This window comes from Streptomyces sp. TG1A-60 (genome assembly GCF_037201975.1).
Classification (GTDB): domain Bacteria; phylum Actinomycetota; class Actinomycetes; order Streptomycetales; family Streptomycetaceae; genus Streptomyces.
On the sequence record NZ_CP147520.1, the window covers coordinates 7126869 to 7586742 of the forward strand.

Consider the following 459874-nt stretch of genomic DNA (forward strand, 5'->3'; position numbering starts at 1 on the left):
GCCGCGACGACGATCGCGAACCGCTTGCCCGCCTCGAAGCGCTCGCCGACACGCGCGGCCAACTCCTCGATGTCGAAGGGCCGTTCCGGTACGACGATGGCGTGCGCGCCGGCCGCCATGCCGGAGTGCAGGGCGATCCAGCCGGTGTGGCGGCCCATGACCTCCACGACCAGGACCCGCTGGTGGGACTCGGCGGTGGTCTTCAACCGGTCCAGGGCCTCGGTCGCCACCCCCACGGCCGTGTCGAAACCGAAGGTGACGTCCGTGACCGCGATGTCGTTGTCGATGGTCTTCGGAACGCCCACGACCGGCAGGCCGTTGTCCGACATCAGCCGGGCCGCCTTGAGCGTGCCCTCCCCGCCGATCGGGATGATCGCGTCGAGGCCCAGCTCCTCGACGTGGCCCCTGGCTCGCGCCACGCCGTCGCGCAGATGCGAGGGCTGGACCCGGGAGGAACCGAGGATCGTGCCGCCGCGGGCCAGGATGCCGCCCACCGCGTCGAGGTCGAGCTTGAGGTAGTCGCAGTCCAGGAGGCCTTTCCAGCCGTCCCGGAAGCCGATGACCTCGTCGCCGTGGTCGGCGACGGCACGGTGCACGACGGACCGGATGACGGCGTTCAGGCCGGGGCAGTCGCCGCCGGACGTGAGGACACCAATGCGCATAGCCCGAATACCTTCTCGATGTGGGCCGGATCCGGACCACGTTGTCCGGCGGAATCCCCGCCACCCTACCGGCGGCAGGGGGCGGGGCCGTAGCGGGCGTCCGCCTGCTGGACGGCCCCGCACAGGTGAGCGGAGGCCTGGTCAGAAGGGCTTTCAGGAGTGAGCGGAGCGGCGGTCGGACGGGCTTGGACACGGGCGCTGAGGAACCGTTTCGCAGGCTCCTCGGCGGCCGGCCGGAGGCCCTACGCGGGCTGCTGCTGAGCTGCCGTGATGCGTTCGCCCCGCAGCGCCTCGAACCAGCGGTCGTCGGTCGGCGGCAGCGCGTTCACGTCGAGGGCCAGCTTCAGCAGCAGATCGGCGATCTGCGGGTTCCGCGCGAGCACCGGCCCGTGCATGTACGTGCCGAACACGGTGTCGTTGTACGCGCCCTCCGTGCCGTCGCCCGTGCCGTTGCCCTTGCCGAGCCGCACCTGCGCGAACGGGCGGGCGGTGGGGCCGAGGTGGGTGACGCCCTGGTGGTTCTCGAACCCGGTCAGCTGGGGCAGACCGAGGCGCGGGTCGATGTCCCCGAGGACGTCGCCGACGCACCGCTCGCCCTCGCCGCGGACCGAGGTCACGTCGAGCAGGCCGAGGCCCGGCTCACGCTGTCCGAGGTCGTTGACGAACTCGTGGCCGAGGATCTGGTAGCCGGCGCACACCGCGAAGACGATCGCGCCGTTGTTCACCGCCTGGTACAGATGCCTGTCCCGGCGCAGCCGCTCGGCCGCGAGCCGCTGCGGACGGTCCTCGCCGCCGCCGATCAGATAGATGTCGCCGGAGGTCGGGATCGGCTGGTCGCTGCGTACGTCCAGCCGCGCCACGTCCAGGCCGCGCTGCCGCGCCCGGCGCTCCACGACCAGGACGTTGCCCTGGTCGCCGTAGGTGCTGAGCAGGTCCGGGTAGACCCAGACGACCCGCAGACTGTTGTCGCTCATGAAGATCGGTGCCCCTCGGAGTCGTTCGTGGTCGGCGCTCAGTTGCCCACGCGGCGGCGCAGGTCCTGGAACGCGGTGTAGTTCGCGATGACCTCGATGCGACCCGGCGGGCACATCTGCACCGCCTGGTCGAGGCTCTCACAGACCTGGAAGTGCTGGTTCGCCACTTCGAGACGGACCGCCAGGTCGAGCTTGCGGTCGCCGAGCACGAAGATCGGGTGGCCGGTCAGCCGACTGTAGTCGACGTCCCACAGCCAGGAGGTGTCGGTGCCGTCGGCGCCGCGCGCGTTCACCGACAGGATCACCGGCGCCGGCGGCTGGTCGATCAGCGAGAACGTCTCCAGCCAGCCCGCCGGGTTCTTCGCGAGCAGCAGCCGCAGATCGCGCTCCATGAACTGCACCACGTCGTACCGCCCGGCCACCGCCTGCACCTGGTACATGCGTTCCAGAGCTACCTGCGGCGGCACGCCGAAGACGGCGGCGGTCGCGGCCGACGAGGCGGCGTTGGCCTTGTTGGCGCGGCCCGGCAGCTGGAGGTGGATCGGCCAGGCCGAACCGTGCGGGTCGATGACGTGGTCGCCGGAGAGCGCCCAACTCGGCGTCGGGCGGCGGAAACCGCACTCACCGCAGAACCAGTCCTCACCGGGCCGCTGCATCACACCGCCGCAGGACGGGCAGGACCAGGCGTCGTCCTTCCACATCTGGCCCACCGCGACCCAGATCACGTTCGGGGAGGACGAGGCGGCCCACACGATCAGCGGGTCGTCGCAGTTGGCCACGACGACGGCCTTGGCGCCGGCCAGGCCCTCGCGCCAGGCCTCCGCCATCATGCGCGTCTCGGCGGCACGGTCGAGCTGGTCGCGGGAGAGGTTGAGCAGTGCGATGCACTTGGGGTCGGTGTCCCGCGCGACACCGGCGAGGTACTTCTCGTCGACCTCGATGACCGCGAACTTGGCGTCCGAGTTCCCGGCGAGCGCCGAGGTGATGCCCGCGGGCATGTTGGCGCCCAGCGCGTTCGACACGACCGGGCCCGCGGCGCGCAGCGCCTCGGCGATCAAGCGGGTCGTGGTGGTCTTGCCGTTGGTCGCCGAGACCAGGATCACGTCCAGGCTCTGCGCGAGCCGGGCGAGGAGGTCGGGGTCGAGTTTGAGCGCCACCCGGCCGCCGATCACAGATCCGCTACCGCGTCCCGCGGCACGTGATGCCGCCGCGACCGCCTTGCCCGCCGTCACGGCCAGCTTGGCCCGCGGCGTCAGCGGGTCCGAGTTGCCTGCCATCAGTTCTCGATCCTCCTTGCGTACAGCGCCGCGCCCAGTCCCGGCAACGTGTGGACCAAAGACTATCGAGATCCACTCACCCGCCCGAATCTCGACCGGGCCGTCGCACGGACCGGACCGGCGATATCGGGTCCGAACGTACTCTTGCGGCCATGCGAAACGGCTCGATTCCCGGCGCCCGAGGGCGCGTTCTCCCCATGACACTGCTCGGCGACCCCGTACTGCACGCGCCCTGTGGAGACGTGACGGAGTTCGGGCCCGAACTGGTGCGGCTTGTGGGAGACATGTTCGCGACGATGTACGACGCGCGGGGTGTGGGTCTCGCCGCGAACCAGGTGGGCCGGGCGCTCCGGGTGTTCGTGTACGACTGCCCGGACGACGAGGACGTGCGTCATCTCGGCCATGTGGTGAACCCGCGGCTCGTCTCGACGGAGGGGATCGTGCTGCGGGGGCCCGAGGGCTGTCTGTCGCTGCCCGGACTGGAGGCGGGGGTGGAGCGGTATGACGAGGCCGTGGTGGAGGGGTACGACGCGGAGGGGGAGCCGGTCAGGGTGCGGGGGACGGGGTTCTTCGCCCGGTGTCTTCAGCACGAGTGTGATCACCTTGAGGGGCGTGTGTATGCCGACCGGCTCAGTGGGTGGCGTCGGCGACGGGTGTTGCGGAAGGCCGCTCGGGCGCCGTGGGGAGCGGTGACCGGTCGATGACTGTGGGTTGTGTGTGGTTGCTCGCGCGGTTCCCCGCGCCTCCGAGGAGCGAGAACCCTCAGAACCCGGGTCCGCCCACCTTGTCGCCCGCCGCGGCCAGGCGACCCCACAACAGGTCCGCCAGGCTGTGGACCAACTCCGCTCTTGTGCAGGGGCGTTCGCCGAGCCACCAGTCGCCCGCCGCGTGCATCATGCCCACGATGCCGTGGCCCCAGACGCGGGCGAGCCGGCGGCTGTCGGAGCCGAGGTCGAGGCGCTCCTCTATGACCTTGCCCAGTTCCTCGCCCATCCGGCGCAGCAGGGGGGCGGAGTGCCTGCCCACGTCGAAGCCCTGGTCGCCGGGCTGGCCGCCCTCGGCCGGGTGCATGAGGAAGCGGTACACCTGAGGGCGGGCCTCGATGGCCGTCAGATAGGTGTCGAGGGTGGCCTCGACCCGTTGGCGGCGCTCCGCCGGGGCGTCCAGCGCGGCCCGCAGGGAGTCGAGGAGGGCGTCGGTGTGCCGCTGGGCGAGGGCGGCGTAAAGTCCCCCCTTGTCGCCGAAGTGGCGGTAGAGGATCGGCTTGGTGATGCCGGCCTCGGCGGCGATGGCGTTCATCGACGCTCCGGGGCCGTCGCGGAGCACGACTCTGTCCGCGGCTTCCAGCAGCTCACGCCGACGGCGGTCGGCGGACCGTTCCTGGACGGTCCGCTGCGTGGTGTCCATGAGTCTCTCCCCCAGGTGCTGAATTCGGTGACGCCTGCGCAAACTAGCACTGATGGGCACGTCCCGGTCGAACGGGTTACCGAGCCCGGCTCGGGAGTTGACTTTTCCTACCGACCGGTAACAGACTCCAGTTACCGCAGGTAACATCTTAGTGCAGTGCTGGAGGCGTCATGGCCGAGTTCACCATGGAACTCAACGAGGAACAGCGAGAGGTCCGCGACTGGCTCCACGGATTCGCCGCCGATGTGATCCGCCCAGCGGCCGCCGAGTGGGACGAGCGCGAGGAAACCCCCTGGCCGGTGATCCAGGAGGCCGCCAAGGTCGGCATCTACTCCCTCGACTTCTACGCTCAGCAGTACTTCGACCCCACCGGGCTCGGCATCCCCATGGCCATGGAGGAGCTGTTCTGGGGCGACGCGGGCATAGCCCTCTCCATAGTCGGCACCGGCCTCGCCGCCGTGGGCGTCCTCGCCAACGGCACCGAGGAGCAGATCGGCACCTGGATCCCCCAGATGTACGGCGACGCGAACGATGTCAAGGTCGCCGCGTTCTGCTCCTCCGAGCCCGACGCCGGTTCCGACGTGGCCTCCATGCGTACCCGCGCGGTCTACGACGAGGCCAGGGACGAGTGGGTGATCAACGGCACGAAGACCTGGGCGACCAACGGCGGCATCGCCAACGTCCATGTCGTCGTCGCCGTGGTCGACGCGGAACTCGGCTCCAAGGGGCACGCCTCCTTCATCGTCCCGCCGAACACGCCCGGCCTGTCCCAGGGGCAGAAGTTCAAGAAGCACGGCATCCGTGCCTCGCACACCGCCGAGGTCGTCCTTGAGGACGTGCGCGTGCCCGGCTCCTGCCTCCTCGGCGGCAAGGAGAAGCTCGACGAGCGGCTGGCGCGGGCGCGTGAGCGGGCGAAGGCCGGGGGTGAGCGGGTGAAGAACGCGGCGATGGCCACGTTCGAGGCGTCCCGGCCGGCCGTGGGTGCCATGGCGGTGGGCACCGCCCGCGCCGCGTACGAGGTGGCCCTCGACTACGCCAAGACCCGGGAGCAGTTCGGGCGGCCCATCATCGACAACCAGGGCGTCGCCTTCCAGCTCGCGGACATGCGGACGTCCGTGGACGCGGCGCGGCTGCTGGTGTGGCGGGCCTCCTGGATGGCGGTCAACGGCAGGCCGTTCACCGCGGCCGAGGGGTCGCAGTCGAAGCTGTTCGCCAGCGAGACGGCGAAGAAGGTCACGGCGCAGGCCCTGCAGATACTGGGCGGCAACGGCTACACCCGGGAGTACCCGGTGGAGCGGATGCACCGGGACAGCGCCATCTACACGATCTTCGAAGGGACGAGCGAGATCCAGCGTCTGGTCATCGCCCGCACGCTGTCGGGGATGCCGATCCGGTAGCGCCGTGGGGGATCCGCGCGATGCCGGCCGCGGACCGACACCGCCCCCGCGCCCCCGGGGTGCGGGGCCCTACCGGTGCCTCAAAGGTGTGAGCTGGCCGATGTCGTACCTCTTGCGCAGCTGTTCGATCACCTCGCCGTCGGGATCGACGAGCACCTCGTAGATCGTTACGGCCGCCTGCCGCAGAGCTGCACATCGATGTTCTGGCGCACCCTCGTGTCCCTCCAAGGGCACGGGGAACCGCGCCCAGAGGGCTGTCCTGAGAGTTCCTAGCCGGAGGCCGCCCCACTGCTGTGCGCGATGCACGCCACATCGATCCGGTCGGCCAGTTTCGCCAGTTCGATGGTCAAAGCCGCGACCGTGTCCTCGTCGAGCGCGTCCTCACCCGCCTCCACCAGGTGCAGCCATCGTCCGCCCACCGTCCGCAGCAGCTTGCTCACATCGGCCGCGGCCACCTGCAAGGTCCCGCGGTCGTCGACGATCAGAGGCAGAGTCACTTCGCGGTTCACAACGGGGATGGTAACCGCGGAACGCTCACGCCCCGTGCCATACGGTGGTGATGTTGCAGAACTCCCGGATTCCGTGTCCGGACAGCTCACGCCCGTATCCGGAACGCTTGACCCCGCCGAACGGGAACGCCGGGTGGGAGGCGGTCATCCCGTTGACGTAGACCGCGCCGGTGTCGAGGTCCCGTACGAAGCGGTCGACCTCGTCGGCGTCCCGCGTCCACACGTTCGAGCTGAGCCCGAAGGGCGTGTCGTTGGCGATCGCGATCGCTTCGTCGAGGTCGGCGACCCGGTACAGCGTGGCGACCGGACCGAAGGCCTCCTCGCGGTGGATGCGCATCTCGGGGGTGATGTCGGCGAGGACGGTCGGCGGGTAGAACCAGCCGGGCCCGTCGGGGCGCTCGGCACCGCACAGGACCGTGGCGCCGCTCTCCACGGCCTCGTCGACCAGCTCCTCCAGGTCCTCGCGGCCCTGCTCGCTGGAGAGCGGGCCGACGTCGGTGTCCTCGTCCAGAGGGTCGCCGGTCCTCAGTGCCCGCATGCCCGCCACGAAACGCTCGGTGAAGGCGTCGTACACGTCGGCGTGCACGATGAACCGCTTGGCGGCGATGCACGACTGACCGGTGTTCTGCACCCTGGCCGTCACGGCGGTCTCCGCCGCCTTCCCGATGTCGGCGGACGGCAGCACGATGTACGGATCGCTGCCGCCGAGTTCCAGGACCGTCTTCTTGACCTCGTCCCCGGCGACCGAGGCGACGGCCCGGCCCGCGGGCTCGCTGCCGGTGAGGGTGGCGGCCTTCACGCGCGGGTCGCGCAGGATGTCCTCGATCGCGCGGGAGCCGACGAGCAGGGTCTGGAAGCAGCCCTCGGGAAAGCCCGCCCGGCGGAAGAGGTCCTCCAGGTAGAGCGCGGTCTGCGGGACGTTGGAGGCGTGCTTGAGCAGGCCGACGTTGCCCGCCATCAGCGCGGGCGCGGCGAAGCGGATCACCTGCCAGAGCGGGAAGTTCCACGGCATCACGGCGAGCACGGGGCCGAGGGGGCGGTAGCGGACGAGGACACGGGAGGCGCCCGAGTCCTTCACGTCCGCGTCGGAGGGTTCGACGTCGGTGAGCAGCACCTCGGCGTGGTCGGCGTACCAGCGCATCGCCTTCGCGCACTTGGCGGCCTCGGCGCGGGCCTGCTTGACCGGCTTGCCCATCTCGGTGGTCATCACCCGGGCGACGTCCTCGGTGTCCTCGTCGAGGAGGTCGGCGGCCCTGCGCAGCAGCCGCGCGCGTTCCGCGAAGGACGTGGTCCGGTAGGTGCGGAACGTGGTGTCGGCGGTGGCGAGCCGGCGCTCGATATCCTCCTCGCCCAGGGCGTCGTACCTCTTCAGTGTCTCGCCGTTCGCCGGGTTCACCGTGGCGATGGGCATGGTTGACCTCCTGCGTGGGCTGTCCTTCGACCTTCCCGCGCGACGGCGCACGCCGCAACGCGGGCTCAGTTCGAGTGCTCCAGGAGCCGGTCGAGAAACTCCGCCTGGGCCGGGACGATCACGGCGCGGGCCCGTTCGACGGGAAACCACTCCACCCGGTCCAGCTCCGGGAACTCCTGGACCTGCCCCGACCTCGGCGGCCACGCCATCCAGAACGTCCCCGGCACGACGGTCGCCGGATCGAGGTCCGCCTCGACGGCCCAGGCCGTGACGAGTTTGCCGTTCGCCTGCCGCACCTCTCCCAGCGGTACGCCGTCCCTGTCGGGCGGCGCCACCCCCAGCTCCTCCTGGAACTCCCGGCGCGCGGCCTCCCAGGCGGGCTCGTCCGGCTCGTACTCGCCCTTGGGCACGCTCCAGGCGCCCGCGTCCCGGTGCGCGAAGAACGGCCCGCCCATGTGGCCGAGCAGGACCTCGACGCCGTGCTCGGTGCGGCGGTGCAGCAGCAGACCGGCGCTGCGCCTGGGTGTGCTCACCGGGTCACCTCCGGGTGGGCCGCGAGCAGGGACTCGACCGTATCGGCTTGCGCAGGGGACTTGTCCTCGCGGTAGCGGATCACGCGGGCGAAGCGGAGGGTGACGCCGGCCGGGTAGCGGGTGGAGCGCTGGAGGCCGTCGTAGGCGATCTCGACGACGAGTTCGGGGCGTACGGTGACGCCCCAGCCGTTGTCCGCCACGGCCAGCTCCGTCAGCCGTTCGGTCTGCCAGGTCAGCATCGCGTCGGTCATGCCCTTGAAGGTCTTGCCGAGCATGGCGAAGGAACCGTCGGCGGTGCGGGCGCCGAGGTGGAGGTTGGACAGCTTGCCCGTGCGGCGGCCATGGCCCCACTCGGCGGCCAGAATCACCAGGTCGAGGGTGTGCACGGGCTTGACCTTCAGCCAGGAGGCTCCACGCCGGCCCGCGCTGTAGGGGGCGTCGAGGGCCTTGACCACGACGCCCTCGTGTCCTCGGGCGAGCGTGTCCGCGAGGAACCGCTCCGCCTCGGGCAGGTCGTCGGGGCCGCCCAGCAAAGTGCGCCGGACCCGCATCGGCTCCGGGACCAGGCGGGCCAGTTCGGTGTGGCGGTCGGTGAGGGGCAGGTCGAGGAGGTCCCGGCCGTCCACGGACAGCGCGTCGAAGAAGACCGGCGAGACGGGCACCTGCCCGGCCGCCGTCGCCACGTCCACCCGCGAGCCGACCCGCCCGGCGGTCTCCTGGAACGAGCGGGGCCGGCCGTTCTCGTCGAAGGCGATCACCTCACCGTCGAGAATGAACCGCTCGCCGTTCAACTCCTGTGCGGCGGCGGTGAGTTCGGGTAAACGGTCGGTGATGTCGTCCAGGGTGCGGGTGTACAGCCGTACTGCGCCGCCGTCGCGGTGGACCTGGACGCGGATGCCGTCCAGCTTCTCCTCGACCGCGCACGCGCCCAGCTTCGCCACGGTCTCCGCGACCGACGACGCGCTGTGCGCCAGCATCGGCAGCACGGGCTGCCCGACGGTGAGCCGGAACCCTTCGAGGGCCGAGGGCCCCTCCGCCAGCAGGGCCCGTGCCACGGTCTGGAGCGATCCGGCGAGCATCACGGCCCGCCGTACGTCGGCCGCGGGTGCGCCGGTGGCCCCGGCCAGCCCTTCCACGGCCACCGCGGCCAGCGCACCCTGCCGTACCTCACCGGTGAGCAGCCCGAACAGGTAGCGCTGCTCGTCCTCGGTGGCCGCCGCCAGCAGCTCGCCCACCAGGCGCCGGCGTTCGGCCTGCGAACCGGCGCCGATGACACCGCCGATCTCCGTCAGCCGGGCGTCCACCTCGCGCACGGAGAGGGTGGGCTCGGTGGCCGGAGGGACCTGTTGGTCCAGCACCTTCCAGCCCACGCCCAGCCGCCCCTGTGGCAGTCGGCCCGCCAGACAGGGGATGACGATCGGCACGTCCGCCGCCTCGGCGTCCCGGAACAGCTCGGCGAGCAGAGCGGCCTTCCGGGACCGTGCCGACGTGGCGGCGACCTCCCGTGACACACGGGCGAGCCGGGCGAACAGCATGCGGCCATGGTCCTACGCAGTGGCGCCGGACGCCTATCGGGTCGGGGCGCGAGTGTTCGGGCGACTGCGGTGGGTGGGAGGTGCTCGCGCCCACGCGGCGGTAGCCGCACACGCGGCACAGCCCCGTGCCCCACGGATGGCCCTTCGGGCCGATCGCTCACGCCGTGTCCAGGTCGGTCATCAGTAGTTCCCCGTTGATCGTGGCGCCCGCTCGGTAGCCCGCGGACGCCACGTTGATCACCTGTTCGGAGAAGCCCGTCGCGTTGCCGGCCGCCCAGACGCCGGGGACGGTGGTCAGACCGGTCGGGCCGACCACGGGGTACGAGCCGAACGGGGTCTCGTTCAGCTCGGCGGAGAGCCCCGCCGCGCCGCCGCCGATGACGAGCACTTCGTACTGCTCGGTCATGGTGACCACCTCCACGACGACAGTCGCCCGATCACTCCCGCGTTGACAAACGTCTTTGCCGAAACTGCAATACCGGCATGGGTGATGACATGAGTACGGCCATGAGCGACGAGACGCGCGGGACGGACGAGGTGCTCGCCGGGGTCGGGCCCCGGCTGCGGCGGATCCGGAAGGAGCGGGGGGCGACGCTCGCCGGGCTGTCGGAGGCGACGGGCATCTCGGTGAGCACGCTCTCCCGGCTGGAGTCGGGGCTGCGCAGGCCCAGCCTGGAGCTGCTGCTGCCGATCGCCCGCGCCCATCAGGTGCCCCTGGACGAGCTGATCGGGGAGCCGCCGGTCGGCGACCCGAGGGTCCGCTCGAAGCCGATCGTGCGGCACGGGCGGACGTACTGGCCGCTCACCCGGCAGCCGGGCGGCCTCCAGGCCTTCAAGGTGCGCGTCGAACAGGGACAGCAGGAGCCGGAGCCGCGCACCCACGAGGGCTACGAGTGGCTGTACGTGATGTCCGGGAGGCTGCGGGTCGTGCTCGGCGAGCATGATCTGGTGATGGTCGCAGGGGAGGCCGCCGAGTTCGACACCCGGGTCCCGCACTGGTTCGGGTCGACGGGGGAGGGGCCGGTGGAGTTCCTCAGTCTGTTCGGGCCCCAGGGGGAGCGGATGCACGTACGGGCCAAGCCCACGCGTTCGTGACGCGCGCTACTGTTCCCCGGAGAGCAAGCGACCGCTTAGTATGCACTCGAACAGTCGACCCCGGTCCGACGGAGAAGTCCCGTGGAGGCACCGCATGCAGGCATGGCAAGTGCACGAGAACGGCGAGCCGAGCGAGGTGATGCGGCTCCAGGACGTGGAGCGGCCCACTCCCGGTGACGGCCAGGTCCTGCTGAAGGTGCGCGCCGCGAACATCAACTTCCCGGACGTGCTGATGTGCCGGGGCCACTACCAGGTCAGGCCGCCGCTCCCGTTCACCCCGGGCGTGGAGATCTGCGGTGAGACCGAGGACGGCCGCCGGGTCATCGCCAACCCCGCGCTGCCGTACGGCGGTCTCGCCGAGTACGCGGTCGCCGACGCCGCCTCTCTCCTGCCCGCGCCCGAGGCGCTGGACGACGCCGAGGCAGCGGCCCTGCACATCGGCTACCAGACGGGCTGGTTCGGCCTCCACCGCCGGGCCCGCCTCGAAGCGGGGGAGACCCTGCTCGTCCACGCTGCCGCAGGAGGGGTCGGCAGCGCGGCCGTGCAGCTCGGCAAGGCGGCCGGGGCGACGGTCATCGGTGTCGTGGGCGGCGCCGGCAAGGCCGCCGTGGCCCGGGAGCTGGGCTGTGACGTGGTGGTCGACCGGCGGAGCGAGGACGTCGTCTCCGCCGTGAAGGAAGCCACCGGAGGCCGGGGCGCGGATGTGGTCTACGACCCGGTGGGCGGCGACGCCTACACGCAGTCGACCAAGGTCGTCGCCTTCGAAGGGCGGATCGTGGTCGTCGGCTTCGCCAGTGGGACGATCCCCAGCCCCGGCCTCAACCACGCCCTCGTCAAGAACTACTCGATCCTCGGCCTGCACTGGGGCCTGTACAACACCAGGAACCCGAAGCTGGTCCAGCACTGCCACGAGCAGCTCACCGAACTGGCGGCCCGGGGCGTCGTCAAGCCGCTGGTGAGCGAGCGCGCGCCGCTCGGCGGGGCCGCTGCCGCCGTGCAGCGGGTCGCGGACGGCGTCACCACGGGTCGCGTCGTCGTGCTTCCCGGGCACACCGAAGGAGGAGCGGCATGACCGACGCGACGGAACTGCGCCGCCGCACGGCCGAGTTGCTGGCCGCGCACCCGCCGGCCGACACCGACCGCACGGACTTCCTGCGCGCCCGTTTCGACGCGGGCCTCGCCTGGGTGCACTACCCCGAAGGGCTCGGCGGCCTCGGCGCCCCGCGCTCCCTCCAGGCCGTCGTGGACGCCGAGTTGGAGGCGGCCGGCGCCCCCGACAACGACCCGCGGCGCATCGGCATCGGCCTCGGCATGGCCGCGCCCACGATCCTCGCCTACGGCACGGAGGAGCAGAAGCGCCGGTACCTGCGACCGCTGTGGACCGGCGAGGAGGTCTGGTGCCAGCTCTTCAGCGAGCCCGGAGCCGGCTCCGACCTCGCCGCGCTGGGCACGCGCGCCGTGCGTGAGGACGGGGGGACTGGGTGGTCGACGGGCAGAAGGTGTGGACGTCCAGCGCCCACATCGCCCGTTGGGCCATCCTCATCGCCCGCACCGACCCGGACGTGCCCAAGCACCGCGGCATCACCTACTTCGTCTGTGACATGACCGACCCGGGCGTCGAGGTCCGGCCGCTGCGCCAGGTCACCGGCGAGGCCGAGTTCAACGAGGTGTTCATCACCGACGTCCGCATCCCGGACGCGCGCCGCCTCGGCGAGGTCGGCGACGGCTGGAAGGTCGCGCAGACCACCCTGAACAACGAACGCGTCGCCATCGGCGGCATGCGGCTGCCCCGCGAGGGCGGCATGATCGGCCCGGTCTCCGAGACCTGGCGCGAACGCCCCGGACTGCGCACCCACGACCTCCACCAGCGGCTGCTGAAGCTGTGGGTCGAGGCCGAGGCCGCCCGGCTCACGGCGGAGCGGCTGCGCCAGCAGCTCGTCGCCGGACATCCCGGCCCCGAGGGTGCCGGCATGAAGCTCGCCTTCGCCCGCCTCAACCAGGAGATCAGCGGCCTGGAGGTCGAACTCCGGGGGGAGGAAGGCCTGTTGTACGACGACTGGACCATGCGGCGCCCTGAGCTGGTCGACTTCGTCGGACGCGACGCCGGCTACCGCTACCTCCGCTCCAAGGGCAACAGCATCGAGGGCGGGACCACCGAGGTCCTGTTGAACATCGTCGCCGAGCGCGTCCTGGGCCTGCCCGCCGAGCCGCGCACCGACAAGGACGTCGCCTGGAAGGACCTGTCCCGATGACAACACGGCGCACACAGCCCGACCTGCTGTACTCGGAGGAGGAAGAGGCCCTCCGCGCCGCCGTCCGTGACCTGCTGACCGACCACTGTGAAGCGGTGCGAGTGATCGCGCGCGTCGAGTCGGACGCTCCGCACGACCGCGAACTGTGGAAGCTCCTCGCCGACGGCATGGGCCTCGCCGGGCTGCTCGTCCCCGAGGAACTGGGCGGCCAGGGGGCCACGCACCGCGAAGCCGCCGTGGTCCTGGAGGAGTTGGGACGTGCCGTCGCCCCGGTGCCGTTCCTGACGAGTGCCGTCGTCGCCACCGAGGCCCTGCTGGCCGGCGAGGCCGGCGACCTGCTCGCCGAGCTGGCCTCCGGCCGGAGGATCGGTGCCCTCGCGGTCGCGCTGAACCTGCCCGCCGGCAGCGCCTACAAGGCCGTACGGTTCGCAGACGGCGTCCTGCACGGGGAGTTGACCGGTATCGCGGATGCGGCAGGCGCCGATGTGCTGCTGGTGCCCGCCGACGACGGGGGCCTGTACGCCGTGGACGCGCCGGCCGCGACCATCACCGGACAGGTGTCGCTGGACCTGACCCGGCCGGTGGCGAAGGTCGTGCTCGACGGAGTGCCGGGCCGCCTCCTCGGCGACGCGGAACCCGCCGTACACCGTGCCCTGCGGGCCGGAGCGGGACTTCTCGCCTCCGAGCAACTCGGCCTGGCGGAGTGGACGTTGACGGAGACGGTCCGCTATCTCAAGGAGCGCAAGCAGTTCAACCGGCCCGTCGGCGGCTTCCAGGCGCTCAAGCACCGGCTCGCGCAGCTGTGGCTGGAGGTCGTCAACCTGCGGGCCGCCGCCCGGAACGCGGCCGACGCGCTCGCCACCGGCAGCGACGACGCCGACCTGGCGGTGGCCGTCGCCCAGGCGTTCGCGGCGCCGGTGGCCGTGCACGCGGCCGAGGAGGCGCTGCAACTGCACGGCGGGATCGGCATGACCTGGGAGCACCCGGTCCACCTGTACCTGAAGCGGGCGAAGGCCGACTCGATCGCCTACGGCACGGCGGGCGCCCACCGGGAGGCGTTGGCCGAACTGGTCGATCTCCAGGCCCCGTGACCGACGGCCGGGAAACCGCCGGGAAAGCCCGCCCCACCTGGGGTGGGCTTTCCCGTGCGCCCCGTGCGCCCCGTGCGCCCCGTGCGCCCCGGGGAGAACCGAGGGCGGTGGTCCGGCCGACTCCTGGCCCGCACCGGCTGCTTGCGCGGCTCGGGACCTCGACGGGCGATCTCGCGGGCCTCGCAGCGTTCCTGGACAGCGACCGGTCGGTGTGACCACGCGCTGTGCGAGACCGCACGTGGCGACATCGCCCGTCCGACATCACACGTTCGGCCGACACGTCAGCCGCACGGACGAACCCTCCGCTACGCCACACTTGCGGCCGAATGCCGCGAAGTCGGCGTGGCGGAGGAGGTTGACGATGGCCATTTCCATCTCTGTGGTGCTGCTGCTCGTGATCCTGACGGTGGTCTTCATGCGCAACGGGGCGCTGAAGTTCTCGCACGCCGCCGTCTGCGTCCTGCTCGGCTTCTACATGGCCGGTACGGGCCTCGCGCCGACCATTCACCACGGCCTCACGGCGACGGCGGACATCGTCAGCGGCCTGAAACCGTGACCCCGTGCGCCGTCACGGCCTCGTGAACACGCCGATGCCGTTCGGCACGGGGCGCTCGGATGGTGATGGCTCGTCGACCGTTCCGGGACTCGGGGGAAGTGCACGAGACGACTACCGGCCGGGCGGCTGCCCGGCCTCCACGACCCGGGAACGGATGAGGAAACGCACCCCTTCGGGTGCCTCCAGGGAGAAACCGCTGCCCCGGCCCGGGACGACGTCGACGATCAGCCGGGTGTGGCTCCACACCTCGTACTGGCCGCGGGACATCCAGAACCCGACCGCTTCGTCGACGCCGTCGACGCTCAGCTCCGCGAGGAGGACGTCCGAGTCTCCCGTACGGAACTCGCCGTCCGGGTAGCACATGGGGGCGCTGCCGTCGCAGCAGCCGCCCGACTGGTGGAACATCAACGGGCCGTGGGCCGCCCGCAGCCGCCGTACGAGATCGGCGGCCGTGGGGGTCAGCTCTACGCGCGGGACCACATCCATGGCCGTAGTGAACGCCTTGCCAGGTTGCGAGGACGTTGCGCGTCTGTCAGTTCTCCGGCCGGCCGCCCGGGCGGTTGCGGCGGCGCAGCAGGAGCAGGCCGCCCGCGAGGGCCGTGACTCCGCCCGCGGCGGTCCAGGCCGGGATGTCGGAGGTGCCGGTGGCGGCCAGGTCCTCGCCCCGCCCGCCCTGGGGGTTCGCGGAGGCGGCGGGGGAGGCCTCCGAGGCCCCCTTCTTCGAGCCGGAGCCGGACCCGGAACCGCTGCCGGTGCCCGAGTGGGACGCGACGTCGGGCGCGGCCGGCGGCGCGCCCGCCTCGGCCGCCGTCGCCTTGTCCCGGGTGAACGCCAGTGTGCCGTAGCCGAGCTGGTCGTAGCCGCCGCTGTTGGGGCCGTAGTCGCCGCCGCCGCCCTCGGGCGCGGACCTGGCCGCGATGCGGGTGACGTGCGAGGCGTCGAGGCCCCGGCGCTTGGTGTAGTGATTGGCGATCATGGCCCAGATGGGGCGCGTCATGTCCGGGTTGACGGAGGCCGCGTCGGACGCGGCCTCCCTGCCGGACCAGCCGTTGACGGCGCCCTTCGCGCGGGTGTTGGCCGTGTAGGCCACCTTGCCGCCCAGGCTCCACTTGGCCACGTACTGGGCGCCCTTGAGGAAGCGGTTGTCGTCGTAGCCGTACAGGTCGATGCCCTGGTTCCAGGCCATCTCGCAGAAGGTGCCCATGAGGCCGACGCCGAGCAGCGCGTGGCCCTGGTCGCGGCCGGCCTCCAGCCACTCGCCGAGACCGTCGTCGTGGACGACCGGGATGGCTTTCTTGACGGCGCCCAGACCCTCGCCGTTCTTGAAGTAGTCGACGGCGCGGGCAACTTGGGTCCGGTCGTCGCAGAAGATGCCGGTGGCCAGGACGCAGGCCATGGCGGTGAGGTCCCAGTTGGTCCAGTAGTTGGTGATGACGGCGCCGTTGTGCCTGACCAGGAAGTCGTCGCTGAGCGGGGCGAAGACGGTGGTCAGCATCTCCTGGAAGCGGTCGAGCTCGAAGCCGTCGTGGTCGCGGACGAGTTCTGCGGCGTTGGCGATCTGGTAGCCGTACAGGCCGGCGGCCAGGAAGCGGTCGGCGTTGCCCGTCAGTGAAGTGAGCTTCGCGGACCAGGCGTTGAGGATCGCGACGGCCGTGTCGGCGTGCGCGCCGTCGCCGGTGACGTGGAAGCGCAGGGCATTCTGGTAGGCGGCGTGGATGTCGTTGTACAGGGTCGCGTAGTTCTGTCCGGTGCCTCCCCGGACCACGGTCGCCTGCGGGTTGGCCCTGTAGTCGCTGCGGGCGTGCCGGTTGGCGGTCAGCTTGGCGAAGCCCGCCGTGTAGGGCTCGGCGCCCGCCTTCACCTTGGCCGCCATGCGGGCCAGGTCCGCCTTGGTGTGGAGCAGACCGGGATGCGGGTAGGCGCCGCCCGCCGCCGAGGCCGGCGTCGCCGCCATGCCTGTGCCGACGCCGGTCCCCGCCGCGCCCGCGGCGGTTCCGGCGATCTTCAGCATGCTCCGGCGGCTGATCTGTGCTGTCACGTCGGGGGTCCTCAGGTCTCGGGTACGTGTCGTGGCTCGGGCGCGCGTCGCGCGGGGGCCACGAACAGGAGACGCACCGGCCCCGGGCGGGATAACAGAAACCGGGGCGGTGCGTCCGCGAGGCCGAAAACCGTCGGTCGTGGTGACCGGAACGCGTCAGGCGCCGGGCGTCCAGCCGGCCAGCCAGTCCGCGACCTCCTGGTCGGCGGCCTGCGCGTCCGTCAGCATCGGGCGGTTGCCGCTCTCGCTGCCCGCCCCCGGGCCCCTGTTGTCGTACTCGGCGAAGCGGTCCTGCTTCCAGGAGAAGCCGCCCATGTCGGTCCAGGGCGTGGACTTGATCGCGGCGCTGAGGGTGGAGTTGCGGACCGTGGCCTGCGGGCGGACGGTCGTGTCGCCGCCGGGGTGCCAGTTGCGGCCGAGGAAGAAGCTGCCGGCGGACACGTCACCGTTGACGGTGGACCGGTTGATCAGGATGCCCTTGCGGTTCGCGGGCGTGCTCGGCGCGGTGACGTACCCGGCGGAGGTGCCGTTCCAGCGCTTCTTCAGGGTGATGACCGACTTGTCGACGACCACCGTGGCCCGGCCGAAGATGAAGTCGACGTTGCCCGTGACGTAGGAGTTGGTGACGTAGACCCGGCCGAGTTTGTCCTTGGCGGCGGTCTCCAGTTGCAGGGTGTCCTGGTCGCCGTTGACGATGACCCCGTCGAGGACGATCCGGTCGGCCCGGGTCAGCAGTGCGACCGCCTGGTGGCCGGAGAGGGACTGGTTGGCCTTCTCGTCGAAGTCGTTGGTGACGGTCAGGTTGCGGACCTGGGAGTCGTCGGACTGGATGGACATGGTGGCGCTGCCGGGCGTGCCGTAGGTGCCGGAGCCGTCCGGCTTCCGCATCCCGGCCGCGTTGCCGTACACGATCGTGGTGTCCTTGCGGCTGCCGCCCGAGCCCTGGATGGTGACATGCGGCTTGTTGGACGGGACCTTGACGACCTCCCGGTAGGTACCCGGCTTGACCGAGATGACGACCCGTGACGTGTTGTTCGCGGGCACGGCGTCGACGGCCCTCTGCACGCTGGTGTACTGACCGCTGCCGTCCTTGGCTACCGTGAGGGTGGTGGCCGCCGCGGCCCTGGCCTTGGCCGTGGTCGTCGTACCGATCGAACTCCTCGGGCCTGCACCGGACTTGAGCAGGGAGGGCACATCGGCCGCCCTGTCCAGGGTGTAGCTGTAGTACTTCTTGGGGTCGAAGGCAGTGCCGCCGCTCTCGTTGCGGCCGGAGGTGCCGGAGAAGACGTTGCCGCGCTGGACCACGGCGGCCGTGGAGTCCTTGGTGACCGGGTTCCTCATGCCCTGGAAGTAGCTGTTCTCCAGGACCATCCTGGTGTTGCCACGCGCGTAGTTGCCGTACGACGAGGCGATGCCCGTGCCGGACACGTCCTCCAGGAAGTTGTTGTACAGGTGCGCGTGGGCCACGTTGTCGGTGGACGGGTTGCGCTGCTCGGTCTCACGGAACCAGTTGTGGTGGATCGTCAGGTCGGCGGTGGTGTTCGTGGTCCAGCCGATGCCGAAGGTCTTGTTGTTCTGGCTCAGCTTGTTCCAGGACACGGTGACGTAGGTGGTGTCCTTGCGGCTGTCGATGAGGCCGTCCGCCATGTGCCGCAGGTCGTTGTGGTCGATCCAGACGTGGTGGGCGCCGTCCATCTGGATCGCGTCGAAGTCGTGGTCCTTGTCGTTCCAGGTGCCCTGGTAGGAGTCACGGATCGTCAGGTTGCGGATGATGACGTTGTGGACGCCCGAGCCGAGGAAGAAGCCCCCGCCGACGATGTGCCCCGAGGTGCCGGAGCCGACGATCGTCTTGTCCGAGGCGACCTTGATCTCCTTGCCCACCGGGTTCATGTTGATCGTCGCGGCGACGACGATGACGTACGGCTCGGCGGCGGTCGCGTACTTCTCCAGGTCGGCGAGGGTCCGCACGGTGACGGTCTTGCCGCCCCGGCCGCCGTAGGTCCCGTTCTGGCCGAGGGCGTTGACGGAGGCGAACCCGTCGGCGGTCTCGGCGGCCCAGGCCGGGCCGGCTGCCGCGGCCCGGGACACGGCGTCCTCGCCGAAGACGCCGACGACCGTGCCGTAGGCCATGGTTCCGGCGGCGGCCAGGGACAGGGGGACACCGGCCACGAGTGCGGTCTTCCTTCTGCGGTGGCGGGCCTTGCTGCGGTTTTCGCTCACGCGTCGCTTCCGTTCCGTGCGGGGGGATGGTCCGTCAGCCCAGCAGTCGCCACCGGACGTGCGGAGGTTGCCGTCCTTCGGCGCGATTTTCCGCGAGGTGCGGGGAAGTTCGAGGGTAGGCCGCAGATGGCCGAAAGCCGACCTTGGATGCGGGGCGGTGTGATGCGCGCGGCGAGCCGCGGCCGTTGACACGTGTGCGCAGGTCAGCGCCGGGCTGTCACAGCAATACATCGATTCTGTTGTTCACTTGACTACCTGGCGTCACACGCGATTGGCTCCGCCCAGCGAAAGTGAGCCAGTCATCGCACGTCATCGCGGTGATCGCGGTGACTTCGCCTCCCCTGACCTCACACGCCGGTCGCACAGCGAGGTGCCGCACCCTCATGAACCCACCACCCGCGCCCCACAGGGTCTTCACCGCCTTCCGTGCCACGGCGCTCGCCGCCGCGGTCTGCCTGACCGTCGTCGGCTGCTCCGTCTTCGGCGGACCGGGCTCCGACGTGGACAGCGGTGCCTCGGGCGCCGGGATGAAGGTCGCGCTGATCGCACACGGCGCCGAGGGGGACGAGTTCTGGGACCTGGTGCGCAAGGGCGCCGAGGTCGCGGCCGCCAAGGACGGCATCGATCTGACCTTCGTCAGCGATCCCGACCCCGAGGGACAGGCGAAGCTCGTGCGGGACGCGATCGCCGAGGAGGCCGACGGCATCGCGGTGACCCTGGCCAAGCCGCAGGCGATGCGGGGCGCGGTCGCCGAGGCCCGCGCGGCCGGCATACCCGTCGTGGCCCTCAACTCCGGCATCGACGCCTGGCAGGCGCAGGGCCTGCTGAGCTACTTCGGTCAGGACGAGAGCGTCGCGGGCCGGGCCCTCGGCAACGAACTGGACGCCCGCGACGCCGGGCACGCGCTGTGCGTCATCCACGAACGCGGCAACGTCGCCATCGAAGCCCGCTGCGCCGGAGTGCGGAAGACCTTCGGCGGCCAGACCGAGAACCTCTACGTCGACGGCACCGACATGGACGCGGTGACCGCCTCGATCGCCGCGAAGCTGCGCCAGGACCCCACGATCGACGAGGTCGTGACGCTCGGCGCGCAGTACGCGCTCGCCGCCGTGGAGTCGGTGAAGGACTCGGGCAGCAAGGCCCAGGTCGCGACCTTCGACCTCAACACGGACCTGGTCAAGGCCGTGAAGAGCGGCGCGGTGCAGTTCGCCGTGGACCAGCAGCCCTACCTCCAGGGCTATCTCGCCGTCGACGGGCTCTGGCTCCACCACACCAACGGCAACATCAGCGGCGGCGGAGTGGAGCCCGTGCTCACCGGTCCCGCGTTCGTGACCAAGAAGAACATCGCGGGGATCGAAAAGTTCGCGGAGAACGGGACCCGTTGACGTGCCGCGTGCGGTCCCCGGCGGCCCGCGCCCTGCGAGCGGCCGTGAACAGGCGAGCGGAACCCTGCGTTCGGGCATGACCGCACGCTGGAACCCAAGCATCCGGAACGGTCGTGTAACGGCGACGCCAAACTTCCGACCACCCCTGACACGTGCCCCCACTTGTGCGGATAACATCCTGCACATCCCCTGCGCGCCGTACTGACAGGTGTCCACCCGCCATCCGCGGACCCCTGTCTCCCCACCCCGGATCCCCTTCCGCTCCCCGCAACCGCCCAAGGACGACGATGCCCCCACGGACCGGCGCCCGGCGCCGCCTCGGCTCCATACGTCTCTCGCTGATCCTGCTGGCTCTGATCCCCAGCGTCACGCTCACCGCGAGCTGGGCCATGACGACGACACAGATGTTCTCGGAGGGACTGCGACTGCGCGCGCAGACCGGACTGAGCAAGTCCACCGGCGCCATGGGGACCGAAGCGACCCTCGCCCTGCAGCGCGAGCGCGCCCTCTCCGCCGCCTACATGGCGGCCCGCGGCAGTTCCATGGGGCCCCTGGAGGAGCAGCGCAGGCAGACCGACGCGGCGGTCGCGAAGCTGGCCGGACGCGCGGACGCGATCGACGAGGCCCCCGACCGCATCGGTGAGCAGCTGTACTCGGTGATGGCCGGCTCCGGCAGCCTGGAGTACTACCGCGACCAGGTGGACAGCCCCACCGACATCACCCCCGAGCAGATCCTGGACCAGTACACGGAGATCATCGACGGCCAGGTCCACGCCTTCCAGGAGCTCTCCCAGGTCGACGACGGCGACCTCACCTCGCAGGCCGGCCCGCTCGTCACCCTCGAACAGGCGGCGGAGCTGGTGTCCCAGGGGGACGCGATCCTCACCCTCAACTGGCCGGCCGGCCGGCTCGACGAGGCGACCCGGGAGCGCTTCGCCCAGGTGGTCAACGCCCGGCGCTGGCTCGTCGACAACCAGCTCGTCCCCTCGCTGGAGGGCGCGGTGAAGACCGAGGTCGAGCGGATCGTCCAGGGCGAGGACTGGCAGACGCTGCAAACCGTGGAGGACCAGGTCCTCTCGGCCCGCGCGACGGGCAGCGGCGCGTCCCGCACGACCGCGCTCCCTCAGGCCCAGGCACGCTGGGACGCCGCCATGACCAAGCTGTCCATGCAGTACGAGAAGCTGATCCGGGAGCAGACCACGGCACTGCTGGACCGCAGTGGCGAGGAGGCGCGCGGTCTGCTGATCAAGGCCGGCTCCCTGAGCGCCGGCGGTCTCGCCGCGCTGCTGCTGTGCGTCGTGATGTCCTGGCGCATCACCCGCTCGCTGTCCGACCGGCTGACCGGCCTCAGGACCGCCACCCTCAGCCTCGCCGAGGAGCGGCTGCCCGACGTCGTGGCCCGCCTCGACCGGGGAGAGAAGGTCGACGTGGACGCCGCCGCGGCCCCTCTCGACTACGGCACCGACGAACTCGGCCAGGTCGCCAAGGCGTTCAACGCCGCCCAGCGCACGGCCGTGCACACCGCCGTGGAACTCGCCGACACCCGGCGCGGCTTCCAGCGGGTCATCCTCGGCATCGCCCGGCAGAGCCAGAACCTGGTCAACCTCCAGCTCACCAAGCTGGACGAGCTGGAGCGCCGGCACCAGGACCCGGAGATCCTCAAGGGCCTGTACGAGCTGGACTCCACCGCGAGCCAGCTGCGCCGCTACGAGGAGAACCTGGTCATCATCAGCGGCGAGCGGCCCGGCCGCAGCTGGGCCGAGCCCGTCGCACTGATCGACATCCTGCGCAGCGCCGTCGGCGAGGTCGCCGAGTACCGGCGGGTGGAGGTGCACACCGACGACGACACGTGGATCGCCCCGCCGGCCGTGGCCGACGTGATCCACCTCCTCGCCGAGCTCATCGACAACGCGACCTCCTACTCGCCCGCGCCCAGCCCGGTCAGCGTCCGCGCCGCGAACGTGGCCAAGGGCCTCGCCCTCGAAGTCGAGGACCGGGGACTCGGCATGTCCGAGGAGGACTACGCCGCGTTCAACGCCCAGCTGGCGGTGGCCCCGCAGTTCGACGTGGTGGCGCTCGCCGACGACCTCCGGCTCGGCATGTTCGTCATCGCCCGGCTCGCCACCCGCCACGGCATCACCGTCACCCTGCGCGCCTCGCCCTACGGCGGCACCACCGCGATCGTGCTGGTCCCGGACGAGATCGTGGTGCGCGAGGCCCCCTTTCCCGACGAGGACGGCACCGACACGACGCCACCGCCGGTGCGGAACTCCCTGGTGGCGGCCAGGGTCGCCGCCGCCGAGCCCGTACGGCCGGACTCGGCCCCGGACCCGGGCGCGGACCTGGACTCGGCCCCGGACCCGGGCGCGGACCTGGAGCCGGCCGAACCCCCGGCCGCACACGGCCGGGCCGCCGACGCCGTCGAGGACGGGAACGGGGCGCGGTCGGCCGCCGCCAGGAAGCGCCTGGCCGGGAAGGAGGGCGGCCTGACGCCGTTGCCCCGCCGGATCCCGCAGACCAGCCTGGCCGCCGAGCTGAAGGAGGAGGCGGGACCCTGCCCGGACGGCGACGCCGACGACTTCACGGCCGAGCGCGCGGCCTCCTCGCTCGCCGGATTCCAGCGTGGAACGCTCCAGGCACGTGACGACGACGCGGAACCCGAGTACGCACAAGGGGAGGTCTGATGGACCTCCGCGGCGTCGCGACGCTCCCTCGCAACCCCCCGGGAGGAGTCCGCATCCGAAGACCCAGGAGATCCGGCCCCCGCCTCCGGCACCTGACGTCCCATCGACCTCCCACGCACACCGCTCATTGAAGGACACACAGATGACACGCCCCATCCCCGCCACGCACAGCCAGCTCGACCAGCTGCTCACCGGACTGGTCGACCGGGTCGCCGAGGTCGACCACGCCGTCGTGCTCTCCGAGGACGGACTGGTCGTCAGCAAGTCCACCGCGTTCCTGCGCGACGACGCCGAGCGGCTGGCGGCGACCGCCTCGGGCCTGATGAGCCTCAGCAAGGGCGTCAGCATGGACTTCCGCGGCGGCCCCGTGCGCCAGCTGCTCATCGAGATGGGCAACGCCTTCCTGATCCTCACCAACGCCGGTCCCGGCGCCAACCTCGCCGTGCTGACCCGGCAGGGCGCGGACGTCGGCGTGGTGGCGTACCAGATGAACATGCTGGTGAAGAAGATCGGCGAGCACCTCAGCGCGGCCCCACGCGCCGGTGCCGTCGCGGCCGACAGCGGCGAGTGAGGTGAACGGAGGCGACGCGGCGGGCCGGCTGGTTCGCCCGTTCACCCTGACGGGCGGCCGGACCCGGCCCGCCCGTGGCGACTTCACCCTCATCACCATGGTGGCTGCGGTGGACCCGCAGCCGGCCGGGGGCACCCGGCCGCAGCCGGAGCACGCGCGGATCCTCAAGCTGTGCGCGAAGCCGATCGTGGTGGCGGAGCTGGCCAGCAAGCTCGACCTCCCGGTGAGCGTGGTCGCCATCATGCTCTGCGACCTGCTGGAAGCGGGCCGGATCAGCGTCCGCCAGCCACGGCTGATCTCCCGTGCCCCCGACCTGGACCTGCTGAAGAAAGTGAGGGACGGCCTTGGCCGGCTCTGACGCCACCGCACAGGGGATCTCGGCGCCCGACACGGTGAAGATACTCATCGCCGGGGGGTTCGGCGTCGGCAAGACGACCATGGTCGGGTCGGTCAGCGAGATCGTCCCGCTGCGCACCGAGGAACCCCTCACCACCGCCGGCCTCGGTGTCGACGACCTCGACGGCATCCCGGAGAAGCAGGCCACCACGGTGGCCCTCGACTTCGGCCGGATCAGCATCGGCCAGGACCTCGTGCTGTATCTGTTCGGCACCCCCGGGCAGCAGCGGTTCTGGTTCATGTGGAACGACCTCGCGATCGGCGCCCTCGGCGCGGTGGTCCTCGTCGACGTACGCCGGCCCGAGTCCAGCTTCGCCGCCATCGACTTCTTCGAACGCCGCAAGATCCCGTTCGTCATCGGCGTCAACGGCTTCCACGGCGAACACCCCTACGAGCCGGACGTGATCCGTGAGTCGCTGGCCCTGCCGGAGAACACGCCCGTGCTGCTCTTCGACGCCCGGGAGCGTGCCTCGTGCCGTGACGTGCTGATCGCGCTCCTCGACCGGTTGATCGCCGCCTCGGTCAGCTGAGACCGGCTGCAGGGCCCTACGGGCGGACCTCCTCGCGCACGAGACCGGCCACATGGTCGGTGATCGTGTCGAGGATGTCCGCCCAGGCCGTGTCGTCGCCCAGGACCAGGAAGTTCAGGGTGAGACCGTCCGTCATGGCGGCCAGATAGCGGGCAAGCACGGGGACGGGCACGGTGAGTTCGAACTCCATGGACTGCCGTAGCTGTTCGATCATGTCGGCGTAGGTCTCGCGGTACATCGTGTACTGCCGCCGGGCCAGATGCTCGAACCCGGGCTCCCTGAGGGCGTACTGGGTCAGCTCGTAGGTGAGCATGTGCTCGCCCGGGTGGGCGGACACATGGTCCCAGTACGCCTGGAAACCGGCCCGGACGGTCTCCCTGAGCGTCTCCCGGGGCCGGATCGCCTCCCGCACCAGCGTCACGTAGTGCCCGGTGATGGTGGTGATGACGGACTCGATCAGTTCCTGCTTGGACTCGAAGCAGTAGTGGAAGACGCTCAGGGACACGCCCGCCTCGGCGGCGATGGACCGGGTCGTCGTCCTGGGGACGCCGTCCCGGGTCATCGCGCGGATCGCCGCCTCGGTCAGCTGTCTGCGCCGCTCGGCCGACGGCAAGCGTGCCATGTCCGGTTCCCTTCCCCCGCTGCCTCAGGTCAGCTGCTGTAGACGCCGACCTCGTAGAGGGAGTAACCCCAGTCCGTGCCGCGGTCGGTCCCCAGCATCCGAACATACCTGGCCGTCACACCGGAGAACGTGGCCGTGTCCAGGCCGCCGTCACCCGCCGTCGTGGACCACACGGTCCTCCAGGCCGAGCCGTCGGTGGAGACGTCGATCCGGTACGCCCTGCCGTAGGCACGCTCCCAGTCGAGGGTGACCTTCTTGATCACGCGTGAGGAGCCGAGGTCCAGCTTCAGCCACTGGCTGTCGCTCCAGTCGCTCGCCCAGCGGCTGCCGCTGTCGCCGTCCACGGCCCGGCCGGGCTGGTAGCTGGTGACGGGGTTCGACTCGGACGAACTGGCCGTCGCCGTCACGCCCCTGGCGAGGTTCACGCCGGCCTGGTGGGCCTCGGAGGAGCCCCAGGTGTCGAGGTAGGACTCGGCGCCCTTGAAGAGGTCGTCCACGACGCCCTGGCCGCCGACGAGCCGGATGTCCTCGATCCAGTCCGGGACCATGCCGACATGGGCGGCGCCGTCGGTGTTGTAGTTCCAGGTGCGCTGACCGGTGGTCTGCCTGTCGATGGTGGAGCCGCCGTCGACGCTCTTGAAGGGATACGTCACCGGGTTCGAGGTGTCCGCGCCGCGCGGGGCCGGGTGGTCGCCGATGCCGTTGAAGTCCGTGCCGAAGCCGTAGCCCACGTCGTACTTGGCGCGCAGGGCGTCCGTGCGCTCGGCCTCCTCGCTGAACTCCTCGGAGCCGTGCATGTACTGGGCGACGAAACCGCCGACGGCGTAGACCCGCTCGGTCCAGTTCAGGTCCATCCAGCTGTGCGAGGACAGGACGCCCGGGTACGACGCGGCCTCGAACATGTCCAGGACCCGGCCGGTGGCCTTGACGCTCATGTGGTCGATCTCAAGCATCATCTTGCGCTTCATCAGGCCCTGCACGGCGTACTCGCCGAGATCGGTGAGACCGCGCACGTTGCACTGCGCGTCCTCGTCGTACTCCGGCACCTCCGTGCCCTTGGGCAGATCCCTTTCCGCCTCCGTCGACGCCTCACCGATCGGGTTGTCCTTCTGCGGGCCCCGGCACTTCTCGGTCTTCCAGAACGTGCCGGTCGACAGGAACTGACCGACGTTGATCGCCGTCCCGAGACCGTGCTCGTCGAAGCGGACACCGCACAGCGCGTTGTCGAACTTGTGGCACAGGAACATGCTGCGCACACCCAGGTCGTACAGCTCGTCGAGGCCCTGGTCGATGTCCTTCTTGCCGCACTGCGGGATGTCGAGGATCTGCTTGCAGCCGAACGGCTCGGAGGTCTCCACACCCAGAACGACCGCCAGCTTGCCCTGCGCGATGACCTCGCGGGCCTGCGCGCTGTCGGTGACGATCCGGAACCAGCCCTTGCCGGTGCCGCCGTACATCGCGTCGATGTACGCCTGCAGGTCGTACGTCAGCTTGGCCTGGAGCCGGATCGAGGTCATCTCGTCGCAACCGCGGTCCTTGAACGGGTAGATCGAACAGATCATGCCGTTGGTGACCAGGTCGTTGACGAGCACCCGCTGCCCGCCGCGCCAGGCGCGCTCGATCCAGGCGTAGTAGTTCGCCTGGTGGGTCAACGAGTCGTACGCCGGCCAGTCCTTGAAGGTCGGGTAGCCGACCGGGTCGTGCTTGCCGTCGCCGCCGTGGGTGATGTAGTCGAAGAGCGCGAGGCTGCCGTCGGGGTAGTGCTCGGGGCAGTCCTTCAGCGCGTCGGCGATGCCCGACGTGGAGAACACCTTGCCGCAGATGAGCCGGCCGCCGAACGCCTCGTTGGAGAACAGGTGGTTGTGCGCGTCGACGAACCCGCGCACGTCGCCCGCCGGGTCGGTCCCCTTGAACGGCTCGCCCGTGACGTTGATCTGGGAGTCGGGCGACGGCCGTGAGGTGGGCTGCCACCAGCCGGGGGCGGCTGCCGAACTCGACGACGGGCTGAGCAGCATGCCCATCGCGGTGAGGAACAGCGCCAGCACCATGAGTGGTCTGCGTCTGCGGTGGGCGCGTGGAGTTCCGGTCATGACTCACGTCCTCGGTCGGGTGGATGCGCGGTCGATCGGCCAGACCTTGCGGGACGCGGGGAACACCACGACGCCAAAGCCCGATTGTCATGGCTGGCACAAGCGATGTGACGAGAATCGCCACTGGCGTGATGCGAGTCAATAGTTCGGGACGGTTGACCTGATGGCACGCGTGGGCATACGCCTGAATGACGTTTCGTCAAGACCGCGTGAACGGGCCAGTGGTTGTTCAGGCCCGCGACACCGCGCGACGACAGGGTTCAGGGAGCTGCGCGGTTCATGGCGCTTCCCGGCCACCGTCGACGGCTCCGCGGACAGCCGGACCGCCGTTCACCGGTGCCGGGCGGGACGCCGTCGACCGCCGCGGCGGTCCGGGCGGGTCTGCGTCACTGAGCGCGCGCGAAGACTTGACGTGTACTCGGCCAAATGGGTTCATGGGAGCGCTCCCATTCGCGTCCACACCCTTCCACGCCCTGAGATTCTCGGCGCTCACCCCCACCTGGAGCCGCAGTGAGAACGACACGAAGCACGCAGCGAAGGAACCCCTTACACGCCCTCCTGGCCGGACTCGCGAGCCTGGTCGGGCTCACGCTCCTCGGCGTCCTCGCCCCGGCCGCCGCCCAGGCGCAGTCCTCGTCCGACGCCCTCGCCACCGGCCTGCACATCAGCGACGGCCGGCTGCTGGAGGGCAACGGCAACGATTTCGTGATGCGCGGCGTCAACCACGCCCACACCTGGTATCCGGGCGAGACGCAGTCGCTGGCCGACATCAAGGCGCTCGGCGCCAACACCGTCCGCGTCGTCCTCTCCGACGGGCACCGCTGGACCGAGAACAGCCCCGCCGACGTGGCGAACGTCGTCGCCCAGTGCAAGGCCAACCGGCTCATCTGCGTCCTGGAGGTGCACGACACCACCGGATACGGCGAGGAGGCCGCGGCCGGGACGCTGGACCACGCGGCCGACTACTGGATCGGCCTCAAGGGCGTGCTCACCGGCGAGGAGAACTACGTCATCGTCAACATCGGCAACGAGCCCTGGGGCAACACCGATCCGGAAGGCTGGACCGCCCCCACCGTCGCCGCCGTGAAGAAGCTGCGGGCCGCCGGCTTCGAGCACACGATCATGGTGGACGCACCCAACTGGGGCCAGGACTGGCAGGGCGTCATGCGCGCCAACGCCCGGTCCGTGTACGAGGCCGACACGACCGGCAACCTGATCTTCTCGATCCACATGTACAGCGTCTTCGACACTGCGGCGGAGATCAACGACTACCTGGGCGCCTTCGTGAACGCCGGACTGCCCCTCCTCATCGGCGAGTTCGGCGGGCCCGCCGACCAGTGGGGCGACCCGGACGAGGACACCATGATGGCCGCCGCCGAGCGACTGGACCTCGGCTATCTCGCCTGGTCCTGGAGCGGCAACACCGACCCGGTCCTGGACCTGGCGATCGACTTCGACCCCGCACGGCTCAGCGGGTGGGGGCAGCGCGTCTTCAACGGCACCGACGGCATCGCGCAGACGTCGAAGGAGGCCACGGTCTTCGGCGGCGGCAACCCGGGCGACACCCAGGCGCCGACCACCCCCGGCACCCCGACCGCCTCGGCCGTGACGGCCACATCGGCCACTCTCTCCTGGACCGCGGCCACGGACGACGTCGGCGTCACCGGCTACGACATCGTCCGGGTGAGCGGCTCCACCGAGACCAAGCTCGCGACCTCCACCACCAACTCAGTCACCCTGAGCGGCCTCACCGCCGACACGGCGTACACCTTCGCCGTCTACGCCCGTGACGCGGCCGGCAACCGGTCGGCGCGCTCCGCCACGGTCGCCGTCACGACGGACGAGGACGGCGGCACACCCGGCGGGAACTGCGCCGTGACCTACCGCGCCACCAACGAGTGGCAGGGCGGCTTCCAGGGCGAGATCGTCATCCGCAACACCGGCACCACCGCCGTCAGCCGCTGGACCCTGGCCTTCACGTTCGCCGACGGCCAGACGATCACGAACATGTGGGGCGGGACCGCCACCCAGAACGGCGGCTCGGTGAGCGTCGCACCCGCCTCCTACACCTCCACCATCCCCGCCGCGGGCTCCGTGACCGTCGGCTTCACCGGCAGCAAGGGCGGCACCAACACCGCGCCGTCCACGTTCACGCTCAACGGGGCCGCCTGCGCGAGCGGTTGACCGGCCCCGTGCGAAGCGAGCGGCGGGGGCCAGCTGGTGGCCCCCGCCGCTCACCTCAGCGTCGGACGAGCTCGATCCGGTACTTCCGGGTCTGCGAGCCGTCCTCACCGGTCACGGAGACGACGGCCGTGCGACCGCTCCGGTCCACGGTGACGGTCGCGTACGGGTCACGGGCCGTCGCCGTGACCGGCGCCCGGCCCGGGGCTCCGGTGACGACCCGGTAGGTGGTGGTGCCGGGATCGAAGGACGGGATCGGCCTGCCGGCCACCTCGATGGAGGCGGCGGCGGCGTCCGAGGAGACGCCGGGAACCTTGGCGTACACCTCGATCTCGCCCATGGTGATGTAGCCGCCCTGGCGTGCGGTCATGACCACGCGCACGCCGGTCGCCGGACCCGCGTCGAGCGGGACGTCGACCACCGGTGTGCCCTCGGTGCCGACCGCGACGGAGCCGCTCGCGTCGGTCCAGGGGCCGTCGTCAGCCACGCGGACCTGCACCTTCAGGCTGGCGGGGAAGGAGGCGTTGGTCCCGTCCCGGTGGAAGTGGGCGACGACCCTGGTGAGGTCGCGGGCCTTCGGCAGGGTGAAGGCGATGGTGTCGGACGGGTTCTTGGTGCCCGGCTTCCAGTTGGACCAGGCCTTCTCGGCGGTGTTGCCGTTGCGCAGCCGCTCGGCGTCGTAGCCGCTCTCGGTGAAGGTGGCGCCCACGGAGACGTTCTCGTCGGGCGCGATGTTGGTCTCCGTGCCCTCGGTGACCTGCACGCGCACGGTCGCGTCGACCGTTCCGCCGCCGACGGCCTCCGCGGTGCCGGTCAGGGTCACCACGCCCGCCTTGGCGAACGCGCCGCGGGGTGCCGCGTCCCAGGTCACCGGGAGATCGGTCCGGCCGCCGTGCCGGCCGACACCGACGACCGTCGTCGGCAACTCCGGGACGCCGCCGACGTAGGTCTTGGCGCGGCCGGTCCGGGTCGAGGTGATCGTGTCGACGGTGACCACGGCCTTCGCGCGGATCGTCCGTCCGAGGGAGTCGGTGGCCTCACCCGTGACGCGTACGGTCCCGGGCTTGCGCCACTTGCGGTCCGACGGCAGGTCCCACACCACGGGCAGGGACCCCCGGGCGCCGTCCCGGAACACCGGGGTTACCGTCTCCGGCAGCTTCGGCCGCAGACCGGGAACGGTGAACGCCTCGGCCCGCTCGGTGCGCAGCACGGTCTCGTCGATCACGGCCCAGCGCTGGTTGGCCGCCGAGGTCGGGGTGTACGTCGACACCTTGGCACCGTCCGCCGACGACTGCCCGGTGACGTCGACGAGGCGACCGGTGGCGGCGTTCACGAATGTCCAACTGCCGTCCCCCGTGGTCGACATGACCCACTGGGCCGCCTCGGGCACTATGCCGCCGGCGGGCTCGTCGAGGACGGCCTGGTTGTCGCGCACCGCGAGCCGCCCGCCGGTGCGGGCGTTGGTCAGAACGTAGCGCTCACGGTTGTCGACGCCGCGGGTCAGCTTGCGCACCGCCCACAGTTGCTCCGCGCTGTCGGTGTCGGTCGTGCGGATGACGACGCCCGTGCCGTCCTCGGACGGGACCAGCGACTTGCCGCTCTGCGTGCCCTGGAGCCGGTAGACATGCCCGCGCTGGACGAGGGCCGCGTCCTTCGCGACGCCGCTGACGCCCTTGACCAGGAAGGTGGTGACGGACTCGGCGGGGACGTCGAGCGTGGCCGAGCTGTCGTTCACCCGGACCGGTGTGCCCTTCACGAGGGCGCCGTCGGCGCTCGTCACGACGGGGGTCACGGTGGCGCGGGAGGAGACCTTGCCGAAGCGCGAGAGGTCCAGGGTGACGGAACGCGCGGTCGTGCCGCCGTTCACGTGGACCACGGTGGCCGCACGGCCGGACTTCTTGACGGCGGCGACGCTGGAGGGGTCGTCGACCTTCACGAAGTGGTCGCCGGGGCGGATGTGGTGGGTAAAGTTCCGGATCGTGTGGAACTTGGAGTTGGCACGGATCGGGCAGGTCTCCAGGGTGTCCTCGGCCGTGCAGTTGAACGGGACGTGGATGCTGCCCCAGTTCTTGCCGGCCGCGGCCTGCGGAATGGAGTCCTCGATCGGCTGCCAGAACACCCAGGCGGAGGGCTCCAGTTCACGCATGTCGTCGACCATGCGGGTGGCGATCCCGAGGCCGGGGTCCATGCTCGTGAAGTCGGTGCCGGTGCCCCAGGTGCCCTCGACCTCGCTCATCCAGAGCTTCTTGTCCGCGCCCTTGGCGATGTCCCGCGCGCTGGTGCGCATGCCGGTGCCGTAGGTGTGGACGTTGAGCTGGGGGAGGACAGCCCGTGCGGCGGTGTCGTAGGCGTTCCAGTTCCGGGTGAACGTCGTGGGGTTGGTCTCGTCCATCGCCGAGATCTCGGCTTCGGTCTTCGCCCCTTCGAGGGCCTTGTCGAGGGCCAGGACCACCTTCTGCTGGAGGGCCGGTCCCGCGTGCGCGCCCTCCTGGCGTCCGCCCGTGGGCTGGCCGTCCGCTCCTATCTGGGTGCCCCAGTAGGGCGTGTTGGGCTCGTTCAGCGGGGCGATGGTGTCGAAGTCGATGCCGTGCGCCTTCTCCATCTCCTCGGTGACCCGCACCAGGTAGGTGGCGAACTCGTCGACCCGGTCCGCGCGGATCTGGTCCGCACTGGAGTCGAAGCCGCCGGAGACATAGCCGCTGACGGTCTGGAACCAGGGCGGCGAGTTGCTGAACGCCTCCCACTTGGTGATCTTGTGCTTGATCTGGTCCACCCACCAGCGCTGGCCCGAGTCGGCGTCCCAGTTCCAGTGGTCGGGGTTGTCCGGGTCCCACCACTCCATGTCCTGCCGGGTGGTTCCCTCGGGGGCCTTCCAGAAGCCCTCCATGGTCGCGCCGGCCTTCATGTAGTCCTTGCGGACGTCCGGGGCGTTGCCGCCGCCGATGTTGTAGCGCGCGATGTTGAGGCCGAGCCCGTCCTTGCCGAACAGCATGTCGACGAGCTGTCTTCGGACGGGCTCGGGGTAGTTGCCCGTGGCGTTGGCGAACCAGACGAGGCTCGTGCCCCACCCCTCGAACTCCTGCTGCTGGTACGACGGGTCGATCTGCACGGTGACCGCGCTCCGCGCCGCCGGGGCCGACTCGTCCGCGGTCGCCGTCGGCGCGGCCATGAGACCGGCGCCGAGCGCCAGGGGGACTATGGGCGCGATTGCCCGGACCATGCGATGTCGTGGCGACACGACACTCCCTTCCACAACACAGAGGCGAAGACGCCTCGTTGACATGCCCAAAACACGTGCTTAGCATTCAGGAAACTGAAAGCGCTTTCTAGTCCCTGTGCGGGTTTTCGCGCGGTCCGGGAACATCTGCTCGTCCGCCTCGGGAGGAATCGCGGGAGGTCGTCGTCGCGCGGTGTTCCGGCTCTCAGTTCGACGGGGCGAGCGCGAAGATCTCCACCGGCGGCGGCCACTTCTGGCCGTACGGGCTGCACTTCGACAACGAGTTCTCCGGCACGGCGGCCGACGGGCACGTCCGGATCGTCGCCGCGATGGTGCGGGACGGGCTCTAACCCGGCTGAGGCCAAAGGGAGTTGGGGGCCGGTGACAAAGGCGCCGACAGTCGCTGCGTTCTTGTGAGCATGGGGCGGTGGGGCTGCTGGGGCGGTCCTACCGTCCCAGCATGAACACGAGCAGCAGCAGGAAGAAGACCCCAAGAACACTGTGCGGTAGCGCGCTGGCGGTGCTGCTGACCGTCGGGACGCTCACCGGAGCCGCCCCGCACGCCCGGGGCGAGGGCGCGCGGACCGAGACGGCCGTGACGTCGACGAGTCCGGTCGGCGGTGTGACCGAGACGATGGTACGGGTGAAGGCACCGCTGCCGACGTCCTTCGGGTCGCGGCCGGCGGCGTGCGACTGGCTGTCGTATCTGCGCTACCGGGCCACGGACGGCCCGGCGGCCTCGGCCGACGCCGACCGGATCCTCGTCGCCCAGCCGGGGATCCTGGAAGGCGCCGGCGCCTTCGACAGCGTCGCCCGCAACACGGTGGCGCGCGCCGCCGCGCAGGGGCGGCACATCGAGTTCTGGGCCCTGGACCGGCGCTCCAACTGTCTGGAGGACCGCACCGGCGTGGCCTCCGGCGACCAGCACACCGCCGTCGACTACTACTACCGGAACAAGCGGGTCGAGGGCCGCACCTTCGACGGGTTCGTCGGCAACTCGGATCTGGGCTGGATGGCGAAGCTCGGTATCGAACGGACCGTCCGCGACCAGTACGACCTGCTCACCGCCGAACTGCCCGATCAGCGGCTGCGCGAGGAGAAGGTGCTGTGCGGCGGGCACTCGCTGGGCGGTGTGATCACCGGGTACTTCGCGACCGCCGACTTCGACGGCGACCGGGCCACCACGGCTGACGCCGGACACAACCAGTGCGCCGGCTACTTCGCCCTCGACACCACCGTCTCCACCTCGCTCGCCGACCTCAGCGGCAGCATCCCGGACGACACCAACCTGCCGGACGTGGGCCTCGGCTACGGCGCGGTGCAGGCCGGGCTCGACAGCGGACTGCTCTCCCGCTCGATGTCCGCGCCGGTGCTCCTCAATCCCGAGATGATGACCCTGCTGGCCATCTCCGGCCTGGGCGTCCTGCAGGATCCGGACGGTGAGGCCACCTTGCCGGACTACCTGCCCCGCAACACCAACATCGAGGTGACCAACCGCTTCCTGTTCTCCGAGGACACCGCCACCTTCCTCACCGGGTCGCCCGCGGTGAGGGACTTCCGGCTCACCAACGAGGCGGTGCTCGGCGCGCTGATGGACGACCACTCCGTACCGATGGCGTTCCTGCAGAGCAGCGTCGGCTTCTTCGACGGCGGGCCGATCGTCGACAAGAACTTCCCCGCTGCCAACGGCGGCGACCAGCAACCGGTGCCGTTCGGCAGCGAGTACAAGGCCATCCCCGACCAGCCGGGCGGACCGCTCTACACCTGGCGGAACTACGACCGTGTCGGCGACCCGGACGACCCCGGGTACCGGTCGGCCGACGGGACCCCCTTCACCGACGCGGGCAAGGAGGTCACCGACATCCAGGAGCTGGCCCGCAGCATGGCCGAGCAGCCGCTGGACTTCACCGAGCAGTACTTCCCGACCAAGCTGATCACCGACATCGAACTGTCCACCTCGCCCCAGGTGAAGCGACTCGTCGTCCACCCGGACGGGCTCACCGCCAACCCGACGCTCACCGTGCTCGCGGGTGACGGGCTGCTGGCGGGCCGCGTCCCGGCCGACCTGGACCCGGTGATCGCCGACGGCTACCAGCACCTCGATGTGCTGACCGCCGCGCCCACCCAGAACAACGGCCGCCCCGAGCCGGTCTCCACCAGCCTCACGGAGTTCGCGCGGGCACCCGAGTAAGCCCGAGAAGCCGCTTTCCCCCATGGAAGAAGGGCCCGGGAGGATCTCTCCTCCCGGGCCCTTCGCCTGTACGGACGCAGGCTCAGCGGCGACGGACGCGGGCTCAGACCTTGCCCGCGGCGAAGGCCGCCGCCGCGTCCGCGTTCGCCCTGTAGCTCAGGTGCGCGCCCGTGTCGCCCCCGCCGTTCTCGCACACCGGGTCACCGGTCGCGCAGAAGTCGATGGTGCGGCTCTGGTAGGTGCCGGTGACGCTCTTGCCGAGGGCCCGGATCGGGTTGCCGAACAGCAGCACCGCGGCGACCTTGGGTTCGATCGCGGCCGGGATCGTCGCCACGATGGGGCTGCCGACCACCGCGCCGGCACTGCTGATGCCGATGGAGTTGTCGACGACGTTCGCGCCCTGCGAATAGCCGACGAGGATGAAACGCTGGTCCGGACAGGCGGCGGCCTGGCTCCTGACGTGGTTCACCAGGTCTCTGTTGCCCTGCGCGGCCGAGGTGAGGGAAAGGTTCGCAGGGTAATTCACCTTGTAGCTGGACAGCGACTTGCCCGTGATTTTCTTCTGCAGCGCGGAATACACGGGGTCGCCGACGATGAAGCCGAGCGTGCCCGGCTCGAACGTGCCGCGAGCCGCGACGACGTCGATGTCCGTGCAGGCCGCGGCGGTGGCCGGGGAGGCCGAGACGGTGGCCAGTCCGGCCCCGCCGACCAGTGAGAGTGCCGCGAGGCACAAGCGGATACGCATGGAAATCCTTTGAGGGTGGGGCGTTTGGAGCGCCTGTGGAAAAGGACGTCCCGAAGGTATTCGCTGTGTCGGTCCCAGTGTTATGGACGGGAATTCAAGAATTCCTCGTCTTTTTGTGCCGAGGTGAGTGGGAGAAGAGTCGGCGGGGATGTGTGTGGTCTCACGCGGGGCATGTGTCGTCGCGCAGCGCCTCGGCGCGCAGGGCGAGTATGAGGTCCAGCCGGGTGCCGGGTTCGTGCAGGGCGTCGCCGAAGAGCTTCTCCAGCTGGCGCAGGCGGTAGCGGACCGTCTGCGGGTGGACGTGCAGGCGGGCGGCGACATCGGGCACGTTGCTGCCGCTGAGCAGCCATGCCAGCAAAGTCTCGGCGAGCCGGCCACGGGGCCCCTCCGCGACCGCGTCCAGCGGGGCCAGCACCTGCGTCTGCAACTGGGCGAGCATCGGTTCGTCGCTGTGCAGCAGCAGCGTCGACAGATGGTCGGCGCAGCGCACCACGCCCTGCCGGGGGAGGATGCCGCGCCCCATCAGCCCGAGCGCGCGGGTGGCCCAGCGCAGCGACCGGGCGGCCTCCGTGAGCGGGACCGTCGGGCCGATCGCGGCGGGCCTGCCACGCAGCGCCAGGGTGAACGCCCGGCCGCCGAAGCGACCGGAACCGTCCGGGTCGGGCACCAGCATCCGCGGCGGCCGGGACTCCATGTCCACCAGCGCCCCCGCCGCCGCCAACGGCCGGTCCGCCTCCCGTTGCTCCGCGGTCGCCGCGAGCGCGACCACCGCGACCTGCCTCGGCACCGACCACCGGGCGCCGTGCGCCAGGTCCTGCACCGCCTCCGGGGCCACCGGCCCCTCGTCCAGGAGCAGATCGAGCAGCCGCCTGCGCCGCCGCTCCAGCTCGCCCGTGCTGCGCGACCGCGCTTCCGCGTATCCGGCGGCGGCTGCCTCGGCGACCTCGTGCATCGTCCGGAACGCCAGCTCGCCCAGCGCGGACACGACCGAGGAGTCCAGGCCCAGTTCCTCCGCCGTACGGCCCATCAGCCGCCAGGCGTGCAGACCACCGACGCGCAGTGCGGACTGCAACGCGTCCAGGGCGCGGCCCTCCAGTGCCTCGCCGCGCCCGAGCTCGTAATAGGTGGCGGTGATCGCGGCGCTCTGGCCGCGGGGATCGGCGATGTGGTCGACGAACAGGGTCAGGGCCTGGACGACGCCTGACCTCAGGTGCGCGCTGTATGCCCCGTCGGCCGGCCGGGCGTACTCCGGGACCTGTCTGCGCACCTGTTCCTCCACCTCGTCGGCGACGTCCGCCAACTGGTCGCGCAGCAGGTTGGCGAGTTCGTGCGGCACCGAGGCGGCGGCCGGGCCGTCCGGTACACCGTGCGGCGGGGTGGGGGCAGCCACGGCTGACCCTCCTTTCACCCGGAAGCGGCTCACCCGTGGGCTGGTGCCCGTGGGGTGAGGGGCAAGTCCTGGGTTGGACGGACGAGCCCTTCGCTCCGTTCCGTGCCCCGACGGCACCGACCTCACGCCGGCACCCCCAGCGCACCGGCGAGCATCGGCCACGACGCGCCGAACTCCCGCTTCCAGTAGGCCCAGCTGTGTCCTCCTCCCGGGTAGAAGTGGGTGGTCACCGGGACCCGCAGCCGCGCGAGCGTGTCGGTGAAGGCGTGCGCCGACGGCCACAGCGCGCTCTCCAGCGCTTCCGGGAGCCAGTCACCGGTCCCGCCGGCCACGCCGCTGCCGCTGGACACGTACAGGGCGGTGGCGCGCAGCCCCGCCGCGCGGGAACGCGGGTTGAAGTCCCGCCAGGTGAGGAGGTTCAGGAACGGGTTGCCCCACAGGGATCGCGGCGCCAGGTTCTCCCGGGCCACGATGGCGTCCATCAGGCTGGGCACTCCGGGCGCCATGGTGTCGAGGATCCCGCTGTAGGAGGCCGCCGCGGCGAACGTCCCCGGGTGACGGGCGGCGTGCGCCATCGCACCGTAGCCGCCGGTGGAGACCCCGGCGACCGCCCGGACCCCGGACGCGCGGTAGTCGCGGGCCAGCAGCGCCGGCACCTCGTCGACCTGGAAGGTCTCGTAGTCGGGCCCGTCCCGCCAGGCGGTGGGAATGCCGGTCGGCCCGGCGTCCGGCATCGCCACGATCAGCTCGCGGCCCTCCGTGAACGCCACTACGTCCGTCTCCCGGGTCCAGGACGTGTAGTCGTCGTGGGCGCCGTGGAGGAGGTACAGGACGGGGTACGTCCGGCTGGGCTGCGCGCCGAAGGAGGAGGGGAGGATCAGTCGCACCGGGGCGCTCCGGCCCAGGGCGGTGGAGGGGAGGGAGACGTCGAGGGTGCGGGGGCCGAGCGGGGTGACCGTTCGAGTGGCTGTGGCTGTGGCTGTCTGGCTGGTGGCGGTCGACTTGCGTGGGGCCGCCCGGTGTGTGGCCGCCGTGGCGGTACCGGTGGCTGTGGCGCCGAAGAGGGCGGCCAGGCCGGTGGCGGCGGTCCCCCTGGCGAGGGCGCGTCGGGACATTCCGGTGGGCGATGCGTCGTTGGGGTCGGACATGGCGGCACTCCTCGGCTCGGGTTCAGCGGTTGTTCCTGGCGAGCTGCCACCGCAGATGGGTGGCGATCTCGTCGACGTGCGGCGGGTCGAGCAGCGACAGATGGTGCCCCGCCACCCGGACGACCGAAAGACGCGGGCACAGCTCGTCCCAGCCGAGCGACGCGTCGTCCCGCTCGTACGCCCGGTCGCGCACGGTGTGCGGCGCGGGCTCCGTCGCCCGGTACAGGAGCACCCGCCCGTCGTACCGGCCCGGCCGGTGGGCCTCGCCGATCCGCAGGTCCAGGTAGGAGGACCGCTGGTGAGCGAGGGCCGCCCGCGGCACGTCGGCTGCCTCGCGCAGGGCCCGCAGCACGGTGTCGACGCGCTCGCCGTCGTCCTCCGTCGCGGCCAACTCGTCGTACGGCAGCTCCAGTTCGACGCCGTATGTGTCGGCGACGTACCGGGCGAAACCCTCGAAGTGGGCGCGGATCCGCTCGGCCGGTGTCGTCTCGGGCCGGGGCAGCGGCCGTACGGAGTCGATGAGCAGGACCATGTCCACATCCCGTCCGGCGGCCGTGAGCTGCCGCGCGGCCTCCTGCGCCACGAATCCGCCGAACGACCAGCCACCCAGCAGACAGGGCCCCTCGGGGTGCGCGGCGGCCACCGCCTCGGCGTAGCGACGCGCCTTCTCGGTGACCGTACGGGCCTCTTCGAGCCGCTCCAGCCCGTACACCGGCCGTTCCGTGCCGAGGCGTTCGACGAGGGGACGGTACACGTCGGTCGTGCCCCCGGCGGCGTGGACGAGGAAGAGCGGGGGAGGGAGCCGGAAGTCCGGAGGGGGTGGAGTGGGGAACGGGGGCCGGCGGTCTGCCGGGGATGGGGAAGGGCGTCCTCGCCCGGCGCTGTCTCCGGCGCCGCCTCGTCCGGCGCCGCCCTCCCCGGCAGGGCCCGCTGGATACGGGCCGCGGCGTCCTCGACCGTGGCGGCGCCCAGCAGGTCGCGCAGGGGGAGCTCGATGCCGAACTCGCCTTCGAGCGCGGTGCGGATGCGGACGGCCATCAGGGAGTCCAGGCCCAGTTCGGCGAAGGCGGTGGCCGGGGTGACGCGGCCCGGCGGATGCCCGGTGACGGCGGCGATGTGATGACAGAGACGGGCGTGGACCGAGGCGTTCTCCACCCCGCGGTCCCCTGCCGCCGCCTGGCCCCCGCCCCGCTCATGCCCTCCTTCCGTCGCACGGACCTCCTCCGTGACGCGGTCCCGCGCTGCCCGTGCCGTCGTCCAGCCCGTGGCCGCGACGCCCGCACGCCCGTCCGTCCACCAGTGCCGCACGTGCCGCCAGCGCGGCGCGGGCAGGTCGGTGACGCGGCCCGGCGGCGGTGGAAGGCGCAGTCCGGCGGTGTACAGGGTGCCCAGCCGCGTGAGGAAGTCGGCGGAGGTGTCGGCGTCGCGGTGGAGGGTGCCGAGAGCGAGGACGCCGGGGGCGGTGTCCGTGAGGGCGCGGGTCAGGACCGGGTGGGGGGAGAGCTCGACGAAGGCGGTGTGCCCGTCGGCGGCGGCAGCGGCGACGGCACGGTCGAGGCGTACGGGCCGCCGCAGGTTCGCGACCCAGTGCGCGGCGTCGAACACGCAGTCGCCACGGGGGTCGTCCAGCACCGTGGAATAAACGGGGACGCGGGGGCGTCCGCCCCGGATGTCGGACAGCTCCGCCGACAGCTCCGGCAGCAGCGGCTCGACCTGCGGGGAGTGGCCCGCTCCGACCACCCGCATCGCACGCGCGGCCCGTCCCTCCCGCTCCAGCCGCCGCACGAGCCGGGCCACCGCCGGCTCCTCCCCGGTGACCACCTTCTGTCCGGGCGAGGAGTGTACGGCGACATGGACGCCGGGGAAGTCCCGTTCCAGGGAGTCGAGTTCACCGTCGTCGAGGTCTACCACCGCCATCGCCCCACCGTGCAGCCCACTGAGCAGCCGGGCCCGTACGGCGACCACGCGGGCCGCGTCCGACACCTCCAGCGCGCCCGCGCACACCGCGGCGGCCACCTCGCCCAGGGAGTGGCCGATGACGGCGGCGGGCTCGACGCCGTGCGCGCGCCACAGCTCGGCGAGCGCCAACTGCAGTCCGAAGAGGACGGGTTGGGCGACCTCCAGACGGTCGAGGTCGCCGCCGGAGGCCAGGTGGTCGTAGAGGGAGAGGCCGCACTCGGGGGCCAGTAGCGCGTCGAGCTTCTCCACGGCCGCGGCGAAGGCGGGCTCCTCGGCCAGCAGCCGACCGCCCATGCCGGCCCACTGGCTGCCGTACCCGGAGAAGACCCACACAGGGCCGCGCCCGAGGAGATCGCGGTCGCCGGTGACGACCCGCGGGTGGGGGAGTTCGCCCGCCAACGCGCCCAGTCCGTCGGTGAGTTCGGCACGGTCTCCGGCGACGACCGCGGCACGCACGGGCCCTCTTCCGGTCCGCCCGGCGAGCGTGCGGGCCACGTCGGCGGGGTGAGCGGCGCTTCCCTCGGGCGTGCCGAGCCAGTCGGCGAGCCGGGCGGCGGTGTCGCGGACCCGGTCGGCGTCGATGTCGGAGAGGAGGTGGAGGCGGGCGGGGGACTCCTCGGCCGGGGGCGGCAGCAGGGCGCCGGGCCGCCATTCCTCCAGTACCGCATGGGCGTTGGTACCACCGAACCCGAACCCGGAGACCCCGGCGGTGGCCGTACCGCCGTACCGGGGCCACGGCTCGGCCTCCGTCGCGACCCGTAGCCGTGGGTCGTTCCCCAGGGCGCTGCCCTCGGCACAGTGCAGCGAGGGCGGGATCAGATCGTGGTGGAGTGCGAGGACCGTCTTCACCAGGCCGGCGATGCCCGCGGCGGACTCCAGATGGCCGAGGTTGCCCTTGACGGAGCCGAGGAGCAGCGGCTGGTCGGGGTCGCGACCGGCGCCGAGCACCGCACCGAGCGCGCCCGCCTCGATGGGGTCGCCGAGCGGGGTGCCCGTGCCGTGCGCCTCGACGTGGTCGATGTGCGCGGGGTCGAGTCCGGCCCGCGCGTACGCGGTCGTCAGAAGAGCCTGCTGGGCCGCCGGGTTGGGGGCCAGGAGGCCGTTGGAGCGGCCGTCGGAGTTGACGGCGGTGGCGCGGATGACGGCGAGGACACGGTCGCCGTCCCGCTCGGCGTCGGACAGCCGCTTCAGGAGCACGGCCGCGCAGCCCTCGCCGCGCCCGATGCCGTCGGCCGCCGCCGAGAACGGCTTGCAGCGCCCGTCCGGCGCGAGGGCGCCCGCCCGCCGGAACGCCACGGTGACCGTGGGGGAGAGCAGCAGGTTGACTCCGGCGGCGATCGCGAGGTCGCTCTCGCCCGTGCGCAGGCTGACGCAGGCGTGGTGCACGGCGACCAGCGACGACGAGCACGCCGTGTCGACGGCCATGCTCGGCCCCCGCGTGTCCAGCACGTACGCCAGCCGGCCCGCCGCCACGCTCAGCGCCCCGCCGGCCGGTGCCCAGGGATCGACGGCCGCCGGGTCGGCGCCGGTGAGCTGCCCGTACTCGGGCGCGGAGACCCCGACGAAGACACCGGTGGCGGTACCGGCGAGGGAGACGGCCGGGACGGCGGCGTGGTCGAGGGTCTCCTGGACGACCTCCAGCAGGATCCGCTGCTGCGGGTCCATCACCGCGGCCTCGCGCGGGGTGACGCGGAAGAAGTCCGCGTCGAACCCGGCGACGTCGTCGAGATAGCCGCCGTACGGGAGCGCGTCGGCAGGCGGGTAGGGCGTGAAGTCCCGCCAGCGGTCCTCCGGGACCCGCCGGATCGCGTCGACGCCCGCGGTCAGTGACCGCCAGTACTCCGCCGGGCCGTGCACACCCCCGGGCAGCCGGCAGCCGATCCCGACGACCGCGACCGGCTCACCGGGCGAGGGCGTCGCAGGGGGAGGAGCCGTGGCCGCCGCCGGAGCGTTGTCCGCCGTGCCGCACAGACGGGCCACCAGGGCATCACCCGTGGCGGCCTCCCACAGCAGCGTCGCCGGCAACTCACGGCCCGTCGCCCGGGACAGCTCCCCCGTGAGCACGACCGCGTCCCGCGAGGACATCCCGAGATCCGCGAGCGGCCGGTCCATCGGCACGTCCTCGACGGCCGTGCCACTCCAGGCGGCCACCCGCTCGGCGATCAGCCGCCGCAGCGCCCTCTCGTCGCCCGCGTCGACCGGACCGCGCGGCCTTCCCTCCCCGGCCCCGTCCACGACCCTCATCCCACGACTCCCGCCGCGTAGGCGCCCGCCAGATAGCGCTCCCGGGTCAGTGCCCGTGACACCTTGCCGCTGGAGGTGCGGGGCACCGTGCCCGGTGCGAGGAGGAGGACCTCCGAGAGCCGCAGCCCGTGCCGGGCCGAGACGGCCGCGCGTACGTTCCGTACCAGGGCCGGTACGTCGATCTCGGCGAGAGGCACGGTCCGCGCGTGCTCCGCGACGACGACCACCCGCTCCCCGGTGCCGCCGGGCACGCCGAACGCGGCGAGCCGGTCACGCCGTACGGCCGGATGCGCGTCCTGGGCCGTGGCCTCCACGTCCTGCGGGTAGTGGTTGCGCCCGTCGACGACGATGAGGTCCTTCAGCCGTCCGGTGACGATCAGCTGCCCGTCCAGGACCGTCCCCAGATCGCCGGTCCGCAGCCATCCGCCCGGACCGTCCGTGACCTCGGCGAACACGGCGCCGAAGACGTGCCGGCTCTGCCGGTCCTGATTCCGGTACCCCCGCCCCACGTTGGGGCCCTGCACCCAGATCTCGCCGACCTCCCCCTCCGCCAGTGCCACCCGGGACACCGGATCGGCGATCCGCACCCGCTGGCCCGCCGGGGTGCCGCAGCCGGCCAGCAGCACGGCCCGAGGATCGTCGGCCCGCGCGGGCAGAGCCTTCCCGCTGGCCAGGGCGTCACGGTCGAGCGCGAACCTGCGCAACGGCTCCCCGGGGCGGGCGGCACTGACGAAGACGGTCGCCTCGGCCAGCCCGTACGACGGACAGTGCGTCTCCGGCAGGAGTCCCTGCGCGGCGAACGCGGCGTGGAAACGGTCGGCCGTGCCGGGGCGGACCGGCTCGCTGCCGTTGAGCAGCGCGCTGACGCCGCCCAGCCGCAGGTCGGCCTTCTGTGCCTCGGTGACCGCCGACGCGCAGTAGTCGTAGGCGAAGTTGGGCGCGGCGCTCAGCGCGCGCGGGTGTGCGGCCAGCAGCCGCAGCCAGCGCACGGGCTCGTGCAGGAACGCCACCGGATCCATCAGCACCGACAGCAGCCCCCGCACCACCGGCGCCGCGACGCTCAGCACGAGACCCATGTCGTGGTACAGCGGCAGCCAGCCCACACAGGTCACCGGGTGCGCGTCGGCACCGTAGGCGGCCAGCGCCTGGCGGGCGTTGGCGACGACGTTGGCATGGGTGATCTCCACGCCCGCCGGGGTGCGGGTCGAGCCGGAGGTGTACTGGAGGTAGGCGACCGCGCCGTCGTCGGGCGCGGTCGGCCGCCAGTCGCCGGCGGCGGCGTCGGGCACCTGGTCGGCGGCGATGACCTTCGTCGCCCGGCCCGCACAGAGCTCCCGCACCTCGTCGAGCACGGGTCCCGTCGTCACGACGACCGCCGGGCACGCGTCGGTCAGGACCGCCGACAGCCGGTCGCCCTGTCCGGGCAGACCGGGCGGATACAGCGGTACGGCGACCAGTCCGGCGGCGAGCGCCGCGAGGAAGGAGGTGACGTACTCCGTCCCCTGCGGACACAGCACCGCGACCCGGGACCCGGGCTCGGCCTCCGTGGCGAGCCGGGCGGCCACGGCCCGTATCCGCAGGTCCAGGCGGCGCCAGGTCAACGTGCGGTGGACGCCCCGCGACTGCGGCGCGGGGTGGTCGACGAAGGTGAACGCCCGGCGGTCGGGAGTGGTCTCGGCCCAGTGCCGCACGTACTCCGGCAGACTCCGGAACACGGGCGCGAGCGGGGGGCGGCGGCAGTCCATCGGGCATGGCTCCTCACGTCGCGGGGACGGCTTGCGGTCAGCGGGGTGGGCGGTTGGCGCGGTCGCGGCGGTCCGGCCGGTGGACCGGTCGGGGGCGTGGGGGCGCTCAGAGCGGGATGTTGCCGTGGCGGCGTTCCGGCATCGGGGCGCGCTTGCCGCGCAGGGCGCGCAGGGCGCGGCAGATGTGGGCGCGGGTGTCGCGCGGGGCGATGACCGCGTCGACGTATCCGCGCTCGGCGGCGAGATACGGCGTGCCGTACGTGCCCTCGTACGCGGAGACCAGACGGGCGCGCAGCGCGTCGGGGTCGGCGGCGGCGGCGAGTTCACGCCGGTGCAGGACACCCACCGCGCCCTCGGCGCCCATGACGGCGATCCGGGCGGTGGGCCAGGCGAGGTTGATGTCGGCGCCGAGATGCTTGGAGCCCATCACCGCGTAGCCGCCGCCGTACGCCTTGCGTACCACCACCGTGACCTTGGGGACGGTCGCCTCGGCGTACGCGTACAGGAGTTTCGCGCCGCGCCGGATGATGCCGGCCTGCTCCTGGCGCACGCCGGAGAGATAGCCCGGGACGTCGGCGAAGGTGAGCAGCGGGATGCCGAACGCGTCGCAGAACCGTACGAACCGCGCGGCCTTCTCGGAGGCGTCGATGTCGAGGACCCCGGCGGCGTGCAGTGGCTGATTGGCGACGACACCGACGGCCGCGCCCTCGACGAGGGCCAGCGCGCAGATGATGTTCGGCGCGAACAGCTCCTGGACCTCCAGGAGCTCACCGTCGTCGACGACCGCGCGCAGGACGTCCCGCATGTCGTAGGCCTGCCCGAGCCGGTCCGGCACCACCGCGTCCAGGCACAGCCCGGCGGGCGCGGCCCCCGGCGCGTACTGCGGGGGCCGCTCCAGGTTGTTGGCGGGCAGGTACGACAGCAGGTCACGTACGGTGTCGAGGGCGTCCACCTCGTCGGCGGCGAGGAAGTGGGCGTTGCCGTTGACGGTGTTGCTGGTGCGGGCGCCGCCCAGTTCCTCGGCGCTGGTGCGCTCGCCGGTGACCGTCTCGATGACGTCGGGCCCGGTGACGAACATGTGCGAGGCGCCGTCCACCATCACGGTGAAGTCGGTGATGGCCGGCGAGTAGGCGGCCCCGCCGGCGCACGGCCCGAGGACGACCGAGATCTGCGGGATCACCCCGGACGCCTGTACGTTGCGGCGCACCAACTCCGCGTAGAGGGCGAGCGAGGTGACGCCCTCCTGGATGCGGGCGCCGCCGCCGTCGTTGAGCCCGATCACCGGACAGCCCGTCTTCAGGGCGAGGTCCATCAGGGCGATGGTCTTCTCGCCGAAGGCCTCGCCCATGCTGCCGCCGAAGACCGTGGCGTCCTGGGCGAAGACACAGACGGGGCGGCCGTCGATCGTGCCGTGCCCGGTGACCACGCCGTCGCCGTACGGACGCCGGGCGTCGTCGCCGGTGGGCCGGGCCCGCACGAACAGGCCCGTCTCGGTGAACGAGCCCGCGTCCAGCAGCAGGTCGATCCGCTCCCGGGCGCCGTATTCTCCACGTCTCCCGGGTCCGCCCGGAGCGACCGCCCGCATACGGCGGCTCTCCAGATCGGTGATGCGGTCGGCGGTCCGGTCGACGGTGCGTTCACCGATCCGGTCATCGACCGGTTCGGGTACACGGGTGGGCGCCCGCTCCGTCAACCGCCTCGCCCGGGATGTTGTCACCTCTAGCGTCACAGCCACCTCCGAAGTGGCTTTCGAATATGGCAGCGCGGGAGGGGTGGGCCGGGCCAATCACCATTCTGTTTGCGGGAGATGAGTCCTGTGGGGTCGGCGTTCGTCCGTGCGTGACAAGGGTCCGGGCACGCCAGAGGGGCGTTCGAGACGTATGGCTGTAATCGGGCTTCTCTTGAGATTTCAAAGATGTCAGGATCTCGGCGCCCGAGCACGCTCCCCTGTTCTCGAAAGGCATCCGCATGCGTGGACGACTCGCCCTCCTCGCCGCCGTCACGGCCTTCCTCGCCACGGCCACCGCACCGGCGTACGCCAGTGTCCAGCCGGGTGTGACCTACTCCGGCGAGGGCACCTTCTACGGCGCGACCGGCGTCGGGAACTGCCTCTACGACGCCACCGGCGACATCGCCGTCGCGGCCCTCAACCACACCGACTACGACAACGCCCGGATGTGCGGCGCCCACATCCGCGTCAGGGGGCCCCGGGGCGAGATCACGGTGAAGATCGTCGACCGCTGCCCGGAGTGCCGCCCCGGCGACGTCGACCTCGGCCGGCAGGCGTTCGCCCGCATCGCCGATCCCGTGGCCGGCCGGGTGCCGATCACCTGGACGCTGGTGAGCCCGGACATCAGCGGCCCGGTCGCCTACCGCTACAAGGAGGGGTCCTCGCCGTGGTGGTGCGGCATCCAGGTCCGCGACCACCGCAACCCCGTGGCCACCCTGGAGGTCCGCACCGGCACGACCTGGCACCGGCTGCCGCGCCAGGAGTACAACTACTTCGTCTCCGCGGACGGCACCGGCTGCGGCTCCGCCATCCGCGTCACCGACATCCACGGCCAGACCCTCACCGACACCGGCATCACCGTCACCCCGAACGTCGACCAGCCGGGCCGCGCCCAGTTCGGCAAACGCTGACGCGCTGGGGGCGTGGCACCGCTGCGCCGTCGTGACCGCCAATCCCGACGTGCCATGGCCGCTCTCGTGGACTCCGTTCGCGGAGGGCAGCCGCCCGGCCCCGGCTCTTCGGGCCGGGCGGATCTGTCAGCGCCGCAGCGTCGTCACCTCCGAGTGCCCTCCTGTCCGTGACCGTGACGGGCGCGGGCGGGCACGGGCACGGCACTTCCTGTCCGCGGGCCCCACTCGTTCGTTCCGGGCCTGAGCCGGTGGAGGTCGGTGCAACCCCTTCGGCGTCGAACGCGTCGTACTGACGTCCCGGTTCTGGTGCGGCACAGCGGTGTGGCCGAGGACACGTCCCTTCCGTGGCCTGCGCCATGTCTGGGCCGACGGCGCCCGGCTACGTTGTGCAACGCACTCCCCAGTACTCACGGACGGCCCGGTGCTCGCAGATCTCTCCCCGCTCATAGCGGCCACCACGCAGTGGCTGACGCGCGCCTATCCGGCGGGCGGCGGCGCGCTGGACGGCGCGCTCTTGGAGGCGCAGGCCCGGCAGGCCGTCACCGTGGCGGCATGGCTCCGCTATCCGACACCGATGGACGTGGCGCTCGTCGGCGTGGCGGGCCCGGGCGGCTCCGCCCGGCTCGACTGGATCACCGGCACCGGCGAGGCCCCTACCCCCGGCGAGTACGCGTGGCGGACGTGGGTCGACGAGGTCGTGGCCAGCTGGGCGGCCTGTCTGCTCGCCGACCCCGAGCTGGCCCACAGCGCGGTGGCCGCCCTCACCGGATCCCACCACACGACGGGCTCACCGGTCGCCTTCCGCCGCCTCCTCACCCCCGACGACCCCGACCGGCGGGCGGCGGCACTGCTCCGCCACCCCGACCTCCTCGCCCCCGTCGCGGCACTGCACCACGCCGGCCTCCTCACCACCCTGGAGCCGGGACAGTCCCTGACGGCCTGAGCCGCCGTGGACGGTGGCCCTCATACGGCCCGCCCGCCTGTCGGCGCAGCGGCAGCCCCGCCGAGTGGTCGTCCGGCAGTTCGCCGACGGTGGTGAGGGCGACGGCGGGGGCGCCGCGCTTGCAGCGGCTCATCGACGAGGGCCGGCGCGCCGTCCAGATGTCATGGCCCGGTGCCGCGCCGACCTCGCCGAGGTCGTCGAGCGCGGCACCCCGAAGCAGCGGGTGGCGGGCATCAAGGCGCCCGCCGCGTTCGACGTGGCGGGCGGAGAATCCGTGGTCCGGCCGACGGGCGACGCGAAGTCGTTCCCGTCGGCCTTGGCGACACCCGGGGGGCCGAGGCGCCTGAGCCGTCGACCGAGCCCGCCCCTGCCCGGTGACGACCGCCCTGGCCGAGTGGTATCCCGTGCGAGCGAACGGCCGCCTTCCGGGGCGTGGGGGAGCGGGGCACAGACGGGTCACTCCGTGGCGGCGTCGCCCGCCGTCGGGGTCGGTGTCGGGGCGCTTGTCCGCACGTCCAGGTCCGGGCGGGGGGTCAGGACGACCATCGGTGCGCCCGGCGGGGGCACGGGCGGGGTGACCTGCTCCCTGGGGAGCTTGGGCGGGTTGGTCTGCTGGTAGTTGACCTGGTCGTGGTCGACCAGGCCGGTCTTCTCCAGCACCGTGATGTGGTCGAGCACGGTGTCGTTGGCCAGGTCGGCCAGCTGCCGCACCAGTGTGTTCCGCGTACTGGCACGGATCTTCGCGATGGCCGGGAAGATCTGGCCGTGCGTCACCCGCATGATGGTCACCGCGGTGGAGTCGAACTCCTTGCCGGTGGCCGCGTCGACGGTCTCCACGAACTCCTGCTGCTGCGGGCTCGCCTCGTTGTTGAGCCTGATGCCCAGCTCGGGGGCGATCTTCCGGCACATCTCGTCCAGGCCGGCGTGCCCGACGACCAGGTGCTCGCCCGCCTCCTTCATCTCCGGCGTCGTACCGCGCTCCATCACCATCTCACCCAGCGGGTACTCCCACAGCCCCGCCGAACGGACCTTGATGACGAAGTCCCGGTCGGCCTCGGTCAGCGGGCCGAACTGCGTGTTGGAGATGATCCGTTCCTGAGAGGAGGCCGTCTTCTCGATCCCCAGCAAGGGGGGGTAGGCGAGCGCGGCGACGGTCATCAGCAGACCACCACTCACGAAGATCGTTCCGATGCGCCATGTGCGCGGCATGAAAGTGGCACCTCCGGCAGGGGATGGGTCGTCATGAGGTACGGACGGAACCGCCGGATGCATCATTGCTCCGGGTAAAATCTGCGAGGCACCCGGGCCGGTGGGCGTGCGGCGGGCCTCGATCGGTGCGGTGACCTGCGTGCCGTCGAGTTGTGTCCCGGTATGTCGGTGGATGGCCGAGTAGTACCGACGTCTTGTGCGTGGGCACGCCGCTCTCGGCTCGGGTCCTGCCATAAGGTGCTTTTCGGACGCTGTTCCTCTCCGAAGCGGCGTCGAGGCCGAAGGGTGAGCACGGATGACCGACAACGGGCCCGCAGTCTCCCGGCGGCAGTTCGACGCGATCTTCGAATCGGTTCGTACGTGGGGGCGCTGGCCCCAGGCGGACCGGGGTGCCTGGAACCGGGTGACGGCGGACCATGTGCGGCGGGCCGTGGCGGGAGTGCGGTCGGGGGTGGTCGTCCCGATGGCGCTGCCGTGGAACACGCGGCCGGGCCCGGACAACCGGAAGCCCGCCCTGCACCACATGACCGATCTCGGGGACGTGGAGAGCCCGGAACCCACCACCCACAAGGACTTCATCGCCGCCGACTACCACGGCAAGGGCGTCACCCATCTCGACGCTCTCTCCCACATCGCCTACCGGGGGCGGCTCTACGACGGCCGGGCGGCCGACGGGGCCGTCAACGCCGCGGGTGCCCGGTTCGGCGCGGTCTCGTCGCTCGGACCCCTCGTCACACGGGGTGTGCTGCTCGACCTGCCCGCCGCCCTCGGTGTCCGCTGGCTGGAGCCGGGGCAGGCCGTGCACGCCAGGGACGTCGTCGCCGCCGAGAAGGCGCTCGGCGTGACGATCGGCGAGGGCGACGCGGTACTGCTCCGGTCCGGGTGTGTCCGCCGCCGCGAGGAACTCGGCGCCTGGGACCCCGACGAGGCGAGCGCGGGGCTCCATGCGGCGGCCGTACCCCTGCTGGCCGGACGGGGCATCGCGCTGCTCGGCGGCGACGGTGACAGCGATGTGCGGCCCTCGCCCGTGGAGGGCGTGCACTCGCCGGTCCACGCCCTGGTGGTGGCCGCGATGGGGGTGCCGCTGCTGGACAACCTCGACCTGGAAGCGCTCGCCGACGCGACCGCAGAGGCAGCGCGCTACGACTTCCTCCTCGTCGTGGCTCCGCTGAACGTCCCGGGCGGTACGGGTTCCCCCGTCAATCCGGTCGCGGTCCTGTGATGCCGGGCCGGATCGGTCACCGCACGTGAGGAAAGCCGCGAACCGTGACTCACGTTGCTGATACCCGTATCCTCGTCAATGCCAGATATTTCCGATAAGCGGATGCCTAGGGGCGAGTGAGGCCAGCGTGGTTCGGTCCGACGGCGAGCCGGTACTCACGGGACGTGCGACAGACGGCACGGGGCCCGCCCGTTCGCGTGAGCGGTTTCTGCAGGGTGAGGCGATGGAGAAGGGCGTGCGCACCTCGATCCTGAACTCCTGGCAGCGCTGCCGTGACCTCGGCCTCTCGCCCGGCCGGTCCGATCTTCCCTTCCGGGACGACTTCGACCGGGACGCCCGGATCACCCGAGCCGCCGTACCGGTGCTCGACCGGCTGCAGTCCGGATTCGCCGGCAGCGCGGTGAACATCTCCGTCGCCGACGCGGACGGCACGGTCCTGCTGCGCCGCTTCGGAGAGGCGTCGCTGGCCAGGGGCCTCCCGGATGTCCAGGCCGTGCCGGGGTTCGTGTTCGCCGAGCGGTTCGCCGGGACCAACGGCATCGGTCTGGCCCTCGTGGAGCGGCAGCCCATCCGGGTCTACGGTGCCGAGCACTTCGCCGATCGCTCGCAGGCCAACGCCTGCCGCGCGCTGCCCGTGCGCGACCCGCTGAGCGGCCGTATCGAAGGCGTCCTGTGCTTCGGCTATCCGCGCACCTTCGAGAACCCGGCGCTGGACACCGTGATCCGCAAGGCGGCCGCGGCCATCGAGCGACGGCTGCTGGGGCAGAGCTCCACACGTGAGCGTTCCCTGCTGCAGGCGTATCTGGATGCCGGGGCCCAAGCCGGAGCGGGCCCTTACCACAGCGTCGGGGTGGACGAGTTGGCCCTCGGGCTGCGCCCCGGCGAGCGGGCCGCGCTGCTGGAGAGGGCCGCCGAGCTGATCTCCCGCGCACAGCGCGCCGCCGTCGAGGTGCCCCTGACGGACGGCCGATGGGTCACCCTCGTGAGCCGTCCGATGACCAGCGCCTCCGGAGTGGAGGGCATCGCCGTCGAAGCCGTGCTTCCCGGCCCCTCGACGGGCGAGTCCTTCGCCGTACCGCGCCGGCTCGACGAGAGGCTGGGCTTCCTCACCGGGACGGCCGCGACCGCCCGGCCCGTCGAGTCCGCCGACACCCGGGCCGCCCGGCGATTCCAGGACGCCCCCGGGCTCGTCATGGCGCCCGGCCCGCTCGCCGCCGTCCCGGCGCCCGGCCGCCGGCGCGACGCCTCCCCCGGCCGCGTCATCACGGGCGTCGACGGCGTCACCCCCGACGGCCTCGCCGTCGACGGCGTCACGACCGCCTCCGACGGAGTGCCGGGCGGCCGTCCCGGTTCCCCGACCCCCGAGAGAGGTCTCGTGATGGTGGGGGAACCCCATGTGGGCGGCTACGCCCTGGCCGCGCGCCGTCGCCTGGAGCTGCTGTCCGAGGCCAGTGCCCGCATAGGTACCACCCTGGACGTGCGCCGCACGGCCCAGGAACTCGCCGAGACGGCCGTCCCACGCCTCGCCGACTACGTCACCGTCGATCTGGCCGAACCCGTACTGCGCGGCGAGGAGGCCGCCGACCCCCGGGGCGACCTGCGCCGGACGGTGGTCCACGGCACCCGCGACGACCTCCCCTTCAGCCCCGTCGGCAAGCAGATCGACTACGGCCCGACCGCGCCCCAGCTGCGCTGTCTGACCGACGGGCAGGCCGTGCTGGAACCGGATCTGAAGGCGGCAGCCGACTGGCTCGCACAGGACCCCGAGTACACCGAACGGCTGCTGAGCCGCGTCCACTCCCTCATCGCGGTGCCCCTGGTCGCACGGGGTGTCGTCCTGGGCGTCGCCGCCTTCTACCGCGCGCAGGACCCCGCCCCGTTCGGGGACGACGACCGCTCGCTGGCCCAGGAACTCGCCACCCGCGCCGCACTGTCCATCGACAACGCCCGGCGCTACACACGCGAACGCACCATGGTCCTGGCCCTGCAGCGCAGCCTGCTCCCGCAGGGTCTCCCCGTCCAGGACAGCGTCGAGGTCGCCCACCGCTATCTGCCCGCCGAGTCCGACGTCGGCGGCGACTGGTACGACGTCATCCCGCTCTCCGGCTCCCGTGTCGGTCTCTTCGTCGGCGACGTCGTCGGCCACGGCATGCTCTCCGCCGCGACCATGGGCCGTGTGCGCACCGCCGCCCGCAGCTTCGCCGAACTCGACTTCCCGCCGGACGAGGTCCTCACCCACCTCGACAACCTCGTGCAACGCCTGGACCGGGAGGATCCCGTCTCCGACGGCGGCGGCATCATAGGCGCGACCTGTCTGTACGCCGTCTACGACCCGACCTCCCAGCAGTGCACCATGGCCCGCGCCGGCCATCCGCCGCCCGCACTGGTCGACCCCGACGGCGCCGTGTCGTTCCCCGAGCTGCCCCCGGACCTCCGCTCGGCCTCGGGGGCCTGCCCTTCGAAGCCGTCGAGATCCACCTCCCCGAGGGCAGCCAGCTGATCCTCTACACCGACGGACTCATCGAGGACCGCAACCGGGACGTCGACGTGGTCCTCGAACAGTTGCGCGGGGCTCTGGCGCACTCCGAGCGCACACCGGAGGAGACCTGCCGGGTGGTCCTGGACACCGTGGCGCCCGCCCACCCGGGCGACGACATCGCCCTGCTCGTGGCCCGCACCCACGCCTTCGACCCTCGGCGGATCGCCACCCGGGAGCTGCCCGCCGACCCGGCCGTGGTCAGCGAGATCCGCGCCTTCGCCCTGCGGCAGCTGGCCGACTGGGGGCTCGACGAGGCCGCGTTCGCCGCCGAACTGATGCTCAGCGAACTGGTCACCAACGCCATCCGCCACGGCGCCGGGCCCATTCGGGTACGGCTGCTCCACGACCGCTCCCTGATCTGCGAGGTCTCCGACACCAGCAACACCGCCCCGCACCTGCGCCGGGCGGCCACCACCGACGAGGGCGGCCGGGGCCTCTTCCTCGTCGCGCAGCTGTCCCAGAGCTGGGGCACGCGCTACACCCCGGAGGGCAAGGTCATCTGGGCCGAATGCGGCCTCGACGGTGGCTGACGCGACCGGCGGCCCGGGCGTGCCGCCGGACCGTCGGGCTCACAGAGGGCGGCGAAATGCCGTAAATGATGCAATATGTACGGCTAGTATCGCTGAGGCAAGTCGGGAAGCACTTGCCAGGCCGATCCCCGGAGCCGTCCGTGCACGACGCTCACGACACCTCGGAGCAGGCGGTGCCGCCCAGCGGGGCGGAACCGCTGGTCCGTGTCCGCGGGCTCACCAAGCGGTTCGGCGGCACCCGCGCCCTGGCCGGAGTCGACCTCGACGTCCACGCGGGCAGCGTTCTCGCGCTCCTCGGCCCCAACGGAGCCGGGAAGTCCACGCTCATCAAGATCCTCGCCGGCGTCCACCACGCCGACTCGGGCCACATCACGGTGGACGGGCACCCGCTCGCCGACCACGCCGCATCCCGGCGCATGTCCTTCATCCACCAGGACCTCGGGCTCGTGGAGTGGATGACGGTCGCCGAGAACATCGCCCTGAGTACCGGGTACGCGCGCCGTGCCGGACTGATCTCCTGGCGGCACACCCGCGAACGCTGCACCGAGGCCCTGGAAACCGTCGGAGTCCCGCTCGATCCCGACGCGCCGATCGCCCACCTCGCCCCCGCCGAGCGGTCCCTGGTCGCCCTCGCCCGCGCCCTGGCGGCACGCGCCAAGCTCATCGTCCTCGACGAACCGACCGCCCGGCTCCCCGCCGCCGACTGCGCCCGGCTGTTCCGCGTCCTGCACGCCCTGCGCGACCGGGGCCACGGCATCCTCTACGTCAGCCACCGCCTCGACGAGGTGTACGAGGTCGCCGACACCTTCGCCGTCCTGCGCGACGGCCACCTCGTCAGCCAGGGCTCGACGAGGGGGCACAGCCCCGTCCGCCTGGTGCGTGACATCACCGGCGAGGAACCGGCCGTCCACCGCCCCGCCCCGCCACCGCCCGGCGGGGCGGCGGTCCTGACCCTCGACGGCGTCCGGACCGCCGGCGCGGGACCCGTAGACCTGGCGCTGAGAGCGGGGGAAGCCCTCGGCCTGGTCGGCCTCTCCGGCGCCGGACACGGGGACCTCGGCCGCGCCCTCGCCGGTTCCCTGCCCCTCCTCGGCGGCCGGATGCTGCTCGACGGCAGTCCGTACCACCCCCGTACGGTCACCGACGCCGTCGGACGCGGTGTCGCCTTCGTACCCGGCGACCGGCAGCGCGAGAGCTGCCTCGCCGAGCTGACCGTACGGGAGAACCTCCTGGCCAACCCCCGTGCCGGCGACGGGCCGGCGCCGCGCTGGATCAGCCCCCGCCGCGAACGCGCCGAGGCCGCCGACCTGATCGAACGGTTCTCGGTGCGGCCCCGCGACAGCGAGGCCGCCATCGCCACCCTGTCCGGCGGCAACCAGCAGAAGGTCATGCTCGGCCGCTGGCTCCGGACCGGCCTGCGGCTGCTGATCCTGGAGGAACCGACCGCGAGCGTCGACGTCGGAGCCAAGGCGGCCATCCACCGCCTGCTCGACGAGGCGTTGGCCGGAGGTCTCGCGGTCGTCCTCATCTCCACCGACTTCGAGGAGGTCGCGGCGGTGTGCGGTCGCGCCCTGGTCCTCGTGCGCGGCTCCGTGACCGCGGAACTGAGCGGTCCAGCCCTCACGGTCGCGGGACTCACCCGGGCGGCTTCGGCCATGCCCCCGGCCGGAACCGCGACGACCCCGTGACCGCCCGGCCCTCCCCGCCCGCACCACGCCCGCGCCCGCGCCGGCTCCACCCACGGGGTGGCCAGGGCGGGCACTTCATTGGCGCCTACGGCCTCCTGGCCCTCACCGCCCTGCTCGTTCTGGTCTTCTCCCTCGCCCTGCCGCGCACCTTCCCCACCCTCGACACCGTCGACTCGATCCTCTCCACCCAGTCGATCCCGGCCGTCCTCGCGCTCGCCGCCATGGTCCCCATCGTGACCGGTGCGTTCGACCTCTCCATCGGCTACGGCCTCGGCCTGGCGCACGTCATGGTGCTGTACCTCGTCGTCGACGCCGGGTGGTCCTGGCCGCTTGCCTGCCTCGCGGTGCTCGCCGGAGGACTGGCCGTGGGCGTCCTCAACGGGGTCATCGTCGAGTTCGGCCGCATCGACTCCTTCATCGCCACGCTCGGCACCGGCAGCATGATGTTGGCCGTCACCGGCTGGATCACCGACGGCGGCCGGATCGTCCCGGGCCCGCAGGGCCTCCCGCCCGCCTTCACCGACCTCTACACCTCCACGTTCCTCGGCCTCCCGGTCCCCGCCTTCTACGTGCTGGCACTCGCGGTCGTCCTCTGGCTGGTGCTGGAGCGGCTCCCGATCGGCCGGTATCTGTACGTCGTCGGGTCGAACCCGCGCGCCGCCGACCTCGTCGGCATCCCGGTCCGCAGGTACACCGTGTGCGCCTTCGCCGCGTCCGGCCTGATCGTCGGCCTCGCCGGAGTGCTGCTCGCCGCCCAGCAGCAGATCGGCAACCCGAGCGTCGGCCTCGACTATCTGCTGCCCGCCTTCGTCGGGGCCCTCCTCGGCTCCACCGCGATCAAGCCCGGCCGCCCCAACGCCCTGGGCACCCTCGTCGCCGTCGCCGTCCTCGCCGTCGGCCTCACCGGCATCGCCCAGATGGGCGCCGACTTCTGGACGGTCCCGCTGTTCCACGGCGGCACCCTGCTCCTCGCCGTCGGCCTCGCCGGATACGCCGCCCGCCGCCGCATGCGCACCGGCGCCTTCGCGGCCCGCGACGCGCCCCCCGCCGGGCCGGAGCCGCCGTCCGCCCCGCCGCCGGGCGACGGCACGACGGACAGCACACCATGAGCGAGCCGTCACCGCCGGGCCCGGCCGCGTTCTCCCGCTCGTCCCTCCGCGAGGAGTCTTTCGTGCAGCACACCCGCAAGGCCTGCCCCGCCGCCCCCAGAACCCGAAGCGCGGCAACCGCCCTGCTCGCCGCGACCGCCGTCCTGCTCGCCGGCTGCGAACGCGGATCATCGGGTGACCCGGCGGAATCCGCCTCCGGCCCGAGCGGCTGCCCCGCGGTCCACGCCGAGGCCAGGGCCGCCGTCAGCCGGGCCGAGCGCACCGACATCCCCTGGAACGGACCGACCACCGGCCCCAGGGCCGTGACCGGCGAAACCATCGTCTACGTCGCCCAGACCATGACCAACCCCGGAGTCGCGGGCGCCGCCGCCGGCGTCCGGGAAGCCGCCCGGGTCATCGGCTGGAACGTCCGGGTGATCGACGGCGGTGGCACTCCCGCCGGCATCCAGGCGGCGATGAGCGAGGCCGTGGCCCTCAGACCCTCGGGCATCGTCATCGGGGGCTTCGACCCCAACACGACCTCACAGCAGCTCGCGCGGGCCGACGCGGCCGGCATCCCGCTCATCGGCTGGCACGCGGTCGCCGCACCCGGCCCCAGCCGACGGCCCGCCCTCTTCACCAACGTCACCACCCAGGTCGAGGACGTGGCCAGGATCAGCGCCCAATGGGTCATCTCCACCTCCCAGGGCAACGCCGGCGTCGTGGTCCTCACCGACGCCTCGATCCCCTTTGCCAAGCACAAGTCCGACCTGATCAGAGAGGAACTCGCCACCTGCTCGGGCGTGAACCTCCTGTCGTACGAGAACATCCCGATCCCCGACGCCAGCAGCCGCACCCCCCGCGTGGTCTCCTCGCTCCTCTCCCGGTTCCAGGACCGGTGGACCCACTCCGTCGCCATCAACGACCTGTACTTCGCCGACGCCGCCCCGGCCCTCCGCGCGGCCGGCAAGGACGGCTCCGGCCCGCCCTTCAACATCGGTGCCGGAGACGGCGACCCCTCCGCCTTCCAGCGCATCAACAACGAGCAGTACCAGGCGGCCACCGTCCCCGAGCCGCTCTCCCTGCAGGGCTGGCAGATCGTCGACGAGTTCAACCGGGCGTTCTCCGGCCGCCCCGCCAGCGGCTATGTGGCCCCCGTCCACATCAGTACGGCCGACAACAGCGACGGCGCCACGAGCTGGGACCCGTCGGGCTACCGGGACGGGTACCGGAAGATCTGGGGCAGGTGAAGTGCCAGGGGCGCCCTGAGAGGACAAGGTCAGTCGCTCCTCGGTGTCCTGGGCCTTCTCGGCGCGGTGCCGGGCGGGACGGAGACCGAGGGCCTGCTCCCCACCGCGGGGCGGGCCTCGGTGTGCCGGCGCTCCAGCGCCTCGGCGTACCGGCCGGCGTGCCGGGCGATGGGACCCGGACTGCGGCGAGCGCGTCCGGGGTGTGGCCTCGGCGCCGGTCCGGCGCGATCGGACCGGCGGACGAAGCTCGTTCACGATCTACCTCGTCTGCCGACTGGTGGGCACCTACCGGGCCCGGCAGTGGGGAACCGGAAGAACCGTTGCCCGTAGTGCCCACAGGACCGGTGTGGGTGAACCCGGCCTGCCGCAGGAGCCGGACCCGCGCTGACAGGGGCAGGCCGGGGCCGTTTCCACCGCCGGTGCCGTTGCGTGGCTGCCGGCGGCGGCGCTCGGCGAGGAAGCCGGGGGTGCAGCTGTGGCCGGCACCGGGGGGAGGGTACGGGGGCCGCCCTCTCACTACTGCCGCGGGCGGTGTGACGGTCGGACGGCCAGGAGGCGGCGCGGAGGGCGGCGGCCCTGGCCCAGTCCCTCCGCCAGCCAGTGGGCCAGGGCATCGGCCTGCTCCGGATCCGTGAGCGGGCCGAAGGCCAGAGCGGGGCCGAGCGGCGTACGGTCCCGGGCGCACGGCTGGACGACGACTCGGTGTCCGGCGCGGGGCACCTGGTTGCCCTCCTGGTGCGGACAACGCAGATGCCGGCCCAGACAGCCCGTGGCGACCAGTAGCCCCGACGGCGTCCGCCGGGTCGCGGCACGCAGCGCTTCGAGGACGCGGCCGTCCGCCGCGCCGCAGCCGTCCTCGGCCCGGCAGACCGCGGCCGTGAAGCCCTCAGCGGCCTGCCGGGCGGTGGTGTGATGCGGCCTGGCGGTCATACCACGGCCGTCCCGGCCAGGATCCGGACGTCCAGGTCCGTCACCGACGTCTCCTCCAGCGCGGTGGTGAAGCGCGCACGGACGCGTTCCACGGCGGCGGGCGGGAGCCCGGCCAGCAGGGCGCGGGTGCCACTGCCCACCGCCAGGTCCCAGGCGGTCGTCGGGGTCACCGGCACGGCAGGATCGCGGCGCACGACCCGGGGCCGCTTCAGCCCGAGGCCCTCCAGCCAGGCGGCGAGTGCCTCTGCGGTGTCGATACGGGCCAGTTGCTGCGACTGTGGCGAACCCGGCCATGCACGCTCGGTCTCGACGGCGCTTTTGAACGCCTGGCCCCAGCCGCCGAGCGCCCCCTTCTCCCATACGGTCACCGTGAGCCGACCGCCTGGCCGCAGCTGTGCCGCGAGTTTCGCCGTATCGCGGTCCATGTCGGGGAAGAAGAACACGCCCAGTGCGCACTGCACCAGGTCGTAGCCGCCCTCCGGTGCCGCCCACGCCGTCACGTCGTGCCGATGGAACCGCAGGTTCGCCAGGCCCTCCTGCCGTGCCCGCCGCTCACCGAGCGTCACGAGGGCCTCGGCCAGGTCCACCGCGTCGACCAGCCCGTCGGGGCCGACCGCGCGGGCAGCGGGCAACGCGGACGCTCCGGCTCCACAGCAGGCGTCCAGCACCCGTTCGCCGGGCTTCGGATCCGATACCTGCGCCGTGGCCTGCCCGACGGGGTCCCACAGCAGCGGCGACCAGCGGTCGAACTCCTCGGCGCCTGCGCTGAACACCTCGCCGATGGTGGCCTGCTGTGCGGTCACGGGACCCTCCGACAGAAAAACGATTTCCATTATCAATAACCTACATGTGCGTAGGGTCCTTCGAACACCCTCCCGGTGACCTCGCGTGTCCGGCCGGGTGGCCCTCGGGTGACGCTTGGCGCGGCGAGGGGGTGTGGTGGCCGCGCGTGGAGCGGGTGGAGGGCCTTCGGATGCATGCATGAATCGCTATATGTTAATGTCGCAATGCCTTGTCCGTGTGAGATCCGCGGGCGACCACAGCAATGCGCAAGGAGTCCCCATGACCACCGCCACCGACCACCGCATCCACGAGGGGCACGAGCACGCCCACGGTGAGGGCTGCGGCCACGTCGCCTTTCCGCATGGCGACCACACCGACTACGCGCACGACGGCCACATCCACCGGGTTCACGGCGGCCATGTCGACGAGTGCGCCCCGGCCGGCCATGACGCCCACGGCGACCACGACCACCAGCATGGTGAGGGGTGTGGTCACGTGGCCGTGCCGCATGAGGGCCACACCGATTTCCTGCACGAGGGTCACCGTCACGCCGCCCATGAGGGGCACTGGGACGATCACTGACGGGTCGCCGCTGATCGCGTCACGGCAGGTGTGCTGCGGCGATATTGGACTGGAAACCGTTGTCATATGCTAATGTGTGCATACGATGACGACTTCCGCTTCTCCCGCAGATGAGCCGCCGCAGACCCTGCAGGCCGCCACCGACCTGCTGCGTGCGCTGGCATCACCCGTGAGGCTGGGCATCGTGCGTGAACTGTCCGCAGGCGGGAAGTACGTCCACGAACTCGTGACCGCTCTGGGCGTGAGCCAGCCGCTGGTCTCGCAGCACCTGAGGGTACTGCGTACCTCCCGGATCGTGACGGCCCGGCGCCAGGCCCGCGAGACGCGGTACAGCCTGACCGACGATCATGTGGCGCACATCGTGCTGGACGCCATCCGGCACGTGCAGGAGTAGGTGCCGCACCCGCGACGACACGCCGACGGCCGCCCGGCTTTCCGCCCGGCGGCCGTCGGCGTGATGCGCCCCGGCGTGCCCGTCACCCGCCCTCTACCCGAAGCCGGGCACCCCCGACCCGCACTGGCAGCTGGCCCGACCACGACGACCACACGCGCGCCGAAGCGGCGCCCTGGTCCGACGGTTGCCGTGCGGAGGCATTCGTCAGCCCTCCACCTGGCCCCGCACCCGCCGGGACGGTGTGAAGCCGTACAGGTCGAGTACACCGGGCGGGTCGGCGAGACCCGGCCCGCCCTGTTCGATCCAGTCGGTGATGTCGGCGGTGGCGTCAAGGTCGTTGACCAGGCCGAGCCACACGGGCCGGCCGCCTGCCGCGCGGCCGGAGGGCGAGGGCTGCACGACGACGACGTTGGCGTGCTCGCAGGCGTCGAGGCAGTCGGTGACGCGGACGGTGGCGGTGCCGTCGAGGCCCCGGCGCAGGTCGCGCAGCTGGGCCGCGTGGTCGAAGCCGGGGATCTTCGGCGTGCCGCAGCAGCATCCGCGGCACACGGTGACAGTGCAGCGCGCCGCCCCGGCGGACGGGGCGGAGGCGGCAGCGGCAGTACGGCGGGAGCGCTTGCTCACACGGTGTCCTTCCCGGGGCCGGTCCAGGCGGCCTCGCGCAGCAGACGCAGGCCGTTGAGGCCGACGATGACGGTGGAGCCCTCGTGTCCGGCGACGCCGAGCGGCAGCGGCAGCGTACCGATCAGGTCCCAGGCGACCAGTACGGCGATGAACGCCCCGGCGATGACGAGATTCTGGATCACCAGGCGCCGAGCTGTCCGGGACAGCCGTACGACGGTGGGGATGGTGGCGAGTTCATCGCGTACCACGACGGCGTCGGCGGTCTCCAGCGCGAGGTCGGAGCCCGCCTTGCCCATGGCGATGCCGGTGTGCGCGGCTGCCAGGGCCGGAGCGTCGTTCACGCCGTCACCGACGACCAGGACCTTGCGGCCCTCCCGTTCCCAGGCGCGGACGGCGGCCACCTTGTCCTCGGGCAGCAGTCCGGCGCGGATGTCGGTGATGCCGATCTCGGCGGCCAGATGCCGCGCGGCGCGTTCGTTGTCACCGGTCAGCAGGGTCGGGGGCGGCCGGTCAGGGTGGTGAGCGCGGCGATGGTGGCGGCGGCGTCGGGTCGCAGCCGGTCGGTGAGGCCCAGCACCCCGGCCGGTTCCCCGTCGAGGAGGACCACCACGGTGGTGCGCCCGGCGTCCTCCAACTCCTGGACGACGCTGTGGACCCGGCCCGTGTGGGCCGTCAGGAGGCGGGCCGGGGCGCCGACCTGGATGGTGCGGCCGGCGACGGTGGCGGTGACGCCCCGGCCCGGTGCGGAGGTGAAGTCGTCCGCGTCGGCGAGAGTGAGGTGGCGTTCGCGGGCGGCATCGACGACGGCGCGGGCCAGCGGGTGTTCGCTGGGGTGCTCGGCGGCTGCCGCCAGGGCCAGCAACCCGTCCTCGCTCAGGTCGCTGCCGGTCAGTGGGCGGATGTCGGTGACGCGGGGTGTGCCCTCGGTGAGGGTGCCGGTCTTGTCCAGGGCGACGGTGTCGATCTGGCCGAGGCGTTCCATGGCGACGGCGGACTTGGCGAGCACGCCGTGGCGTCCGGCGTTGGCGATGGCCGACAGCAGCGGCGGCATCGTGGACAGCACCACCGCGCACGGGGACGCCACGATCATGAAGGTCATCGCGCGCAGCAGTGCCGACCGCAGGTCGTCGCCGAAGAGCAGCGGGACCGCGAAGACCGCCAGGGTGGCGGCGACCATGCCGACCGAGTAGCGCTGCTCGATCTTCTCGATGAACAGCTGGGTCGGCGCCTTGGTCTCGGACGCTTCCTCGACCATCTTCACGATCCGGGCGATCACCGAGTCCGACGGGTCCCGCTCCACCCGCACCCGCAGGACACCGGTGCCGTTGACCGTGCCGGCGAACACCTCGTCACCCGCCGCCTTCGCCACCGGAAGCGGCTCTCCGGTGATGGTGGCCTGGTCCACCTCGCTCTGACCGGCCATGACCCGACCGTCCGCGCCGACTCGTTCACCAGGCCTGACCAGGATCAGGTCGCCGACCGCCAGCTGTTCGGCCGGCACACTCTCCTCGCTGCCGTCGGGCTGCAGCCGGGTCGTGGTGGAGGGAGCCAGGTCGAGCAGGCCGCGCACCGAGTCCGCGGTGCGGGCGGTGGCCACCGCCTCCAGCGCGCCCGAGGTGGCGAAGATGACGATCAGCAGCGCGCCGTCCAGGACCTGGCCGATGGCGGCGGCGCCGAGCGCGGCGACCACCATCAGCAGATCCACGTCCAGAGTCCTGTCCTTCAGGGCCTTCAGGCCCTCCCAGCCCGGCTCCCAGCCGCCGGTGACGTAGACGGCGGCATACAGCGGCCCCCACACCCACACCGTGGCACCGGAGAGGTGCAGCGGTAGGGCGACCAGGAACAGGACCAGGGCCGTCAGCGCCCAGCGGGCCTCGGGCAGCGCCAGGATCCGGGTGCGCCGGCGCGGCGGGGAACCGGCGGCGCGGTGCCCGGGTGGCGCGGGGGCGGTCAGCGTGGAAGTCATCAGACGGGTGCCTTCGGTGGGGAGGGGTTCCGACTCCTCCACCGTACAGGAACGTCTGAACAGCTATTCATGTGTTCATTCCCGTAAGATGGCACCATGGGCCACGGACAGAAACCTCCCGCGAGCGACTACGCCACCGCGCGCACCCGGCTGACGCCGGAGAACGCGCCGAAGGTCGCCGAGACTCTCCAGGCCCTGGCCACCCCCTCCCGGCTGCTGATCCTGGCCCGACTGCGTGAAGGCCCCTGCGGGGCCACCGACCTCGCCGACGCCGTCGGCATGGAGCAGTCAGCCTGCTCCCACCAGCTGCGCGTGCTGCGCAACCTCGGCCTGGTCACCGGCACCCGCCGGGGTCGCTCCGTCGTCTACGCCCTCCATGACGACCACGTCGCCGGACTGCTCGACCAGGCCCTCTACCACATCGAGCATCTGCACCTGGGCATCACCGACACTCCTGCCGGAGAACCCGAGCCGGTCACCATCTCCTGAACAGCTCACCGTTCCGCGACGGCCCGGCCTGCGGCGCGCGAGGACGACGGCGGACTCCGGCGAGGCGACGGGGCTCCGCACCACCGCGGCAGGCGAACGCGGTCGTGGATGACGCGGGAGGCGTCCCTGACGCGTATCGCACCGATGTCCTTCGAGCGTCCGTCGGCGGTCGCGGTGAGTACGACGTCTCACCCGCGCACGTGGATCCAGACGGCACGTGACGGAACACCTCGTGTGTCGACGGCGACGGCCATGTACCGGCCGGGTGGGACGAGGCGAGGGAATCGCCGTCGGGCACTCGGACGGTGAGCGTGCCGTTGTCGCGCCGGATGATGTCCAGGGCGACGGAGCGCGGTGCTCTTCGTGGTCGGAGGCTGCACCCAACCGACCCGGGTGGCAGCGGAGGAGAGCGACGTCTCCGCGTCGGACAAGGCTCGGGCGGCATAGGAGCCGGAGGCCTGGCTCTCGTCGACCGCTTCCGCCACGAGCTCGGCGGTCTGCACGGGGAGGAGCGCGCCGCCTCACCCGCGATGGCGATCTTCTCCTGGCAGTCCGTCTCCGACCACGAGGGACCCATACAGGCGGTCACCACCACGAGCGGAATCAAGCCGAAGAACGTGCACAACATCTTGCGGACAGCGCCCCGCTGAACTGCCCGCGCCATCATGTCGCCGGGGCCGTACGCCACGCAAACACGTCGTTGGGGAGGCCATACGTCGCTGACCCTGACCCCCCGGGGGAGCTCGGCGGCGGGACGCACCTCGCCGGGGTGTGAAGCGGCGGGCCTCGCCGGGGGTGGCTCACCTCCGCCCCCTGGGGTCGCCCAGCGCGGTGAGATGCCGGAGACTCCTGTACTGAGGGCCTGCGGCGGTGTGGGCCGGAGAGGGTGGCCCGGCGTGCTGGAGGTCCCGCTCTGGTTGTGGGTGGCGTTCGCCGCGACGGTGGTGGTGTCGCTGGCGGTGGACCTGCTGGCCCACCGTGCCGCACACGTCATCGGTTTCAAGGAGGCTGCCGCCTGGAGCGCACTGTGGGTGGGACTCGCTCTGCTCTTCGGCGCGGTCGTCTTCGTCGTCCTCGGCCCGACGGCCGGCACCGAATACACCACTGCGTGGCTGCTGGAGAAGAGCCTGTCGGTGGACAACCTCTTCGTCTTCGCCGTGATCTTCGCCTACTTCAGGGTACCTCGCGCCTACCAGCACCGCGTGCTGTTCTTCGGTGTGATGGGCGCCCTGGTCTTTCGCGGGATCTTCCTCACCCTCGGCGTCGCCGTGGTCAGCCGCTTCACCGCCGTCCTGTTCGCCTTCGCGGCAGTTCTCTTCTACAGCACCTACAAGCTCCTCAAAGGTGACGAGGAGGGCTTCGATCCCGGGAAGAGCTTCGCCCTGCGCCTGCTCCGCAAGGCCATCCCGGTTCGTGACGAGTACGCGGGGACGAAGTTCTTCGTCAAGGAAGCCGGCAAGCGCGTCGCCACCCCGCTTCTCGCGGTGATCGCCGCGGTCGAGGCGGCCGACCTGGTCTTCGCCGTCGACAGCGTCCCCGCCGTGCTCGCCGTCAGCGACGACCTCTTCATCGTCTACACCAGCAACGCGTTCGCCATTCTGGGCCTGCGCGCCTTGTACTTCCTGCTCTCGGGCCTGCTGGACCGCTTCCACTACCTGAACATGGGCCTGGCGGTCATCCTCGGCTTCATCGGCGTCAAGCTGGTCTTCCAGGCGGCCCACAAGACCATCAGCACCAGCATCCCGGAAATTCCCTCGCAGATCAGTCTCGCGGTCATCGTCGTTGTTCTGGCCGCGTCCGTCGTCCTCAGTCTGCGGCGACCCGTCCCGCCCCAGCCGCCCCCCGCCGCTGAGGAACGCTCCGATCGCGCGAACGATGACTGAGCACGTGCCTGTCCCCGCCCCCTTCTCCGAGCAGGCGACCTATCGTTGGAGAATGACCAAACGCGAGCATGAGACCGGCCCTCAGGGGGCGCTTGTGTGCCCGGTCTGCAAGCGGCCTCTGAACATGACCGTCAAGAGACGGCACAAGACCCTGGGAGTCTTCGTGCCCGTGTGGGGCCCGGAGCCCTGTCGCAACCCCGACTGCCCGGAGTACCTGGAGGAGCCGGAGCCCGGCAACCACCCCCAGAAGCACTGACATCCCGTCCGGCACCGGACGGATGCCGCTCCGGGCCGGTCGCCACGGTGCGGGGCCGGGCAGCGTCTCCTGCACCCTGGCCTTGAAGCCTGCCTGACCATGGAGCCTCGGTCGTGCAGCGCGGCCACGATCAGTAGCGGGTCGGACCATTCGGGCCAGTACGTGGCGGTGCCCATCTCCATCAGGCCTTTCAGCGGCATCGCGGCGTCGCCGACCAGCGCGAGCGCCGGGCGGTCCGGGCGACGCGCCCGCCCGGGGGCGGCGAGCGGGACGCCTCCGCGTCGCCGCCCCCGGGTGCGCGCCGGAGAGCGGGCAGGAATCTGCCCGGTCGGTGCGGCTGGTCACCTCAGGCAATCAGTCACTGCCTGGGGACCAGCTCGGCGAATCCGGCCCCCACACTCGGCCTCACCAAGTCCGGTGGAGCGGCGGGTAACCGGGGTAGACATAGCCGGTGCCCCAGAACGGCGCATAGCCGTAGTGATCGTAGACGCGGCCGTAATAGTTCGACTCCTCCACGAGATGGGGGTCGTACTCGGGGGCTTGTTCGACCTGCTCGCGGGACCGGTCGATCTGGACCTCCTCGTCAGTGACCTGGGTGACGGCGTCAACGGGAATGAACGTTTTCTTCTCGCCGATGCCGAGGAACCCGCCATGCTCGACCAGGAGGAACCTGACCTTGTTCTCCTCCTGGTCGATGAGCAGGTCACCGACCTTCCCCAGCTCATCTCCCGTCCGGTTGACGACTTTCCGTCCGCGGACGTCCTCGTCGGCGGAAGCGACCTTCTGATCGGTCTCACTGATCTTCTTCAAGATGGGGATGTTGTCCGCTGTCATGTCGATACGGTCCTTTCGTGTTCCACTCCTGATGTGTGTGGCCGCCGGTGGTCCAGTGGCAGACAGGCCAGGCACGCCCGCCACCGGACCACCGCGGCTCCTGTCCTGAGTGCCCGCCGCGCTCGCCTCGATGCTCGGTGGGGGGCGCGGGTCCGCCGGAGGCCGACGAGAGCTGAGGGCTCAGGCCCGTCCGCGCCCGTCGGCAGGCCGTGACCGTCGGCTCCCGTGGCTTCCCGGCACTCCGCTCCGCGGCTCGTCTCTTCGCGTGTGGTCACCGGTCCGCGTCGTCTCGCGGTGGTGAACCGTCCGAAGCGTCCACGGGCGTGCCGTCCTGCGCGAGGCGGTCGGCGAGTTCGTCGCGCAGCAGCAGGCGGTGGTCGAGGGCATCGGTGCGATAGGCGCTGCGCCCGATGACCTGGCTGGTGACAGGGGCGGTGAGCATCTGGAACAGGGCGACGAGCAGGAGCACCGGGGCATGACGCAGGGGCAGCTGTACGGCCGCTCCCACGAGGATGAGCAGCAGTCCGAGGGTCTGGGCCTTGGCAGCCGCGTGCAGACGGCTGCCGATGTCCGGGAAGCGGAGCAGACCCGCGGCGCCGAGCAGACAGAAGAGAGCGCCGGTCGGCAACAGGACGGCGGTGATCACGTCACGTACGGCGGTCATCGCATGCCTTCTCGTTTCTCGACCAGATGGGCCGCCGTCACCGTCCCGGTGAACGCCAGGAGAGCAAGGACGACGAGCACGGGCAGGGCCGTGGTGTCCTCCCGCAGTGCCATCGCCACGGCGGTCCCGGCGATGACCATCGTCACGAGGACGTCCAGCGCCAGGATGCGGTCGAGCGTGCGCGGGCCGCGCAGAAGGCGTACCAGCGTGAGCAGGCCGGCCGCTGCCACCACAGCCAGGGTGGCGTCGTACAGGACGGTCATGGTTGCGTGCCTCTCCATCGGGTGGGTGAGTTCTCCGCGGTGTCGGCTGGAGCAGCAGGGTGCGCCAGACGGGGCTCCCGGTCGGCCGATCGGGTTCCTTCCCTGACGTGTCGCCAGGTGCCGTCAGGCGTCACGTGTCCTCCGGGCGGCCCGGTACCGATCTGTTCCTCGCGGTGCGACCGCGGCCGACCGCTCGCACGACCCTGCGCTCCACCGCCCGCACCTCGCTCTTGCGCCGGTCGATGTCGCGCTGGTCGCGGACGGGAAGGGCGTGGACGTACAGGCGTCGTCGACGCCGGTCGATCTCGGCGACCAGCGTGCCGGGGGTCATGGTCGAGACTTCGGCCACGGCCGTGATCAGCAGGTCGCTGTCGACGCTCAGCGGGACTTCGACGATCGCGGTGGACGTCTTGCCGCCGTGCCGGAGGACCTGCCAGGCGACGATGGTCCCGGACTTGACGAGGTCCGCCATCAGGTGGACCAGCAGTCGTGCGACGCGCAGCGGACGGGGCACCGTCCCCGTCAGTACCGGCGGCAGGGAGAAGGCCGCGACGACGACGGTGGCGACCAGCAGACCTCCGAGGAGCACCACCCGACTGGCGGAGCCCCACAGCAGCACCCACAGCAGCCACAGCCAGACGATCATCGGCAGATGGCGCATGCCCCGACGGATCAACGGTCCTCCTCGGACAGAACGACGGACCGGTACGGCTGCGGGTCGAGCAGGCCCTCCGCGGCTCGTTCGCTCAGGCCGACGAGGGGACCCGCGCAGGCGGCGACCGCGACCCCGGTCGCCGCCATGCCGGCCGCGGCGGCGATCATCAGCCGAACCCCGGGCGGTCCACCACGGCGCCGCGGCGAGGGGCGGGCTGCTCCCAGGAGCGATGGCTCGGGACCCGCCGCCTCACCGGGGACAGGGTGCCGCTGTCCCCGGAAGGCCGACGTCCACACCCGGGTCATGGCGTAGAGGGTCAGCAGGCTGGTGAGCAGAGCGGTACCGGCGAGGGCGTACGCCGTCGGCCCGCCCTGCGCGACTGCGGCCCGAAGCAGAGCGAGCTTGGCCACGAAGCCGGAGAACGGCGGGATCCCGGACAGGCTCAGCGCCGGGACGGCGAACAGCGTGGCGAGCAGCGTGCCCGAGGGCTGCCCCTGGGCCATGCGGTGCAGCGCCGCCGTCCCGGTGCGGCGCACGGCGAGCCCCGCGGCGAGGAACAGAGCGGCCTGGACGACGATGTGGTGGATGACGTAGAGGATGGTGCCGGTCAGTCCTCGGATGTCGAAAAGCGCCAGTCCGAACAGCATGAAACCGATGTGGCTGACCAGCGTGAAGGCGAGCATCCGGTTGATGTCGTCCTGGGCGATGGCGCCGAGGATGCCCACGACCATGGTGAGGATCGCCGCGCACGCCAGGACCGTCCACACACCGCTGCGGGGAAAGAGCAGCGTCTGGGTGCGCAGCAGGGCGTACACGGCGACCTTCGTCAGCAGCGCGGCGAACACGGCGGTGATCGGCGCCGGAGCGGTGGGGTAGCTGTCGGGCAGCCAGAAGTGCAGCGGCACGATCGCCGCCTTGATGCCCAGCACGGCCAGCAGCAGCAGGCTGAGCGTGCCGCGCAGGCCGTCGGGCAACTCGGCGAGCCGTGGGCCGAGTTGGGCCAGGGTGACCGTGCCGGTGGCCGCGTACACCAGGGCGACCAGGGTGATGAACAGCAGGGACGAGGTCAGGCTGACGATCGTGTACGTCATGCCGGCGCGGGTGCGGACCTCGTCGGCGTCCAGGGTGATCAGGACGTAACTGGCGGCGAGCATCACCTCGAAGGCGACGAAGAGGTTGAACAGGTCGCCGGTGAGGAAGGCCAGGCTCACACCGCTGACGAGCAGCAGGTAGGCGGGGTGGAAGACCTGCGCCGACCGTCGGCGCCGCTCCGCGGTGCCCTGGCCGATGGCGAAGACCAGCACGGCCAGCGCGACCAGCACCGACACGGTGAGCAGCAGGGCCGACAGCCGGTCGGCCACGAGCGTGATGCCCAGGGGCGCGGGCCAACCGCCGACGTGCAGGGCCTGCGGTCCACGCGTGTCGGCGAGTACGAGCAGGGCCGCCGCATCGGCCAGGACACTCACCAGCACCAACGCACTGAGTCCGCGAACCACGGGGCGGGGCGGGCGCAGCAGGGCCACGCCGGCGCCGAGAGCCGGCAGCAGCACTGGCACGGCGAGCAGAAACCCGGTCATCGGACTCCCCCCGGTGCGATGCCGCCGTCACCGTCGCCCCGGCGGCCGGCGTCTGTCCCGGCGCGCTTCCGGTCGGCGCCGGTCTCCGCGTGTTCACGGTCGGCGGTGGTCCCCCCGCCTGCACGGTCGGCGATGGTCTCGGTGTGCTCTCGGGCCGTTCCTATGCGCCGGTCCTCCACGTCGTCGTACACCTCGTCATGTCCGGACAGCCGCCAGGAACGGTAGGCCAGGGCCACCAGGAAGGCTGTGAGGCCGAACGTGATCACGATCGACGTCAGTGCCATGGCCTGCGGCAGCGGATCGGCGAGTTCCGCCGGGTCCGCCGTCTTCCCCTCCACCACCGGCGCTCGCCCGGGCGTCCCCCCGGCCACCAGCAGCAGCAGGTTGGTGCCGTGGCCCAGAAGGAGGAAGCCGAGGACGATCCGCATCAACGACCGCTGCAGCATGAGGTAGAAGCCCGCGGTGAACAGGCCGCCGACCACGATGGCCATGGTCACGTCGAGGGTCCCGACCGTGGTGTCCACCGCGCCGTTCACCGGGGCGAACCTCCCTGCTCGTGGCCCGCCGGGGCGGTGGTGGTGCGAACGGGCGAGACGCTCTCCGCCGACAAGAGCTTGAGCGTGACGCCGATGACGAGCAGGTAGACGCCGACGTCGAAGAACAGGCTGGTCGCGAACTCCACCGTGCCGAGTACCGGGGGGTGCCACGCCACCACCGTGCTCGCCAGCGGAGCACCGCCGAGCGCCGACGGGAACAGCCCGACACCTGCCGCGATCAGCAGGCCCGTGCCCGCGACCGCGCCCGCCGGCACGCGCAGGGCCGCGCCGAGGTCGGCCCGTCCGCCCACCAGAAAGCGCAGGACGAACGCCTGCCCCGCGACCAGGCCGCCGGCGAACCCACCGCCGGGGCGGTAGTGCCCGGAGAACAGCACGAAAAGCGACAGCGTCAGGATCGAGGGGAACAGCAGCCGGGTGGCCACCTCCAGCAGGACCGAGCGCTCCCCGCCGGGCAGCTCAGGGGCGCCCGGCAGCCACGTCTGCCGGGGCTCGTCCCAGCGCGCCGTCGGGACCGTGCCCGGCGGAGTCCCGCCGCGAGCCTGCTGCCTGTCCCGCCCGTGGAACCGGACCAGACTGACCACCCCGATCGCCGCCACCAGCAGCACCGAGATCTCGCCCAGCGTGTCCAGCGCACGGAAGTCGACGAGAATCGCGTTGACGACATTGTGGGCACCCGTCTCCGCCACCCGGCGCACATATCCCGAGGAGACCGCCGGGGCCGTGCGCGCGTTCGACGTCGCCAGGGCGAGGACGGTGACGAAGAGGCCGACCGCACCCGCCACCACGGCCCGCAGCAGACGCACGCGTGCGGTGGTCCGGCCGGGACCGAACCGGGCCGGCATCCGGCGCAGCACCAGCACCACCACGATCAGCGTCATGGTCTCCACCAGGAACTGAGTGAGCGCCAGGTCCGGTGCTCCCCGCACCAGGAACACCCCCGCCACCCCGTAGCCGACGGCCCCTGCCAGCAGAATGCCGGTGAGCCGGTACCGGGTGACCACGACCGCCCCGGCGGCCGTCAGCACCACCACCCCCAGCAGCGGTTCGAACGGGTACCGCCAAAGAGGTGGGGACCCCAGCGAGGGGGCCGTGGTCAGCAGAGCCACGCCGGGCACCACGACCACGGTCACGAGCAGCACGGTCAGGTACACGGGCAGCGAGCCGACCTGCGTGTGCCGGGTCACCGTCACCGCCAGCCGGTCCACGCCCGCGACCGCACGGTCGTACGCACGCTGCACGTCCGGCAGACGCGGCACACCCGTCCCCGCCCTTCTACGCCGCCGGGCGGCGTAGAACAGGCAGCCCAGAACCAGGGAGAGTGCCGACAGGCCGAGCACCGGCGTGAAACCGTGCCACAGGGACAGTCCGTACGGGCCGTGCGGCCCTGGCGGATAGCTGTCGGCGTATGCGGTCGCGACGGCCGCCGTGCCCGCATATCCCACACCGAGGACCAGGCCCGCCCCCGACAGCGCGGCCACCGGTGCGAGGAACCCCGTCTGCGGGCGCCGCGCCCGCTCCGCCGTCTCTCCGGGCCGTCCGCCGAAGGCGCCATACAGGAACCGGGCCGCGTACGCCACCGTCAGGGCCGATCCGAGCACGACCATCACCGTCAACTGGTCGTGGTTGCCCAGCTCGGTGCCGTGCACAAACGCCTCCAGGGCGGCTTCCTTGCCCAGGTAGCCGACGAGCGGGGGCAGACCGGCCATCGAGGCGGCGGCCAGCGCGGTCACGCCGAACAGCACGGGCAGGCGCCGCCCGAGTCCCGAGAGCTCCCGCATGTCCCGTGTCCCGGCCTCCTTGTCGACGATGCCGACGGACAGGAACAGCGCCGCCTTGAACGCCGCGTGCGCCAGCAGCATCACCACGCCGGCCAGCGCCGCGGTCCGCGTTCCGGCCCCCATCAGAGCGATCAGCAGGCCCAGTTCGCTGATCGTGCCGTAGGCCAGCAGCAGCTTCAGGTCGCTCACACGCAGTGCCCGCCAGGCCGCCAGCACCATCGTGGTCAGGCCCACCCCGAGCACCATGGGCCGCCAGGGGGCCGCCTCGGCCAGGGCGGGGGCCAGCCGGGCCACCAGGTAGACACCCGCCTTGACCATCGCAGCCGCGTGCAGGTACGCGCTCACCGGCGTGGGCGCCACCATCGCGGCGGGCAGCCAGCCGTGCAGCGGCATCTGCGCGGACTTGGCGAACGCCCCGACCAGGATGAGCACGACCGCGACCGACACCGTGCCGCCCCGGGAGGGGCGGCCAGAATCGCCGAGACGCTGTAGGTGCCGGCCGCCTGACCGAGCACGACGAAACCGAGCAGCATCACCAGACCGCCGGCCGCGGTCACCAAGAGGGCCTGCCGGGCGGCGCGCCGGTGCTGCCGCGTCTCACCGCGCCCGGCGATGAGCAGGTAGGAGGCGACCGTGGTCAGTTCCCAGAAGACGTAGAGCACGAAGAGGTTGTCCGCCAGCACCAGCCCGGTCATCGCCCCCGCGAACGCCAGGAGCAGGGCGGCCACGCGGCCGGCGTCCCGCTCGACGTAGTACCTGCAGTACAGCAGGACCAGGGCTCCGACACCGGCGACGACCCACAGCATCAGGAGGGAGAGAGCGTCCACGCGCAGATCGACCGTGAGCCCGAGCGACGGAGCCCACGCCAGGGACTCCCGGTACTCGCCGCCGCCCAGGACGCGCGACGCCCGCGTGCCGGCCCAGATCACCGTCGCCAGCGGCACCGTGGTTGCCACGAACCACACCGTGCGTCCGAGCCGCCGTTCCCACCGGAGGGTCGCCGCCGCGACCCCCGCGTGTGCGGCCAGCAGGACCAGCACAGCAGCACCAACTCCTTTACGGCGTCCCCCACCACCGCCACGCGGCATCGGGACCCAAGCCTTCCGGGCGTTTCACGTTCGACGGTGCTGGGTGCCCTGTGTAGCAGCGACGAATCCTCTGCCCGGGCAACGCCGCGCCGGAGGGGTGAGCGGGACGCCGGGCTCGGGTGCGCGGCGTGAGGCCGGGCCCGCCATGTCGGTCACGCCGGCCTGTATCGCCCCGCGCCGCATGGCTCCGGGGGTGTGGGACGCTCCTGCCGATCGGTCGGTCAGTCGACGTACGATTCGAGTGTGCCGCGGCGGCGGATGTCGAGGGTGGCGCAGTGGAAGGATCCGCCGAACGGCGCGTAGTGCAGCAGATCGCACGGGATCGGTTCGAAGCCCCATCTCTCCAGTGCGCGCAGCATGCCGGTGTGGTGGCGTTCGGCGATCACCCGTTTGTCGTCGATCATGAGGACGTTCATGCTGAGCCACTTGCCGCACATGGAGGTGACCTTGAGCAGGCGCTCGTCGATGGGGTCGGGCTCGGGGGCGGGGAGGACGTCCCAGGAGGAGAGGGCCTCGGGGAGCCGGTCGACGTCGATGTACTCGGGATTGACCAGTAGCTTGCCGGGTGCGAGCGGCATGAGGGTGGTGTCGATGTGCATCGGTGTGCGGCAGCGGCTGTCGATCTCGTGGATGCGGTAGCCGGGTCCGAGGTGGCGGCGCAGCCAGTCGATGCCCATGCGGTTGGTGACGTTGCTGCGGGTGACGAACAGGTCGCGTCCGGCGCGTACGAAGTCCGCCGCGTCGAAGACGGGCTCGAACTCGGTGAGGATGTGGCGCGGGGGCTCGCCCGGCGCGGGGACGCGGAAGTCCGCGTCGAACAGTTCGTCGGTGAGCTGCGGCTTCGGTGCCGCGGTCCAGCGCGCTCCGCGGCGGAAGTAGTCCTTCAGGATCGTCCGGTAGGAGTGGGTCTCGAAGTACCGGCACGGCCATGCCATCGGGGTCTCGATGATCTCGTCGCCGATCACGAGCATGCTGTCGCGCGGACAGGTGTTGCAGAAACCGCGTGAGGACCAGTCGGGTGTGCCGAAGCGTCGCCGGTGCTCGACCGCGTCCGGGCGCCGGACGGTGATACCGAGGGACTGCAGGAGGGCGACGAACTGGTCGAGCTCCTGCCGCGCCCGTTCGATCATGGCGCGGGGGTAGCCGCGGCCTGCCGCGAGGCCCTGCAGCCGTGCCGCCCAGGGCGGGATGTTGCAGGTGACGACCGGATGGCCGGAGGGGATCGTCGCGCCGTCGAGCCGGCCGACGACGATCTCCTCCAGCGGGTCCCACTCGTTGTGCGAATTCACCGGCGAGACAAGAGGTTCAACAGCGCGGGCAGCCGTGTGGACCTCGTCGGGTGCCGCTGTCGTCGGAGTGCCGGGTCTGTGCACCGCTGCCATGCTCAACCGCTTTCGGGTCCGGAAGTGATCACTTGACGCATGTGAAAAGTTACGTGAAGTGAGCGTCCAGGGCTTGCCCACGTCAGCGAAGTAGGACCATCTGTCCACTGCTCCGAGGCCGACCGCTCGGCGGCGGACGGCAGCAGTGGGGAACGGTCATCCGGCCGGCTAGGCCACTTCGAGGGAGAACGCGGTGCTCGTGTCGGCCGCGATCACCTTGACTTGCACGGTGCCGGGGGACTCGCCGGCGATGAGCGGCACGTCCGTGGTCCCGGTACCGTCCGAGGAGGTGGTGATGCGGACAGGTGAGCCGCCCCGGAAATCGGTCCCGGTTCCCTCGGGATCGTTCACGAAGAAACTCACCATCTGACCTCCGCTCGGCCGTTCACCGGCAACGGCCAGGACCGAGAGAGGAGCGAACTCCTGTCCCTGCTCCACCCTTTGGCCGTCGCCTGCCATCAATGTCAGTGCGTCCATCACCCAGAAACCCCCTCGAACCAGGACACCGCCTCTCGGCACAGCGCCGCAGTGCGGTAGGAGTTCCGGTTCTCCCGGAGTTCCCACCTGAAACCCCGATCCGCCTTGCTCACGACACCGCCCGGAGACGTGGCGGCGCAGCTACCTGTGCGCCCCGGCCTCCGGTGTAGGGGCAAGTGGCTTCGGGCACTCGGGTGACGCTCGTCCGTTCCGGTGCCGTCGGCGCAGCGGATTCCGGCATCCGAGGAGCTTTCCGAAGCGACCGGGAGGGTGTCCACGGCCGCAGTCATCGAGGGTCCAACGGGGCCCGTGGCCCCGTCTAGGCCGTGCTCACGGGCGGCCGGGCGTGCCGTCCGGTCCCGCGCTGCTGCTGCTGCCGGTGCCCGGCCCACCGGACCAGCGGCAGCAGCCCCAGCCGGTACCACCGTCGCCGGGCGACGGCACGTCATCGACGAGGTGTGCTTCCCCTCAGGACGACGTTCGTGGGGACCGGTACGATCCGCGAGGCATCGTCGTCGGAGAGCGCGAACTCCAACGCGCGTTGCCCGACCTGCCGCAGAGGCACGGTTACGGAAGTCAGCGCCGGGTCGACGTCCACGGCTGGACCGATGTCGTCGAAGCCGGCGACGGCGACGTCCCGGCCGGGGACCAGTCCGGCGTCGCGGAAGGTGGTCATCACACCGATCGCCATGACGTCGTTGACGGCGAAGACCAGCTCCGTGCCGTCCAGGCCCCGCCGGAGGAGCTCGCGGGCGGCCGTACAACCGCCTCGGCGGCTGAACTCCGCTTCGACCACGAACCGCTCGTCGATGTCGATGTCGAACTCGCGCAGGCCCTCCACGAAGCCGTTGCACCGGTCGCGTGACGTCCTGAGCCCGACGCCCCCGCGCACCATCGCGAACCGCCGGTAGCCGATGCCCACGAGCGCGCGGGCAAGCTGCCGCGCTCCACCGTGGTTGTCGATGCTGACGGTGCGGAACGGCAGGTCGTGCTGGCTGATCAGGACCACGCTGCCGCCCGCCTCCCGGTAGGCGTCGAGCTCCTCGACGAGAGCGTCACGGGTGTCGGCGCCCTCGATGCGGCTGCCGGTCAGGATGACGGCGCGGGGCCGCATGCCGCGCAACGTCCTGACGATCTGGAGTTCCCGCTGGGGGAGCGGTCCGCGACCGCCATCGTCACGATGAGGCCAGCCGCCTCCGCCGCCTTCGTCACCCCTCCCGCGATGGAGGAGAAGTACGGATCGTCCACACCGCTGACGACCAGCGCGGCGGTGTTCGTCGATCCTCGCGCGATCGCCTGGGCCGACAGGTGCGGCGCGTAGTCGAGGTCCGCCGCCGCGGCGAGCACACGGGCGACGTTCTCCTCACGGACGTTGCGAACGCTGCCGTTGAGCACGCGCGACGCCGTCGCCTGCGAAACGCCCGCCGTCCGCGCCACGTCACGCAGGGTCGCCCGGCGTTCGCCGGATACGGCATCCCCGCGCCGTCGCAGAGGCTCGGCCGACCCATCGTCCATGCCGCACATTGTGCACCGGACCGCACAGGGCCTGGCAGGCGGTGGAATGATGACGGAATACCCCTCCGTGGGCAGACCGCTCACTCGTGACGGAATGCCTTTCCGTCCCTTCCGGCCGATGGACCGGCCCCCGACAGGGCTTCGGGCCCTACCACCGGGGCACGACAGGCCTGCCGGCTTCTTCGACCGGGGCACGACCCGACCGGGCGCGACAGGGTTTCCGGTCTCCACGGCCAGGCGCGACACGGCGTAGGGCCCTGACGATGCGCATGCCTGGCGGAGCCCCGCCCGACACGATCACGGTCGGCCGGGCATCCGTGTCCTGCCGCGTACGGCCGCGGATGTGATCCCGATCGCCGACCGTCGACACCGGCCTCCCCGGCGAGCGCGGGCAGCGGCTGCGACCCCACGCCGACACGTCACCCGGGAGGGAGTCCGGGGCCCAGGCGCACACTCGTGTACCCCCGTCGACCGTGCGCCACTGCGGAGACGGTCACCGGCACCGCCGGCATCCCCGCCGACGGCCGGCCACGGATATCCTCGGGTAGCGTCAACGGCGGCTCGTCTTCGTGTGCGGGGAGGGAACGGCACGATGCCCCATCCAGCCAGGCCGACCGTCACCCTGCGCGACGTGGCGACGGCCGCCGGCGTGTCGGTCGCGACCGCGTCACGAGTCCTGGGCGACAGTGTCCGGGCGGTCGCCCCCGCATACGAGCAGCGGGTCCGCGCCGCCGCGGCTGCGCTGCGCTACACCGCGGACACCTCGGCACGGGCGATGCGGCGCGCGAACGACTCGATCGCGGTCGTCGCCGACGACCTCACGACCCCGTCGATAGGGATCGTCGCCGCGGCGATGGAACGGCAGGCGCGCGACGCCGGGGCGTTCGTGACCGTCTCGCCGACCCACGGCACCGCCGAGCGCCAGCTCGAGACCATCCGGCTGCAGCGTGCGCTCCGGCCGCGGGCGCTCATCCTCACCTCGAGCCGCATCGGCGCCGGCGCCCTGGGCGGGCGCCTGCTCGACGAGTTGCTCGGATACGAACGCGAGGGCGGCCGGGTGGTGGTCGTCGGCGACACCGACATGCCGTTCGACTCCATCAGCTTCGACAACCACGGCTCCGCCAAGGAACTCGCCGCCCATGTCGCCGCCTCCGGGCACCGGCGCGTGACGATCCTCGCCGGCGTCCGCGGGCGGGGAAACGTCTCCGCCCGAACCGCGGGCTTCGTGGCCGGACTCAGCGACGGCGGCGTCGAACGGCGGCACATCCGGATCGTGCATTGTGCGGTGAGCCGCCAAGGGGGATTCGACGCGGCGCGGCGGCTGGTCGCCGTGGGGCAGGAGCCGCCCCACGCGGTCCTCGCAGCCAACGACGTGATCGCCGTCGGTGCGATGTCCGCCTTCCGGGCTGCCGGGACGGCGGTGCCGGAGGACGTCTCGGTGACCGGTTTCGACGACATCGAGCTCGCCATCGACGTGACACCGCGGCTGACGACCGTGTCGTTGCCTCTGGCGCAGGCAGGTGCCGAGGCGGTTCGCCTCGCACTCGCGGCCCGTGCGGAGGCCGCGCACCTGATGTTGCGCGGGCAGGTCGTGGTACGCGACAGCATGGCGGTCCACGCCGAGTGACCTGCCCCTGCTGTCCGTCACGGGCCGAGCCGCGACCACTCCGGCCGGGTGGCGCCGAGCAGCGGGAAACACCCTCAAGCCGTCGGGCGCCGTCGGAGACGTGACGACGTCCCCCCGCATCGCGATTGCCCACAGGGTGAAAGAGCGCCACGCTGCTCCCTGCGAGAGCGCACCTGGCGAGGGCCCACCGGCGAGGCCCACCTGTACGAGAGCGCGGTGCGCACGCTCGTCGTGTGGCTCGGCCCAGGGCATTCGCCGCAGACGCCGCATCCCTCGTCGAACTGGCCGCGCCACGGGCTCAGGCCGTCCGGGCCGCGCAGTGCCCAGGCGAACCGCCCGGTTGCCGCAGTCAGACAGAGGCAGCGCCGAAGGGGCGCCGACCTGCCGTTCGTCTTCCGGTGGAGCCCTTCACGTCGCTGAAGGGTTCTCTGCTCGAAGCCTTGACGCACTCGAACACCGCTAGGCACACTGCGCGGAATACGTTTTCCCAATGCATCCCGAGGGGCATGCGTGAGGTCTCCTGGCGAACTCCAGCCGTTGCGCGTCAGTGCCGACTGCGCACCGCGCGAACCCGACGGCCAGGCCGCCTTCGACCTCCCGTCGGCCTGGTGCACGGCGCTTCGCCCCAGCATGCTCGGGCCGGTCGTGACGCCGCTCGTACCGAGGTTCACCGACCACCACCCGATCCAGCCGCCGGGGTGCGCCGAACTCCCGGAGCCGCCGTCGAGCCTGGATACCGATGGGGCATATCGGGAGGAATCTGTCCTCATGTCGTCACGCGCCCTTTCGTGTGTCCGCCCCACGGACCCCATCCGCCCGCGCCCTGAGCCGTTACGCGATGTCTCGCGAGGAGGCGTCAGGACAGGAGCCGGTACCGCCCGACCACAGAGGACAAAAAGAGGACAATGACCGCCAACCGAAGACTTGTGTCAAGAGCGACCGCAGCCGCACTCTGCGCGCTGGCCGTCGTGCTCGCGTCGATCGTGCTCATCCCCGCGCAGCGGGCCTATGCCGCAGGCACCACGTACTACGTGAGCGCGACCGGCAACGACAGCAACGCCGGAACCAGCAGCAGCACGCCCTGGCGCTCGCTGAACAAGGTGAACTCGAAGACCTTCCAGCCCGGCGACACCATTCGCTTCGAGTCCGGTGACAGCTGGGTCGGGCAGCTGTGGCCGAAGGGGTCGGGCGCCGACGGCGCCCCGATCGTGATCGACCGCTACGGAGAGGGCGCCAAGCCGAAGATCGCCGGTCAGGGCACCGTCGCCGAGGCGGTGCGGCTGTCCAACCAGGAGTACTGGGAGATCCGCAACCTCGACGTGTCGAACGCGGCGCCCGCGACCGCGACGCCCGGTGAGAACCTCGGCGACTTCCGCGGCATCGGGGTACACGGCAACAACGGCCAGACCCTGCACCACTTCGTGATCGACTCGGTCGACGTCCACGACGTGACCGGCGAGGTCAGGTGGATCGGCGGCAACACCGCGAACAACCGTCCGGGTGTCATCTGGTCGAACGGCTGGGACCGTTCGAAGAACACCGGCGGCATCGCCTTCCTCACCACCGTCGCCGACATCGCCGCGCCCGGCGCTCCGACCGTGCTCACCGACGTCACCGTGCAGAACTCCACGATCAAGAACACGTCGTTCGCGGGGATCACCGTGAAGCAGTACGTCGGTGACGCGCCGGGAGCCGTCAGGACGGGCTGGGGTGAGCGCAGGACGGCCGACGACAGCCTCTTCACACCGCACACCGACGTCACGATCCGCGGCAACTACATCACTCAGGCGAACACCGACTTCGGTGGCAACGGCGTCTACCTCACCGACGTCCGGGACGCGCTCGTCGAAGGCAACGTGGTCGACCGGGTCGGCGTGTCCGGCGTGGAGACCTACGCGGCCGACCGTGTCACCGTCCAGTACAACGAGGTCATGGGCACCCGCCACGCTCAGGGCAGTTCCGACGCGAACGGCCTCGACCCCGACATCGCCACCACCAACCAGCTGTTCCAGTACAACTACCTCCACGACAACGGCGACGGCATCCTGCTCTGCGGGTGCGGCTCCGCCCGGTTCGGCAGTGCGGTGATCCGCTACAACGTCGTGACCGGCAGCGAGCGGTGGAACCTCCACATGTCGCAGCAGACCGGCACGGTGGCCTCCGTGTACAACAACGTCTTCCAGAGCACCGACGCGCCGAACATGGTGACCGGAGGCGTCTCCGGCCGAGCAACGCTGACCAACAACCTGTTCGTCTCCGGACGATCCGACGTCAACTTCCGGGAACAGTCGAACATCACCTACAACAACAACGGATACTCGGCCAACCTGACCCCGCCCGCGTCCCACACGAACGCCGTGGTCGGCGCTCCGCAGTTCGTGAACCCCGCCGTCGCGGGGCCCTACGGCGACGAGAACGGCCCGAGACTCGGCACGGCGGCGAACTTCGCGCTCCAGGCCGGATCGGTGTTCGTCGACGCCGGTGCCGCCGTCACCGGCAACGGCGGCCTCGACTTCACGGGGACGCCGGTACCGACCGGCAGCGGTCCGGAGATCGGCGCCTTCGAGCGCGGAGCGTCCGACGTCGCGATCACGGATTCGTTCGACGGCCTGGCGACCGGTGCGCTCGCCGACGGGACGAACGGTTGGGGAGTCATCTCGACCAACAACCAGGTCGCCGTGGTGGAGACACCGTCCGCCACCGACAAGAGCGTCCGGCTGACCCGCACCATCGAGGGCGGCGGCAGCGACGGGACCAACCTCGCCCGGGTCTTCGGCACCCCGCTGCAGGGCGTGGTGACGATCGATGCGCAGGTGATGCGCAATGACACGCAGGCGGGCTGGTTCGGGTTGCCCTATGTGTACAACTCCAGCGGCGCCCAAGCCGTCAGCGTCGCGTTCGCTCGCGGCCAGATCCACGCGTACGAGGGAAGCACGAACCGTGTGATCGGTACGTACACCCCTGGCAAGTGGTATCGGATCACGCTCACCGTGGACACGGTGAACCAGCGCTTCGACCTGGACATCGACGGCCGGCGCATGCTGACCGACGCCGCGTTCCGCACCTCGATGCCGGGGATCGCGAAGGTCGCGTGGTACGCGAACGGAGGCGAGCGCGGTTCGGTGCATGTCGATGACGTGCGGGTCCGGCGCGGTCCAGGATTCACCAACGACGGTTACCGCAATCTCGTGGCGCGGCATTCGGCCAAGTGCGCCGACGTGGCCGGTGCTTCCACCGCCGACGATGCCGATCTCGTTCAATCAGACTGTGGCGCCGGGCAGAGCCAGCAGTGGCGACTGCGCGATGCCGGCAGCGGGTACGTCCAGCTCGTGGCGCGGCATTCGGGCAAGTGCGCCGACGTGGCCGGTGCTTCCACCGCCGACCGTGCCGATCTCGTTCAATCAGACTGTGGCGCCGGGCAGAGCCAGCAGTGGCGACTGCGCGATGCCGGCAGCGGGTACGTCCAGCTCGTGGCGCGGCATTCGGGCAAGTGCGCCGACGTGGCCAGTGTCTCCACCAGCGACGGTGCCCGGCTCATCCAGTACGGCTGCGGCACCGGTCAGAACCAGCAGTGGAGCATCAGTCCGCTGACACCCTGAGAAGAGATGTGGTTCTGCCGGGCCGTGTCGGCCCGGCAGAACCACATCTTGCCGTACTCGTCAACGTGGTGAGATCTGCTTCAGTCTTGCGCTGACCACCGGCACGTAGAACGTGGTGATGCCCGCCACGTTGGGATGCGTTCCCGATCCGTCTGTGCCAGGGAAACCATTGACCAGATCGTCGAATGTGTATTTCGCCCGCTGGGCGTCATCGCGTGTGTCGAACGCGGTGTCCCCGAAGACGTCGGCGATGACGAAATCCCACGTGTGAGAGGCCCGCAAGGTCACCTCGCGCAGCGCCATCTGAGTGGCCCAGTCCCTCGAACCGAGCTTGTGGGCGGCAACATACACGATGCGGGCGGTCGGATATTTCCGCTTCATCGTGTGCAGAGTCTTCTCCAGTTCTCCCGCGTAGGTGCCCACGTCGTAGTGGCCTTTGACGACTGACTCGGCATCGTTGGTGCCGCCGTCAAAGATGACGAAGTCCGGTGCGACAGCCGCCGCTCCCTCGACCTGCGCACGTATCTGCCCCCCAGAAGCCTCCGGGTCGGCGCCAATGGTCGCGCCGTTCCGGGCGAACTTCGTGAGTGTCATTCCCTCGCGCTCGGCAACGAGGTCCACAAAACTGCGCGGATACACGTGTCCCTGCACGATGCTGTCACCGAATGCGTAGACAGTCCTGCCCGCCAACCCGTTGCCCACACCCATATCCTTCCAACTCCGCGAATGCAGACCTGATCTTAGACAGGGAATTGACTCGTTGGGTGAGGAGTGCGTAAATTGCAGAGCATAGAAAGCGCTTGCTATCCAGAAATGGAGTGCTGATCACACACATGAGTACAACGAACACCGGGTTGCCCGGGGGCGTCGCCGTCTCGCATCTGTCGGTGTACGACTGGCCTTCCGCCGACGGGGCGTGCGGCGGTACCCCTCATATGCACCTGGCCTGTTCCGAGGCCTACGTCGTCACCGGCGGCCGCGGGGCCGTGCAGACGCTGACCGCCTCCGGGTACGAGGTGACTCCGCTTCAGGCCGGTACGGTGGCCTGTTTCACGCCCGGCACCATTCACCGGCTGGTCAACGAGAGCGATCTGCGGATCACCGTTCTGATGCAGAACAGCGGGCTCCCGGAGGCGGGGGACGCGGTCCTCACGCTGCCCCAGGAGTACCTGACCGATCCCGAGACGTACGCGCGCGCCACCGTCATCCCGGCCGACGCGCCCGTGGAGGAGCAGGAGCGCGTCGCCCGGGCCCGGCGGGACCTCGCCCTGGAGGGCTACCGGGTACTGCGTGATGCCGACGGGCCGCAGGCCCTGGCCGCGTTCCACCGAGCCGCCGCCGCGCTGGTACGGCCGCGTATCGCCGAGTGGCGGGAGCGGTGGCGACAGGGTGCCGAGGCCGCCGCCGCGGCTACCGGCGCGCAGCTCGACCTGCTGGAGCTGGGGGAGTACCCCCACCTCGCGGATGCCGCCGTACAGTCCGAACGGCCTGCCGCCCGTGGGAAGTTCGGGATGTGCGGACGGCTTGACGTCTACCGGAACTGATGTCGATGTGCGGTCTCGGGAGCCCTTGACGCCGGGCCCGCCCCCGCACGGCCGTGCCGGCCCCATATGGTGGCCGGCCGGCAGAGCGGCTGGAGGGGTATACGGTTTCCGGCCGGCCCCGACCCGTGCGGCCGTAGTCCCGAGCGGTCACTGCTCACTGCCAGGGCGGCCTTCAACGGGCGGCTCGGCCGTCGACTCCCGCCAGATGATTCGGAACAGCGTTTCCTCCTTCGCTGCGGGCGCCGTATCGAGCAAACCCGCTATCAGCTTGGCCATGGCCTTGCTGCCGAGTCGTTCGAGGTCCACGTCGACGGTGGTCAGGGACGGGGTCATGAACTGTCCGACCCCGACGTTGTCCCAACCGGTCACGCTGACGTCGCCCGGCACCTCCCAGCCACGCTCCCGGGCGCCCCGGACGACGCCGGCGGCGACGAGATCGTTGGCCGCGATCACCGCGGTCGGCCGGGAACGGCTCGGGAGCGACCGGATCGCCTCTATGCCGGAATCGCCGGACCAGTCGCCGTCGAAGATTCCAACGGACTCGAGCCCGAGGCGTTCGACCGTGTCCAGATAACTCTGCCTGCGCGCCCTCGCGGAAGCGAACTGCGCGTCGCCCGCCACGTGCAGGAACCGGGAGTGGCCGAGCGCCGCCAAGCGCTCGATCATCCGTACCACGGGCGTGCCGTCGGCCAGTTCCCCGATGCCGCGCATCTCGTCGTCGAAGTCGGCCGAGATCACCACGGTCGTCCTCTGGTGCAGTCGGCTCTGCACCGTGGGGAGCACGGGAGCGAGGGAGAGGATGCCCTCGTACTGTCCCGAGTCGGCGAGTTCCAGGAGGCGTTCACTCCTCGCCCCAACGCCGCCCCCGGCGCTCACGGCGTCCACGAAGTACCCCGCGGACTGTGCCGTCGCGCTGGCCCCCGCCAGCATGCGTGACGGGTTGAAGGCCATGGCGGGCATGAGGATCGCCAGACGGCCGGTCTTCCGCGTGCGCATGGACCGCGCCACCAGGTTGGGACGGTAGTCCAGTTCGCGGATCGCCTTCTCCACGCGTTCCAGGGTGGCGGGCTTCAGTCCGCCGTTGAACCGCAGGTACCGCGACACCGTCTGGGGTGACACACCGGCGAGTCGCGCCACATCTGTGATCGTCGGCCGTCGTCGCGCCTGGTCAGCGCCAGCCATCCGCTCCACCCACCCTTCCGTCAACGGTTGTTGAAGTCAGAGAGTACACACTCTTGACGTAAAAAGTTATCGTTCACTATTGTCCTCGCAACCCAAGAGGTGAACGATCACTTTTTGGTTACGCGAGGCCCGGGACGGGCCCGCACCACTGTGTGCCGATGCCGCCGCTCAAGGGAGCAGTGCCGTGAGCTCCATCAACGAACTACGCCGGCTGCGCGGGTCCCAACGGGGCGCCCGACAGCAGAACAAGGTGGCGTTCTTCTTCCTCCTGCCATGGTTTTTCGGGCTCTTCGGGGTCACTCTCGGCCCGATGCTGGCCTCGCTCTACCTCAGCTTCACCAAGTACAACCTGCTCCAGCCGCCGCAGTTCAGCGGAGTCGACAACTGGACGCGCATGCTCCACGACGAGCGGCTGCACAAGTCGCTCGGGGTGACGTTCAGCTACGTCCTGGTCTCCGTTCCGTTGCAGCTGGCGCTGGCCCTGGGGCTCGCCCTGCTGCTGGACAGGGGAGTGCGTGGCCTCGCCTTCTACCGCTCCGTCTTCTATCTGCCGTCGCTGATCGGCGCCAGCGTGGCGATCGCCGTGCTGTGGCGCGCGATGTTCGGGACCAACGGCCTGGTCAACGAGGCCCTGGCCCTCGTCGGTATCCAGGGGCAGGGCTGGATCTCGGAGCCGGGAACGGCGCTGTCGACCCTCATCATCCTGAATGTCTGGACATTCGGCTCACCCATGGTGATCTTCCTCGCCGGGCTGCGACAGATTCCGGCCTCCCTCTACGAGGCGGCCTCCGTCGACGGCGCGAAGCGCTGGCGCCAGTTCCGCAGCATCACCATTCCGCTGCTGACACCCATCATCTTCTTCAACCTGGTGCTGCAGATCATCCACGCCTTCCAGACCTTCACCCAGGCCTTCGTGGTCTCCGGTGGCACCGGAGGCCCTGCCGACTCCACCCTCTTCTACTCGCTCTACCTGTACCAGCGCGGGTTCGGCCACTTCGACATGGGGTATGCGTCCGCACTCGCGTGGGTCCTGCTCCTCATCGTCGCGGCCTTCACCGCCGTCAATTTCTGGGCCTCAAAGTACTGGGTGTTTTACGATGACTGACCGCGCCGTAGCAGTACCCCGCTCGCTGCCCGTCGACCGCCCTCACACGGTGCGCAGGATCAGGCGCGCGGTGCGCGCCCCCCTCAAGCACTGCCTGCTGGCTCTCTGCGCCCTGACGATGCTCTACCCCATCCTGTGGATGGTGGCCAGCTCGCTGCGGCCCAACAGCCAGATCTTCCGCAGTGCGGGACTCGCCCTGACAAACCCGCACTTCGAGAACTACGCCAACGGCTGGAACGCCTTCGCCGAACCGTTCAGCTACTACATGACCAACTCGGTCATCGTCGTGATCGGCGCGATCCTCGGGAACCTCCTCGCCTGCTCCCTGGCCGCGTACGCGTTCGCCAGGCTCGAATTCCGGGCGAAGCGAGTGTGGTTCGCCGTCATGCTCGTCACCATCATGCTGCCGATCCACGTGATCATCGTGCCGCAGTACGTCCTGTTCTCGGAACTCGGCTGGGTCAACACGTTCCTGCCCCTGATCGTGCCGAAGTTCCTGGCGACCGACGCCTTCTTCATCTTCCTCATGGTGCAGTTCATCCGTGGGATCCCGCGCGAACTCGACGAGGCCGCACGGATCGACGGCGCCGGGCACGCGCGGATCTTCTTCCACGTGATCCTGCCGCTGATGATCCCGGCGCTGGCGACCACCGCGATCTTCACCTTCATCTGGACCTGGAACGACTTCTACACCCAGCTGATCTACCTCACCGACCCGGAGATGTACACCACGCCCCTCGCGCTGCGTGCCTTCGTCGACCAGCAGACCGCGACGGACTGGGGCTCGGTGTTCGCCATGAGCGTGGTGTCGCTCGTTCCCGTCTTCCTCGTCTTCCTCGCCGGGCAGCGCTTCCTGCTGCGCGGCATCGCGACCACCGGCGGCAAGTAACTGCGGGGGCTACTGCCGGACATGCGGAGGCGAACGAGTCAGGCCGCTCGGGAGCACCGCAGCCATCAACCCGACCCACACATCAGAGACAGGAGAATCACATGAACGTCAGCCCCTTCAGACGCGTCGCGATCGGGGCGGTCGCCTCACTCTCGCTCGCACTGACCGCCTGCTCCGGCGGCAGCACCGGCTCCGCTCCCGAGCTCGGCGACAAGCCGGTCACCATCCGCGCCACCTGGTGGGGAGCGGACACCCGCGCCGAGCTCACCAACGAGGCCATCGCTGCGTTCGAGAAGAAGCACCCCAACATCAAGGTCAAGGGAGAGTACAAGGACTGGGGCGGCTACTGGGACGCGCTCGCCACGACGACCGCGGCCAAGGACTCGCCCGACGTCGTGCAGATGGACGAGCTCTATCTCGCGTCGTACGCGGACCGCGGAGCGCTGTACGACCTCGGCGAGGCCGAGAAGATCGTCAACACCTCGCAGTTCGACGACGCGGCCCTGGCCACCGGACAGATCGGTGGAACGCAGTACGCGCTTCCCATCGGCGTCGGCGTCATGTCCGTCGTCGTGAACACCGACCTGTTCAAGAAGTACGGCGTGGACCTTCCCGACGACACGACATGGACGTGGGACGACTACGCGAGGATCGGTAAGGAGCTGACGGACAAGAGCGGCGGCAAGATCCATGGTGTGGCCGACGCCCCCGGCTTCGACGCCGGCAGTCTCAAGTACTGGGCTCGTCAGGACGGCGGCGAACTCTTCGGCGAGGACGGCAACGTCTCGCTGAAGCCCGAGTCGCTCGCCGACATGTGGAAGTACGGTCTGGACCTGATTTCCTCCAAGGCCAGCGTCAAGGCCTCGACCATGGTCGAAGACCAGACCGCCGGTATCACGGCCAGCAGCTTCGCCACCGGCAAGGCAGCCATGACAGGGAAGGCCTACAACACCCAGATCACCGCGCTGCAGGAGGCCACCGGCGCCAACCTGAAGCTGCTGCAGCTGCCCCGCGTCGGCGACACCAAGGCGAACTTCTTCAAGCCCTCGATGTACTGGGCGGTGTCCAGCCAGAGCAAGCACCCGGCCGAGGCCGCCGCGTTCGTCGACTTCATGCTCAACGACCAGGCGGCCGCCGACGTCCTCAAGACGGAGCGCGGAATCCCCGCGAACAAGGAGATGCTCCAGCACCTCCAGGCGGGTCTGACGGGGTCCGACAAGGCGGCGGCCGAGTACCTGAACGCGGTGACACCGGGCAAGGCGCCGGTCGTGACCCCCAACGGCGGAAGCGGGATCGAGCCGATGCTGCAGCGCTACAGCCAGGAGGTGTACTTCAAGAAGACCTCGCCTCAGGCCGCCGCGAAGGCCTTCATCAAGGAACTCCAGGCCGAGATCGACGCGGCCGGGTGACCTCCTTCCCCGGGGGCCGTCGCCACTGCCCACAGCCCCCGGGGAGCCCCACGAAATGCGGGTCAGGAACCAGGAGAGAGAAACCACCCATGCCCAGCCCCAGGCCGCCGTACCGCGTGGCCATCATCGGCACCGGCGGTATAGCCCACGCCCATGCCGCAGCCCTCACCGAACTCTCCGAACGCGCCCGGCTGGTCGCCGTCGCCGATGTCGACCCCACCCGCGCCGCCGAGTTCGCCGACCGCTTCTCCGTCCCGCACGTCTTCAGTGACCCGCAGGCCCTGCTGGAGAGCGGGAAAATCGATCTCGTGCACATCTGCACGCCACCGCAGACCCACGCCCCCCTGGCCGCCATGGCGATGCGGGCAGGCGTCACCGCCCTGGTGGAGAAGCCGACGGCGCTGAGCCTGCGCGAGATGGACCACCTGGCCGCCGTGCAGGAGCAGACCGGCTCCAAGGTCCTGACCGTCTTCCAGCACCGCTATGGCGCGGCGGCCGTACGCCTGCGCCGGCTGGTCGCGGCCGGGGTACTGGGCCGGCCACTCGTCGCCACCTGCGAGACGCTGTGGTACAGGTCCGACGAGTACTTCGACGTGCCGTGGCGGGGACGCTGGGACGTCGAGGGAGGCGGCCCCACCATGGGACACGGCATCCACCAGTTCGACCTGATGCTGTCGGTCCTCGGCCCCTGGTCCCTGATCACCGCACTCGCCGACCGCCAGGTCCGGCCCACGGACACCGAGGACGTCTCGGTCGCCGCCGTGCGCTTCGACAACGGAGCCCTCGCCACGGTGGTCAACTCCCTGTTGTCCCCCGGGAGACGTCCCGGCTGCGCTTCGACTTCGCACACGCCACGGTCGAAGTCGAGCACCTCTACGGCTACCGCGAGGAGCACTGGCGGTTCACGCCGGCCCCCGGCCACGAGGAGCTCGCGGCCCTGTGGGCCGCCGGCGACGAGCCGGACATCCCAAGCGGCCACAGGCTCCAGATCGAGGCCGTGTTCGACGCCTGGGACACAGGCCAGGAACCCGGTGTCTCCCTGCCGGACGCGCGCCGCACCTTGGAGTTCGCGGCCGCGACGTACGCCTCGGCCTTCCGCGGAGTCCGCGTCGCCGCAGGGGAACTGACCGACGACGACCCGTTCACGCTCAGCATGGACGGCGGCGCGGTCCCGTGGGATCGCGTCAAGGAGGCACTGGTATGAGCGCTCTTGAGATCAGTCACGACGTCGGTGCCACGGTCACGGTCCGGGACGGCGACACCGAGCTCTTCCGCTACGTGTACCAGCCGGACACCGTCCAACTGGAATCACCCAAGCCCTATATCCACCCCCTGCGCACCCGGGCCGGCAAGCTGGTCAGCCTGTTCCGTCCCCACGATCACGTGTGGCACAAGGGCATCGCGTGGTCCCTGCCGCACGTCGGAGAGGAGAACTTCTGGGGCGGCCCCACGTACATCCACGGACGCTTCTACGTTCAGCTGGAGAACAACGGAACACAGGCGCACCGCAGGGTCGTCGCCCTGAACCGGTCCGACGGTACGGCGACGTTCGCCCACGACCTGGACTGGATCACCCAGTCCGGCGCACTGTTCTTCACGGAACGCAGGACTGTGCGAGCGAGTCTGGTCTCCCCGGACGCCTGGGCGTTGACGTTCGAGACGCGGATGACGAACGTCTCCGGAACCGACGTCGCCATGGGATCGCCGACCACCAAGGGGCGGGAGAACGCCGGCTACGGCGGCCTGTTCTGGCGGGGCCCACGGTCGTTCACCGGGGGGCAGTTCGTCACCGGGGAAGGCATGGGCGGCGACAAGGTCCGCGGGCGGCGCCTGCCGTGGATGGCCTTCGCCGGCCGCCACGACGAGACGGACGAACAGTCGCTGGTCCTCATGGTCGACGACGCGGCCAACCCGAATCACCCCCCGCAGTGGTTCGCCCGGACAGAGGAGTTCGCCTGCCTCAACCCGGCACCGTTCTTCAGTGAGGAGCTGACCATCGAGGACGGCGCCACCGTGCGGTTCCGCTACGGCGTCGGGATCGCCGACGCCGACGCGAGCGCGGCTCCCGCACTCGCGGACGCGGTGCGCGGGGTGCTCGCGCGGTCCGACGCGATCACCGCTGCCGGCGACCCCGCATGAGCGCCCCGGAGCCCCGACCGGCCCGTTAATCCGGCCCCAGCGCGCGTTCGGCCCCGTTCGGAAACCAGGTTTCTGAACGGGGCCGAACGGCGTCGGGGCAGGTCGGGGGTAACTCGTGACCTCGGGGTGCGCCGGTGGCGACGGCTCGGTGCCGTCGCCACCGGTGGGAGGCACCCACAATCCCCGGGACCGTGCGGCGACCCACGGCGGACCGAGCGGCGGCGCGCCGGTCGCGGCCCCCATCGGCGTCGTCCCCCTCGCCCAGGGCAACGACATCGCCGGGTCGCTCCAGACGGCGGTCTGCGGCGCCGTCGGCCTGCGCCCCGCGGCAGGCACGGTGCCGACCTGGCATCGAGGAGCGGCAGCCGACGATACGGAGGGCTGGGCCGGCGTCCCAGGCGAAGGGCGCGGCACGGCAGGGACGCGGGCTCCTGGAGCGGCCCGGGTTGGCCAGCGGCACGCCGCCCTCTGAGTGCGCGTGGTCGTGGGGTTGGAGGAGGCGGTGCGCGGCTCGGGGCCGAACAACCCCGCTGTCCCTGGTCGCCCTGCCGGTCCACGCCCATCAGAACGTGCCGAACGTCGAATCCTTGACCCCTGGTCGGCACTCCATGATGCTGTGTTGCGGCACGTGAGATGCGTGCCGTAATGAGCAACATCTGACTCAGACTCGTTCAGCCGAGGAGTGGCCATGACTCACCAGGTCCGTGCTGTCGTCGCGCGGGGCAAGGGCGCCCCCGTCAGCCTGGAAACGATCATCGTGCCCGACCCGGGCCCGGGAGAGGCGCTGGTGGGGATCCAGGCCTGCGGGGTCTGTCACACCGATCTGCACTACCGCGAGGGCGGCATCAACGATGACTTCCCCTTCCTCCTGGGGCACGAGGCCGCGGGCGTGGTGGAGGCCGTGGGAGAAGGGGTCACCGACGTCGCTCCCGGTGACTTCGTCATCCTCAACTGGCGGGCGGTGTGCGGGCAGTGCCGGGCCTGTCGGCGCGGACGGCCGTGGTACTGCTTCAGCACCCACAACGCGAAGCAGAAGATGACCCTGACCGACGGCACGGAACTGTCGCCGGCGCTGGGCATCGGCGCGTTCGCGGAGAAGACGCTGGTGGCGGCGGGGCAGTGCACGAAGGTGGACCCGGCCGCGTCGGCTGCCGCCGCCGGTCTGCTGGGATGCGGCGTCATGGCCGGCATCGGCGCGGCCATCAACACCGGCAACGTCGGACGCGGTGACAGCGTGGCCGTGATCGGCTGCGGCGGCGTCGGGGCCGCGGCGGTCGTCGGGTCGGACCTGGCGGGCGCGGCGAAGATCATCGCGGTGGACATCGACGACGCCAAGCTCGACATGGCCAAGAAGCTGGGAGCGACCCACACCGTCAACTCCCGGAACGCGGACCCGGTCGAGGCGATCCGCGAGCTGACCGGCGGATTCGGCGCCGACGTGGTCGTCGAGGCGGTGGGCCGCCCGGAGACGTACGGGCAGGCCTTCCACGCCCGCGACCTGGCCGGCACGGTCGTCCTCGTCGGCGTGCCGACCCCGGAGATGAAGCTGGAGCTGCCGCTGCTGGACGTCTTCGGCCGGGGCGGCTCGCTGAAGTCCTCCTGGTACGGCGACTGCCTGCCGAGCCGGGACTTCCCGATGCTCATCGACCTCTATCTGCAGGGGCGTCTGGACCTGGACGCCTTCGTCACGGAGACCATCGCGCTGGACGACGTCGAGAAGGCCTTCGAGCGGATGCACCGCGGCGACGTCCTGCGCTCGGTGGTGGTCCTGTGACGACCGGCCCCCGCATCGAACATCTCGTCACGTCGGGGACGTTCTCGCTGGACGGCGGCACCTGGGACGTCGACAACAACGTGTGGATCATCGGTGACGACATCGAGGCGATCGTCGTCGACGCCGCGCACGACGCCGAGGCGATCGCCGACGCCCTCGGCGGGCGCACTCTGCGCGCCATCGTGTGCACCCACGCGCACAACGACCACATCGACGCCGCGCCCGATCTCGCGGCGCGTACCGGCGCTCCGATCCTGCTCCACGGCGACGATCTGGCGCTGTGGAAGCAGACCCACCCCGACCGGACTCCCGACGGCGGCCTGGCCGACGGGCAGGTCCTCACGGTGGCCGGTGTCGAGCTGACCGTGCTGCACACCCCCGGCCATGCCCCCGGCGCGGTGTGCCTGTACGCGCCGGCCCTCACGGCCCTCTTCAGCGGTGACACGCTCTTCGCAGGCGGGCCGGGAGCGACGGGACGGTCCTTCAGCCACTTCCCGACCATCATCGACTCCATCCGGGACCGGCTGCTGACCCTGCCGGCCGACACCGTCGTACACACGGGCCACGGGGAGACGACCACCATCGGCGCGGAGGCCCCCCACCTTCAGGAGTGGGTCGACCGGGGGTTCTGACCACCGCCCGCCCAACAGCGCAACTGCCCACCCCGGGAGGGGGCCCGACGCTGGACCGCCCCTCTCCGACCATGTCGGAGAGGCTGGGTCCGGCGTTGCGCCCCCTCCCCTTTTGTTTCACATAGGGATCGGGGTTGCGTGATGAGCAACTCACGGCGGCGGCTCAACCGGTCCTCGGAACGCCTTGACAAGGTTTCGGGGCGACTCCAGACTGATGTTGCGCTTACCGCAATCCGTTTCGCTATACGCACCGAGGTGGTCATGATGATTCCCGCGTGCCCTCTGGCGGATCTCCCGCGAGGAGAGGCCTTCCGGCTCGAGACCGACCCGCCGGTCACGGTGTTCCACACCGATGACGGCGAGCTCTTCGCCATCGATGACACCTGCACCCACCAGGACGCCTCGCTCGCCGACGGCTGGGTGGAGGGCTGCTGGGTGGAGTGCCCGCTGCACGCCTCGAAGTTCAACCTGAAGACCGGTGAGGTCGACGCTCCGCCGGCCAAGCTCCCCGTCCGGACCCATGAGGTCGTCGTCCAGGACGGCATGATCTACGTGCAGCTGTCCACGGCCGCACCCAACCTGCCGCACTGCGTCACAGCCCGCCTCGCCGGGGCTCTCGCGTGAGGACGGTGGCCGTGGTGGGCGCCTCGCTGGCCGGGCTGTCGGCGGTGCGCTCACTGCGGAAGCAGGGCTACGACGGGCGGCTGGTCGTCATCGGAGACGAACTCCACCGCCCGTACGACCGGCCCCCGCTGTCCAAGGAGTTCCTGGCCGGCACCATCGGCGAGGCGGACCTCGCGCTGGAGACGGACGACGAGGACCTGCGGGCGGAGTGGCTGCTCGGCACTCGCGCCACCGGACTCGACCGCACCGACCGCGCCGTCCGGCTCGCCGACGGCAGTGAGGTCCGCGCCGACGGCGTCGTCATCGCGACCGGCGCCGCCGCGCGCACCCTGCCCGGCTCCGAAGGGCTGGCCGGAGTGCACGTCGTGCGCACCTTGGACGACGCCCGCACGCTACGGGACGAACTGGCCCGTGGCGGACGGCTGGTGGTCATCGGCGGCGGATTCATCGGCGCCGAGGTCGCCTCCACCGCATACGCCCTCGGGCTCGACGTGACGGTGGTCGAGGCGGCCCCGACACCGCTCGCCGGACCGCTCGGCGAGACCATGGGCGCCATCGTCACCGCGCTCCACACGGACCACGGCGTACGGCTGCTGTGCGGCGTGGGCGTCAAGGGGCTGAGCGGTGAGCACCAGGTGGACGCCGTCCTGCTCCAGGACGGTCGCAGCATCCCCGCCGACATCGTCGTGGTCGGCGTGGGCGCACGACCGTGCGTCGAGTGGCTGGAGGGATCCGGCGTCGAGCTCGACAACGGCGTCAAGTGCGGTTCCGACGGCCGCACCAGCCTGGCCGGCGTGGTCGCGGTCGGCGACTGCGCCAACTGGTACGACCCCCGTACGGGTGCGCATCGCCGCGTCGAGCACTGGACCGGAGCCCTGGAGCGTCCCGCCGCCGCCGTCGCCACGCTGCTGGCGGGCGGAGCGGTGGAACCGGGCCTGCCCCGGCCGCCGTACTTCTGGTCGGACCAGTACGGCGTGAAGATCCAGTTCGTCGGCCACGCGGCCGGAGCCGACAGTGTGACGATCGAGGAAGGCTCGGCGGAGGACCGCAATGTCCTCGCCGTCTACCGGCGCGCCGGCGAGCCGGTCGCCGTGCTCGGGATGAACCAGCCGCGGCTGTTCACCCGCTGGCGCAAGCAACTGGCCCGCCCCGCTTCTTGACACCGCCCCTGATCCACCCCATGCTGCGGTTTCACATGGCACGCAGCGTTGCTCCATACACAACGCCGTCCGGAGTCGCTCTTCCCGGCGCGTGAATGACCGATCCACGACGTTTCCCGAGGAGTGCACCGTGACCTCGACCAGCCTGCCGGACAGTCTGATCGCTACTCTCCCCGGCTCCTTCTACACCGATCCCCAGATCTTCGCGCAGGAGCAGGAGCGCATATTCGAGTCCATGTGGTTCTGCGTCGCGCGCTCCTCCGACCTGGCGAAGCCCGGCGCCTTCCGGACCGTCGACGTGGGCCGTGAGAGCATCCTCGTCACCCGCGCGAGGGACAACGGCATCCGGGCGTTCTTCAACGTATGCCGGCACCGCGGCGCGCGGCTCTGCACGGAGGAGTCCGGCGAGGTCAAGCGGGCCTTCCAGTGTCCGTACCACGCCTGGACCTACGGCCTCGACGGCAAGCTCGTCGCGGCGCCCAACCTCACCAAGATGCCCGACGTCGGCCGCACCGAGTACGGCCTGGCGAACGTGGCCACCCGCGAATGGCTCGGCTATGTCTGGGTCTGCCTGGCGGAGAACCCGCCCTCCTTCGAGGACGAGGTGATGGGCGAGGTCGTGGCCCGCCTCGGTGACGTGGACTCGATCGGGCACTACGACATCGAGAACCTGTCGGTCGGCAAGCGGTTCGTCTACGACGTGAAGGCGAACTGGAAGCTGATCATCGAGAACTTCATGGAGTGCTACCACTGCGCCACGATCCACCCGGAACTGACCGAGGTGCTGCCCGAGTTCGCCGACGGCTTCGCGGCGCAGTACTACGTCGGGCACGGGGCCGAGTTCGGTGAGGAGGTGCGGGGTTTCACCGTCGACGGCGGCGAGGGCCTGGACCGGATTCCCGGGGTGGCGGAGGAGCAGGACCGCCGCTACTACGCGATCACGGTCAGGCCGCAGGTGTTCATCAACCTGGTCCCCGATCACGTGATCTTCCACCGGATGTATCCGATGGCGGCGGATCGCACGATCGTGGAGTGCGACTGGCTCTACCTTCCGCACGTCGTCGACAGCGGCAAGGACGTCAGCCGGTCGGTGGAGCTCTTCCACCGCGTCAACCAGCAGGACTTCGACGCCTGCGAGCGCACACAGCCCGGGATGAGCTCCCGGATGTACACCAAGGGCGGCGTCCTCGTCCCCAGCGAGCACCACATCGGTGCCTTCCACGACTGGGTGCACGAGCGCCTGGGCACGCACCAGCAGTAGAAGGGGTGGGCGCTCAGCCCAGATAACCCATCCGGTGGCTGATCTCCTCCGCGCCCTTGACCAGCACCGGAGCGAGCTCGTGCAGGCGCTCCTCGGAGAGCCGGTAGGAGGGGCCGGAGGCGCTCACCGCCGCGACGACGTCACCGTCCCGGTTGCGAACCGGGGCGGCCAGGGCGTGGAGACCGAGCTCCAGCTCCTCCATGGCCCAGGCGTAGCCACGCTCCCGGGCCTCGGCGAGGTTCTTCTCGAGCTTCGTCTTCGCGGTGATGGTGTGCGGGGTGACCTTCTTCAGGCCGGTCTCGGTCAACAGTTCGGAACGGTCCCCGGCGGGCAGGTGGGCCAGCAGGATCTTGCCGCTCGACGTGGCGTGCAACGGGGTCAGCTGGCCGACCCAGTTCTGCGCGGTGATGGCCCCGGGGCCGCGCACCTGGTAGAGGTTGACGGCGTAGTGCTCCTGCAGCACGGCGATGTTGACGGTCTCGCCGATCTCCTCGGCCAGGTCCTCGCAGACCGGGCGGCTCTGCTGGGTGATGTCGATGCGCCCCGTGACGGCGCCGGCCAGGCGTACTATGCCGAAGCCGAGGCGGTACTTGCCGCGCTCGCCCGCCTGCTCCACCAGGCCGCGCGCCTCCAGGGCGCCGAGCAGGCGGAACGCGGTGGACTTGTGAACATCAATCTCACCCGCCACCTCGCTGACGCCCGCCTCGCCGCGGTGGGCCAGGATCTCCAGGACACTGATGGCGCGGTCGACCGACTGCACTCCGCCGGTGTGTGAATTCGAGGTTCCGGTTTCCAGGTTGTAGTTGCTCACAACGCAACTATACCCACAGTAAACAACGCTACTGCAAGTAACGATGGCGAGACGAAGCCTTTATGGTTGCGTTATTCACTACTTGTTGCGTATTGTGATACTTTTGCGTGCCCGCGTTTCTGTGGCGCGATCGAGGCGGGGCGTCGCGCCGGCGTGCGCCCGAACGGCCTGGAGGCCCTGCGCGTCTGTGAGTGCTGTCCGTGAAGGCGGCCAGGGCGAGGTCCCCGCCCGAGTGCCGCCAGGTGTCGTCGTCACCGTACGGCGTCGCCGGTCAAGGGCCCGGAGTCGGTCCTCGGCCTCGCCGCCCGGCGCACGGGAGGCGGGCCCGCCCGCCGGGGTGTGCGAGGGGTGCTGCGCGGGCCGAGCGAGCAGGGCCGGCCCTTCACGTACGCCGGTCGGGCTTGCCCGGTGGGTGGAGCGCACCCGTGTGCTCCGCCCACCGGGCGTCGCCGTGTTCCAGCCCTCGTTCTCACCCGTTTTCCGGCCCGTTTCCCGGCGTCCCGGACCCCCTTGACACCCACCTGCACGCCAGGCACATTGAGTTGCGCAACCTGAAGCATGTTGCGCAGACAGCAACTGAATCGGCTGGACTGTTTCTCAATCCGGAGGTGCGGCGATGGCGGGACCCCGAGTGGTCATCATCGGAGCGGGTGTCGTCGGTGCGGCACTCGCGGACGAGATCTCCGCGCGAGGCTGGACCGAAGTGACCGTGGTCGACCAGGGCCCGCTCCCCGCCACCGGGGGCTCCACCTCACACGCCCCGGGCCTGGTCTTCCAGACGAACTCCTCGAAGACCATGACGGAACTGGCCCGCTACACCGTCGAGAAGTTCTGCTCTCTCGACGTCGACGGCAAGCCCTGCTTCCTGCAGGTCGGCGGCCTCGAAGTGGCGACCACCCCCGAGCGCCTCGCGGAGCTGCGCCGCCGCCACGGCTGGATCAGCGCCTGGGGCATCGAGGCGCGGCTGCTGACGCCCGAGGAGTGCGTCGAGCAGCACCCGCTGGTGAACCGGGACAGGGTCCTCGGCGGTCTGCTGATCCCGACGGACGGCCTCGCCAAGGCCGTCCTCGCCGTCGAGGCGCAGATCCGCCGGGCCACCGAGCGCGGCGTGCGCTTCCTCGCCCGCCACGAGGTCCTCGACGTCCAGCAGAGCGAGGGCCGCGTCACCGGTGTCGTCACCGACCAGGGAGAGATTCCCGCCGACATCGTCGTGTGCTGCGCCGGCATCTGGGGCCCGAAGATCGCCCGCATGGTCGGCATGAACCTCCCGCTCACCCCGCTCGCCCACCAGCTCGCCTGGACCGGCCCGGTGCCGGCCCTCGCCGGCCAGGCCGAGGAGGCGGTGCGCCCGATCCTGCGCCACCAGGACGCCGACCTCTACTACCGCGACCGCTTCGACGGCATCGGCATCGGCTACTACGGCCACCGCCCGATGCCCATCTCGGCCGACGACATCCTCTCCGTGAACGAGGCCGAGGAGATGCCCTCGGTCCTGCAGTTCACCGAGGAGGACTTCGAGGACGCCTGGAGCGAGACCCGGTCCCTGCTCCCCGCGACGAAGGACGCGAAGGTCGAGGAGGGCATCAACGGCCTGTTCTCCTTCACCACCGACGGCAATCCGCTCCTCGGTGAGTCCTCCGACGTCAAGGGCTTCTGGGTCGCCGAGGCCGTCTGGGTCACCCACTCCGCGGGCGTGGGCCGGGCCATGGCCGAATGGCTGGTCGACGGCTACTGCTCCTCCTTCGACCTGCACGAGTGCGACGTCAACCGCTTCGAGCCGCACCAGCTGTCCCCGGAGTACGTGCTGGCCCGCGACTGCCAGAACTTCGTCGAGGTCTACGACATCCTGCACCCGCTGCAGCCGTCGGGGCACCCGCGCCCGATCCGCACCAGCCCGTTCTACGTCCGCCAGCAGGAGCGGGGCGCCTTCTTCCTGGAGGCGAACGGCTGGGAGCGCCCGCAGTGGTACGAGGCCAACGCGCACCTGGTCGAGGGCCGTTCCATCCCCACCCCCAACGACTGGGCCGCGCAGTACTGGTCGCCCGTCGTCGGCGCCGAGGCACAGGTCACCCGCGAGACCGTCGCGATGTACGACATGACGGCCCTCAAGCGCCTGGAGGTCAGCGGCCCGGGTGCCGCGGCCTTCCTGGAGAGCCTGTGCACCGGCAAGGTCGCCAAGTCCGTCGGCTCGGTGACGTACACCCTGCTCCTCGACCACGACGGCGGCATCCGCAGCGACATCACCGTCGCCCGGCTCGCCCGCGACCTCTTCCAGGTCGGCGCCAACAGCAACCTGGACCTCGACTGGTTCACCCGCCACCTCCCCGCCGACGGCACGGTCCAGGTCCGCGACAGCACCCCCGGCACCTGCTGCATCGGCCTGTGGGGGCCGCTCGCCCGCGAGGTCCTGCAACCGCTGACGGACGAGGACTTCTCGGGCGGCGGCCTGAAGTACTTCCGCGCCAAGCGCGCCCACATCGGCAGCGTCCCGGTGACGGCGATGCGGCTGAGCTACGTCGGCGAACTCGGCTGGGAGCTCTACACCACCGCCGACCAGGGCCTGCAGCTGTGGGACACCCTGTGGCGGGCGGCCGAGCCGCTGGGCGGCGTCATCGCCGGCCGTGGTGCCTTCAACAGCCTCCGCCTGGAGAAGGGTTACCGCTCCTTCGGCACCGACATGACCTACGAGCACGACCCCTACGAGGCCGGCGTCGGTTTCGCCGTCAAGCTCGACAAGGACGACTTCATCGGCAAGGCGGCGCTGGAACGCCGCAAGGCCGACGTACGGCGCAAGCTGACCTGCCTCACCATCGACGACCCGCGGGCGGTCGTCATGGGCAAGGAGCCGGTGTACGACGGCGACCGCGTCGTCGGCTATGTCACCAGCGCCGCCTACGGCTACACGATCGGCAAGGGCATCGCCTACGCCTGGCTCCCCGCCGAGCTCGCCGTCCCCGGCACCACCGTGCACATCGGCTACTTCGACCAGAGCGTCGAGGCCGTCGTCGCCGAGGAGCCCCTGTTCGACCCGACCATGTCCCGCCTCCGTGGCTGACCGTGAGGAAGAGGTGCCGCAAGTGACCGCACAACGCCTCGACGGCAAGGCGACCGCCGCCGACATCCGTCGCGAACTCACCGAGCGCGTGGCCAAGCTGACCGCGACGACCGGCCGCCCGCCCGGGCTCGGCACCGTTTTGGTCGGTGACGATCCCGGCAGCCACACCTACGTCGCCGGAAAGCACCGGGACTGCGCGCAGGTGGGCATCGCCTCCCTCCGCCGGGAGCTGCCCGCCGACGCCGGCCAGCGGCAGGTCGAGGACGTCGTCGACGAACTCAACGCCGACCCGGCCTGCACCGGCTACATCGTCCAGCTCCCGCTCCCGCGCCACCTCGATGCCAACGCCGTACTGGAACGCATGGACCCCGCCAAGGACGCCGACGGCCTGCACCCCGTCAACCTCGGACGGCTCGCCCTCGGCGTCGAGGCCCCGCTGCCGTGCACCCCGCGCGGCATCGTCGAACTGCTCCGCCGGTACGACGTGCCGCTCGCCGGAGCGCGGGTCTGCGTGATCGGACGCGGCATCACCGTCGGCCGCCCCATCGGACTGCTGCTCACGCGGCGCTCCGAGAACGCCACCGTCACCCTGTGCCACACCGGCACCAAGGGCCTCGCCTGGCATGTCCGCGAGGCGGACATCGTCATCGCTGCCGCCGGCTCACCCGGGCTGATCACCAAGGACATGCTGCGCCCCGGCGCGGCGGTCCTGGACGTCGGCATCACCCGCACCGACAACGGGCTGGTCGGCGACGTGCACCCGGACGCCGCCCAGGCCGCCGGATGGCTCGCGCCCATGCCCGGCGGCGTGGGCCCCATGACCCGGGCCATGCTGCTCGCCAACGTCGTCGAGGCCGCCGAGAGAAACGCGAGCACCGTATGAACGCGCTGAACGCCCCTCTGGCTGGAGACACCCGATGAGCCCCCGCACTCCCGGCGCCGAGCTCCCCGAGCACCCCGACTGGCTGTGGCGCACGCCCGAGCCGAAGCGGTCGTACGACGTCGTCATCGTGGGCGGCGGCGGCCACGGCCTCGCCACCGCCCACTACCTGGCGAAGAACCACGGCATCACGAACGTGGCGGTCCTGGAGAAGGGCTGGCTCGCGGGCGGCAACATGGCCCGCAACACCACCATCATCCGCTCCAACTACCTGTGGGACGAGAGCGCCGGCATCTACGAGCACGCCCTCAAGCTGTGGGAGGGTCTGGCGGACGAACTCGACTACCCGATCCTGTTCTCCCAGCGCGGCGTGCTCAACCTCGCCCACAGCCTCCAGGACGTCCGCGACAGCGTGCGCCGCGTTGAGGCGAACCGGCTCAACGGCGTGGACGCCGAATGGCTGGACGCACAGCGGGTCAAGGAAGTCTGCCCGATCGTCAACATCTCCCCTGACGTGCGCTACCCGGTCCTGGGCGCCACCTACCAGCCGCGTGCCGGCATCGCCAAGCACGACCACGTCGCCTGGGGCCTGGCCCGCTCCGCCGACACCGCCGGCATCGACATCATCCAGAACTGCGAAGTCACCGGAGTGGACGTGGCCGGCGGCCGGGTGGTGGGAGTCCAGACCACGCTGGGCCCGATCGCGGCGGGCAAGGTGGCGCTCTGCTCGGCAGGCCACACCTCGGTCCTCGCTGCCATGGCCGGCATAGAACTCCCGCTGCAGAGCCACCCGTTGCAGGCCCTGGTCTCCGAGCTCCTGGAGCCGGTGCACCCGACGGTCGTGATGTCCAACGCGGTCCATGTGTACGTCAGCCAGGCACACAAGGGCGAGCTGGTCATGGGCGCCGGCGTCGACGCGTACAACTCCTACACCCAGCGCGGCGCCTTCCACATCATCGAAGAGCAGATGTCCGCGGCCCTGGAACTCTTCCCCGTCTTCGCCCGCGCCCACGTGCTGCGCACCTGGGGCGGCATCGTCGACGTCAGCCCCGACGCCTCGCCGATCATCGGGCTCACCCCCGTCGACAACCTCTACCTCAACTGCGGCTGGGGCACCGGCGGGTTCAAGGCCACTCCCGGCGTCGGCTGGGTCTACGCCCACACCATCGCCCACGACACCCCCCACCCCCTCAACGCACCCTTCTCACTCGACCGATTCACCACCGGCGCGCTCGTCGACGAGCACGGCGCGGCGGCCGTGGCCCACTAGGGAGCCGAACCATGCTGCTGATCCAGTGCCCGTGGTGCGGGCCCCGCGACGAGGCCGAGTTCCACTACGGCGGCCAGGCCCACGTGCCGTATCCGGAGGCCCCCGCGGCCCTCAGCGACGAGGAGTGGGCCCGCTACCTGTTCTTCCGCGACAACCCCAGGGGCCCCTTCGCCGAGCGCTGGAGCCACGAAGCGGGCTGCCGCCGCTGGTTCAACGCGGTACGGGACACGTCGACGAACGAGGTCCTGGCGGTGTACCGGGCGGGGGAGGAGCGTCCGGAACCTTCCGAGCCCCGTTCAGCGCGTTCAGCCCGTCCGGCGTTCGAGGACGAGGCCCCTTCAGGGCCGACGGCAGTCCAGGGGGCGGAGCCCCTTCAGGATGGGACGGGCAGGAGCGGCGGGGGCGCCGCACCCATCAGCGGCTCCGCAACCGCGGGCCAGCCGTTCCGCCGTCCCACGCACGGCAGAATCGACCGCGACACCCCCCTCACCTTCACCTTCGACGGCACCGAGTACCAGGGCTACCGAGGCGACACCCTCGCCTCCGCCCTCCTCGCCAACGGAGTCATCCAGGCCGGCACCAGCATCAAGCTCGGCCGCCCCCGCGGCATCTTCTCCGCCGGCGTGGAGGAGCCCAACGCGGTCGTCCAGATCGAGGAGCCCTTCCCGGAGCCCATGCTGCCCGCGACGACCGTCGAGCTCTACGACGGCCTCGTGGCAAGCAGTCTCCCCGGCCAGGGCCGCCTCGCCACGGAACCGGACCCCGCCCGGTACGACGCCGTACACGCCCACTGCGACCTGCTGGTCGTCGGCGCCGGCCCGGCAGGCCTCGCAGCCGCGGCGGCAGCCGCCCGCAGCGGCGCCCGCGTCATCCTCGCCGACGACCAGCCCGAGCCGGGCGGCAGCCTCCTGGGCACGGCCGAACACCTCGACTGGGTGGCGGAGACCGCCGGACGGCTCGAAGCCGAGCCCGAGGTGCGCGTACTGCGCCGCACCACCGTCTTCGGCTACTACGACGACAACCACCTCCTGGCCGTCGAGCGCCGCACCAACCACCTGGGCGGCGAGGCCCCCGACAACGTCTCCCGCGAACGCGTCTGGCGCATCCGGGCCCGTCGCGTCGTCCTCGCCACCGGCGCCCACGAACGCTCCCTGGCCTTCGCGGACAACGACCGCCCCGGAGTGATGCTGGCCACCTCGGCCCGCACCCACGTCAACCGCCACGGCGCCCTGCCCGGCCGCCACGCGGTCGTCTTCACCACCAACGACAGCGCCTACGCGGCAGCGCTGGACCTCCGCTCGGCGGGCGTGGACATCGCGGCGATCGTCGACACCCGCTCCGAGGCCGGTGAGTGGGCGGAGCGCGCCCGCTCGGTCGGCATCGAGGTACTGACCGGCCACGCCGTCATCGGCACGCAGGGGGAGGCACGCCTCACCGCCGTCACCGTCGCCCCGTACGGGGAGACCACCGGACGGCGCGCGTTCGCCGCCGACCTGCTGCTGGTCTCCGGCGGCTGGAGCCCGGTGGCGCACCTGTTCAGCCAGGCGGGCGGCAAGCTGCGCCATGACGAGACGCTGGGCTCCTTCGTCCCCGACACCTGCCGCCAGGCGGTCGAGGTGGCGGGCAGCGCGAGCGGCGTCCTCGACCTGGCCACGGTGCTGGCCCAGGGCGCGGCGGCCGGCGCCCGCGCCATCGAGGCCGAGGGCTACACCGCCGAGGCACCCCGTCTCCCGGAGGTGGCCGCCCAGCCGCGGCAGACGCCGCCCATGCACGTGCACGTCGTCCCGGGCGCCTCGGACGGCCCCCGCTTCGTCGACCTCCAAAGGGACGTCACCGTGGACGACCTGGCCCGCGCGACCGGCGCCGGTCTGCGCTCGGTCGAGCACACCAAGCGCTACACCACGGCCGGCACCGCGAACGACCAGGCCAAGACCTCCGGGATCCTGGCCGGTGGTGTCGTCGCCGAACTGCTCGGCGTGGACATCTCGGCACTCGGCACGACGACCTTCCGGCCGCCGTACACACCGGTCTCCTTCGCCGCGCTCGCGGGCCGCGACCGGGGCGCGCTGCACGACCCCGTCCGGACGACCGCCCTGCACGAGTGGCATGTCGCGCACGGCGCCCTGTTCGAGAACGTCGGCCAGTGGAAGCGCCCTTGGTACTACCCGCGCAACGGCGAGGACATGGAGGCCGCCGTCCTCCGCGAGTGCGCCGCCGCCCGCGAGAGCGTCGCCTTCATGGACGCCTCCACACTCGGCAAGATCGACGTCCAGGGCCCGGACGCCGGCGTCCTCCTCGACCGGCTCTACACCAACATGATGAGCACCCTGAAGGTCGGCATGATCCGCTACGGCCTCATGTGCCGCCCGGACGGCATGGTCTTCGACGACGGGACGGTCATCCGCCTCGCCCAGGACCGCTTCCTGGTCACCACCACGACCGGCAACGCCGCAGCCGTGCTGGACTGGATGGAGGAATGGCTGCAGACCGAGTGGCCCGAGCTGAAGGTCCACTGCACGTCCGTGACCGAGCAGTGGGCCACGGTCGCCCTGGTCGGTCCGCGCTCCCGCGCGGTCCTGGGCGCACTCGCACCCCGACTGGCCGTCGCCAACGAGGACTTCCCGTTCATGGCCTGGCGGGAGACGACCGTCGCCGGCATCGACGCGCGCGTGTGCCGCATCAGCTTCTCCGGCGAACTGGCCTACGAGATCAACGTGTCGCCGTGGGAGGCCCTCACTCTGTGGGAGGCGCTGTACGAGGCCGGCACCCCCTACGGCATCACCCCGTACGGCACGGAGACCATGCACGTCCTGCGCGCGGAGAAGGGCTACCCCATCATCGGCCAGGACACCGACGGCACCGTCACCCCGCAGGACCTCGGCATGAGCTGGGTGGTGTCGAAGAAGAAGCCCGACTTCATCGGCAAGCGGTCCTACGCCCGTGCCGACACTGTCCGCGCCGACCGCAAGCACCTGGTGGGCCTGCTCCCCGAGGACCCGGGGGACTTCCTCCCCGAGGGCACCCACCTGGTCGCCGACAGCGTGCTGCCCGCGCCGCCCGTCCCGATGCTCGGCCACGTCACCTCCAGCTACCGCAGCGCCGCCCTCGGCCGGACCTTCGCGCTCGCCCTGATCAAGAGCGGCCGGGACCGCATCGGCGAGCGGCTGTACGCTCCCGTGGGCGGCCGGCTGGTCCCGGTGACCGTGGCAAACCCCGTCCTCTACGACCCCGAGGGAGCCCGCCGCGATGGCTGACACCGCCCTGACCGCCCCGCCCCGCAGCCCCCTGTCGCACGCCGCCCACCGCCTGGCCGCCGCGACGCGTACGTCCGGGGGTGCGATCCGGCTGGCCGAACTCCCCTTCCTCGCTCAGATCAACGTGCGCCTCGACGCCAAGGGAGCGGCGGCGGACGCCGTCGGACTCGCGCTGGACCTCCCACTGCCCCTCGAACCCGACACCGTTGTACGCGCCGGGGAGCTGACCGCGCTGTGGCTGGGCCCGGACGAATGGCTGCTCGTGGGCCCGCCCGGCAGCGAGCGGGATCTGGAGAACCGGATCCGGGAGGCGGCGGGCGACGAGCACGTCTCCGTCACCGACGTCTCCGCTCAGCGCACCACGCTCCTCGTCGCGGGCCCCCGCGCCCGCGACCTGCTGGCCCACGGCTGCGCGCTCGACCTGCATCCGCGCTCCTTCGGCGCCGGACGCTGCGCCCAGACGACGCTGGGCCGCACGCAGGTCGTGCTGGTCGCCCGGGACGAACCCAGGGCCGGATTCTGGGTGCTGGTCCGCTCCTCCTTCGCCGGCTATCTGGCGGACTGGCTGCTGGACGCGGCGACGGAATACTTCTGATCGACTGATCGGCACTGGCTGTGGGAGCCTCAGCGGCTCCCACAGCCTCCGTGCGCGCGGATCGCCGCCGCGTACACGTCCACGGTCGCGGTGGCCGCCGTGTCCCAGCCGAAGGACCGGGCGTGCCGGACGGCCGCCTCTCCCATCCGCGTCGAGAGCCCAGGATCGTCCGCGAAGCGGCCCAGCGCCCGGGCGTAGTCGGCCGGGTCGTGCCCCGGTACAAGCACACCGCTCATCTGGTTGCGCACGGCCACCGGCAGACCGCCGACCTCGGCCGCGATCACAGGTGTGCCGCAGGCCTGGGCCTCCAGCGCCACCAGGCCGAAGGACTCGCTGTAGGACGGCATGACGAGCACGGACGCCGCCCGGTACCAGTCCGCGAGCCGGGACTGTCCGACGGGTGGGTGGAAAAGGACCACGTCACAGATGCCGAGCTGTGCCGCCAGTTTCTGCAGGCCCTCCGGCTCGGCCAGGCCTGATCCGCTCGGTCCGCCCACCACCGGAACGACGAGCCGTTCGCGCAGCCGTGGCCGTTCCTGAAGGAGCCGTGCGACCGCGAGCAGCAGTACGTCCGGCGCCTTCAGGGGCTGAACGCGGCCGGCGAACAGTGGGATCAGCGCGTCGGCAGGCAGCCCGAGGCGCACACGGGCCGCTGTCCGTCCGGCCTCGACGCCGGCGGCGTCCGGCTGGAAGCGGTCCAGGTTCACGCCCGGACGGACGACCGTGACCTGCGCGGGGTCGGCGTCGTAGTGACGGATCAGCTCGGCCGCCTCGGTGCCGGTGCCGGCGATGAGCCGATCGGCGGCCGACACGATCTGCCTCTCGCCCGTCACGCGGGCCGCGGGCTCGGGTCTGTCGCCCGCGGCGAGGGAGGCGTTCTTGACCTTGGCCATGGTGTGCATGGTGTGCACGAGCGGGACACCCCAGCGTTCGGAGGCTGTCCGGCCGACCTGACCGGAGAGCCAGTAGTGTGAGTGGAGCAGGTCGTAGTAACCAGGGTGCCGGTCGGTCCACGCCCGCATCAGACCGTGGGTGAAGGCGCGCAGGTGCGGGGGCAGGTCTTCCTTGGCCAAGCCCTCGTAAGGGCCCGCTTCCACATGCCGGACGAGGACACCGGGCGCGAGACCGACGACGGGCGGGAGCGCGGCGGAGGTGGTTCGGGTGAAGATCTCCACCTCGACGCCCGCGGCGGCCAGGCGCCCGGCCAGCTCGACGACGTAGACGTTCATCCCGCCCGCGTCGCCGGTGCCCGGCTGGTGCAGCGGCGAGGTGTGCACGCTGAGCATCGCGACGCGGCGGGGGCGGCGCCGGAGGCTCACCGCGCGAGTCCCCTGGGTGCCGGCAGGACCAGGCGATGCTCACCCGCGTAGACGTTCATGTTCTGGCCGCGCAGGAAGCCGACGAGCGTGAGTCCGCTCTCGGCCGCCAGGTCCACGGCGAGGGAGGACGGAGCCGAGACCGCCGCCAGCACCGGGATGCCCGCCATGACCGCCTTCTGCGCCAGCTCGAACGACGCCCGCCCGGAGACCAGCAGGACGGTCTGCGACAGGGGCAGTTCGCCGGACTGGAGCGCGCGTCCGATCAGCTTGTCCACGGCGTTGTGCCGGCCGACGTCCTCACGCAGGTCCAGCAGGTCGCCGTCGGGTGAGAACAGCCCGGCGGCGTGCAGGCCCCCGGTCCGGTCGAACACCCGCTGCGCGGCCCGCAGCCGGTCGGGGAGGGCGGCCAGCAGCTCGGGCCCGACCCGGACCGGGGGAGTGTCGGCGATCGGCCACCGGGCGGTGGTGCGCACGGCGTCCAGGCTCGCCTTGCCGCACAGACCGCAGGAGGACGTGGTGTACACGTTCCGTTCGAGCGTGATGTCGGGCACCACCACTCCGGGGGCGAGCCGCACGTCGACGACGTTGTAGGTGTTCGATCCGCCCCCACTCCCGACTCCGCTCATGGGGGTCCCCCCGCTCGAGCGAAGCCGAGAGTGGGCGAGGGAGGTGCCCCCATCCGTCGCACCCGCGCAGTACACGATGCCCGCGAGTTCCTCGGCCCGGCCGAGGACGCCCTCGCTCACCAGGAAACCGGCCGCCAACGCGAAGTCGTCACCGGGCGTCCGCATGGTGATGGCCAGGGGCCTGCCGTCCAGTCGGATCTCCAGCGGTTCCTCGGCGACCAGGGTGTCCGGGCGGGCGCCGACAGCGCCCTCCCGGATCCGCAGCACGCGCCGGCGCTCAGTCACTCGTCCCACGGCGGGGCCCCGCTCAGCACTCGATGATGTTGACGGCGAGACCGCCCCGGGCCGTCTCCTTGTACTTCACGCTCATGTCCGCGCCGGTCTCCTTCATCGTCTTGATGACCTTGTCGAGGGACACCTTGTGGGAGCCGTCGCCGCGCAGGGCCATCCTGGCCGCCGTGACGGCTTTCACCGCGGCCATGCCGTTGCGTTCGATGCAGGGGATCTGGACGAGGCCTCCGACGGGGTCGCAGGTCAGGCCCAGGTTGTGTTCCATGCCGATCTCGGCGGCGTTCTCGACCTGTTCGGGGCTGCCGCCCAGGACCTCCGCCAGGGCTCCCGCGGCCATGGAGCAGGCGGAGCCGACCTCGCCCTGGCAGCCGACCTCGGCGCCGGAGATGGAGGCGTTCTCCTTGAAGAGCATGCCGATGGCCCCGGCGGCCAACATGAACCGTACGACGCCGTCCTCGTCCGCGCCGGGGACGAAGTTGATGTAGTAGTGCAGGACGGCCGGGATGATGCCGGCCGCGCCGTTGGTGGGGGCCGTCACGACACGGCCGCCCGCCGCGTTCTCCTCGTTCACGGCCATCGCGTAGAGCGTGATCCACTCCATGGAGCGGGCCAACGGCTCCCCCTCCGCCCTGAGCTGACGGGCCGAGACGGCCGCCCGGCGGCGTACGCGCAGGCCGCCCGGCAGGATGCCCTCGCGGGACATGCCGCGCGAGACGCAGGCCTGCATGACGCGCCAGATGTCGAGGAGCCCGGAACGGATCTCCTCCTCCGTGCGCCAGGCCCGCTCGTTCTCCAGCATCAGCGCGGAGATCGACAGACCCGTCTCCTTGGTCAGGCGCAGCAGCTCGTCGCCGGTGCGGAAGGAGTACTTGAGGGCCGTGTCGTCGAGTGTGACGCGGTCCGCGCCGACCGCGTCCTCGTCGACCACGAAGCCGCCGCCGACGGAGTAGTACGTCTTTGACAGCAGCTCCGCACCCGAGGCGTCGTACGCCCGGACCGTCATGCCGTTGGCGTGGTACGGGAGCGTCTCGCGGCGGTGCAGGACCAGGTCCTCGTCGAAGTCGAAGGCGATCTCCTGGGCATCGCCGATCTCGACGCCCAACAGCCGCAGCCTGCCGGTCGACTTGATCCGCTCGACGTCGTGGTCCGCCTGGACGACGTCGACCGTGTGCGGCTCGTTGCCCTCCAGACCGAGCAGTACCGCCTTCGGGGTGCCGTGGCCGTGGCCGGTCGCGCCGAGGGAGCCGTACAGCTCGGCGTGGACCTTGACGGTCTGGGCGAGTACGCCGTCCTCCTTCAGACGGGCGGCGAACATCCGGGCCGCGCGCATCGGGCCGACCGTGTGGGAGCTGGACGGGCCGATGCCGATCGAGAACAGGTCGAAGACCGAGATGGCCACGGTGACTCCTCCATACGGGGCGCTGTTACTTGCTCAGTCCGGGGTACAGCGGGTGTTTGTCGGCGAGGGCCTTGACCCGGGCCCTGAGTGCCTCGGTGTCGTAGGAGGGCTTCAGGGTCTCGGCGATGACGTCCGCGACCTCGGTGAAGTCCTCGGTGGTGAAGCCGCGGGTGGCGAGGGCGGGTGTGCCGATGCGCAGGCCGGAGGTGACCATCGGCGGGCGGGGGTCGTCGGGGACGGCGTTGCGGTTGACGGTGATGCCGACCTCGTGGAGGCGGTCCTCGGCCTGTTGGCCGTCCAGTTCGCTGTCGCGCAGGTCGACCAGGATGAGGTGGACGTCCGTGCCGCCGGACAGGACGTTGACGCCGGCTTCGCGGGCGTCGGCGGCCGTCAGGCGTTCGGCGAGGATCCGTGCGCCTTCGACCGTACGGTGCTGGCGTTCCTTGAACTCCTGTGAGGCCGCGACCTTGAAGGAGACCGCTTTGGCGGCGATCACGTGTTCCAGGGGGCCGCCCTGGAAGCCGGGGAAGACGGAGGAGTTGAGCTTCTTCGCGAAGTCCTTCTTGGCGAGGATGATGCCGCCGCGCGGGCCGCCGAGTGTCTTGTGGGTGGTGGAGGTGACCACGTCCGCGTACTGGACCGGGTTGGGGTGCAGTCCGGCGGCGACGAGACCGGCGAAGTGCGCCATGTCGACCCACAGGTGGGCCCCGACCTCGTCGGCGACGCGGCGGAAGGCGGCGAAGTCCAGCTGCCGGGGGTATGCCGACCAGCCCGCGATGATCACCTTCGGGCGGTGCTCCTTCGCCAGTCGCTCCAGCTCGGCCATGTCGATGAGGCCGGTGGTGGTGTCCACGTGGTAGGCGACGACGTGGAACTGTTTGCCGGAGAAGTTGAGCCGCATGCCGTGGGTGAGGTGTCCGCCGTGGGCGAGGTCCAGGCCGAGGATGGTGTCGCCGGGCTGGGCGAGTGCGAACAGGGCGGCCTGGTTGGCGGAGGCGCCGGAGTGGGGCTGGACGTTGGCGTACTCGGCGCCGAACAGGTCCTTGAGCCGGTCGATCGCGATCTGTTCGGTCACGTCGACGTGTTCGCAGCCGCCGTAGTAGCGGCGGCCGGGGTAGCCCTCGGCGTACTTGTTGGTGAGGACCGAGCCCTGGGCCTCCATGACCGCGAGCGGAGCGAAGTTCTCCGAGGCGATCATCTCCAGGGTGGACTGCTGGCGGTGCAGCTCGGCGTCGACGGCGGCGGCGACCTCCGGGTCCAGCTCGTGCAGGGGCGTGTTCAGAAGCGACATGCGTGCGACCTCGTCTTCTCAGCCGGCGGTGGTACAGGAACACGGAACGGGTGCGTCAGCGGAACACCACGGTGTGGTGGCCGTTGAGCAGGATGCGGCTCTCGGTGTGCCACTGCACGGCCCGCGCCAGGACCCGGGCCTCGACGTCCCGGCCCATGGTGACCAGTTCGTCGGGGTCGTGGGAGTGGTCCACGCGGAGGACGTCCTGCTCGATGATGGGCCCCTCGTCCAGGTCGGGGGTGACGTAGTGGGCGGTGGCCCCGACCAGCTTGACTCCCCGCTGGTGGGCCTGGAGGTAAGGGCGGGCCCCCTTGAAGCTGGGGAGGAAGGAGTGGTGGATGTTGATGGCCCGGCCCTCGAGCCGCTTGCACAGGTCGTCCGAGAGGATCTGCATGTAGCGGGCGAGGACCACGAGGTCGATCTCGAACCGTTCCATCAGCTCCAGCAGGTGCGCCTCCGCCTCCGCCTTGGTCTGCGGTGTGACGGGGATGTGGTGGAAGGGGATGCCGTGGCTCTGCGCCAGCGGCTCGAACTCCCGGTGGTTGGAGACGATCGCCGGGATCTCGATGTTGAGCGCGCCGGTGCTCTTGCGGAACAGCAGGTCGTTCAGGCAGTGGCCGTACTTGGAGACCATGATCAGGGTGCGGGTGGGAGCGGCTGCGTCGTGCAGTCGCCAGTCGATCCGGTAGGTCTCGGCCAGCGGGGCGAAACCGGCACGCAGTCGCTCCAGTGACGTCTCCGGGTCGGAGACGTCGAAGTGCACGCGCATGAAGAAGCGCTCCTGGAGACGGTCGTCGAACTGCTGGCTCTCCAGGATGTTCCCGGACTGCTCGACCAGGAAGCCGCTGACGGCGTGGACCAGTCCTGCCTGGTCGGGACAGGAGAGGGTGAGGACGAACTCGCGGCCGGGTCGGGGGCGAGGGGGCATGACATCCTCCATCGGTGCGTAATGAGCAACAAGGCGAGCGATACGCAACATGGTCCAAGGGTGAGCGGGTCCGGTCAAGGGTGTGTCTTGACAGAAGTCGGCCGTGCGGGCTTCCTGTGGTGTGTTGTGCAATGAGAAATTCTCATCGCGATGAGCAACAGCAGTCTTCACTCACACCCCGCGGAGCGCCCTACATGACCCGCAAGGCCCCTGCTGACGACCCCGGTGACGCCCGACTGCGGGTGAACTCGCCGAAGGGCTACGCCGCCGGAATTCCGGCGGTCACCTCCTCGCTGCGCCACGCCGGCACCCAGATGGGCGCCCGCCGTGGCCTGCTCACCCTCCTCCGGGTCAACCAGAAGGACGGCTTCGACTGTCCGGGCTGCGCCTGGCCGGAACCGGAACACCGACACCGTGCCGAGTTCTGCGAGAACGGGGCCAAGGCCGTGGCGGAGGAGGCCACGCTGCGCCGGGTGACCCCGGAGTTCTTCGCCGAGCACGGCCTGGAGGAACTCGCCGGCCGCAGCGACTACTGGCTCGGACAGCAAGGACGCCTCACCCAGCCCATGCACCGCCCGGCGGGCAGTGACCACTACCGCCCGATCTCGTGGGAGGACGCGTTCGCCGTCGTCGCCCGGGAGCTCGCCGCCCTCGACCACCCCGACCAGGCCGCCTTCTACACCTCCGGCCGGGCGAGCAACGAGGCCGCCTTCGTCTATCAGCTGTTCGTCCGGATGCTGGGCACCAACAACCTGCCGGACTGCTCCAACATGTGCCACGAGTCCAGCGGTTCGGCCCTGGTGGAGACGATCGGCATCGGCAAGGGCAGCGTCAGTCTGGAGGACCTCCACGAGGCGGACCTGATCCTCGTCGTCGGCCAGAACCCCGGCACCAACCATCCGCGGATGCTCTCCGCCCTGGAGCGGGCCAAGCAGCGCGGCGCCCGCGTCCTCGCGGTCAACCCGCTGCCCGAGGCCGGCCTGCTCCGGTTCAAGAACCCTCAGCGGCCGTCCGGCATCGTCGGTGGCGGCACCCAGTTGGCGGACCTCTTCCTGCAGATCAGGCTTGGCGGCGATCAGGCCCTGTTCCAGGCCTTCAACCGGCTGCTGCTGGAAGCGGAGGACGACGCACCTGGCACCGTCCTCGACACCTCCTTCATCACCGCGCACACGCACGGCTTCGATGCCTTCGCCGAGCACGCCCGCAAGACTCCCTGGGAGGACGTCCTGGAGGCCACCGGGCTGCCGGAGGACGAGATCGAGGCCGCGTTCCGGGAGGTGCTAGCCGCCGAGAGGATCGTCGTCTGCTGGGCGATGGGCCTCACCCAGCACCGCCACTCCGTTCCGACCATCCGGGACGTCGTCAACTTCCTGCTCCTGCGCGGCAACATCGGCCGTCCCGGCGCCGGACTGTGCCCGGTGCGCGGTCACTCCAACGTGCAGGGCGACCGGACGATGGGCATCCACGAGAAGCCCGGCGAGGACTTCCTCGACGCCCTCGCCGCCGAATTCGGTTTCGAACCGCCACGTCACCACGGGCACGACGCGGTCGAGACGATCCGCGCCATGCGCGACGGCCGGGTGAAGGTCTTCGTGGGGCTGGGCGGCAACTTCGTCGCCGCCGCCCCCGACACCGAGGTGACCGAGCAGGCGCTGCGCGGTTGCCGGCTCACCGTGCAGATCTCCACCAAGCTCAACCGGTCCCACGCGGTCACCGGGGAACAGGCGCTCATCCTGCCCTGCCTGGGCCGCACCGAGGCCGATCTACGGACCTCGGGGCCCCAACTGGTGACGGTGGAGGACTCCATGGGCATGGTGCACCTCTCGCGGGGACGGCTCGCCCCCGCCTCCGATCACCTCCGCGGCGAGGTGGCGATCATCTGCGGGATGGCCCGGACCGCCCTCGGGGACCGCGAACCGCAGGTGTCCTGGGAGGAGTTCGAAGCCGACTACGACAGCGTCCGCGACCGCATCGCACGGGTGATCCCCGGCTTCGAGGACTTCAACGACCGAGTGCGCCGGCCCGGCGGCTTCACCCTGCCCCACCCGCCCCGCGACGAGCGCCGCTTCACCACCGCCACCGGCCGGGCCAACTTCACCGCCAACCCGCTGGACATCCTGCGCGTACCGGAAGGCCGGCTGCTGCTGCAGACGCTGCGCTCGCACGACCAGTACAACACCACCATCTACGGACTGGACGACCGCTACCGCGGCATCCACCAGGGCCGCCGCGTGCTTTTCGTGCACGAGGACGACCTCACCTCCCGCGGGCTGGCCGACGGCGACCTCGTGGACATCGTCAGTGAGTACGAGGACGGGGTGGAGCGCCGAGCACCGGCCTTCCGCACCGTCGCCTTCCCGACGCCCCGCGGCTGCTGCGCGGCGTACTTCCCGGAGACCAACGTCCTGGTGCCCCTGGACTCCACGGCGGCCATCAGCAACACCCCGACGTCCAAGTCCGTCGTGGTCCGGCTGGAACGGGCTGCCGGGGCGTGACCCACCCCTTGACACCGCTCCTCCAGAGGAAGGAATGTTTCTCATGGCGCACCTAAGTGCGCTATGCGCAACGCATGCTGGTGGGGCGGCCCGGCACCGCACCCGTCTGTCGTACGGAAACCCGCGAGTGGATTCTCCGGGTTCACGTTCGTGCCGGTGACCGGCGAGATCCTCGCCGACCTGGCCACCGAAGGCGGCACCGAGCATCCCATCGCCCTCCTCTACCCCCGCCGCGTACGCGTCTGACATTCACCGAAGGTGACACGATGACCATCACCAACCTGCCGTCGACCGACCTGCCGTCCAGCCTGATCGCCACGCTGCCCGGCGACCACTACACGGACCCCGACATCTTCGCCCTGGAGCAGGAGCGCATATTCGAGTCCATGTGGTTCTGCGCGGCCCGCGCCTCGGAGCTGGCCAGGCCCGGACAGTTCCGCACCTACCAGGTCGGACGGGAGAGCGTGCTGATCTCCCGCTCGAGGGACGGATCGATCAGGGCCTTTTTGAACATCTGCCGGCACCGCGGGGCCAAGCTGTGCACCGCGGAGTCCGGCGAGGTCAAGCGGGCCTTCCAGTGTCCGTACCACGCCTGGACCTACGGCCTCGACGGCAAACTGGTCGCCGCGCCCAACCTGACGTCGATGCCGGACATCGACCGGGTCGAATACGGCCTGGTCAACGTCCATGTCCGGGAGTGGCTCGGGTACGTGTGGGTGTGCCTCGCGGACACCGCGCCGTCCTTCGAGGAGGACGTGATGGGCGCGGTGACCGAGCGCCTGGGCGCCGCCGAGTCGATCGGGCACTACGACATCGAGAACCTGTCGGTCGGCAAGCGGTTCGTCTACGACGTGAAGGCGAACTGGAAGCTGATCATCGAGAACTTCATGGAGTGCTACCACTGCGCCACGATCCACCCGGAACTGACCGAGGTGCTGCCCGAGTTCGCCGACGGCTTCGCGGCGCAGTACTACGTCGGGCACGGGGCCGAGTTCGGTGAGGAGGTGCGGGGTTTCACCGTCGACGGCGGCGAGGGCCTGGACCGGATTCCCGGGGTGGCGGAGGAGCAGGACCGCCGCTACTACGCGATCACGGTCAGGCCGCAGGTGTTCATCAACCTGGTCCCCGATCACGTGATCTTCCACCGGATGTATCCGATGGCGGCGGATCGCACGATCGTGGAGTGCGACTGGCTCTACCTTCCGCACGTCGTCGACAGCGGCAAGGACGTCAGCCGGTCGGTGGAGCTCTTCCACCGCGTCAACCAGCAGGACTTCGACGCCTGCGAGCGCACACAGCCCGGGATGAGCTCCCGCGCCTACGCCAAGGGCGGCGTCCTCGTCCCCAGCGAGCACCACATCGGCGCCTTCCACACCTGGGTGCAGGACAGGCTCGGGGCGCCCCCCACTCACTGACGGGCTGTGCCCCGGACCCGAGGAACCGGACCGGGTGGTCGGCGCGAACGCGCGGGCCACCCGGCCCCGCAGACCGGACGGACGGTGCCCAGGCCTGCCCAGGCCGGGGGTGGTGACAGGTGATCAGGCGAGGCTCTGCGTCCGCGGCGGCCGTCATCGGGGTCGCGTACGGGAGCACACCCCGCGGTGGCCGCTCCGGCGTTCTGGAGTCCTAGGCGGCCTGAAGCCGGCCTCGGCGAGTCCGAAGCCGGCTGAACACCGGCCTACCCCGGGAGGGCCGGCTCACCGCTGACGTCGGCCGAGCACGCCACCGCGAGCATCCGGGAGGCCTTCAGCTCGGTCTCGTCCCACTCGCGCTCGGGGTCCGAGCCCCAGGTGATGCCGGCGCCGGTGCCGAAGCACAGCACGGGGCCGGCCGTGGTCCGCACGATCCAGAAGGTGCGGATGCCGACGGCCAGTTCGCCGGTGCCGCGGTCGGCGTCGACCCAGCCGACGCCGCCGCAGTACGGGCCGCGAAGTGTGGTTTCCAGCGCCTCGATGATCCGCAGCGCGCTGGACCTGGGAGCGCCGGTCACGGAGCCGGGCGGGAAGGTGGCCGCCAGAAGTTCCGGCCAGCCCGCGCCCTCGGCGAGCTCGCCGCGCACGGTGGAGACCAGGTGCACCAGGCCGGGGTGTTGTTCGACCGCGCACAGCGCGGGCACGGTCACCGAGCCCGTGGCGCAGACACGGCCCAGGTCGTTGCGGACCAGGTCCACGATCATCACGTTCTCGGCCCGGTCCTTCTCCAACAGGTCCGCCGCCGTCCGACCGGTGCCCTTGATCGGCCCGGACTCCACGATCCGCCCGCCACGGCGCAGGAACAGCTCGGGTGAGGCGGTGGCCACCTCCACGCCGTGTGCGGGCAGCCGGACCGTACCCGCGTACGGGGCCGGGTTGCCCCGGGCCAGCAGCGCGGTCAGCGCGTCCACGTCGGCGGGCAGTCCCTCGGGCTCGGGCAGCGGAGCGGACAGGACGCGGCAGAGGTTCGCCTGGTACACATCGCCCGCCGCGATGTGCTCGCGGATCCGCCCTACCGCCGCGGTGTACGCGGCGCGGTCGAGCGAGGAGGTCCAGTCACCGGCGGCGGGGCCGCGCCAGGCGCCGGGCCGGGGAGCGGGGACGGGTTCGTGCCGTACGTCCCCGAAGCGGGCGCAGACCAGCCGGCCCTCGAAGTCCGCGACCACCGCCCAGAACCCGGCCGAGTCCAGGGCCGCGGGGTCGCTGGTGACATCCCGCAGGCCAGTGGCGACGAGTTCGCCGAAGCGGGCCAGCGGAGGCAGGCGGGGCAGCACGTCTGCCCGGTGTCGACCCATACCCGAAATACCTTTTCGTGGGGAGGAGCCACGTGGTCATGGTGCGCGCCGCGCGCCCCGGCGAGAGTCGTCGACCTTCACGACTGACGCCGGGGCGCGCGGCGTATGGGCGCCGGCCTATGTGGTGCGCGCTTCCACCACGCTGTCCTTGGCCCCGTTCGAAGAAGCCCCGTTCTCCAGGCCCTCCTCGATCGCTGTGACGGCCTGGTCGACGAGCCGCTCCTCCTGCTTCTTCCGCTGGGCGGCGAGATAGGCATGGTGCTCTCGGCGGAAGGCCTTGGCCGTGGCGAGGCACATCCCGATCATCACCAGGCTGAAGGGCAGTGCCGTGATGATCGCCACCGTCTGCAGCGTGGACAGCGACGAGGTTCCCGTGCCGCTGGCGATCAGCAGTGCGATGGCCACGGCCCCCTGGGCCGCGCACCAGAACACACGGCTCCAGGTCGGCGGGTCGGGGTTGCCGCCGGAGGCCAGCACGTCGACCACATAGCTGCCGGAGTCGGAGGAGGTGACGAAGAACAGCACGATCAGCAGGATCGCCGCCCCAGCGACGAGCGTGCCGCCCGGCAGGGTGTCGAGCAGCTGGAAGAGCGCGCTGTCCGTACCCACCGCGCCGTCCTCGCCCACCAGTCCGCCGGCACCGACCGTCTCGCGGTGGAGCGCCGAGCCGCCGAGGACGGCGAACCAGAAGAAGGTCAGCAGAGTCGGTACCAGCAGCACGCCCGTGACGAACTCACGGACGGTCCGGCCGCGGGAGATACGGGCGATGAAGACGCCGACGAACGGGGCCCAGGAAATCCACCAGCCCCAGTAGAAGACCGTCCAGCCGCTCACCCATGCGGTGCCCTCGGCGCCGTGGGAGGCACCGGTGTCGAAGCTCAGCGCGAGGAGGTTCTGCAGATACGCGCCGATGTCCTCGACGAAGCCGTTGAGGATGAACAGCGTCGGGCCCGCGACGAGTACGAACACCAGCAACCCGCCGGCCAGGCCCATGTTGATGTTCGACAGCCACTTGATGCCCTTGCCGACGCCCGTGACCACGGAGACGGTGGCGAGCAGGGTGATGGCCACGATGAGCACGACCCGAAGGGGCGTGCCGGGGTCGGTCACCCATCCCTGGAAGCCGAGCCCCGCGGAGATCTGCAGGACGCCGAAGCCGAGCGAGGTGGCCACACCGAAGACGGTGCCGACGACGGCGATGGTGTCGATGGCGTCGCCCCAGGCGCCCTTGATCCTGTCGCCGAGGAGCGGCTCCAGAGCCCAGCGGATCGAGATGGGACGGCTCTTGCGGTGCACGGCGTAGGCGACGGCAAGACCGACCACGACGTAGATGGCCCAGGGGTGGATACCCCAGTGCAGGAACGTCTGGACCATGGCGGACTCGCTCCGCGCGGCCGCGCCCTCACCGACACCCGGCCTCGGGGAGACGAAGTGGTTCAACGGCTCGGCGACGCCCCAGAAGACCAGCCCGATACCCATACCGGCGGCGAACAGCATCGCCAGCCATGAGCCCATGCTGAACTCGGGCCGCTCGTCGTCCTTGCCGAGCTTGATGTCTCCGAAGCGGCCGATACCGACCCAGAGGGCGAAGATCACAAAGAGTGAGACGAGGGCGGTGTAATACCAGCCCAGGCCACTGATGATCTCCTCCTGCACCGTACTGATGACGCTCTGTGCGGAGTCCTTGAAGAGCGTGGTGTAGAGCACGAAGGCAACGATGATGATGGTGGAGGGCCAGAAGACACGGGGTGCGATCGAGGCCAGGGGGAGCGGGTCCCCGATTTCTCTTGATCCGAGGTGTCACCTGGCGACTTCGCCATCTGGGGAACAGCCATGCTCTTTTTCCTTCTGTCGTCGGGCTCGGGCATGGTCGGGTCGGACTGCCTTGCGCTGCGGTGGCGCAGTGTTCAGCGACATGGATGACGAGGGACGAGGCGGCTTCACCGCAGGCACTCAGCAGCATGGTGTTGCGCAATGAGAGATGTTTATCTGCTGGCGCAACAGAGAACACTCCTTGTGTCCCGCCGTCAAGACCATCGCGCCGACCGCCGGGCCTTCGACCAGGATTGGAATCGCCCCGTGACTCATGGCGCGACCAGCGTGGCGGGGGAGCGATGTCGTGAGAGCTCCCGGAACAACCGTGACCGGCGGCACCGGGTGCCTGCGCCCTGGCCGGCCGGGCTTCTCCAGCGCTCACGCCCGCAGCCGTTCGGCTCCGGGCGTGAGCTGCCCCGACTTCCCGTACCTGGTGCCGGACCGACTTGCGGTATCGCCGAGCGCCGCGCCCGTGAACTCTCGTACGGCATCCATGTCACCCGGCATCAATGCGACCGGGCCGACGTCCTCGTGACGCACCCATGGGGCGCCGTGGGACGACGGACGCCACAGAGCCTACCCCAGCCGGGCCGAGGCATGTGGCGACGATGTCCCTGACCTGCGACGACTGCTGTGCCGTCGTGTGGAAGCCGATCAGATCGGGGCCCGGCCGCCCGATCGCCGCGTACAGGCGAACCCGCCGGGAAGCGCCCACGGGGCGGCGCCGGTGGGGACACCGCCCGGCGGGAGCGGCTGCCGGCCCAGCACGTACAGCCGTCCGGGGACGCTCCCGTGCCCGGTGGGGCGAGGCCGTACCGGCTGTCGGTCATGCTGATCGGCAGCCGTGATGTCGGCCACTCGCTCCTTGCGGCCAGCCGCCCGCGGAACGGGTGCTCGGCGTCGCGAGTGAGCAGGTGCTGGACGTGGTCGGCCTGCGAGGTGGTTCCGTCGCAGCTCACACTTGTGTCTCCCCGGCACGGACGAGACGGGTCTCGCAGGCGATGACGACGAGGCGGGCGGGGTCGAGGGCGCCGAGTCGGCCATGGCCGGTTGGCATGGGTCTTCACGGTGATAGGGATGACGAAGAGCCGCTCGGCGATCCGGTCGTCGGACAGGCCCGCGGCCACCAGGGGCATCACCTCGCGCACGGGGCACCTGGGATCGTCGGCTTCCCTGATCGGCACGCCCTGGCGATGTTCTGGACGCCCGCGAGGTGCAGGTCCTTCTGTTAGCAGGGTGGGAACGCTCCCAGTGATGGCACGCCAAGAGCAGCTCGCATGTCGCCCCTCGCCGCCTCGACGCACGGGTGGGCGCGTAGCGCTGTCATCGGTCCCGGGTCTCAGCGCCGCGGCTCCATCTCCCAGCTGGCCAGCATCCGCAGGGCTTCCTCCGAGCGGGAGCCCGGCTCGGCGTGGTAGGTGTTCAGCCGCATGGGGGCGCCCCCGGGCAGCGCCATGGCTTCGTGGACGAGGTCGAACTCTCCCACCAGCGGGTGCCGTATCCGCACGGTCTCGCCGACGGTTCCGCAGCTCACCTCGTGATGTGCCCACAACTGACGGAACTCCTCGCTCTTCTGCGACAACTCCTCGATCAGCGAAGAGAGACAGGAATCCCCGGGGCTCTTGCCGGCGTTCATCCGCAGAACGCCGGCGGTTCTCAGCGCCGTGGCGTGCGGGTCGGCGAACCGGGCGCGCGCCTCGGGCGAGAGGAAGATCAGCCGGGCCACGTTGCGCTCCTCGGGCGGCAGCTGGGCCCAGTCCCCGAAGACGGCGGTGGCGAGCTGGTTCCATCCCAGGATGTCCAATCGCCGGCCGACGGCGTAGGCGGGTACGCCGAGCGCGTCGAGCAGGTGTTGAACGGTGGGCCGCAGTCGCTGCGGCGGGGGTGGGGCGTGCGTCGTGCTCTGCCGCTCGGGCTGGGCCAGCCGGAGCAGATGGTCACGCTCCTCCTCGGTCAGCCGCAGGGCGCGGGCGACGGCGTCCAGCACCTCGACCGACATCGTGTCGCCGTACCCCTGCTCCAGGCGGGCGTAGTACGCGTACGACACGCCCGCCAGCTGCGCCAGCTCCTCGCGCCGCAGTCCGGGGACCCGTCGTCGCCCGTAGGAGGGCAGGCCCACGTCCTCGGGCCTGAGCCGGGCCCTGCGAGAACGCAGGAACTCTTTCAGCTCGGTACGCCGGTCAAGTCCGGACGTCACTTGGTCACCGGGCGCCACATGTGAAGACATCGCTGTCCTCCAGTTGTCGAACGTGCTCGCAGGTGCGGAGCAGCGTACAGTATCGACTCCGAGGCTCCTAATGAGACTGAGTATCAAAATGGTGTACGGTCTCCTTGTAAGACTTTTTGCACGGGAGTGTTCTCGTGAGCAAGACCTGGTTCATCACCGGTTCCTCGCGCGGCTTCGGCCGCCAGTTCGTCCAGGCGGTCCTGGGGCGGCGACAAGGTCGCGGCGGGCGATCCTTCCCCTGGCTCTGGACGTCACCGACAAGGGGGCCGTCGACCAGGCCGTCCAGTGGGCGCACAGCCACTTCGGCCGCCTCGACGTGCTCGTCGACAACGTCGGCTACGGACTGTTCGGCACGGTCGAGGAAGTGACGGAACGGCAGGTCCGCGACCGGATGGAGGCGAACTTCTCCGGAGCCCTGTGGGTCACCCGGGCCGCACGGCCCCTACTGCGTGCGCAGGGCGGCGGCCACCTCGTGCAGATCTCCAGCGTCGGGGGTGTCACCGCCTTCCCCGACCTCGGTGTGCACAACGCCTCCAAGTGGGCCTTGGAGGCTGTGGGCGAGGCCCTCGCCCAGGAGGTCGCCGACTTCGGGATCAAGGTCACCCTGGTCGAGCCCGGCGGCCTCGCCACCGACTGGCTTCGACCGCGACGAACTCGACCCACCCAGGCTCACCGCGTCGAGGCTGCCGCAGACCGCGCGCGCCAGGGCTCCGGCACCGATGCGGTGCTGTCGGCCACCCTCGCAGGACGGCGTGCTCGACAACGAACGGCGTGGCGCATCGGGTGGACTCCTCCCTCTCCGGATTCCCCGTATCGCCTCCTGTGCCGCAGCCCACCCGTCCGGAGACCGGGTGGGCGGGTCGTTGGATGGCTCGATCAGGGCTGGAAGGGCATCGTCCAGCAGTTGGACGTGGCGGACCTGCCCTCCAGACGGTCGGTGAGCCAGGAGATCGCCTCTCCCTGGTCGGTGAGGAGGGGGGCGAGGTGGTTGGTGAGGATCCTGTCGCCGAGGTTGGGCAGGCTGACGGCCTCGTAGGTGACGTTGCCGCCCTTGCGGCACCAGTCGACGGCCAGTTGGCGGGCCTGACCGTGCGGCACGATGTCGTCCTGAATGCCGGTGGCCACACGGACCGGGCCGGTTGGCCTGAGCGTGCCGATGCGCTGATTGTCGAGGATGGCCTGGGCGCGGGGCTCGGCGGCGATGATCTCGGCGAGGGATTTGCCGCTGGTCGTCCACGCCGTGGTCCGGCTGAAGCCGTAGCTGAGGATCGCGTCGCCGACGCACATGGTCGACGTGTCGGCGAGGGCCTTGCGTCCGGCGTCGTTGAGGTTCGCCTCGATGAGGGCGCGCACCTCGGGGTAGGTCTGCGCGAAGCCGTTGACCGACCAGCCCAGGGCACTGACCAGAGCGCTGCCGTCGATCCCCTTCATGACGGAGGTCAGGTTGGCGGGCGGCGCGCCGGCGTAGGTGCCGGCCAGTTGGACGTCGGGCGCGTAGGCGGGCTGGAGTTCGGCCGCTGACGCGCTGGCGCCGCCGCCCTCGCTGTAGCCGTACAGGCCGACGCGGGAGCCGGAGGTGAGGGAGGTGCCGGGGAGCGCGCGCGCCGCACGGACGGCGTCGAGCACCGCGCGCCCCGCGTCCAGGCGGTTGACGTAGGTGTGGAGACGGTCGGTGGTGCCCAGGCCGACGTAGTCGGTGACGACGACGGCGGCTCCGGTGGCGAGGAGACGGTAGATCGCCAGGTTCTCGTAGGCGATGGACAGGGTTTCCCCGTTGAGGGTGAGCGGGTGTTGCAGGGCGAACGAGGGCGCGCACTGGTCGCCCTGGCCCATGGTGCCCGAGGCCACCGCCACCAGGGGGCGGGGCCCGTCTCCCTTCCACTGCGCCGACGGCTCGATGTAGGCGCCCGTCACCGCGACGGCGCTGCCGCTCGAGTCGGTGGACTTGTACATCAGGCGGGTGGCCGTGCCCGGCAGGGGGCGGCCGTCGAGCCCGGGCAGCGAGAGTCCCAGGGGGAGGGGCTCTTGCCGGATCAAGGTGCCGTTGGCGGCGGGCAGTTGGGCGGGCGGGGTGTAGAAGGCCGGGATGGTGACTCCCCGGGACACGACAGGTTCGGTGTCGGTCCCGGTGGCACCGGCCGGGGCGGCGCCGACACACACGCACGCCACGGTGGCGATCGCGGCGGCGGTCAGGCGGTTGAACGTGGAACGCGGACGGGTTCTGTAACGGCTCACAGTTCACTCCTCGCGCTGCTTCGTTGCAGGGTGCGCGAAAAACTAGCACCGTTAGTTAAAGTCGACAGCGCCCACCTAAGTTACGCTTCGGTAACCATTTGTCGGAGTGGGTGCGTGGCGTGGTGCATCGGGTCGGGCCGATCGCCAAGGCCTCGTCCCTGGCGAGTGGCCGGCTGCCGGAGCACCCGCACCTTGTCCGGTGCCCTCGCCCGGTCGTCCTTCGGGCATCAGCCCGATGTGCGTACGCCGGTCCCAGAGGCCGGCCTCGTCGAGCGCTCCCCGGTGGCCGGCCGTCCGCGGCGGCTCGGCCCGGTGCCGGGGTGTTTCGTCGGCTGAGGCTCTGCACGAGGAGGCGGGATGCGGGCTGTTGGCCCGGAAACGGTCCGGATCCCGATCCCGGACGTGATCTGACCGAAGGACCCGGTTTGCTGGGAGCAGGCACGGTAGGTGGTCGGATCGACACCGCCCGCGGCTGGGGAAGCCCGGGCCGCTGAGTCCCTCGCAGCGTCTCGCCCGTGATCGCGTGACGGCGTGCCGGGACCCGATCGGGAGCGCGGCTTACGGCGACCGCCAACTGGCCGACAGGCTGACCGTGCGCAGAGACCCGATCACGGGGATGACGAAGTCCGCCGCCGGTGCCGCACGGTCTCGGGGACCTGCCGCTCCCCCGGACCGCGGCGCCCGCCCTGGTTTCGAGGACGGCCGTACCCTGCGCGGTGTCGTCCCCGGGGACCAGGAGGCGCGAGGGGGCGGGACCGGGCCAGGCCCGTGGAGCACCGCTGAAAACCCAGTGGAAGCGGTGTCGGTGGGGCCGCCTATGCTTCACCGGACGATCACGCGGGACCAGGGGAGGGCGCGGCATGTTCGGCAAGCTGTTCGGTAGGGGGGCGGAGAGACCGGCGGCGGATCCGCACGCGCTTCCCGTCCCGCGCAGGCAGAGGAACGGGATGTACACGCTGCGCGCGCTCGGGGACGTGCGGGTGCTCGCGCTGGTGGAGGCGGCCGACGCGGGTGACTGGGAGGCCGTGAAGGAGGCGCTGGCCCCCTTCGACCTCGGCCGCGACCACCAGGTTCTCGGTGAGCTGGCCGACTTGGACGGTGTGCAGGACTGGATCGGCCGGGCCGTCGAGGAGGACAAGGAGCACCGGGCGACGGCCCTGCTGGTATCCGGGACGCGCCACATCAGCTGGGGCTGGGAGGCGCGCACCGCCGCGCGTGCCGTGAACGTCACGCAGGAGCAGTGGCGGGTCTTCCACGAGCGGCTCCGTATCGCCGAGGAGCAGCTGTTCGAGGCCGCCGAGTTGCAGCCGGAATGGGTCACGCCATGGCGCCGCCTCCTCACCTCCGGTCGCGGCACGTCGCTGGGTCCCGCCGTCAACGAGACGCGGCTCGACGCCGCCCTGCGCCGCGACCCGCTGGACCTGGAGACCCATCTCGAGTGGGTGTCGCAGTTGCAGCCCCGTTGGGGCGGCGAGCCGGGCCAGGCCCTGGCATTCGCCCGCGACGCGCTCGCCGGCGCCCCGCAGGGGCACCGTCTCGGCTGCGTGATCGCCATGGCGCACATCGAGGACTGGGTCGAGTCGGACAGTGAGGACTGCCTCGAAACCCCCGAGATCCAGGCAGAGTTGAGGGACGCTGCCGACCACAGCATCCTCCACCCCGCCTACGCGTGGCGCCCGGGCTGGCAGCACGACTTCAACATGTTCGCCATGGCCCTGGCGCTGGCCGGTGAGCGCCACACGGTCCGGCGCGTCTTCCAGGCGCTGGACGGCGCCTACACCGAGTGGCCCTGGACCTACTTCGCGGACCCCGAGAAGCAGTTCGCGCGCGGACACCGCCGCGCCTGAACACCCCCGGCCCCGGTGCCACCTGACCGCAACCCGTCGCCCCTCCCACTCCGGACTGCCCGATGACTCTGCCCGACACCGCCGCGAACCCGGCCGGTACCGACCGCACCTTCCAGGTGGATCTGCGCGGCCTCGTCGATCTCCTCTCCCACCACCTCTACTCCAGCCCCCGCGTCTACCTGCGTGAGCTCCTGCAGAACGCGGTGGACGCGCTGACCGCCCGGCACGCCCTCGAACCGTCCGCACCCGCCGACGCCTTCGGCGTCCGCCTGTACGCCAACGGTTCCGTGGTACGCGTCGAGGACGACGGCGTCGGTCTCACCGAGGCCGACGTGCACCGCTTCCTCGCCACAATCGGTCGCAGCAGCAAGCGCGCCGAGCAGATCGCCGAGCAACGCGGCGACTTCATCGGACAGTTCGGAATCGGTCTGCTCTCCTGCTTCCTGGTCGCGGACGAGATCCACGTCCTGAGCCGCTCCGCCCGCACCCCCGACGCACCCGCCGTGGAGTGGCGGGGACGCGGCGACGGCAGCTACACGGTCCGCACCCTGCCCGTTTCCGCCCGCCCCCGGCCCGGCACCACCGTCACGCTGACGCCGCGCGCCGAGGCGGGCGAGTGGACCCGGCCGGCGCAGGTGCACGCGCTGGCCCGCCACTTCGGCTCCCTGCTGCGTCACCCGGTGACCTTCGACGACGGCACGGGCGGCCCGGGCGCGTCCGTCAACCCCGAGCCCGCACCCTGGGGGCGTGCGTACCCCACGCCGGGCTCCCGTTCCCGTGCGCTGGCCGCGTACGGCGAGGAGGTCTTCGGGTTCACCCCCCTGGACACCATCGAGTTGGACCTGCCGGCCGTAGGCCTGCGAGGCATCGCGTGCGTGCTGCCCGAGGCGGTGCCGGCCGGGCGCCGCCACGGCCACCGCGTGCACGTCAAGGGCATGCTGCTGTCCGAACAGGCCGAGGAGATCCTTCCCGAGTGGGCGTTCTTCGTCCGCTGCGTCGTCGACGCCGAGGTCCTGCGCCCGACGGCGTCCCGCGAGTCCCTGTACGAGGACGACACCCTCGTCGCCGTCCGCGACGCCCTCGCCGAGCGGCTGCGCGCGTGGATCGCCCGGGCCGCGGCCAGCGATCCGGACCTGCTCGCCCGCTTCCTCCAGGCCCACCACCTGGCCGTGAAGTCGCTCGCGGTGCACGACGACGAGATCCTGCGGATGCTGCTGCCCTGGCTGCCGTTCGAGACCACCGACGGGCACACCACCCTCGACGAGTTCGCGCGCACCCACCGCACCGTGCTCGTGACGTCGAGCGTCGAGGAGTTCCGGCAGGTCGCCGCGATCGCCTCGGCCGCCGGACTCGGCGTCGTCAACGGCGGCTACACCTACGACCGCGATCTGGTCCACCGGCTGCCCGAGATCAGGCCCGATGCCACCGTGGCCGACCTCGACCCCGAGACCCTCACCGCCCACCTCGACACCGTCGACCGGGAGACGGAACTCGCCGCCGCGGCCTACCTCGCCCAGGCCCGCGACGCCCTCGCCGTCTTCGACTGCGACGTCGCGCTGCGCACCTTCCAGCCGGCCTCCGCCCCCGCCCTCCTCGTCGACAGCCGCGAGGCTCGGCACGAGCGCACCCGCTCCCAGCTCGCCCGTGAGCAGGAGGGTGGCCTGTGGGGCGACATCCTCGGCGCCCTGCGCCAGGAGGCCCCGCGTGCCCAGCTGATCCTCAACCAGCTCAACCCGCTGGTCCGCACAGCCGTCACCATCGACGAGCCCGAGCTGGCCCGCACCAGCGCCGAAGCGCTCTACGGGCAGGCCGTGCTGCTGTCCCGGCGCCCGCTGAGGCCCGCCGAATCGAGCCTCATCAACCGCTCCTTCCTCGACCTGCTCGCCCACGCCCTCCGCAAGGACAGCTGACGATGCCGACCGCACCCCAGACCACCGACGAGCTGTACCAGGCGCTCCAGGAGAACGACCGGCGTCCCTACGGCCGCCCCCGCACCGTCACCGCCGAGGAACTCGTCGACGCCGCCGAGCAGTTCGAGGAGACCGTCCCGCTCGCGCACGCGCTCCTCGAACTCCAGGAGGCGTACACCTACGGCTCCGAACCCCGGAAGTCGCCCGTTGTCTTCGCCCGTCTGCTCACCCTCTTCGACGAGCAACCCGACGTCTTCGACGAGCGCCTGCGCCACACGCTGTTCTGGCGGTTCAAGTGGGTGTCCAACGCCCTGCGCGCGCTGCCCGAGATACCGCTGGCCAGCCTGCGCCAGTGGCTGACGGAGATGCGCGACCGGTACGAGAAGGCCGGCCTCGGCCTCCAGCCCTACTACGGACAGGCGTACCAGCTCGCCGCCCACGTGGGCGAGGACACCACCCTCGCCTACGAGCTGTGGGCGGGCCGCACCCGCACCCGGCTCAGCGACTGCGAGGCCTGCGAGATCTGCGAGCGCGCCCTGTACCACCTCACGGCGGGCGACGACGAGCGGGCGCTGAGCGCCTGGGAACCCGTCCTGGCCGGGAAGGAATCCTGCCAGGAGGAGCCGGCCCGCTCCCTCTCGTACGCACTGTTGCCCCTGCTGCGCACGGGCCGCACCGACCGGGCACGCGAAGTGCACCTCGTCGGCCATCGCGGCTGCCGCCGCAACCCCTCGATGTCCGGGGAGGTCGGCCGGCACCTGGAGTTCTGCGCGCTGACCGGCAACGAGGCACGCGGCCTGGAACTGCTCGCCGAGAACCGGAGCCTGTTCGACGAGGTGGACTCGCCGCTGGACCTGTTCGACTTCCTCACCGGCGTGGAGGTCCTCCTCCAGCGCGTCGAACTCCTCGGCCACGGCGAACTGCCCGCCGCCGGATACGCGGGCCGCACCTGGACGGTGGCCGGCCTGCGCGCCGAGGTGCGAGGCCGCGCCGACGACCTCGCCGCCCGCTTCGACGCCCGCAACGGAACCACGGCCCACACCGACCGCCGCAGGGCCCGCCTCGACCGCGTCCCGCTCCTGGACGCGCTGGAACTGACCCTGCGCACCCGCAGCCTCGACGACGTGGCCCCGGTCGCCGCGCCCGCCGCCCGTACGGCCGCCGCCGTCCCCGACTCGCTGCCCGAACTCATCCTCCAGGCACGGACGTCGGAGGAGCAGGGGCACCCGGACGCACAGGCCTGCTGGGCGCGGCTGCGTACGCTCGTCGCCGGCCGCGACTACACCCACCCCGAGGACCCGGCCGTGGGCCCGCTCGTCCGGCTGCGCGCGGACCTGCTGGCCGACGAGGCGAGCCGGGCGGGCGAGAAGGACGAGTTCGCCGACGCCGCCGCCCTCCACGAGGAGGCCGCGGCCCTGTACGACGACGCCGGAGCGCCGGGTCACGCGGCGCTCGCCCGCGCCTGCGCCCTGCTCGCCGCCGCCGAGATGCCCGCGGCGGGCGCGGACGGAGCCGAGGCGAAGGCCGCCGTGCTGACCGCCGCCCACGCCTCCATGGTCCGCCTGCACGAGGAGACGCCCGGCCTCGCTCCGTACCAGGAGGCCCGCCTGCTGCGGCTGCGAGCGACCGCGCTCGGCCTGCGCCTGCAGGCCTCGGCGAGCGAGGAGCACGTCGCGCCGGTCTTCGCCGAGGTGGACCTGCTGCACGCGTTCGCCACCCGGCACGACATCGGCGGGCAGATCTCCGGCGCCCTGCTGCTGCGGGCCAGCACGTACGCCATCTCCGGCGACCTGCCCGCCGCGGTCACCGAGATCGACGCCCTCCTCGACCGGCTGAAGGCGCACGGCCCCGCCTGGCACCTGCCCCGCACGCTCGGACTGCGTGGCCGGCTCCAGCTCGCCCTCCAGGACGCGCAGGCCGCACACGCGGACCTGGCCGAGGGCCTGCGACTGGCCGCCGACTGGCCGGCCGACACGGTCGACACCGCCCGCCTCCACGGTGACCTGGCCGAGGCCTGCGTGCACCTGGGCCGCCCCGACGAGTCACTGCGGCATCTGACGCGCTCGGCGGAGCTGGAGCTTCGCCGGGGCAGCCGGACTGACGCGCTCTGCACCTACAGCAACGCGGCCCAGCTCAGCCTCGACCTGGGCCGCGTCGAGGACTGCATCGCTCTGCTCGACTCCCTGCTGGCCGAACCGGACGTCGCCGCCGGAGAGCTGGACGACCGGCTCGTCGCTCAGCTGCGCCTGACCCGCGCCCGCGCGCTGCACGCGGGGGACGACCTCAAGGCCGCCACGGCGGAGTTCGTCGCCCTCGCTGCCGAGTCGGCCGGCTGGGACGACGATCCGGGGAGCCACGCCATGATCGCCGCGGAGACGGCCGTACTCCTCGGCGAGTCCGGCGAGTTCGGTCCGGCCCGAGAGGCGGCGGACCAGGCACTCGCCGCCCACGCCCGGGCCCCGCGCTACGAGCAGCTCAGCAACTGCCTGCGCGAACTCGCCCGCGTCCAAGCTCAAAAGCAGGGCCCCGAGGGCCTGGCCGACACCCTTGCCATCCTCGCCGACGCCGACCGGATCGCCGACGAGGCCCGCGCCGCCGGGTACGAGGCCCACGGCCGCTCCCTGGACACGGCCCTGGCCTACGAACACGGGCGGGTCAACGCCTACGCCGGTGAGTACGAGGACGCACTGGCCGCCTTGGAGAAGGCCCTCGCTCTGCTCGGCGAGCCGGGACCGGAGGACGACCGCGCCGGCGAGTGGGCCGAGTGCGTCCGCCTCGCGGGTGCCGTGGAGGGCATCTACCTGGAACGCCCCGCCCCTGCCCTCAGCCGCCTCGACGCGGCGGTCTCCCGCCTGACCGCTCTGGGCCGCACCGAGGAGACCGAGCCGCTGATCTCCCTGGCGGCCAGGCTGCGCGACGAGGAGTGACGCGACGGTGCCGGGGCGACATCCCGCCCCGGCACCGGGGCCCGCCTCCGCGGACCATCTCGCGGATGTACTCGCGTTCGGACTCGGCCAAGCCGGCGAAGAACGCGAAGAGGGCGGCGCCGTGCCCGGAAGGGTCGTGGACCCCTTGGAGGGGCCCGGTGAGCAGTTCGAGCTCGATGTCGCCGGTGCGCAGGCCGTCGGCGATGGGACAGGAGTTCCGCGGCGCCGCGTCCGAGGCGCTTCATCTGGCAGCGGAGCGTCGCACTCCTTGCAGGTGCCGCGTGTGCCTTCCAGGGTGTCCCGGAGGGCGGAGGGGTCCCGGCCGGGCGCGGCGCCGAGGCGGCTGAAGCTGGGGGCGCCTTTGTGGAGGGGCGGTCCGCAGAGGTAGTCCCGCAGGTAGCCGGCCTTGAGGTGGTTGGCGTGGGCGAGGCGGACGATAAAGGATTCGGTGCCTTCGCCCGGAATTCTCGCGTTACGACCCGGACCACGGGAGACATGCGGCCCGGCCGCACTTCCCGTCTCCCTTGGTCCGTGGCCCTGGGTACCCGGGGCGGCCTCCGAGGCAACAGGCGCTACGGCGACTCCGAGGCCCCGATAGAGCACGAGGCCGTGAGGCCCGCGCGCCGCTGGGTCGATGACCGCGGCACCGCCGGGTACTTTCGCGGCCATGCGTATCACTGCACCGCGCACGCACGGCGGCACTCCCGCGTCCCCGCACACCACGTCCGTCGCGGTACTGATGGAACTGCTCAGGAACGACGCGTCCGGTGGGCATGTGAAGTGCTGGGAGCGGTTCGCCGAGGCGGCGGCCCGGCGCGCGGACGAGGGAGCCGGCCTCGACCTGACCGTCTATGTGCTCGGGCATCACGAACACGTCGAGGAACTCTCGCCCCATGTGCGGTTCGTCGCCGTTCGGCCGGTGCTGAGCACGGCCGCGATCATGCCCGCGGTGGGCGGCGTGGACATCACCGACCTCGTACCCCACCACCCCCGCCTCGCCGGGCTACTGCCCCGGCACGATGTCTGGCACCTCACCCACACCTTCGCGTTCGCGTCGACCGCCGTCCGGCTCGCCCGCCGTGCCGACCCGGCGTCCCGCCCGGGTCTCGTGGCCTCGCTGCACACGGACGTCCCGGCACTCGCCTCCGTCTACACCCGTCAGGCGATGGACAGGGTGCCCGGCCTGTCCCGGCTGTCCGGCGGCCCCGCGGCCGGGTTGCCGTACCTGGTCGGGGAACTCGCCCGGCGCCGGCGCGACCGGCTGCTGCGTCGCTGCGACCGGGTGCTCGCGTCGTCGCCCGAGGCATGCGAGGAGATCGGTGCGATCACCGGCCCCGATCGTGTGTCCCTGCTGCGCCGCGGTGTCGATCACGAGCGGTTCCGGTCCGATCCGGCGGCCCGCCGCGAGCTGGCCCGTGTCCACGGGATCCCAGCGGACACGCCGCTCGTGCTGTTCGTAGGCCGGGCGGATGCCTCCAAACGCCTCCCGCTCCTCGCGGAGGCCGTCCTGCGCCTCAGGCACCGGGGCCACCGCGCGCATCTGGTGGTCGTTGGCTCCGGTGCCGCCACCGGCCTCGTCACCCGACTGCTGGGTCCCGACGTGACACACCTCGGGCCGCAGCCGCAGGAGTGGCTGGCACGGGTGTACGCCGGCTGCGACGTCTTCGCGCTGCCGTCGCACACGGAGACCGTCGGGAATGTCGTCGCCGAGGCGATGGCCTGCGGTCTGCCCGTGGTCCTGCCGGAGTGCGCCGCGACGACACAGTGGCTGGCCGCCCCCGGAGGCGACGGCCTCCTGGTGCGGGACGACACCCAGGAGGGCTGGACCCGGGCGCTGGAGGACCTGCTCGCCCGGCCGGAGGCACGGCGGGCGATGGGACGGCAGGCGGCCCGGACCGCGCGGACCAGGCATCCCACGTGGACGCGAGTGCTGGAGGAGGATCTCCTGCCCGTGTGGCAGGAGGCCGCCGGGACGGTCGAGAGAGCAGGCGCACTCCGTTCCTGAGCGGCGTTCACCGCCCGGCACCATGGGGCGGCTCGCCCCGGGGCGACGACCGCCCGCCCGTTCCGTGCCCCGCTGCGGATTCCTGCCGCCGTGTGTCCCGCTGGTGCAGTGCCGTGATCGCCGGTGACGTGTCCAGGCAGAGAATGCCGACGACGGTCGCGGCCACACCGGTGACCGTGAGCGCCGTGAGCGGCCATCCCACGTGCAACGTCTCGCCGAACAACGTGGCCCCCACTGCCACGGCGACGACCGGCTCGGCGGTGTCGATCACCGTCACCGAGGCGGCGAGCGGCCCCTCCCGGAACGCGCTCTGGATCAACAGCAGTCCGCCGATGCTCGCGATGACGAGGAGGTATGTCTGCCAGGCCGAGAGAACGGCGACGAAACCACGTGGCATCCGGGCCACGGTGGCGGCGAGCAGCACTGACTGGAACCCCATCACCGTACCTGCGGCCAGGGCCGTGAAGGACGCTCGCCCCACCCCCGCGACATACGCGCGCGCGACCAGGGCGCAGACCACCACGGCGGCGACCGCTCCCAGCGCGAGGAGCCAGGGACCGAGGCGCGCCGTCGCCGGATCCCCGCCAGTGGGCCGGGCCGTGGCCAAAGCGGCGGCCAGGCCGGCTGCCACCGCCAGTGTGCCGCTCCACTCGCGCACCCCCAGCCGCACCCGGTGCAGGCGGGCCGACAGCGGGATGGCGAAGACGAGCTCGCAGATGATCAACGGCTGCACCAGGCTGAGCGGACCGAACGCCAGCGCCAGGGACTGAAACCCGTACGCCACAACGGCCAGCCCGATGCCGGACAGCCACATCGGCTGCCGCAGCAGGTGCCACAGCAGCCGCCAGGACAACGCCTCCTCGGCCGGCCGGGTGCTCGCCGAGCGCTGCTGGAGCACACCGGCCACCGCGAAGCAGACACCCGCGGCGAGGGAGGCGAGAACGGCGACGGTCATCCGCAAGCCGGCGTTCCGAAGCGGCGGGGCGCCGCGTCAGCCCCGCGACCGCGGCGGCCTGGCATGCGTGGACAGCCGTTGCCGGTCGCCGATGTCGACGGGCCGGGGCGGCGGAAGCTCGTAGCGCACCGGGAGGCGATCGTCGGCGAGCCGCGGTTCGAGGGTGCGGACGGCGTTGCGCCTCCACGGCATGCGGGCGAAGTCGGCCTGCCCGTGCGGCACGTTGCGGGCGACACGGCACGCCGCCAGGGCGGTACGCAGCCCGAGGTGCTTGCGGTCGATCACCGTCTGGGCGCCCACGCGTTCCCGGTGGAACCCCTCCAGCGGCAGCCGGCTCGGCACCACGGCGTGCCGGATGTCAAAGAGCCGGTTGTCTCCTGTGATCATGCGGCGGGACTCGGTGTGCCAGGTCTCAGTGCCCGGGTACGGCGTCATGACCGTCGGACGCACGATCTCCGGCATCGTCTGCGCGGACTTCCGCACCAGCCGGAAGCGCGCGGCATCCCGGTCCGGGTCCACGACCAGGTCGATCGCCACGTCGATGCCCAGCTTCCGTGCACGCTCCAGCGCACGGAAGTCGTCGTCGCTGCTGATCCGCTTGCGGCACCGGTCGAGCCTCTCGCGGTCGAGGGCCCCATGCCGAGGAACGTGTACCGCAATCCCCGCGAGGCGGCGTGGGCGACGTCGCGTACGTGGGCGAGGTTGCGCTGGGTGCTCCACGGTGCGGGCCTCCTGAACGAGGGGGAAGGGCGGCATGCGGTGGTCCCGGGGGCTGCTCCGAGAGCTCGCGCATCAGCGCGTCGAGCCGCTCCGAGGGCGGCTCCGGTACGGCGGTGTGGCGCTTCCGGGGCAGGTCGGCGGCTGCGGTGGACATGAGCCTCCGGAAGTGTCGGGCCGAGTGGGGCGCCCGGCGGTGGATGCCGTCGCGCACTGCCCGGCAAGCGGTGAGTGGGGACCAACGCGTCACGCATGGCGCCGCTGTCGTTGCCGTCCGGGCAGGGGCGAGCTTTCCCGCGGCGAGCCGCAGTGTCCACGTCAGTCTCGGAGTCACCCTTCGGCCATGCCCTGAAACACGGCATGACCCATGTGCGGGAACCCTGTCCGTCACGCGAGTGACGTCATAGGCCGACCGGTTGCAGAGTGTGCCGGGCGGCAGTTGTGAGTCCGACCCGCCGTACCTGTCACCGGGGCAGGGGCGACTGGTTCTGGGCATTCCCCGGACCCCGGGCGCGTTGGCTGCGACTGGAACCCGCCGACAGTACGCCGTGCCACGGAATCGTCGGGCACGACACACTTCGCCTCCCCTTCGGAACCCGCGCCGGTCGAGCCGGGGGTCAGGCCCGCGGCAGCCAGACCGAGCACGGTGATCACCGCGCCGATCCAGCAGTCGTTTCAGACGACGCCGACCCGTGCGCCGTGTCTTCTGGTGTTCGCCGACTCGTGCCGCAACGCCTGTGGGAACGGGGCGTGACGCGGGTGTACGGCCATTCCGGAGACGGGAGCAACGGACTGCTCGGCGCCTTCGACCGGCAAAGGGGGCCTGGAGTTCATGCGGTCGACGGGCCGCTCACCCGTCCGGACGCGCTGGGCAGGGCATGAGGGAGGGCGGCGGCCAGGATGGAGGGTGCTGTCCCAGGTAAGAGGTCCGGAGCCGTCCGCTGCGCGGCCGGACGGGTGAATGAGAGTGCCTTGATCCGCAGGAAGAGCGGGTCGTCGAGCACCGATCGACGGAGTACCGCCGGTCTTGGGCCCTTCGGCGGACGGTGGTTCCGGCCCGCCCCCGTGGAGCCCCCTGACGGCTGCCGCCCGGCCGCCGTCCCCGTCCGCCGTCCACCGAGGTGACCATGCGCCTGCTTCTCGTCCATCCCAGCTCCCTGATGTACTCGGAGATCTTCCTGCGTCTGGAGCCGCTCGGCCTGGAGCGGGTGGCCGGCGCTGCCCGCGACGCGGGCCACGAGGTGAGGATCGTGGACCTGCAGGTGACCGGCACCAAGGAACTGGCCCGCGAGTTCACCTCCTTCCGCCCCGACGCCCTCGGCGTCTCCCTGAACTACCTGGCCAACATCCCCGAGGCGATCGGCCTCGCCCACGCGGCCAAGCGCGCCGCCCCGGACTGCTTCGTCTTCTTCGGCGGGCACAGCGTGTCCTTCGTGGCGGAGGACGTGCTCGCACAGGCCGCGGGGGCCGTGGACGCGGTGATCCGCGGCGAAGGGGAACCGGCCGTGGTTCCGCTGCTGGAAGCGGTGCGTGACGGAGGGCTGGAGGGCGTGCCGGGAATCGTCACTCCGACGGGCCGTGGCCCCGAACCGCGGATGCTGCACGGCATCGACAGCCCCGCGCCGGCGCGCGACCTGACGCGGCACCGGCGCAGGTACTTCATCGGGGAACTGGATCCCTGCGCGTCGATCGAGTTCACCCGAGGTTGCCCGTGGGACTGCTCCTTCTGCTCCGCCTGGACCTTCTACGGCCGCAGCTACCGCAAAGCCTCCCCCGAGGCGGCCGGCGCGGAGATGGCGAGCATCCGGGAACCGAACGTGTTCATCGTCGACGACGTCGCCTTCATCCGGCCCGAGCACGGGCACGCCATCGCCGCCGAGCTGGAACGCCGCAGGATCCGCAAGCACTACTACCTGGAGACCCGCAGCGACGTCCTGCTGCGTAACGAGGAGGTCTTCCAGCGCTGGGCCCGACTCGGCCTGAAGTACATGTTCCTCGGCATGGAGGCCATCGACGCCGAGGGACTGGACCTGTACCGCAAACGGGTCAGCCCCGACGACAACTTCCGCGCCCTGGAAGTGGCACGCCGGCTCGGCCTCAGCGTGGCGATCAACCTCATCGTGGACCCGGCGTGGGACGAGGAACGCTTCCGTGTCGTCCGTGAGTTCGCGCTCGCCGTCCCGGAGATCGTGCACCTGACGGTGATGACGCCCTACCCCGGAACGGAGATCTGGCACACCGAGTCCCGCAGGCTCACCACCCGCGACTACCGGCTGTTCGACATCCAGCACGCCGTGGTGCCCACCACCTTGCCGCTGGACGTCTTCTACCGCGAACTGGTGAAGACCCAGTCGGTCATCAACCGCAAGCACCTCGGCCTGCGGACCGCGGCGGGCGCCCTACGCGTCCTGGGCGGCAACCTCGCCCGCGGACAGACCAACTTCGCCCGCATGCTGTGGAAATTCAACCGTGTCTACAACCCCGCACGGCAGTTGGCCGACCACCGCCGCCCGGTGCGCTACGAGCTCCCGCTCCCGCGGCATCTGGACGTCGGTGACCGCCGCAAGCTGTACGTCCACACCCGGCCGGCCGGCCGACGCGACGCCGGACGGGCAGAATAGGACGGTGCCGCACGCGGACATCCACGGCTACCGCACGATCATCGGGTGAACGCGCTTGACCTGCAAGAAGTATGCAAAGGGAGCGCAGGACTCGGCGCATGGAGCGTTGCGCTTCTCGAGAAGGGGAACGGTGGAAGACCGTGTGCCCTGTGGCCCCATGGGGCCACAGGATCCTTACCAGCGCAGTCATGGATCCCACCCGCGCTGCTCGGCTCAGTGTCCGGTTCCATCCGGACGGAGACCCGGCACCCGGAAGCTGGAGCAACTCGTCGTGCCGGTTACCTCCTCTTCGCCCGGGTCGAGATCTTCTCGGAGAAGATCCGCGGGGCCGGATGACGTCGTTCCGAGACTGGCTCATCGCGGTAGGACGTCAGCTCGCACATCAGCCGGGACCGGCTCAGGACCTGGAGGTCCACGACGCGGGGGCGTACGCCAGGGCACTGGGTGGACGAGCAGCAGACGCGCTGTCACCTTGCTACCGGCTCGGGGACGGGGCGTGTCCGAACTTCTGATGGCGGGTGGTCAAAACGAACCTGCCCGTGCCTGTCCCTGCGTACGGCCATTCAGCAGCACTGGACGTTGCGAAAGGAGTGGTTTTTCTGGTGCGTCGGTACGGGGGGGCTCCGGGGGCGTGGCGCTGAGGAAAGCACCGGGTAATGGAACGGCATCGTGGGATCCGGACGTACCGGTTGATGTGCCGCTCCGGACGATGAAACCGGAGGTGTTCCGCGGTACCGCCCATACACTCCGACGGATCGTCGACCAGACCGAAGCGTAGGGAGACAGCCCGATGACGCACTCCGGAAATCTCAAGGCGAATTCCGGATTTCCTCCGGCGGCGGCCACGGCTGGACCCGGCACGCACACGAGAATGCAGGAGTCAGCGCGACGGGGCGCCTCGGGCGTGGCACTGGTGACGGGGGCGTCCTCGGGCATCGGCGCTGCGATCGCGAGACGGTTCGCCGCGGGCGGGTGGCAGCTTCTCCTCAGCGGGCGGGACCGGCGTCGCCTGGAGGAGACGGCCGCCGGTACGTCGGCCGTCGTCCTGCCCATCGATCTCGCCGCCGCGGACGGTCCTCGCCTGCTGGCCTCGTCCGCGCTCGATGTGGCTGGGCAGATCGACGTGCTCGTCGCCGCGGCCGGGATCGGCTGGTCCGGGCCCTTCGTCACCATGCCGCACGCGGCCATCGACGGGATGCTGACCGTGAACCTTGACGCCACGCTCCACCTCGTGCGGGAGGTACTGCCCTCCATGGTGGCGGCCGGACAGGGACGCGTCGTGCTCATCGGATCCGTCGCGGGAACGGTCGGCGTGCGCGACGAGGCGGTGTACTCGGCCGCCAAGGGAGCGGTGGCCGTGTTCGCCGAGGCACTGCGGCAGGAGCTGCGGGGCACCGGAGTCCGTGTGACGCACGTCGTACCGGGGGCGGTGGACACGGCATTCTTCGAACGGCGGGGCACACCGTACCGCCGGGCCCGGCCGCGCCCGGTTCCCGCCGGTCGGGTCGCCGACGCGGTCTGGGACGGCCTTGAGCACGGACGTGACGACGTCTACGTGCCCTCCTGGCTGCATCTGCCGGGCCGGGTACGCGGCGTCGCACCCGCCCTGTACCGTCGGCTGCTGGGGCGCTTCGGTTGAGTACTCGTAGTCCGCAGTGATCCGTCCCAAGCCGCTCAGCTTGACTCTGTCGGGGATCTTGGTGTTTCTCAGCGCGGGAACGAGATCAGAGGGCATGCTCGGGGCTGTTTCGAAGGCCGATGCAGTTGACGAGGTGTTCGTTGTCCTTCTGTCCCCGTTCCGGTGAACAAGTCCCGTCGCTGACTGCGCAGATCGCGCGGGCGAGTAATCCGGGCGGCACGACGGCGATGTGGGTGCGTGACCGCCTCGACGGCCTGTGGCGGGACGAGGACTTCGCCGACTGGTACCCGCGCAACGGGCGCCCGGCGCTCTCACCCGCGCAGCTGGCCACGGTCAGCGTGCTGCAGTTCCTGTCGGGCCTTTCCGACCGTGATGCCGCCGAGGCCGTGCGCTGCCGCATCGACTTCAAGTACGCGCTCGGCCTCGATCTCGACGATCCCGGCTTCCACCACAGCGTGCTGTCCGACTTCCGGGACCGCCTGCTGCTGGACGGCCGTGCTGACCGCATGCTTGATCTCGCGTTGGCCCGGCTGAAGGAGGCCGGACTTGTCCGCGAGCGCACCACCCAGCGCACCGACTCCACCCACGTCCTGGCCGCAGTGCGGGACCTGCCCCGCCTTGAATTGGTCACCGAGGCCATGCGTGCGGCCCTCGAGGAACTGGCCCGCTCCGCCGACCACGCGCTGGACGGCCTGGTCGATGAGGACTGGGGCCGCCGCTACGGCCGGCCGGTGCGCCTGGGCGAGAACCCCACCCGGCCCAAGACCCGGATCAACACCACCGGAGAAGACGCTCGCCGTCTGCTCGAACACCTGGGCCGAAACCATCCCGGCCTGCTCGGCGGCCACCGGACCCAGGTTTTACGGCAGGTCCTGGTGCAGAACTACTACTGGGACTCCGCGGGCCGCCTGCGCTGGCGCGACGATGACGACGGCAGCGGCCTGCCGCCCTCGGCCAGCCGGATCGTCTCGTATGCAGGGACTCCCACGCCTGCGATCCTGGCGAGCCGCCAGCTGACACCCGCAGCCACCAAGATCCCCGGCAGAGTCAAGCTCAGTGAAACCTTGGCCCGGAAATGCCCCGGAACTGCTGGTCAGAGCTGGGATAGAGGTGGGAGATATCGGGAGTAAGGGCGTGTTTCGATTCGCTGCTTAGGTGTGTGCCGAGAAGGGCGCCTGCCGGGCATCTGGCCTGGTCAGGCGCCCTTCTTCTGCGTCTAGAAGAAGCCCAGCTTCTTCGGCGAGTACGACACCAGCAGATTCTTCGTCTGCTGATAGTGGTCCAGCATCATCTTGTGCGTCTCACGGCCGATGCCCGAACCCTTGTAGCCGCCGAACGCGGCGTGGGCCGGGTAGGCGTGGTAGCAGTTGGTCCAGACGCGGCCCGCATGGATGGAACGGCCCGCGCGGTAGGCGGTGTTGGTGTCGCGTGTCCAGACACCCGCCCCCAGGCCGTAGAGCGTGTCGTTGGCGATTTTGATGGCGTCGTCGAAGTCGTTGAACGAGGTGACGGAGACGACCGGTCCGAAGATCTCCTCCTGGAAGATCCGCATGCGGTTGTCTCCCTCGAAGATCGTCGGCTGGACGTAGTAGCCGCCCTTCAACTCGCCCTCGTGTTCGATGCGTTCGCCGCCGGTGAGGATCTTCGCGCCTTCCTGCCGGCCGATGTCCAGATAGGAGAGGATCTTCTCCAGCTGGTCGTTGGATGCCTGAGCGCCGATCATGGTCTCCGTGTCGAGCGGATGCCCGGTCTTGATCTGCTCGGTGCGGGCGACGGCCGCCTCCATGAACTCGGCGTAGTTCCCGCGCTGCACGAGCGCCCGCGACGGGCAGGTGCACACCTCGCCCTGGTTGAGCGCGAACATCGTGAAGCCTTCGAGGGCCTTGTCACGGAAGTCGTCGTTCGCCGACCACACGTCGTCGAAGAAGATGTTCGGCGACTTGCCGCCGAGTTCGAGGGTCACCGGCGTGATGTTCTCCGAGGCGTACTGCATGATCAGACGACCGGTCGTCGTCTCGCCCGTGAACGCCACCTTCGCCACGCGCGGACTTGACGCCAGCGGCTTGCCCGCCTCCACCCCGAACCCGTTCACGATGTTCACGACGCCCGGCGGCAGCAGATCCGCGATCACGCTCAGCCAGACATGGATCGACGCCGGGGTCTGCTCGGCCGGCTTGAGCACGACCGCGTTGCCCGCCGCCAGCGCGGGCGCCAGCTTCCAAGTCGCCATGAGGATCGGGAAGTTCCACGGGATGATCTGTGCGACCACGCCGAGCGGCTCGTGGAAGTGGTATGCCACCGTGTCGTCGTCGAGCTCCGCCAGCGAACCCTCCTGTGCCCGGATCGCCCCCGCGAAGTAGCGGAAGTGGTCGATGGCGAGCGGGATGTCGGCGGCCAGCGTCTCGCGCACCGGCTTGCCGTTCTCCCAGCTCTCCGCGACCGCCAGCTTCTCCAGGTTCGCCTCCATCCGGTCGGCGATCCTCCGCAGAATGTCCGAACGCTCGGTCACGGACGCCCGCCCCCAGCCGGGCGCCGCCGCGTGCGCCGCGTCCAACGCGCGCTCCACGTCCTCGCTCGTACCCCGCGCGATCTCCGTGAACGGCAGCCCGTTCACCGGGCTCGAGTTCTCGAAGTACTGCCCGCGCGCCGGCGGCACGTACTCGCCCCCGATGAAATGGTCGTAACGCGCCGCGTAGGAGACGACCGCTCCGTCCGTACCTGGCGCTGCGAAACGGGTCATGGATACCTGCCTCCCGAGAAGCGCCACCCGCCATTGGGCAGCTCTCGCGAGGAGGCTAGAAACCGGGATGTTGCAAGGACGTTGCGGTGCTCCATCTCCTCATCCCGCTTTCCTCATTGCGCTCTCCTCGGACCGGCACCCGGGCACACCGTCCTCAGGGACCTGGGCGGCGGCCCCATCCCGGTGGCGCCGCCAGTTCCGACTCCAGTTCGCGCAGCCGTGCCCGGACGGCCGCCGCGGGGCGTACGGCCGCGAGTGCCCGCCAGACGTCCAGATCCTCCTCACCCCAGGGGGCGTGTGCCCAGCCCGCCAGGAGGTCGGGGTCGCGGCGGGCTATCAGGGCCGCACGCAGCCCGTCGGCGAGCCTGTGCCGCAGCCGTACGACGGCCGGTGCCTGCGAACCGGGCAGCAGTGGACCCCCGTACGCCTCAGTGGCCGCCGTGATCGCGCCCGTCTCCAGCCTTCGTTCCACCACCGTCACATCGGACTCGACCGGAACCGTGAACCGGTACGGACGCGACCCCAGCAGGCCCGGCCCGAGCAGCCGACGCAGCCGGGCCAGTTCGGCCCGCAGCGTCACCGGCGTCACCGACTCGTCCTCGTACAGTGCGCAGAGCAGCTCGTCCCCGGACAGGCCCTCCGGGTGCCGGGCGAGGAGCACCAGGATCTCGCTGTGCCGACGGCTGAGCCTGATCTTCCTTCCCGCGACGAGGAGTTGAGCCTCGTCGCGGCCAAGGGCGGCCAGTTCGAGCGCGTCGGCCGACGCGCCGGGCGGGGCGAGCAGGGCGAGCTGGGACTCGGCGGCCCGCGCCACCGCCTGGACGAAGCCGAGGCTGTGCGGATGCGCCAAGCCGTCGCCGCCGGTGATGTCGACCGCGCCCAGCACCCGCCCCGTACGCGGGTCGTGCACCGGCGCCGCCGCGCACGTCCACGGCTGCACCTGCCGTATGAAGTGCTCCGCCGCGAACACCTGCACGGGCCGGTCCACGACGACCGCGGTGCCCGGCGCGTTGGTACCGACCGCGGACTCGGCCCAGCGCGCACCCGGCACGAAGTTCATCCGGTCCGCCCGCCGCCTGGTCGCCGAGTCCCCCTCCACCCACAGCAGCCTGCCCTGCGCGTCGCACACGGCCAGCAGGTGTTCGCCGTCCGACGCGAACGTGCCCAGCAACTCACGGACCAACGGCATCACCCGGGCCAGCGGATGCTCCGCGCGGTAGGAACCGAGGTCGCCGTCCGTCAGCTCCACAGGCGCGGTGCCTTCCGGCCCGACACCGGCCCTGGCCGAACGCCGCCACGAGTCGGCCACCACGGAACGCACCGGCCGCGCCATCGTGCCTCCCTGAGTGAACGCCTCATGGGCGCTGAGCAGCACCCGCACTCGTTCGACGGGGTCGGCTCCCGGTTCCAGCGCCACACATGGATCGGTCAACTCGGCCTCCCGGAAGGCGTGCACGGCACGCACCATCGTCACCGCCGGACGCGCACCCCGGCAAGCCGCGCGACCCCACTTCGCCTCGGACAGCCTCGGACCGCGCTGGCGGGACAGTCCGACCGCCCTTGCCCGGCTCGGCCTCAGACGGCGTTCACCAGGTGTATGTAGCGGGCCCAGTCCCAGTGCGGCCCGGGATCGGTGTGGTCGGTGCCCGGCACCTCATGGTGGCCGATGATGTGTGTGCGGTCCTTGGGTATGCCGTGTCTGTCGCAGATCACCGCTGTGAGCGCCGCCGACTGTTCGTACATGGCGCCGGTGAAGTACTGGGGCCGGTCCACCCAGCCTTCGTGCTCGATGCCAATGCTCCGCGCGTTGTAGTCCCAGTCGCCCGCGTGCCAGGCGATGTCGCGCTCACGGACGCACTGGGTGACCCGCCCGTCGGCCGACCGGAGGACGTAGTGTGCGGAGACCTGCTTCGCCGGGTTCCAGAAGACGGGCAGGGTGTTCTTGTACGTCGTCTGCGTCACGTGGATGATCACCAGGTCGATCGTGCGGCCGGTCGGGCCGTCGGCCGCGGTGTAGTTGGCCTGGCTCGCGGGCTCCCAACGGGCCCGCGCGTAGTCGACGGCCGGTGACTGGGCGCCGGCCCGGGCGTTCGGGAGCAGCGCGTAGGGGATGGCGGCGAGGGCGGTGCCCCGCAACAGCCGTCGCCTGCTCGGCAACGGTCTGGCTCGCTCCATCTGGGTCTGCCTTTCAGGGAAGGAGAGATTCCTCTCGGGGGCGTCGTAGGCGAAGACGCACCCGCACGTCGAATGGCTGCGCCGCACGTGAATCACGGTACGGCGACTGCCGATCCGGCCGTCCGAGCGCATACAGACACGTGGAAAAGCGGCGAGTTGTGGACAACTTCGTCACCTGGAAGGGGGGAAGGCGCCGCGCAGTCCTGTGCGTGGCGAAGCGCGCCGACTGCGTTACGGCCGGACGCCGGCCGTCGCCGGATCGTCCAGCACGTCCCGCACCACCGAATGCGCCGCACCGAGCAGCGGCCCCTCGGAGCCCAGTCGGGACACGGACACGGCACATGCGGGCCCGGCTGTGCGCCGCGCCAACTCCCGCTCCAGCGAGGGGAGCAGCCAAGGTGCGAGGGCGGCCAGGGCGCCGCCCAGCACCACGGTCTCCGGGTCCAGAAGATTGACCGCGCCGGTCAGCGCGATGCCGAGCGCGGTGCCGGCGCCGTGCAGGGCCCGGCTCACGGTCCCGTCACCGGCGGCGGCCCGCTCGGCGAGGAACTCGACACGGTGCTCGCCCGGTTCCAGGCCGGCCGCCCGCAGCACGGCCTCCTCGCCGGCGTACTGCTCCAGACAGCCCCGTCCACCGCAGGCGCACGGGGGGCCCTCCGGCCGTACGGGCACATGTCCCAACTCGCCCGCGAAACCGCGCGTTCCGCGGAGCAGCCGACCCTCCACCACGACCGCGCCACCGATGCCGATCTCCGCGGAGACGTGCAAGAAGTCGGATGGTGTGCCGTCGCCGAGCCAGAGTTCGGCGAGGCCGCCGAAGTTGGCCTCGTTGTCCACGGTCACCGGCAGGTCGCCGGGCAGCAGAGCCCCGAGGTCCGTGTCGTGCCAGTCGAGGTTGGGGGCGCGGATCACGGTGCGGCCGTCGCGCGCCACCAACCCGGGCACCGCGACCGCGAGACCCGCGGGCCGCAGGCCCTCGCCCCGCGCCTCGGCGACGACCCGCCGGACGAGTTCGGTCAGCTCGTCGATGACGGGCTCGGGCGACCGGCCGCGGTTGGTGCCGTGCCGCACGGCCCGCGCCCGTACGTCACCGCGCAGGTCAACGGCGCAGACCGCGAGATGGTCGACACCGATCTCCGCGCCGATTCCGGCGGGACCGCGTCCGCTGAGCGCGAGCGCCGATCCGGGTCGCCCGACCCGGCCGGGCCGCTCGGGGCCCAGCTCCTCCAGGAGCCCCGAGCGGATCAGTTCGTCCACCAGCGTGGACACCGCGGCGCGGGTCAGGCCGATGTGTGAGGCGACGGCGGCCCGGGACAGAGGTCCCTGGGCGTTGACGGTGTGCATGACCCGGGAGAGGTTGCGGCGGCGCATGCCCTGCTGGTTGTCGGGCAGGCGACGGCCGGAGCCGCTCGGGTGGGCTTCGTGCAGTGGTGCGGTCATGCCTCCCCCGGCTCGCGTCGGTGTGTCCCGGCGGGTGTCCTGGCGGGTGTTTTATCGATCATGTCGGAATCGTATTTTCCCACGTCAGGTACCCCTTTGCCTCGTCAGCGCCCGCCCGGTTCGCGCTCCAGCAGCGGTGCCGCGCCGGAGAGAACCCCGGAGATCCTGGCCAGCGTCTCCTCGTCCCGTTCCACGGCCTCCAGCACCGGCCCGTGTGCGGTGTCCCAGCGGCGGGCGACCGCCGCCGGGTCCTCACCGGTGAGGAGCCCGGCGGCCTGCGCGGCGGCCCCCAGTGCGACCAGTTCCTTGGCCTCGGGCACCTGCACGGCACGCCCCGACAGGCGCCGCACGGTCTGTTGCCAGGCCGCGCCCCGCGCGCCGCCGCCGATGAGGAGCAGTGGCGCGGAGATGTCCGCGTCGGCGTCGAGCACCAGGTCGAGTGCGCCGAGCAGCGAGTGCACGGCACCGTCGTAGGCGGCCTGGAGCAGCTGCCCGCCGGTGGTGTCGTGGCGCAGCCCGTGCAGCAGGCCCGAAGCGTGCGGCAGGGCCGGGGTGCGCTCGCCGTCCAGGTAGGGCAGGAGGGTGACGTTCGTGCCGGGCTCCACGGCCTCGCGGTCCAAGCCCAGCAGGGCGGCGACCCGGTCGACGGCCTGCGTGCAGTTCAGCGTGCAGGCCAGCGGCAGCCAGTCCCCGTGGGCGTCGGCGAAGCCCGCCACCGTGCCGGTCGGATCCGCGGGGCGGCGCTCGGACACGGCGTACACCGTGCCGGAGGTTCCGAGGCTCAGCACCGGGGTGCCGGGGCGCAGCCCGAGTCCCAGCGCTGCCGCCGCGTTGTCACCGGTACCGGCGGCGACCAGCGTGCCCTTGGAGAACGGCAGGTCGTGTGCGTCCCGTACGGTTCCGGCCACCTCACCCGGCCGCACCACCCGGGGGAGCAGGGCCGGATCCAACCCCACATGGGCGAGGACCTCCGCGTCGTACGTCTCGGTCGCCGTCGCCCACCATCCCGTACCGGAGGAGTCGCCGCGGTCGGTCGTGCCCTGGCCGGTGAGGCGCTCGGTGAGGTAGTCGTGCGGCAGGCGTACGGCGGCGGTCGCGCGGACCGCCTCGGGCTCGTTCTCCGCCAGCCAGGCCCACTTCGTGACCGTGAAGGACGGGCCCGGCACGCTGCCGGCGCGCTCCGCCCACGCCTTCGCTCCGCCCAGCTCCTCCACCAGACGGCTCGCCTGCGGCGCCGAGCGCACGTCGTTCCACAACAGCGCGGGGCGTACCGGCTCGCCCCGGGCGTCGAGGGTGACGAGGCCGTGCTGCTGGCCGCCGATCGACACCGCCGAAGCCTCACGCGCCGCATCCCCGCACTGGCGCAACGCCTCGCGCAGCGCGTCCCACCACTGCCGGGGATCGCTTTCCCGGCCCGCTCCGGAGGACACGGTGTGCGGAGCCTGGCCGCTCGCCACCACCCGTCCGGTCGACACGTCGACGACCAGGGCCTTGGTGGACTGTGTGGACGAGTCCACACCGACGACGAGCGGACCCTCGGCTGCTGGCATCGGCCTCTCCTTCTCACGCGGCTCGTGACCGCCGCGGACGCGGCTGGCGCCTCCGTCCGGCGACACCTTGTCTTCCCGGAGACACGTCCGCATACTAATTTGTAAATCGCCATGACGAAATAGTCGGAGCGCAAGGAGCCGCGGCATGAACTACCAGCCCACCCCCGAGGACAGGTTCACCTTCGGCCTGTGGACCGTCGGCTGGCAGGGAAGGGACCCGTTCGGTGATGCCACCCGGCGCGCCCTCGACCCGGCCGAGACCGTGCAGCGTCTGTCGGAACTGGGTGCCTACGGGGTGACCTTCCACGACGACGACCTGATCCCCTTCGGGTCCTCGGACGCCGAGCGCGAGGAGCACATCAAGCGCTTCCGCGCGGCCCTCGACACGACCGGCATGACCGTGCCGATGGCCACCACCAACCTCTTCACGCACCCTGTCTTCAAGGACGGCGCGTTCACCGCCAACGACCGTGACGTGCGCCGGTACGCGCTGCGCAAGACGGTCCGCAACATCGACCTGGCGGTCGAACTGGGCGCCAAGACCTACGTCGCCTGGGGTGGCCGTGAGGGCGCCGAGTCCGGTGCCGCCAAGGACGTCCGTGTCGCGCTCGACCGGATGAAGGAGGCCTTCGACCTCCTCGGCGAGTACGTGACCTCCCAGGGCTACGACCTGAAGTTCGCGATCGAGCCCAAGCCGAACGAGCCGCGCGGCGACATCCTGCTCCCCACGGTCGGCCACGCACTGGCCTTCATCGAGCGCCTGGAGCGTCCGGAGCTGTACGGCGTCAACCCGGAGGTCGGCCATGAGCAGATGGCCGGGCTGAACTTCCCGCACGGCATCGCCCAGGCCCTCTGGGCCGGCAAGCTCTTCCACATCGACCTCAACGGCCAGTCCGGCATCAAGTACGACCAGGACCTCCGCTTCGGCGCGGGCGACCTGCGCTCGGCCTTCTGGCTGGTAGACCTCCTGGAGAGCGCCGGCTACGCGGGTCCGAAGCACTTCGATTTCAAGCCGCCGCGCACCGAGGACTTCGACGGAGTGTGGGCGTCGGCCGCGGGCTGTATGCGCAACTACCTCATCCTCAAGGAGCGTGCGACCGCTTTCCGCGCGGACCCGGCGGTCCAGGAGGCGCTGCACGCCGCGCGCCTGGACCAGCTGGCCCGGCCCACGGCCGCCGACGGCCTGAAGGCCCTGCTCGCGGACCGTACGGCCTTCGAGGAGTTCGACGCCGAGGCCGCCGCCGCTCGCGGAATGGCCTTCGAACAGCTCGACCAGCTGGCCATGGATCACCTGCTGGGTGTGCGCGGCTGATCACGCGCGTGCGGGAGGCTCTTGCCGCTTCGGTGGCAGGAGCCTTTCGTCTTTCCCGGCCTGCTCCTGTGCCGCGCTCGGCCGACCACAATCCTTGGCGGAATTCTCCGGAACCGTGCGATCCATGGCGTGAGTGCCTGTCAACTCCCGCGCCAGAGTGGGGCCCTGACCGGTCTGCGGCGACTTAGGGGTCCTTGCACTGTGAGTGCCCGATGAGGTCGCGTGGTCCGGTGCCGTGCGTCGCAAGGCGCCGGAGAGCCCTCGATGGGGGCCCCTCCCGCGCGAGCGAAGTCGAGCGTGGGGAAGGAGCCACCAGGGCTTTTCGGTGACGCGGCGAGGCGCGGTGCCAGGCCGCTCGACCCGGGCGCTCACAGTGCAAGGAACCCTAAGGTCGGTATGGGCATGCCGCCGTCATCCTCCCAGCCGCCTCGGCCGCCGAATGGCACACCGTCGAGCGGCGCGCGTACGGCCTGCGGGGCATGCCGGCCTCGGCCGGGACAAGCTCCTTCAGGCGTCGGCCTCCGCGCCGGCCGAGGCCAGTGCCGTCGCCGGATCGTGGGCCGCTGGGCCGACAGCGCCCAGCGGCCTCGCTCCCTGCGGTAGGGCCACCAGCGGCCGTCCCGTCCGAGGCGCAGCTGGGCCGAGCCGCCGACCACGGTCCACCGGTTGTGCGCGGAGTGCAGCCGAGGCCGCTCGTCCTCGTCCCAGGCCGATTCCAGGGCGGCACGCGCGCGTGCGAGGGATTCCGCCTCCAGGTGCTCTTCTCCGTCGAGTACGGCGAGTCCGGCAACCCCGCCGTACCGCCAGGCGCGGACGGCGAGCGCCAGCCCTTCCCGGTCACGCTCGGACCCCTGGGAGAGCCGTGCCCCGATGCCCGGTTCCGGATCACCGGCGGCCAGCCGCACCGCGTCCTGATGGAGAGTCAATTCGTGCTCCACTGGCTGCTGCTCGTGTCCGGGCAGGAGAGCCTCGGCCAGCATCCGGTGTGCCGCGCGGGCGGTCTGCGCCGCCAGGAAGGCGAGCGCCGCCGGGTCCACGCCGGGAGCGGGCGGCACCTCGGTGTCCAGGGAAGGCGGCAGGCCCGGCTCCACGGGCAGCCGGGGCGGCTCGGGGAGCGGCGGCAGAATCTCACCGGCGGCGTAGGCCTCGGCGGCGTCCAGGCCCTCCTGGAGGTCTTCCCGCGCCTCCCTCTCATCCACCGCGGGGGCGAAGCTGCGTACCTGGAGTTCGTCCAGGAGCGCGTGTTCGGCGCGCCCTCGCATCAGCAGCAGCACGAACGGGTCCTGGTCCAGCAGTCGGGCCACCTGGTAGCAGAGGGCCGTGGTGTGTCCGCAGTGGTCCCAGGCGCCGCAGTCACACTCCGCCTCAAGATCACCGAGGCCGGGCAGCAGATCGACCCCCGCGGTCGCGGCGTCCTCGACCAGATGCGGTGGCATCTCGCGGTCGAGCAGGGCGGCGATGTGCCCGGCCTGCTCGACCGCCATGCCCACGAAACGGTCCCAGCGACGCTCCGACAGTTCCTGGAGCAGGACGTCGGCGCGATGGGCGGTGCCGTCACGGTCCTGGACGACGGCCGTGACGCGCCCGGGGCGCACCGACACCGCGCCCACGGCTCCCGCGCGCGCGAGCCTGCGCCCCGCCTTCACCTGCTCCCCGTCCATCGCCGCGTCCTCAAGGGCCTTCAGCCAGGCCCGGCCCCACCACGTCTGCGCGAAACCCCGCCCGCGCACGGGCGCCGGCGTCGCGAACGTGCGCTCGTGTTCATGTCCGGTGCGTTCCGTCATCCCGCGCCCCCTCGAAGTTCCACCAGGTCGGCCAGTTCGGTGTCGGACAGCTCGGTGAGCGCCGAGTCACCGGCGCCGAGCACCGCGTCGGCCAGCTCCCGCTTGCGCAGCAGCATGTCCGCGATGCGGTCCTCGATCGTTCCCTCCGTGATGAGCCGGTGCACCTGCACAGGCCGTGTCTGACCGATGCGGTACGCCCGGTCGGTGGCCTGCGCCTCGACAGCCGGGTTCCACCAGCGGTCGTAGTGCACGACATGCTCGGCCCGGGTCAGGTTCAGACCTGTGCCGGCGGCCTTCAACGACAGCAGGAAGACGGGCACTTCGCCCTCCTGGAAGCGTTCGACCATCGCCTCCCGCTCGGGAACCGGTGTCCCGCCGTGCAGGAACCGCGTCGGCACACCGCGTGCCGCGAGATGGCGTTCCAGGAGCCGCGCCATCCGCACGTACTGCGTGAACACCAGAACGCTCGCGCCCTCGGAGAGGATGGTGTCCAGCAGTTCGTCCAGCAGCTCCAACTTCCCCGATCTGCCCGGGATCCGGGGCTGCTCCTCCTTGAGGAACTGCGCGGGGTGGTTGCAGATCTGCTTGAGCCCGGTCAGCAGCTTCACGATCAGTCCGCGCCGCTCCATGCCGTCGGCCTCGGCGATCTCCGCCATGGTCTCGCGGACCAACGCCTCGTACAGCCCCACCTGTTCCCTGGTGAGTGACACGGCGCGGTCGGTCTCGGTCTTCGGTGGCAGCTCCGGCGCGATGCCGGGGTCCGACTTGCGGCGGCGCAGCAGGAAAGGCCGCACGAGCCGGGAGAGCCGCTCCGCCGCGGCGGGGTCCCGACTGCCCTCGACGGCCTGTGCGTAGCGGGTACGGAAGGTGCCGAGCCCTCCGAGCAGGCCCGGGGTGGTCCAGTCGAGGATCGCCCACAGCTCGGACAGGTTGTTCTCCACCGGCGTGCCGGTGAGCGCCACACGCGCGCGTGCGCCGATGGTGCGCAGTTCCTTCGCCGTGGCCGAGTAGGGGTTCTTCACGTGCTGTGCCTCGTCCGCCACGACCATGCCCCAGGGCACGTCGGCGAGGCGCGGCGCGTCGAGGCGCATCGTGCCGTACGTGGTGAGGACGAACTCCGCGTCGGCGAGCCCGTCCAGGCTGCGCCGGGCCCCGTGAAAGCGGCGCACCGGCACACCGGGGGCGAACTTCTCGATCTCCCGCTGCCAGTTGCCCATCAGTGAAGCCGGGCAGACCACGAGGGTGGGGCCCGCCGACGAGGTGTCGGACCGCCGATGCAGATGCAGGGCGATCAGGGTGATCGTCTTGCCGAGGCCCATGTCGTCGGCCAGACAGCCGCCGAGTCCCAGCGAGGTCATCCGGGCCAGCCAGCCGAGGCCCCGCAGCTGGTAGTCGCGCAGTGTCGCGGCGAGTCCGGACGGCTGCCCGACCGGCTCCTGCCCCTCCGGGTCCGACAGGCGCTCCCGCAGCGTCGCCAGCCACCCCGTCGGACGTACGTCGACCATCCGGCCGTCGACCTCCGTGGAACCCGTCAGTGCGGCACTGAGCGCGTCGACGGGGGAGACCCTGCGGTCCTGACGGTCACGGGCGCGGCGGATCTCCTCGGGGTCCACCAGGACCCACTGGTCACGCAGCCGCACCATCGGGCGGTTCGCCTCAGCGAGCAGGTCCAGCTCCTGGCGGGTGAGTCGCTGGTCGCCCAGCGCGAACCACCAGTCGAAGGCGAGCAGCGCGTCGGCGGACAGGAACGACGGGGTGTCCGAGACGGCCTTGTCAGGACCTTGTTCGTGGTCCGGCGGGCCGATGACCGCGCGGGCCGTCAACCTGCGCGCCGGCTCCTTGGGCCAGTGCACGTCGACGCCGGCCGCCGCCAGTAGCCGGGCGCCCTCGCCGAGCAGCTCGGTGACCTCCTCGTCGGCGAGGTCCACGGCGTCCGGCACGGAGGCCGAGAGCAGGGGCGTGAGCGGTGCCCAGGCGCGGGCCGCGCGGCGCAGGGCGAGCAGGACGTCCATCCGCGCGCGCGGGCCGAAGGTCTCGGCGCCGGCCCAGACGGCGGAGGCGTCCGCGACGAGCGCCGGATCGTTCACATCACGCACCTGAAGGACGGCACGGAACGGCAGGTTCGTCGGGGCCGGCCCGTCGGGCGGGACAGAGGCGAGCCCCGGGACCTCCACGCGCAGCGAGACGCGGATCCCCGTGTCGTGCCCGGCGGCGACATCGGCGGCCCAGGCACGCTGCTCGGGCACGTGCTGGGGGTCCCGCGAGGCGAAGGCCCGGCCGCCTGCCGCGGCGCTCGCGGCGGGGGAGCGGGGCAGCGAGTCCAGGACCGCGTCGAGGAAGTCGCGCAGCAGTCGCTCCGGATCCGGGAGGTGCCACGGTCCCTTGTGGTCCACGGGCGCCGCATGTGCCTCGGGTGGCATCGCGGCGGCCAGGTCACGGATCCGGTCCACATCATCGGCCCGCAGCGGGCCCGCCCGCCAGGCGTCATGGCCGCTCGTCGTCACTCCGGGCAACAGCAGTCCCCGCGCGGCCAGTTGGAGCGCCACTATGGTGGCCGCGCCCCAGAACGCGGTCGAACGGTGGGCGCCGGTCGCGGTACGCGCGCGCGTGAACACCGCAAGCGCGGCGTGCACCGGAAGAGACACGGCGGGCACTGTCACCGGCTTGACACCCTCGTCGCCGGGCAGGACGACCGTCAGGTCCTCGGCGCGGCCGTGCGTGACCAGGGGCGGCGCCGAGCCGTCCGGTCGCCAGAAGGTGACACGTCCGGTGCGGGCCGGGTCCGAGGCCATGAACACGGCGCGGCAGCGGGTCAGCCCGGATACTTCGGAGGGGGTTGCCACGGGGTTCGTCGGCACAGGGATAGTGAACTCCTCAAACTTGACTACTCGCAGATTGCTGAAGCTACAGCACGCTGAACCTCCAGCAGGCATGCTGTGGAGTGACGTGGCTCACTTTTCCGGCCGGTCGACGGGGGCATCTCAGGGTTGTACGGGGGTGCGACTCAGGGATGCGTCAGGGTCGTGGTCCGGAACTGCGGAGAGCTCGATCCCGTTCTCAGGACAGAGAGCGGCAGTGGCCGCGAAGGAGGCGACCGAGATGTCGAAGAGCACGAAGATCGTCGCGGGGGGTGCGGCAATCGGGATCGTCCTGCTGATCCTGTTGCCCTTCCCCTTCTGGGCCAATCTCCTGATCGTCCTGGGGATCCCCACGGCCGCGTACCTCGCGCTGGACCCCTCGCAGCGGCGCAGGCTGCGCCGGTCCGGCCGTAAGGAGCTCGGCCGCTGAGTGTCACCGGCCCGCGTGGGCGGGCCGGTGAGGCACACGACTCAGTTGGGGCGTACCGCGATCTTGTCGAGGGACTCCAGGAGGCCGGGCAGTTCCGGGCCCCGGCCCACCGGCAGCACTTCCCCGGGCTCCTCGTCGAGAAGGACGAACGCTATGTCGTCGGTCCTGGCCACCATCGACCAGCCGGGACCGTCGGCACGGAGGGTGCGGGCACCTCCCGGCGCGAACGACGAGCGGACGCGCCCGAGGGGCGGCGGTGACTCCACATACGCGCGTGCCTCCGCGAGAACGCGGCGGATGCCCGTGCGAGGGGTGCCCCCGGCCTCCCCGGCGTCGGCCGAGTTCCCGGCCGCCCCCGTCGCCTCACCGGTTGCCGCCTGGCCCCCGCCGTCCTGCCCGGTGAACGCGGCGTCGTCGATCTGCTCCCGCCACGTGGACCACTGCAGTGCGATCTCGTCCGCGCCCAGACGCCGCTGGGCGGCGCCCCAGGTGCTGGTGTCCGGCGGACTCAGCGGAGACAGGTCCGAGAGCTCGGGGTCCGGGTCGTGAGGCGCGGGCACCCCCGGGGCCGCCACGGCCACCGCGAGCGGCCAGCCGGGCAGCGCGGCCACGACCGAGTCCTCATCGGGCGACAGGTCGTACTCCATGCCGCAGTCCCACGACGCGATGGCCACGGCGACCAGCGAGACGTCGTCGACCACCACCGTCCAGCGGGCGCCGTCGCCGTCCTGCCCCAGGACGATTCCGTACCCGTCGGCGAGCGGTGCGAGGCCGAGGGCCGCGCAGGCCTCCGGATAGTCGTCGCCCAGCACGCTGGGGAAGTTCGCGGGCGTGAGCAGTACCGCCGTCAGCACATACAGCGCATCGTCGTCCCCGGCGGTGACGGCGTCGTCGTCCGTCCCGGCCATGGCGGCCTCCCATCGCTCTCGCTCGTCCGTCGGCGCACCCTAATGCGCCCGGCGGGCCCTTGTCACGAGCGTGAACCCCGTCCGGAGCTGCAGGTATCCGGGTGGACAGGGCGAATCGGCCGGAGATCCCCGCTCGTTCAGGCGGCGGGCAGCCCCAGGAGCGACCGTGCCACCGTCTGCGGCGACTCGTCCCGCTCCCGCGCGAGCGCGATGACCGCTCGGCACGCCAGCTCACTCACCCCGAACGACAGGGCCTCGGGCGACACCCAGGTCACGGCTTCGTCGATCTGGTCCTGGTCGTCCTCGGCGCACGCTGAGATGTAGACGGCGGCGGCCTCGAACAGGTTGTGCGTGCGCTTCGTCTCCTGCGCTGCTGCCTCCGCGCGCAACGAGTTGCGTAATCTGCCGAAGGACTTGCGAAGACTGCCGAACATATGGGCCACCTTCCCACCCGCGTCGATATCACAGCTCGTTGGCGTGTTCCTGCTCAACGTAGGGACGGAGCTGCGGCCACAGAAGAGGGGCAGCGCGGTGAAGCGCCCTGAACGGCGGGTTCGGGAACTGGCGTAGCGTCGTTCTCCCGGACGGACCCCGGGGTTCAGTCGACGCGCGCCGCGAGTGCGAGGAAGCGGGCGTCCTCGTCGACGTACGACGTCATGTGCCAGCCCGAGCCGGCCAGCAGCGGGCCGAGGTTCGCCTGCGCACGCAGGTCGTCCGGGGTGAGCTTCCGCCCGTGGCGGGCCGCGAGTGCCGCCCGGCCGATCGGGTGGAAGAGCGCCAGCGTGCCGCCCGGCCGGACCACCCGTGCCAACTCCCGCAGATTCGCGGTGGGGTGCGGGAGGTGCGCGACGAGACCCGCGGCGAACACCGCGTCCAGCGATTCCGTACGCAAGGGCAGCCAGGCCACGTCGGCGAGCAGCAACTGCCCGTCGCGGTCCCGTCCGGCCCGTACGGCGGCCTTCAGCATGGCCGGTGTCAGATCCGCCCCGAGTACCGCTCCGGAGGGCCCCACGGCGGCGCGCAGCGGCGTCAGGGCCCGTCCCGTGCCGCATCCAGCGTCGAGCACGCGGTCGCCCTCTCGCAGGCCGAGATCAGCGACCGCGGCGGTGTAGGCGGGCCCGTCGTCGGGGAACCGGGTGTCCCAGTCCGCGGCCCGCGCCGTGAAGAACTCTTGGACGTGTGTGTGGTCGTCGCTCATGCTCCGCATGATCCCTCACCGGCACGAGGGAGGAGGTGACGCACAGGTTCGGGCATCAGGCGATCGTTCCAGTGCATACATGCGCCACATTCCACCACCTTTCGAAATGCGTCCCCTTCGTGCTCCCGTGCCCCCGCGACCACCGATGCCCGGCCACAGCCCGAGGAACGCGAGTACTCGCGCGTGCCCGCCGCCCCGTACCAGGAACCCGTCGAACCGTCGGCAGACCGGTGCGCCCTGATGGCCCCCGTCGCCTCCGCCGGGCAGACCACGGCGGACGGACCGCCCGAACCGCAGCCCGGCGTCACCACCCTGAGGCCGCACCGTCCCCCGCCGGAACCGGAACACTCCGACGAACTGCCCCGCCGCGTACGCCAGGCGAACCTCGCGCCCCAACTGCGCGAACAGCGCACCGGGCACCCCGCGCAGACGGAGGCCTCCCCGGCGGACCACGAGCGCACTCCGGAACTCGTACGAGACCGCATGGCGGCCTACCGCGCCGGCTGGGCGCGCGGTGGCGGCAGGACACCCGGCCGAGGCGCCACCCACGGCCCCGCCACGGGCAGCGACAGCAGCGAAGGAGACCCCGCATGATGCAGGACCCGAGCACCAGGGCCACCGAGCGGTCCGGTGAACTCGACTGGCTGCTGGACGACCTGGTGCTGCGCGTGCACGAGGTACGGCACGCCGTGGTGCTGTCCAACGACGGACTCGCGGTCGGCGCCTCCAGCGACCTCAGGCGCGAGGACGCGGAGCACCTTGCCGCCGTCGCCTCCGGCTTCCACAGCCTGGCCAAAGGCGCGGGCCGCCACACTTCGGCGCCGGCGGCGTACGCCAGACCATGGTCGAGATGGACGACGGCTTCCTCTTCGTCGCGGCTGCCGGAGACGGCTCGTGTCTCGCCGTCCTCACCTCCGTCACCGCCGACACCGGTCTGGTGGCGTACGAGATGGCACGGCTGGTGAAACGCGTCGGAGAGCACCTCCGCACTCCGACCCGCGCCGGCGCGCGCCCGCCCGCGGCCGGATGAGCCGGAGACAGGCCGCGCCCATGACCGAGGGCGGCACAGGCGCTCCACACGAACCGCCGGGCAGCCAGTGGTACGACAACGAGGCCGGGCCGCTCGTCCGCCCCTACGCGATGACGGGCGGACGCACCGAGCCCGGCGCGAGCACAGTCCCCTTCGACCTGATCGCACTGGTTTCGGTCGACCCCGGCGCACCCCGAGCCGCGGACGACACCTCGCTCGGACCGGAACACCGGACGCTCGTCGAGCTGTGCTGGACCGACACCCAGTCGGTCGCCGAACTCGCCGCGGGCGCCGACCTGCCCGTCGGCGTGGTCCGGGTACTCCTCGGCGACCTCCTGGAACTGGGCCGCGTCACCGTCAGCCGGCCCGTGCCACCCGCGCGGTTGCCGGACGAGCGCGTCCTTCGTGAAGTCATCGAGGGACTGAGGGCGCTGTAGATGGACACATACACGGGTCCGACGTGTAGGCACTTCAGCACCAAACCGTGCACCGAACGGGCACCACACGGTCGGTGCCAGGACATTGCGATCCAACGCCGCGCGCACGAGTGGCAGTTGCCATGATGCTGAATCCGTACAGACGAACTGATGTCGACCGTGACCGGCACTCCCCGAGAGAAGTGATCGATGGTCTCCGAGCACTCCGATGTGACAGACGGCGACACGGGCGCCCTGGCACTGAAGATCCTTGTCGCCGGTGGATTCGGCGTGGGCAAAACCACCCTGGTCGGCGCGGTCAGCGAGATCAGACCGCTGCGCACCGAGGAACTCCTGAGCGAGGTGGGCCAGTCGGTGGACGACACCGACGGCGTCGACCAGAAGGTCACCACCACCGTCGCCATGGACTTCGGGCGCATCACCATCAGATCCGGACTCTCGCTCTACCTGTTCGGCACACCGGGGCAGGACCGGTTCTGGTTCCTGTGGGACGAGCTGGCACAGGGCGCGTTGGGTGCCGTCGTCCTCGCGGACACGAGGCGACTGCAGGACTGCTTCCCGGCCGTGGACTACTTCGAGCGCCGGCGCATCCCGTTCGTGGTCGCTGTCAACTGCTTCGTGGGAGCCCGCGCGTACGGTGCGCAGGACGTCTCCCGAGCCCTCGACCTGGACCAGGGCACTCCCGTGGTCCTCTGCGATGCCCGCGACCGCGACTCCGGGAAGGAAGTGCTGATACGGCTCGTCGAGTACGCCGGACGCGTGCACACCGCCCGGCTGCTCGACTCCGTCGGCTGAGTGGGCGGCGACACGGACCCTGGCCGGTTTCCGTCCCTTGACGCTGGTGTTTCCGGTGTTGAAGAGCATGTCGTCGCTCTTCGACAAGAACCGGATCGTCGTGGCGTGCGGGCGCCCGTCAGCGAGGACGGGCGGCGATTCGGCCGGTGCGCGTTCCGTGCGAGGCGGGGGTCCGCCATTCCTTGTCGGTCATCTTGCTTGCCTTGTCCTCATCCTGCTTGCTCCGACGCCAGCGGTGGGGAAGGCTGAATCGTCGGATCCTCCTTGCCAGGGGGAACGACGAAACGGGGAGTAGGAACAATGGCGCAGAACACGGGACTCGGTTGGCTGCTGGACGACCTGACCGAGCGCGTGGAACCCGTACGGCACGCCTTGGTGCTGTCCAACGACGGACTGGTCACGGCGGCCAGCACCGGCCTGCGGCGCGAGGACTCCGAACACCTCGCCGCGGTCTCGTCGGGCCTGCACAGCCTGGCCAAGGGCTCAGGACGCCACTTCGGTGCCGGCGACGTACGGCAGACGATGATCGAGTTCGACGACGCGGTGCTCTTCGTCACCGCGGCCGGGTCAGGCAGCTGTCTGTGCGTGCTCAGCGCCGCGGAGGCGGACATCGGCCAGATCGCCTACGAGATGACCCTGTTGGTGAACCGCGTCGGCGAACACCTCCGTGTGGACACCCGGCACCCCGAACGCTCGGCCGCGATAGAGCGCTGACCTGCTGTTCCGCCGATGCGGACCAAGTTGTCCACAGGCCTGCCCCGACTTCCGGCGAACGGGCTACGGTTTTTCCGAGGCGAGCGCGAGAGCAGCGCGAGCACCGTCCAGGATCCCTACGAGCGAGCCTTCCCGAACCGCCATCGCCCCGTACGGGCAGACCACGGCCCACCCGACCCGCCCGCCGCTCAGATCACCGCGCGGATCATGACGGCGGACGACCCCGATGAGATCGAGTGGCTGGGGACACAGACCCCCGGCAGTCCCTCATCGAGGCCCGAGCCCACCGACCCGCACCGAGGCCTCGCCGTAAAGTGCCCGCGCCGACCGCTCCTTACCGGCAGCCCGACCGGGACCTCCCGGCACGAGGCATCCCACGTCGTGGCCGCGCGCCAGGCGCAGCACCTGCCCGAGGGCGTGCGGCATCCGGAGAAACAGCGACCGACGCCGAGGTGGTGCCCCGAATCGCGACGAGGCCTGTTCGGCCGGCTCCGGCGCAGACACCACTGACCTGTCGGCGGGCCCCGAGCGGCCCTCGGTCAGGTGCCGAGCTTCCGGAACAGCCCCTCCTGCACGACCGACACGAGCAGACGTCCCTCCACATCGTAGATGCGGCCGCGGGCCAGACCGCGTCCCCCCACCGCGATCGGGGACTCCTGGTCGTACAGAAACCACTCGTCCGCGCGGAACGGCCGGTGGAACCACATGGCGTGATCCAGCGACGCCATGTCGAAACCACGCGGCCCCCAAAGGGGTTCGACCGGGATGCGGACGGCGTCCAGGAGAGTCATGTCGCTGGCGTACGTCAGCGCGCAGGTGTGCACGAGCGGGTCGTCGCCCAGCGGACCCACGGCACGCATCCACACCGCGCTGCGCGGCTCGGCGTTCTCGACCTCCTCGGGGGTCCAGCGCAACCGGTCGGCATACCGGATGTCGAAGGGCTGACGCCGGGCCATGCGCTCCAACTGCTCGGGGAGTCTGCCCAGGTGCTCGGTGATCTCCTGCGTCACCGTCGGCAGCGACTCGGGGTCCGGCACCTCGCGGGCCGGCGGCAGCTGGTGCTCGAAGCTCCCCTCTTCAGGCTTGTGAAAGGAGGCGGTCAGATTGAAGATCGTGCGGCCCTGCTGCACGGCGGTGACCCGGCGCGTGGTGAACGACCGCCCGTCACGGACCCGCTCGACCTGGTACACGATCGGCACCCCCGGACGACCGGGGCGCAGAAAGTACGCGTGCAGCGAGTGCACCGGCCGGTCACCCTCGGTGGTGCGCCCGGCCGCGACCAGGGCCTGCCCGGCGACCTGGCCGCCGAAGACCCGCTGCAGGGACTCCTGCGGGCTGCGCCCACGGAATATGTTCACCTCGATCTGCTCCAGGTCGAGCAGGTCCACGAGCCGCTCGGCGGGATTGGTCGTCATGTGCTGGCTTCTCCTGTACTCACAGTTGACCGACGGCGGTGACCTTGACGACGGCGCGTCCGTCGGCGTCGGAGGCCGCGAGGTCGATCTCCGCGCTGATGCCCCAGTCATGATCACCGTTCGGGTCGGCGAAGGTCTGGCGGACGCGCCACAGCCCGTTCTGCGGCTCCTCCTCGATCATCAGCAACCGGGGGCCACGGGCGTCGGGACCGGTGCTGAGCTCGTCGTACTCGTCCCAGTACCTGTCCATCACCTCGCCCCACCGGTCGGCGTCCCAGCCGGACTCGCCGTCCATCTCGCCCAGTTGGTCCACCTGATCGAGAGCGGCGAGTTCGACACGGCGGAACATCGCGTTGCGGACGAGGACGCGGAAAGCGCGCGCGTTGGACGTGACCGGCTTGACCTGGTCGGCCTTCTCCTGGGCCTCCTCTGCGGTCATCTCCTCGGGGTTGGCGAGCTGCTCCCACTCGTCGAGGAGGCTGGAGTCGACCTGGCGCACCATCTCGCCGAGCCAGGCGATCAGATCCTCCAGATCGTCCGACTTCAGGTCGTCGGGGACGGTGTGGTCGAGGGCCTTGTAGGCGCCGGCCAGGTAGCGCAGCACGATGCCCTCGGTGCGGGCCAGCTCGTAGAAGGACACCAACTCCGTGAAGGACATGGCCCGTTCGTACATGTCCCGGATCACGGACTTCGGGGACAGCGGATGGTCACCGACCCAGGGGTGACTCTTGCGGTACGTGTCGTACGCGTGGAAGAGCAACTCCTCCAGCGGCTTGGGGTAACTGATGTCCTGGAGCCGCTCCATGCGCTCCTCGTACTCGACACCGTCCGCCTTCATCGCGGCCACGGCCTCGCCACGCGCCTTGTTCTGCTGGGCGGCGAGGATCTGCCGGGGGTCGTCCAGCGTCGACTCGACGACGGACACCATGTCCAGGGCGTACGACGGCGACTCCGGGTCGAGCAGTTCGAAGGCGGCCAGCGCGAAGGTGGACAGCGGCTGGTTGAGCGCGAAGTCCTGCTGGAGATCGACCGTCAGGCGCACGACGCGGCCCTCGGCGTCCGGCTGGTCGAGCTTCTCGACGATGCCGCCGTCGAGGAGCGAACGATAGATGGCGATCGCGCGGCGGATGTGCCGCAGTTGCTGCTTGCGCGACTCGTGGTTGTCCTCCAGCAGATGGCGCATCGCCTCGAAGGCGTTGCCCGGCCGGGCGATCACCGACAACAGCATGGTGTGGGTGACCCGGAAGCGGGAGGTGAGCGGTTCCGGGTCGGAGGCGATGAGCTTCTCGAAGGTGTTGTCCGTCCAGCCGACGAACCCCTCGGGCGCCTTCTTGCGGACCACCTTGCGGCGCTTCTTCGGGTCGTCGCCGGCCTTGGTGAGCGCCTTCTCGTTCTCGATGACGTGCTCCGGCGCCTGCGCCACCACGAAGCCCGCCGTGTCGAAGCCGGCCCGCCCGGCGCGGCCCGCGATCTGGTGGAACTCACGGGCCCGCAGTGTCCGCACCCGGTTGCCGTCGTACTTGGCGAGGGCGGTGAACAGCACTGTCCGGATGGGCACGTTGACGCCGACACCGAGTGTGTCCGTGCCGCAGATGACCTTCAGCAGACCGGCCTGGGCCAGCTTCTCCACCAGGCGCCGGTACTTGGGCAGCATGCCGGCGTGGTGCACACCGATGCCGTGCCGCACGTACCGGGAGAGATTGCGGCCGAACTTGGTGGTGAAACGGAAGTTGCCGATCAGCTCGGCGATCCGGTCCTTCTCCTCCCGGGTGCACATGTTGATGCTCATGAGCGCCTGCGCCCGCTCCACGGCCTGCGCCTGCGTGAAGTGCACGATGTAGACGGGAGCCTGCTTGGTGGCGAGCAGTTCCGAGAGCGTCTCCGTCAGCGGGGTCAGTACGTATTCGTAGGAGAGCGGCACCGGGCGGGTCGCCGAGCGGACCACGGCGGTGGGGCGGTCGGTGCGCCGGGTGAGGTCCTTCTCGAACATCGAGACGTCGCCGAGAGTCGCCGACATCAGGATGAACTGCGCCTGCGGCAGCTCCAGGATCGGGATCTGCCAGGCCCAGCCGCGGTCGGCCTCCGCGTAGAAGTGGAACTCGTCCATCACGACCTGGCCGACGTCGGCGTTCTTGCCGTCGCGCAGGGCGATGGACGCCAGCACCTCGGCGGTGCAGCAGATGACGGGGGCGTCGGCGTTCACGGACGCGTCGCCGGTGAGCATGCCGACGTTCTCGGTGCCGAAGATCTTGCACAGTTCGAAGAACTTCTCCGAGACCAGTGCCTTGATCGGGGCCGTGTAAAAGGTGACCTCGTCCTGGGCGAGGGCGGCGAAGTGCGCGCCCGCGGCGATCATGCTCTTGCCGGAACCGGTGGGCGTCGACACGATCACGTTCGCGCCGGAGACCACCTCGATGAGCGCCTCCTCCTGGTGGGGATAGAGGGTGAGGCCGCGCTCCTGGGCCCACGACTCGAAGGCTTCGTAGAGGGCGTCAGGGTCGGCGGTCCGCGGCAGCTGATCGATGAGGGTCACGCCCCCCATCTTGCCTGCCCGCGTGCCCGATGGGGGAATCGGATGCCGGACCGAAGATCGCGAACGTTACGCTGTGGCGCCGACGGGGCGTCAACACGCACGGACAACTGGACAGTGGCACAAGGCGACTGGACAGCGGCACGAACGGGATGGGACGGGGCACGGCCATGATGGGACCAGCACACTCACTGTCGGGAGCCGCGGCCTGGCTCGGCGTAGGGGCGGCAGCAGCCGCCGCTGGGTACACGATGCCCTGGCCGGTACTCCTGGCCGGTGCGCTGATCTGCGCGGGCGCCGCGCTCGCCCCGGACCTGGACCACAAGGCGGCCACGATCTCCCGGTCCTTCGGTCCGCTGTCGCGCTGGGTGTGCGAGATCGTCGACAAGCTTTCGTACGCCGTCTACAAGGCGACGAAGAAGCAGGGCGACCCCCGTCGCTCCGGTGGACACCGCACGCTCACGCACACCTGGCTGTGGGCGGTGCTGCTCGGCGCCGGTGCCTCCGCCCTCGCGATCGCCGGTGGCCGCTGGGCGGTGCTGGCCATCCTGTTCGCGCACCTGGTGCTGGCGATCGAGGGTCTGCTGTGGCGGGCGACCCGGGGCTCGAGCAGCGATGTGCTGGTGTGGCTGCTGGCGGCGACGAGCGCCTGGATCCTCGCGGGAGTGCTGGACAAGCCGGGCAACGGGGCGGACTGGCTGTTCACACAGCCGGGCCAGGAGTACATGTGGCTCGGGCTGCCGATCGTCCTCGGCGCGCTGGTGCACGACATCGGGGACTCGCTGACCGTGTCCGGCTGCCCGATCCTGTGGCCGATACCCATCGGGCGCAAGCGCTGGTACCCCGTGGGCCCGCCGAAGGCGATGCGGTTCCGGGCCGGAAGCTGGGTGGAGCTGAGAGTACTGATGCCGGTGTTCATGGTGCTAGGGGGAGTGGGCGCCGCGGCGGCGCTGAACTTCATCTGAGGCACCGCTCGACCCCGGCAGGGGCTTCGCCGGAGTCAGCCGGACGGCGCTTCCTCCTCCACGATGTGCATCGCCGCCTCCTCGGCGGAGGCGGCGGCTCCGTCGATGCCCACGTCGGTGGCGACCAGCCCGCTCTCCTCGTCCTCGTGCGCGCCCTCGTCGGGGGCGACGAGGCGGCCGGAGCGGAGCGTGCCGACCTCGTTGTCCAGGGGCTCGCCGTCGGTGTCCTGGGAGTCGCCGATGCCGTCCCCGTCGGGGTAGGCGGTGTCCGGGAGCTCCTCGGAGAGCCGCTGGTCCAGGGTCTCGCCGCGCAGGCGCTCCGCCGCGGTCACACCGGTGTGCTCCACCGCCCATGGCCGCTCCGGTGGCGACCAACCCCGGTCGAGCGGATCGGCGACACCGTCCGTGATCAGGGTGTCCTCGGCGTCCAGCAGCCCCGCGTCGTCCTGGATCTCGGATCCGTCTGGCTGGTAGACGTCGTCTCCCCATCCGCCGGCTCTGTCCACGGGTACCTCCAGTGGTGGGACGGGCCCGGTGCCACCGCTCACGCCGGTGGACGACGCGGGCCGCTGGGCGGCGACCCGGATCCCGCGAACCGGACGGCTCACGGTCCCCCGAATCAGTGCCCACCACCAGCCTTCCACTCGCATTCGGCACCGCGCAACGGCAGGCGACCGGCAGCTGCGGGACCCGCCCGGCGCCGGCCGTCCGGCCGGGTCCGTCCCGGCGAGGTCGTCTGCCGCACCGGCGACGGCGGTGCCCGCGGCGGTCAGCCGTGCCACGACCTCCACAGCGCGGCGTACGCGCCGTCCGCCTGGACGAGCTGGTCGTGGCTGCCCAGTTCGCTGATGCGGCCGTTCTCGACGACGGCGATGATGTCGGCGTCGTGGGCGGTGTGCAGCCGGTGGGCGATGGCGACGACGGTGCGGCCGTCGAGGACGCGGGCGAGGGAGCGTTCCAGATGACGGGCCGCACGCGGATCGAGGAGCGAGGTCGCCTCGTCCAGGACCAGCGTGTGCGGGTCGGCGAGGACAAGGCGGGCCAGCGCGATCTGCTGGGCCTGCGCCGGGGTGAGCGAGATGCCGCCGGAGCCCACCTCGGTGTCCAGACCCTCGTCCAGCGCCCGTGCCCAGGTGTCGGCGTCGACCGCGCCCAGCGCCGCCCACAGCTCGGCGTCCTCCGCACCCGTACGGGCGAGGAGCAGGTTGTCGCGCAGCGAACCGACGAAGACATGGTGCTCCTGGTTGACCAGCGCCACATGGGAGCGGACGTCCTCGGCGGGCATCCGGGACAGCTCGGCGCCACCCAGCGTGATACGGCCGTCGCGCGGCGCGTAGATCCCGGCGAGGAGCCTGCCCAGAGTCGACTTGCCCGCGCCGGACGGGCCGACGAGGGCGAGCCGGGTGCCGGGCGGGACCTCCAGGGAGACCTTGCGCAGGACGTCGACGCCGTCGCGGTACCCGAAGCGCACCCGGTCAGCGTGGACATGCCGCCCGTCCGGGGCCACGGCGGGATCTCCTGCGTCCGGCTCGATGTCCCGTACACCGACGAGGCGCGCCAGCGACACCTCGGCGACCTGCAGCTCGTCGTACCAGCGCAGGATCAGGTTGACCGGGTCGACGAGCATCTGGGCGATGATCGCACCCGTGGTCAGCTGGCCGAGCCCGATCCAGCCCTGCAGGACGAACAGCCCGCCGATGACCAGGACGGAGCCGAGAACCGTGATGTGCGTGAGGCTGACGACCGGGAAGAGCACCGACCGCAGCCAGAGCGTGTACCGCTCCCACGCGGTCCATTCCTGGACACGTCGGTTCGACAGGTCGATGCGGCGGGTGCCGAGGCGGTGGGCCTCGACGGTGCCGCCGGCGTCCACGGTCTCGGCGAGCACGGCGGCGACGGCGGCGTACCCGGCGGCCTCCGAGCGGTAGGCGGAGGGCGCGCGCCTGAAGTACCAGCGGCAGCCGACCACCAGCAGCGGCAGGGCCAGCAGTACGGTGAGGGCCAGCGGCGGCGCGGTCACGGCGAGTCCGCCGAGGAGCAGCGCCACCCACACGACACCGATGGCCAGCTGGGGCACGGCCTCGCGCATGGCGTTGGCGAGGCGGTCGACGTCGGTGGTGATCCGGGAGAGCAGGTCACCGGTGCCGGCGCGTTCCAGAACGCCCGGCGGCAGTCCGACCGACCGTACGAGGAAGTCCTCGCGGAGGTCGGCCAGCATCCGCTCGCCGAGCATGGCGCCGCGCAGACGCACCTCTCGCACGAAGACGGCCTGGATGACGAGGGCGGCGACGAACACCGCCGTCGTCAGTTCCAGATGGAGTTCGCGTGCCTCGTCGGAGACCCGCTCGACGAGTGCGCCCAGCAGATAGGGGCCCGCCATCGAGGCCACGACGGCGATCGTGTTGACGGCGATGAGCAGGACGAACGCCCGGCGGTGCCGGCGGAACAGTTCGGCCACGTAGGCGCGTACGGTCGCCGGGGCGCCGACGGGCAGGGTGTTCGCCGTCGTGGGGGCGGCCGGGTCGTACGCCGGTGGCGCCACGCCGATCATGCGGTCTCCTCGATCTCTTCCAGTTCGTCCAGCACGTCGCTGAGGTTGGTCGTGGGGTGTCGAGAGCCGTCGGCGAGGTCGGTCTCCTCGTCGGTCTCGCGGGTGACGACGGCCCGGTACCGGGGTTCCCTGCGGATCAGGTCGCGGTGGACGCCCACCGCGGCGACTTCGCCCTCGTGCACGAGGACGACGCGTTCGGCGAGGTCCAGCAGGAGGGGTGAGGAGGTGAAGACGACCGTCGTGCTGCCGGCCCGCAGCGACCGGATGCCGTCGGCGACGCGGGCCTCGGTGTGCGAGTCGACGGCGGAGGTCGGCTCGTCCAGGACCAGCACGCCCGGGTCCGTGATCAGGGACCGGGCCAGTGCGAGGCGTTGGCGCTGCCCGCCGGACAGGGACCGGCCGCGCTCGGTGATCCGCGCGTCCAACGGGTCCTCGGCGTCGAGCGAACCCTGGACCAGCGCCTCCAGGACGTCCCCGCACTGGGCGGCGGCCAGCGCGTCCTCGGCGGTGACCGCGCCCGAGGCCGGCACGTCGAGGAGTTCGCGCAGCGTTCCGGAGAGCAGCACCGGGTCCTTGTCCTGCACGAGGACGGCGGTGCGGGCGGAGTCGAGCGGCAGTTCGTCGAGCGGTACGCCGCCGAGGAGAACCGAGGTGCTCTCCTCGGGAGCGTGGCCGCCCAGCCTTTCCGCCAGCTGTCCGGCCGCGTCAGGGTCGCCGCACACCACAGCGGTGAGACACCCGGCGGGCGCGAGCAGCCCGGTCGCCGGGTCGTACAGGTCCCCGGTGGGCACGGCGGCCTCACGGGACCCCTCGGCGTCCGTGGCCCGCTCCAGCGACAGCACCCGAGCGGCGCGCTTGGCGGACGGACGGGAGAAGGAGTAGGCCATGGCGATCTCTTCGAAGTGGCGCAAAGGGTAGGCAAGGAGCATCACCGCGCTGTACACCGTGACCAGTTCACCGATCGTGATCCGGCCCTCGCGGGCGAGACCCACGCCGTGCCAGACGACGGCGATCATCAGCAGCCCCGGCAGCAGCACCTGGATGCCGGAGATCAGGGCCCACATACGGGCGCTGCGGACGGCGGCGTGGCGGACCTCCTGGGAGGCCTGGCGGTAGCGGTCGAGGAAGAGGTCCTCGCCGCCGATGCCGCGAAGGACACGCAGGCCCGCGACGGTGTCGGAGGCCAGCTCCGTGGCGCGGCCCGCCTTCTCGCGCTGGAAGTCGGCGCGGCGGGTCGCGTGGGGCAGCAGGGGCAGGACGGCCAGCGCGAGCACCGGCACGCCCACGGCGACGATGACGCCGAGCGCGGGCTGGTAGACGAGCAGGCCGACACAGACCAGCACCACCGTGAGCGCCGCCGCGGTGAACCGGGAGACGGACTCGACGAACCAGCCGATCTTCTCGACGTCGCCCGTGGACACCGCGACCACCTCGCCGGCCGCGACCCGCCGCGTCAGCGCCGAGCCCAGCTGGGCCGTCTTGCGGGCCAGCAGTTGCTGGACGCGTGCGGCGGCGGTGATCCAGTTGGTGATCGCCGACCGGTGCAGGAAGGTGTCGCCCAGCGCGATGGTGAACCCGCACAGCACCAGCAGCCCGCCCCCGAGGGCGAGCCGGGCGCCGGAGCGGTCCACCACGGCCTGGATGGCGAAGCCGACGCAGAACGGCAGCCCGGCCACGGAGGTGAAGTGCAACAACCCCCAGGCCAGCGCCTTCAACTGCCCGCCGAGCTGGTTCCGGCCGAGCCACCACAGAAAGCGGGGACCCGAGCGTGCGTCCGGCATACCCGGGTCTTTGTGCGGAAGGTCTTGAATCTGCATGACGTCCCAGTGGCTCGTGTCAGGGTGGGGAGGAGTGGGGAGACGAAGGACGGTGACGCTCGGCGACCGGCCGTGAAAGGTTCGCGTCACCGCGTGGTCGGAAGCAAACGGTTTTCCGGCGCCGGGCAAAGTTTCGGCCTGGACCACCCGTGCGAGGCCCGCCGGGCGGGGCGGCGGGCGCATCTGCGCGGTGCGCGGTGCGACGATGGACCGCATGCGAATAGGGGGTACGAGGCGCGGAGGCACCGGCGATGCGGACGGAGTGAGCGGAACCAATCGTGCGGACGACACGAGTGTCGTGAGGGGCCCGGCGCATGTCGTGAGGGGCGCTGCGCGAGTCGGGCTCGCGGCGGCGCTCTGCGGTGTCCTGGTGTCCTTGGCGGCGTGCGGAGGTTCGGGCGACGCGGACAACTCGGCCAAGGCCGACGCGGGCGCCGGCGGCAGGGCGGAGAGTGCCGAGGCGCAGAAGGGCGACCCGACCCGCATCCCGGACGTCGGAGACCGCCTCCAGAAGCAGATCCCCGCCGAGTCCCGTCAGGTCGTGGCGGTCTACGGTGAGGGCAAGGACGACGCCGACGCCACGATCGTGCTCTACACGAAGAGCGGTGGAGCCTGGAAGAAGACCCGCGGTTGGGAGGGCCACAACGGCAAGAAGGGCTGGACCACCGACCATCGGGAGGGCGACAGGCGCAGCCCCGTCGGCGTGTTCACGCTCAGCGACGCGGGCGGTGTCCTCGCCGACCCGGGCGCGAAGCTCCCGTACAGCCGGTCGGCGTCGTTCCAGGCGCCGCACTACTGGGCCGAGTCGCACTGGCACGACTTCGACTATGTGATCGCCATCGACTACAACCGGGTCAAGGGCACCTCGCCGATCGACCCGACGCGGCCCGAGGGCCAGTCCAAGGGCGGCAGCATCTGGCTGCACATGGACCACGGCAGCGGCACCTCGGCCTGTGTCAGCCTGTCCAAGTCGGGCATGGAGTACCTGCTGCGTACCCTCGACCCGGCCCGGCACCCGGTGATCGTGATGGGGGACAGGGCACAGCTGAAGGTCTGAGACGCCAGACGTCTCCGGCCCCCTCCCGTGTCCGGAGACGTCATTGCGGCGGGGCGGCAACGTCCGTGGAACTCGGCCCAAGAGCAGCCGGATCGTCATGTCCATGCTCACCGGAGCGACCCTCCTGGCGAGCACCCTCCTCGGAGCGACCCCGCACAGCTCCCCACCATCGCCCGGCCCGTCTCGGCGTCGACGGCATCATGGACTCGATGCGTGTCGTCACCAACCTGCTGGGCAACTGCGCCGCCGTCTTCGCCGTGTCGGAGTGGGAGTGCGCGCTGGCCGCGGGCCGGGCGAAGATGACGCTGGACGGGGAGTTCCGGTTCGTGGAGGAGGGCGACGAGCCCGGCGCGGGCGGGACCGACGACTCCTCCGGCGCTCCCCTGGGCACCCACGAGGGCGGGGTCCCGGCACGGCCCACAGCCGAGGCGAAAGAGCTCGCCCCGAAGTGACCTGACCCGCTCCTCCCTCTTCGGAGTCCCCCACGTGCAGGGCGCGGCGCGGCACCCCGCGGCATCCCGCGCCGGGCCCCTCCCGTACGTCCGCCGACTCAGCAGCGCCGCTCGGCCACAGGCGCACCGTCGGCCGACGGCACCGGTGCCCCGTCCACCAGGGTGTCGAGCAGACCGCCGAGCACGTTCCGCTGCTCGCCCGACAGAGGCGCCAGGATCTCCTCCGCCGCCGACCGCCGGGCATGGTGCAGCTCCCGCAGGACCTTCCGGCCCTCGTCCGTGACCTCTATCCGGATCACCCGCCGGTTGGTGGGATCGGGCGCCCGGCGCACCCGTCCGCTCTCCTCCAGGGCGTCGACCAGAGTCGTCACGGCCCGGGGCACGACCTCCAGTCGCTCCGCCAGATCGGCCATGCGCGGCGGCGTGTCGTAGTGCGCGAGGGTGCGCAGCAGCCGTGACTGAGCCGGGGTGATCTCCAACCCGCGCTGCTGGAGGTGGTGCTTCTGGATGCGGTGCACGCGGCGTGTGAGCCGCAGCAACTGCTCGGCGAGCAGACCGCCGTCGGCGTCGGGGGTGGTCATACGGGAACAATATCAGGAGTTTGTTCATTGTGAACATAGGTAACAATGAGCTAAGCTCCGTCAATCATTCTCGCCTCACCTCCCGTAGGAGCCCATGCGTCCCGACCACGAACCCCGCTGGGTACCGCCCGGCGACTCCAAGGATCAGCCCCGGCAGGTACGCCGCATCCTGGAACTCTTCCGTCCCTATCGAGGCCGGCTGGCGATCGTCGGTCTGCTTGTCGGCGCCGCGTCGCTCGCGTCGGTCGCCACCCCCTTCCTCCTGAAGGAGATCCTCGACACCGCGATCCCCGAGGGTCGCACAGGCCTGCTCGGTCTGCTCGCGCTCGGCATGATCCTGAGCGCGGTGCTCACCAGCATCTTCGGTGTCCTGCAGACACTGATCTCCACGACTGTCGGTCAGCACGTGATGCACGATCTGCGCACCGCCGTCTACGGTCGGCTGCAGCGCATGTCGCTGGCCTTCTTCACCCGAACCCGCACCGGCGAGGTCCAGTCCCGCATCGCCAACGACATCGGCGGTATGCAGGCGACCGTCACCTCCACGGCCACCTCCCTGGTCTCCAACGTCACCAGCGTGGTCGCCACTGTCGTCGCCATGGTCGCCCTGGACTGGCGGCTCACCGTGGTCACCCTGCTTCTGCTGCCGCTGTTCGTGTGGATAAGCCGCCGGGTCGGCGACGAGCGCAAGAAGATCACCGCCCAACGCCAGAACCAGATGGCCGGCATGGCCGCCACGGTCACCGAGTCCCTCTCCGTCAGCGGCATCCTGCTCGGCCGCACGATGGGCCGCGCCGACTCGCTCACCAAGTCCTTCGCCGCGGAGTCCGAGCAACTGGTCGACCTGGAGGTCAGGGTGAACATGGCCGGGCGCTGGCGCATGGCCATCATCACCGTCGTCATGTCCGCCATGCCCGCCGTCATCTACTGGACCGCCGGCGTCGCTCTCCAGCTCGGCGGGCCGTCCGTCTCGGTCGGCACGCTCGTCGCCTTCGTCTCGCTCCAGCAGAACCTGTTCCGGCCGACCGTGAGCCTGCTGTCCACCGGCGTCCAGATCCAGGCCTCGCTCGCCCTCTTCCAGCGCATCTTCGAGTACCTCGACCTGCCGACAGAGATCACCGAGCCCGAGAACGCGGTCCACCTCGACCAGGTGAAGGGCGAAGTCCGCTTCGAGAACGTCGAGTTCCGCTACGACGGCAAGGGCGCGCCCATCCTCGACGGCATCGACCTCACCATCCCTTCCGGCGGCAGCCTCGCCGTCGTCGGTCCGACCGGCGCCGGAAAGTCCACCCTCGGCCTCCTGGTGCCGAGGCTGTACGACGCCACGGGCGGCCGGGTCACGCTCGACGGGGTCGACGTGCGCGACCTGGACTTCGACACGCTGGCCCGCGGCGTCGGCGTCGTCTCGCAGGAGACGTATCTCTTCCACGCCTCCGTCGCCGACAACCTGCGCTTCGCCAAGCCGGACGCCACCGACGAGGAGCTGTACGCGGCGGCGCGGGCGGCCCAGATCCACGACCACATCGCGTCCCTGCCCGACGGCTACGACACGGTCGTCGGCGAACGCGGCCACCGCTTCTCCGGTGGTGAGAAGCAGCGCCTCGCCATCGCCCGCACCGTCCTGCGCGACCCGCCGGTCCTCATCCTCGACGAGGCGACCAGCGCCCTGGACACCCGCACCGAGCACGCGGTGCAGGAGGCCATCGACGCGCTCTCGGCCAACCGCACCACCCTCACCATCGCGCACCGGCTCTCCACCGTCCGGGGTGCGGACCAGATCGTGGTCCTCGACTCCGGCCGCGCGGTCGAACGCGGTACGCACGAGGAACTGCTGGAGAGGGACGGCCGGTACGCGGCGCTCGTGCGGCGGGACGCACGGCTGAAGCCGGGCCGGGAGACGGCTCAGGTGCCGAAAATGGAGCCGACAAGATGAATATATGCCAGGTTTGAGGTGATATGCGGGTTACCGTGCCCGCATGCATATGAACACTCCGCCACGGAGCACGATTCGACTGACGCGTCGGGGCCGGGCCGCCCTCATCGCGACCGGCGCCGTCGTGGCGGCCACCGCCGTGGCGGTGCCGCTGCTGAGCGTCGGCAGCGGCGACGGCGAGGCCGAACGCCCCACGTCACTGGTGATCCCGGAAGGCTGGCGCTCCGCCCAGGTCTACGAAGCGGTCGACAAGGCCCTCGCCCTGCCCGCCGGGTCCGCCAAGAAGTCCCTGGCCAAGGCCAAGCTGACCCTCCCGGCCGACGCCGAGGGCAATCCGGAGGGCTATTTCTTCCCGGCGACGTACCCCTTGGCGGGGAAGGCGACCCCGGAGTCCCTGCTGACATCCATGGTCGAGACCGCGAACAAGAAGTTCAACGGCGGTCAGGTCACGGCCGGCGCCCAGCGCAACGCCATGAACGTCTACCAGGCGGTCACCATCGCGAGCATCGTCCAGGCCGAGGCGGCCGACAAGGCCGACATGAGCAAGGTGGCCCGGGTCGTCTTCAACCGGCTGGAGCGCGGCATGCCGTTGCAGATGGACTCCACCCTCAACTACGCGCTGGACCGCTCGACGCTGGACACCAGCGTCGAGGACACGAAGATCGACAGCCCCTACAACTCGTACCAGCGGATGGGTCTGCCGCCCACGCCGATCGCCAACCCGGGCGAGGAGGCGATGCGTGCCGCGATCAACCCGACGCCGGGGGACTGGGTGTACTTCGTCACGGTCAAGCCGGGCGACACCCGCTTCACGGCGGACTACGAGGAACACCTGCGCAACGTCGCCGAGTTCAACGAAAGCCGGAAGAAGCCCACGGCCACCGCCGGGGCGAGTACAGCGCCTCCCGCGCAGGCGGCCGGCTGAGGATCGGACCTTCCCGTACGGGCCGCCGCGGAGTTGGCCGTACCGGGGTTGTAGGTGACGTCAGGCGGCGGCCGGCTCGTCCGCCAGCAGTCGCCTGATGTCCCGCACCGCCGCACGGCCCGCGCGGTTGGCGCCGATGGTGCTGGCCGACGGGCCGTAACCGACCAGGTGGATCCGGGGGTCGGCGACCGCGCGGGTGCCGTCGACGCGGATGCCGCCGCCGGACTCGCGAAGTCGCAGCGGGGCCAGATGGTCGACGGCGGCGCGGAAGCCGGTCGCCCAGAGGATGACGTCGGCGTCCACGCGGCGGCCGTCGTCCCATGCCACGCCCTCGGGCGTGATCCGGTCGAACATCGGCAGCCGGTCCAGGACGCCGTCCACGATGCCCTGCCGGATCGCGTCGTTGAGCGGCAGCCCCGTCACCGACACGACACTCTTCGGCGGCAGCCCCTGCCGCACCCGCTCCTCCACCATGGCGACGGCCGATCGCCCCGCCCCTTCGTCGAACGGCCCCTCGCGGAAGACCGGCGGACGCCTCGTCACCCACGTCGTCCCGGCGGCGTACGGGGCGATCTCCAGCAGATGCTGCGTCCCGGACGCACCCCCGCCCACCACGACCACCCGCAGTCCCGCTAACCCCTCCGGCCCCGGGTACTGCGCGGTGTGCAACTGCCGCCCCCGGAAGGTCTCCTGACCGGGATAGCGCGGCCAGAACGGCCGGTCCCAGGTGCCCGTCGCGTTGATCAGCGCCCGCGTCGACCACATACCGTCCGAGGTCTCCACCAGCAGTCGCCCGCCCTCGCCCGCACGCACCGCGTGGACACCCACCGGCCGCCGCACCCGCAGGTCGAAGGTGCGTTCGTACGTCGCGAAGTACTCCCCGATGACCTCGGAGGACGGGCGCGCCGGATCCGCGCCCATCAGCTCCATGCCGGGCAGCGCGTACATCCCGTGCACCTTGCCGTATGTCAGCGACGGCCAGCGGAACTGCCAGGCGCCGCCCGGGCCGGGGGAGTGGTCGAGCACCACGAAGTCGCGCTCCGGCTCGGAACCGGATCGCCGCAGGTGATAGGCGCTGGACAGACCGGCCTGACCAGCGCCTATGACGACCACCTCGACCTCGCGCACGTTGTTCACACTTCTGCCAACGGCGCGGAGGCCCGGGATCTTCCCGTGCGTTTCCCGGAGGTCGGCGCCCGCCTGCCACGAGGAGCGGCGCCCCGGCCACGGTGGCAGCGTCCGCCGGCAGCCCGCGCGCCGCCACGTTCGCCATCACGCCGTCCCCCAACCGGTACGTCCCCTCCAGGCGCGGACGGCCGGAGAGCACGAGTTGCTCGGCACTGAGCGCGTGGTATTCCTCGACCAGATGCGCGACCCCCGCATGGCTGTCGACGAGCGCGGCGCCGTCGCCGTCAGGGACGAGCCCCACTCCGCCCGGAGATCGGGGTGCGTCCCCGGTTCCGCCCGGGAGCCACCGTGCGGAACGGGCATCCGCTGCCGGCCCGTCGACCTGCCGCGCCCGAGCGCGGACCCCGCCGCCGGCGACCGCGTCCGCGTCGAGGCCGTCGACCTGGAGGACGCTTCCGGCGCGGGCCGTCGCTTCCGCGTGACGCGGTCGGCATGCGCGACCATGGGACCATGTCCGATGCCTTCACCACCCAGGTCCTGAACGTCACCTCCGGCCCCCGCGAACGGGTCGTCGACCTCACTCACGACTGTGAGGCGTTCCTCCGCGACGCGGCTGCCGGCCGGGACGGACTCCTCAACGTCTTCGTCCCGCACGCCACGTCGTGTGGCTTGCAACTGTCACGTTCCCCAGTGAACCGACTCAGCGGCCCCTAGACAGGTGTGGGCCCTGGATGGAGGGCCCACAGTGAGCATTGCGACGCTTGAACGACCGGCAACGCGGGAGAACCCGGGTACGACCAAGGTGGCGGGCATAGACCTGACCCATCGTGGGGTGACCGCTCCCCTGTGGCCCCGGTCGTCCGCTCTCCTTGGCGGATGGCCGGGGCCTTTCCGTAGTCACCCCAGGAAGGACAGTCGGACCTTGCGCTGGGGGTTGTCCCGGTTGGTGTCCACCAGGACTACGGATTGCCAGGTCCCCAGTTCCAAGCGGCCACCGATGACCGGGAGCGTGGCGTGGGGCGGGACGATGGCCGGGAGTACATGGTCCCGGCCATGGCCGGGGGAGCCGTGCCGATGCTGCCACCGGTCGTCCGCCGGGAGGAGCTGGTGGAGGGCGGCCAGGAGGTCGTCATCACTGCCCGCTCCGGTCTCGATTACGGCCAGGCCCGCCGTTGCATGGGGCGTGAAGACATTCAGGAGTCCGTCCCGCCCGGCGGCCACTTCCTGGAGGAACGACGCGCACGCGTCGGTCAGGTCGTGGACGGTCTCCGTGGAGCCTGTCCGCACGTCGATGGTCCGCGTAGTGAACGTGTCAGCCATACGTCCATGGTGACGCCCAGGCCCCTCCCTGGCGTGGGGAGGGGCCCATGTCGTGTCCGGTTAGGCGGCCAGGGCTTGGAGGTCCCGGCGGGCCGTCCGGCCGGACACGCCCACCAGCTTGGCGTACGTGGTGCCGTTGACCGGCTGGCCGTCTGCCTTCAGCTTGGCCACGCCGCCCGGATCTCCCCGTCGTCACGGCCGCACGTCAACGTCCCGCGTGCGGGTCCTGTCCACCACCGGCTCCACCGGCTCCACCGGCTCCACCGGCTCCACCGGCTCCACCGGCTCCACCGGCTCCACCGGCTCCACCGGCTCCACCGGCTCCACCGGCTCCACCGGCTCCACCGGCTCCACCGGCTCCACCGGCTCCACCGGCTCCACCGGCTCCACCGGCTCCACCGGCTCCACCGGCTCCACCGGCTCCACCGGCTCCACCGGCTCCACCGGCTCCACCGGCTCCACCGGCTCCACCGGCGTCCGGCTGTTCGGCCCGCTGGCCCTTCTCGACCACCGCTAACTGGCCCATCAGTGCCGTCCGCCTTGACCCGGCTGGGTTCGGAGAGAGGCGGGATGGCGAGCTCATTGCCGAAGGAGCCCTTGCCGACCGTGCTGGTATCGGTGCTGGTCACAGCCACGCCAACCATCCACCGAACGCGGCGAGCAGAACGGCCAGGGCCGTGCCAAGCGTGACCAGAACCCGCGTGAGAGTACGGCGCCCGTTCTTCTTCCCGGCCTTCTCCCTGTCCTTCTTCCCGGCCGCACTCCCCCGCCGCTCCCGCCCACCGTCCCTGCCGCTCCTGTCGTCCTCGTCCCCGATTTCGTCATGTCGCGACGACCTCGGTCCGAGGGCGCCCCGAACATCCGGGCACCGCCCTGATCCGACCCCGGCCTTCTCCCCTGCAGGGCCCGGACTCACAACCCGCACATGACGAGGGGCGGCGGACCGAGTCCCCGTCCGCCGCCCCGCGCACCGGGTCAACTCACCCCGTCAGCACCCCTTGAAAACAGGCGCCCTCTTCTCCATGAACGCGCTCATCCCCTCCCTCTGGTCCTCCGTCGAGAACAGCGCATGGAACACGCGCCGCTCGAAAAGAAGCCCGTCGCGCAGACCGGTCTCCAGGGCCCGGTCGACCGACTCGCGGGCGGCCGTGACGGCCGGGCGGCCGTAAGAGGCGACGGTCGCGGCGGCTTCCGTGGCCTCGGTGAGGACGCGGTCGTCCGGGACCACCCGCGACACCAGGCCCGAGGCCTCCGCCTCGCCGGCGTCCATCGTGCGGCCCGTGAGGATCAGGTCCATGGCCTTGGCACGGCCGACCAGGCGGGTGAGCCGCTGAGTGCCGCCGATGCCGGGGATCACGCCGAGCTTGATCTCCGGCTGGCCGAAGACCGCCGACTCGCCCGCGATGATCAGGTCGCACATCATCGCGAGTTCGCAACCGCCGCCCAGCGCATAGCCGTTGACCGCCGCGATCTTCGGCGTTCGGAACCCGGCGAACTCCTCCCAGCCCGCGAAGTAGTCCTCCGCGGCCATGTCCACGGCCGACTTCCCGGCCATCTCCTTGATGTCGGCACCGGCCGCGAAGATCTTCTCCGAACCGGTGACGACGAAGCAGCCGACGTCCGGGTCACGGTCCAACGGGCGGAGTACGTCGAGGAGTTCGGCCAGCAGATCGCTGCTGAGGGCGTTCAGGACGTGCGGCCGGTGGAGTCGTACCGTGACGACGCGGTCATGGCGTTCGATCTTGAGGGTGTTCATCGACTCTCCGTCTCTTCTTCACTCCTGACGGTCTGTTACGAGTCCCAGATCGCGCCGTACGCGGGAATGCCGCGCCGCTCGAGACCGTGAACGACCTGCCAGGTCAGCTTCTTATTGGAGATGCAGATGACAGCTTCGGCACCGAAGGAGCGGTACGCGGTGTACGCGAGCCGCACCATGTCCGGTTTGCCGTGCTGCGAGGTGTCCCAGACCAGCGCGTTCGGCTGGACGGCGAGGATCTCGTCGACCAGGTCGTCGCCGTAGGTCCTGCGGGGATCGCGCGTCGCCCACACGAGGCGTGAGGGCACCTCCGCGGCCAGCAGATGCGGCAGGCAGGGACCGATACCGCTGCCGGTGGCGACGTAGATCACCTTGCTGAACAGGGTCTCGATATTGGCGACCCCGGCCGTGGTGATGCCCTTGACCCAGACCTTCGCGGGCGCGTCGTCGATGAACGAGCCCGTCCAGTCGCCCGCACGGGAGATGGTCAGCCGGAAGCCGGGTTCGCCGGGTGAGGGCACGTTGGCGAAGGAGTGCCACTCGGTGAGCGGGCTGCGGCTGATGGCGGTGGACGACCCCGCGAACGGGGTCACGCCATGGTCAAAACGGGCCAACGCGACGTGCGTGGAGGGCCGTTCGATCCGTACGTCCACCTTGCGCAGCCGCAGCCAGGGCAGGGCGACGCTGAAGGTGACCACGGCCAGCACCCCGAGGGCGACCGGCCCCTGCGCGCCCAGCAGCGTATGCGTCCAGAACAGTGCGAGGGCGCTCCAGCCGCCGAAGCGGTGGATCTTCTCGAAGTGGTCGTGGAAGCGGGAGCGGAAGGACGGCAGGGCGGTGACGACGATGACGACGAGCAGAGCGACGAGTACCCAACTCACGGTGATCAGCGGCACGTTGGCGCCGTCGACGGTCACCACGACCGCCCCCGCGAGGAACCACACCGCTCCGGCCAGTGCCCCGCCCACGTGCAGTCCGCCGAAGTGGTACACCTTCCCGAGCGTCCACCGCACCTTCAGCGGCCAGTTCGTCGGAGCCCAAGTCGCCAGCCGGAAGAAGAGGTTGATGACGTACTGCTGCCGTACAACCACTGCGAGCGCGAGGTTCACGAGGGACGCGTAGCCGATGGCTCCGGCGTTCGGCATCCAACTCACCGCCAGCAAGCCGATGTTGGCCAGCATCACCAGGGCCGCGAGGCGGTTGTAGTGCATCAGGCGGGGGTGCTTGAGGAGGCGACGGGGCGCGGACGTGAGCGGAGGGAGTTCGGCGAGAGCCGCGGGAGGGGCGGGAGGCGCTGCGAGCGTGGCGCCTCCCACCTCGACGGATGAGGCCTCAGCGGACGAGGTCTCAACGGACGACGTCATCAGGTCGCCCCCTCTCGCACCGCCGACACCGGCAGCAGGGGAGCTCCCTCGCTATGAACCGTCACCGCCCGCGCGGCGTTCCGCGCGGCCTCCTCCCGCTCCGCCGCCAGCCGCAGCAGTGCCGCCCGGTCGACCTTGCCCCGGTCCGTCTCCGGCATAGCGGCCACCGGGAGGACCGTGGCCGGCACGCAGTAGTACGGCAGTACGTCGGCCACCGCGCGCCGGGCCGTGTCCGGGTCGACGTCGGCCGGGCAGACGAAGGAGATCAGGGTGCGGGCGTCCCGCTTGAGCGTGACGGCGCGGGAGCAGCCCGCCACCGATTCCAGCACCGAGGAGACGGAGTCGAGTTCCACGCGGAAGCCGCGGACCTTGACCTGGTCGTCGGTACGGCCCAGATGCTCGAGTTCGCCGTCTGGCGTCCAGCGGCCGAGGTCGCGGGTACGGAACATGCGGTGCCCGCCGCCGAGGAAGGGGTCGAGGGCGTACCGCTCGGCGTTCAGCGCCTCGTTGTTCAAGTAGCCCGCCGATACGCAGTCGCCCCCGGCCCACATCTCGCCGACCTCCCCGATGGGCAGCGCACGCCGGTGCTCATCGAGGACGTACACCGTGTTGTTGGGGGTGGGGCGGCCGATCGTGAGCAGTGCGTCGTCCACGTGGTGGTGGCGCATCGTGTTGACGATCGTCGTCTCCGTGGGCCCGCAGGAGTTGTGGAAGGCGGACCGCCGGGCCCAGGCGTCCGCGAGCGGGCGCGGGCACGGCTCGCCCGCGACCGCCACCGTCCGCACATGGGGGCAGCCCGCCGGGTCGATCCCGGACAGCACCGTCGGCGTCGCGATCAGCACGTCCGCCGTACGGGCCGCCGCCGCGACGTCCTTGCCGCGGACGACGAGCGTGCCGCCGTGGGCGAGACAGCCGAGGATCTCCCAAGCGGCCATGTCGAAGGCGATGTTGAGGAGCTGGGCGACCCGGTCACCGGGGCGGATGCCCAGGCCACCGGGCTCGGTGAGGAGGATGTTCGCGACGTTGCGGTGGGTGACCTTCACCCCGTTGGGCTTGCCGGTCGTGCCGGAGGTGAACAGGACGTAGCACCCGTCGTCGGGGCGTACGGGCCGCTCGAGACGGACCGGCCCTTCCGTGGAGAGGTTGGCGAGATCGTCGTCGAGCGTGATCAGCCGGTGTCCGGCGTCAGCCGGAGGCACCCGCAGCGTGTGCTCCGACTGAGTGAGGACGACCCGGGTTCCGGCGGTGCGGATGACGTGCCGCAGCTGGGCGGCGGGGGTGAGGCCGATGTCCTGCGGGACGTACGCGGCGCCGGCCTTCAGCGTGCCGAGCAGTCCGACGAGCATCGGGATGGAGCGGCGTACGAAGAGGCCGACGTGATCGCCGGGCCGTACGCCCTCCCGTACGAGTCTGGCCGCGAGCCGGTCGGCACGACGGTTCAGCTCGCCGTACGTGATCGTCGTGCCCTGGTGCTCGGCGGCGACTGCGTGCGGCGCGGCGGTGGCCCGCCGTTCGACGGCGTGGTGGACGAGGGGGTCGGGGACGCGGACTTCAGGACCTTGGCCGAACTGCCAGAACATGGCCCTGTCTTGGAGGGACAGATGGCTCAGGGGCATGCTTCACAGACCTCCTGGCTGTGTGGGAAGAAGATGCCTCGGGCGACTGAACGCTGACGTGCGTCGATATGTCGAGCATCGTGCGGAGGTGCAGGGCCGCAACACCGGAGTGCGGTGGCGGCTCCAATAGCTTCAACGTTAAATATGGGCTTCGTCACTGGGAAAACAAGTCACATGACTGGACTGACAGCACATCGGACAGCTTCCGTACGGGCAGGCGACAGGAACCTCACGTACAGCGCGTGTAACGGGGGATCACCGTCTGTGACGTCGGCCCCACCGTCGAGCACCGCCCCGCGGCGCTCGACGGCCGCCAGCGCGGCACGTAACTCGGCGACGGTCCGGGCCTGGGGGACGAGAACCACGTGGGAGGTCCGGGGAGGAGCGGGGCTGGGAAACGGTTCCCTTCGGACTCGGCGGGCCGCTGGCCCGCACATTGTCCGGATCTTGGTCCCAAAGGTGATCGCCAGTGTCACGCACGGCTGGTCGGGACCCGCGCCGGACTCCGAGGCGGGATTTCCCCATGGGCGCAGGGGAGCGCCGGGGAGACGCGGAGCCCGCCTGCCCCTGGACGTCCTCGGCGCCCGGCCGCTCTGTGCGCCATGTCTCAGGAGTACTGGGCTACCGTCTGACTCCGCCCGCCACGCCATCTCGCTCAGGTACTCACACATGGCCCTCCAGGCCGTTGTGATCCTCGGTCACTCCGGAGCGCGACCGCCACTGATCGGCCGACGGCTGGCGCCCACCAGGTGTGGGATGTCGCGATTCTCGGCCACCCCCGCGGACGACCGCCACCGGCCCGTTGTGCGAAAGCTTGCGTGAACCGTTGACTCGGAAGCGCTTGGAATCTACCGTCCGTCCGAATTCGCGAGCACAGTTCGGTATTTCGGACGATCGAGGGGCGGACCGTGAGCGATGAACCACGCCTGAGCAGAAGAGAGTTACTCGTCGGCACCGGAGGGCTGGTGCTGGGCGCGGCGGGGTGTGCCGCGCCCTCCTTCGGTGTCGAGGGGGAGACCCGGCTGCGTTACTGGCACCTCTTCGGCGGGGGCGACGGGGCCAACATGACCGCGCTGGTCGACGCGTTCGCCAGGGAGCACCCTGAGATCGACCTGGAGGCGACCCAGCTTCAGTGGGGTACGCCGTACTACACGAAGCTGGGCATGGCTGGGGCCGGAGGACGGGCGCCCGAGGTCGCGGTGCTCCATCTGGCGCGGCTGGCGGGGTTCGGGCCCGGGCGGCTCCTCGACTCCTTCGACCTGGACCTGCTGCGTGAACTGGGCGTGAGAGCCGACCAGTTTCCCGAGGACATCTTCAAGCGCGGCTCGGTCGGCGGGCAGCAGTATGCGATCCCGCTCGACACCCACCCCATGGTGCTCTACTACAACACCGACGTCTGCGCGAAGGCCGGGCTGCTCGGCGACGGTCGGCAGCTGCAACCCCTGCGCAGCGCGAGGGAGTTCATGGATGCCCTGCGCGCGGCGAAGGAGGCCACGGGCGCGCCCGGGCTGAGCGCCGAGACGACCGGACCGGACTGCGTCACGCCCTGGCGGCTGTTCGCCACCTTCTACTCGCAGCTGGGTGGCACGGTTCTGTCCGCGGACGGCAAACGCCTCACGCTCGACGACGCCAAGGCCCTGGAGATCCTCGAGTTCATGGCCCGGCTCACGGCGGACGGGCTGATGGTGCGTCGCGTCGACTACCCCGGCTCCATCGGGGTGTTCAACGCAGGCAAGACCGCCTTCCATCTAAACGGCGAGTGGGAGGTGTCGACTTTCACCACCGTCGAGCTGCCGTTCTCCATGACCCGCGTACCCGCCCTGTTCGGGCGTCCCACCGCCCAGGCAGACTGCCACTCCTTCGTACTCCCGCACCAGGACGGCCGCTCGGGCGGGGCGAAAGAGGCGGCTCACACCTTCGTCGCCTGGATGCTCGAGCACTCCGTGGACTGGGCCAAGGGCGGCCACGTCCCCGCGTATCTGCCCGCACTGACGCGACCGGACTATCTGGAACTGGAGCCGCAGTCCGCGTACCGGTCCGTCATCGACGACGTGGTCCTCGACCAGCCAGCCTGGTTCGCGGGCTCGGCCTCGCCGATGTGGATCCAGCTGGGCGCGGTCTTCTCGGGCGTACTCACCGGATCGCGCACGCCGTCGGGCGCCCTGCGCGAGGCGAGGAAGCGGCTGCGAAAGCTGCTCGACACGCCCGATCCTCTCGGCGGTGGTCACTCCGTCGGCGACGCGCTCGGCAGTGAGCCACTCGTCAGCGAAGGAGGTGCAGCGTGACCACGACGACGACCGCGACCATCGTCCCGGTCCAGGCGGAGCAGGCGGCGGCGAAACCCGTCACCGTACGCCGCAAGTGGACCGAGCACGGCCTGGTGTTCATCGCCCCCTTCTTCCTCACCTATGCGCTCTTCCTGCTCTGGCCGCTGGTTTCCGGCATCGGGATGAGCCTGCGCAGCGACAACATCACCGGCGAGGGAGGGGAGTTCGTCGGCTTCGACAACTACACGGAGGCATTCCAGGACCCCGACGTCTGGTCGTCGCTGTGGAACACGATCTGGTTCACGGTCCTGTCCACGGTCCCGTTGGTGGTGATGGGCCTGATCTTCGCCCTGCTCTCGCACCATCTGCGGTTCGTCCAATGGCTGTGGCGGCTCTCGTGGTTCGCGCCCTTCCTCCTGCCGTCGGGCGTGATCGGCCTGCTCTTCCTCTGGGTGATCTTCCCTTCCGACTTCGGCTTCGCAGACCAGCTGCTCGCCTGGTTCGGCCTGCACCCGGGGATCGGCTGGCTGACGGACGAGCGGTACGCGATGCTGTCGATCGTGGCAGCCACCGTCTGGTGGACGGTCGGCTTCAACTTCCTTCTCTACCTCGCCGCGTTGCAGTCGATCCCTCAACACCTTTATGAGGCGGCGGAGTTGGACGGGGCGGGCGCGTGGCAACGGCTGCGGCATGTGACCCTCCCCATGCTGAAGCGCACCACGGGAGTCGTCCTGGTTCTCCAGATCCTGGCCTCCCTCAAGATCTTCGACCAGGTGTACATCATGACCGGCGGCGGTCCCGACGACTCGACCCGCCCGATCCTCCAGTACGTCTACCAGTCCGGCTTCACCGGTTACCGCATCGGCTACGCCTCGGCGGTCTCGTACCTCTTCTTCGCCCTGATCGTGATCGTGTCGCTGGTGCAGCTGCGGTTGTCGCGGCGTAGAGGGGAGTCGGCATGAGCGCGTTACCGTCAACGGACGAGGGCCGCAAGGCCCGTTGGACTCCAGGCCGCTGGGTCATGCTGGCCGCGGCCCTGCTCCTGACGGTGGTGTGGGTCCTCCCCCTGGCGTGGGCCCTGGCGACGTCCTTCAAACCCGAAGGCGAGGCGACACGGACGCCCCTGCGCTGGCTCGGCTCCCACTTCACCTTCGACGCGTACCAGAGGGTGTGGGAGGCGGGCGATATCGGCCGCTGGATGTTCAACACGGCGTACATCTCGGTGATGACGACGATCCTGACGGTTGTGCTGTGCGCGATGGCGGCGTACGGCTTCTCACGCACGGAGTTCCGTGGCCGCAAGGTGCTGTACGCCGTCGTCCTGGCCGGAATCATGGTCCCGCCCCAGGTCTTGATGGCCCCGTTGTTCGCGGAAATGGTGCAGCTGGGCCTGGTCGACACGTACTGGGGTGTGATCCTGCCCCAAGTCGCCGTGCCCGCCATGGTGTTCATCCTGGTCAAGTTCTTCGACGGCGTCCCCCGCGAACTGGAGGAGGCGGCCTTCGTCGACGGCGCCGGCCGCTGGCGTGTCTTCTGGACGATCGTGATGCCCCTGTCCCGTCCGGTCCTGGCGGCGGTCGGCATCTTCACATTCATCTCCACCTGGAACAACTTCCTCTGGCCGTTCCTGGTGACCACGGACCCGGGCGGCATGACGCTCCCGGTGGGCCTGGTCAACGTCCAGACCTCCTACGGCCTGCGATACGAGCAGATGATGGCGTCGGTCGTCATCGCGGGCCTGCCACTGCTGATCGTTTTCGCGCTGTTCCAGCGGCAGATCGTGCGGGGGGTGGCGCATACGGGGCTGGCGGGGCAGTGAGGGGTGGCCTGTCAAGGCCCAGTGTGCCCGGGTGATCGGAATTCCAAAGGCGTTCGCTCGGGGCACAGTCGAGCAGAGAGGTCGGAGCAGAGTGGCTTGCGGAACCGCCCGGGGTCGGGCACGGGTTTCCGGGGGTGCCGGGGGTGCGTGCCGGACGGCGAGGTCGTGCACGTGGGGGAGGCACTGTGCTGGAGGTGCTGTTTCCGCGTCCCGGCAACGTCCGTGATCCGGCCGCCTTCGCGGCGTGGGGCGGGCGCGGAGCCGTTCTGCTGTACGAGCGTGACGACGACGGCTTCGCGATGCTGCCCGAGAGGGTCCGGAACATCGCCCCTGGCGCAGCTCGCAGACGGCGATGAGCTGGTGACGGTCGCGGGGCGGATCAGCCGTCGCCTGGCCATCCCCACGCCGCCCGGCTTGTCCCGGCTGCGTGAGCAGGCCGATGCCTGGGAGGAGCGGCTGCGCAAGGATGCCAAGGAGCTGACATACCGCCTGTCGCGCCACGGGGTGGACGCCGCCGTGGCGACGGTAGACGAACTGGGCCGCGTCCAGCCGGACATCCTGATCCACGGCGAATCGCACGTCAGGAACATCTGCGCGCCGACCGCGAACCCGGAGGGCCGGACCATGCTCCAGACGCGTGCCGTGGGTGCCGCCCGTATGCGTATCGTCTCGCGCGGCCGGTCCGCCGACCCTGGCGTGGTGTCAAGCGATCTGTGCGGCCGGTGAGTTGTCGAACGCGATTCGATGGCCGTCGTGAGGGGAGTTGCTACGCGAACCGTTGACGCGCAAGGGGTTCGATTCTACGGTCCGTTCGAAGTCGTGACCGGCGTTCACCATGTCGAACGCACTGACCTGCCCGAGCGCACTCAGCGCTCCGGGCGTGCCGAACACGTCCGAACGGGGCCGTCCCCACGCAAGGAGGATCCGCGTGAGCCGCACCTCCCGCACAGGCGCTCGCAGAAGCACCCGCAGAACCGCTCTCCTCGCCGTCCCCGCGGCGATCCTGCTCGCACTCGTCCCGAGCTCGGCGTCCGCGTATCCGAACCCGGGCACCGTCACCGGCGCGATCGTGGTCCACGACCCGACGATGATCCGCACGTCGTCGGGTCAGTACCTGCTGTACGCCACCGGCGGCGGTATCAGCAACCGCGCCTCCACCAACCGCATCGCCTTCAGCGGCGGCGCGGATGCCTTCTCCGGCAGGCCGGGCTGGTGGCGCACCTACTCCACCGTGCCGGAGGCCTGGGCACCCGACATCTCGTACCACGGCGGCAGGTACCTGATGTACTACTCCGTCTCGTCCTTCGGCTCGCAGAAGTCGGCCATCGGGCTGGCGACGTCGACGACCGGCCGGCCGGGCAGCTGGACCGACCAGGGCATCGTCTACACGTCGAGTTCGTCGAACGACTACAACGCCATCGACCCGAACCTCTTCGTGGACGATGACGGCAAGTGGTGGCTGTCCTTCGGCAGCTGGTGGACCGGGATCAAGATGATCCAGATCAACCCGTCGACCGGGAAGCAGCTCTCGTCCGACACCACCCGCTACTCGCTCGCCTTCCGTCCCACCGGCACCAAGGCCGTCGAGGCCCCGTACATCGTCAAACGGAACGGCTACTACTACCTGTTCGCCTCGTACGACACCTGCTGCGCCGGCACCAGCTCCACGTACAAGGTCAAGGTCGGCCGGGCCGCCCGCATCACCGGCCCGTACCACGACAAGAACGGCGTCGCCATGATGAACAACGGCGGTACGCCCGTGCTGGAGTCGCACGGCCGCTACATCGGCCCCGGAGGGCAGTCCATCATGAAGGACGGGGACAGTGACCTGATCGTCTACCACTACTACGACGGCCAGAACAACGGCACTCCGAAGCTCGGCATCAACCTTCTGAACTGGAGCAGCGGATGGCCCGTCGCCTACTGACCCTGCTGGCGGCCCTCCTGCTCGCGCTGTCCTTGGGCCAGCCCTCGGCGAGCGCCGCCTCCTTCGCCAACCCGGTCAAGGCCCAGAAGGGCGCCGACCCCTGGATCTCGTACCACAACGGCAACTACTACCTGGTGACGACGAGTTGGACCGACGTCATCACCATCCGGAAGTCACCGACACTCGCCGGTCTCTCGACCGCGCCGAGCGTCCAGGTCTGGACGGGTGACGCGGCATCGCGCTGCTGCAACATCTGGGCGCCGGAGCTGCACTTCCTGAACGGCCGCTGGTACCTGTACTACGTCGCGGGCCGGAACGTCTCCGACTACATCCCCACTCAGCGCACCCACGTCCTGGAGAGCTCCGGCTCGGACCCGATGGGTCCGTACACCTACAAGAACCAGCTCAACAGTGCCTGGATGCTCGACCCTAGCGTGGCGACCATCAACGGAAGCCTGTACCTGTTCGGCAGTGCGAGCGGCGGCACGCAGAACCTCGTAGCCGCGCGGATGTCCAACCCGTACACGGTCAGCGGCTCCTTCTCGACGATCTCCACGCCCACGCACAACTGGGAGCGCTCGGGCGGCACGGTCGACGAGGGCCCCGAGATACTCCAGCGGGGCGGTCGTACCTTCTTGGTCTACTCGGCGAGCGGCTGCTGGACGCCCGACTACAAGCTCGGCCAGCTGGAGTTGACCGGTTCCAACCCCCTGGCCGCCTCCTCCTGGACGAAGAAGTCCACGCCGGTCTTCCAGCGCAACGACGCGAACGGTGTCTACGGGCCGGGGCACCACGGCTTCTTCAACTCGCCCGACGGCACCGAGAGCTGGATCGTCTATCACGCCAACGACAGCGCGAGCGACGGCTGCGACAACGGCCGGACCGCGCGGGCGCAGAAGTTCACCTGGAACTCGGACGGTACGCCGAACCTCGGCACGCCGGTGCGGCTCGGCGCCTCGTCCGCCGGGCCCTCGGGAGAGCCGTCGTCCGCCTCGACGACGTACACGGTCGTCAACCGCGGCAGCGGCAAGTGTCTGGATGTGTCCGGGAGTTCGAGCGCCGACGGGGCCAATGTGCGGCAGTGGACGTGCAGCGGCGCCAACAACCAGCGCTGGCGCCTCGAGGACCTGGGCGATGACACCCACCGCCTGGTCAACGTCGCCAGCGGCAAGGTACTGGACACGGAGAACTGCTCCTCGTCCGACGGCGCGGACCTGCGCCAGTGGTCCTGGCTGAACAACACCTGCCAGCGGTTCCGGTTCCTCGCCACGAGCGGCGGCTATGTGCGGATCGTCAATCAGGCCACCAGCAAGGTCGCCGAGGTCGCCGACTGCTCCACGGCCGACGGAGCCGACGTACGACAGTGGGCGTGGCTGAACAACAACTGCCAGCAGTGGCAGCTCAAGCCGGCCTGAGCGTGCCCCGTCACGGCGGGAGCCACGGTCGGGAGGACATCGGACCCGCTGGCCATGGTCCTGGGGCCACTCGGCCCGATCCTCCCGGCCGGCCCAGGCCTCGTCGCGGGAAAGCGAGGCCTGGGCCGGCCCGGCGAGCGTGGGTAACGCCCGCACCAGTTGTCTGATGAAACATCATGTCTCTTGTCCTGCACGGATGTTCGGGGCCATGCTGTGATCCCTCTGTGCACTCCTGACCCATGGAGGAACATCCGTGCCGTTCACCCCCCCACTGGCCCCGCGTTCGAGAGGGCGCAGGCGACTGGCCGTCGGAGCCCTGGTAACAGCGCTGTTCGGCCAGTTGCTCGCCGGGACCGCCGTCGCCTCCCCCTCGGGCACGGCAGCCTCGGCCAAGACCCCGCCGCCCGGGCGCATAGCCTGGGAACCCTGTGCATCACCCTCCGGCCAGGGCTCCTTCGAGTGCGCCACCATCAAGGTGCCCGTGGACTGGAAGCGGCCTGGCGGCGCCACCGTCGACCTGGCCCTCGCCCGCCATCTGGCCACCGATCCCGAGCGCCGCATCGGCTCACTGCTGATCAACCCCGGTGGCCCGGGCGGTTCCGGCGTCGGCTTCGCGTTCGGCGCCCCCGACTCCTTCTCGCCCGAACTGCTGGAGCGTTTCGACATCGTGGGCTTCGACCCGCGCGGTGTCGGCCTCAGCAACCCGGTGATGTGCGACGAGGACCGGGTGGCCGCGCAGGGTGAGTCGCTCTACCCGGACAGCACCGCATCCTTCGCCGCCCTCCGTGCGGCGAACCGCGCGCTCGGCGAGAACTGCCGCGCCCTCACCGGCCGGCTCGTCGACCACATGGACACCGCGAGCGTCATCCGCGACATGGACGCGATCCGCGTCGGCCTCGGCGAGAAGCGGATCAGCTACTACGGCGTCTCCTACGGCACCGGAATCGGCCAGCAGTACGCCGCGCGCTACCCGCACCGCGTCCGCGCGATGACGCTTGACTCGAACATGGATCACAGCCTGGACAAGTGGCACTACCAGAAGACCGAGACCGTCGCGATGGAGGAGTCGTACGGCCAGTTCGCCGACTGGTGCGCCCGTACGCCGTCCTGCGTGCTCCACGACCGTGACGTCCGTGCCCTGTTCGACTCGCTCTACCAGCGCGCCGAAGCCGGTGAGCTGGTCCTGCCGGGCGACCCGCCCTACACCGTCACCCCCCAGGATCTCCAGAGCGTCGCCTTCAGCTACATGTACGACCCGGCCTCCTGGTTCGAGTTCGCCCAGTTCCTGGCCGACACGGACGCCGCCGACCCCGCCGCGGGACGGTCCGTCAGGCAGCGTGGTGAGTTGACGGAGTTCGCGTACCTCCCCGTGATGTGCCAGGACTACGACTTCGACGTGTCCTCGTACGCCACCCTCGCCCGCTACGAACGCAAGCTCGCCCGTCTCGCCCCCGTCACCCGTCTCAGCTCCCTCGCCTGGACCGACCTGACCGGCTGCCAGGACTGGCCGACCAAGGTGACCAACCCGCCGCACCGGCTCCGTGTTGACGGCACCCCGCCGATCCTGATGACCAACAGCCGTTACGACGTGGCCACCCCGCACTCCTGGGGCTCCAACGCGGCCCGTCAGATCGGCCGCGAGGCCGTGTTCCTCACGTACGACGGTGTCGGCCACGGCGACTACTGGCTGAGCCCGTGCGCGCGTGACGCCATCGACACCTACCTCCTCACACTCAAGACCCCTCGCAAGGGCGCCCACTGCCCCGCGGTCTGGCCGACCGGGCCCTCCGCCCATCGGCAGTCGCCGAGCGGTGGTCTCGTCAACCCGCTGCCCGGGCTGCTGGGCCCGGGGGCGCACCGGTGAGCCGCGTGACGCGGCCTGATCCGACGCGGTCCTGACCGAGGGGGCGCGCCCCGGCCGAATCGGGGCCGCGCCCCCTAGCACGCGTCACATGCCGCTCGCCCGGCTGTGGACCACGTCGCCCCCGAGGCGATCGGCAGCCGGATCACCCGGAGCGGCAGCCGGACGCGGACACCGAGACCGATCTGCGTCTCGCCCTCGAAACCGCCGGCGAACCGGGTGCCTGAGGGCGCTGGTGTTCTCCGACGGTGAGTCGGCCCCGCAGGAGCCGGCGGACTTCGTGCCGGCGCGGGTGCGAGTGTGTGACATCCGGAGCGTGATCGCGGTTGGCACGTGCGGTCAGTCGCCGTCCGGCCGGGCCTCGGTGTGCGCCGGGCGGTGGAAGTCGGTGCCGATCTCGATGATGTCGCCGCCGAGGACGAGCCGGTCCACGCCGAACGCGCACGTGGCGCTGACAGAGCTGCCGCGGTCTTGATCACACGGGGACGGGTGGAAGAGCGTGGGTGGTGTGTCCGATCCCGTGCGATCCCGTGGTGTAGACGATCAAGGTGTGGGATCACGTGGGCATGCGCCCGGGGCGTACACCGTCGTGCGCCGACGTGGTCGGTGACCGCCGACCGGGCGACAGCGTCGCGGAAGGTGCCGGACAGGGCGGTCGCGGACAGGGCGCGGACTCACGTGGTGGGGCGGGAGTGCACGCTGACGGCATAGCCGCAGCCTTGGTGGAAGGGATCGCCGCTCCAGGTGGCGTAGCGCTGCCGCAGGGTCAGTCCGGCCCGGGTGCACCAGTGGTCGAACTCCGCAAGGGTCACCGGCGGCTCCGGCAGCGGCAGGTGTGCCGCGTCCAGTCCCATGCCCGTGACCAGCAGTCCGCCGGGGCGCAGTGCGGCGGCCAGCTGCCGGACGACGGCTGGTTCGGTGCCGGGGGCCAGCAGGGGGATGACGTTTCCGGCGGCGAGCGCCAGGTCGAAGCCCGGATTCATGCCGAGGTCGTCCAGACGGGCCAGGTCGCCGAGGAACCATTCCTGCGTGGGGGCGTCGCGGCGGGCGACGGCGAGCATGGAGGGGTCGATGTCCACGCCGGTGCAGTAGTGGCCCAGCTCGGCGAGTCGGATCGCGATCCGGCCGGTGCCGCAGCCGGCGTCGAGTATCCGGGCGGCGGGCTTCAGCAGTGCGGCACAGAAGGCGGCCTCGCCGTGGATGTCGTGGCCGGATTCGGCGAGCCGCGCGAATCGCTGAGCGTACTCCTCTCCGGCTTGTCCGCCTGTCAGTTCCGTCCAACGATCGCGTTGCCTGGTCATGTTCAGCGTGCCTTCCGGTCAGCCTCGCCCAGCAGGGGCGAGGACGGTGCCATCGCACTTCTACGCTTGGGTGTAGCCCTTGCGGCCTGCGACAAAGGTAGGCGAGGTCCTCCGACGGCGCACTCGGCTGACCGCTCCGAGGAGGCCCTGGCGGGTATCCGATCGGTGAGAGCGGTGACGGTCTTCCGGCAGCTCGACCACGGGCGCCCGCGGCGGGGCACGGGGCCCGGTGCAGCCGACCACCGTCGTGTCCCACGGTTCTGTGTGGCTGACCTTGATCCAGTCAGCCCTGAGGGGGAGGAATCCGGCCGGCCACGGCCAATGCGGCATTGGCGCCTGCTCCCCGTCAGGGGGAACCGCCGGCGAGTCCGGTCCGTGTAGTCCGCCAGGAGCTCCAGGCCCCTCGCGGCCCGCCGGCGGTCCAGGTCGTCCGGTGCCTCGATCGGGTACCGCACCAGCTCGCCGGCCACGGCTTCGAACCGCTGGCCCCGGCCGACTACGGAAGACTGACCGGCTCGCTGGGTGAGATCCACAGGGCGCTGCGCGACGGCTGACCTCTGGAACGCGGCTCGGCAGGCCGCCGCCGGTTCTCACCGTCCCGTAGCTCCCGCCGGGAAGAGCGGCGGTCGGCAGCCGGTTGTTGACTGGACGGGCCCTGCTCGTGCACCCGGTGTGTCACTCTGAGAAGGATGTCGCCGCCGCGCAGATCGGTGACGTGGCCGTCCACCAGCGACGGCACATGAATCCCAGCGCCCGGCCCAAGTCAGGCCGATCTCCTCAGCCGACCTGACCGGACGGCCCGACCGGACGGCCCGTGCCGCAGCGCGTCCGGCCACCGGAGTCCGCCCCGGCACGGCGATGTCGGCATGTCACCCGCGGCGGAACAGCCACAGGCCGGCGAAGCAGGCCGAGGGTGTCGCGCAACACCGGCTTCTGTCACGCGCTCCACCGCCGAGGGCCGGGCCGCCGACTACTACTGCCAGACGTACCAACGACAGTCGTAGCAACGGCAGTCGTACTCAGCCGAGTCGTCTCAAAACAGCGTGCTCGTTGGATCGTGCCGCCTGCCGCACAGTGGAGTCGTGCCGCACCGAAGGCCTGGTGAGGCGGCTGCCGGCCGGGCTCGGATCCGGGCGCCGCACTCATTCTGGGCCGAGGCCCGCCTCGTCCGCTGCGGCGTGACCCGTGTCCTGACGGTTCCGACGCGACCGGCACCGCCGGGACACGGCAGAAGTCCACGCCGCCTCGCGGGACCGCTCACCCGCGGCGGTCATCCGCGCGCTCGACCAAGGAGATCCCCATGTCCCGCCGACTCCTCATCGTCCTGGGCAGCCATCGCGGCGACCAGAACACCGAGCTGCCCGCGCGCCGGGCCGCCACGCTGCCGCCCGCCGACGTCGAGCAGCGGTGGGTCGAGCCGGCCGGGCATCCCCTCCTCCCGGTCTCGACTGCAAAGCGACCATGGCCGGACGCACCCTGTGGGGTGTCACCACCTCCGCAGCGACCTGCCGTGGCTCGCCGAACCGCTGGTCAGCACGATGAACAAGGACACGGAGGCGCTGGCACACGCGCCAGGGCGTTCTTCGCTCAGAAACCGAGGCTCGCCCGTTTCCCGGACGGTTGCACACGGCCCGAATCCGACGCGGAAGCCGCCGCATGAGCGTCCTGCGGCGCGACCGGCAGGTGTGTGGTCGCCGCCTCCCCGAGGGGAGTCGCGACGGCTCATAGGTGGTCCGGTGAGGGACGCCGACAGCTTCCAGCCGAGTCCGGCCGCCGGCCCCGCTGGAGAGGCAGAGTCGGGCCCAACCTCATCCGCCGCCGAGCGCCCTCGTCTGATCAGCACACGCGTCGGTCTCGCGACGTGACCAGTCACCAGTCCTCCGTCTCCTGTCTTCCTTCTCCCGCCTTCCGTCGACCAAGAGAGTGGGCATGTCCACCGAACCCCCCGAGTCAACTGTTTCTCCCCCGAGGGATCTCCGTCCGCCCCCTCCCGGCGTACGTTCATCGCGACCACCACCGTCGTCGGCGGTGCGGTCGTGGCGGGCGGCCTGATAGCGGGCCCGTCCGTGTTCGGCGCCGAGTCCGCGGAGGCCGCCGAGGCGCCGCCCGGCAGCCGCGTCTCCCTGACCGTCAACGGCAAGCGGCACACCGTCACGGTCGACAACCGGACCTCGCTGCTGGACCTGCTGCGCGAACACCTCGACCTGACCGGCTCGAAGAAGGGCTGCAACGCCGGTGCCTGCGGCGCCTGCACCGTCCTGGTCGACGGCCGCCGGGTCAACTCCTGCCTGACGCTGGCGGTCCGGCTGGACGGCGCCGAGGTCACCACCATCGAAGGCCTGGCCAAGGGAGACCGACTGCACCCGCTGCAGCAGGCGTTCATCGACCAGGACGCCTTCCAGTGCGGCTTCTGTACCTCCGGCCAGATCATGTCCGGTGTCGGCTGCGTCAAGGAGGGGCACACCGGCTCACCGGAGGAGATCCGGGAGTTCATGAGCGGCAACATCTGCCGCTGCGGCTGCTACGTGAAGATCGTGCGCGCGGTCGAGCAGACCGCCCGCGGGAAATGAGGCACGGTTCCCCATGCACCCCTTCTCCTACACCAAAGCCGCCAGCACCCGGCAAGCCCTCGACGCGGGCCGCGACGGCGGCCGGTACATCGCCGGCGGCACCACGCTGGTCGACCTGATGCGCGAGACCGTCGAACGCCCCGAGACGCTGGTCGACATCAGCGCCCTGCCCCTGCGCGAGATCACGGTCGCCAAGCGCGGGGGCCTGCGCATCGGCGCGCTGGTGCGGATGGCCGATGCCGCTGCCCACCGGGGAGTGCGCGCCCTGTATCCGGTCGTCTCCGAGGCGCTGGAGCTGAGCGCGTCCGCGCAGCTGCGTAACATGGCGACCATCGGCGGCAACATCATGCAGCGCACCCGCTGCACCTACTTCCGCGACGTGAGCGCCGACTGCAACAAGCGCGAGCCGGGATCCGGTTGCGCGGCCCTGCACGGCGTCAACCGCACCCACGCCATCCTCGGCACCTCCGACGACTGCGTGGCCACCCACCCCTCCGACGTCGCCGTGGCCTTCGCCGCCCTGGAAGCGACCGTGCACATCCTCGGCCCGGCCGGGGAGCGGACCGTGCCCTTCGCCGACTTCCTGCTCAAGCCGGGCAGCACACCCCGTCGTGAACAGGCCCTGCGCAAGGGTGAGTTGATCACCGCTGTCGAGGTTCCGGCCCTTCCGCGTCCGCTGAAGTCGGGCTACCTGAAGGTGCGCGACCGGCAGTCCTACGAGTTCGCGCTCACCTCTGCGGCCGTCGCGCTGCACATCCGCGGCGGAGTGATCCGCGAAGCGAAGGTGGCCGCCGGAGGCGTGGGCACCGTCCCCTGGAAGCTCACCGCCGTCGAGCGGCAGCTCGTCGGGCAGCGGCCGTCGAACGCCCTGTGGGCAAAGGCGGCCAAGCGGGCGGCGGACGGGGCCCGGCCCCTCCAACACAACCGTTTCAAGGTCGAGTTGCTCAAACGGACCATCGAGCGCCAACTGCGCGTCGTAGGAGGTGGCAAGTGAGCCAGCAGCCACAGGCAGCCGTCGGCGCACCGGTGTCCCGGGTGGACGGGCGGCTGAAGGTCACCGGCCAGGCCAAGTACGCCGCCGACCACGACATCGACGGCGTCGTCCACGCCGTCATCGTCAGCAGCACCATCGCGCGCGGACGCGTCGCCGGTATCGACACCCGCGACGCCGAAGCCCAGCGTGGCGTCCTGAAGGTGATCACCCACCGCAACGCGCCCAGGCTGGCGTACCGCGACAACCCGGTCACCTTCCCCTTCCCGGGCCGGCGCCTGCGCGCCTTCCAGGACGATGCCGTCCAGTTCTTCGGTCAGCCGGTCGCCGTGGTGGTGGCGACCACACTGGAGGCCGCGCAACACGCCGCCGACCTGGTCGAGGTCTCCTACGACGCCGAGAAGCCGTCAACCGACCTGAACGACAGCCCGGCCGTGGACGGGCCCCCGCCCTTCGCGCAGCCCTACGCGCGAGGCGATGCCCGGGAAGCGCTGGGTTCGGCGGACGTCCGGATGGACATGACCTTCCGGCTCTCCCGCAACCACCACAATCCGATGGAGACGCACGCCACCATCGCCCGTTGGGACGGCGACAAGCTCACGCTGTGGGACAAGACCCAGTGGGTGATCGGCGCGCAGAACGAGGCGGCGTCGGTGTTCGGCATTCCGCCGGAGAACGTGCGCGTCCTCTCGCCGTTCGTCGGCGGCGCGTTCGGCAACGCCCTGCGGACCTGGGTGCACGTCGTCATCGCGGCACTCGCCGCACGCGAGGTGGGACGCCCGGTGAAACTCTCGCTGACCCGCAGGCAGATGTACTTCACGGTGGGCTACCGGCCCGCGTACGAGTACAAGCTGAGCCTGGGCAGCACCCGGCGCGGACGGCTGACCGCGATGACCCACGAGATGAGGTACGAGACCTCCCGCTACGAGCAGTTCTGGGAGGCCAACCAGGCGCTCGGGCAGATGCTCTACGCCGTGCCCAACGTCAGCCAGAACGTCCAGATCGTGCCGCTCGACGTCAGCACCCCGATGTGGATGCGCGGCCCCGGCTACGGCAGCGCCGCCTTCGCCATCGAGACCGCGATGGACGAACTCGCCTACAAACTGCGCATCGACCCGATCGAGCTGCGGCTGCGCAACGAACCCGGCGAGGACCCGTCGACGCAACAGCCCTTCTCCACCCGGCGGCTGCGCGAGTGCTTCCGCGTCGGCGCCCGCGACTTCGGCTGGCACCGGCGCGATCCCAGGCCACGCTCCACCCGTGACGGCGACTGGCTCATCGGCACCGGCGTTGCCACCGGCTGCTACGACGTCTTCCTGGGAACGGCCCACGCCCACGCCCGGCTCGATGCCGACGGCACCGTGGTGGTCCAGTCCGCGACCCATGACGTGGGTACGGGCACGTACACCTCCATGACCCAGATCGCCGCCGACGCCCTCGGCCTGGCCGTACGCAACGTCGACTTCCGGCTCGGCGACTCCACCATGCCGCCGGCCCCGCCACAGGGCGCCTCACAGACCACGGCCAGTGTGGGGTCCGCCGTCCAGGACACCTGCGACAAGCTGCGGCAGCAGGCCATCACCCTCGCGGTGGAGGACGAGCGCTCACCGCTGCACGGCGTCGCCGCCGACGACGTCGTGGTCCGCGGCGGACGGCTGCACGTCAAGGGCAACACCGCGCGGGGGAGACCTACCGGCAGCTTCTGGCCCGCAACAACCGCACCCACCTGGAGGCGCGCGGGTCCTGGACCCCAGAGGAGAACAGCCGGTTCTCGATGTACGGCTACGCCGCGATGTTCGCCGAGGTCGCGGTCGACGCCCGGCTCGGCCTTGTCCGGGTACGGCGGATGCTCGGCGTGTACGACGCAGGGCGCATCATCAGCCCCAAGCTCGCCGACAGTCAGGCCATCGGCGGCATGGTGGGCGGCATCGGCGCGGCCCTCCTCGAGCACACGGTCACCGACCACCGCGACGGCCGGATCGTCAACGCCAACCTCGCCGACTACCTCGTCCCCGTCAACGCCGACATCCCCGACCTCAAGGCCGTCTACCTCAACGGGGAGGACTACAAGGCCGACCCCATCGGCGTGAAGAGCCTCGGAGAACTCGTGCAGATCGGCGTGGCACCCGCCATCGCCAACGCGGTCTTCCACGCCACCGGCCGACGCGTCCGCGAACTGCCCATCACCGCCGAAGCCCTGCTCTGAACCCCGGGCGGCACGGGGCCCCTCCCGCCATCCGGCCGGGGCCCTGAGAACCGTCCCACTGATCGGCCCGCCGCCGCGCCCCCCATCCCCCCATGCCGGCGCGGCGGCGGGCTTCCCCACCGCACGAGGAGATCCACTCATGCTGAACATCGCGGACACGCTGTCCCGCTGGTGCCGCGAAGCCCGCCCCTTCGCGCTCGCCACCGTCATCCAGGTCAGCGGCAGCGCACCCCTGCCACCCGGCACCGCACTGGCCGTGGACACCGACGGCAAGGCGGTCGGCAGCATCTCCGGAGGATGCGTGGAAGGCGCCGTCTACGAGCTGTGCAGGCAGGTGCTGGAGCCGGGCGAACCCCCGCAGCGGGCCTGGTTCGGCTACTCCGACGACGACGCCTTCGCCGTGGGCCTGACCTGCGGCGGCGAGCTGGAGGTCCTGGTCCAGCGCGTCGACCCCGCCGACCAGCCCCACTTGTCCACCGCCCTGGAAGAGGTGACGTCCGGTCGGCCCGTCGCCGTGGCACAGGTGGTGGACGGGCCGCAGCGTCTTCTCGGCCGCACCCTGTCCGTGTTCGGGGGCGGCAGCGCGTACGACGGGACACTGGGCAGCCGGCAGGAGGACCGGGCGGTGGCGGCACGGGTCCGCGCGCTGCTGCGGGCAGGCCGGACCGCCCGCTTCGAGGTCGGTGGGGATGCCGACACCTGCCCGGAGAAGCTGACGCTCCTGGTCCACACCCACGCGGCGCCGCCCCGCATGCTGATCTTCGGCGCCGTCGACTTCGCCGCCGCCCTCAGCCAGACCGGACGCTTCCTCGGCTACCACGTCACCGTCTGCGACGCCCGCCCCGTCTTCGCCACCCACGCCCGCTTCCCACACGCCGAAGAGGTCGTCGTCGACTGGCCCCACCGCTACCTGGAAGCCACAGAAGTCGACGCCCGCACCGCCATCTGCGTCCTCACCCACGACGCCAAGTTCGACATCCCGCTGCTGCGCCTGGCCCTCGACCTCCCGGCCGGCTACATCGGCGCGATGGGGTCCCGTCGTACCCACGAACACCGCCTGGAACGTCTGCGTGAGGCCGGCGTGTCCGATGAGCACCTCGCACGCCTGCACTCACCGATCGGACTGGACCTCGGCGCCCACACCCCCGAGGAGACAGCGATCTCCATCACCGCCGAGATCATCGCCCACACCCACAACGGCACGGGCCTGCCCCTGTCCCGCGTGCCCGGTCCCATCCACGGTTCCGTCCCTGTGGCCCGGGTGTCGTCACCAGGCGCGCTCCTGGCCGCATGACCGCGGGCGCCGAGTCGTCGCGCGCCCGCCGACGAGCCACAAGAATCCGACCTGCCTGAGGAGAGGCCCCGCGTGCTCATCGACACCCACGGCCGGGTGGCCACCGACCTGAGGGTCTCACTGACCGACCGGTGCAACCTGCGCTGCACGTACTGCATGCCCGAGGAGGGCCTGCGGTGGCTGTCCAAGCCCGACCTGCTCACCGACGACGAGATCGTCCGCCTCATCGACATCGCCGTCCGTCTCCTCGGCATCGCAGAGGCCCGCTTCACCGGTGGCGAGCCCTTGCTTCGCCCCGGCCTGGTCGGCATCATCGAGCGGGTCGCCGCCCTCGACCCGCGCCCCCAGATGTCCCTCACCACCAACGGCATCGGCCTCAAGCGCACGGCGACGGCCCTGAAGGCCGCGGGCCTGGACCGGGTCAACGTCTCCCTGGACACCCTCCGCCCGGACGTCTTCAGGACCTTGACCCGCCGGGACCGTCACCAGGAGGTGCTCGACGGCATCGCAGCGGCCCGCGCGGTGGGCCTGACGCCGGTGAAGGTCAACTCCGTCCTGATGCCCGCCCTCAATGACGACGAGGCCCCCGATCTCCTCTCCTGGGCCATGGAGCACAGCTACGAGCTGCGGTTCATCGAGCAGATGCCCCTCGACGCCCAGCACGGCTGGAAGCGCGAGGCCATGGTGACCGCGGGCGACGTTCTCGCCTCGCTGCGCACCCGCTTCGATCTCACCCCCGAGGGCAACGAGGAGCGCGGCCCCGCCCCGGCCGAGCGCTGGGTCGTGAACGGCGGGCCGCACCGCGTCGGCATCATCGCCTCGGTCACCCGACCCTTCTGCGCGGCCTGCGACCGCACCCGCCTGACCGCCGACGGCCAGGTACGCACCTGCCTCTTCGCCCGCGAGGAGACCGACCTGCGCATCGCACTCCGCTCGGGCGCCCCCGACGAGGAGATCGCGCGGATCTGGCGTGTGGCGATGTGGGGCAAGAAGGCGGCTTCAGGCCTGGACGAACCCTCGTTCCTGCAGCCGGACCGCCCCATGTCGGCCATCGGCGGCTGACCCCGACCCACCCACCTCACAGACAGGCGGACAGGCAGGCATGGCGGTCCAGGAAACACACGAGCACCCCGGTGAACAGGCGCACCCCCAGCCGATCAGGCTGATGGCGATACGGCAGACACCGCTCTGCCTCGACGAGGTCTTCCAGGCTGTCGGCGACGAGGCGGCGGGCGGGATCGCACTGTTCGTCGGCACGGTGCGCAACCATGACGCGGGCGCGGACGTGGACGGCCTGGGGTACTCGTGCCACCCGACGGCCGAGGCCGAGATGATGCGGATCGCTGAGAAGGTCGTGGCGGATTACCCGGTGCGTGCCCTCGCCGCGGTGCACCGGGTCGGGGAACTCGCGGTGGGAGACACGGCGGTCGTGGTCGCCGTGGCGTGTCCGCACCGGGGAGAGGCCTTCGAAGCCTGCAGGAAACTGATCGACGACCTCAAGCACGAGGTGCCCATCTGGAAGCACCAGAGCTTCTCGGACGGAACCGATGCGTGGGTGGGGGCGTAGCGCGGTCATCGGTCCCAGGCCTACGCCCAGCGCCTCATGGCCTGGGATGTGCCGACATCCTCACGCAGGCCCAGGGCGACGCCGCACAACCGCACATCACCGGCAGGCCGGGCGAACGACCTGTGAGCGTGCGACAGTTCCGCAGCGAGCGTGGGGCAGTGCTGTTCGGCCCCGTTCCCGCCGTCAGGTGGCGGAGTCGGTCGTCCTTCACGACCTACGGTCTGATACTCGGTATCAAGTTGAGCCTTTGCTGTACTCTTGCATGTATGACCGAATCCGCACGACCTTCCGCCCCGTCCGCAGGCAAGCCGACCGGCTTGCGAGAGCGCGTGCGTGCGACGGTTTGCGCGGAGGTGGTCGAGGTGGCGCACCGGCTCTTCACCGAGCAGGGATTCGACCGGACGACGGTTGATCAGATCGCCGCCGAGGTGGGATTGTCACGGGCCACCCTCTTCCGGTACTTCGGGACCAAGGAAGACATCGTCCTGAGCCGCCTGGAGGACTCCGGCCGCCAGATCGCGGAAGAGCTTGCCACACGTCCCGAGAGCGAGCGCCCCTGGGAGGCGCTGCGCCGGGCGTTCGACGTCCTCATGCACAGAATCGCGGAGGCGCCCGAGCAGGCGCTCAGGTACCTGCGCATGCTCAATGAGACTCCGTCGCTGCGCGCCCGGCACTTCGAGAAGCAGCTGTACTGGCGGGAGCTGATGGTGCCGGAGATCGCCCGGCGTCTCGGAGCCGGTCCCGGCGATCTCGAGGACCCTCGTCCGAGGGCACTGGTCGCTGCCGCGCTCGCTTGCCTGGACGCAGCCATGACGGTCTGGGTGGCCTGTGAGGGCGAGGTTCCGATGTCCGTGCTGCTTGATCGCGCGATGGGTGCCCTCGGGGAATAGCCCGTATGGCCGGCGGACCGGCCGCGGCGGTGCGCAGGGCGGGCACCGACCCGGACGGGCGCGTGATCGTGCTCCAGGGCGCGGGACGGTCCTTCTGCTCGGGGTACGACCTCAGGATCTACGCCGAGGCCGGGCACGGAACCCGGGGCGCCGGTACCGGGACCGTGCGCCGCCCGTGCCGTCGCCGAACGCCCCGTCCTGGTCGGTGCCCGCAGCCGTCGAGGGAGCGTGGTGACCGTAGACGCCGGCACCTGCTTGACGCGGTCGCGGTGCGGCTCGGGCCGCCTGTCGATGCGTCAGCCCCGCGGTTCTGTCGCCGCACCGGACTGTGGCGTCGGCATCGGACCCGGCGCGGGCCTCGGCCGCTCCTCGCCGATCGTCGCGGCGGCCTGTGGCGACGCCGGTGCCCAGGTGGGGAGGCGCGTCAGGCCGCCAGCGGAAGGCAGCTCTGACCGCGGTGAACGGATCGCGTTCCGCGTACAAAGATGCGTCAGCTCGTCGTTGACCGGGGATCTGTGGCAGGGCCAGGGTGGTGGAGCCAGATCGGATTTCGATCTCCCGTTTCCGGCCACCGAACTGCGTGCAGGAGGCCGTCATGCTCCGGACAGACACCCTCGAACACACCGAAACCAAGGAAGACCGCGAAGTGGCCGCCGCCGTCACGACCGGGCCCGCCGTCACGACCGGGCCCGCCGTCACGACCGGGCCCGCCGTCACGACGGCGCCTGCCGCACCCGAAGGCACCGGCGGACCACGGCGCACTGTTCTTCCAGCGCTGCCTGTGGTGCGGCACTGCGGCCTACCGCCGCTCGTTCTGCCGTGCCTGCGGGTCCGTGGCCTTCCACGGGAACGCAGCGCGGGGGACGGGGGCGTGGTCCGCCGCCATGGCCATGTCCCGCACAACACGTGGTTCGTCGCCATGAACGAGGGATTCAACCTGCTCTGCCGGGCTACCGGGACGGCGCCCGTCGCGGTCGGGTCGAGGGTGAGTGTCGTGCGGACCGGCGCCTGCCTCGGCCAGGGGCATCCCGTCGTCGAGCCCACCCGCCCGGCGTCGCCCCCGGACCGCTGGTGGTGACGGGAAACCGCTCGGGCGACCGTTTGCGCACTCATGCCGAACGGGTCGCCCATCGCACTGAACCACGGGACACCCCGACGTGGCGGCCGTGAGCCGCCGGCGCGGGCAGCACGACCCAATCGATCACAACGAACCCCAGGAGCTCACGATGAGCGGCGCCAAGCCGATGAAGGACCCCCTCGACCTGCTCGACATCTCCTCCACCCTCACCGACGAGGAACGCGAGATCCAGGCCACCGTCGCCAAGTTCCTCGCCGACCGGGTGCGCCCGTACATCGGCGAGTGGTTCGAGAACGCCCACTTCGCCCGCGAACTCGCCCCCGAGCTAGGGAAGTTGGGTGTTCTGGGAATGCATCTCGAAGGCCACGGCTGTGCCGGGACGAACGCGGTCAGCTACGGCCTCGCCTGTCTGGAGCTGGAGGCGGCGGACTCCGGCTTCCGCAGCTTCGTCTCCGTTCAGGGCTCGCTGTCGATGTTCTCCATCTGGAAGTGGGGTTCGGAGGAGCAGAAGCTTCAGTGGCTGCCCCGGCTCGCCGCCGGTGAGGCGATCGGCTGCTTCGGCCTGACCGAGCCCGACTTCGGCAGCAACCCCGCCGGGATGCGCACCAGAGCCGTGCGTGACGACGGCGACTGGATCCTGAACGGCTCCAAGATGTGGATCACCAACGGCGGCATCGCCGATGTGGCCACCGTCTGGGCGCAGACCGAGGACGGAGTCCGGGGCTTCCTCGTACCGCGCGGAACACCGGGCTTCACCACCCAGGACATCAAGCAGAAGATGTCCCTGCGCGCCTCCGTCACCTCGGAGCTGTACTTCGACAACGTACGGCTGCCCGACTCGGCGCGACTGCCGCTCGCGGAGGGCCTGCGCGGACCGCTGGCCTGCCTGAACGAGGCCCGCTTCGGCATCCTGTTCGGCGCGGTCGGCGCTGCCCGCGACTGCATCCAGGCGGCCATCCAATACGCCGACTCCCGCGTGCAGTTCGACAAGCCGATCAGCGCCTTCCAGCTCACGCAGAAGAAGCTCGCCGACATGAGCGTGTCCGTGGGCAACGCCGCGCTGCTCGCCGTGCACCTGGGCCGGCTCAAGGACCAGCACCGCATCCGGCCCGAGCAGATCAGCGTCGGCAAGCTCAACAACGTGCGAGAAGCGATCGCCATCGCGCGGGAGTGCCGCACCGTCCTGGGAGCCAACGGCATCTCCCTGGAGTACTCGCCGCTGCGCCACGCCAACAACCTGGAGTCCGTCCTGACCTACGAAGGCACCAGTGAGATGCACACCCTGGTCGTGGGACAGGCGCTCACCGGCCAGGCGGCGTTCCGCTGACCGATGGTCAGGAAGGCTGCTGCGTGGGTGTTGGTCAGGGCGAGGAAGATGTTCGCCGTCGGGACCTTGCGTTCGGCCTCCAGACGGTCGTACAGGGGCTGTCGCGCCTCGTCGGCGTCCTCGCGGCGCAGGTAGGGGACTCGTGCCATGGGTGCAGGTCGTGCGCCGCGGCGAACGGCCGCGACGCGGACACGATGACGTACGGACGGCTGGCGCGGAGCGTCGTACAGGACAGTCCGGCCTCGTCACCGAACGCGTACAACAGAGCCACGTCGCACGATCCCTGGACCAACGCCTGTCGCATGTCGTCCTGCTGACCCTGGATCAGTTCCAGGCTGACCGCCGGGTGGAGCCGGGTGAACCCGTCCCACCAGGAGTGGAATCAGAAAGGGCGTAAGGGCCGCATATTGATCGGAAACCCATGGGGTTCTCGTCCGAATTCTCCGACCCGTACACCGTGGCCTCCGCGCTGATCGGCGGCGAGGCTGGGCCTGCATCTCGACGACTTCTCACCCGAGGCGTTCGCGGACCCGTGGCGGCTCCGCGCTGGCGGAGAGCGCGGTTCCCCCGGAACCGTGTCTGTCGTAGCGTGTGCTGAGCCTGGTGACAGCGCGTACGGAGGGTGGTTGGACGTGGATCCGGTATCGGTGGGGTTGCTGGCGGCGCTCGCGGGTGGCGTCGGCGGTGAGGTGGGCCGGCAGGCGTGGGCGGGGCTGAGCGCCCTGGTGCGGCGCCCGTTCCGGTCCGGGCGGGGCTCCGGCCAGGCCTCTGCGGTCAGTTCCGGCGAAGCCGAGCTGGTGGCCTTGGGCCAGGCGCCGGCCGATGTGACGCGTGCGCAGGCGCTCAGCACCGCTCTGGCGGTGCGGGCCTCGGTGGATGAGGAATTCGGGGACGGGCTTCGGCCATGGCATGAGCAGGCGAAGCTGGTACGCACCGGTGACGGCGAGGTGATCAACACGATCAGCGGTGGTACTCAGAATGGCCCCGTGGTACAGGGTCGGGACTTCTCGGGGATCTCCATCACCACCGCACCACCGCCCCCGGCCGTTCCTGGGGACAGCATGCCGCGCCGACAGGACTGAGCGCCCACCGCCCGGGGGGTTTCAGGGTTGTCGGTCGTTTACAGTCGGCTTTCGGGGGGTGGCTGCGTGGAGCTTCTGTGGGAAGGGCTGCTGCTGGCGACGGTACGCGGCGATGAGGACGGGGCCTGTTCCCGTCGGGAAGCCTTGGCCGCCCTCGTACGTGGCCCCCTGCCTCACGGCATTGAATGTCCCACCGGTGAGGCCGAGCTCGCGGCCGTGACCGCCGCTCCTTCCGATCCCGCCCTCGCCGGAGCGCTCGCCCTCGCCCTCGGCAAGAGAGCTCAGGTCCAGCCCGGTTTCGCGGAGGCTCTTGACGCCCTCTGGGGCGTTGCGGACGGTGCCCACTACAATCTCATCGCCGGCGGGGTACAGAACGGCCCGGTCTTCCAGATCGGCAACAACTACGGGCCGGTCACCGTTCACACCTCGTCGCCGGATTCCCTGCCGGCTCATTTGCAGGACCCCGAGGCATGGCCGGCGACCCGCGACTGGGACGGCCTGCTCGCCGGTGTACACCGCGCGCGCCCCGGGCAGGACGGCAGCGTCCTGCCCCCGTACGTCCCTCGGGACATCGACGAGGAGCTGCGCGCCCTGCTGACCGCAGCCGCCGGCGACGGCGGACTGGTCCTGGTCACCGGTGACTCCACGTCGGGCAAGACGCGGGCCGCTTTCGAGGCGCTGCGTGCCTCGCTCCCCGACCACCGCGTTGTGCAGCCGGCCGACCACACCGAACTGCCCGGGGTGGCCCGCGCCGTGGCCCGCTCCTCGGAGCCCTGTGTCGTATGGCTGGACGACCTGGAGCGCTACCTCGGACCCGGACCGGACAGCCTGACCCCCGCATTGCTGAGCCACTTCGCCGCCGGCACCACCGCCCTCCTCGCCACAATGAGACTGCGGCAGTACGAGACCTACACGGCTGACCACGACAGGGCGCGAGGCACCGCCGGGGCCAACGGCGGAGCTCACAAAGGGGTGCTGGCCGCCGCCCGCCGCGTGAACCTGGACCGTATGTGGAGCGGCACCGAGCTGGCCCGAGCCCGCGCCTGCGCCGACGACCGCATCACACATGCCTTGGCCCACCACGGCCCCCATGGCATCGCCGAGTACCTTGCCGCTGGCCCCGCCCTGCTGGACGACTGGCACACCGCAGACCGCCCCGGCGGCCACCCGCGCGGCGCCGCGCTGGTGGCCACCGCGGTCGACCTGTCCCGCACCGGACTGCCCGGCCCCTACCCGCGCTCGCTGCTGCTCCGCCTGCACGAACAGCGCCTCGCCCAGGCCGGAGGCGCACTGCTGCGGCCGGAGACAGCGGACGAGGCGTTCGCCTGGGCAGGCGCGCTTCGCTTCGGCGTGACCAGCCTGCTCCTACCGGGCGACGAGCCGGACACCTGGATGCCGTTCGACTATCTCGTCGACCGCACCGAGGACCCCCTGCCGTCGGAGGTGTGGGACGAGGCGCTGATGAACGCCCCCGAACCGGCCGCCCGATTCGCCGTCGGCTTCTCCGCCCTCCAGGCCGACCTGCCGCACGTGGCGGAAGCCGCCTGGCGACCGCACGCCCACACCGTCCCGATAATCGCCTCCTGGCTCGGCCGGCTGCTGGATGCACAGGAGCGGCCCGGCGAGGCGGAAGAGGTTCTGCGTGCCGCGATCAGGGCCGGTTCCGTCATCGCCGCCACCGACCTGGGGCTGCTGCTCGCACGCACCCACCGCCCCAACGAGGCCGAAGCCTGGCTGCGGCTGGCCGCTCGCTACGACGACGCCCGCGCCATGTACCTCCACGGCGAACTCCTGCGCCAAACCGGCCGGGAAGCGGAGGCCGAGCACTGGTTCCGACGTGCCGAGGCAGCCGGCAGCCAGGCCGCCACCACCGCCTACGGGATTCTGCTCGCCGACCTGGGCCGCACGGAGGCGGCCGAAGAGCAGCTGAGCCGGGCAGCGGACGCGGACCTTCCAGGGGCCGCTGCCGTCCTCGGACTGCTGCTCGTACGGACCGGCAGACCGGAGGAGGCGGAGGAGCTGACGCGACGTCCCCTGCCCGAGCCCAGCTTCGCCCGCCTGCGCCTCTCCTTCGGCCTGAAATATGCGGGATTCCTCCTCAACAGACCCGACCGCGCGGAACTGGAGTACGCCCGTACCGCCCTGCTCTCCCGTATCGAGGCCGCCGGTGCACCCGGCGGCGGGGTGTTCCTGCTGTCTCCGGATCTGGCGGAGGACGACGAGTACACCCACTGGTCGGCCAATCACGGCAACGTGTTCGCCGCCCTGGACCTGGCCGGCCTCGGCCCAGGCGATCCTTCCGGCTTCGAGAACGAACTCCACCGTCGTATCATCGAGGCTGGCCGCAGCGGGGACAACGCACAGGCAGCGGCCCTCGCCCGCCCTGCGGCGGACGAGGGCGACAGTACCGCCAGAAGCATGCTCATCACCGCGCTCACGGCACTGGGCCGCGAGGATGAAGCCCTGCCCTATGCGCGCGCCGCTGTGGCGGACGACGAGGATGACAAGGCCTGGCACCTGGCCGGCCTGCTTTACCTGACGGGCCGCCAAGATGAGGCAGAGCAATATCTTCCGCTTCTCGGTGAGAAGCAGGCAGAGGACACCTACCGCGAGGCCCGCTTCTTCCGTCTCATGGAATACACCGCCCGTATGGAGGAAGCGGAGGGGATCCGGCGTGAACGTCCCGAGCTGTGCGACCTGAGCTCAGCCGAGTGCCGCCGCAGGGTCGAAGGTTACCTGCGACTCGCCGCCCGCCTCGGACACTTTGAGGCCGCTGCCCAACTCGCCGATGTCCTCGACAAGTCCGGCCGGAGCACCGAGTCCACCCTCTACCATCGCCAGGCCGCCGACGGCGGAGACCTCCGGGCAGCCTTCATCACCGCCGAACGACTCCAGCGGGACGGCGACGTGCAAGCAGCGGAACGCTACTACCGCCGCGCCGCCGACCGGGACCACTCCAAGGCCGCCAGGCACCTCGCCCGCCTGCTCGGTCAGTCCGGCCGCCGGGGCGAAGCCCGTGCCTACCGGCGCCGCGCAGCCCAGGCCGACCGCCGGGCCGATCGCCTCGAAGCAGGCATCCTCCAGCGTGCCACCTGGTGCCTGCTGACACTCGGCTCTCTGGGGCTGCTCTCCTGGGTGCCATTCCTCTACGTGGCTCTCCGACGCGGCCGTCGTCGTGACTGGTGGACCTGTGCCGCCTTCTTCGTGGTCCAGGCAGTGGTCGTCACAGCGGTGGTCCTCATCACACGTAGTCCCGGGGACCGCACTCTGGAGGCGCTGCAGCCGCTCTTCGGTAGCCTGATGCACATCACCCTCGCGTCAGGCCCGCTGATGCTGGCCTTCGCCACCTTCGACAGGCCGAGAGCTGACTGACCCCACCGTCAGGGTCGTACGGCTTCGCCGCTGCGAGGATGCGGCGGGCGCCGCGTACGACCGCCTCGTCGATCATCGAGTACCTTCCCCCGGGTCTCCCTGTCGCCCGCCCTGATATCGGTCTGCGTGCAGGGCACCTCCACGACATGGCCGAGGCTGCGCCGACGGAGCCGTGTGGGGGTGAGCGTGCTCGCACAGGGACAGGACGCGGTCTGCCGGTCGCTGGCCGGCAAGCAGGGCGACCGGTTCGAGGGAGTCGACTGGGACGCCGCCGACGGCGGCGGCGGCGTGTACGTCCACGGTGCCAGTCTCTGGCTGAGCTGCTCGCCGAACTCCCCGGCGGTGACCACGCGATCGTCCTGCTGGAGATCCAGGGCCTGAAGGCCGAACCCGACCGGGAACCCCTGGTGTCCCACAACAGCAGGTTCCGGCGCCTGGCCGTCTCGTAGACCGGTGCCACTGCGCGGGCTCACGACGCCCGCCCGGACCCGCTGTCCCGAAGGCCACCGCCGGCCGCGGGCGACACCTGGCCTGTCGCCCGCGGCCGGCGGCGATCACAGCCTGGGAGCGTGTGGCGCGCGTCGGCGCTCTACGATGCCTCCATGTTCATACGGGGACGCGGAAGGCGGAGGGGGCGGCCCGCGTCACAGGCGGCCGTGGCCCTGAGTTCGGGCATCGAGCCGGCGGCGGCCACGGCCGCTTGTCGGAAGGGCGAGAAGGTCACCGGGAAGACCACGAGGGCCGCGGGCGCGTATCCGGACCGTGCCGAGCGGGCCTTTCCGGCGTTCGAGGGCGCGTCGACCGCGATCCCGCTCGGAGCCGGCCAACGACGTCGGATGCTCGATGCCGGGAACCGGGCATCGCCATCGACCCCGCACGTGCCGAACGCCGACGGCCGGCGAACCGGGACAGGGCCGTGGGCCACCGGCAGCCCCTTCCGCCAGTAAGCCTCTCTTTCCTTCGTGCCGCACCAGTGAAAGGACTGATGAGGGTGTCGAGCGTGTCCGGAACGGGCAACACCGTCAGCAACCCGGTGATCCCCGGCTTCTACCCCGACCCGTCCGTCTGCCGGGCGGGCGAGGACTACTACCTCGTGTGCTCCAGCTTCGAGTACTTCCCCGGCGTCCCCGTGTTCCACAGCCGGGACCTGGTGCACTGGACCCAGATCGGCAACGCGCTCGACCGCCCGAGCCAACTGCGCCTGCCGCTGGACACGCCGGCCTCAGGGGGGATATACGCACCCACACTGCGGTATCGCGACGGCCGTTTCTGGCTGATCGTCACGAACGTGAGCGGCGACGGCAATCTGTTGTTCACGGCCACCGATCCGGCCGGCCCCTGGTCCGAGCCGATCCGGTTGCCCGGGGTGCACGGCATCGACCCGGACCTCGCCTGGGACGACGACGGCACCTGCTGGTGCACCACGGCCGGAGTCGGCCAGGTCCGCATCGACCCCCACACCGGGGAGACCTTCGGGCCCTCGCGCCGCCTGTGGTCCGGCACGCCCGGCGCCAAGGCCCCCGAGGCGCCGCACCTGTACCGGATCGGCGACTACTGGTACCTGCTCATCGCCGAGGGCGGCACCGAGCGGTGCCACGGCGTCTCGATCGCCCGTGGCCACACGCCCACGGGTCCGTTCGAACCGTGCCCGGCCAACCCGATCCTGACCCACCGGGGCACCGACCACCCCATCCAGAACACCGGCCACGCCGATCTGGTGCAAGGGCCCGACGGTTCGTGGTGGATGGTGCTGCTCGGCGTACGGCCGGGGGGCGGCACACCCGGCTGGCACGTACTCGGCCGGGAGACCTTCCTCGTACCGGTCGACTGGGTCGACGGCTGGCCCGTCGTCGGCGAACTGTCGTCCGTCATGCCCGCACCCTCCTGGCCACTGCGGCCGGATGACGTGGTGCCGGAGGGCCGGGACGACTTCGACGCGAGCGAGCTGGCCCCGCACTGGATCTCGCTGCGTCACCGCTCCGCGGAGGAGTGCACCACGAGGGAACGGCCCGGCCGGCTCACCCTGCGCGCCCGTGGCGGATCGCTCGACGACACCGACGTGACCTTCGTGGGACGGCGGCAGCAACATCCGTCGTGTCGGGTGCGGACCTCGGTCGACGCGGCGGAAGGGCAGGGCGGCCTTGCGGTTCGCCTTGACGAGCGCCACCACTACGCCGTCGAGGTCGCGTCCGGGCAGGTGCGGGTCCGGGCCCGTATCGGCCCGTTGAACACCGCCGTGGCATCCCGGCCGACACCCCCCGGGCCGGTGGTCCTCCGCATCGAGGTGAGTGCCGTGGACACCGTGCACGACGCGCGCACCGGCCCCGACACCGTCTCGATCGGAATGGAGGAACCGGACGGCACATTCGTCGAACTCGCCTCACTGGACGGCCGGTACCTCTCCACGGAGGTCGCCGGCGGCTTCACCGGCCGGGTCATCGGCATGTACGCCTCGGCCGGCTCCGTCCACTTCGACTGGTTCGAGTACGAGCCGCTCGACCGCTGAGACAGCCATCGGCGCCCCGGCCGTGAGGCGAGGAGTCCGGCCGGGGCGGAACGTCCGTCATCACGGCGACCTCGGGACGACGCCATCCCCGACTGGCTGCAGGTAGTGGCCTACATCACAGTAGCCTGTCGAGGTTCGGTGGGGTCTCTGCCGACGATCGACCGCCGTTGGCCCGTCATGCCGGCGGACGGGTTTCACGCCGACTGCTGCTGCTTCTTCTTCTTCTTCTTCGCAGCCGCTCCGTGGTTGGCGGCTCAGGACTGAGCGCAGCCGCCCAGAGGCAGCTCGGTGCCCGTCGTACGGCAGGCTTCTGCGGACACGGGCGACCCCTCGGCCGGGGAAGACCGAAGGGGACGGCGGGAGTCCCAGTCCCAGGGAAGACGCCGCCCCGGTCGGGGCTCATCACCATGGCGGAACGCAGGGCCACCTTGCGGGTGCGCGGGGTGTCGGCCTCCTCGAGTTCCCGCTCCCAGGCACTGGCGATGTCGACGCTGTAGGACCAGTAACCCGGTACGTCGGGCTCGGTGCCGCCCGGCACGCCGGCGGCCTCGTCGTTGGGCGCGTCGAAGCGGTGGGCGTAGAGGGTGGCGGTACTCATCTGCAGTCAGACCCGGGAGGGCTGGAGGCGGCGGCGATCGCCTCGCCGACGACCCGGGCGGAGTGCACGCGCGAGTCCATCATCGCCCGCAGATTGTCGGGGGTGTAGCGGCAGCTCACGCTGCGGCCGGCCGGGTTGACCAGGACATCGCAGCCGTCGACCACCTCGGCCCACCGCCCCAGGGTCGCACCGTCCCAGGCGACCTCACCGCGCTGCGCCGGCCGTCGGCTCAGGACCACGACCTCGTGCCCGGCCGCCGTCACTGCGCGGTTCAGGATCGCGCCCACCTGCCCGGTTCCTCCGGGGATCACGATCTTCTCCGGCTTCCCTTCGCGTGTACCGAGATGACTCTGGCCCAGAATTGAACATGTTCTAAAAATGCTGTCCCGTTGCGTGCCGGGCCATCGGCGGGCCGTGGGCGCGATCACGGCGCTGATCCGGTGGTTCCGGGTGTCCGGGGGAAGCCGGGCGCGACCGGGCAGCGTGGCCGGCGGGCGCCGGGCGGCTCGTGAGGCGGTCGGCGCCTGACCGGAAGGGCGTGTGTGCGGGTCCGGCCGTTGTCGCGCCCGCACGCGACGGTCACGGGAGACGCCGGACGCCGGCGGAGCACCACCGGCCGACGTGACGCCGTCGGATCCGAGGCCGGCCCGCCGAAGGACTGACCAGCGTGGCCGGGTGCCGCACCGAAAGCGGATGCCGCCCTCCCGTCCTGTTTTGTCAGATTCCGCATGTATCGGAGATATGCGACACCGGCCGGGGTACCCGCCGCGCACAGGCGCTCATCGGGACGCGCCCCGGACGAGAAGGTCGGTTCCATGGCCACACGTACTCGTGCGAAGAGCGGTACCCGTACCCCTGTCCAGCAGGCGGCGCTGCTGGTCGGTGTGGTGTTCCTCCTGATGGGGATCCTGGGATTCGTTCCGGGGATCACGACCGACTACGACACGATGGAGTTCGCCTCCCACGACTCCGGTGCCCAACTCCTCGGTATCTTCCAGGTGTCCGTCCTGCACAACCTCGTACATCTGGCGTTCGGCGTGGCCGGCATCGCCATGGCCCGCGCCGTGTCGTCCGCCCGCACCTTCCTGCTGGTGGGCGGAGCCGTCTATCTGGTGCTGTGGTTGTACGGCCTGATCATCGACCATGGCAGCGCGGCCAACTTCGTGCCGGTGAACACGGCCGACAACTGGCTGCACTTCTTCCTCGGCATCGGCATGATCGCGCTCGGAGCGCTGCTCAGCCGCCCCCGCGCCAACGCCTCCTCCTGAAGGTGAGGGCCGGGGAGCCGGAGGGCCGCGTCCGGGCGGATGACATGGCCTGCCGCACGGCGATCCAGCGGGAAGCAGGCCCACGGCGAAGGTGTCACGTCTTCGGTACCCGGTACTCCGCAGGGAGACCGAAACCAGCCACTGCCCCCGGAGGCGATCATGAGTGACCAGAACATGGCGGACGACGCATACCAGCCCACGCGGAACAACGAGGAGCAGGAGGACGCGGCGCCGCTGGACCTCCAGGACGCGGTCGACGAGCGCACGTACGACGACATGCTGGACGAGGGCTACTCGCCGCCGGAGAAGCCTCTCGGCGTCACGAAGACCGGCACGACGGCGGCCGAGCAGCACGAGGGCGAGTCGCTGGACGAGAGGCTGCGCCAGGAGGTGCCCGACGTGCAGGCGCCGGCCGGGGACGGCATCGGCGACCTGCCGGGCGGTGAGGGAGAACCGCTACACCCGGAGGCCGGCACGGACCGCGCCGGCCGTCTGGTGGCACCGGACGAGGGCCTGCGGAGGGACACCACCAGGGAACTCGTCGCCGAGGACGAGGGCATCGACGGCGGAGCGGCGGGCGCGGAGGAGGCCGCGATGCACGTCGTGCCCGACGATCGGCTGCCCCCGTCGGGCGAGCGGGGCGCATGACAGGGACGCCGGGTGCGAGCCGGGCCCCACGAGCGGCCCGATGCGCGGGTGTCGCGGCTTCGAGGACCAGGTGCCGTCGGCGGGTTCGGCGCGGCCGAGGGACGTGGGCGGAGGGCGGCGCGTGAGCGGCCGAGGGCGGCGGGAGGTGTACCCGGGCACGGCCGTGCAGGTCACCGGGCAGTAGAGTGCGCCTCTGTCGCCCCGAGAGCCGCCCGAACCCGAGGTACCGAGCAGTGATCCCCGCACGACAAGGACCGCCGTACGCCGTCACCGTCGTCGGGCTCGGCGCCGACGGCTGGCCGGGCATCACCGACGCCTCAAGGACGGCTCTGCGGGAGGCCGAGGTACTGATCGGCGGGCCGCGGCAGCTGGACCTGCTGCCCCCGGAGTGCGAGGGGGAGCGGATCGCCTGGCCCTCGCCCCTGCGCCCCGCCGTCCCCGGCCTGCTCGCCGCGCACGCTGGCCGGCGGATCGCCGTGCTCGCCAGCGGCGACCCCATGTTCCACGGCATCGGCCGCGCCCTCGCCGAGGAGGCCGGCGACCGGCTGCGGATCCTGCCGCACCCGTCCTCCGTCTCCTACGCCGCCGCCCGGCTCGGCTGGCCGCTGGAGGACGTCGAGGTGGTCACCCTCGTCGGCAGACCCGCCGCCCGCCTCTCCGCCGCCCTGCACGAGGGCCGGCGGCTCCTCGTGCTCAGCGCGGACGCCGGGACGCCCGCCGAGGTCGCCGCCCTGCTGCGGGACCGAGGCTTCGGGCCGAGCCGGATGCGGATCCTGGAACAGCTGGGCGGACAGAAGGAGCGGACGACCGAGGCGACCACCGCCGACGACCGGGTACCAACGCGCCCACCCGTCGATCCCCTCAACATCGTCGCCGTCGAGTGCCGGCGGGCCCCCGACAGGCTCCGGCTCGGCGCCGTACCGGGGCTCCCGGACGAGGCGTACGAGCACGACGGGCAGCTCACCAAGCGGTATGTGCGCGCCGCCACGCTGGCCGCGCTCGCCCCGGCACCCGGTGAGCTGCTCTGGGACATCGGCGGAGGGTCCGGCTCCATCGCGATCGAGTGGATGCGTACGCACCCCTCCTGCCGGGCGGTCACCGTCGAACGTGATCCGGTGCGGGCCGAGCGCATCACCCGCAACGCCGAACGGCTCGGCGTGCCCGGGCTGCGGGTCGTCACCGGTGCCGCGCCCGCCGCGCTGGCCGAACTGCCGCCGCCCGACGCCGTGTTCATCGGCGGCGGGCTCACCGCGCCCGGCCTCCTCGACGCGTGCTGGGCGGCTCTGCCCGACGGCGGGCGGCTGGTCGCCAACACCGTGACGCTGGAGTCCGAGGGGCTGCTCGCCGCCGCCCACCGGCGGCACGGCGGCGAGCTGGTGCGTCTCGCGGTGGCGCACGCGGTGCCCGTGGGCGGCTTCACCGGGTGGCGGCAGGCGATGCCGGTGACCCAGTGGGCCGTACAGAGAACCCTCAACACCGTTCCGGGAGCAGACAGATGACCGTGTACTTCATCGGCGCCGGCCCCGGCGCCGCCGACCTGATCACGGTCCGGGGCGCCCGGAGGCTCGCCGCCTGCCGGGTCTGCCTGTACGCGGGCAGCCTCGTCCCGCGCGAACTGCTGGCCACATGCCCGCCGGACGCCCGGCTGGTGGACACCGCCCAGCTCGACCTGGACCAGATCACCGCCGAGCTGGTCCGCGCGCACGAGGAGGGGCACGACGTGGCCCGGCTGCACTCCGGGGACCCGTCCGTGTTCAGCGCGGTCGCCGAGCAGATGCGGCGGCTGGACGCGGCCGGGGTGCCGTACGAGGTGGTGCCGGGCGTGCCCGCGTTCGCCGCCGCGGCGGCCTCCCTGAAGCGGGAGCTGACCGTGCCGACCGTCGGCCAGACCGTCATCCTCACCCGCGTCGCCCAACGCGCCACCGCCATGCCGGAGGGCGAGGACCTGGCCACCCTCGGCCGCAGCGGTGCGCTGATCGTGCTGCACCTCGCCGCCACGTACGTGGACCGTGTGGTCGCCGAACTGCTCCCGCACTACGGCGCCGACTGCCCCGCCGCGGTCGTCGCCTACGCCTCCCGCCCCGAGGAACTGATCATCCGGGGCACGCTGGAGGAGATCGCCGGGAGGGTGAAGGAGGCCGGTGTCCTGCGCACCGCAGTGATCATGGTCGGGCGGACGCTGGGTGCCGAACAGTTCCGCGACAGCCACCTGTACTCGCCGGACCGGGAACGCCACATCTGCTGACCCCGGACGGTACGGGGCCGCTCACCCGACGTTCGCCACGCTGCCGGAGCTCCGGTGGGGGAGTCCGGCGGACCGGCGGTCCCTCACGTGAGCCCGATCGCCGCCCCAGGGGGCGGAAAGGGGAGCGGCGTCGTTCCGCGCGGGGGTCGCCGCGGTCGGGGTGGCTGTGCGGGCGAGCGTGCGCGACGCGGCGGCGGTCCGGGCGCGGTGTGCGGGCAGGGGCGATCGCGCTACCGGACCGCGCTGCGCCCCACGATCGTGCCCGCCCGGTCGATACAGATCACGTCGACCGCGACGGGCGCGCCCCGCAGCACGGCCAGGGCCTCGTCGCGGGCCGTCGTCGCGACCAGATCGCCCAGCTGCACACGGGCCGCCCGGCACAGCTGGAGCGCGGCGAGCCCGGTGTTGGCGTCGGCCACCTCGGCGGCCAGGGCCTCTCCCGCGCCGCCGCGCCGGGCCAGCTCGGCGAGGAAGGCCTTGTCGACCTGGGAGCGGGCGGAGTGCAGATCGAGATGGCCGGCGGCGAGCTTGGAGAGCTTGGCGAAACCGCCGCAGATCGTCAGCCGCTCGACGGGATGCCGGCGCACGTACTTCAGCACCGCGCCCGCGAAGTCACCCATGTCGAGCAGCGCGTCCTCGGGCAGCTCGTACTCGGCGACGACCGTCCTCTCCGACGTCGACCCGGTGCACCCGGCCACATGCGTGCGCCCGGCCGCCCGTGCCACGTCCACGCCCCGCCGGATGGAGTCGATCCACGCCGAACAGGAGTACGGGACCACGATCCCGGTGGTGCCCAGGATCGACAGACCGCCGAGGATGCCGAGGCGCGGGTTCCAGGTGGAGCGGGCGATCTCCTCGCCGTGGTCCACGGAGACGGTGACTTCGACGTCACCGGTGCCGCCGTGCCGGGCGGCGACCCGGGCGACATGGTCCCGCATCATCTGACGGGGGACCGGGTTCACCGCCGGTTCACCGACGGGCAGGGGCAGGCCCGGACGGGTGATGGTCCCGACGCCGGGTCCGGCCCTGAAGACCACCCCGGCCCCGGCCGTCAGCCGCCGTACCGTGGCCCGCACCAGCGCGCCGTGCGTGACGTCCGGGTCGTCACCCGCGTCCTTCACGACCCCCGCCATCGCGCTCTCGCCGGTCAGCTCCTCGACCGCGAGCGCGAACGACGGGGTCTGCCCCTTCGGCAGGGTGATCGTCACCGGGTCGGGGAACTCGCCGGTCAGCAGCGCGGTGTACGCGGCCGTCGTCGCCGCCGTCGCACAGGCGCCGGTGGTCCAGCCGTGCCGCAGACCGGTGTGCTTGAGTTGGGCCGCGCGACCGCCCTTCGCCGAACCGGCGGCACCACCCGCACCTTGCTCTTCACTTCTGCTCATGAACGGACCCGGACTTCCATGCATGTACTGATACTCGGCGGAACCACGGAGGCCCGCCGCCTGGCCGAGCTGCTGCACCGCACCCCGGGCCTGACCCTGACCAGCTCCCTCGCCGGACGGGTCGCCGGCCCCCGGCTGCCCCCGGGGAAGGTCCGGGTCGGTGGCTTCGGCGGGGCCGAGGGCCTGGCTGCCTGGCTGCGCGAGCACACCGTCGACGCGCTCATCGACGCCACCCACCCTTTCGCCGGGACCATGAGTTTCCACGCGGCGCGGGCAGCCGCCACCACCCATGTTCCCCTGCTCGCGCTGCGCCGCCCCGGCTGGGTCCCGGTCGACGGCGACGACTGGCACGCGGCCGCCACCCTGGCAGAGGCCGCGACCCTGCTGCCCGCGCTCGGCCGGCGCGTCTTCCTCACCACCGGACGCATGGGCCTGGCCGCGTTCGCCGCCCTCGACGACCTGTGGTTCCTCGTACGGTCCGTCGACGCGCCCGAGGCCCCGCACCCGGCCCGTATGGAGGTGCTGCTCGACCGGGGCCCCTTCACCCTCGACGGGGAGCGCGAGCTGCTGCGCCGCCACCGTGTCGACGTCGTCGTGACGAAGGACAGCGGGGGAGCCGCCACCGCTCCGAAACTGACGGCCGCCCGTGAGGCCGGGCTGCCCGTCGTCGTGGTGCGCAGGCCGCCCGCGCCGGAGGGCGTCCCCGTGGTGGCCGACCCCGAGGCGGCGGCCCGTTGGGTCGAGGAGCGTGTCCCCGCCCGCTGACTCCCGGCAGCCGACGCGCGGCGCCGCACACGTGGCGCGGCGCCGCGCACGCTCAGCCCTCCGGATAGCGGCGAGGCGTCCAGACGATCTCCTCGCCGTGCCCGCGCCGTGCGACCCGGGTCTGCGAGGACCCGACCAGCAGGATCGTCCGCATGTCGACCTCCGCCGGGTCCAGGTCGGCCAGCCGTACGATCCGGACGCGTTCCCCGGAGCCGCCCACGTCCCGCGCGACCACGACCGGGGTGTCCGGCGCCCGGTGCTCCAGCAGCAGCTCGCGCGCCTTGCCCACCTGCCAGGTGCGGCTTCGGGAACCGGGGTTGTACAGGGCAAGGACCAGGTCCGCCGAGGCCGCGGCGCGCAGCCGCTCGGCGATCACCTCCCACGGCTTGAGCCGGTCGGAGAGGGAGAGGGCGGCGTAGTCGTGGCCGAGCGGGGCGCCCGCGCGGGCGGCGGCGGCGTTGGCGGCGGTCACGCCCGGCAGCACACGCACCGGAACCCCCGTGTACTCCTCCTGCGCGGCGACCTCCAGCACGGCCGTCGCCATGGCGAAGACGCCCGGGTCGCCGCCGGAGACGACCGCGACCCGCCGCCCACGCCGGGCCAGACCGAGGGCGAACTCGGCGCGCTCCGACTCGACCCGGTTGTCCGAGCCGTGCCGCACCTGGCCCGCCCGGAGCGGCACCCGGTCCAGGTAGGTGGTGTAGCCGACCAGGTCGTCGGCGGCGGCGAGCGCGCCCCGCGACTCGGGCGTCAGCCACAGCGGGCCGGCCGGACCGGTCCCGACCACGACCACCTCGCCCCGCTGCCGCTCCTCGCCCCGCTCCCGGGCCACGGGCCGCTCGGCGTCGACCTGGCTGGGCAGCACGGCCACCGAGAAGTACGGCACCGACTCCGCGTCCACGTCCGCCAGTTCGGCGAGCCGCTCCCCGGCCATGGTGGCCCGCTCGACATACCGGGCCTCACCCAGCCGTCCCGAACTCTCCAGCGCGCCGCGGACCTTGCTGAAGGTCCGGCCCAGCTTCATCACCACGGCCACGTCCGTCGCGGCCAGCCGCGCGGTCAGCTCCTCCTCGGGCAGGGTGCCCGGCAGGATCGTCAGCACCTCCTCGCCCTCGGCGAGCGGCGTGCCCAGCCGGGCCGCGGCGGCGGACACCGACGTCACCCCCGGGATGACCTCGGTGTCGTAGCGGTCGACGAGCCGCTTGTGCATGTGCATGTAGGAGCCGTAGAAGAGCGGATCGCCCTCGGCGAGGACCGCGACCGTGCGCCCCGCGTCGAGATGCGCCGCCAGCCGGGCCGACGCCTGCGCGTAGAACTCCTCCATCGCGCCCTTGTAACCGCCCGGATGGTCGGTGGTCTCCGTCGTCACCGGGTAGACCAGCCGCTCCTCGATGTGGTCGGCGCGGATGTGCCGTGCCGCGATCGAGCGGGCGATGGACCGGCCGTGCCGGGCACTGTGGTACGCGATCACATCCGCCTCGGCGATGACCTCGACGGCCCGTACGGTCATCAGGGACGGGTCACCGGGGCCGAGCCCCACCCCGTACAGCTTGCCGCTCACTCTTCCTCACTCGCGATCGCGTTGAGCGCGGCGGCGGCGACGGCACTGCCGCCCCGCCGGCCGCGTACGACGATGTGCTCCAGGCCCGAGGGGTGCGCGGCCAGCGCGTCCTTGGACTCCGCGGCGCCGACGAACCCGACCGGCACGCCGATGACGGCGGCGGGCCGGGGCGCGCCCTCCTCGATCATCTCCAGCAGCCGGAACAGTGCGGTGGGCGCGTTGCCGACGGCCACGACCGAACCCTCCAGCCGGTCCCGCCACAGCTCCAGAGCGGCGGCGCTGCGGGTGGTGCCCAGCTTCGCCGCCAGCTCGGGGACGGCCGGGTCGGAGAGTGTGCACAGCACGTCGTTGTCGGCGGGCAGCCGCTTGCGGGTGACACCGCTGGCCACCATCCGGACGTCGGTGAAGATCGGCGCCCCGGCACGCAGGGCCTCGCGGGCGCGGGCCACCACGTGGGGCGTGTACGCCAGGTCCCGTACCAGGTCGACCATTCCGCAGGCGTGGATCATCCGGACCGCGACCTGGCTGACGTCGGCGGGCAGGTCCGCGAGGTCCGCCTCCGCGCGGATGGTGGCGAAGGACCGCCGGTAGATGGCCGGGCCGTCCTTCTCGTAGTCGTACGTGGTCACGGTGGTGTTCTCGCTGCTCTCGGTCGTCATAGGGGTGTCGTTCGTGCGGCTCGTGCGGATGCTGGGTTCGTGAGGTTCGTGATGGCTTGTCAGGTGATCGCCGCCAGGGCGGTGGCGAGTCGGGACGGGTCGGCCGGGGGCGCGGTGCGCGGGTCCTGGCCGGGTGCGGTGCGGGAGAGCTGATAGCCGCCGTCCGGGACGGCGACCACGTCGATCCGTTCGCCCCGGGGGTGGCCGCAGCGGCGCTCGCAGCCTGACCAGTACACGGGGAGGCCGGCGCGCCCGGCCGCCGCGAGGTTCTCGGTCGCGTCCGCCCGCACGTCCGCCAGGGACTTCGCGCATCCGGGCCGCCCGACGCAGGCGCCGACGCGCAGCCAGGGGGAGTCCGGGACGGTGACGAGACCGGCCGCCGAGAGCCGGGCCAGCGTTTCGGACGCCTGTTCCTCGCTCATGCCGGGCGTGGGGACGACGACGCCGCGCCAGGGGGTCAGTCGCAGTTCACGGCAGGGGGTCCCGGAGGCGAGGTGTGTCAGTTCCCGCCACTGGGGGGTGGTGAGGCGGCCGAACGGGGCGTGTACGGAGAGGGCGTCGCCGACGGCTCCGGGAGGCGGGCCCTCGGCGTCGGCCGTCCCGACCCGCGGTCGGCTCGTGGCGTCGATGCCGTCGGCCGCCAGCCGACGGCGGACCAGGGGGAGCAGCTGTTCCTGGAAGGGGAGTTCGGTCACACGCCAGACCCGGGCCCCGCTCTCCCGCGCGGCCTCCAGGAACGTCTCGGCGGCTGCCAGCGCGGCGCGCGGCGCGTCTCCGGCGGGCACCGACAGGGCCTTCTCGGCGGTGCCGATGGCCAGCAGCGCGCCACCGTCCCCGGCTGCCCGGAGGGTCACATCGGCGCCGAGCGCGGCCACATCACCGCGCCCGTCGTCGAGCGCGAACAGGAACCGGCCCGACAGCGCCCGCGCCGCCTCGCTCCCGCACAGCGCCGCGTCTAGGCCCGACAGCCAGGGCCGTACGTCGCCCAGGCCCCGCCCGTCGAGGCCGGACAGCGGCGAGGCGACGATGTTGCGCACCCGCTCGTGTCCGGGGGAAGGGAGCAGCCCGGCCGTGTCCAGCGAGTCGGCCAACTCGGCCCCGCAGTCGCCGGCCAGCCCCCGTACCTGCACATTGCCGCGCGAGGTCAGATGAAGCTCACCGTCGCCGAGCCGCCGCGCCACCTCCGAGAGCGTCTCGGCCTGGCGGACGGTCAGCACCCCACCGGGGACCCGGACACGGGCCAGGGCCCCGTCGTCCGCCGTGTGCAGCCGCAGCGTCCCCGGGCAGGCGTCGCCACGGTCCCGTGAGACCGCTGTGGCCTGGGGCGATGGACGAAGGGGAGGCGTGGGCATGGCGGCGAGCATACCCACCCTCACCACGGACGTATGCCCCGCCCTTTTGAGGCGACCCTTACTATGCTCCTCGGGTGGATCATCCGGTCCGCCCTCGCCACGACGGCGACAGGGGAGGAAGTCCGGTGTGAGTCCGGCGCGGTCCCGCCACTGTGAGCCCGACCCCACCTGGGGACGGGCGAGCCAGGAACTCCCTTCCCCGAGTCTCGGCCCGGCCGAGCAGGGGAGACTCCGATCCGACACCGCCCGGGGCGCGGACCCCGAGGAAGGCCCAGCCGCCACATGATCCTGCTCCTGTCGACGTCCGACACCGACCTGCTCAGCGCCCGAGCGGCAGCCGGCCCGGTCCCGTACCGCTTCGCCAACCCCTCGCGCCTCGACCTCGACGACCTCCCCGCCCTCCTCGACGGCGCCGACCTGGTCGTCGTACGCCTCCTCGGCGGCATCCGCGCCTGGCAGGACGGCCTCGACCTGCTGCTCGCGGACGGCCGCCCGGTCGTCGTCCTCACCGGCGAACAGGCCCCCGACGCTCAGCTGATGGCCGCCTCCACGGTCCCGGTCGGCATCGCCGCCGAGGCCCACGCCTACCTCGCCCACGGCGGCCCCGCCAACCTGGAGCAGCTCGCCCGCTTCCTCTCCGACACGGTCCTGCTCACCGGCCACGGCTTCGAGGCCCCCTCGCCCGCCCCCGCCTGGGGTCCGCTGGAGCGCACCCCGCGCGACGGCGTCGACGGCCCGACCGTCGCCGTGCTCTACTACCGCGCCCACCACATGAGCGGCAACACGGCGTTCGTGGACGCCCTGTGCGAGGCCGTCGAGGACGCCGGCGCACGGGCGCTGCCCCTGTACGTGGCGTCCCTGCGCACCCCCGAGCCCGAGCTGATCGAGGAACTCCGCGCCGCCGACGCCATCGTCACCACCGTCCTCGCGGCCGGCGGCACCAAGCCCGCCGCGGCGTCCGCCGGCGGCGACGACGAGTCCTGGGACGCGGGCGCCCTCGCCGCCCTGGACGTGCCGATCCTCCAGGCCCTGTGCCTGACCGGCTCGCGCGCCGCCTGGGAGGAGAACGACGAGGGCGTCTCCCCGCTGGACGCGGCCAGCCAGATCGCCGTCCCCGAGTTCGACGGCCGCCTGATCACTGTCCCGTTCTCCTTCAAGGAGATCGACGCCGACGGCCTCCCGGCCTACGTCGCCGACCCCGAGCGCGCCGCCCGCGTGGCCGGAACCGCCGTACGTCACGCCCGGCTTCGCCACATCGCCAACGCCGACAAGCGTCTCGCGCTCGTCCTCTCCGCCTACCCGACCAAGCACTCCCGTATCGGCAACGCGGTGGGCCTGGACACCCCCGCCAGCGCGGTCGCCCTGCTGCGCCGACTGTGCGACGAGGGCTACGACTTCGGTGGCGCCGACGTCCCCGGCCTGGCTTCCGGCGACGGTGACGAGCTGATCCGCGCGCTGATCGAGGCGGGCGGCCACGACCAGGACTGGCTCACCGAGGAGCAGCTGGCCCGCAACCCGGTCCGTATCCCGGCGGCCGACTACCGCCGCTGGTACGCCACCCTCCCCGCGGAACTCCGCAGTGCCGTCGAGGAGCACTGGGGCCCGGCACCGGGCGAGATGTTCGTGGACCGCAGCCGCGACCCGGAGGGCGACATCGTCCTCGCGGCCCTCCGCTTCGGCAACCTGCTGATCCTCATCCAGCCCCCGCGCGGCTTCGGCGAGAACCCGATCGCGATCTACCACGACCCGGACCTCCCGCCCTCCCACCACTACCTGGCCGCCTACCGCTGGATCGCCGCCCGCGCCGAGGACGGCGGCTTCGGCGCCGACGCGATGATCCACCTCGGCAAGCACGGCAATTTGGAGTGGCTGCCGGGCAAGAACGCGGGCCTGTCCGCCGCCTGCGGCCCCGACGCCGCCCTCGGAGACCTCCCCCTGGTCTACCCGTTCCTGGTCAACGACCCGGGCGAGGGCACCCAGGCCAAGCGCCGCGTCCACGCCACCCTCGTCGACCACCTCGTCCCGCCGATGGCCCGCGCCGACTCCTACGGTGACATCGCGCGCCTGGAGCAACTCCTCGACGAGTACGCCCAGATCTCCTCCATGGACCCCGCCAAGCTCCCGGCGATCCGCGCCCAGATCTGGACCCTCATCCAGGCCGCCAAGCTGGACCACGACCTCGGCCTGAACGACCGCCCGGAGGACGACGGCTTCGACGACTTCCTCCTGCATGTCGACGGCTGGCTCTGCGAGGTCAAGGACGCCCAGATCCGCGACGGCCTGCACGTCCTCGGCAATCCGCCCACCGGCGCCGACCACGTCAACCTCGTCCTCGCCGTCCTCCGCGCCCGCCAGATCTGGGGCGGCACCACCGCCCTGCCCGGCCTGCGCGAGGCGCTCGGCCTCGACGAGTCCGCCGCGACCCGTACGACCGCCGACGCCGCCGAGGAGAAGGCCCGGGTGCTGGTCCAGGCGATGGAGGACGCGGACTGGGACCTGGCCGCCGTCCCCACCGAGCACGGCGAACAGGTCGCCGCCATCCTGGAGTTCGCCGCCCGCGAGGTCGTCCCGCGCCTCGCGGCCACGACCGCCGAGCTCGACCACACCGTCCACGCCCTGAACGGCGGCTTCGTCCCGCCGGGCCCCTCCGGCTCCCCGCTGCGCGGCCTCGTGAACGTCCTGCCGACCGGCCGCAACTTCTACTCCGTCGATCCCAAGGCCGTCCCCTCCCGCCTCGCCTGGGAGACGGGCCAGGCGCTCGCGGACTCCCTGCTGGAACGCTACCGCGCCGACAACGGCGAATGGCCCAGCTCCGTCGGCCTCTCCCTGTGGGGCACGAGCGCCATGCGCACGGCCGGGGACGACGTCGCGGAGGCCCTGGCCCTGCTCGGCGTCCGCCCCGTCTGGGACGACGCCTCCCGCCGGGTGACCGGCCTGGAGCCCATCCCGTACGAGGAGTTGGGCCGCCCCCGCGTCGATGTCACCCTGCGCATCTCGGGCTTCTTCCGCGACGCGTTCCCGCACACGATCGGGCTGCTCGACGACGCCGTACGCCTGGCCGCGTCGCTGGACGAACCGGCCGAGGCCAACCACGTCCGCGCCCACGTCCAGGCGGACCTGGCCGCCCACGGCGACGAACGCCGCGCCACCACCCGCATCTTCGGCTCCCGGCCCGGCACGTACGGCGCCGGCCTGCTCCAGCTCATCGACTCCCGCGACTGGCGCACCGACGCCGACCTCGCCGAGGTCTACACGGTATGGGGCGGCTACGCCTACGGCCGCGAACTCGACGGCCGCCCGGCCCGCGACGAGATGGAGACGGCGTACAAGCGGATCGAGGTCGCCGCGAAGAACACCGACACCCGCGAGCACGACATCGCCGACTCCGACGACTACTTCCAGTACCACGGCGGCATGGTCGCCACGGTGCGCGCCCTGCGCGGCACGGCCCCCGAGGCGTACATCGGCGACTCCACCCGCCCGGAGACGGTCCGCACCCGCACCCTCGTGGAGGAGACGTCCAGGGTTTTCCGCGCCCGCGTGGTGAACCCCAAGTGGATCGAGGCGATGCGCCGCCACGGCTACAAGGGTGCCTTCGAACTCGCCGCCACCGTCGACTACCTGTTCGGCTACGACGCCACCACCGGCGTCATCGCCGACTGGATGTACGACAAGCTCACCGAGACCTACGTCCTGGACGAGACCAACCGCGAGTTCCTCCAGCAGGCCAACCCCTGGGCCCTGCACGGCATCGCGGAGCGGCTGCTGGAGGCGGAGTCGCGGGGCATGTGGGAGAAGCCCGGCCCGGCGGTGCTGGAGGGGCTGCGCCAGGTGTACCTGGAGGCGGAGGGCGACCTCGAAGGCGGCGACGCCTGACAAGTCTGCCGCGGAACCTCTGACACACGTGCAGGGGTGCGGGGCGACGTCCGACCGGACGTCGCCCCGCGCCCTCCGGCCACCACGGTCAGCCGGACCCTCCGCCCTTGCGCGCGATCGGCTCCATGAACTGCGGGCCGACGTTCGTGCGGAAGGACATGGTCCGCTGCTCCGCCGACATGATCGTCAGCGCGTGAGGCCTCGACACCTCGGTCAGGCGCTCCACGATCGCGTCGGCCTCGCGGCGCTCGATCATCTCGTAGAGGTTGGCGTACCGGTACAGACGGTCGAAGTCCCCTGGGACGGTGTCCGCCCACTCATCCTCGTGCTCCCGAACTCGTTCGGTCCGGTGTCCGGAAGGTGGTCGGGACCTGTCGCAGGTGCAGTTCCTCCAAGGTCCGCAGCTGTCCGTCGGCACGTCGGGCGAGGTCGTCGAGCAGGTGTGGGTCGAGACCTTCCTCGCTGTCGCAGAGCCGTCGCAGGGTCTGCCAGACTGCCCGCTTGCCCGACACTCCCACCCGCAGCACCTCCAGTTCGATCAAGGTGCTGAGCGGGGAGCGGCGCACCAGCCTGCCGTTTCCCTTCAACCGGCCCGCCTTCTCGGTCGCCCAGCCCGCCCAGACCTTGTAGCGGCGAGTCTGCACGTTCAGCTGTTCCATCAGCTCCGTCAGACTGCGCCGATCCTGGGCGATCTCCGCGGCGAGCTCCTCCACGGCCGGAGCGAACGCCGTACCACGGCAGGACCGCGCCAGATGACGGACACGGTCGACACCCGCGGTGGCGCCGGCCAGGTGGTCGTTGAGGTAGATGCCGAGCAGGTTCGCGTCCATGCCCGGGGCAGTCCCCTTGCCGAAGTGGGGCCGGGAGGTGCCGGAGTGCGTTCGGTGACTCATCGCGACTCCTTCAGGGTCTGGGTGCCGCCGGCGGACCCGGTCCGGCCCGCCCGTGCGGATCGTTACGGCGGAGGAGACCTCCGCCCACGGTCTTCCGCGCGGCCGTGAGCCGGTTCACGGCCGGCCACGCGCGCGCATGTCATTCACGCCGGAGACGTCGGGCCACGACCACCAGGTCCACAACCGCCGTCAGGGCCAGCGCCCCGCAGACGACGGCGAGGACGGTCAGGGCACCGCTCCCGGGCGTGTCGGCCGATCCGGAGTTCGCGGCCCAGACGGCGAAGAGCACGGTCGCGGCGGCGAAGAAGGGCAGGAAGACACCGGCGAGGATCAGCCGCAGGCGGAGCGCGCTGAGAGCCGTACGCGGTTCCGACCCAGTTCTCCGGGTCCTCCGGGCCCTCCGGGTTCCGCGGGTGGTCCGCACCGGAACCGCGGCACCGGCTCGAGCGCCACCTGGGCGCCGGCCGTCGGCGCTGTGCGACCGCTCGGAACGTTTGCCGTCCATGGGACGCCCTCCCGGGTCGTGGCGGGTCAGGACCGCCTCCGGACCCGGGGACCTTCCCCAAGCCCCCGGTCCTCCTCGCGCTCCTCCTCCTGCTGCGTCCGCGCCTCGTTCCAACGCCTCCCGCAGGGTGCGGCCCGTGGCACCCGAGTGGGCACGCTCTCCGTCGCCCTCGGGCTTCCCGGGCTCCATGACGTCGCAGGTGGTCTTCGTCTTCGGCCGGTTCCCCTCGGGGGCGGCCGTAGCGGGACCCCTTCGTGATCGTGTCGGTCATGTCCCGCTGCGAGTACCCGGCGATCCGCGAGGAAACCCGTGCGACGGGGGCAACGAGTGGGGGAGCAGACGGGTCGCCGGGGCGCCCTCGGTGCGGCACGGCATCGTCACGGGCGCGGCCCTCGTCGCGACGGCCCGCACGGCCGGACCGGCCAGGAGGACGCTGTCGAAACCGTCCGGCCACACGACCAGGGCCTTCATGACGCCCCCGTTTCCCGGGCGTCCATCACCGGGACACGAGAGCGGGAGGTCCGGGTGAAGTGGGCGACGGTCCGCTCCAGGCCTTCCTGCCACGACACCCTCGGCAGGCGGGTCGCGTCGCATTGGTGAACCTGATGGGCGTCGTGTGCACCACCCTCCTGGCGCGACTTCTCACAGGGCTTCCTGGCGGCGGCCGGACGGGTGCCCCGGGTGGATCTCCCCCACACCCGGCCGTCGGGTACGTCCCCGGCGACAGGCGGCGGGGACGGAGCGGTCGGCCGCGCGGGTGGGCGGCGGTGTTGCGGGCGTCACGCCCGGCGGGGGTGCCGCCTCGGTGCGGCGAGCGCTGTGAGCAAGCCCACCTGGTCGGGCAAGTTTGTGTGGCACAAAGTGAATTGACCGGTAGGCCGGCCGCGGTCGCGGCCGTCTCGGAGGGGCGCGCCCGCCCCGTCTGCCACGATGGGCGTCGCCGTGCCCGAGAGGGGCGGCCCCACGCCACAGCTGTCGTGGGACGCCGGCCCGGTGGCACCGCCTCCGGACGATCCGGCGGAGCCGCCGCGCAGCGAGCCGGCGTTCCGACACCCCGCCGATGTGCTCTCGCCTGCCTCTGCCCCTGCCCGAGTCCACGGACCCGTCTCCGAGTAGCTCACTGTGACTTCTTCGCCCCCGGGCCGTGCGCCCGCGCCCGTACCCGCCCCCGGGCTCCCGCGCGTCGCCGTGCCTGTGGACGCTTCGCGCTCGCCCTGGCGGTCCCTGAAGTACCCCAGCATGCGCTGGTGGTCCCTCGCGAACTTCCTGTCCAACGCGGGGACCTGGATGCAGCTCACGGTGCAGAACCTTCTGGTCCTGCAGATCACCGGCTCCGCCGCCGCGACCGGGCTGTCCATCTCCGTCCAGGCCGCTCCCGCGCTGCTCGTGAGCCTCGCGGGCGGCGCGGCCGTGGACCGCTGGCCTCGGAAGGTGACGGCCGCCGTCAGCCAGGCACTGCTCGGCGCCGTGGCGTTCGTGACCGCCGTCCTCGTCACGCTGGACCGGCTCGACCTGACCGTGCTGATGGTGCTGGCCGCCGTCACCGGGCTCGTCGCGACGGTCGACGGTCCCGCCTGTGCGCTCCTCGGCAACGACCTCGTCCGCAGGGAGGACGTGCCGTCCGCCATCGGTGTCGGCTCGCTGGTGCACAGCGCGGGACGGCTCGCCGGGACCGCGCTCGCCGGCGTGACCGTCACCCTCCTCGGCACGGCCGCCGCGTACACCGCCAACGGACTGTCGTTCCTGTTCGTCGCCGCGGTCATCCCGTTCCTCCGTCCGGCGCGGGAGGTGTCACAGGATGCCGGGACCGCCAAGGCCGGTGTGACCGACCAGGACGGGGCGAAGCAGAAGCAGAAGGCAGACGGCTCGGACATGACGGTGCGTCAGGGGTTGGCCTTCTTCGCGCGCCGGCCCCGGCTGGTCGCGCTGGCCGGGATCACCGGGATCAGCTCGGTGTTCGGGCGGAACTACGGGCTCACTCTGGCCGTGCTCGTCACCGGACCCCTCGCGGGCGGCGCCGGGGCGTTCGGCACGGTCTCGACCGTGCTCGCCGTGGGCGGCATCCTCGGCGCGGTCCTCGGTGCCCGGCTGCGCAGCCCGTCGGTACGCCTCGTCGGTCTGCTGGCGGCCGGGGGAGCGCTGCTCCAGGCGGTGGCCGGGCTCTCCCCGTCGCTGGCCGTGCTGTTGGTCCTCGTCCTGCCGATGGCCGTGCTGGAGTCCGTCTCCGACACCGCGCGCACCACCGTCCTGCAGACCGATCCGCCCGCCCACCTCCGGGGCCGGGTGCTCGGCGTCTGGGGCAGCATCGGCACGGTCTGGGGTCTCGGCGGACCCCCGGTGCTCGGTCTCCTGATGGAGCTGGCCGGGGCGCGCGGCGCCCTCGTGGCCGGCGGCCTCGTCATCGCGGGCGCGATCGGAACGGGTTTCGCCCTTCTGCGCCGGCGCCGGGCCACCACGCCGGTGGTCCTGGAGGCTGAGGGGCACGGGGGGCGGGACCTCGACTCCGACTCGGGAGTCGTCGCGGGGCACGCTGCGACGCAGAGACCGGGCCTGAGCACCGCCGCCTGAGCCCGCCGCCCCGGGCGCCTGCGGCACACCGACGCCGACAACGCCCCGGACCCGCGCCGTGCCTCACCGGCGGTGTGAGGGACGGTCGGGTTTGGGTGGGTGGTCGGGCCGGGTGTGTTGAGGGGCCGGACGCGGTGGGCCGGGTCCGTTGCGCGGATGGTGGGCCGGGGCGCTGTTCGGTGGGCTGTGTGTGCTCATCGGAAGGCCTTCGGGGCGAGGGCCCCGTCGTTGTCCGGGCAGGGCCGGGCCGGGGCGTGCGCCAGCAGGTCGACGACCTCGTCGACGACCTCGTCGACGGTGATCCGCAGCAGGCGTTGGTCGGGCCGAGTGCCGTGCGCGTCGCCGGGGCGGGCCGAGTCGTCGCCGGCCGGGTGCCACAGCACGCGGTGCCGGGGACGGGCGGGCGGCCCCCACAGCCGGGGCGCGACCGGGCCGAACAGGACGACCGACGGCGTGCCCAGCGCGGTGGCCAGATGGGCCGGTCCGGTGTCGCCCACGACCACGCAGCGGGCCCCGCCGACGAGCGCCGCCAGCCGGTCGAACGGCAGGTCGCCGTCCGCACCGCCCAGCACGGTGTCCACCGGCAGCCCCGCCGCCGCGGCCACGGACCGGGCGGCCTCCTTCTCCCCGGCACCCGCGGTCAGCACCACGTCCAGCCCGCGCCGCCGCAGTTCCCGGGCCACGGCCGCGAACCGTTCCCCGGGCCAGCGGCGTGCCCCGGCGTCGGCACCGGGATGGACGACGACCGCGCCGGGGGCCGGGGACGGAGTCGGCGGCGGCGGTATGCCCAGAGACTCGGGGTCCGCTGCGATGCCGTACCAGCCGAGCAGGCGGCACCAGCGTTCCCGCTCGTGCTCGTCGTCCCGCCACACCGGACCGGGGACACCGGGCGTCCCCGGGTGCGCGTACGCGAAGAGCCGCCGTGGGTTCAGCCGCTGGAGCAGCAGATGGCTCGGCGGGCCGTTGCCGTGCAGATCCACCGCGAGGTCGGGCGGGGATCCGGTCCAGTCCAGCTCCGCCGGCATCGCGCGCCCGGCGGCGGACGTCGGCAGCAGCCGGTCCACCAGGCTGGTCGCCGCCGTCGCCGCCGCCAGCCGTGCGGGCGCGGCGAGCACCGTCTCGTGGCCGGGCAGATGCCGTCGCAGGGCCCGCAACGCGGGTACGGCGGTGAGCAGGTCGCCGAGCCCGAGCGCGCGGAGCACGAGCACCCGAGGACGTCCCCGCGCGCTCTCCCCCGCAGTGCACCGACTTTCATGAGTGTGCCCACCTCCGGCAGTCGTGGCGGATCACGGTCACCGGCCCCCGGCCTTGGCCGGGCCGAACGGTACGGCGGCCCGCGCGGCCCGCCGGGCCAGCAGGGTGGTCGAACGGCCAACGAGGTACGGCAGGACGACCGCCTGGCCGCCCCACGCGCGCAGCACCTCCGCCTCGGGGAGATCCCGGACGGCGTAGTCGCCGCCCTTGACCCAGACGTCGGGCCGCAGCCGCCGCAGCAGCGCCTGAGGCGTGTCCTCCTCGAAGACCACGACCGCGTCGACGCTGCCGAGGGCCGCCAGCACCCGGGCACGGTCGGCCTGCGGGGTGAGCGGCCGGCCAGGGCCCTTGCGGCGGGCGAGGGACGCGTCCGAGTTGAGGCACACGATCAGGCAGTCGCCGATGCGCCGGGCGCTCTCCAGCAGGCCCACATGGCCGGCGTGCAGCAGGTCGAAGCAGCCGCCGGTGGCCACCACCGTGCCGCCGCCCGCCCGCACCCGCTCCGCCAGCGCGAACGCGTCGCCACCCGGCTCGTCCGCCGGCCGGGCCGCGTGCTCCGCGCACCACAGCGCCGGGTTGCCCGCACCGCCCGCCGAGACGAACGCGGCGGCCTCGGCGACCGCCCGCTGGACGGCCTCCTCCGGGAGCGCGCCGTCCGCGAGCGCCGCGACCGTCGCCGCCGCGAAGCGGTCACCCGCACCGCACGGGTCACCCACGGCCCGGTAGGGCGCCGGGACCAGCATCGGCGTGCCACCGCCGGACCTGGTCAGCAGCGCGCCCCGCTCACCCAGCGTCACCGCCACCCCCGCGGCCCGCCAGCGGTCGGCCAGCTCGGCTCCCCGCTCGGCGTACGCGCGCAGCGAGGCGTCCTCGCCGCGGCGCAGCGCCCGCGCCGCCTCCTGCGTCACCGGCGCTCCCGCCGTGTGCCGGCGCTCGGCCCGCGCGACATCCGCCGCCCCCGATGTCCGCCCGCCGGGGCACAGGACACGCGTCTCGGCCGCGTTCGGCGTGACGAGCCGCGCCCCGGGCACGGGAGCGCCTCCCTTGGGGTGCGGGTCCCACACCAGTGGCGTCCTGGGGGCGACGGCCGCCAGGCGGTCCCGTACGGCGTCCGCCGTGCCCCGGCCGTAGTCGGCGACGAGGACCGCGGCAGCCCCGTCCAGCGCCTCCCGCACGGCCGCGTCCGGCGTGCCGGGTGTCCCGCCGCCCCGGTCCATCCGGACGACGGGGCGCCCGCCCGCCATGACCCGGGTCTTCACGGGCAGGGTGCCGTCCAGGGGCAGTTCGACGAGCTGGACCCGCCCGCGCAGTTCACGGCGCACGGCATCGCCGGCAGCGTCGTCCCCCAGCGCGGTCACCAGCAGCACGCCACGGCCGTCCCCGGCAGCCAGCGCGGCGGCGAGTCCGGCTCCCCCCGGGCGGCGACGGCTGCCGGTGACGTCGACGACGGGCGCGGGCGCGTCCGGGGACAGCCGGGTGGCGGTGCCCTCGATGTCCTCGTCGAGCAGGGTGTCCCCGACGACCACGAGCGGCCGGGGCCCGGTCACGACGCCCTTCCCCGGACCGGCACCGGGTGACGGGCCCCGGCGCCCACGGCGAACCCCAGCGGCGGCTCGGCGAGGGCGGCGTCGAAGCACTCGCACAGCAGGTGCACGGCGACCAGATGTGCTTCCTGGACGGTCGCCGTGTTGCCGGCGTCGATGGCCAGCGTCTCGTCGGCGGCGTCGGCCAGCGGATTGGGCGAGGGCCCGGTCATCGCCCAGACCCGCAGGCCGGCCCGGCGCCCCGTGACGGCCGCGGTGAGCAGGTTGGCGCTGCGGCCGGACGTGGACAGCAGCACAAGCAGGTCGCCGGGGCGGCCGTGGGCGGAGACCTGCCGGGCGAAGACGTGGTCGAAGCCGTAGTCGTTGCCGATGGCCGTCACACTGGAGGTCTCGGCGTGCAGGGCGATCGCCGAGTACGCCGGCCGTTCCTGCCGGTAGCGGCCTACCAGTTCGGCGGTCAGGTGCTGGGCCTGGGCGGCGCTGCCGCCGTTGCCCGCCGCCAGCAGCCTGCCGCCGGTCGCGAGGACGTCGGCGAGCAGGCCGCCCCACCGCGCGATCCGGTCGAGGCCGTCGCGGCGGAGTCGGCCGAGCGTCTGTTCCAGCGACCGGCAGTGCAGGTGCGCGGCGTCCAGTACGGGGGATACGGGGGATTCAGTCATGGTGATCGGGAGTGCCGCGTCACGGGGACGGCGGCGTGACCCGCACCTCCTTCGGACCTCGGGGATCGGCGGTCTCGGTGCCGTGGTGGGCTCGGTTCCGGGGGCTGTCAAACCACGCCGGTCATGGCGGGCCGGGCGTCGACGACCTCCTCGTACGCCGCCTCCGTCGCCGCGGCGACACGGCCCCAGCAGTGGCGGCGCAGCACGCGACGGCGGCCGGTCTCCCCGCAGGCCGCGCGAGCCGCGGGGTCGGCGAGGAGTTCACCCACGGCACGCGCGAGCGCCTCGGGGTCGCGCGGCGGTACCAGCCGCCCGGTGCCCGGGTCGGCGACGGTGTCGAGCTGCCCGCCCACCGCGCTGGCCACCACCGGCCGGCCGCAGGCCATCGCCTCCAGCGGGACGATGCCGAACGGCTCGTAGTCCGCGGGGCACACCACCACGTCGGCGCCGCGCAGCAGCGGAGGCACCTCCTGGCCGGCCACTCCGCCCGTGAAGCGGACCCGGTCCGCCACCCCGGCCTCGTCGGCGAGGGCGCGCAGCCTGCGGACCTCCGGGTCGTCGTCGAGCCGGTTCTCCGGGGGACCGCCGGCCACCACGAGTTCGGTGTCGGGGAGCAGGGCGAGGGCGGTGACGGCGACGGCCGCGCCCTTGCGCGGAACCAGCCGCCCGAGCTGCAGGATCCGGTGAGGGAGGGGGCCGTGCTCCATGACGGGCCCGCGCGGGGTGAACAGGTCGGTGTCCACCCCGCAGGGCACGATCGTGACCCGGCTCGCCGGCACGCCCATCCGGGCGAGTTCGTCGACCTCGTCGCGGCAGGTGGCGACGACCCGGTCGCAGCCGAGACCCACGTCCCGCTCCAACGCGATGCGACCGGGCGGGCTGGTGTCGGCGAGTCGCTGGTGCCGTCGCTTCACCGTGCCCAGCGCGTGGTACGTGTGCAGCAGCGGCAGCCCCAGCCCGCGCGCGGCACGCAGCGAGGCGACACCCGACATCCAGAAGTGCGAGTGCACCACGTCCGGCGGCTGTCTCCGCCACATATGGACCAGATGGCGTCCGAAGTCCCCCATGTACGGCAGCAGGTCGTCCTTCGGAACCCGCTCCGGAGGGCCGGCGGGCACATGGCACACCTCCACCCCGGCACGCATCCGAACCCGGTCCGGCAGGTCCGGCGAGTCGCGACGGGTGTACACGGTCACCTCGTGGCCGCGGTCCGCGAGGGTGCCGGCGAGCGCGGCGACGTGGACGTTCTGCCCGCCCGCGTCCACTCCGCCGAGGACGGCGAGCGGGCTCGCGTGTTCCGAGACAAGCGCGATCGACCTGGGGCGTGGGCCGGACGTGACACCGCCGAGCTGGAGGGGGGTGAGGATCGGGTTCATGAGCGCGCCTCCGTCATCACACACTCCCAGTCGTCCAGGAAGCGCTTGAGCCCGTAGCGTTCGAGGGCCGCCTGCCGGGCGCGCGCACCGTCGGCCGCCGCCGCTCCGGGGTCCTCCAGGTAGTTCCGTGCGGCCCTCGCCAGCACCTCGGGCCGGGTGGAGAGGGTGCCCGCGCCCGGCGGGACCGCCTCGACGGCCTCGGTGGCGGCGAGGGCCACGACCGGCATGCCCAGATGCATCGCCTCCAGCAGGGACAGGCCGAGGGACGTCCAGCGCACCGGGTGCACGTAGAGGCGACGCTCGGCCATGGCGGTGTGCAGTTCGCTCTGGGGCAGATCGGCGCCGCGACAACGGTCCTCCGGCAGGCCGAGCCGGGCGGCGAGGCCGTCGGTGCGCATGCCGAACACGTCCAGCGGCACCGCGTCGGCGAGGGCGGGCAGCAGGTCGGTGCCCGTGTGACGACCGCGCCGCAGCGGTTCGTTGACCACGACGGCCGCACGGGCGAGCCGGCCCGTGTACCGGTGCCCGGGATCGACGATGCCGTGCTCGATCACCTCGGTGCGGGTGGAGCCGCAGTCCCAGAACAGCCGGTTGAAGTGGGTGACGTGAACGAGCGTCAGGTCGTCGCGGTCGACGAACGGGTGCCGGGTGCTCGGGACGTCGCCGTCCGGGGCGTTGTGCTCCAGGTACACGGCGGGCACGTCCCGTCCGGGACGGCGCCCGCCCAGCCATCGCTCGGCGAGCTCCGGTTCGTGCGGCCGTTGCAGGATCACCAGGTCCACCGGTGTCTCCCGCAGCTCCTCGGGCGTCACCTCACGCACCGAGGCCGGCCAGGAGAACGTACGGGCCCGGCCGAGGCCGTCCGGGCCGCGGTCCGGTGTCACGGGAACCAGGTAGGTGTGGGGGCCCTGCACGAAGGCCGTGGTCCAGGAGCCGTGCACGTGCCACAGCAGGATGTTCATACGGTCGCTCCTCGTTGCGTCGCGCGGTCTCCACCCGGCCCGGGGGGCGGGCTCGCGGCGGCACCCCGCGGGGCGGTACGGCGGCGGGGAGGGCCGCCCAGTGCCGTGACGGCCGCGAGGACCTGCCCGTCGCCGACCCCGTCGAGGCAGGGGTGCCCTGCCAAGGGGCAGCGCCGGGCCCGGCTCCCGGCACAGGCGACGTCCTGGTCGCCGAGCAGGACGTGCGGTACGCCGTACGGGCCCCAGCGCTCGGCCGGCACCACCGGTGCGAACAGACAGACGACGGGGGTGCCCACCGCGGCGGCGAGATGCGTCGGCCCGGTGTTGCCGGCCACCACCACGCGAGCCCCGGCCAGGAGCCCCGCCAGCTGTCGCAGATCGGTGGCCCCGCCCAGGTCCAGCGCGTGCCCGCCCGACACGTGGGAGGTGAGGTCCCGCTCGCCCCGGCCCCCGGTCACCACCACCCGGTGACCCGCGGCGGACAGGGCGGCAGCGGCCCGTGCCGCGCGGGCCGGGCTCCACGCGCGCGCCGGCACCGCCGCGCCAGGGTGGAGCACCACGTAGGGCTCGGCCCCGGTCAGGTGTGTGGTGTCCGGCGGCGGCTCCACCCGCAGTGTCCCGTCGTCGCCGGAAGGCAGCGAGAAGCCCGCGTCGCGTGCCAGGTCCAGCGCGGCCAGGACCTCGTGACGGTGCGGCAGGCGGTGGTGGCGCAGGTCGAGCAGGACGCCCGGGTAGTCCTCGCTGTCCGCGGCGGTCCAGCCGACCCCGGCCAGCTTTAGCAGCAGTGCCACCGGCAGCGGGCTCTGGTGGTACGACACGAGGACCAGTGCGCGGTCGAAGCGCCGGGCCGACAGCTCCCGGAGCAGCCGGTCCGTCACCTCCCGTGACACCGCCGGGGGTTTCAGCCCCACCCAGGGGGCGTCGTACTCGATCACCTCGTCCACGCCCGGCAGCAGGTGCCCGGCCGCGACCCCCTGAGAGCCGCACAGCAGCGCGGTGTGGGAGGACCCGGCGGCCACCGCGCGGACGGCGGGACCTGCCAGCAGCACGTCACCGGCGCTGTCCAGCCGCACGACGAGGGTGCGGGGCAGGGGAGCGTAGGTGTTCATCGCCGGCCTCCCGAGGCCACGGCTCGCGCGGGGCCGGCACCGAGTTCCGGGCCGAGCAGCAGCCGCACCGCGCCCAGCAGGTCGTCGGCGACACGGTCGGCGGCGGCGATCTCCGCACGCCGGGTCACGGGTGTCGGTACCAGCACCCCGCGCGCGCCCGCGGCACGGGCGGCGGCCAGGTCGGCGCCGATGTCCCCGATGACGGCGGTGCGCCGGGCCCGCACGCCGAGCCGGTCGCAGGCGGCGAGCACGAGACCGGGTGCGGGCTTGCGGCAGGGGCACTCGTCGTCCGGCCCGTGCGGGCACACCGCCCACACGTCGAACTGGCCGAGCAACTCCTCCACCCGCTGCCGTACGGCGGCGACCTGCCGGTACGTCAGCAGGCCCCGGGCGACACCCGACTGGTTGCTCACGACGCCGACCGGGACGCCCCGCGCGCGCACGGCCGCGACGGCCTCCCGCGCCGAGGGCATGGGCTCGACCCGCTCGGGGTCACCGTTGTAGGGGACGTCGGCCACCAGGGTGCCGTCCCGGTCGAAGAGGACGGCCCCCGGGAGGGCGGTCCCGGCCGCTTCCGCCGTCGGCGGCCGGTGACCGGTGGGGCCGAACAGCCAGGGCGCGAAACCGTGCCCCCACACCGCGATCATGACCGCGCGCCTTCCTCATGGGCCGCCCGCACCGTGGACGCGGGCGGGCGGAACGGGGCCGTCCCCGGTGCGTGAGCTGACCGCGCAGCCGGTGCCAGGCGGCGGCGGGCGGAATGAGCACGCTGGTCAGCACCATGGTGACGATCTCGTCCCGGGTGCGGGGGCCCGGCGTGATCCGCGCCAGGGCGAACTCCGCGGTGCCCGCCAGCCAGCCGGCGGCACAGGCCGCGGCGGCGCGCGGCCGTCCCCGGACGGCGCAGCTCAGGGAGGCCGCCGCGAGCGCGGTCACCGCCAGGTGGCCGGGCAGGCGCCCCCGTGGCGCTCCGGCCCGTTCCCACCAGTCACGGCCGTGCCGCCGCGCCATCAGCACGTCGTCGGCGTTGCCCGCCTGGAGCCGTACGGAGGTCCAGCGGCCCGCCGGGCGCACCGGGTGCCGCGTACGGCGATTCCCGGAGGTCAGCGTCCAGCCGGCGCCCAGGACGCGCAGCGCGAGGTCGGCGTCCTCCCGGAAGGCCCGCCGGAACCGCTCGTCGAAGCCGCCGACCCACTCCAGCGCCTCCCTCCGGTACGCCATGTCGGCGGTGATCCACCGGGCCGTGGCCAGCCCCGCCGTGTTGCGCTCCCAGTCCGTGGGCCGTCGCCCCGCCGGAAGCGGTACCTCGATCCGGGCGGTGACCCCGGCGCTCTCGGGCGGCGCGGCGGCCAGGTCCAGCGCGAGGTCGTCCGCCCAGGACGGGCCGGGCACCACGTCGTCGTCCAGGAAGACGATCCAGGGCACGCGGCCGGCCGCCCGCCAACCGGTGTTGCGCGCGGCGGCCGGCCCTTCGGCGCGTCCCTTCACCAGGGTCGTGACGTCCCGCAGGGACGGGGGATCTCGGAGTCGAGTGGCACGCCGTCCGGCTCGGGACGGTCGTCGACGACGACGACCCGGACCGGAGCCGGTCCCTCGGCCAGGGCCAGCGCGCGCAGACACACCCGCAGACTCGGGCGCCCCAGCGTCGGGATCGCCACGGCGTACGCGCCGCTCCCGTCACCGGAGCCGGTCCGGTCCGCGAGGTGTCCGGACCGCTGCCGGGTGAAGTCCTTCATCGGGCCGCTCCCTCGTCGCCGCTGCCGAAGAGGCCTTGCCGCCGCACCGCGTACGGGCCGATCGCCAGCAGGTCGACGGAGGAGGAGCCGAAGCACTCCAGCGCGTCCCGGGGATCGTCGACCATGGGCCGGCCCGCGGTGTTCAGACTGGTGTTGACCACCACGGGCAGTCCGGTCAGCTCCTCGAAGGCGCTGAGCACGCGGGCCACCAGCGGCTCCCGCGCGGCGTCCACGGTCTGGATGCGGGCCGTCCCGTCGACGTGCACGACGGCGGGGATCCGCTCACGCCACTCGGGAGCCACGTCGTGCACGAACAGCATGTACGGGCTCGGCAGCGGGCCGTCGAAGATCTGCCCGGCCCGGTCGGCGAGGACCATCGGCGCCACCGGCCGGAACTGCTCGCGGCCCTTGACGTCGTTGAGCCGCTCCAGGTTGCCCGCGTGCCCGGGGTGGGCGAGCAGGGAGCGGTGTCCGAGTGCCCTCGGCCCGTACTCGGAGCGGCCCTGGAACCAGGCGACGATGTCGTTGTCCGCCAGCGACCGGGCCACCGTCGCGGCGATGTCCGCCGGCCGCTCGAAGGGCACTCCCGCCGTTTTCAGCCAGGCCCCGAGTTCGGCGTCCGACCAGTCCCGGCCCAGATCCGCGCCCGGCATGGGCTCGGGTTCCTCACCCCCGACCGCCGCGAGCAGCAGCGCGCCGCCCAGCGCGGTCCCGGCGTCCCCGGCGGCCGGCTGCACCCACACCCGGGAGAAGGGGCCCTCATCCGCGATCCGGGAGTTGGCGACACAGTTCAGGGCGACGCCTCCGGCGAGGGTCAGTGTGCTGTCGTGAGCCCTCCCGTGCAGCCAGCGCACGAGGTCCAGCAGGGTCTCCTCCAGGACGGCCTGGGCACTGGCCGCGACATCGGCGTGCTCCCGCGTCCACGGCTCGTCCGGGCCGCGCGGCGGGCACAGCTCGTGCCAGGGCACGTTCGTGGCACGGAACCCGCCGTCGCCGGTGGGCTGCACATGTCTGCGCAGTTCGGACAGCATGCGCGGGGTGCCGTGCGAGGCGAGGGCCATCACCTTGAACTCGTCGGAGGAGCGCAGGAACCCCAGATGTTCGGTCAACTCCTCGTACACCAGCCCGAGGGAATGGGGCAGGTCCTGCGCGTACAGGGGTTCCAGACGGTCGCCGACGCGCCGTGCGGCCAGGTGCGAGGCGCGTTCGCCGCGGCCGTCCAGCACCAGCACGGAGGAGTCCCCGGCATCCGGTGCGGCGAACGCGCCCGACGCGGCGTGGGCCATGTGGTGCGGTACGAATCGGACGATGCCGGGGTCCAGTCCGGGCAGGGCTGCCCGCAGGAACCCCGGGGCCTCCCGCGCGTACGTCTGCCGCAGGTGGTCCCACGGGTCGTCGAGGCCCATGTCCTGGGCCGGCCGGGCGAGTCGCGGGTCGTAGGAGTAGGTGACCGCGTCGAGGTCCTGGGGACGCAGGCCCGCCCGGGTCAGGCACCACGCGGCGGCCTTCTCCGGCATCTCCCAGGCGGCGAAGGGCACCGGTCGTTTCCCGTGTTTGCGCCGGGAGAACCGTTCCTCCTCGGCGGCGGCGACGGTGCGGCCGTCGATCAGGAGCGCGGCGGCGGGGTCGTGGAACAGCGCGTTGATTCCGAGAATGCGCATCAGGGGCAGAACCTTTCGCCGAGGGAGTGACGCCGGTGCCGGGCGCGCGAGGGCAGACGGGGCGGTCCGGCGCCGGGCCCGCGGGCCGGGGGTCAGCGCGGTGGGGGCGCCGCCGCGTTCTCCGCCTCGGCGCGGAACCAAGCGATCGTGCGGCGCAGCCCCTCCACGGGCGTGACCTGTGGTTCCCAACCGAGCTTGTCGTGGGCCAGGGTGATGTCCGGGCAGCGCAACGCCGGGTCGTCGGTGGGGCGTTCGACGAAGCGGATCTCGGAGTCGGACCCGGTGAGGGCGATGACCAGGCGAGCCAGGTCGAGCATGGTGATCTCGCCGGGATTGCCGATGTTCACGGGGCCGCGCATGCCGTGGGCAGCCGCCGCGAGCACACCGCGTACGGTGTCGTCGACGTAGCACAGCGAGCGGGTCTGCCGCCCGTCCCCGGTGACCGTGAGGGGCTCGCCGGCGAGCGCCTGCCGGACGAACGTCGGTACGGCGCGGCCGTCGTGCCCACGCATGCGCGGGCCGTAGGTGTTGAACAGGCGCACGATGCCGGTGTCGGTGCCCTTGGCGTCGGCGTGGGCGGTGGTCAGCGCCTCACCGAAGCGCTTGGCCTCGTCGTACACACTCCGTGGCCCGACGGGGTTCACATGGCCCCAGTAACGCTCGTCCTGCGGATTCTCCTGGGGGTCTCCGTACACCTCCGACGTGGAGGCGAGGACGAAGCGTGCTCCGGACGCGTGGGCGAGTTCCAGGGCGTGACGGGTGCCCAGGCTGCCGGTGTCCATCGTGTGCAGGGGCAGTCGCAGATAGTCGGCGGGGGACGCCGGGGACGCGAAGTGCAGGATCAGGTCGGGTGGCCGCTCGACCGGGATCCCCTCCGCGACGTCGGCCTCCAGCGCGGTGAATCCGGGACGGTCACGGAGCGTGGCGACATTGTCTAGACGGCCGGTACTGAGGTCGTCGACGCAGGTGACGTCCACCCCCGAGTCCAACAGGGCTGTGCACAGGTGTGAACCGACGAAACCGGCACCGCCGGTGACGACTGCGTGCTGCCAGTTCGGTGAGAAGACGGTGGTCATGACGATCTCCTCCGTACGCGGCGACGGCGTAGCGCCTCCTGGGAGCACGCCGGCATGACGGCGCGCCGCTGCAGGCGGCCTGCGGGGATCAGTGGTCCGGCGCGGAGTCCCGGGGGAACGGCCACCACGACGCTGTGGTGGGGGCTCCCGGGCGTGGTCGCCCCGCGCGGGACGGGCGAGGGATGCCGGGGAGGGATGGAGTACCCCGGCGTCGTTCCTCCGCGTCGGCGTCGGGCCGGTGGGCTGGATGCGCACCGTCGGCGGAGGACGCCCGAGAAACGAGTTTCACATCTACTGGTCCGGCTCGCGACCGGTGCGGGCCTGCGGCCCCCGGCCACATTGCCGACATCGTTGCGTGAGGGGCATGCGCACGAAGTTCCCCATAGATCGTGACTCATGCGGAGTCGTCCCCGGCGGTTGCGGTCGGCCGCGGTTCCGGTACACGGCCGGCTGCCGTGAGCGGCCGAGCCGCGAGGCTGGGCCGTTCGTGGGTACGCGCTGGCAGGCCCCGGAACGCCGGGCCGGGGCCTGCCCGAGAGGGAACGGCGCAGGTCATGGGAGCGGCGGCCTCGGTCGGCCGATCGGGCCGCCCGCTCCTCCGTGACGTCAATACCTCGGATGCGGAGGCGGAGGGGATTCACTGACCCCGCAGAGGACCCTGTCGGAACGGGCAGGGAAAGCGGCAGGAGAGGAGCGAAGGACATGGGACACGGCGGAGACGTCATCGCCGAACTGACCACGGACCACCAGGAAGTGGAGGAGATGTTCGGCGAGATCGAGGCACTGCCTTCCGGTGACCCGCAGCGCAAGCAGTACGCGGACAAGGTCACCATCGAGCTGGTGCGTCACTCGATCGCCGAGGAGGCGTATCTCTACCCGGCGGTCCGTGAGCACGTCCCGGACGGTGACACGGTCGCCGACCGGGAACTCGAGGACCACGCCGAGGCCGAGCGGACCATGAAGGAGCTGGAGCGGTGCGAGGCTGACGACCCCGAGTTCGACCGGCTGATCACGCAGCTGATGACGGAGATCAGAAGGCACATCCAGGACGAGGAGGACAACCTCTTCCCCCGGCTGCGCGAGTCCTGTTCGGCGGACGCACTGAACAGCCTGGGCGAGAAGGTGCGCACGGCCAAGAAGACGGCGCCGACCCGGCCCCACCCGGCGGCCCCGGACACCCCTCCGGCCAACAGGCTGCTCGCCCCCGGCATGGGCCTCGTCGACCGGATGCGCGACGCGCTGACCGGCCGTGGAAAGGACGACTGACCACCCGTACGGGGCAGGCGGGAAAAGGCCGGCGGGGACAGTTCAGCCTGTCCCCGCCGGCCTTTCTGGATTCGTCCGCCGCCGGGGGTCAGTCGTCACCCCTGACGATGTTCGAGTCCGCCTCGGTTTCCGCCGTACGGGGGCCGTGCCTTCCCGTGAGGGCGGGAAGGCACAGGCGCACACCCTTCCCGCGTCGATGCCGGGCCTTGGCCCAGCCGCTCTCGCGGACGACGAGCTTCTCGACGGTGTGCGTGCTCACGACGCCTCATCTTCTTTCCGATCCTGGGCCGGACAGCCCTTCGACGGGCTGCACAGCGCCGCTTCCTCATGTGCGCTCCACGGGTTCCCAGCGGCGAGGAGCCCAAACCGCGGTGACGCCGCGTCACTCCAGCAGCCTGAGCAGCGCCTCCTCGACGGCCGCGGCAACACGTCACCAGATCCAGCCGGGACAGTGCTCCGTCACCCCCGCCGAGGCCGGACTCACGGTGGTCTCCTCGCCGGCCCCGCTCGTCCAGGTCGAGATCCACCGCGCCGCGCCGGTCGGCGCTGGCCAGGCCGTCGAGGTCGAGGAAGAAGCCTGAGCACGTCCACGCGACAGCGAAGTGTTCCGCTCGCGGTTCATGCTCGCCTCCCGGCGCTGTGATGGTGTGGACCGGCCGCTCGGCCATCGCGGAGGTCCATGGTGCGGTCGGTGATCGCTCCGGCGACGTCGGCGTCGGGCGGCGGCGCGGTTCCTGCCGAGGCGCCCGAGCGGTGAGCGCGTCGTGCCTCGCAGGTGTGGGGAGGCGGGGCGGGGGGACTTGATGGGAAGGCCGGATACGGCGGCGTTCCCCTGGGGGCCGGTTCGGCCAGGCTTCTCTGGTTCTGACTGTGTGCCGGGGGAGCCGCCCGCCGGGGGTGGTCAGAGGCTGCCGTGTTCGCAGACGCGGCGGGCGATCTCGCGGAGTTTGATGTTGTTCTCCTGCGAGTAGCGGCGCAGTACGCCGAAGGCCTGGTCCTCGGTGAGGTGGTGGCTGCCCATGAGGATGCCCATGGCCTCCCCGATCACATGGCGGGTGGCGACGGCGTGTTCCATCTGGGCGTGGGTACGGGCGCTGGAGAAGGCCACCGCCGCGTGGGAGGCCAGCAGCCAGCCCGCCAACTCGCTGACCTCACCGAACGCACCCGGCTTGTAGGAGTAGAGATTCAGTGCGCCGAGTTCTTCGTCCTCGGTGAACAGCAGGAAGCCCATCATGCTGCCCACTCCGAGCTGGCGGGCCCGGGGGGCGTAGGCGGGCCAGCGGGGCGGTTCGTCGGTGAGGTCGGCGATGCGGAAGACCCGCTCGCCGTGTGAGCTGCGGGCGGCGTCGAAGCAGGGGCCCTCGCCCAGGTGTTCCTGCAGCCGGTCGCTGTCGGTGACCAGCGGGTGGGTGGGGGCGAGGGTCTCCACCCGGGTGCCGTGCAGCACGAGGATGCCGGCCGCGTCACAGCCCGCCACCAGTTCGGTGGCCGAGGAGGTGATCCGCTCCAGCGTGGTGTCCACCGAATCCCGCGCCAGCAGATCCCGCGCCAGCGACGCCATCTGCAACGCGAACCGCTCCCAGTCCACACCGACCTCCACATCCGCCTCCCGTCAGCCGAAGCCGCCCTCCCCAGCCTGACACGCGGACGCCACCAAAGCGCCGGGGCACCCGCCTGACCGCGTACGTGGCCGGATCCCTCTGCCAGGGGTGCGTGGCGAGGCGATGGCACGAGTTCCGCGCGCGACGGCCGACCGTGCCCCCCGGCCGCAGGTCATCGGGTGCCGACGCTGCAGCCGGTCACGGCGATGACCTCGCCGACCGTGTAGCCGGAGTCGGCGTCGGAGGCCAGATGGACGTAGGCCGGCGCGAGCTCTTCCGGCTGCGCCGCGCGGCACAGCGGTGCCTCGCTGCCGGTGCGCGCCAGACCGTCGCGCGGCATGGGCTGGTGGTCCGCCCGGTGGCGCGGCGCGGTGCGGGGCGGATGTCGGCCTAACGGGCCGGGGCTGCCGCTGCTTGTCCGAGTCACGGGGCGGTGAGGGCTCGCAGGTGGCCTGTGGTGCGGACTGCTCGTGCCGCGCCGTGTTCGCACGTACCGCGTGCCCGCCACGGCAGCGGTCACGCCATGATCTTCGACAGGTGATCGGGTTTCGTCCGCGGCGAAGTCGCGGTTCGGTGGGTGCCTCCCGTCCCTGCCGTGGCACTTGGTGTGTCATGGAATGGACTGGCAGGACGGTACGGGAGGTTCGGCGACGCGGCGCGGCAGCCGTACAGACGGTGCGGTTGGCGTGGGAGGGGCCGGGCCGTGAGCGGGACCTGATGGCACAGGCCGGCAAAGCGGCGCTGGCCGCCTGGTTGGCGTGGGCGGTGGCGGGCTGGTGGCTCGCGGCTCCGATGGCGTTCGTGGCGCCCTGGGCGGCGGTCGTCCTCGTGGAGTCGACGGTGTACCGGTCGCTCGCCCACGGCATGCAGCAGCTCGCGGCGATCGCGGTGGGTACGGTGGTGGCGACCGCGCTGGGGCTGGTGCTCGACGACTCGTTGGTCACGATGGCCCTCGTCCTGCCGACGGTGCTGCTGCTGGGGCAGTGGCAGCGCCTGGGAAGCCAGGGTGTCTACGCCGCCACCGGCGCGCTCTTCGTGCTGACCAGCAGTGGCCCGGTCACCGTCGCCGCGTCGGCCGCCCGCATCGCCGAGGCGGTCTTCGGCGCGGTGGTCGGCGTCGCGGTCAACGCGTTCGTCCGGCCTCCCGTGTACCTGCGCGACACCCGCTCCGCGTTGGAGGACGCCACCCGAGAGGCCCAGGACATCCTGGACTCGGTGGCCGACGGACTGGACACCGGCGAGTGGGACGAGCAGGAGGCCGGGGACTGGCACGAGCGCGCGCTGCGGCTGGGCCGTCTGGTCGAGCAGGCCCGGTCGGCGATCGGCTGGAGCCGGGAGAGCATGCGTGTCAACCCGCGGGGGCGCCGCACGCACGCCGTCGCCCCGCCCGGCGAGACGTACGCCGACGCGCTGGTCGTCCTCGACTACGTAGCCGTCCACACCGCGGGCGTGACCCGGACGGTGTGGGAGACCGTGGACCAGAGCGGCAGGGCGGCCCTGCCGAGCGCGGGGATCACCCGCTCCTACGCCACCTTCCTGCGCCACACCGCACGTGCCATCCGGCTGTACCACGGGACCCGGTTCGCCCCGAGCGGCCACGACGACTCCGCCGCGCGGGCGCTGCGCGAGGCGGTCGGAGAACTGCACCGCACGCTCGACGCGTTCCGCCGACAGCTGCCGGGCGTCGCGACGGACGACCCCGACGCGCTGGTGACCTACGGAACGCTGCTCGCCCAGGCCCACCGCCTCGCCGACCAACTGGTCCACGACTGACCGCGACAGGTCGTCTGCACGCAATACTCACGTTTCCTTCACGATTTGACCGTTGTGTCCGCCAGGGCGGGGGCTACCCGCAGGAAGGAGCTTCCCGAGAGGAGTCGTCATGGTCGTCGCCGCCCTCCTGCTGCCGCCGGGATTGATGTGCCTGCTACTGGTACTGGGACGCTATGAGGAGTGGTTGCTCAAGCAGCCCGCGCGTCACGCCCACCGCAAGCGCCACCTGGCCCTTGTTCCGCCGGTTCCGCCGACGGAGCCCCAGCCCGAGCGAGACGACCACGAGGGCGCGCGGCCGGTCGCCGACGCGGCCTGAGCGAGGGCCCGGACCCGGAGCGGACCAACAGCGTCCCGGAGCGCGCCGGGCCACGGCGGCGCGTACGGGCCCAACCGTGACCAGCGCCCGTACCGGGTACCTTCATCGCCTACAAGGCGAAGCGCTCCGGCGTCCCTGTGGTGTACATCAACCCGGCGTACACCAGCCAGGAATGCTCCCGGTGCCATCACACCGAACGAAGGAACCGGCCATCCCAGGCCGTCTCCACCTGCAGAGCCTGCGGCTTCGTTGAGCACGCGGATCTGAACCCGTCCCACAACATCGCAGCCCGAGGCTGGATGGCGTGGGTTCGCGGGGGTGAGTCACAGGCCCCTGCCCTCGCCCTCATCGCGTGAGAGCTGGACGCAGCCGAGACCCAACACCGCCAGTGACGACTCGAGCAGCAAGCCCGGTCGTTCACGGCCGGGTAGTTGACTGACGGGGTGACCGGCGCACGGTCAGGACGGCGACGTCGTCGCGCCGGCCGCCGCCGCCCGCGTATGCGCGGGCGTCCTCGTACAGGGCCCGCGGCAGGTCGGTGGGGGAGAGGTCGAGGTGCTGCGTCAGGCGTTCGTCGACCGGGTAGAACGTGCCGTCTGCGGCGCGGGTCTCGGTGAGACCGTCGGTGCTCAGCAGCAGCGTCGCGCCGTCCGGGAACGGAAACCAGTCCACGGTCGTGGGTTCCAGGGCGAGTTCGGCGAGCCCGAGCGGGACGCCGGAGTCGAGCACCGCCGTGGTGACCGTGTCCTCGTGCATCACGTACGGCAGGACGTGCCCGCAGTTGACGGCCTGCACCTCGTCGGTGTCCGTGTCGACGCCGAGGACGAGGGCGGTGACGAAGCGTTCGTCGTCGCCGGTGTGTTCGGCGTAGGAGTTGTGGCGGACGACGGCGGCGTCCAGGGCGTCGACGAGCGCGGTGAGCGTGGGCTCGCGGTAGGCCGCCTCGCGAAAGGTGCCGATCACGGCGAACGCGGTCCCCACGGCGGCCAGCCCCTTGCCCTGTACGTCCCCGATCAGTACCCGGGTTCCCCAGGGCGAGGCGACGACGTCGTAGATGTCCCCGCCGACGAGCCGGTCCTCCTGGAGGGGTTCGTAGACGCCGTTGACCAGGACGTCGTCGGTGATCAGGGGCAGCGGATGCAGGATGTGCCGCTGCATCGCGGCGGCCGTGGAGCGCAGCCGCAGCATCTCCAGCTCGCGCCTGATCCGCCGGTGGCAGGCGTACACCGAGGCCACGCCCAGGGTCAGGGTGAGCAGCACCAGCAGGAGCCGGTCGATCCACCGGTCCGCGTCGACGTTGCGCACCACGGCGGTGGTGGTGACGACGAGCGTGGTCCACGCGGCGACGAAAGCCGTCTGCCGGACCGTGCACAGCGCCGACGCCGTTCCCGGCAGGAACACCAGCAGCCCGAGCAGCCACACCTCGGACCCGGACAGCAGCCCGAGGACCTCCACCACGGCCGTCACCGCCAGCACACCGAGGACCAGTTCGGCGTTGCCCGGCGGCTCGATGGCCTCGAAGGCTTCGACGGGTCTCTTCCGGCGGCTACCGGCCATGCGAACTCCCGGGCTGATCGTGCTCTCCCCGTACGGTAAGCCGGGCCCCGCCGCGCGCGAGAGGCGCCCCGCCGAGTCGCCTCTCCGAGGGTCCGCCGGCCGGGGTCGACATGGATCTGCGGACGGGTCCCGCACCCGACGGGCGTTCACCGGCGAGCAGGGGGCCTCGACGTCGTCACCGGCCGACTCCGGCGATGGCGACCCCGGCCTCGGACCGGGCGGGACCGGCCACGCACCGGATGCGCCGGGTACTGGACGGCGAGAGCGACCGCGAGGCGCTACTCGCCGGTTCCGTCACCTCCCTGGAGCAGGACGACGAGCGGCTGCCGCGTGAGCTGCTGCGCCGGGCGAAGAGCGACGGGAACGACTGAGCATGACGTTTGACCCCGGCAAGAGACGATCTTGTCGAGGTCAAACGTCAAGCTGAGGCCTCCCGAGGATCCTCCCTTCCGGCCGCCGGCGCCGCCGCTTCTGTGACGCGTGAGGCCGCAGAGCGTGCTGAGTCGAGTGCGGCGACTGTACGTATATCTACGTGGATGTAGAGTCCTGCGGGTTCGGGGATCTCAAGTGCCGGGCGTGCAGGGGGAAGTCGACCGGCCGGGTGCGGCCGAGGCAGGGGAAGGCCGGTGAGTGGTACGGGAAAGCGGCGCGCGGGTGCCGGCGGCAGTGGCGTGCGGCTGACGCGGCGCGGCCGGGCGGTGGGTTGGCTCGCGGGCGGCGCGGCCGTCCTCGTCCTGGGAGTCGGTGGTGTCGGTGCCTGGGTGTACAAGGACCTGGACAACAACATCACGGGGGCCGACGTCGACGGCAAGCTCGGCGGGGATCGTCCGGTCAATCTCAGCCCGGGGTCCAAGAACATCCTGGTGGTCGGCTCGGACAGTCGTGACGGGGCGAACGCGAAGTACGGCAGGGACCTGACCACCATGCAGTCGGACACGCTGATGGTGCTGCACGTCCCCGCGAACCGGGAGTGGGCGACGGTGGTGTCGTTGCCGCGTGACTCGTGGGTGGAGATATCGGCGTGCGACAAGGGGGATGGCAGCTTGTCCGATCCGCACCAGGCGAAGATCAACGAGGCGTTCGCGATCGGCGGCGCCGGCGGCGAGGTCGCCGGCGCCGCCGCCTGCTCGATCAGGACGGTCGAGGCCAACACCGGTCTGCGCATCGACAACTTCGTGTCGGTCGACTTCCAGGGCTTCAAGGGGATGGTCGACGCTCTTGAGGGCATAGAGGTCTGTCCCGAGCAGGCCATCCGCGACGAGAACGCCCACCTCGACATGGAGGCCGGCTGCCAGACCGTCCAGGGCGAGACGGCGCTCGGCTACGTACGCACCCGCTACGCCGTCGGCGACGGCTCGGACATCGGACGCATCGGCCGCCAGCAGGAGTTCATGGAGGCCCTGGCCGCCAAGGCCAAGTCCAAGCTGACCAGCCCCAGTTCCCTCTACGACTTCATGCAGTCCGCCACCAAGTCCCTGACCACGGACGAGGATCTCGCCGGCATCGACCCGCTCAATGACCTCGCCTCCGAACTCACAAGCATCCCCAGCGACCGGCTGACCTTCCTGACCGTCCCCCACTACCCCCGCGAGGCCGACGTCCCCGCCGACAAGGCCAACATCGTCTGGCAGTACCCCCACGCCGCCGACCTGTTCACCTCCCTCGCAGGCGACAAGGAGGTGGACAAGAAGCGACTCCAGGCACAGGCCGAGAACGACCTCGTCTACGCCTCCGCCGTACGCGTCCAGGTCCTCAACGGCACCGGCGTCACCGGGCGCGCCGCCGCCGTCGCCGAGAAGCTGCGCGCGGCCGGCTTCACCGTCGTCGGCACGGGCAACGCGCCCGAGAACACCGGCACCACCACGGTCGCTTACCCGGCCGCCCTCGCCAGGCAGGCGAAGGTCCTCGCCTCGCGGCTGCCCGAAACCAAGGCCGCCCAGGCCGCGGATGCCACCGCGGGCGTGGTGACCCTGGTCGTCGGAACGGACCTCGACCTCGGCAGGCTTCGGTGACAGCCTGTCAGCCCTCCTCTTTCTCCTCCTCGCTCTCGAGGAAGTCCCCGATGCCGTCGACGACTTAGAATGTGGCCATCAGGGTGCCGTCGCCGCTGATCCCGAAGGCGCGCAGGCTGGGGGCGGCGGTGGGGCGGGGGCGGCCGAGCCGGTGCCCGGTGCGTCGAGCGTGAGCGCCGTCGACGCCACCATGACCGCGATCGCCGCCATGATTATCCTTCTCGTGACTGCTTTCATCGGAGCATCCCTCCCGTACGGCATGCGCCATTGCGTGGCGCGCCGCTGTGGAATTCACGTACCGTGCCCGCGCTGATTTCCGGAGCCGGGCCGGAGCCATGTCAGCGGTATGTCGGAGGCATGTCGGACTGACGGACTCGGGTTTTCCCCCACGGGCGTGTACGCGGTTCCCATTAAGGACAGTTCACAGTTCCTCCACGAGCGGAAGGGGTAGGGAGAACGACCCGATCCGGGAACCTTTCGCACTGTGGCAAAGCCCGGTCGGTGGCTTTCCCGCCGATCTGTTCGTACGGGTCCTGCGCCGCCGAATGCCGTACACCGAACAGGTCTCCCTGCTCACCCGGTCACTGCCGAACGGTGACGCCATCGCGGCGGAACTCGCCTCGGCCGTCGACATGGAACTGCCCGATCACTGCGCGGCGATACTGGCCGTCGCTGACGCGCCGTCCGTCGACGCCCGGCTCCGCACGCCGGCCCGCCGCCCGGAATCCGGCCCGGACCTCCTCGTCACCCTCGACGCCTACTACCGCCACGACATGCACCGGGGTACCACGGCGACCGCCCTCAACGTGCACACCCGTACGCTCGACTACCGCCTCGGCCGGGTGCGGGATCTCACCGGCATCGACCCGGGCTCGACGCGGGGCGTGCGTACGCTCAGCGCCGTCGTCACCCGGCGCCTGTCGGGCGCGTGGCGCTGATCGCACCGGTGTTTCCCGGAATCAGGGCGGGCGCCGTCCCCGCGCCGCTGGGCGATACGGCAGGCTGGGGCCGTGAGCAACTCCAGTGACTTGAGCAACTCCAGTGATCGCCTCTTCGTGAAGATCTGCGGTCTGAAGACCGAGCGGGACGTCGACACGGCCGTCGAGGCGGGAGCCGACGCCATCGGGTTCGTCTTCTCGGCCAGTCCGCGCCGGATCGACGCCGCCACGGCCGCACGGCTGAGCCGACGGGTACCGGAGCACGTCCTGACCGTCGGTGTCTTCCGCGACGAACCCCTCCACGACGTACGGTCCCTGGCCACCGACTCGGGGATCCGGGCCGTGCAGCTGCACGGCCCGGAGGACCGCGCCTACTACGGCGACCTCGCGACGGGCGAGTGGACCCTTATCCGCGCCGCGGCGTTCGGCGGTTCCGTACCGCGCTGCGGGGAGTTCGGCGAGGACATGCTCCTCCTCGACGCCCCGGTCCCGGGCTCCGGCATCGCCTGGGACTGGTCCACCAAGCCGCTGGCCGGCCCCGGGGAGAAGTGGCTCCTGGCCGGCGGCCTCACCCCGGACAACGTACGCGACGCCGTCGCCACCACCCGTCCCTGGGGCGTCGACGTGTCCAGCGGCGTGGAACACAGCCGGGGCGTCAAGGACCCCGCCCTGATCACCGAGTTCGTCGAGGCGGCCCGCGGCGGGCACTGACGGGCCGCCGCCGAGGTCACCGCATGGTCCGGCCGGCCGCGAGCACCGGGATCCGCGCTGCGCGGGCCGCCTCGGAGCGGGTGGTTGTCGTGTGTTTCACGGCGGTGAGTCATGGGTCTGGAGCAAGTGAGTGTGAAGCCCGGCGTTCCCCCGGAAGTGCCCCTGGGGTAGGGTCCCCACCGTTTCCGGCTACCGGCTGAAGGTGGGCCGGTACAGGGAGTGTCGAAGGGGCGGGGATGGTGAGGGAAACGCAGTCGGGTGAGGTCGGGTCCGTGGAGTCGAGAGGTGCGGGACTGGAGGCGATGTCTCCTGAACCTCTGCTGACCCGGGACTACGAGACGCGCCCCTCGCTGGTGTACGAGCGGCTGAGGCAGCGGCACGGGGCGGTGGCGCCGGTCGACCTGCTGGGCGTGCCCGCCTGGCTGGTCCTGGGCTACCGCGAGGCGCTGCAGGTGCTCCAGGACGACGCCGGCTGGCCCAAGGGCCTGGAGAACTGGCGGGCCCGCACCGAGGGCAGGGTCCCGGCCGACTGGCCGCTCGGGCCGTCCCTGGAGGTCAACCACGTGCTCATCCAGGGCGGCCCCGGCTACCGGCCGCTGCGGACGGCGTGGGACCAGGCGCTCAAGCCGTTCCAGGATCCCCGCAACCCCCAGGCCAAGCGGCTGAAGACGGCCGTGACGGCCTACGCCGACGAACTGATCACCTTGATGGGTCAGGCGGGCGGCACGGGGCTCGCGGACCTGTCCGCCCAGTTCTCCCGGCCACTGCCGCTGATGGTGGCCAGCCATCTGCTCGGCTTCCCCGGTTCCCAGGGCGACGACGCCCTGATGGACATGTGGCGGGTACTGGACGCGGGCCCCGACGCGGGGCCCGCCCTTGACCGGCTGCTGGGCGCGCTGGCGGAACTGGCGCAGCTGAAGCTGAGGACGCCGGGCGAGGACTTCCCCTCGCACCTGCTGGCCGCCCACCCCGACCTCTCGCTCGACGAGCTGGCCCGCGAACTCTTCATGCTGCTCGGCATGACCTCCGACCACGTCGGCATCCTCATCTCCAACACGGTGGTCGAGGTCCTCTCGGGCGAGAACAGCGTGCGGGCCAGCCTCTCCGCCGGCATGGTCCGCGAGGCCATGAACCGGGTCGTCATGCGGAAGCCGCCACTGGTGAACTTCGTACCGAGGTTCGCGGCCAAGGACACCCCGCTCGGCAACTACACGATCCGCGCGGGCGACCCGGTCTGGGTCTCCTCCGCTGCGGCGCACGCCGACCCGCTCTTCGCCGACCACGTGGCGACCAGCACCACGGTCAGCACCCGCGCCCACCTGTCCTGGGGCGCGGGCCCCCGCCAGTGCCCGGCCCGCGAACTCGCCTCGACGGTCGCGGCCGTCGGGGTGGGCCGGCTGTTCGAGCGCTTCGCCCACCTGGACCTCGCTCTCCCCGTCGACCAACTGCCGTGGCGCTCCTCGCCGTTCATGCGGGGGCTGCGCTCGCTGCCCGTACGGTACGAACTCGCGCCGACGCCGGAGCGGCCCGTGGCGGGCGGGTCGGCGGTCGCGTCGACAGGGGCAGGGGAGGCCGGGGCGGCGGTGACGCCGGACCCGTCCGCACGGCAGCGCTCCTCGCTGTGGCGCTACCTGACGGGACTGATCCGCCCCGGCCGCTGACCCGCTCGCCGCGCGGCGGACGCGCGGCGGGTGGCCCTCGGGGCGAGCTCGGCGAGCAGCGCGAAGCACACCAACGTGCCATTCGCAAAACTCCATTGACTGTCATTCAGCCACCGACAACTCTGCATGACCATATGCGGTCGGGTAGGGGGGCAGCTTTGATCAGTTTTGACGCGGTGACCAAAAAATATCCGAACGGCACGACAGCGGTGGACGATCTGTCCCTGGAACTGGCCGAGGGGCGCATCACCGTCCTGGTCGGCCCCTCCGGCTGCGGCAAGACCACCACCCTGCGCATGATCAACCGCATGGTGGAACCCACCACCGGCACGGTGAGCCTGCGCGGCCGGGACATCCGGGAGGTCAACGCGCCCGAGCTGCGCCGGGGCATCGGATACGTCATCCAGCACGCCGGGCTGTTCCCGCACCGCACCGTCCTGGACAACATAGCGACCGTTCCCCTGCTGCGCGGCTGGGGAAAGAAGAAGGCGCGGGCCCGAGCGGCGGAGCTGCTGGAACTGGTGGGCCTGCCCGCCGAGATGGCCAAGCGCTACCCCAACCAGCTCTCCGGCGGGCAGCAGCAGCGCGTCGGCGTGGCCAGGGCACTGGGCGCCGACCCGCCGGTGCTGCTGATGGACGAGCCGTTCAGCGCGGTCGACCCGATCGTGCGGGCGGAACTCCAGGCCGAGTTCATCCGGCTGCAGAAGGAACTGCACAAGACGATCGTCTTCGTCACCCATGACATCGACGAGGCGATCAGACTCGGCGACGCCATCGCCGTCTTCCGCACCGGCGGCCGGCTCGCCCAGTTCGACACCCCCGAGCGGCTCCTCGCCCGGCCCGCCGACGACTTCGTGGCCGACTTCGTGGGACACGACCGGGGAATCCGCCGGCTGTCCTTCGTCAAGGCGGCGGAGCTGCCGCTGCGCGACGGCCCGGTCCTGCCGGCCACCGCTCCCGTCGCCGAGGCCCGTGCGGCGGACGAGCCCTGGGTGCTCGTCGTCGACGACGGCCGACGACCGCTCGGCTGGGCCCCGGTCGCCGAGCTGCCGGACGGCGGCACCCTCGCGGACACTCCGCTGGCCCCGATCGGCCACACCTTCAGCCTCGTCGGCGACTCGGCGCGCGCCGCCCTCGACTCGGCCCTGCTCTCGCCCGCCCGCCTCGCGGTGGGCGTCGACGCGGCAGGCGCGGTCGTCGGCGTCGTGAACGCGTACGAACTGTCCGCCGGGGCGGCGAAGCAGGCCCCGGCCCTCGACAAGGTGACGGCCGACGCCCCGGGCGGCGGTGACCGATGAACGACGACGAACCGCTGATCCGGTGGCAGTGGATAGCCGACCACTCCGCCGAACTCGCCGACTACACCGGCATCCACCTCCGACTCGCCCTGCTGCCGGTGCTGTTCGGTCTGATCGTCTCCGTGCCGCTCGGGATTCTGTGCCACCGCTGGCGCCGGCTCTACCCGCCGGTGCTGACCGTGGCCAACATCCTGTACTCGATCCCGTCACTCGCCCTGTTCATGATCTTCGTCCGCTACACCGGGCTGACCGAACAGACGGTGATGATCCCGCTGACGCTCTACACCCTGTCCGTGCTGGTCCCCAACGTCGTGGACGGACTCGCCTCGGTCCCTGAACCCGTCCGGCTCGCGGCCACCGCGATGGGGTTCGGCGCCGTACGCCGGGTCGTCCAGGTCGAACTGCCGATCGCCGTCCCCGTCGTCATCGCCGGTGTACGCGTCGCCGCCGTCTCCTCCATCAGCCTCGTCGCCGTGGGCCAGCTGATCGGCCAGGGCGGCCTCGGCCACTACATCACCCGCGGGCTCCAGCTCGACTTCCCCACCCCGATCGTCACCGCGATCGGGCTGATCATGCTGCTCGCGCTCACCACCGACGCGCTGCTGGTCCTGGCGCAACGGCTGCTCACCCCGTGGTCCCGTGGCAAGGCGGCGGCGGCATGAACGATCTCCTGAACCAGATCCGGCTCGCGGCCGACTGGCTGACCTCCTCGGCACAGTGGCACGGCGACGAGGGCATCCCGCGGCGACTCCTGGAACACCTCACCTACAGCGGACTGTCGCTGCTGTTCGCCGCCCTGATCGGGCTGACGTGCGGACTGCTCGTCGGGCACACCGGCCGTGGCGCCTTCGCCGTGGCCGGCGTGGCCAACCTCGCGCGGGCGATCCCCACCTTCGGCCTGGTCGTCCTGGTCGTCACCCTGGCCGGACTCAGCACCGCACCCGTGCTGGTGGCCCTGGTCGCCCTCGCGGTCCCGCCGATCCTCATCAACACCTTCGAGGGCGTACAGGGCGTGGACCCCGCCACCCGGGACGCCGCGCGCGGGGTCGGCATGACCGGGTGGGAGGTCCTGACCCGGGTCGAGGTGCCGATGGCGCTGCCGCTGATCCTCCTCGGTCTGCGTGGCGCCGCGATCCAGGTGGTGGCCACCGCGACCGTCGCCGCCTACCCCGGTCTGGGCGGCCTGGGCCGCTTCATCGTCGACGGACTCGCCCGCAACGACTACGAGCTGGTCATCGGCGGCTCCACGGTGGTCGTCGTGCTCGCGCTCGTCGTCCAGGTCGCGTTCACCACGCTGCGCCGCGTCGTCGTCTCGCCGGGCCTCAGGGTCTCGGCACCGCGGTCCTGAGTCTCCGCGGTCCTGAATCCCCGGACCTCCTGATCCACGGTTTCTGATCCCGCATTCGAACGAGCCCCGGCTCCGAGAGAGGAACAACCCATGCCAGGCATGTACCGAGTCGCCGCCCTCGCCCTGACCACCGCACTCACGCTGACCGCCTGCGGCGGTGGCGGAGGCGACGACAACCCGCTCACGGGCGACGGCGGTGGCGGCGAGTCCATCGTCGTCGGCTCGGCGAACTTCCCCGAGAACCAGCTGCTCGCCGAGATCTATGCGCAGGCCCTGGAGGACAAGGGCCTGAAGGTGACCCGGAAGTTCGACATCGGGGCCCGCGAGGTCTACTACGACCAGGTCGTCAAGGGCGGCATAGGTGTCTTCCCGGAGTACAACGGCGCCCTGCTGTCGGTGGCGGTCGACAAGGACAGCACCGCGACCAGCACCGAGGAGATCAACGCCGAGCTGAGGGAGAAGCTCCCGAAGTCGGTGGAGATACTCGACTCCGCCGCGGCCGAGGACAAGGACTCCGTCTCGGTCACCGCCGAGACCGCCGCCGAGTACGACCTCAAGACCCTCGCCGACCTCAAGCCGGTCGCGGGGGACATGACGCTCGGCGCAGGGTCGGAGTTCAAGACCCGGGTGCAGGGCGGTGTCGGCCTGAAGAAGGTGTACGGCGTCGAGTTCGGGAAGTTCCAGCCGCTCGACGCGGGCGCCCAGACTACCCTGGTGAAGCTCCTGAAGGACGACAAGGTGCAGGCCGCCAACCTCTACACCACCGACCCCGCCATCGTCGCGGACAAGCTTGTGGTCCTGGAGGACCCGAAGAACCTCTTCTCCTCGCAGAACGTCACACCTCTCGTCCACAGGGACGCGGTGAACGACAAGGCCAAGCAGGCCCTCAACGCCGTCTCGGCGGAGCTCACCACCGAGGACCTGCTGGAGATGATGAAGAAGCTCGTCAACGACAAGGAGGACGCCGACACCGTGGCCGAGGACTGGCTGACCGCCGCCGGCCTTCTCAGCTGACCGGCCCGGTCCACCTGGCCGGGGTCAGCCGAGGGCACGCCGGCGCGGGCGCGTACCCCGTCGCCGCGCGTGGTCACGCTGCGACGGGGCCGTTCGTCGACCGATCGGCGGGCTCGTCACCTCGCCCCGGCCCTGCGGCCGGCCTCAGTCCGTGGCGCGCAGCGCCCCCCAGGTCTGCTGACGGACGACGCCGTCGGCCGGCAGGCCCCTGTCGGCCTGGAAGCTCTGTACCGCGGCCTCCGTCCCGGCGTCGAACTCGCCGTCCACACCGTCGTCCCCCAGGCTGTATCCGCGCTTGGTCAGCATACACTGCACCTGCAGCACGCGTTTGCCGGTCGTCCCCGGGCGCGTACGGCCGGAGCCGGAGTAGTACGTGCAGTCCGAGATCCAGGCCGGGGTGCCGGACCCGGTCGGCGCGTCGCTCGGCGACGGCGTGGCCTCGGCGGGGGCACTGGTCGCGTCGGCGGGGGCGGAGGAGTCGGAGTCCCGGTCGTCTTCGGTCGTGCCCGAGCCCGGGTCGGACGCCTCGGGACGCGCGGTGTCACCGTCGGCCGCGGCCCGGTCACCCTTGCCGGAGACCTCCGAGACCGTGGACCCACCGTCCGGGGTGGGCGCGCTGTCCCCTCCGTCGGCCGTCGAGGCCGAGGCCGCGTCGCGCGGCAGGGCATCCTCGGAGGTCGCCCGGTCCGCCTCCGGCGAGGCGCTGGTGGTGGAGGGCTCCTGGACGGTGAGGACGACGACACCGCCGACCACCGCGCAGAGCGCCAGGCCCGCGACGCCGACCAGCGCCCGCTTGCGGCGCGTCGACGTACGGGGCTCCGTCGTGGGCGTCAGCCGCCCCGGTACGTCGGCGGACGGAGCCGGCGCCTTCGCCGCCGGCTCGGCACCGGGCTGGTCGAGAGGGAGCCGGCACAGCACCTCGTACGCCTGCTGCCGGGCGAGCACCCTGCCGCCCAGCGGCTCGGGCCAGGGGGACGGCCCAGGCGCTCCGGGCACACCGGACGCGCCGGAGAAGTCGGAGTCCCGTGAGCCGGGTCGGACCGCGCCGACCAGCTGCCGCGGGGTCGGCCGGTGCCCGGGGTCCTTGGCCAGGCAGGCGGAGAGCAGGGAGGCGAGTTGGGCGTCGACCGCCGCGATCTCGGCGATCACCTTCGGGTTGGGCTCCTCGAACGCCACGCGGTGCATGACGTCGACGCCGGTGCCGTCGCCGAAGGGGGCGCTGCCGGTCGTGGCGAAGACGAGGGCGCAGGCCAGGGAGAACACGTCCGAGGCGGTGTCGCACTCACCCGTCCGCAGATACTCCGGCGACATGTAGGCCGGGGTGCCCACCCGGTTGCCCGTGGCGGTGATCGCGCTGGCGTCGGCGGCCTTCGCGATACCGAAGTCGATGACGTGCGTGCCCCGCACGGACAGCAGGACGTTGGACGGCTTCAGATCCCGGTGCACGATCCCCGCGGCGGACAGGTCGGCGAGCCCCTGCCCCAGCTCCGCCACCAGCCGCCGGACGGCGGCGGCCGGCAGAGGACCGTTCTCCTGCACGGCGGCGGCCAGATCGATGCCCGGCAGATACTCGGTGGCCATCCACAGCAGTTCGTCCCGGAAGCCCGTCCCGGACAGCCGCGGCATGCGCGGGCTGCGCACCCGGCTGTGGACCGACGCCTCCTGTTCGAACCGGCGGTGGAACAGCACGTCCTCCGCGTACTCCGGCCTGATCACCTTCACCGCGACGAGGTCGGGCCCGCCGTCCGTGGGGCGCGCGAGATACACACGCCCCATCCCCCCGCTGCCGAGCAGCCCCAGCGGCACATACGGACCGATGCGGTCCGGGTCGCCGGGGCGCAGGGGCAGGGCGCCGGCCTGCCGCAGCGCCGGAGCCCTGTCTGCCGTGGAACGTGACGGCACCGGCCGCTGGTCTGACACAACACCCCCGAAGTGACTTTCGACGTACGTCAGTTCGCCCCCCAAAGGACTGAGGCTAGCTCAGCCCGGGCCCGCGTTCCGGGTTTCCCCCACTTCCGTCCCACCGGCGGCTCATGACATCGTCCCTCGCACCTCCGTCGTGCCCGAGCCGACCGGTCCGATCCGCAGCACCGTGCCCGTGACATCGGTGAACGACTCGACCTTCACGCGCCCCTTCCCGCCCGGTGCGGTCCCCTTCACCCGGTACGCCCGCGGACGGGCCGAGCCGATCTCCACCTCCAGCACCGCACGGGAGTTGGGCGGCACGGTCACCCGTGTCGTGTGGGCGCTCTCGGAGCGGCGCACCCGGACCGAGACCGGCCCGCGCACGGAGGGCACGGTCCCCTCGGCCTCGGTCAGCGAGCCGGTCCTCGGCCGGATCCGGAACCCGGCCGCGCCGGGCTCGCTGACCCGGACGCCGCGCCTGGGACGGCGAGCCGTTCGACCTCGCCCCTGTCGTCGGTGCGCCCCCGGCCGCCGACCCTGTCCGCGTATCCGGCGACGTTCGAAGGTGCGCGGTGACCACGACCCGCTCCCGGTCGGACCTCGCCAACGGGATCCTCGCCCTCGGAGGCCGCACCCCGATCACCGGGACCGTCCTCGAAGGCGACCTCGGCCCCCGGCACGGCCGACGGTGGCCGAACCCGGCGCTCCGGTGTCACAGGGCTCGGCTAGAGTCTCGCCTCATCCTCGGTCGGACGTCCTGCCCGGGGTTGTGCGCTGGGGGTACGGCAACATGGGGCCCGAAAGAACGGACCTGCCCGGTTACGAGATCCAGGAAGTCCTGGGCCAGGGCGGATTCGCCACGGTGTACCGGGCCCGGCAGGTGGCCGTGGGCCGGGAGGTCGCGCTGAAGGTGGACAGCAGGGTGCTGGCCACACCGCGTGACCGACAGCGGTTCCTGCGCGAGGTCACGGCCGCCGGGCAACTGTCCGGACACCCGCACGTGGTGCCGGTGCACGACGCCGGGGTGCTCGCCGACAACCGCCCCTACATGGTGCTGGAGCTGTGCCCCGGCGGCTCGCTGGGCGACCGGCTGCGGCGGCAGGGCATGCTGCCGGCGAAGGAGGCACGCGACATCGGCGTGGGCCTCGCCGACGCGGTGGCCGCCGCGCACGCCGCCGGGGTGCTGCACCGCGACATCAAACCCGGCAACGTCATGGTCAACCGGTACGGCGGCGTTGCCCTCACCGACTTCGGCCTCGCGGCCATGCCCCGGCCCGGCCACGAACTGTCCGTGACCCGGGAGGCGTTGACCCCCGCGTACGCGCCGCCCGAGGCCTTCCGCATGGCGGATCCCAGCCCGGCCGGCGACGTGTACTCACTGGCCGCCACCGTCTACGCCCTGCTGCGGGGCTGTCCGCCCCACCACCCGGACGACGGCACCCAGCTCAGCCTCGCCGAACTGATCGTGCGCCACACCTGGCCGTACCCCGACCTGCCCGGCGTGCCGCCGGCCCTCAACGCGACACTTCGGCACGCCCTCGCATCCGATCCCGCCCGACGGCTATCGGACGCGGGCGCGTTCCGCGACGCGCTCGCCGCCGTCGACCTCGACACCGTCGACCTCGGTGGCGGCGGTGTCTTCGGGACGACGCCCAGCGTGACGACGGTTCCGCGACACCCGGACGCGCCTTCCATGACGGTCCCGGCGTACCGGGACGCGGCCCCTTCGACGTTTCCCCAGGGTCGGCCGGGCGGGGCGGACGGCACGACCGAGGGCATCGAACCGGGCGGCGGTGGCACGACCGGGGTGCCCGGGCCGGGCGGAGCGGCCGGCACCACCGCGGTGCCCGGGCGCGACGGCGACGGTGGGCGGAAGGGGGCGCGGCGCCGGCCGGCGGTGATCGCCGTACTGGCGGCGGTGGCCGTCTCCGTGAGCGTCTCGGTCACCGTGGTGACGTACCGGAACGGCGACGGGGACAGCGGGGGAGAGGGCTCCTCCTCGGTCGCCTCGCCGTCCTCCGGCGCCACCGCGGAGGACAAGGGCACCTCGGAGTTCGGGGTGGCGACCACGACGGAGAACTGCCCCGCGACGGACGTCGACGGTGTGGGCGGTCGGTGCGTGCCGAGCCCGGAGTGCTGGAGTGGCATCGTCGACATCTCCGGCATCGTCAGCGTCAGCCGTGCGGACTGCCAGATCAGGCACGTGTGGGAGACCTTCGCGATCGCGCCGCTGCCGGAGGACGGCATGACGAACAACGCGCGGGACCTGATCAAGCACCCGGATGTCAAGGCGCTGTGCTCGCAGAAGGTGATGGCCGCGACGATGGTCCCCGACGGCCGTGACACCGCCGACGAGTGGAACGTCGACATCGTCCCGCCGTCGGCGGCGCAGTGGGACAAGGGGCTGCGCGTCTTCCGCTGTGTGGCCGCGGCGGTCACGGACGACGGCGAGAAGACGGGGAGCCAGTTCGCGGTGCCGGGCTGAACGCGGTTCCGCCGGGCGCCCGACGTGCCGGGGCCGACTCGGCGGAGCCTGATCACCGTCCACTTCTGCCGTGACCCGTCGTCAGTGATTCCGTGTCCGGACGACCTCAGCGTCGTGGGCATCGAGGACATGCCGCACGCCGAGACCGCCCATCCCTCCCTCACCACCATCGCGGTCCCCACGGGACGGGCCGGTTCGGCCGCCCCGGAACTGCTGGACCGGTCCCTCGCCGGCGAGCGCCGGGAACCACGCACCCTGCGCCTGCCCACCCGGCTCGTCGTCCGCGGCTCCACCGGACGACCCCCGGCCACGTGGGCCGTACGGCCGTCCTCACCTAGGCCAGACCTCCGATCACCAGAGCGTGACCGGACTCTCATGGCACGGCAGCGCCATTGCCGGGACCATGGTGACTCTCACCCGCAGGCCGAAGGGATCGGGAATGCTCCGCAAGGTACTGGTCGCCAACCGTGGCGAGATCGCGATCCGCGCGTTCCGCGCCGGCTACGAAGTGGGCGCGCGGACCGTCGCCGTCTTCCCCCACGAGGACCGCAACTCGCTGCACCGGCTCAAGGCCGACGAAGCCTATGAGATCGGCGAACCGGGGCACCCCGTGCGGGCCTACCTCTCGGTCGACGAGGTCATGCGCGCCGCCCGGCTGGCGGGCGCCGACGCCGTCTACCCGGGCTACGGCTTCCTGTCCGAGAACCCCGAGCTGGCCCGGGCCTGCGAGGAGGCGGGCATCACGTTCGTCGGGCCGAGCGCGCACATCCTGGAGCTGACGGGCAACAAGGCCCGCGCGGTGGCCGCAGCCCGCGCCGCCGGCGTACCGGTCCTCGGCTCCTCGGAGCCCTCCACCGACGTGGACGAACTGGTCCGCGCGGCCGACGGCATCGGCTTCCCCGTGTTCGTGAAGGCGGTCGCCGGCGGCGGCGGACGCGGTATGCGCCGCGTCGCGGAGCCCGCCGCGCTGCGCGAGGCCATCGAGGCGGCCTCCCGGGAGGCCGCCTCCGCGTTCGGCGACCCCACCGTCTTCCTGGAGAAGGCAGTCGTCGAACCCCGCCACATCGAGGTGCAGATCCTCGCCGACGGCCACGGCGACGTCATCCACCTCTTCGAACGCGACTGTTCCGTCCAGCGCCGCCACCAGAAGGTCATCGAGCTGGCGCCCGCCCCGAACCTCGATCCGGCCCTGCGCGACCGGATCTGCGCCGACGCGGTACGGTTCGCCCGGGAGATCGGCTACCGCAACGCGGGCACCGTCGAGTTCCTTCTCGACCGCGACGGCAACCACGTCTTCATCGAGATGAACCCCCGCATCCAGGTCGAGCACACGGTGACCGAGGAGGTCACCGACGTCGACCTCGTGCAGTCCCAGCTCAGGATCGCCGCCGGGGCGAGCCTCGCCGACCTCGGGCTCTCCCAGGAGACCGTCAGCCTGCGCGGCGCCGCACTCCAGTGCCGTATCACCACCGAGGACCCCGCCAACGGTTTCCGCCCCGACACCGGCCGTATCAGCGCCTACCGCTCGCCCGGCGGCTCCGGCATCCGTCTCGACGGCGGAACCACCCACGCCGGTACGGAGATCAGCGCCCACTTCGACTCGATGCTCGTGAAACTCACCTGCCGGGGCCGCGACTTCACCACCGCCGTCAACCGGGCCCGGCGCGCGGTCGCCGAGTTCCGCATCCGCGGCGTCGCCACCAACATCCCGTTCCTCCAGGCCGTCCTCGACGACCGGGACTTCCAGGCGGGACAGGTCACCACGTCGTTCATCGAGCAGCGCCCGCACCTGCTCACCTCCCGCCACTCCGCCGACCGGGGCACCAAGCTGCTCACCTATCTGGCCGACGTGACGGTGAACAAGCCGCACGGCGAACGGCCCGCCCTCATCGACGCGGCCACCAAACTGCCGAGGCCCACCGTCACGGAACCCCCGGCCGGTTCCAGGCAGAAGCTCGTCGAACTCGGCCCGGAGGGCTTCGCCCGCTGGCTCCGCGAGTCGCCCACCATCGGCGTCACCGACACCACCTTCCGCGACGCCCACCAGTCGCTGCTCGCCACCCGGGTCCGTACGAAGGACATGCTCGCCGTCGCCCCCGTGGTGGCGCGGACCCTGCCGCAGCTGCTCTCCCTGGAGTGCTGGGGCGGCGCCACCTACGACGTCGCCCTGCGCTTCCTCGCCGAGGACCCCTGGGAGCGGCTGGCCGCGTTCCGTGCCGCCGCGCCGAACATCTGCCTCCAGATGCTCCTGCGAGGCCGCAACACCGTGGGCTACACCCCGTACCCGACCGAGGTGACCGACGCCTTCGTCCAGGAGGCCACCGAAACCGGCATCGACATTTTCCGGATCTTCGACGCGCTCAACGACGTGGGCCAGATGAGGCCCGCCATCGACGCCGTACGGGCCACCGGAACGGCCGTCGCCGAGGTCGCCCTCTGCTACACCTCCGACCTGTCCGATCCCGCCGAGCGTCTCTACACCCTCGACTACTACCTTCGACTGGCCGAGCGGATCGTCGAGGCGGGCGCCCACGTCCTGGCCGTCAAGGACATGGCGGGACTGCTACGTGCCCCCGCCGCCACGAAGCTCGTGTCGGCGCTGCGCCGTGAGTTCGACCTGCCCGTGCACATCCACACCCATGACACGGCAGGCGGCCAGCTCGCCACCTACCTCGCCGCGATCCAGGCCGGCGCCGACGCCGTCGACGGAGCCGTGGCGTCCATGGCGGGCACGACGTCGCAGCCGTCGCTGTCGGCGATCGTGGCCGCGACCGACCACTCCGACCGGCCCACCGGCCTCGACCTGAAGGCCGTCGGCGACCTGGAGCCCTACTGGGAGAGCGTCCGCCGGATCTACGCCCCCTTCGAGGCGGGCCTCGCCTCACCGACCGGCCGTGTCTACGACCACGAGATCCCCGGCGGTCAACTCTCCAACCTGCGCACCCAGGCGGTGGCCCTCGGTCTCGGCGACCGCTTCGAGGACATCGAGGCGATGTACACCGCCGCCGACCGCATCCTCGGCCACCTGGTCAAGGTCACCCCCTCCTCCAAGGTGGTGGGCGACCTCGCCCTGCACCTCGTCGGCGCCGGCGTGGCCCCCGAGGAGTTCGAGGCGACACCGGACCGGTTCGACATCCCCGACTCCGTCATCGGCTTCCTGCGCGGCGAGCTGGGCACGCCGCCCGGCGGCTGGCCCGAGCCCTTCCGCAGCAAGGCCCTGCAGGGCCGCGCCGACGCCAAGCCCGTGCGGGACCTCACCGCCGAGGACCGGACCGGACTGGAGAAGGACCGGCGGGCCACCCTCAACCGGCTGCTCTTCCCCGGCCCGACCCGCGAGTTCGACACCCACCGTCAGACGTACGGCGACACCAGCGTCCTCGACAGCAAGGACTTCTTCTACGGCCTCGGCCCCGGCGAGGAGTACGCCGTCGACCTGGAGCCCGGCGTGCGCCTCCTCATCGGCCTGGAGGCCGTCGGTGAGGCCGACGAACGCGGTATGCGCACGGTGATGGCCACGCTCAACGGCCAGCTGCGCCCGATCCAGATCCGAGACCTGTCCGCCTCCTCCGACGTTCCTGTCACCGAGAAGGCCGATCGCTCCAACCCGGGCCATGTCGCCGCCCCGTTCGCCGGCGTGGTCACCCTCGCCGTCGCCGAGGGCGACGAGGTCGCGGCCGGCGCCACGGTCGCCACCATCGAGGCGATGAAGATGGAGGCCACCATCACCGTCGCGAAGGCCGGACGCGTCTCCCGCCTGGCCATCAACAAGATCCAGCAGGTGGAGGGCGGCGACCTTCTCGTCGAGGTCGCCTGAGGCCCGGCGGGCGGCGCCGTGACCGACGGACCCTCGGCGCCCGTACGCCCGAGGAGACCGCCCTGTCCATCGCGGCGGAGATCGTGGCGACCCGGCGCGGCGGTACGGGCGTACCGCTGACCGGTTGCAGGACGCCGATCCATCGGGAGGCAGGGGAGCGGAGAGCCGTCGCGGCGGCCTGAGTACGTGGGCGGAGCGATTGAGTATCCGGTCAGGTACCCCGCACCCCGGCCCGCTGGTGCACTGGCGTCATGGACACGCACACCTCGCACCCGCGCCCCCTGCGGAACGTCACCGCCGCGGCCGTCGCCACCGGTTCGGCCCTCGCGGTGGCACTGCTTCCGCTGGTGCTGGGGGCGTTGGCGGCACGGTCGGTGGGCGGCGACCCGATGGCGTCGGTCAACGCCCTGATCGCGGGCGGCGGCGAGCGGGCCAGGCTGTGTCGGGACCAGTTGCCCGTCCTGCGGGGCATCCGGAGGACATCCCGCGGGACGGGCGGGCGGTCGGCCCTGCGCCGACTACTGGCCGGCGGTGAGGATGTACGTGGTGAGGTCCGCCACGGTCGTGAGCGGTGACGGGGAGTCCAGGTCGGTTCCTTCCGCTCCGGCGCACGAGGTTGATGTCAGAGGCATGACATGCCGACACCGGGTCGCGTACCAGCCCCGCCATGTGAAGACCTGATGAAAACGAACTCGCCCTTGCCGTAGGAGGGTTGCCCTCCGGGTGGCTGCTTTTCGCCCCTGCGGGGATGTCTTGGTTCGAGCTTCAAGCAAATCTTGTGGATTCCGTGTAGAAGATCTGTTGAAGCTCTGAAGCCGCCGAAGAGGGACCACGCGTGAGTGAACCGACAGCCCCTGCCTGCCCCCAGTGCGACACGCCCCGGGCGGCGGACGGCACCCCGGCCTGTTCCTGTGGCCGTCTCGCGTCGGATGCCCACCGCGACACCCGAACGGCGCAGGCTGAGGCCGCGGAGGACTTCGACCCGGTCCGCATACGCCCGTTCGTGAACGTCGGCGACGACACGGCGGATCCCGACGGCCCGCAGCGTCCGAGTCCCGTGGAGGAGGGCGAGGTGCCCCTGCCTCCTGTCGAGCCGCACGGCGGCGCGCCCACCCGCCCCCATGCCGGCGGACGATCTCCCCTCGGCAGCGCGCCGGCGGGCCCGCGACGGCGGCGCCGAGCGGCGCTGGCCGCGGGAGTGGGGGCCGCGGCGGCGGCCGTCCTGGTCACCGGAGGAGTCATCGGCGGCCTGTTCTCGTACGAGGCACCCTCGCGAGACGGCTCCGCCCCCGGCGATGTCCGAGCGGGCCTCCCGGAAGCGGCACCCGACGCGACCCCCTCGTCCTCGGCCACCCCGTCCGGCCCGGCGTCCTCGCCACCGCCCTCCGGGGCCGCCTCCACCTTTCCGGCCATCACCCCGACCGAAACCGGGCCCACCCCGACCGACCCCACCACCCCGACCAGGACCCCCTCCAACAGCGGCACCACCGGCACGGCAGCCCCCGCCCCGCCCGACGCCCAGCCCCCCGTCCTCAGCCTCGGCGACACCGGACCAGAAGTCACCGAACTCCAACTCCGCCTACGTCAGACCAACCTCTACAACGGCCCCGTCGACGGCCACTACGACCGCGACGTCGAAAGAGCCGTCCGCGGCTACCAGCTCACCCGAGTCGTCCTCGCCGACGAGCCGGGCGTCTACGGTGAAGCGACGCGCACGTCCCTCGAATCCGAGACCTCCAAACCGTGACCCCGGCGTGACGGGGTCAGGCCGCCTTCTCCTGCGCGGGGCGCGACGGCGCATGCCGTACGGCCGGGCTGACGGCGGCGGCGAGCGACACGGCGGTCGGTATGAAGACGCGGCCGGTGGGGCCAACGGTCGTGAGCAGGCGGCCGACGCCGAGGGAGGCCGGCGGCATGCCGACCGTGAGCGTGTCCGCCCCCGACGGCGATCGGGACGGTGGCCGGTGTCGTGCCGCGACGAGTTCGCTGATCAGCAGGATCCGGCGGTGGTCCCATCGGTCCACCAGCGGTCCTGCCGGCAGGTGGGCGATGGGAAAGGGGAGCGTGTCGGCGGCCCCGACGATTCCCGCCTCGAAGGGCGATCCCGTGGTCACGAGCACGGGCAGCGGTATCGCCGTGCCGCTGGTCCGGGCGCCCGGGGTCGAGACGGTTTGGCCGCTCCACGGCGCGACGAACTCGCGATTGCGCTACAAGGGAGCGCTCATGTTCATATGCATGAGCCGACTTCGGGAGTCTGAATGATCGGCCGGGCTGCGAGGCGTCGCGGACCCATGTCGAGTCATGGGCCGCGGATTTCACCGGCATCACACGGGGGACGCGGGGAAGCCTGTCCGGCGGCTGAGAACACGCAATCTGGAGGTGGTTCGCCGTGGCCGACAGCACGGCACCCGGCGCCCTGGCGGCCCGGCTCACCGGCCGCCCGGCGACCGGGGAACGCCGGATGTCCGGGACGCTCGCCGAAGTGACCCTCGACGACGGCAGGGTCGTGGTCGTCAAGCTCGGCGACGGCCCCGGCGCGGCACAGGCCGAGGCGGCCGGGTTGCGCTGGCTCGCCGAGGCCGACGCGGTCCGCGTCCCGGCGGTGTACGGCCACGACGGGGGCCGCCTGGTGATCGACCGGGTGGCGCAGGGGGCACCGAGTGCAACGGCGGCGACCCGGCTGGGGGGTGCCCTGGCCGCCGTGCACGCCACCGGCGCGCCGGCCTTCGGCGCCCCGCCGCCCGGCGGCCCGAAGGAGGCGTACATCGGGCGCGCGCCCATGCGGAACGTCCCCGGCACCGACTGGCCGGCCTGGTACGCCGAACACCGGGTGCTGCCCTATCTGCGCCGCGCGGTCGACGACGGCACGATCCGCCCGGCCGAGGCGGCCGTGGTCGAGGACGTCTGCGCGCGGCTGCCGGACCTCGCGGGCCCCGCCGAGCCGCCCGCCCGGCTGCACGGCGACCTGTGGAACGGCAACGTCCTGTGGGGCGCCGACGGCCACGCCTGGCTCATCGACCCGGCCGCACACGGCGGCCACCGCGAGACCGACCTGGCGATGCTGGACCTCTTCGGCTGCCCCCACCTGGACCTGGTGCTCGCCGGGTACCAGGAGGCCGCGCCCCTGGCCGACGGTTGGACCGAACGCGTCGGCCTCCACCAGCTCTTCCCGCTGCTGGTCCACGCCGTGCTGTTCGGGCGGGGTTACGCGGAACAGGCCGTGGAAACGGCTCGGGCGGCGCTCGCGCGCTGAGCGCGGGCGCCGCCCGGAGCGAAGTGAACCGGGAGGCGCCGTGGGGCGCCGCCCGGTTCGAAGCCGACGGCGAGGAAAGCGAAGGAACTCGTTTCAGGAAGGAGTTGAGAAGGAAGCCCCTTCATGGCCTCGCCGTGGGCAACGCTAGCACTCAGCCCGGGATCAGGTCGCGCAGATTTTCGAGGGTGATGACCCGGGAGTCCGGGTGCAGCCCCTCGGGACGTTCGAGGCCGATGTACGTGACGGGCTCGTCCGGGACCGCCTCGCCGTCCCACAGGTCCAGGGCCGTGGTGTCACCGGACATGAGGTCGATCAGATACCCCACCGTCAGCTGCTCCCGCTCCACGAGGGCGCGCACCACCTTGGACACCGACACCTGGTTCTCCTCGACCCGGTTGGCCGATGAGATGCCCCTCAGATACAGGTGCAGCCACTTCGCGCGCCACCGGCCGTCGTCCCCGCGCCGGAACACCAGTGGCAGTGCCACGCGGCCCACCCCGCGCAGCTCCGACTTCATCCGCACCGTGCGCGGCTCGAACGGCCGGCCCTTGTGCTCGCCGTCGCGCACCATGAACCCGAAGAACGACTCCTCGACCTCCTCGAAGCCCTCGCCCGCGTAGATGTTGACCTGCGGGACGATGAACGAGCTGCGCACCCGGTCCAGGGACAGGTCGATGAACTCCGAGGCCCCCTCGGGCGCCTCGGTGACATCGCCCGAGTGCCGGCCCCCGAGGGCGGTGAGGGACGTGTAGGAGAGCCAGGAGTCGGTGCTGTAGTCGCTGTGGAGAAGCAGCGCCGAGAGGTCGTAGTCGGTCCGGTCCTCGTTCTCCTTCCAGTACACGAAGAAGCGCAGCCGCTCGCCGTCGACCGCCGAGACCGATCCTCGCGGCAGTACGCCGAGCCCGGCCGCGGTCGCCCGGCCGCTGAGCGGGAGCGCCACGTCGAGGATGTCGGGGTCGAGCAGCAGTCGGCCCGGCGCAGGGAGCCGACGGCGCAGCTCGGAGTCGAGGGCTGCGATCAGTCGGTCGCGGTCGGGGGCCGGTACCGGCGGCCGGAAGTCGGGGGCCACCCAGGCGCGGCCCCGGCGGTTGACGAAGACGCGGGGCTCGTCGCTCTCCCGCTCCCGGTTGTGGAAGTGCTCGCGCACCGACAGCACGACCCGGCCGGAGACCTCGGGAGCGACCTCCACCGCGGCGGCCACCACCGCGTCCCGCTCCTCCTGGTCGGCGGCGACGCGCAGCAGGAGGTCCAGGGCGCGGAACAGCTTGCCGGGAGCGGACCGCAGCAGCTTCACCGCGCCGAGCACGTCGAACTCGTCGAGCAGCTTCTCGACCAGGCTGTCGAAGGACCGGGCCTCCTTCTCGCCCCGGGCGACGGCGAACACGTCGGCGGCGTGCGGCCACCGGGGGTACTCGTGCGGGTGCAGGCGCTCGCCCAGCCGCTTGAACGGCTCCCGGTACGTGTGCACATCGGCGAGCTTGGCGGGGTTCGCCGCGACCACGCCGTCCAGGCCCGCGAGCAGCGCCCGGCGTACCGGCCGCGACATCGCCCGGAACCGGGTCGGCTCCTGCAGCGTCACGTCACCGCCCGACAGCGCGCAGGCCAGCCGCAGCACATCGGTGACGGTGTCCAGCAGAAGGTCCGCGCCGACGTCGAGGCGGGCCCTGTTGACGACCGCCCGGTTCTCCCGGACCGGGATCGCCTCCGGCTGGGGGCCGGGCGCGCACCGCTCGGCGAGGGTCTTGAGGTCCCGCAGGCCGTCCTCGCCCAGCGGGGTGGTGCTGCCGGCCAGAGCCAGGTAGAGCGCCGTGAGTTCGCCGTCCAGGTCGGCGCCGAGGTGCAGCACGGTCACCCGGTCGCCCGCCGAGGCGATCAGCTCGTCCTGCGCCGCGAGCAGCTCCTCGTAGGTGTGCTGGTACCGGCCGTACGTGGGGAGGCTGAGCAGGTCCAGCACTCCGTGGGCCAGCTGCGTGAGCACGTTCTCGCGCGCACTGTCGTCGCCGAGAGCCTTCGCCACGCACCGCGTCCAGAACTCCTCGGTGTCCGGCACGTTCGCGGGGAAGTCGATGAAGTAGGAGTTGTGCCGGACGTGGTCGCCCACCATCTCACGCACGGTGCGCAGCGTCCGCGAGGCCGTGTGCGCGACCGCGGCCGTGGACAGCCCCGACAGCCGCTCCATCAGCTCCGTCGAGAGCTTGAAGCCCACGGACAGCAACGCCACGTCGAACTGCCGTACGGCGGCGGTGCTTTCGCCGGCGGACCCCTTGGGGACGGGAAGGCGGTGGGTGTGCCGGATGACCAGCGATGCGAGACTCTGCTCCATTCCGGGATGATCGCAGAGGTGTGCGAACCGGCGCACCGGAGATTCGGGCTGCGAGCTGCGGGCGGCGCGGCACAGGCGGGGCCGCGGCACCCGCCGCGGTTGCGGATCGAGGAGACGCTCGACGGACTTGTACCTGCCGGGCCGCTCTGCCGCGCCGGCCCGGCTGCTGAAGCGTCGGCCCGGGGATCGGGGGCTGGTCACGGAAACCCCCACACACCCGCCGCGACCACCTTCGCCGCGGCCGGTGGCGCGGCTCCCCGCGTCCCCGCGGTGGCCCCTCGACATCTGGTCGACCTGTGGCGAGCAACATTCGGTTACCGTGCGTCACGGCCCAGTGGTCCAGACGCGCCACCCCCTGCCGAGAAGTCGTCGCGATGCCTACCGGCCGTCCGGGGTCTTGCCCGTCCGCGCCCATCGCGGCACACTGATACCGAACGAATGGTCGGTTGGGAAGCTGGTATCGATGACGACGACAGACTCCGCCGGGGCGCCGTCCCAGGACCCCGAGGACACCCCGGACGCGCTCCAGGAGCACTTCGACGCGACGATCGCGCGGAACCAGCGGATCGAGCCGCGCGACTGGATGCCCGAGGGCTACCGCAAGACCCTCGTCCGGCAGATCGCGCAGCACGCGCACTCCGAGATCGTCGGCATGCAGCCGGAGGGCGAGTGGATCACCCGGGCGCCCTCGCTGCGCCGCAAGGCGATCCTCTTCGCCAAGGTCCAGGACGAGGCGGGCCACGGGCTGTATCTGTACTCGGCGGCGGAGACCCTCGGCGCCGACCGCGCGGACCTGACCCGGCGGCTGATCGAGGGCCGTCAGAAGTACTCGTCGATCTTCAACTACCCGACGGCGAGCTTCGCCGACGTGGGCGTCATCGGCTGGTTCGTGGACGGCGCGGCGATCTGCAACCAGGTCCCGCTGTGCCGGAGTTCGTACGGACCCTACGCGCGCGCGATGGTGCGGATCTGCAAGGAGGAGTCGTTCCACCAGCGCCAGGGCTACGAACTGCTGCTGACGATGATGCGCGGCACCGCCGAACAGCGCGAGATGGTCCAGGACGCGGTGAACCGCTGGTGGTGGCCGTCACTGATGATGTTCGGCCCGCCCGACGACGCCTCGCCCAACTCCGCGCGGTCCATGGCCTGGAAGATCAAGCGGCACTCCAACGACGAACTGCGGCAGCGGTTCGTCGACATGACCGTCCCGCAGGCCGAGAAGCTGGGCGTCACCCTGCCCGACCCGGAGCTGCGCTGGAACGAGGAGCGAGGCCGCCACGACTTCGGCACCCCCGACTGGGACGAGCTGAAGCGCGTGATCACCGGCGACGGGCCGTGCAACGCACAGCGGATGGAGCGGCGCAGGACGGCCCACGAGGAAGGCGCCTGGGTCCGCGAGGCGGCCACCGCCCACGCGGCCCGGCAGAGCGAGCGAGCCCGGAAGGGGACGGCGGCATGACCGGCACGAACAAGGGCGACTGGCCGCTGTACGAGGTCTTCGTGCGCGGCAAGCGCGGGCTGAACCACGTCCACGTGGGCTCGCTGCACGCCGCCGACGACACCATGGCCCTCACCCACGCCCGCGACCTGTACACCCGCCGCAACGAGGGCGTCTCGATCTGGGTGGTGCGCTCCGCGCACATCGCCGCCTCCACCCGCGACGAGAAGGACCCGTTCTTCGAGCCCAGCGCCGACAAGGTGTACCGCCACCCCACCTTCTACGACATCCCCGACGACGTCCCGCACATCTGAGGAGCAGGGCATGAGTGACGACCACGTCTACCTGACCCTCGCCGAGGGACACGAGGACGACGCCCGGTGGGCGTACGGCACCGGCTTCGAGGACCCTCTGCACGGTGTCGACACCGCCGTGCCCGAGGGCGTCGACACCGCCCGGCTCGCCGCGGACTGCGTCGCCCTCGCCGACGACGCCCTGGTCAGCGCCCAGCGCCTCGCCGAGTGGACCACCCGCGCCCCCGAACTGGAGGAGGAGGTCGCCCTCGCCAACATCGGCCTCGATCTCCTCGGCCAGGCCCGTCTGCTGTACTCCCGCGCCGGCCAGGTCGACGGCACGGGACGCGGCGAGGACGCGTACGCCTATTTCCGGGACGCCGACGACTTCCGCAACGTACGCCTCGCCGAACTCCCGATCGGCGACTTCGCGTTCTCCATCGTGCGGCTCCTCGTCCTGTCCAGCTGGCGCCTCGCCCACTTCGAACGGCTCGTCGACCATCCCGACCCGGTCCTGGCCGCGATCGCCGCGAAGGGGGTCAAGGAGCTGACGTACCACCGGCAGTACGCCGCCGAGTGGGCCGTGCGGCTGGGCGACGGCACGCCTCGGTCGCACCGGCGGATGCGCAAGGCGATGGAGCAAGTGGCCCCGTACTTCGGCGAGTTGTTCACCGCCTGTGACGTACGGGAGGCGGTCGCCGCCGTGCTGCGCCAGGTCACCGAGGCGGCCGGGCTGCCCATGCCGGTGTACCGGCCGCTGGCGGGCGCGGGCCGCGCCGGCGACCACGGCGAACATCTCGCGCCGCTGCTCGCCGAGTTGCAGAGCGTGGCCCGCGCCCACCCGGGGGCGACATGGTGACCACCCTGACCGGCGCGCGGCGCGCCCGGCACATCGCCGAGCAGGTGCCGGACCCCGAACTGCCCATGCTGACCCTCGCCGACCTCGGCGTCCTGCGGGACGTGGAGCTGACCGAGGACGGCACGGTGGTCGCGAGCCTGACCCCGACCTATTCGGGCTGCCCGGCCATGGCCGAGATGCGCGCCGACGTGGCCGCGCGACTGCGGGCAGCCGGATATGAGCGGGTGGAGATCCGCACGGTCCTGTACCCGCCGTGGACCACCGACTGGATCACCGACACCGGCCGACGCAAACTCACCGAACACGGCATCGCCCCACCCGCGGCGGCCCCCCGAGGGCCCGTCCCCCTCCTGCTGTCACCCACCCGCCGCACGGTCCCCTGCCCCCGGTGCGCGTCGGCCGACACCGAGGAGACCTCCCGCTTCGCCGCCACGTCCTGCAAGTCCCTGTGGCGCTGCCGCACCTGCCGCGAGCCGTTCGAGTACGTCAAGGAGATCTGATGGAAGGTTTCACGGAAGAAACGACGGCCACGGCGGTGCGCCCGCGCACCCGCCGCCGTCCCGCCTTCCACCATCTCCGTGTCGTCGCCGTGGAGCCGCTCTGCGAGGACGCGGTGGCTGTCGGGTTCGAGATCCCGCCGGGGCTGGCGGAGGAGTTCGCGTTCGCGCCGGGCCAGTCGCTGACCTTGCGGCGGGAGACCGAGGGGCGGGACGAGCGGCGGTCGTACTCGATCTGCTCGCCCGCTGGTTCGGCGCCGCGCATCGGGGTGCGGGCGGTGCCGGGAGGGCTGTTCTCCTCCTGGCTCGTCCACGACCTACGGCCTGGCGACACGGTCGAAGTCATGGCCCCCACCGGCTGCTTCACCCCCGACCTCGGCACCCCCGGCCACCATGTGCTGATCGCGGCGGGCTCCGGCATCACTCCCATGGTCTCCATCGCCGAGTCCGTGCTGGCCGCGGACCCCCGATCGACCGTGACCCTCTTCTACGGCAACCGCCGCAGCGGGACGGTGATGTTCGCCGACGAACTGGCCGACCTGAAGGACCTGTATCCGGCCCGCTTCCAGCTCGCCCACGTCCTGTCCCGTGAACCCCGCGAGGCCGAGGTGCTCTCGGGCCGCCTCGACGCCGGACGGCTCTCGGCGCTCGTCGACTCCCTGGTCGATGTCGGCACGGCGGACCACTGGTGGCTGTGCGGCCCGCACGGCATGGTCCGCGACGCCCAGCGGGTCCTGGCCGGACTCGGCGTGCCGCCCGACCGCGTCCACCAGGAACTGTTCCACGCCGACGACGAACCCGTACGGGAGGCGCGGCACGAGGAGGCCGCCGCCGAGGGACCCCTCAGCGAGGTCACCGTCACCCTCGACGGCCGCTCCACCACCGCCGCCTTCTCCCGCGAGCGGAGCATCCTCGACAGCGCCCAGCGCACCCGCCCCGATGTCCCCTTCGCCTGTAAGGGAGGCGTCTGCGGTACCTGCCGGGCCCTCGTCACCGACGGCAGGGCCGACATGCGCCGCAACTTCGCCCTCGAACCGGCCGAGGTCGCCACGGGCTACGTCCTGACCTGCCAGTCGTACCCGGTCTCCGAGACACTGGCGGTCGACTTCGACACGTGATGTCGATGCCCGAGCGTTCGGGCGGAGACGGCCAGGCGGGCCGAAGGGGCGCGGGGAACCGGACGGCCAGCCCTCACTCAACCGGTAAGCGCCGGACAACCCCACCCACCCGAGTGATATCGCGGGGGCGGAAGGGGCACGACCCCTGAGGTCGGGACGGGCAGGGGCCGGCCGGGGCGACGTGCCCACGGTCGGCCGTCCCTACCCACCGTCACCTCTGATGCAATCGCTCCACCAGGATGTCGATCACCAACGGCGGCCGAGGCCCGATGCCGATCATTACCCCGTCCGCCAGGTCCTTCACCCGTCAATCCATCCCGGCCGGCGTCTCCCGGATCACCGGGATGTCCACGAGCCCGTCGACGCCGCCCACCGATTCCAACCCCTCGCCCATCATGAGGATCACATCGGGCTGGGCCTTGACGAGGGCCTCGCTGGTGAGGGGGGAACGGCTTGTCCGGGCCCGCGGTCACCCCCGCGTCCCGTGCCCCGGCGGGACGGCGGCACCGGCACCGCGCGGGTGCGCGCCGGACAGTGCTCATGAACGCCAGGATGCCACCGGTCAGTTCCTCGCCTGCCCGCCCGCCGCCGAGCCGATCGACTCGACCAGCGGCGACAGCCGGTACGGCACCCGCTCCCTGAGCGCCACCTCCGTACGGGTGCGCACCACGCCCGGCAGGCTGATCAGCGCCTGGATGACATCCTCCAGATGCGCGTTGTCCCGGGCCACGACCCGCGTCAGAAGATCCCCGCCGCCCGTGATCGAGAACGCCTCGATGATCTCCGGCACGGCCGCCAACGCGTCCCCCACGTCGTCGAGGTGTCCCTGAGTCACCTCGATGTGCACGAAGGCGAGCACCGGGTGGCCGAGAGCAGCGGGGGAGAGCGACGGACCCGTACCCGTGATCACGCCGTCCCGCTCCATCCGGTCGAGCCGCGCCTGCAGCGTGCCCCGTGCGACGCCGAGCACCCGGGCGTACTCCCGCACACTGGTCCTCGGCTGCTCCAGAAGCAGCCGCAGAATGCGCGTGTCGAGTTCGTCCACAGCCATGGTCCGCCGGCCTCCCTCAGCCATTCAGTCATCATGAAAACAGTACGGATGGCCCACCGAACCGCACACCGGCCGAGTCATCCTCACTCGGCCGCGGCCCTGACGGCCTTCCGGGGAGAAATGATGTCGTCGATGACGGCGAAATGATGGATCCGAGGGGCTTCAGTAACACCAGGCGTGGACCTAGCGTTGGCGCCCGTGAAGTTGTTGATCGGCAGCCGAAAGGCCACGGCATGACCACCCCACCCCCGTCCCTGAACAGGATCGCCGGCGCGCCCATCTCCTGGGGCGTGTGCGAAGTGCCCGGCTGGGGCCACCAGCTGACCCCCGAGCGTGTGCTGAACGAGATGCGGGAGGTCGGCCTGGCCGCCACCGAGATCGGCCCCGAGGGCTTCCTGCCCGGCGAGCCGGACGCCATGGCCCAGGTCCTCGCCCACCACGACCTCCACGCGGTCGGCGGCTTCACCCCGCTCCTGCTGCACGTGCCCGGCCACGACCCGCTCCCGGAGGTCGAACAGCTCCTGGAGAGCTACGCGGCCTCGAACGCGGAGGTCCTCGTCCTGTCGGCCGTCACCGGCCGGGACGGCTATGACTCCCGCCCGGAACTCGACGCCGGCGGCTGGAAGCTGCTGCTGTCCCACCTCGACCGGCTCGCCTCCCTGGCCGCCGAACGCGGCGTACGGGCCGTCCTGCACCCGCACGTCGGCACGATGATCGAGAACGGCGACGAGGTCCTGCGCGTCCTGGAGCACTCGGCGATCTCGCTCTGCCTCGACACCGGCCACCTGCTCATCGGCGGCACCGACCCCGCCGAGCTCACCCGCCAGGCCCCCGAGCGGATCGCCCACACCCATATGAAGGACGTGGACGCCTCCCTCGCCGCCAAGGTCCAGTCCGGCCGCCTCGCCTACACCGAGGCCGTACGCAAGGGCATGTACCGCCCGCTCGGCGCGGGGGACGTGGACGTCCGGTCGATCGTCACCGACCTCACCGCCCGCGGCTACGACGGCTGGTACGTCCTGGAACAGGACACCATCCTGACCGGGGAACCCAAGGAGAAGGGGCCCGTCGAGGACGTGTGGGCCAGCGCCGAACACCTGCGCGCGGTCCTGCGCGGCGCCGCGTGACCGTACACATGGTTGATGTGTTCTTGATGGAACCGGGCCATGACCTCTCAGGCCGTCACGACCACCGAGAGCAAGACGAGCACGGTGGGCGGTAGGAGCATGGCCAGCAGGTGGCTCAGCGCCGTCCGGGGCATGCCCAGCACGCCGAACAGCATCAGCCCGCCCACGAGCCAGACACCGAAGAGCGGGACCGTGGCCTGCCAGGCCGCGGTTTCCTGCTCCCTCGTGGTGGGCTCGAAGAAGGGCGTGGCGCCGATCATCGTCAGGCAGAGCACACTGCACAGCAGCACGTCACCCACCCCGACGGCGACCGCCGTCGACCGGTCCGCCTGACGCGCTCGTCTCCAGGGCCCTGTGACACTCATGGGGTCAGCCTATCCAGGGCCGGCCGGAGCGCGATGATCCATTGGCCTGCCAGCCCTCGGCTGCCACTCTTCAGAGATGTGCCAATGGTGCAGTCGGAGAGGTGGCTGTTGAACCATTGGGCCAGAGATGCTTATCTCTGTCGTATACACGTACTGCGGCGCCGCGTGGTGCCGGACGGCGACGTAGCCGGTCCGGAGCGCGACGCCTTCGCTGTGCCCGCCGGCCAACTGGCATCCCGGACCGCCGTGGGGGGTGGCGCGCACCACGGCAAGGGGACGGCACACGGCCATGAAGAGGATGTTCACAGCACCTGATCCGGGGCGCCTGAGGCTGCGGAACTCGACCCGCGCCGTCATCGGTGTCGGCGTCGCGGTGACAGCCTCCGAACTGGGCGGCTTCTCGCTCCCCGCGTCGATCACCGGGGGGCTGGCGGCGCTCCTCGCCCTGTTCACCGTCACCGACCCGACCGTGGGCGCCCAGCGGATCACCACCGCGCTGCTGCCCGTGGCCGGGTTCCCGGTCCTGGCGCTGGCCGCCACCCTGCACGGCGTCACAGTCGCCCGCGACGTCGCGTTCGTGGTCACTGTGTTCTGCGGGGTCTACGCCCGCCGCTGGGGAGCACGCGGTCAGGCGCTCGGGATCTTCGCGTTCATGAGCTTCTTCGTCACGCAGTTCCTCCGCACCGTCCCCGCCCAACTGCCCGAGTTGTACGCCGCCATGGCGCTCGCGCTGCTGGTGGCCGGCGTGGTGCGCTTCGTCCTGTGGCCCATCGAACGCGGTGTCCCGCCCCTGGCGGTCCCCGCCGAGTTGCCCCGCACGGGGCTGGCGCGGCCCACCACCCGGCAGGCCTGCCAGGCGGCGGTGGCCTGCTCCCTCGCGCTCCTCGCCGGGCAGGCGTTCTCCGAGGACCGTTGGTACTGGGCTGTCGGCACCGCCTGGTGGATCTTCGCCAACACCACGTCCCGGGGCGAGACCCTGGTCCGCGGTTTCCGCCGCGTCCTGGGCACCGTGGTCGGCGTCGCGGTCGGTGTTCTCGTCGCCATCCCGCTGAACGGGGCCCCCGGGCCGTCGGCCGCGCTGGTCGCGCTCTGCGTCTTCGGCATCTTCTACACGGCGGCCGTCTCGTACTCCTGGATGATCCTGGCGGTGACCGTCATGGTCAGCCTCCTCTACGGACTGCTGGGCGTGCTGGATGCCGGCCTGCTCGCCCTGCGTCTCGTGGAGACGGGCGTGGGCGCGGTGTTCGCCATGCTGGCCGTGGTCCTCGTACTGCCGGTCACGACGCACGCGACGAACGACGCCTGGATCCGGCGGACCCTGCACTGCGTGCACGCCGCCACCACCGCCACGGCCGCCCGGTTGGAAGGTGACCCCGAGGCCGATCCGACGCCCCACGCCGCCGAGTTGGATCTGTTGTTCGGCCGGGCGCGGGTGGCACTCGCTCCGCTGGTGCACCCGCTGAACCCGTTCCGCGCTCGCAAGGAGCGCGCCCGTCAGGCCCTTCAACTGCTCGACGACTGCGTCAACGAGGTGCGTGCCCTGGTCTCCGCCACCGCCGTGCCGGCCAGGTCGCACGAGGCCTCCCTGGTCGCCGCCTGCTGGCGGGTGAAGGCCGCCGTGGAGGCGCTGACGCTCCGCGATAGGCGGGCGGCTGTCGCAGGTCCGCACGATTCCTGTCAGGCCGAGACCGGGAAGGCCCATCTGCATCTGCGCAACCTGGAGAAGGCGCTCTCGGAGCTGGCGATGCCGCTCGGGACGCCTCCCGGTTCCCGTTGGGCCGGTTCGTAGGCGCCGACACGACCTCTCGCCGTCCCGGGCGCCACGGAGGGCGGCACCGCCGGGGCCCGCAGGGCGCTTCCGGTACCCTGTGCGAGTTTTGGTCTAGACCTATCATGGCCCGCACGGTCACCGTGTGCCGCTGGAGCGCCTTTGACGGGCTGCTGGAGCCGCCGGAGAGGCGCCGGTGCTTCCGGACGCCCCGCGGGGCGACGCGTACCCCTGGGGCGTCGTCGTGTCGACCGACGGCCGCTTCGTGTGGACGGCCACACGCGGCACGGACGTGCTCTCCGTACTCGCTGTCGAGGGCGTGGGGCTGCGACTGGTCACGACCGTGCCCTGCGGCGGCCACTGGCCGCGCGCCCTCGCGTACGCCGCCAGCGAACACTCCGGCGACATCACCTGGTTCACGGTCGACCCGGACACGGGCGTACCGGCACCCGGCGGCTCGATCGTCGCGCCCGCGGCCTCCTGCGTGGTCCTGGGTGCCTGATCGACACGGACGCCGGCACACGTACGGCCGAGGGCCCGCTCCTGCGAGAGGAGCGGGCCCTCGGCCGTACGGGCGTGGTCCGGATCGGGTGCTCCGGAGTCAGCGGACCGGCATGCCCTGCGGCTGCTGCGGCGCGATACCGAGTGCCGTCGTGTACTTGCCGAGCGCCAGCTTGCCGATCGCCGGGTAGGGGCCGAGCGCCTCGGCGGCGGAGCAGCCCGCCTCCTTCGCGGCCTCCTCGATCAGCCCGGCGTCGATCTCCGGCCCTATGAGGTACGGCGCGAGCGCCAACTGCTGCGAGCCCGAGGCGCGCAGCTGCTCGGCCACGGAGGTGATCGAGCCCTCCTGGTCGAGGGCGGCGGCCATCACCGGCACGGCGAGCCGCGCCGCCAGCAGCATGCCCGTGATTCCGGCGGCCTGCACGGCCTCCTCGCCGCCCACGGAGGCGAGGACGATGCCGTCCGCGGCGGTGGCGACGGTAAACAGCCGGGCCCGGTCGGCGCGGGCCAGACCGGCCTCGGACAGGCGCACGTGCAGCGCCTCGGCGAGCAGCGGGTGCGGGCCGAGGACGTCGGTCAGCTCGGCCGCGATGCGGCTCTCCATGACGGCCTGGCGGACCTGGCGCAGCGTCGCGCTGTCCGGACCGGCCAGCAGGGGCACGACGACGGCGACGGGGCCGTCCGGTTCCTTGACGTCGAGGCCGGCGGCGCGGGCCTGCTCGTAACGGGCGGTGCGCTCCTCGGCGGCGTGCGCGAGGACCGACTGCAGCGTGGGGAACTCGTCGGTGCCACCGTCGACGTAACCGATACGGGCGTCGAGGCCGGGCAGCTCGGAGCGGGCGATGCTCACGACCTCCTCGGCGAGGCTGCGCGTGGCGGCGCTGGGTGCGCCCGGCACCGCGAGGACGAGCGCGGGCGCGCCCTCGGGAGCCGCCAGCGGCTCGGGGCGGCGGTGCCGCCCGGGCTGGCGGGGTCGCGGCATTCGTACTGGCAGGCCGGACGCGGGCCCAGTGGGGGAACTCATGGCGTCGCATGTTACTGGCTTCTTGGGCTCCCCTGTTCGGGGAGGGTGCAGGTGAGCGGTATCCGTCCGGATTTGTCTGATGAGTTACGTGCCGATCGGCCCGAGCGATACCGCATTTATCTGCTGAGCAGTGCTCTTGGGTGGGCACGTTGATGCTTGTCCGACAGGCCGGATTGCTTCCTGTTTCAGGTGCTATTCTTCGGTCGCCGCGTACAACATCCGCTCGTCGTACGGCAACCCGGTCCCGCCGGCCGCCAGACCGGCCGCGATACGCACGGCGCCGATCAGCGGATCCCCTTCCGAGGACACCCGCCGCGCCTGCGGCAGCCGCTCCGCCAACTCCGCCGCCAGAGGGGCGAGAAGTGGGTCGCCCAGCCGGAACAGGCCCCCGGTCAGCGCCACTCGGGGCTCGCCCGAGACCGGACAGACGGCAGCCGCCGCATCGGCCATGTGCCGGGCCGCCTCACGCAGGATGCCCGCCGCCACAGGGTCGTCCCCGGCGCAGGCGGCCACGTCGGGGGCGAAGGACGCGAGCACGGCCGGACGGTCGGGCCTCGGGTAGAGCAGGCCGGGAAGACCCTCCAACGGGCCGAACGACTCCTCGGCGCGCGCCAGCAGAGGGGCCGAACCACCGCTGCGCCCGTCGTACGCCCGCAGCGCCGCCTCCAGCCCCGCCCGCCCGATCCACGCCCCGCCGCCGCAGTCGCCGAGCAGATGCCCCCAGCCGTCCGCCCGACGCCAGCTCACCAGGTCCGTACCGATCGCGATCAGTCCCGTACCGGCGGCGATCACCGCACCCGGCCGCACACCGAGGGCGCCGGTGTAGGCGGCGACCGCGTCGGCCACCAGCGCGATCCGGCGCACACCCCACTCGCGCGTCAGCGCCGCCGGCAGCTCGGCGCGCAACTGATCACCGAGCGTCGCGAACCCCGCGGCCCCGACGGCCACCGCGGCGGGGCGGTCACATCCGGCGTCGTCGAGCAACCGCCGCGCCATGGGCAGCAACTGCTCCCACAGGTGTCCGGCGTCGATGCCCCTCGCGCCGGTCCGCACCGGTTCCCCCGACGCGACCGGCTCGCCGACCTCCTCGGAGCCCCGGGCCAGCACCGCGCGCAGCCCCGAACCGCCGGAGTCCACCGCGAGCACGACGGGAGGCGCGCCGCCGGTCATGGCAGGCGCCGGTCCACCGGGGCGCCGCCCTGCCGGGCCAGGAGGTCGCCGGCCCGGCTGAAGGGACGGGAGCCGAAGAAGCCGCGGTCGGCGGACATGGGGGAGGGGCGCGCGGACTCGACGGACGGGAGGTCCACGAGCAGAGGGCGGAGATCGCGGGCGTCACGGCCCCCCGGGATCACTGGACGCAACAGGCTCCCCCCTTCCCGGTGACCGGCCGCGCGATCCGCTCGACCGGCTCGCAGACCTCGACGAGGAGGAAGAGTAGCGCCGAAAGCCGTGTCCATGCGTGAGAGCTTCTCCGCTGTACAGGGGCATGTCGCGTACCAGTAGAGTGACGCGCCGTGGCACCACGACCCTTGCATGAACTTGTTGAAGCGGGCTGGGCGAAAGCTCTCGAGCCCACGGCCGAACGCATCGCCGCCATGGGCGACTTCCTCCGGGCCGAGATAGCCGCGGGCCGGACCTACCTCCCGGCCGGGGCGAATGTGCTGAGGGCCTTCCAGCAGCCCTTCGACGACGTCCGCGTTCTGATCGTCGGTCAGGATCCCTATCCCACGCCGGGGATGGCGATCGGGTTGAGTTTCGCGGTGGCGCCTGAGGTGCGTTCGTTGCCGGGCAGTCTGGAGAACATCTTCCGAGAACTCCATACCGACTTGGGGCTGCCCAGGCCGTCGAACGGGGATCTGACGCCGTGGACCCGGCAGGGGGTGCTGTTGCTCAACAGGGCGTTGACGACGGCTCCCCGCAAGCCGGCGGCACACCGTGGCAAGGGGTGGGAGGAGGTCACCGAGCAGGCGATCCGGGCGCTGGTGGCACGCGGTACGCCGCTGGTGTCGGTGCTGTGGGGCCGGGATGCCCGCAATCTCCGGCCGCTGCTCGGGGATCTTCCCGCGATCGAGTCCGCCCACCCGTCCCCGATGTCGGCGGACCGTGGTTTCTTCGGCTCGCGCCCGTTCAGCCGGGTGAACGACCTGCTCGAGCGGCAGGGTGCCCAGCCGGTGGACTGGCGCCTGCCGTAGGGCATCGCTGTCGCGGCGGCCGAGCCTCTTGTCGAGGAGCGCGCGTCCCAGTGGCGGTTCGGGGGTGCCGAGCCCGCTGTCCTGGAGGAGATGTCCCGTCGCATCAGCGACCTGTGGGCCAACGGCCCCGGGGGCTGGGCGCACGAGTGGTCCCTCCTTGCCGAGCGGGCCGGGAAGGACGGTGATCTCCTGAAGGCCAGCCGCCTGTACGGGATCGACAAGTTCCTGGTCCTCGGGGGCAACGCGGCGTACGCCGGTATCCGCGTCGAGCACACCGGGCCGCTCAGCCGACGACCGCCGCGCGCACGCACAGCACGTCCGGCAGATGTGACAGCAACTGCCGCCAGTTGTCGCCGTCGTCGGCCGACGCGTACACCTCGCCGTTGCGGTTGCCGAAATAGACGCCCGCCGGGTCCGCGTCGTCCGTGCACATCGCGTCGCGCAGGACCGTGCCGTAGTGGTCTTCCGTCGGCAGGCCCGCCGACAGCGGCTCCCAGCTCTTGCCCGCGTCCGCCGTGCGGAAGACCCGGCAGCGGTGGTCGGCCGGGACGCGGTCCGCGTCGGCGTTGATCGGGAAGACGTACGCGGTGTCCCCACGGCGCGGGTGGGCCGCCGCGGCGAACCCGAACGTGGAGGGCAGGCCCACGCCGATGTCCTCCCAGCGCGCGCCCGCGTCGTCGCTGCGGTACACCCCCCAGTGGTTCTGGAGGTACAGCCGGTCGGGGGTGGCCGCGTCCCGGGTCACCTTGTGCACGCACTGGCCGAACTCCGGGTTCGGGTCCGGCAGGAACACCGCGGAGACACCGGAGTTGGAGGGCGACCAGCTCGCGCCACCGTCCTCGGTACGGAACACCCCGGCGGCGGAGACGGCCACGGTCACCGCGCGCGGGTCGCGTCGGTCGGTGAGGATCGTGTGCAGTCCCTCACCGCCGCCGCCCGGCGTCCACCTGCCGCGGGTCGGGTGCTCCCACAGCGGCCGTACCAGCTCGAAGGTCTCTCCCCGGTCCTCGGACCGGTACAGCGCGGCCGGCTCCGTGCCCGCGTACACCACGTCCTGTTCGGCGGCCGAGGGGTGTAGCTGCCACAACCGCTCCAGCGAGGCGCCGGTGTCCTTGGGGAACCTGACGGCAGGACGGGCCGGTTCGGTCCAGGTGCGGCCCAGGTCGTCGGAGTGGAACACGGACGGGCCCCAGTGCGTGCTGTCGCCGCCGACCAGTAGCCGGGGTGTGTCCGCACGGGTGTCGATCGCGACCGCGTACACGGCCTGCGCGTTGAAACAGGGGGTCTTGTCGAACGCCCAGGCGCCGCCGCGCCGCCGTCCGATGAACAGCCCCTTGCGCGTGCCTACGGTGAGCAGTACGTCGGCCATCCCGGCCACCTCCTGGACATCGTCGTCTCAGTCACGGGCCAGTCTGCACCCCACCACTGACAGTCACCTCTCGGGACGTCTGCGCCGCCGGTCAGAGGGCGTGGGGATGCGCGGCGCGAGGGTCGGGGAAGGTCCTGGCCGGGCGGGGTGACCCACATCGCATGAGCGGCCGGAGGGCGGTCGTCGTACGGGAGGGCGGTCCGGCAGTCCTGCGTGTGCGAGGGAGCGTGCCTTCGATGGTGGCATTCCGTGGTCCGAAGGTGTGGCTGTGGCGCTGGCGGCGTAACCCGCTCAGAAGGCGCGGTGACCGTCTGGAGTCCTGGGTCGTGCTGGTCACCTGGGCTCTGACCCTGCTCGGCGGGGTGATCACGGGTCTGCCGGCCGCGGAGTCCGTCGAGTCGAATCTCGCCCGGCAGCGCACCGAATGCCACTCCGTCGGCGCGGTCCTCACCGAGGACGCGCCGGAGCCGTCCGGCGCGAACGGGACCGGCACGGGCAAGGTGTGGGCGCAGGTCCGCTGGACGGCGCCGGACGGTTCCGCGCGCGAGGGGCAGGCCCGGGTCGAGCCCGCCGCCCTGCGGGGCAGCCCGGTCACCGTCTGGACGAACGCCGAGGGCCTGCTGGTCACCAAGCCCGCCACCGAGGCCCAGGCCCGCCTGCGAGCCGTGCTCGTCGGCGGCCTCGCGGCGGTCTTCGTGGCCGCCGTGCCGTTCGTGGTCGGCCGGCTCGTCCGGGGCCGTATGGAGCGGCGGCGGATGGACCAGTGGGACGAGGAGTGGGAGCGGATCGGTCCGCTGTGGGGGCGCAAGACCTGGTGAGAACGGCCGACGGCCGGACGCGGCCCGTGGGGGAGGCTCCGTCCGGCCGCCGGGAGCGGACTCACCGGTGGGTGACGAGCGGTCTCACCTGTAGGTGATGTCCGAGGCGGAGTACTTGCAGTTGGTGCTGTCGGGGCCCGTACCGACGGCGGTGTTGTTGTTGTACTTCTGACACGGGACGACCTTGCGGCCGCTGTCGTTGAGGATCGTGATCCTGCGCAGGGTCGCCACGTCGCCGCGGTTGACGTTGATGCCGACCAGGCGCGCGGTGGAGCCCGTCCCGGTGACTTCGATGTTGTTGAGGTTCACCTTGCGCGTGTACTGCGTGGAGCAGTCGCCGCACGAGCGGTACAGCGTCTTGAACTCGCTGACCGCGAAGTTGGAGATGTTGAGGGTGCCGCCCCCGTTGTGCTGGAAGACCTTGTCGGCCGCCTTCTTGGCGCCGCCGCCGGTCACGGTGTAGGTGGACCCGCCTCGGAAGGTCGCCGCGTCCTCGCCGACGTCCTCCCACCACACGTTCTGCAGTGTGCAGTTGCCCTCGCAGTGGATGCCGTCGGCGCCGGGCCTGCCGATGACGACGTTCTTCAGCGTCGCGCCGTTCGCGAGTTTGAAGATCGGGTCCTGGCCCTCATCCTGGCCGTCGCCGGCCAGGGCACCGCTGCCGTAGTAGCGCACCATGCCACCGTCCCTGGTGCCGGACACCGAGATGGTGGAGGACACCGGCTGGCTCCTGGTGGGGGTCGGCCAGGTGGCGGCGTTCGCCGGAGTGGCGCCGCTGGTCATGATCATGCCAAATGAGAGACTGAACGCGGCGAACGTACCGGTCAGCGCGCGTGTGCGGGCGCGCGATCGTGCTGCAGAAGTCATGTCCCGATTCCTTCTGTCGTTCGGGCGGAGGGGGGTTGTCAGAGCTTTCCGGCGCCCGCGCCCGACGTCGTCTGCGGCGGCCACCAGGACTGATCTTCGAACTGGTGCACGTGGGGGGACGGTGGGCATGCGGGGTGCATCCCTTCAGGGAGAGCCGATTGGCTATGTACATGAACGATATTCATCATGTTGCTCAGCGCGTGCCTGCCGAAGGGTCGAGGCGTGAACCCCGATGTGCATGTGGAGCGGTTTCCGGGGAGTGGGGGGGCCGGTTGCGCATCGCCCCTTCCGTGGGGCGCCGGTAGCTGGTTCACACTGCTGAACGGAACGTAGAGGGCAAGCGCTTTCTAGTCAACGCTTTGCGCAGAAGACGTCCGTCGGGCCTGGTGAGGGCGGTCGGCCGTACTCGGCGGGGCGGTCGACCGGTCGCCACGGAGGGGCGTGAGCGAATTCTTTCGACGTGTGGGAGCGCTTCCATGGCAACAATGTCCATGTCACGATGCTCGCCGGGCGCCTACCTTCCGGAAGGGGCGAGTCGATGACGACTCGACGTATGCGGACGCGCATCGGCGGACTGGCACGGCGTTGCCCGGCGCCTGCGTGACGGTCCTGCCGCCCGCTCCGGCGACCGCCGACGACTCCCGGACCGGCCCGGCGGACTTGCCGCGCTACTCGTCCCGCTGTACTCGTCACAGGAAGGCACAACGACGTGAACCTCACCCCCCACGGCCCCACACGGAGACCGCTGCGTACGGTCCTTGTCGCGCTGTTGGGAGCGCTCGTGCCGATGCTCGCGGCCACGCTCCTCACCGCGCCCACGGCCGCCGCCGCGGACACGAGGGCCGGGGCCGCTCCCCGCGCGGCGCTCACCGAGATCACCGGCTTCGGCGCGAACCCCAGCGACCTGCGGATGTACCTGTACGTGCCGGACAGCGTCACCACCAACCCGGCGATCGTGGTGGCCGTGCACTACTGCACCGGTTCCGGCCCGGCGATGTACAACGGCACCGAGTACGCCTCGCTCGCCGACCGGTACGGCTTCATCGTCGTGTACCCGTCCGTAACCCGCAGCAGCAAGTGCTTCGACGTCGCCTCGCCGCAGGCACTGCGCCGTGGCGGCGGCAGCGACCCCGTGGGCATAAAGTCCATGGTCGACTGGACGGTCCGCACCTACGACGCCGACACCGACCGCATCTTCGCCACCGGCATCTCCTCCGGCGCGATGATGACCAACGTCCTGCTCGGCGACTACCCCGACGTGTTCGCCGCGGGCGCCGCCTTCTCGGGCGTGCCCTTCGCCTGCTTCGCCACCACCAACGGCTCCGAGTGGAACAGCGACTGCGCCAACGGCACCGTCAGCCGCACACCACAGGCCTGGGGCGACCTGGTCCGCGGCGCCTACCCCGGCTACACCGGGCCCCGGCCGCGCATGCAGCTGTGGCACGGCACCGAGGACGACGTGCTGCGCTATCCCAACTTCGGCGAGGAGATCAAGCAGTGGACCAATGTGCACGGTGTCAGCCAGACACCGGCCGCCACCGACTCGCCCCAGTCCGGCTGGACCCGCACCCGTTACGGCGGCACCGGTGACCGTGCCCCCGTCGAGGCCGTCAGCCTCCAGGGCGTCGGTCACAACCTGTACGCCTGGGGCATGGCCGAACGCGTCCTCACCTTCTTCGGCCTCAACAGCTCCGGCCCCGCGCCCGAGCCCCCGGCCGGCCCCTGCAAGGTGAGCGTCACCACCAACGCCTGGAGCACCGGCCTGACCGCCTCCGTGACCATCACCAACACCGGTACGACGGCGGTCAACGGCTGGAAGCTGGGCTTCACCCTGCCTTCCGGACAGACCATCACGAACGGCTGGGGCGCCACGTACAGCCCGGCGAGCGGCGCAGTGACCGCCACCAACGTCGCCTACAACGCCGCGATCGCGCCCGGCGCCGGCGTGAGCGTCGGCTACCAGGCGAACCACAGCGGCAACAGCGCCGCACCCTCGGCGTACACCCTCAACGGGACGGTGTGTACGGCCGGTTGACGTGCCCCGGACCGCCCTTCGGGTGCGTGCCCGCCGGCCACGCACCCGAAGGATCGTCCACGCTCGCCCGACTTCCGGAGAAAGGCCCGCCTCCTCGCCGCGACATCCTGGTCCACAGCGCCGGCCCACAGCTGATCGTCTTCGAGGGTGTCAACGACCTCGGGACCGCCGAAGCCACCCCGGCCGCCCAGCAACGCGTCACCGCCGACCTCATCGCCGCCTACGAGCAGATCGTCGTCCGCGCCCACGCCCAGGGCATCCGCGTCCACGGCGCGACCCTGCTGCCGTTCGGCGGCAACACCCCGTACGACGACCCCGCCGGACACCGCGAGGCGGCCCGTCAACGCCTGGATCCGCACCAGTGGCCGCTTCGACACCGTCCTCGACTTCGACCACGCGGTCCGCGACCCGCGGAACCCGAGCCGCCTCCTGCCCACGCTCCACGACGGCGACTGGCTGCACCTCAACCCGGAGGGCTACCGCGCGCCGGCCGAAGCGGTTCCGGTCCACCTGCTCCGGCGCAGATGAGCGGCTCGCAGCGGCGGCGGACACCCTCACACACGCGTGGATGACGAGCCCTTTCGCGGGAACCCGGCCCTTCGGAAGAGGATCACGCGAGGTGAGGAATGCCATGGCACGAGGTGGCTGGTGGGGTGGTGAGCAGGACGAGCGGGGGCGCGCCACGGGGCTCGGACTGCTGAGGCGTCCGACGAGCGTCGCCACCGGCTTCGCGCTGGCCGGGCCCCGGCTGCTCGCACGAGGCGCCGGGCCCGCGGTGGGCGTGGCCGCCGGAGCGGTGGCCGGAACGGCCCGGGCGGGCGTACGGAGCGTGGACAGCGCGGCACGGGCCGCGCGCGTCGCCCGCAACGCCCTGCCGGGAGGCACGCGTCCTTGGCGCTCCGGCGCTCGGGCGCACTTCGCGCTGCGTCCCGAGGCACCCGAACGCACACGGCGGGAGGGCGGGACGGAACACATGGCCCGCAAGGTGGCCGCGGCACTCGCGGAGCGGCCCGACGTGGCACTCGCGTACTGGGACCGCGGGCTGGCGCGGCTCGTGGTGTCCGCCGCCGAGGACGCGCTCAGCGACAAGGTCGTCGCGGAGGCCACCGCGCTCGCCGCCCGCCACGGACTGTCGACGACGGACGAGACCGTGGAGGGATACGCCCACCCCGGCGACGCGGCCGGGATACGGGCCGCGACCGCGGCTCTCGCGGCCGACGCCCTCGGCACCGGGGCGGCGCTCGCCGGGTCCTTCCTGCGGCTGCCGCGCTCGCCGCGGCTGGTGACCGCGGCGGCGACGCTGCTGCGGGAGAACCCGCGCTTCCGCGGACTCCTGCGCGACCGGCTCGGCGCGTCCCGCATGGACGTGCTGCTGGCCGTCGCCAACGCGGTCGTGCACGGTGCGGGGCAGACACCGATCGCCCTGGTGCTCGACGGCGCGCTGCGCACCTGCCAACTGGCGGACACGCTGGCGCGCGCGACCGCGTTCGACACCGTCCATGACCAGGTGTGCACGCCGGCGCGGGTCGGCCTGCCCCCACGCCACTCCGCGCGCCCGCCCCTGCGGACCACCCCCGGCCAGGAGTACGCCGCCCACGCCTCCACCGGCAGCGTGCTGGGCGCCGTGGCGGCCCTGCTGGTCAAGCACGACGGCAAGGAGGCCGCGGAGGCGGTGCTCGCGGGCTCGCCCAAGGCCGCGCGCTACGGGCCCGCCGCCTTCCACGCCGTACTGAGCGGGGCACTGGCCCGTACCGGTGTGCTGGTGCGCGACGCGGAGCGGCTGCGGCGGCTGGAGTCGGTCGACACGATCGTCCTGCACCCGAGCGCGCTGCGGACCCCCGGCGCGGGCGCGGAGCCGTGGGCCGAGACCGTCCTGGACGCGGCACGCCGAGCCGGCCTCGCCGTCGTGATGGTGGACGACCCGGCGCTGAGCGACTTCACGAGTCTCGCGGACCAGGTCGTGGACAGCGGGCGGCCATGGCGCGAGGTGGTGCGGGCGCTGCGCGACGAGGGCGGCACCCTCCTCACGGTCGCCCGGCTGCCCTCGGTCGACACCGAGCCGGACGCCGACGACCCACACGTACGGAACGACACGCACGCACAGGACGGGACGGACGTACTGGACGGTCTGCTCGGCGGTGACGTGGCCGTCGCGCTCGCGGACGGGGACAGCGCCGTCGTGTGGGGCGCGGACGTACTGGCCCTGAACGGCCTGCCCGATGTGTGGCGGCTGTTGACCGCGGTCCCGGCGGCCCGCGCGGTGGGCCGGCGCTCACAGATTCTGGCCCGGTCCGGCGCCGCCCTCTCCGGGCTGCTCGTGGCCGTCGGCGAGTCGAACGGGTCGCGCCGGTCGGCCCTGCCCGGACTGCGTCACGTGCCCGTCGACGTCGGCGCCGCCGCGGCCCTGTTCACCGGCGTACGGTCGGCACTCGGCGTGGCGATGACGCGGGCGCCGCACCCTCGCCCGCGTACGGCCTGGCACGAACTGGAACCGGCCGACGTGCTCGCCCGGCTGGAGCACGAGCCCGGCGGTGACCCCGACACGACCCTGGTGGAGCAGGCGACCACCCGGCTGCACGAGGCGGCCGACACGGTGGAGTACGCCCTCGCCCCCGTGCGCTGGACCGTGCAACTCGCCCGGGCCGTCCGCGGTGAGCTGGACGACCCGCTCACCCCCGTCCTGGTGGTCGGCTCGGCCGCGTCCGCGATCCTCGGGTCGGTCGTGGACGCCCTGCTCGTGTTCGGCGCGCTCGATCTGAACGCCCTGGTCGGCGGTGTGCAGCGGCTGCGCGCCGAACGGGCGCTGTCCGGACTGCTCGCGGAGCAGAAACAGAAGGCCCGCGTCGCGCCGAGGGACGCGGACGAGCCCACCGGCCCGCCCGCCGAGGAGGCGTCGGACGAAGCCCGGACCGTGGACGCCGCCGGGCTCACCCCCGGCGAGGTGATCGAGCTGAAGGCGGACGACGTGGTCCCCGCCGACGCCCGGCTGCTGTGGGAGGACGGCCTGGAGGTGGACGAGTCCGCGCTCACGGGAGAGTCCCTGCCGGTGGACAAACAGACGGCCCCTACTCCCCGCGCCCCGGTGGCCGACCGCTGCTGCATGGTCTTCGAGGGCACGACCGTGGTGGCCGGTCAGGCACGGGCCGTCGTGGTCGGCACCGGCGACCGCACCGAGGCCGCACGCGCCGTCGCCCTCGCCTCCCGTACACCCCCGTCCGCCGGAGTTCAGGCAAGGATCCAGGAACTCACCCGCAAGGCGATGCCGTTGACCCTCGCCGGCGGCGCGGCGGTGACGGGGCTGGCGCTGCTGCGCGGGACCCCGATCCGTGAGGCGGTGAGCGGCGGCGTCGCGGTGGCCGTGGCCGCGGTCCCCGAAGGACTGCCGCTGGTCGCCACCGTGGCCCAACTGGCCGCAGCCCGCCGGCTGAGCCGCCGCGGCGTCCTCGTCCGCACCCCGCGCACCCTGGAGGCGCTGGGCCGCATGGACACCATCTGCTTCGACAAGACGGGCACCCTCACGGAGAACCGGCTCCGCCTCGTGCGCGTCACGGAGGCGGACGGCACCGCTCGCACCGTCAAGGACACGGACCCCGACGCCCTGCCCCGCACCCTGCGCGTCGCCGCCCGCGCCTGCCCCCGGCTCAACGGCGGCTCGTCCCGCCCGGTACACGCCACCGACGAGGCGGTGCTGGACGCGGCCGGCCCCGACCCGGAGTGGGAGCAGACAGAGGGCCGGCCGTTCGAGGCGGCCCGTGGTTACGCCGCCGCCGTGGGCCGGTCCGGCGACGGTGCCCTGGCCCTGGTGGTCAAGGGCGCCCCGGAAACGGTTCTGCCCGTCTGTCCCGACCTCCCGCACCACGCGTCCGGCACGGCACAGTCGCTGGCCCGCGACGGGCTGCGTGTGCTCGCGGTCGCCGAACGTCCGCTGCGCGCGGGCGAGGAGCCGTCGGACGTCCTCGAAGAGCCCTTGGAGGAACTGGAGTTCACCGGTCTGCTCGCCCTGGCCGACGCACCGCGTGAGACGTCCACCGCCCTCGTGCACGGGTTGCGCGAGGCCGGCGTACGGCCGGTCATGCTGACCGGCGACCACCCGCAGACCGCTCGCGCGATCGCCGCCGAACTGGGCTGGCCCGAGGACACCACCGTCGTCACGGGCGACGAACTGGCGTCCGCCGACAGGTCGGTACGGGCCCGGATGCTGCGCGACGCGGGAGTCGTGGCGCGGGTCGCGCCCGAGCAGAAGCTCCAGGTCGTCGAGGCGCTGCGGGACGCCGGCCGGGTGGTCGGGATGGTCGGCGACGGCGCCAACGACGCCGCCGCCATCCGTGCCGCCGACATCGGCGTGGGCATCCAGGCCCGTGGCTCGGCCGCCGCCCGCAACGCGGCCGATCTGGTCCTGACCGACGAGGACCTGTCGGTGCTGATCGAGGCGGTCAGCGAAGGCCGGTCCCTGTGGCACAGCGTCACCGACGCCATCGCCATCCTGATCGGCGGCAACGCGGGAGAGATCGGCTTCGGTATCCTCGGCACGCTCCTGTCGGGCTCGGCCCCGCTCTCCACCCGCCAGATGCTGCTCGTGAACCTGTTCACGGACCTGTTCCCCGCGATGGCGGTGGCGGTGACACCCAAGGAGGACACCGGCGCGGGCGGGGAGGACGGAGAGGAGAAGGACGGCGAAGCGCCGGGCACGGAACCTCTCGGCACCGCTCTGCTCGGCGCGCCCCTCATCCGTCAGATCCGCCACCGTGCCCTGACCACCTGTCTGGGCGCGACCATTGCCTGGCTGATCGGCCGCTTCACCCCGGGCACCGCGCGCCGTTCGACGACGATGGCCCTGTGCGGCGTGGTGGGCACCCAGTTGGCCCAGACTCTCGCCGACCGCCGGCACAGCCCGCTGGTCCGCATTACGGCCCTCGGTTCCGCCGCCGCCCTGGTCGCTCTGATCCAGATGCCCGGCGCCAGCCACTTCTTCGGCTGCACCCCCCTCGGTCCGCTCGCCTGGGCGGGCGTCGCCACGGCGATCGCCCTCGCGGTGGCGGGCCAACGGGCCCTGCCCGACCTGGAGAGGACGGTCCAACGGCTTGTGCGGGCGCGCACACCGGCCGGCCCGAACCCCGCCTAGTCCGATCGGTTGGTGCGCACGGCCGAGCAGTGGTGGAGACGTCCCGGAGGTACCTCGGCGACACCTGAACCGGCCTTCGCCGGACGATGGTCGAAGAGCAGGTCCAGCGCGATCGCCGTCAGGCACCCCGCGCTGATGCCGCTGTTCTTCACCGTCTGGAACCAGTCCGGGAACTTCGCGTAGACGGTTGGCACTCCGACCGGCGTACGCCCAAAGCACCCGAGACGGCCACGATCGCCGACTACGGGTCGGTGGGGGCTTGTCGTGCGGTTCCCCGTGCCCCTGGTGGAGGCGTGCTGCCGTGCGCCGCGGTCATGAGTGACTCCCAATCGGGGAGTTTCACCACACCTCTGCCCAGGGAGGCCCCCAGCGCCGCCTCGGCCCTCTCTATCGCCTGCCAGCCCGACCACTCGACCGGCGTGCAGCCCTCCGTCCGCAGCGCCGTCGCCGGATCCTCCGGCACGTCCTTGCCCATCAGCGCCGACGCGTCCTCCAGCAGCGAGGTCGCCGTCTCCTTGGCGCACGGGCGGTTGGTCCCGATCACCCCGGTCGGGCCCCGCTTGATCCAGCCGGCCACGTACTCGCCCGGTGCGGCCACACCGTCCCGCATCACGCGTCCGGCGACATTCGGGACCGTGCCGTGGTCCGTGTCGAAGGGAAGACCGTCGAGGGGAACCCCGCGGTAGCCGACCGAGCGGAGGACCATTCGGGTCTCGATCTCCTCGTAGCGGCCGGTGCCGGTCAGGCCGCCGTGGCCGTCCGGTTCCGTGCGTTCCAGGCGTATGCCGCAGACGCGGTCGCCGTCGGCGAGGAGTTCGACGGGGCGGAGGAAGAAGCGCAGCCGGATGCGGTGGCGGGCGGACGCCGGGGGTGCGGTGGCCCAGCCGCGCAGGACCTCGACATTGCGGCGCTGGGCGGCGGGCAGGGACGACGGGTCGACGTAGTCGGGGTCCAGTTCCAGTTCCGCCGGGTTGACAATCACCTGGGTGTCCGGGAGGACGCTCAGTTCGCGCAGCTCCTTGGTGGTGAAGCGGGCCTGGGAGGGTCCGCGTCGGCCCACCATGTGGACGCGGGTGACCTCGCTGGCGGCCAGGGAGGTGAGGGCCGCCTGCGGCATGTCGGTGGGGTTCAGTTCGGTCGCGCCGCGCGCGAGCATCCGGGTGACGTCCACCGCGACGTTCCCGACGCCGATCACCACGGCGGTGCGCGCGCTGAGGGCGGGGCCGTCGAACGCACAGCCGACGGCGTCCGGGTGCGCGCTGTACCAGGAGACGAACTCGGTCGCCGACCAACTGCCGCGCAGGTCCTCGCCCGGGATGCCGAGCCGACGGTCGGTGGCGGCACCCACGCAGTACACGACCGCGTGGTACAGCTCCCGCAGCCGGGCGGCCGGCACGCTGTCCGGACCCACCTGGACGCCGCCGAGGAACCGCACCCGCTCGTGCTCCAGCACGGCACGCAGGGTGTTCTGCAGCGACTTGATCTTCTCGTGGTCCGGCGCCACCCCGTAGCGCACCAGGCCGTACGGGCACGGCAGCCGGTCCAGGACGTCGACGAGCACGTCCGGGTTCCGCTGGACGAGGCTCTGGGCGGTGTAGCACCCGCTGGGCCCCGAACCCACGACGGCGACACGCAGCACGGCGGAACTCCTTACGCGAGGAGATCGCTGATGACTCCAGGATCGCACCCCGGGGCCCACCGGGGGAGGGGAGCGCAGGCCGGGATTGCGGTGCTGCGCCGTCGGGGTGCCGTGCGCGCCCGGTACGCGTGGCCGTGCGCGATGAATGTGATGATGCGCTTACGTTGCGTGTGTGCTGGAAGCATCCTTTCTTCATCTTTCTGATCGCCACTGGCAGGACGGCGCGGTCTCCGTGAGGCCCGCGTGGGAAGTGCAGGAGCACGGCTCCGCCACGGCGTGGTTCAACGCCTGGCTGGCCTTCCCGGACGGTGCCCGTGTCGAGGTGCTCGCCGTGGTCTGCGAGGGGCGGCTGTCCCTGGAGGACGTACACGCCCAGCCGCCGCTGTCCCCGGACGACCTGGCGGAGCTCGCCGACTGGATCGAGGGCCCGCTCCTCGAGGCGTGCGGCACCGCGCCCTGCCTCCTCGACGACGAGTCGCCGTACGCGTCCTCGTACGGATCCGGTCGCCGGGCGAGGCCCGCCTGGCCGCGTGGCGTGGAGGGGCGGTGGCTGGTTGCCGAGGAGTACCTGGCGGCGCAGCGGTCGGGCTGCGACCCGGTGCTCGCGGTGATGGGCGCGACGGGGCACAGCCGTCGCAAGTCGCTCCGGCTGATCGCCGGGGCGCGTGACGAGGGTCTGCTCGGCCCCCGCCACGCCCGGCGCTGAATCCACAGTCAGCAGTCAGCAGGTCGTCAGTCATCGGTCAGGAGTTCGAAGTCGGCTCTTCCGAGTCCGAAGTCCCGATCCGGACTCGCGACACTGCAGTCCGCAACAAGGGGTGACGGTCACGTCGTCATGTCGCGCATCCGGTTGATCTCGGTCGTCTGCTGGGCGATCACGTCGTCGGCCATCTCCTCGACCAGGATGTTGTTGCCCTGCGCCTTCACATCCGTGGCCATGGTGATCGCCCCCTCGTGATGGGTGATCATCAGCTTCAGGAAGAGCTGGTCGAACTGCTCCCCGCCCAGCGTGCCGAGTTCCTTCAGCTGTTCCTCGGTCGCCATCCCCGGCATCGTCGCGTGGTCGTGCGAAGTGTCCCGCTTCTCGCGGCCGTTGACCTTCAGCCAGCCCTCCATGGCCTCGATCTCCGGCTGCTGCGCGGCCGAGATGCGCTCGGCGATCCGCTTCACCCCGGTCGACTCGGCTCGCTCGGCGGCGAGTTCGGTCAGCTCCAGGGCCTGAGCGTGGTGCTCGATCATCATGCGCGCGTAGTCGAAGTCCGCGGAATTCGGCGAGTCGTCCTCGGCGCGCTGCTTCTCGGCCTCTTCCGGTGAGAGTGTCCGAGCCGCCTCACCGGGCTTTCCGGGGGCGATCACCGCGGGCCCGCTCGACTTGGGGGAGCCTCCGCCGGGGGCAGCGTCGGCCCCCGAGTCGCAGCCCGTGAGCACGAGAACGGCGGCCGTCAGCGGGGCCGTGACCAACGACGCGCGGGATATGCGGTGAACGAGCACAGTGACCTCCTGGGACACAGGAACGGGCGTACACCTTGTGAGTGTTGACGAACGTTCTGACACGCTTTCACGGGCAGTCGATCAAGTGTGTTCGTTACAAACACATTGTCGTCTGTTGATCTGTGCATGCCGAAGACGATACTTCGAAGGTGCCTGACCCGTTCAACTGCGAACGGCTACAAGGGAGGACACAGTGACCCTGTTGAACAACCTTCGTACGCGACGCAGACGTCTGGGGGTCGCCGCGACTGCGGCCGGACTCCTGGCCGCGTTACTCACAGCCGGGCCGGCGGCCGCGACCCCCGACCCCGGGGACTCGCCCGCCACGCAGAAGGAGGTATCCAAGAGCGACGCGGCCGAGGCGCGTGCGGCGATAGCCGCCGGCGAGATACCCGGCCAGGACGAGATCGTCCACTCCGCCAACATCCAGCACCTGGCCAACATCCCGAAGGAGGCGCTGCCCGGCACCAACTCCGACCTCGCCTTCCAGGGCAAGTACGCCTACGCCGGCAACTACGACGGCTTCCGCGTCTTCGACATCAGCAACCCGAAGGCCCCCAGGACGGTGGCCCAGGTGCTGTGTCCGGGCGCGCAGAACGACATCTCCGTCTCCGGGGACCTGCTGTTCCTGTCCACCGACTCCTCGCGCAGCGACAGTTCCTGCAACAGCACCACGCAGCCCGCGACCGAGAAGTCGTCGTGGGAGGGCATGAAGATCTTCGACATCAGCGACAAGCGGAACCCGAAGTACGTCGCCGCCGTCGAGACTGCCTGCGGCTCGCACACCCACACCCTGGTGCCCGAGCGCAGGAACGTCTACGTGTACGTCTCCTCGTACTCGCCGAACGCCGCGTTCCCCGACTGCCGGCCGCCGCACGACGGCATCTCGATCATCAAGGTGCCGCGCAAGTCCCCGGAGAAGGCGGCCGTGGTCGGCTTCCCGGTCCTCTTCCCCGGCGAGGGTCCGGACGGCGGCGGCAACCCGGGTTCGCCCACGAACCCCGGTGTCTCCAAGACCACCGGCTGCCACGACATCACGGTGCTGCCGTCGAAGGACCTGGCCGCCGGCGCGTGCATGGGGGACGGCATCCTGTTCTCCATCAAGAACCCGGAGAAGCCGAAGGTCATCGACCAGGTCCAGGACAATGTGAACTTCGCGTTCTGGCACTCGGCCACCTTCAACCAGAAGGCGAACAAGGTCGTCTTCACCGACGAGTTGGGCGGCGGCGGCGCGGCCACCTGCAACGAGGAGATCGGGCCGGACCGAGGTGCCGACGGCATCTACGACATCGTCGGCAAGGGCGACCACCGCAAGCTCGTCTTCAAGAGCTACTACAAGATCCCCCGCCACCAGGCGGACACCGAGAACTGCGTCGCCCACAACGGCTCGGTGATCCCGGTCAAGGGCAAGGACATCATGGTCCAGGCCTGGTACCAGGGCGGCGTCTCCGTCTGGGACTTCACCAACTCCTCGAAGCCCAAGGAGATCGCCTACTTCGAGCGCGGTCCGATCTCCACCGACACCCTCGTCGGCGGCGGTGCGTGGTCGGCGTACTACTACAACGGCTACATCTACTCCAACGACATGGTGAAGGGCTTCGACGTCCTGAAGATCAACGACCGGCGGACGGATCCGGCCAAGTGGGTCCGTCTGCGCGAACTCAACGTGCAGACGCAGCCGGACTACTTCGGCTGGTAGAAGAACCGCCGACAGATCCCTGGCGCACGTCCCGCCGGTCCCCTGGGGGACCGGCGGGATCCTCGATCCCGGCCGGGCCCGTGTCATGTGCTGACGCTTCCGCCCCGCGGCCTCACTCGTCCACCGACTCGACCGGGGCAGACGTCAGCGCTCCCGCGGCGCCGCCGTGGCTCTTCGTTGACCGAGGCGCTGCGCGGGGGACATCCTGTAACTCCGGCGTCGGCCGACTGTCGGCCAACTATACTCAGCGCTCCCGGGCGGCGACCCTGCGTGGTGCCTCCCGGCCGCTGTTCGTCCCGGGCCGCACGGGGGACGGTCCGGGACGGACGTCCAGCGGTGCCGAACAGCCGGGGTGTACGAGAACGCCTGCCCTTCGCCGACCGACGGGGTCTCGGCCCACGGCCTCTCAGCCCACCAGGTCCAGCACCGGTCGCAGCCCGTCCGGCCGCTCGGCGGCAGGCAGATGGTCCACGAAGTGCACCCCGCACCCCAGCGCCGCCGCACCGCCGTCGGCCCGCCGGTCGTCACCGACCATCAAGGTGTCCGGCGCGTCGACCCCGAGCATGTCGCAGGCGAGAGCGAACAGCCGCGGATCCGGCTTCTGGATGCGGTGCTCGAACGACAGCACATACGCCCCCACGTACGGGTCGAGGCCGTGCGCGCGGAACACGGGCCGCAGATCCCAGCCGATGTTGCTCACCACACCGACGGCCACCCCGCGGTCCCGCAGAGCGACCAGGACCTCGGCGGCGTCCGGGTAGGGGCTCCAGGCCCGCGGCGCCATGTGACGCTCGTAGAGCGCGTCGTGGAGCGCCGGATCGGGAAGAGCCACCCGGCGCGAGAGGCCCGTGTACGCGGCCCGGTGCTGCTCGGCGCTGCGGTCCCGCACCGCCCACAGCTCACCCAGCTCGCCCGTCGGCGGCACCACCGGGTACGCGCCGCCCGGCAGTGCGCCCGCCCGCTCCAGGGCCTCGGCCGCCCGGACGAACTCCGGCTCGGGCGGGGCGAGACCGGCGTCCGCGAGCACCGCGCGGAGCCAGGACTCCGTGGGTTCGACGCGGAAGAGGGTGCCGGAGAAGTCGAACAGCACGCCTTTCATCGTCATGCCGTAGATCCTTCGTGCCCGCCCGCCCCCGGTCAAGAACACGTCGGCGCACGCCACTTCTCGTACATCAGCACCGCCAGCGCGACCGTCAGCCCGCCCAGGAGCCAGCCGCCCACCACGTCCGACGCCCAGTGGACGCCCAGCCAGACCCGGGTCAGACCGACGCCGGCGACGGAGACCGCTGTGACCGCCAGGGCCGTCCGGATGAGGACGCGGCCGGCACCGTACGACTGGAGGAGCCAGAGCAGCAGCCCCAGAACGACCGCTGCCGTCATGGCGTGGCCCGAGGGGAACGCGGCGTAGTGGGCCGAGTCGACGGGGTCGGGCCACACGGGCCGCTCCCGGCCGACGGCCGCCTTCAGTCCCTGCTGTACGGCCGCGCCAGCCGCACAGGCGACCAGCAGCCACAGGGCGAGCCACCACTCTCTGTGGCGCCACACCAGCCAGATCGCGGCGGCGGCGGCCAGGAGGCGCATCGTCACCGGATCCCAGACCCAGTCCGTCAGGACGCGGAACGCGTGCGTGATGTCCGGTGCGTCCACGGCCCATCGGTGCGTCGTGTCCGCGATGCTCTCGTCCAGCGAGACGAGCGGTGCCCAGGAGAGTGAGACCAGCACGAGCAGCAGGACGGAGGGCACCGCGAAGGCCGCGACGGCGCGGACGGTGCGGGTGGTCGACGGCCGGTGGGGCGGCGAGTCGATGGTGGGGGTGTGCATGCGGTGATCCTCGCCGACTCCCGGGGCTTCAGGCCAACGCCGGGGCGTGAGATCACTGTCACGCGCCGCCACCGGAGCAAGGCCGCCGCGTCGCGCGTTGTTCTCGGTCTGCCCTTTGTCCCTGCTTTGCCTTGTCACAACCCACCGAGTGCCCGCCACCCCGGGACGAAAGCCACCAGCACCGGCACGGCCGGCGCCAGGACGGCGCACGCGGTCAGCCGCAGCCGCCGCACGGGCGTGAGCCGTTGTGGGGGAGAGAGCAGCCGGTGCACCCGCTGCGGTACATGGTCCTCCGGGGTCGGACAGGGCCCGAACACCCCCCGGTCCTCATTGAGCCCGACGAGCGCGAGGGCGACGGTGAGGCGACCGTGGCGACGCGCGGCCGTGTCGTCGGCGGCCAGTTCCACCAGGCGGTGCATCTCCTCGCGGAACGCGGCGAACACCGGCACCCGGGGGAACCCGCCCGCCAGCGCCGCCGAACAGCGCAGCAGCCAGTGGTGCCGCGCCCGCGCGTGCCCCTGCTCATGGGCGACCACCGCGTCCACCTGCCGCCCCTCCAGTCGGCGCAACGCGGCCGTGGTGATGACCAGTCGGGGTGCCGGCCCGGCGAGCCACCAGGCGTCCGGCCGCTCCCCCTCCACCACCACGAGCCGGTCACCACCCGGCTTCTCGCCGGGCAACAGCGGGGCGCGCAGCCAAAGTTCGGCGTGGCGCCGCTGCTGCTGCCGCCGTGCCCGGACGACCTCGCGCACCAGCATCGCCCCGGTCCACAGCCCGCCGCACGCGAGTGCCACGGTGGTCGCCATGGCCCAGGAGCCCGCGCTGTCCAGCGCGTACGCCTCCACGACCGCCTCCGGCGCCGGTGCGAAGACCCGCACGCGCACCACCGTCCAGGCGGCTGCCGCGCTCAGGGCCATCGACACCACACAGCACAGCAGCACGGCCGCCACCACGCACTGCCACACCCACAGGGCGACCACGGGTTCACGGTCCGCCCACGCGGCGCGCGCCAGCAGCCGCGGGGCGACGACGGCGGTCAGGGCGCCGAGCAGCAACAACGCCGCGGTGACCATCATGGGGCGCAGCCTATGAGCGGCGCGGTACACGGCGACACGGGCCGTGCCACCGAAGTGACGCAGACCACGACCGGGTGTGGCCCATGGCCTTGGTACGGCCGACTCCCGTACGACCACGGCCGGCCCGGCCTCCTGTGTCTTCGACGCTCAGCTTGACGTTTGCCCCCGACAGGAGACGATCTAGCCGGGGCCAAACGTCGAGCTCAGACCGTCAGCAGCATCGCCAGCATCCCGATGCCCATGGACAGTCGGCAGGCCCGCGCCAACTCCGGCCGGTCGCCCCAGCCGGCCGCCCGCGCGACCGGAATCCGCGCACCCACCGAGGCCGGTACGGGGATCAGCCGGACGCCCGCCCGGAGCACATAGCCGGCGAAGTACACCAGCAGCACCCCGGTCACCACGGGCAGCCCCGCGCCACCGTGGTGACCGCCCGGCGAGACAGCCATCACGACGGCCATGTAGACCATCGCCAGCGCGCCCACCAGGTGGTGCAGATGGTGCGGGCTGGTACGGGCCGCCCACAGCGCGCGCACCGCGGCTGTGCCGAACACCACCGCGTACACGTGCCACGCCCACGGCGGCGGTGCCACGGTCGCGGCGGGCACGGCCATCGCGGCCATGCCGAATCCCATCAGCGCCTCGCCGCCCGCGGCCCGGCGCTGCTCCGCGACGGCGCTCCGCATCCGCAGCAGGCAGTAGCCCCCGGTCACCGCGCACAGCGCCACCAGCAGCCAGCCGGGCGAAACCGGTCCGTGCACCGCGCACCTCCCCGTTCGACGACGTCGGTCAGCGCTGAGAGTGAGGTCGGACAGTCGGTCAGGGCATGCCCGTGGCCGGTGGCGCGCATACGAGCGCAAGGGTGTACGCGGGGGAGCGCGCAGGGGTGCACCACCGACGCCGCGGCCGGCGAAGGTGGCGACTCGCGCGGCCGTGGGAGCGGGTGACGCCTGGGAAGCAGGCCGGACGCCGTACGCTCGCGGCGACGGCGGGGCCGCGAGAGTTGACCTCGTCGACAGCGTCATGCCGGAGCAACTGGCCTACGAGACGGCCGTACTCTCCGGTGTCGACGCCGACGACCGCCGCGAACTCGCCGAGCTGCTGGGGGAGCTGCTGAACCAGCTGGAAGGCTGCCTGGGCCTGCCGCGCGCCTAGGGGGTGTGGTGAAAGCCCTACGCGTCAACCCTCCGGGTCAGCCTTCCCCGTCCGCCACGTACACGCCGAGCATGGCTCCCTGGGGGTCCCGGAGGACCGCGATGCGGGGGCCGGCCGGGACCGTGGTGGGTTCCATGAGGATGGTGCCGCCCGCCTCGACGGCGATGCGGGCCGTGTCGTCGACGTCCTCGACGGCGAAGTACGGCAGCCAGTGGGAGGGCACCTCGGGCGGGAACTTGTCGTCCATGGTGATCATGCCGCCGAAGTCGGCGCCGTCGAGGCCCCACTGCGTGTAGTGCGCGTCGGCGTTCACGCTCCAGCCGAACACCGTCGTGTAGAACGCCTCGGCCCGTTCCGGCGCGCGGGTGAGCAGTTCGACCCAGCCGAGCGCGCCGGGCGCGTTGAACAGTCCGGCGCCGGGGAAGGACCGCGCCTGCCACAGCTGGAAGGCCGCGCCGCCCGGGTCGAACGCCACAGCGAACCGTCCCATGTCGAAGACGTCCATCGGCCCCAGCACGACCTGCCCGCCCGCCGCCCGCACCGCCCGCGCCGTCGCGTCCGCGTCGCTCACCGCGAACGACACGTTCCAGGCCACCGGCTGCGACTCCTGGTACAGGGGCGTGAGGGCGGCGACCGCCGCGTCACCGAGGTGTGCGACGGTGTAGCCGCCCGCCTCCTGGCGCGGATCGGTCTCCGGACGCCAGCCGAACACCTCGGTGTAGAACCGCTTGGCCGCCTCCACGTCGCTGGTCCCCAGCTCGGTCCAGCAGGGCCCGCCGGCAACCGGCCTGTCGAGCTTCATGGCGTTCCTTCCGGAAGGGAATCGGACACGGAAGTCCCCTTCCGGCACGCTATGCCCGCACCCCGGCCCCGGCCACCGGGGTGCGCCGCGTCAGATCCCCGGCCGGTACCGTAGCGGATGGTCCGCCGGGACCTCCACCAGCACGATCTCCGTGCCGTCCGGGTCGGCGATCCACATCTCGATCAGCCCCCACGGTTCCTTCACCGGCGGTCGTCGCACCTCCACCCCGGCCGTCACCAGTTCCTCGTGCGCCGCCGTCACGTCCGCCACCTGGAGCCACAGCTTCAGCGCGGGCGACGGCGGCGTCTCGCAGCGGCCGGCGACCTCCAGGAAGCCGCCGCCGAGGAAGTACACGACGCCGCGGTGATCGCCCGTGCCGAATTCGCGGTAGACGGAAAGCCCGAGCTTCTCGCCGTAGAAGACGCGGGACCGCTCGGGGTCGGTGGGACGGAGAAGGACGCGGCTGCCGAGTACGTGGACCATGTATCGGAGCCTAGTGGGGCAGCGGGCTACGCTCATCGGTGTCCCCGAGCCGCGCAGAGATCCGCCAGGAGAGCCATGGAGACCGCCGCCACCGGCCTGACCTTCCGTGATGCCACCCACGCCGACGTGGACGTCCTCGTCGCGCTGATCGAGTCGGCGTACCGAGGGGACTCCAGCCGGGCCGGCTGGACCACGGAGGCGGACATCCTGGAAGGACGGCGCATCGACCCCGAGGGCGTCCTGGAGGTCGTCAGGTCGCCCGGCAGCCGGCTGCTCACGGTCGAGCGCGACGGCACGGTCGTCGCCTGCTGCCAGCTCGAACACCGCGGCGAGAACGCGTACTTCGGGATGTTCGCGGTGAGCCCGGCCCTCCAGGGCGACGGCCTCGGCAAGGTGGTCATCGCCGAGGCCGAGCGGACCGCGCGCGAGACCTGGGGCGCCAAGGAGATGCACATGACCGTGATCTCCGTACGGAACGACCTCATCGCCTGGTACGAGCGGCGCGGTTACCGCCGTACGGGACGGATGACCCCGTTCCCGTACGGCGACGAGCGCTTTGGCATCCCGCAGCGCGCGGACCTGCGGTTCGAGCTCCTGGTCAAGGAAATCGGCTGACTCAGGCGGTGAAGCGGCCCGTGCGTTTGATGTCCGGGTAGTCGGTCGTCGCGCCGTCCAGCTGGAGCGCGCGGACCAGCCGCAGATGGTCCTGGGTGTTCACCACCCAGCCGATGATCCGCAGGTTGGCCTTGCGGGCCTCCTCGACGACCTCCAGCGTCAGCCGCCGGATGTTCAGGACGAGGGTGCAGGCGCCCACCGCCACCGCCCGGTCCACGACGTCGGCGCCGTAGCGGCTGGCGACCAGTGCGGTGCGTACGCCGGGCACGAGCCGGGAGATCTCGGCGACCGCCTCGTCGTGGAAGGACAGCACCTCGACCCGACCCACCAGGTCGCGCCGGCGCATGACCTCGGCGAGCGCGCGGGCCGCCGCCGTGTCCTTGATCTCGGCCTGGAGCGGTGCCCGTACCGCGTCCAGGACCTCCTCGAAGGTGGGGATGCGCTCACCCCGTCCCGCGTCCAGGGCGCGCAGTTCGGCGAGGGTCCTGTCGGCGATCGGGCCCGTGCCGTCCGTCGTCCGGTCCACGTCCGCGTCGTGCATGACGACGAGCGCGCCGTCCTTGCTCAGATGCAGATCGAGTTCGATGACGTCGAGGCCCGCGCGATCGGCGGCTACGAAGGAACGGAGGGTGTTCTCGGGTTCGACACCCATGACTCCGCGGTGACCGATGGTGAGGAAGTTCAAGGTGGACTCGCTTCCGTCGACGGCGGCTCGGCCCGCGTGACCGGGGAGGGGCGGCACGCGGCTGGGGCGCAGCGTAGTCCTCCCGCCGTGCGATGCGTCCGTACGTGCACCAGCCCTTTCCAGCCGTGTCACGCCGTGTCACGTCGGAGAACGGGACCGGTTCCGCACCGGCCCGCCCGAATCGGGTCATCCCTGAGTGGGCGAGTTCGGCGCGCGTTGACCCCGGTGGCGTCCACGCGAAGACCAGGGCGCACGAATTGTGATCCATGACGCGTGTGGCAGGAGATTCAGCGGTTAGGTAGAGAGGGTGGCGGGAGGATTTCCGGCAGGGCCGCTCTTGATCGGCCTTGCGAGAGGGGGCCTCCCCTACGTACGGTGGCACTACGAAAGGTTTTCCCGTGGAGGATGGGTCATGACGGAAATTCTTGTGCAGATGGGCGTGGAGGGTGATATTCCTCCGGTCGGTAGGGTGGTGGGGCATCCGGCCTGGCCCGTGCTCAAGGATGCCGTGGAGCGGATCCGGCCATGGCAGTCCAAGGACGGATCGATCGACTTCGACGCCGACGGGGCCCCCGAACCGGCCGACGCCGGGCTGGCCGTCCGGGACGTCGTGGAGGCCGTCCGGGAGCTGTCCCCGCTGCTGCCGCACGACGCCGCCTACCACGAGGCGCTCGTCAAGGATCTGCGACGCTGGGCCGACGACGGCTTCGAGGTACCCGACTTCCTCGACTCGCTGCTGGCCTTCCAGCCCGCCGCCGACCGCCGCGACGGTCTCCAGCACCTCGTCGTCTTCCCGATGTACACGCAGAACGGCAACCCCGACCGCAACCTCGAAGCGGTCGTGCTGCGCATGGTGTGGCCGGACTGGCTGGCCGAGCTGGAGCGCACCCGCTACGACAACCCGCTGTTCTGCGGCATCACCTTCGAGGACTTCACAGCCGGCTACGACACCAACTCGGCCGTCCTCTTCCCGGAGACCATCGCCGTGCGCGAGGCCCCCGCCCGCTTCTCCTGGGGCGGCATCTTCTGCGACCGCGAGGCCGCCCGCTTCCGCCGCGTCACCGAGGCCGCCGTCGACATCCTCGGCCTCGACCTTCCCGAGGACGTCGCCGCGATGGTCCACGACCAGAAGCGCTGCGAGGAGGCCTTCGTCCTGTGGGACATGGTCCACGACCGTACCCACAGCCACGGCGACCTGCCCTTCGACCCCTTCATGATCAAGCAGCGCCAGCCGTTCTGGATGTACGGCCTCGAAGAGCTGCGCTGCGACCTCACCGCCTTCAAGGAGGCGGTGAGGCTGGAGGCCGACGGTGTCCCGCAGGCCCGCGACGTGCAGTACGCCGTGCTCTTCGACCGCATGTTCCGCTTCCCGGTCACCGGCGAGCGCGTCCGCAACTACGACGGCCTCGGCGGGCAGCTCCTCTTCGCCTACCTGCACAAGCACGACGTCGTCCGCTGGACCGACAACAAGCTGTTCATCGACTGGCGGCACGCCCCGCAGGTCACGAACCAGCTGTGCGCCGACATCGAGAACCTCTACCGCGACGGCATCGACCGTCCGAAGCTCGTCCACTGGCTCGCCGGATACGAGCTGGTCGCCGGCTACCTCGCCCCGCACCCCGGCTCCCGCTGGGCCAAGGGCCCGGACGCCCTGGATCTGACACAGCCGCCGCGCAAACTCGTCGACGACGTGCTTCCGGACGAGTTTCCGCTCAGCATGTTCTATGAGGCGCTCGCCAAGAAGCTGAAGACCGTGATCGCCTCGACCAAGGGCATCACCGCGGCGGACGCCGAGCGGGTCGCCGCGTGAGCGCCCGAGTACACGCTGCTCAGGAGGCGAAGACCATGCAGAACGGCAACGGTGCACTGAGCGGCGCGGTGATCGCGGTGGCCGGCGCGGGCGGACCGGCGGGCCGGGCGGCGCTGCTGCGGCTCGCCGACGCGGGCGCGATCGTCGTCGGCTCCGACAACGACCCCGAGCGGCTCTCCGAGGCCGTGGACGCGGCCCGCTACGCACACGGCGGCGCCACCGTCGTCGGCGACACGGTCGATCTCCTCGACCTGCAGTCGACCCGTGACTGGGCCACCCGCATCGAGAAGGACTTCGGCCGGGTCGACGGCCTCGTCCACCTCGTCGGCGGCTGGCGCGGCAGCGAGACCTTCACCAGGACCAGCCTCGACGACTGGGACTTCCTGGAGATGCTGCTCATCCGCACCGTGCAGCACACCTCCCTCGCCTTCCACGAGGCCCTGCAGCGCAGCGAGCGCGGCCGGTACGTCCTGATCAGCGCGGCCGGCGCCAGCAGGCCCACCGCGGGCAACGCGGCCTACGCCGCCGCCAAGGCCGCCGCCGAGGCGTGGACACTGGCCACGGCGGACTACTTCCGCAAGGCCGGCGGGCCGGACGGGCCGACCTCCGCGGCTGCCATCCTGGTCGTGAAGGCGTTGGTGCACGACGCGATGCGCGCCGACCGCCCCAACGCGAAGTTCGCGGGCTTCACCGACGTCAAGGACCTGGCCGAGGCCATCGCCGGAGTCTGGGAGAAGTCCGCCGCCGAAGTGAACGGAAACCGTCTGTGGCTCACCGACAAGCCGTGAACCCTCCCAGGACCGACGCTCACCGTCATCACGACCCGGAGGTCCGCGGCTTCGCCAGCGACAACTACGCGGGGGTCCACCCCGAGGTGCTCGCCGCCCTCGCCCTGGCCAACGGCGGGCACCAGGTCGCCTACGGCGAGGACGAGTACACCGAGAACCTCCAGCGGATCGTCCGCAGCCACTTCGGCGCCACCGCCGAGGCGTTTCCCGTCTTCAACGGCACCGGCGCCAACGTCGTCGCGCTCCAGGCGGTCACCGACCGCTGGGGCGCGGTGATCTGCGCCGAGAGCGCGCACATCCACGTCGACGAGTGCGGAGCGCCCGAGCGGATCGGCGGCCTGAAGCTGCTCACCGTGCCCACACCCGACGGCAAGCTCACCCCCGAGCTGATCGACAGGCAGGCGTACGGCTGGGACGACGAGCACCGGGCGATGCCGCAGGTCGTCTCGATCACCCAGAGCACCGAACTGGGCACCCTCTACACGCCCGACGAGATCCGCGCGATCTGTGAACACGCCCATGCCCACGGCATGAAGGTGCATCTGGACGGCTCCCGGATATCCAACGCGGCGGCTGCCCTGAACGTCCCGATGCGGACGTTCACCAACGCGGTCGGCGTCGATCTGCTCTCGCTGGGCGGCACCAAGAACGGCGCGATGTTCGGCGAGGCGGTCGTCGTCATCGACCAGGACGCCGTCCGCCACATGAAACATCTGCGCAAGCTGTCCATGCAGCTCGCCTCCAAGATGCGTTTCGTGTCCGTGCAGTTGGAGGCACTGCTGTCGAAGGACCTCTGGCTGCGCAACGCCCGTCACGCCAACGAGATGGCCCAGCGGCTCGCCGAGGGCGTCCGCGTGGTCCGCGGGGTGGAGATCCTCCACCCCGTGCAGGCCAACGCCGTCTTCGCCCGCCTCCCGCACGACGTGAGCGAGCGCCTGCAGAAGCGCTACCGCTTCTACTTCTGGGACGAGGCGGTCGGCGACGTCCGCTGGATGTGCTCCTTCGACACGACGGAGGAGGACGTGGACGGGTTCGTGGCTGCCATCACGGAGGAGATGGCGCGCTGAGGGCTGCATAAATATACGACACTCCTCGAACAGCGCACCGGGATCTGCTACACCAAGGCCCATGCCCTGGCCGCGTTGTTGCGTGCCGAGGACATCCCCACGGCCCTGTGTTACCAGCGGTTCGACGTGGTGCACGGCCTGGTCGCCGTGCGCTTCAACGGCGCCTGGCACCGCCAGGACCCCCGGGGCAACAAGCCGGGTGTCGACGCGCAGTTCTCGCTGGACGGGGAGCGTCTGGCCTTCGTGCCGGATCCCGAGGCGGGCGAGTCGGACTACCCGACGCTGTACGCCGAACCGCACCCGGCCGTGCTCGGCGCGCTTCAGGCCGCCCCGGACCGTCCGTACCTGTGGAGGACGCTCCCCGGCGCCCTCTGAAATCGAGGGCGCCGGTTCTTGTGACACTCCTGTTGCCGGAGCTGTGGCCTCCGCCACGGCTCACCACCGAGGAGAGATGATCGACTCGGCACATGCGTGAGACGGCGGGAGTTCGGCGGTTCCTGGAGCGTTCGGAGGGGCATCAGCGCGCGGACATCCGTGTGGCCGTACTTCTGGTCGTCGTGGACCTGATCGTCATCAGCTGGGTCCTGATGCTCGGCACGGAGGGTGTCTTCACCGAGGACTGGCTGCCGTACCCGGGGATGATGGCTCCGGAGGGCGCGAGCTACCAGCACGACTCCGTCGTGTTCCTCTACCAGTTGGCGGCCGGCACCGTCGGCCTCGCCCTGGTCTGCCGACTGTGGCTGACCGCTGCGGCGCAACTGGTCGTGCTCAACTTCGGGGCGGGCTTCATCGGTTCCCTGTCGACCTACTGGAACCCATGAGGCGTCGGCGTACCGGAGATCGGTGAAGCCCGCGCCGGTCGAGCAGGTCAGCGGGCTTCGGCCTCGCGGACCTGTTCCGGGGTCGGGGCCGTGCCGCCGAGGTGCGCGGGCATCCACCAGGTGTCGTCCGGCCCCTTGGGCCGGACGGGGTAGGCGCGCTGTGCGGCCTCCAGCATCTCCTGGACGCGCTCGCGCAGCTGGCGGGTGATGGCGCCGGCGTACTTGTCCTTGGAGGCCTCTACCGCCTCGCCCACCCGGATGGTGACGGGGATGTGGCTGCGCCTGAAGTTGCGCGGGTGGCCCTTGGTCCACAACCGCTGGGTGCCCCACACGGCCATCGGGATCAGCGGGACGCCCGCCTCCTGGGCCAGCCGGGCGGCGCCCGACTTGAAGCTCTTCAGGGTGAACGACTGCGAGATGGTGGCCTCGGGGAAGACACCGATGATCTCGCCGGAGCGCAGCGAGTCCAGCGCGTGCGTGTAGGCCGCCTCCCCCTGCTTGCGGTCCACCGGGATGTGTCGCATGTTGCGCATCAGCGGACCGGAGACCTTGTGCCGGAACACCGACTCCTTGGCCATGAAGCGCACCAGACGCTTCTGCGGCAGCGCCGCCAGGCCGTCGAAGATGAAGTCCAGATAGCTGATGTGATTGCTCACCAGTACGGCGCCGCCCGAGCGCGGGATGTTCTCCGACCCTTTGCAGTCGATCTTCAGGTCCCACGCCTTGAACAGGGTGACGGCGAGACCGATCGCGGGGCGGTAGACAAGCTCTGCCATGGACGGAGTGGACCCTTCTCTCTGCCTGGGAAGGGGGATCCCGGCGGGAAGTTACGCAGCCGTAGGTTTACGGCATGCCGCAGATCGTGCCCCAAGAACGCACGAGTAGCCAGTCCTGCGGCCGGTCGAGGGCGAGATTCTCGTCACGTCGCCCACACGGACGACCGCGGAACTTCACCCGGCCTTTACTGCGCTCGAACGGTCACTCACCGGACGAGCGGGCACATGTCGCACCCGGGGCGGTACCCGAACACCGCGTTCAGGAAGGCCTCCGTGAGCGCCGCCCCGGCCGCCTCCGGACCAGCCACCCGGGTCCCGTGTGAAACCGACCGGACCCGCCGCCGCGAAGACCAGCCCGAACGGTCTGGGCCCCAGCCGTGCGACTCCGGCGCCCCGAACTCCGTCGGCGGCCCGATCCGAGGCCGTACGGGTGCGCGGGTGCGCGGAAGACCACAGGCGTACGGTGACCGCCCCGTCCGCCTGGCGGGAGCCGGGAATCCTTGCGGTCTCGTGAACGCTGAAGCACGCTGTGACCCCACCAGGGGGGCTGGCGCTCGCGGCGGCGAGCGCCTGCGGAATGCCGCGGCAGCGGCGGAGCGGGAGGATCAGGGTGCGCGGGCGGGACGGCGGCAAGCGGCTCGGCGCGGCGGAGTTGGGAGGGGCACTGGGTGCACGGGCCACGCTCGTCCAGTTCTCCACGGCCTTCTGCGCCCCCTGTCGGGCCACCCGCGGGGTGCTCGGCGAAGTGGCCGACATGGTCCCCGGCGTGGCCCATGTGGAGATCGACGCCGAAGACCACCTCGACCTAGTACGCCGACTGGACATCCTCAGGACGCCGACCGTGCTCGTGCTCGACGCGGACGGCCGCATCGTGCGCCGCGCCACCGGACAGCCGCGCAAGGCGGATGTGATCGCCGCGCTCGGCGAGGCCGTGTGAGGCCGAACCCCGGGTCCTGGGCAGCCACGGCCCACCTCGTCGACTCCAGCAGAAGGACACCTCCATGACGGCCACCTTCGGCCTCGGTTCCCCCCGGCTAGCCTCCCCCGACCTCCTGCGCTCCGTCTTCCGGCGGCACGCGGCGGGCGTGGCCGTGATCACCGCGCAGGGCGGCAGCGGCCCGGTCGGGTTCACCGCCACCTCGCTCACCTCGGTCTCCGCCGAGCCCCCGCTGATCGCGTTCGGCATCGGTACGGGCGCCTCCAGTTGGCCGGTGATCTCCGAGGCGGACCATGCGGGCGTGCACATACTCGGGGAGCACCAGCGGGAGCTGGCTGCCACCTTCGCCCGCAGCGGCGCCGACCGGTTCGGGGAGCCCACCGGATGGCGTAGCGGTCCGCAGGGAGTTCCCGTCCTCGACGACGTGCTCGCCTGGCTGGTCTGCCGGGTGGTGGCGCGGGTGCCCGCCGGTGAGCACCGGATCGTCCTCGCCGAGGTGGTCGTGGGTGACTCCTCGGGAACCGGACGGCCACTGCTGTACCACCAGGGCCGCTTCAACGGTCTGCGAGACTGATTCCCGCGCGACTACGCAGGGTTGCCTAACTCACAGTTCAAAGCGCTTGCTTAGCGGGCACGGGATACGGGAACGTAGACGTCGTACTGGCGAGTAATATTTCGAACGGAGCGCGGGTCGCCCCGATCGGGATCGGCCGCTTCAGGCGCCTATGCTGCCTGCAAGAAGGCAGCCCGGAAATGACGATGCAGTAGGAGAGCCGGCGTGAGCTTGAGGATCGTTGTCACTGTGAAGTACGTGCCCGACGCCACTGGCGACCGGCACTTCGCCGATGACCTGACCGTCGACCGTGACGACGTGGACGGTCTGCTCTCCGAGCTGGACGAGTACGCGGTGGAGCAGGCGCTGCAGATCGCCGACGAGGCCGACGACGCCGAGATCACCGTGCTGACCGTGGGTCCGGAGGACGCCAAGGACGCGCTGCGCAAGGCGCTGTCCATGGGTGCGGACAAGGCGATCCACGTGGAGGACGACGACCTGCACGGCACCGACGCCATCGGCACCTCGCTGGTGCTGGCCAAGGCGATCGAGAAGGCCGGCTACGACCTGGTGATCTCCGGCATGGCGTCCACCGACGGCACCATGGGGGTCGTCCCGGCCCTGCTGGCCGAGCGTCTGGGTGTTCCGCAGGTGACCCTGTTGTCCGAGGTGTCGGTCGAGGACGGCACGGTGAAGGGCCGTCGGGACGGCGATGCCGCCTCCGAGCAGCTTCAGGCCTCGCTTCCCGCCGTGGTCTCCGTCACCGACCAGTCGGGCGAGGCGCGTTACCCCTCGTTCAAGGGGATCATGGCGGCGAAGAAGAAGCCGGTGGAGTCCTGGGACCTGTCGGATCTCGACATCGAGGCCGAAGAGGTCGGTCTGGAGGGCGCCTGGACGGCTGTCGGCTCCGCGGCCGAGCGCCCGGCGCGCACGGCCGGCACGATCGTCAAGGACGAGGGCGAGGGCGGCAAGCAGCTCGCCGAGTTCCTCGCGGGCCAGAAGTTCATCTGAGGACACCTCCCCGCCTCTGGCTCCCTTTCCGCCCCCTCAAGCCTTCGAAGCACGCAGGAGCAATCCCATGGCTGAAGTTCTCGTCTACGTCGACCACGTGGACGGTGCCGTCCGCAAGCCCACCCTGGAGCTGCTGACCCTGGCACGCCGTGTCGGTGACCCCGTCGCCGTCGCGCTCGGCAACGGCGCCGCCGACACCGCCGCCGCGCTCGCCGAGTACGGCGCGACCCGGGTCCTCACCCACGAAGCCGCCGAGTACGCCGACTACCTGGTGGTACCCAAGGTGGACGCCCTCCAGGCCGCGGTCGAGGCCGTCTCCCCGGCCGCCGTGCTGGTCCCGTCCTCCGCCGAGGGCAAGGAGATCGCCGCCCGCCTCGCGCTGCGCATCGGCTCCGGCATCATCACCGACGCCGTCGACCTGGAGGCCGGCGACGAGGGCCCGGTGGCCACCCAGTCGGTGTTCGCCGCCTCCTTCACCACCAAGTCCCGTGTCTCCAAGGGCACGCCCGTCATCACGGTCAAGCCCAACAGTGCCGCCGTCGAGGCCGCCCCGGCCGCCGGCAGCGTCGAGGCGCTGAGCGTGAGCTTCGGTGCGCTGGCCACCGGCACCAAGGTCACCGGCCGCACACCACGTGAGTCGACCGGGCGTCCGGAGCTGACCGAGGCCGCGATCGTGGTCTCCGGCGGCCGGGGCGTCAACGGCGCGGAGAACTTCGCAGTCATCGAGGCCCTCGCCGACTCCCTCGGCGCGGCCGTCGGCGCCTCCCGCGCCGCGGTGGACGCGGGCTGGTACCCGCACACCAGCCAGGTCGGCCAGACCGGCAAGAGTGTCTCGCCGCAGCTGTACATCGCCTCCGGCATCTCCGGCGCGATCCAGCACCGCGCCGGTATGCAGACCTCGAAGACCATCGTGGCGGTCAACAAGGACGCCGAGGCCCCGATCTTCGACCTGGTCGACTACGGCGTCGTCGGCGACCTCTTCGACGTCGTCCCGCAGCTCACCGAGGAGATCAAGACCCGCAAGGGCTGAGCCTCCCGCTGCGGTCCGAGGCCCCCGCGACCGTGCCAACGGTCACGGGGGCCTCGGCTCATCCCAGGGTCAGCGAGGCCTGCACCGGCACATGGTCGCTCGGGTACACCCCGTCCGCGGAGAAGGTGTTCATCGCCGCCCAGTGGGTGGTCACCCCGGGTGTGGTGAGGATCCAGTCGATGCGTCGGCCGTCCGGCTTCAGCGCCCGGTAGCCGTGGTACGTCCCGTACGCGGGGCTGCGCGAGGCCGCCGCGTCCCACGTGTCCACCAGCCCGGCCTCCAGCATCAGGTCGTACACCCGGTTGTCGTGGGCCGCCGCGTTGAAGTCGCCGGTGACGATGACCGGTGATGACCGGTCCCACCCGGCGATCGTCTCGCCGATGAGCCCGGCGGAGCGCTCCCGGGCGTACTGGCTGACGCTGTCCAGATGGGTGTTGAGCACGTAGAACTCCCGTCCCCTGTCGGCGAGATCGGCGAAACGGACCCAGGTGACCATCCGCAGCCAGTCCGCGTCCCAGGTGTTGGAGGCGATCGCGTACGGGGTGTCGGACAGCCAGAAATGATCGAACTCGATCGGGTCGAGTCTGCGGGTGTCGTAGAAGATCGCCATGAACTCGTCCTTGCTGCCACCCCCTCGGCCGGTGCCGATCCAGTCGTAGTGGCCGCCGAGATCCTTCTCGATCATGCGCAACTGCTGGTAGAGGCCCTCCTGGGTGCCGATGACATGGGGTCGCTCGCGGCGCAGCAGCTCCCGCACCACCGGGCGGCGCACGGCCCAGGGCGGTGTCTTGTCGACGACGGTCGCGAAGCGCACGTTGAACGTCATGACGTTCAGGGCGCCCGCGTGGTCGCCGGCGGACGCGGGCTGTGACGAGCCCGCCGTGGTGAGCAGTGGCACGGCGATGGCGGCGGCCGCCGCGGACTTGAGCCCCTGGCGGCGCGTCACTCCGACCTCTTTCGGCACGCGATCTCCTCCCCTTGGGAATCAGGATGAAGCTTGCGTACTGAATACGGAAGATGGCGGCGGGTCGGCGGTGACCAGGGGGAGAGCATGGGAAATCCCACGTCGAGACAGTGTTGACCGGGGTGAAGACCGGCAGTTAGCTTCGTCATTCGGATTGATGATTCCGCCATGCGGAAAATGGAGGGCTTGGGATGGGGCAGGGCCGACAGGAGTACGTGGCGACGAGTCTCGCGGGCGCCGTCAGCGAGGAGATCAGCACCTTTCTCGCCCCCGTCGACGCGGAGCTGGCGCGTCGCTACCCGGGAGACCCCGGTACCCGCCAGCCCGTGCACACCGTCTACGTCCCCGCTGACGCCTTCGCCGCCGACACCATCCGTTCCTGGGGGGACCGGGCCCTCGCCGCCCTCGACGAGCACGCCCCCGACGCCGCCTCCTTCGCCGCCGTCCTCGGCCTCGGCGACGACCTCGCGGGGCCGGTGTACGACCGCGTCCGCGCCAAACTGGAGCGCGAACCGATCGAGGACCTGCGCGTCGACTTCGAGGACGGCTACGGGCCGCGCCCCGACGCCGAGGAGGACGAGACCGCCGCCCGCGCCGCCCGGCTCGTCGCCCAAGCCTACGCCGAGGGTACGGCCGCCCCGTACATGGGCATCCGCGTGAAGTGCCTGGAGGCGCCGGTACGCGACCGGGGCATCCGCACCCTCGACCTCTTCCTCACCGGCCTGCTGGAGGCCGGCGGGCTGCCCCATGGGCTGGTCCTGACCCTGCCCAAGGTCACCTACGCCGAGCAGGTCACCGCCATGGTGCGGCTCCTGGAGGCCTTCGAGACGGCGCGCGGGCTCGCGCCCGGCCGAATCGGCTTCGAGATCCAGATCGAGACCAGTCAGTCCATCCTCGCCGCCGACGGCACCGCCACCGTCGCCCGCATGATCGACGCCGCCGGGGGCCGCGCCACCGGGCTGCACTACGGCACCTTCGACTACAGCGCCTGCCTCGGCGTCTCCGCCGCCCACCAGGCCAGCGACCACCCCGCCGCCGACCACGCCAAGGCGATCATGCAGGTCGCCGCCGCCGGCACCGGCGTACGCGTCTCGGACGGCTCCACCAACGTCCTGCCGGTCGGTACGACGGAGAAGGTCCACAACGCCTGGCGGCTGCACTACGGCCTCACCCGCCGCGCCCTGGCCCGCGCCTACTACCAGGGCTGGGACATGCACCCCGGCCACATCCCCACCCGCTACGCGGCCGTCTTCGCCTTCTACCGGGAGGGCTACGAACAGGCCGCCGCCCGCCTCTCCCGGTACGCGAACCGCGCCGGCGGCGACGTGATGGACGAGCCCGCCACGGCCAAGGCGCTCAGCGGCTATCTGCTGCGGGGCCTCGACTGCGGCGCCCTCGACATCGAGGAGGTGTCCGGGGCGACCGGCCTCACCCGCACCGAACTGGAGGGCTTCGCGGCGCCCCGGCGCGCGGATCCGACGATCTCGGGCCAGTAGGCGGGCGGGTCTGACACGGGACGAGTGGCGGTCCTGTGACAGCCGTCGCCACGGGGCCGGGCTCCCCTCGGGTCCCCGCGGACTGTACGCCCACTCACCGGCGCGTCACAGGAACGGGTGTGGGTTGCGGGTGCGGACCACCAGGCGGACGGTGCCGGGGGTCTGCTCGACAAGCCCGCCACCGCAAGGGAGGAGGGAGTCTCCCGGCTTCAGGCGGGAGAGCACTTCAACGCCGGCGGGACCTGGGGGCGCAGCCCCGAAGAAGGGCGACAACAACGCCCCCGGTGCCCGACCTTCCGGGCTGCCGGCCTACGACTGCGGGTGAGGCCGTACGTACTGCTCCAGGCCCGACACCGTCGTCCACCTCCGCTCGGCGAACACCTGCCTGCCCCGGGCGCAGAGCGCGCGGTCGCCGCGCGCGCGGGCGCAGAACTCGTCGGGCGTGGTGCCGAACAGCTCGCGCAACTCGGCGGACGCGGCGAGGAGTTCGGTGATCAGCGGGCGCTGCCGGCCCGGATGCGGGCGCGGTCCCGGACCACCGTCGCGCAGGACACCCCACCGGTTGACGTAGATCCAGGCCTGATCGAGGACGTCGCCCGACTCCAGTTCGACCCGGAAGGTGTCGGCGGGCAGGGCGGCACGGTGGAAGTTCCCGGTCGGTGAGTCGACGCCCTCACTCGCGTCGACCACGGCGAGCTGTGCCTCGTCCAGCCAGGTGATGAACAGGTCGCGGGTCGTGCCGGGGGAGTGGAAGGGCGACGCGGACATGTAGCCGAGGAGGCTGACATGGGCGGAGACGCCGATCCCGACGCCGGTGACCCTGGCCTTGACCATGGGGATCCGGCACTCCACGCCGTGCTCCGCCATCTTGTGCACGAGCTGCGCGGGGCAGGCGTTGGAGCCGACGGACAGGACGGGGACGCGGTCCTCGAAGAGGAGCGTGTCCAGCGGGAGCATCCGGTTGCCGTCCAGCAGCGCCGACTGCGGGGGCCGGGCGCCCGGATAGCTCAGCGGGTCCTCGCGCGGCGCCACGGCGAGGCCGAGCGCTTCGAGCGTACGGGGGTCGGGGGCCGTCAAAGGTCAGTCCGGGGGTGGGAGTTCGCCCGAGCCCCGGGCGATCAGCCGGGTCGGCAGCTCGATGCGCTCCGGGGTGACGAGAGAGCCGTCCAACTGTTGGAAGAGACGCTCGGCGGCGGTGCGGCCCAACCGGGCGGGGTCCTGGGCGACCACCGTGACGCCCGGCCGGAGCAGATCGGCCAGCTCGAAGTCGTCGAAGCCGACGAGGGCGACCGGGCGGGGATGCCTGGCGATGACCCGCACGGCCGTGACCGTCACCCGGTTGTTGCCCGTGAAGACCGCCGTGACCGGCGCCGGGCCGGACAGCATGACCTCGGCCGCCCCGCGGACCCGCTCCGGGTCGGTGACACCGAGGGACATCCACGCGTCCTCGACCGGTATGCCCGCGTCCTCCATGGCCGCCCGGTAGCCGCGCAGCCGCTCGGCGGCGGTGTGGATGCGGGGCATGTCGCCGATGAAGCCGATGCGGCGGTGGCCGTGGGCGATGAGGTGGGCGACCCCGTCGCGGGCACCGCCGAAGTTGTCCGACAGCACCACGTCGGCGTCGATCCGCCCTGCCGGACGGTCCACGAACACCGTGGCGACCCCCGCCCTGATCTCCGGCTCCAGATAGCGGTGGTCGTCACCGGCCGGAATGACCACGAGCCCGTCCACCCGGCGCGCGCACAACGCCAGCGTCAGCTCCTGCTCGCGGTCCGGGTCCTCCGCGCTGGACCCGTTGATGAGCAACGAGCCGTGCGCGCGGGACACCTCCTCCACCGCGCGGCTGAGCGGACCGTAGAACGGGTCGGCGAGGTCCTCGAGGACCAGGCCGATGCTGGCCGTGCGGCCCTTGCGCAGCACCCGCGCGCTGTCGTTGCGCCGGAAGCCGAGCGCCTCGATCGCCTCCTGGACGCGGCGCTCGGTGTCGGGGGTGACGCCCGGCTCGCCGTTCACCACCCGGGAGACCGTCTTCAGGCCCACACCGGCCCGGGCCGCGACGTCCTTCATCGTGGGACGGTTGCCGTAGCGGTTCTCGGGGCGGCGGGCGGTCTCGGGCACTCTGCGCTGTCCTTTCCTGTCATCCACGGGTGTGGTCGGTGGTGCCGTGTCGGATCGGAATTGTGCGGTGTTGAGGACGTGGCGTCGAGCATAGAGCCTGGACAACGTTGTCACTGCCGGGAGAGACTGTCTGTCGCGTTCTCTGGCCGGCGCCCCCCACCGGCGAGCGTCGTGCCGCCGGTTTTCCGGCCGGAGATCCGTGCGCCGCTGGATCCGGGTGCCCGGTAGGAGACTCGCAGTGGGAGAACTGACACTGATGCAGACCGACATCGTGGCCGCGCTCGACATCGGCGGCACCAAGATCGCCGGGGCGCTGGTGGACGGCCACGGCCGGATCCGGGTGCGCGCGCAGCGCCCGACGCCCGCGCAGGAGGACGGTGACACCGTGATGCGGGCCGTCGAGGAGGTGCTCGGCGAACTGACCGCCGTCCCGCTGTGGAGCGGGGCCACGGCCGTGGGGATCGGCAGCGCGGGCCCGGTGGACGCCTCCGCGGGCACGGTGAGCCCCGTGAACGTCCCCGGCTGGCGCGGCTTCCCCCTCGTCCAGCGGGTCCGCGCGGTGACCGGCGGGCTCCCCGTCGAGCTGATCGGCGACGGCGTGGCCATCACGGCGGCCGAGCACTGGCAGGGCGCGGCGCGCGGCCACGACAACGCCCTGTGCATGGTCGTCTCGACCGGCGTCGGCGGCGGCCTCGTCCTCGGCGGTCGGCTGCACGCGGGCCCCACCGGCAACGCCGGCCATATCGGTCACGTCAGCGTCGACCTCGACGGCGACCCCTGCCCCTGCGGTGCCCGGGGCTGCGTCGAGCGCATCGCGAGCGGCCCCCACATAGCCCGCCGCGCCCTGGAGAACGGCTGGCGGCCGGGCCCCGACGGGGACACCTCCGCCGCGGCGGTCGCCACCGCCGCCCGCGACGGCGACCCCGTCGCCGTCGCCTCCTTCGAACGTGCCGCCCAGGCCCTCGCCGCGGGCATCGCCGCCACCGCCACCCTCGTCGAGATCGACATCGCTGTCATCGGCGGCGGCGTCGCGAACGCCGGCGACGTCCTCTTCGCCCCCCTCCGCACCGCCCTCAAGGACTACGCCGCCCTGTCTTTCGTCCAGCACCTGAGCGTCGTCCCTGCCGTCATGGGCACGGACGCGGGCCTGGTGGGCGCCGCCGCGGCGGCACTGACCCGCCGACCGGGCACGTCGGCGGCGGGGGTGGGGTGACCGCGAGGTCCGGTACCGGAGGAGCGCGGGGCGGCGGGACCGGCGTGCTCGCGGCGCCGCCGGGGCTGCCGATGCCGGGCAGCCGTACCGTGTCTTCGTCCGGTGGTCGTGCCGGGCGTCCGTCCTGTGGTGGTGTCGGACGTCCGTCCTGTGGTGGTGCGGGGCGCCCGTTGGTCGTGATGCGTTTCCGTTCGGTGGTCGTGTGCGGCTGTCCGGTGGTCATGGGTGCGTCCCGTTCGCTGGTTGTGTCGGGACTCTGCCTTGTGGCTCTGCTCGGCTGTCCGGCGGACGTGCGTGCTTCCGGCCGGTGGCCGCGTCGGGCGTTCGCCCCAGGGGCGGGCGTCACTGCCCTGCGCCCCGTGGTCGTGCGCTGCTGCCCTGTCACCGTGCCACGCTTCCGCCCTGTAGCCGTGGCGGGCCACGGCCCGCGGTCCTGCCGCGCTCCCGGCCCCGTGCCCGGGGCGGTCGAGGCGGCGTGGCGAAACGCCGGAAACCGGCCGTGACCCCTCGCCCCGTTCCGCAGTTGAGCGGGGCATGAAGAAGCGCAGCATGCTCGCCATCGCCTCCCTCGCCACCGGTTTCGTCGTCGCGGCCGTCACGCCGTCGCACGGTCTCGACGCCGGAGAGACGCTTGGGAAGGCGGACGCGCTGAGCAAACTGGACGTCGAGGGCACGCTCGGCAAGATCAGCAAGACGGTCGCCGGTGACAGCCTGGCGGTCGACGAGGACGCGTTGGGCGGCATGGCGGGCCGGCAGGGTCAGGAAGGCAAGGGCGGCAAGGAAGGCTGACGGCGGCAGGCGGCGGGGCACTTGTCCGTCCGCTGAGCGCGGTGGCGGGATCCCACGGGGTGGGATCCCGCCACCGTCGTATTTCGGCTCCTCCTCAGCGGCTGGTTTCCGTGGCGGGGTGGAGGGCAAGCCTCAGGGGGCCAACAGAAGAGGGGGAACCGTGATCGTCTGGATCAACGGTGCGTTCGGTGCGGGGAAGACCACCACCGCACGGGAACTGATCGAACTGATCCCGAACAGCACGCTCTTCGACCCCGAGGTCATCGGCGGCGCACTCACACACCTGCTGCCGGCCAAACGCCTCGCCGAGGTCGGCGACTTCCAGGACCTGCCGAGCTGGCGACGGCTGGTGGTCGACACCGCCGCCGCCCTGCTCGCCGAGCTGGGCGGCACCCTCGTGGTCCCCATGACGCTGCTCCGTCAGGAGTACCGCGACGAGATCTTCGGCGGCCTCGCCTCCCGCCGCATACCCGTACGGCATCTGCTCCTGGCACCGGCCGAAACGATACTGCGGGAGCGAATAGCCGGGCGGGAGGTCCCACTGGACCTCCCCGACGGCGAGATGCGGCTGCGTCAATGGGCGTACGACCACATCGCGCCCTACCGCGCCGCCCTGGGTGGCTGGCTCACCGCCGATGCCCACCTCGTCGACACCAGCGCCCTCACGCCGTACGAGACGGCGCGGCGCGTCGCCGACGCCGTGGCCATCGGCGACGTACCCGTGTGCGACATCGTGCAGACCCCCGAGCCGACCGCCGAGACGGTCGCAGCGGGGGTCCTGCTGTTCGACGAGGACGACCGCGTCCTGCTCGTCGATCCGACCTACAAGGCGGGCTGGGAGTTCCCCGGCGGGGTCGTGGAGGCCGGTGAGGCACCGGCCCGCGCGGGCATGCGCGAGGTGATCGAGGAGACCGGCATACGGCTCGACGACGTGCCCCGGCTGCTGGTCGTGGACTGGGAGTCGCCCACGCCCCCCGGATACGGTGGACTGCGCCTCCTCTTCGACGGCGGGCGCCTCGACACGACGGGGGCCCAACGGCCCGTGCTGCCCGGCCCCGAGCTGCGTGACTGGCGGTTCGTCACGGAGGAGGCGGCGGCGGACCTGCTGCCGCCGGTGCGGTACGAGCGGTTGCGGTGGGCTCTGCGGGCGCGGGAGCGGGGGGCGGCGCTGTACTTGGAGGCGGGTGTGCCGGTGTGACGGCCCGCCGCCGTCTCGGGAAGGTCGCGGGGCGACCGCGGGTCCGCGGCTGATCGCCCAGTTCCCCGCGCCCCTTGAGGGGCGCGGTACCGCACCGGTGTTGCATGGACAGCTCAGTTCGCCGCGTAGTCGCGCAGGAACAGCGCCTCCGCCACCGACATGCGCTCCAACTCCTCGGGAGACACGCTCTCGTTGACCGCGTGGATCCGGGCCTCGGGCTCGCTGAGACCGATGAGCAGGATCTCGGCGGCCGGGTAAAGAGCGGCGAGGGCGTTGCACAGCGGGATGGAGCCGCCGTGGCCCGCGTACTGCATCTCCTGGCCCGGGTAGGCGACCGCCATGGCCGCGGCCATCGCCTCGTACGCCGGGCTGGAGGTGTCGGCGCGGAACGCCTGTCCGTGGCCGATCAGCTCGCAGCTCACCCGGGCGCCCCAAGGGGTGTGCGCCACCAGATGGGCTTCGAGCAGCTTGACGGCGTCCGTGACGTCCACGCCCGGCGGGACGCGCAGACCGATCAGGGCGCGGGCGCTCGCCTGGATCGACGGGGTCGCGCCGACCACCGGCGGGGCGTCGATCCCGAGCACGGTGGCGGCCGGGCGCGCCCAGATACGGTCGGCGACCGCGCCGGAGCCGACCAGCTCCACACCGGCGAGCACCTTGGCGTCCTTGCGGAACTGCTCGTCGTCGTACCGCAGACCGTCCCACGACCCGTCGCCCGCGAGCCCGTCCACGGTCGTCGTGCCGTCCTCGGCGCGCAGCGAGTCCAGTACGCGTATCAGCGCGGCCAGCGCGTCGGGGGCCGCGCCGCCGAACTGCCCCGAGTGCAGGTTGCCTTCGAGGGCGTCGACCCTCACCCGCATGAGGATCATGCCGCGCAGGGAGGCGGTGACCGTCGGCAGCCCGGCGCGGAAGTTTCCGGCGTCACCGATGACGACGGTGTCGGCGGCGAGCAACTCGGGGTGCCGCTCGGCGTACTGCTGGAGGCCGCCGGTGCCCATCTCCTCGGAACCCTCGACGATCACCTTGATGTGGACCGGGACCCCGCCGCTCGCCTTCAGCGCCCGCAGCGCCAGCAGGTGCATGATCACGCCGCCCTTGCAGTCGGCGGCACCGCGCCCGTACCAGCGGCCGTCGCGCTCGGTCAGCTCGAACGGCGGCGACACCCAGGCGGCCTCGTCCAGCGGCGGCTGCACGTCGTAGTGCGCGTAGAGCAGGACCGTCTTCGCGCCCTCGGGACCGGGCAGGCGGCCGTACACCGACTGCGTGCCGTCGGGGGTGTCGAGCAGGGCCACGTCCTGGAAACCCTCGGCGCGCAGCGCGTCGGCGACCCAGTTCGCGGCGCCCTCGCTCTCGCTCCTCGGATACTGGTCGAAGTCGGCCACCGACTTGAAGGCCACCAGTTCGGTGAGCTCCTCCTTCGCCCGGGGAATCAGCGAGGCGACGGTCTCGGCGACCGGGTTCGACGGCATGGGCACGCTCCTCGTGGGTGCGACGTTGTCCTGCTGTGTGAGTGGCTGCGTACGCGCTTGCCCGGTGAGTCGGTGTAGGGCGCATGCGCTGCCGATCCTCCCACAGCGGACCTCGGCGCCACCGCCGTAGGATGCTGGGGACAGGTGCGGCAGGCGGCTGGATCGGGAGCAGTAGACCATCGTGAGCAGCGAGAACTCTTCGGCGGACGACGTGCAGCGGGTGTGGGACGTCGTCGTGGTGGGCGCGGGCCCCGCAGGGGCTTCGGCCGCCTACGCGGCGGCGGTCGCGGGACGCAGCGTCCTGTTGCTGGAGAAGGCGGAGCTGCCGCGGTACAAGACGTGCGGCGGCGGCATCATCGGCCCCTCGCGCGACGCGCTGCCGCCCGGCTTCGAACTCCCCTTCAAGGACCGTGTGCACGCGGTCACCTTCTCCCTCGACGGCCGCTACGCCCGTACGCGCAAGTCCAAGCAGATGCTGTTCGGGCTGATCAACCGGCCCGAGTTCGACCAGCAACTCGTCGAGCACGCCCAGAAGGCCGGCGCGGAACTGCGTACGGGCGTCACGGTCACCCGGGTCGAGCAGCACGGCTCGACCGTGCCGGACCGGCGCACGGTCGCCGTCGTCCTGCAGGGCGGAGAGGCACTGCTGGCGCGGGCCGTCGTCGGCGCGGACGGCAGCGCCAGCCGCATAGGGGCGCATGTCGGGGTGAAGCTGGAGCAGGTCGACCTCGGCCTGGAGGCGGAGATCCCCGTGCCGGACACCGTCGCCGAGGACTGGAAGGGACGCGTCCTCATCGACTGGGGCCCGATGCCCGGCAGTTACGGATGGGTCTTCCCCAAGGGCGACACACTGACCGTCGGTGTGATCTCCGCGCGCGGTGAAGGCGCCGCCACCAAGCGGTACTTGGAGGACTTCATCGGACGGCTCGGCCTCGCCGGGTTCGAACCGAGCGTCTCCTCCGGGCACTTGACGCGTTGCCGCGCCGACGACTCACCGCTTTCGCGGGGGAGGGTACTGGTGTGCGGGGACGCGGCGGGCCTGTTGGAGCCGTGGACGCGGGAGGGCATCTCCTTCGCCCTGCGCTCGGGGCGGCTCGCGGGGGAGTGGGCGGTCCGCATCGCCGAGGCGCACGACGCGGTGGACACCCGCCGCCAGGCCCTGAACTACGCGTTCGCCGTCAAGGCGGGGCTGGGCGTCGAGATGAGCGTCGGCAAGCGGCTGCTGATCGCGTTCGAGCGACGGCCCGGACTCTTCCACGCGGCACTCACCGGGTTCCGGCCCGCCTGGCGGACCTTCGTCGACATCACGCGTGGCTCGACCTCGCTGGGCGAGATCGTCCGCACCCACCCGATCGCCCAGCGCGCGCTGACCGCGTTCGACAAGTAGGCGCCGGACGCCGGGCCGGCCCATGCGGCATGGACCGGCCGACAGCCGGCGGCACCCCGGCCGGTCACTGCTTGACGGTGATCCGGAAGACGGGGTGCCTCGGCGCGGCGGCGAGCAACTGCTCGTCGGTGGAGTCGGCGTTGACGTCGCCGAAGAACCGGCTCACCTCCCAGCCCCACTTCTTGAGGTAGGCGCGCAGGACGACGGGCTTCTCCTCGTCGGGCAGTTCGAGCGCCGTGAACTCCTGTACGCGGCGGCCCACCTGGAGCCGTCCACCGCCTGCCGCCCGCATGTTGCGCACCCTGTCAGGAGCGGGTCGCCGTCCGGGTCGGGCTCGCCGCCGACGCGCCGGGGTGAGGTGTGGCCCCGGCGACGAACGCCGTGAGCCAGCGGTGCACGACTCCGGTGTGCCGCACCAGATCCCGGGCCCGCCAGTCGGGGCAGGTCGGCACCGCGGCGTCCGTGCCGGCCTTCCGGACCGCCGCGACCAGCAGCCGGCCCTCCTCGTCGAGTGCTCTGATGTCCTCGGCGCTCTCCAGGGGGCGAGTCCGCCGGATGAAGTGCGCTCGAAGCGCCCGCCCGGAACAGGGGCGGGCGCTTCGGTTCGTCGGGAAGTGGTGAGCTTCAGGAGGCGCCAGGGGGTTCAGGGGGTTGCTCGTATGCGGCCGTCACGGTGCCTCCCTGCGCCCGGCTCCGCGTGCGCCAGCCACTCGGCGACACTGCGGGCGATCGGCTGGCCGGTGTCCATCTCCACGAACCCGAACTGGCCCGACTGGTTGCACTCCAGGAACCACCAGATCCCGTCGGCGTCCTCCACGAAGTCGAGGGCCCCGTACGAGAGTCCGGCGTCACGCAGATAGGCCCGCACGGCCGTGGCGGTACGCGCCGGGACGCCGACCGGCTCCCAGGGCGCGGTGGACGGGGCGAAACGGACGTCCACCTCGTCGGGGTGGGCTCCCGGGGCGACCGTCTTGCGGGCGGCCAACATGCGGTCGCCGACGGCCGTGAGCCGGATGTCGGCGGTCTTGGCGATCCGGCGCTGCAGCAGCGTCGGGCCGAACGCGACGGGGGTGAAGTCGGTGCCCGGCGGCACCCGGCTGGTCGGAACCGTCCGGGGCGGCTCCTGCGGGTGTGTGCCGGAGACGGGCTTCACCACCAGGTCGGGGAAGCGTTCGGCGAAGTCGCGGGCCGCCTGCGGGAACGTGGTGATCAGCGTGGCCGGTACGGGGAGACCGCAGCGCTGGGCGTGCCGGAGCTGCCAGGGCTTGTGGCGGGCACGCCGGGCCGCGTCCGGGTCGTTCATCCAGCGGGCGCCCGTGCCGCGCAGCATTCCGTACAGCGCCTGCGAGGACTCCTCGGTCAGCCACGCGGACGGCTCGGCGACCTTGGCGGCCGGAACCCCCGGCCGCCGCAGCCAGACCGACCGCAGCCCGCTCATGCTCACCAGCCGCCCTCCGGCGTTCAGATGTCCGCGGAAGGCGCCGTAGACGTACTCACCGGAGAGCGCCACCCCGCCGGGCAGGTCGGCGGGGTCGAACCGGACCACCGGTACACCGGTCCGGTTCAGTTGTGCCACCACCAGATCCGCCGTCACGTCCTGTTCGCAGGTGAGGATCAGTACGGTCATCGTCACCGGTCCGCGTTCAGTCGTCGAAATGGGTCTTCGAGCCCGCCGTTGAGGTCGTCGCTCCCAGTTCCCGCATCAGACCCTGGTCATGGGCGGCGACCCGCCCGTCGGCGAGTACGTTCAACTGCAGTGCGGAGTCGTAGGTGTACGGAGCGCTGAACTCCAACTGCTCAGTTGTGCGAGCGTAGTTGAGCACGAACAGTCGCATCGTTTCTCCTTGTTCGGGACCATCCGGAAAAGCGGATGGTGACGCTCCGGCCGTCCTCTGTCCGACCGGGGCGCGGTGCCTCCAGGGAGTTATACGAATCGAACGACTGAATGGTTGCCTCATGTTGTCGGAGGACTGAGTTCATTCCCCGCGAGGTGTCACGGAGCAACGGTGAGTGGTCATTTCGCCACCGAGTGACGGGTGGTGAACGCGGTGACGGAGGCGAACGCGGCGAGCACCGCGACGCTGGTGAGCGCGGTCGGGAGGGAGACCACTCGGCCATGAAACCGACCGCGTGGGCCTGGGAGCATGTCGAGGTGCCCGAGGGTGGAGGCGGTGACGACGCCGCCCGGGCCGGCCGGCGCGCCGGCGCGTTCGACGGCGACGGGGAAGATGTGGGCGAGGCCCGGACCGGTCACCGCGAAGCGGAGCAGGGCCGCCCACACCGAGGGGCGAGGGAGCCGAGCAGTGTGCCGGCCGTCGCGGTCGCGCCACCGGCCACGAGCACCGTGGTCCTGCCCGGGCGTTCGAGCAGGGTCGTCCCGTCAGCCGGCCGATCGTCATGGCGAGCGCGAAACACGAGTAACCGATCGCCGCGACTCCGGAGGAGGTGATCGGTCCTCCTCCAGGTGCAGGGCGCCCCAGTCGGCCGGCGCGCCCTCGCCGTACGTCGTGCACCCGGCGATCAGACCGAGGACGACGAGCAGGCCGCGGGTACGGCCCGTCGAGGTGGCGCGGGGCGGGCCCCCTGCTCCTCCTGCCCACAGCCGTGGTCCGGCGGAGCAGGGGGCTCGTGGCGCAGCAGGGCGGGCGCGGCGGCGGTCACGCTGGCCGAGCACGGCCATCGGTAAGCCGATGCTGAGGGCTTCGGGGGCAAGGCCGACAGAATGCGGGGCGTGGGCCGGTGCTTTCGGAATGTGGAATTCCTTCGGGAGGTACTCATCGTTTTCGCGGGAGTGTCCGGGTCGGTAAAATCGGACTGGGCATGCGACACCGTTTCACCGGAGGTCAGCGGTGCTGTGTCGAAATCGCTCGCCGCATGCGCCCGCCCATTCCCCAGCCGATTCCGCGAGCCGCCGGAGGTCGGCCGGCCGCCCGGAACGTCCGCAGGCGCAGGGAGTTGCCGACACGAAGACCGAGGAGAACGCCGTGTCCGCTCCGGCGATCATGGGGTTGAGGAGGCCGACCGCCGCGAGCGGCAGGGCGGCCACGTTGTAGGCGGACGCCCAGAACAGGTTGGACCGGATGGTGCCGAGGGTCCGGCGGGCGAGGCGGATGGGGTCGGCGGCCACGCGCAGATCGCCGCGTACGAGGGTCAGGTCCAACAGGACCGGGGTGAGGCCGAGCGACCGCAGCCAGGTGATCGTCTCCGCGCTGGTCGCCTTCACCGCGTCGGCGACTTCGAGGACCGCGCGGGCCTCGCCGTCCCAGGGGACAGCGTGCCCGGATGCCCGGATGCCCGGATGCCCGGATGCCTCGGACCCGGACCCGGACCGTGATACCCCATAGGGGTATAATGGGTGGAGGCCCGGACCCGAAGGAGACCGCCATGAACACCGGACTGAGGATCGCCGCGTTCGCCGCCGCGCTGGCCGCGACCTTCGCCGCCGCCTACGCCGTGGGCGACGGTGTCGGGCCCGTCATCAAGGACGCCGGGGAGAGCACGCCCGCGCGCCACGACAGCCACAGCGAGACCTCACCGAAACCCGACGAGGGCGGCGGCCACGCCGGACGGCACGAAGCGGCCCCCGTCGGCGGACTGCAGATCTCCGAGGACGGTTACACCCTCGACCTCCGGACTCCCACCGTCACCGCAGGGCAGCGCACGGAGCTGCGCTTCGTCATCCGCGACGAGGACGGCCACGCCGTCACGGAGTACCGGCGCGAGCACGAGAAGGAACTGCACCTCATCCTCGCCTCCCGTGACCTGGTCACCTACCGCCATCTGCACCCCACCCGCGCCGCCGACGGCACCTGGAGCACCTCCGTCGACCTGCCCGAGGCGGGCGGCTACCGCGTCTTCGCCGACTTCACCCCGGCAGGGAAGAACACCGCGAACCTCACGCTCGGCGCCGACCTGGCGGCCTCGGGCACCTACAAGCCCGAGAAGCTCCCGCCGACGGGCAACACCGCCGAGGTCAACGGCTACGAGGTCGAGCTGGAGGGCGGCCTGCGTCCGGACGCGGCGGGCGAACTCAGGCTCAGGGTCTCCCGTGACGGCAGGCCCGTCACCGACCTCCAGCCCTATCTCGGTGCGTACGGCCACCTGGTCGCCCTGCGCTCCGGCGACCTCGCCTACCTCCACGTCCACCCGAACGGCGAGCCCGGCGACGACGAAACCCGACCCGGCCCGGACATCTCCTTCACGGCCACCGCGCCCAGCGCCGGCACCTACCGCCTCTTCCTCGACTTCCAGCACGAGGGGAAGGTCCACACGGCCGCGTTCACGGTCCGCGCGGGCGGCACGGCGGCCTCTGAGGAGCCGCACGAGACTTCGCCCGGCCATGCCCACTGAGAAGCGGCGCCACGGTCCCCGCCGTCGCGCCTACGTCGGCATCCCCGACCTCCAGGCCTTCAACAATGCCTGCTGCCGTGAGCTGGGCACCTCACCACGCTCCCTGCGCGGGGCCCCTCGGTGGCCGCGTCAGGGGTCACGAGCCCCGCTTGACCGCCTTCAGCACCACGAACTTGGCGTCGCTCGCCACGAGTTCACTGTTCCCGAAAACTCGTCGCAGCGTTATGTGATAGCCCAGATGACGGTTCCCGACCACCCACAGCTCGCCGCCCGCCAGCAGCGCCCGCCGCGCACCGGTGAACATCCGCCGGGCGGTCGCGTCGGTCGTCGCCTGGTGGGAGTGGAACGGCGGATTGTTGAGCACGAGATCCACACTCCCCGGCGCGAACCCCTCCAGCCCGTCGCCGACCCGGAACTCCGCTTCGCCGTCGGCGTTCGCCCGGTACGTCGCCTCCGCCGAGGCCACCGCCTGGTACGACTCGTCCACGAACACCACCTCGGCGTCCGGATCGGTCAGCGCGACCGCCGTACCGACCACGCCGTTGCCGCACCCCAGATCCACGGCCCGCCCGCCACCCCGGCCGCCCGGCAGATGCCGTAGGAAGAACCGGGTGCCGATGTCGAGCCGGTCGGCACAGAAGACGCCCGCGTGGTTGACGACCCTGCGCCCGGCCACCACGCCGACGTCGTCCGGGAGTTGATAGGTGTACGGCCATGGATCGTTCCCCCGCGCCTCGATGACCCGAGCGTCCGGGGTGCAGAAGATCAGCCGCGCCTTCTGCCGGGCGAGCGAGGTCCGGGTCGGGCCGAGGATCCGCTCGAAGAGCCGAAGCGTCGAGGTGTGGATCTCCTTGACCATCCCGGTGCCGACCACGACCGTTCCCTCGTGCACGGCGGGCGCGAGCCGGTGCAGCTGGTCCTCCAGGAGCGCGAGGCTCTTGGGTACCCGGACGAGGAGCACGTCGACACGGCCCGGAGGCGGATCCTGGGTGGTCAGCAGCCGTACCGTGTCCGCCTCCGCGCCGTTGCGCGCCAGGTTCGCCCGTGTCGCCTCCCGGCTCAGATACGAGTCGGTGATCTGCGTCGGCCGGTGCCCGGCGAGCGCGGTGGTCAGCGCGCCCCATCGGTCACCGACGACCACGACCGTCCCGTCCGACGGCGTCCCGCTCTCCGCGAGATGGCTCAGCAGATACGCGTCGGACGCGTCCCAGGCGCGCAGCCGGTCACGGGGGTCCTCGGGAAAGCGGGCCAGGGCGTACTCGCCCCAGGGCGCGGTCATACGGTCGCTCATCGTGTGCCCCAGGCTAGCCGAGCCCCAGCTCACGCCCTCTCCGCGCGGCCCTACACGGACGTGGAACTGCGCAGCGGTGATCTCTTCGTGTTCGGCGGGGCGTCCCGGCAGGCGTACCACGGTGTGCCTCGGGTGCACGCGGGGACGGCGCCGTCCGGGCTGGGGTTGACCGGACGGCTGACGTCACCTCCGGGTCAGCGGCTTCGCCGGCGGCTGAGGCTCCCCGGGCGGGGGCCGACGCCCGGCGGATCATGGGAGACTCGCCCTCATGGACGGCAAGGCGGCCCCCAAGGCGGCGGGCGAAGGGACGACGACGCGGACTCGGCTGGACCGGGGGAGGGGCGCGCTCGGTCCGGCGCTGGAACTCGTGCACACCGGGCGGGCGCCGACCCGGGCGGTGCTCACCGCCGGGCTGGGAGTCACCCGGGCCACGGCGGGCGCTGTCGCCGCCGAGCTGGAGGCGCTGGGGCTGATCCGGGTGGACGCGCACCCGGGGGCCGCCGCCGGTTCGCAGGGTCGGCCCTCGCACCGCCTGGAAGTCGCCGAGGAGGGGCCCGTCGCGCTCGCCGCCCAGGTGCACGCCGACGGCTGGCGGGCCGCGCTGGTGGGGCTCGGCGGCCGGATCGTCGCCACCGCGCCCGGCTGCGAGACCGTGGACGCCGACCCCGCGAAGGTGCTCGGCTCGGTCGTCGACGCGGGCGCCGAACTGCTGCGCGAGACCGGCCGGCGGTGCGTGGGCGCGGGACTCGCCGTGCCGTCCGCGGTCGCCGAACCGGCAGGGCTGGCCCTGAACCCGCTGCACCTGGCCTGGCCGGCCGGCGCGCCCGTCCGGCAGATCTTCGCCGAGCGGGTGCGCGCGGCCGGGATCGAGGGACCCGCGTTCGCGGCCAACGACGTCAACCTCGCCGCCCTCGCCGAACACCGGCACGGCGCCGGGCGCGGCTCCCGCGACCTGCTGTGTGTGGCCACCGGGCACCGCGGCGTGGGTGGTGCGCTGGTCCTCGACGGCCGTCTGCACTCGGGGAGTTCGGGCCTCGCCCTGGAAGTCGGCCACCTCACCGTCAACCCCGAGGGCCGTCCCTGCCACTGCGGCAGCCGCGGCTGCCTCGACGTCGAGGCCGACCCGCTGGCCTTCCTCACCGCGGCCGGCCGCGACCCCGGCCCCGCGGTCTCCCTGCTCCAGCAGGCCAACGACCTGATCCGCACCCGGTACGCCGACCCGGCTGTCCGCACCGCCACCGAGACCCTCATCGACCGCCTCGGTCTCGGCCTCGCGGGCCTGGTCAACATCCTCAACCCCGACCGCATCATTCTCGGCGGCATGCACCGCACCCTCCTCGACGCCGACCCCGACCGGCTGCGCACCGTCGTCGCCGACCGCGGCCTGTGGGGCCGGCAGAGCGGCGTCGCGCCGATCCTGGCCTGCACGCTGGACCACAACAGCCTTGTGGGAGCTGCCGAGTTGGCGTGGCAGCCGGTCTTCGACGACCCTCTGGGCGCGCTGGCCTGAGGGGTCAGGCGCGCACGGGACCTTCTGCGTTCGGGCCGCATCCGGTGCCCGTCCACGATCACATACACACCCGCCGTAGTGATCAGGAAGTTGGTCGCGAACACCAGGAACTTCCGCCAGGTCGGCCCTGTCCGACAGGTGGATCGCGCGTTCGGGGAAAGGAACCCGTCATGCTCAGCGTGAACGCGAGAACGCGCGCGGCGACACAACCCGGGGTCTCCACGCCGTTGACGAGTGGGTCGCCCACGATCCACGCCGTATGCAGCCCCGCGCACACCAGCAGGCACGGACCGAGAAGGAGGGCACACCAACACGGCCAAGGCGTACGGCTCCGGCGACGCGACGCCGAGGACCCCGGACGGGATGAGCGTCGGCTTCCCGCGCCGGCCGTTTCACCGCGTTCATGGAGCCCTCGGCCCTCGCGGGACCGCACCCGGCCCGGCGGGCGGCACGCCTGGACCTCCGGCGTGCCGCCGCCACCGAGTGGCACCGGCCGGCGTCCGCACGGACGCCGGCCGACGGCGGGATGGTCACCGCCCGGTCAGCCTGCGACGGCGGACCGGGCGGGAGCCTGCTCGGACCTGCGCCCCCGTGCGGCGGCCCTGCGTCCGGTGTCGTACGTCTGTCCGGTGTCGTGCGGCTGCCGGACGTTGTACGGCGAGATCTTCGGCACCGCGGGCGAGGATGCCGGCAGGGTGAACCACACGACCTTTCCCGACTCGCCGTGCGGCCGTACACCCCAGCTCTCGCTCACCGCGGCGACCATCGCGAGGCCGCGACCGCAGGTGGCGAAGGGCTCCGCGTCCTGGACGACCGGGAGGCGGGGGTCGTGGTCGTGCACCGAGACCGTGAGCCGGCCGAGGAGCAACTCCATCTCCACGGTGCACATCTTGTCCGGCTCCGCGTGCCGGTGGACGTTGGACAGCAGCTCGGTCACCCCGAGTGCGGCCCGCTCTATCAACGGATCCAGATGCCAGTAGCGCAATTGCGCAGATACGATTCTGCGGACCTGGCCGATCCGCGACGGCAGGGCTTGGAGCTCCACCGTGCAGTGCCTGCTTTGCTGGCTGATCACGGCTGCGACTCCCCGAATTGAGTCCGGAAGAAGATCGGAGTACGGATCCAGCGAGGTGGCTGGGCGAAAAACGCCGCCTGCTGTGGGGGCGGCCCACTACGACTGCCGCCTGGTGTCGGCGGAAGCCTGGGCTGCCGCCTGCTCGTGGGTGGCTGCCTACGGCCGCCGCCCGCTGTCGGGGCCGGCGGGCTGGTTCGCAGCGTTATCACCGGTAGACCCAGAGTGACGTGAGACCAGAGTGACCCAGGGGGTCCGGTCCCGCAACTCGCGGTTTCCGTCAGCCGCTACGCCCCGCGGCCCTGCGCACCGCCTCTATGAACCGGCGCGCCGAGGGCGGCCCGGGCTTTCCCGGAGCCGGGTCGTGCTCGTTCAGCGTGAGCGTGTAGCGGGTGCCGTTGACGTCGGCCAACGCCCGGTCCTCGTTCGCGAACCAGGGCTTCGACGCCCTCACCGCCTGCACCGGGGCACTGTCGATCTCGCTGCCGTAACTGGTGAGCAACTGCAGTCGGCCGTCCTCGATCCGGACCTGTCCCGCCCGGGTGAGCTGCCGCAGCCTCTTTCCGATCCGCACGCCCGTGGCCGTGAACTCCGGCTCCGCCATGTGCCCCGCCCCCTAGCGCTTCGGCTGTCCTGTGTCGTGATCCGTCGCGGACCGGGGATCCAGTGTGCCCGAGGTCGTCCGCCCCCTGGCCGGCTCCAGTGCTGTCGAGTCGGCCCGTGCGGTGCAGTCTGCACGGCCCCGACGTCGAGCACCAGTGCGCACGGTGGGCCGGGGGCGGGGTTCCGGCGCATGCGCGGCATGCGCCCCCCATGCGCCCCGCGCATCGCAGCCACTGGAGTGCCCTTGAGGTACTCAAAGGCATGTTTATGCAGGTGAGAAGCGTGCGGAAGGCGCCTATCATCGAGGCGTCCGACGTCGCGCACGCCGTCGGCGCGATGCGTGAGGAGCACGCCGTGAACATCCCCCGCCCCATCCATCCCGGCGCGACTCTCGACGTCGACCACAGCGACACCGCGTACCGGAGCTGGCTCAAAGAAGCCGTCCGCAAGGTCCAGGCCGACGCCAACCGCTCCGCCGACACCCATCTGCTGCGCTTCCCGCTGCCCGAGCGATGGGGCATCGACCTGTACCTCAAGGACGAGTCGACCCACCCCACCGGCAGCCTCAAGCACCGCCTCGCCCGCTCCCTCTTCCTCTACGGCCTGTGCAACGGCTGGATCCGTCCGGGCCGCCCCGTCATCGAGGCCTCCAGCGGTTCCACGGCCGTCTCCGAGGCCTACTTCGCCAAACTGATCGGCGTCCCCTTCGTCGCCGTGATGCTCCGCACGACCAGCGCCGAGAAGATCCGTCTGATCGAGTTCCACGGCGGCCGATGCCACTTCGTGGACGACTCACGGAAGATGTACGAGGAGTCGGCCCGCCTCGCGGCGGACACCGGCGGTCACTACATGGACCAGTTCACCTACGCCGAAAGGGCCACGGACTGGCGAGGCAACAACAACATCGCCGAATCGGTCTTCCGCCAGCTCCGGCTGGAGCGCTTCCCCGAGCCCGCCTGGATCGTCGCCACGGCCGGCACCGGCGGCACCTCCGCGACCATCGCCCGGTACGTCCACTACATGCAGCACGACACCCGCATCTGTGTCGCCGACCCCGAGAACTCCTGCTTCTTCGACGGCTGGACCACCGGGGACCCCGACGTCACCTGCGACTGCGGCTCCCGCATCGAGGGCATCGGCCGTCCCCGCATGGAGCCCAGCTTCGTCCCCGGCGCCGTCGACCGCATGATGAAGGTCCCCGACGCCGCCAGCGTCGCCGCCGTACGAGCACTGGAACAGGCCATCGGCCGCAAGGCCGGCGGTTCCACCGGCACCGGCCTGTGGAGCGCGCTGAAGATCGTCGCCGAGATGGTGTCGGAGGGCCACCAGGGCAGCGTGGTCACCCTCCTGTGCGACCCGGGCGACCGCTACCTCGACAAGTACTACTCGGACGAGTGGCTGGAGGAGCAGGGCCTGGACATCGCGCACTACACGGCAGCGATCGAGACCCTGCTGAAGACGGGCGTGTGGGGAGACTAGTGCCGCGGCAGGCGGCGTTCGCCCGCGAAGGAGCGGGCGTCCGGGGCGTGCTCTCGGTGTGCCGGCCGGAAGGCGTCATCCGCCCGAAGGGCCTGGACGTACTCGTGCTTTCGGCCGGTGCGGCGAGAGTGCGTGCCGGGCGTCGCGACGGGTCGAACGTCGCCTGTGGCGGAACCAGGGGGACATGAGGCCGCGCCCAGCGCCAGTCCTTCAAGGGTGCGGGAACCGCGCGACCAGCCACGAACGGCCCGCAGCCTCAAGTCGACCTCATGCGAAACGGCGCTCACACATCGGCGCCGTCGTCAGAGTCCTCTCCGGCCACCACCAGCCGCCGCAGATGCTCGGAGACCTCGGCCCGCGCCTGCGCGGCCAACCCCGCGTCGGTCACCAACGTGTCGACCTGCTCCAGCGCCGCGAACGAACTGAGCCCCACCGTCCCCCACTTGGTGTGGTCCGCCACCACCACGACCCGCCGGGCCGACTGCACCAGCCGCCGGTTCGTCTCGGCCTCCGCCAGGTTCGGCGTCGACAGCCCGGCCTCGACCGATATCCCGTGCACCCCCAGGAACAGCACATCGAAGTGGAGCGCCGCGATCGCCTGATCGGCCACCGGACCCACCAGCGAGTCGGACGGCGTCCGCACCCCGCCGGTGAGCACCACGGTCGCCGCACCCTGCCGGGGGCCCGAGGTGCGCTGGGCTGCGTGGAAGACGTCGGCGACCCGCACCGAGTTGGTGACCACGGTCAGATCGGGCACGTCCACGAGCCGGTGCGCGAGCGCGTACGTCGTCGTACCGCCCGACAGGGCGATCGCCGAACCCGGCGCGACCAACTCCGCGGCGGCCCGCGCGATGTCCTCCTTGGCGGTCAGCTCCAGCCCCGACTTCGCCTCGAAACCCGGCTCGTGCGTGCTCGCCTCGGCCACCGGAACCGCGCCGCCGTGGACCTTCTCCACCGCGCCCTGACGGGCGAGCGCGTCCAGATCCCGGCGCACCGTCATGTCCGAGACACCGAGCTTGCGCGTCAGCTCGTTGACCCGGACCCCGCCCCGCCGTCGTACCTCGTCGAGGATCAGGGAACGGCGCTGCTCCGCGAGGAGGTTCTGGTTCTCACCCACGCTCGCTCCGGTCCTCTCGCCCCATCACGCTCGACACGCCTCCCATACCCCCTCCGACGAGGACATTCCCCCAGCCCCCGGTCCCGAGGACGTCCCATGTTCGCATGCCGCACCACCGGCGGCGCCACTCCCCGCACAGGCGCGCGCCCGTCGTGCTCCGTTCCTGGCGCCCGCCACCGGCGCACGGATCGGGGAGATTCCGTGACCACAGGTGTACGAGTCCCGCCCAACGGCGATCATCAGTGCCTGCACATCACCTGACTTGCGGCGCGTCACGGGGGAAGCGGAACAGTGGATCGTGCGAGGGAACATACGGCACATACGGAACCCAGGGAACATTCGGAGCCCACCGGGCCGGGAAAGCACCGGGAATCCGGCCGTCCCCCGGCGGACGGCGCCGCCCTCGAACTCCTCGTCCACGGCGTCGGTGGCACCACCCCCGAACGCATGCTGGACGATCCGCGCACAGTCCGCATCACCGGCGACGACACGGCCGCCGTCTTCCGGCGCATCGACGACGCCGACGCGGAGGCCCGGCCCTCCGACCACTGCGGCAAACCCGTCCCCGAGGCCTACGTCTGGTGCAACCTCACCTCCGGCAACGGCTCGCGCGCCCTGTGGCTGTTGCTGCTGCCGTTCATGGTCGTCAACCTCGCCCACTGGATGCGTCCCACCACCCGTGACCGCAGACGCACGGTACGTCTCTACGGCCTCCTCGTCCGCCTGACCGGCCTGACGCTGACAGTGCTGCTCGTCGCCGCGGCCTGCGAGGTCGCCCTGGACCTGACCGCCTGGCAGTGTGCCGGCACACGCGCGTGCGCCGAGGAGCACACCTGGCTCGGCTTCCTCTCCCCGGCCGTCTCCGCCGACGGTTGGTGGAGCCGGCCCGGCCGCCGCCTCGCCCTGGCCGCCCTGGTGCCCGCCGCGCTCACCGGCCTCCTGTGGTACCTCTCCCACCGCACCTGGAGCGACTACGAGTCCCAGCGGCCCATGGACCGCGAGGACACCCGCCTGGATGACGAGAAGGCGCCACGCGTCGCACCCGACGTCGAGGAAACGGCACGCGTCGCACTCGGCCGGCCCGGCTTCTGGTACGGGCGCCGCCTGGTGGCCAGGCTGCGCGCCGCCCATGCGGCGGCCGGTTTCCTGACGGTCGCGGCGGCCGTCGGCACGTCCGCGGCCCGCCACGACCGCCGGGCGGGCGGCCCCACCTTCCTGGAACTCCTGGGCTGGCTGCTGAACACGGCACTGGTCGTGCTCGCGGTGGTCGTGGTGTGGGTGGTGTGCCGCCGGGGCCGCAGCGAGCGGCGCCTCGACATGGAACTGGACGAGCACCTGGTACGCCGCCTGCCCGCGTGCTCGATCGCCCTGCTCGTCCTCGCCGCGGTGTACGCCGGGTGGTCACGCCCCGGCTGGCGGTCGGCGGGGCGGCTGCCGGGAGACATGACCTTCGGCGGGATCACCCTGGTCCAAGGCGTGCTCCTCATCGCGCTCGGCGTGGTCGCTCACATTCTCTACCGCTCCCGCCCCGACCCCCGCACCGCCATGTACGGCCTGGCCGGCCCCGCCGTCGCGATGCTCGCCTGCGCCCTAGGCGGCGTCATGTCCGCCGGCGTCGCCCAACGCGTCGCCGACTGGCTGGGCGGCACGGACGACGCCCTGCCGGGCCCACCGGTCCTTCTCACCTGGCAGGCCTCGGTGATCCCGCCTCTCCTCCTGGTCGTCCTCGGCCTTCTCGGCTGGCTGGCCCGCCGCACCTGGGTACTGCGACGAGCGGAGACGGCGGCGGTGGAGCGGGAGTACGACCTGGTGGAGGGCCGGTCCCACCACGAACGCCGGGCCGAGGAGCGATCGAACGAGGAGGCGAAAGACCGACTGGGCGAGGAGGCGGCGGAGCGACCGGACGAGGAGCAGGAGTCCCAGGACACCGGCCGCACCCGCCGCATCGCGCGGACCCGAGCCATGGCCGCCCTCACCGACAGGGCGCCGCGCATCATCGGCATCACCTCCACCGTGACCCTGCTCCTCGGCGCCACAGCCCTGACCGGCGCCCTGGCGACGCGTGAGACACCGGCGGAGGCGGCGCACGACTCGTACGACGTCGTCGCGGGCGCCGCCGAGACCGCGCAGGCGCTGGGGTCCTGGCTGACAGGCGTGGGCTTCCTGCTGTTCGTCACCTGGGGGCGCCGGGCCTACAAGGACGCCTCCGCGCGCCGCACGATCGGCATCCTCTGGGACGTGGGCACGTTCTGGCCGCGTGCCGCCCACCCGTTCGCGCCGCCCTGTTATGCCGAGCGGGCCGTGCCCGACCTGACCTGGCGCATGGCCGCCTGGACCCGCGCCACGGGCGGCCGACTCGTCCTCTCCGGCCACTCCCAGGGCAGTGTCCTCGCGGCTGCCGCCGCCTGGCAGTTGCCCCCGTCGGTCCGCAGGCGCGTCGCGCTGCTCACGTACGGTTCCCCGTTGGAGCGGCTGTACGGGCGCTGGTTCCCCGCCCACTTCGGCCCGGAGCCGCTCGCCTCCCTGCACCGCGAGGTCGACTGCTGGCGCAACCTCTACCGCCTCACCGACCCCATCGGCGGCCCCGTGCGTCTGACGAGCCGATGCGGACCGCCAGTCGACGCGGAGCCCTTCACGGACCCGCTCGCCCACGGTCGCACCGGTGCCCACCCCCTGCCCGCCCCGATCCTCGGCCACTCCGACTACCAGGCGGACCCGGCCTTCGTCCACGAACGACAACGACTACTGGCGCGCATCGGCCCGGAGGTGCCGGGCCCCCGGCAGTCCTAGGTCACGTCCGCCGGAACCTCCGGTCACTCGTCCGGGCAGGAGACGTCCTGTCCCGGCCGCTGTCCCGTGCGGAGGAAGGTCGTCACCGCATGGTCGCCGCAGGCGTTCCCCCTTCCGAGATACGCGCCGTGCCCACCGCTCTCCAGCGTGACGAGCCGGGCCCGGTCGCCCAGCGCGGCCCGCGGTTTCAGCGCGCCGAAGTAGGGGGTGGACGGGTCCCGCCGGTGCTGGATCATGAGGATGTTGGACGGCCCCTCGTCGGTGATCCGGGTCGGCTTCTCCATGGGCCTGTTCTTCCAGAAGGAACACGGTGTGACGTTCACCGGCATCCCGGCGGTGAGCGGATACCGCACGCGGTTCTCGGCCACCGCCTGCCCGTGTGCGGCCACCGAGGCCGGCCAGCGCACGTCGTTGCAGACCACCGCCATGACGACCGCCGCGTCCTCGTCGCGCAACGGTCCGGCCACGTCGGGTGTCAGGACCGGCCTCGCCTTCGGGTCCATGACCTGCCGTATCAGCCGGGCCAGTTCGTCGAACAAGTTGTCGTTGTACAGGGCGCTCTGCATCGCCTGCCGCAGCCGGTTGCCGGTCAGCGCACCGCCCTCGGTGGTCGTCGTCCTCGGCGCACGGTCCAGTTCGGCGGCCAGGGACAGGAACAAGGGCCGTACGTCCTCCGGCTGCTCGGTGAGCCGCAAGCCCTCCGCATCCTGCGCCGGGTCGGCGGCCCAGGCCGCGAAGTCCGGGAACCGGTCCTCCGCGCCCTGTGCCATGTTCGCCAGCCAGCCTCGCTGGACCAGCCGAGGATTCGGGTCGCCGCTGCTGTCCAGCACCCAGCGTCGGTCCGCTCCGGGTACTTCTGCGCGTACACGGCGCTCACGTAGGTCCGTACGACACCCCGTACGCCGACAGCCGCTCCTCGCCCAGGGCATGCCGGAAACGGTCGATGTCCCGAACCTCGTTGGCGGTGGTGAGGCTGCGCAGCACCGCCCCGCCGTTCGTGGCGCCGGAGACGGCGGTCGGGGTGGTGGCGGCCGAGACGGAGAGGGCCAGGACCAGGGTTCGTCGACTGAGATGCGTCATGGGGATCATGCTGCCCGCCGGATCACTCCGGTCCCATCCGGCCGACAGCACACCTCGGGTGGGGTTTCCCCCGGGGGCTCACCCCAGGTGCCTCCGCTACGGCAGCTCCGGCAGGTCCTCCCCGTACAACAGCGTCAACTCGTCCGTGCTGGGTTCGTCGACCTGGGCCACCCGGCTCGCGTGGCGCTCCACCATCGCCTCGAAAGTCTGTCGCGCGGTACGGCCGTTGCCGAAGGCCGGGCCCTTGGGGATCGCCGTGAAGTACTTCAGCAGCGCCTCGCCGGCGCCCGGCGCCAACCGGTACTCGTGCTCCTCTGCCTGCTGTTCCACGATGCGCAGCAGCTCGTCGGGGACGTAGTCGTCGAAGGTGATGGTCCGCGAGAAGCGGGACGCCACGCCTGGATTGACGGTGAGGAAGCGCTTCATCTCGGCCGTGTAGCCGGCGACGATCACCACCACGGCGTCCCGGTGGTCCTCCATCAGCTTGACCAGCGTGTCGATGGCCTCCTTGCCGAAGTCCCGGCCCGAGTCCTCCGGCGACAGCGCGTACGCCTCGTCGATGAACAGCACCCCGCCACGGGCCCGTTCGAAGGCATCCTGGGTGCGGATCGCCGTGGAACCGATGTGTTCGCCGACCAGGTCCACGCGGGACACCTCGACGAGATGCCCCTTCTCCAGGACACCGAGCGAGGCCAGGATCTCGCCGTACAGACGGGCCACCGTCGTCTTGCCGGTGCCGGGGGAGCCCGTGAACACCAGGTGCCGCTTGACGGACGCCGCCTTGAGGCCGGCCTCCTGGCGGCGGCGGCCCACCTCGATCATGTCGGTGAGGGCGCGGACCTCGCGCTTGACGCTGTCCAGGCCTACCAGCGCGTCGAGTTCACCGAGCACGGCCTTCGAGGTGCGCGCCGGCGCCTCGGGCTCGGCGGCGGGCGGCGTGATGGCCGGCGGCTGCTCGGTGGTGCGCTGGCCCGGAATCGAGCCCAGCAGTCCGGGGGACTGGGACGTGGTCTGTGGGAGCGTCTCCTTCGCCGTCGGAAGCCGCACGCCCGCGCTCTCGTCGCTGGTGCAGTCCTCGACGACAGGGCCGCCGCCCGCGGTGCCGGGGCCGCCGTCCGCGAACTCGTAGCCACCACGCGCGCAGCGCTCCGTACGGCACTTGCGCAGGGCCGCCCGGCAGCCGTCGATGATGTGGAAGCCGTAGCCGCCGCTGCCCGTCACCCGGCAGTTCAGGAAGCTGCCGCGGCCCTCGGCGGAGACGTAGAAGCCCGCCTCGGCGGGTGAGGTGACCGTGCAGCGCTCGATGGTCGGGTCGGCGCCCTTGGTGACGATGACGCCGGTCTGTGTGCCGTCCACGGTGCAGCCGTCGAGGGTGCCGCCGCTGCCGTGGTCGCGGAACCAGGCGCCCGTGGCGGCGTCCCGGATGCGGCAGTCGTCGAGCTGCGCGGTCGCCCCGTCGCTCACCGACACCGCCGTGTTCCGCACCTGCGACAGATCACTGTCGACGACGTCCGCGCGGGAGCCCCGGTCCAGCACGAACAGCGCGTCCGGCACGTCGTGCACCCGGCAGGACTCCAGCACCGCCGTCGCCCCGTCGCTGACCCAGACGGCCGGATAGTCGCCCGTGCTGTCGAAGATCTCGCACTGGTTGGCGTCCACCCGTGTACCCGGGTCCCACACCGACAGCCCGTTGCGCCCGAACTGCCGGACCGTCGTGCGGGTCAGGGTGAGGACGGAGCGGGAGCGGAGGTCCACCGCGTTCTCCGGGATGTCGTGGATGCGGCAGTCCGCGAGGGTGAGCACGGCGTCCGTGTCGAGCGTGACCCCGTCGGCCGTCGTGCGGTGCACATCGCAGTCGGTCAGATGGGCCGTGGCCCGCCCGGTGATCTGTACGCCGCTGCCCCGGACCTCGTAGACCTCGCAGCCGACCGCTTCCAGCGAGGAGTTCTCCCCGGTCGCCGCCAGGCCCGAACCGGAGGTGTGGTGCACCCGGCACCGGTCCAGGCGCGGATGGGCGCCGCCGCGCACCGCGACACCGGCCTGGCCGGCCGCGACGACCTCGCACTCCTCGAACACGCCACCGCCGCCGTCGACCACGGCGATGCCGATCCCGGCCGGGTTGTCGACCGTGCAGCGCCGGACCGTCGGGCGGGCGCCGCCGCGCACCTCGATGCCGGCCGCGGAACGCGTGACGATCCGCAGGTCCATGAGCTCGGGCGTGCCGTCCTCGACGAGCAGTGCGGGCGCAGCCGCGTCCTGGCCCTCGACGTGCAGGTCCTGCACCACGGCCGAGGCGGAGATGGTCAGCGGCACCCCGTCCAGGGGCGCGATGCGCACCGAGCCGGGCGAGCCCTCCGGGCCGCGCAGCGTGACCCCGCGCTGCACGACGAGGTTCTCCCGGTACGTGCCGGGAGCGATGATGAGCACATCGCCGTCGCTCGCGGCCTCCAGGGCTGCGGCCAGCGATGCGTACTCACCCGTGCGGCGCCGCCACCGCGATGTACCGGTGTGCGTCACCTGGACCGTGCCCTGTGCCATGGCGTTGCTGTGCCCCCACCTCGTGGAACGCGGGTCGATGCCGAACAGTTCGGCTGGTCGGTCCACCGTAGCGTGCGCGGGCGGGGGGAGTTGACCGGAGTGCCAAGGCTCAGCTGCCGGCGCCCGTCCTGCCCCAGTCCGGACCCGCCTCGTCCCAGGCATGGTCCCAACGGGCGTACCGGCGGCGGACCATGCGCCAGAGGATCAGACGCCTGCCGCCCTCGACGAGCCCCGCGGCGAGCACGGTGGCGCCGAATCCGGCCAGCACGGCGTGGGCCGTAGCGGTGGCGCTGTCCAGGGGGCGGCCCACTTCGCGGCCCTGCCCGTCCGTCCACAACGTGAAGCGGTCGCCGGGCCGCGGGGTCATGAGGTTCGCCATGACCGTGCCGTGCCGGTCGGTGCCGTCCGGACCGGTCCAGTCGGCGACGACCCGGCTCTGCCGGTCGGGGGCCGTGGCGGTCTCGGGGTCCGGGGCGATCAGGGAGCCGTCGACCTTCTTGACGACGGTGGCCCGCACCCGGTGCCGGTTCTCCTGCTGGTCGCGCACGGACTGCTGCAGGGCGCCCTGGGCGGTGGTGCCGACGACCGCGCCGATCAGGGGCGCGGCGACGAGGATCAGTACGAGGGCCGCGAACGCCAGCCAGCCCTCCGCCAGATCGGTCGTCCGGCGCAGCGGATTGTGCCGCCAACGCCACAGCCCGCCGAACGCCCGTAGTCCACCGATGGCCCGCACTGTCCCCCACCCCCCTTCCGCGTCCGTGGTGACCCCGAACCGGGCCGTCCACGCGCGATCCCGGTCAGGAGAGAGCGAAATCACCCTCCCACCGGCCTTCTCGTGAACTTCTCACAAAGCCCCAACGGTCGGGCCGAGAGCCTGTGTTCCCTTCACATGAACCATCGTAGGAGCTTGAATTTTCAAGGTGGGAAGAGGGGTTAGCTCAAGACCGCCCAGACCTCATCGAGATCGAACGCCCTATTCGAGTATCCGCACCGGATCTCCGATCCGGACCGTGCCTCCGGATTCCGGAACCAGGTTCTGCCCGAAGACCAGCTTGTCGCCGAAACGACGGTGGCGGGCGAGTGCGCGCAGCGGTTCGCGCCCGCGCTCGGAGGTGTCCTGGTCGGTGGTGGTCACCACGCACCGCCCGCACATCTTGGCGACCCGGAACATGACCTCCCCGACGGCGATCCGCCGCCAGTCGTCCTCGGCCCACGCGACCGTGCCGTCGACGACCACGTTCGGCCGGAAGCGGCTCATCGGCAGCGGGCCCTCCTCGGGGTGGTCGCCCCGGGCGACGAGCGAGTTGAGCGCATCGAGCGAGGCGCGCGTGGTGAGCAGCAGGGGATAGCCGTCGGCGAAACTGACGGTCTCGCCGGGGCGGGCGTACTCGGGGTCGATCGGGCGGCGGGTGGCCGGGTCGTCGAGGTGTACGAGACACACGGGGAGACCCAGGTAGTCGCTGAACCAGGCGTGCGCCGCGGCGTCGGCGGGGACCCCCTCCACCTTGTCCCGATGGATCTCCACCGTGGTCGTGCCGGTGGACGCGGGCACGGGGACGGTGAGCGGCGCACGGCCGGGCGCGGACAGCAGGAGACCGCCGCCGGGCCGCGGCCCGGCGGCGGCCAACGCCATACGCGGATGCGTGCGTTGAGTGATGATCTTGCCCGAGTCGTCGACAAGCACCCAACGGCGGTCGCCCGCCAGCCCCCAGGGCTCCACGACGGCCTCGTCGGGGGCGAACCCCCGGGCCGCCTTCAGCGGGTGGACATGTATCGAGTGCAGTGACGGATTCCCCATGGGGTCATCCTGCCAGCAGGCTGCGACAACCCCACGCGGATGTCTCCCGTGGGCTCAGTACCCGCGGTACTGCTGGCCGTTGTACGGCTCCTGCTGGTACGGGGCGGCCTGGGCCGGGCGGGGGGCCGCCGGGCGCATGGCCTCGTAGCCGGTGTTGCCGGTCGTCGGGCGCTGCTGCTGCGGCTGGGCGCCAGGGTAGCCGCGCGGAGCGCCGGCCTGTTGCGGGATGTACGCGTTCGGCGCCTGCTGGAGCGGCGAGGGCTGCTGGGCCTGCGGATAGCCGTAGGCGGGGGACGGCTGGGAGGGACCGGTCGGCAGCGCGGGAAGCGCCGACGGGAGCGCGGGCAGATTGCTGCCCGGGGTGTCGTACGCGGCGGGTACCCGGATCGGGGCGATCTGAGGGGTTCCCCGCTCGGCGACGAGAGAGTCGTAGATCGGGGTGTCCGCGAAGGACGAGGCGGAGTAGTAACCGCCGCCGTAGGTGGAGCGGGGGGAGGTCATGGCACATAAGTTAAGCCCACGATGTGCTGGTTGGGGAGACCGATAAGAGGGTTGTTTTCCGTGTCGGCAGTGACGCTGGACCCCCAATACGAGCGAAGTCGGCGAAAAGGGGCAGCGATACGCGTTCTGATCGTGTAAAGGGAGAGTTCCTGGCGGGTTACCGGTGGATGGAGACGGATCTTTCGGTACGGCTTCTGGGGGTTCAGGCGTCCGGGGAATAGGTTTGGCGCCGACAACGGATCCGACCGGATCCGACGCTGCGTGGGACGCGGCCTGGCGACGACCTTCTGGTCGACCTTCTGATGGGGGCGGACATGTCAATGCCGAAAGGATCGAACACCGCGGTACCGACGACCGCGCTACGCGTGGAACTGGGCCGGCGTTCCGGACCGGGCGTGCCCGACACGGATGCCTCGGCGCTGCTGCTGGTGGGTGGAAAGGTGCGTTCCGGCGCCGACTTCGTCTTCTACAACCAGCCCGCGCACTCCTCCGGCGCGATACGGCACGAGGGCAAGCGGGACGCCGACGGCCAGGTGACCGACTCGCTCCTCGTCGACCTCGCGCGCGTGGAGCCCGCCATCGAGACCGTGGTGATCGCCGCCTCGGCGGACGGCGGCAGCTTCGGGCAGGTCCCCGGGCTGTACATCCGCGTGATCGACGAGCGGGCGGGCACCGAGGCCGCCCGCTTCGACAGCGCGGACGCCGGCGCCGAAACCGCTTTCGTGCTCGGGGAGTTCTACCGCCGCCAGGGCACCTGGAAGTTCCGCGCCGTCGGCCAGGGCTACGGCAGCGGACTCGAAGGCCTCGCCGCCGACTTCGGCATCACCGTGGACGAACCGCAGCACACGGCGGCGGCAGCGCCCGTGGCACCGCCCGCGCCCGTGACCCCGCCCGTCACCGTGCCGCCCCCCGTGACGGCACCGCCGCCCGCGCCGCCGGCCCCGGTCCCCCTGACCAAGGTCACGCTCACCAAGGAGGCCCCGGCGGTCTCCCTCACCAAACAGGGCGGCACCTCCGGCGCCCTGCGCTTGAACCTCAACTGGGAGGTGCGCAAGCAGTTCAAGGGGTGGGGCGGCAAGCTGGGCCGGGCCGTCGCGCACCACGCGGACCTCGACCTCGACCTGTGCGCCCTGTTCGAGTTGTCCGACGGCAGCAAGGGCGTCGTCCAGGCACTCGGCAACGCCTTCGGGGCGTTGCACCGGCCGCCCTTCATCCACCTCGACGGCGACGACCGCACCGGCGCCGTGAGCAGCGGCGAGAACCTCACCGTCAACCTCGACCACAAGCAGGCCTTCCGGCGCATCCTCATCTTCGTCACCATCTACGAGGGCGCCCGCTCCTTCGCCGATCTGCACGCGACGGTCACCCTCCAGCCGCAGCACGGAGCACCCGTCGACTTCTCTCTCGACGAGTGCACCGTCCCCTCCACCGTCTGCGCCCTCGCCCTCATCACCCACCAGGGCGGCGACCTCATCGTCCAGCGCGAGGCCCGCTACCTGGTCCCCGAACGCGGAGTGAGCCCGCAGCGTACGGTCGATAACGCCTACGGGTGGGGGATGAACTGGACCCCCGGCAGGAAATAGCGGCCCGCAGGCGGCGGCCCCCAGGTGTTCTGTCTCGGGAGGTCACGCCCTAGCTCTCCTCCGGGACCGAGTCCGGGTGTGCGTAGGTGCGGCCCTTCCAGGCCGCACCCCGCCCCTGGTAGTGCCGCACCGCGGAGTCCACCGTCATCAGCAGGTACAGAAACGCGGTGAACGGCAGCAGGGGAGCGAGCCACAGCGGCTGACCGTAATAACGGAGCATCGGTACGTACGTCGCCGTCATCAGCAGCCAGGCGAGCCCGCCGAGGAGTGCCGTCGCCGGCTCTTCCATGGCGAGACCCATGAGGAGCGCGACGGGCGGTACCAGGTAGACCACTGCCAGACCCAGGACGGTACCGGCGAGCAGCAGAGGGTTGTGCAGCAGTTGGGCGTAGGCGCTGCGTGAGACCATCCGCCACAGGTCGTGCAGGCCCGGATAGGGCCGCACACTGTCCACCCGCTCCGCCAGCCCCAGCCAGATGTGGCCGCCGCTCCTCTTGACCGCCCCGGCCAGTGCCACATCGTCGATGACCGCCTGCCGGATCGCGTCCGGAATCCGCGCCCTCTCGGCGGCCTCGGCGCTCAGTAGCACACAGCCACCCGCCGCGGCGGCCGTGCGCGAACCCCGCACGCCGATCCGGCGGAACGGATACAGCTGGGCGAAGAAATAGACGAAGGCGGGTACGACGAGCCGTTCCCACACGCTCTCGGCGCGCAGCCGTGCCATCTGGGACACGAGGTCGAAGCCACCGGTGCGCGCGGATGCCACCAACGTGCGCAGGCTGTCCGGCCGATGGGCGATGTCCGCGTCCGTCAGCAGCAGGAACTCGGGTCCACGCGCGCGTGCCAGCCCCATTCCGTGCCGTACGGCCCACAGCTTGCCCGTCCAGCCGGCGGGCGGCTCCCCCGGTGAGGACACGGTCAGGGGCAGCCCCCCGTGCCGTCGCGCCAGCTCGTGGGCCAGCCCACCGGTCCCGTCCGAACTGCCGTCGTCGACCAGGAAGACCTCGGCCCGGCCGGGATAGTCCTGGGCCAGCAGCGACGGCAGGCTCTCGGGCAGTATGGCGGCCTCGTCGCGCGCGGGGACGACGACACAGACGTACGGCCAGTCGACGGGATCCCGGCGGGGTGGCAGGCGCACATCCGTGCGCCAGAAGAAGCCCTGGCCCAGCAGCAGCCACAGCCAGGCGGCGAGTGATCCGGCGGCGGTCCACGCGATGGCGTTCACGGTGCGCAGTCTGCCCCACCCGGGTGGTCCGGCCGAGGCCATCGTCTATCGTGGCCGGGTGAAGATCGCGCTCATGGACTCCGGTATCGGTCTGCTCCCCGCCGCCGCCGCGGTACGGCGACTGCGTCCCGACGCGGACCTCGTGATCTCCTCCGACCCCGACGGCATGCCCTGGGGCCCGCGCACTCCGCAGGACCTGACCGAGCGTGCCCTCGCCGTAGCCGAGGTGGCCGCAGCGCACCGGCCCGACGCCCTGATCGTCGGCTGCAACACCGCGTCCGTGCACGCCCTGCCCGCCCTGCGCGCCTTCCTCGAACCGGGTCTGCCGGTCATCGGCACGGTTCCGGCGATCAAGCCGGCCGCGTCCGGCGGCGGCCCCTTCACCATCTGGGCCACGCCCGCCACCACCGGCAGCCCCTACCAGCGCGGTCTCATCAAGGAGTTCACCGACGGCGTGGCGGTCACCGAAGTGCCCTGCTGGGGACTGGCCGAGGCCGTGGAGCACGCCGACGACGCCGCGATCGACGCGGCGATCGACGCTGCCGCCGCGCTGACCCCCGGCGATGTGACGACCGTCGTCCTGGGCTGCACCCATTACGAACTGGTCGCCGAACGCATCCGAGCGGCCGTCCAGCAGCCCGGCCTCCCGCCTCTCGTCCTGCACGGTTCCGCGGGCGCCGTGGCCGCCCAGGCGCTGCGCCGTCTCGGCGAACTTCCCAGGCCCGAGGCGGACTGGACCGAATCGACGCTGACGGTCATCCTCAGCGGACGCGAGGGCTCCCTGCCCGCTGCGGCACTGGCCTACGAGGAGGGCAGGCTGCTGCGGACAGTCACTCCCGCGCTGGTCGCCCGCCCGCAGCGGTAACGGTCCGCAACCGGGTGCCCGCGTTGCGGAACCTGAGTACGCTCGAAGCCATGAGGGACCATCCCCACGGCGAGACGGGCACCCCCGAAGGCCCGCACCCCGAGGTATGGACCGGCCGCGCGACCAACCGCGGCCAGTGGGTGCCGGCACTCGGCGGTGCCGCCTGCATGGCACTGGGCATCGCACTCGCGGTCGGCTCCGCGTGGACGTCCGATGCCGCCCCCCTGGCCATGTCGGTCGTCGGCTGCATCGCGGCCGGGCTCCTCATCCTCTTCGGTACGCTCGCGTTCGTGCACGTCTCCGTGAAGGTCGACGAGGACTGCCTCGAAGTCCGCTGCGGCCACATCGGTGTGCCCCGCCGCCGCATCCCCCTGTCCGAGGTCGCCGACGCCGTCTTCGCGCCGTGCGTCACTCCCCGCCAGTGGGGTGGCTGGGGCTACCGCTGGCGGCCCGAGAAGGGGACCGCCGTCGTCGTACGCCGTGGTGAGGGTGTGGTGCTGCGCCTCTGGGACGGTCACACGTTCACGATCACCGTGGACAACGCGGAGGTGGCCGTACGGGTCATCCGCGACCGGCTGAGCCCGAGGGCGTCCGGCGCCGCGCGCTGACCCCTCCGTCTGCCTGTCGTCGCGGTCGGGCGCCCCGGCGCCGTCTTCTTCCTCCGTCAGGGGCCGGGCCGTCGCCACACCCGCGAGCAGGCCCGCACCCGCCGTCACCGCGAGCAGCACCCCCTCCGGGCGACCGCCCCGTGCCGCCGCCGTGAACCACGACCAGGCCGCGCACGCCCCCAGCATGACCACACCCGTGACATCAGAAACGTTCCGTCTGTCATGCGCGGCCGACGTACCGGCCGAGGACTGCGTCCCCGTGACCCCACCCCGTCGCCCCCCGACCGTGCCGGCTCCGACCGCTCGGCCGCATCCGGCCGCACATCACAGACTCGGGCACACTGTGACGGGTGATGCGCCGGTTTGTGGACGCGGCGTGCAGGAACGCTGCGGCGGATGTGTGCCCCGGCCTCACCCAGGACGCGCGGGCCGCGCTGTCGGCGCCGGGGTGAGGCGCCGTACACTCCCCGAGTGACCGTCACCGCCACTCCCGTAGACGAGCCGGAACAGCTCGAACCCCAGGCCGCGCCCGTGTCCCGGGCGTCCCGATGGGTCAGCCGGCTCCTTCCGGCCGCCGCCGCGGCTCTCTCCGGGGTGCTGCTCTACGTCAGCTTCCCGCCCCGGACCCTGTGGTGGCTGGCCCTGCCGGCCTTCGCCGTCTTCGGCTGGGTACTGCGCGGACGCGGCTGGAAGGCGGGACTCGGCCTCGGCTACCTCTTCGGCCTCGGCTTCCTGCTGCCGCTGCTGGTGTGGACCGGCGTGGAGGTCGGCCCCGGACCGTGGCTGGCGCTCGTGGTCATCGAGGCGGTGTTCGTGGCGCTCGTCGGCGCGGGCGTCGCCGTCGTCTCGAAGCTGCCCGGCTGGCCGGTCTGGTCCGCCGCCCTGTGGATCACCGGTGAGGCGGCACGCGCGCGTGCCCCGTTCCACGGCTTCCCCTGGGGCAAGATCGCCTTCGGTCAGGCCGACGGTGTCTTCCTTCCGCTGGCCGCTCTCGGCGGTACACCGGTGCTCGGTTTCGCGGTCGTCCTGTGCGGCTTCGGGCTGTGCGAGGTGGTACGGCCGGTCGTCGACAAGCGCCGCACCGGCAGGGCCGTACACCGGGGCACCGCCGCCGTGGCGGCACTGACCGTGGCCGTCCCGCTGGTGGGCGCCTTCGGCTCCCGTGCCCTGGTGAGCGACAAGGCCGAGACCGGCACCGCGACCGTGGCCGTCATCCAGGGCAACGTCCCCCGGCTGGGCCTCGACTTCAACGCCCAGCGGCGGGCCGTGCTCGACTACCACGCCAGGGAGACCGAGCGCCTGGCCGCCGAGGTCAAGGCCGGCAAGGTCGCACAGCCGGACTTCGTGCTCTGGCCGGAGAACTCCTCCGACATCGACCCTTTCGCCAACGCCGACGCCCGCGTGGTGATCGAGCGGGCGGCAACGGCCATCGGCGCCCCCGTCTCCGTCGGAGGCGTCGTCGAACGGGACGGAAAGCTCTACAACGAGCAGATCCTTTGGGACCCGGAGAAGGGTCCCGTCGACACGTACGACAAGCGGCAGATCCAGCCGTTCGGCGAGTACCTTCCCCTGCGGTCGCTCATCGGGGTCATCAACAGCGAGTGGACGTCCATGGTCCGCAAGGACTTCAGCCGGGGCACCGAGCCCGGCGTGTTCACCATGGACGGCGCCAAGGTCGGCCTCGTCACCTGCTATGAGGCGGCCTTCGACTGGGCAGTGCGCTCCGAGGTCACCGACGGCGCACAGCTGATCTCGGTGCCGAGCAACAACGCGACCTTCGACCGCAGCGAGATGACCTACCAGCAGCTCGCCATGTCCCGGGTCCGCGCCGTCGAGCACAGCCGCACCGTCACCGTCCCGGTGACCAGCGGCGTCAGCGCGATCATCATGCCGGACGGGAAGATCACCCAGAGGACCGGCATGTTCGTCGCCGACTCGCTGGTCCAGAAGGTGCCGTTGCGCTCCTCGGAGACTCCCGCCACCCAGCTCGGCATCCTGCCGGAGATGCTTCTGGTGCTGGTCGCGGCGGGTGGACTCGGTTGGGCGATCGGGGCCGGTGTGCGCGGGAGGCGCGCCGGTGGCGTGTAGCCGTACGCCTCACGTGCGCGTCCTTCGAGCGCGGGAATGAGGGAAACCGGCCCGTTAGGGTCGGCTCCATGGCTACCCCTGATTTCATCCGCACACTCCGTGCTTGCGCCGGCAACCAGCTTCTCTGGCTCCCCGGAGTCACCGCCCTCGTCCTCGACGACGAGGGCAGAGTGCTGCTGAACCGCCGGTCCGACAACGGCAGGTGGTCGCTGATCGGCGGCATCCCGGATCCGGGGGAGCAGCCGGCGGCCTGTGCCGTGCGGGAGGTCTTCGAGGAGACGGCCGTCCGGTGCGTGGCGGAGCGGGTCGTCCTCGTCCAGGCCCTCGACCCGGTGCGGTACGACAACGGGGACGTGTGCCAGTACATGGACACCACGTTCTACTGCAGGCCCGTCGGCGGCGAGGCCCGCGTCAACGACGACGAGTCGCTGGAGGTCGGCTGGTTCTCACTGGACGCCCTGCCGGACCTGAGCGAGTTCGCGCTCTTCCGTATCAAACAGACGATGTCGGACGCACCCACGTGGTTCGACCCCGTCGTCTGAGGCCGCACCACAGGAGCCGGCCCTCGCGCCGTGTAGGTCCGAGGCTTCGGGTCACGATGCGTGCGGCGCGGTGGTCTTCGGGCTTTCCGTGGTCGCCCTGCGGGCCCCGGCCAGCCGGAGCGTCACGGCGGCTGCGACTCCCGCCGGCAGGCCCCAGGTCAGGGCGGCCGGTACGCCACCACCGAGGCCGGCGGCCAGGTACAGGTCCCAGCGCAGGTTCGTCCCCTCCAGCAGCATCCGCAGCAGCTGGCTCGTCAGCAGGCCGAGGACGGTCGCGCAGACCGCGCCGACCGCCAGGGCCGGGACGGTGGCCCGGGTGAGCAGTCCCGGCAGCAGGCGCAGTGCCCACCACACGACGGCCAGCAGCAGTACGTCGGTGGCGCGGTACAGGAGCCAGTCGCCGGGCGATGCGTCCGCCGGACCCGCCCAGGCGCCCAGCAGCAACCACTGGCGCAGGAGGTCGCCCGGTTCGGAGAGCAGCCCGCCGCCCGAGTAGGCCGTCTGGAGGGCGGCGGCCACCGACTGGTACGAGAGGATCAGCAGGGACAGTGCGATCACCGCCGTTCCGACGGTGGCGGCCAGCCGGGCGGCGCGCGCCGGGACGGCCTGCCGAGGCAGCGGATCGGTGCCCTTGGCGGTGATTTGCGCGATGAGGACCGTTGCCACGGCGGCGACCAGTGCCGTCCCCACCAGGACCTGCCGCCCGCTCGCGACCACGCCCGCCAGCTGAGGCAGGAAGCGGTAACTGCCCTGTCCCTGCGCGGCGATCAACCAGGGCGCGGAGACGGTGACCGCCAGTGTGCCGGCCACCAGGCCCCAGGCCCACACCGCGAGCAGTGCCGCCGCCGTCCGGCCGCGCACCGGCGGCAGCCTGCGCACCAGGAGCAGCGCGCCGGGCACGAAGAACGCGAAGACCGCGGTGAACCGGATCTGCATCGCGGTCGAGTACAGCGCGAGGTACCGTGAGCCGTCGCTTCGGGCCGTGTCCCCGAACCGCGCCGAGGCCGGCGGGTCGTACGACCAAGGGGCGAGCCAGCGTTCGAGATCGGCGGCGGCCTGGGCGCCCAGCACATCCGGGGCGCCCCGCAGCCGCAGCACGTTCTCACTCGCCCCCGCCCACCACAACAGCGCCGTGAACAGCAGCCCTCCGACCACCGCCGGTATCGCCGCACGCCGATATGTCACGTGTTCTCCCCCGTTCGACCGCGTCCCCGTGATTCCTGGTCGAGTGGACCCTACGGCGCCCTGGTCACATGTGGATCACAGCGGTGCGTCGGCTCGCCCGACGGATGGGCGCAGCGCGACGAAGGGGACTGGCAGGCAGCCGCCCCCCGTCGCCGGCTGGAAGTCCTGACCCTCCTCGGCCGTGGTCTGTCCAACACGGAACTGGCCGCCGAACTGACCCTGAGCGAAGCCACGGTGAAGTCCCACGTGGCCCGCATCTTCGCCGGGCTCGACCTGCGCGACCGCGCCCAAGCCGTCGTGGTCGCCTACGAGAAGGGGGCTGGTCACGGTGAACGCGAGCGATTCAGGGGCGGATGGGTCGATGAGCCGGTGAGGGGGCGACGGGTGAGCGCCGAGCCGACACAGGCGTGATGGCGGTCGGGAACGAAGATCCGGTCAGAGTCGTTCACGTGCTGCACACCTACTGAAGGAGCAAGCCCGTGTCCGCCAGACCGACGGACTCCCCGGGGCACAGTCCCGGACCACCCCGCCAGACCCTGAACGACCGTACACGTCGCGGCACGCGGTGGGGTGGTGTCCGATGAGTGCCGCGAACGCCGTACTGGGCCTGCTGGCCGTCCTCGTCCTGACCGCCGGCACGGGCTATTTCGTCGCCCAGGAGTTCGCGTACGTCTCCGCGGACCGGCTCGCCCTCGCACGTGAGGCGGAGGCGGGCGACCGGCGGGCGGCCCGCGCGCTGAAGGTGCTGGAGCGACTGTCGTTCATGCTGTCCGGCGCCCAGCTGGGCATCACCGTCACCGGCCTGGTCGTCGGTTTCATCGCCGAGCCGTCCGTCTCCGCGCTGCTGAAGCCGGCCCTGACCGGCGCCGGAGTCCCGGAAGGCGCGGTCGGCGGCATCTCCGTGGCCCTGGCCTTCGTCGCGGCCACCGTCGTCCAGATGGTGCTGGGCGAGCTGGCCCCGAAGAACCTGGCGCTCGCCGTCCCCGAGCGGCTGGCGAAGTCGCTGGCCGCGTCCACGCTCGCCTATCTGAAGGTCGTGGGTCCGGTGGTGCACGTCTTCGACGGCGTGGCCAACAAGCTGCTGCGCAAGGTGGGCATCGAGCCCGTCGAGGAACTGCACCACGGCGCCACCCTGGAGGAGCTGGGCCACCTCATCGGTGAGTCCCACGAGCAGGGTGAGCTTCCCAGAGACACCGCCGAACTGCTCGACCACGCCCTGGAGTTCTCGGAGAGGACCCTGGACGAGGTGATGGTGCCGCGCGTGGACGCGGTCTTCGTCCGCAAGGACGCGTCCGCCGCCGAGGCGGTCGAACTGATCGCCAGTCACGGCCATTCGAACTACCCGGTCCTCGGCGACCACCCGGACGACGTCGCCGGCGTGCTGGGCGTACGCGAGCTGATGCGGCTGCCCGCCGAGTCCCTCACCGACACCACCGCGGGCGCCCTCGCCCGCCCCTCGCTGATCCTGCCGGACACGCTGCCGCTGCCGGAGGCGGTGACGCGTATGCGGGAACAGGACGACGAGTTCGCCGTGGTCCTGGACGAGCACGGTGGCGTGGCCGGCATCGTGACGTACGAGGACATCGCCGAGGAGCTGGTGGGTGACATCGCCGACGAGTCCGACACCGTCATCGAACTCGCCGTCGCCGACGGGGACGGCTGGCTGGTGGACGCCGGACGCCGCTTGGACGAGGTCGGCGACGCCACCGGTGTCGAACTGCCCGAGGAGGACGACTACGACACCGTCGCCGGCCTGGTCGTGGACCGCCTCGGCCGCTTCCCGGCCATCGGCGACCGGCTGACCGTGGATTTGCCGCACGGCGGCAGCGCGGTCATCGACGTGCGCACCCTCGACCGGCACGTACCGGACCGGGTCCGCCTGGAGCGGCTGCCCGTGCGTGAGCGTGAGGAGGAACAGGCATGAGCTTCCCCATGGCTCTCTTCGTGACCGTCCTACTGCTGATCGGCAGCGGGTTCTTCGTCGCCGCCGAGTTCGCACTGGTCGCCGCCAGACGGCACCGCATGGAGAAGGCCGCCGCCGACGGCCAACGCGGCGCCAAGGCGGCCCTCGCCGGCATGCGGGAGCTGTCCCTGATGCTGGCCGGCGCCCAACTCGGCATCACCGTCTGCACCCTGGGCCTCGGCTCCGTCTCCAAGCCCGCCATCTCGCACGAACTCGACCCGCTGCTGCACGACCTCGGCCTGCCCAGCGGGCTCAGCTACGGCGTGGCTTTCGTCTTTGCCATGATCGTGGTGGTGTTCCTGCACATGGTGGTCGGTGAGATGGCGCCCAAGTCCTGGGCCATCGCCCATCCCGAGCGCTCGGCGATGCTGCTGTCCCCGCCCTTCCGGGCCGTGGTCAACGCCGTACGACCGCTGATCGGGCTGCTGAACCGGATCAGCAACGCCCTGGTGCGGCTGTGCAGGGTCACCCCGCGCGACGAGCTGACCTCCGTCCACAACCGCGAGCAGCTCACGCACCTCGTGGAGGAGTCACAGCGGCTGGGCCTGATCAGCGAGGCCGACTCCGAGCTGATCACCCGCTCGCTGACGGAGCCCGAGAGCCCGGTGCGTGACCTCATGGTCCCGGCCGCCGGGATCACCGCCGTCGACGCGGACGCCGGCATCGAGGCCATCCTGCGCGCCGCCGCCGACCACGACCGCACCCGCCTCCTGGTCCGCGCCGACGACACCACCGTCCTCGGCTCGGTCCACGCCCGCGACGCACTGGTCGCCCGCACCAGGGGAAGGACCGTCACGGCCCGCGCTCTCGCCCGGCCCGTACCGGAGCTGCCCGACGACGCGACCGTGGCCGACGCGATCGACGTCCTGCGCCGCCACCGGGCCACGCTCGCGCTGGTCCGCGACGACACGGGCCGGCTCGCCGGCCTGGTCACCCTGGACGACCTGCTGGCGCGCTATCTGCAACCGCGGGCGGCCTGACCGTAGGACACCCGGATACGGGGAGGCCCGGCCGTACGGCCGGGCACGTGTGGGCGGGCGGCTTCTGAGACGCACGGGGCGGGCGGCGTCCGCCCACACGTGCCGTCCCACCCGGTCGCGGCGCGTCCGCCGCCGTGGCGTTTCAGGACTGTGCGGAGTCCCACCGAGTGAAGCTGTCGTCGACGGTGAGGCGGCCGGAACTCGTAGTGCGGCGGCAGTCCTGCCGACCCGTACGCGCCTTCCCCCCTCACCTGGACCCGCACCCGCGACTCTGTGGTCCCCGGACGACCACCGTGGGTGACCTGCGCGCTTCTCCTCGAAGCGGGCCGCGCCCCGGCGGCTCGCGGATCCTATGGTGGAGATCACAGGACGGCGACGGACGCTGAGGCGGCGACCATGGCGGATACGGCGATCGACTACGCGGCGGTGTTCCAGGCGCTGCCCGGCATGGTGGCGCTGCTGACACCCGAGCTGGTGTACGCGGAAGCGAACGAGGAGTTCCTCAGGATGTCGGGCCGCACCCGTGAGCAGGTGGTCGGCCGCTACTTCTTCGACGTGTTCCCCGACAACCCGGCCGACCCGGCCGCCAACGGCATGCGGAACCTGGCGGCCTCCCTCACCCGCGTCGCGGACAGCGGTGAGAGGGACGCGATGGCGCTGCAGCGCTATGACGTGGAGTCGGTGCAGCGGCCGGGGGAGTGGGAGGAGCGGTACTGGAGCCCGGTGAACGCGCCGGTGTTCGGTCCCGACGGCAGCGTGGTGCTGCTGATCCACAAGGTGGAGGAGGTCACCGAGCTGATCCGGGCCCGCGAGCGCTCGCCCGGCGACCGGTCCCGCGTGCTGGAGGCCGAGCTGTACACACGCGGCCGTGAGCTGCAGGAGGTCAACGAGCGGCTGCGCGAGGCACACGCCCATGAGCGCGAGGTCGCGCTCGCACTGCAGACGGCGATGCTCCCCGCTCCCAACCCACTCGGACACCACCGCGCGGCCGTGCGCTACCAGCCGGCGACGGAGGCGCTCAACGTGTGCGGCGACTGGTACGACCTCGTGGACCTGCCCGGGGGCGATCGCATCGGTCTCGCCGTCGGCGACGTGGTCGGTCACGGCCTGGCCGCCGCCTGCGTCATGGGCAAGCTGCGCAGCGCGCTCAGCGCCGCGTCCTTGGTCGCGAACGGTCCAGCCCAGGCGCTGGACGCCCTCGGTCTGTACGCTCGCTCCGTCGACGGTGCCCAGAACACCACCGCGGTGCAGACCCGCATCGACTGGGAGTCCCACACCATCACCTACAGCAGCGCCGGCCATCTGCCGCCCGCGCTGCTGAGCCGCGACGGCACGGTGGCTTTCCTCGAACAGGCCACCGATCCGCCGCTCGGAGCCCGCCCGGAACACATCCCCCGCGTCGAGGCGATCCTCGGCTTCACCGAGGGCGACACCCTGGTCCTGTACACGGACGGCCTGATCGAACGCCGCGACGAAGACATCGACCACAGCCTCGCCCGCCTGGCCGACGCCCTCACCCGCCACCGCGGATCCGCCCCCGAGCCTCTCGCCGACGCCCTCCTCCTCGAACTGCTCCCCTCCGGCCGCGCCACCGACGACACGGCCCTCGTCATCCTCCGGCTGTGACCCGGGTGGCCCGCGGCCGGGGCCACCCACTCCACGACGCCCCGTACGAGCCGGTCGTAGGTGTCGTGGTCCCGCACCGAGGTGCCGCCCGTGCAGTAGGTGGCCGAAGCCCTCATCGCGTCCTCGACGGCCTGCGCGTGGGCGGCGGCACCCATGATCACCGCAACTGATGTCGTCATGCCCGACACTCTGCCCGCCACCACTGACGACGCCCCGGCACCTGCCCCCTCCGGGGGCGGGCGGATCGGCCTCCGCCGCGTCAACGCCCGGTGCTCAGCCCTTCGACAGGGTGAAGCGGATGCCGCTGCCGAAGGGGTCCCGCGGACCGCGGTCGATGCCGTACGGGTGTTCGGTGGGCTCCTCGGCGCACTCGACGCCCCGGCCCCGCGGCGTCCCGCACGCCGGGCGGCAGTCGTCCGCGCCGAAGGCGAGACGGCCGCACACGACGCCCTTGGTCAGCGCTTCGCGGACCCGCGCCGCGGTCCTCTGGGACAGCGCCGGACGGACGGCCTCGATCGAGGTCATCCGCCCGGCTGTCGGCCCTGCCGGGCCCCGACGGGTCAGACCGCCGGGGCCGGGTACGTCGGGTACTCCACCCCGGAGACGTGCTGTACGACGCGGATGACCTGGCAGGAGTAGCCGAACTCGTTGTCGTACCAGAGGTAGAGGATGGCGTTGTCGCCGTCGACCTTGGTGGCGCCGGCGTCGACGATCGAGGCGTGGCGGGAGCCGATGAAGTCGCTGGAGACCGAGTCGGGGGCGCTGGTGAAGTCGATCTGGCGCTTGAGCGGCGAGGTCAGCGAGACGTTGCGGAGGTAGTCGAGGACCTCCTCGCGGTCGGTCTCGCGGCCGAGGCGCAGGCTGAGGATCGCGATCGAGACGTCCGGGACGGGGACGCGGATCGAACTGCCGGTGATCGGCGCCTTCAGGTCGGGCAGCGCCTTGGCGACGGCCGAGGCGGCACCCGTCTCGGTGATGACCATGTTGAGCGGTGCGGAGCGGCCCCGGCGGTCGGCCTTGTGGTAGTTGTCCAGCAGGTTCTGGTCGTTGGTGAACGAGTGGACGGTCTCCACGTGCCCGCGCAGCACGCCGAACTCGTCGTCCATCGCCTTCAGCGGCGGCACGATCGCGTTGGTGGTGCAGGAGGCGCAGGACAGGATCTGCTCGTCCGGCTTGATCGTGTCGTGGTTGACGCCGTGCACGATGTTCGGGACGTCGCCCTTGCCGGGCGCGGTCAGGACGACCTTGTCGATGCCGGGGCGCAGGTGCGTCGACAGTCCCTCGCGGTCGCGCCACTTGCCGGTGTTGTCGATGAGGATGGCGTTCTTGATGCCGTACTCGGTGTAGTCGACCTCGGACGGGTCGTTCGCGTAGATCACCTTGATGGTGTTGCCGTTGGCGACGATCGTGCTGCTGGCCTCGTCGACGGTGATCGTGCCCTGGAACTGGCCGTGGATGGAGTCCCGGCGCAGCAGCGAGGCCCGCTTGACCATGTCCTCGGCGGCCCGCCCACCGCCGCCGCGCACGACGATGGCGCGCAGCCGCAGTCCGTTGCCGGAGCCGGCCTTCTCGATCAGCAGCCGGGCGACCAGCCGGCCGATGCGGCCGAAGCCGTAGAGGACGACGTCGCGTCCCTCGCCGCCCTCGATCTTGTGGGCGCCCGTGGCGCCGGCGACGGCCTCGGCGGTGAACTCCGCGATCGACAGACCCCGGTCGTCGGCCCGGTACGTCGCGGCGAGCATGCCGAGGTCGATCTGGGAGGGGCCGAGGTCGAGCGTGGTCAGGGCCCGCAGGAACGGCAGGGTGTCGGTGACCGAGAGTTCCGCACCGGCGATCTGCCGGGCGAACCGGTGGGTCTTCAGGATGCTGACCACCGACTTGTTCACCAAGGAGCGGCTGTGCAGCAGGACCGTCACGTCCCGCTCGCGGTGCAGCTTCCCGATGACCGGGATCATCGACTCCGCGATCTCTTCGCGGATCTTCCAGTTGGTGAACGAGTCCTCGTTGACAGTCACAGATTTATCTTTCGAGCTAGGCGGCGCTCATATGCTAACCACCTTGCTCGGGTGCGCTGCACCGAGGGGCACCCACGACGAGCGCTCCCGGCGACTCGACGCGGTGCGCGCCAACGGCACGGTCAGAAGTCGCGGCCCGCACTCCGATGGGGTCCAGCTCCCGTCCAGTTCCCCAGCGTGTGCGCATGGCGATGCAATCCGGTCAGGGGCACGACCCCCGCCGAGCGGGTCGAGCGGCTGGAGGGGCTCGGCGCGTGGATCGGGCGGCACTCCGACGCCGTGTACGGCACGGTCCGCAGCGCCGTGAGGGGCGCGTGAGTGCGGGTCACCAGCGCTGGTTCGTTCTCACCCTCACGGTCGCAGGGCGCTCGGTCCGGTCACCCCGCACATCGGGGGCATCGGCCAGGTGGAGGAATGCCCGCCTTCCCGTCGGGTACGCGAGGGACGTCGTGCCCGGGACGGACGATGTCCCGGGTGACCCGTCCGCCACTACCTGGGATCTTCCATGGACATACCCTCGAACAACCACTCCGCGCCCCAGGCCGCCTCGCCGGCCCAGCGCGCGCTGACCGCGCTCGCCTTCGACACCGGCGACACCGCCGCGCTGGACACGCTCGCCGACAGCGACGTGCTGGTGCCCGTGCCGGACGACGCCGACGAGGCGGTCGTGAGCGATCCGACGGCCGTGGCGCTGCCCGTCATGGAACAGCCGGGCGGCGAGCAGATCGTGCCGGTCTTCACCTCGGAACCGGCGATGGCCGAACTGCTGCCCTACGTGTCGCGCTACCGCCTGGTCCCGCTGGGTGCCCTCGCCTCCCAGTGGCCGACCGACGGCGGCCTGTCCCTGACCATTGACGCCGGTTCCCCGCACGGTCTGACGCTCGACGCCCACGACGTGGGCACCCTGCTGGGACGGCACGACATCTGACCCCGAGGAGATCAGGAGAAGCAGCCCTGCGCGCGGGCCGGCCGGGGAACGGGCGGGGCGTCAGCCCTGCCGCAGCATGCGGGCCAGCACCTCGCGTTGCAGGGGCAGCACCTTGGCGTGCAGGTCGTGGCCCTTGCCGGTGAGGGTGACCCACACCCCGCGCCGGTCCTCCGCGCAGACCGACCGCTCCACCAGACCGTCCTTCTCCAGACGTCCGATCAGCCGGGACAGCGCGCTCTGGCTGAGGTGGACCTTCTCCGCGATGTTCTGCACCCGGCAGAGATCCCCGGCCTCCGTGGCCGCGGCCGTGCCCGAAGCGAGGACGTCGAGTACCTCGAAGTCGCTGGCACCGAGGCCGTGCGGGTGCAGTACACGGTCGATCTCGCACATCGTGCGGGCATGCACGGACAGGATGTCCCGCCACTGGTCCTCAAGCCGGACACCGGCCGTGTTCGCTGCCATGTCCGCACGGTAACAAAGGGCGGGCGGTCGCTGTACGCGCAACCGGTGCAGGCGCATCCACCGCGCCCGCGCTATGCGGTGGCGGTGTCCTGCAGGAGCCCGATGAGGTTCCCGTCCGCGTCCTTCACCGAGGCGATCAGCCGGCCGCCGCCCACGTCGTGGACGTCTTCCAGCGCCTCCCCACCGGTGTCGCCATCAGTGACCGAAGCGCGGGCTGACCCCGGCCGTCGTCGGCCGATCAGGCCGGGCGGAGCCAGATCGTGGCCAGTGGGGGCAGGGTGAGGCGGATGCCGGCCGGGCGTCCGTCGCAGGGCCGGGGCTCGGCCTTCACCGGATCGGGGTTCGTCACATCGCTTCCGCCGTAGCGGGCGGCGTCCGTGTTCAGCACCTCCCGCCACACCGGGACGTCCCCGGGCACCCCGAGGGGGTAGTCCTCGCGGACCACGGGACTGAAGTGGGAGACGGCCAGCAGGGGCGTGCCGTCCGCGTCGAGCCGCAGGAACGCGAAGACGTTGTCCTCGGCGGCGTCCCCGCGCACCCACTGGAAGCCGGACGGGTGGGTGTCGCGCTGCCAGAGGGCGGGGGTCCGGCGGTAGGTGGTGTTGAGGTCGCGGACGAGGTCGCGCACGCCCCGGTGGTCGGCTTCGGCGCCGTACGCCGGGTCGAGGAGCCACCAGTCGGGGCCGTGCGCCTCGGACCACTCCGCGCCCTGGGCGAACTCCTGCCCCATGAACAGGAGTTGCTTGCCGGGGTGGGCCCACATGAAGCCGAGATACGCGCGGTGGCCGGCCCGTCGCTGCCACCAGTCGCCCGGCATCTTCGACACCAGCGCCTGCTTCCCGTGCACCACTTCGTCGTGCGAGACGGGAAGGACGTAGTTCTCGCTGTACGCGTACACCATGGAGAACGTCATCTCGTTGTGGTGGTACTTGCGGTGCACCGGCTCGCGCTCGATGTAGCCCAGCGAGTCGTGCATCCAGCCCATGTTCCACTTCAGCCCGAAGCCCAGGCCACCGCTGTCGGTGGGGCGGGTCACGCCGTCCCAGGCCGTGGACTCCTCCGCGATGGTCACCACACCCGGCGCCCGCCGGTACACGGTCGCGTTCATCTCCTGCAGGAAGGCGACCGCGTCCAGGTCCTCGCGCCCGCCGAACACATTGGGAGCCCACTGGCCCGGCTCGCGCGAGTAGTCGAGGTAGAGCATCGACGCGACGGCGTCCACCCGCAGCCCGTCGATGTGGAACTCCTCGCACCAGTAGACGGCGTTCGCCACGAGGAAGTTGCGCACCTCCGTCCGGCCGAAGTCGAACTCGCACGTCCCCCAGTCCGGATGCTCGGCCCGTCGACTGTCCCCGGGTTCGTACAGGGGCTCCCCGTCGAAGCGGGCGAGCGCCCAGTCGTCCTTGGGGAAGTGCGCGGGCACCCAGTCCACGATCACCCCGATGCCGGCCCGGTGGAGCCTGTCGACGAGGTACCTGAAGTCGTCGGGGGTGCCGAGGCGGGCCGTCGGCGCGTAGAACCCGGTGACCTGGTAGCCCCAGGAGCCACTGAACGGGTGCTGGGCGACCGGCATGAGTTCGACGTGGGTGAAGCCGAGGTCGGAGACGTACCGCGGCAGTACGTCAGCGAGTTGACGGTAGGTCAGCCCGGGGCGCCAGGACGGCAGATGGATCTCGTAGACGGAGAAGGGGGCCTCGTGCACCGGGGTGTCCCCGCGCCCAGCCATCCACTCCTCATCGCCCCACTCGTAGTGGGAGGCCGTCACGACGGACGCCGTCGCGGGGGGCACCTCTGCCTGCCGTGCCATCGGGTCGGCCTTGAGGGAGCGGTGGCCGTGACGGGAGGTGATCTCGAACTTGTAGCGGGCGCCCTCGCCCACCCCTGGCAGGAACAGCTCCCAGACCCCGGACGAACCGAGGGACCTCATCGGGAACGCCGTCCCGTCCCAGCAGGAGAAGTCCCCGGCGACACGCACCCCTCGGGCGTTCGGTGCCCACACGGTGAAGCGGGTGCCGGTGACGCCCTGGTGGGTCATCGGCTCGGCCCCGAGCGCCTTCCACAGCTGCTCGTGCCGCCCCTCACGGATCAGATGCATATCCAGCTCACCGAGCGCGGGCAGGAAGCGGTAGGGGTCGTGGACCTCGTGGTCGGCGTCCTCGTACGACACGAACAGTGTGTACGCGGGGACGGCGTCGAGCGGCAGAACGACGGAGAACAGGCCGTCGCCCTCCGAGGCGAGGTAGGTGCGCTCACCGTCGATCACGACGCTCACGGCATGGGCGTACGGGCGCAGTGCCCGAACGGCGATCCCGTCCGGCATCGGGTGGGCGCCGAGCAGGGCGTGCGGGTCGTGGTGGGCGCCGGAGAGCAGACGCGCTCGGTCGGCGGGGGCCAGGGGAGGGGCGGCCTCGGTCAGCCGCGGGCCGCGCGGGGGCGGGCCGGCCGACTCGGGGGGAGTGGTGTCGCGCAGGGCCACGATGTCAGTCTCCTCTCACGGCGAGACGCTCGATCGCCGCCATCGGTACGGGGAGCCAGGCGGGGCGGTGCCGGGCCTCGTAGAGGACCTCGTACACGGCCCGGTCGGTCTCATAGGCGCGCAGCAGGCCGTGCTTCTTGCGCGGGTCCCAGCCGGCGCGGCCGGCATAGCCCGCGCAGTAGGCCTCCCGGCAGCGGCGTGCCCACTCCGGGCGCCAGGGGCGGCGCTGCCGGGCGGCGTAGTCGAAAGAGCGCAGCATCCCGGCGATGTCCCGCACCGGGGACTGGGTGCCGCACCGCTCGGCGAGCGGACGCGACGGCTCACCCTCGAAGTCGATCACGAACCACTCCCGGCCGGCGCGCAGTACCTGCCCCAGGTGCAGATCGCCGTGGACGCGTTGCGCGGGCGGCCCGACATCGCAGGAGAGGACGGCGCGGAAGGCGGTCCGCAGTCCCGGGACGAACGGCCGCAGCGCCGGTACACAGCGCGCGGCGGCGTCCAGTCGCTCGGTCATCGCCGCCGCCGTCCGCCCGTTCTCGTCATGGGCGCCCGCCGGGAAGGCCGACGCCAGCGCGAGGTGCACCTCCGCCGTGGCCTGCCCCAGCTCATGGGCCTGAGCCGTGAAGTCGTGGCCGGCGGCGAGCGCGCCGAGCGCCAGGGTCCAGCCGTCGGACGCGTCGGGCAGGAACGGCTGCAGCACACCGAGCGTCGCCGCGAACGGCTGGGTCGTCCGGAACCAGGCCACCGGAGCGGGCACCCGGCCGCACCCCTGCCCGGCCAGCGCGCCCGGCACCTCCAGGTCGGGGTTCACACCGGGCTGGATGCGACGGAAGACCTTCAGGATGTACTCGTCCCCGTACACCAGCGAGGAGTTGGACTGTTCGGCGTCCAGCAGCCGGGGGGCCAGTCCGGCCGGTATCCGCATGGTCGGGTCCGCCTCGAAGTGCAGGGGGCCTGCCGCTCCGGGGTGCCGCAGCCGCTCCAGGAGCAACTGGGCCGACCGGGGGTCGTACAGCGCGTCGTACACCGTCAGCCCCGCCAGCGGGCCTTCCTGTGCCTGCCCGAGGAGCGCCCGGGAAAGGCGCGGCGCCGGATGTTCACGGAGGCCGAGCAGCAACTGGTAGCAGTCGCCGGCCGGGTGGACGCCGCCGGGCGAGGACACACCGAAGGGGCCGGTGTGGCCCGGCTGACCTGTGTGCACGAGCAGGTGCAGACAGCCCGGGTACAGCTCCGTCATGGACAGCAGGCCGAGGTCCGTGACGGGCCGGTCCTTGCCGGCGAACCAGCGCTGCCGCGGCAGCCACTCGCGCAGCAGCCCGGCGAGCGAGGTCATGAGGCCGGCGGCGGCCCCGTCGCTGCTCGGCCGGAACAGTGCCGGTGCGGTCTTCGGCATGGTGACGCGTCCTTTCGCCGGCCCACGCTTCAACGCCCCAGGGCAGCGTGGGAGAGGACTCGGGAGAGCCGGAACCAGTAGAAGCCGTGGCCCGCGAGGGTGAGCAGATAGGGCAGTTCACCGATGGCGGGGAAGCCCACTTGGCCGATGAGTTCGACGGGGTGGCGTCCTTCGTAGGGGCGCAGGTCGAGTTCGGTGGGCTGCGGAAAGCGCGAGAAGTTGTGCACGCACAGCACCAGGTCGTCCCTGTGCTCCCGCAGATACGCCAGCACGGCGGGGTTGGACGAGGGCAGCTCGGTGTAGGTGCCGAGGCCGAACGCCGGGTTCTGCTTGCGGATCTCGATCATGCGGCGGGTCCAGTGCAGCAGCGACGACGGGGAGGACATCGACGCCTCGACGTTCGTCACCTGGTAGCCGTAGACCGGGTCCATGATCGTCGGCAGCGAGAGCCGTCCCGGATCGCAGGAGGAGAAGCCCGCGTTGCGGTCGGGTGTCCACTGCATGGGGGTGCGCACCGCGTCCCGGTCGCCGAGCCAGATGTTGTCGCCCATGCCGATCTCGTCGCCGTAGTAGAGGATCGGCGAGCCGGGCAGGGAGAGCAGCAGGGCCGTGAACAGTTCGATCTGGTTGCGGTCGTTGTCGAGGAGCGGGGCGAGGCGGCGCCTGATTCCGATGTTGGCGCGCATGCGCGGGTCCTTGGCGTACTCCGCGTACATGTAGTCGCGTTCTTCGTCGGTGACCATTTCGAGGGTGAGCTCGTCGTGGTTGCGCAGGAAGATGCCCCACTGGCAGTTCGACGGAATGGCCGGGGTCTTGGCGAGGATTTCCGAGACCGGGTAGCGGGACTCCCTGCGTACCGCCATGAAGATGCGCGGCATCACCGGGAAGTGGAACGCCATGTGGCATTCGTCGCCGCCGCTGGGGAAGTCGCCGAAGTAGTCGACGACGTCCTCCGGCCACTGGTTCGCCTCCGCCAGCAGCACCGTGTCCGGATACAGCGCATCGATCTCCCGGCGGACGCGTCTGAGGAACGCGTGCGTGGCCGGCAGATTCTCGCAGTTGGTTCCTTCCTCCTGGTACAGGTAGGGGACGGCGTCGAGGCGGAACCCGTCGATGCCGAGATCCAGCCAGAACCGCAGCGCGGCCAGCATTTCCTCCTGGACCGCCGGGTTCTCGTAGTTGAGGTCCGGTTGGTGGGCGAAGAAGCGGTGCCAGAAGTACTGCTTGCGGACGGGGTCGAAGGTCCAGTTGGAGACTTCGGTGTCGACGAAGATGATGCGGGCGTCCTGGTACTGCTTGTCGTCGTCGGCCCAGATGTAGTAGTCGCCGTAGGGGCCGTCGGGGTCGCTGCGGGACTCCTGGAACCACGGGTGCTGGTCGCTGGTGTGGTTCATGACGAAGTCGATGATGACGCGCATGCCGCGCTGGTGGGCGGCGTCGACGAATTCCACGAAGTCGGCGAGGTCGCCGAACTCGGGGAGGACGGCGGTGTGGTCGGAGACGTCGTAGCCGCCGTCGCGCAGTGGCGAGGTGAAGAAGGGCGGGAGCCAGATGCAGTCGATGCCCAGCCACTGCAGATGGTCGAGTTTGGCGGTCAGGCCCTTGAGGTCGCCGACGCCGTCGCCGTTGCTGTCCTGGAAGGAGCGGACGAGGACCTCGTAGAAGACGGCGCGTTTGAACCAGTCCGGGTCCCGGTCCTTCTGCGGCGTGTCCTCGAAGGTGTCCGGGATGGGTTTGTTCGTGGTCATGGCGTACCTGACCCTCCGGTCTGCGAGGAGGAGGACGGGCTCTCGGCGTGGAACTGGACGTGGAAGACGTGCGCGGGTGCCCGCCCGGGTTCCAGGCGCACGTAGTTCGTCCTCCCCCAGTGGTAGGCCCGGCCCGTCAGCTCGTCGCGCACAGGCATGTTCCCGTCCGGGCCCAGGCCGAGTTCCGCCATGTCGAGGCACACCCAGGCCTCCTGGGTGTGGTGGGGGTCGAGGTTGACGACGACCACGACCGCGTCCGAGCCCGCGCGTTTGCTGTACGCGATCACCGAGTCGTTGTCGGTGTGGTGGAAGCGCAGGTCGCGGAGCCCGTGCAGTGCGGGATGGCGCCGCCTGATCTCGTTGAGCGCGGTGATGAGGGGCGCGATGGTGCGTCCGTCTCGTTCGGCGGTGTCCCAGTCGCGTGGGCGGAGTTGGTACTTCTCCGAGTCGAGGTATTCCTCGCTGCCGGGTTTGAGGGGGGTGTTCTCGCACAGTTCGTAGCCGGAGTAGACGCCCCAGGTGGGGGAGAGGGTCGCGGCGAGTACGGCGCGCAGTTCGAAGGCCGGGCGTCCGCCGTCCTGGAGGAAGGCGTGGAGGATGTCGGGGGTGTTGACGAAGAAGTTGGGCCGCATGTAGCTCGCGGCCTCGCCGGCCAGTTCGGTGGCGTACTCGGTCAGTTCCTCCTTGGTGGTACGCCAGGTGAAGTAGGTGTAGGACTGCTGGAATCCGGCCGCGGCCAGGGTGTGCATCATCGCCGGGCGGGTGAACGCCTCGGCGAGGAAGATGACGTCCGGGTCGGTGCGGTTGATGTCGGCGATCACCTGTTCCCAGAAGACGACCGGTTTGGTGTGGGGGTTGTCGACGCGGAAGATCCGCACGCCGTGGTCCATCCAGTGCCGCAGTACCCGGGTGGTCTCGGTGATCAGGCCGGGCATGTCGGCGTCGAAGGCGATGGGGTAGATGTCCTGGTACTTCTTGGGCGGGTTCTCCGCGTGGGCGATGGTGCCGTCGGGGCGGTGGTGGAACCACTCGGGGTGTTTGTGTACCCAGGGGTGGTCGGGGGAGCACTGCAGGGCGAAGTCGAGGGCCACCTCCAGCCCCAGCGCGCGGGCTTCGGTGACGAAGTGGTCGAAGTCCTCGAGGGTGCCCAGGTGGGGGTGGACGGCGTCGTGGCCGCCCTCGGGTGAGCCGATCGCCCAGGGCACGCCCACGTCGTCGCCGGTGGGGGAGAGGGTGTTGTTGCGGCCCTTGCGGAAGGTGGTGCCGATGGGGTGGATCGGTGGCAGGTAGACCACGTCGAAGCCCATCCCCGCGATGGCGGGCAGGCGGCGGGCTGCGGTGCGGAAGGTGCCGTGGGGCTGTTCGGGGGTGCCCTCGGAGCGGGGGAAGAACTCGTACCAGGAGCCGAACAGGGCCCGTTCCCGCTCCACCAGCAGCGGCAACGGCTCGCTGGAGGTGACCAGCTCACGCAACGGGTGCACGGCCAGGACCTCGTCCACCTCCGGCACCGACGCCGCCGCCAGGCGATCAGCGACCGGCAGGGTGTCGTCGCGGAGCTTTTCGACAGCCGTCACGAGGGCGGCGTGCGGGGCGGCCTCCGGCACCCCGGCGGCGGCGCGCTCGTACAGCTCGGCGCCCTCCTCCAGGACGAGTCCGGGGTCGATGCCGGCCGGGATCTTGATGCGGGCCGTGTGGCGCCAGGTGGCGATCGGATCGCTCCAGGCCTCCACGCGGTAGGTCCACGGGCCCACCCCCGTGGGGGTGACGCGGGCGCCCCAGCGGTCGCTGCCGGGGGCGAGCTCGCGCATCGGCGTCCACGGGGCCGGGCGGCCCTCCGGGTCCTTGAGCACGACATTGGCCGCGACCACGCCATGCCCCTCCCGGAAGAGCGTCGCGGTGATCTCGAAGGTCTCGCCGACGACCGCCTTCGCGGGACGCCTGCCGCACTCGACGAGCGGGCGGACGTCCCTGATGGGGACGCGGCCTATGGCCGGGGCCGGGGTCGGGCTCATGGGTCTCACCTCCGCCGTGCTCGGGGCTCGGCACTACGCCGAGAAAGGGTGCTGAGCGGCTTCTACCGCCCTGCCTTGTAGCGCCGGCCCGGCGGGGGACCCCGTCTGGCCGCGCGGGTCTCGCGTGCCTGACCGGTCTCGTCCTTGAGGCAGCCGGTCTGGTCCTGTTTGAGATGTCCGTTCTGGTCCTGCTCGCGATGCCCCGTCCGCTCCTGCGGATAGGTGGGCAGGTTCGTCCGGAGATACCGCTCGGCCGCCGCCACGGCCTCGCGGGCGCAGCGCTCGCCCATCAGCACGCACAGTGTGTAGCCCGAGTCCTCGAAGTGCTCCCGGGCCGCGCGGTCCGCCGGGGACGCGAGCATCACGCGTTCCCACGCGCGGTAGCGCCGCAGATGCCTGGCCACCTCGTTCTTGGCGGGCAGCAACATGTGCTGATCACCTCCCGGCACTCTCGGCGGAACACGCTTCCCGGGGAGGTCGTGCACTGAGGAGCACCGACGCCTCACGGAGCCGATGCCTTCACTTATGGTGCACGGGTAACCACGCAACGTCTTGTTAGTTCTTCAACTACCCCATGAGTCGCTCGTGTTGCACGAATGGCGTAGCCCGCTCACTCTGGAGCTGACTCAGAAGTGATCGGTGCTCACGCTTCGCGCTCAAGAGGCGGGAGCCTCGCCGGTGAGGAGCCAACGACGATGAAGACCGCAGTGCCTCGCTACTACCACCTCGACGTGGAAGTCAGTCCGGAACGGGTCGGACGGGTCAGGCGCATCCTGGCCGCGCACCTCCGGTTCTGGGACCTGGAGACCCTCGTCGGGCCCGTCTGTCACAGCGCCGAACTGTTGTTGCGTGCGATCGAGGAGCACGCGACGGACAAGAACACCTCCATCGAGATGTGGTGGAACGGCCAGCACCTCATCGCCGCGGTGGGCGAGAACGACCGTGAGCTGCGCCCGGACCGGGAGCTGCGCTCCTGCCTGACCCGTATCGCCGCGCTGAGCGACGGCTGGGGCTGCTGCTCCACGGGCACCGGCGGCACGGTCATCTGGTTCACCCAGCGGGCGCCGGTCGACGACAGCGTGCCGCTGGTCCCGACGGTGCCCGAGCCGGCCCTGCGGGAGGTGCTGCAGGTACCCCGCGCGGTGCCTGTCGCCGTGCTCGCCGGCGCCCCCGGCGGCGACGAGGCCCCCGACCTGCGGGAAGACGCGCGGTGACCGTGCGGCCGAACAGGAAAGGGGTGCCCGTGTGGAGCGGGCACCCCTACCCGCTGGGTGCGGCCTTCGACGGCACCGGCACCAACTTCGCGCTGTTCAGCGAGGTTGCCGAACGCGTCGACCTGGTCCTCGTGGACGACGACGGCCGCCACCGCTCCGTCCCGCTGACCGAGGTCGACGGCTTCGTCTGGCACGGCCACCTCCCCGGCGTCGGCCCCGGTCAGCGCTACGGCTACCGCGTGCACGGCCCCTGGGATCCCGCCGCCGGACACCGCTGCGATCCGGCGAAGCTGCTGCTCGACCCGTACACCACGGCCGTGGACGGGCAGGTGGACAACCACCGTTCCCTCTACGAACCCGGTGCCGACAGCGCCGGGCACACCATGCTCGGCGTGGTCACCGACCCGTACTTCGACTGGGGGGACGACCGCCCGCCCCGCCGGGCGTACGCCGACACCGTCATCTACGAGGCCCACGTCCGCGGCCTGACCCGCACCCACCCCGAGGTCCCCGCCGAACTGCGCGGCACCTACGCCGGGTTGGCCCACCCCGCTGTCGTCGAGCACCTGACCTCGCTGGGCGTGACCGCGATCGAGCTGATGCCCGTGCACCAGTTCGTACAGGACGGTGTCCTCCAGGACCGGGGCCTCGCCAACTACTGGGGCTACAACACCATCGGCTTCTTCGCGCCCCACAACGCCTACGCCGCCCACGGCACCCGCGGCCAACAGGTCACCGACTTCAAGTCGATGGTCAAGGCGCTGCACGCGGCCGGCCTCGAAGTGATCCTGGACGTGGTCTACAACCACACCGCCGAGGGCAGCGAACAGGGCCCTACGTTCTCCTTCCGGGGCATCGACAACAGCTCGTACTACCGGCTGGTGGACGGCGACTGGGCGCACTACTACGACACCACGGGCACCGGCAACAGCCTGCTGATGCGGCACCCGTACGTCCTCCAGTTGATCATGGATTCGCTGCGGTACTGGGTCACCGAGATGCACGTCGACGGCTTCCGCTTCGACCTCGCGGCCACCCTGGCCCGGCAGTTCCACGAGGTCGACCGGCTCTCGGCGTTCTTCGACCTGATCCAGCAGGACCCGGTGATCAGCCGCGTCAAGCTGATCGCCGAGCCGTGGGACGTCGGCGAGGGCGGCTACCAGGTCGGCAACTTCCCGCCGCTGTGGTCGGAGTGGAACGGCAAGTACCGGGACGCCGTACGGGACTTCTGGCGCGGCAGCCCGCACACGCTCGGCGAGTTCGCCTCCCGGCTGACCGGCTCCTCCGACCTGTACGAACACAGCCGGCGCCGTCCGCGCGCCAGCGTCAACTTCGTGACCGCGCACGACGGTTTCACCCTGCGTGACCTGGTCTCGTACAACGACAAGCACAACGAGGCCAACGGGGAAGGCAACCGGGACGGCGAGAGCGTCAACCGCTCCTGGAACTGCGGAGCCGAAGGCCCCACCACCGACGCACCCGTCCTCGCGCTCCGCGCCCGCCAGCAGCGCAACCTCCTGGCCACACTGCTGTTGTCCCAGGGCATTCCGATGCTCTGCCACGGCGACGAGTCGGGCCGCACCCAGCGCGGCAACAACAACGCCTACTGCCAGGACAACGAGGTCTCCTGGCTCGACTGGCACCTGGACGACGAGCGGCGCGCCCTGCTGGCGTTCACCCGTGATCTCATCGCCCTGCGCGTGGCCCATCCCGTGCTGCGCCGCCGCCGTTTCTTCCGGGGTGACACGGCGACCCACGCGGACCAGCCGCTGCCCGACCTGGTCTGGCTGTCGCCGGACGCCCGGGAGATGACCGACGCCGCATGGGACCGCTCCGACGCCCACTCCGTGGCCGTCTTCCTCAACGGCGACGCCATCGCCGAACCCGACCCCTACGGCCACCCCGTCGTCGACGACTCCTTCCTGATCCTGCTGAACAGCCACTGGGAGCCGGTGGTCTTCCGGCTGCCCGGCACCGCGTACGGCGAACGCTGGACGACGCGGATCGACACGGCCGCCGAGCCGGACGGCGTCCCGGACGAGTCCGAGTGCAAGGCGGGCACGGAGATCACGGTCGAGGCCCGGGGGCTGGTGTTGCTGTCACGGCCCTCCCGGGCCCGCTGACCCTCCGCGGTTCCCCGTCGGCGGCGGTCAGCGTCCGCGGCGCGAGGTGATCGTGAACTGGGCGCCGTCCGGGTCGCGGAACACCGCCTCGTCCGCACTCTGCGCGAGGACCGTTCCGCCGTGGTGCTGGGCGGCCTCGGCGCGCGCCGCGACGTCGGAGACGGAGAAGTGGATCTGCCAGTGGGGGCGGATGGTGGGGTCGGGCGCGGCCTCCAGCGCACCGGAGCTGATCCGGGCCACGACCTCGCCCTCGCTGCGCAGGACGACCTCGTTCGCCTCGTAGTGGACCTCGCAGCAGCCGGGCTTCTCGGTGGCCCACTCCAGGACCTCGCCGTAGAAGATCGCCGCGTCCAGGGCGTCCCGGGTGTGGAGTCGGATGAAGGCGGGCGCGGCCCGGCGCCAGGTCTCCCAGTCGGTGAAGAGCTCGCCCTCCCAGATCCCGAACGAGGCCCCGTGGCGGTCCGCCAGCAGGGCGGCCCGTCCGGGCGGGAAGGACAGGGGACCGACCGCGACCGTGCCGCCGCGCTCCCTGGCCCGGGCCGCCGCCGCGTCCGCGTCGGACACGGCGAAGTAGGGGGTCCAGGCGACCGCCATCTGCCACAGGTTCGCCACCCCGGCGATCCCGGCGACGGGCACACCGTCGGCCAGGGCGATCCGGAAGTGGTCGCCGAGCTTGGCCGTGCGCCATCGCCAGCCCAGCACGGCCGCGTAGAAGTTCTCCGTGGCCGGCAGGTCCCGGCTGGTGAGGCTCACCCAGCAGGGGGCCCCGAAGACGGAGTGGGTGGAGACGACGTTCGCCGCGCCCCTGGGTTTCGTGTCGCTGTTCATGGCAGTCGCGTCCTGGTCTCGTTCGCCGGCACACCCCGGCCGCACTCCAGTGTCCAACGGGATCGGTGGCCGGTGCCCGTCGAGTACCCCCGCGTCGGCGCTCCGACGCCGGTGGCGACGCGATCTTCGGACGACCGTTCAGGTGATGACCGGGACCCGCGTGCCCTGCCGCTCCCGCGATCGTGGTGCTCCCGAGCGTGCGCGAGACCCCGCCCGTCAAGGGGGAGTGCCGACAGGGCCGGGCGCGAGACGAGAGACGGCCCGTGCCATCGCCGCAGCCGTCACCACCCCACCGACAGCCGGACCCCGACCGGGGGAGGCTCCGCCATCACGGCGATGCGCGACTCGACGGACGCTGTCCGCATGGACTTCGCCCAGGTCGGCCCGTGGGTGTTCTCCGGCATGGCCGTCGCCCTCGGCATCGCGTTCGACACACACGGCGCCTCACGCTCGGGGCCGGGTGGCGCGTCACGTCGAATCCCGCCGCACCAGCTCCGTCGGGAGGATCACCGTCGCCGGGTCCTCGACGCCGATCTGCGCCAGCAGGACCCGCACCATCTCGTTGCTGATGCGGTCGTAGGGCTGGCGGATCGTGGTGAGGGCGGGGACGGCCTCGGTCGCCGCGACGGAGTCGTCGAAGCCGCCCACGGACACGTCCTCGGGGACCCGGCGGCCCGCGCGGCGCAGCGCCGCCAGGGTGCCCTGCGCCATCAGGTGGTCGAGGGACAGACAGGGGTTGAGATCCTCCAACTCGACCAGGAGGAGATCCCCTTCCCCGGTGCGGCACGCGTCCACCCGCTGGATGCCGTGGTCCAGCGTGTCCCAGTCGACGAAGCGCCGGGCGAACCCCCGATCGGCCTCCGTGGCCATGGTACGGCTCCAGGACCCAGCGCCGGTCGGGGTCGGGCGCGTACGGGGCGTACTGGAAGGTGTCGTCGACGTAGTAGAAGGACACCTCGTGGCGGAAGTCGACGCGCGCTGGACGAGGACGTCGCTCCAGGTCAGGTCCGCCAGCTCGGCCCCGGTCACGAAGCGCAGGCCGATGGAGTCCGCGCCGGCCTTCGGCTTGACCGCGTACGAGGCGGTGTCGGGCAGCCACCCCAGGTCCTCGGGCCGGTCGACGGTGGGGACGACCGCGTACCCGGCCCGGGTCAGGTCCAGCAGGTACTGCTTGTCGACCATGTCGGCCCGGCCGGTCAGCGGGTTGTAGACGGGCGTGCCGAGGGCCGCCGCCCGCTCGCGGAAGGCGTCGTACTCCTTTCGGTAGTACAGGACGGGCCCGCTGTTGCGGACCACGACGGCATCGAAGCCCTCCATCAGGGCCGCCGCGTCCAGCGGGTGGCACAGGGCGATGTCGAAGTCCGCGCGCAGCCGCGAGGTGAGGAAGATGTCCTCGTCGCAGTAGCGCCGCCCCCGCGCCGGATAGACGAGGTCGGTGACGTACAGCAGGCGGGGGCGAACGGACACGGCCCTCCCTGGTCGGTGACGGCCAACTTAACCCGAGCCCGAGAGGTGTGGCTCGGACCCCTGCCAGGATGGGCCACCGAGGGCAGCGGACGGACCGACCTGGAGGCGGACATGGCGTGTGCGGCGGGCAGCACGGACTCACGGGGCACCGGACTCGGCCCACGGGCGTTCGTCGGGATCGGCGGGCACGGGCCCGAGGACGTGATCGCCGACGGACACGGGCGGGTGCTGACCGGCGTGGCGGACGGACGCGTCCTGCGCCTGGACGGTCTGGCTGAGCCGGGGCGGGCCCGGGTCGAGACGCTCGCCGACACCGGCGGCAGGCCACTGGGGCTCGAACTCCTCCCGGACGGCGACCTGTTGGTGTGCGACGCCGAGCGGGGACTGCTGCGGGTCACGATCGCCGACAACGCCGTGCGCGTGCTCGCCGACGAGGTGGGCGGTGAGCCGCTGCGGTTCTGCAGCAATGTCGTGGCACTCTCCGACGGGACCGTCTACTTCACGGTCTCCAGCCGCCGCTACCCGCTCGACCGATGGATCGGCGACCTCGTCGAACACACCGGCACCGGGCGGCTGCTGCGCCTCGCACCGGGGGAGGGGGCGCCCGAAGTGGTCCTGGAGGGGCTGCAGTTCGCCAATGGCCTCGCGCCCTCCGCCGACGAGTCGTTCCTCGTGGTCGCGGAGACCGGCGACCGCCGGCTCACCCGGGTCCACCTCACCGGGACGAGGGCGGGCACGAGCGAGCCCTTCGTCGAGGATCTGCCGGGCATGCCCGACAACATGTGGCGCGGCCCCGACGGACTGATCCGGGTGGCCCTAGCCGGACCCCGCGTCGGCGCCCTCGACCGCCTGCACCGTGCCGGTCCCGCCGTACGGCGCGCCGCGAGCCGGGTGGCGGTACGGGCCCCGTTCCGGCCCCTCGGCTTCGCCGGGGTCGTCACGGTCGACGACGAGGGGCACCTCGTGCACACCCTTGTCGACCACCGCTCCCGGTTCCGCATGGTCACCAGCGCCTGCGTCACCGACGGCCACCTGATCCTCGGCAGCCTGTGGGAACGCGGGGTCGCGGTGTACGGCTCCGTCGCACCACGTGAGCAGGGTAAGAGCTCGTCGTGAACCGTGTTCGCGTCCTCGTCGGGGAAGGAGTGGCGCGCCTCTGGCTCACCCTCCCACGTACGCGGCCTTCCTCCAGGAGATCCCGCACCCGGTGCGGTGCGGTGCGGTGCGGTGCGGTGAGGTGAGGTGAGGTGAGGGGCGGGGCGCGGTCCTCGGGGCCGACGGCCGCGCAGGCTCCGCTGTCGTTCGCGCGGGACGCTTACCCGGCTGTAGTACGACTGCTCCTGGCCGGGGCCGTCCGCGACGGCGCCCTGGCCGGCCGTACGTCGGTCGTATGCAGTCATGTCCTCGCCGAGTGGACTGGCGCCTTGACAGGCACCTCCCGTGACCCGCAGGATCGCCCCGTGAACCTGTCAGACAGCCAGACAGGTGGCTCGGCACCCCGGCGTATCAGCGCCATGGAAGCGGTGCTCACCCACCTCCGCGACGCCATCGAGCGCGGCGAGTACGCCATCGGCGACAAGCTCCCCTCGGAGGCGGAGCTCTGCCGTCAGCTCGAAGTGAGCCGTCCGGTGCTGCGCGAGGCGCTGCGCGCCCTTCAGGTGATGGGACTGACCCGGTCCCGCACCGGCAAGGGCACCTTCGTGATCGCGAACGCCGTCGACGACCCCACCTTCGGCGACTACGCGGCGAGCGACCTGCTCGAAGTGCGCCGGCACGTGGAGATCCCGGTCGCCGGGTACGCGGCGGTGCGCCGCACCCCGGAGAACCTGGACCAGCTGGCCCACCTCCTGGACCGGATGGAACGGGAGACCGACACGACCGCCTGGGTCGCGATGGACACGCTCTTCCATCTGGCCGTGGCGGAGGCCGCCCAGAACCCGGTGTTCCGCCGGGTGATCGAGGAGATCCGGGACGCGCTGGCCCGCCAGTCGGCCTTCCTCAACGAGCTGGGCGGCCGGCGCGAGCAGTCCAACCGCGAGCACCGGGCCATTGTCGAGGCGCTGATCGACGGTTGCGAGCACGACGCGGTGGAGGCCATGTCCCACCACCTCGACCGTGTCGAGACCACCCTCACCGACATCGTGCGATCCCCCCGCACGGACAGTTCCACGGAAGGCGGACGCGAGGCGTGAGCGAGCAGTCCCTCCGCAAGGACGCCACGGGCCACGCCGTACCGGCGCGGACCTCCGGTCACGTCGACACCGGAGACGTCGGCTACAGCAAGTCCCTGAAGTCCCGCCACGTCAACATGATCGCCATCGGCGGCGCGATCGGCACCGGCCTCCTCCTCGGCGCCGGCGGCCGTCCGGTCGGCGCCGGCCCGCCCCCCTTCCCGGGCGAGCTGACCCGGCAGAGCTGCCGGCTGCCCGACTCCCCGTGGACCGAGCTGGTGACCCTGCTCTTCCTGGCGTCGGTCCTCGCCCTGACGTACACGGACGGCGACGCCGGTCGCACGACCGTACTGGGCCTCCCCCTGATCACGTCGGCGCTGGTCGCGGGCTGGTTCGGCGTACGCCGCCGGGTCGCCCGGCAGTCGACCGGAGTGAAGAGGTGAACCGGGCGGTGACGGACGACCCCACGACCACCGGTGCCTCGGCGATCCCCGCGGCTCCGGTGGCCCCGGCCCCCGCGATCCGGGAACCGCTCCACGTCCCCGTCGCCCACCTCGTACGCGGAGGTGTCATCGAGGGCATCCACTACGGCTCCGTGGTGGCACTGGGCGCCCACGGGGAGGTGGACCTCCAACTCGGCGACATCGAGGCGGCGTTCTACCCCCGGTCCGCGCTCAAGCCGGTCCAGGCCGTGGCGATGCTGCGCGCCGGACTGCCCCTGGACGGCGCACTGCTGTCGCTGACCGCCGCGAGCCACTCCGGCGAGGAACGCCACCTCGCCGGAGCCCGGCAGATCCTGGAACTGGCCGGGGCCGGCGAGGACGACCTGCGCAACGTCACCGACATGCCGTACGACCCGGCCGTCCGGGACCAGTGGATACGTGAGGGGAGGCAGCCCTCCCGTCTCGCGCAGAACTGCTCCGGCAAGCACGCGGCCATGCTCTACACCTGCAGGCTCAACGGCTGGTCTCTCGACGACTACCTCGACCCCGCGCACCCTCTCCAACAGGCCATCGCCGAGATCGTCGAGGACCTCACCGGGCAGGCCGTCGCCCAGGTGACCGTCGACGGCTGCGGCGCCCCCCTCTTCTCCGTCTCCCTGCACGGCCTGGCCCGCGCCCTCACCCGGATCACCGCCGCCGCCGAGGGCACCCCCGAGCGCACGGTCGCCGACGCCATGCGCGAGCACGCCGAAATGGCGTCCGGCGCCGGGCGCGACGTGGCCGAGCTGATGCGGGCCGTGCCCGGACTGCTCACCAAGGACGGCTTCGAGGGCGTCCAGGCCGCCGCGCTCCCGGACGGCCGGGCCGTCGCCGTGAAGATCGCCGACGGTGCCGGCCGGGCCCGCGTCCCCGTCACCGCGGCGGCCCTCGCCCGCGCGGGCGTCGACCCGGCCGGCCTGGCCCGGTTCGCGGGCGCCCCACTGCTCGGCGGTGGCCACGTGGTCGGGCACGTCCGGCCGGTCCGGGCGCTCGACCCGCTCACGAACCTCACATCCGTGTGAACCCCTGACCCGCGCGATCTCGCCCCCTCCCGCAACCGTCCCGCGAAGGCGCGGCCCTCAAGCCGCACCCGACGCGGGCGGCCCGCCCGCACCCGCCTCGAAGAAGAGGACCCGTACCGCCATGACCGCCGCCGTCACCCGCAGCGAACAAGGTCTGCTCGGAGACCGTGCCGTCCCCGCCGACGCGTACGGGGGCGTCCACACCCTGCGCGCCACGGAGAACTTCCCCGTCATGGGCACCCCCGAGCTCCGCCTACCCCCATCTGGTCGACGCCCTCGCGGACGCCAAGGAGGCCGCCGCCGGCGCCAACGAGGAGCTCGGCCTGCTCACCTCCGAGAAGGCCGCGGCGATCATCGAAGCCCTGCCGGGAGATCCGCGACGGCAAGCCGCACGACCAGTTCGTCGTCGACGTGGTCCGGGGCGGCGCCGGTACCTCCACCAACATGAACGCCAACGAGGTCGTCGCCAACCGGGCGCTGGAGCTGCCGGAGGCCTTCGCCACCGGGCGGGGCGTGGCCGGACTCGTCCAGGACAAGGGCCTGTTGCCGGCCGAACGGCTCCGGGAACTGGTGAGGCCCGAGGCGCTCGCGGGCAGCGGCGCACCCCCCGGCCTGACGCGCCCAGAGCCGGCATACCCTCGATCTGACCCACTACTGACCTGCGACGACGCGCCAGGGCCGGCGCTGGAGGCACAATGGTGATCATGACAACGACGTCGTCCCTCACCTTCCAGCCGGTCCTGGAACGCATCGCCGAGGAGATCGAGCGGACCCCGGGACGCGGCAGGCCCGCCGACTACATACCGGCGCTCGCCGCCTGCGATCCACGCCGCTTCGGCATGGCCCTCGCAGAGCTCGACGGCACGGTGTATGGGGTGGGGGACTGGCAGGAGCCGTTCTCCACGCAGTCCATCACCAAGGTCTTCACCCTCGCCCTCGACCTGGCCCGGGAGGGCGACGCCCTGTGGGAGCACGTGGGCCGCGAGCCCTCCGGCAACCCCTTCAACTCCCTGGTGCAGCTGGAGTACGAAAGCGGCATCCCGCGCAACCCGTTCATCAACGCGGGTGCCCTCGTCGTCACCGACCGCCTCCACACCCGTACCGGTGACGCGGCCGGCGAACTGCTGTCCTTCCTCCGTTCCGAGAGCGGCAACCCGCACCTCGACTTCGACGCGCAGATCGCCGCCTCCGAGTCCGCCCACGGCGACCGCAACGCGGCCCTCGCCCACTTCATGGCGTCGTACGGCAACATCGACAACCCCGTACCGACCCTCCTCGACCAGTACTTCCGCCAGTGCTCCCTCACCGCCTCCTGCGCCGACCTCGCCCGCGCCACCACCTTCCTGGCCCGCCACGGCGTCCGCGCCGAGGGCACCCGTCTGCTGACCCGCAGCCAGGCCAAACAGGTCAACGCGGTCATGCTGACCTGCGGCACGTACGACGCGGCCGGCGAGTTCGCCTACCGCGTGGGCCTGCCCGGCAAGAGCGGTGTGGGCGGCGGCGTCATCGCCGTCGTACCCGGTCGCTGCACGCTGTGCGTGTGGAGTCCCGGCCTGGACGAACGGGGCAACTCGGTGGCGGGAGTGGCGGCCCTGGACCGGTTCACCACTCTGACGGGGCTGTCGGTCTTCTGACGAGGACCGATCACGCCACGCTTCGATCGCGGAGGCCACGGCCAGGCCCTGCTGGGGCACCGCAGGCTGCTGCCCTTCGCGTGAGGGCTGTACGCGCTGCTGTGCGCCAGCGTCGTCTGGCTGTGCCGCGACGACGCGTCCGGCATCGGTGGGCATCGGTGGCTGCCGCGCAGCGAGACGCACGGGTGGATCACGCTCGGCCTGCCGCTGTGGCTGCCCATCGGTCAACCGCGGGCGAGCCGAGCGCCCTTGAACCGCAGCGCCAACGCCACGGCCGCCGCACCGAGGCCCGCCGCGCCCGTGATCGCGCCCGCCGCCGGCCAGCCGGGTCCGGCGGCCCGCTCCTTCTCCTCGCGGACGGGCGCCGGCGACTCGGGACCCGCCTGAGGCGCCGCCGCAGGGCGCGGCGGCACGAGCGAACCGACGGCGTCGACGCGCCCCGCGGCCCGGAAACCCCAGTCGAGGAGCGACCGCGCCTCCTCGTAGACGGCGAAGCCGCCGCCCGCCCGGGGCCGCATCACCGTCACGACGAGGGTGCGGCCGTCCCGCTCGGCGGCGGCGATCAGGGTGTTGCCCGCGTTGCTCGTGTAGCCGTTCTTGATGCCGATCAGCCCGGGATAGCGGGCGACACCGGTGCCGGTGAGCAGCCGGTTGGTGTTCTGGATGTCGTACGCCCACCCGCCCGCCGGGAACTTCGCGGTGACCGTGGCGCAGTACTCGGCGAACTCCGCGTTGCGCAGCCCGGCCCGCCCGAACACCGCCAGGTCGTACGCGGACGACACCTGGCCGGGCGCGTCGTAGCCGTCGGGCGAGACGACACGGGTGTCGCGGGCACCCAGGGCGCGGGCCTTGTCCTGCATCCGCTCGGCGGTGGTCCGCCAGCCGCCGTTGAGGGCGGCCAGGACGCGCACGGCGTCGTTGCCCGAGCTGAGGAAGACCCCGCGCCACAGGTCGGCCACACGGTAGGTGCGGTTCTCCTCGACACCCACCAGGCTGCTTCCGGCGCCGATGCCCTCCAGCTCCTCACGCTCGACGGTGTGCCGGAGACCCGCCGGGAGAGTCGGCAGCACGGTGAGCGCGAACAGGGTCTTCAGTGTGCTCGCGGGTGGCAGTCTGCGGTGCGCGTTGTGCGCGGCGAGCACCTCGCCGCTGCGGACGTCGGCCACCAGCCACGACGTCGCGGAGACGTCCCGGGGCACCCGGGGCGCCCCGGCCCGTGGCCGCACCTGTGTCCCCGGCCGGTACAGCGACGGTGGCTCCTGCGCGGCCTTGGCGTCCTGCGCGCCCGCCTCGACCGAGAGGCGGGCGCCCTCGGGACTCGACGCGATGGCCGGGGCGCCGACCGCACAGACGGCCGAGCAGCAGACGGCGGAGCAGTAGACGGCGACGCGCGAAACACGGGTAGCGCGGGATGGGGATCCGATGGTCATACCGTAAACGTAGAAACGGTCGTGCCGTGGACCGGGCTGCCAGGGCCGAGCGAGCGGATCGGGCACCCGGATGCCTCAGTCCGCCCCGGCAGCGTGGGCCGCACCTGCCGCAGGAAGGCCGCGTTGTCCGGTGTGGCGCGCATCCGCTCCAGCAGTGTTTCGAGGTTGGCCTGTCCCTCGCGCGAGCGCAGGGCCCGCCGCAGTCCCCGTACGGCCGTCAACTGGGCCGGAGTCAGGAGGATTTCCTCCCTGCGGGTGCCGGACGGGGTGTCTACGAGGGCTCTCCGGCGCCCTGCGATGCACGGCACCAGACCACGCGACCTCATCGGGAGCTCATAGCGCAAGGACCCCTAAGCTGACGTGATGTTCACCCCGCAAGGCCCCAGCCTCCGCGAACTCGCCGTTCAGGCACTCTCGTCCGTCGAACGCGGCTATGACCTGCTCGCGCCGAAGTTCGACCAAACCCCGTTCCGTACGCCGGACACGATCCTCGACGCGGTCGAAGCGGCCCTGGCGGCGATGGGCCCGTTCGGGCACGGGCTGGACCTCTGCTGCGGCACCGGTGCCGGGGTGGAGGTGCTGCGCGAGGTGTGTCGGGAGAGCGTCACCGGCCTCGACATCAGCGCGGGGATGCTGGCGGTGGCGAGGGGCCAGGTGGGGGCCGACGGCCCAGGCTCCGAGGGTCGCCGTGCCATCGGCACGGACACCGGAGGGCCTCGTGTCTCCTGGGTGCGCGGGGACGCCCTCGCCCTGCCCTTCGGGCCCGCCTTCGACCTGGCCGTGAGCTTCGGCGCGTTCGGCCACTTCCTGCCGGACGAACTGCCGGGCCTGTTCGCCGAGGTGCACTCCGTGCTGCGGCCCGGCGGACGCTTCGCGTTCCCGCTGCCCGCGCCCGCCCCGCCGAACTCCCCCTGGTACTGGGCGGCGCTCGGCTTCGACACGGCGATGCGGGTGCGCAACGCGCTCTGGCGACCGCCGTTCGTCATGTACTACCGCCCGTTCCGGCTCGGCGTCGTACGGCGTGAGCTGGAACGGGCCGGGTTCGACGTGGACCTGTTCGCGCTGCCCGAGTTCGGGCGGCGGACCGATGGCAGCCCGCGGTGCCGCATGGTCGTGGCCACCCGCCCGGAGGTCGCGGAGCCGGACGTCGACGGGCCCAGGCCGTAGCCGACCCGACCGGCCGGGCCGTGCTCACAGTGCGCTGTGCAGCGCCTCGACGAGCGACATCGCGCGCGGGTCGTCGGCGATGTGCGGGCCCATGCGGTTCATGACGTGGCCGAGAAAGACGCCCGCCTCCGGATCGGCGAGACCGCAGGAACCGCCGAAGCCGTCGTGGCCGAAGCCTCTCGGGTCGGGCCCGTACGAGCCGTGCGGGCCGCCCAGCCAAGCCTGAGCCCGATCTCCGTGTCCCGGCCCAACCCGCGCCGAGCACCAGGTCACGGCCGCAGACCTGACCCTCACGGACCCGCTCGGCCGCCTCAGGCGACAGCACCCGCCGTCCGCCCCAGGTAGGGCGCGGAGCGAGGATCCCGTACAGCGAGGCGACCGCGCGGGCGGTGCCGTGGCCGTTGGCCACCGGGATCTCGGCGACCCGCCACTCGGCGGTGTCCGCCTCGGTGGTTGGCGAGGGCGGCGGCCTGTTCACTGGTCGCGACCGGCGGATGCACGAGCTCGGCCGCTCGCGACGCCTCCGAGACAGGCAGCCCGGTGCTGAAGCCGATCCCGAGCGGCCCGGCGACCTCCCGCGCCGGCAACGCGCCCGGCAGCAGCCCCCACACCCGCCGGACCACCTCGCCGACGAGGAAACCGAACGACATCGCGTGGTATCCGGCCTGTGCGGCGGGCTCCCACCAGGGCTCCTGCGCCGCGAGCCGCTCGGCCGTCAGTTCCCAGCGGCCTCCTCAGAGCCGCGAGGCCAGCCAGCGCAGCTTGACCGCCTCCTGGAAGGGGCCACCGCCCTCGTGGTCGTTGAAGTCGTAGACCTCGATGCGCTTGTCGGACTCGGCCCATGCGTTGAAGGCCGCGAAGACCGTGGAGGGTGGGCAGGTCTGGTCCTCCAGGGCCACCGAGAACAGGGCGGCGGCCCGGGCGCGCGCGGCGAAGTGCACGCCGTCGAAGTAGGCGAGGGTGCGCCCGACCTGTTCGGTGCGACCGCGGTGCGTCTTGAGGTACTTGCCGATCTCGCGGTACGGATCGCGGTCGGTGATGGTGGTGGAGCGCGGGAAGTCGCACAGGAAGGGCACGTCGGGCGCGACCGCGACCAGGTCGGGGACGAGTCCGCCGACCGCGACGGAGATGCCGCCGCCCTGGCTGGAGCCGACGACGGCCGTACGTGCGGCGTCGGTCAGCGGGTGCGAGCGGGCGGCTTCCACCGCGCGTACGGCATCCGTGTAGACCCGGCGGTAGTAGTAGTTCTCGGGGGCGTCAAGGCCCCGGGTCATGAAACCGGGGAAGGCGGGCGCGCCGCCCACCGGGTCGGGGGTGTCGCCACCTCCGCCCCAGGCGCTGCCCTGGCCCCGGGTGTCCATGACGAAGTGCGCATACCCCGCCGACGCCCACAACAGGTGGGTGTGGGCCAGGCCGCGGCCACCGCCGTAGCCGATGAACTCCACGACGGTGGGCAGCGGTTCGGTCGTCCCCTTCGGCAGGACCAGCCAGCCCTTGACCGGGTGTCCGCCGAACCCGGAGAAGGTGACGTCGTGCACCTCGACCGTCTTCAGGTGGGTCTCAACCGGTTCGAAACGGGCGTCGAGGTCGTGCTCGCGGGCCTCCTTGAGGGTCTTCGTCCAGAAGGAGTCGAAGTCCTCGGGCTCGGTCGAAGCGCTTCGATAACCATAAAGCTCGCCCAACGGCAGGTCGAACAGGGCCATGAAGGACCACCTTTTGAGTTCCGAGGTGCAAATGATCACACCGTACGTGGGGCGCCGCGGGCTGGCCAAGGGTCTCCTCGCGGTCCGCGACGCCCCCGCGGCTCACCTCTGGTCGGCCCCGATCAGGGCCCGGACCTCGAAGTCCTCGTACACGGTCTCCGCCACGCGGGGGCCGAGGCGGGAGCCGAGCCACCCCAGCAGGAAGCCCGCCGGGATCGAGACGATGCCCGGGTTCTGCAGCGGGAACCACGCGAAGTCGGCGTGCGGGTACACCGACTCGGGCGCCGAGGAGACGACCGGCGAGAACAGCACGAGAAGGACCGAGGTGAGCAGACCGCCGTACAGGCTGAGCAGGGCGCCCCGGGCGGTGAACCCGCGCCAGAACAGGCTGTAGACGATGGTCGGCAGGATGGCGGACGCGGCGATCGCGAAGGCCAGGAACGCCAGTGTGGCCGTGTTCGTGCCCCAGGAGAGCAGGGCGAACATCATGCTGAGGACGCCCATGGCCACCGCGGCGATCCGGGCGACCGCCAGTTCCTCCGTCTCCTTCGCCCTGCCCTTGCGGATGACCTCGCCGTACAGGTCGTGGGCGACCGAGGAGGCCGCGGCGAGCGTGAGACCGGCCGCGACGGCGAGCAGGGTGACGAAGGCCAGGGCCGAGACGATCGCCGTGAGGACCTCGCCGCCGAGGTCGTGGGCGAGCAGCAGCACGGCCGCGTCGCCCTTGTGGTCGATGTCCGAGATGGCGTCCCGGCCCACGACGGCGGTGGCGCCGAGGCCGAGGACGCCGGCCATCAGGCACACGAACCCGACCAGGCCCACGGCCCACACGACCGAGGCGCGCAGCACCCGGGTCTTGCGGGGCGCGAGCAGCCGCATCATCACGTGGGGGAGTGCGGCGAGCCCCAGCACGATGGCCAGTTGGAGACTGAAGAAGTCGATCTTGCTCACGGGGCCGCCCCCGTAGCGCAGACCCGGTTGGAGGTACTGGTCGCCGAGCCCGCTGCCCGCGGTGGCGGACGACAGCAGTCCGTCGATGTCCCAGTCGAAGCGGTTCAACACCATCACGGCGACGACCGTGACACCGGCGACGAGCATCACGGCCTTGACCACCTGGATGAACGTCGCGCCGGGCATGCCGCCGATCGCCGCGTAGGTGGTGACGATGGAACCGATGATGATCACGATCATCGTGCGGGTGGTCGGGCTCGGTTCGCCGACGAACTGTGTCATCAGGGCGATGCTGCCGACCAGTTGGGCCACCAGGTACAGGGCGCACACGGAGAGCGTGCAGACGGCCAGCGCCAGCCGGACGGGCCGCTGCTGCAGCGGGAGCCGCCGGGCGAGGGTGTCGCCGAGCGTGAACCTGCCCGAGTTGCGCAGGGGCTCGGCGATGAGCAGCAGCACCATCATCCAGGCGACCACGGTGCCGCCCAGGTAGAGCAGACCGTCGTACCCGGTCAGGGCGACGAGACCGGTGCTGCCGAGCAGGGTCGCGGCCGAGAGGTAGTCGCCGCACATCGCGAGGCCGTTGCGCAGCGGCGACATGTCGCGGTTGCCGAGGTAGAACTCGCTGATCTCGTCGCGTTGCGGAGCCGTCAGCAACGCGGTGAACAGGGTGATCACGACGACGGACAGGAACAGCACGAATGTCAGCCGCAGGCTGAACGCGTCGGCCACACTCGCGGAGATCGTCACCATGCGCGGAACCGCCGTCCGGCCGGAACACGACGCTGCTCGGCCTGACGGTCCTCCAGCTGGGCGCGGAGCCTGCGGGCGACCGGGTCGATGTTCCTGCGCATGTGCCGGACGTACAGGTACGCGGTCGCACCCATGACGGCGAACTGGGCCAGGCCGAGCGCCAGGCCGAGTGTGAGATGTCCGATCAATCGCTGATTCATTACTCCTGGTACGAAACTCGACAACAGGACGTACGACAGAAATCCACCGACGGACAACCCGGTCGCCCATGCGCCGAATCGGCGATATGCGGCGCTTATTGAACGAAATTCAGGATGCGCGTGCACCGGCTGTCGGCCCATCGGTGCGCGGCCCGCGCCGGGCGCGGGGGAGAACGAATCGCCTCCTGGGCCGGACGGGGGAGGAAACGGGACGGAACTGTCGTACCGTGCCGTGTAGTTGGACACAATGCACCCTCTTCGCTGCCTTATGTCTCGCACTCGACTCTGACCGGTCGCGGGAATGATCCAGGGTGATTCGACCGTCGCGGAGTCAAGTCGCCGTGCGGAACCATGGGGGAGGAAGGGGAGTATGTCAGCGAGCCGCTTGAAGTATCAACCGTCCTGAGTGGAAGGATTGTGTGGACGTTCTGCGAATGGCCGGCCTTCATCGCACAGCCTTTAGCTGAGCATTGTTCTGGTTTCTGTCGGTCGCGCTCCCGCGGCCGCGGGCGACGATCCGTTCCTCACGCCCAGCGGTGTCCCCAGTCGGGTCCGGTGCGTGCCCACTCCCGTTCCCATTCGGCCAGCCGGTGCCGGATGGCGACCCGGCGGACCACGAAGTGGCCGACCAGGACAACTCCGACGACGCCCCCCGTGGCGCAGGTCCCCGTGGCCAGGGCGCGCTCCCAGACGTCGGTGTCCGTCGGCGGCGCCTGGACACTGCGGCCGGCCGCATCCAGCCACACGTCGGCGCGGTCGCCGCGCTCGGTGCCGGCCGGCACCCGGGCCTGGCCGGTCCGAGAGCCGCCGTCGGGCTCGGTCCAGCGGGCCCGCACCCAGGACATGGGCTGCTTGCCGCCGTGCTCCGAGGGCGCCGCGGCCGGGGCGCCCTCGACGACCACGGCGCTCACCCGGTCGCGCGCGGCCCGCTCGGCCGCGGCGTGCGCCTGCGCGTCCCTGTGGGCCCACCGGCCCGCCGCGACCCCGGCGGCCGGGGCGCCGATCAGCAGCAGAAGCACGACGAGGAGCACCGTCCACGCCTCGACGACGTCCGAGCGCCGGCGCAGCGGATTGGGGCGCCAGCGCCACCCGAACACCTGGCCTCGCATCTCACCTCCCTCACCGGAGTGGTCCTCATGTACGAGAACCCCGGTCGGGACTGCTCCGCACTTCCGGTGTACCCGAAAGAGGCCGTGATGGCATGATTTAGGCCAGAAATCATGAAAGCGTGGCAGGCACATGCGCGCTGTCCGGGCCGAAGCGTCAGCCGAACCGCTCGATACGGATACGGTCAACCGGCTGCCCGGCCTCGACCAGCAGCCGTGAGGCGTGCTCGGCGAACGCGTTGGAGCCGCACACGTAGGCCTCCCACCCACCGGGTGGCCGCTCGGCCAGCAGCGGCGCCACCCGCGCCGCCGACAACCGGCCCACCGGTACCCCCTCGGGCGCCCGGCGCGTGAACACGGCGGTGGTCTCCGCGCCGTACTCCGCCGCGTAGATCAGTTCCTCGGGCCCGCGTGCCGACGCCAGCAGCCGCAGGGGTACGCCGAGCCCGCGCGCCCGGTGGTGGCGGATCATCGACATCAGCGGCACGACACCGGAACCGGCGCCGATCAGCAGCGCGGGCCGGTCCCCGGGCCAGGCGAAGAATCCGCTGAGCGGGCCGCACACCTCCACCTCGTCGCCGGGCCGGGCCTCGGTGTGGAACCACCCGGAGACCTCGCCGCCCTCGACATGGTCCAGGGTCAGCTCGATGTGCCCGGTGTCGTCGGGTGGGGACGCCAGCGAGTAGTGACGCTGCGCCGTGTAGCCGTCCTCGGCGGTGAGCCGCAGCGACAGATGCTGCCCGGGCAGATGCCCCGCCCAGCCCGGCACGGCGAACCGGTACGTGGCCGCGGTCGGCGTCTCCCGCCGGATCTGCGTCAGTGTCGCGGTTCGCCAGAGCGTCGCCGCCCGGTTGCTCACGGCGATCCGCCCCGGCACGGCGAGCCGCGTGGGCGGCGTGAACGCCTCGGTCGTCGCCGTGTCAGTCACCGGAGTACCGCTGTTCCTCCCACGGGTTGCCCCGCGCGTGATAGCCGTTCTGCTCCCAGAAGCCGGGCTCGTCGTGGTCGAGGAGCCTCAGGCCCGCGATCCACTTGGCGCTCTTCCAGAAGTACAGATGCGGCACCAGCAACCGGGCCGGCCCGCCGTGCTCGGCGGGCAGCGGCCCGCCGTCGTACTCCCAGGCGATCCAGGCGCGCCCGCCGGTGAGGTCGGCGAGCGGGAGGTTCGTGGTGTAGCCGCTGTGTGAGTACGCGACCGCGTGCGTGGCGGACGGATCGGGCCGGACCACGTCCAGGAACACGTCCAGTGACACGCCCCCGAACCGCACCCCGAACTTCGACCAGCTCGTCACACAGTGGATGTCGCCCTCGTACACAGACCCGGGCAGCGCGTGCGCCTCGTCCCAGTCCCAGGAGTGCGGCTCAACCACCAGACCGTCGATCCGGAACGTCCAGTCGGCGGGCGCGAGGTCGGGGGTGACCTCGGCGGACAGCACGGGCCAGTCGTCGCCGGCGTCGTACTGGCCGGGCGGCAGACCGGGATGGAGGACGCGGGGGCGCCCGGTGAAGCCTCGGGTGACGTTCATACGGGTCCAACGTGACGGCGGTGACGGCTGAGTCACACCACCGTACGTGCCTGTGGCGGGTGCTCCCTCCCCGGGGCGGGCGACGGGCATTATGCCCTTCCAGCCCGGTCGTGACCGTGGGGTAAGGTTACCGGGCCAGTCGTCACGTGGATCGGGGAGGTGGGACCCATTACCGCTGTGTCAGGTCGGGTGCTCTCACCTCAACGCGGCGCGGTGCATCGCCGATAGGCCACCGCGGGAGCGCCCTTCGGCCCACCGAAAGGCTCCCGGCTGTCATGCCACCACTGCCCACCCTCTCTGTCGTAACGACCCTGCGCGCCGCCGGTTGCGTCTTCGCCGAGGACGAGGCGGAGCTGATCCTCACCACCGCACGCACCCCGGTCGAGGCCGCCGCCATGGTCGACCGGCGCGTCGCGGGCCTGCCCCTCGAACTCGTCCTCGGCTGGGCCGAGTTCGCGGGCCTGCGCATCGCCGTGGAACCCGGCGTGTTCGTCCCCCGACGCCGTACCGAATTCCTCGTCGAGCGGGCCCTCGCCGCCGCCCCCGGAGCCTCGGTCGTCGTCGACCTGTGCTGCGGCTCGGGCGCGGTGGGCGCCGCCCTGGCCGCGTCGCTCGACGGGGCCGAACTGCACGCCGCCGACATCGACCCGGCGGCGGTCCGCTGCGCCCGCCGCAACATCGCGCCGCACGGCGGGCACGCCCACGAGGGCGACCTCTTCGCGGCGCTGCCCTCCCGGCTGCGGGGCCGCGTCGACATCCTCGCGGCGAACGTGCCCTACGTCCCCACCCGCGAGGTCCCGTTCCTGCCGAGCGAGGCCCGAGACCACGAACCCCGCGTCGCCCTCGACGGCGGCACCGACGGCCTCGACGTCCTGCGCAGGGTCGCCGCCGAGGCCCCCGAGTGGCTGGCCCCCGGCGGCTGTCTGCTCGTCGAGACGAGCCGACGCCAGGCACCGCTCGCCCTCGACGCCTTCCGCCGCCGCGGCCTCACCGCACGTACCGCCGTCTCGGAGGAGAGGTACGCCCACGTGGTGATCGGCACCAGGCCCGCACGCGGCTGACCCCTGCGCAGGCGGCGTGGCGCCCTCGGAGCTGGGCACGCGCAGCTCCCGGCCGCCTTGGTGTGGCCTTGCCCTCAGCCCTTATGCAACTAGTTGCAAAACAGTCGTGGCGTCGTCTACAACGGTGGGGACGACGCCACGACGGAGGGCCCCATGAGCCGTTACCCGCACCTGCTGAGCCCGCTCGACCTGGGCTTCACCACGCTTCCCAACCGCGTACTCATGGGCTCCATGCACGTCGGCCTGGAGGAGGCCGAGCGCGGCTTCGAACGAATGGCGGAGTTCTACGCGGCTCGGGCACGCGGGGGAGTGGGCCTCATCGTCACCGGCGGCATCGCGCCCAACGAGGCCGGCCGCCCGTACGAGGGCGGCGCCAAGCTCACCACCGACGTGGAGGCCGACCGGCACCGGGAGATCACCGAGGCCGTCCACCGCGAAGGCGGCCGGATCGCGATGCAGATCCTGCACTTCGGGCGGTACGCCTACCACCGCGACCTGGTCGCCCCGAGCGCCCTCCAGGCCCCGATCAGCCCGTACGTCCCGCACGCGCTCACCGACGCCGAGGTCGAGCAGACGATCGACGACTACGCGCGGGCGGCCCGGCTCGCCCGGCAGGCCGGGTACGACGGCGTCGAGATCATGGGCTCCGAGGGCTATCTGATCAACGAGTTCATCGCCGCCGGGACCAACCACCGCGAGGACCGCTGGGGCGGCTCGTACGAGAACCGGACGCGCCTGCCCGTCGAGATCGTGCGCCGGGTGCGCGAGGCGGTCGGCGAGGACTTCATCGTCGTCTACCGGCTGTCGATGCTCGACCTCGTGCCCGGCGGCTCCAGCTTCGACGAGGTGGTCACGCTGGCGAAGGCCGTCGAGGCGGCCGGGGCGACCATCATCAACACCGGCATCGGCTGGCACGAGGCCCGCATCCCCACCATCGCGACCTCCGTGCCGCGTGGCGCGTACACCTGGGTGACCCGCAAGCTCATGGGCGCGGTCTCGGTGCCCCTGGTCACCACCAACCGCATCAACACCCCTGAGCTGGCAGAGCGGTTGCTGGCCGACGGCCACGCCGACATGGTGTCCATGGCCCGCCCGATGCTCGCCGACCCGGAGTTCGTCGACAAGGCCCGCGACGGACGCGCCGACGCCATCAACACCTGCATCGGCTGCAACCAGGCCTGCCTCGACCACACCTTCAGCGGCAAGATCACCTCCTGCCTGGTCAACCCGCGCGCCTGCCACGAGACGGAACTGGTGCTCTCCCCGACCCGCCTGCGCAAACGCGTCGCGGTCGTCGGCGCCGGCCCCGCGGGCCTGGCGTGCGCCGTGAGCGCGGCCGAACGCGGCCACGAGGTCACGCTGTTCGACGCCGCGAGCGAGATCGGCGGCCAGCTCAACGTAGCCCGCAAGGTCCCGGGCAAGCGGGAGTTCGACGAGACCCTGCGCTACTTCCGCAACCGGCTCGACGCGTACGGCGTCGACGTACGGCTGGACACGCGCGTCGCCGCCGACGACGTCACCGCGTACGACGAGGTCGTCGTCGCCACCGGCGTCACCCCGCGCACCCCCGAACTCCCCGGCGTCGACCATCCCAAGGTCCTCGGCTACCTCGACGTCCTGCGCGACGGCGCCCCCGTCGGCGACCGGGTCGCCATCCTCGGCGCCGGCGGCATCGGCTTCGACGTCGCCGAGTACCTGACCGACGGCGGGGAGAAGACGAGCGAGGACCCGGAGGCGTACTTCCGGCAGTGGGGCGTCGACATGGACTACCGGGCCCCCGGCGGCCTCGCCGCTCCCGAGCGTCCCGTCCCGCCGCGCTCGGTCCACCTCCTCCAGCGCAAGGCCTCCAAGGTCGGCGCCGGACTCGGCAGGACCACCGGCTGGATCCACCGCGCCGAGCTCAAGCACCGCGGGGTCACCATGGTCCCCGGTGTCCGGTACGACCTGATCGACGACGCCGGACTGCACGTCACCGTCGACGGCGTCCGCCAGGTCCTGGAGGTCGACACGGTCGTGCTCTGCACCGGCCAGGAACCCCGTCGCGACCTGTACGACGCCCTGATCGCCGCCGGGCGCTCCGCGCACCTCATCGGCGGCGCCGACGTGGCGGCCGAACTGGACGCCAAGCGGGCGATCAAGCAGGGGACGGAGCTGGCGGCGGCGCTGTAGGAACGCGACGCGGCCGTGACGAGGCGTGGCGCCTTCCTAGGATGAGCCCATGTCACTCCCGCACGCGATCCTCACCGCCCTGCTCGAAAAGCCGTCGTCCGGCCTGGAGCTGACCCGGCGGTTCGACAGGTCGATCGGCTACTTCTGGTCGGCGACGCACCAGCAGATCTATCGCGAGCTGGGGAGACTGGAGGGCGAGGGCCACATCCGGGCCCTGCCCGCCGAGCGGCCCGCCCGGGGCCAGAGGAAGAGCTACGAGGTTCTCCCGGCGGGCCGCGAGGAACTGGCCCGCTGGACCTCCGCACCCCAGGACCCCAAACCGTGGCGCGACGCGCTGTTCGTACGGCTGCGAGCCGCGGCCGTGGTCGGCACGACCGGCCTTGAGGACGATCTGCGACGCCATCTCACCCTGCATCAAAGGCAGTTGGCGGAGTACGAGGAGATCGAGGAGCGGGACTTCGGACCCGGACGGGACACGGCGCGGGACCGCCTCCAGCACCTGATCCTGCGGGCGGGCATCGACCTGGAGACCTTCTGGACCCAGTGGCTGGCGAACGCCCTGGAGGAGTTCGAGCGGCTGCCGGACGCCGATGGCGGTGAGGGGCGTCCGGGAAACGAGTAGGCGGCCGTCCACGTCACGCGGCGACCGCCCACCCGTGGCTCACAGCCGGTGCGGCTTGGCGCGGCGGCGCAGGTACCAGACCGCCGCCGCCGTGCCCACTGCCACCAGTGCACCGCCTCCCACCAGCGTGGCGGTGCCGTACTCCTGGGTGGCCCCGCCGATACCGCCCATGACGCCCCGTGAGGGCGAGGCGGTCGCGGAGATGGTGGGGGTGGAGGCGGTGACGATGACGGACTGGGTGCCCGCCGTGGTCCCGTCCTTGCACACCGCGATCACCGTGTACGTCCCGGGGCCCACGTTCGCCCAGGCGGCGGACTGGGTGGTGCTGGTGCCGGTGAGCGTCGCCTGACGCCCCTGGGAGAAGCTCGCCTGCCCGCTGGAGAGCAGCGAGGCGGTGCCGAACGTGCCGTTGGTGCTGTTGGGACAATCGCTGGTGGTGACGGTGACCGAGGACCCCGTGGTGCTCACCGAGATCCCCGCGGGGACGGCCGTGGCCGATGGCGCGGTCAGGGCGATCGGCAGCGCGGCGGCGGCCACGGTCAGGCCGGTGCGGAGGAGAAGCTGGGACGTGCGCATGGTCTGCCCTCCGGCGGCACGGTGGCGGTACATCCCTTGCGCCGCCGAGGATCGGGAGACCCGTGCTGCCTCAGGGTGAGCCAACGTGCCTTCCGCCCCGTCCGCATGCGGACGGGCCCCGGGCAGGTGACGGCTTCCGCCGTGCGGGTGGTCCGATCACCCTGCGGTGGTCACCGTCTGTTCCGCGGAGAACCCGCCCCAGGTGCCGTCCGGCAGCTTCGCCCGGATCCGTACCCGGTACGCCGTTCCGGTCTCCCGGCCCACGTGGAAGCTGCACGTGGCCCGGCCGCAGAGCACCGGCACAAGGACGAGTGCCGGCACGGGTGCGCGTCGCACGATGCCGCCCCCCGAACGTCGAACCACGCGAGTACGCTCCGTCGGCCCGCCGCGTGCCGGCGCGGAACCCGGTGGGCGCGGTGATCCGCCCGTCGTCCCTCCCAGGCGCGGTGGTGAGCCGTACCGGTCGGCTCACAGGGGGAGAGGTTGTCGGCCGCGTCCCGTGCCCGTCCGGTGAACGGGTAACGCGTGCCGGGCCGCAGACCGTGACCACGGCCGACATCTGCCGCCCGCCCACACTGTGGAGCTTCGAGGCACCCTGCGGGACGGCGTACGAGACCACGTCCCGGTCGTCCGTCGACCGTCCCCAGGACAAGCGCACCGCCTTGCTCCCGACCACCTTTCCGTCGAGGTGCCCGGTCCGCAGGCGGCCGTGAGGAGCAGCGAGCCGCCACGCTCGTCTGGGGCGGGGCCGCCCGAGGATCGTCGGCCCCGCGGCGGCACCCAGGACAGCTCGATGGAGACCGGGGTGCGCGGGGGGCCGAGGGGCCCACCGCCCGCCGCCGGAGTTGGTCGCTGCACGGTTCACGGCACCGCACCCGGCTACGTATGCTGGTGCTCTGACACGGCGTGAACTCGCTTGCCCGCCAGGCTGGTTCGTGCTGTACGGCGCGGTCCGCTGTCGTCGCCGATCCCGCGCCGACGAGAGCGGCCGAGCGGCCGGAGCCGAGTGCGGCCCGGCCCTCGGCCGCACACCCGCGCAGAAGGCGCCGTGATCCGTCCGGCCCCCTCCCGGTGGCCGTCCTCTCCGACCCGCTCCACTTTGGGTGAGTGTTCGTCAGTGTCCCCCCAGGAGAGGGTTTCTCATCGTGCGTGTCCGCTCGTTGACACTGGCCGCCCTCGGCGCCGCCCTGCTGGCCCCCGTCACCCTGCCCGCCCTGGCCCACCCGAGGGAGACCATACAGCGCGAGGGCAGCGTGACCGCCGCCGAACTGCTGGCCAAGGTGCGCGGCTGCGTGCGGGTCTCCGAGGGGCTCTACCGCAGCGATGTCGGCGCCCCCGCCGTCATCCCCGTCTGCGGTCTCGACGGCGTGGTGTTCTGGAAGGCCGACATGGACATCGACTGCGACGGCCGGCCCGGCCCGCGCTGCAACCGCGACACCGACCCGTGGTTCCAGCCCGCCACGTCCTACCAGCAGTCCGACGGCCGGCATCTCAGCTCCGAGACCCTGCCGTTCATCGTCGTCCCCGTCCCGAGCCCTGTCTGGGACCACCGGAACCACGGCATCAGGGGCGGCTCGATCGCCGCGGTCGTGTACGAGGACCGGGTCCAGTACGCCGTCGTCGGCGACACCGGCCCCCCGGGCATCATCGGCGAGGCCTCGTACGCGACCGCCGAGGCCCTCGGCATCCGGCCCGACTCGCGCAGCGGCGGCACCGACTCCGGCGTCACCTACATCGTCTTCGAGGACTCCCGGGTGACCCCGATCGAGGACCACGAGGCGGCGGTTGAACAAGGGGAGGAGCTGGCGCGGCAGTTCGTGGACGGATAGCGCACAGGCCTGCCGGGGGCCCGCCGCCCGACAGGACGGCGGGCCCCCGGCACGCAAGGGTCACGCTCGGGAGCGTCACTCCTTCCGATACGAGTACGCGTCCGCAGCCGCAGCCGCCACCGCCGTGAGGTCCGCGCCCGTCGAGGCCGTGACGACGGCGGCGACGGCGCCCTCGACGAACGGGGCGTCGACCAGGCGGGTGTCCGCGGGGAGTTCGTCACCCTCGGCGAGAAGGGCCTTCACGGTGAGGACGGCGCTGCCGAGGTCGGTGAGGACGGCGACCCCGGCACCCCGGTCGACGGAGGCCGCTGCCGCCGAGATCAGCTCGGCGCTGGTGCCCAGGCCGCCGCCCTCGGTGCCGCCCGCCGGGGCGACGGGAACGGCGACCCCCGCACCCGCGAGGCCCTGCGCCAGCTCGGCGACCGAGACGGCGACGGCGGCGCTGTGCGACACCAGCACGATGCCGACCCGCTTATCGTCGGACACCGGCGGCCTCCTGGGTCTCGGCGGTGGCGGCGAGGGCCGCGATCAGCAGCGCGGCGGAGGTGGCGCCGGGGTCCTGGTGTCCGACGCTCCGCTCACCGAGATAGCTGGCCCGGCCCTTGCGGGCCTGCAACGGCGTGGTCGCCAGGGCACCCTCCTCGGCGGCGGACCGCGCCGCGGCGAACGACTCGGCGAGCGCGTCGACGGCCGGCACCAGTGAGTCGATCATGGTCTTGTCGCCCGGCGCGGCACCGCCCAGCGTCATCACCGCGTCGACCCCGGCGCGCAGCGCGCCCGTGAGCTGGCCCTCGCTCACCTCGGCCGCCTCGCCGAGCGCCTTGCCGGTCCGGCGCAGCAGGGTGCCGTACAGCGGGCCGGACGCGCCGCCGACGGTCGAGATCAGCTGCCGGCCGGCGAGCACGAGGACGGCGCCCGGTGTGTCCGGTGCCTCCTTCTCCAGCACGGCCGCGACGGCGGCGAACCCGCGGTGCAGATTGCTGCCGTGGTCGGCGTCCCCGATCGGCGAGTCGAGCGCCGTGAGCCGCTCGGCCTCGCGCTCCACCGAGGCAGCGGCGGCGGCCATCCAACGACGGAAGAAGTCGGCGTCGAACACGGAATCTCCTTGCGTGGTACGAGAGTTGCTCACTGCGAGGGGGTGGGGGCGGGGTGAGCCGGTCGGCCCCGAAGCGCCTCCCGGCGGCCGGGTGCTCACACGCCCCAACGCAGCCCCGGCGTCCGGACCGGCGCGTCGTACAGTCGCAGCAACTCCCCGTCCACCTGGCACAGCGTCACCGACGCCCCGGCCATGTCGAGCGAGGTGACGTAGTTGCCGACGAGGGTGCGGGCCACGGCGACCCCCCGCTCGGTGAGCACCCGCTGCACCTCCGCGTTGAAGCCGTACAGCTCCAGCAACGGCGTCGCGCCCATGCCGTTGACGAGCAGCAGCACCGGGTCGCGCGGGCTCATGTCGTCCAGGACGGCGTTCACCGCGAAGTCGGCGATCTCGCGAGAGGTCATCATGGCGCGCCGTTCACGCCCCGGTTCACCGTGGATGCCGACTCCCAGCTCCAGCTCCCCGTCCGGGAGATCGAAGGTCGGGCTCCCCTTGGCCGGAGTGGTACAGGCGCTCAGGGCCACGCCGAAGCTGCGGGAGCCGTCGTTGACCTGCCGGGCCAGCGCCTCGACCCGCTCCAACGGCTGCCCCTCCTCGGCGGCGGCCCCCGCGATCTTCTCCACGAACAGCGTCGCCCCCGTGCCGCGCCGCCCGGCCGTGTAGAGGCTGTCGGTCACGGCCACGTCGTCGTCGACGAGGACCTTGGCGATCCGGATGCCCTCGTCCTCGGCGAGTTCGGCAGCCATGTCGAAGTTCAGCACGTCACCGGTGTAGTTCTTCACGATGAACAGCACCCCGGCCCCGCTGTCCACGGCCGCCGCGGCCCGTACCATCTGGTCCGGCACGGGCGAGGTGAACACCTCACCGGGACAGGCCGCCGACAGCATCCCCGGCCCCACGAACCCGCCGTGCAACGGCTCATGCCCCGAGCCGCCCCCGGAAACCAGTCCCACCTTCCCGGCCACCGGCGCGTCCCGCCGCACCACCACCCGGTTCCCCACGTCCACCGTCAACTCGGGATGCGCGACCGCCATACCCCGCAACGCGTCGGCGACGACACTTTCCGCGACGTTGATGAGCATCCTCATTGGGTACCTCCTGGTGAGATGAGCAGACGGGTCTCGGACCTACTGTGGTGACGGGCCGTCAGGTGTGACTGGTGTGCGGGTCGACGCTTCCGGTGGCCCGCTCTCGGAAGTATCGACGCTGAGCGGGCTCGGGTCACGCGTGCGGCCCCCGACGGGTGGAGGCCGGTCGTACACGGTGGCTGCTCGTCCACGCACCGCCATCATGCGAAAGGGCTTCGCGGGAACGCCGGTCGCGGGTTTCCCGGATCGCATCGCGTGCCCGCACCAGGGCGGTTGTTAAAAATTTGGAGCATCAACTACAGTCGAAGACGACCTTGAAAGTTCAAACATCTATGGAAAGGCCAGAGCCTATGACCTCCCTCCTCCACACCGGCGTCGCCGCTTCTCGTCGCTCCTCCTCCACCGAAGAGGCCGTCGCGCCCCACCACGACCTGGGGTTGCTCGTCCTGCGCCTCGTGCTGGGTTTCCTCCTGATCGGACACGGCACACAGAAGCTCTTCGGCTGGTTCGGGGGCGGCGGCATCGAGGGCACCGGCCAGTTCTTCGAGGTGAGCGGCTTCCCGGCCGCCAGGACCCTGGCGCTCGTCGCCGGGCTCACCGAGACCCTGGGCGGGCTGGGCCTCGCCCTCGGCCTGCTCACTCCGCTGGCCGGTGCCGCCGTTTTCGGGACGATGCTCAACGCGATGGCCGTGAACTGGGCCGGCGGCTTCTTCATGATGGACCAGGACGGCGGCATCGAGCTCGACGTGCTGGTGGCCGCCGGTGCCGCCGCGCTGGCGCTGGCCGGCCCCGGCCGCTTCGCCGCCGACCGTTTCCTGCCCGTCCTGCGTGCCCACCGGACCGCCTACGGAATCGCCGCGCTCGTCCTGGGCGCAGTAACGGCCGCCGTGGTCCTGCTCGTCCGTAACTAGTTCCCGCCGGGGTGGTCAACGCCGCCGGCGACGCCGATCCCGACGCCTGGCGGCGCGTCGTCGCCCTGTTGACCCAGTCCTTCCAGGATCCGGCTCGCGACCCCCTCCCCGCCTCGCCCCGACATGACGCCCTCTGCAAGGCCATGCTCCGCACCAGCCCAGCAGACATCACCACACCCGAGCCGAAGCGGAGCAGTTGACCTCAGGGCCGGGTCACCGGGAAAGACGTTCGGTTCGCCGGCCAGGGCGCAGTGCTCCACAGAGGGTGCGGGCGCCGTCGCGGGGAGGTCGGCGAGGAGCCGTCGACAGCGGTCCAGCTGCGATCGCCGACCGGCGAGGGCGCCGACAGCGCCCTCGCCGGTGGTGCGTCACGTTCGTGGTGCGGGTGTCAGTTGACGGTCCACTTCTGGTTGTTCTGGCCGTTGCAGGTCCACAGGGCCAGCTTGGTGCCGTTGGCGGTCGCCGCACCTGTGGCGTCCAGGCAGAGGCCGGACAGGTTGTTGGTGATGGTTCCGTCGGAGTTGACGGTCCACTTCTGGTTGGTGCCGTTGCTGCAGTCCCAGATGATGACCCTGGTGCCGTTGGAGGTGCCGTTGTTGTCGGCGTCCAGGCACTTGTTGCCGTACACGACCAACTCACCGCGCGACGTCTGGGTGAAGGTCTGGTTGCGCCCACCGGAGCAGTCCCAGATCTGCGCCTGGGTGAGGTTGGTGATGGTGTTCTTGTCGAAGTCGACGCAGCGGTTCGAGGCGGCGCCGGCGAGCGCGACACCGTCGGTGCCGGGGATGCCCTGGACGCGGACGGCGTCGATGTCGGGGGCGGCGCTGCCGGAGACGGGTGCGAAGCGCACGGTGTTGTTCCCCTTGCCCAGGTGGGCGAGCACGGACACGGTCCGGAACGTGGTCGCCGACCCGGTCGGCGGGAAGGCCACGACGTACGTGTACTGCCCGTTGACCTGGATGGTGGCCTTGCGGGCGGTGCCGGCGCCGTTGGCGTACGTGATGTCGACCAGCTTGGTGCCCGCGGCGGCGGTGGTGACGCCGGTGAAGGTCGGTGTCGTGGCGGTGGCGGTGTCCTCGTACGTCGAGCCGGACGCCTCGGTGCCGGAGACCGTCAGCAGCACGGCGTCGTTCGCCGGGACGGTGGTGGTGTAGCCGGTGGCGGAGGAACCGGCGCTGGTGCCCGCCCACACGTCGCGCACGGACGCGGACGCGGTGGTCAGACCCAGGTCGGCCCAGCGGACCGTCATGGAGGCGGCGGAACCGGTGCGGTTGAGCAGGAGCACCGCGCGCTGACCGGTGCCGGAAAGCACCTTGCCGTACACCTGGAGGTTGCGGGTGTCCTCGGCGACCTTGACGCCCTGCAGGCCGCGGGCGTCCTGGTTGATGGCGACGACCTCGGAGTTGGTGAGGATGTCACGGGTGGTGGTGCTCATCGTGGCCAGGTTGTTGCCGGCCAGCAACGGGGCACCGGAGATCGCCCACAGGCTCATGTGCAGCCGGTTCTGTGCGGCGTTGAGACCGTTCATGCCGACCATCAGCATGTCGGGGTCGTTGTAGTACCCGGTGTGCTGGGCCGCGGGGTGCAGCCCCTTGTCGAAGTTGGCGAGCATCTTGCCGGTGCTGGCGGTCTGGCCCCAGAAGATGATGTCGGTGCTCGTGCGCCACAGGTCGCCGTAGCCGGGCGCCCAGTTCCACGGCAGTCCGGTGCCCCACTCGCAGAACGACAGCACCAGCTTGCGGCCGGTGACCGCTGTGGCGGCCTCGTTGGCTGCGGTGATCTGCTTGTACGTGGTCTCGGGGTCGAGCCCCTCCTCACGGCCGCCGCACCAGTCGATCTTGACGTAGTCGAAGCCCCAGCGCTGGAAGGTCTCCAGGTCCTGCTGGTAGTGCCCCTCCATGCCGCCGGGTGAGGCCGCGACCACGAGGTCGGACAGCTGTCGCCCGGTCAGGCGGTGGGCGGCGCTGCCGCACAGGACCGAGCCGTAGCTGTGGCAGAACACGGCGGGCGGAGCCACCGGACGGGTCGTGGCGGCCAGGCCGCCGAGGAGCCGTACGAGCCGGGGCGCCCCCTGCTCCGCGAGGCGTCCGGTGGCGGCGTCGTAGCCGACGCCGACCGGGGTCGTGTAACCGACCCAGGCGATGACCGCCGGGCGGTCGTCGGGCGAGAGCCGGGCCATTTCCGCGCGCAGGTCGCGCGCCATCCGCGCCACCACGTCGTAGGACGCCAGATCCGTGTCGGACCCCGGTACGACGACCGCGGCCCGTCGGGCGGTCCGCAGGTCCCCGTACACCTCGGCGACCTGTCCGCGTCCTCTCGGGTCGAAGGCGAGGACGCGGTGGCCCGGCGCGAGGAGCCTGCCGTACGTCGCCGCCTGTGCGCGGGCCTGGCGCCGGGGGCCCGCGGACAGCTCCGGGTCGGCGGCTCGGGCTCGGGCACGGGAGCGCTCGACGGCCAGCGCCCGGGTGTTGGCGGCGTAGCGCAACTCGGGCGGGGCCCCGTCGAGGTTGCCCACGACCAGCGGGTGACGCGTGCCCAGCAGCTCGCGCTGAGCCGCCGTCAGCCCGGCGAAGAAGCGGGCGACGTGCGCCGGGGCGGCCGACGCCGGGTCGGGCAGTTTCCTGCCGAGTACCCGGTCGGCCGTCCACGCCGCCGTGCCCGGCGGCGGGCCGGTGACGGCGGTCTGCACCTCGCCCCATGCCCAGCCCACTGTTCCCGCGGCCATCGTCAGGACGAGCGCGCAGGCGGTCAGAGTGCGCTTGAAGCGCCGCATGGTGTGTCTCCCCAGCATCCGTCGGTCCGTCGGCCGCCTCGACGGGCGACCTGGTGGGCGGAAGCTAGGGAGAAGGGGTCCTGCCCGGCATCACACGGGAGTGCGATTGTCCGTGTAGCACCTCGGTAGGGGGAACTGCGTCGCCGTCACCGCAGCGTGAAGAAGATCATCGGGTTGTCCCGGCTGTTCCGCAGGGGGTGGTCCAGCGTGAGGGACTGCTTGATGTGCGTCAGCCGGTCGTACATCTTGGGAGCGCGAGCCGGGGAGGCTGTGAACCAGGGGTTCTCCCGCTCGGCCAGCCAGCGCAGCACGACCGCCCCCTCGGTGAACGGCAGCGGCCTGCGGCCGTGGAAGACGTCGTGGACGCACACCGGGATGCCCGGACGCATGCGAGGGAACAGGTCACGGATGTACCAGCGGGCGAAGCTCGCCGAGTGCGCGGCGTCGATGAAGAGGAAGTCCGCGGTGTCGGGGATCTTCTCCAGGTTCTCCCGCGCGTCTCCCTGCGTGAAGGTCCAGCGTCCTTCGGAGAGTTCGCCGGGAACCTCCCGCGCGACGTGGTCGACGGTGTCGTACGAGTACAGGTGCCCGGTGCCGTTGTCGCGCAGGGCGCGCAGGATCCAGGTGGTGGACCAGCCGTGGAAGGTGCCGATCTCCACGACCGTCTCCGGGCGGGCTTCGCGCAGCAGCAGATAGGTGATCTCCGCCTCGATGTCGTCGAGTTGTGCCTTCATCGAGGCGGGCGGCGCGAGCAGCGCGCGCTGCCGCTCGCGCACCCGGTCGAGGTCGTGGGCGTAGGTGCTGTAGAGGTGGCGGATGTGGTCGATGTCGATGGGCTGGCGCATGTGTCACGCTCCTGCGGGAACCGGTCCGTGGTCGGGCGCGGTGATGCTGGGGCGCGGGCTCGGGGCCGCACATCACACCCGGGTGCCAACTCGGGTGTCACACCTGGGTATGACGGTGCCGGGCGAGGGCCGTACCGTCGGCCGGTCAGGTGGCCTTTCCGGGCACGACGATCCCCGACTCGTAGGCGAAGACGACGAGTTGGGCCCGGTCGCGGGCATCGAGCTTGGCGAGCAGGCGGCTCATGTGGGTCTTGACGGTCTGCTCGGCCACCACCAGCCGCGCGGCGATCTCCGTGTTCGACAGGCCCCGTGCGACCAGCAGCAGCACTTCGGTCTCCCGTGGCGTGAGCCCGTTCAGTCGCAGGCGGGCGTTTCGGCGCGGAACGGGGTGGCGCCGCGTCATGTCCTCGATGAGGCGCCGGGTGACCGAGGGGGCGAGCAGTGCGTCACCGGCGGCGATCACCCGGACGGCCTGCACGAGTTCGGCGACCGGGGCGTCCTTGAGCAGGAAGCCGCTGGCTCCGGCGTGCAGGGCCTCGTACACGTAGTCGTCGATGTCGAAGGTGGTCAGCATGAGCACCTTGGGCCGGTGCGTCACACCGGGCGGCGGAGCGAGCAGCCGTCGCGTCGCCTCCAGCCCGTCCATCTCGGGCATCCGTACGTCCATCAGCACCACGTCGGGGTGTGTGCTGCGGCTGACATCGATGCCGAGGCTGCCGTTGGGTGCGTCTCCCACGACGTCGATGTCGCTCTGCGCGGACAGCAGTGCGGCGAATCCCGAGCGCACCATGGTCTGGTCGTCCACGACGACCACACGGATCGTCATACCGGCTTCCCCTGTTCCCTCACTCCGGCGAGCCGCTCCGGGCCCCTCACCTGGAGGGCGAGCCCCGCCGCCTCGGTGACCTCCACCGCTGTCCGCGAGGGGTGTTCCGGCGCCGCGGCCCTGGACGGCGGCAGCTGCACGGCGAGCCACTGCGCCGCGATGAGCGCGGTCGCGGCCAGGGCGGTCACCCGCGCCAGGTGCCCGTTCGCACGCGCGCCGCGCAGCCGTGCTTCCGGCTGTTCCGCTCCGCTCCGGCTTCCGGTGCCCGCTGTCCCGGACATGTGTGACTCCTCTGCCGTCTCGCTCGGTCCCGTCGGCTCCGCACGCGCGGAGCCGGGCACCACTCTCCCGTCGCGCCGGGTGCCGCGCCTCGGCCGAACGGCCACACCTGCGCTGCCTTGTCGGCGAGTCCTCGGCCGAACGACGGAGGACGGGGCAGCGCGAACAGGGCAGGGCAGCCCGGGGGCCGGTCCTGCCCTGCCCTTCGAACCCGAACGCAACCGAGCTCAATCGACCGGGATCGAGCGGAACGAGGGGAGAGGCCCCGGGTGCGGCCTGCGGCGGCTCCCGGGGGCGGTCGCGTCAGTCGTCTGCAGTGGGCCGTCCACGCCGTGAGACGAAGCGCCGCGGAGAGAAGGGGAGAGCTGTACGGGCCATGTCGGCTCGCTGCCGACCTCCGGTGACCTCCGCGGAGATGATGTCCGCGGTCACCGGTGCCAGGGTCACCCCGAGCATGCTGTGCCCGCTCGCGACCAGCACGTTGTCCTTGCCCGGCAGCGGTCCGACGACCGGAAGTCCGTCGGGCGTCATCGGACGCAGCCCCGTCCAGCCCTGCGGCTGCGCGTCCAGCGGGAAGTCGGGCAGGTAGGTGTGGGCGGAGCGGGCGATGCCCCGCAGGCGATGCGGATCGATGGTCGCGTCGGAGCTGCCGAACTCCATCGTTCCGGCGAACCGGAGCCGGTTCGACAGGGGTGTCACGGCGACCTTCGCCTCGCCCAGGTACACCGAGTGCCGCAGCGTCACCGAGCCGCTGGTGTCGTCGAAGCCGTATCCCTTGCCGGGCCGGATGGGCAGGGGGTGTCCGGCCAGCCGCGAGAGCGGGCCGGTGTGGACTCCGGCCGCGAGGACGAACAGATCACCGTGGACCTCCTCGCCGCCGGCGAGCACCGAGGTCACGTCGCGGCCCCTTGAGCGGATGCCGGTGACCGGGCTGCCGTGCAGGAACCGCACGCCCAGTTCCCGGCAGCGGTCCTCCAGGCCCCTCACCAGACTCGCGGGGTCGACGTGCCGCTCCTGCGGGCAGTGCAGGCCGGTCAGTACCTGTTGTCCGAGCGCTGGTTCGAGGTCGCGGAGTTCGTCGCCGGTCAGCGGGACGGCGGTGTGGCCGATCCGTTCCATGGGTGCCGTCGCCGCCCGGTACTCCTCCATGGTGTGCCGGGTGGTGAAGACCAGGAGTTGGCCCACGCGGTGGTGCTCGAAGCGTATGCCGTCCTTCTCGTACTCGTCGAACAGCTGAAGCGTGCGTTCGTTGAGGGAGGTGAGCGCCTCGACTCCGGCGGCGAAGGAACGGGGATTGCAGTGGCGCAGCATGCCGAGCATGAAGCGCACGTGCTCCGGACGCGGGGAGGGGCGGACGTACAGGGGGCTGTCCCTGCGGGCCATCCACCGCAGGGCCTTCCCGATCATTCCGGGCGTCGGCACGGGAGTCGACATGATCGGAACGATCCACCCGGCGTTGTGCACGGAGGCTCCGGCCGTGCCGCCGCGTGCCGCGTCCACCACGGTGACGGCCAGGCCGTCCTGGGCGAGCCGGTGGGCGGTGGCCAGTCCGATCACGCCCGCACCGACGATCACTGCGCTGTCTGTCATCGTTGTCCTTCCCGCGGATCGCGGACCGGCCTCGGCCGGGTCAGGCGAGGAACCTGTCGGCCAGGAGGCGGGCGACGGCCCAGTCCTGGACGGCGACACCGACGGACTTGAACACGGTCCGTTTGCCGTGGTCGGGGCTGGGGGCGCTCAGCGCGGTGCCGAGCTCGGTGAGGGCGTCCCGGGTGATGGCCCCGGATTCGAGGGCGTGGATGATCTCGCCGGACTCCTCCAGGATCGCATCGAGTTCGTCGACGATGACGGTGCTGCCGGCGAGCAGTTCGTCGGGCAGTTCCCGCATGGTGGGGCGGTACGCGCCGATGGCGTTGACGTGCACCTGTTCGGGCAGCGCAGACTCGGGGAAGAGCGGGGTGGTCGCGTTGGTCGCGCAGCAGACGATGTCGGCCTGCCGGACCGCCGGCACCGCGTCGGTCGCGGTGAGCAGCTCCACCCCGGCCAGCTCGGGCGCCAGTCGTTCGACGAGGTCCCGTGCCCGGCCCAGGTCGGCGTCCACCACAGTCAGCTGACACAGGGGCCGGACCGCGTGGACGGCGCGGACCTGGTCCGGGGCCTGCCCGCCCGCGCCGATCAGGGTGAGCCGCCCGGCCTCGGGCGGGGCGAGGAGATCCGTGGCGACGCCGACGACCGCACCGGTGCGCAGGGCGGTCACCGATCCGGCGTCGGCGACGAGGTGGTCCAGGTGGCCGGTCTCGCTCCAGATCACGGTGCCCGCGATGGCGGGCTTGCGCTCGAAGTTCACGCTCAGCGTCTTGAACATGGCGGAGGCGGTCGGCCGGTGATGAGCCGACATCACCAGGAACTGCCCGTCCCGCAGCGCGGTGCGGGTGGGCATCTCGAACTCCCCGGCGGCCAGGTCGACGAAGCCCTGCCGTACGGCGTCGATCGCCTCCTTCATCGACACGACCTCGCGGATCTCGCGCTCACCGACGGTGATCGTCTTCATGGCACTCCACTTCCTCGTCCGGGCGTTTCCTCCACCGCCTTCGTATCGGAGGAGCGTGCGTAAGGTATTACACCTTACATATGACGGCAAGGAGGCCCGTCGTAAGGCCTTACTGTTCTGTGTTATGCATTGCGCATGACTACTTCTCGTCCGGCAGGGGCGCCCGCGCGCGATGCGCAACTCAAGTCGGTCAGCCTCCGTCAGCAGGCGCGGGAGGCGCTGCGCACCCGGATCGTACTGGGGCAGATCGAGCCCGGGCAGGTGGAGAGCGTCATCAACGTGGCCTCGGAGCTGGGGGTCTCCATCACGCCGGTCCGCGAGGCCGTCATGGATCTGGCCAATCTCGGCATGGTGGAGATCATCCGCAACCGGGGATTCAGGGTTCCGGTCCTCACCGACCACGATCTCGAAGAGATCTTCCGGCTGCGCACGATGCTGGAGGTCCCGGCCATGGTCGAGCTCGCCGAGAGCGTGGACCGGGCGTCCGTGGCCGGGTTCCGGCAACTCGCCGAGCAGCTCACCGGCGCCGCACGTGTGGGAGATCTCGTTCCCTTCCTGGACCTGGACCGGCAGTTCCACCTCGGCCTGCTGGAACTGCTGGGCAATCGCCGCCTCGTGGCGATGGTCGGCCAGTTGCGCGACCAGGCGCGCATGGAGGGCCTGCAGAAGCTGGCGGACCAGGGTGAGCTGACCCAGTCCGGCGAGGAGCACGTCGCCATCGTGGAGGCCGTCCTCTCGGGCGACGCGGAGCTGACCGCCGAACTCATGCGCAAGCACCTCACCCACAGCCGCGGCATCTGGGCCGGCCGGACGGAAGGCAACGGCTGACGCTGCCGGGAGTCGGCTGGATGTCCCGCTCGTCGGCGGACCGGATGGTGACGGCCTTGTTGCGGGGGCCAGGTGCCGGCCGAGGGCGACTTGCGTCGCGCGTCCGGCCTGCCGCACTGCTGCCCGGTTGGGCCGAGCGGTGAGCCGGGCCGGTGCGCGAGCCGGTCCAGGGGGCCGGTGAGGAAACCTCCTCGGTGAAAGTGGCCGGTGACGGGGAGTCGCCGCGTGCCGCGGGAGGCGACGGTGGACAGGGCATTCACGTGTGGAGTCTGCCGTGCCGTCCTCGGACGGGCGGCCTCCCGGCCTCTTCTCCGACGTGAACCATGGCGGGCTCCGGCAGCGGAGAAGTTCCCGGTACGACTCTTGCGCCACAACAGGTGAGGTGTAATACATTACCGGCCACGCGTTAAGGAACACGACCTGTTCCCGGCGTCGCGGGGGAGGGTGACCACGAGGTGCGGCGCTGACCTGTCAGGGCGCGGTAGTCCCCAACCGGCTGAACGGAGTGAACCTGATCATGGCGCGTCAGACATCCGGCACGAAGCGAGAGGTGTTTTCCAGCCGCTTCGCGTTCGTGGCCGCCGCCATCGGGATGGCGGTGGGCACCGGCAACATTTGGCGATTCCCCCGCGACGTCGGAGCGGGCGGGGGTGGTGTGTTCATCATCGCCCTCGTGCTCGCCAACCTGGTCTGGGCGGTCCCGCTGCTGATGGCGGAATCGCTGCTCGGATCCCGCAGCCGACTCGGCACCATCGGGGCGTTCCGTGAGTTCATGGGCCGCAGATTCGCCTGGATGGGCGGCTTCATGGCCGTGGTCACCATGGGCATCCTCTTCTACTACACGGTCATCTGCGGCTGGGCGATCCGCTACTTCGTCTACGCGGTGAGCGGCAAGTTCTCCTCGGGCGCCGACAGAGAGCAGACACAGCAACTCTGGGACGGCTTCATCGCGAGTCCGGCGCAGACGATCTCGTTCCACGTGATCGCGGCCTTCCTAGTCGGTTTCGTGGTGATCCGCGGCCTGAAGGGCGGCCTGGAGGCCGTTCTCAAGTTCACCGTGCCGGCGCTCTTCGTCATCCTGGTGCTGCTCGCGGCCCGTGCCATGACCCTGTCCGGGGCCGGCGAGGGGCTGCGCTACCTGTTCGTGCCCGACTGGAGCAGGATGCTCGACGGTGAGATGTGGCTCGGCGCGTTCGTGCAGATGGCCTTCTCCACCGGTGCCGGCTGGGGTCTCTACCTGACCTACTCGGTCTACATGCGCAGGAAGGAGGACTTCGCGCTCAACGCGGGAATCGTGGTCGCCGGCAACCACCTGGCCTCGCTGCTCGCCGGGATCGCGGTCATCTGCACGGTCTTCGCGGTGCAGTCGCCGCAGTACGCGCAGGAGGCCGTCTCCGCCGGCGACCAGGGCCTGATGTTCGTCTACCTTGCCGCGCTGTTCGGGCAGCTGCCCGGCGGCACATGGTTCTTCGCGCCGTTGTTCTTCCTCGTGCTCGTGCTCGCCGGCCTGTCCAGCCTGATCTCCATGATGGAGCTCGCCGTGCGCAACGTGATCGACTTCGGCATCACACGCAAGACGGCCGTTGTGGCGATCGTCCTCGTCACGCTGGTCGGAGGCCTCCCCTCCGCGCTCAACCTCGACGTGCTGACCAACCAGGACAACGTCTGGGGCGTCGGGTTGTTGATCAGCGGTCTGTTCGCGGCCATCGCCATGATGCGCTACGGCCTCGAACGCGCCCGCCGCACGCTCGACCTCGCGAGCGACTTCAGGGTCGGTGCGTGGTGGAAGGTACTGATCGGGCTGTTCCCGCTGATGTTCGCCGTGGTGTTCGGCTGGTTCATGTACCTCTCCGTCACCGATGACTCGCAGACCTGGTACGACCCGTTCCAGACGTTCAGCATCGGCACCATGGTGCTCCAGTGGACGGTCCTCCTGGTCATGATGCTGCTGCTCAACAACCTGTTCTCGCGGAGGATCGGCCGTGGCGCGACGGCCGACGACGAACAGTCGCCCGCCTATCAGGGAGAGGAGGGCTGACCCATGGATGTGGAAACCCTGATCTGGACGCTGATTCTCTTCGGCGGGACCGTGCTGGCGGTGGTCTGGCTGAGCTACGCCGCCTGGCGCAAGGACAAGGAGAAGGCCGCCGGTACCGAGCAGCACTCCGAGTGAGCCGATCCGGGCCTCCCGGGGCGCGAAGTCGGCCCGGTTGTCCGTGAGTTCGGCGATCAGCGCGGCCCTCCCCTCCTCCTCCCCCTTCCGGACGGGAGCGCCGCGGCTGCCTCGCGGGGCGCCCTGACCGCAGTTCGTGGGACGGCTCGAACGCCGCCGCGAGCTTCGAGCGCCCACTGTGGGCCTCGTCACGCCCCGGAGTGAGGCGTAGTGGGACGAGAAGCCGGGTCACCCGGGCGATGACGGGGGCTGTGGACTCCCACGAAGCCTGAGACCTGCGGAAACCGGGCGGCGACGCGCAGTCGCCGCCCTTTCGCGCCGTCGCGTGTCGGTGCCCGTGCGCCTCCTGCGGAGCCCCGGAATGCTCACGGAGCGTAATTGATATCTCTGGGCTCCAGGCTCTTGACAGCCGTCGGCAAGCCCTTGATCCTCGGTGAGGTATTACACCTCAGGTTCGATACAGGTCGACCTGTCCGCCAAGCCCGTGCGCAGTGCCGGGCCCGGCCGCCGCTCGACGGACGGCCCACATCGGAGATAAGAACCTTGGCAAGCAAGAAGAAGGCCATCGAACTCGACGATGTCGTGAAGAAGTTCGGTGATCACACTGTGGTCGACCATGTGTCGATGTCCGTGGCCCAGGGTGAGGTCGCCGCGATCATCGGTCCGAGCGGCGCTGGAAAAAGCACGCTGCTGCGCTGTGTCAACCTGCTCGAACGGCCCGACGGCTGCACGATCGTCGTCGCCGGCACGGGCATCGACGCGGGCAGTGACATCAAGTCCAAGGACCTCGCGAAGCTGCGCAGCGTCGTGGGCATGGTGTTCCAGTCGTTCAACCTCTTCCCGCACCTGACCGTGCTGCGCGACATCTGAGCCGAAGCGCGATAGGTGTCACCAAGGCAGCGTGTTGACACAAGGACTGTCGGCCCCTGTCAGCGGTCAGGCGGTGAGTGCCGTGCGCAGGGTGGTGGCCATCAGATCGATGGCTTCCTTCCCGGCCGGTACCGGGCCGGTGTGGGTGAAGTAGTGGTCGACACCCTCGAAGCAACGGTGGGTGACCGGAACGCCGGCAGCTTCCAGGGCCTTGGCGTACGCATTGCCCTCGTCGCGCAGGCGATCGTTCTCCGCGGTGATGACCAGGGCGGGCGGCAGCCCGGCGAGGTCGTCGGCCAGTCCGGGCGACACCAGCGGATGGGCCAGGTCGGCGGGATCAGAGACGTAGGCGGCGGTGAAGACCCGCATGAGCTGAGGGGTAAGCAGGGGCTTGACGATGGGTGACTGCTTGGTGGCCGGGTCGGCGAGCTGGTCGAGCGGTGCCGAGTCGATGATCTGGAGGCGGGGCGTGAAGGTGCCGCGGTCCCGAGCGGTGCGGCAGACCGCGGCGGTCAGGTTGGCCCCGGCGCTGTGTCCGCCCACGGCGAGTCGCGAACCGTCCCAGTTGTTGGCGGTGCCGTTCTCGGCCACCCAGGCGGTGACGTCGTACGCCTGGGTGACGGGTACGGGGTACGGTCGCTGCGGGGCGACGGCGTAGTCCACGTTGATCACCACGCAGCCGGCCGTGGCGGCTATGTAGCGGCAGATGTGGTCGTCCTGCTGGGGGCGGGTGATCACGAACCCGCCGCCGTGGAAGTTGACGTACACGGGGGCAGGGGCTGCTGCGGCGGCCGACGGGCGGTAGACGGTGCACGTCACCAGTCCGGCGCCGGTCTCCACCCGGATGGATTCCGTGCGCTTCGGGATGTCGGTGAAGCGCAGATCCTTGTGCACGCGGCTCATCATTCGGCCGAGCAGCAGCTGAACCCCTCTGGCCTGGATTCTGGGCCTGAATGACATGACTGGACCACATCGCTAAAACTTAAAGTATCAGGATTCCTGATAATGGAGGCTCGTCGCTGATCAGGCAAGGGGCAACCGCGAGCCGACTGCCGAAGAGGGGATGGACGCTCCAGCCGTAGCGCCCCGCCTGCTCGTCCAGGCCCCGTGTGGCTCCAAGCCCACCTGGCGGTGTCCGTCGGAGGCAGCCAAGGCCGCAGCAGCGGCCCGAGCCCCGGTCGGGTCCGCTCTCCTGGTGCGCAGTAGAACGGTGCCGACCATGGCGGCCACCGCGCCAGCGCGCAGCACGGCCGTCACGTCGGCGGCGGTGGCGATTCCGCCCGCGGCGATGACGGGCACGGCGACGGCGTGGCGGACGGCGGCGACCAGGTCGGGAAGCTGGACGGACTCTCGATCTTCGGTACTGGTGACAGAAAGGCTGCCGAATGAGCATCTGTGACAAGCCGAATGCCTCGTTGGTGCCAACAAGGCTGCCTCGCCCCGTCCTGTCGGCCAGCTCATCCGGCTTCACCGGTGACAAGTACTGGGCCTTGGCTCAACATCACGCTTCCCCAGGAGCAGGTCCTCGGCCGCAGCTCGGCACAAGCCCGCGAACAAGGTCTCGCGCCGCTGGAGCGCGTGGGGCTCGCGGACAAGGCCGATCAGTACCCGAACCGCTGTTCAGGGGGACAGCAGCAGCGCATCGCCATCGCGCGCGCCCTGGCCCTCGACCCCGAGCTGGGCCTAGAGGTACTGAACGTGATGCGCGAGCTCGCCGACGAAGGCATGACCATGGTGGTGGTCACCCACGAGATGGAGTTCGCGCGGGACGTCTCCGACCACCTCGTCGTCATGGCCGACGGGGCCATCATCGAAGAGGGCAGGCCCACCGACATCTTCGCGGCACCCACGCACGCCCGGACCCGGCAGTTCCTCAGGGCGGTGGACCGCGATGGGGTCTGATCTGGTTCTCACCATGCTCAGGGGCGTGCCGACGACGCTGCTGCTGACCGGCACGAGTCTCGGGATCGGGATCGTGGGCGGGCTGCCGTTCGTCGTGGCGCGCGTCTCGGACCGGCGGCTGCTCCGCTTCCTGTCCCGCTCCCTGATCGAGGTCTTCCGGGGCATCCCGCCCCTGGTGTGGCTGTTCATCATCTACTTCGGCCTGGGCAACTCGCTGCCCGGGATCGACCCCCTCGAGGCGTCGATCGTCGGCATGGGCCTCATCTCCTGCGCCTACATGGCCGAGATATACCGCGGCGGGCTCGCCGTGGTGCACCACGGCCAGTGGGAGGCCGGCCGGGCCCTGGGCATGAGCAGCCTGGCGATCGTTCGCAAGATCATCGCCCCGCAGGTCTTCCGTATCTCCGTGCCGGCGACGGCCAACCCTGGATATTCAGCGGAATTGGGTGACCTGACGCCCCGATAGCAGAATGGTGCCGCTGACCTGCGAGGATGCGAGTGTCTACGTCGTATCCGCTGCAAGAATCAGGGCACCAATCTGGTGAGCAAGAGTACAGGGTGGGACCGTCGGCTGTCCGTGGTGGCTGACGGGAAGAGACTGATCGGGCATGCCGGTGCGGTGCTGCTGCGCCGGTGCGCGGACCGCACAGGGCTCACCGGGGCGCTGGCGAAGGAGTTACCGTCCAGCACAGCGGCCGGCTGGCGGGAACGGGCGGGCGTCCTGGTGCACCTGGCCGTCGCGATCGCGCTGGGGGCGGCGAACCTGTCGGAGGCCGAACAACTCCAGCTTCATCACCGGCCGTTGTTCGGGCCGTCGGCCTCGGACTCCACCGCTCGCCGCACCCTGGCCGCGCTCGACGAGACAGTCCTGGCGAAGATTGCGAAGGCGCGGGCGCGGGTGCGCCGGCATGTGTGGAGTCTGCTGCGTCTGCGGCCGGGCGGCTTCCCCTGGCTGACGGTGGCGGGCAAACGGCTGACCGGCTGGATCGTCATCGACATCGACGCCACCATCATCACGTCCGCGTCCAAGAAGGCGGGGGCAGCAGTCACCTTCAAAAAGACGTTTGGGTTTCATCCGCTGGCCGCGTGGTGCGCGAACACCACCGAATCGCTGGCGATGCTCCTGCGTCCGGGGAATGCCGGAGCAAACACGGTGGCCGACCACATCACGGTGCTCACCGACGCCCTCGCCCAGATCCCCGGCTCCTCAGCAGCGAAGATCCTCATCCGGCTGGACGGGGCCGGGGCCACCCACGGGCTGCTGGAACACCTCGAAGCGTTGAACACCACGCGGCGTACGGTCCGCTACACGGTCGGCTGGACGATCACCGAAGACGACGAGAAGGCCATCGCAAAGCTGCCCAAAAGCGCCTGGGAGACCTCCCTGCACCAGGACGGCAGCCTCCAAGAGGGCTACTTCGTCGCCGAGTTGACCGGGCTGAACACCCGTGAGGGCTGGCCGGAGGGCATGCGGCTGATCGTGCGCCGCGTCAGGCCCACCCGCCGGCACCTGAAGAAACTGACCGCCTTCGAGAAGAAGACCGGCTGGCGGTACTGCATCACCGCCACCAATATCCGGCACATGTGGGGCATCGCCGGCTCGGGCCACAGCCAGTTCCTGGACGTGCTGCACCGCTCGCACGCCAAAGTCGAGGACCGGGTCCGCACCAACAAGGCGACGGGACTGGACAATCTGCCGTCCGCCTCCTGGGAAGTGAACCGCGGCTGGATGCTCGCCGCGAACCTCGCCGCCGATCTCGACGCCTGGGTTCGGCTGCTGGCCCTGCACGACATCGAGGGCCTGGCCGACGCCGAGCCCAAGACCATGCGCTTCCGCCTCTACCACCTGCCCGCCCGCCTCGCCGACCACGCCCGACGCCGATGGCTGCGCATCGACGCGACCTGGCCCTGGGCCCAAGCGTTCACCACCTGCTGGCAGCGGCTCACCGCCCTCCCAGCTGTCACCTGACAGCCGGGCACTGCCCCGACAAGCACCAGGAAGGAGAAGACCGGCAGCACTCCGGGCCCGTGGAACCCGGCGCACCCGCGGCGTCACGCGACGGCCCACCTCGAACGGCCCGAGGACATTACGGGCGAACTGCCGAGCAGGCCAGCCACCGAACCCCGCTGACGAATCGAGGCCAACTGTGCGACATTCCGTGAGTTCCCCTGAGCCCTGCTGAGTCTCCGACCCCGTGGCCAGGTGGTTCCTCCTCCTTGGGGTGCTCAGCAGCTCTATGACGTAACTTCGGGATTCTTGAAGCGTTCTCACCTCATCCGACTGATTCGCAGTCGGGCCGAAGGCGAGGAGGCTCGGGTTGGCGGCGCTGGCGGTCGTACGAGACCTGCGTGAGCACTGGGTGCCCGCGTCGGCGGAGGAGCTGGAGCGGTTCGAGACCGACGTGTTGTCCGGGTTCGTCCTCGCGCGAGCGTCGGCAGGTCTGGCGGATGGCACGATCCGCGGGGACGTCGGGCACCTGGAGCAGATCCGCACGTGGTTCGGTCGGCCGCTGTGGGACATGGAGCCCGCCGACGCCGACGCGTACTTCGGGAAGGTGCTGCGGAACTCGCCGAGCGGGACCCGGCTGGCCCGGTCGCAGGCGCTGACCACGTACTTCCTGTTCCTGGAGCTGCGGCACAAGGTCGAGCTCCACCGGATGACCGGCCGGGTGGCCGAGTGCCCGATCGACGAGATGAACCGGCCGCGCGGAGCCAAGGACGCCCAGCTGCGGATCCCGCCGACCGAGCCGGAGGTCGGGACGCTGTTCACCGGCTGGGGCGGCGAACTGGCCACCTGCCGCAAATTCGCCCCGACCGCCCGGAACTACACCGCCTCGAAGCTGATGTCCCAGGTCGGCTTGCGGGTCAGCGAGGCATGCATGCTCGACCTGGACGACATCAAGTGGAACCTGGGCCGCTTCGGCAAACTCCACGTCCGCCATGGCAAGGGTGCCCGCGGCTCGGGCCCGCGTGAGCGGATGGTGCCGCTGATCAACGGTGCCGGCCGCACCCTGCGGTGGTTCATCGAGGACGTGTGGGGTCAGTTCGACGACGACCACACCCGTCCCGGCGCCCCGCTGTTCCCCTCCGAGCGCAAGAACACCGACGGCTCCTCGCGCCGGGTGGGCGACGACGCCCTGCGCGGCGGGTTGAAGGAGGCGGCCAAGGCGCATCTTCCGGGCTGGGGCGAGCGGCTGACGCCGCATGTTCTGCGGCACTTCTGCGCGTCCCAACTCTACGAGAACGGGCTGGACTTGCTGGCGATCCAGGAGGTTTTGGGACATTCCTGGATCGCCACGACGATGCGGTACGTCCACGTGCAGCAGACCCGGGTCGAGGACGCCTGGGCCGCTGGGACTGAGCGGGCCGCGAAGCGGCTGGAAGGGCTGATCCGATGAGGTGGAACCTGCGGCTGACGGCCGCGAACAAGGGTATTTGGAAGGCGTCCGAACTCCAACGAAGCCTGGCCGAGCATGGATTGGTGATCTCGGCCGGGAAGATGTCCGGGCTGTGGTCCGGCCAGCCGGTCTCCCTCAAGCTGGAGGACCTGGACGTCATCTGCGTCGTGCTCGGCTGCGAGATCGGCGACCTGCTGATCCCCGAACCGGACAAGGTCACCCGGCCCGGCGAGGAGACCGTCCAACAGACGGCCGTTGCAGCGACGGGGCCCTCGGTTGTGCCCCGGCGCCGGGACGGGCGCTCGCTCCCGCCGATGTGATGGCCTACGTCCTGCCCGCGGGGAAGTGCAAGTGACCGACCAGCTGCCCAGACTGCTTCGGCTGGGGCGTACTGCCCGGCCGCGCGTGCAGTGCGTGCCAGAGCTTCCGCCGCAACGACGAACCCTCCGAATGCGGCGGCTGCCGCCGGACGGTGCGGTTGAAGAAGGGCTACTGCCGCCTGTGCTGGCACCAGGCGAGCCAGGACGCCAAGGGCGAAGTCACCGTGCTGCAGCCCTACTTGGAGAAGGTGCGGTACCACCAGCTGTTCCTCATCAACCTGCACCGCCCACGGCAGCCCGGCCCTCCCATCGGCAGGAACGGGAGGCGCCGGGGACGCCCGCAGACTCCCGACCCCGCCCCGGTGCCGCCGCCGGCTTCCGGCTGGCGCCAGCCACCGCTGTTCGAGGCCCACCGTGACTTCACCCGGTTCGACCGCCGGAAGCACGCGCGACTGGACAACCCCTGGCTGGCCTGGGCCCGGCATGTCGCGCACCGTCTCGGCGAGGCCCACGGCTGGCCCCGCCGAGTCCGCCTCGACGTCGACCGGGCCTTGGTCATCGTCCTGTCCGGCCACATCGCGGGCGAAGTCCTCCGGTACTCCGAGCTGTTCCCGGCCCTGCGATCACGGGGGCTCAGCGTCGAACGCACCGCGGAGGTGCTCGACCACGTCGGCATCTTCCACGACGACCGGCCCTCGTCGTTCGACCAGTGGCTGGAGCGCAAGCTCGACGGCCTCGCGGCCGGTATCCGCCGCGACGTCGAGACGTGGGCCCGGCTCCTGCACGACGGCGGCCCCCGCTCGCACCCCCGGGACGTGCACACGGTCTGGGGCTACCTCAACCGAATCCGGCCTGTGCTGCTGGAATGGTCCAACCGCTACGACCACCTGCGCGAGGTCGCCCGCGACGACATCCTCAGCCACCTGAGCACCGTTCACGGCTCGCAGCGCAAGCACACCCTGGTCGCCCTGCGGTCGCTGTTCACCCGGGCGAAGAAGAACGGCACGATCTTCAAGAACCCCACCAGTCGCATCCGGGTCGGCCAGCAGGAGCACGGCGTCATCCAGCCACTGGACCCCGGGCACGTCCAGTCCGCGGTCACCGTGGTGGCCCGGCCGGCGGACCGGCTGATTCTCGCCCTCGCGGCCGTCCACGCCGCCCGCCCCAAGGCGATCCGCCGTCTCCAGCTCGACGACCTCGACATCGGCAACCGCCGACTGGTCATCGACGGCCGCGTCCGGCCCCTGGACGAGCTGACGCTCCAGCTTGCCCTTGCCTGGCTGGACTACCGGCGAAAGCGCTGGCCCGACACCGCCAACCCGCACCTACTGATCAACAAGCACACCGCGCTGGAGACCGGGTCCATCAGCGGTGTGTCCGTCTCGGCGGCACTCCGCGGCCAGACCGCCACGCTGGAACGGCTCCGTGTCGACCGCCAGCTCGAAGAAGCCCTGGCCCACGGCCCCGACCCGCTCCACCTCGCCGAGGTCTTCGGCCTGGCCGAGAAGACCGCGATCCGCTACGCGGACTCCGCGCGGGCACTACTGGAACAGGCAGCCGAGCACTCGGCATCGCCCTCAGGGAAAGAACTTGGCCCGGATTGACGCGACTTGGAGTCGGCGTCAGCAAATCCTTGGGAGAGGCGCAGGCACTCATCCCAGGCTTCAAGAAAGCTCTCGTAGGTGTTGAGGCGTTCTTGGCGCATCCAGTGACCGTGCTCGACGGCACCTTGATCCTGTACTTGCCGCCGGACGGCTTCGGCGTTCTTTTCCGCGCCGAACTTAGCTGCCCGCGCCCCAACAACCGCTCCCAAGCCGGCTGCCACTACTGCGATGGCGAGAGGAACCACCAAATCCGTCACGGCGGCACATCATGGCTGCTCAATCAGTTCAAGGGAACACCGCGTCGTACGGCCTGACAGCAGGACCAACGGCATCACAGCTCGTCAATCAACCGCGAATACATGAACATGTCCCGGCGTTCGTCCCCCACCTGTTGCCATCCACGCAGCACCGAGCGCAACCCACGCGGAGCAACCTCACCGCTGCTTCATCAATGACGACAGAGGGTGTCGGATTTACGGCCGACGATGGACGTATGCGCGAAACCCCAGAAGAACTCAACAAGCTCCAGTCCCTCCTCGACTCCTCCCTCTCCGGCTCGACCGCACACCTCCGCTCGATCGTCGAGGGCCGCACCATCACGGCGGCGCAGCTCACCGGGGTCCTCACCGGCATGTGCACGCTCGCCCTCTCCACGGTGACCGCAAAGGGCGAACCGCGGATCAGCGGCGCCGACGGGCACTTCCTGCACGGCCGGTGGCACTTCGGCACGGCGCGCAACGCCGCCAAGGCCCGTCATCTCGCGGCCCGTCCGGCCGCCAGCGTCGCGCACATGCGCGGCGAGGACCTCGGCGTGTTCACTCACGGCACGGTGGAGGAGCTGAACCCCGAGGACGCCGAGACCACGGCCGACTGGCAGGAACTCCTCGCCTACTTGAAGGACTTCTACGGCGACGACGACGCCTTCGACTGGAACCGCGAGGTCGTCTACTACCGGCTGAACCCGCACTGGATGACCGTCTACGCCCCCGACCTCGACAAGCTCACCGGCACGTGACGCCGGGCCCGTCGACCAGGGCCTGCACCTGCGCGTACGTGGGTGCGGGGCCGGTCGACGGCGCGCCGTCGCGTACCGCCAGCGCCGTGGCGACGGCCTCGCCCAGCGCCTGCCGGTACAGCAGCGACCCGAGGCTGCCCCGCCCCCAAGCTCTCAACTCCTTCCCCAAGCTCTCAACTCCGCTTCGCTGCGTTCGAGCAGGGGGCCGCTCAGCGTCTTGCCGGTCCAGGGGACCAGGAACGGCAAGGTCGCGAGTTGGCCCCGAACCCACGGAAGCAACTCCGCAGAGCACGACGACGGACCTTTGAGTTCCCACCGAGAACCCTTCAGTTTGCGTGAACTTACGGGACTCTAGGGGTGCCGGTAAGAATGCTGTCACCAGCCGCAAACGGCGGTGATCAGTCCTCGGACCTGGTGGGTTGGGGCAGTCCCGGCGTGCTCGTTGCCTCAGTGAGTGCGAGGCGACCGCCCTTCAGCTCGGGCACGTAGTTGTAGATCGTGTTCCTGGAGACGCCGAGGAGCTTCGCGATCGAGGTGACGGTGTTCTCCGGGCGGGCGAGAAGGTCGCGGGCGTGACGTACCTGCTCCTCGGTCATCGCCGGCGGGCGGCCGAGCCGGGCGCCACGGGCGCGGGCGGCGTCCAGGCCCTCCTTGGTGCCCTGCACGATGAGTTCGCGGATGAACTCCGCCAGCGCCGCGAACACGTGGAAGACCAGGCGCCCGCCGGGCGTGGTCGTGTCGAGCGCCTCGTGCAGCGAGGTGAAGCCGACGCCACGCTTGCGCAGGCCGGACACGATCGCGATGAGGTCCTGGATGGAACGGCCGAGCCGGTCCAGCGACGGGACGACGAGGGTGCCGCCCTCGCGCAGGTAGTCGAGGGCCTTCCACAGTTCCTCGCGGTCGGCGTTCTTGCCGGACTTCTTGTCGGCGAAGATCCGGATGCACCCTGCTGCGGTGAGTGCGTGGATCTGCCGGTCGAGCAATTGTCCCTTGGTGGACACGCGTGCGTATCCCACGAGACTGCCGGTCCGTACGGCCGGAACGGGGGCGAGGAGATCGGCGGTGTCGTCGTCCTGGGGTGCCTGCACCCGCCAGATCGTACAGAAAACGGTGCTCCTCAAGTTCTTGAGCACATCGACTTTCTGGCACCGTTTTATGGACATGATTGTGACCTTCAGGGCTTCATAGCGTCGAATCTTCAGCGGTAATTGACGCGTGGTCACTCACCGAGGGCGGCTGACGCGGTTCTCGTACTCGCGAGCGGGCTCCGCTCGGTCAGCGGGAGGTGCGGCGCCGGGCACGGTGCTGCCACAGGTCGAGCCACCAGTCGCGCCGGTCGCGCGAGTCCTGAGGAAACACTCGCTCTGCGAGGCCCACGCTGGCGGCGCCGGCCACCAGTACCAGCGCGACCAGTGTGACCGCCCACCACGGTGCACCAACGTAGGCGAGCGCGGGTATGGCACCGGCCGACAGCGCACCTCGACCAGCCATCGTGGCCCGACCGGCTCCCGCCGTGCGCCGGGTCATCGCGACCCTCCACAGTTGCCGATCGGACCACGCTGCCGGTCATGACCACTGGCCTGCTTCGTCGCGCGGGCGGGCTCTTGCTCCGCTCGTCTGCGGAATCGGCCCACTCGCACATCAACTCTCGAACTCATACGTAGAGGGTGTGCCACACCCTCAGGTATTGTCGATCCGTGACACAGAAATCAGGAGGGTTCGGCGCGTCCTCGGGCGAATGGAACGTCGCCGGGTCGAGCTTCGATGATTACGGGGTTACCGGCTCGGTCTTCTTCATCTCCGACAGCCGGCCCGGCATCTGGCTGTCCCTGACGCTCGTCCTCGACGACACCGAGACCGTCACCGGCGTGGAGATTCGCCTGCAGCACCCCGAACGGCCTGCCGATGCAGCCATCGGCACTCGCCTCCTGCGATCGGTGCCGCTCGGCGAACTTGCCCACGAGGCCATGAAGGAGCTCCGCGACCGGGCTGACCGAGCAGTCAGCCCGCAGTTTGCGGCTAACCAGGAGCAGGCACTGTTGAGGACCTTGGCATTGCGTTCGAAACCCATAGGGCACAAGCGGCCTGGTCGCCGAGGACGGCCTCCCGAGTACTACGCAAGGCTGGCCGTGGAGTACGAAAGGTGGCGGCAGACAGGTGATCGTCTCGCGGTCCTGGCCCGGCGGGAGAACATGTCGGAGTCCGCACTGCGGGCAGCGCTGAACACTGCCCGCAGCAAAGGGTTCCTGACGCAGGCGCCACGTGGCAGAGCAGGCGGTAGCGCAACCGAGGAAGCGAAGGCCGTCCTCCGCGCCGCCGAATAACCGGTCTCTACTGGTGGGCTCGCGTATTCAACCATCGCCAGTTCTCGGAGGAGACGGTGGTGAAGATGACCGTGTGTGATTGCAAGGTGGTCGCCGAGGGCGTATCGGCTCCAGGTTGCTAGTGATCGTCGGTGCACCCGTACTGCCCCCAACTCAGTGAGCCGCGTGCCCGGTCGACCTTGATACGGCCGTGGCTGAGGACGTACGGGGCCGTGACGAGACTGGGATCCGTCTGGACAACAGCGAGGGCGAGAGCAGCGACGCTGGTGTCAAGTGCCGGTTCGGCGCCCAGGAGGATCTGGTCGAGGTAGGCAGCGTAGTGTCGTGCAGCGCCCGGGCGGTGGTCCAGGGCGGATCTGGCATCACGGAGCTGCTGCTCGGTCAACTCGCCGCTCCGGCGCCCGCGCTGACACTTGCCGCACAGGCGGACCAGCCGCCAGGGATTGGGCGCCGCCGGCTCCCACCTGGTTTTGCGGAACCCCGGCGGCCACGGCACCGTGTCGGGATCCTCCAAGAGGATGATGTCGAGGAGCCGTCGGGTCTCCCCGCATACGCAGCACTCAGGGCTGAGTGCGTGAATCAGGCCCCGGGTGGCATCGGACAGGGGCGGCCACGACTCGGCCTGGTCGGCGCGAGCGAGAGCCTCCTCTTCTTCGTATCGCGCCTCCTGCCAGAGCCGGTCAACCCGCCGATCGATTTTGTCTCCTTCCTCCTCGGGGTTGGCGTTGGGCCTGTATCTCATCAGTTCCGCCAGATAATTGACGATCGCCATCACAACTTCGTGGCGGGGCAGCTCCGGCTTGCTGAAGGCGTTATGGACGGTCCCGGTAGCCCGCGAGATGCCGTCGGCGATTCTCCGGACAGTGGGCTCCCCAGCTCGCCGGTGGAGCCTATGCAGCTCCTGATTGAGGTCTCGGCGCGCCCCGGGAGGCAGCTCGGCCGGCTTGATCACCCCAGATCGGCCCATGTCACGTTCCTCCTTCACTCTCGTGCACTGTGCGGGTGTTGAGTATCAGCTGTCGGCGGTCTCACGCTCCGCCGCGCAGCGAATGCGGCGTCGACGCCACTGGAACACCCGGCGGGCGCCCCAGATGATCAGCGCGACAAGGAGGCCAGACACGACGTTCTCTACGATGGTCATGGGATAAGCCTCCCAACGCCCCTGGGTCGGATGGACAGATATGAACAGCGGATTCATATCTACGGGCCGTCCCGGTCTGGCCACTGTGCCGGAGGCCACTCGACTCCGGCTGCGACCAACTGACCATCGTCGGCGGTACTGTTGGGCTCTCGTATCAGCCGTCGCCAGTGCTGGCCCCGGAGCCCTGGCCCGGACACCAGGGACCAAGTAACCCGCCAGTAGGCTTCCGGGGGATCTGGTCACTCGCCGAGGGTGTTGACGCGGTTCGCGTACTCGCGGCGGGCCTTGCGCTGTGCTGGGATCGCCGTGGCGTTGGCGAGCAGCTGGCAGCGGTCAAGGAGTTGGCGGTGGACCTCTGGCGTGGTGCTGACCCGCAGGGTGTAGCCCTGGCCGCGTCGCACAGTCACGCCCTGGTCGAGCGCGCCGCGCTCGACGGGCTCCAGTTCGGCCGCGGAGGAAGTCCGCGACCTTGCCCGGCATGTCGAGGACGACCGGTAGTTCCGGAGCCGGGGCGTCTTGGTCGGCGGCCGTGTATTCGGGCAGGAGATCGGCGACGGCGGTACGGATGGCACCGCGGCTGACGTCGTGGTCGCGGGCGAGGCTGGCGATGGACTGGCCGCCCAGGTAGGTGTTCCAGTAGTACTCGCCGAAAAACCAACGGAGTAGCCCCTGACCTGCGGGGACTCCCGCTCCCCTTCAGATGCCGCTGCCAACGGCGTTGACGCGGTTTGGGCGGTCTCCTGGCGGGCGTGGCCCGACTGCTCGCGGTTGTTCGTTGGACGCGGGGCGGATTAGCAAGCCCCGCGTACGCTGCGATCTCATCGCCGGTCGGCTGTTTATGGAGGCCAACCGGAATACGTCAGAAACTTGTCGTAGGCTCTATCTCTTCGATGCATCCGTCGAGCGGAGACCGAGGTCCCACTCGGCATGTGCGCGGCTTGCCATGTTCAAGAGAGCCGCTCGAAGAGCTTCACGGTTCAGCCCTCGTCCTTTCATTGCGTGACAGTTGGGGCACAGCGCGACCATCTGTACCGGGTGGTCACGGCCACCAGCAGTGATCTCCACGATGTGGTCGACCTCTAGGATGGGTTGCCCGTCGTCAGTCACATCAGTCGGCTGGCCTCCGCAGGTCGGGTTTTCACACCGTCCCTGGCACCGCAAAAGGACAGCCTTCCTGGCGTCCGCCAGACGAACCGGGCGGCGGTTTTCCTGTTCAGTGCGGCGGCCATACGTTGCCGCCTCACGCCGCTCGACGGACTTGACGAGCTCCCGGTACTGCGCAATGGCCCGACTTTTCGCGATGGCGCGGGCATCTGAGGCGACCGCTGCGCTTGCCGGAACCGTGTGGACAAGGGGGTCCTGCGTCAGATAGCTGTCTTCGCACTTGAGGTGTCTGGACCGGCCTTCGGCCAGCCCTGGGCGGTCACATACAGAGCACCGGCGCTTCCCTGACAGGCCTGTGGCACTTACTGGCATCGCTCCTGATCGCGCGTGCCCATCAGACTGAACTGCTCTGGACTCACGGGATTGATACGTTCCTGCCTCGTCCGCGCCAGTCTGGAGACCCATGAGTAGTTGTCCGAAGTGACTTCGCCATATGTCCGCCGTCTCTACGACCCACGGCAGGTCTCGCCCGTTGGGTTTCCACCTTTTCCATTCAGTGACTCCGTACACCCCTGTTTCGATATGCACTGAAGCAAATCGCCCGCCTTCCCGCCTCGGATGCTGATGGGTCAGCGTCCCATACCTCGCGTGGCGTCTCGTGCCAAACTTGCGCAGCTCTCTGCTGACTGAGTCGAAGAGGGCATCGTCATGACTAGGAGATTCACCGCTTATCCACAACACCACACCGATGCGCGCGAAATGACCGTCCTTATTGCAATCATGGTTGGGATCCCACCGGCCGAGGTGGATGAATAGTTTTCCGTACATGAATTCTTCTACTGCAACTGCTGTTGCAGGGCCCGTGATAGTTGCCCCCTGCACACCCAATCGGTTGGTCGCGTTCTTCAAGAAGCGGAGGCGCGCCTTGGCAATTTCACCTTGCAGTTCACCCGGAGAAGGATCTGTCACATCGTCTCCCTTGCCTTGGCCTTGAGAAAGTCACCCAACGCGGACTAGTAGGCCCCCAGTGTCCTAGCTCAGACACCAGCCGCAAAGTAGCCACGAGTGAAGCTCAGGCCGCAGGTTGGCCGGGTGTCACTCACCCGAGGTTGTTGACGCGGTTCTCGTACTCGCGGCGGGCCTTGCGTTGCGCCGGGATCGCCGGGACGCCTTGGGTGCCGTCGAGGGGCTGGGAGCGGGTGAGGAGCTGGCGGTGCACGGCGGGGACGGCTGTGACACGCAGGGTGTAGCCCTGGCCTCGCCGTACGGTCACGCCGTGGTCGAGCGCGGCCCGCTCGGCGGGGTCCAGGTCGGCCGCGCGGAGGAAGTCGGCGACCTTGCCCGGCATGTCGAGGGTGACCGCCAGTTCCGGGGCCGGGGCGTCCTCGTGCCCGGCGGCGGTGTGCTCGGGCATGAGGTCGGCGACGACCGTGCGGATGGCGCCCCGGCTGACGCCGTGCTCGCGGGCCAGGGCGGCGATGGACCGGCCCTCCAGGTACGCCGTGCGCACGGCGTCGGTTTTCCCGGCCGAGATGGCTGGGCGGCGGCCACCCTTGTTGCCCTTCGCCTCGGCGGCCCGCAGTCCGTCGTAGGTCAGCTCGCGCTGGAGGTCGCGCTGGAGCTCGCCGGCGGCGGCGAGGGTCTGCACCATGAACTTCACCGTGGACAGTAGCTCTCCGGTGCGCAGGTGACGGGCGGTGAGGTCCATCGCGGAGAACGCGCCGTCGTGGATGCGCAGGGCGAGACGATCGCGGTGAAGGACGTCGAGCACGTCGAGGATGTGCTGTGTGCCGCGTACGAGGCGGAACATCTCGGAGATGTGCACGGTGTCGCCCGGCCGCGCGTACGTCAGCAGCTCGCTGAACTTCGGGCGCTGGAGGGGGTGGAGGCGGCTGGAGGTGCCCGGGTCCTCCTGGAAGACGACGGGGTCCTCGATCCCGGCCTCGTCCAGGACGAGGTTCTGCCGGGCGGTGGACTGCTGGTCGGTCGAGACCCGCTTGTAGATCAGGTTCGCCACCGAGGGGCTCCTTCCGTACGGAGGATCGGACCCTACCTGTCGTCAAACCCTGTCATCAATCACCATCGGATCTGATTGGATTCGGGCCGCCGTGAACCCCCGGATTGCACGGGGTCATTGGACGCGTCCGCCGCCTGTCGTCAAACGAACGTTTAACGACAGCATCCAGCCGAGCGAGCCAGCCGGGGACCGGCGAAACATAGTGCGGGGGCGCGAAAGTTCGCGGGCGCCGGGTTCGTGCGCCAGTGCGCCGGTGAGGGACAGACCCGGCGGGCGGCACGCTGGTGGACATGGCGACATCGCCCGTCAGCCTTGCGGCGCTGGGGAATCTGACCGGTTCCCAGCGCGAAGTAGCGATGCGCCGGTTCGCGGTGTTACGGCCTCATCTTGAGGACGGGGTTCCGCTGGCGCGGGCCGCCGCCGAGGCGGGCGTCGCCTGCCGGACGGCGCAGCGGTGGGCTGCCGCCTACCGGGATCGGGGTCTTGCCGGTCTCGTCCGCGCCCGGCGCTCGGACGCCGGTCACCGCCGTGTCCCCGAGGAACTTCGTCACCTGGTCGAAGGGCTGGCCCTGCGCCGACCGGCACCGCACCTGACGTGGGTGCACCGCAGGGTCACCGAGGTTGCCAAGGACCAAGGCTGGCCGGTGCCCTCGTACAGCACGGTGTACTCCATCGTCCGCGCGCTCGACCCCGCCTTGGTGGTGCTCGCGCACGAGGGGGCCAAGCGGTACCGGGAGGTGTATGACTTGATCCACCGCCGAGAGGCCGAGGGCCCCAACGCCGTCTGGCAGGCCGACCACACCCAGCTCGACCTGTGGGTGATCGCCCCCAGCGGCAGACCCGTCCGCCCCTGGCTGACGGTCATCGAGGACGACTACTCCCGCGCGATCGCCGGGTACGCGGTCAACCTCGGTGCCCCGTCCGCGCTGAACACCGCGCTCGCGCTGCGCCAGGCGATCTGGCGCAAGCCGGACCCGGCCTGGCACATCTGCGGCATCCCCGGGGTCTTCTACACCGACCACGGCAGTGACTTCACCTCCGCGCACATGGAGCAGGCAGCCGCCGAGCTGAAGATCCGCCTCGTCTTCTCCCTGCCCGGCCAGCCCCGTGGCCGCGGCAAGATCGAGCGCCTCATGGACACGGTCAACACCCTGTGCCTGTCCGACCTGCCGGGATACGCACCCCGGGACACCAAGGACCGAGCCGGGCAGGCCCGGCTCAGCCTCGCCGAACTCGACCATGCCCTGGGCGCTTTCTTCGTCGGCACCTACAACCAGCGCGAGCACGGCGAGACCGGACACCCGCCGCAGGCCCGCTGGGAGGCCGGTGCCTTCCTGCCACACATGCCCGACGCCCTCGAACAGCTCGACCTGCTCCTGCTCACCGTGGCCAAGCCCCGCAAGATCCACCCCGACGGCATCCACTTCCAGTCCCTGCGCTACCTCGACCCCGTCCTGGCCGCCTACGTGGGCGAGGACGTGACCATCCGCTACGACCCCCGCGACCTCGCGGAGATCCGCGTCTTCCACCAGGACCGCTACCTCACCCGCGCCATCTGCCCCCAACTGGCCGGCACCACCGTCTCCCTCAAGGACATCACCACGGCCCGCAACGCCCGCCGCCGCGAACTGACCGGCACCCTCAAACAGCGCACCAGCGTCGTCGACCGCCTCCTGGCCGTCCACACCACCCCCGAACCACTCACCAGGCAACCGCCGCCCGAGCCCGAGGAATCCCGGCCCAGACTGCGCCGCTACCGGGAGGAGTAGGCCATGGACACCCCCGACGCAGGGCGCCACCAGGCCAACGATGAAGAGGTCCCCGAGCCGGACGTCCCCGTCCCAGCCCCGTTCGTCATCACCAAGGAACACCGGCGCTTCACCGAATTCGCCGACGCCGTACGCCGGGACCGGTACATCGGCCTGTGCTACGGACCTCCCGGCGTCGGCAAGACCCTCTCCGCCCGCCACTACGCGGGCTGGGACGAAGTCGCCCCGTACCTGGACGAGTTCACCCTGATCGACGGGCGCCCCGTCCCCAAGAGCGCGCTGATGGCGCGGACCGTCGTCTACACACCGGAGGTCTACAACACCCCGCGCAGCGTGCAGAAGGCCATCACCTTCTACCAGGACCGCCTCAACTACGCCGTCCAGCTCGTCCACGACGGCGGCCTCGGCGGACCGGACACGGCGGCGCGCTTCACGACGCGGTCCGCCCGTAACACCGAACTCCTCGTCGTCGACGAGGCCGACCGCCTCAAGACCCCGAGCCTGGAACAGCTCCGGGACCACTACGACCGCACCGGCGTCGGTGTGGTCCTCATCGGCATGCCCGGGATCGAGAAGAGCCTCGCGCGCTACCCCCAGCTCTACAGCCGCGTCGGCTTCGTCCACCATTACCGGCCGCTCTCCCCGAACGAACAACACCTCGTCATCGCCCGGCACTGGCCCCACCTCGCCCTGGACGACCTCGGAGACTTCACCACCGCCGAAGCCGTCGCCGTGATCACCCGGATCACCAGCGGGAACTTCCGGCTCACCAGCCGCCTCGTAGCCCAGATCGAGCGCGTGATGGACATCAACCAGCTGTCGACCGTCACCGCCGAAGTCGTGGAGACCGCCCGCGAATCGCTCGTCGTCGGAGTCCTGTGATGGCCGCCCGCCTCATCGGCTACGGGCTCTGCACCCTGCGCGAGCCTCGCCCCGCCGAAGCCAGTGCACTCCTCACCGCAGGCTGTCATGCGGTCTTCCTCGACATCACCCACCGCACCACCAGCCCGAGACCCGCCCGGGATGCAGCCTTCCGATACGCCCGCCCCGGCGACTGCATCGTCATCGTGCGGCTCTCCCGATTCGCCGCCGGCCTGCGCAACCTGCACCACCTGCTCCACCAACTCGACGACGCGGGCGTCGGCCTACGCTCCGTGGACGAACCGATCGACACCACCGCACCCGACGGTCACCTCGTCCTCTGCGCCGTCGACGCCACCCTGCAACTCGAAACCTCGTGGATCTCCGAAGTCACCGCCGAAGGCCAAGCAGCAGCACGGGCACGCGGACAACGCGTCGGGGCTCCGCCCAAACTCACACCCGAACAAGTAGATCTCGCCCGCCAGATGCATGCCGCCGGGCACCCCGCTCCCAGCATCGCCGCCATGCTCAAGGTCGCAAAATCGACCATCTACCGCCTCGTACGGCAGCCCCCCGACGCCGTCGAGAACTGACAGCCGGTACCTCACTTTCCAGCACGGCTCAAGCAGACGGCGTAACCGGGGACCGCAGGCCGAGCCACTGCTCGGCGTCCCAGGCATGGAACCGCTCTACCTCGGTGAACCCCAGCTTCGCCGCGAGGCGCATCGAGCCGACGTTGGCGGTCTGGGTGGCGAGCACCACCGGCTCGCCGGGAAGGACGCCGTCGAACCAGTCGAGTGCCGCCGCGCACGCCTCGGCGGCGTACCCGAACCCCCACGCCCGTGGCAGGAACAGGTAGCCGAGATCGACCTTCCCCGCGGCAGCCGGGCGACGGTGCTCCGTTGCTCTCCTGAGCAGGATCTCACCGATCATCGCCCCGTCGAGATCGACGACGAAACACCCGGGCCATTGCCCAGGCACCTCGGGCACCTCACGCTCAAGCTTGTCACGCGGGCGGGGGCCGCCGAGGTAGGTGTGCACCTCCGGCGACGCCAGCAGCTCGATGAACGCCGCACGGTCCCGGGCCTCGGACTCACGGAGCACGAGCCGCTCCGTCTTGATCGGGGCAGGTGGCCAGGCGACGGACCCTAATTCAGTCATGGCGGGCAACCTATCGGACACCCGCACACGGGCCTTCTCAACCCACGTACAAAGCCACGGCTTCGGCGTCAGATACCGCTGAAGATTCGGCAACGCGAAGCCCTCAAGGTCACAGACATGATCCGGCGCCAATCCTGCCACACACCGCCGCTTACCGATCTTGCTCATCAATCGGTCGATAGATGAGCAGTGCCACCTTGCAGGCGAGCTGAACCGCAAAGACTTCTTCGCGAATACCTCTTTGCGAAGAACTCTTTGCGGTCTACCGTGTGGCGCATGGCTGATGCAGTGGAGAGGCCGGATGGCCTGAACGTTGAAGAGGACTCGGTTGTCCTGGATGCCAAGGGGCTGCGTGCCCTGGCGCATCCGGTGCGCGTGCAGTTGGTCGGGCTACTGCGGAAGTACGGCCCGTCGACGGCCACCCGCCTCGCGGAGCGGCTGGGTGTGAATTCCGGTACGGCCAGCTACCACCTCCGGCAGCTCGGCGCGGCCGGTTTCGTCGAGGAGGACACCGAACGCGGCAACGCGCGAGAGCGCTGGTGGCGTTCGGTGCACCGGACTACCTGGTTCAACGATCCGGAGCTGGCCGAGCGGGAGCCCGAGGCCGCGCTGGCCTACCAGCAGTCTGTCGCCGCCATCTACACCCTGCGCACGCAGCAGACCCTGAACGAGCTTCAGACGATGCCCCGCGCATGGCGGAACACCTTCGACATGAGCGACTGGGCCTTGCGGCTCACGCCCGAGGAAGCCGCCGCCCTGTACCGGGAGCTGGCGGAAGTCGTCGCGCGCTACCGGCGGGACGCGCCGGAGACGGCGGCAAGTGCCCCCGAGGGAGCCGAACGGGTCGCCGTGATCACGCAGATCCTGCCCGAACTGGACGCGCCTGCCGCGTCGTCGCCCCCCTCCGGCCTTCAGGAAGAGGAAGGAAGCCCGACGTCATGACCGACGACGCATCGGAGGCCGGCGGCATACCCGGCAAGAGGTCCTTACGGCCGCTGGGCGGGGTGCTGGCGGCCATGGCCGTGTCGCTGACCGGCACTCGGATCTCCGTTGTGGCACTGCCCTGGTTCGTCCTCGTCACGACCGGCAGCGCCACCCAGACCGGACTGGTCGCCTTCTGCGAGATGACCCCCTACGTGGTGGTCAAGGCGTTCACCGGACCGATGGTGGACCGGATCGGCCCGCGTGCCGTTTCCTGGACCACCGATCTGGCCAGCGCGGCCGCCGCCGCTGCGGTGCCCCTGCTCCACGCCCTGGACCTGCTCTCCTTTCCCCTGCTGCTGGTTTTGGTCGCGCTGATCGGCGCGGCCCGGGGGCCCGGCGACCTGGCCAAGGAGGTGATGGTCCCGGAGGCGGCTGAGCGCGGCCGAGTACCGCTGGAGCGGGCCACCGGTCTGTCCGGCGTGATCGAGCGGCTCGCCTCTACCGTCGGCCTGGCGATCGGCGGATCCCTGGTGGCGCTGCTCGGCCCCCTGGCCGCACTCGCCGTCAACGCGGGCTGCTTCGCCCTCGGATCGGTGATCATCAAACTCGCGCTGCCGCGTGGCATAGGGCACACGGCCGAGGAAGCCCCCTCGGCAGCCGGGAAGACGGAACCGGGCTACTGGAGGCGGTTCGGCGAGGGCTTCACCTTCCTGCGCGGCGAGCCGCTGCTGCTTACCGTCATCGTCATGGTCGGCATCACCAACCTGCTGGACGCGGCGATCACCTCGGTGCTCGTACCCGTCTGGGCCAGGGAGTCCGGCTACGGGCCAGCCGCGATCGGCCTGATGGGCAGCGTGATGGGGGCCGCGGGAGTCGGCGGGAGCCTGATCGCGGCGATGGTTGCGCACCGGCTGCGGCGGCGGGTGGTGGTTCTCATCGGGTTCCTGCTGGCCGGGGCACCGAGGTTCCTGATCCTCGCCTTCGATGCCCCGCTGGGGGTGGTACTCGCCGTTTTCGCGGTCAGCGGGTTCGGCGCCGGCTTCGTCAACCCAGTGCTGGGGGCCGTCCTCGTCGAGCGGGTGCCACGCCGGATGCTGGGCCGGGTCAACGCGCTCGGTGACTCGCTGGCCTGGGCAGGTATCCCTCTCGGCGGGCTGATCGCCGGGGCGGCGGTGACCGCTGTCGGACTCGTGCCGGTGCTGCTCACCTGCGGCGCCGCGTACTTCCTCACCACGAATCTGGCTGGACTGCGGCCGGAGTGGCGCGAGATAGACCGAACGCGGCGGCGAGGCGTCCTGAAGCCGCATTCCAAGGAAGACGCCTCACAAGACAGTGCGAATGCAGCCACATAACCGTTACGGGAGGGAAGCGGACCATCTGGTTTTCTTCTCCCTCCCATCGCTCCTTCCGACCTCGCCCACGCTTCACGCGCGCTCAGATGACTGCTGGTCCGGGGCGCCCGTCGGAACTCGCGGGCCCGGAAGTTTGACTGCAGCAAGGTCGAGCCGGGTGTCCATGTCAAGGTTGACCTCCCCGTACGGACGCACGTGCGACCAGAACAGTGGGGTCAGGCCGCGCCGATCGGCAGGCGTGAGAAGCTCGGCCCACTCCGGTTCGCCGAGGATGTCCTGGAGCATCAGGGTGTTCACGTACACCAGCGCGGATTGCAGAATCCGCAGGCACAGCACGAACATCTCCTGCTCATCGCGCCGGTTAGAGGCGATCTCTCCGCCCTTGCCGTAGGCGATCACGCTGTTCGCGCCGTTGGAGGACTCCATCACGTTCAGGCCCTCCTCGATCTCCCGTTGAAGGTCCCGTAGCCGCAGGTAGCGGGCCACGAAGATGGTCTTCTGGGCACGGCCGACCTCCAGCATCGCCGCGTAGGTGGGGTGGGAAGCGTTGCGGGTGAAGCGCCGCAGGATCGCCTCGGTGGACGCGGTGCGGGTCCGGATCGCGGTCGCGTACTTGATCATCTGGTCGTACTGCTGGGCGATGAGTTCCCAGCGGATCGGGCGGGTCAGCGCCGGGGTCAGCTGCGGATAGGCGTCCGGCTCGCCGGCCACCGGCCGGTACAGCTTCACCTTGTTGATCCGCTTGATCCTCGGCAGCAGGTCGAAGTTCAGCAACCTCGTGATACCGAAACCGATTTCCGACTGGCCATGCGAGTCCGTGTAGTTGGCCTCGACATCCATCGTGGTGCCGTGCCGCATCGCACCCTCGATCATCGCGGCGACCTCAGAGGCAGTGCAGTTGATCAGCTGTGAGTGGATGGCCAGGGACTTCTTCTCCACGTGCCAGTAGATGAGCACCCCGCGGCCGCCGTAGCGCGAGTGCCACTCGGTAAATAGGTTCTGATCGTAGGCGCGCACGTGGGTGGAGTCGGAGGCGACTGCGGTCGAGCCCTGCCCCCACAGCGCGGTGCTGCGGGCGGCGAAGATGGCGTTCGCGATCTGGACGGCGATGGCGCGGGCGGCCTCGGCGGACAGATACCGGCGCCGCACGTACCGCAGCTCGTCCTCGGTGTGGCCGTGGCCGCCGGACGCCACGGCCTTGATCCCGGTGTTCGTGCCGTACGCGTAGATGACCAGCAGCAGGCGCTCCGCCAGCACCTCCGGCGAGAGGCTGCCGCCGCCGGAGACCGAGGTGACCGCGTCCAGGCAGCCGGTCCGCAGCACCGCTTCCTTCAGCATGTCGACGAGCGGCACGATGCCCCACCGCCTCTGCACCTCGGCCTTGATCCTGCGCAGGTTGCGCGGCTCGGGCTGGGCCTCGGCCGCCGTCAGCCGGATCGCCCCGGACTTCCGCTCCGCGATGTCCAGCCAGGACAGCTTCAGCATCCCGTCGTTGAGCAGGGCCAGCTCGGCCGCCATCTGCTCGCGCAGCTCGTTGACGAACACCGCGGCGTCCAGCGGCTTGCGCAGCTCCCGGTAGTTCTCCACCCGCCTCGCCTCGAAGTCCTGCGGCAGGTCCTCATCCGGGTTGCGCCACTTGTCGGCGCCGACCACCCAGATCTCCTTGCACTTGAGCTGATCGCGCAGAGCCTGGAAGGCGACAACCTCGTAGACCATGCGCACCACCCGGCGCCGGCCCCGCTTGTCGGCACGGTGTACGACCTCCGCCCAGTCCCCACCCATCGCCTTGTGGACCGGCACCGTCTCACCCAGCGGGTAGTACGTCGTGTTCCCCGCGTTCGCGTACCGCGCCACCAGCGCCAACGCCTCGATCACCGGCCGGTGGGCGTGATTGCTGGAACGGAACTCCAGCACGTCCAGCAGCTTGATCAGCCCGCGCCGGTAGTGGTTGGTGTACGACGCCTTCAGCGTCGTCTGCCTTCAGCGTCGTCTGCACCGTCCGCCGGTAGACCGGCCCCCGGGTCTTGAACTCGTGCACCAGCTCCCGCAGCGTCGCCTCACCCCCGGACACCGCCGGGAACACGACCTGCCGCACCGTCCCCTCCGGGGTGCCGAGCGACGCCTCGGCGAGCTTGAACAGGATGTTCTCCTTGCCCGACACCTTCTTGAACGCGTTGATCAGCTGCTCGGTGACCTTCTTCTCCGCCCGCGCCCCGATCCGGTGCACCGTGGAGATCAGCAGCTCCACCAGCGTGTCCGTGATCTCCCGCTCCCGCTCGTGCAACAGCGCGGCCAGCAACGTCACCCGCAGCGCCACTGGGTGCGTCCGCAGATGGGAAGGCGACTCCACCGCGGCCCGCGCCCTCCAGCCCGCCACGACCTTCGGCGCGACGTCGACGAACAGATCCCGTGGCAGACCGATCGCCCGCACCGCCAGGAGCTTGTCGATCTCGGTGAGCATCGTCTCCAGGCTCACATTGCCCGGCGCTTCCTTGACCTTCGCCAGCACCGGCAGCGCGTCCTCGCCCTCCGTACCGCCACCCGCGGGTCCGGCGCCGTCCTGGTCGGCGCCGGCCACCAGAGCCACGATCCGCTCAATGCTCTCCACGGTCAGCCGCGAGGAGACCAGGGCCGTCAGCGACTCCTCGGCCGCCCGCAAAGCGGCCCCCACGATCCGGTCGCACCGGCCCGCCGTGGGCGGCTCGATGCTCTCGGTGCGACAGCGCACCAGCAGTTCCACCCGGACCTGCTCGGGCCTGCGCTCCTTGTGCGCGACGTGCTCGGCCAGATACGCCGTCAGCTTCTCCGCGTCCGCGACGCTGCACTCACGGAAACCGAGGTGCTCCCGGATCTGCGCACGGTGGTACTCGACCGTGCGGCCCGTCCAGTCGTAGGACTCCAGCTCCAAGGCGGGAACCTGTACCTGCCGGGCGACGAACTCCACGGCCTCACTAGGCAGCTCTGCCCGGTTCCGGGGAAACCGGCCGTACTGCGTGTAGAACTTCAGCAGCACGGCGAAGCCCAGTCGCTTCGCACCACGCTTGCCGGACACGAGCGCCTGCTCGTCCTTCAGCAGCGTCCAGTGCTCGACGAGTTCGTCCAGGTCCAGCGGAGTACGGGCCACGATCGACGATCGTCCCCGCAGAGCTTCACCCACCGCAGCCGTACGGCCCAGGACTCACCCACACGGGTGACGCCCTCCCAAGATCATCGCCGTTTGCGGCTGGTGACAGCATTCTTACCGGCGCCCCAACTACGGCGTCGGACTGTTCAAGGACTCCTCGGTGGCCTTCGCTCTCGGCGTCACCGACATCCTCTACTTCGCGAACCAAGCGTCGCGCACGACCGGTGACGCGATCAAGCCGTTCCTGGTGGCGGCCGTCCTCTACATCGTCCTGTCGGCGGTCTGCGCGGCGCTGTCCCGCTCCCTCGACGGGCGCCTGCAGCGAAGGGTGGCCCGATGAGCTTCCTCACCGACTGGACGGATTCCTTCCCCCAGCTCTGGGACGGCCTCAGGATCGGCGCTCAGCTGGTCGCGGGGAGCCTCGCGCTCGGCATGCCGCTGGGACTGCTCCTGGCCCTGGGCTCGGCGTCACGCGTCGTGCCGATCCGCTACACGGTCATCGGGCTCGTGGAGATCGGACGCGGCACCCCGGCCCTGGTGATGCTGCAGATCGTCTACTTCGGGCTGCCGGAACAGGGGCTCTCACTGAGCGCCTTCGTCTCCGCGACACTGGCCCTGACCACCGGCGCCTATGCGAGCGAGATCATCCGCGGCGGCCTGCAGTCCGTTCCGCAGGGTGGAGGGCTACCTGTGGGTCGCCGACCTCAAGGACTACCTCGGCGGCAAGCTGAAGACGTACCCCTCAGGCGTCAACTGCTACCAGGACCTTCAGGCCGGCCGCGTCGACGTGTGTGTCGACGCCTACGGCGCCGCCGTGTACTCGACCAAGGGCAAGAATCTGAAGGTCGAGAAGGCCAAGCCCTTCGACAAGGTCGCCGCTTCCGTCGAGCCGGCCCAGTCCGCCTTCCCGATGCCCAAGGGGCACGAGGACATGGTGAAGGCGATCAACGAGGACATCGCGGAACTGCGGAGCAGGGGTGAACTCGCCAAGATCCTGACCAAGCACGGTCTGGACGCCTCCGCGGCCGAGGTCGGAGAGCCGCGCCTGATCGGCTGACCAGGGCCTTCGGACGCGAGGCCGGTGCGACAGCCGGAGAGGTGGCATCCTCTCCGGCTGTCGCCCGGTATGACACACATCCGGTGGCCCTGCGCCGGTGCTCGGTGCACACCCCTGTGACCACGTGAAGAGAGGGAGGACGAGATGAAGGTGGTCGGCGTCGACTGCTTCGGCTACGGCCTGCGCTACGCCCACGGTGAGTACGTCATGTCCGGCGGTCGCGCGGCGACGTCCGAGATCGGCAGGCTGGTCCGCCTGCGCACCGACGAAGGGCTCGAAGGGTGGGGTGAGATCACTCCTCTCGGCAACCGGTACCTGCCCACCCACTGGGCCGAGGTGCGCGCGGCCCTGCACACGATGGCCCCGGCGCTACTCGGCCAGGACCCGACCAACGTGTCCGCGATCCGCCGCACCCTGGACGGCGTCCTCCTCGACGGCGGCCATGCCAAGGCCGCCGTCGACGTCGCGTGCTGGGACCTGCTCGGCAAGGCGTGCGGGAAGCCGGTCGCCGCTCTGCTCGGCGGTGTGCTGCAGGAGGACTTCCCGCTCTACGAGGCGGTTCCCCTGACGTCCGCGGAGGAGATGGCCGCCTTCGGTCCGCCGCGAAGAGGCCGGCATCAAGCGCTTCCAGCTCAAGGTCGGCAATGATCCCCTACTCGTAGCGGGTGCCACCTGCTTCACCAGGAGCGGAAGGTCCTCGTCGACGCGGCCCGTACGGCGCCAGGTCGACGTCGCCTTCAACGCCTGGAACGCCTTCCACCGGAGTGCCATCCAGCAGGTCGCGCAGCAGGCCGACAACGACAAGGCGGAGTTCCAGCCCCGATCGAGCACGGTGCGTCGGCCGTCAGCCGTCAGCCGTCAGCCGGTATCGGGGGAGTGGCGCGCGCTCCCGCCATGGCGGCCAGCTCGTCCGGGGTGCGGGGACCAGGCTCCGCGCCAGTCAATCTCCCCTGGGCGCGCAGGAGTTGAGTGACCGCGATACCCCAGGGGAGCCGCAGTCCCGCCTGCTGGAGGAGATCCGTGCGGGCGAGCATCGCGGCCACCGGGCCCGTGCGCGCACCGGACGGCGTGAGCAGCGCCGCGTCGTCGGCCCAGCGCAGGGCGAGGTCGACGTCGTGGGTGGCCATCACGACGGTGGTGCCGGACCTGCGCAGCTCGTCCAGGGTGGTGAGGAGCCGCTCCTGGCCGTCGGGGTCGAGCCCGGCGGTGGGCTCGTCGAGAATCAGGACGCGGGGCCGCATCGCGACGGCACCGGCGATGGCGGTCCGCTTGCGCTGTCCGTAGGAGAGCAGGTGCGTGGGCCGGTCGGCGAGCGCGGTGATGCCGAGGGCGCCGAGCGCCTCGTCCACCCGGGCCCGCACCTGGGCGTCGGGCAGCCCGAGGTTCAGCGGCCCGAACGACACGTCCTGGGCGACGGACGCCGCGAAGAGCTGGTCGTCCGGGTCCTGCACGACCAGCTGGACGGTCGTACGCAACCGGGTCAGGCCCTTGCGGTCGTACGCGACCGGCTGCCCCTCGACCGTCAGCTCGCCCGCGCGGGGCCGCAGTCCACCGCTGAGCAGCCGCATCAGCGTCGTCTTGCCGCTGCCGTTGCGGCCCAGCAGGGCGAGTGCCCGGCCCTCGCGCACCTCGAAGTAGAGGTCACTGAGCACGGCCGGACCGTCCTCGTAGGCGAAGGACGCGCCCCGCAGGGCGACCAGCACGGGCTCGCTCATGTCAGCGGCCTTTCCAGGACGAAGGTGAGGGCGGTCACGGCCGCGAGGAGGGCGACACTGGCCGCGGTGAAGCGCGGGGAGACCCGGGCCTCGGGGACCAGGACGCGCAGGGTGCCGTCGTACCCCCGTCCGGCCAGCCCCGTCTGGAGCCGCGCCGCCCGGTCGAAGGCCCGCACGAACGCGATGGCCCCCAGCCCGGCCAGCGAACGCCAGGTGGCGGCCCGCGTGGTGTGCCCGAGCCGGGCAGCCTGCGCCTCCCGGATGCGGCGCACGGAGTCCAGGAGCAGGAAGCTCATGCGGTAGGTGACCATCGCGACGTCGACGACCGGCGCGGGCACCCCCGCCTTCACCAGGCGGGGCAGCAGGTCCGACATGGGGGTGGTGAAGGCGAACAACAGGACGCCCAGGGAGGCGGCCGAGGTGCGCAGCAGCAGCTCCCCGGCGCGGACCGGGCCGCCCCCGGCCAGGGTCACGAACCCGTCGGGCCCGCCGACCTGGACGAGCAGGGGCAGCGTGCCGGTCAGGCAGAAGCCCAACGGCACCCGGTAGGCACGCCACAGCCGACGGCCGGGCACGCCTGCCGGGCCCAGCAGCACGGTGAGCGCCGTGAGCAGCACCAGGGCGGCGCCCGGCCAGGGCGGCAGGGAGATCGCGAGCGCCGTGAGGCCAAGTCCGAGCACGGCCTTGTCCACGGGATGGCGGCGGCGCCAGCGGCTGCTGTGCGCCGCCGCGTCGATCGGCAGCACGAGGGCTCAGGCCCGATCGGCGGGGGACGGCGCGGCACCACCGGGCGAACCGCCGTCGCCGGTCGCGGTCCGCACGGCCGTGGCGCTCCCCGAGCTCGCCGAAGCCGTGGTGGTGTCCTCGGCCGCGTCCCGTCGGGCCCGCGCCCTCGCCTCGCCCTGGCGCCGCCCTCGGTGGATACCGAAGTAGTAGGCGAGGACGGCCGCGCCGAGGGCGGCCTGGAGGGCGAAGAGCGCCGACTCGATCTCACCGGAGGGCGGCTCGTACAGCGGGGAGAACCACGGCTCGTAGTCGGGCTGGATCTCCGTGATCGCGGTCTCCGCCTCGGCGTCGGCGCCCGCGAAGGGCTCCTCCTTGTGGTCGCCGAGGCCGAGGGTCAGCGGCAGGACGGCGAGCGCGGCCACGACGAGCAGCAGCAGGGAGTTGATCTTCGCGTTCCGGTTCATCGGGCCACCGCCTCGGTCTCGGCCTGGTTCCGCCCGCCGCTCAGGAGTACACCGAGGCGGGTGAGTTCGCCCTTGCTCGACTGCACCAGCAGACGCATCACCAGCACCGTGAGCAGCCCCTCGCTCACCGCGAGCGGAATCTGCGTGACGGCGAAGATGGAGCCGAACTTGCCGAGGGAGCCCAGGAAGCCGCTGCTCGGGTCGGGAAACGCCAGCGCCAGCTGGACGCTGGTGACGCAGTAGGTGACCAGGTCGGCGACGAACGCGCCGAAGAACACCGTCACCATCAGCGGCACGTCGAACCGTCGCAGCAGCCGGTAGATGCCGTAACCGGCCCAGGGGCCGACGATCGCCATCGAGAAGACGTTGGCGCCGAGCGTGGTCAGGCCGCCGTGCGCGAGCAGCAGGGCCTGGAAGAGCAGGGTGATGGTGCCCAGCACCGCCATGATCGGCGGCCGGAACAGGATGGCGCCCAGCCCGGTGCCGGTGGGGTGGGAGCAACTACCGGTGACCGACGGCAGCTTCAGCGCGGACAGAACGAAGGTGAAGGCCCCGGAGGCACCGAGCAGCAACGTGCTCTCGGGATGCTCCCTGACCTCACGGGTGAGTGCCCGTACTCCGTGGACGACGAACGGCGCGGACGCGACGCCCCAGGCGATCGCGTGCGCCGGAGGAAGGAAACCCTCGGCTATGTGCATGGCTCAGCAGACCCTCTCCAGCACCTCGTGGATGGTTGACGCGCCTTGGCCGGTCTCCTGGCTTACGGGTACCACCGCCCGTGCTCCGCCTTCCCGGGTCGCAAGGACCCAGTGGCTGCCCTGGGCCCTGTCGTCGGACTCCCGTCTGCCGCGGGACGCCACGCACGCACTCTCGCCGCGCCGGGCGAAGGCCCACGTACGAATCCAGTACGAGGACGTTCGCCCGGCACGCCGAGGGCACGCACCTGACGCCGCGAGGCCCGCCCTCCGGGCGGACGACGGGAGTCTGACGACAGGGCCCAGGGCCGGAGCCGGACTTCCCGATCACAGTGGCGAGGGCCGCACCGGCATGACACCGGATTTCCCGTTCACCAAGGCGTGGTGACAGTAGTCCCCGCACAAGGGCGCTGACAAGCGGAGACGAGGGGCGCGCGAGCGGCGCGGAACCGCTCACCCCCGGCTCACGCCCCGGCGCTCCCACGCCGCGCAGGAGCGAACATCGGCCCGCGCAGGAGCGAGCACCCGACGTCGGCTGTGGCCGGAACCGTTCGCTCGGTTGGTCGACTTTGGCCACAGGCCTTGCCCTGCGCTTGAATTCAGGACCCACATCATCGGCATCAGGGAGTCCGCAGTGCACCGCCCGACCTCGGTACCCAGCCCGCGCCGTCTCGGCGTCCTCACCGCAGCCGCGCTCGCGGTCGCCGTCGCCACCGCGGGGCCGGCCGCGGCACACGCGGAGGTCGAGTCCGACGGCGCCCGCGCCCTCGGCCAGAACGTCGAACTGACCTTCTCCGCGGCGTCGGAGTCCTCCTCCGCCGGCATCACCGAACTGGAAGTGATCCTGCCCAAGGGAATCGTGCCCGCCGACGTCACCTACGAGGAGGGCCCGGACGGCTGGGAGTTCGCCCCCACCGGCCGGGGCTACACCGTCTCGGGCGAGAAGCTCCCCGTGGGGGAGGACGCCGATTACGTCGTCACCGTACGGCAGTTGCCCGACGTGAAGTCCCTGGTCTTCAAGACACTGCAGTCCTACAGTGACGGCACGGTGGACCGCTGGATCGAGTTGGACGACTCCGAGGGGGACGGCCACGGCCACGGTCACCCCGCGCCCCGCCTGGACCTGAAGCCCGCCGCCCCCGGCGCGAAGCCCGTGAGCCCCAGTCCTTCGGAGGAGCCCGCGACCGCCGCCCCCTCGCCCGAGTCGAGCGGCGAGTCCTCGCCCCCGGCGGCGGAGCCCGCGGCGGACAGCGCGGACGGCGACGACGGCCTCCCCCTCGCCGTACCCCTCGGCATCGGCGCGGTCGTCCTCGCGCTCGGCGGAGCAGTGTGGTGGCTGCGGAGTCGTCACGGCGGAACCGCCTGACGCGTCAGTGCCGTTCGTCGAGCCCACGCCCCGGACGCCTCTACGGCCGTGCGTGCGACTCGTCCGTCAGCGGCCCGTGGCTGTGTCGCCGGCCCGTCGGGACGCGCAGGGCACGGATCAGACGGGGGTGTCCGCCGGGAAGGTCCGTGTGCACGGGGGCCGTCGGCCGTGCCGGCCACAGACGTACGGCCAGCAGCGCCGCGCCCAGGGTCAGCGAACCGAGGGCGAGCACCGCCCGGTCGAGCCCCGCCGCCGCCCCCAGCCACCCGGCCAGGGGATAGGTGAGCAGCCAGCAGGCGTGGGAGAGGGAGAACTGCGCGGCGAACGCGGCCGTACGCTCCCCGGTCGGCACCGAGCGGCGGATGAGGCGCCCGGTCGGGGTCAGCACCGCCGAGGACGCGGCACCGAACGCGGCCCACACGACGAGCAGCACGGGCAGCCGCCAACCTCCGTCCCGCGCGGCCGTGACCGCCCCGAGCCCGGCGAAGAGGACCGCCAGCGACAGCGCGCCCGACAGCATCACCGCCCGGTCCGGCACCTTGTCCAGCACCCGCGGCAGCACCAGGGCCACGGCCATCGACCCGGCCCCGTACGCCCCGAGCGCCAACGGCACGGCGCCCGCCGACAGGCCCAGCACATCGCGGACGTAGACGACGGAGTTGACCGTCACCATGGCACCGGCCGCCGCGACCGCCAGGTTCAGGACGAGCAGGGCCCGCAGCCGGGGGGCGCCGAGGAAGCAGCGGATGCCGGCCGTGGCCCTGGCGTACACGCCACCCGCGCGAGAGGCGGGAGTGGCCCGCTCGGGCAGGGCGGTCGCGACCACCAGCGCGGCCGAGCAGAGGAAACCGAGGACGGTGCCGGTGAACAGCCAGTTGTAGGTGATGACGGACAACAGTGCCGCCGCGAGCGCGGGGGAGAGCAGGCTCTCCAGGTCGTACGCCAGCCGCGACATCGACAGGGCCCGCGTGTACTCGCGTTCGTCGGGCAGCACGTCGGGGACGACCGCCTGGAACGCGGGCGTGAACACGGCCGAGGCGGACTGCAGGAGGAAGACCAGGACGTACACCTGCCAGACCTCGCCGACGAACGGCAGGAACACGGCGACCCCGGCGCGGACCAGGTCCGCCGTCACCAAGAGCGCCCGGCGCGGCAGCCGGTCGGCGACCGCGCCGACGGCCGGGGCGATCACCACATAGGCCACCATCTTGATCGCGAGCGCGGTGCCCAGTACCGAACCGGCGTCGGCGCCCGCGATGTCGTACGCCAGCAGAGCGAGGGCGACGGTCGCCAGACCGGTGCCGACCAGGGCGACGACCTGGGCGGTGAAGAGACGCAGGTAGGCGCGGTGGCGCAGGACGGCGAGCATGGCGCGGCTGCTCCCCTCGGCGTGGCGTTCCGGTCCGTACCGACGAGTGTAACCATCATGTGCGCAACTGTGCACATGATGGTTCGGGTGGCGGTGGTGAAGGGCGTCCCACGTTGTCGGCCCTGCCTCTAGGCTGGGCTCATGTCTGAAAGCCACGCCGTGTCACCTGCGTCCGGTGCGCATCTGCGCGCCCCCGACAGCGCGCGGCTCACCGAGGCGACCGGAGTGTTCGCGATGCTCTCCGACGTCACCCGGCTGCACCTGCTGTGGCTGCTCGCCCAGGGCGAGTCGGACGTCGGCTCACTGGCCGAGCGCTGCGAGGCGTCCCGCACGGCGGTCAGCCAGCACCTGGCGAAGCTGCGGCTCGCCGGGCTCGTGGACACCCGCCGCGAAGGGCGCCACATCCACTACAGCCTCAGCGACGGCCATCTGCGGCGCCTGGTCCTGGAGGCGCTCAGCCACGCGGACCACCGGGTGAGCGGCCAGGCGCCGCACGACTGACCTGCCGCCGCGCAGGGTCAGCCCTCCAGCCGGCGCAGCCGTTCCGCGTCGCAGGTGCGGGGGCAGGTGGAGCAGGTCTCGGCCGGGCGGATCGTGTAGTAGAGGCAACAGCCCCTGCGGGTGCGGGTCGGGTGTTCGCGGCCGTCGCTCGTGCGCAGGGAGCGGAAGTCGGCGCCGCCGGGGAAGGGGGCCCGAGCCGTGGGGAGGACCGCGGAGGCGGCCCGTACCCCGGCGTCCTCGTCTCCCAGCATGCGGCCCAGGTACCAGAGGCCGGAGACGAGATCGTCGGAGACCAGGCCCCACAGCGCGCGCGAGCCCCGGCGGACGTACGGGCCGATCACGTCCAGCACCGGACCCATGTGGTCCGCCACGGCGGCCCTCAACTCGGCGCGCAGGGCCTCCTGGTGGGCGACGGTCCGGGTACCGGGCAGATCCGTCGCCGGGTCGTCCGGCAGGCAGGCGAGGGCGGTGCCGGGGCTGATCTCGTACGTGCCCGACGCGAGGTCGACCCGTATGTCGCCGGGTGCGATGCGGGGAACGCGGCGCTCCAGATACCAGACGCCGCTGATCAGCAGGCCGACCGACCAGGCGTAGTCGTGCAGGGCGCGTGAGGCGGCGACATGCCGGGGCGCGGTGTGGTCGTGGCGGTCCTGGATGCGGGCCGCCTCGGCCTCGACGAAGGCCTCCACGCCTTCCCGGCCGTCCGTCAGTCCGATGGTGTCGCAGGGGAGTCGGCGCGCCGGAGCGACGCGTACGGACAGGGCCTCGCACACCGTGTCGAGGCGGCGGTAGACGGCGGCGAGGAGGTCCGGGACATACGTGGCGGCGTCCGCCCGGGGGCTGTCCAGGGAGGCCACGGTCATCGGTGACTCCAGGGCGTGAGGGGGTTTGGTGCGGCGAGGAGGTAAGCCTTACCTTAACTGCAAGATCGCTCACCGGCGACCGGATGGCGGGTGAGGCCATGGGTCATGTCATCGACCAGCCGGGTTACCTGCGAGTCGATCAAGGGCGGCGTGGATCACAGTGAACCCATAGCCGTTGAAAAGTAAAGCATGCCTAACCTAAGCTCACGTATCGTGACTGTGACCGAACGGGCCGCGCCGTCCGGCGTACCCCCGCGTGCCCTGAGGCACTTGCCCCTGTTCCTCGGCGGGATCGGCGCGCTGGCCCTCTGCGCCGCGCTGAGCCTCGCCCTGGGGGCCCGCTCCGTCCCCCTGCCCACCGTGCTCGACGCGCTGTCGGGTCACGCGGAGGGCCGGGACGCGTTGGTGGTGACGGGGCTTCGGCTGCCGCGCACGGTCATCGCTCTCGCGGTCGGCGCCGCCCTGGGGGTCGCCGGCGCCGTGGCGCAGGGGATCACCCGCAACCCGCTCGCCTCACCGACCACCCTCGGAATCAACGCCGGAGCGGGTTTCGCGGTCGTCGTCGCCATCTTCGCGCTGAAACTCGCGGACCCCGTCGAGTACGTGTGGTTCGCCTTCGCGGGGGCCGCCGGTGCCGCCGTCCTCGCCCAGGCGCTGGCACGCCGCTCCGGCGACATCGACCCGGTACGGCTCGCGCTCGGCGGCACCGTCCTCCAACTCGTGCTGCTGTCCTGGACGTCGGCCGTGATGCTGGCCAGTCAGCGCACCCTCGACGAGGCGCGCTTCTGGCTCGCCGGTTCCCTCGCCGGACGCCAACTCGACACGCTGTGGCCGCTGTCGCCACCCCTCGCGCTCGGCCTGCTGCTCGCCCTGGCCGTCGCACCCGCCCTCAACGCCCTCGCCCTCGGCGACGACTCGGCCCAGGCGCTCGGCGTGCCGGTCACCCGCATCCGGCTCGCCGGCGGTATCGCGGTCGTCCTGCTCGCCGGCTCCGCGGTGGCCGTGGCCGGCCCTGTCGCCTTCATCGGGCTCGCCGCCCCCCACCTCGTCCGCCCGCTGCTCGGCGGCGACCACCGCCTTCTCGTGCCCGGCTGCCTCATCGCGGGACCCCTGCTCCTGCTCACGGCCGACATCCTCGGCCGCCTGGTCATCCGCCCGGCGGAACTGGAGGTCGGCATCGTCACCGCGTTCCTCGGCGCCCCGCTGCTGGCCCTGCTCGCGCGGAAGGCCGCCCGATGACACTGACGTACAAGGCGGTCCCGCGACGGGACACGCGCCGCACGCCCGGCCGTGGCAGGCTTCTCACCTACGGCACGACCGGCCTCCTCACTCTGACCGTCCTGCTCACGGTATCCGTCTCCACGGGGGAGATGGACCTGCCCGCGTCCGTCGCGCTCCGCGCGCTGGCCGGACTCGGCGACCCGGGCGACGTGCTGGTGGTACGGGAGTTCCGCGCTCCGCGCGCCGTCGCCGCCATCGTGGCCGGTGCCGGCCTGGGCGCGGCAGGCTGCGTCCTGCAACGGCTCTTCCGTAACCCCCTCGCCTCCCCGGACGTGATGGGTGTGACCGGCGGAGCCTCGCTCGGCGCGGTCGCGCTGCTGGCCGCCGGGGCCTCCCAACTGCTCATCCCGCTCGGCGCGCTGGCCGGCGGCATGCTGGCCGCCCTGCTGCTCGGTGTGTTCGCCTGGCGGTCCGGGCTCGCCGTCACCCGGCTCGTCCTCACCGGTCTCGCCGTCCAGGCGGGCCTCGCCGCCGCCGTCAACCTGATGATCGTGCGCTTCCCGGCCGAACTCGCCGGCTCGGCACTCCAGTGGACGACCGGATCAGTGTACGGCCGCACCTGGACGGAGGTCTGGGGCGCGGGCGCGGCCGTGGTGCTCGCCCTGGCCGCCGCGCTGGTCACCAACCGCCGACTGGCGCTGCTCGACCTGGGCGACGACTCGGCGGGCGCCCTCGGCCTCAACACCTCCGCCGCCCGCCTCCAACTCCTCCTCGTCGCCGTCACGCTGGCCTCGCTGGCGGCGGCCCTCGCCGGCCCGGTCACCTTCGTCGCCCTCGCCGTACCGCACGTCGTCCGCTTCCTCACCGGCCCGCCCACCGCCGCGACCCTCGCCCTGGCCGCCCTCACCGGAGCCGTCCTCCTCCTCGCCGCCGACCTGGTCGTCCAGCACCTCCTCCCGATCGAGGGTCTCCCGGTCGGCGCCGCCACCGCCACTCTCGGCGCCCCCTGGCTGCTGGTGCTGATGTTCCGGCAGAGCAAGCCGGTGCGGGGGAGCGGCACATGAACGGACGGGAGAGCGCCGGCGCGCACGGTGGACAGGGCGGGGACCTGGCCGCCCGTGACGCCCAGGCACACGAGCCCACCGAGAACACGTCCGCGCCCCGTGGTGAGGGGCGCGCCGCTCCGACGCCGAGTCCCCGCACCCGGTCGGCGCCGGGCAGCCGTGCGCGGCCGTCGCCGCCGGCCCGCTCCCACCGGGCCCCGACGACAACCCGTTGCCAACCTGCCGCCTCGTACCGCCGCCCCACGCTCGCCCCCAGGAGCTTCGCATGACCACCACCAACCAGCTCTCCACGCAGGGCCTGGACCTGCGCTACGGCGACCGGCTCGTGGTCGGCGGGCTCGACCTGACGCTGCCCGGCGGCGCCGTCACCGCGATCGTCGGCCCCAACGCCTGCGGCAAGTCGACCCTGTTGAGAGGGCTGAGCCGGCTGCTCGCACCCACCGCGGGCACGGTCACCCTGGACGGAGCCGACATCCACCGCGTGTCCGCACGCGCGCTGGCCCTGCGGATGGGGCTGCTGCCGCAGCAGCCGGTCACCCCGGAGGCGATCACCGTCGAGGCCCTCGTACGGCTCGGGCGGTACCCGCACCAGCGGCTGCTGAGCCCCTGGTCGGCCGCCGACCAGCAGGCCGTGGACGAGGCGCTGGAGCGCACCGGCACGGCGGAGCTGCGGGACCACCCGGTCGACCGGCTCTCCGGCGGACAGCGCCAACGCGCCTGGATCGCCCTGGCGTTGGCGCAGGACACCGAGCTGCTCCTGCTCGACGAACCGACCACCTTCCTCGACCTGCGGCACCAGCTCGACGTCCTCGACCTGGTCGCCGCCCTGCACGCCGAGGCCGGCCGCACCGTGGTGATGGTGCTGCACGACCTCGGACAGGCCGCCCGTTACGCCGACCACATGGTCGTGCTCAAGGGCGGGCGCCTCGCAGCCACCGGCCCACCTGCCGACGTGCTCGACGCGGACCTGGTCAAATCCGTGTTCGACGTGGACTGCCGGGTCATCCCCGACCCGGAGACCGGGACACCGCTGGTCGTCCCCAGAGGCAACGCGGCACGGCACACCACCGCGCCCGCGACCTCCTGACCACTCATCCGCCACACCCGGCACATCACTGGAACCCAGGCACACCCGGTTCACCCGTACTCCGTACGCCGAGAGAAGGACCACCTCATGATGCTCAAGCGATCCCCCCTGCGCGGATTCGGCCGGCCCGCCGCCGCGCTGCTCGCCGTCGTGCTCGGCACGGGCGTCCTGGCCGCCTGCGGCAACGACGACTCGGCGAAGGAGAGCGACACCGCCCAGGCCGGCGCCGACGGCGCCGCCTTCCCGCGTACCCTCAACACCGTGATGGGTGACGTCGAGATCCCGTCCCGGCCGAAGAAGGTCGTCGTCCTCGACACCGGTGAGCTGGACGACGTCACCCTGCTCGGCATCGACCCGGTCGGCGCCGTCGCCCCGCACTTCAAGACCGAGGGCGGCTTCCCGACGTACCTCGAAGGCGACCTCAAGAACACCGTGGACGTCGGACCGCTCCTGGAGCCGAACCTGGAGAAGATCGCCTCCCTCGAGCCCGACCTCATCCTGTCGTCCAAGGTCCGCCACGAGAAGGTCTACGACAAGCTCAGCGCCATCGCCCCGACCGTGTTCACCGAGACCACCGGTGGTGTGTGGAAGGAGAACCTCAAGGTCCACGCCGAGGCACTCGGCCTGGAGGACGAGGCCGAGGCCGAGCTGAAGGAGTACGAGACGCGGGCCAAGGCCCTCGGTACGGCCATAGAGAAGAAGGACGGCGCCATGCCGACCGTCTCCGTGGTCCGCTTCGTCGCCGGCCCGACCCGCCTGTACGCCTCCAACTCCTACAGCGGTGTCGTCCTGAACGACATCGGCTTCCAGCGCCCGAAGTCGCAGATCTCCGACGATCCGGCCGTGACGATGAAGGACGTCAGCGCCGAGGAGATCGATCAGGCCGACGCCGACCTGGTCTTCGTCACCACCGCCGACACCCCGGACAAGACCCAGCAGAAGCAGGTCACCTCCAACCCGGTCTGGAGGGACCTGCCCGCCGTCAAGGACGGCAAGGTCTTCGAGGTCCCGGACGAGACCTGGATGTCGGGCATCGGTGTCCAGGCGGCCGAGGAGATGCTCGCCGACGTGGCGAAGGCCACCGGCGTCGAGCTGCCGAAGCAGTAACTCGCGCGGTTCCAGGCCCTGTCCGACGATCCCTGCCTGCCTCACGACGTCATTCGCTCTCTCGCCGCGCCGGGCGGCGGGACCAAGTACGCCCACGTACGAGGGTCCACGCCAGGCACGGCGGGAGCACGCGCCCACGCGGACTTCAGCCGCCGGCGCGACCGGCGCACGGCCGCCCTCCGGGCGACGACGGCAGGGGTCGGACAGGCCCCGGGCGGGCCCACCACGAGACGGTCCCCCACCGACCCCCCACTCGCCTAGCGGAAGTCGTGCACCACCCCATGCGTCTGTACCTGCTCGCCCTGAACCCCACCGACTCCGTCACCGAAGGCTTCCTGCCGGCCGCCGCCCGGCTCGGCCTGGACGTCACCGTCCTCACCGACCAGCCCGACGCCCACCGCGCCGCCTACCCCGAGATCGAGGTCCTCGACTGCGACGTACGCGACTTCCGCGCCGTCGTCACCCGGATCTCCACCCGCCACCGCCCGGACGCGGTCTTCACCAACAGCGACCACCTCCAGACCCAGGCCGCGCTGGCCGCCCAGTACTTCGGGCTCCCCGGCAAGGACTGGCGGGCCACGCTGCGCAGCAAGGACAAGGGCGAGATGCGCCGACATCTGGCCGCCGCCGGAGCGGACACCGTCTGGTCCGCCGAGATCACCGGTCCGGCCCACCTCACCGGCCCCCTCGTCGTCGACGCCCCCTACCCCTGCGTCGTCAAGCCCCGCGAGGGCGTCGCCAGCGAGGACGTCGTACTGGTCGACACCGCCGAGGACCTCGTGGCACGCGGCAAGGAGATCCTGACCCGCCGCCCCGGTGCCCCCCTCGTCGTCGAGGAGTACCTGCCCGGCGAACTCCTCACCCTGGAGACCCTCGGCGACGGCCGCGTCCGGCACGTCCTCGGCGGTTTCCACACCGAGCTGTCACCGCCGCCGTACTTCATCGAGGAACGGCTGCGCTTCGTCCCGGCCCACCCCGAGCCGGTCGTCACGCAGATCCTCGCCCAACTCGACGCGCTGGGCGTCGGATTCGGCGCCTGCCACACCGAGTTCGTGGTCCACGACGGCAGGGCCCGCATCATCGAGGTCAACTACCGTGCCATCGGCGACCAGTGCGACCTGCTGCTCGCCCAGCTCCTCGACCTCCCGCTCTTCGAGCACATCCTCCGCACCCACCTCGGAGAACCGCTGCCCGCCGACCTGGAGTTCCGCCGCGACGGCGCGGCCCGCCTGGAGTACCCGAGTGCCGAGCGGGCGGGCACACTCGTCGCCGCCCCCGCCGCGAGCGAACTCACCGTCGACGGCGTGCACCTGACCTACCGTCCGCTCCGCGAGGTCGGCGAACGGCACGAGCTGTACCGGACCAACCGCGACTACCTCGGCGTCCTGCGCGCCACCGGCACCGGCCAGGAAACCGTCGACCGGGTGGCGGCGGACTTCCTCGCCGCACAGCGCTGGGAGATCCAGCCGTGACCGCCGCCGCAGCCGAGACCACCGCCGCCCCGTCCGCACCCGCGGGCGCCACCGAAGCCGAACTGCTCACCCGCGTGCTCGGCGCCCTCCTCCGCGAGGACGTCGTCGGCCTGCGCACCCGCAGCACACTCGTCCACCGCCCGGACGGCCCCTGGCTCCGCCTGCCCGTCGACGGCGACGACGCCCTGCTGCTGCCGGTCGCCGAGGACGGATTCCAGCACGCGTACGCCGCCCGGATGCCCCAGCTCGTCCGGGAGCCGGCCGGCACCCACCTCACGACCTGCGACACCGTCCTCGCCGAACTGCGCGCACTCGCCGAGCCCGTCGACCGCGACGGCTTCGACGCCTTCGCCGAGGAGTGCCGTCAGACGCTCGCGACGATGCGGCTGCACGAGACGACACGGAAGGAGACGGCCGACGGGCTCACCGAGCTCTACGGCACCGACCTGGCCGACTGGACGGGGCTGCGCGGCAGCCTCGCGTACGAGACCCTCGCCGCGCGGCTCGACCACCCCGTCTACCCGACCGCGCGCGGTCGCTCGGGCCTGGACGAGGAGCAACTACGCGGCTTCGCGCCGGAGTTCCACCCGAGTTTCGCGCTGAACTGGCTCGCCCTCCCCCGGGAGTCGGTCACCGTCGCCGGGCAACTCCCGGACGGCTGGCCCACCCCCTCCGGGCTCGGTCTCGCGGACCTCGACCACACCCATGTCGCCCTGCCCGTCCATCCGCTGACCGTGGGCGCGCCGCTCGACGCGGCGCTGCGCGAGGCGGGACTCGCGGGCCGGGCGGTACTCGCCGACCGGGCGTACCTCCCCGTCGTACCCACCCTGTCGATGCGGACGGTCGCCCCGGCCGCCGCGCCCTCCCTGCACCTCAAACTGCCCCTGGCCACCGCCACGCTGGGCATGCGCAACAAGCGCTCCATCAAGCCCGGCACCCTCGTCGACGGCGCGGCCGGACAGCGGCTGCTGGCAGCCGTGATCGAGCGGGAACCCCGTTTCAAGGACCGGGTGCTGCACGCCGACGAGACGGTGTACGCGCACGCCGGGCACGAACTCCTCGCCGTCCTGTGCCGCCGCTACCCGACGGACCTCGACGACCGCGTCGTCGTCCCCATGGCCGCCCTGCTCGCCGAGGCACCCGGCGGGGGACTGGTCGTCGACCACCTCGCCGACCGCTTCCACGGCGGTGACACGACCGCCCTGCTGGACGCCGTGCTCACTGTGCTGTTCGACTGGCAGACCACGCTCTTCGGCTACGGGATCGCCCTGGAGTCGCACCAGCAGAACGTCTCCCTGGTGTTCGGCCCCGAGCCAGGCGAGCTGCGGCTGCTGCTGAAGGACAACGACGGGCCGCGCGTCAACAGCACCCGGCTGGCCGCCACCCTCGGTGACGGCGGCGGGAACCGGGGCTTCCACGACGCGCGGACCTTCGCCCCGGACGACCGGGCGGTGGCCGACCTGTTCACCACCATCACCGTCCATCTCTGCGCCGGCGCCTACGCGTTCGGCCTCGCCCGCCACGGCCGCGCACCGCTGCCGGACCTGCTGCGCCTCGTCCGCGACCGGCTCACCGAGGCCGTCGACCGGCTCGGCACAGACGCGGCGGCCGTGCTGCGCCGGCGGGTGCTGACCGCGCCCGAACTGCCGGTGAAGGCGATGGTGACCGCCGGGACCCTGCTCAGCAAGGAGCGGTCGGGCGCCGCCGACATCAACAAGCACTACACCACGGGGCCCAACTACCTGCTGGTGGACGGTGGTGCGGCATGACAGCCGCGGCGCCCCCGATGGCCCGCCCCACGTTCGGCCGCCGCCAGGTGCACGCCGTGGCCGCCTGCTACTTCGTGGCGTCGTTCGCCGCGCTGGGGCTGCCGCCGTACTTCACCCGGATACTGCCGGAGCTCGGCGACGGGGCAGCCGACTGGGCCGGTGTGCTGTACGTGGTCCCCACCGTGTTCAGCGCGATCGCGGCACCCCTGTGGGGTCGGCTCGCCGACCGCTTCGGACGCAAACGGCTGCTGCTGCGCGCCCAGTTGGGCCTCGCCGTCTCCTTCCTGCTCGCCGGCTGGGCCGACTCGCTCACCGTGTTCACGGTGGCGCTGGTGCTCCAGGGCATCCTCGGCGGGACCTTCGCGGCCTCCAACGGCTACCTGGGCGCCGCCCTGGAGGGGCCGCGCCTGTCGAGGGCGCTCACCCTCATGCAGGGCAGCGCGCGGGCCGCCCTCGTGTTCGCGCCGATCGTCGTCGGCGCGCTGTCACCCTGGATGTCCCCGCACCGCCAGTACGCCCTCCTCGCGCTGCTCCCGCTCGCAGCGGCCCTCCTCCTGGCCGCCCTGCCCGAACCGGGGGAGACCGGCACGACCGAACCGGAGGAGCCGGAGAGCACCGACGTCGCCCCCGTGGCCGCGCTGCGCAGGCTCTACGCGCTGGAGTTCGCCTTCGTGTTCTCCACCGTCATCTCCTTCCCCTACCTGATATCCCTCGTCGAGGAACGCCTTCCGGGCGCCTCCACCGCCCTCTCCGGCCTGCTCTTCGCGCTGCCGCACCTCTGCTACCTGGTCTCGGCGATGGCGGTGCACCGCGCGCTGCGCACCCGCCCCCGGCACGGCATGGCCGCCGGCTTCGCACTCATCGCCCTCGGCCTGGCCGGCCACGGCGTCGCCGACACCCTGCCCACGCTGGTCGCCGTACGGCTGCTGCTCGGCGCGGGCCTCACCCTCGGCATGGTCGGCCTGTCGGTCCTGGCCGCCGAGTGCGCCCGGGGCCGCGCCCCCGGCGGGATGTTCGGCTCGCTGGAGTTCTTCTCCAAGGCCGGCGCCGTCGCCGCCGGAATCACCGCCGCCGTGGGCAGCGCCCGGTTCGGCCCCACCGCGCCGGTGCTGATAGGCGGCGGCATCGCCACCCTCACCGTCCTCGCGACCCTCCTGCCCCCACGCCCGCGTATCCGCTGGAGCCACTGATGCCCCCGCTCACCGACTCGCTCGGTACCACCCACCTCCCCACCGCCGACGACGCGGTGGCCCACACCCTCCTCAACTGCCTGCTGCGCGAGGTCTCCGGCCCCGAACACCAGACCGCCGTCATCGACGGCCACCTGCTGCTGCGCCTGCCCCGCCGAGGCCTGCTGCTCCGTGTGGCCCTGCGCCGCACGTCCCTGCTGGGCGCCCACCGCTTCACCGGCGCCGTCCAGGAGCAGACCGACGCCGCCTGGAGCGCACTCGACTGGCGCCGTCTCGCCGAGTACACGCACGACGAACTGTCGCTGCGCACCGGCGTGCGCAACGACGAGTTCCTGCGCCAGATCGACTCCAGCCACCGCACCCTCGCCACCGCGCTCGCCACCCGCGAGTCCGCCGCGCACGGGCTCCCGGACTACCTCGCCTCCGAGCAGTCCCTGCTGTTCGGGCACCGCTTCCACCCCACGCCCAAGGCCCGCACGGGCGACGCCGACGCCTGGCAGGCCTACGCCCCCGAGGCCGGCGCCTCCTTCCTCCTGCGCCACCTCGCCGTCCGCGAGCACCTGATCGCCGAGGAGAGCGCCGAGACGGGCGCCACCGCCGTCCTCGACCGGGAGCACGGCGACATCCCCGAGGGCTACCGGCTGCTGCCCGCCCACCCCTGGCAGTACGAGATGCTGCGCGAGCACCGGCTGCTGCGCGAGGCCCTCGGCCGCGGCGACATCCTCGACCTCGGCCCCGGCGGCCGGGAGTACGCGGCCACCGCCTCCGTGCGCACCCTCTTCGACGGCGACTCCTTCCTGAAGTTCAGCCTCAACGTCCGCATCACCAACTGCCTGCGCAAGAACGCCAGTTACGAACTCTCCGGCGCCGTCGCCCTCACCCGGCTCCTCGGCCCGGCCCTCGCCGACCTTCAGACCCGCTTCCCCGGCAGCGCGATGCTCCGCGAACCCGCCTACCGCAGCCTCGCCGTGCCCGGCCCCGACGGCACCCCCGACCGGGCCCTCCTCGAAGGCTTCGGCGTGATCGTCCGTGAGGGACTGTCCCGGCGCCTGCTGCCCGGCACCACCCCACTGCTCGCGGCGGCCGTCGCCGACGAGTACCCGACCAGCGCCGCCCACATCTCCCGCCTCCTGGACGGAGCGGGCCCCGAGGCCGCCCTGGACTGGTGGAAGGCCTACCTCCGTCTCCTGGTCCCGCCCGTGCTCTCCGCCTACTTCGACCACGGCCTCGTCCTGGAACCCCACCTCCAGAACGTTCTCGTCTGCGTCGACACCGACGGCATGCCCGCCCAGGTCCTCTTCCGCGACCTGGAGGGCACCAAGCTCGTCCCCGACCACCACACCGACGCCCTCGCCGCACTTGCCCCCGAGGTCGCCGGCCCGCTGTCGTACGACGCCCAGCGCGGCTGGGACCGCGTCGTGTACTGCCTGCTCGTCAACCACGTCGCCGAGCTGCTCGCCGCCCTCGCCGACCTGCACCCACAGGCCGAGGCCGGCCTGTGGGCGGCGGTCCGTGCCACCCTCCGGGCCTACGCCGACGAAGAGGGCTGCCCGCCCCGCCTCGCCGCGCTGCTCGCCGGGGTGCCCCTGCCGGCGAAGACCAATCTGCTGACCCGCTGGGAACGCAAGGCCGACCGCGAGGCCGGCTACGTCCGCCTGCCCTCCCCCTCGCCGAAGACGTCCTCCGCTGGAGCCCCCGATGAGCCAGGAGAGCCCGATGGCCCACCCCACACCCGCCGTATGCGACCGCGTCCTGTCCCTGACGCCCACCGGACTGCCCGCGTACGTCTACGACCTGGCCGCCCTGCGCGACCACGCCGCCCACGTACGCGCCGCCCTTCCCGAACGCGTCGAGCTGTACTACGCGGCCAAGGCCAACCCCGAGCCGGAGATCCTCGCCGCGCTCGGCCCGTACGTCGACGGCTACGAGGTGTCCTCCGGCGGGGAACTCGCCCATGTGGCCAAGGCCGTGCCGGGCCGCCCGCTGGCCTTCGGCGGCCCCGGCAAGACCCCGGACGAGATCCGGACGGCGCTGGAACAGGGCGTCGAGCGCTTCCATGTGGAGAGCGAGCACGACCTGCGCGTGCTCGCGGAGCTGGCACGCCAGGTGGCGCCCGAGGCCCCGGTGGGTGTGCTGCTCCGCTTCAACCTCGCCGTGGCGGACGGTTCGCTGGCGGGCAGCGCGCTCGCCATGGGCGGGCGCCCCACGCCCTTCGGCCTGGACCCCGCACAGGCACCGGAGGCACTCCGCCCCCTCACGGACGGCACCTGCCCGCACCTCGCACTGCTCGGCGTCCACGCCCACCTGGCGAGCGGACTCGACGCGCCCGAACAGCTCTCCGTCGCCCGCTCGGTCGTGGAGTGGGCGACGGGGCTGGGCGTACCGCTCTCCGAGGTGAACGTCGGCGGCGGCATGGCCGTGGACTACGCGCGCCCCGAGAGCCGCTTCGACTGGAAGGCGTACGGCGCGGGTCTGGCCCGACTCGCCGACGCCCATCCGGAACTGACACTCCGTATCGAACCCGGGCGAGCGCTCACCGCGTACTGCGGCTGGTACGCCACCGAGGTGCTGGACGTCAAGCACAGCCACGGCGAGGAGTTCGCCGTGGTCCGCGGCGGCACCCACCATCTGCGCACGCCGGCGACCAAGGGGCACGACCAGCCGTGCTCGGTGCTGCCGGTCGAGGAGTGGCCGCACCCGTGGCCGCGCCCGGCTGCCACGGGGGAGCACGTCAACCTCACCGGACAGCTGTGCACACCGAAGGACCTCCTCGCCCGCGGCGCCCGCACGCCGGGGCTACGGGCCGGGGACCGGCTGGCCTTCTCCCTCGCGGGCGCGTACGCGTGGAACATCTCGCACCACGACTTCCTGATGCATCCGCGCCCTGGCTTCCATTTCCTCGGCTGAACGGTCCGCAGGCCCTTGACGGAACCCGAACGCCCGCCTGACCCCTCTGCGAGGGTGTGACCGTTGACAGGCGGGCGGACCGGGCGCAGACTCATGCGCGGAAGCTAGTGAAATGAAATTCACCTGACGAACACGATCGGCGCCCGGGTCGGACGCGGCTCGTCCTCAACGACGAGGAGTACTCAATGCACACCACCGTCGGCATCATCGGCGGCGGCCCGGCCGGGCTTCTGCTGGCCCGTCTGCTGCACAACGCGGGAATCGACAGTGTGGTTCTGGAACGCAGGGACCGCGTCTACGTGGAGCAGCGGCAGCGCGCCGGAATCCTGGAGCAGGCGACCGTCGACGTGCTGCGTGCCGCCGGCGCGGGGGCCCGGCTGGACGCCGAGGGGATGCCCCACGACGGCATCGAACTGCGCTTCGACGGCCGTTCCCACCGCGTCGACTTCCCCGAGCTGACCGGCGGGCGTCGGGTGTGGGTCTACGCGCAGACCGAGGTCGTCAAGGACCTCATCGCCCTCCAGCTCGCCGACGGCGGACCGCTGCTGTTCGAGGCCGAGGTGCACGCGGTGGAGGGGGCCGCCACCGACCGCCCGGTGATCCGCTACACCCATCAGGGCCGCGAGCAGACCCTGACCTGCGACTACGTGGTCGGCTGCGACGGCTTCCACGGCGTGGCCCGTACGGCCGTCCCCGACGACGTACGCACGACGTACGAGCGGACGTACCCCTACTCCTGGCTGGGCATCCTCGCCGATGCCCAGCCCGTCTACGACGAGCTGCTCTACGCCCACTCCGAGCGCGGGTTCGCGCTGGCCAGCATGCGGTCGCCGTCCGTGAGCCGCCTCTACCTCCAGGTCCCGAACGGCACCGATCCCGCCGACTGGCCGGACGAGCGGATCTGGGACGAGCTGGACGCCCGCCTCGCTCTCACCGCGAACCCGGGCTGGCGGCTCAAGCGCGGGCCCGTCACCTCCAAGGCCGTGCTGCCCATGCGCAGCCATGTCACCGAGCCGATGCGTCACGGTCGGCTCTTCCTGGCCGGTGACGCCGCCCACATCGTGCCGCCGACCGGCGCGAAGGGGCTCAACCTGGCCGCCACCGACGTCATCGTGCTGGCCCGTGCCTTCGCCCGGCTGACGGAGACGGGCTCCACCGACCTGCTCGACGCCTACTCCGACACCTGCCTGCGCCGGGTGTGGCGGGCCGAGCACTTCTCCTGGTTCATGACCACGACCCTCCATGCCGACCCGGCCCAGTCCCCGTTCGAGACCAGGCTCCAGCTCTCCCAGCTCGACCGCGTCGCCACCTCACGGCACGCGGCGGCCGAGCTGGCGGAGAACTACACGGGGTTGTCGCTGGAGAGCGGTTCCTGACCGAGCGCCGAGCGCCGAGGGGCGCGCCGTCGAACAGTCGGTTCGACGGCGCGCCCCTCGGCTTCCGGCCGTGCGGGCTGCCTCCAGCCGCGCCGACCGCAGAGTCCTACGTCCGGTCGGCCTTGGGCTTGCCCCGCTGGTCCGGCGTTCCGTGCGGCGGAGGACCCATGGGCTCTGGCGAGGTCGTCGGTGACACCGGGGAGCCGGAACTCCGGTCGTGCTGCTCGGGCCGCAGCGCGCCCGGGTCCCCGGACGTCGGCTCCGCGCCCGCGTGCAGCTGGTCCAGACGGGCCGCCAGCAGTTGCGTCACCGGGAGACGACCGGCGTGGGTACGCTCGTACGCCAGCACCTCCTCCACCTCCTCGGCGGTGAGTGCGCGGACGCGACTCTCCAGACTGCCGAGCGGCAGGTGGTCGTAGTCGGGCAGGGGCAGCGTGTCGCGATCTGTCATGGGTCTCACTTCTCGCTGTCGGTGTCAGTGGGCGCCGAGGCCGCCGCCGCCGAAGGAACCGCCTCCCTTGCTCCAGCGCCGCCGCTTCTTCGACTCGCTGGGGCGGGTGCCCATGTTGCCGTGCACCTCGTACGGGGTCAGTCGGTTCTCGCTCTGCGGGATCTCGTCCGGCTCGCGGTTCACCCGCTCCTCACGGACAGGGCCGCCCTCCGGCATCCTGGGCTGCTCCTCGGGGCGAGGCGGACGTGGCTCACGGGCGCGTACCCGGGCGCCGAGCCAGAAGGCGCCGATCAGCATGGCCACCACGACGAGACCTGCCAGGAACGGTGCGATACCGCCCAGTACACCTTCTTCTATGGCTATATCCGTCCATTCCATGTCCATAAGGGATGATTACCCCCAATATGTCGAGTGAATCGGTCCGCCCCGCGCGATGCCCGCTTCGAGCGGGGGACGCGTGCTCCGTCTCGCCGAGCGTGCCGAGCGGGCCGGGAGTGGACGGGTGCCCGGTCCTCCGGCACGGGAAACGGAACCCGGTCGACCGACCGCGGCTCGGATGAGGCCCACTGTGTTTGGCCGGATGCCCTCCGGCTACCCGCCCGTCGTGACCTCGATGACGACATCCCAACAGGAGCTCATCCGGTTCCTTGAGGACCGTTTCGCATGTGCTCAGGCGTGCACCGAGTGTGCGCGTGCCTGTGCGCTGCGGGCGAGCCTCGCCGATCCGGACGGGCCCGAAGGCCAGGAACAGATGCGACGCAAGGGCATCATGTGCGCGGAGGTGTGCGATGCCACCTGCCGGGTTCTGTCCGAGCAGACCCGCCTCGACGAGGCCGGCATCCGCGTCCAGGTGGAGTGGTGCCGCACAGTCTGCCTGGAGACCGCCCACGTCTTCGACGAGCATCCGGATGCCGAGGACGGCGCCAAGGCCTGCCGAGAGTGCGCCCAGGCCTGCACGGACTTCCTCGCCACCCTCCGCTGAGCCCTGGGTGCAGGCAGGAAGCGGCGGACATCCTCAGAGGGAACGGCCCGGACCGTCCCGCCCCCAAGTGTTCCCAATTACTGGAACACGTTCTAGCGTGTGCGCCGTCAGGTCGGCCTTGGGGAGCCTGGAGGCGCCGTGCACCTCGAATACACGCCCGAGCAGCAACGGTTGCGCACCGAACTGCGTGCCTACTTCGCCGAGCTGGTCCCGGCGGGCGCCTACACCCGCCACGCCGACCCGGCGGCGCAGAAGCGCTTCTACCGTGAGACCATCCGTCGCCTCGGCGCGGACGGCAGGCTCGGCGTGGGCTGGCCGGAGGAGTACGGCGGACGTGGCCTGACCGCCGTCGAGCAGTTCATCTTCTTCGACGAGGCGGCTCAGGCCGGTGTCCCACTGCCCCTGATGGCGCTCAACACCGTCGGCCCCACGATCATGCAGTTCGGCACCGAGGAGCAGAAGTCGTACTTCCTGCCCCGCATCCTCTCCGGGGAGATCGACTTCGCGATCGGCTACAGCGAGCCGGACGCCGGCACGGACCTGGCCTCGCTGAAGACGCGTGCGGTGCGGGAGGGCGACGAGTACGTCGTCAACGGTCAGAAGATCTGGACGACCAACGGCGACACGGCGGACTGGGTGTGGCTCGCCGTCCGCACCGACCCCGACGCCCCGCCCCACAAGGGCATCACCATGCTCCTCGTCCCGACCACGGAGCCCGGCTACTCCTGCACCCTCATCAACACCCTTGCCTCGCACGACACCACCGCCAGCTACTACGAGAACATCCGCGTCCCCGTCTCCCGCCGTGTCGGCGAGGAGAACAAGGGCTGGCGCCTGATAACCAACCAGCTCAACCACGAACGCGTCACCCTCGCCGCACACGGCACCATGGCCATCCGTTCCCTGCACAACGTGCAGCGCTGGGCCATGGAGACCAAGCTCGCCGACGGCCGCCGCGTCGTCGACCTGCCCTGGGTGCGCCGCCGCCTCGCCCAGACCCACACCAGGCTCGACGCGCTCAAGCTGCTCAACTGGCGCATGGTCAGCGCCGTCCAGGAGGGCACCCTCACCCCGCAGGACGCCTCCGCCGTCAAGGTCTACGGTTCCGAGGCCCGCCGCGACGCCTACGCCTGGCTCATGGAGATCGTCGCCACCGCCGGCGCCCTCAAGGAGGGCTCCGCGGGCGCGGTCCTGCACGGCGAACTCGAACGCGGCTACCGCTCGGCCGTCATCTTCACCTTCGGCGGCGGCAACAACGAGATCCAGCGCGAGATCATCTCGTGGATCGGCCTCGGGATGCCGCGGGTTCGGCGCTAGCCCGATGTGACGAGGATTTACAGTTGGCACAAAAGGGGGATAGTTGGCATCAAGATCACCGCCATCTCTCAGAGGTGACGGCGCATCACTTCGATGCATCTGGCCCGGGCCGCGTTCGATCGGTCCCGGGGGTACGGGACTCCAGGGTTCATGCCGCTGTCTGTGCCGACCGTCGCGAGGGCCGCGGCCGGGCTACCGGCGCCGCGGGTGACCTTGGTCCGAAGCTTCACGGTGGAGAAGGTCGACCCGATCGGATTCGTCGTCCTGAGATGGACCCAGTGCCCGGCGGGGAAGTCGTAGAACGCCAGCAGCTCGTCGACCTCGCCGGTGCCGGTGGTTCAGCGGGTGACCTCGTCGGCCTGCAGCCGGAGACCGAGCCAGGGGATCGTCTCGCCCGGCAACAGGTACTCGTCGGTTTTCACGAATCCGCGCTGCTGCGCGAAGCGGAGGCCGTCCGTGTTAGATGCCAGTACCACTGTCTCGATGACCTCGGCGCCGAGGTTTCTCGCCTGTGCGAGACCACGCTCATAGAGTTCTGCACCGAGACCCTGGCCACCGTGGTTGGGAAGGACACGAGCGATGACGGTCGCCACGGGTGTATCGCTTGTGGGTGGGCGAACCGTCGTGCATCCGATCAGGGTCTCGTCGAGGTAGGCGACCTCCAGCCCGTGCACCTGCGGCCGTGTACCTGGAAACGGCCGACCCGACCGGGTCCCGCCACCCCTGTACAAGGCGGCGGTTCACCGGTCGGACGGTCGGCGAGGTGGTGCGTCTGCTTCTTGAGGCGTGCTACGAGCCGCAGTTCTCGGCCGGGTCGGATGGTGTCCCTTCCGGGCGGGGCTGCCGCAGCCCGCTTCCGGATACCCCCGCCCGCAGCATGCTCTGACCAGCCGCAGGTACCGTTCGTCACGGAGGCGTTCGGCCAGGATCGCGAGCACGGGTCGGCAGCGGCACATACCCCTTTGACCTGCTCTTTTTCTGGGCGGCAAGTCCGCGTGCCATAGGGCGGAACGCACGCTATGAGGTACAGGTCGCATGCTGTGTGATGTCCGGCGCCACGCAACCATGCGTAACGGCGCCTCTACGGGGAGTTCAGTGCTATCTGCGGTGCTGCTTCATGGAGAGGGGCGGCTGGAGGGCCCGCTGCGCCCAGGAAGTCTCCAGCCCGGCATCCACGCAACCGACCTACGAAGAGCCGGTCATGTATCCCCAGAAGAAACGTCCCCAAGACCCCCCGCGACCTCAACGACCCCCTGAGCCCCATGACCCCTTACAGGACCCGCTCGTGGCCGTGCTCCTGTACCTGAGCCATCTCAACCACGGACACCTGTACTCCGAGAGCGAGTTGAGCCGGGCGATCAACGACTGCCACCGGTCGTACGGAAGCGCGGTCGACCTCCACATCTGGTACAGACAGTCGCTGAGCGCCGGGGGGACCGCGAATACGGTGGCCCCTGTCCAGGAACGGCGGGCATGGGCTCTGCGGATCGCCGCCGACCTGGCTCACCGTCATCCCCACGACCGCTCCCTGCCCTGGGGTGCGGATGTGACACTGTCCGGCGCCCTCCAGTCGGCCGGCGCGCAGGTACAGGGTGTGCGCCGCCGCGCGTTCCTCGTCGCCGCCCCCGTCATCGCCCTGTACCTGGTGATCAGCTGTCTGGGGGAGGGGGCCAAGGAGGTCATGGCCGTGCCGGTGGCAGGCCCGTTGAACGTGGGTCTCCTGCTCGGTCTGGTCCAGCTCTTCGCCGTCGCGGCATGGGTCCAGTGGTACGCCCGGTACTGCAGAACCTCGATCGACCCGCTCGTCGAGAGCCCGGGCACGCCCGGTGAGGGACTGGAGTACCGCCCATGACGAGGGACTACGTCACAGCCGATCTGCCGGTCTTCTTCGTCTTCCTCGTCTGCGCCCTGTTCCTCGTGATGTGGGCCGGCCCTCAGCGGGGGACGGTGACCGAGTTCTATGTCAGCGACGGCCTCCTCAAGCCCGCCCACAACGGCGTCGCCCTGTTCGGGGGCGTCATGTCCGCGGCAGCCCTGCTGGGCAGTCCCGGTCTGATCGCGCTCACCGGCTACGACGGCACGCTCTCCGTTCTGGGACCGGCCGTTTCGTGGATCGTCATCCTCCTCCTGGTGGCGGAGCGCTACCACAGCACCACCGAGTTCACCATCGGTGACCGCCTCGCGCGTCGTCTGCGGTCCCGTCCGGTGCATCTCGCGGCGGGCGTCGCGACTCTCCTCGTCTGCCTGCTGTACCTGATCGCCCAACTCGTCGGAGCGAGTGCGCTCACGGTGGGAATCCTGGGCTCGGCCGGGCGGGGCTTGGAAGGGGCCGTATCCGCCGGTCTCGGCGCGCTCATGATCCTCTACATCGTCCTGGGGGGATGCGAGCGGCCACGCTGGTCCAGACGGTCAAAGCGGTCATGCTGGTGGGCGGCGGTGTCGCGCTGGCGCTGCTGATACTGGCCAGGTTCGACTTCGACCCGGGCGCGCTGCTGAGCGCGGCCGCCAAGGGAAGCGGCCACGGCGACGACTTCCTGAGCCCGGGGCTCCGTTTCGGCGGCGGATCGACGAAGCTGGACTCCCTGAGCGAGCAGATGGCCCTGCTGATCGGAGCCGCCGGTCTGCCGCATCTGCTGATGCGGATCAGTACCGTGCCCACCCCGAGCGGCGCACGCCGGTCGGTCCAGTACGCCGCCCTGCTGACGGTCGTGTTCTATCTGGCCGCCGGCGTGCTCGGCTTCGGGGCCGCGGCGCTCGTCGGCGCTCAGGTGATCGAGGGGGACAACCCCTCCGGCAACACGGCCGTGCTCCTTCTGGCGGCGAACATCGGTGGTTCGTTCCTGCTCACCCTTGTCGCCTGTCTGGCCTTCGCCACCGTCCTGGCCGTCGTGGCGGGCGTCACGCTAGCCGCCGCGACCTCGCTGGCCCACGACATCTACGGCGCCTTCATCACCCGTGGCACGGCGTCCGGAGAGCGTGAACTGTTCGTCGCGCGCGTGGCGGCCGTGGTGGTCGGTACGACTGCCACGCTGCTGGCCGTGTTCGCGCGCAGCCTCAACGTCTCCTTCCTCATCGGACTGGCGTTCGCCGTGGCCGCCTCGGCGATCGTTCCCGCCCTGCTGTACGCCATGTTCTGGAAGAACTTCACCACCCGGGGCGCGACATGGAGCATCTACGGTGGTCTGCTGATCTCCGTGGCGCTGGTGGTGCTGTCGCCCCAGGTCTCCGGGAGCGCGACCGCGCTGCTGCCCCACCTGGACTTCTCGGTGTTCCCTCTGTCCAACCCGGGGCTCGTCGCGATCCCGGCCGGATTCCTCCTCGGCTGGCTTGGCTCCGTACTCTCCGGATCAGCCGGGCCGACCGATGCGGCACCGATGCCGCACCGCGTCGGAAGTGCGCGGCGCCTCTGAAAGTCCGTCGGGTGGCTGTGGTCATGCCTGGAGCGTGACGGGGGAGATCTGCCCTCCGGGCATGGCGACGGCCCCGGAATGATCACGTTGCGTGAGCCAGTGCGACAATTCCGAAGCCGACAGCGGCCCGTGTTGTCCATCCAGCCCGACCGATGAGATGTGGTGGATCATCCAGCCGTGCGAGTGTGACCTGCGAAAAGACGGCGGGGCGCGCAAGTGCGGGGACCGGTTGGCGCTCGACTCGGCCTTTTGTGTGCCGTGCTGGGACTGCCAGGGGCGGATACTCCCGCGATTTGATGTCCCGGGACGCGGTCCACTGCTGGTTCACCAGGTGGCGCTGGGACGGCACGCGGGACCGCGTCCACGATGAGCTCAGCTCCGGGTCCGGATCGGATGCCATTCCGAGCCGTCGGCCGCCGTGATCGACGCCCGGTACGAACGGGCTGACGGCGACCTCAGAGGCCATGATCAGGGTGGCGGTGATCCGTCTCGTGCTCGTCCGGCTCGCCGCGCGGCCATCGCGGTGGAGCCATCAATCCCACCGCAAGACCACCCGGGACAAGACTGTCGAGACCCTCGTCCCGGCGTAGTCACCGGCTACCCGACAGGCCCTGAGCAGGGTCGTGCCCCGCTTACAGTGGTGTCGTGTCCTCAGGAAACGCCGTCGTCGCGCGCAACGTGCGCCTTCTCAGAGAGCAGCGGGGTCTGTCCCTGGCCAGTTTGGCCCGGAAGGCGGGCCTGGCCAAACAGACGTTGTCCAACCTGGAACAGGGCACCGGCAACCCCACCGTGGACACGTTGTTCTCGATCGCGACGGCGCTGGGGGTGCCGGTTACCAGGCTGGTCGCCGAGCGCGAGCAGGTGATGACCGTTCAGCGCGGCGTTGACGTCGTCTGGAAGGAGCACGAGGGGTTCGAGACCCGGGCCTTGGACCATGTGTACGGCTCCGGCATCATCGAGAACTACTTGGTACGCATCGGCCCTGACCGGGACGGCACGGGGAAGCCCACCGAGCCGCACCCGGTGGGCACGCTGGAGCACCTGTATGTGATCAGTGGCCGGGTGCGGGTGGGTCCGGCCGACGGCCCGGTGGAGTTGGCCACCGGTGACTTCGTGCGCTACCCGGGCGACCGGCCGCACGTGTACCAGTCGCTGGAGGGGGAGAGCCTGGTGCACATCGTGGTGAGTGTGCCGCGGGTGCAGCCCGGCACCGGGGGCACGAACACGGCGCGGACCCACGGCGACGGCGCGCACTGAACCGCGCGTCCACCGGGTCAGGCGGCGGGTGCGCTCCCGGCGCCTGACGGCGCGCGCCGCTGGGCCTTGGCGGCCGTGCTGATCGCCCGCGCCGCCTCGTAGGCCACGCGGCGCAGGGCGGGGGCGAAGCGTGCCCGGTCGAAGCGGTGGTCTGCGCCGGCGACGGAGAGGGCCGCGACCGGTCGGCCGGCGGGCCCCATGACCGGGACGGCGACGCAGGTGAGGCCGAGGGCGGCCTCCTGGCGGTCGTAGGCGATGCCGTCCTGGCGGATGTGCCGCAGTTCGGCGCGGAAGGCGGCCGGGTCGGTGACCGTGTAGTCGGTGAGCTTCGGCAGCCCCGCCGAGATGGCCGCTTCCGCGGCGTCGTGGTCGAAGGCCAGCAGGGCCTTGCCGACGGCCGTGCAGTACGCGGGCAGCCGGGCGCCGATGCGGGAGGGGGAGCGGGTGGCGCGGTGTCCGTGGATCTTGTTGACGTACACGATGTCGGTGTCGTGCAGCACCGCGAGGTGAACCGTCTCCTGGGTCAGCACGTAAAGGTCGGCGAGATGTGGCAGCAGTCGCTCGCGTAGCAGCAAAGACGTCGGGCCGTAGACCCGGGTGCCGATGTCGAAGAGCTGGGCGCCCAGCCGGTAGTCGCTGCCGACCCGCTCGACCAGGTCATTGCGCTGGAGGATGCCGAGCAGCCGGAAAGCGGTCGACTTGGTGAGACCGGTGCGGCGGGCCAGCTCGCTCACGCCGATCTCCCGGTCCTGTTCGGCGAGCGACTTGAGCAGGACGAGTGCTTTGTCGACCGCGGTCCGCTGATCCGAGGGGGTCCTTTGAGCCGGGGAGCACGCAATGTCGGAGAGCGAGGTGTGGGTGAGTTCGGACGTGGGGGAGTGAACGGACATGGCGGGCTCCCGGAGCTATGCGGATGTGACCAACAGAATGGACGCGCGTCCAATGTAGAGGTCCGCTTGCGGGTTGTAAACGTGCGGAGACGGTGCGTCGATCACGGCACGTCGGCGTGCCACATCACGGCACGTGAGCTGGGCCGGGCCTCCGCACCTGGCGTCTCCTGAGCACATGCACCGACTCGACACCGCAGCGCTGACGCTCCGCTCAGCAGGCCGTGTGCGTCGGCACCGAGGTGCCGCGCGACCTGGGGAGTTCGGCGTGGTGGTCCCGTGCCCCGGATCCGGACGCCTGGGCTCCGCACCGGTACCTGCGCTGAGACATGGACCGGCACCTGTCATCGCACCGCCCGGCCGCCTCGACCTCGCCCCGACCTGCGCCGAGGAGGCCCAGCGATGACTTCCCCGCCCGTACGACCCATGGACCGTCTCGCCGGGGTGCCGCGCCCGTCCGTCGACGTGAGTGCGTACTTCGACCTCGACCACGGGCTGATCGACCGCACGATCTTCAGCGACCGGGCCCTGTACCAGCAGGAGCTGCGCCGGGTCTTCGCGCCGAGCTGGCTGTTCCTCGCCCATGAGAGCCAGTTCAAGAAGCCCGGCGACTTCTTCACCACGTACATGGGGGAGGACCCGGTCATCGTCGCGATGGGCCGGGACCGGAAGCTGCGGGCGTTCCTCAACGCTTGCCGGCACCGCGGGATGCGGGTCTGCCGGGCTGACGCCGGCGCGACCAAGGCGTTCACGTGCAGCTACCACGGCTGGTCGTACGACACCTCGGGAAATCTCGTCAACGTCCCTAACCAGGGCGACTATCCGGACCACTTCGAGCAGGACCGGTGGGGACTGGTCGAGGTCGCGCGGCTCGACTCGTACAAGGGGCTCGTCTTCGCCACCTGGAATCCCGGGGCGCCGCCGCTCGTCGAGGCGCTGGGCGGCATGACCTGGTACCTCGACGCGATGCTGGACCGCGATCCGGAGGGCACCGAGGTCGTCGGCGGGGTGCACAAGTGGGTGCTTGAGGGCAACTGGAAGCTGGCGGCCGAGCAGTTCGCCTCCGACTGGTACCACGTCAACATCTCGCACGCCTCCGCGCTGATGGTCATGTCGCCGGCGGGCAAGGGACCCAAGACGGAGATCGTGCAGACCCCGGGACGGCAGTATGCCGATCCGCTCGGGCACGGGCACGGCTTCCCGACCCACCCCAAGAGCCGCTTCGACGACCGGATCGTGCACGCCCACTACGACTACGAGGCGCTGCGCGAGAGGCTCGGTGACGCCCGGGTGGAGGGGCCGATGACCACCGGGCACGCGACCGTCTTCCCCAACTTCTCCTACCTCCCGGTCAACGGCTCCATCCGGGTCTGGCACCCCAAGGGCCCGGACCGGATGGAGGTCTGGGCCTGGACGCTCGTCGACCGGTCCATGCCGGACGAGGTGAAGGACGCCCAACGGCTCTACAACCTGCGTACGTTCGGGCCCACCGGCATCTTCGAGCAGGACGACGGTGAGAACTGGAGCGAGTGCCAGGCCACGGCCCATGGCTTCGTCTCCGGCTCGATGACCCTCAACTACCAGATGGGTCTGGGGCTGGAGGGCGAGGACGGCGTCCATCCGGGTACCACCGGCCGCCTCTACACCGACGGCGCCGCCCGCGGCCTGTACGCCCGCTGGCGCGACCTGATGAACACGCCCGCTTGGCATGAGAAGGCCGAGACGCAGGAGAAGGACACCTGATGAGCACGAACACGAGCAGCACCGCCGTGCGCGTCGCCACCGTCGGCGACATCGAGGACGGAGAGGCGCTGAAGGTGCCCGCCGAGACCAGTGGTCACGGCGACGCCATCGCCGTCTTCCACGACGGCGGTGCCTACTACGCCCTCGACGACACCTGCTCGCACGGCCAGGCGTCCCTGTCCGAGGGCTGGATCGAGGACGGCAACGTCGAGTGCCCGATGCACAGCGCCCGCTTCTGTCTGAAGTCGGGCGAGCCGCAGTGCATGCCCGCCACCCTCGCCGTGCGCACCCACCGCGTCGAGGTCCGCGACGACGCCATCTGGCTCCACCTCGGCCGGGCCGGTGAGGAGGCCGCCGAATGAGCTCCCCGCCGTCCTCACCCCGGCGGATCGCCGTCGTCGGCGCGGGCCTGGCCGCCGTCTCCACCTGCGACGCACTGCGCGTCCAGGGGTACGACGGGGAACTGGTCCTGTACTCCGCCGAGCGCGGCTTGCCGTACGACCGGCCGCCGCTCAGCA

At 71.4% G+C, this 459874-nt stretch carries 379 protein-coding genes, 45 pseudogenes and 1 riboswitch (2 of these 425 only partly in view); of the genes and pseudogenes, 223 read left to right on the forward strand and 201 right to left on the reverse strand.

What is annotated here, in order from left to right; translation table 11 throughout:
• From WBG99_RS31345 to WBG99_RS31355, 3 genes are all read right to left on the reverse strand, one after another.
• On the reverse strand, positions 1 to 662 hold the 5' portion of the coding sequence (locus tag WBG99_RS31345) for a 6-phosphofructokinase (RefSeq protein WP_338899564.1). 364 nt of this gene lie to the left of the window's left edge; only the first 662 of its 1026 coding nucleotides appear in the window; the start codon lies at positions 660 to 662; its stop codon lies off the left edge, out of view.
• A 242-nt stretch (positions 663 to 904) separates the two neighbouring features.
• Positions 905 to 1636: a glutamine amidotransferase gene (locus WBG99_RS31350; RefSeq protein ID WP_338899565.1), complete on the reverse strand. Its 732-nt coding sequence runs from the start codon at positions 1634 to 1636 to the stop codon at positions 905 to 907.
• 38 nt (positions 1637 to 1674) lie between these two features.
• Positions 1675 to 2913 carry a MurT ligase domain-containing protein gene (locus WBG99_RS31355; protein WP_338899566.1) on the reverse strand — a complete coding sequence of 413 codons (1239 nt, stop codon included), beginning with the start codon at positions 2911 to 2913 and terminating at the stop codon, positions 1675 to 1677.
• Positions 2914 to 3065: 152 nt separating this feature from the next.
• Here WBG99_RS31355 and def point away from each other — a divergent pair, with 152 nt between their 5' ends.
• The gene (def, locus tag WBG99_RS31360) at positions 3066 to 3617 is read left to right on the forward strand and encodes a peptide deformylase (protein WP_338899567.1); all 552 of its coding nucleotides are present in this window, start codon (positions 3066 to 3068) and stop codon (positions 3615 to 3617) included.
• A 58-nt stretch (positions 3618 to 3675) separates the two neighbouring features.
• On the opposite strand, the gene WBG99_RS31365 is transcribed toward def, so the two are convergent.
• On the reverse strand, positions 3676 to 4320 hold the full coding sequence (locus WBG99_RS31365) for a TetR family transcriptional regulator (RefSeq protein ID WP_338899569.1): 645 nt from the start codon (positions 4318 to 4320) through the stop codon (positions 3676 to 3678).
• A 170-nt stretch (positions 4321 to 4490) separates the two neighbouring features.
• Between WBG99_RS31365 and WBG99_RS31370 the strand changes: the two genes are divergently transcribed.
• The gene (locus tag WBG99_RS31370; protein WP_338899570.1) at positions 4491 to 5717 is read left to right on the forward strand and encodes an acyl-CoA dehydrogenase family protein; all 1227 of its coding nucleotides are present in this window, start codon (positions 4491 to 4493) and stop codon (positions 5715 to 5717) included.
• Positions 5718 to 5986: 269 nt separating this feature from the next.
• Here WBG99_RS31370 and WBG99_RS31375 read toward each other — a convergent pair whose 3' ends face one another.
• From WBG99_RS31375 to WBG99_RS31395, 5 genes and pseudogenes are all read right to left on the reverse strand, one after another.
• On the reverse strand, positions 5987 to 6226 hold the full coding sequence (locus WBG99_RS31375) for a DUF6213 family protein (protein ID WP_338899571.1): 240 nt from the start codon (positions 6224 to 6226) through the stop codon (positions 5987 to 5989).
• 25 nt (positions 6227 to 6251) lie between these two features.
• Positions 6252 to 7637 (reverse strand): NADP-dependent succinic semialdehyde dehydrogenase, encoded by a 1386-nt coding sequence (locus WBG99_RS31380; protein WP_338899572.1) that lies wholly within the window; start codon positions 7635 to 7637, stop codon positions 6252 to 6254.
• A 65-nt stretch (positions 7638 to 7702) separates the two neighbouring features.
• Positions 7703 to 8170, reverse strand: a complete 468-nt coding sequence (locus WBG99_RS31385; protein ID WP_338899574.1) for an NUDIX domain-containing protein — start codon at positions 8168 to 8170, stop codon at positions 7703 to 7705.
• Entirely contained in the window at positions 8167 to 9705 is a 1539-nt protein-coding gene (locus WBG99_RS31390; protein WP_338899575.1) for an ATP-dependent DNA ligase, read from the reverse strand. The genes WBG99_RS31385 and WBG99_RS31390 overlap by 4 nt, the downstream gene beginning before the upstream one ends.
• Before the next feature lie 157 nt (positions 9706 to 9862).
• Positions 9863 to 10057, reverse strand: a pseudogene (locus WBG99_RS31395) (thioredoxin reductase); the annotation flags it as partial.
• A 131-nt stretch (positions 10058 to 10188) separates the two neighbouring features.
• Between WBG99_RS31395 and WBG99_RS31400 the strand changes: the two are divergent.
• The 5 genes and pseudogenes from WBG99_RS31400 (at position 10189) to WBG99_RS31420 (ending at position 14699) form a co-directional block, all read left to right on the forward strand.
• Positions 10189 to 10800 (forward strand): XRE family transcriptional regulator, encoded by a 612-nt coding sequence (locus WBG99_RS31400; protein ID WP_338899576.1) that lies wholly within the window; start codon positions 10189 to 10191, stop codon positions 10798 to 10800.
• 94 nt (positions 10801 to 10894) lie between these two features.
• Entirely contained in the window at positions 10895 to 11872 is a 978-nt protein-coding gene (locus WBG99_RS31405; protein WP_338899577.1) for an NADPH:quinone oxidoreductase family protein, read from the forward strand.
• A pseudogene (locus WBG99_RS31410) lies at positions 11869 to 13052 on the forward strand (acyl-CoA dehydrogenase family protein). Before WBG99_RS31405 ends, WBG99_RS31410 begins: the two are co-directional and overlap by 4 nt.
• Entirely contained in the window at positions 13049 to 14143 is a 1095-nt protein-coding gene (locus WBG99_RS31415; protein WP_338899578.1) for an acyl-CoA dehydrogenase family protein, read from the forward strand. Before WBG99_RS31410 ends, WBG99_RS31415 begins: the two are co-directional and overlap by 4 nt.
• Before the next feature lie 361 nt (positions 14144 to 14504).
• Positions 14505 to 14699: a hypothetical protein gene (locus WBG99_RS31420; protein WP_338899579.1), complete on the forward strand. Its 195-nt coding sequence runs from the start codon at positions 14505 to 14507 to the stop codon at positions 14697 to 14699.
• Positions 14700 to 14810: 111 nt separating this feature from the next.
• Here the strand turns inward: WBG99_RS31420 and WBG99_RS31425 are convergent, their stop codons facing one another.
• From WBG99_RS31425 to WBG99_RS31435, 3 genes are all read right to left on the reverse strand, one after another.
• Positions 14811 to 15185, reverse strand: coding sequence for a DUF779 domain-containing protein (locus WBG99_RS31425; protein ID WP_338899580.1), 375 nt, complete (start codon positions 15183 to 15185; stop codon positions 14811 to 14813).
• Positions 15186 to 15231: 46 nt separating this feature from the next.
• Positions 15232 to 16710 carry an alginate lyase family protein gene (locus WBG99_RS31430; protein ID WP_338900543.1) on the reverse strand — a complete coding sequence of 493 codons (1479 nt, stop codon included), beginning with the start codon at positions 16708 to 16710 and terminating at the stop codon, positions 15232 to 15234.
• Between the two features lie 183 nt (positions 16711 to 16893).
• Positions 16894 to 18957 carry a pectinesterase family protein gene (locus WBG99_RS31435; RefSeq protein ID WP_338899581.1) on the reverse strand — a complete coding sequence of 688 codons (2064 nt, stop codon included), beginning with the start codon at positions 18955 to 18957 and terminating at the stop codon, positions 16894 to 16896.
• A gap of 383 nt (positions 18958 to 19340) precedes the next feature.
• On the opposite strand from WBG99_RS31435, the gene WBG99_RS31440 reads away from it, so the two are divergent.
• From WBG99_RS31440 to WBG99_RS31460, 5 genes are all read left to right on the forward strand, one after another.
• Positions 19341 to 20342 carry a substrate-binding domain-containing protein gene (locus tag WBG99_RS31440; RefSeq protein WP_338899582.1) on the forward strand — a complete coding sequence of 334 codons (1002 nt, stop codon included), beginning with the start codon at positions 19341 to 19343 and terminating at the stop codon, positions 20340 to 20342.
• Positions 20343 to 20629: 287 nt separating this feature from the next.
• Positions 20630 to 23026 carry a nitrate- and nitrite sensing domain-containing protein gene (locus WBG99_RS31445; RefSeq protein ID WP_338899583.1) on the forward strand — a complete coding sequence of 799 codons (2397 nt, stop codon included), beginning with the start codon at positions 20630 to 20632 and terminating at the stop codon, positions 23024 to 23026.
• A gap of 142 nt (positions 23027 to 23168) precedes the next feature.
• Complete coding sequence (locus WBG99_RS31450) at positions 23169 to 23597, forward strand: roadblock/LC7 domain-containing protein (protein ID WP_037704978.1); 429 nt, start codon at positions 23169 to 23171, stop codon at positions 23595 to 23597.
• 1 nt (position 23598) lies between these two features.
• The gene (locus tag WBG99_RS31455) at positions 23599 to 23955 is read left to right on the forward strand and encodes a DUF742 domain-containing protein (protein WP_257562714.1); all 357 of its coding nucleotides are present in this window, start codon (positions 23599 to 23601) and stop codon (positions 23953 to 23955) included.
• Positions 23942 to 24523, forward strand: a complete 582-nt coding sequence (locus tag WBG99_RS31460) for an ATP/GTP-binding protein (RefSeq protein ID WP_338899585.1) — start codon at positions 23942 to 23944, stop codon at positions 24521 to 24523. Before WBG99_RS31455 ends, WBG99_RS31460 begins: the two co-directional genes overlap by 14 nt.
• A gap of 16 nt (positions 24524 to 24539) precedes the next feature.
• Here WBG99_RS31460 and WBG99_RS31465 read toward each other — a convergent pair whose 3' ends face one another.
• The gene (locus WBG99_RS31465; RefSeq protein WP_338899586.1) at positions 24540 to 25145 is read right to left on the reverse strand and encodes a TetR family transcriptional regulator C-terminal domain-containing protein; all 606 of its coding nucleotides are present in this window, start codon (positions 25143 to 25145) and stop codon (positions 24540 to 24542) included.
• Positions 25146 to 25174: 29 nt separating this feature from the next.
• Complete coding sequence (locus tag WBG99_RS31470) at positions 25175 to 27235, reverse strand: discoidin domain-containing protein (protein ID WP_338899587.1); 2061 nt, start codon at positions 27233 to 27235, stop codon at positions 25175 to 25177.
• 510 nt (positions 27236 to 27745) lie between these two features.
• Here WBG99_RS31470 and WBG99_RS31475 point away from each other — a divergent pair.
• Positions 27746 to 29419, forward strand: a complete 1674-nt coding sequence (locus tag WBG99_RS31475) for a cellulase family glycosylhydrolase (RefSeq protein WP_338899589.1) — start codon at positions 27746 to 27748, stop codon at positions 29417 to 29419.
• 55 nt (positions 29420 to 29474) lie between these two features.
• Here WBG99_RS31475 and WBG99_RS31480 read toward each other — a convergent pair whose 3' ends face one another.
• Positions 29475 to 32636 (reverse strand): glycoside hydrolase, encoded by a 3162-nt coding sequence (locus tag WBG99_RS31480; RefSeq protein ID WP_338899590.1) that lies wholly within the window; start codon positions 32634 to 32636, stop codon positions 29475 to 29477.
• 457 nt (positions 32637 to 33093) lie between these two features.
• On the opposite strand from WBG99_RS31480, the gene WBG99_RS31485 reads away from it, so the two are divergent.
• Positions 33094 to 34824, forward strand: a complete 1731-nt coding sequence (locus WBG99_RS31485) for a hypothetical protein (protein ID WP_338899591.1) — start codon at positions 33094 to 33096, stop codon at positions 34822 to 34824.
• A 103-nt stretch (positions 34825 to 34927) separates the two neighbouring features.
• On the opposite strand, the gene WBG99_RS31490 is transcribed toward WBG99_RS31485, so the two are convergent.
• The 6 genes and pseudogenes from WBG99_RS31490 to WBG99_RS31515 all read right to left on the reverse strand — a co-directional run bounded on the left by WBG99_RS31490 (position 34928) and on the right by WBG99_RS31515 (position 45640).
• Positions 34928 to 35569 (reverse strand): cutinase family protein, encoded by a 642-nt coding sequence (locus tag WBG99_RS31490; RefSeq protein ID WP_338899592.1) that lies wholly within the window; start codon positions 35567 to 35569, stop codon positions 34928 to 34930.
• Between the two features lie 160 nt (positions 35570 to 35729).
• Positions 35730 to 36959: a helix-turn-helix domain-containing protein gene (locus WBG99_RS31495; protein ID WP_338899593.1), complete on the reverse strand. Its 1230-nt coding sequence runs from the start codon at positions 36957 to 36959 to the stop codon at positions 35730 to 35732.
• 122 nt (positions 36960 to 37081) lie between these two features.
• The gene (locus tag WBG99_RS31500) at positions 37082 to 38107 is read right to left on the reverse strand and encodes an alpha/beta hydrolase family protein (protein WP_338899594.1); all 1026 of its coding nucleotides are present in this window, start codon (positions 38105 to 38107) and stop codon (positions 37082 to 37084) included.
• Between the two features lie 22 nt (positions 38108 to 38129).
• A pseudogene (locus WBG99_RS31505) lies at positions 38130 to 42310 on the reverse strand (type I polyketide synthase).
• The gene (locus WBG99_RS31510) at positions 42307 to 44055 is read right to left on the reverse strand and encodes a fatty acyl-AMP ligase (RefSeq protein WP_338899595.1); all 1749 of its coding nucleotides are present in this window, start codon (positions 44053 to 44055) and stop codon (positions 42307 to 42309) included. The pseudogene WBG99_RS31505 and the gene WBG99_RS31510 overlap by 4 nt, the downstream one beginning before the upstream one ends.
• A gap of 106 nt (positions 44056 to 44161) precedes the next feature.
• Positions 44162 to 45640 carry an acyl-CoA carboxylase subunit beta gene (locus tag WBG99_RS31515; RefSeq protein ID WP_338900544.1) on the reverse strand — a complete coding sequence of 493 codons (1479 nt, stop codon included), beginning with the start codon at positions 45638 to 45640 and terminating at the stop codon, positions 44162 to 44164.
• 383 nt (positions 45641 to 46023) lie between these two features.
• On the opposite strand from WBG99_RS31515, the gene WBG99_RS31520 reads away from it, so the two are divergent.
• Both WBG99_RS31520 and WBG99_RS31525 read left to right on the forward strand, forming a co-directional pair.
• Complete coding sequence (locus tag WBG99_RS31520; protein ID WP_338899596.1) at positions 46024 to 46695, forward strand: expansin EXLX1 family cellulose-binding protein; 672 nt, start codon at positions 46024 to 46026, stop codon at positions 46693 to 46695.
• A 421-nt stretch (positions 46696 to 47116) separates the two neighbouring features.
• Positions 47117 to 47638, forward strand: coding sequence for a hypothetical protein (locus WBG99_RS31525; RefSeq protein WP_338899597.1), 522 nt, complete (start codon positions 47117 to 47119; stop codon positions 47636 to 47638).
• Positions 47639 to 48094: 456 nt separating this feature from the next.
• Here WBG99_RS31525 and WBG99_RS31530 read toward each other — a convergent pair whose 3' ends face one another.
• The gene (locus tag WBG99_RS31530; RefSeq protein WP_338899598.1) at positions 48095 to 48847 is read right to left on the reverse strand and encodes a DUF4142 domain-containing protein; all 753 of its coding nucleotides are present in this window, start codon (positions 48845 to 48847) and stop codon (positions 48095 to 48097) included.
• Positions 48848 to 49142: 295 nt separating this feature from the next.
• On the opposite strand from WBG99_RS31530, the gene WBG99_RS31535 reads away from it, so the two are divergent.
• From WBG99_RS31535 to WBG99_RS31560, 6 genes and pseudogenes are all read left to right on the forward strand, one after another.
• Positions 49143 to 50069: a cyclase family protein gene (locus tag WBG99_RS31535; RefSeq protein ID WP_338899599.1), complete on the forward strand. Its 927-nt coding sequence runs from the start codon at positions 49143 to 49145 to the stop codon at positions 50067 to 50069.
• A gap of 223 nt (positions 50070 to 50292) precedes the next feature.
• A pseudogene (locus WBG99_RS31540) lies at positions 50293 to 52688 on the forward strand (SpoIIE family protein phosphatase); the annotation flags it as partial.
• Positions 52689 to 52802: 114 nt separating this feature from the next.
• Complete coding sequence (locus WBG99_RS31545) at positions 52803 to 53138, forward strand: ATP-binding protein (protein WP_338900545.1); 336 nt, start codon at positions 52803 to 52805, stop codon at positions 53136 to 53138.
• A gap of 140 nt (positions 53139 to 53278) precedes the next feature.
• Entirely contained in the window at positions 53279 to 54826 is a 1548-nt protein-coding gene (locus WBG99_RS31550; RefSeq protein WP_338899600.1) for a sugar ABC transporter ATP-binding protein, read from the forward strand.
• Positions 54823 to 55935: an ABC transporter permease gene (locus tag WBG99_RS31555; RefSeq protein ID WP_338899602.1), complete on the forward strand. Its 1113-nt coding sequence runs from the start codon at positions 54823 to 54825 to the stop codon at positions 55933 to 55935. Before WBG99_RS31550 ends, WBG99_RS31555 begins: the two co-directional genes overlap by 4 nt.
• A complete protein-coding gene (locus WBG99_RS31560) occupies positions 55932 to 57164 on the forward strand; it encodes a substrate-binding domain-containing protein (RefSeq protein WP_338899603.1) in 1233 nt (410 codons plus the stop codon). The genes WBG99_RS31555 and WBG99_RS31560 overlap by 4 nt, the downstream gene beginning before the upstream one ends.
• Before the next feature lie 516 nt (positions 57165 to 57680).
• On the opposite strand, the gene WBG99_RS31565 is transcribed toward WBG99_RS31560, so the two are convergent.
• Positions 57681 to 58094, reverse strand: a complete 414-nt coding sequence (locus tag WBG99_RS31565; RefSeq protein WP_338899604.1) for a hypothetical protein — start codon at positions 58092 to 58094, stop codon at positions 57681 to 57683.
• Positions 58091 to 58897: a class I SAM-dependent methyltransferase gene (locus WBG99_RS31570; RefSeq protein WP_338899605.1), complete on the reverse strand. Its 807-nt coding sequence runs from the start codon at positions 58895 to 58897 to the stop codon at positions 58091 to 58093. Before WBG99_RS31570 ends, WBG99_RS31565 begins: the two co-directional genes overlap by 4 nt.
• Positions 58898 to 59156: 259 nt before the next feature.
• Between WBG99_RS31570 and WBG99_RS31575 the strand changes: the two genes are divergently transcribed.
• Positions 59157 to 59459, forward strand: a complete 303-nt coding sequence (locus WBG99_RS31575; RefSeq protein ID WP_338899607.1) for a hypothetical protein — start codon at positions 59157 to 59159, stop codon at positions 59457 to 59459.
• An 85-nt stretch (positions 59460 to 59544) separates the two neighbouring features.
• Positions 59545 to 59853: a metalloregulator ArsR/SmtB family transcription factor gene (locus WBG99_RS31580; RefSeq protein WP_338899608.1), complete on the forward strand. Its 309-nt coding sequence runs from the start codon at positions 59545 to 59547 to the stop codon at positions 59851 to 59853.
• Positions 59854 to 60057: 204 nt separating this feature from the next.
• Here WBG99_RS31580 and WBG99_RS31585 read toward each other — a convergent pair whose 3' ends face one another.
• Together WBG99_RS31585 and WBG99_RS31590 are read right to left on the reverse strand one after the other, a co-directional pair.
• Entirely contained in the window at positions 60058 to 60477 is a 420-nt protein-coding gene (locus WBG99_RS31585; protein ID WP_338899609.1) for a (2Fe-2S) ferredoxin domain-containing protein, read from the reverse strand.
• Positions 60474 to 62443 (reverse strand): annotated as a pseudogene (locus WBG99_RS31590) (heavy metal translocating P-type ATPase). Before WBG99_RS31590 ends, WBG99_RS31585 begins: the two are co-directional and overlap by 4 nt.
• Before the next feature lie 96 nt (positions 62444 to 62539).
• Between WBG99_RS31590 and WBG99_RS31595 the strand changes: the two are divergent.
• The 4 genes from WBG99_RS31595 to WBG99_RS31610 all read left to right on the forward strand — a co-directional run bounded on the left by WBG99_RS31595 (position 62540) and on the right by WBG99_RS31610 (position 65071).
• Entirely contained in the window at positions 62540 to 62932 is a 393-nt protein-coding gene (locus WBG99_RS31595) for a metalloregulator ArsR/SmtB family transcription factor (protein ID WP_338899611.1), read from the forward strand.
• Positions 62933 to 63237: 305 nt separating this feature from the next.
• Positions 63238 to 63582 carry a hypothetical protein gene (locus WBG99_RS31600; RefSeq protein ID WP_338899612.1) on the forward strand — a complete coding sequence of 115 codons (345 nt, stop codon included), beginning with the start codon at positions 63238 to 63240 and terminating at the stop codon, positions 63580 to 63582.
• Positions 63583 to 63828: 246 nt separating this feature from the next.
• Positions 63829 to 64815, forward strand: a complete 987-nt coding sequence (locus WBG99_RS31605; RefSeq protein WP_338899613.1) for a TerC family protein — start codon at positions 63829 to 63831, stop codon at positions 64813 to 64815.
• A gap of 124 nt (positions 64816 to 64939) precedes the next feature.
• The gene (locus WBG99_RS31610) at positions 64940 to 65071 is read left to right on the forward strand and encodes a hypothetical protein (RefSeq protein WP_338899614.1); all 132 of its coding nucleotides are present in this window, start codon (positions 64940 to 64942) and stop codon (positions 65069 to 65071) included.
• Between the two features lie 405 nt (positions 65072 to 65476).
• Here the strand turns inward: WBG99_RS31610 and WBG99_RS31615 are convergent, their stop codons facing one another.
• The 12 genes from WBG99_RS31615 to WBG99_RS31670 form a co-directional block, all read right to left on the reverse strand.
• On the reverse strand, positions 65477 to 65905 hold the full coding sequence (locus WBG99_RS31615; RefSeq protein WP_338899615.1) for a PRC-barrel domain-containing protein: 429 nt from the start codon (positions 65903 to 65905) through the stop codon (positions 65477 to 65479).
• Positions 65906 to 66176: 271 nt separating this feature from the next.
• Positions 66177 to 66569: a monovalent cation/H(+) antiporter subunit G gene (gene mnhG / locus WBG99_RS31620; protein ID WP_338899616.1), complete on the reverse strand. Its 393-nt coding sequence runs from the start codon at positions 66567 to 66569 to the stop codon at positions 66177 to 66179.
• Entirely contained in the window at positions 66566 to 66832 is a 267-nt protein-coding gene (locus tag WBG99_RS31625) for a monovalent cation/H+ antiporter complex subunit F (protein ID WP_338899617.1), read from the reverse strand. The genes mnhG and WBG99_RS31625 overlap by 4 nt, the downstream gene beginning before the upstream one ends.
• A 130-nt stretch (positions 66833 to 66962) precedes the next feature.
• Positions 66963 to 67508, reverse strand: a complete 546-nt coding sequence (locus WBG99_RS31630; protein ID WP_338899618.1) for a Na+/H+ antiporter subunit E — start codon at positions 67506 to 67508, stop codon at positions 66963 to 66965.
• Complete coding sequence (locus WBG99_RS31635; protein ID WP_338899619.1) at positions 67505 to 69064, reverse strand: Na+/H+ antiporter subunit D; 1560 nt, start codon at positions 69062 to 69064, stop codon at positions 67505 to 67507. The genes WBG99_RS31630 and WBG99_RS31635 overlap by 4 nt, the downstream gene beginning before the upstream one ends.
• Positions 69061 to 69600, reverse strand: coding sequence for a Na(+)/H(+) antiporter subunit C (locus WBG99_RS31640; protein WP_338899620.1), 540 nt, complete (start codon positions 69598 to 69600; stop codon positions 69061 to 69063). The genes WBG99_RS31635 and WBG99_RS31640 overlap by 4 nt, the downstream gene beginning before the upstream one ends.
• Positions 69597 to 71846, reverse strand: a complete 2250-nt coding sequence (mbhE, locus tag WBG99_RS31645) for a hydrogen gas-evolving membrane-bound hydrogenase subunit E (protein ID WP_338899621.1) — start codon at positions 71844 to 71846, stop codon at positions 69597 to 69599. Before mbhE ends, WBG99_RS31640 begins: the two co-directional genes overlap by 4 nt.
• The gene (locus WBG99_RS31650; RefSeq protein ID WP_338899622.1) at positions 71741 to 72439 is read right to left on the reverse strand and encodes a proton-conducting transporter membrane subunit; all 699 of its coding nucleotides are present in this window, start codon (positions 72437 to 72439) and stop codon (positions 71741 to 71743) included. Before WBG99_RS31650 ends, mbhE begins: the two co-directional genes overlap by 106 nt.
• 269 nt (positions 72440 to 72708) lie before the next feature.
• Entirely contained in the window at positions 72709 to 73776 is a 1068-nt protein-coding gene (locus WBG99_RS31655) for an amidinotransferase (protein ID WP_338899623.1), read from the reverse strand.
• Between the two features lie 261 nt (positions 73777 to 74037).
• Entirely contained in the window at positions 74038 to 74235 is a 198-nt protein-coding gene (locus tag WBG99_RS31660; protein ID WP_338899624.1) for a hypothetical protein, read from the reverse strand.
• 556 nt (positions 74236 to 74791) lie between these two features.
• A complete protein-coding gene (locus tag WBG99_RS31665; RefSeq protein WP_338899625.1) occupies positions 74792 to 75460 on the reverse strand; it encodes a LacI family DNA-binding transcriptional regulator in 669 nt (222 codons plus the stop codon).
• Entirely contained in the window at positions 75436 to 75861 is a 426-nt protein-coding gene (locus tag WBG99_RS31670; RefSeq protein ID WP_338899626.1) for a LacI family DNA-binding transcriptional regulator, read from the reverse strand. The genes WBG99_RS31665 and WBG99_RS31670 overlap by 25 nt, the downstream gene beginning before the upstream one ends.
• A gap of 592 nt (positions 75862 to 76453) precedes the next feature.
• On the opposite strand from WBG99_RS31670, the gene WBG99_RS31675 reads away from it, so the two are divergent.
• Both WBG99_RS31675 and WBG99_RS31680 read left to right on the forward strand, forming a co-directional pair.
• A complete protein-coding gene (locus tag WBG99_RS31675; protein ID WP_338899627.1) occupies positions 76454 to 77488 on the forward strand; it encodes a LacI family DNA-binding transcriptional regulator in 1035 nt (344 codons plus the stop codon).
• 926 nt (positions 77489 to 78414) lie between these two features.
• A complete protein-coding gene (locus WBG99_RS31680; protein ID WP_338899628.1) occupies positions 78415 to 81087 on the forward strand; it encodes an RICIN domain-containing protein in 2673 nt (890 codons plus the stop codon).
• Positions 81088 to 81147: 60 nt separating this feature from the next.
• On the opposite strand, the gene WBG99_RS31685 is transcribed toward WBG99_RS31680, so the two are convergent.
• Positions 81148 to 81789, reverse strand: a complete 642-nt coding sequence (locus WBG99_RS31685; protein WP_338899629.1) for an SGNH/GDSL hydrolase family protein — start codon at positions 81787 to 81789, stop codon at positions 81148 to 81150.
• Positions 81790 to 81920: 131 nt separating this feature from the next.
• Here WBG99_RS31685 and WBG99_RS31690 point away from each other — a divergent pair, with 131 nt between their 5' ends.
• A complete protein-coding gene (locus WBG99_RS31690) occupies positions 81921 to 82631 on the forward strand; it encodes a cupin (RefSeq protein ID WP_338899630.1) in 711 nt (236 codons plus the stop codon).
• Between the two features lie 147 nt (positions 82632 to 82778).
• On the opposite strand, the gene WBG99_RS31695 is transcribed toward WBG99_RS31690, so the two are convergent.
• Positions 82779 to 83768, reverse strand: a complete 990-nt coding sequence (locus tag WBG99_RS31695; protein WP_338899631.1) for a LacI family DNA-binding transcriptional regulator — start codon at positions 83766 to 83768, stop codon at positions 82779 to 82781.
• Positions 83769 to 83997: 229 nt separating this feature from the next.
• Between WBG99_RS31695 and WBG99_RS31700 the strand changes: the two genes are divergently transcribed.
• From WBG99_RS31700 to WBG99_RS31750, 11 genes are all read left to right on the forward strand, one after another.
• Positions 83998 to 84918 carry a sugar ABC transporter permease gene (locus tag WBG99_RS31700; RefSeq protein ID WP_338899632.1) on the forward strand — a complete coding sequence of 307 codons (921 nt, stop codon included), beginning with the start codon at positions 83998 to 84000 and terminating at the stop codon, positions 84916 to 84918.
• Between the two features lie 49 nt (positions 84919 to 84967).
• Positions 84968 to 85807, forward strand: a complete 840-nt coding sequence (locus tag WBG99_RS31705) for a carbohydrate ABC transporter permease (protein ID WP_338899633.1) — start codon at positions 84968 to 84970, stop codon at positions 85805 to 85807.
• Positions 85808 to 85908: 101 nt separating this feature from the next.
• Positions 85909 to 87216: a sugar ABC transporter substrate-binding protein gene (locus WBG99_RS31710; protein ID WP_338899634.1), complete on the forward strand. Its 1308-nt coding sequence runs from the start codon at positions 85909 to 85911 to the stop codon at positions 87214 to 87216.
• A gap of 89 nt (positions 87217 to 87305) precedes the next feature.
• On the forward strand, positions 87306 to 88343 hold the full coding sequence (locus WBG99_RS31715) for a Gfo/Idh/MocA family oxidoreductase (RefSeq protein WP_338899635.1): 1038 nt from the start codon (positions 87306 to 87308) through the stop codon (positions 88341 to 88343).
• Between the two features lie 73 nt (positions 88344 to 88416).
• Positions 88417 to 89355 (forward strand): PmoA family protein, encoded by a 939-nt coding sequence (locus tag WBG99_RS31720; protein ID WP_338899636.1) that lies wholly within the window; start codon positions 88417 to 88419, stop codon positions 89353 to 89355.
• 163 nt (positions 89356 to 89518) lie between these two features.
• Entirely contained in the window at positions 89519 to 89827 is a 309-nt protein-coding gene (locus WBG99_RS31725; protein WP_338899637.1) for an amidase family protein, read from the forward strand.
• Positions 89828 to 90043: 216 nt separating this feature from the next.
• Positions 90044 to 91129, forward strand: a complete 1086-nt coding sequence (locus WBG99_RS31730; protein ID WP_338899638.1) for an S-(hydroxymethyl)mycothiol dehydrogenase — start codon at positions 90044 to 90046, stop codon at positions 91127 to 91129.
• Positions 91126 to 91761 (forward strand): MBL fold metallo-hydrolase, encoded by a 636-nt coding sequence (locus WBG99_RS31735; RefSeq protein ID WP_338899639.1) that lies wholly within the window; start codon positions 91126 to 91128, stop codon positions 91759 to 91761. Before WBG99_RS31730 ends, WBG99_RS31735 begins: the two co-directional genes overlap by 4 nt.
• A 261-nt stretch (positions 91762 to 92022) precedes the next feature.
• On the forward strand, positions 92023 to 92385 hold the full coding sequence (locus tag WBG99_RS31740) for a bifunctional 3-phenylpropionate/cinnamic acid dioxygenase ferredoxin subunit (RefSeq protein WP_338899640.1): 363 nt from the start codon (positions 92023 to 92025) through the stop codon (positions 92383 to 92385).
• Positions 92382 to 93545, forward strand: coding sequence for an FAD-dependent oxidoreductase (locus WBG99_RS31745; RefSeq protein ID WP_338899641.1), 1164 nt, complete (start codon positions 92382 to 92384; stop codon positions 93543 to 93545). The genes WBG99_RS31740 and WBG99_RS31745 overlap by 4 nt, the downstream gene beginning before the upstream one ends.
• A 130-nt stretch (positions 93546 to 93675) precedes the next feature.
• Positions 93676 to 94806, forward strand: coding sequence for an aromatic ring-hydroxylating dioxygenase subunit alpha (locus tag WBG99_RS31750; RefSeq protein WP_338899642.1), 1131 nt, complete (start codon positions 93676 to 93678; stop codon positions 94804 to 94806).
• 13 nt (positions 94807 to 94819) lie between these two features.
• On the opposite strand, the gene WBG99_RS31755 is transcribed toward WBG99_RS31750, so the two are convergent.
• Positions 94820 to 95566, reverse strand: coding sequence for an IclR family transcriptional regulator (locus WBG99_RS31755; RefSeq protein WP_338900546.1), 747 nt, complete (start codon positions 95564 to 95566; stop codon positions 94820 to 94822).
• Positions 95567 to 96233: 667 nt separating this feature from the next.
• Here WBG99_RS31755 and WBG99_RS31760 point away from each other — a divergent pair.
• From WBG99_RS31760 to WBG99_RS31780, 5 genes are read left to right on the forward strand one after another with little or no spacing between them, the layout of a single operon-like run.
• Positions 96234 to 98672 (forward strand): FAD-dependent oxidoreductase, encoded by a 2439-nt coding sequence (locus WBG99_RS31760; protein ID WP_338899643.1) that lies wholly within the window; start codon positions 96234 to 96236, stop codon positions 98670 to 98672.
• 22 nt (positions 98673 to 98694) lie between these two features.
• Positions 98695 to 99555 carry a bifunctional methylenetetrahydrofolate dehydrogenase/methenyltetrahydrofolate cyclohydrolase gene (locus tag WBG99_RS31765; protein WP_338899644.1) on the forward strand — a complete coding sequence of 287 codons (861 nt, stop codon included), beginning with the start codon at positions 98695 to 98697 and terminating at the stop codon, positions 99553 to 99555.
• 34 nt (positions 99556 to 99589) lie between these two features.
• Positions 99590 to 100822, forward strand: coding sequence for a sarcosine oxidase subunit beta family protein (locus tag WBG99_RS31770; RefSeq protein ID WP_338899645.1), 1233 nt, complete (start codon positions 99590 to 99592; stop codon positions 100820 to 100822).
• A gap of 11 nt (positions 100823 to 100833) precedes the next feature.
• Positions 100834 to 104076: a sarcosine oxidase subunit alpha family protein gene (locus WBG99_RS31775; protein ID WP_338899646.1), complete on the forward strand. Its 3243-nt coding sequence runs from the start codon at positions 100834 to 100836 to the stop codon at positions 104074 to 104076.
• Positions 104069 to 104671 (forward strand): sarcosine oxidase subunit gamma family protein, encoded by a 603-nt coding sequence (locus WBG99_RS31780; protein WP_338899648.1) that lies wholly within the window; start codon positions 104069 to 104071, stop codon positions 104669 to 104671. Before WBG99_RS31775 ends, WBG99_RS31780 begins: the two co-directional genes overlap by 8 nt.
• Positions 104672 to 104700: 29 nt before the next feature.
• Here WBG99_RS31780 and mshA read toward each other — a convergent pair whose 3' ends face one another.
• From mshA to purU, 5 genes are read right to left on the reverse strand one after another with little or no spacing between them, the layout of a single operon-like run.
• Complete coding sequence (mshA, locus tag WBG99_RS31785; protein ID WP_338899649.1) at positions 104701 to 105990, reverse strand: D-inositol-3-phosphate glycosyltransferase; 1290 nt, start codon at positions 105988 to 105990, stop codon at positions 104701 to 104703.
• Positions 105987 to 106910: a formate dehydrogenase accessory sulfurtransferase FdhD gene (gene fdhD / locus WBG99_RS31790; RefSeq protein ID WP_338899650.1), complete on the reverse strand. Its 924-nt coding sequence runs from the start codon at positions 106908 to 106910 to the stop codon at positions 105987 to 105989. The genes mshA and fdhD overlap by 4 nt, the downstream gene beginning before the upstream one ends.
• Before the next feature lie 13 nt (positions 106911 to 106923).
• A complete protein-coding gene (locus WBG99_RS31795) occupies positions 106924 to 108306 on the reverse strand; it encodes an L-serine ammonia-lyase (RefSeq protein ID WP_338899651.1) in 1383 nt (460 codons plus the stop codon).
• 25 nt (positions 108307 to 108331) lie between these two features.
• Positions 108332 to 109597: a serine hydroxymethyltransferase gene (gene glyA, locus WBG99_RS31800; protein ID WP_338899652.1), complete on the reverse strand. Its 1266-nt coding sequence runs from the start codon at positions 109595 to 109597 to the stop codon at positions 108332 to 108334.
• 55 nt (positions 109598 to 109652) lie between these two features.
• Entirely contained in the window at positions 109653 to 110525 is an 873-nt protein-coding gene (gene purU / locus WBG99_RS31805) for a formyltetrahydrofolate deformylase (RefSeq protein ID WP_338899653.1), read from the reverse strand.
• 194 nt (positions 110526 to 110719) lie between these two features.
• Here purU and WBG99_RS31810 point away from each other — a divergent pair, with 194 nt between their 5' ends.
• From WBG99_RS31810 to WBG99_RS31820, 3 genes and pseudogenes are all read left to right on the forward strand, one after another.
• The gene (locus tag WBG99_RS31810; RefSeq protein WP_338899654.1) at positions 110720 to 113020 is read left to right on the forward strand and encodes an FdhF/YdeP family oxidoreductase; all 2301 of its coding nucleotides are present in this window, start codon (positions 110720 to 110722) and stop codon (positions 113018 to 113020) included.
• A 123-nt stretch (positions 113021 to 113143) separates the two neighbouring features.
• Positions 113144 to 113266, forward strand: a pseudogene (locus WBG99_RS31815) (N-methyltryptophan oxidase); the annotation flags it as partial.
• Between the two features lie 35 nt (positions 113267 to 113301).
• Positions 113302 to 114435 carry an aromatic ring-hydroxylating dioxygenase subunit alpha gene (locus WBG99_RS31820; RefSeq protein ID WP_338900548.1) on the forward strand — a complete coding sequence of 378 codons (1134 nt, stop codon included), beginning with the start codon at positions 113302 to 113304 and terminating at the stop codon, positions 114433 to 114435.
• A 263-nt stretch (positions 114436 to 114698) separates the two neighbouring features.
• On the opposite strand, the gene WBG99_RS31825 is transcribed toward WBG99_RS31820, so the two are convergent.
• From WBG99_RS31825 to WBG99_RS31840, 4 genes and pseudogenes are all read right to left on the reverse strand, one after another.
• The gene (locus WBG99_RS31825) at positions 114699 to 115763 is read right to left on the reverse strand and encodes a chorismate-binding protein (RefSeq protein ID WP_338900549.1); all 1065 of its coding nucleotides are present in this window, start codon (positions 115761 to 115763) and stop codon (positions 114699 to 114701) included.
• 141 nt (positions 115764 to 115904) lie between these two features.
• Positions 115905 to 117569, reverse strand: a complete 1665-nt coding sequence (locus WBG99_RS31830) for a BCCT family transporter (RefSeq protein WP_338900550.1) — start codon at positions 117567 to 117569, stop codon at positions 115905 to 115907.
• 988 nt (positions 117570 to 118557) lie between these two features.
• Positions 118558 to 118747: pseudogene (locus WBG99_RS31835) on the reverse strand (LuxR C-terminal-related transcriptional regulator); the annotation flags it as partial.
• Positions 118748 to 118941: 194 nt separating this feature from the next.
• Positions 118942 to 119799, reverse strand: coding sequence for a helix-turn-helix transcriptional regulator (locus tag WBG99_RS31840; RefSeq protein WP_338899655.1), 858 nt, complete (start codon positions 119797 to 119799; stop codon positions 118942 to 118944).
• A 118-nt stretch (positions 119800 to 119917) separates the two neighbouring features.
• On the opposite strand from WBG99_RS31840, the pseudogene WBG99_RS31845 reads away from it, so the two are divergent.
• Positions 119918 to 120481 (forward strand): annotated as a pseudogene (locus tag WBG99_RS31845) (SDR family NAD(P)-dependent oxidoreductase); the annotation flags it as partial.
• Positions 120482 to 120705: 224 nt separating this feature from the next.
• On the opposite strand, the gene WBG99_RS31850 reads toward WBG99_RS31845, so the two are convergent.
• Entirely contained in the window at positions 120706 to 121998 is a 1293-nt protein-coding gene (locus tag WBG99_RS31850) for a lipase family protein (protein WP_338900551.1), read from the reverse strand.
• A gap of 926 nt (positions 121999 to 122924) precedes the next feature.
• On the opposite strand from WBG99_RS31850, the gene WBG99_RS31855 reads away from it, so the two are divergent.
• The 4 genes from WBG99_RS31855 to WBG99_RS31870 all read left to right on the forward strand — a co-directional run bounded on the left by WBG99_RS31855 (position 122925) and on the right by WBG99_RS31870 (position 130753).
• On the forward strand, positions 122925 to 123911 hold the full coding sequence (locus tag WBG99_RS31855; protein ID WP_338899656.1) for a hypothetical protein: 987 nt from the start codon (positions 122925 to 122927) through the stop codon (positions 123909 to 123911).
• A gap of 62 nt (positions 123912 to 123973) precedes the next feature.
• A complete protein-coding gene (locus WBG99_RS31860) occupies positions 123974 to 125821 on the forward strand; it encodes an HSP90 family protein (RefSeq protein WP_338899657.1) in 1848 nt (615 codons plus the stop codon).
• A 2-nt stretch (positions 125822 to 125823) separates the two neighbouring features.
• Positions 125824 to 128748 carry a hypothetical protein gene (locus WBG99_RS31865; protein ID WP_338899658.1) on the forward strand — a complete coding sequence of 975 codons (2925 nt, stop codon included), beginning with the start codon at positions 125824 to 125826 and terminating at the stop codon, positions 128746 to 128748.
• 667 nt (positions 128749 to 129415) lie between these two features.
• Positions 129416 to 130753 (forward strand): glycosyltransferase, encoded by a 1338-nt coding sequence (locus WBG99_RS31870; RefSeq protein WP_338899659.1) that lies wholly within the window; start codon positions 129416 to 129418, stop codon positions 130751 to 130753.
• A 7-nt stretch (positions 130754 to 130760) separates the two neighbouring features.
• Here WBG99_RS31870 and WBG99_RS31875 read toward each other — a convergent pair whose 3' ends face one another.
• Entirely contained in the window at positions 130761 to 131708 is a 948-nt protein-coding gene (locus WBG99_RS31875) for a DMT family transporter (RefSeq protein ID WP_338899660.1), read from the reverse strand.
• A 36-nt stretch (positions 131709 to 131744) separates the two neighbouring features.
• Entirely contained in the window at positions 131745 to 132245 is a 501-nt protein-coding gene (locus WBG99_RS31880) for a hypothetical protein (RefSeq protein WP_338899661.1), read from the reverse strand.
• Between the two features lie 1307 nt (positions 132246 to 133552).
• On the opposite strand from WBG99_RS31880, the gene hpnR reads away from it, so the two are divergent.
• From hpnR to WBG99_RS31895, 3 genes are all read left to right on the forward strand, one after another.
• Positions 133553 to 135046: a hopanoid C-3 methylase HpnR gene (hpnR, locus tag WBG99_RS31885; protein WP_338899662.1), complete on the forward strand. Its 1494-nt coding sequence runs from the start codon at positions 133553 to 133555 to the stop codon at positions 135044 to 135046.
• An 871-nt stretch (positions 135047 to 135917) separates the two neighbouring features.
• On the forward strand, positions 135918 to 136685 hold the full coding sequence (locus WBG99_RS31890) for an SDR family NAD(P)-dependent oxidoreductase (protein ID WP_338899663.1): 768 nt from the start codon (positions 135918 to 135920) through the stop codon (positions 136683 to 136685).
• Positions 136686 to 136918: 233 nt separating this feature from the next.
• Positions 136919 to 137815: a transposase gene (locus WBG99_RS31895; protein WP_338899664.1), complete on the forward strand. Its 897-nt coding sequence runs from the start codon at positions 136919 to 136921 to the stop codon at positions 137813 to 137815.
• An 86-nt stretch (positions 137816 to 137901) separates the two neighbouring features.
• Here the strand turns inward: WBG99_RS31895 and WBG99_RS31900 are convergent, their stop codons facing one another.
• The 5 genes from WBG99_RS31900 to xylB form a co-directional block, all read right to left on the reverse strand.
• Positions 137902 to 139425: an aldehyde dehydrogenase family protein gene (locus WBG99_RS31900; RefSeq protein WP_338899665.1), complete on the reverse strand. Its 1524-nt coding sequence runs from the start codon at positions 139423 to 139425 to the stop codon at positions 137902 to 137904.
• Between the two features lie 154 nt (positions 139426 to 139579).
• On the reverse strand, positions 139580 to 140893 hold the full coding sequence (locus tag WBG99_RS31905; protein ID WP_338900552.1) for a GAF domain-containing protein: 1314 nt from the start codon (positions 140891 to 140893) through the stop codon (positions 139580 to 139582).
• A 107-nt stretch (positions 140894 to 141000) separates the two neighbouring features.
• Positions 141001 to 141600 (reverse strand): N-acetylmuramoyl-L-alanine amidase, encoded by a 600-nt coding sequence (locus tag WBG99_RS31910; RefSeq protein ID WP_338899666.1) that lies wholly within the window; start codon positions 141598 to 141600, stop codon positions 141001 to 141003.
• A 231-nt stretch (positions 141601 to 141831) separates the two neighbouring features.
• Complete coding sequence (locus tag WBG99_RS31915) at positions 141832 to 143040, reverse strand: ROK family transcriptional regulator (RefSeq protein ID WP_338899667.1); 1209 nt, start codon at positions 143038 to 143040, stop codon at positions 141832 to 141834.
• Positions 143041 to 143144: 104 nt separating this feature from the next.
• Positions 143145 to 144590 carry a xylulokinase gene (gene xylB, locus WBG99_RS31920; protein WP_338899668.1) on the reverse strand — a complete coding sequence of 482 codons (1446 nt, stop codon included), beginning with the start codon at positions 144588 to 144590 and terminating at the stop codon, positions 143145 to 143147.
• A 145-nt stretch (positions 144591 to 144735) separates the two neighbouring features.
• On the opposite strand from xylB, the gene xylA reads away from it, so the two are divergent.
• Positions 144736 to 145902 carry a xylose isomerase gene (gene xylA, locus WBG99_RS31925; protein WP_338899669.1) on the forward strand — a complete coding sequence of 389 codons (1167 nt, stop codon included), beginning with the start codon at positions 144736 to 144738 and terminating at the stop codon, positions 145900 to 145902.
• 507 nt (positions 145903 to 146409) lie between these two features.
• Here xylA and WBG99_RS31930 read toward each other — a convergent pair.
• Both WBG99_RS31930 and WBG99_RS31935 read right to left on the reverse strand, forming a co-directional pair.
• Positions 146410 to 147686, reverse strand: a pseudogene (locus WBG99_RS31930) (SWF or SNF family helicase).
• A complete protein-coding gene (locus WBG99_RS31935; protein ID WP_338899670.1) occupies positions 147683 to 150544 on the reverse strand; it encodes a DEAD/DEAH box helicase in 2862 nt (953 codons plus the stop codon). Before WBG99_RS31935 ends, WBG99_RS31930 begins: the two are co-directional and overlap by 4 nt.
• 217 nt (positions 150545 to 150761) lie before the next feature.
• Between WBG99_RS31935 and WBG99_RS31940 the strand changes: the two genes are divergently transcribed.
• Entirely contained in the window at positions 150762 to 150974 is a 213-nt protein-coding gene (locus tag WBG99_RS31940; RefSeq protein ID WP_338899671.1) for a hypothetical protein, read from the forward strand.
• A gap of 41 nt (positions 150975 to 151015) precedes the next feature.
• On the opposite strand, the gene WBG99_RS31945 is transcribed toward WBG99_RS31940, so the two are convergent.
• The 3 genes from WBG99_RS31945 to WBG99_RS31955 form a co-directional block, all read right to left on the reverse strand.
• Positions 151016 to 151882 carry a hypothetical protein gene (locus WBG99_RS31945; protein WP_338899673.1) on the reverse strand — a complete coding sequence of 289 codons (867 nt, stop codon included), beginning with the start codon at positions 151880 to 151882 and terminating at the stop codon, positions 151016 to 151018.
• A gap of 137 nt (positions 151883 to 152019) precedes the next feature.
• Positions 152020 to 152316 carry a hypothetical protein gene (locus WBG99_RS31950; protein WP_338899674.1) on the reverse strand — a complete coding sequence of 99 codons (297 nt, stop codon included), beginning with the start codon at positions 152314 to 152316 and terminating at the stop codon, positions 152020 to 152022.
• A gap of 164 nt (positions 152317 to 152480) precedes the next feature.
• Positions 152481 to 153080, reverse strand: a complete 600-nt coding sequence (locus WBG99_RS31955) for a methyltransferase domain-containing protein (RefSeq protein WP_338899675.1) — start codon at positions 153078 to 153080, stop codon at positions 152481 to 152483.
• A 153-nt stretch (positions 153081 to 153233) separates the two neighbouring features.
• Between WBG99_RS31955 and WBG99_RS31960 the strand changes: the two are divergent.
• The 6 genes and pseudogenes from WBG99_RS31960 to WBG99_RS31985 all read left to right on the forward strand — a co-directional run.
• Positions 153234 to 153674, forward strand: a pseudogene (locus tag WBG99_RS31960) (ATPase); the annotation flags it as partial.
• Positions 153671 to 154110, forward strand: a pseudogene (locus WBG99_RS31965) (roadblock/LC7 domain-containing protein). The pseudogenes WBG99_RS31960 and WBG99_RS31965, both read left to right, overlap by 4 nt.
• Before the next feature lie 20 nt (positions 154111 to 154130).
• Entirely contained in the window at positions 154131 to 154547 is a 417-nt protein-coding gene (locus WBG99_RS31970; protein ID WP_338899676.1) for a DUF742 domain-containing protein, read from the forward strand.
• Between the two features lie 189 nt (positions 154548 to 154736).
• Positions 154737 to 155342: an ATP/GTP-binding protein gene (locus tag WBG99_RS31975; protein WP_338899677.1), complete on the forward strand. Its 606-nt coding sequence runs from the start codon at positions 154737 to 154739 to the stop codon at positions 155340 to 155342.
• Between the two features lie 300 nt (positions 155343 to 155642).
• A complete protein-coding gene (locus tag WBG99_RS31980; RefSeq protein WP_338899678.1) occupies positions 155643 to 156056 on the forward strand; it encodes a roadblock/LC7 domain-containing protein in 414 nt (137 codons plus the stop codon).
• 15 nt (positions 156057 to 156071) lie between these two features.
• Positions 156072 to 156566: a DUF6397 family protein gene (locus WBG99_RS31985; protein WP_338899679.1), complete on the forward strand. Its 495-nt coding sequence runs from the start codon at positions 156072 to 156074 to the stop codon at positions 156564 to 156566.
• A 29-nt stretch (positions 156567 to 156595) separates the two neighbouring features.
• On the opposite strand, the gene WBG99_RS31990 is transcribed toward WBG99_RS31985, so the two are convergent.
• Both WBG99_RS31990 and WBG99_RS31995 read right to left on the reverse strand, forming a co-directional pair.
• The gene (locus WBG99_RS31990) at positions 156596 to 157471 is read right to left on the reverse strand and encodes an acyl-CoA thioesterase II (protein WP_338899680.1); all 876 of its coding nucleotides are present in this window, start codon (positions 157469 to 157471) and stop codon (positions 156596 to 156598) included.
• Between the two features lie 19 nt (positions 157472 to 157490).
• The gene (locus tag WBG99_RS31995) at positions 157491 to 160004 is read right to left on the reverse strand and encodes a DUF3516 domain-containing protein (protein WP_338899681.1); all 2514 of its coding nucleotides are present in this window, start codon (positions 160002 to 160004) and stop codon (positions 157491 to 157493) included.
• Between the two features lie 167 nt (positions 160005 to 160171).
• Between WBG99_RS31995 and WBG99_RS32000 the strand changes: the two genes are divergently transcribed.
• Positions 160172 to 160966, forward strand: coding sequence for a metal-dependent hydrolase (locus tag WBG99_RS32000; protein ID WP_338899682.1), 795 nt, complete (start codon positions 160172 to 160174; stop codon positions 160964 to 160966).
• A 35-nt stretch (positions 160967 to 161001) separates the two neighbouring features.
• Here the strand turns inward: WBG99_RS32000 and WBG99_RS32005 are convergent, their stop codons facing one another.
• From WBG99_RS32005 to WBG99_RS32015, 3 genes are all read right to left on the reverse strand, one after another.
• Positions 161002 to 161472, reverse strand: coding sequence for a DUF5709 domain-containing protein (locus WBG99_RS32005; protein WP_338899683.1), 471 nt, complete (start codon positions 161470 to 161472; stop codon positions 161002 to 161004).
• Between the two features lie 263 nt (positions 161473 to 161735).
• Positions 161736 to 163517 carry an ABC transporter ATP-binding protein gene (locus WBG99_RS32010; protein ID WP_338899684.1) on the reverse strand — a complete coding sequence of 594 codons (1782 nt, stop codon included), beginning with the start codon at positions 163515 to 163517 and terminating at the stop codon, positions 161736 to 161738.
• Positions 163514 to 165334 (reverse strand): ABC transporter ATP-binding protein, encoded by a 1821-nt coding sequence (locus WBG99_RS32015; RefSeq protein ID WP_338899685.1) that lies wholly within the window; start codon positions 165332 to 165334, stop codon positions 163514 to 163516. Before WBG99_RS32015 ends, WBG99_RS32010 begins: the two co-directional genes overlap by 4 nt.
• A gap of 370 nt (positions 165335 to 165704) precedes the next feature.
• On the opposite strand from WBG99_RS32015, the gene WBG99_RS32020 reads away from it, so the two are divergent.
• Together WBG99_RS32020 and WBG99_RS32025 are read left to right on the forward strand one after the other, a co-directional pair.
• On the forward strand, positions 165705 to 166391 hold the full coding sequence (locus WBG99_RS32020) for a hypothetical protein (RefSeq protein WP_338899686.1): 687 nt from the start codon (positions 165705 to 165707) through the stop codon (positions 166389 to 166391).
• Positions 166392 to 166600: 209 nt separating this feature from the next.
• Positions 166601 to 166843: a hypothetical protein gene (locus WBG99_RS32025; RefSeq protein WP_338899687.1), complete on the forward strand. Its 243-nt coding sequence runs from the start codon at positions 166601 to 166603 to the stop codon at positions 166841 to 166843.
• 98 nt (positions 166844 to 166941) lie between these two features.
• Here the strand turns inward: WBG99_RS32025 and WBG99_RS32030 are convergent, their stop codons facing one another.
• Complete coding sequence (locus tag WBG99_RS32030; RefSeq protein ID WP_338899688.1) at positions 166942 to 167424, reverse strand: MarR family transcriptional regulator; 483 nt, start codon at positions 167422 to 167424, stop codon at positions 166942 to 166944.
• A 94-nt stretch (positions 167425 to 167518) separates the two neighbouring features.
• Here WBG99_RS32030 and WBG99_RS32035 point away from each other — a divergent pair, with 94 nt between their 5' ends.
• Both WBG99_RS32035 and mltG read left to right on the forward strand, forming a co-directional pair.
• Complete coding sequence (locus WBG99_RS32035) at positions 167519 to 169357, forward strand: ABC transporter ATP-binding protein (RefSeq protein ID WP_338899689.1); 1839 nt, start codon at positions 167519 to 167521, stop codon at positions 169355 to 169357.
• Positions 169358 to 169400: 43 nt separating this feature from the next.
• Positions 169401 to 170282, forward strand: coding sequence for an endolytic transglycosylase MltG (gene mltG / locus WBG99_RS32040; protein WP_338899690.1), 882 nt, complete (start codon positions 169401 to 169403; stop codon positions 170280 to 170282).
• 60 nt (positions 170283 to 170342) lie between these two features.
• Here the strand turns inward: mltG and WBG99_RS32045 are convergent, their stop codons facing one another.
• The gene (locus WBG99_RS32045; RefSeq protein ID WP_338899691.1) at positions 170343 to 171419 is read right to left on the reverse strand and encodes an NAD(P)-binding domain-containing protein; all 1077 of its coding nucleotides are present in this window, start codon (positions 171417 to 171419) and stop codon (positions 170343 to 170345) included.
• A gap of 501 nt (positions 171420 to 171920) precedes the next feature.
• Here WBG99_RS32045 and WBG99_RS32050 point away from each other — a divergent pair.
• Positions 171921 to 172073 (forward strand): annotated as a pseudogene (locus WBG99_RS32050) (YjbQ family protein); the annotation flags it as partial.
• A gap of 234 nt (positions 172074 to 172307) precedes the next feature.
• Here WBG99_RS32050 and WBG99_RS32055 read toward each other — a convergent pair.
• Positions 172308 to 172730, reverse strand: a complete 423-nt coding sequence (locus WBG99_RS32055) for a secondary thiamine-phosphate synthase enzyme YjbQ (protein ID WP_338899692.1) — start codon at positions 172728 to 172730, stop codon at positions 172308 to 172310.
• Between the two features lie 60 nt (positions 172731 to 172790).
• Positions 172791 to 172901 carry an HTH domain-containing protein gene (locus WBG99_RS32060; RefSeq protein ID WP_338899693.1) on the reverse strand — a complete coding sequence of 37 codons (111 nt, stop codon included), beginning with the start codon at positions 172899 to 172901 and terminating at the stop codon, positions 172791 to 172793.
• A 46-nt stretch (positions 172902 to 172947) separates the two neighbouring features.
• Between WBG99_RS32060 and WBG99_RS32065 the strand changes: the two genes are divergently transcribed.
• Positions 172948 to 173247 (forward strand): hypothetical protein, encoded by a 300-nt coding sequence (locus tag WBG99_RS32065; RefSeq protein ID WP_338899694.1) that lies wholly within the window; start codon positions 172948 to 172950, stop codon positions 173245 to 173247.
• A gap of 471 nt (positions 173248 to 173718) precedes the next feature.
• On the opposite strand, the gene WBG99_RS32070 is transcribed toward WBG99_RS32065, so the two are convergent.
• From WBG99_RS32070 to WBG99_RS32080, 3 genes are read right to left on the reverse strand one after another with little or no spacing between them, the layout of a single operon-like run.
• Positions 173719 to 174486, reverse strand: coding sequence for an enoyl-CoA hydratase-related protein (locus tag WBG99_RS32070; RefSeq protein WP_338899695.1), 768 nt, complete (start codon positions 174484 to 174486; stop codon positions 173719 to 173721).
• A 35-nt stretch (positions 174487 to 174521) separates the two neighbouring features.
• On the reverse strand, positions 174522 to 175850 hold the full coding sequence (locus WBG99_RS32075) for a hypothetical protein (protein ID WP_338899696.1): 1329 nt from the start codon (positions 175848 to 175850) through the stop codon (positions 174522 to 174524).
• Positions 175850 to 177466: an amino acid adenylation domain-containing protein gene (locus WBG99_RS32080; protein ID WP_338899697.1), complete on the reverse strand. Its 1617-nt coding sequence runs from the start codon at positions 177464 to 177466 to the stop codon at positions 175850 to 175852. Before WBG99_RS32080 ends, WBG99_RS32075 begins: the two co-directional genes overlap by 1 nt.
• A gap of 965 nt (positions 177467 to 178431) precedes the next feature.
• Between WBG99_RS32080 and WBG99_RS32085 the strand changes: the two genes are divergently transcribed.
• From WBG99_RS32085 to WBG99_RS32115, 7 genes are all read left to right on the forward strand, one after another.
• The gene (locus tag WBG99_RS32085; protein ID WP_338900553.1) at positions 178432 to 179751 is read left to right on the forward strand and encodes an extracellular solute-binding protein; all 1320 of its coding nucleotides are present in this window, start codon (positions 178432 to 178434) and stop codon (positions 179749 to 179751) included.
• Positions 179752 to 179771: 20 nt separating this feature from the next.
• Positions 179772 to 180695 carry a sugar ABC transporter permease gene (locus WBG99_RS32090; RefSeq protein ID WP_338900554.1) on the forward strand — a complete coding sequence of 308 codons (924 nt, stop codon included), beginning with the start codon at positions 179772 to 179774 and terminating at the stop codon, positions 180693 to 180695.
• Positions 180692 to 181552: a carbohydrate ABC transporter permease gene (locus WBG99_RS32095; protein WP_338899698.1), complete on the forward strand. Its 861-nt coding sequence runs from the start codon at positions 180692 to 180694 to the stop codon at positions 181550 to 181552. The genes WBG99_RS32090 and WBG99_RS32095 overlap by 4 nt, the downstream gene beginning before the upstream one ends.
• A gap of 360 nt (positions 181553 to 181912) precedes the next feature.
• A complete protein-coding gene (locus tag WBG99_RS32100) occupies positions 181913 to 182278 on the forward strand; it encodes a hypothetical protein (protein ID WP_338899699.1) in 366 nt (121 codons plus the stop codon).
• A gap of 202 nt (positions 182279 to 182480) precedes the next feature.
• Entirely contained in the window at positions 182481 to 183479 is a 999-nt protein-coding gene (locus tag WBG99_RS32105; RefSeq protein WP_338899701.1) for an arabinan endo-1,5-alpha-L-arabinosidase, read from the forward strand.
• On the forward strand, positions 183461 to 184894 hold the full coding sequence (locus WBG99_RS32110; RefSeq protein ID WP_338899702.1) for a family 43 glycosylhydrolase: 1434 nt from the start codon (positions 183461 to 183463) through the stop codon (positions 184892 to 184894). The genes WBG99_RS32105 and WBG99_RS32110 overlap by 19 nt, the downstream gene beginning before the upstream one ends.
• A 253-nt stretch (positions 184895 to 185147) precedes the next feature.
• Positions 185148 to 186758 carry an alpha/beta hydrolase gene (locus WBG99_RS32115; RefSeq protein ID WP_338899703.1) on the forward strand — a complete coding sequence of 537 codons (1611 nt, stop codon included), beginning with the start codon at positions 185148 to 185150 and terminating at the stop codon, positions 186756 to 186758.
• A 671-nt stretch (positions 186759 to 187429) separates the two neighbouring features.
• Here WBG99_RS32115 and WBG99_RS32120 read toward each other — a convergent pair.
• The gene (locus WBG99_RS32120; RefSeq protein ID WP_338899704.1) at positions 187430 to 188056 is read right to left on the reverse strand and encodes a methyltransferase domain-containing protein; all 627 of its coding nucleotides are present in this window, start codon (positions 188054 to 188056) and stop codon (positions 187430 to 187432) included.
• 2036 nt (positions 188057 to 190092) lie between these two features.
• Here WBG99_RS32120 and WBG99_RS32125 point away from each other — a divergent pair.
• The 9 genes and pseudogenes from WBG99_RS32125 (at position 190093) to WBG99_RS32165 (ending at position 199979) form a co-directional block, all read left to right on the forward strand.
• Positions 190093 to 190626, forward strand: a complete 534-nt coding sequence (locus WBG99_RS32125; protein WP_338899705.1) for a (2Fe-2S)-binding protein — start codon at positions 190093 to 190095, stop codon at positions 190624 to 190626.
• Positions 190627 to 190639: 13 nt separating this feature from the next.
• Complete coding sequence (locus WBG99_RS32130; RefSeq protein ID WP_338899706.1) at positions 190640 to 191620, forward strand: xanthine dehydrogenase family protein subunit M; 981 nt, start codon at positions 190640 to 190642, stop codon at positions 191618 to 191620.
• Positions 191617 to 193823, forward strand: a pseudogene (locus WBG99_RS32135) (xanthine dehydrogenase family protein molybdopterin-binding subunit). The gene WBG99_RS32130 and the pseudogene WBG99_RS32135 overlap by 4 nt, the downstream one beginning before the upstream one ends.
• Before the next feature lie 139 nt (positions 193824 to 193962).
• A complete protein-coding gene (locus WBG99_RS32140; RefSeq protein ID WP_338899707.1) occupies positions 193963 to 195117 on the forward strand; it encodes an XdhC/CoxI family protein in 1155 nt (384 codons plus the stop codon).
• A gap of 72 nt (positions 195118 to 195189) precedes the next feature.
• Positions 195190 to 196179: a GTP 3',8-cyclase MoaA gene (gene moaA / locus WBG99_RS32145; RefSeq protein ID WP_338899708.1), complete on the forward strand. Its 990-nt coding sequence runs from the start codon at positions 195190 to 195192 to the stop codon at positions 196177 to 196179.
• A 40-nt stretch (positions 196180 to 196219) separates the two neighbouring features.
• Positions 196220 to 196684, forward strand: coding sequence for a molybdenum cofactor biosynthesis protein MoaE (locus tag WBG99_RS32150; RefSeq protein WP_338899710.1), 465 nt, complete (start codon positions 196220 to 196222; stop codon positions 196682 to 196684).
• Between the two features lie 266 nt (positions 196685 to 196950).
• Complete coding sequence (locus WBG99_RS32155) at positions 196951 to 197574, forward strand: TetR family transcriptional regulator (protein WP_338899711.1); 624 nt, start codon at positions 196951 to 196953, stop codon at positions 197572 to 197574.
• Between the two features lie 595 nt (positions 197575 to 198169).
• On the forward strand, positions 198170 to 198652 hold the full coding sequence (locus WBG99_RS32160; RefSeq protein WP_338899712.1) for a hypothetical protein: 483 nt from the start codon (positions 198170 to 198172) through the stop codon (positions 198650 to 198652).
• A 148-nt stretch (positions 198653 to 198800) separates the two neighbouring features.
• Positions 198801 to 199979, forward strand: a complete 1179-nt coding sequence (locus WBG99_RS32165; protein ID WP_338899713.1) for an acyl-CoA dehydrogenase family protein — start codon at positions 198801 to 198803, stop codon at positions 199977 to 199979.
• Here the strand turns inward: WBG99_RS32165 and WBG99_RS32170 are convergent.
• On the reverse strand, positions 199907 to 200128 hold the full coding sequence (locus tag WBG99_RS32170) for a hypothetical protein (RefSeq protein WP_338899714.1): 222 nt from the start codon (positions 200126 to 200128) through the stop codon (positions 199907 to 199909). The genes WBG99_RS32165 and WBG99_RS32170 overlap by 73 nt on opposite strands.
• 483 nt (positions 200129 to 200611) lie before the next feature.
• On the opposite strand from WBG99_RS32170, the gene WBG99_RS32175 reads away from it, so the two are divergent.
• The 4 genes from WBG99_RS32175 to WBG99_RS32190 all read left to right on the forward strand — a co-directional run bounded on the left by WBG99_RS32175 (position 200612) and on the right by WBG99_RS32190 (position 206939).
• The gene (locus WBG99_RS32175; RefSeq protein WP_338900555.1) at positions 200612 to 201061 is read left to right on the forward strand and encodes a hypothetical protein; all 450 of its coding nucleotides are present in this window, start codon (positions 200612 to 200614) and stop codon (positions 201059 to 201061) included.
• 216 nt (positions 201062 to 201277) lie between these two features.
• A complete protein-coding gene (locus WBG99_RS32180) occupies positions 201278 to 204433 on the forward strand; it encodes a tetratricopeptide repeat protein (RefSeq protein ID WP_338899715.1) in 3156 nt (1051 codons plus the stop codon).
• A 30-nt stretch (positions 204434 to 204463) separates the two neighbouring features.
• Positions 204464 to 204814 (forward strand): flavin reductase family protein, encoded by a 351-nt coding sequence (locus WBG99_RS32185; RefSeq protein WP_338900556.1) that lies wholly within the window; start codon positions 204464 to 204466, stop codon positions 204812 to 204814.
• A 604-nt stretch (positions 204815 to 205418) separates the two neighbouring features.
• Entirely contained in the window at positions 205419 to 206939 is a 1521-nt protein-coding gene (locus tag WBG99_RS32190; protein ID WP_338899716.1) for a glycoside hydrolase family 43 protein, read from the forward strand.
• A 376-nt stretch (positions 206940 to 207315) separates the two neighbouring features.
• Here WBG99_RS32190 and WBG99_RS32195 read toward each other — a convergent pair.
• Positions 207316 to 207824 (reverse strand): annotated as a pseudogene (locus tag WBG99_RS32195) (NAD-dependent epimerase/dehydratase family protein); the annotation flags it as partial.
• Positions 207825 to 208352: 528 nt separating this feature from the next.
• Between WBG99_RS32195 and WBG99_RS32200 the strand changes: the two are divergent.
• The 4 genes from WBG99_RS32200 to cobM all read left to right on the forward strand — a co-directional run bounded on the left by WBG99_RS32200 (position 208353) and on the right by cobM (position 211698).
• Complete coding sequence (locus WBG99_RS32200) at positions 208353 to 208805, forward strand: DUF4383 domain-containing protein (RefSeq protein WP_338899717.1); 453 nt, start codon at positions 208353 to 208355, stop codon at positions 208803 to 208805.
• A gap of 159 nt (positions 208806 to 208964) precedes the next feature.
• Positions 208965 to 209453 (forward strand): DUF5709 domain-containing protein, encoded by a 489-nt coding sequence (locus WBG99_RS32205; protein ID WP_338899718.1) that lies wholly within the window; start codon positions 208965 to 208967, stop codon positions 209451 to 209453.
• Between the two features lie 233 nt (positions 209454 to 209686).
• A complete protein-coding gene (cbiE, locus tag WBG99_RS32210) occupies positions 209687 to 210952 on the forward strand; it encodes a precorrin-6y C5,15-methyltransferase (decarboxylating) subunit CbiE (protein ID WP_338899719.1) in 1266 nt (421 codons plus the stop codon).
• Positions 210949 to 211698, forward strand: a complete 750-nt coding sequence (gene cobM, locus WBG99_RS32215) for a precorrin-4 C(11)-methyltransferase (RefSeq protein WP_338899720.1) — start codon at positions 210949 to 210951, stop codon at positions 211696 to 211698. Before cbiE ends, cobM begins: the two co-directional genes overlap by 4 nt.
• Positions 211699 to 211928: 230 nt before the next feature.
• Here cobM and WBG99_RS32220 read toward each other — a convergent pair whose 3' ends face one another.
• Positions 211929 to 213080 carry a cobalt-precorrin-5B (C(1))-methyltransferase gene (locus WBG99_RS32220; RefSeq protein WP_338899721.1) on the reverse strand — a complete coding sequence of 384 codons (1152 nt, stop codon included), beginning with the start codon at positions 213078 to 213080 and terminating at the stop codon, positions 211929 to 211931.
• Positions 213081 to 213098: 18 nt separating this feature from the next.
• Here WBG99_RS32220 and WBG99_RS32225 point away from each other — a divergent pair, with 18 nt between their 5' ends.
• Positions 213099 to 213845, forward strand: coding sequence for a cobalt-precorrin-6A reductase (locus tag WBG99_RS32225; RefSeq protein ID WP_338899723.1), 747 nt, complete (start codon positions 213099 to 213101; stop codon positions 213843 to 213845).
• Between the two features lie 52 nt (positions 213846 to 213897).
• On the opposite strand, the gene WBG99_RS32230 is transcribed toward WBG99_RS32225, so the two are convergent.
• Genes WBG99_RS32230 through cobG form a run of 3 tightly spaced genes read right to left on the reverse strand, consistent with a single transcriptional unit; the run spans position 213898 to position 217417 of the window.
• The gene (locus WBG99_RS32230) at positions 213898 to 215406 is read right to left on the reverse strand and encodes a precorrin-2 C(20)-methyltransferase (RefSeq protein ID WP_338899724.1); all 1509 of its coding nucleotides are present in this window, start codon (positions 215404 to 215406) and stop codon (positions 213898 to 213900) included.
• Complete coding sequence (locus tag WBG99_RS32235; protein ID WP_338899725.1) at positions 215403 to 216065, reverse strand: precorrin-8X methylmutase; 663 nt, start codon at positions 216063 to 216065, stop codon at positions 215403 to 215405. The genes WBG99_RS32230 and WBG99_RS32235 overlap by 4 nt, the downstream gene beginning before the upstream one ends.
• 59 nt (positions 216066 to 216124) lie before the next feature.
• On the reverse strand, positions 216125 to 217417 hold the full coding sequence (gene cobG, locus WBG99_RS32240; protein WP_338899726.1) for a precorrin-3B synthase: 1293 nt from the start codon (positions 217415 to 217417) through the stop codon (positions 216125 to 216127).
• 114 nt (positions 217418 to 217531) lie between these two features.
• Positions 217532 to 217610: riboswitch (cobalamin riboswitch) on the forward strand.
• Between the two features lie 89 nt (positions 217611 to 217699).
• Between cobG and cobN the strand changes: the two genes are divergently transcribed.
• Positions 217700 to 221293, forward strand: coding sequence for a cobaltochelatase subunit CobN (cobN, locus tag WBG99_RS32245; protein ID WP_338899727.1), 3594 nt, complete (start codon positions 217700 to 217702; stop codon positions 221291 to 221293).
• Positions 221294 to 221381: 88 nt separating this feature from the next.
• On the opposite strand, the gene WBG99_RS32250 is transcribed toward cobN, so the two are convergent.
• The 4 genes and pseudogenes from WBG99_RS32250 to WBG99_RS32265 all read right to left on the reverse strand — a co-directional run.
• Positions 221382 to 221549 (reverse strand): hypothetical protein, encoded by a 168-nt coding sequence (locus WBG99_RS32250; protein ID WP_338899728.1) that lies wholly within the window; start codon positions 221547 to 221549, stop codon positions 221382 to 221384.
• A 61-nt stretch (positions 221550 to 221610) separates the two neighbouring features.
• On the reverse strand, positions 221611 to 222186 hold the full coding sequence (locus tag WBG99_RS32255) for a hypothetical protein (protein WP_338899729.1): 576 nt from the start codon (positions 222184 to 222186) through the stop codon (positions 221611 to 221613).
• Between the two features lie 139 nt (positions 222187 to 222325).
• Positions 222326 to 222610, reverse strand: a complete 285-nt coding sequence (locus WBG99_RS32260) for a DUF6343 family protein (protein ID WP_338899730.1) — start codon at positions 222608 to 222610, stop codon at positions 222326 to 222328.
• Between the two features lie 411 nt (positions 222611 to 223021).
• Positions 223022 to 223162, reverse strand: a pseudogene (locus WBG99_RS32265) (glycosyltransferase family 9 protein); the annotation flags it as partial.
• Positions 223163 to 223885: 723 nt separating this feature from the next.
• Between WBG99_RS32265 and WBG99_RS32270 the strand changes: the two are divergent.
• A complete protein-coding gene (locus WBG99_RS32270) occupies positions 223886 to 225259 on the forward strand; it encodes an MFS transporter (RefSeq protein WP_338899731.1) in 1374 nt (457 codons plus the stop codon).
• A 194-nt stretch (positions 225260 to 225453) separates the two neighbouring features.
• Here WBG99_RS32270 and WBG99_RS32275 read toward each other — a convergent pair whose 3' ends face one another.
• From WBG99_RS32275 to WBG99_RS32320, 10 genes and pseudogenes are all read right to left on the reverse strand, one after another.
• Positions 225454 to 226467 (reverse strand): glycosyltransferase family 9 protein, encoded by a 1014-nt coding sequence (locus WBG99_RS32275; RefSeq protein ID WP_338899732.1) that lies wholly within the window; start codon positions 226465 to 226467, stop codon positions 225454 to 225456.
• A gap of 84 nt (positions 226468 to 226551) precedes the next feature.
• The gene (gene rfaE2 / locus WBG99_RS32280; protein ID WP_338899733.1) at positions 226552 to 228060 is read right to left on the reverse strand and encodes a D-glycero-beta-D-manno-heptose 1-phosphate adenylyltransferase; all 1509 of its coding nucleotides are present in this window, start codon (positions 228058 to 228060) and stop codon (positions 226552 to 226554) included.
• On the reverse strand, positions 228057 to 228716 hold the full coding sequence (locus tag WBG99_RS32285) for an SIS domain-containing protein (RefSeq protein WP_338899734.1): 660 nt from the start codon (positions 228714 to 228716) through the stop codon (positions 228057 to 228059). Before WBG99_RS32285 ends, rfaE2 begins: the two co-directional genes overlap by 4 nt.
• Before the next feature lie 107 nt (positions 228717 to 228823).
• Complete coding sequence (locus WBG99_RS32290; RefSeq protein WP_338899735.1) at positions 228824 to 230092, reverse strand: glycosyltransferase; 1269 nt, start codon at positions 230090 to 230092, stop codon at positions 228824 to 228826.
• Positions 230089 to 231054, reverse strand: coding sequence for a glycosyltransferase (locus WBG99_RS32295; protein ID WP_338899736.1), 966 nt, complete (start codon positions 231052 to 231054; stop codon positions 230089 to 230091). Before WBG99_RS32295 ends, WBG99_RS32290 begins: the two co-directional genes overlap by 4 nt.
• On the reverse strand, positions 231051 to 232163 hold the full coding sequence (locus WBG99_RS32300) for a glycosyltransferase family 9 protein (RefSeq protein WP_338899737.1): 1113 nt from the start codon (positions 232161 to 232163) through the stop codon (positions 231051 to 231053). Before WBG99_RS32300 ends, WBG99_RS32295 begins: the two co-directional genes overlap by 4 nt.
• Positions 232160 to 232684, reverse strand: coding sequence for an HAD family hydrolase (locus WBG99_RS32305; RefSeq protein WP_338900557.1), 525 nt, complete (start codon positions 232682 to 232684; stop codon positions 232160 to 232162). The genes WBG99_RS32300 and WBG99_RS32305 overlap by 4 nt, the downstream gene beginning before the upstream one ends.
• Positions 232685 to 232874: 190 nt before the next feature.
• Positions 232875 to 233899 (reverse strand): annotated as a pseudogene (locus WBG99_RS32310) (glycosyltransferase); the annotation flags it as partial.
• Positions 233896 to 235560: a carbamoyltransferase C-terminal domain-containing protein gene (locus tag WBG99_RS32315; protein ID WP_338899738.1), complete on the reverse strand. Its 1665-nt coding sequence runs from the start codon at positions 235558 to 235560 to the stop codon at positions 233896 to 233898. The pseudogene WBG99_RS32310 and the gene WBG99_RS32315, both read right to left, overlap by 4 nt.
• 92 nt (positions 235561 to 235652) lie before the next feature.
• A complete protein-coding gene (locus WBG99_RS32320) occupies positions 235653 to 236636 on the reverse strand; it encodes an NAD-dependent epimerase/dehydratase family protein (protein WP_338899739.1) in 984 nt (327 codons plus the stop codon).
• A 702-nt stretch (positions 236637 to 237338) separates the two neighbouring features.
• On the opposite strand from WBG99_RS32320, the gene WBG99_RS32325 reads away from it, so the two are divergent.
• The gene (locus WBG99_RS32325) at positions 237339 to 237902 is read left to right on the forward strand and encodes a hemerythrin domain-containing protein (RefSeq protein WP_338899740.1); all 564 of its coding nucleotides are present in this window, start codon (positions 237339 to 237341) and stop codon (positions 237900 to 237902) included.
• 88 nt (positions 237903 to 237990) lie between these two features.
• Here the strand turns inward: WBG99_RS32325 and WBG99_RS32330 are convergent, their stop codons facing one another.
• Positions 237991 to 238161, reverse strand: a complete 171-nt coding sequence (locus tag WBG99_RS32330) for a hypothetical protein (protein ID WP_338899741.1) — start codon at positions 238159 to 238161, stop codon at positions 237991 to 237993.
• Positions 238162 to 238273: 112 nt separating this feature from the next.
• Here WBG99_RS32330 and WBG99_RS32335 point away from each other — a divergent pair, with 112 nt between their 5' ends.
• Positions 238274 to 238483 carry a hypothetical protein gene (locus tag WBG99_RS32335; protein ID WP_338899742.1) on the forward strand — a complete coding sequence of 70 codons (210 nt, stop codon included), beginning with the start codon at positions 238274 to 238276 and terminating at the stop codon, positions 238481 to 238483.
• A 320-nt stretch (positions 238484 to 238803) separates the two neighbouring features.
• On the opposite strand, the gene WBG99_RS32340 is transcribed toward WBG99_RS32335, so the two are convergent.
• Both WBG99_RS32340 and WBG99_RS32345 read right to left on the reverse strand, forming a co-directional pair.
• Entirely contained in the window at positions 238804 to 239463 is a 660-nt protein-coding gene (locus WBG99_RS32340) for a GAF and ANTAR domain-containing protein (RefSeq protein ID WP_338900558.1), read from the reverse strand.
• Positions 239464 to 239675: 212 nt separating this feature from the next.
• Positions 239676 to 239843: pseudogene (locus tag WBG99_RS32345) on the reverse strand (hypothetical protein); the annotation flags it as partial.
• Positions 239844 to 240115: 272 nt separating this feature from the next.
• Here WBG99_RS32345 and WBG99_RS32350 point away from each other — a divergent pair.
• The 3 genes from WBG99_RS32350 (at position 240116) to WBG99_RS32360 (ending at position 241948) form a co-directional block, all read left to right on the forward strand.
• Positions 240116 to 241276 (forward strand): aromatic acid exporter family protein, encoded by a 1161-nt coding sequence (locus tag WBG99_RS32350; RefSeq protein ID WP_338899743.1) that lies wholly within the window; start codon positions 240116 to 240118, stop codon positions 241274 to 241276.
• 109 nt (positions 241277 to 241385) lie between these two features.
• Positions 241386 to 241592, forward strand: coding sequence for a hypothetical protein (locus WBG99_RS32355; RefSeq protein ID WP_338899744.1), 207 nt, complete (start codon positions 241386 to 241388; stop codon positions 241590 to 241592).
• A gap of 104 nt (positions 241593 to 241696) precedes the next feature.
• Complete coding sequence (locus WBG99_RS32360; protein WP_338900559.1) at positions 241697 to 241948, forward strand: transposase; 252 nt, start codon at positions 241697 to 241699, stop codon at positions 241946 to 241948.
• 61 nt (positions 241949 to 242009) lie between these two features.
• On the opposite strand, the gene WBG99_RS32365 is transcribed toward WBG99_RS32360, so the two are convergent.
• Positions 242010 to 243149 carry a PP2C family protein-serine/threonine phosphatase gene (locus WBG99_RS32365; protein ID WP_338899745.1) on the reverse strand — a complete coding sequence of 380 codons (1140 nt, stop codon included), beginning with the start codon at positions 243147 to 243149 and terminating at the stop codon, positions 242010 to 242012.
• A gap of 194 nt (positions 243150 to 243343) precedes the next feature.
• On the opposite strand from WBG99_RS32365, the pseudogene WBG99_RS32370 reads away from it, so the two are divergent.
• The 9 genes and pseudogenes from WBG99_RS32370 to WBG99_RS32410 all read left to right on the forward strand — a co-directional run.
• Positions 243344 to 243520 (forward strand): annotated as a pseudogene (locus WBG99_RS32370) (BlaI/MecI/CopY family transcriptional regulator); the annotation flags it as partial.
• Between the two features lie 327 nt (positions 243521 to 243847).
• Positions 243848 to 245161, forward strand: coding sequence for an LCP family protein (locus WBG99_RS32375; RefSeq protein ID WP_338900560.1), 1314 nt, complete (start codon positions 243848 to 243850; stop codon positions 245159 to 245161).
• A 521-nt stretch (positions 245162 to 245682) separates the two neighbouring features.
• Positions 245683 to 246099, forward strand: a pseudogene (locus WBG99_RS32380) (helix-turn-helix domain-containing protein); the annotation flags it as partial.
• Positions 246100 to 246171: 72 nt separating this feature from the next.
• Positions 246172 to 246810 (forward strand): phosphoribosylanthranilate isomerase, encoded by a 639-nt coding sequence (locus WBG99_RS32385; protein ID WP_338899746.1) that lies wholly within the window; start codon positions 246172 to 246174, stop codon positions 246808 to 246810.
• A 236-nt stretch (positions 246811 to 247046) separates the two neighbouring features.
• Positions 247047 to 248471 (forward strand): cytochrome P450, encoded by a 1425-nt coding sequence (locus WBG99_RS32390; RefSeq protein WP_338899747.1) that lies wholly within the window; start codon positions 247047 to 247049, stop codon positions 248469 to 248471.
• 158 nt (positions 248472 to 248629) lie between these two features.
• Positions 248630 to 249769: an ABC transporter ATP-binding protein gene (locus WBG99_RS32395; protein ID WP_338899748.1), complete on the forward strand. Its 1140-nt coding sequence runs from the start codon at positions 248630 to 248632 to the stop codon at positions 249767 to 249769.
• Positions 249766 to 250431 (forward strand): ABC transporter permease subunit, encoded by a 666-nt coding sequence (locus WBG99_RS32400; RefSeq protein ID WP_338899749.1) that lies wholly within the window; start codon positions 249766 to 249768, stop codon positions 250429 to 250431. Before WBG99_RS32395 ends, WBG99_RS32400 begins: the two co-directional genes overlap by 4 nt.
• Positions 250428 to 251117, forward strand: coding sequence for an ABC transporter permease (locus WBG99_RS32405; RefSeq protein ID WP_338899750.1), 690 nt, complete (start codon positions 250428 to 250430; stop codon positions 251115 to 251117). Before WBG99_RS32400 ends, WBG99_RS32405 begins: the two co-directional genes overlap by 4 nt.
• A 99-nt stretch (positions 251118 to 251216) precedes the next feature.
• Positions 251217 to 252131 carry an ABC transporter substrate-binding protein gene (locus tag WBG99_RS32410; protein WP_338900561.1) on the forward strand — a complete coding sequence of 305 codons (915 nt, stop codon included), beginning with the start codon at positions 251217 to 251219 and terminating at the stop codon, positions 252129 to 252131.
• Positions 252132 to 252275: 144 nt separating this feature from the next.
• Here WBG99_RS32410 and WBG99_RS32415 read toward each other — a convergent pair whose 3' ends face one another.
• Complete coding sequence (locus tag WBG99_RS32415; RefSeq protein ID WP_338899751.1) at positions 252276 to 254033, reverse strand: protein kinase; 1758 nt, start codon at positions 254031 to 254033, stop codon at positions 252276 to 252278.
• Positions 254034 to 254162: 129 nt separating this feature from the next.
• Positions 254163 to 254585, reverse strand: a complete 423-nt coding sequence (locus tag WBG99_RS32420) for an alpha-L-rhamnosidase C-terminal domain-containing protein (RefSeq protein ID WP_338900562.1) — start codon at positions 254583 to 254585, stop codon at positions 254163 to 254165.
• Between the two features lie 241 nt (positions 254586 to 254826).
• On the opposite strand from WBG99_RS32420, the gene WBG99_RS32425 reads away from it, so the two are divergent.
• The 6 genes and pseudogenes from WBG99_RS32425 (at position 254827) to WBG99_RS32450 (ending at position 262082) form a co-directional block, all read left to right on the forward strand.
• Entirely contained in the window at positions 254827 to 256521 is a 1695-nt protein-coding gene (locus WBG99_RS32425) for a serine/threonine-protein kinase (RefSeq protein WP_338899753.1), read from the forward strand.
• An 84-nt stretch (positions 256522 to 256605) separates the two neighbouring features.
• Positions 256606 to 256803: pseudogene (locus tag WBG99_RS32430) on the forward strand (substrate-binding domain-containing protein); the annotation flags it as partial.
• Positions 256804 to 256960: 157 nt separating this feature from the next.
• On the forward strand, positions 256961 to 260335 hold the full coding sequence (locus tag WBG99_RS32435) for a pyruvate carboxylase (RefSeq protein ID WP_338899755.1): 3375 nt from the start codon (positions 256961 to 256963) through the stop codon (positions 260333 to 260335).
• 32 nt (positions 260336 to 260367) lie between these two features.
• Positions 260368 to 260517 (forward strand): annotated as a pseudogene (locus WBG99_RS32440) (XdhC/CoxI family protein); the annotation flags it as partial.
• A 69-nt stretch (positions 260518 to 260586) separates the two neighbouring features.
• Complete coding sequence (locus WBG99_RS32445) at positions 260587 to 260910, forward strand: hypothetical protein (protein WP_338899756.1); 324 nt, start codon at positions 260587 to 260589, stop codon at positions 260908 to 260910.
• A gap of 260 nt (positions 260911 to 261170) precedes the next feature.
• Complete coding sequence (locus WBG99_RS32450; protein ID WP_338899757.1) at positions 261171 to 262082, forward strand: peptidoglycan-binding domain-containing protein; 912 nt, start codon at positions 261171 to 261173, stop codon at positions 262080 to 262082.
• Positions 262083 to 262098: 16 nt separating this feature from the next.
• On the opposite strand, the gene WBG99_RS32455 is transcribed toward WBG99_RS32450, so the two are convergent.
• A complete protein-coding gene (locus WBG99_RS32455; protein ID WP_338899758.1) occupies positions 262099 to 262455 on the reverse strand; it encodes a hypothetical protein in 357 nt (118 codons plus the stop codon).
• A gap of 269 nt (positions 262456 to 262724) precedes the next feature.
• Here WBG99_RS32455 and WBG99_RS32460 point away from each other — a divergent pair, with 269 nt between their 5' ends.
• Positions 262725 to 263588: a fructosamine kinase family protein gene (locus WBG99_RS32460; RefSeq protein WP_338899759.1), complete on the forward strand. Its 864-nt coding sequence runs from the start codon at positions 262725 to 262727 to the stop codon at positions 263586 to 263588.
• 151 nt (positions 263589 to 263739) lie between these two features.
• Here the strand turns inward: WBG99_RS32460 and WBG99_RS32465 are convergent, their stop codons facing one another.
• Positions 263740 to 265911, reverse strand: a complete 2172-nt coding sequence (locus WBG99_RS32465) for a TerD family protein (RefSeq protein WP_338899761.1) — start codon at positions 265909 to 265911, stop codon at positions 263740 to 263742.
• Between the two features lie 463 nt (positions 265912 to 266374).
• Here WBG99_RS32465 and paaA point away from each other — a divergent pair, with 463 nt between their 5' ends.
• Genes paaA through paaE form a run of 5 tightly spaced genes read left to right on the forward strand, consistent with a single transcriptional unit; the run spans position 266375 to position 270116 of the window.
• Positions 266375 to 267370 (forward strand): 1,2-phenylacetyl-CoA epoxidase subunit PaaA, encoded by a 996-nt coding sequence (gene paaA / locus WBG99_RS32470; protein ID WP_338899762.1) that lies wholly within the window; start codon positions 266375 to 266377, stop codon positions 267368 to 267370.
• The gene (paaB, locus tag WBG99_RS32475) at positions 267367 to 267663 is read left to right on the forward strand and encodes a 1,2-phenylacetyl-CoA epoxidase subunit PaaB (protein ID WP_338899763.1); all 297 of its coding nucleotides are present in this window, start codon (positions 267367 to 267369) and stop codon (positions 267661 to 267663) included. The genes paaA and paaB overlap by 4 nt, the downstream gene beginning before the upstream one ends.
• Positions 267664 to 267673: 10 nt before the next feature.
• On the forward strand, positions 267674 to 268501 hold the full coding sequence (paaC, locus tag WBG99_RS32480; protein WP_338899764.1) for a 1,2-phenylacetyl-CoA epoxidase subunit PaaC: 828 nt from the start codon (positions 267674 to 267676) through the stop codon (positions 268499 to 268501).
• Positions 268495 to 269001 carry a 1,2-phenylacetyl-CoA epoxidase subunit PaaD gene (gene paaD / locus WBG99_RS32485; protein WP_338899766.1) on the forward strand — a complete coding sequence of 169 codons (507 nt, stop codon included), beginning with the start codon at positions 268495 to 268497 and terminating at the stop codon, positions 268999 to 269001. The genes paaC and paaD overlap by 7 nt, the downstream gene beginning before the upstream one ends.
• Positions 269001 to 270116, forward strand: coding sequence for a 1,2-phenylacetyl-CoA epoxidase subunit PaaE (paaE, locus tag WBG99_RS32490; RefSeq protein WP_338899767.1), 1116 nt, complete (start codon positions 269001 to 269003; stop codon positions 270114 to 270116). Before paaD ends, paaE begins: the two co-directional genes overlap by 1 nt.
• 562 nt (positions 270117 to 270678) lie before the next feature.
• Here the strand turns inward: paaE and WBG99_RS32495 are convergent.
• Positions 270679 to 271167 (reverse strand): Lrp/AsnC family transcriptional regulator, encoded by a 489-nt coding sequence (locus WBG99_RS32495; RefSeq protein WP_338899768.1) that lies wholly within the window; start codon positions 271165 to 271167, stop codon positions 270679 to 270681.
• A 233-nt stretch (positions 271168 to 271400) separates the two neighbouring features.
• Here WBG99_RS32495 and WBG99_RS32500 point away from each other — a divergent pair, with 233 nt between their 5' ends.
• On the forward strand, positions 271401 to 272294 hold the full coding sequence (locus WBG99_RS32500; RefSeq protein WP_338899769.1) for a sugar phosphate isomerase/epimerase: 894 nt from the start codon (positions 271401 to 271403) through the stop codon (positions 272292 to 272294).
• A 47-nt stretch (positions 272295 to 272341) separates the two neighbouring features.
• Here the strand turns inward: WBG99_RS32500 and WBG99_RS32505 are convergent, their stop codons facing one another.
• Entirely contained in the window at positions 272342 to 272659 is a 318-nt protein-coding gene (locus tag WBG99_RS32505) for a hypothetical protein (protein ID WP_338899770.1), read from the reverse strand.
• 298 nt (positions 272660 to 272957) lie between these two features.
• Here WBG99_RS32505 and WBG99_RS32510 point away from each other — a divergent pair, with 298 nt between their 5' ends.
• Both WBG99_RS32510 and WBG99_RS32515 read left to right on the forward strand, forming a co-directional pair.
• On the forward strand, positions 272958 to 274448 hold the full coding sequence (locus WBG99_RS32510; RefSeq protein ID WP_338899771.1) for an FUSC family protein: 1491 nt from the start codon (positions 272958 to 272960) through the stop codon (positions 274446 to 274448).
• A 113-nt stretch (positions 274449 to 274561) separates the two neighbouring features.
• A pseudogene (locus WBG99_RS32515) lies at positions 274562 to 274929 on the forward strand (beta-propeller fold lactonase family protein); the annotation flags it as partial.
• Between the two features lie 99 nt (positions 274930 to 275028).
• Here the strand turns inward: WBG99_RS32515 and WBG99_RS32520 are convergent.
• The 3 genes and pseudogenes from WBG99_RS32520 to WBG99_RS32530 form a co-directional block, all read right to left on the reverse strand.
• Positions 275029 to 275952, reverse strand: a complete 924-nt coding sequence (locus WBG99_RS32520; protein ID WP_338899772.1) for a hypothetical protein — start codon at positions 275950 to 275952, stop codon at positions 275029 to 275031.
• A 192-nt stretch (positions 275953 to 276144) separates the two neighbouring features.
• Positions 276145 to 277122 (reverse strand): BadF/BadG/BcrA/BcrD ATPase family protein, encoded by a 978-nt coding sequence (locus WBG99_RS32525; protein ID WP_338899774.1) that lies wholly within the window; start codon positions 277120 to 277122, stop codon positions 276145 to 276147.
• A pseudogene (locus tag WBG99_RS32530) lies at positions 277119 to 277292 on the reverse strand (uracil-DNA glycosylase); the annotation flags it as partial. The gene WBG99_RS32525 and the pseudogene WBG99_RS32530, both read right to left, overlap by 4 nt.
• Before the next feature lie 174 nt (positions 277293 to 277466).
• On the opposite strand from WBG99_RS32530, the gene WBG99_RS32535 reads away from it, so the two are divergent.
• Positions 277467 to 278144: a uracil-DNA glycosylase gene (locus WBG99_RS32535; protein ID WP_338899776.1), complete on the forward strand. Its 678-nt coding sequence runs from the start codon at positions 277467 to 277469 to the stop codon at positions 278142 to 278144.
• A gap of 283 nt (positions 278145 to 278427) precedes the next feature.
• Here the strand turns inward: WBG99_RS32535 and WBG99_RS32540 are convergent, their stop codons facing one another.
• Positions 278428 to 279513, reverse strand: a complete 1086-nt coding sequence (locus WBG99_RS32540) for an exo-alpha-sialidase (protein WP_338899777.1) — start codon at positions 279511 to 279513, stop codon at positions 278428 to 278430.
• A gap of 236 nt (positions 279514 to 279749) precedes the next feature.
• Between WBG99_RS32540 and WBG99_RS32545 the strand changes: the two genes are divergently transcribed.
• Positions 279750 to 280331, forward strand: coding sequence for a hypothetical protein (locus WBG99_RS32545; protein ID WP_338899778.1), 582 nt, complete (start codon positions 279750 to 279752; stop codon positions 280329 to 280331).
• 84 nt (positions 280332 to 280415) lie between these two features.
• Here the strand turns inward: WBG99_RS32545 and WBG99_RS32550 are convergent, their stop codons facing one another.
• Positions 280416 to 281198: a pectate lyase gene (locus tag WBG99_RS32550; RefSeq protein ID WP_338899779.1), complete on the reverse strand. Its 783-nt coding sequence runs from the start codon at positions 281196 to 281198 to the stop codon at positions 280416 to 280418.
• A gap of 787 nt (positions 281199 to 281985) precedes the next feature.
• Between WBG99_RS32550 and WBG99_RS32555 the strand changes: the two genes are divergently transcribed.
• From WBG99_RS32555 to WBG99_RS32565, 3 genes and pseudogenes are all read left to right on the forward strand, one after another.
• Positions 281986 to 283233: a PHB depolymerase family esterase gene (locus WBG99_RS32555; protein ID WP_338900563.1), complete on the forward strand. Its 1248-nt coding sequence runs from the start codon at positions 281986 to 281988 to the stop codon at positions 283231 to 283233.
• Positions 283234 to 283361: 128 nt separating this feature from the next.
• A pseudogene (locus tag WBG99_RS32560) lies at positions 283362 to 283761 on the forward strand (GDSL-type esterase/lipase family protein); the annotation flags it as partial.
• A 103-nt stretch (positions 283762 to 283864) separates the two neighbouring features.
• A complete protein-coding gene (locus WBG99_RS32565) occupies positions 283865 to 288355 on the forward strand; it encodes a cation-translocating P-type ATPase (protein WP_338899780.1) in 4491 nt (1496 codons plus the stop codon).
• Here the strand turns inward: WBG99_RS32565 and WBG99_RS32570 are convergent.
• Positions 288352 to 288590, reverse strand: a pseudogene (locus WBG99_RS32570) (hypothetical protein); the annotation flags it as partial. The gene WBG99_RS32565 and the pseudogene WBG99_RS32570 sit on opposite strands and share 4 nt — an antisense overlap.
• Before the next feature lie 6 nt (positions 288591 to 288596).
• Positions 288597 to 289994, reverse strand: a complete 1398-nt coding sequence (locus tag WBG99_RS32575) for an FAD-dependent oxidoreductase (RefSeq protein WP_338899782.1) — start codon at positions 289992 to 289994, stop codon at positions 288597 to 288599.
• A gap of 172 nt (positions 289995 to 290166) precedes the next feature.
• On the opposite strand from WBG99_RS32575, the gene WBG99_RS32580 reads away from it, so the two are divergent.
• Positions 290167 to 290700, forward strand: coding sequence for a DUF6214 family protein (locus WBG99_RS32580; protein WP_338899783.1), 534 nt, complete (start codon positions 290167 to 290169; stop codon positions 290698 to 290700).
• Between the two features lie 119 nt (positions 290701 to 290819).
• Here WBG99_RS32580 and WBG99_RS32585 read toward each other — a convergent pair whose 3' ends face one another.
• A complete protein-coding gene (locus WBG99_RS32585) occupies positions 290820 to 291485 on the reverse strand; it encodes a DUF305 domain-containing protein (RefSeq protein ID WP_338899784.1) in 666 nt (221 codons plus the stop codon).
• Positions 291486 to 291678: 193 nt separating this feature from the next.
• Here WBG99_RS32585 and WBG99_RS32590 point away from each other — a divergent pair, with 193 nt between their 5' ends.
• Positions 291679 to 293184 carry a hypothetical protein gene (locus WBG99_RS32590; protein ID WP_338899785.1) on the forward strand — a complete coding sequence of 502 codons (1506 nt, stop codon included), beginning with the start codon at positions 291679 to 291681 and terminating at the stop codon, positions 293182 to 293184.
• Between the two features lie 406 nt (positions 293185 to 293590).
• Here WBG99_RS32590 and WBG99_RS32595 read toward each other — a convergent pair whose 3' ends face one another.
• The 4 genes from WBG99_RS32595 to WBG99_RS32610 form a co-directional block, all read right to left on the reverse strand.
• The gene (locus tag WBG99_RS32595; RefSeq protein WP_338899786.1) at positions 293591 to 294289 is read right to left on the reverse strand and encodes an HAD-IA family hydrolase; all 699 of its coding nucleotides are present in this window, start codon (positions 294287 to 294289) and stop codon (positions 293591 to 293593) included.
• Between the two features lie 32 nt (positions 294290 to 294321).
• Positions 294322 to 295005 (reverse strand): phosphatase PAP2 family protein, encoded by a 684-nt coding sequence (locus WBG99_RS32600; RefSeq protein ID WP_338899787.1) that lies wholly within the window; start codon positions 295003 to 295005, stop codon positions 294322 to 294324.
• A 134-nt stretch (positions 295006 to 295139) separates the two neighbouring features.
• Positions 295140 to 296081, reverse strand: coding sequence for a M56 family metallopeptidase (locus WBG99_RS32605; protein ID WP_338899789.1), 942 nt, complete (start codon positions 296079 to 296081; stop codon positions 295140 to 295142).
• Positions 296082 to 296284: 203 nt separating this feature from the next.
• Positions 296285 to 296839: a DUF5134 domain-containing protein gene (locus tag WBG99_RS32610; protein ID WP_338899790.1), complete on the reverse strand. Its 555-nt coding sequence runs from the start codon at positions 296837 to 296839 to the stop codon at positions 296285 to 296287.
• A gap of 244 nt (positions 296840 to 297083) precedes the next feature.
• Here WBG99_RS32610 and WBG99_RS32615 point away from each other — a divergent pair.
• Positions 297084 to 297233, forward strand: a pseudogene (locus WBG99_RS32615) (MarR family transcriptional regulator); the annotation flags it as partial.
• Positions 297234 to 297270: 37 nt separating this feature from the next.
• On the opposite strand, the gene WBG99_RS32620 reads toward WBG99_RS32615, so the two are convergent.
• Together WBG99_RS32620 and WBG99_RS32625 are read right to left on the reverse strand one after the other, a co-directional pair.
• Positions 297271 to 298035, reverse strand: a complete 765-nt coding sequence (locus WBG99_RS32620) for a VOC family protein (protein ID WP_338899791.1) — start codon at positions 298033 to 298035, stop codon at positions 297271 to 297273.
• 90 nt (positions 298036 to 298125) lie between these two features.
• On the reverse strand, positions 298126 to 298518 hold the full coding sequence (locus WBG99_RS32625) for a VOC family protein (protein WP_338899792.1): 393 nt from the start codon (positions 298516 to 298518) through the stop codon (positions 298126 to 298128).
• Between the two features lie 75 nt (positions 298519 to 298593).
• On the opposite strand from WBG99_RS32625, the gene WBG99_RS32630 reads away from it, so the two are divergent.
• Positions 298594 to 299133 carry a GNAT family N-acetyltransferase gene (locus WBG99_RS32630; RefSeq protein ID WP_338899793.1) on the forward strand — a complete coding sequence of 180 codons (540 nt, stop codon included), beginning with the start codon at positions 298594 to 298596 and terminating at the stop codon, positions 299131 to 299133.
• 1 nt (position 299134) lies between these two features.
• Here WBG99_RS32630 and WBG99_RS32635 read toward each other — a convergent pair whose 3' ends face one another.
• Positions 299135 to 299818: a glycerophosphodiester phosphodiesterase family protein gene (locus WBG99_RS32635; protein WP_338900564.1), complete on the reverse strand. Its 684-nt coding sequence runs from the start codon at positions 299816 to 299818 to the stop codon at positions 299135 to 299137.
• 412 nt (positions 299819 to 300230) lie between these two features.
• Between WBG99_RS32635 and WBG99_RS32640 the strand changes: the two genes are divergently transcribed.
• From WBG99_RS32640 to WBG99_RS32660, 5 genes and pseudogenes are all read left to right on the forward strand, one after another.
• Positions 300231 to 301628 carry a DUF6421 family protein gene (locus WBG99_RS32640; protein WP_338899794.1) on the forward strand — a complete coding sequence of 466 codons (1398 nt, stop codon included), beginning with the start codon at positions 300231 to 300233 and terminating at the stop codon, positions 301626 to 301628.
• Between the two features lie 35 nt (positions 301629 to 301663).
• A complete protein-coding gene (locus WBG99_RS32645; RefSeq protein ID WP_338899795.1) occupies positions 301664 to 302416 on the forward strand; it encodes an SDR family NAD(P)-dependent oxidoreductase in 753 nt (250 codons plus the stop codon).
• On the forward strand, positions 302413 to 303483 hold the full coding sequence (locus tag WBG99_RS32650) for a low specificity L-threonine aldolase (RefSeq protein ID WP_338899796.1): 1071 nt from the start codon (positions 302413 to 302415) through the stop codon (positions 303481 to 303483). Before WBG99_RS32645 ends, WBG99_RS32650 begins: the two co-directional genes overlap by 4 nt.
• Before the next feature lie 21 nt (positions 303484 to 303504).
• Positions 303505 to 303858 (forward strand): annotated as a pseudogene (locus WBG99_RS32655) (transglutaminase); the annotation flags it as partial.
• A 92-nt stretch (positions 303859 to 303950) separates the two neighbouring features.
• The gene (locus tag WBG99_RS32660) at positions 303951 to 304304 is read left to right on the forward strand and encodes a hypothetical protein (RefSeq protein ID WP_338899797.1); all 354 of its coding nucleotides are present in this window, start codon (positions 303951 to 303953) and stop codon (positions 304302 to 304304) included.
• Between the two features lie 47 nt (positions 304305 to 304351).
• On the opposite strand, the gene WBG99_RS32665 is transcribed toward WBG99_RS32660, so the two are convergent.
• Positions 304352 to 305080, reverse strand: coding sequence for a lysophospholipid acyltransferase family protein (locus tag WBG99_RS32665; protein ID WP_338899799.1), 729 nt, complete (start codon positions 305078 to 305080; stop codon positions 304352 to 304354).
• 577 nt (positions 305081 to 305657) lie between these two features.
• On the opposite strand from WBG99_RS32665, the gene WBG99_RS32670 reads away from it, so the two are divergent.
• From WBG99_RS32670 to WBG99_RS32685, 4 genes are all read left to right on the forward strand, one after another.
• A complete protein-coding gene (locus tag WBG99_RS32670) occupies positions 305658 to 306017 on the forward strand; it encodes a thioredoxin family protein (RefSeq protein WP_338900565.1) in 360 nt (119 codons plus the stop codon).
• Between the two features lie 64 nt (positions 306018 to 306081).
• The gene (locus WBG99_RS32675) at positions 306082 to 306591 is read left to right on the forward strand and encodes a flavin reductase family protein (protein ID WP_338899801.1); all 510 of its coding nucleotides are present in this window, start codon (positions 306082 to 306084) and stop codon (positions 306589 to 306591) included.
• Between the two features lie 204 nt (positions 306592 to 306795).
• Positions 306796 to 307581 (forward strand): electron transfer flavoprotein subunit beta/FixA family protein, encoded by a 786-nt coding sequence (locus tag WBG99_RS32680; protein WP_338899802.1) that lies wholly within the window; start codon positions 306796 to 306798, stop codon positions 307579 to 307581.
• Between the two features lie 67 nt (positions 307582 to 307648).
• Positions 307649 to 308611 carry an electron transfer flavoprotein subunit alpha/FixB family protein gene (locus tag WBG99_RS32685; RefSeq protein WP_338899804.1) on the forward strand — a complete coding sequence of 321 codons (963 nt, stop codon included), beginning with the start codon at positions 307649 to 307651 and terminating at the stop codon, positions 308609 to 308611.
• Between the two features lie 58 nt (positions 308612 to 308669).
• Here WBG99_RS32685 and WBG99_RS32690 read toward each other — a convergent pair whose 3' ends face one another.
• Positions 308670 to 309575 carry an endonuclease/exonuclease/phosphatase family protein gene (locus tag WBG99_RS32690; protein WP_338899805.1) on the reverse strand — a complete coding sequence of 302 codons (906 nt, stop codon included), beginning with the start codon at positions 309573 to 309575 and terminating at the stop codon, positions 308670 to 308672.
• A gap of 191 nt (positions 309576 to 309766) precedes the next feature.
• On the opposite strand from WBG99_RS32690, the gene WBG99_RS32695 reads away from it, so the two are divergent.
• On the forward strand, positions 309767 to 311071 hold the full coding sequence (locus WBG99_RS32695; protein ID WP_338899806.1) for an aldolase/citrate lyase family protein: 1305 nt from the start codon (positions 309767 to 309769) through the stop codon (positions 311069 to 311071).
• Between the two features lie 309 nt (positions 311072 to 311380).
• Here the strand turns inward: WBG99_RS32695 and WBG99_RS32700 are convergent, their stop codons facing one another.
• Positions 311381 to 312148: a hypothetical protein gene (locus tag WBG99_RS32700; RefSeq protein ID WP_338899808.1), complete on the reverse strand. Its 768-nt coding sequence runs from the start codon at positions 312146 to 312148 to the stop codon at positions 311381 to 311383.
• 3 nt (positions 312149 to 312151) lie between these two features.
• Positions 312152 to 313189: a LacI family DNA-binding transcriptional regulator gene (locus WBG99_RS32705; protein WP_338899810.1), complete on the reverse strand. Its 1038-nt coding sequence runs from the start codon at positions 313187 to 313189 to the stop codon at positions 312152 to 312154.
• A gap of 256 nt (positions 313190 to 313445) precedes the next feature.
• On the opposite strand from WBG99_RS32705, the gene WBG99_RS32710 reads away from it, so the two are divergent.
• The 3 genes from WBG99_RS32710 to WBG99_RS32720 all read left to right on the forward strand — a co-directional run bounded on the left by WBG99_RS32710 (position 313446) and on the right by WBG99_RS32720 (position 316389).
• Positions 313446 to 314402, forward strand: coding sequence for an ROK family protein (locus WBG99_RS32710; protein WP_338900566.1), 957 nt, complete (start codon positions 313446 to 313448; stop codon positions 314400 to 314402).
• 549 nt (positions 314403 to 314951) lie between these two features.
• Entirely contained in the window at positions 314952 to 315191 is a 240-nt protein-coding gene (locus WBG99_RS32715) for a hypothetical protein (RefSeq protein ID WP_338899811.1), read from the forward strand.
• Between the two features lie 160 nt (positions 315192 to 315351).
• A complete protein-coding gene (locus WBG99_RS32720; RefSeq protein ID WP_338899813.1) occupies positions 315352 to 316389 on the forward strand; it encodes an NUDIX domain-containing protein in 1038 nt (345 codons plus the stop codon).
• 113 nt (positions 316390 to 316502) lie between these two features.
• On the opposite strand, the gene WBG99_RS32725 is transcribed toward WBG99_RS32720, so the two are convergent.
• Positions 316503 to 317858 carry a dipeptidase gene (locus WBG99_RS32725; RefSeq protein WP_338899814.1) on the reverse strand — a complete coding sequence of 452 codons (1356 nt, stop codon included), beginning with the start codon at positions 317856 to 317858 and terminating at the stop codon, positions 316503 to 316505.
• A 181-nt stretch (positions 317859 to 318039) separates the two neighbouring features.
• Here WBG99_RS32725 and WBG99_RS32730 point away from each other — a divergent pair, with 181 nt between their 5' ends.
• Positions 318040 to 319245 carry a geranylgeranyl reductase family protein gene (locus WBG99_RS32730; RefSeq protein WP_338899815.1) on the forward strand — a complete coding sequence of 402 codons (1206 nt, stop codon included), beginning with the start codon at positions 318040 to 318042 and terminating at the stop codon, positions 319243 to 319245.
• A gap of 64 nt (positions 319246 to 319309) precedes the next feature.
• Here the strand turns inward: WBG99_RS32730 and WBG99_RS32735 are convergent.
• The 6 genes and pseudogenes from WBG99_RS32735 to WBG99_RS32760 form a co-directional block, all read right to left on the reverse strand.
• A pseudogene (locus tag WBG99_RS32735) lies at positions 319310 to 319546 on the reverse strand (deazaflavin-dependent nitroreductase); the annotation flags it as partial.
• Between the two features lie 44 nt (positions 319547 to 319590).
• Positions 319591 to 319784 (reverse strand): annotated as a pseudogene (locus tag WBG99_RS32740) (maleylpyruvate isomerase N-terminal domain-containing protein); the annotation flags it as partial.
• A gap of 104 nt (positions 319785 to 319888) precedes the next feature.
• The gene (gene tgmB / locus WBG99_RS32745; RefSeq protein ID WP_338899816.1) at positions 319889 to 320872 is read right to left on the reverse strand and encodes an ATP-grasp ribosomal peptide maturase; all 984 of its coding nucleotides are present in this window, start codon (positions 320870 to 320872) and stop codon (positions 319889 to 319891) included.
• A gap of 16 nt (positions 320873 to 320888) precedes the next feature.
• Positions 320889 to 321080, reverse strand: a complete 192-nt coding sequence (gene tgmA, locus WBG99_RS32750) for a putative ATP-grasp-modified RiPP (protein ID WP_338899817.1) — start codon at positions 321078 to 321080, stop codon at positions 320889 to 320891.
• 179 nt (positions 321081 to 321259) lie between these two features.
• Positions 321260 to 321799, reverse strand: a pseudogene (locus tag WBG99_RS32755) (MFS transporter); the annotation flags it as partial.
• A gap of 289 nt (positions 321800 to 322088) precedes the next feature.
• Positions 322089 to 322519: pseudogene (locus tag WBG99_RS32760) on the reverse strand (hypothetical protein); the annotation flags it as partial.
• A gap of 110 nt (positions 322520 to 322629) precedes the next feature.
• On the opposite strand from WBG99_RS32760, the gene WBG99_RS32765 reads away from it, so the two are divergent.
• Positions 322630 to 323595, forward strand: coding sequence for a hypothetical protein (locus WBG99_RS32765; protein WP_338899818.1), 966 nt, complete (start codon positions 322630 to 322632; stop codon positions 323593 to 323595).
• Between the two features lie 136 nt (positions 323596 to 323731).
• Here the strand turns inward: WBG99_RS32765 and WBG99_RS32770 are convergent, their stop codons facing one another.
• A complete protein-coding gene (locus WBG99_RS32770; RefSeq protein WP_338899819.1) occupies positions 323732 to 324886 on the reverse strand; it encodes a methyltransferase in 1155 nt (384 codons plus the stop codon).
• Between the two features lie 268 nt (positions 324887 to 325154).
• Here WBG99_RS32770 and WBG99_RS32775 point away from each other — a divergent pair, with 268 nt between their 5' ends.
• Positions 325155 to 326396 (forward strand): ROK family protein, encoded by a 1242-nt coding sequence (locus WBG99_RS32775; protein WP_338899820.1) that lies wholly within the window; start codon positions 325155 to 325157, stop codon positions 326394 to 326396.
• A gap of 50 nt (positions 326397 to 326446) precedes the next feature.
• On the opposite strand, the pseudogene WBG99_RS32780 reads toward WBG99_RS32775, so the two are convergent.
• The 4 genes and pseudogenes from WBG99_RS32780 to WBG99_RS32795 all read right to left on the reverse strand — a co-directional run.
• Positions 326447 to 326601, reverse strand: a pseudogene (locus WBG99_RS32780) (GtrA family protein); the annotation flags it as partial.
• Positions 326599 to 326700: pseudogene (locus WBG99_RS32785) on the reverse strand (glycosyltransferase); the annotation flags it as partial. The pseudogenes WBG99_RS32785 and WBG99_RS32780, both read right to left, overlap by 3 nt.
• Before the next feature lie 237 nt (positions 326701 to 326937).
• The gene (locus WBG99_RS32790; protein ID WP_338899822.1) at positions 326938 to 327471 is read right to left on the reverse strand and encodes an ATP-binding protein; all 534 of its coding nucleotides are present in this window, start codon (positions 327469 to 327471) and stop codon (positions 326938 to 326940) included.
• 277 nt (positions 327472 to 327748) lie between these two features.
• Entirely contained in the window at positions 327749 to 328072 is a 324-nt protein-coding gene (locus WBG99_RS32795) for a hypothetical protein (protein ID WP_184898104.1), read from the reverse strand.
• 335 nt (positions 328073 to 328407) lie between these two features.
• Here WBG99_RS32795 and WBG99_RS32800 point away from each other — a divergent pair, with 335 nt between their 5' ends.
• Positions 328408 to 329550: a PLP-dependent cysteine synthase family protein gene (locus WBG99_RS32800; protein WP_338900567.1), complete on the forward strand. Its 1143-nt coding sequence runs from the start codon at positions 328408 to 328410 to the stop codon at positions 329548 to 329550.
• A 283-nt stretch (positions 329551 to 329833) separates the two neighbouring features.
• Here the strand turns inward: WBG99_RS32800 and WBG99_RS32805 are convergent, their stop codons facing one another.
• Positions 329834 to 330667 (reverse strand): DeoR/GlpR family DNA-binding transcription regulator, encoded by an 834-nt coding sequence (locus WBG99_RS32805; protein WP_338899824.1) that lies wholly within the window; start codon positions 330665 to 330667, stop codon positions 329834 to 329836.
• A gap of 447 nt (positions 330668 to 331114) precedes the next feature.
• On the opposite strand from WBG99_RS32805, the gene WBG99_RS32810 reads away from it, so the two are divergent.
• The gene (locus WBG99_RS32810) at positions 331115 to 333457 is read left to right on the forward strand and encodes a hypothetical protein (protein ID WP_338899826.1); all 2343 of its coding nucleotides are present in this window, start codon (positions 331115 to 331117) and stop codon (positions 333455 to 333457) included.
• Between the two features lie 23 nt (positions 333458 to 333480).
• Here the strand turns inward: WBG99_RS32810 and WBG99_RS32815 are convergent.
• The 5 genes and pseudogenes from WBG99_RS32815 to WBG99_RS32835 all read right to left on the reverse strand — a co-directional run.
• Positions 333481 to 334459: pseudogene (locus WBG99_RS32815) on the reverse strand (alpha/beta hydrolase); the annotation flags it as partial.
• A gap of 174 nt (positions 334460 to 334633) precedes the next feature.
• The gene (locus tag WBG99_RS32820; RefSeq protein ID WP_338899827.1) at positions 334634 to 337075 is read right to left on the reverse strand and encodes a right-handed parallel beta-helix repeat-containing protein; all 2442 of its coding nucleotides are present in this window, start codon (positions 337073 to 337075) and stop codon (positions 334634 to 334636) included.
• Positions 337076 to 337184: 109 nt separating this feature from the next.
• Entirely contained in the window at positions 337185 to 337808 is a 624-nt protein-coding gene (locus WBG99_RS32825; RefSeq protein WP_338899828.1) for a hypothetical protein, read from the reverse strand.
• Between the two features lie 240 nt (positions 337809 to 338048).
• The gene (locus WBG99_RS32830) at positions 338049 to 338873 is read right to left on the reverse strand and encodes an MOSC N-terminal beta barrel domain-containing protein (protein WP_338899829.1); all 825 of its coding nucleotides are present in this window, start codon (positions 338871 to 338873) and stop codon (positions 338049 to 338051) included.
• Positions 338874 to 338927: 54 nt separating this feature from the next.
• On the reverse strand, positions 338928 to 339374 hold the full coding sequence (locus WBG99_RS32835; RefSeq protein ID WP_338899831.1) for a DUF6643 family protein: 447 nt from the start codon (positions 339372 to 339374) through the stop codon (positions 338928 to 338930).
• Positions 339375 to 339688: 314 nt separating this feature from the next.
• On the opposite strand from WBG99_RS32835, the gene WBG99_RS32840 reads away from it, so the two are divergent.
• Positions 339689 to 340957: a TerD family protein gene (locus WBG99_RS32840; protein WP_338899832.1), complete on the forward strand. Its 1269-nt coding sequence runs from the start codon at positions 339689 to 339691 to the stop codon at positions 340955 to 340957.
• 49 nt (positions 340958 to 341006) lie between these two features.
• Here WBG99_RS32840 and WBG99_RS32845 read toward each other — a convergent pair whose 3' ends face one another.
• Positions 341007 to 342182: a glycosyltransferase gene (locus tag WBG99_RS32845; protein WP_338899833.1), complete on the reverse strand. Its 1176-nt coding sequence runs from the start codon at positions 342180 to 342182 to the stop codon at positions 341007 to 341009.
• Between the two features lie 58 nt (positions 342183 to 342240).
• On the opposite strand from WBG99_RS32845, the gene WBG99_RS32850 reads away from it, so the two are divergent.
• Positions 342241 to 343047: an aspartate/glutamate racemase family protein gene (locus tag WBG99_RS32850; protein WP_338900568.1), complete on the forward strand. Its 807-nt coding sequence runs from the start codon at positions 342241 to 342243 to the stop codon at positions 343045 to 343047.
• A 50-nt stretch (positions 343048 to 343097) separates the two neighbouring features.
• The gene (locus tag WBG99_RS32855; RefSeq protein WP_338899834.1) at positions 343098 to 343655 is read left to right on the forward strand and encodes a hypothetical protein; all 558 of its coding nucleotides are present in this window, start codon (positions 343098 to 343100) and stop codon (positions 343653 to 343655) included.
• 78 nt (positions 343656 to 343733) lie between these two features.
• On the opposite strand, the pseudogene WBG99_RS32860 reads toward WBG99_RS32855, so the two are convergent.
• A pseudogene (locus WBG99_RS32860) lies at positions 343734 to 343924 on the reverse strand (O-antigen polymerase); the annotation flags it as partial.
• Positions 343925 to 344126: 202 nt separating this feature from the next.
• Here WBG99_RS32860 and lnt point away from each other — a divergent pair.
• Together lnt and WBG99_RS32870 are read left to right on the forward strand one after the other, a co-directional pair.
• Positions 344127 to 345743 (forward strand): apolipoprotein N-acyltransferase, encoded by a 1617-nt coding sequence (gene lnt / locus WBG99_RS32865; protein WP_338899835.1) that lies wholly within the window; start codon positions 344127 to 344129, stop codon positions 345741 to 345743.
• Between the two features lie 68 nt (positions 345744 to 345811).
• Positions 345812 to 346285 carry an NUDIX domain-containing protein gene (locus WBG99_RS32870; protein ID WP_338899836.1) on the forward strand — a complete coding sequence of 158 codons (474 nt, stop codon included), beginning with the start codon at positions 345812 to 345814 and terminating at the stop codon, positions 346283 to 346285.
• A gap of 51 nt (positions 346286 to 346336) precedes the next feature.
• Here WBG99_RS32870 and WBG99_RS32875 read toward each other — a convergent pair whose 3' ends face one another.
• Entirely contained in the window at positions 346337 to 347470 is a 1134-nt protein-coding gene (locus tag WBG99_RS32875; protein ID WP_338899837.1) for a hypothetical protein, read from the reverse strand.
• A gap of 150 nt (positions 347471 to 347620) precedes the next feature.
• Between WBG99_RS32875 and WBG99_RS32880 the strand changes: the two are divergent.
• The 4 genes and pseudogenes from WBG99_RS32880 to WBG99_RS32895 form a co-directional block, all read left to right on the forward strand.
• Positions 347621 to 347881 (forward strand): annotated as a pseudogene (locus WBG99_RS32880) (LuxR C-terminal-related transcriptional regulator); the annotation flags it as partial.
• Between the two features lie 169 nt (positions 347882 to 348050).
• Positions 348051 to 349394: a hemolysin family protein gene (locus WBG99_RS32885; RefSeq protein WP_338899838.1), complete on the forward strand. Its 1344-nt coding sequence runs from the start codon at positions 348051 to 348053 to the stop codon at positions 349392 to 349394.
• Positions 349391 to 350413, forward strand: a complete 1023-nt coding sequence (locus tag WBG99_RS32890; RefSeq protein ID WP_338899839.1) for a hemolysin family protein — start codon at positions 349391 to 349393, stop codon at positions 350411 to 350413. Before WBG99_RS32885 ends, WBG99_RS32890 begins: the two co-directional genes overlap by 4 nt.
• Positions 350414 to 350809: 396 nt before the next feature.
• The gene (locus tag WBG99_RS32895) at positions 350810 to 352039 is read left to right on the forward strand and encodes a SpoIIE family protein phosphatase (RefSeq protein ID WP_338899840.1); all 1230 of its coding nucleotides are present in this window, start codon (positions 350810 to 350812) and stop codon (positions 352037 to 352039) included.
• Between the two features lie 273 nt (positions 352040 to 352312).
• Here the strand turns inward: WBG99_RS32895 and WBG99_RS32900 are convergent, their stop codons facing one another.
• On the reverse strand, positions 352313 to 352564 hold the full coding sequence (locus WBG99_RS32900; RefSeq protein ID WP_338899841.1) for a hypothetical protein: 252 nt from the start codon (positions 352562 to 352564) through the stop codon (positions 352313 to 352315).
• A gap of 35 nt (positions 352565 to 352599) precedes the next feature.
• Positions 352600 to 354054, reverse strand: coding sequence for a glyceraldehyde-3-phosphate dehydrogenase (locus tag WBG99_RS32905; RefSeq protein ID WP_338899842.1), 1455 nt, complete (start codon positions 354052 to 354054; stop codon positions 352600 to 352602).
• A 177-nt stretch (positions 354055 to 354231) separates the two neighbouring features.
• Between WBG99_RS32905 and WBG99_RS32910 the strand changes: the two genes are divergently transcribed.
• Complete coding sequence (locus WBG99_RS32910) at positions 354232 to 354372, forward strand: hypothetical protein (RefSeq protein ID WP_338900610.1); 141 nt, start codon at positions 354232 to 354234, stop codon at positions 354370 to 354372.
• A gap of 187 nt (positions 354373 to 354559) precedes the next feature.
• Positions 354560 to 354982 (forward strand): SseB family protein, encoded by a 423-nt coding sequence (locus WBG99_RS32915; RefSeq protein ID WP_338899843.1) that lies wholly within the window; start codon positions 354560 to 354562, stop codon positions 354980 to 354982.
• Between the two features lie 60 nt (positions 354983 to 355042).
• Here WBG99_RS32915 and WBG99_RS32920 read toward each other — a convergent pair whose 3' ends face one another.
• The 7 genes and pseudogenes from WBG99_RS32920 to WBG99_RS32950 form a co-directional block, all read right to left on the reverse strand.
• Positions 355043 to 355444 carry a MarR family transcriptional regulator gene (locus tag WBG99_RS32920; protein WP_338899844.1) on the reverse strand — a complete coding sequence of 134 codons (402 nt, stop codon included), beginning with the start codon at positions 355442 to 355444 and terminating at the stop codon, positions 355043 to 355045.
• A 71-nt stretch (positions 355445 to 355515) separates the two neighbouring features.
• Positions 355516 to 355632: pseudogene (locus tag WBG99_RS32925) on the reverse strand (glyoxalase); the annotation flags it as partial.
• 50 nt (positions 355633 to 355682) lie between these two features.
• Positions 355683 to 357920, reverse strand: coding sequence for a 1,4-alpha-glucan branching enzyme (glgB, locus tag WBG99_RS32930; protein WP_338899845.1), 2238 nt, complete (start codon positions 357918 to 357920; stop codon positions 355683 to 355685).
• A 4-nt stretch (positions 357921 to 357924) separates the two neighbouring features.
• On the reverse strand, positions 357925 to 359313 hold the full coding sequence (locus WBG99_RS32935) for a maltokinase (RefSeq protein WP_338899846.1): 1389 nt from the start codon (positions 359311 to 359313) through the stop codon (positions 357925 to 357927).
• A 29-nt stretch (positions 359314 to 359342) separates the two neighbouring features.
• Positions 359343 to 361061: a maltose alpha-D-glucosyltransferase gene (gene treS, locus WBG99_RS32940; protein WP_338899848.1), complete on the reverse strand. Its 1719-nt coding sequence runs from the start codon at positions 361059 to 361061 to the stop codon at positions 359343 to 359345.
• Complete coding sequence (locus WBG99_RS32945) at positions 361058 to 363073, reverse strand: alpha-1,4-glucan--maltose-1-phosphate maltosyltransferase (protein WP_338899849.1); 2016 nt, start codon at positions 363071 to 363073, stop codon at positions 361058 to 361060. The genes treS and WBG99_RS32945 overlap by 4 nt, the downstream gene beginning before the upstream one ends.
• A 62-nt stretch (positions 363074 to 363135) precedes the next feature.
• Entirely contained in the window at positions 363136 to 363501 is a 366-nt protein-coding gene (locus tag WBG99_RS32950) for a DUF5133 domain-containing protein (protein ID WP_338899850.1), read from the reverse strand.
• A gap of 267 nt (positions 363502 to 363768) precedes the next feature.
• On the opposite strand from WBG99_RS32950, the gene WBG99_RS32955 reads away from it, so the two are divergent.
• Positions 363769 to 364287 carry a pep a2 gene (locus tag WBG99_RS32955; protein WP_338899851.1) on the forward strand — a complete coding sequence of 173 codons (519 nt, stop codon included), beginning with the start codon at positions 363769 to 363771 and terminating at the stop codon, positions 364285 to 364287.
• A 23-nt stretch (positions 364288 to 364310) separates the two neighbouring features.
• The gene (glgX, locus tag WBG99_RS32960) at positions 364311 to 366410 is read left to right on the forward strand and encodes a glycogen debranching protein GlgX (protein WP_338900569.1); all 2100 of its coding nucleotides are present in this window, start codon (positions 364311 to 364313) and stop codon (positions 366408 to 366410) included.
• Positions 366411 to 366437: 27 nt separating this feature from the next.
• Here glgX and WBG99_RS32965 read toward each other — a convergent pair whose 3' ends face one another.
• From WBG99_RS32965 to WBG99_RS32975, 3 genes and pseudogenes are all read right to left on the reverse strand, one after another.
• The gene (locus WBG99_RS32965; protein ID WP_338899852.1) at positions 366438 to 367238 is read right to left on the reverse strand and encodes a VOC family protein; all 801 of its coding nucleotides are present in this window, start codon (positions 367236 to 367238) and stop codon (positions 366438 to 366440) included.
• 281 nt (positions 367239 to 367519) lie between these two features.
• Entirely contained in the window at positions 367520 to 367672 is a 153-nt protein-coding gene (locus WBG99_RS32970; RefSeq protein WP_338899853.1) for a hypothetical protein, read from the reverse strand.
• A 34-nt stretch (positions 367673 to 367706) separates the two neighbouring features.
• Positions 367707 to 368705, reverse strand: a pseudogene (locus WBG99_RS32975) (substrate-binding domain-containing protein).
• Positions 368706 to 368816: 111 nt separating this feature from the next.
• On the opposite strand from WBG99_RS32975, the gene WBG99_RS32980 reads away from it, so the two are divergent.
• From WBG99_RS32980 to WBG99_RS32995, 4 genes and pseudogenes are all read left to right on the forward strand, one after another.
• A complete protein-coding gene (locus tag WBG99_RS32980) occupies positions 368817 to 369821 on the forward strand; it encodes an SMP-30/gluconolactonase/LRE family protein (protein ID WP_338900570.1) in 1005 nt (334 codons plus the stop codon).
• A 344-nt stretch (positions 369822 to 370165) separates the two neighbouring features.
• Complete coding sequence (locus WBG99_RS32985) at positions 370166 to 370897, forward strand: FadR/GntR family transcriptional regulator (RefSeq protein ID WP_338899855.1); 732 nt, start codon at positions 370166 to 370168, stop codon at positions 370895 to 370897.
• A gap of 203 nt (positions 370898 to 371100) precedes the next feature.
• Positions 371101 to 371319 (forward strand): annotated as a pseudogene (locus WBG99_RS32990) (L-asparagine permease); the annotation flags it as partial.
• Positions 371320 to 371327: 8 nt separating this feature from the next.
• On the forward strand, positions 371328 to 372380 hold the full coding sequence (locus WBG99_RS32995) for an asparaginase (RefSeq protein WP_338899856.1): 1053 nt from the start codon (positions 371328 to 371330) through the stop codon (positions 372378 to 372380).
• Positions 372381 to 372437: 57 nt separating this feature from the next.
• On the opposite strand, the gene WBG99_RS33000 is transcribed toward WBG99_RS32995, so the two are convergent.
• Positions 372438 to 372614: a hypothetical protein gene (locus tag WBG99_RS33000; protein ID WP_338900611.1), complete on the reverse strand. Its 177-nt coding sequence runs from the start codon at positions 372612 to 372614 to the stop codon at positions 372438 to 372440.
• Between WBG99_RS33000 and WBG99_RS33005 the strand changes: the two are divergent.
• Together WBG99_RS33005 and WBG99_RS33010 are read left to right on the forward strand one after the other, a co-directional pair.
• Positions 372535 to 372866, forward strand: a pseudogene (locus WBG99_RS33005) (lyase family protein); the annotation flags it as partial. The gene WBG99_RS33000 and the pseudogene WBG99_RS33005 overlap by 80 nt on opposite strands.
• Positions 372867 to 373075: 209 nt before the next feature.
• A complete protein-coding gene (locus WBG99_RS33010; RefSeq protein ID WP_338899857.1) occupies positions 373076 to 374014 on the forward strand; it encodes a glutaminase in 939 nt (312 codons plus the stop codon).
• A 224-nt stretch (positions 374015 to 374238) separates the two neighbouring features.
• Here WBG99_RS33010 and WBG99_RS33015 read toward each other — a convergent pair whose 3' ends face one another.
• Positions 374239 to 375444, reverse strand: a complete 1206-nt coding sequence (locus tag WBG99_RS33015) for a serine hydrolase (protein ID WP_338899859.1) — start codon at positions 375442 to 375444, stop codon at positions 374239 to 374241.
• 86 nt (positions 375445 to 375530) lie between these two features.
• Positions 375531 to 375710, reverse strand: a pseudogene (locus tag WBG99_RS33020) (transcription termination factor Rho); the annotation flags it as partial.
• Between the two features lie 97 nt (positions 375711 to 375807).
• Between WBG99_RS33020 and WBG99_RS33025 the strand changes: the two are divergent.
• Positions 375808 to 376611: a methyltransferase domain-containing protein gene (locus WBG99_RS33025; RefSeq protein WP_338899861.1), complete on the forward strand. Its 804-nt coding sequence runs from the start codon at positions 375808 to 375810 to the stop codon at positions 376609 to 376611.
• 24 nt (positions 376612 to 376635) lie between these two features.
• Here WBG99_RS33025 and WBG99_RS33030 read toward each other — a convergent pair.
• The 7 genes and pseudogenes from WBG99_RS33030 to WBG99_RS33060 all read right to left on the reverse strand — a co-directional run.
• A pseudogene (locus WBG99_RS33030) lies at positions 376636 to 377336 on the reverse strand (serine hydrolase domain-containing protein); the annotation flags it as partial.
• A gap of 9 nt (positions 377337 to 377345) precedes the next feature.
• Positions 377346 to 378314: an acetylxylan esterase gene (locus tag WBG99_RS33035; protein ID WP_338899862.1), complete on the reverse strand. Its 969-nt coding sequence runs from the start codon at positions 378312 to 378314 to the stop codon at positions 377346 to 377348.
• 102 nt (positions 378315 to 378416) lie between these two features.
• On the reverse strand, positions 378417 to 380015 hold the full coding sequence (locus tag WBG99_RS33040) for a cation acetate symporter (protein WP_338899863.1): 1599 nt from the start codon (positions 380013 to 380015) through the stop codon (positions 378417 to 378419).
• Positions 380009 to 380356 (reverse strand): DUF485 domain-containing protein, encoded by a 348-nt coding sequence (locus tag WBG99_RS33045; RefSeq protein ID WP_338900571.1) that lies wholly within the window; start codon positions 380354 to 380356, stop codon positions 380009 to 380011. The genes WBG99_RS33040 and WBG99_RS33045 overlap by 7 nt, the downstream gene beginning before the upstream one ends.
• Positions 380357 to 380739: 383 nt before the next feature.
• Positions 380740 to 381324 (reverse strand): hypothetical protein, encoded by a 585-nt coding sequence (locus WBG99_RS33050; RefSeq protein ID WP_338899864.1) that lies wholly within the window; start codon positions 381322 to 381324, stop codon positions 380740 to 380742.
• Between the two features lie 154 nt (positions 381325 to 381478).
• On the reverse strand, positions 381479 to 382249 hold the full coding sequence (locus tag WBG99_RS33055) for a ferredoxin reductase (RefSeq protein WP_338899866.1): 771 nt from the start codon (positions 382247 to 382249) through the stop codon (positions 381479 to 381481).
• Positions 382242 to 382847, reverse strand: a complete 606-nt coding sequence (locus WBG99_RS33060; RefSeq protein ID WP_338899867.1) for a sulfite oxidase-like oxidoreductase — start codon at positions 382845 to 382847, stop codon at positions 382242 to 382244. The genes WBG99_RS33055 and WBG99_RS33060 overlap by 8 nt, the downstream gene beginning before the upstream one ends.
• 275 nt (positions 382848 to 383122) lie before the next feature.
• Between WBG99_RS33060 and WBG99_RS33065 the strand changes: the two genes are divergently transcribed.
• From WBG99_RS33065 to WBG99_RS33075, 3 genes are all read left to right on the forward strand, one after another.
• The gene (locus tag WBG99_RS33065; protein WP_338899868.1) at positions 383123 to 383908 is read left to right on the forward strand and encodes a putative protein N(5)-glutamine methyltransferase; all 786 of its coding nucleotides are present in this window, start codon (positions 383123 to 383125) and stop codon (positions 383906 to 383908) included.
• Positions 383909 to 384061: 153 nt separating this feature from the next.
• A complete protein-coding gene (locus tag WBG99_RS33070; RefSeq protein ID WP_338899869.1) occupies positions 384062 to 386077 on the forward strand; it encodes an NADPH-dependent 2,4-dienoyl-CoA reductase in 2016 nt (671 codons plus the stop codon).
• 49 nt (positions 386078 to 386126) lie between these two features.
• Positions 386127 to 386699 (forward strand): PadR family transcriptional regulator, encoded by a 573-nt coding sequence (locus WBG99_RS33075; protein WP_338899870.1) that lies wholly within the window; start codon positions 386127 to 386129, stop codon positions 386697 to 386699.
• A 39-nt stretch (positions 386700 to 386738) separates the two neighbouring features.
• On the opposite strand, the gene WBG99_RS33080 is transcribed toward WBG99_RS33075, so the two are convergent.
• Both WBG99_RS33080 and WBG99_RS33085 read right to left on the reverse strand, forming a co-directional pair.
• Positions 386739 to 387275 (reverse strand): hypothetical protein, encoded by a 537-nt coding sequence (locus tag WBG99_RS33080; protein ID WP_338899871.1) that lies wholly within the window; start codon positions 387273 to 387275, stop codon positions 386739 to 386741.
• Positions 387276 to 387431: 156 nt separating this feature from the next.
• Positions 387432 to 387611 carry a hypothetical protein gene (locus WBG99_RS33085; protein ID WP_338899872.1) on the reverse strand — a complete coding sequence of 60 codons (180 nt, stop codon included), beginning with the start codon at positions 387609 to 387611 and terminating at the stop codon, positions 387432 to 387434.
• An 809-nt stretch (positions 387612 to 388420) separates the two neighbouring features.
• Here WBG99_RS33085 and WBG99_RS33090 point away from each other — a divergent pair.
• Positions 388421 to 389104 (forward strand): glycoside hydrolase family 75 protein, encoded by a 684-nt coding sequence (locus WBG99_RS33090; RefSeq protein WP_338899873.1) that lies wholly within the window; start codon positions 388421 to 388423, stop codon positions 389102 to 389104.
• A gap of 75 nt (positions 389105 to 389179) precedes the next feature.
• On the opposite strand, the gene WBG99_RS33095 is transcribed toward WBG99_RS33090, so the two are convergent.
• The 3 genes from WBG99_RS33095 to dhaK all read right to left on the reverse strand — a co-directional run bounded on the left by WBG99_RS33095 (position 389180) and on the right by dhaK (position 391288).
• Positions 389180 to 389590: a PTS fructose transporter subunit IIA gene (locus tag WBG99_RS33095; RefSeq protein ID WP_338899874.1), complete on the reverse strand. Its 411-nt coding sequence runs from the start codon at positions 389588 to 389590 to the stop codon at positions 389180 to 389182.
• Positions 389577 to 390200 (reverse strand): dihydroxyacetone kinase subunit DhaL, encoded by a 624-nt coding sequence (dhaL, locus tag WBG99_RS33100; protein ID WP_338899875.1) that lies wholly within the window; start codon positions 390198 to 390200, stop codon positions 389577 to 389579. Before dhaL ends, WBG99_RS33095 begins: the two co-directional genes overlap by 14 nt.
• A 95-nt stretch (positions 390201 to 390295) precedes the next feature.
• A complete protein-coding gene (gene dhaK, locus WBG99_RS33105) occupies positions 390296 to 391288 on the reverse strand; it encodes a dihydroxyacetone kinase subunit DhaK (RefSeq protein ID WP_338899876.1) in 993 nt (330 codons plus the stop codon).
• A 350-nt stretch (positions 391289 to 391638) separates the two neighbouring features.
• Here dhaK and WBG99_RS33110 point away from each other — a divergent pair, with 350 nt between their 5' ends.
• Both WBG99_RS33110 and WBG99_RS33115 read left to right on the forward strand, forming a co-directional pair.
• Positions 391639 to 392199: a DoxX family membrane protein gene (locus WBG99_RS33110; RefSeq protein ID WP_338899877.1), complete on the forward strand. Its 561-nt coding sequence runs from the start codon at positions 391639 to 391641 to the stop codon at positions 392197 to 392199.
• A gap of 11 nt (positions 392200 to 392210) precedes the next feature.
• Positions 392211 to 392399 (forward strand): hypothetical protein, encoded by a 189-nt coding sequence (locus WBG99_RS33115; RefSeq protein WP_338899878.1) that lies wholly within the window; start codon positions 392211 to 392213, stop codon positions 392397 to 392399.
• Between the two features lie 188 nt (positions 392400 to 392587).
• On the opposite strand, the gene WBG99_RS33120 is transcribed toward WBG99_RS33115, so the two are convergent.
• The 6 genes from WBG99_RS33120 to WBG99_RS33145 all read right to left on the reverse strand — a co-directional run bounded on the left by WBG99_RS33120 (position 392588) and on the right by WBG99_RS33145 (position 399473).
• Positions 392588 to 394972 (reverse strand): alpha/beta hydrolase, encoded by a 2385-nt coding sequence (locus tag WBG99_RS33120; RefSeq protein WP_338899879.1) that lies wholly within the window; start codon positions 394970 to 394972, stop codon positions 392588 to 392590.
• Between the two features lie 146 nt (positions 394973 to 395118).
• Entirely contained in the window at positions 395119 to 395817 is a 699-nt protein-coding gene (locus WBG99_RS33125) for a class I SAM-dependent methyltransferase (protein ID WP_338899880.1), read from the reverse strand.
• A gap of 145 nt (positions 395818 to 395962) precedes the next feature.
• Positions 395963 to 396643 carry a response regulator transcription factor gene (locus WBG99_RS33130; protein WP_338899881.1) on the reverse strand — a complete coding sequence of 227 codons (681 nt, stop codon included), beginning with the start codon at positions 396641 to 396643 and terminating at the stop codon, positions 395963 to 395965.
• Positions 396640 to 396924 carry a hypothetical protein gene (locus WBG99_RS33135; RefSeq protein ID WP_338899882.1) on the reverse strand — a complete coding sequence of 95 codons (285 nt, stop codon included), beginning with the start codon at positions 396922 to 396924 and terminating at the stop codon, positions 396640 to 396642. The genes WBG99_RS33130 and WBG99_RS33135 overlap by 4 nt, the downstream gene beginning before the upstream one ends.
• A gap of 301 nt (positions 396925 to 397225) precedes the next feature.
• A complete protein-coding gene (locus WBG99_RS33140; protein ID WP_338899883.1) occupies positions 397226 to 398512 on the reverse strand; it encodes an FAD-dependent oxidoreductase in 1287 nt (428 codons plus the stop codon).
• A 40-nt stretch (positions 398513 to 398552) separates the two neighbouring features.
• Positions 398553 to 399473, reverse strand: a complete 921-nt coding sequence (locus WBG99_RS33145; RefSeq protein WP_338899884.1) for an ornithine cyclodeaminase family protein — start codon at positions 399471 to 399473, stop codon at positions 398553 to 398555.
• 135 nt (positions 399474 to 399608) lie between these two features.
• Between WBG99_RS33145 and WBG99_RS33150 the strand changes: the two genes are divergently transcribed.
• The 4 genes from WBG99_RS33150 (at position 399609) to WBG99_RS33165 (ending at position 403344) form a co-directional block, all read left to right on the forward strand.
• Positions 399609 to 400301 (forward strand): GntR family transcriptional regulator, encoded by a 693-nt coding sequence (locus WBG99_RS33150; protein WP_338899885.1) that lies wholly within the window; start codon positions 399609 to 399611, stop codon positions 400299 to 400301.
• Between the two features lie 517 nt (positions 400302 to 400818).
• Positions 400819 to 402339 carry a sodium-dependent transporter gene (locus WBG99_RS33155; protein ID WP_338899886.1) on the forward strand — a complete coding sequence of 507 codons (1521 nt, stop codon included), beginning with the start codon at positions 400819 to 400821 and terminating at the stop codon, positions 402337 to 402339.
• Between the two features lie 3 nt (positions 402340 to 402342).
• Positions 402343 to 402474: a hypothetical protein gene (locus WBG99_RS33160; RefSeq protein ID WP_338899887.1), complete on the forward strand. Its 132-nt coding sequence runs from the start codon at positions 402343 to 402345 to the stop codon at positions 402472 to 402474.
• A gap of 543 nt (positions 402475 to 403017) precedes the next feature.
• The gene (locus tag WBG99_RS33165) at positions 403018 to 403344 is read left to right on the forward strand and encodes an ATP-binding cassette domain-containing protein (protein WP_338899888.1); all 327 of its coding nucleotides are present in this window, start codon (positions 403018 to 403020) and stop codon (positions 403342 to 403344) included.
• Between the two features lie 66 nt (positions 403345 to 403410).
• Here the strand turns inward: WBG99_RS33165 and WBG99_RS33170 are convergent, their stop codons facing one another.
• Positions 403411 to 404247: an alpha/beta hydrolase gene (locus WBG99_RS33170; protein WP_338900572.1), complete on the reverse strand. Its 837-nt coding sequence runs from the start codon at positions 404245 to 404247 to the stop codon at positions 403411 to 403413.
• A gap of 120 nt (positions 404248 to 404367) precedes the next feature.
• Positions 404368 to 404805 carry a nitronate monooxygenase gene (locus tag WBG99_RS33175; protein WP_338899889.1) on the reverse strand — a complete coding sequence of 146 codons (438 nt, stop codon included), beginning with the start codon at positions 404803 to 404805 and terminating at the stop codon, positions 404368 to 404370.
• 36 nt (positions 404806 to 404841) lie between these two features.
• Here WBG99_RS33175 and WBG99_RS33180 point away from each other — a divergent pair.
• The 8 genes and pseudogenes from WBG99_RS33180 to WBG99_RS33215 form a co-directional block, all read left to right on the forward strand.
• Positions 404842 to 405246, forward strand: a pseudogene (locus WBG99_RS33180) (ATP-binding cassette domain-containing protein); the annotation flags it as partial.
• Positions 405236 to 405712 carry an ABC transporter permease subunit gene (locus tag WBG99_RS33185; RefSeq protein WP_338899890.1) on the forward strand — a complete coding sequence of 159 codons (477 nt, stop codon included), beginning with the start codon at positions 405236 to 405238 and terminating at the stop codon, positions 405710 to 405712. The pseudogene WBG99_RS33180 and the gene WBG99_RS33185, both read left to right, overlap by 11 nt.
• Before the next feature lie 75 nt (positions 405713 to 405787).
• The gene (locus tag WBG99_RS33190) at positions 405788 to 407215 is read left to right on the forward strand and encodes an IS1380 family transposase (RefSeq protein WP_338899891.1); all 1428 of its coding nucleotides are present in this window, start codon (positions 405788 to 405790) and stop codon (positions 407213 to 407215) included.
• Positions 407216 to 407564: 349 nt separating this feature from the next.
• Positions 407565 to 408644, forward strand: a complete 1080-nt coding sequence (locus WBG99_RS33195; RefSeq protein WP_338899892.1) for a site-specific integrase — start codon at positions 407565 to 407567, stop codon at positions 408642 to 408644.
• Positions 408641 to 408964: a helix-turn-helix transcriptional regulator gene (locus tag WBG99_RS33200; protein ID WP_328346374.1), complete on the forward strand. Its 324-nt coding sequence runs from the start codon at positions 408641 to 408643 to the stop codon at positions 408962 to 408964. Before WBG99_RS33195 ends, WBG99_RS33200 begins: the two co-directional genes overlap by 4 nt.
• A gap of 152 nt (positions 408965 to 409116) precedes the next feature.
• Positions 409117 to 410568, forward strand: coding sequence for a hypothetical protein (locus tag WBG99_RS33205; protein WP_338899893.1), 1452 nt, complete (start codon positions 409117 to 409119; stop codon positions 410566 to 410568).
• A 110-nt stretch (positions 410569 to 410678) separates the two neighbouring features.
• A complete protein-coding gene (locus WBG99_RS33210) occupies positions 410679 to 410882 on the forward strand; it encodes a hypothetical protein (protein WP_338899894.1) in 204 nt (67 codons plus the stop codon).
• A 179-nt stretch (positions 410883 to 411061) separates the two neighbouring features.
• The gene (locus tag WBG99_RS33215; protein ID WP_081235495.1) at positions 411062 to 411583 is read left to right on the forward strand and encodes a pyridoxamine 5'-phosphate oxidase family protein; all 522 of its coding nucleotides are present in this window, start codon (positions 411062 to 411064) and stop codon (positions 411581 to 411583) included.
• Here the strand turns inward: WBG99_RS33215 and WBG99_RS33220 are convergent.
• The 3 genes from WBG99_RS33220 to WBG99_RS33230 form a co-directional block, all read right to left on the reverse strand.
• A complete protein-coding gene (locus WBG99_RS33220) occupies positions 411570 to 411752 on the reverse strand; it encodes a hypothetical protein (protein WP_338899895.1) in 183 nt (60 codons plus the stop codon). The genes WBG99_RS33215 and WBG99_RS33220 overlap by 14 nt on opposite strands.
• A 229-nt stretch (positions 411753 to 411981) precedes the next feature.
• A complete protein-coding gene (locus tag WBG99_RS33225) occupies positions 411982 to 412671 on the reverse strand; it encodes a recombinase family protein (RefSeq protein WP_338899896.1) in 690 nt (229 codons plus the stop codon).
• A gap of 187 nt (positions 412672 to 412858) precedes the next feature.
• A complete protein-coding gene (locus tag WBG99_RS33230; protein ID WP_338899897.1) occupies positions 412859 to 413074 on the reverse strand; it encodes a hypothetical protein in 216 nt (71 codons plus the stop codon).
• 206 nt (positions 413075 to 413280) lie between these two features.
• Between WBG99_RS33230 and WBG99_RS33235 the strand changes: the two genes are divergently transcribed.
• A complete protein-coding gene (locus WBG99_RS33235) occupies positions 413281 to 413907 on the forward strand; it encodes a hypothetical protein (RefSeq protein ID WP_338899898.1) in 627 nt (208 codons plus the stop codon).
• Between the two features lie 118 nt (positions 413908 to 414025).
• Here WBG99_RS33235 and WBG99_RS33240 read toward each other — a convergent pair whose 3' ends face one another.
• From WBG99_RS33240 to WBG99_RS33255, 4 genes are all read right to left on the reverse strand, one after another.
• On the reverse strand, positions 414026 to 414892 hold the full coding sequence (locus WBG99_RS33240) for a hypothetical protein (RefSeq protein ID WP_338899899.1): 867 nt from the start codon (positions 414890 to 414892) through the stop codon (positions 414026 to 414028).
• Between the two features lie 27 nt (positions 414893 to 414919).
• Positions 414920 to 415048: a hypothetical protein gene (locus tag WBG99_RS33245; protein ID WP_338899900.1), complete on the reverse strand. Its 129-nt coding sequence runs from the start codon at positions 415046 to 415048 to the stop codon at positions 414920 to 414922.
• Positions 415049 to 415287: 239 nt separating this feature from the next.
• A complete protein-coding gene (locus WBG99_RS33250) occupies positions 415288 to 415455 on the reverse strand; it encodes a hypothetical protein (protein ID WP_338899901.1) in 168 nt (55 codons plus the stop codon).
• A 1796-nt stretch (positions 415456 to 417251) separates the two neighbouring features.
• Complete coding sequence (locus tag WBG99_RS33255) at positions 417252 to 418169, reverse strand: recombinase family protein (RefSeq protein WP_338899902.1); 918 nt, start codon at positions 418167 to 418169, stop codon at positions 417252 to 417254.
• Between the two features lie 290 nt (positions 418170 to 418459).
• Here WBG99_RS33255 and WBG99_RS33260 point away from each other — a divergent pair, with 290 nt between their 5' ends.
• Genes WBG99_RS33260 through WBG99_RS33270 form a run of 3 tightly spaced genes read left to right on the forward strand, consistent with a single transcriptional unit; the run spans position 418460 to position 421392 of the window.
• Positions 418460 to 419938: a Mu transposase C-terminal domain-containing protein gene (locus tag WBG99_RS33260; RefSeq protein WP_338899903.1), complete on the forward strand. Its 1479-nt coding sequence runs from the start codon at positions 418460 to 418462 to the stop codon at positions 419936 to 419938.
• Positions 419939 to 419941: 3 nt separating this feature from the next.
• Positions 419942 to 420820, forward strand: a complete 879-nt coding sequence (locus WBG99_RS33265; protein WP_338899904.1) for an AAA family ATPase — start codon at positions 419942 to 419944, stop codon at positions 420818 to 420820.
• A complete protein-coding gene (locus WBG99_RS33270) occupies positions 420820 to 421392 on the forward strand; it encodes a recombinase family protein (protein ID WP_338899905.1) in 573 nt (190 codons plus the stop codon). Before WBG99_RS33265 ends, WBG99_RS33270 begins: the two co-directional genes overlap by 1 nt.
• Before the next feature lie 28 nt (positions 421393 to 421420).
• Here WBG99_RS33270 and WBG99_RS33275 read toward each other — a convergent pair whose 3' ends face one another.
• Positions 421421 to 421960: a GNAT family N-acetyltransferase gene (locus WBG99_RS33275; protein ID WP_338899906.1), complete on the reverse strand. Its 540-nt coding sequence runs from the start codon at positions 421958 to 421960 to the stop codon at positions 421421 to 421423.
• A gap of 276 nt (positions 421961 to 422236) precedes the next feature.
• Between WBG99_RS33275 and WBG99_RS33280 the strand changes: the two genes are divergently transcribed.
• Both WBG99_RS33280 and WBG99_RS33285 read left to right on the forward strand, forming a co-directional pair.
• Positions 422237 to 422902 (forward strand): winged helix-turn-helix domain-containing protein, encoded by a 666-nt coding sequence (locus tag WBG99_RS33280; RefSeq protein ID WP_338899907.1) that lies wholly within the window; start codon positions 422237 to 422239, stop codon positions 422900 to 422902.
• Positions 422899 to 424236: an MFS transporter gene (locus tag WBG99_RS33285; RefSeq protein WP_338899908.1), complete on the forward strand. Its 1338-nt coding sequence runs from the start codon at positions 422899 to 422901 to the stop codon at positions 424234 to 424236. The genes WBG99_RS33280 and WBG99_RS33285 overlap by 4 nt, the downstream gene beginning before the upstream one ends.
• Before the next feature lie 72 nt (positions 424237 to 424308).
• Here WBG99_RS33285 and WBG99_RS33290 read toward each other — a convergent pair whose 3' ends face one another.
• Positions 424309 to 426150 (reverse strand): Tn3 family transposase, encoded by a 1842-nt coding sequence (locus WBG99_RS33290; RefSeq protein ID WP_338899909.1) that lies wholly within the window; start codon positions 426148 to 426150, stop codon positions 424309 to 424311.
• Positions 426041 to 427360, reverse strand: coding sequence for a DUF4158 domain-containing protein (locus WBG99_RS33295; RefSeq protein ID WP_338899910.1), 1320 nt, complete (start codon positions 427358 to 427360; stop codon positions 426041 to 426043). Before WBG99_RS33295 ends, WBG99_RS33290 begins: the two co-directional genes overlap by 110 nt.
• A 160-nt stretch (positions 427361 to 427520) precedes the next feature.
• Here WBG99_RS33295 and WBG99_RS33300 point away from each other — a divergent pair, with 160 nt between their 5' ends.
• The 3 genes from WBG99_RS33300 (at position 427521) to WBG99_RS33310 (ending at position 429065) form a co-directional block, all read left to right on the forward strand.
• A complete protein-coding gene (locus WBG99_RS33300; RefSeq protein WP_338899911.1) occupies positions 427521 to 427700 on the forward strand; it encodes a hypothetical protein in 180 nt (59 codons plus the stop codon).
• 336 nt (positions 427701 to 428036) lie between these two features.
• On the forward strand, positions 428037 to 428417 hold the full coding sequence (locus WBG99_RS33305; protein WP_338899912.1) for a transporter substrate-binding domain-containing protein: 381 nt from the start codon (positions 428037 to 428039) through the stop codon (positions 428415 to 428417).
• A 144-nt stretch (positions 428418 to 428561) separates the two neighbouring features.
• Positions 428562 to 429065: a hypothetical protein gene (locus tag WBG99_RS33310; protein WP_338899913.1), complete on the forward strand. Its 504-nt coding sequence runs from the start codon at positions 428562 to 428564 to the stop codon at positions 429063 to 429065.
• A 203-nt stretch (positions 429066 to 429268) separates the two neighbouring features.
• On the opposite strand, the gene WBG99_RS33315 is transcribed toward WBG99_RS33310, so the two are convergent.
• Genes WBG99_RS33315 through WBG99_RS33330 form a run of 4 tightly spaced genes read right to left on the reverse strand, consistent with a single transcriptional unit; the run spans position 429269 to position 432020 of the window.
• Positions 429269 to 430132 carry an ATP-binding cassette domain-containing protein gene (locus WBG99_RS33315; protein ID WP_338899915.1) on the reverse strand — a complete coding sequence of 288 codons (864 nt, stop codon included), beginning with the start codon at positions 430130 to 430132 and terminating at the stop codon, positions 429269 to 429271.
• Positions 430129 to 430878, reverse strand: a complete 750-nt coding sequence (gene cbiQ / locus WBG99_RS33320; RefSeq protein WP_338899916.1) for a cobalt ECF transporter T component CbiQ — start codon at positions 430876 to 430878, stop codon at positions 430129 to 430131. Before cbiQ ends, WBG99_RS33315 begins: the two co-directional genes overlap by 4 nt.
• A 6-nt stretch (positions 430879 to 430884) precedes the next feature.
• Positions 430885 to 431322: an energy-coupling factor ABC transporter substrate-binding protein gene (locus WBG99_RS33325; protein WP_338899917.1), complete on the reverse strand. Its 438-nt coding sequence runs from the start codon at positions 431320 to 431322 to the stop codon at positions 430885 to 430887.
• Positions 431319 to 432020 carry an energy-coupling factor ABC transporter permease gene (locus tag WBG99_RS33330; protein WP_338899918.1) on the reverse strand — a complete coding sequence of 234 codons (702 nt, stop codon included), beginning with the start codon at positions 432018 to 432020 and terminating at the stop codon, positions 431319 to 431321. Before WBG99_RS33330 ends, WBG99_RS33325 begins: the two co-directional genes overlap by 4 nt.
• 631 nt (positions 432021 to 432651) lie before the next feature.
• Between WBG99_RS33330 and WBG99_RS33335 the strand changes: the two genes are divergently transcribed.
• Positions 432652 to 433383 (forward strand): DUF1775 domain-containing protein, encoded by a 732-nt coding sequence (locus WBG99_RS33335; protein WP_338899919.1) that lies wholly within the window; start codon positions 432652 to 432654, stop codon positions 433381 to 433383.
• A gap of 40 nt (positions 433384 to 433423) precedes the next feature.
• Here WBG99_RS33335 and WBG99_RS33340 read toward each other — a convergent pair whose 3' ends face one another.
• Complete coding sequence (locus WBG99_RS33340; RefSeq protein ID WP_338899920.1) at positions 433424 to 434752, reverse strand: MFS transporter; 1329 nt, start codon at positions 434750 to 434752, stop codon at positions 433424 to 433426.
• Between the two features lie 141 nt (positions 434753 to 434893).
• Here WBG99_RS33340 and WBG99_RS33345 point away from each other — a divergent pair, with 141 nt between their 5' ends.
• Complete coding sequence (locus WBG99_RS33345; protein WP_338899921.1) at positions 434894 to 435253, forward strand: metalloregulator ArsR/SmtB family transcription factor; 360 nt, start codon at positions 434894 to 434896, stop codon at positions 435251 to 435253.
• A gap of 17 nt (positions 435254 to 435270) precedes the next feature.
• Here the strand turns inward: WBG99_RS33345 and WBG99_RS33350 are convergent, their stop codons facing one another.
• Positions 435271 to 436116, reverse strand: a complete 846-nt coding sequence (locus tag WBG99_RS33350) for a (2Fe-2S)-binding protein (protein WP_338899922.1) — start codon at positions 436114 to 436116, stop codon at positions 435271 to 435273.
• Between the two features lie 270 nt (positions 436117 to 436386).
• Between WBG99_RS33350 and WBG99_RS33355 the strand changes: the two genes are divergently transcribed.
• The 10 genes and pseudogenes from WBG99_RS33355 to WBG99_RS33400 all read left to right on the forward strand — a co-directional run bounded on the left by WBG99_RS33355 (position 436387) and on the right by WBG99_RS33400 (position 449309).
• Positions 436387 to 437355 carry an iron ABC transporter permease gene (locus tag WBG99_RS33355; RefSeq protein ID WP_338900573.1) on the forward strand — a complete coding sequence of 323 codons (969 nt, stop codon included), beginning with the start codon at positions 436387 to 436389 and terminating at the stop codon, positions 437353 to 437355.
• Positions 437352 to 438401, forward strand: a complete 1050-nt coding sequence (locus tag WBG99_RS33360; protein WP_338899923.1) for an iron ABC transporter permease — start codon at positions 437352 to 437354, stop codon at positions 438399 to 438401. Before WBG99_RS33355 ends, WBG99_RS33360 begins: the two co-directional genes overlap by 4 nt.
• 265 nt (positions 438402 to 438666) lie before the next feature.
• Positions 438667 to 439488 (forward strand): ABC transporter ATP-binding protein, encoded by an 822-nt coding sequence (locus tag WBG99_RS33365; RefSeq protein ID WP_338899924.1) that lies wholly within the window; start codon positions 438667 to 438669, stop codon positions 439486 to 439488.
• Between the two features lie 90 nt (positions 439489 to 439578).
• Positions 439579 to 440595, forward strand: coding sequence for an iron-siderophore ABC transporter substrate-binding protein (locus tag WBG99_RS33370; protein ID WP_338900574.1), 1017 nt, complete (start codon positions 439579 to 439581; stop codon positions 440593 to 440595).
• Positions 440596 to 440876: 281 nt separating this feature from the next.
• Complete coding sequence (locus WBG99_RS33375) at positions 440877 to 442067, forward strand: ATP-grasp domain-containing protein (RefSeq protein WP_338899926.1); 1191 nt, start codon at positions 440877 to 440879, stop codon at positions 442065 to 442067.
• On the forward strand, positions 442064 to 443836 hold the full coding sequence (locus WBG99_RS33380) for an IucA/IucC family protein (protein WP_338899927.1): 1773 nt from the start codon (positions 442064 to 442066) through the stop codon (positions 443834 to 443836). The genes WBG99_RS33375 and WBG99_RS33380 overlap by 4 nt, the downstream gene beginning before the upstream one ends.
• On the forward strand, positions 443833 to 445026 hold the full coding sequence (locus WBG99_RS33385) for an MFS transporter (RefSeq protein WP_338899928.1): 1194 nt from the start codon (positions 443833 to 443835) through the stop codon (positions 445024 to 445026). Before WBG99_RS33380 ends, WBG99_RS33385 begins: the two co-directional genes overlap by 4 nt.
• A pseudogene (locus tag WBG99_RS33390) lies at positions 445026 to 446728 on the forward strand (IucA/IucC family protein). Before WBG99_RS33385 ends, WBG99_RS33390 begins: the two are co-directional and overlap by 1 nt.
• Positions 446729 to 446742: 14 nt before the next feature.
• Entirely contained in the window at positions 446743 to 447933 is a 1191-nt protein-coding gene (locus WBG99_RS33395) for a type III PLP-dependent enzyme (protein WP_338900575.1), read from the forward strand.
• A gap of 185 nt (positions 447934 to 448118) precedes the next feature.
• Positions 448119 to 449309, forward strand: coding sequence for a 4-hydroxybenzoate 3-monooxygenase (locus tag WBG99_RS33400; protein WP_338899929.1), 1191 nt, complete (start codon positions 448119 to 448121; stop codon positions 449307 to 449309).
• A 106-nt stretch (positions 449310 to 449415) separates the two neighbouring features.
• Here the strand turns inward: WBG99_RS33400 and WBG99_RS33405 are convergent, their stop codons facing one another.
• Both WBG99_RS33405 and WBG99_RS33410 read right to left on the reverse strand, forming a co-directional pair.
• Entirely contained in the window at positions 449416 to 449760 is a 345-nt protein-coding gene (locus WBG99_RS33405; protein ID WP_338899930.1) for a hypothetical protein, read from the reverse strand.
• Positions 449761 to 449784: 24 nt separating this feature from the next.
• A complete protein-coding gene (locus tag WBG99_RS33410) occupies positions 449785 to 450144 on the reverse strand; it encodes a DUF6479 family protein (RefSeq protein ID WP_338899931.1) in 360 nt (119 codons plus the stop codon).
• A 229-nt stretch (positions 450145 to 450373) separates the two neighbouring features.
• On the opposite strand from WBG99_RS33410, the gene WBG99_RS33415 reads away from it, so the two are divergent.
• Positions 450374 to 450742: a ferredoxin gene (locus WBG99_RS33415; RefSeq protein ID WP_338899933.1), complete on the forward strand. Its 369-nt coding sequence runs from the start codon at positions 450374 to 450376 to the stop codon at positions 450740 to 450742.
• Positions 450743 to 450880: 138 nt separating this feature from the next.
• Positions 450881 to 452059, forward strand: a complete 1179-nt coding sequence (locus WBG99_RS33420) for an acyl-CoA dehydrogenase family protein (protein ID WP_338899934.1) — start codon at positions 450881 to 450883, stop codon at positions 452057 to 452059.
• 338 nt (positions 452060 to 452397) lie between these two features.
• On the opposite strand, the gene WBG99_RS33425 is transcribed toward WBG99_RS33420, so the two are convergent.
• The gene (locus WBG99_RS33425) at positions 452398 to 452733 is read right to left on the reverse strand and encodes a GNAT family N-acetyltransferase (protein ID WP_338899935.1); all 336 of its coding nucleotides are present in this window, start codon (positions 452731 to 452733) and stop codon (positions 452398 to 452400) included.
• A gap of 611 nt (positions 452734 to 453344) precedes the next feature.
• On the opposite strand from WBG99_RS33425, the gene WBG99_RS33430 reads away from it, so the two are divergent.
• The 3 genes and pseudogenes from WBG99_RS33430 to WBG99_RS33440 all read left to right on the forward strand — a co-directional run bounded on the left by WBG99_RS33430 (position 453345) and on the right by WBG99_RS33440 (position 456726).
• Positions 453345 to 453911 carry a DUF485 domain-containing protein gene (locus WBG99_RS33430; RefSeq protein WP_338899936.1) on the forward strand — a complete coding sequence of 189 codons (567 nt, stop codon included), beginning with the start codon at positions 453345 to 453347 and terminating at the stop codon, positions 453909 to 453911.
• A gap of 68 nt (positions 453912 to 453979) precedes the next feature.
• Positions 453980 to 455469 (forward strand): annotated as a pseudogene (locus tag WBG99_RS33435) (cation acetate symporter).
• A gap of 645 nt (positions 455470 to 456114) precedes the next feature.
• Complete coding sequence (locus WBG99_RS33440) at positions 456115 to 456726, forward strand: XRE family transcriptional regulator (RefSeq protein ID WP_338899937.1); 612 nt, start codon at positions 456115 to 456117, stop codon at positions 456724 to 456726.
• Between the two features lie 17 nt (positions 456727 to 456743).
• Here WBG99_RS33440 and WBG99_RS33445 read toward each other — a convergent pair whose 3' ends face one another.
• Positions 456744 to 457616, reverse strand: a complete 873-nt coding sequence (locus WBG99_RS33445; protein ID WP_338899938.1) for an IclR family transcriptional regulator — start codon at positions 457614 to 457616, stop codon at positions 456744 to 456746.
• A gap of 399 nt (positions 457617 to 458015) precedes the next feature.
• On the opposite strand from WBG99_RS33445, the gene WBG99_RS33450 reads away from it, so the two are divergent.
• The 3 genes in view from WBG99_RS33450 to WBG99_RS33460 are tightly spaced (each overlapping or abutting the next) and all read left to right on the forward strand, a layout consistent with a single transcriptional unit that may run on beyond the window.
• A complete protein-coding gene (locus WBG99_RS33450) occupies positions 458016 to 459356 on the forward strand; it encodes an aromatic ring-hydroxylating dioxygenase subunit alpha (protein WP_338899939.1) in 1341 nt (446 codons plus the stop codon).
• Positions 459356 to 459718, forward strand: a complete 363-nt coding sequence (locus WBG99_RS33455; RefSeq protein ID WP_338899940.1) for a bifunctional 3-phenylpropionate/cinnamic acid dioxygenase ferredoxin subunit — start codon at positions 459356 to 459358, stop codon at positions 459716 to 459718. Before WBG99_RS33450 ends, WBG99_RS33455 begins: the two co-directional genes overlap by 1 nt.
• Positions 459715 to 459874, forward strand: the 5' portion of a protein-coding gene (locus tag WBG99_RS33460) for an FAD-dependent oxidoreductase (RefSeq protein ID WP_338899941.1). Its footprint extends 1067 nt past the window's final position; only the first 160 of its 1227 coding nucleotides appear in the window; it begins with the start codon at positions 459715 to 459717; its stop codon lies off the right edge, out of view. The genes WBG99_RS33455 and WBG99_RS33460 overlap by 4 nt, the downstream gene beginning before the upstream one ends.

Excerpts from the sequence above, each read along its gene's own strand:
- WBG99_RS31350 (WP_338899565.1), bottom strand. The coding sequence starts at position 1,636 with ATGAGCGACAACAGTCTGCGGGTCGTCTGGGTCTACCCGGACCTGCTC.
- WBG99_RS31355 (WP_338899566.1), bottom strand. The coding sequence starts at position 2,913 with ATGGCAGGCAACTCGGACCCGCTGACGCCGCGGGCCAAGCTGGCCGTG.
- def (WP_338899567.1), top strand. The coding sequence starts at position 3,066 with ATGCGAAACGGCTCGATTCCCGGCGCCCGAGGGCGCGTTCTCCCCATG.
- WBG99_RS31365 (WP_338899569.1), bottom strand. The coding sequence starts at position 4,320 with ATGGACACCACGCAGCGGACCGTCCAGGAACGGTCCGCCGACCGCCGT.
- WBG99_RS31370 (WP_338899570.1), top strand. The coding sequence starts at position 4,491 with ATGGCCGAGTTCACCATGGAACTCAACGAGGAACAGCGAGAGGTCCGC.
- WBG99_RS31380 (WP_338899572.1), bottom strand. The coding sequence starts at position 7,637 with ATGCCCATCGCCACGGTGAACCCGGCGAACGGCGAGACACTGAAGAGG.
- WBG99_RS31390 (WP_338899575.1), bottom strand. The coding sequence starts at position 9,705 with ATGCTGTTCGCCCGGCTCGCCCGTGTGTCACGGGAGGTCGCCGCCACG.
- WBG99_RS31400 (WP_338899576.1), top strand. The coding sequence starts at position 10,189 with ATGGGTGATGACATGAGTACGGCCATGAGCGACGAGACGCGCGGGACG.
- WBG99_RS31405 (WP_338899577.1), top strand. The coding sequence starts at position 10,895 with ATGCAGGCATGGCAAGTGCACGAGAACGGCGAGCCGAGCGAGGTGATG.
- WBG99_RS31415 (WP_338899578.1), top strand. The coding sequence starts at position 13,049 with ATGACAACACGGCGCACACAGCCCGACCTGCTGTACTCGGAGGAGGAA.
- WBG99_RS31420 (WP_338899579.1), top strand. The coding sequence starts at position 14,505 with ATGGCCATTTCCATCTCTGTGGTGCTGCTGCTCGTGATCCTGACGGTG.
- WBG99_RS31425 (WP_338899580.1), bottom strand. The coding sequence starts at position 15,185 with ATGGATGTGGTCCCGCGCGTAGAGCTGACCCCCACGGCCGCCGATCTC.
- WBG99_RS31430 (WP_338900543.1), bottom strand. The coding sequence starts at position 16,710 with ATGCTGAAGATCGCCGGAACCGCCGCGGGCGCGGCGGGGACCGGCGTC.
- WBG99_RS31440 (WP_338899582.1), top strand. The coding sequence starts at position 19,341 with ATGAACCCACCACCCGCGCCCCACAGGGTCTTCACCGCCTTCCGTGCC.
- WBG99_RS31445 (WP_338899583.1), top strand. The coding sequence starts at position 20,630 with ATGCCCCCACGGACCGGCGCCCGGCGCCGCCTCGGCTCCATACGTCTC.
- WBG99_RS31450 (WP_037704978.1), top strand. The coding sequence starts at position 23,169 with ATGACACGCCCCATCCCCGCCACGCACAGCCAGCTCGACCAGCTGCTC.
- WBG99_RS31465 (WP_338899586.1), bottom strand. The coding sequence starts at position 25,145 with ATGGCACGCTTGCCGTCGGCCGAGCGGCGCAGACAGCTGACCGAGGCG.
- WBG99_RS31470 (WP_338899587.1), bottom strand. The coding sequence starts at position 27,235 with ATGACCGGAACTCCACGCGCCCACCGCAGACGCAGACCACTCATGGTG.
- WBG99_RS31480 (WP_338899590.1), bottom strand. The coding sequence starts at position 32,636 with ATGGTCCGGGCAATCGCGCCCATAGTCCCCCTGGCGCTCGGCGCCGGT.
- WBG99_RS31485 (WP_338899591.1), top strand. The coding sequence starts at position 33,094 with ATGAACACGAGCAGCAGCAGGAAGAAGACCCCAAGAACACTGTGCGGT.
- WBG99_RS31490 (WP_338899592.1), bottom strand. The coding sequence starts at position 35,569 with ATGCGTATCCGCTTGTGCCTCGCGGCACTCTCACTGGTCGGCGGGGCC.
- WBG99_RS31500 (WP_338899594.1), bottom strand. The coding sequence starts at position 38,107 with ATGTCCGACCCCAACGACGCATCGCCCACCGGAATGTCCCGACGCGCC.
- WBG99_RS31510 (WP_338899595.1), bottom strand. The coding sequence starts at position 44,055 with ATGGACTGCCGCCGCCCCCCGCTCGCGCCCGTGTTCCGGAGTCTGCCG.
- WBG99_RS31515 (WP_338900544.1), bottom strand. The coding sequence starts at position 45,640 with ATGCGGGCGGTCGCTCCGGGCGGACCCGGGAGACGTGGAGAATACGGC.
- WBG99_RS31520 (WP_338899596.1), top strand. The coding sequence starts at position 46,024 with ATGCGTGGACGACTCGCCCTCCTCGCCGCCGTCACGGCCTTCCTCGCC.
- WBG99_RS31530 (WP_338899598.1), bottom strand. The coding sequence starts at position 48,847 with ATGCCGCGCACATGGCGCATCGGAACGATCTTCGTGAGTGGTGGTCTG.
- WBG99_RS31535 (WP_338899599.1), top strand. The coding sequence starts at position 49,143 with ATGACCGACAACGGGCCCGCAGTCTCCCGGCGGCAGTTCGACGCGATC.
- WBG99_RS31560 (WP_338899603.1), top strand. The coding sequence starts at position 55,932 with ATGAGCGAGCCGTCACCGCCGGGCCCGGCCGCGTTCTCCCGCTCGTCC.
- WBG99_RS31565 (WP_338899604.1), bottom strand. The coding sequence starts at position 58,094 with ATGACCGCCAGGCCGCATCACACCACCGCCCGGCAGGCCGCTGAGGGC.
- WBG99_RS31575 (WP_338899607.1), top strand. The coding sequence starts at position 59,157 with ATGACCACCGCCACCGACCACCGCATCCACGAGGGGCACGAGCACGCC.
- WBG99_RS31580 (WP_338899608.1), top strand. The coding sequence starts at position 59,545 with ATGACGACTTCCGCTTCTCCCGCAGATGAGCCGCCGCAGACCCTGCAG.
- WBG99_RS31595 (WP_338899611.1), top strand. The coding sequence starts at position 62,540 with ATGGGCCACGGACAGAAACCTCCCGCGAGCGACTACGCCACCGCGCGC.
- WBG99_RS31610 (WP_338899614.1), top strand. The coding sequence starts at position 64,940 with ATGACCGTCAAGAGACGGCACAAGACCCTGGGAGTCTTCGTGCCCGTG.
- WBG99_RS31615 (WP_338899615.1), bottom strand. The coding sequence starts at position 65,905 with ATGACAGCGGACAACATCCCCATCTTGAAGAAGATCAGTGAGACCGAT.
- mnhG (WP_338899616.1), bottom strand. The coding sequence starts at position 66,569 with ATGACCGCCGTACGTGACGTGATCACCGCCGTCCTGTTGCCGACCGGC.
- WBG99_RS31625 (WP_338899617.1), bottom strand. The coding sequence starts at position 66,832 with ATGACCGTCCTGTACGACGCCACCCTGGCTGTGGTGGCAGCGGCCGGC.
- WBG99_RS31635 (WP_338899619.1), bottom strand. The coding sequence starts at position 69,064 with ATGACCGGGTTTCTGCTCGCCGTGCCAGTGCTGCTGCCGGCTCTCGGC.
- WBG99_RS31660 (WP_338899624.1), bottom strand. The coding sequence starts at position 74,235 with ATGGTGAGTTTCTTCGTGAACGATCCCGAGGGAACCGGGACCGATTTC.
- WBG99_RS31665 (WP_338899625.1), bottom strand. The coding sequence starts at position 75,460 with ATGCGGCCCCGCGCCGTCATCCTGACCGGCAGCCGCATCGAGGGCGCC.
- WBG99_RS31670 (WP_338899626.1), bottom strand. The coding sequence starts at position 75,861 with ATGGACGATGGGTCGGCCGAGCCTCTGCGACGGCGCGGGGATGCCGTA.
- WBG99_RS31675 (WP_338899627.1), top strand. The coding sequence starts at position 76,454 with ATGCCCCATCCAGCCAGGCCGACCGTCACCCTGCGCGACGTGGCGACG.
- WBG99_RS31690 (WP_338899630.1), top strand. The coding sequence starts at position 81,921 with ATGAGTACAACGAACACCGGGTTGCCCGGGGGCGTCGCCGTCTCGCAT.
- WBG99_RS31710 (WP_338899634.1), top strand. The coding sequence starts at position 85,909 with ATGAACGTCAGCCCCTTCAGACGCGTCGCGATCGGGGCGGTCGCCTCA.
- WBG99_RS31715 (WP_338899635.1), top strand. The coding sequence starts at position 87,306 with ATGCCCAGCCCCAGGCCGCCGTACCGCGTGGCCATCATCGGCACCGGC.
- WBG99_RS31720 (WP_338899636.1), top strand. The coding sequence starts at position 88,417 with ATGAGCGCTCTTGAGATCAGTCACGACGTCGGTGCCACGGTCACGGTC.
- WBG99_RS31730 (WP_338899638.1), top strand. The coding sequence starts at position 90,044 with ATGACTCACCAGGTCCGTGCTGTCGTCGCGCGGGGCAAGGGCGCCCCC.
- WBG99_RS31740 (WP_338899640.1), top strand. The coding sequence starts at position 92,023 with ATGATGATTCCCGCGTGCCCTCTGGCGGATCTCCCGCGAGGAGAGGCC.
- WBG99_RS31760 (WP_338899643.1), top strand. The coding sequence starts at position 96,234 with ATGGCGGGACCCCGAGTGGTCATCATCGGAGCGGGTGTCGTCGGTGCG.
- WBG99_RS31770 (WP_338899645.1), top strand. The coding sequence starts at position 99,590 with ATGAGCCCCCGCACTCCCGGCGCCGAGCTCCCCGAGCACCCCGACTGG.
- WBG99_RS31775 (WP_338899646.1), top strand. The coding sequence starts at position 100,834 with ATGCTGCTGATCCAGTGCCCGTGGTGCGGGCCCCGCGACGAGGCCGAG.
- WBG99_RS31780 (WP_338899648.1), top strand. The coding sequence starts at position 104,069 with ATGGCTGACACCGCCCTGACCGCCCCGCCCCGCAGCCCCCTGTCGCAC.
- glyA (WP_338899652.1), bottom strand. The coding sequence starts at position 109,597 with ATGTCGCTTCTGAACACGCCCCTGCACGAGCTGGACCCGGAGGTCGCC.
- purU (WP_338899653.1), bottom strand. The coding sequence starts at position 110,525 with ATGCCCCCTCGCCCCCGACCCGGCCGCGAGTTCGTCCTCACCCTCTCC.
- WBG99_RS31810 (WP_338899654.1), top strand. The coding sequence starts at position 110,720 with ATGACCCGCAAGGCCCCTGCTGACGACCCCGGTGACGCCCGACTGCGG.
- WBG99_RS31855 (WP_338899656.1), top strand. The coding sequence starts at position 122,925 with ATGTTCGGCAAGCTGTTCGGTAGGGGGGCGGAGAGACCGGCGGCGGAT.
- WBG99_RS31860 (WP_338899657.1), top strand. The coding sequence starts at position 123,974 with ATGACTCTGCCCGACACCGCCGCGAACCCGGCCGGTACCGACCGCACC.
- WBG99_RS31865 (WP_338899658.1), top strand. The coding sequence starts at position 125,824 with ATGCCGACCGCACCCCAGACCACCGACGAGCTGTACCAGGCGCTCCAG.
- WBG99_RS31870 (WP_338899659.1), top strand. The coding sequence starts at position 129,416 with ATGCGTATCACTGCACCGCGCACGCACGGCGGCACTCCCGCGTCCCCG.
- WBG99_RS31875 (WP_338899660.1), bottom strand. The coding sequence starts at position 131,708 with ATGACCGTCGCCGTTCTCGCCTCCCTCGCCGCGGGTGTCTGCTTCGCG.
- hpnR (WP_338899662.1), top strand. The coding sequence starts at position 133,553 with ATGCGCCTGCTTCTCGTCCATCCCAGCTCCCTGATGTACTCGGAGATC.
- WBG99_RS31890 (WP_338899663.1), top strand. The coding sequence starts at position 135,918 with ATGCAGGAGTCAGCGCGACGGGGCGCCTCGGGCGTGGCACTGGTGACG.
- WBG99_RS31900 (WP_338899665.1), bottom strand. The coding sequence starts at position 139,425 with ATGACCCGTTTCGCAGCGCCAGGTACGGACGGAGCGGTCGTCTCCTAC.
- WBG99_RS31905 (WP_338900552.1), bottom strand. The coding sequence starts at position 140,893 with ATGGTGCGTGCCGTGCACGCCTTCCGGGAGGCCGAGTTGACCGATCCA.
- WBG99_RS31910 (WP_338899666.1), bottom strand. The coding sequence starts at position 141,600 with ATGGAGCGAGCCAGACCGTTGCCGAGCAGGCGACGGCTGTTGCGGGGC.
- WBG99_RS31915 (WP_338899667.1), bottom strand. The coding sequence starts at position 143,040 with ATGACCGCACCACTGCACGAAGCCCACCCGAGCGGCTCCGGCCGTCGC.
- xylB (WP_338899668.1), bottom strand. The coding sequence starts at position 144,590 with ATGCCAGCAGCCGAGGGTCCGCTCGTCGTCGGTGTGGACTCGTCCACA.
- xylA (WP_338899669.1), top strand. The coding sequence starts at position 144,736 with ATGAACTACCAGCCCACCCCCGAGGACAGGTTCACCTTCGGCCTGTGG.
- WBG99_RS31945 (WP_338899673.1), bottom strand. The coding sequence starts at position 151,882 with ATGGCCGGGACGGACGACGACGCCGTCACCGCCGGGGACGACGATGCG.
- WBG99_RS31950 (WP_338899674.1), bottom strand. The coding sequence starts at position 152,316 with ATGTTCGGCAGTCTTCGCAAGTCCTTCGGCAGATTACGCAACTCGTTG.
- WBG99_RS31955 (WP_338899675.1), bottom strand. The coding sequence starts at position 153,080 with ATGAGCGACGACCACACACACGTCCAAGAGTTCTTCACGGCGCGGGCC.
- WBG99_RS31970 (WP_338899676.1), top strand. The coding sequence starts at position 154,131 with ATGACCGAGGGCGGCACAGGCGCTCCACACGAACCGCCGGGCAGCCAG.
- WBG99_RS31975 (WP_338899677.1), top strand. The coding sequence starts at position 154,737 with ATGGTCTCCGAGCACTCCGATGTGACAGACGGCGACACGGGCGCCCTG.
- WBG99_RS31980 (WP_338899678.1), top strand. The coding sequence starts at position 155,643 with ATGGCGCAGAACACGGGACTCGGTTGGCTGCTGGACGACCTGACCGAG.
- WBG99_RS31985 (WP_338899679.1), top strand. The coding sequence starts at position 156,072 with ATGCGGACCAAGTTGTCCACAGGCCTGCCCCGACTTCCGGCGAACGGG.
- WBG99_RS31990 (WP_338899680.1), bottom strand. The coding sequence starts at position 157,471 with ATGACGACCAATCCCGCCGAGCGGCTCGTGGACCTGCTCGACCTGGAG.
- WBG99_RS32000 (WP_338899682.1), top strand. The coding sequence starts at position 160,172 with ATGATGGGACCAGCACACTCACTGTCGGGAGCCGCGGCCTGGCTCGGC.
- WBG99_RS32010 (WP_338899684.1), bottom strand. The coding sequence starts at position 163,517 with ATGATCGGCGTGGCGCCACCGGCGTACGACCCGGCCGCCCCCACGACG.
- WBG99_RS32015 (WP_338899685.1), bottom strand. The coding sequence starts at position 165,334 with ATGCAGATTCAAGACCTTCCGCACAAAGACCCGGGTATGCCGGACGCA.
- WBG99_RS32025 (WP_338899687.1), top strand. The coding sequence starts at position 166,601 with ATGCGTGTCGTCACCAACCTGCTGGGCAACTGCGCCGCCGTCTTCGCC.
- WBG99_RS32030 (WP_338899688.1), bottom strand. The coding sequence starts at position 167,424 with ATGACCACCCCCGACGCCGACGGCGGTCTGCTCGCCGAGCAGTTGCTG.
- WBG99_RS32035 (WP_338899689.1), top strand. The coding sequence starts at position 167,519 with ATGCGTCCCGACCACGAACCCCGCTGGGTACCGCCCGGCGACTCCAAG.
- mltG (WP_338899690.1), top strand. The coding sequence starts at position 169,401 with ATGCATATGAACACTCCGCCACGGAGCACGATTCGACTGACGCGTCGG.
- WBG99_RS32055 (WP_338899692.1), bottom strand. The coding sequence starts at position 172,730 with ATGGCTGACACGTTCACTACGCGGACCATCGACGTGCGGACAGGCTCC.
- WBG99_RS32070 (WP_338899695.1), bottom strand. The coding sequence starts at position 174,486 with ATGAACACCCTCAAGATCGAACGCCATGACCGCGTCGTCACGGTACGA.
- WBG99_RS32075 (WP_338899696.1), bottom strand. The coding sequence starts at position 175,850 with ATGACGTCGTCCGTTGAGACCTCGTCCGCTGAGGCCTCATCCGTCGAG.
- WBG99_RS32080 (WP_338899697.1), bottom strand. The coding sequence starts at position 177,466 with ATGCCCCTGAGCCATCTGTCCCTCCAAGACAGGGCCATGTTCTGGCAG.
- WBG99_RS32095 (WP_338899698.1), top strand. The coding sequence starts at position 180,692 with ATGAGCGCGTTACCGTCAACGGACGAGGGCCGCAAGGCCCGTTGGACT.
- WBG99_RS32110 (WP_338899702.1), top strand. The coding sequence starts at position 183,461 with ATGGCCCGTCGCCTACTGACCCTGCTGGCGGCCCTCCTGCTCGCGCTG.
- WBG99_RS32120 (WP_338899704.1), bottom strand. The coding sequence starts at position 188,056 with ATGACCAGGCAACGCGATCGTTGGACGGAACTGACAGGCGGACAAGCC.
- WBG99_RS32130 (WP_338899706.1), top strand. The coding sequence starts at position 190,640 with ATGCACCCCTTCTCCTACACCAAAGCCGCCAGCACCCGGCAAGCCCTC.
- WBG99_RS32140 (WP_338899707.1), top strand. The coding sequence starts at position 193,963 with ATGCTGAACATCGCGGACACGCTGTCCCGCTGGTGCCGCGAAGCCCGC.
- WBG99_RS32150 (WP_338899710.1), top strand. The coding sequence starts at position 196,220 with ATGGCGGTCCAGGAAACACACGAGCACCCCGGTGAACAGGCGCACCCC.
- WBG99_RS32155 (WP_338899711.1), top strand. The coding sequence starts at position 196,951 with ATGACCGAATCCGCACGACCTTCCGCCCCGTCCGCAGGCAAGCCGACC.
- WBG99_RS32160 (WP_338899712.1), top strand. The coding sequence starts at position 198,170 with ATGCTCCGGACAGACACCCTCGAACACACCGAAACCAAGGAAGACCGC.
- WBG99_RS32165 (WP_338899713.1), top strand. The coding sequence starts at position 198,801 with ATGAGCGGCGCCAAGCCGATGAAGGACCCCCTCGACCTGCTCGACATC.
- WBG99_RS32170 (WP_338899714.1), bottom strand. The coding sequence starts at position 200,128 with ATGGCACGAGTCCCCTACCTGCGCCGCGAGGACGCCGACGAGGCGCGA.
- WBG99_RS32190 (WP_338899716.1), top strand. The coding sequence starts at position 205,419 with ATGAGGGTGTCGAGCGTGTCCGGAACGGGCAACACCGTCAGCAACCCG.
- WBG99_RS32200 (WP_338899717.1), top strand. The coding sequence starts at position 208,353 with ATGGCCACACGTACTCGTGCGAAGAGCGGTACCCGTACCCCTGTCCAG.
- WBG99_RS32205 (WP_338899718.1), top strand. The coding sequence starts at position 208,965 with ATGAGTGACCAGAACATGGCGGACGACGCATACCAGCCCACGCGGAAC.
- cobM (WP_338899720.1), top strand. The coding sequence starts at position 210,949 with ATGACCGTGTACTTCATCGGCGCCGGCCCCGGCGCCGCCGACCTGATC.
- WBG99_RS32220 (WP_338899721.1), bottom strand. The coding sequence starts at position 213,080 with ATGAGCAGAAGTGAAGAGCAAGGTGCGGGTGGTGCCGCCGGTTCGGCG.
- WBG99_RS32225 (WP_338899723.1), top strand. The coding sequence starts at position 213,099 with ATGCATGTACTGATACTCGGCGGAACCACGGAGGCCCGCCGCCTGGCC.
- WBG99_RS32235 (WP_338899725.1), bottom strand. The coding sequence starts at position 216,065 with ATGACGACCGAGAGCAGCGAGAACACCACCGTGACCACGTACGACTAC.
- cobG (WP_338899726.1), bottom strand. The coding sequence starts at position 217,417 with ATGCCCACGCCTCCCCTTCGTCCATCGCCCCAGGCCACAGCGGTCTCA.
- cobN (WP_338899727.1), top strand. The coding sequence starts at position 217,700 with ATGATCCTGCTCCTGTCGACGTCCGACACCGACCTGCTCAGCGCCCGA.
- WBG99_RS32250 (WP_338899728.1), bottom strand. The coding sequence starts at position 221,549 with ATGATCGAGCGCCGCGAGGCCGACGCGATCGTGGAGCGCCTGACCGAG.
- WBG99_RS32255 (WP_338899729.1), bottom strand. The coding sequence starts at position 222,186 with ATGAGTCACCGAACGCACTCCGGCACCTCCCGGCCCCACTTCGGCAAG.
- WBG99_RS32285 (WP_338899734.1), bottom strand. The coding sequence starts at position 228,716 with ATGACTGAATCCCCCGTATCCCCCGTACTGGACGCCGCGCACCTGCAC.
- WBG99_RS32290 (WP_338899735.1), bottom strand. The coding sequence starts at position 230,092 with ATGAACCCGATCCTCACCCCCCTCCAGCTCGGCGGTGTCACGTCCGGC.
- WBG99_RS32295 (WP_338899736.1), bottom strand. The coding sequence starts at position 231,054 with ATGAACATCCTGCTGTGGCACGTGCACGGCTCCTGGACCACGGCCTTC.
- WBG99_RS32300 (WP_338899737.1), bottom strand. The coding sequence starts at position 232,163 with ATGAACACCTACGCTCCCCTGCCCCGCACCCTCGTCGTGCGGCTGGAC.
- WBG99_RS32315 (WP_338899738.1), bottom strand. The coding sequence starts at position 235,560 with ATGCGCATTCTCGGAATCAACGCGCTGTTCCACGACCCCGCCGCCGCG.
- WBG99_RS32320 (WP_338899739.1), bottom strand. The coding sequence starts at position 236,636 with ATGACCACCGTCTTCTCACCGAACTGGCAGCACGCAGTCGTCACCGGC.
- WBG99_RS32325 (WP_338899740.1), top strand. The coding sequence starts at position 237,339 with ATGGGACACGGCGGAGACGTCATCGCCGAACTGACCACGGACCACCAG.
- WBG99_RS32340 (WP_338900558.1), bottom strand. The coding sequence starts at position 239,463 with ATGGCGTCGCTGGCGCGGGATCTGCTGGCGCGGGATTCGGTGGACACC.
- WBG99_RS32350 (WP_338899743.1), top strand. The coding sequence starts at position 240,116 with ATGGAATGGACTGGCAGGACGGTACGGGAGGTTCGGCGACGCGGCGCG.
- WBG99_RS32355 (WP_338899744.1), top strand. The coding sequence starts at position 241,386 with ATGGTCGTCGCCGCCCTCCTGCTGCCGCCGGGATTGATGTGCCTGCTA.
- WBG99_RS32365 (WP_338899745.1), bottom strand. The coding sequence starts at position 243,149 with ATGGCCGGTAGCCGCCGGAAGAGACCCGTCGAAGCCTTCGAGGCCATC.
- WBG99_RS32390 (WP_338899747.1), top strand. The coding sequence starts at position 247,047 with ATGGTGAGGGAAACGCAGTCGGGTGAGGTCGGGTCCGTGGAGTCGAGA.
- WBG99_RS32400 (WP_338899749.1), top strand. The coding sequence starts at position 249,766 with ATGAACGACGACGAACCGCTGATCCGGTGGCAGTGGATAGCCGACCAC.
- WBG99_RS32405 (WP_338899750.1), top strand. The coding sequence starts at position 250,428 with ATGAACGATCTCCTGAACCAGATCCGGCTCGCGGCCGACTGGCTGACC.
- WBG99_RS32410 (WP_338900561.1), top strand. The coding sequence starts at position 251,217 with ATGTACCGAGTCGCCGCCCTCGCCCTGACCACCGCACTCACGCTGACC.
- WBG99_RS32425 (WP_338899753.1), top strand. The coding sequence starts at position 254,827 with ATGGGGCCCGAAAGAACGGACCTGCCCGGTTACGAGATCCAGGAAGTC.
- WBG99_RS32435 (WP_338899755.1), top strand. The coding sequence starts at position 256,961 with ATGCTCCGCAAGGTACTGGTCGCCAACCGTGGCGAGATCGCGATCCGC.
- WBG99_RS32445 (WP_338899756.1), top strand. The coding sequence starts at position 260,587 with ATGGACACGCACACCTCGCACCCGCGCCCCCTGCGGAACGTCACCGCC.
- WBG99_RS32465 (WP_338899761.1), bottom strand. The coding sequence starts at position 265,911 with ATGGAGCAGAGTCTCGCATCGCTGGTCATCCGGCACACCCACCGCCTT.
- paaA (WP_338899762.1), top strand. The coding sequence starts at position 266,375 with ATGACGACGACAGACTCCGCCGGGGCGCCGTCCCAGGACCCCGAGGAC.
- paaB (WP_338899763.1), top strand. The coding sequence starts at position 267,367 with ATGACCGGCACGAACAAGGGCGACTGGCCGCTGTACGAGGTCTTCGTG.
- paaC (WP_338899764.1), top strand. The coding sequence starts at position 267,674 with ATGAGTGACGACCACGTCTACCTGACCCTCGCCGAGGGACACGAGGAC.
- paaD (WP_338899766.1), top strand. The coding sequence starts at position 268,495 with ATGGTGACCACCCTGACCGGCGCGCGGCGCGCCCGGCACATCGCCGAG.
- paaE (WP_338899767.1), top strand. The coding sequence starts at position 269,001 with ATGGAAGGTTTCACGGAAGAAACGACGGCCACGGCGGTGCGCCCGCGC.
- WBG99_RS32495 (WP_338899768.1), bottom strand. The coding sequence starts at position 271,167 with ATGGCTGTGGACGAACTCGACACGCGCATTCTGCGGCTGCTTCTGGAG.
- WBG99_RS32500 (WP_338899769.1), top strand. The coding sequence starts at position 271,401 with ATGACCACCCCACCCCCGTCCCTGAACAGGATCGCCGGCGCGCCCATC.
- WBG99_RS32505 (WP_338899770.1), bottom strand. The coding sequence starts at position 272,659 with ATGAGTGTCACAGGGCCCTGGAGACGAGCGCGTCAGGCGGACCGGTCG.
- WBG99_RS32510 (WP_338899771.1), top strand. The coding sequence starts at position 272,958 with ATGTTCACAGCACCTGATCCGGGGCGCCTGAGGCTGCGGAACTCGACC.
- WBG99_RS32520 (WP_338899772.1), bottom strand. The coding sequence starts at position 275,952 with ATGAGTTCCCCCACTGGGCCCGCGTCCGGCCTGCCAGTACGAATGCCG.
- WBG99_RS32525 (WP_338899774.1), bottom strand. The coding sequence starts at position 277,122 with ATGACCGGCGGCGCGCCTCCCGTCGTGCTCGCGGTGGACTCCGGCGGT.
- WBG99_RS32540 (WP_338899777.1), bottom strand. The coding sequence starts at position 279,513 with ATGGCCGACGTACTGCTCACCGTAGGCACGCGCAAGGGGCTGTTCATC.
- WBG99_RS32545 (WP_338899778.1), top strand. The coding sequence starts at position 279,750 with ATGGTGGCATTCCGTGGTCCGAAGGTGTGGCTGTGGCGCTGGCGGCGT.
- WBG99_RS32550 (WP_338899779.1), bottom strand. The coding sequence starts at position 281,198 with ATGACTTCTGCAGCACGATCGCGCGCCCGCACACGCGCGCTGACCGGT.
- WBG99_RS32555 (WP_338900563.1), top strand. The coding sequence starts at position 281,986 with ATGCTCGCGGCCACGCTCCTCACCGCGCCCACGGCCGCCGCCGCGGAC.
- WBG99_RS32565 (WP_338899780.1), top strand. The coding sequence starts at position 283,865 with ATGGCACGAGGTGGCTGGTGGGGTGGTGAGCAGGACGAGCGGGGGCGC.
- WBG99_RS32595 (WP_338899786.1), bottom strand. The coding sequence starts at position 294,289 with ATGACGATGAAAGGCGTGCTGTTCGACTTCTCCGGCACCCTCTTCCGC.
- WBG99_RS32600 (WP_338899787.1), bottom strand. The coding sequence starts at position 295,005 with ATGCACACCCCCACCATCGACTCGCCGCCCCACCGGCCGTCGACCACC.
- WBG99_RS32605 (WP_338899789.1), bottom strand. The coding sequence starts at position 296,081 with ATGATGGTCACCGCGGCGTTGTTGCTGCTCGGCGCCCTGACCGCCGTC.
- WBG99_RS32620 (WP_338899791.1), bottom strand. The coding sequence starts at position 298,035 with ATGAAGCTCGACAGGCCGGTTGCCGGCGGGCCCTGCTGGACCGAGCTG.
- WBG99_RS32625 (WP_338899792.1), bottom strand. The coding sequence starts at position 298,518 with ATGGTCCACGTACTCGGCAGCCGCGTCCTTCTCCGTCCCACCGACCCC.
- WBG99_RS32630 (WP_338899793.1), top strand. The coding sequence starts at position 298,594 with ATGGAGACCGCCGCCACCGGCCTGACCTTCCGTGATGCCACCCACGCC.
- WBG99_RS32640 (WP_338899794.1), top strand. The coding sequence starts at position 300,231 with ATGACGGAAATTCTTGTGCAGATGGGCGTGGAGGGTGATATTCCTCCG.
- WBG99_RS32645 (WP_338899795.1), top strand. The coding sequence starts at position 301,664 with ATGCAGAACGGCAACGGTGCACTGAGCGGCGCGGTGATCGCGGTGGCC.
- WBG99_RS32660 (WP_338899797.1), top strand. The coding sequence starts at position 303,951 with ATGCGTGAGACGGCGGGAGTTCGGCGGTTCCTGGAGCGTTCGGAGGGG.
- WBG99_RS32665 (WP_338899799.1), bottom strand. The coding sequence starts at position 305,080 with ATGGCAGAGCTTGTCTACCGCCCCGCGATCGGTCTCGCCGTCACCCTG.
- WBG99_RS32670 (WP_338900565.1), top strand. The coding sequence starts at position 305,658 with ATGCCGCGGCAGCGGCGGAGCGGGAGGATCAGGGTGCGCGGGCGGGAC.
- WBG99_RS32675 (WP_338899801.1), top strand. The coding sequence starts at position 306,082 with ATGACGGCCACCTTCGGCCTCGGTTCCCCCCGGCTAGCCTCCCCCGAC.
- WBG99_RS32685 (WP_338899804.1), top strand. The coding sequence starts at position 307,649 with ATGGCTGAAGTTCTCGTCTACGTCGACCACGTGGACGGTGCCGTCCGC.
- WBG99_RS32695 (WP_338899806.1), top strand. The coding sequence starts at position 309,767 with ATGGGGCAGGGCCGACAGGAGTACGTGGCGACGAGTCTCGCGGGCGCC.
- WBG99_RS32710 (WP_338900566.1), top strand. The coding sequence starts at position 313,446 with ATGCAGACCGACATCGTGGCCGCGCTCGACATCGGCGGCACCAAGATC.
- WBG99_RS32715 (WP_338899811.1), top strand. The coding sequence starts at position 314,952 with ATGCTCGCCATCGCCTCCCTCGCCACCGGTTTCGTCGTCGCGGCCGTC.
- WBG99_RS32725 (WP_338899814.1), bottom strand. The coding sequence starts at position 317,858 with ATGCCGTCGAACCCGGTCGCCGAGACCGTCGCCTCGCTGATTCCCCGG.
- tgmB (WP_338899816.1), bottom strand. The coding sequence starts at position 320,872 with ATGACCGTACTGATCCTCACCTGCGAACAGGACGTGACGGCGGATCTG.
- tgmA (WP_338899817.1), bottom strand. The coding sequence starts at position 321,080 with ATGCGACTGTTCGTGCTCAACTACGCTCGCACAACTGAGCAGTTGGAG.
- WBG99_RS32765 (WP_338899818.1), top strand. The coding sequence starts at position 322,630 with ATGAACACCGGACTGAGGATCGCCGCGTTCGCCGCCGCGCTGGCCGCG.
- WBG99_RS32770 (WP_338899819.1), bottom strand. The coding sequence starts at position 324,886 with ATGAGCGACCGTATGACCGCGCCCTGGGGCGAGTACGCCCTGGCCCGC.
- WBG99_RS32775 (WP_338899820.1), top strand. The coding sequence starts at position 325,155 with ATGGACGGCAAGGCGGCCCCCAAGGCGGCGGGCGAAGGGACGACGACG.
- WBG99_RS32795 (WP_184898104.1), bottom strand. The coding sequence starts at position 328,072 with ATGGCGGAGCCGGAGTTCACGGCCACGGGCGTGCGGATCGGAAAGAGG.
- WBG99_RS32800 (WP_338900567.1), top strand. The coding sequence starts at position 328,408 with ATGCGTGAGGAGCACGCCGTGAACATCCCCCGCCCCATCCATCCCGGC.
- WBG99_RS32810 (WP_338899826.1), top strand. The coding sequence starts at position 331,115 with ATGCTGGACGATCCGCGCACAGTCCGCATCACCGGCGACGACACGGCC.
- WBG99_RS32820 (WP_338899827.1), bottom strand. The coding sequence starts at position 337,075 with ATGGCACAGGGCACGGTCCAGGTGACGCACACCGGTACATCGCGGTGG.
- WBG99_RS32830 (WP_338899829.1), bottom strand. The coding sequence starts at position 338,873 with ATGGGGAATCCGTCACTGCACTCGATACATGTCCACCCGCTGAAGGCG.
- WBG99_RS32835 (WP_338899831.1), bottom strand. The coding sequence starts at position 339,374 with ATGACCTCCCCCCGCTCCACCTACGGCGGCGGTTACTACTCCGCCTCG.
- WBG99_RS32840 (WP_338899832.1), top strand. The coding sequence starts at position 339,689 with ATGTCAATGCCGAAAGGATCGAACACCGCGGTACCGACGACCGCGCTA.
- WBG99_RS32855 (WP_338899834.1), top strand. The coding sequence starts at position 343,098 with ATGAGGGACCATCCCCACGGCGAGACGGGCACCCCCGAAGGCCCGCAC.
- WBG99_RS32870 (WP_338899836.1), top strand. The coding sequence starts at position 345,812 with ATGGCTACCCCTGATTTCATCCGCACACTCCGTGCTTGCGCCGGCAAC.
- WBG99_RS32885 (WP_338899838.1), top strand. The coding sequence starts at position 348,051 with ATGAGTGCCGCGAACGCCGTACTGGGCCTGCTGGCCGTCCTCGTCCTG.
- WBG99_RS32890 (WP_338899839.1), top strand. The coding sequence starts at position 349,391 with ATGAGCTTCCCCATGGCTCTCTTCGTGACCGTCCTACTGCTGATCGGC.
- WBG99_RS32895 (WP_338899840.1), top strand. The coding sequence starts at position 350,810 with ATGGCGGATACGGCGATCGACTACGCGGCGGTGTTCCAGGCGCTGCCC.
- WBG99_RS32900 (WP_338899841.1), bottom strand. The coding sequence starts at position 352,564 with ATGACCTCGATCGAGGCCGTCCGTCCGGCGCTGTCCCAGAGGACCGCG.
- WBG99_RS32915 (WP_338899843.1), top strand. The coding sequence starts at position 354,560 with ATGGACATACCCTCGAACAACCACTCCGCGCCCCAGGCCGCCTCGCCG.
- WBG99_RS32920 (WP_338899844.1), bottom strand. The coding sequence starts at position 355,444 with ATGGCAGCGAACACGGCCGGTGTCCGGCTTGAGGACCAGTGGCGGGAC.
- WBG99_RS32935 (WP_338899846.1), bottom strand. The coding sequence starts at position 359,313 with ATGCCGAAGACCGCACCGGCACTGTTCCGGCCGAGCAGCGACGGGGCC.
- treS (WP_338899848.1), bottom strand. The coding sequence starts at position 361,061 with ATGACCACGAACAAACCCATCCCGGACACCTTCGAGGACACGCCGCAG.
- WBG99_RS32945 (WP_338899849.1), bottom strand. The coding sequence starts at position 363,073 with ATGAGCCCGACCCCGGCCCCGGCCATAGGCCGCGTCCCCATCAGGGAC.
- WBG99_RS32950 (WP_338899850.1), bottom strand. The coding sequence starts at position 363,501 with ATGTTGCTGCCCGCCAAGAACGAGGTGGCCAGGCATCTGCGGCGCTAC.
- WBG99_RS32955 (WP_338899851.1), top strand. The coding sequence starts at position 363,769 with ATGAAGACCGCAGTGCCTCGCTACTACCACCTCGACGTGGAAGTCAGT.
- WBG99_RS32965 (WP_338899852.1), bottom strand. The coding sequence starts at position 367,238 with ATGAACAGCGACACGAAACCCAGGGGCGCGGCGAACGTCGTCTCCACC.
- WBG99_RS32980 (WP_338900570.1), top strand. The coding sequence starts at position 368,817 with ATGGCGTGTGCGGCGGGCAGCACGGACTCACGGGGCACCGGACTCGGC.
- WBG99_RS33000 (WP_338900611.1), bottom strand. The coding sequence starts at position 372,614 with ATGACGGGGAAGTTCTCCGTGGCGCGCAGGGTGTGGACGCCCCCGTAC.
- WBG99_RS33010 (WP_338899857.1), top strand. The coding sequence starts at position 373,076 with ATGGTGATCATGACAACGACGTCGTCCCTCACCTTCCAGCCGGTCCTG.
- WBG99_RS33015 (WP_338899859.1), bottom strand. The coding sequence starts at position 375,444 with ATGACCATCGGATCCCCATCCCGCGCTACCCGTGTTTCGCGCGTCGCC.
- WBG99_RS33025 (WP_338899861.1), top strand. The coding sequence starts at position 375,808 with ATGTTCACCCCGCAAGGCCCCAGCCTCCGCGAACTCGCCGTTCAGGCA.
- WBG99_RS33035 (WP_338899862.1), bottom strand. The coding sequence starts at position 378,314 with ATGGCCCTGTTCGACCTGCCGTTGGGCGAGCTTTATGGTTATCGAAGC.
- WBG99_RS33040 (WP_338899863.1), bottom strand. The coding sequence starts at position 380,015 with ATGGTGACGATCTCCGCGAGTGTGGCCGACGCGTTCAGCCTGCGGCTG.
- WBG99_RS33045 (WP_338900571.1), bottom strand. The coding sequence starts at position 380,356 with ATGGGCCGACAGCCGGTGCACGCGCATCCTGAATTTCGTTCAATAAGC.
- WBG99_RS33050 (WP_338899864.1), bottom strand. The coding sequence starts at position 381,324 with ATGCGAGGCCAGGTGTTCGGGTGGCGCTGGCGCCCCAATCCGCTGCGC.
- WBG99_RS33060 (WP_338899867.1), bottom strand. The coding sequence starts at position 382,847 with ATGAACGTCACCCGAGGCTTCACCGGGCGCCCCCGCGTCCTCCATCCC.
- WBG99_RS33065 (WP_338899868.1), top strand. The coding sequence starts at position 383,123 with ATGCCACCACTGCCCACCCTCTCTGTCGTAACGACCCTGCGCGCCGCC.
- WBG99_RS33070 (WP_338899869.1), top strand. The coding sequence starts at position 384,062 with ATGAGCCGTTACCCGCACCTGCTGAGCCCGCTCGACCTGGGCTTCACC.
- WBG99_RS33075 (WP_338899870.1), top strand. The coding sequence starts at position 386,127 with ATGTCACTCCCGCACGCGATCCTCACCGCCCTGCTCGAAAAGCCGTCG.
- WBG99_RS33080 (WP_338899871.1), bottom strand. The coding sequence starts at position 387,275 with ATGCGCACGTCCCAGCTTCTCCTCCGCACCGGCCTGACCGTGGCCGCC.
- dhaK (WP_338899876.1), bottom strand. The coding sequence starts at position 391,288 with ATGAGGATGCTCATCAACGTCGCGGAAAGTGTCGTCGCCGACGCGTTG.
- WBG99_RS33110 (WP_338899877.1), top strand. The coding sequence starts at position 391,639 with ATGACCTCCCTCCTCCACACCGGCGTCGCCGCTTCTCGTCGCTCCTCC.
- WBG99_RS33120 (WP_338899879.1), bottom strand. The coding sequence starts at position 394,972 with ATGCGGCGCTTCAAGCGCACTCTGACCGCCTGCGCGCTCGTCCTGACG.
- WBG99_RS33125 (WP_338899880.1), bottom strand. The coding sequence starts at position 395,817 with ATGCGCCAGCCCATCGACATCGACCACATCCGCCACCTCTACAGCACC.
- WBG99_RS33130 (WP_338899881.1), bottom strand. The coding sequence starts at position 396,643 with ATGACGATCCGTGTGGTCGTCGTGGACGACCAGACCATGGTGCGCTCG.
- WBG99_RS33135 (WP_338899882.1), bottom strand. The coding sequence starts at position 396,924 with ATGTCCGGGACAGCGGGCACCGGAAGCCGGAGCGGAGCGGAACAGCCG.
- WBG99_RS33140 (WP_338899883.1), bottom strand. The coding sequence starts at position 398,512 with ATGACAGACAGCGCAGTGATCGTCGGTGCGGGCGTGATCGGACTGGCC.
- WBG99_RS33145 (WP_338899884.1), bottom strand. The coding sequence starts at position 399,473 with ATGAAGACGATCACCGTCGGTGAGCGCGAGATCCGCGAGGTCGTGTCG.
- WBG99_RS33150 (WP_338899885.1), top strand. The coding sequence starts at position 399,609 with ATGACTACTTCTCGTCCGGCAGGGGCGCCCGCGCGCGATGCGCAACTC.
- WBG99_RS33155 (WP_338899886.1), top strand. The coding sequence starts at position 400,819 with ATGGCGCGTCAGACATCCGGCACGAAGCGAGAGGTGTTTTCCAGCCGC.
- WBG99_RS33160 (WP_338899887.1), top strand. The coding sequence starts at position 402,343 with ATGGATGTGGAAACCCTGATCTGGACGCTGATTCTCTTCGGCGGGACC.
- WBG99_RS33170 (WP_338900572.1), bottom strand. The coding sequence starts at position 404,247 with ATGAGCCGCGTGCACAAGGATCTGCGCTTCACCGACATCCCGAAGCGC.
- WBG99_RS33175 (WP_338899889.1), bottom strand. The coding sequence starts at position 404,805 with ATGAGCTGGCCGACAGGACGGGGCGAGGCAGCCTTGTTGGCACCAACG.
- WBG99_RS33185 (WP_338899890.1), top strand. The coding sequence starts at position 405,236 with ATGGGGTCTGATCTGGTTCTCACCATGCTCAGGGGCGTGCCGACGACG.
- WBG99_RS33200 (WP_328346374.1), top strand. The coding sequence starts at position 408,641 with ATGAGGTGGAACCTGCGGCTGACGGCCGCGAACAAGGGTATTTGGAAG.
- WBG99_RS33215 (WP_081235495.1), top strand. The coding sequence starts at position 411,062 with ATGCGCGAAACCCCAGAAGAACTCAACAAGCTCCAGTCCCTCCTCGAC.
- WBG99_RS33230 (WP_338899897.1), bottom strand. The coding sequence starts at position 413,074 with ATGGCTGGTCGAGGTGCGCTGTCGGCCGGTGCCATACCCGCGCTCGCC.
- WBG99_RS33245 (WP_338899900.1), bottom strand. The coding sequence starts at position 415,048 with ATGACCATCGTAGAGAACGTCGTGTCTGGCCTCCTTGTCGCGCTGATC.
- WBG99_RS33260 (WP_338899903.1), top strand. The coding sequence starts at position 418,460 with ATGGCGACATCGCCCGTCAGCCTTGCGGCGCTGGGGAATCTGACCGGT.
- WBG99_RS33265 (WP_338899904.1), top strand. The coding sequence starts at position 419,942 with ATGGACACCCCCGACGCAGGGCGCCACCAGGCCAACGATGAAGAGGTC.
- WBG99_RS33270 (WP_338899905.1), top strand. The coding sequence starts at position 420,820 with ATGGCCGCCCGCCTCATCGGCTACGGGCTCTGCACCCTGCGCGAGCCT.
- WBG99_RS33275 (WP_338899906.1), bottom strand. The coding sequence starts at position 421,960 with ATGACTGAATTAGGGTCCGTCGCCTGGCCACCTGCCCCGATCAAGACG.
- WBG99_RS33280 (WP_338899907.1), top strand. The coding sequence starts at position 422,237 with ATGGCTGATGCAGTGGAGAGGCCGGATGGCCTGAACGTTGAAGAGGAC.
- WBG99_RS33285 (WP_338899908.1), top strand. The coding sequence starts at position 422,899 with ATGACCGACGACGCATCGGAGGCCGGCGGCATACCCGGCAAGAGGTCC.
- WBG99_RS33310 (WP_338899913.1), top strand. The coding sequence starts at position 428,562 with ATGAAGGTGGTCGGCGTCGACTGCTTCGGCTACGGCCTGCGCTACGCC.
- WBG99_RS33315 (WP_338899915.1), bottom strand. The coding sequence starts at position 430,132 with ATGAGCGAGCCCGTGCTGGTCGCCCTGCGGGGCGCGTCCTTCGCCTAC.
- WBG99_RS33325 (WP_338899917.1), bottom strand. The coding sequence starts at position 431,322 with ATGAACCGGAACGCGAAGATCAACTCCCTGCTGCTGCTCGTCGTGGCC.
- WBG99_RS33330 (WP_338899918.1), bottom strand. The coding sequence starts at position 432,020 with ATGCACATAGCCGAGGGTTTCCTTCCTCCGGCGCACGCGATCGCCTGG.
- WBG99_RS33340 (WP_338899920.1), bottom strand. The coding sequence starts at position 434,752 with ATGCTCGCCGTCCTGCGCCACCGCGCCTACCTGCGTCTCTTCACCGCC.
- WBG99_RS33345 (WP_338899921.1), top strand. The coding sequence starts at position 434,894 with ATGTCTGAAAGCCACGCCGTGTCACCTGCGTCCGGTGCGCATCTGCGC.
- WBG99_RS33350 (WP_338899922.1), bottom strand. The coding sequence starts at position 436,116 with ATGACCGTGGCCTCCCTGGACAGCCCCCGGGCGGACGCCGCCACGTAT.
- WBG99_RS33360 (WP_338899923.1), top strand. The coding sequence starts at position 437,352 with ATGACACTGACGTACAAGGCGGTCCCGCGACGGGACACGCGCCGCACG.
- WBG99_RS33365 (WP_338899924.1), top strand. The coding sequence starts at position 438,667 with ATGACCACCACCAACCAGCTCTCCACGCAGGGCCTGGACCTGCGCTAC.
- WBG99_RS33370 (WP_338900574.1), top strand. The coding sequence starts at position 439,579 with ATGCTCAAGCGATCCCCCCTGCGCGGATTCGGCCGGCCCGCCGCCGCG.
- WBG99_RS33375 (WP_338899926.1), top strand. The coding sequence starts at position 440,877 with ATGCGTCTGTACCTGCTCGCCCTGAACCCCACCGACTCCGTCACCGAA.
- WBG99_RS33385 (WP_338899928.1), top strand. The coding sequence starts at position 443,833 with ATGACAGCCGCGGCGCCCCCGATGGCCCGCCCCACGTTCGGCCGCCGC.
- WBG99_RS33395 (WP_338900575.1), top strand. The coding sequence starts at position 446,743 with ATGGCCCACCCCACACCCGCCGTATGCGACCGCGTCCTGTCCCTGACG.
- WBG99_RS33400 (WP_338899929.1), top strand. The coding sequence starts at position 448,119 with ATGCACACCACCGTCGGCATCATCGGCGGCGGCCCGGCCGGGCTTCTG.
- WBG99_RS33405 (WP_338899930.1), bottom strand. The coding sequence starts at position 449,760 with ATGACAGATCGCGACACGCTGCCCCTGCCCGACTACGACCACCTGCCG.
- WBG99_RS33410 (WP_338899931.1), bottom strand. The coding sequence starts at position 450,144 with ATGGACATGGAATGGACGGATATAGCCATAGAAGAAGGTGTACTGGGC.
- WBG99_RS33415 (WP_338899933.1), top strand. The coding sequence starts at position 450,374 with ATGACGACATCCCAACAGGAGCTCATCCGGTTCCTTGAGGACCGTTTC.
- WBG99_RS33445 (WP_338899938.1), bottom strand. The coding sequence starts at position 457,616 with ATGTCCGTTCACTCCCCCACGTCCGAACTCACCCACACCTCGCTCTCC.
- WBG99_RS33450 (WP_338899939.1), top strand. The coding sequence starts at position 458,016 with ATGACTTCCCCGCCCGTACGACCCATGGACCGTCTCGCCGGGGTGCCG.
- WBG99_RS33455 (WP_338899940.1), top strand. The coding sequence starts at position 459,356 with ATGAGCACGAACACGAGCAGCACCGCCGTGCGCGTCGCCACCGTCGGC.